Raw genomic sequence first — 450,781 nt, 5'->3', positions numbered from 1 at the left:
TCGATCAGGGCGACGGCCTTGTCGCCGACCATGCGATAGGCTGCGCCGTCCCGGTCGTGGATCGTGCGCGGGACCGGGCACCCCTTGGCCGAAAGGTGATCGAGCAGGCCGAGATAAAAGGGCAGCTGGCCGATATCGATCCGGTATTCGTACATCGTCAGGATGAAGCGCGCGCCCGCGCCATCGCTGCCGGTCGTCTCCACCAGCCAGTTCGAATTGGAGACGCCCTCGGCAATGCCCTTGGCCGAGACGAGTTCACCCACGTCATAGGCCGCGATCAGCTCCGCCAGAGCCTCCGCGCCGAGATGCGTGTAGACCGCCAAGCTACTCGGTCAGCTGCCGCGGCAGCTTGAAAACCATGTTTTCTTCCGCGGTCATCACCGTCTCTTCGGTCACGTTGCGCCATTCGGAAAGGCGGTCGACCACTTCGCGCACGAGCTTTTCGGGGGCAGAGGCGCCTGCGGTCAGGCCCAGTGTCCCCACCCCTTCGAGCCAGCTCGGATCGATCTCGTCCGCGCGCTGGATCAACCTTGCGTCGGTGCCGAGCCGCTCGGCCACCTCGACGAGACGGAGCGAGTTCGAGGAATTGGGCGCGCCGATCACCAGCACCAGGTCGCTGGCGGGCGCGATCCGCTTGACCGCTGCCTGCCGGTTGCTGGTGGCATAGCAGATATCCTCTGCCTTCGGCGCCACGATCCGCGGATAGCGCGCCTGCAGGGCCTCGACGAGTTCGCGGGTGTCATCGACCGACAAGGTGGTCTGGGTAAGGAACGACAGGTCGTCGTCATCGCCGAAGGGCAAATTCGCGACATCCTCGACCGTCTCGACCAGGGTAATCTGGCCCTCGGGCACCTGGCCCATAGTGCCGATCACTTCGGGATGGCCCGCGTGGCCGATGAAGAGGATGTGCTGGCCTTTCTCGATCTGGCGTTCGGCCTGGCGATGGACCTTACTGACCAGCGGGCAGGTGGCGTCGACATAGAGCAACTCGCGGCGCTGCGCCTCGGCCGGGACCGACTTGGGCACACCATGCGCGCTGAACACGACCGGCGCATCGTCGGGCACTTCGTCCAGCTCCTCGACGAAGATCGCGCCCTTTTCCTTCAGGCTGTCGACCACATAGCGATTGTGGACGATTTCGTGCCGGACATAGACCGGCGCGCCGTACTTCTCGAGCGCGCGCTCGACGATCTCGATCGCCCGGTCGACCCCGGCGCAAAAGCCGCGCGGCGCCGCGATGAGGAGCTTGAGCGGAAGGCGCGGATCGTTGCGGGAACCGGCAGCGGTGGATGGAAAGGGGGCATTCATGTCCCGCCCTCTAGCGCTTTCGTGCAGGCCAAGCTAGGGCGTCTCCGCGCCGGCCGGGCCGGATGAATTCGAATTTCGACAAGGGAATGAAAGCCGCATGATCAGCCGCAACCGCCTTTTCTCCGTGCTAGCCCTCGGACTGGCGCTCGCCGGATGCAGCCGCGAGGGTGAACTGGTCATCAATGAAGGCGTCGGCATCCAGGCGGTGCGCAGCGTCTGCCCGGCGGTGGGCATTCCCGACTACACCGGCGACATCACCACTTTCCGCAGCCCCGGTTCGACGACGCTGGCGGATCTCGACGTGACCGCGGCGATCACCAATGTCCGCTCGACCTGCGACGAAGGGGCCGAGCGCGTCTATACGCAGGCGACCTTCGACGTGCTCGCGCGCCGCACCGACACGCGCGGTGCGCGGACGGTAACCTTGCCGTATTTCGCCACCGTGCTGCGCGGCGGCAGCCAGGTCGTCACCAAGCGCGTCGGCCAGGTCACCCTGCAGTTCGCCGACGGGCAGGAGCGCGCGCAGGCCAGCGCCACTGCCGGTGCCTATGTAGACCGTACCGAAGCCACGTTGCCGGCCGACGTGCGCGAACAGATCACCCGCAAGCGCAAGGCCGGCGATCCCGACGCCGCGCTCGACCCGCTGGCCGATCCGGCGGTGCGGGCCGCGGTGCAACGCGCAACCTTCGAGTTGCTGGTCGGTTTCCAGCTCACCGAAGACCAGCTGCGCTACAACGCGACCCGCTGACCGCTTGCGAATCTGGCCCAATGGGCTAGGCGCGCCCTATGGCTGACATGCAGACACTTCACGCGGCCTTCGCGGCCCGGATCGATGCGGTATTGAACGCTCTCGAGCTGGAGGGGACGCTCCCGCCCGAGACGCCGCGCGCCAATGTGACGATAGAACCGCCGCGCGATCCCTCGCATGGCGACCTCGCGACCAACGCCGCGATGGTGCTGGCGAAGCAGGCGAAGACCAATCCGCGCGCACTGGCGGAACAGATCGTCGAGCACCTGAAGCGCGATCCCGACATCGTGGACGCCGAAATCGCCGGACCGGGCTTCATCAACCTGCGTCTGACGGACGACACCTGGCGCCGCGAACTTGCGGCCATTGCCGCCCTGGGCGCCGACTATGGCCGCTCGGCCATGGGCGCAGGGCGCACGGTCAATGTCGAGTATGTCTCGGCCAATCCCACCGGTCCGATGCACATGGGCCATTGCCGCGGCGCGGTGGTGGGCGATGCGCTCGCGGGCATGCTCGAATTCGTCGGGCACCGCGTGGTGCGCGAATATTACGTCAACGATGCGGGCAGCCAGGTGGACGTTCTCGCCCGCTCGGCGCACCTGCGGTACAAGGAAGCGCTGGGCGAGGACATCGGCGAGATTCCCTCCGGCCTGTACCCGGGCGAATACCTCAAGCCGGTCGGCGAAAAGCTCGCGCAGGAATTCGGCGAGGCGTACAGGGACGCACCCGAGAGCGAGTGGCTGGTGCTGTTTCGCGAGCGTGCCGTCGCCGCGATGATGGACATGATCCGCGAGGATCTGGCGCTGCTCGGCATCCATCACGACCTGTTCTCCTCCGAGGCCGAATTGCAGGCGGCGAAGAAACCTGAGGCCGCCGAAGCCTGGCTGCGTGAACGCGACCTCGTGTTCGATGGGGTGCTCGAAGCGCCCAAGGGCAAGGCCCCGCCGGAAGACTGGGAGCCGGTCGAGCTGCCGCTGTTCCGCTCAACGAAGTTCGGCGACGACCAGGATCGCCCGATAAAGAAGTCCGACGGGTCATGGACCTATTTCGGCGCCGACCTCGCCTACCATCTGCAGAAGGCGCAGGCTGCGGACGAGCTGATCGATATCTGGGGCGCCGACCACGCGGGCACGGTCAAGCGGATCAAGGCCGCCGTCGCCGCGCTCAGCGAAGGGCAGGGCAAGCCGATCCCCTTCGACGTGAAGCTGGTGCAGATGGTCCAGCTGATGAAGGGTGGCCAGCCGTTCAAGATGTCGAAGCGGGCGGGCAATTTCGTCACGCTCGCCGATGTCGTGGAGATGGTCGGCAAGGACGTGGTGCGCTTCACCATGCTCACCCGCAAGCCCGACGCGCAGATGGATTTCGACTTCGACAAGGTGGTCGAGGCATCGAAGGACAATCCGGTGTTCTATCTCCAGTATGCCCATGCGCGCATCCGCTCGACGCTGCGCAAGGCGGGCGTAGAGCCGTCGGGCGAACATCTCGACCGGCTCGGGGCGGATGAACTCGCGTTGGTGCGCGAAGCGGCGCAATTCCCGCGGGTTGTCGAATCCGCAGCCAAGGCGCGCGAGCCGCACCGTATTGCCTTCTTCCTCGGCGATCTGGCGGCCGCCTTCCACAGCTTCTGGAATGCGGGTAACGACGATACTTCGAAGCGGATCATCCAGGAAGGCGACGCCGAATTGACCGCGGCGCGGCTGTTCCTGGCCGATTCGATCGGGCAGGTGATCCGCAACGGCCTCGCCATTCTCGGGGTCGAAGCGGTCGAGGAGATGTGACCATGGCGGCTACGCCCTATGACAGCGACGATGCCTGGGACGACAGCGACCGGCTCGACCTTGCCGAGGACGAGAGCCTGCCGTGGCTCGAGGCCGGCGACGACGAGGACGCCGGCGGGGCGTTCGACACCTCCCGTATCGTGATGCTCGGCGTGCTCGCGCTGGTCGTGCTCGGCGTGGTGGTGGGCAGCATCTGGTTTCTCGGCCGCGCGACGAGCGACGAACCGCCGGCCGACGGCAGCCTGATCGCCGCGCCCGAGGAGCCGTACAAGACCCGGCCGGAGAACGAAGGCGGCAAGGTCTTCCCCGGCACGGGCGATACCAGCTTTGCCGTCGGCGAGGGGCAGACCCGCGAAGGCAGGCTGGCCGATCCGGCGCAGACGCCCGCCGGCCCGTCGATCGCCTCGACCGTGAACGAGGGCCAGCGCGTGCTCGACGATCCCGAGCCTGCCGCGGCGACCGCCCCGCAGGCGGGCGGTGTGGCGGTGCAGGTCGGTGCTTTTCCGCGCCGCGAAGACGCCGAAGCCGCATGGACAAACCTGACGCGGCAGACCGAGGCGCTGAGCGGCTTCCGCCACCGCGTGGTCGAGGCCCGGGTCGATATTGGCAAGGTCTATCGCCTGCAGGCCGTGGCGGGCGATCGCGCGGCCGCCAACCGGCTGTGCAACGCGCTCAAGGCCGACGGTCTCGCCTGTTTCGTCAAGTAGCAGGACCGGACCGGCCCGATTTCCACACTTCACGCGGGAAGCGAGCTTGCCGCACCCCGCGAAAAACCCCAGTCTGCGCCCTATGACACCCGCCATTTTCGGCATTGCCGGCCTCGACCTCACGGCCGACGAACGGGCCTTCTTCAAGGAGGCCGATCCGGCGGGCTACATCCTGTTCGCGCGCAATTGCGACAATCGCGAACAGCTTCGCCGCCTGACCGATGACTTGCGCGCCATCCATGGCCGCGATCGCCTGATCGTCTCGATCGACCAGGAGGGTGGCCGCGTCGTGCGGATGAAGTCGCCCGAATGGCCGCGCTACCCGGCGGGCGAGGCCTTCGCCAGGCTCTACCATATCGCGCCTGCCTCGGCGATCGAGGCCGCGCGGCTCAATGCCGAGGCGATGGGCCGCGAACTCGCGCTGGCGGGCATCAGCGTGGACTATCACGCCCCGTTCGACGTCCGCCGCCCTGAGACGGACGACGTGATCGGCGACCGCGCGCTCGGCAGCGAACCGATGCAGGTCGCGGCGCTCGGTCGCGCGGTGCTCGACGGGCTCGGCAAGGCGGGCGTGGTCGGCTGCCTCAAGCACATGCCGGGTCACGGGCGCGCGACGGTGGACAGCCACAAGGAACTGCCCCGCGTCGAGGCCAGCGTGGAGGAGCTCGAGACCGATATCGAGCCGTTCCGCACGCTCTCCTCGCACCCGCTCGGCATGAGCGCGCATATCGTCTTCGACGCCTGGGACGCGGCCAATCCGGCGACGCTGTCCGAAACTGTGATCGCCGGGGTCATCCGCAAGCAGATCGGCTTCGACGGGCTCCTGCTGACCGACGATATCGACATGCAGGCGCTCGCTGGCACCATCCCCGAACGCGCGGAAAAGGCACTCGCCGCAGGGTGCGACATCGTGCTCAACTGCTGGGCGAAGCTCGACGACATGGCGGGGATCGTCGAACGCTGCGCCTCAATGTCGGCGACCACTGCCGCACGCCTCGAACGCGTCCACGCGGCCATGGGCGAGCCGATGGACGGCCCGCCGACCGACGAGCTTCTCGCCACCCGCGACGCTTTGCTGGCGGTGGCGCAGGGGGCGGCAGCGTGACCAGCGACGGCCTGCTGTTCAGCGAACCGGCCGCCGAGGACGATTGGGACGGCATCGCGGCCGAAACCAGGGTCGACGAGAACGCGCTCTATCTCGAGCTCGACGGTTGGGAAGGCCCGCTCGACCTGTTGCTCGACCTTGCGCGGCGGCAGAAGGTCGACCTGCGCTCGATTTCGATCCTCGCGCTGGTCGACCAGTATCTCGGCTATATCGAACGCGCCGAGGCGCTGAAGCTCGAGCTGGCGGCTGACTACCTCGTGATGGCGGCATGGCTCGCCTATCTCAAATCCGCCATGCTGCTGCCCAAGGAGGAGCAGGAGGACCCGAGCCCCGAAGAGCTGGCGCTCAAGCTGCAGTTGCGCCTCCAGCGTCTGGGCGCAATGCGCGACGCGGCGGCACGCCTGATGGGCGGCAATCGCATCGGCCGCGACGTCTTCCTGCGCGGCGCCCCCGAAGGCCTCGAAATCGCGCGCAAGACGCTCTGGCACTCGGACCAGTTCGCCCTGATCGAAGCCTATGGCCGCGTGAAGGCGCGCACGGCCCCCGCGATCCACATGGTCCGCGAACGCCCCGTGATGACGCTCGAATCGGCGCTCGACCGTGTATCGCACATGCTCGGCGTCACGCTCGACTGGATGGAGCTGCGGAGCTTCCTTCCGCCGCACGCCGAACCACGCCTGCGCAAGTCGGCACTCGCTTCCAGCTTCGTCGCCGCGCTCGAACTGGCGCGTCTCGGCAAGGCCGAACTGCAGCAGGAAGAGACATTCGGCCCGCTCCACCTGCGCCGGGCGACCGCGCATGGATGAACTCGCCCGCGCCGTCGAGGCTGCGCTGTTCGCGACGGAAGAACCGATGACGGCGGAAGCGCTGGCGAGCTTCCTCGGGGATGCCGCCCCGGGCGATGTTCGCGAGGCGCTGAAAGAACTCTCCGAATTCTACGGCGAACGCGGCGTCCGCGTAGTCGAGCGCGGCAAGCGCTGGCATTTCGAGACCGCGCCAGATCTTGCCCACCTGCTCCGCCGCGAGAAGGAACAGGTGCGCCGCCTGAGCCGCGCGGCGACCGAGGTACTCGCCATCATCGCCTATCTCGAACCCGTGAGCCGCGCGGAAATCGAGGCGATCCGCGGCGTGCAGACCAGCGGCGGCACGCTCGACGTGCTGATGGAAGCGGGCTGGGTGAAGATCGCCGGCCGGCGCGAAGTGCCGGGCCGCCCGACGATCTATGCCACCACGGCCGAATTTCTCGACCATTTCGGCCTCACGAGCCGCAAGGATTTGCCCGGTATCGCCGAATTGCGCGCCACTGGCCTGCTCGACCCGGTCGAGGATGCCTACGAAGACCTCGTCGGCGAAACCGAGGCCGAGCGCGCCGCTGTCGACAGCGATGAGGCCGTCGAAGAGAGCTGACTGGCGCCGCCGCTCCGGCGCGCCTATATAGGCTGCACAGTTACGGAAAAGGTTTCACCATGTCGCTCGGTCCCTGGCAGCTCATCATCATCGCCATCGTCATCCTCGTCCTGTTCGGACGCGGCCGCATCTCCGAAATGATGGGCGATTTCGGCAAGGGTATCAAAAGCTTCAAGCAAGGCATGAACGAGGACGACGACAAGCCGGCAGCGCGCATCCAGCACGAAGCCAAGCCCGCCGACGAGGGCCTGTCAGAGAGCCAGGTCAAGTCGACCACCGACACCAAGTGATCCGCTGACGGCGGAGGCAGCCCATGTTCGATATCGGCGCGGCCGAACTGCTGGTGATCGTCGTGGTGGCGATCATCGTCATCGGCCCCAAGGACATGCCAAGGGCGATGCGCACGGCCGGTCGCTGGATCGGCAAGATCCGCCGCATGTCGAGCCACTTCCGCGCCGGTGTGGACGAGATGGTCCGCCAAGCCGAAATCCAGGACATGGAAGAAAAGTGGGCGGCACGTAACAAGGAAATCATGGCGAAATACCCGACCGGCAACGACGCTGCCGGCGGGGCGCCGGACAATCTGGTTCCGCCGCAGATGGAACCGCTCGACCCGGCGGACGCCGATACGGCGGCAGAGGCTGCGATCAAGCGGGCTGCCCCGGTGAAGGCCGCGGAGCATTCCCCTTCCGGGACCGACCAGCCCGGCTTGCCGCTCGACCCGCCACCGCCGCCAAAGGACGCATGAGATGGCGGTAATCAAGGATATCGACGAGACGCAGGCCCCGCTGCTCGATCACCTGCTCGAGCTGCGCGCCCGCCTCGTGCGCTGCATCATCGCACTGGTGATCGCCTTCGGCGTCTGCCTCTATTTCGCCGATCCGATACTCGGCTTCCTGATCCAGCCGCTCAAGGATGCTTTTCCCAACGGCCAGGGCCAGCTGATCTTCACCAAGCTCTACGAAGTGTTCTTCGTCGAACTGAAGGTGGCGCTGTTCGCCGGTTTCTGCCTCAGCTTCCCGATCATCGCTAACCAGCTCTGGGCGTTCATCGCGCCGGGTCTTTATGCGCGTGAGAAAAAGGCGTTCCTGCCGTTCCTGCTGGCGACACCGGTGCTGTTCACCGCCGGTGCGGCGCTCGCCTATTACGTCGTCATGCCGACCGCTTTTGCGTGGTTCCTCGGTTTCGAGGGCGAGGCGGGGGGCCTGAAGATCGAAGCCTTGCCGACCGCGAACGAATATCTCGGCCTCGTCATGCAGTTCATCCTCGCCTTCGGGATGAGCTTCCTGCTGCCGGTGCTGCTGCTGCTGTTGCATCGCGCGGGCATCGTCTCCCGCGCGCAGCTGGCCGGCGCGCGCCGTTACGTGATCGTCGGCATCCTGATCCTTGCGGCGGTCGTCACCCCGCCGGATCCCGGTTCGCAGCTCCTGCTTGCCATCCCGCTATTCCTGCTGTTCGAAGGTTCGCTGCTGCTGATGCGGCTGACCGAGCGGAAGCGGTCGCAGGAAACCGCGGCAGAAGAAGCCGAGAAGCCTCAGTCCGCGTCGTAGACCTTCCGGCCGCCGACCCAGGTTTCCAGCACCTTGGTCGCGCGCAGCTGCGCTGGCGTGGCCATCAGCGGATCGGTATCGACCAGCACGAAATCGGCCCGCTCGCCCGGTAGCAGGCGGCCGAAGCGCCCTTCCGCAAACCCGGCATAGGCGGCATCGCTGGTAAAGCCCGCCAACGCCTGTTCGCGGTTGACGCGGTCTTGCGGGCGCCAGCCGCCGAAGGGCTCGCCATTGACGTCCATCCGTGTCGAGGCGGCGGCGAGGCCGGCGAAGGGATCGGGCGATTCGACCGGCGCGTCGGATCCGAAGGCCAGCCGTCCGCCGAGCCCGAGGATCGTGTTCCAGGCATAGGCCCCGTCGAGCCGGTCTGCGCCCAGCCGCGCCTCGGCCATCAGCCGGTCGCTTGTCTGGTGCACCGGTTGCATGCTGGCGATGATGCCGTTCTGGCCGAACTTGGGCAGGTCCGCCGGATCGACGATCTGGGCATGCTCGATGCGCCAGCGCCGGTCGCCCGGGAAGCTCTCGGCAATCTCGCCGATCGCGTTCAGGGCTTCGGCATTGGCGGCGGTGCCGATGGCGTGGATCGCGGGCTGGAACTCGCCCTGCGCGGCACGCACGAGGATGTTGCGCAGCTGCGCCGGGGCGGTCAGCGGGAGGCCGGTGTTGCCCGGATCGTCGGCATAGGGCCGCTTGAGCCATGCCCCCCGGCTGCCGAGCGCGCCGTCGAGGTAGAGCTTCACCCCGTTCATCCGCAGTTTGTCGTCATAAAGCCAGGGCGAGGGGCGCGATCCTGCGATCAGCTCCATCTGGTCGGGCCCGGCGGCATAGGACATGATGCGCAGCGTCAGCGTGCCGCGATCGCCGGCGCGGCGGAAGGCCTGCCAGTCCTCGATGGTCGTGCCCATGTCGGCGGCGGCGGTGATGCCGAAGCTGTGCATGACGCGCTGCGCCTCGGCAAAGGCGAGGTCTCTTTCGACCGGGCGGGGGGCGGGGATTGCCTTGCGCATCAGCTCCTCGGCCGCATCGACGAAGACGCCCGAGGGTTGCTGCGAGCCGGGTAGGCGCTCGATCCGCCCGCCTGCCGGGGCCTTCGTGGCGGAGGTGATTCCCGCAGCTTCGAGCGCCAGCGTGTTGGCCCAGCCGGCATGCCCGTCGACCCGGTCGAGATAGACCGGGCGGTCGGAAACCGCGCTATCGAGCTCGGCAGCGGTCGGGAAACGGCCGAGCCCCCACTTTTCCTGGTTCCACCCGCGACCCAGTATCCACGGCCGCCCCTGGTTCTCCTGCGCAAAGGCGCGGATTTTCGCCAGCGCCTCGTCGAGCGAGGTCGTGTCCGACAGGTCCAGCGTCAGCGCCCCGATGCCGACGCCCATGACATGCGCATGCGCATCGATCAGGCCGGGGATCATCACGCGGCCCCGGCCATCCTCGCGAAAATCGGTCTGCGGCTTCTTGTCGCCATGCTCGAGCAGCTGCGCGACCTTGCCTTCGTCGTCGATCACGATCCCGGTGAAGCGCTTCACCTTGCCGTTCTCGTCGATTGTCAAACCTTCGACATTGTCGATCAGGACATCGGCGAGGGCCGGAGCGCTGACGGTCGTGGCGAGCAAGGCGGCAAGGAGTTTGAGCTTCATGTGCGGTCCCGTTGAATCAATTGTGCGTGCGATAAGGCATAGCTTGGCGCGGGCAAACCCTTTCCGCGATTGCGCCGCGACCATGCGCGCCGTAGGGGCAGGCCATGACACTGGCATCCACCGCGCGCGCCGCCGACAAGGCGACCGACCTCCTGACCCTCGACGATGTGCGGGCCGCGGCCGCGCGCATCGAAGGCGCAGTGGTGAGGACGCCGATGATGCGATCGCAAACCCTGTCGGACATCACCGGCGCGGATATCTGGCTCAAGTTCGAAAATCAGCAGTTCACCGCCGCCTACAAGGAGCGCGGCGCGCTCAACGCGCTGCTGCACCTGACCGAGGAACAGAAGGCCCGCGGCGTGATTGCGGCGTCTGCCGGCAACCATTCGCAGGGTTTGAGCTACCACGGTCGTCGGCTCGGCGTGCCGGTCACCATCGTGATGCCGCAGACCACGCCGAGCGTGAAGGTGATGCAGACCGAAAGCGTCGGCGGCAATGTCGAACTGTTCGGCGAGACCTTCGACGAAGCTTACGCCCACGCGCGCCAGCTAGAGGCCGAGCGCGGCCTCACCTTCGTCCATCCGTTCGACCACCCGCTGGTTGCTGCGGGACAGGGCACCGTCGCGCTCGAAATGCTCGAGCAGAAGGACGATTTCGACTGTCTGGTCGTGCCGATCGGCGGCGGCGGACTGATGAGCGGGATGGCGACGGTCGCCAAGGCGCTGAAGCCCGATATCGAGATGGTCGGCGTGCAGGCGAAGCTGTTTCCCTCCATGTATTCGGCCGTCACCGGAGAAGACCTGCCCTGCGGCGGGGATACGCTGGCGGAAGGGATCGCGGTCAAGGCTCCGGGCGAGTTCACCCGCGAGATCATTCGCGAACTGGTCGATGAAGTGCTGCTGGTCGAAGAGCCGAAGCTGGAGCATTCGGTTTCGCTCCTGCTCCAGATTGAGAAGACGGTGGTCGAGGGTGCCGGTGCTGCGGGCCTGGCCGCCGTACTGTCTTATCCCGAGAAATTCGCCGGCAAGACCGTCGGTCTCGTCCTGTGCGGCGGCAATATCGACACGCGACTGCTCGCCAATGTGCTGTTGCGTGACCTCGCGCGCTCTGGCCGCCTCGCACGTCTCCAGATCACGCTGCAGGACCGCCCCGGTGCGCTGTTCAAGGTGATGCGCGAATTCAACGCGCACAACGTCAACATCATCGAAATCTACCACCAGCGGATTTTCACGACCCTTCCTGCCAAAGGCCTGACGGCGGAAATCGAGTGCGAGGCGCGCGATGCCGACCAGATCGACGGCCTGGTGCAGGGGCTGAGGGCCAAGGGATATCACGTCGAGCTCGCCGAACTCGCCTGAGTCGCGGCTGGTCTTTTTCCACAATTCGCACGGCGTTCGACGGCCCGAACCCGCTTTTCATGGTTAAGGACCTTTTAACCCGGAACCGTGTGCTGCATAACTGAGTCAACAAACCGTTAACGCCGTGCCAAGATGGCCCGGCAGACGGATTCGCTGACGAAAGGATGCCCGCAACCGTGACGGCCCCGATTCGCTTTCCCCGGTTCTTCGTGACGAGCCCTGCGCCCTGTCCGTACCTGCCGGGCAAGAGCGAGCGGAAGGTGTTCACCGAGCTGCGCGGCACCAATGCGGACGAACTCAACGAAGCTCTCGGACGGATCGGCTTCCGTCGCAGCCAGACCGTCGCGTACCGTCCCTCGTGCCTCGACTGCCAAGCTTGCGTTTCGGTGCGGGTGGTTGCGAATGAATTCGAACCGTCGAAGGCGCAACGCCGTGCGCTCAAGGCAAATGACGACCTGGTTTCGACCGAATGTCGCCCCTGGGCGACCGACGAGCAGTTCGAACTGCTGCAGAAATATCTCGCATCGCGGCATCCCGGGGGCGGGATGACGCAGATGGAAGACACCGACTTTGCAGATATGGTGGAACACACGCCTGTCTCAAGCTATGTCGTTGAATATAGGGAGCCGGGGATCGGCGCCGAACCGGGTCGCCTGGTTGGAGCATGTCTCACGGATTTCCAGGGTGACGGGCTGTCGATGATCTACAGCTTCTACGACCCTGAGCATGAGGATCGCGCCGGGCTTGGTAACTACATCATCCTCGACCACATCCGCCGCGCAGCGGAACGCGGCCTGCCGTTCGTCTACCTCGGCTATTGGGTCGAGGGTGCCGAGCGCATGCAGTACAAGGTCCGCTACCGCCCGCTCGAAAAGCTCGGTCGCGCGGGATGGGAGCGCATGGCCGACGACGAGCAGCGGCGCCTCATCGCCGCCGCAACGGCTCCCCGCGCAAAGCGCGGCGACGCCTTGCCCGCCAAGGACGGTAGCCCGGCCGAATACAAGCTCGCCGACTGAGCTTCTTCGTCATGCCCTGTTGCTTTGCGCTGCAACCGCGGCGCTCTTCAGCGTGCCGGTCGCGGCACAAGATCGTGAAACGTCCGCGGAACTGGAAGAACTGATCCCCGATAGCGCAGTCGATGCGCCGGAAGAATGGGCGGAGCAGGGGACCGACGGCGAGCAGCCGCTAGATCCCGGCGCCATGGCCGAGATCGAAGCGGATACGCCGATCGCCGAGCTGCCCGACATGCAGGTCGCCTGGCCGGAGGACGTCGAATTCGCACCGATCGAGGATCTGGAGCCGGAATCGGACATCGAATTCGCCAGCCTGCTCGAGGACCGTCGCCGGATCGACCTCGCCGATGCCGAAACACGCGAGCTGTCCGACACACTCGTCCTCGGCTTTCCGCAGAGCGAACCGCCTTTCAGCGAGCGCGACGATTTCGTGAGCCGGTTCGAAGCGCTTTCGACCATCGAAGAACTCGAGAATGGTGAGGAGAATGCAGCCCAGCTCGCCGCCCGGGCGCGGGCGGATGAGGAACTGCTCGACAATCTCTTGCGGGTCTACGGTTATTATGACGGTCGCATCATCCGGACGATCGGCGCGCGCGATGCGGGTGATGACGCCGCTCAGCAGCGCCCGCTGGTTCGTTTCGATATCATACCGGGTGACCGCTATCGCTTTGGCGCGATCGATCTCGGCAACCTCTCCAGTGCTCCCGATGCCGAAAGCCTGCGCGCCGCCTTCGGGATCGTCACCGGGGACTACCTCCAGAGCGACACGATCGTGCAGGAGCGGTTCGACCTCGACCGTGCGCTGGGTGAAACGGGCTATCCCTTCGCCGAGATCGACGAGCCGGAACTGCTGATCGATCATGAGCGCGAAGAGGGCGACCTGACCATGCCGGTACGGCCCAACGGGAAATATGTATTCGGAGACGTCGTCAGCAGCGACCCCGAATTCCTCTCGGGGCGTCACCTGGCGAGCATTGCACGCTTCGATCCCGGCGATGTCTACAAGCGCAGCCTCGACATGGATTTGCGTCGCGCGGTCACGGCGACCGGCTTGGTGTCGACCGTCTCGGTGACGCCGCGCGAGGTGACCCCGCCGCAGGGCGACGAACCCGGCGTCGTCGACATGGACGTGACGCTGCAGCGCGCCAAGCTGCGGACGATCGCCGGCGCGATCGGCTATGGTTCGGAAGAGGGCATCCGCATCCAGGCCAGCTGGGAACACCGCAATCTCTTCCCGCCCGAAGGCGCGCTCAAGGTGCGCGGCATTCTGGGTACGCAGGAGCAGCTGGCCGGGGTCACCTTCCGCCGCAACAATTTCGGCGGCCGCGACAAGGTGCTCACTATCGATGCCTATGCCTCGACCGTGGATACCGACGCTTTCGACGCGAACACCGTGGCGCTCAGCGGGACCTACGAGCGGCTGTCGACGCTCCTGTTCCAGAAGCCCTTTTCGTGGGCGCTCGGCGCAGAGATCCTGGCCACGGACGAGCGCAACCGCGTGATGGGCGGAATCCCGCGCCCCCGTCAGACATATTTCGTCGCCTCCGTTTTCGGGCGGGCGACGATCGATACCAGCGATTCGCTGCTCGATCCGTCGCGCGGATTCCGCCTGACCGGCTTCGTGGCCCCCGAAGTTTCCCGGACCGAGGGCAGCGAGTACTTCTATCTCCGCAACCAGGTCGATGCTTCCTACTATCAGTCCGTCGGTGAGCGGACGGTGCTGGCCGGACGCCTTCGCTTCGCCAGCATCCAGGGTGCGCCAACCTTCGCGATCGCCCCATCGCGCCGCCTCTATGCGGGCGGCGGCGGCTCTGTCCGCGGCTATGGCTACCAGACCATCGGGCCGGAGAACGACTTGGGCGAACCGACCGGGGGGCGCAGCTTGGTGGAGGCGTCGGTCGAAGCGCGCATCGGCACCGGCCTCATGGGCGGCGCAGTGTCTATCGTGCCCTTCTTCGATCTCGGTGCGGTGTCGATCGCGAGCACGCCCGATTTCCGCTTCGTCAAATACGGCGCCGGCATCGGCGTCCGCTATGCCACCGGCTTCGGCCCGATCCGGCTCGACGTGGGCGTCCCGCTCAATCCCGACCCAGACGACGCGTCCGTCGCGGTCTATGTCTCGCTTGGACAGGCATTCTGATGACCGAGCCATCCGCCGAAATCCAAGCACCGCGCCGCGGCTCTTCGCTGGGTCGCGTCGGCAAGTGGGCGCTCGGCCTGCTTGCCGGACTGGTATTGCTCGTGGTCGGCGCCTTGGTCGTCCTCAACACCCCCTTGGGCGAGCGTTTCCTTGCCAGCCGGATCGCGCAGCAGACCTTCCCCAACGGGCTGAACATCTCGATCGGCAGGATCGAGGGCAATCTCTACGGGGCGGCCATCCTTCACGATGTCCGCCTGTCCGACCCAAAGGGTGTCTTCATGACTATCCCGCGCGCGGAGGTGGACTGGAACCCCGGCGCATGGCTTTCGAACCGGCTCGAAATCGACAGTTTCGCGGCTCGACGGGCGACGCTCGCCCGCGTTCCGGAATTCCTCCCGAGCGAGGAAGAAGGACCCATCCTGCCGGGCTTCGATATATCGATCGACGAATTCGAGATCGACAATCTGATGCTCGCCCCCGGCATTGCGGGCGACGTGGCCCAGAGGGTCGATCTCGCGGGCGAGGTGCAGGTCACCGACAGGCGCCTGATGCTCGATGCCAAGGGCAGGCTGGGTGAACAGGACCGTGTTGCCTTGTTGCTCGATGCCGAGCCCGACGGTGACAATTTCGACCTCGCACTCGATGTCGACGCCGCCGCTGGCGGGCCGGTTGTGGCGCTCGCAGGTGTGGAAGGCGCGCATCAGGCGCGCATCCGCGGCGATGGGACCTGGGGGGCGTGGAACGGCGGCTTGCTCGTCCGCGACGAGGAAGGTCGCATCGCCGCGCTCAAGATCACGAACCGCAGCGGCCGCTTCGGCCTTCTCGGCAAGATCGACCCGTCCGGTTTCCTCGAAGGATTGCCCGGCGATGCGCTTGGGGACGATGTCGCCATCCGATCGACCATGACGATCGCGGACCGGATCTTCGATGGCCGGACCCAGCTGGTCGGGCGCGGCGTGTCGCTCGACGCGGACGGAACGCTCAACCTCGCGGAGAACCGCGCGGATAACCTCGCCGTCCAGGCCCGCTTGCGCGACCCGACCCTCTTTGGACCGGGAATCACCGTAGATGACGGGCGACTGGAAGCGACGCTTAATGGGCCGTTTTCGGACCTTGCAATCGTTCACCGGCTCGTGGTCGGAAAGCTCGACGTTAGCGGTACCGTCCTGACGAACCTCACCCAGCAGGGCACGGCGCGCTACGACGGAACACGCTGGACCCTGCCGCTCAACCTCGATGTCGGTCGTATCGTGAGCGGCAATGCGATGGTCGATCCGCGATTGGCCAACGGCACGGCGCGCGGGACGCTCGTCCTTGCAGGTTCGCGCCTGTTGGCGGACGACCTTAGACTGACCTTTCCCGGAGCAGCCGCAAATCTCGCCCTGCGCGGCGACTTCGCCACCGGAGCTTACCAGATCCGCGGCCCCGTGCGCGCCGACCGGCTTGCGCTCGACAATGTCGGTCTGGCCGGCGGAACGGCGATGATCGACCTGACGCTGGCTTCGGGCGCGCCATGGCGACTCGCTGCCGATCTCGATGCCCGGATTTCGCCCGTCACCAACGACACGCTCGCCAATCTTGCCGGCAACCCGATCCGTGTGCGCGGCGGAATCGCGGTGGGGGGCGATCGACCGCTCGTGTTCGATGGCGTGCGCATCAATGCGAGCAAGCTGGCGATGCGCCTCGACGGCAACGTGCGGCAGGGCACCACGCGGATAGCGGGCAGCGGGAGACACACGGACTACGGCGACTTCACTGTGGAAGCGTCGCTTGCGGAGCGTGGCCCCGAGGCCGTACTCGTGTTCGCCGCACCCGTCACGGGTCTCGACAATGTCCGCGTGGCCATCGCCCCCACGAAGGAAGGGTTCGCGATCGACACCGAGGGCGGATCGCTGCTCGGCCCGTTTGCCGGCGAGCTTGCTCTCTACGCTCCCTCAGGTGGTCCCACGCGGATCGATATTGCCAGCCTGCGGTTCACCGATACGCAGGTAACGGGCGGCCTCACTTTCGTGGAAGGCGGTGCCCAAGGCCAGCTGGCGTTTGCAGGTGGCGGTCTCGACGGCACGATCGGTCTGGCGCCGAGAGCAGGAATGCAGGGAATCGACGTCGATCTCACCGCTCGCAATGCAAGTTTCGGCGGCGAAACGCCCATCCGGATCGCCCGTGCCCGGGTGGACGCGGAAGGTGTCATCGGCGAAGGACGGACCAGTTTCAGCGGATCGGCACGCGGCGCCGGTCTTGCCTACGGTACGCTCTTCATCGGTCGCTTTGCGGCGCAGGGCAGGGTCGAAAATGGTGTCGGCGAAGTTGACGCTTCGGTTTCCGGCCGACGCAATGCGCGGTTCGAGCTCGACATCAATACGCGCTTCCAGCCCGAGCGGATCGCTCTTGCAGCCCGTGGCGAGTTCGCCGGGAGGCCGATCTCGATGCCGCGGCGGGCAGTGCTCACCAGAGATGGCGACGCCTGGCGTCTCGCCCCCTCCCAGCTGAGCTATGGCGACGGTGGGATCATCGCTGCCGGTAGGTTCGGCGGCGACGATCTCGAGTTGGACTTCAAGATCGCTGGCATGCCCCTTTCGCTGATCGATATCTTTCGAGCGGATACCGGTCTCGGCGGAACGATTTCAGGCGCGGTCGAATACCGGATGGGCGAGGACCGCGTGCCGGTGGGCGAGGCGCGCGTGAAGATCGACGACCTCACCCGTTCCGGCCTGGTGCTGACGTCGCGGCCGGTCGATGTCGCGCTGCTTGCCCGCCTCAGCGCGACCCAGCTGGAGGCTCGTGCCACCTTGCGGAACGAGGACATTCGGCGTGGTCGTGTGCAGGCGCGCATCAATGGGTTGCCGCAGTCCGGCCTCCTGCTCGATCGGCTGCGGGCGGGGCGGCTGTTCGCGCAACTGCGCTACAGCGGGGCCGCCGAGAGCCTCTGGCGCCTTGCTGCCATCGATGCCTTCGACCTGACCGGACCGGTCAACGTCGCTGCCGATGCGACCGGCACCCTTGCCGACCCAACGGTGCGCGGCTCGCTTTCGAGCGACGCGCTGCGCGTCCAGAGCTCGCTTTCCGGGACCGACATCCGCGACGTGGCGGTCCGCGGCAAGTTCGCCGGTTCCCGGTTGCAGCTCACGCGGTTTGCCGGACAGACACCCAATGGGGGCCGCGTCAGCGGGAGCGGGGTCGTCGACCTGCGTACGCTGGGCGAACCGGTCGAAGGGCGCGTCCTCGAGATTCGCGGCCCGATCATCGACCTGCGCGCTTCCGCGACCAATGCACGCCTGCTTGACGCGAATGGCCTCAGCGCAACGATCACCGGCCCCTTGCGGATCGTCTCGGACGGCTTGGGCGGGACGATCGCCGGCCGCGTCCGGGTCGACCGGGCGAGTTGGCGTCTGGGTACGGCGGCGGACGATTTGCGTCTCCCACAGATCGCCACACGCGAGATCAACCGGCCGGCCAATCGCGAGCAGGTGGCAGCGCCATCGCGTCCATGGCGTTACCTGATCGATGCGAGCGGGCGGAGCCGGATCGACGTCGACGGCATGGGCCTCGACAGCGAATGGGGCGCCGACATCATCCTGCGCGGGACGACCGACAATCCGCGCATCGGCGGCAACGCCCGTGTCGTTCGGGGCGACTATACCTTTGCAGGGACGCGTTTCGAGCTCGTCCGCGGTGAAATCGAGTTCGATGAGAATGTGCCCATCGATCCCCGCATCGACATCCTGGCCGAGACCGAGCGCGATGGGCTGACGGTCGATGTCACGGTTCGTGGCAGCGCGACCCAGCCGGAAATCGCATTTAGCTCGAACCCGGCGTTGCCCGAGGAAGAAATCCTAGCGCGCTTGCTTTTCGGGGGCTCGGTGACCAGCCTTTCCGCCACCGACGCCCTGCAACTGGGCGCTGCTGTCGCCAGCCTGCGCGGCGGCGGCGGGATGGATCCGATCAACCAGCTCCGTAGCGCGATCGGACTCGACCGGCTTCGGATCGTCAGCGCCGATCCCGCGCTGGGACGCGGGACCGGCGTTGCTTTGGGCAAGAACTTCGGTAGGCGGTTCTACGCCGAGATCATCACCGATGGCCGCGGATATAGCGCTACCGAGGTGGAGTTCCGCGTGACGAGCTGGCTTTCGCTCCTCGCGGCCGTCTCGACGGTGGGACGCGAGAGCGTCGTGGCCGAGATCAGTCGCGATTACTGAGCCTGGTCACCGCCTGCGGGACGCAGCACGGTATCGAGCGGAATGACCACGCCGTTGTTTGCGGCTATAGCCGTCCCGACGACAGTGGCCTGATCGCCATCGCCGAGGCTGACGGTGAGCGTGTCGCCCTGCTTCGCGAAAGTCACCTCGCCTTCACCGAGCGTCGTCATCGTCACCGGCCCGCCATTGGCGTCGATTGCGCTGGCGATCGTTTCCGGCGTCAGATGCCCGGGAAGCAGATGGTCGCGCAGCAGCGCAAGCAGGAGCGGTTTCTGCTCCTCGGCCAGCAATTCGCTGCCGGCCTCGCCAAGCTTCTCGAAAGCAGGGTCGTTGGGAGCGAGCAGCGTGTAGCTTGCCGGGCCATCGAGCAGGCCGGACAACTCGCTCGTCGTCAGCGCGCTTCGCAACGTATCCATGTCATCTTGCGCACCAAGGGCGGATCCGAGGGTGAGAGTGCCTTCATCCCGGGTTTCCGAAGTCTGCTGCTCGCCCTCCTCGGCCTGCGAACAGGCGGACACGAGGGGCAGGGCAAGCATCGCGACGGCTGCCGCCGCGTGTTTCAGCGTCTTTTTCATGAACAGCACTCCGTCAGATGGCGAGATCGATCACGGCAGCAACCAGCTGCGTGGTGGGATCGACTTGGTAGATGTACCCATCGGAATAGCGATAGTAGGCATCGCTGCGATCGTAGTACCGATCGCGGTAGCTATAGGGCACGTTGTAGACGTCGTAGCCGCGCGGCATGGGTTGGCCGACGCGGATATCGTCGCCGGTCAGCAGCGCTGCAACCGACAGGATGGCGGCATCCTCCGCATCGTAGCGATAGATGACGTTGTCGGCGTAGCGGTAGCGATCGCGCTGCCCAAGATCGTAGTAGTCGACGTAGTAATCGGGCACCGGATAGTAGTCGTAGGAGGACGGCCACGGGTTGCCGATGGACAGCGCGCCGCCGAGCAACGGGATATAGCCGCTGATCCCGCCACCATTTCCGAGACGCAGCAGATAGCCGTCGTTATAGGTGTAGCGCCCGCTACCGTAACCGAGCAGGCCGAACAGGCTGGGTCGGTAGTCGTACCCGAGCACGCTGCGCTCGTAATACTTCTTCGCCTGACCCGGCGGCATGCAGCCGTTGTTCTTCTTCGCCAGACCGGGGGGGCACCCTTCGATGTAACGCCTGTCACGATCACGAAGCAGCACGTCACGGTCGCGGTCGAAGACTACGCGATCGATGAAACCGTCACGGCGGTCGCTGCGCCGTTCGACTCGGCGCTCGACGTTGCGTTCGACCCTTTGCTCGAGATTGCGCTCGATGGGCCCGGCATTTCGCTTGCCGTTGCCATTGCCATTTCCGTTGCCATTACCGTTGCCGCGCTCGGCACGGCGATCTTCTCGCTGCTCGACGCGGCGTTCAGCCTGCCGTTCGACGCGACGTTCGGGACCGCGCTGGCGTTCAGCCTTGCGCTCGGGGCCACGGTTGGCCTGCGACCCGCGCTGTTTGCCATTGTCGGACTTGCCGGCCGAAGCGGCTGGCTTGCCGCGATCGCCGGGTCCGTTTCCGTTACCATTTCCATTACCGGGCTGTGCCAATGCGCCCGAGGCGGCTAGCGCGATCGCAGCCGCACCGCTCAGTATGTATCGCATTTTATATCTCCTTTGCCGCCCCAACGGTGCCGTCAACGGTCCGGTTCCGTAAAATGTGGGGCGTTTATCGGTGGTTCAGCTTTTAGAGCGGTAGAGCTTGGCCTCTTCGCGGCGGCGGCGGACGAGCCCTTTCATCACCCTGCCGCCCGCGCGGTTCCAGCGGGCGAATTCGTCTGCCGCCCCAGCCTGATCGCCCGCACAGTGTCGCTTCGTCAGGGTGGCGCGAGCGATGGCTCCGGTATTGTAGTGGAAGCTGACCAGCGCATCGAACTGGGCCTGGCTGGTCGGCGCATCGCTGATCGCATCGATCACCTCGCGGGCATGGCGCGCGATGTCATGCGCGAGCCGCGCGTCGCATTGCGCCTGTGTCCAGACCGTTTCAGGGCCGATATCAGGGCCGGTTGCGCCCCACCCGATCGTCCAGGGCGCGGCCCCCGTGCCCGGATCGGGATAGGCTTCGATCAGGCCGTCGGGCCGTAGCCGGGCGCAGCCCTCGAACCGCTTGATGAGCTGGATCCCGCGTTCACCAATCTCCCGCGGAGGCAGACATGGACCGCCTGGACCACTGTCCTGGGCGGAAATTCCAGCCTCGTCGAGAAGATCGTCGAGCGCGTCGACCTCTGCCTGGCTGAAGCCGCGACCAAGCATGCGGCGAACAAGGTCGAACAGGGATTTGCGCGTCATCGGGGCACCTCTTTCGGAACTGGAGGTGAAGGAATTAGGCAGCCCTTGCCCGAGTAGGAAAATCCTTTCGAACGGGCACGCTACGAAAAAGGGCGCCCGGATTGCTCCGGACGCCCAGCTCGGTGATGGCGGCTCTATGCCGCGAAAAGGTTAAGCCGAATAGTACATATCGAATTCGGCCGGACACGGCGTCGTTTCGACCCGCAGGACGTCTTCCCACTTCAGCTCGCAATAGGCGTCGATCTGGTCCTTGGTGAACACGTCGCCCTTGAGCAGGAAGTCGTGGTCGGCCTGCAGCGCTTCGAGCGCTTCGCGCAAGGATCCGCACACGGTCGGCACCTCGGCGAGTTCTGCCGGCGGCAGGTCGTAGAGGTTCTTGTCCATCGCTTCGCCCGGGTGGATCTTGTTCTGGATCCCGTCGAGGCCCGCCATCAGCAGCGCCGCATAGGCGAGGTAAGGGTTGGCCATCGCATCAGGGAAGCGGAACTCCACGCGCTTCGCCTTGTCGCCCGCACCATAGGGGATGCGGCACGAAGCCGACCGGTTGCGCGCCGAATAGGCCAGCAGCACGGGGGCTTCGAAGCCCGGCACCAGGCGCTTGTAGCTGTTGGTGGTCGGGTTGGTGAAGGCGTTCAGGGCCTTGGCGTGCTTGATGACGCCGCCGATGTAGTAAAGGCAGTTTTCCGACAGACCGCCATACTGGTTGCCGGCGAAGGTCGGCTTGCCGCCATCCCAGATCGACATGTGGGTGTGCATGCCGCTGCCGTTATCGGCCTTGATGGGCTTCGGCATGAAGGTCGCGGTCTTGCCATAGGCATGGGCGACCTGGTGCACGACGTACTTGTAGATCTGCATGTTGTCGGCGGTTTCGACCAGCGTGCCGAAGGTGAGGCCGAGTTCGTGCTGCGCGGCGGCCACTTCGTGGTGGTGCTTGTCGCAGGGCAGGCCCATTTCGATCATGGTCGAAACCATTTCGCCGCGGATGTCGACGGCGCTGTCGACCGGGGCGACCGGGAAATAGCCGCCCTTGGCGCGCGGGCGGTGGCCCATGTTGCCGGCTTCGTACTCCTTGCCGGTGTTGGTCGGCAGTTCGATGTCGTCGATGGCGTAACCCGAACCGGCATAGCCGTCTTCGAAGCGGACGTCGTCGAACATGAAGAATTCGGCTTCGGGGCCGACATAGATGGTGTCGCCGATCCCGGTCGACTTCAGGAAGGCCTCGGCGCGCTTGGCGGTCGTGCGCGGGTCGCGGGCGTACCACTCACCGGTCGAGGGTTCGACGATGTCGCAGAAGATGATCATCATCGGTTCCGCACTGAACGGGTCCATGTAGACACGCTCGAGGTCGGGCTTGAGGATCATGTCGCTCTCGTTGATGACTTTCCAGCCCGCGATCGACGAGCCGTCGAACATCAGGCCGTCTTCGAGTTCGTCTTCCCCGAGAATCTTGGCGACCATGGTCAGGTGCTGCCACTTGCCCTTGGGATCGGTGAAGCGCAGGTCGACCCACTCGATACCGTCGTCCTTGATCTGCTTAAGGACGTCCTTTGCACTTGCCATTGGTATTGCCTCCGTTTGAACTGGATTGGAATTCGGCACGCGGCTCGGCGTGCCGGAAAATCAGATTGCGTCGTTGTCCTTCTCGCCGGTGCGAATGCGCAGGGCGCTTTCGATCGGCGAGACGAAAATCTTGCCGTCGCCGATGCGGCCGGTCTGGGCGGCGGCGGCGATGGCCTCGACCGTGCGCTCGGCGATGTCGTCGGTGACGACCACTTCGAGTTTCACCTTGGGCAGGAAGTCGACGACATATTCGGCGCCGCGATACAGTTCGGTGTGGCCCTTCTGGCGCCCGAAGCCCTTGGCCTCGGTCACGGTGATGCCGGATACGCCGATTTCGTGCAGCGCTTCCTTCACTTCGTCGAGCTTGAAGGGTTTGATGATCGCTTCGATCTTTTTCACGTGTTGCCTGTCCCGCCTGTCCGGTTGCGATGCGCCCTCGTGAAACGAATGCGCGCCTGCGCGCGGTGTTCCAAGAATCGTGCCAAGTCCCTGCTTGGCCGTCCACGACGATTCCGGCAAGCCAGGCGGCACGATTGCGGCATTTTCGGAAACAAATGGCCGCTGGCCGCGTAACGCGGATCGCGACCTGCCTAATTGGCCAACGCAAGCTGCCTAAAAAACGGGCAGTCCTAGGGGCGGAGGCCAGCGGTTTCGGGCAGTCCGCACAGCAGGTTGAGATTTTGCACCGCTGCGCCGCTCGCACCCTTGCCGAGGTTGTCGAGCCGCGCGACGAGGCGCGCGTTCCAGCCGCCTTCGTTGCCGCACACGAACAGTTCCAGCCCGTCCCAAGGCTCCGCGCTTCGCTCCAGCAGGAGTTCGCCGATCGGCGCTTTCTCGCGGACCGTGACGACGCGCGAATCGGCATAGAAGGCAGCGAGCGCGTCGCGCAGGGTATCGGCATGCGGGTCGGTTGCCATCGCGCCCAGATGCAGCGGCACCTCGACGATCATGCCGCGATAGGCGGATACGACGGACGGCGCGAACAGCACCGGGTGCTCCAGACCTGCATGAGCCTTCATCTCGGGCAGATGCTTGTGGGCGAGATCGTAGCCGTAGCTGCGAAAGGCTGGGGCGCCGTCGGCTTCGAAGCGTTCGATCAGCGCCTTGCCACCACCGGAATACCCGCTGACCGCGTTGACGGTGAACGGCCAGTCTGCCGGCAACAGGCCTTCGCGCACGAGCGGCGCGACCAGGGCCAGGAAACCTGTGGGATAACAGCCGGGATTGCTGACCCTCAGGGCGTCGGCAACCCGGTCGGGGCCGACCAGTTCGGGAAAACCGTAACACCACCCTTCGCTCGTGCGATGGGCGCTCGAAGCATCGATGATGCGCGTGCGACTGGCGGGATCGATGAGTCCGATCGCCTCGCGCGCCGCCTCGTCCGGCAGGCAGAGTATGGCGACATCCGCCTCGTTCAGCGCTTCGCGCCGGGCGGCTGGGTCCTTGCGCTTCTCGTCGTCAAGCGAGAAAACCGTGAACTCGCTGCGCCCGGCGAGGCGCTCGGCGATCTCGAGACCGGTCGTTCCGGCCGCACCGTCGATGAAGACGGTATGCGTCACCCGGCTACGGCGAGCGAACCGAGGCGCACATAGCCGCTCGGACCTTCGGGGCCACAGGCGATCCATGCCCAATCGCCGGCGATGTCGAGTAGCTCGACGGGCGAGCCGGCGGGCAGGGTAGCGCCGTCATCCGCATCGTCGCGCATGGCGATCTTGAGCGTCACATCGCTCGTACCGACCGTGCGCGGCTGAGGAATGACGTAATGCGCGGCAAGATAGCGGTCCGCGAGCGCCACGTGTGCAAGGTCGCCGCGAAGCGGCAGCGTACCGGGGGCGGGTTTCGTCACCGGACCCTTGAGTCCGACGATACCTTCAGGGAGGGAATAGCTGGCGGGCGCAGTCACGCTGTCAGGTCGATCCGGTTGTGAACGTTGCGGGCGCTTAACCCCGGAAGCCCGTTACCGCAAGATTGGCGGGGATCATGTCCCACCATAACGCGCCTTGAGCATGTGCCAGCTCGCCCGCAGGCCGTAGGCATCGCCGCCCTTGGGCCGGCCCGGCTTGGCGACGGGGCGCCAGGCGAAGGTATCGAAATGGGCCCAGTCGATGCCTTCGCCGACGAAGCGGTCTAGGAACAGGCCGGCGACGCTCGCGCCCGCGAAACCGTTGGCATGCGCGTTGTTGAGGTCGGCGATGTCGGAGACGAGCCATTCGCGATAGGCGTCCGGCAGCGGCAGGCGCCAGGGTTCGTCGTCACTCGCCTTTCCGGCATCGATCAGCGCCTGCGCAGTCTCATCCCTGCGCGTCATCAGCGCGGGATAGTCGGGGCCGAGAGCGACGCGCGCCGCGCCGGTCAGGGTGGCGAAGTCGATGATCAGATCGGGCTTTTCCTCGCTCGCGCGGGTCAGCGCGTCGCCAAGGATCAGGCGCCCTTCGGCATCGGTATTGCCGATCTCCACCGTCAGCCCCTTGCGGGTCTGGAGCACGTCGCCCGGGCGGAAGCTGTTGCCCGCAATCGCATTTTCGACAGCAGGGACGAACAGGTGCAGTCGGACCTTGAGACCGGCGCCCATCACGAGCCCGGCCAGCGCGATCGCGTGCGCTGCGCCGCCCATGTCCTTTTTCATCAGCTTCATCCCCGTGGCGCTCTTCACGTCGAGGCCGCCGGAATCGAAGCAGACCCCCTTGCCGACGATGGCGAGCACCGGGTCGCTCTCATGGCCCCATGTCAGGTGCATGATCCGCGGTGCATGGTGCCGCGCTGCCGCCCGGCCAACCGCGTGGACCATCGGATAGTCGCGCTCGAGCGTGTCGCCCTTGGTGATGGCGAGTTTGGCGGAATGGGTCTTGGCGAGATTTTCGCAAGCTGCCTCGAGCGCCTCCGGCCCCATGTCTTCGGCGGGCGTATTGACCAGATCGCGCACCATGCACACCGCCTGCGCCTCGGCAATCGCGGCATCGATCCGGCCCGCTTCCTTGGTCAGCAGCACGCGTGGGCCGACCGGCTTTTCGGGCTTTTTGTACCGTTCGAAACCGTATTGCGCGGTTTGCCAGCCATGCAATGCCGGGCCCGGGTCGCCTTCCGCGCGGCGGTAGGTCCCTTCCGGGAGCGCTTCGGCAAGCTTGGCCATGCACCAGCTCGACAGCTTATCGGGATTGGCGACGCCGCCGACCGCGAACCAGCCGTCGCCATCGGGGACGATCCCGACCTGGTATCCGCTGCCGTCGAATTTCTGCGCTTCCAGCGCCGCGCGCTGTCCGGCAGACAGCCGCTTCACCCATTCCGGAAAGCCATCGCGGTTCACAAGGTGAATATCTATCGCATCCTGCCCCCGGTCGGGCTGGATCAGCGGCGTGGTGTCGGCCATACTCGGCAATGCCCCTCTCATCGTCTGTCGCAAAGGTAACCGCGATGCGTGCGCACCTGTTCCTGATTTCGCTGGCGCTGTCGAGTGCAGCCTGCTCCGATCCGCAGGAGTATGCGGAGAAAACCGGGGTCGAGCGGACCGCCGAACCAGTTGCCGAAGCGAAGCCGGCCAAGGTAGCGGCACGCGAGATCAAGGAAGAGACCGAACGCTACATGTTCGACTACTCCTGGCCGGCGGAAGTGGCGGCGGAGCCAGGCCTCGTCGCGGTGCTCGAGAAGGATGCGGAGAGCATGCGGTCGGGTCTGGCCGCGGAGGCAGACGAGGATTGGGATGGTGCGGAGGGGCAAGACTGGGAACCGCGCCAGCATAGGGCGGCGGAGGAATGGAAGGTGGTTGCCGACTTGCCGCGTTTCCTCAGCCTGTCGGGCCATTTGGCGACCTATTCGGGTGGGGCGCACGGGATGTACGGGGTCGAATCGCTCGTGTGGGACCGCGAGCAAGGGAAGGCGACCAAGGCCGTCGAACTCTTCGCCTCTGCGACCGCGCTTGAACGGGCACTGGGCGCCAAGCTTTGCACCACGCTCAACGCCGCGCGCGAGAAACGACGCGGGATGGCCATTGATCCGGAGAGCAGCGATACGTTCGATGCCTGCCCAGGGCTCGACGAGGCGACGATCCTGCTTGGCTCGTCCAACGGCAAGACCTTCGACCGGCTGGCGGTCTATTTCGGACCCTATGTCGCGGGAGCCTATGCCGAAGGCGATTACGAGCTCGATTTTCCCGTCACTGCCGCAGTCATCGATGCGGTGAAGCCGGAATATGCCGACGCTTTCACCGTGAAACGCTGACGCCCTCGCATTTTCTCGCGGCAGTCGCTATGTGGCGCGCATGACAGAATACCAGCTGATCGAAGGCGACCAGACCGTCTACCGCGACGGGACCATCAAGCTTCACGGGCCGGACGGGTTCGAAGGGATGCGCAAGGCGGGTCGCCTTGCCGCCGAAATCCTCGACGAACTCACCACCTTCGTGAAGCCCGGCGTGACCACGGGCGAGATCGACGATCTGGTTCGCGGCATGACCCTCGATGCGGGCGCGGTGCCCGCGACGATGGGCTATCGCGGCTATGCGCACAGCTGCTGCACCTCGATCAACCATGTGATCTGCCACGGCATTCCGTCGGACAAGGCGCTGAAGGACGGGGACATCGTCAATATCGACGTGACCCCGCTGCTCGACGGCTGGCACGGCGATACCAGCCGCATGTATTTCGTCGGCGATCCGCCGCTCAAGGCGAAGAAGCTGGTCGACGTGACCTACGAATGCTTGATGCTCGGCATCGAGGCGGCGAGCAAGCCGGGCGCGCGGCTGGGCGATATCGGCGCGGTGATCGAAGCGCATGCGCGCCAGTACCGTTACGGTGTGGTGCAGGAGTTCTGCGGCCACGGCCTCGGCCGCCTGTTCCACGATGCGCCCGAGGTGATCCACGCGGCGCGCGCAGGCACCGGCCCGGAGCTCAAGCCGGGCATGTTCTTCACCATCGAACCGATGATCAACCTCGGCCGCCCGCACGCCAAGGTTCTCGCCGATGGCTGGACCGCCGTGACCCGCGACAAGTCGCTATCGGCGCAGTTCGAGCATTCGATCGGCATCACCGAGGACGGCGTGGAAATCTTCACCGAGAGCCCGAAGGGGCTGCACAAGCCGCCTTACTGAGGCGCTTCACCTTCCGCCGATTGCGCCAGCAGCAGCTTTTCCGCCTCGGCAGTGCGGCTCATCGAGATGACGTGATCGACGCCTTCTATGGTGATCTCGTAGGTCCCATGCTCGGTGCCGCGGATGTAGCCCTTCGATTTCAGATACCAGGCGTGGAAATCGAAATTCTCGTCCGAACAGCCGAGCATGTCCTGAATGTAGAACCCGATCACGTCGGGCTCGCGCGGGTTTTCGCGCCGGCGCTTGTAGAGGTAGTAGAGGATTTTCGCGTGGGCTTCGGCATCGTCGACGGCGGATTTCTCGTCGATGCGGAACTCGCAGTCGCTGGGTAGCGGCGATATTCTTTCCGGCTTCATCGCGCCGTAGAGCTTGTCGTATTCGGCGCGCGAGTGTGGGTCGCGCAGGATGCGGTAGGCTTCGATCACCTCTTGGAACTTGTCGACGTCGGCAGTGGACGTGTGGTCCGGGTGATATTGCTGCGCCGCGTAGCGATAGGCCTTCTCGAGGATCTTAGCATCGCAGGTCGGGCTGACCTGCAGCAGGGCGTAATAGTCCACGAAATCCGGTGCGCTGTTCATGCACGCTTCCCCAAAGGCACAAGTCCGTCGCGCCATCTTTCGTTGGTCGGAGCGGAAGTCAAAGGCAAAACCGGATAGTCATCCTTCTCGCACGGAACGGATCGCGAGAGCCGCGGCGAATGGCGCAAGGGCGCACAGCCCAAGGCTGATCGCGCCGGTCAGCATCAGCGCACCCGGGTCCGGGCGCGCGAGAGCGCCGGCCCCGAAAATCAGGATCGGCACGGCGAGCGGGATGACCATGAGTCCCGCCAGCGCCGCTCCGCCGCGCAGCGAGGCGGTGAGCGCCGCAACGGCGAGGCCGACGGCGGCAAGCCCCGGCGTGCCTGCCAGCAGGCCGAGCAGGACCGTGCGGGTGGTCGCTTCATCGAGGCCGAGCAGGGCGGCGGCGGGCAGGGTCGCCAGAAGCAGAAGCGGGGCGAAGGCCAGCCAGTGCGCGATGAGGCGCGATGCCATCGCCAGTTCCTCGCTCACCCCGCGCAGGTGCAGCTGGTCGAACACACCGGCTTCGAGATCGGCGGTGACGAGGCGCTCTAGCGGGAGGATCGCCGCGAGCAAGGCGGCAACCCAGATCACCCCGCCGCCGGTACGGGCGAGCAGTTGCGCGTCCGGCCCGACCGCGAAGGGGTAGAGCATCGCCACGGCGAGGAAGAACAGGAGCGGCAGCACGCCGCCGCCGGCACGACCTCCGGGCAGCAACAGGCCTAGGTCGCGCCGCAGAAGCGTGCCGATCACGCCGCGTACTCCGCCAGTTCGATCGTGCGCGGCGAGGGCAGGGCGAACCCTTGGTGCGATGCGACCACGGCGATCCCCCCGCCGTCGCAATGGCCCAAGACCAACGCCTCGAACGCCTTTTGCGCCTGCGTGTCGAGCCCGTTGAGCGGCTCGTCGAGCAGCCAGATCGGGCAATTGCGATTGAGCAACCGCGCCAGCGCCGCACGCTTGCGCTGGCCGGTCGACAGGTAACGCACCGGCACCTCCATCAGGCTGGCGAGATCGAGCACTTCGAAGGCTCGGCCCGGATCGCGGCACCCGTCGATATGCTCCCAGAACGCGAGTGCGCGCCCTAGCGGCAGGTTCTCGTCCATCGCCAGTCGCTCGTCCACCAGGCCGATGCCGCCTTCGTGCAGGACCGATCCCGCCAAGGGCCGCAGCAATCCGGCGAGGATGCGGAGGAGGCTCGATTTGCCGATCCCGTTCGCGCCGGCAATGTGCAGTGCCTCGCCAGCGTCACATTCGAAGGATAGGCCCCGGAACAGCAGGCGGTCGCCGCGGCGGCAGGCGAGGTCGGTCGCGGCGAGACGGGCTTGCATGCGGCGCAGCGTTAGGCAAAAGGCGCCCGCGCGACAAGCAAGGGAAAAAAGCTATGACCGTCGAGAAGCTGAGCGAAGACGAACGCACAAGCTGGCTGAGCGCCTTGCCGCACTGGTCGCTGGCGCGCGACGGCGAGGCGATCGAACGCAAGTTCGAGTTTGCGGACTTTTCCGAAGCCTTCGCCTTCATGACACGCGTCGCGATGATAGCAGAAACGCGCGATCACCATCCCGAATGGTTCAACGTCTACAACCGGGTGGAGATCACGCTCACCACCCACGACGCGGGCGGCCTCAGCCTGCGCGATGTCAAGATGGCGCGCAAGATCGACGCGCTACTGGCCTAGCGTCCCCTCGCGCGCCCTGGGCCCGAGGTCGAGCAGCAGGCAGCGATAATAGAGGCTTTCCCGGGCCCGCTCTGCCGTGCCCGGCGTCATCGCGATGCTGTTTTTCTGCGTGCAATCCGTATCGAGCAGCGCCTGTTCTGCGGGTGTGCGCTCGGTGATCTCCGGACCGCCGATCAGCGGGTAGTTCTTGTACTCGCGCGTCGGGGTTCCATAGAGCAGGCGGAATGCATCGAGCGCCATGGGGTGATAGAGAGTGCCGTGGGTTTCCGTGTCGCCGGCTTCGACGAAAGCCCAGTCGAGGCCATCGGGTGCATCGGTTCGCAGCGCCGCGATCAGCCGTTCGGTGCCCTCGCGGTGCCAGGCTCCTTCGCTGGCGCTGGTAAGATAGAGCCGCCGCTCGCCCGCCGGATGTTTCGCGAAATACTGCGCGGCCTCGCGTCCGAACTTCATCCTTTCCCACCACATGCTGGGAGAGATGGCGATATAGTCGTCGAACAGGGTCGGCTCCTCCAGCAGCGTTTCGACGACGAACAGCCCGGCCAGGGATTCGCCCATGATGGCGTCGTGCCCGTCCGTTCGGAAACCCGCCTCGATAAGCGGTTTCAACTCTTCGCGCAGGAAGCGGCGATAGGCGGGCGAGCCGCCGGGCGTCGCGCCGAGAGCGTCCTCGTAGGGCTTCGGATCGGCCACCGGCGGCGTCAGCTCATGCCGCCGGTTCACGCTCTCGATCCCGACGAGGATGAAGGGTTCGAACGACCAGTTCATGTCGCGGCTCTGCACGATCCCGGCGATGTGCTCGAAATCCTGCTCCGGCCCCCCGTCGAGGACGTAGACCACGGGATATTTTCGTTCCGGCTCCTCGTCATAACCCGTCGGCAGGCGCACCGTGATCTTGCGGCTCTCACCCTGGAGGATGGAAGTCGGCACCGTGTAGGTGGTGGCGACGACCAGCGGCTCCCCGCCCGATAGCTGTGCCGAGGCGGGGGAGGCGAGGGCGAGCGCCAGGGCGGCGGCCGAAGCCAGGAACCTGAACATGTATGCGACTCCTGAAGCGAGGTCACTTGCCCAAGGGGCGTGTGCTCTCGCGCGTTTGCTTGCGGACCCGGCCGGGCATCCAGCGCGAGGCGAAAGCCATCTGCTTCGCCGTCTTGCCGACGGTGGTGTGCAGCTTCTCGCCATGCACGGCGTCCCATGCTGCCTTGGCGACTTCCTCGACCGGCGTGATCTCGAGCCCCGCCTCGGTCACACGCTGGCGGATGCCTTCATTGCTTTGCGCATTGGGCGTGTGGTCGAGCAGCGGCGTGTCGATGAAACTCGGCATGAGCGAGCGGACCTTGATGCCGTCCTCTGCCCACTCGCCGTCGAGGCTTTCGGTTATCGCCCGCACGCCGAATTTGGTGGCGGAGTAAACGCTCGCGCCGGGCGTGCCGTAGATCCCGGCTGCACTCGCGGTGTTGAGCAGGCAGGATCCGGGCGCTGTCTTCCTGAGGTGGGGATAGGCCGCCTGTGCGCCGAACAGCACGCCCTTGAGATTGATGTCGAGGCAGCGTTCGATCTCGTCGACCGAATTGTCGACCAGCGACCCGCCGATCGGGATGCCCGCATTGTTGAACAGCACGTCGATCCGCCCGCCGGAAGCCGTGGCGAAACCGTCGAGCGCCTCGTCCCACGCCGCGCGGTCGCGCACGTCGAACTTATGCTTGTAGGTAAAGCCGTGGCCGATCAGGGAGAGCGTTTCGTCCATGCCGCGCTCGTCGACGTCGCCGATCCCCACGAACCAGTCGCGCGCGCCGAAATGGAGCGCGACGGCGCGGCCGATGCCCGATGCACCCCCAGTGATGAAAATGGCCTTGCGGCTGGTCATGTCTTTCTCTCCCCCGATGCGGCCTAGAGTGCCGCGTTGTTGTAGGTGTGCCAGGTGAAAATGGCCATGGCGCCGCGATGGGGCCTCCAGCGATCGCCGAGGCTCCGTGTTTCCTTCTCGCTCGGTCGTGCAGCCAGGTCCAGCAGCCTGCCGACCGCTTCCTGCACTGCGAGGTCGCCGGCGGGCCAGATATCCTGCCGCCCTTCGGCAAAGAGCAGGTAGATTTCCGCCGACCAGCGGCCGATGCCCTTTATCTTCGTCAACTCGGCGATGGCTTCCTCATCGTCTGCCGGCAGGCCGTCGAACCGCACCTCGCCGCTGGCGACGAGTTCGCACAGCGAGCGCGCATAGCCCTGCTTCTGGCGCGACAGACCGCAGGCGCGCAGCGTGTCGAAATCGCGCTCCAACAGGCAGGTGGGGGTGAAGTCTTCGCCCAGTTCCGCCTCGAGCTTGTTCCACATGGAGGTCGCGGCGGCCACGCTCACCTGCTGGCCGACGATGGTCCGTAGCAACGTCTTGTAGCCGGTCGGACGAATCCGTTCTTCCGGGTAGCCGCAGCGTTCGAGGGCCGCGGCCACAACGGGGTCGTCTCCGGCAACCGTATCGAGATGATCGCGCAATTGTGCGTTGGTCAGGCCCATGTCGCTCGTTCTTGCCTTCCGCGTGCGGATTGAATAGCAGCCGCCCGCATACGGCGCGCCGACGGGCGCATGCAAGACAGGAACCACACGATGCCCAAGCTGATCGTCACCACCCGCGAAGGCGAGACCTCCGAGATCGACGTCGCAGACGGCCTGACCGTCATGGAAGCGATCCGCGACCACGGCTTCGACGAACTGCTCGCGCTGTGCGGTGGCTGCTGCTCCTGCGCGACCTGCCATGTGCATGTCGACCCGGCTTTCGCCGACAAGCTGCCTGCGCTGAGCGAGGACGAGGACGACCTGCTGGAATCGACCGACCACCGCGTGCCGACGTCGCGCCTGTCGTGCCAGATCCCGTTCACCGCGGAACTCGACGGGCTGAAGGTTACTATCGCGCCTGAAGATTGATGTTGTTTGCGGGTTCAGGTGCGCGCGCCTAATTCGCACGGCATGACTGCTCTTCCCGTACGCGAGCATACGCTCGACCTTATCGGCAACACGCCGCTCGTCCGCCTTGAAGGTCCGAGCGCGGAAGCCGGCTGCGACATCTATGGCAAATGCGAATTCGCCAATCCGGGCGCCTCGGTGAAGGATCGCGCGGCGCTCTACATCGTCCGCGATGCGGAAGCGCGCGGCGATTTGAAGCCGGGCGGCACGGTGGTCGAAGGCACGGCGGGCAACACGGGCATCGGCATCGCGCTGGTCGCCAATGCGCTGGGTTATCGCACGATAATCGTCATGCCCGACAACCAGTCGCGCGAAAAAATGCAGACGCTGCGCGCACTGGGGGCGGAACTGGTGCTCGTCCCGCCGACCAAATATGCCGACCCGAACCATTTCCAGCACGTCTCGCGCCGGATGGCCGAGGAAATCGACGGGGCTATCTGGGCCGGGCAGTTCGACAACACGGCCAATCGCAAGGCGCACATCGAAGGCACCGCGAAGGAAATCTGGGAGCAGCTGGATGGCCGGATCGACGGGTTCACTTGCGCGGCGGGTACCGGCGGGACGATCGCCGGGGTCGGCATGGGCCTCAAGGAATTTGACGAGACGGTCGTCATTGCGCTGACCGACCCGCATGGCGCGGCGCTCTACAATTATTTCGCCAATGGCGAACTCAAGGCCGAAGGGTCTTCGGTGGCAGAAGGCATCGGGCAGGGCCGGATCACCGGCAATCTCGAAGGCGCGCCGATCGATACGCAGTTCCGCATCTCGGACGAGGAAGGCATCGGCTGGGTTTCGCGTCTGCTGCGCGAGGAGGGCCTGTGCCTGGGCCTGTCGTCGGGCATCAATGTTGCCGGGGCCATCGCGCTGGGGCAGCAACTGGTGGCCGAAGGGCGCGAAAATCCGCGCGTGGCGACCATACTGTGCGACACTGGCTTCCGCTATCTCTCGACGCTCTACAATCGCGACTGGCTCGAGGAAAAGGGGCTGCCGGTTTTCGACTGGCTGAAGGCGGACGATTGACCTGCGCCGTAGTGGACTTGTAACATCATGCCGATGGCGCAATTCTTCGACATGAGCCGCAAGCCGCCTGTAGGCGAGCTGCCCGACGTGTCCGGCAGCAGCGCGCGACGCGAGCGCAATGTCCAGCGGCTGCAGATCGGTGTGACCGGAGTGATCCTGATGATCCTGCTGGTCGGTCTCGCCAGCGTCGTCAGCAATCGTGCGGCGCGAACCGATGCGACGGCGGTGCCAGAAGCCGCACCCACGACGGAGCCGATGCAGGGTCCGACCCAGAGCGATCCGCTGGTCGAGGCGGGCGTGGTCCCGGGCGTGCCGGCGCAGCCCGCGAGCGGCCCCCCGGCATCGCCATCGTCTGATACGCAAGGCGAGGCCGATGCACTCGCGCCCGCCGATTAAGGCTTTCTTCTCCGCCGTCACGCTTGCACTGGCCGCCTGTTCTGCAGGCCAGGCGGCCGGCGATGAGCCGGCCAAGCCGCGCGTCGGCTGGTTTTCGACCCTCCCCATCTATTGGGGCGAGAGCGATGATCTCACGGCCATGCTCGATGGCGACTCCGACAAGGACTGGGCGCGTAAGGTGCTGGAACAGCGCTTCACGCTGGCGCCTGTGGATGCGCTCGAACCGGAGATGCTCGCTGGTGTCGACCGCTTGCTGCTCGCCCAGCCCCGGGCCTTGGCACCGTCGGAGAATGTCGCGCTCGACGAATGGCTTCGTGGGGGAGGGCGCCTGCTGATCTTCGCCGACCCGCTGCTGACGCGTCATAGCGAATATCCGATCGGCGACCGCAGGCGGCCGCAGGATGTTGTGCTGCTCTCGCCGATCCTGGCGCGCTGGGGTCTGGAACTGCAATTCGCCGAGGAACAGCCCGAGGGGGAACGATGGGAGAAAGCCTATGATGGCAACTTCCCCGTCAACCTCGCTGGCCGTTTCGCGATCGTGGAGGGTTCTGCGCCGGCCGAATGCATGGTGTCGAATAGCGGCATCCTCGCGCAGTGCCAGGTAGGCAAAGGTCGGGTCACGCTGTTGGCCGATGCTGCAATCCTCGACTGGGAGGGGCCCGGCGAGGTTCCTGCCAACCGCACGGCAGCACTGGATTCGCTGGTCGCCGCGGCGCTCGACTTCTGAATTACGGGAAATTGCGGGAACGAGTCGGGGATCACGCGGGAAAGCTCGCGTGAGACTGCGGAAACCCGTGCAATTCCAGACATCTCGCTAAGATTTCGGTAAGCTTGTCGAGCCTGCTCCGGTAAATTATTATCATTCAAATCAACTATTTACGGGTTTATCCCGTGAAATCCCGCAATTTTCCCTTCCATCCCCGTCGTTCCCGCGATAAATCCTGAGGTCATCGGACAAGGCTGTCTATGCGCGCACCGCTCACGAGGGGTGCGGCTCGCCCGTGCTTGCGGGCGGCAGGGGGAAAGCTTTGCCCGGGGGAGGTGTTGAACTCGCATTCGGGAACTGGGGCAGGTGTCTTTCGGAGGGTATAGCGGTCAGGCTTATTCGCCCGCAGGCGACAAGGGCCGCTTTGTGCTTCCGCCCCTCTTCCGCAAGGCCGTGAAGGACAGCAGCGATGGCCGCGTCCTCTGCCTCATGAAGCACCCGACCTGGAACTGCCTCGTCGGCTTCGGCCTTTCCCGCAAACCCGAACTCGAAGCCCAGATCGATCGCGAAGAAGAACTGGCGGTCCGGCTGGGCAAGGATTTCGACCGCGACGCGCGCTCCAGCCAGCTTTTCGGCTTCGTCGAACTTCCCTTCGACGACAGCGGCCGTTTCGTCATGCCCGATCACCTGCGCACCCTAGGCGGGATCGAGGACGGACTCTATTTCCAGGGCGGCGGCCGCTTTTTTACCCTGTGGAACCCGGACGAACTCGCCAAGATGGGCGATGACTGGGCCGGCGCCAAGGCCGCCTGCGAGAGCTTCCTCGCCGACGCGAAAGCGAAAGGCAAATGACCGGCGCGCCGCACATTCCCGTCCTCCTCGACGAGGTGATCGAGGCGCTGGACCCTCAGCCGGGCGACGTCGTGATCGACGCGACCTTCGGTGCGGGCGGGTACACGCGCGCCCTGCTGGAGCGCGGCGCGACGGTGCACGCCTTCGACCGGGATCCCGATGCCATTGCCGCGGGTCGCACCTGGCGCGAGACGGGGGAAAACCCGCCGCGCCTCATTCTCCATCCGCACCGTTTCTCCGAAATGCTGGACGTCATGACGTCAGCATGCGTCGCTCGAGTCGATGGTGTGGTAATGGATATCGGCGTATCTTCGATGCAGCTCGATCAGGCGCATCGCGGTTTTGCGTTTTCGGCGGACGGCCCGCTCGACATGCGCATGAGCCAGGACGGCGAAAGCGCAGCCGATTTCCTCAACTCTGCCGACGAAAAGGCAATCGCCGACGTTCTCTATACCTACGGCGAAGAGCGCCAGTCGCGCCGCGTCGCGCGGGCCATCGTCGCGGCGCGGCCGCTGGAGACGACGGGCGAGCTGGCGCGCATCGTGCGCAAGGCGCTCGGCCATAAGCCGCATGACAAGAAGGATCCGGCGACCCGGACCTTCCAGGCCATCAGAATTCACGTGAACGGCGAACTCGACGAACTGTCCCACGGCCTGTCGGCCGCCGAACACCTGCTGAAGGAAGGGGGGCGCCTTGCGGTGGTCAGCTTCCACAGCCTTGAAGACCGGATCGTCAAGCGCTTCCTGCGCGAGGCATCCTCAACCCCGAGCGCCTCGCGGCACGTCCCAATGGCGGCGCAGGACGATCCGGTCTTTTTTCAGGTCAGCAAGGCGATCAAGCCGTCGGAGGCGGAGATCGACCGCAATCCGCGTGCCCGTTCCTCGGTCCTGCGTTACGCAACCCGCACTGCCACTCCGGCGAGGGAGGCGGCATGATCGCGACCGGATCCCGCATCCGCCAGATCGGCTGGGCTCTCGTCCTCGCGCTATGTCTCGGCCTGCTGCTCGCGCTGACCTTCAAGGTCAACGCCGTCAAAAGCGACGTCCGCCTGACCGAACGGCGTATCATCGCCGCGCAGCAGGAGAAGCTCATGCTCGAAACCGAATTCCAGACCCGCGCCAGCCAGCAGCAACTGGCGAACTGGAATGCGGTCGAATTCGGGTACGGCCCGCCGCGTGCCGACCAGTATCTCGAAAGCGAACGTCAACTGGCGGCGCTGGGTACACCGCGCGGCCTCGATGCTCCGTCGCCCGTTCGGGTCGCCCTGAACCGGCCAATTCCCGAAGAGGAAGGCCTGTTCTCCGAATGGCTTGCAGATGATGAGAGCGCGGCCGCGCGCACCGACCGCCCGGCGCGCCGCGAACTCGCAGCGACCGACCTCGCCCAGCGGCTGACCCGCCCGGTCGGGGCCGTTACCGCCGTTTCCGAGGTGGCGCGGTGAACGCGTTCGCGGGCTATGGTCCCGCGATTGCGGCAGGGCGGAGCGGATACGGGGCGGTCAGCATGGCGGTGGCCTCGGGCCGCGTCCAGCTCGTCACCGTCCGCCAGCATTCGCTGACCACAGCCCGTTGGCGCGTCCTGTGGATCGCGCTCGCCTTTGCCTTCGTCGCGACCATGGCGATCGGCCGGATCGGCTATCTCGGCATGTCGGACCACGGCTCGCGCGCGACCTCGCTCGAGGAAGCGCTCCTGCCCCCTCGGGGCGAGATCACCGACCGTAACGGCGTGCCGCTGGCGCGGGCCTTTCCGGCCTATGCCCTGTGGTTCAATCCCAAGGCACTGGGCGAGGACGGCGCTCCGCTGGTCCGCGACCCGGCGGACGTGGCCGCGCGACTCAAGGCGATCTTCCCCGATCTCGACCAGAAACGCGTTTACGCCCAGCTCGCTTCGGGCAAGCAGGGCTACATCCGCCGCCGTGTGCTTCCCGAAGAAGCGAACCGCGTCCAGGAAATCGGCGAGCTCGGGCTCGAAATGCCGATGGAGAACGACCGCCACTATCCCCAGGGATCGATGGGCGCGCATGTGCTCGGCTATGTCGCTGCAGACGGCAAGGGCCGCGTCGGCATGGAGCAGGTGTTCGACAAGCAGCTCAACGATCCCGCCACCCGCGGCACACCGGTAGCCCTGTCGATCGACGTCCGCGTCCAGGGCGCGCTGGAGGACGAATTGCGCCGCGGCATGATGCTGAACCAGGCCCAGGGTGCGGCGGGCATCGTGCTCGATGTCGACACGGGCGAAGTGCTGGCGCTGGCCTCGCTGCCCGAATTCGATCCCAACAAGATCGACGAGCGCGGCCAGAGCCTGATGTTCAACCGCGTGACCAACCAGGTGTACGAGCTCGGCTCGACCTTCAAGCCGCTCTCGGTCGCGGCTGCGATCGATGCGGGCGTGCTGCGCGATTTTTCCAAGCGCTACGACGCCTCGCCGGTCAAGGTCGGTCGGTTCAGCATCAAGGATAGCCATGCGATGGGTCCGACGCTCAATGTGGTCGAGACCCTCATCCACTCGTCGAATACCGTGACGGCGCGCATCGCGGACGATCTCGGGCCGGTCCGCCTCCGCCAGTATATGATCGATATGGGCATGAACGAGCGTCCGCATATCGAGCTGCCGGCGAAAGGCTTTCCCCTGTGGCCGGGCAAGGATTGGGCACGCCTTACGAACATGACGGTGGGCTTCGGGCATGGCATCGCGGTGACGCCGCTCCACCTCGCCAGCGCCTACGCCGCCATGGTTAACGGCGGCATCTGGCGCCCTGCGACCTTGCAGAAGCTCGACCCCGGTGCCGCGCCCAAGGGCCGCCGCGTGTTCAAGGCTTCCACCTCCAGCCGCATGCGCCAGCTGATGCGTGCGATCACGCTTTACGGAACGGGCCGCAATGCCGACGCCAAGGGCTACCGCGTGGGCGGGAAGACCGGATCGGCCGAAAAGCCCGGTGCCGGCGGCTATCGTCGCTCGGCGATCGTCTCGACCTTCGCCGCCGCCTTCCCGATGGACCGCCCCCGCTATGTCGTGATTGCCATGCTCGACGAGCCGCGCGGGACGCTGGCCTCCAGCTACCAGCGCACCGCGGCCTGGAATGCGGCACCGATCGTCGGACGCCTCGTCCCGCGCATCGGCCCGCTGATCGGCGTGCGCCCCGACAACACGCGCGATGTCGACATCTCCGATATCCGCCCGCTCATCCCGGAGGCAGCCGAGTGAAACTCGCCAAACTCTGTGCGGCCGCTGGTCTCGCTTGCGGCGGAAGCGACGCCGAAGTGACCGGATTCGCGATCGACAATCGCAAGGTTGCGCCCGGCACGGTATTCGGCGCTTTCCAGGGCACGCGGGTCAATGGCGAGGACTTCATTCCCGCCGCCATCGAAGCGGGCGCCATCGCCGTCGTCGCGCGGCCGGAGGCCAAGGTCGAAGGCGCCGTGCACATCGCCGATACCAATCCGCGGAAGGCCTTCGCGCGGCTGGCATCGCGGTTCTTCACGCCGGTGCCGGAGCATATCGTTGCGGTCACCGGCACCAACGGCAAGACCTCCACGGTCGAGATGACCCGCCAGATCTGGCGCATGGCGGGCGAGCGCGCTGCGAGCATCGGAACGCTCGGTGTCACCACCCCGGACGAAAGCGCTTCGACCGGTCTCACCACGCCCGATATCGTGACCTTCCTGTCGAACATGAGCGGCCTTGCACGCGAAGGCGTGACGCACGTCGCCTACGAAGCGTCGAGCCACGGGCTCTCGCAATATCGCAACGAGGGCGTACCTGTCGAAGCAGCGGCCTTCACGAATTTCAGCCGCGACCATCTCGATTACCACGCCGACATGGAAGACTATTTCGCGGCCAAGATGCGGCTGTTCGACGACGTCGTGTCGGATGGTGCGACCGCGGTGGTCTGGATGGGGTCGGGCGACAGCGGCTGGAACGCCCGGGTCGTCGATCACGCCAAGTCGCGCGGCCTCGCCGTCATGACCGTGGGGGAGCAGGGCGAGGACATTCGCCTGACTTCGCGCGAGCCCACCCAGCTTGGCCAGGTGCTCACGGTCGAACACTGCGGCACCACGCGCAAGATCACCCTGCCGCTGATCGGCCCCTACCAGGTTTCCAACGCGCTGTGCGCTGCGGGCCTCGCGCTCGCGAGCGGGACCGACGCCTCCCTGGTCTGGGACGCCGTTGCGCGGCTCCAGCCGGTTCGCGGCCGCCTCGAACGCGCGGTCATCGCGCCCAGCGGCGCGCCCGTCTATGTCGATTACGCCCACACCCCCGACGCGATCGAAGCGGCCATCGCGGCGCTGCGGCCGCATGTGACGGGCCGCCTGATAACCGTCTTCGGCGCAGGCGGCGACCGCGACCATGGCAAGCGCAAGCCGATGGGCGAGTCTGCGGCCAAGGCCAGCGATCTCGTGATCGTCACTGACGACAATCCGCGCGGCGAGACTGCTGCGGATATCCGCGCACAGGTGCTTGAAGGCGCGCCGGATGCCCGCGAAGTGGGCGACCGCCGCGAAGCCATCTGTGCAGCCATCGCCGAAGCGGGCGCGGACGACATCGTCCTCGTCGCGGGCAAGGGACACGAAACGGGTCAGATCATCGGATCGGGAGAAAACATGAGGGTGTTGCCCTTCGACGATGTCGAGGTCGCGCGCGAATGCGCGGCACAGATTGCCAGAGGTGACGCATGAGCGCCGCCATCCTGCGCCATCCGGCCTATGTCGAATGGCCCGCCGATCCGCGCGATCGGCTGCCGCTGACCCTGTGGTCGGCGAAGGATATCGCCGACGCGGTGGGCGGCATAGCCAGCCATGATTTCCAGGTCGCCGGCGTCGAGATGGACAGCCGCGACGTCGTCAATGGCGACCTCTTCATCGCGCTCAAGGGCGAGGCGATGGACGGGCACAAGTTCCTCGACAAGGCCTTCGCCAATGGCGCGGCGGGCGCGATGGTCGATCGCCCGGTCGACTGGCCGCACATCCTCGTCGACGACACGACCGAAGCGCTCAAGGCGCTCGCCCGCGCGGCCCGTGCACGCAGTGAAGCGAAAATCATCGGCGTCACCGGTTCGGTCGGCAAGACCGGGGTCAAGGAAGCGATCTTCGCCGCGCTCGAACGCGCCAGCCGCGGGGCGGCGCATCGCTCGATCCGCAGCTACAACAACCATGTCGGCGTACCGCTCAGTCTGGCGCGCATGCCCGCGCGCAGCCGCTTCGGCATCTTCGAAATGGGCATGAACAATGCCGGCGAGATTGCAGGGCTGACGACGCAAGTCCGCCCGCATGTGGCCGTCATCACGACCATTGCGCCCGCGCATATAGAAAACCTCGGTTCGATGGAGGCCATCGCCGACGCCAAGGCCGAAATTTTCCTCGGCCTCGAGCCGGGCGGCACGGCGGTCATCCCGACCGATACGCCGCACTACGAACAGCTCAAGCTCGCGGCGCTGCGCGCGGGCGCCAAGGTCTTCAGCTTCGGCACCGCGCGCCATGCGGACATGCGCCTGCTCGATGCCATCCCCAGCGCCAATGGCGGCAGCCTGGTGACCTGCGAATTCGCCGAAGGCCGCCTGTGCTACACCGTGGCCGAGCCGGGGCAACACTGGGTCGCCAACTCGCTTGCCGTGATGGCGGCAGTCCGTGCGGCGGGCGGCGACCTTGCCGCGGCTGGTCTCGCGCTTGCGGAGATGGGCGGGCTCAAGGGTCGCGGTGCGCGTCACGGGATCGACGCACCGGGCGGCAAGGCGCTGTTGATCGACGAGAGCTACAACGCCAATCCGGCCAGCATGCGCGCCACCCTCGCGCAACTGGGCCAGACGCCCTCGGCGCGGCGCATCGCCGTGCTCGGCGCGATGAAGGAACTGGGCGACTTCGGGCCCAAGTTCCACGCCGGCCTCGCCGAGCCGCTGCTGGCTGCCGATATCGACTATGCGGTGTTGGTGGGCGACGAGATGGGTGCACTCGCGCGCGAATTGGGGAAACCCCAGAGTTCCGTCCTTGGCAAGCCCATCGCGTGGGCGCATTGCCGGACTGCCGACGAGGCGATCGTATTGCTCGAAAACTTCGGCGTCGTCGCGGGCGATGCCGTGCTGGTCAAGGGCTCCAATTCGGTCGGGCTCGGGCGGCTCGTGGATCATTTCACCCGCGCCCGCTAGGCGCGACAAGAGGCGCACGTGCTTTATCTCCTCGCCGAGTGGCTGAATTTCGAGGGCATTTTCAACCTCGTGCGCTACCAGACCTTCCGCGCCGGGGCGACGCTGATGACCGCGCTCGTGATCGGCCTGCTGATCGGCCCGCGCTTCATCGACATGCTGCGCGTGCGCCAGGGCAAGGGCCAGCCGATCCGCGAGGACGGGCCGCAATCGCACCTCGCCAAGCGCGGCACGCCGACCATGGGCGGGCTAATGATCCTGATCAGCCTGACGCTGTCGGTGATGATCTGGATGGACCTGAGGAACCCCTTCATCTGGGCGTGCCTCGCGGTGACGCTGGGTTTCGGGATCATCGGATTCCTCGACGACTACGACAAGGTCACCAAGGCCAGCCACAAGGGCGTTTCTGCGCGGGTGCGCCTGTTTCTCGAATTCGCGGTGGCGGGCGCGGCGAGCTACATCGTCGTCAGCCAGATCAACACCTTCGTCTATGTGCCTTTCGTCAATGACTTCGGGCTCGAACTGGGCTGGTTCTATTACCTCTTCGCCGCGGTCGTGATCGTCGGGGCGGGCAATGCGGTGAACCTGACCGACGGGCTCGACGGGCTTGCCACCATGCCGGTGATCATCGCGGCGGGGACCTTCGCCATCATCGCCTACCTCGTCGGGCGCGTCGACTATTCCGAGTATCTCGGCATTCCACATGTCGCAGGGGCGGGCGAGCTGGCGATCTTCTGCGCGGCGATCATGGGGGCGGGGCTCGCCTTCCTGTGGTTCAACGCGCCGCCCGCGGCCGTGTTTATGGGTGACACCGGATCGCTGGCGCTGGGCGGGGCGCTCGGCGCGATCGCCGTGGCGACCCACCACGAGATCGTGCTCGGCATCGTCGGCGGGCTGTTCGTGTTCGAGGCCTTGAGCGTCATCATCCAGGTCTTCTGGTTCAAGCGCACCGGCAAGCGCGTCTTCCGCATGGCGCCGATCCACCACCATTTCGAACAGCTCGGCTGGTCGGAGAGCAAGGTCGTGATCCGCTTCTGGATCGTGGCGATCATCCTCGCGATGATGGGGCTGGCAACGCTCAAGCTGCGATGATCACGTCGACCGCCTGGAAGGACAAACGCTACGCGGTGCTCGGCCTCGCGCGGTCCGGCCGGGCGACGGTCGAGGCGCTGCTGGCCAGCGGTGCCAAGGTCATGGCGTGGGACAGCCGCGAGGAAGCGCGCGCCGAGTTCGCGGGCCGGGTCGAGCTGGCCGATCCGGTCGAGGCTGACCTCACCGGTTTTGCGGGCGTGGTCGTCAGCCCCGGCGTCCCGCTCAACACCCACCCGATCAAGCCGCATGCCGACAGCTTCGGCGTGCCGGTGATCGGCGATATCGAACTGTTCGCACAGGCAAGGGCGGAGCTGCCGCCGCACAAGGTCGTCGGCATCACCGGCACCAACGGCAAGTCGACCACCACTGCGCTGGTCCACCACATCCTCAAGACCGCGGGCGTGCCGACCACCATGGGCGGCAATATCGGCCTGCCGATCCTCGAACAGGAGCCTTTGCCGGAAGGCGGGGTCTATGTGCTGGAACTATCGAGCTACCAAATCGACCTGACCTACTCGCTCGATTGCGATGTTGCGGTGCTGCTGAACATCACGCCGGATCATCTCGATCGGTATGATAGTTTCGAAGCTTACAAGGCGTCCAAGCTTCGCCTGTTCGCGCTGCAATCGGAGGGACGCGCAGCAGTTTACAACTTTGACAGCGGCGAAGGTCGCGATGTCGAGCGGATTCGTGGCGGTGATGCTGATACGCATTGGTTTACGTCAGACCGAGTGGGCTTGCTCGACAGTCAGGCCGATTGGCCGTCATTGCAGGGCCCGCACAATGCGCTAAACGCAGCGGCCGCCATCATGGTTTGCAATGCGCTCGGATGCGATGGTGATCTGATCGGCAAAGCGCTCCGCACTTACCCCGGCCTCCCGCATCGCATGGAGCGGATCGCGGAAATATCCGGCGTAGCGTACGTCAACGACAGCAAGGGCACCAACACGGCCGCCTCTGCACCCGCGCTGGCGGCGTTCGACAACATCCACTGGATACTCGGCGGGCTCGCCAAGGAGCCGGGGCTGGGCGAGTGCGAGGCCGAGCTAGGTCACGTGAAGGCCGCCTACACCATCGGCAAGGCCGGGCCGGACTTTGCCGCATTGCTGGAGGGCCGCGTGCCGGTGGAGCAGTGCGAAACGCTCGACCGCGCAGTCAGTAACGCGGCAGCTAGGGCGGTGGCGGGCGACACCGTCCTCCTCTCGCCCGCCTGCGCCAGTTTCGACCAGTATCGCGACTTCGAAGAGCGCGGCGACCACTTCCGCGAACTGGTAGAGGGTCTGAAGTGAGCGCCGCCATGCAGCCCTACGTCCCCGGCAAGCGCCAGCCCGCGCATATTCCCAAGGGCAAGCTGTCGCGGTGGTCGGAACTCAAGATCTGGTGGCGCGAGATCGACCGCGTGCTGCTGTTCCTCGTCCTGCTGCTGATGAGCTTCGGGGCCATCGCGGTCGCTGCCGCCAGCCCGGCAACGGCCAATCGCCTGTCGACCAATAGCGAGACGCTTGACCCGCTCTATTTCTTCTATCGCAACGTCGCATGGCAGGTCGTCGGCCTGTCGGTGATGATCGGAGCATCCTTGCTCAGCCGCGAGAATGCGCGCCGAGCCGGGGTCCTCATGGCGGGCGGGATGCTGGGCTTGCTGTTCCTCGTCCCGGTGATCGGGCCGGAGATCAACGGCGCGCGGCGCTGGATCAACCTCGGCATGCAGTTCCAGCCGTCGGAATTCCTCAAGCCGACCTTCGCCATCGCGCTGGCGTGGATATTCTCCTGGCGCCTGCGCGATCCGAACCTGCCGGTTCTCGGCATCAGCACTGCGCTCGTCGGCCTCATCGCCGCGCTGATGATGCTGCAGCCCGATTTCGGCGGCACGATCCTGTTTGCCGGGGTCTGGTTCGTGATGGTGGTGCTGTCGGGCGTCGACGCCAAGCGGCTCGGCATCCTGATCGGCGGCGGGCTGGCCGGGATCACCGCGACCTATTTCCTCTATGACAACGCGCGCCACCGCATCGACAGCTTCCTGGGCGGCGGCACCGCCTACGACCAGGTCGACCTCGCCAGCCGTACGCTGCTCGCGGGAGGCTGGACCGGTGCGGGCTATGGCCTCGGCATCCGCAAGATGAGCCTGCCAGAAGCGCATACCGATTACATCTTCAGCGTCATCGGGGAGGAATTCGGCCTGCTGGCCTGTGCGGTGATCGTGATCCTCTACCTCGCGATCGTAACCCGCGTGCTGATGCGGCTTGTGGACGAGGAGGATCTGTTCGCGCTGCTGGCGGGAGCTGGACTGGTCTCGCTATTGGGCGGGCAGGCCTTCATCAACATGCTGGTGAACCTACAGCTGTTCCCCTCCAAGGGCATGACGCTGCCGCTGGTGAGCTATGGTGGGTCCTCCACCATCGCCGTCTGTCTCACGGTGGGCCTCTTGCTGGCGGTCACGCGGCGCAATCCCTTCCTGAAAAGCCGAACCAAGGGTCTTGGCGAGTGGATGGGATTAGGGCAGGCGGACGGGATGATTCCGAACCCTCCCCGTCCGAAGCGCGAGATCCAGCCATGACCGGCTCGAGCCGCCATTACGTGCTCGCTGCCGGGGGCACCGGCGGCCATTTGCTGCCCGCCTTCGCGCTTGCGACCGAACTCGACCGGCGTGGCCACCACGTCGCGCTGATCACCGATGCGCGCGGGGCGGATATCCCCGGCAAGCCCGACTTCATGCCCGCGCACGTCATTCCCGCAGGGCGGTTCGGCAAGAACCCGCTCGAGTGGATCAAGGGCGCGCAGGCTGTCATGGAGGGGCGGCGCATGGCGCTGCGCCTGTTCGACAGCTTCGAGCCGAGCGCGGTGGTGGGCTTCGGTGGCTATCCCTCGCTCCCCGCGATCCTCGCCTCGACCTCGGCGGGAATCCCGACGGTGGTGCACGAACAGAACGCCGTGCTCGGCCGCGTCAACCGCCTGCTGGCGGGCCGGGTGCAGGCGATCGCAACCGCCTATCCCGAAGTCGAGCGGCTGGCGGACAAGCATGCGGGCAAGGTCCACCTCGTCGGCAATCCAGTGCGCGCGGGCGTGCTGTCGCTGCGTGACGAGCCGTTCCCGGCCTTCTCCGAAGACGGCCTGCTGCGCGTTCTCGTGACCGGCGGCAGCCAGGGTGCGCGGGTGCTGTCGGAGGTGGTGCCCGACGGGCTTGCGATGCTCCCGCCTGCGCTGCGTCAGCGGCTGCAGGTGACGCAGCAATGCCGCGCCGAAGATCTCGAGGCGGTGCGCCAGCGGTATCGCAGTCACGACATCCCCGCCGAACTGGCGACCTATTTCGAGGACATGGCCAGCCGCCTTGCCGATGCGCATCTGTTCATCGGCCGCGCGGGCGCCTCGACGATCGCCGAACTGACCGCGGTGGGTCGCCCAGCGATCCTCATCCCGCTGCCAATCGCGACCGACGACCACCAGGCCGCCAATACGCGCGAAATGGCGAAAACCGGCGGCGCGCGCATGATCCGGCAGGAACGCTTCACGGGCAAGGAACTCGCCAAGCAGATCAAGGCGCTCGCGGAGAACCCGCAAGGCCTCGCCAAGGCTGCGCATGCCGCATGGAATTGCGGCAGGCCCAAGGCGGTCGAGGACCTCGCCGATCTCGTCGAGAGCTTCGGTGGGGCGGATATGATGGACGTGATCCGCGTCGGCGGAAACAATGCCCGCGGCGCCTCGCAAGGTGCGCCTGCGGGTCAGGGCGCGGCGAAGGAGATGGCCGAATGAGGGGTGTTCCGACAGATATCGGCACGATCCATTTCGTCGGCATCGGCGGCATCGGCATGTCGGGCATCGCCGAGGTGATGAACAACCTCGGCTATACCGTGCAGGGCTCCGACATGAAGGAGAGCCCCACGGTCGAGCGGCTGCGCAGCCAGGGCATCTCGGTCAGGATCGGCCATGCGAAGGAGAATGTCGAAGGCGCCGCCGTGGTCGTCACCTCGACTGCCGTCCGCCGGACCAATCCCGAAGTTGCCCATGCGCTCGAAAATCGCATCCCCGTGGTGCGCCGCGCGGAGATGCTGGCCGAGCTGATGCGCCTCAAGTCGACCGTCGCGGTCGCAGGTACGCACGGCAAGACCACGACGACCAGCATGATCGCCGCCCTGCTCGATGCCGGCAATATCGATCCCACCGTGATCAACGGCGGGATCATCGAGCAATACGGCTCCAACGCCCGCCTCGGCGACAGCGACTGGATGGTAGTCGAGGCGGACGAAAGCGACGGCAGCTTCCTGCGATTGGACGGGACCATCGCGGTCGTCACCAATATCGATCCCGAACATCTCGACCATTACGGCGATTTCGACGGTGTGAAGGACGCCTTCGTCGAGTTCATCCACAACGTGCCCTTCTACGGCGCGGCGGTGCTGTGCATCGACCACCCGGAAGTGCAGGCGGTAATCGGCAAGGTGCGCGACCGGCAGGTGGTCACTTACGGCTTCAGCCTGCAGGCGGATATCTGCGGCGTGAACGTGCGCCCCGATGCGGGCGGGAACCGTTTCGACGTCATCGTGCGCCAGCGCGGCGAGGAGGATCGCCGAATCGAGGGCGTGCACCTGCCGATGCCGGGTCGGCACAACGTCCAGAACGCGCTCGCCGCGATCGCCGTCGCGATCGAGATGGGCTGCCCCGACGAGGTCATCTGCAACGGCTTTTCCGCCTTCGGCGGTGTCCGTCGCCGCTTCACCAAGGTGGGCGAGGTCAAGACTCGCACCGGCACCGCGACGATCATCGACGATTACGGCCACCACCCCGTCGAAATCAAAGCCGTCCTCGGCGCGGCGCGCGAAAGCGTGGCGGCAGATGGCGGGGAGGGCCGCGTGATCGCGGTCGTCCAGCCGCACCGCTACACCCGCCTGCGCGACCTGATGGACGACTTCCAGAGCTGCTTCAACGAGGCCGACCAGGTCTATGTGACGCCAGTCTATGCGGCGGGCGAAGATCCCATCGAGGGTGTGAGTTCGGAAGCGCTGGTCGCCGGTCTCAAGTCGCGCGGCCACCGCGCTGCTGCGACGGTTGCGGACGAGGACGATCTGGCACGGACGCTCGCCGCCGAGATCGGCGCGGGCGATCTGGTCGTGTGCCTCGGCGCAGGCGACATCACCCGCTGGGCCGCCGAACTCGCCGGCCGGATCGACAGGGCACGCGGCGCGTGACGATCGAGCAGCCCGACGACGTGTGGAACTGGGACAGCGGGATGGCGCCCGACTGCGAGGTCGAGGGTGGGGTTGCCGCGCCGATCGCGACCCACGGCCTGCGCGGCAAGCTGACGCATGATGCGCCGCTGGCGAAGCTCGTCTGGTTCAAGAGCGGCGGCACGGCGGACTGGCTGTTCGAACCCGCCGATCTAGACGACCTGAAGCTGTTCCTCGAACGGCTGGAAGGAAACCTCCCGGTCATGGCACTGGGCCTCGGCTCGAACCTCATCGTGCGCGACGGCGGCGTGCCGGGTGTGGTCGTTAAGCTCGGCAAGGCGTTTGCAGATATCGAAGTGCGCGACGACAATGTGGTCGCCTGCGGCGCCGGGGCCCACGGCATCCTCGTTGCCTCGACCGCCCGCGATGTGGGCGTGGCGGGACTGGAGTTCATGCGCGGCATCCCCGGCACCGTCGGCGGCTTCGTCCGCATGAACGGCGGCGCCTATGGCCGCGAGGTCAGCGACGTGCTGGTGGATTGCGACGTGATCCTGCCCGATGGGGCCTTGGTCACCCTGCCTGCTGCCGACCTTCAATATACCTACCGGCACTCGGCACTGCCGGACGGCGCCATCGTGGTCGCCGCGCGCTTCCGGGGCACGCCCGGCGATCCCGTAGAGATCGGTGCCGAGATGGACCGGATCGCCGAAGCGCGCGAGACTTCGCAGCCGCTGCGCACCAAGACCGGCGGCTCCACCTTCAAGAACCCGCCGGGCCGGAAGGCCTGGGAACTCGTCGATGCGGCAGGCTGCAGGGGCCTGACCTTGGGCGGCGCGCAGGTGAGCGAGAAGCACACCAACTTCCTCATCAACACCGGCGATGCGACCAGTGCGGACATCGAGGGGCTGGGCGAGGAAGTGAAGCGCCGCGTTTACGAGAAATCGGGCGTCGAGCTCGAATGGGAAATCCAGCGTGTGGGGCGACCGTAAGGACCAAGAATGATCGATCTCCCCAATAACCTCCACATTGCCGTGCTGATGGGCGGCTGGGCCAACGAGCGGCCCGTCAGCCTAATGTCGGGCGAGGGCGTCGCCAAGGCGCTGGAAGAGCGCGGGCATCGCGTGACGCGGATCGACATGGACCGGCGGGTCGCCGCGCGGATCGCCGAGGCCGCGCCCGATGTCGTCTTCAACGCGTTGCACGGTGTGCCGGGCGAGGATGGCACGGTGCAGGGCATGCTCGAACTGATGGGCGTTCCCTATACGCATTCGGGCGTCGCGACCTCGGTCATCGCGATCGACAAGCAGCTGACCAAGCAGGCGCTGGTGCCGCACGGCATTCCGATGCCGGGCGGACGGATCGTGAAGAGCGCGGAGCTGTTCGAGCGCGATCCCATGCCGCGGCCCTACGTGCTGAAACCGGTCAACGAAGGCAGTTCGGTCGGCGTGGCGATCGTGACCGAGGGCGGCAATTACGGCAACCCGATCGCCCGCGAGGCCAAGGGGCCATGGCAGGAGTTCAGGGAGCTGCTGGCCGAACCCTATATCAAGGGTCGCGAGATGACCGCCGCCGTGATCGATTTCCCCGAAGGTCCGCGGGCCTTGGCGGTGACCGAACTGAAGCCCAAGAGCGGCTTCTACGATTTCGATGCCAAATATACCGACGGCATGACCGACCACATTTGCCCGGCCGAAATTCCGCAGAATATCGAGAGGCTGTGCCTCGAATACGCGCTAAAGGCGCACAAGGTGCTCGGCTGCCGCGGCACCAGCCGGACCGATTTCCGGTGGGACGAGGAACAAGGCGAGGACGGCCTGTTCGTGCTCGAAACCAACACCCAGCCGGGCATGACGCCGCTCAGCCTCGTGCCCGAGCAGGCGCGCTATGCCGGCTTCGAATATGGCGAGCTGTGCGAGATGATCGTCGCCGCCGCGCTGCGCGACCATGCGGCAAAGGTCGGCGGCGATGGCTAGGGTCACCCGCAAGCAGCCTGCCGTCCGCCGATCCGCCGCGGCGCGCAACCGCAGCCAGAAGGCGCGGGCCGCGCGCAAGCACACCAGCGGTCTGCTCGACCGGACCATGGCCGCGCTGCCGTTTACCGAAGAGCAGTGGCACAAGTTCTTCCTTTACACGATCGTTGCCACGGGCCTCGCCATCGCCTGGACGGTGGCGAGCTATGCCGGCGTGCCCGACATTGCGCGCACCGAACTGGCCAAGTCTGCGTCGCGCGCAGGTTTCGAGGTCAGCAAGGTGCGCGTGTCGGGCGTCGAGCGGATGAACGAGCAACTGGTTTACGAACGCGTGCTCGGCCAGCGCGACCGGCCGATGCCGCTGGTCGATCTCGCCGAAGTGCGCGACGACCTGCTGGAACTGCCGTGGGTGGCCGATGCGCGCGTCTCGCGCCAGCTGCCCGATACGCTCAAGGTCGATATCGTGGAGCGCGAGCCGCATGCGGTGCTGCGCAAGCCCGGACGGCTGATGCTGGTCGACCGGCAAGGACATGAGCTCGAGCCGATCAGCGCCGCCAATGCCAAGGACAAGCTGCTGATCGAAGGGCCGGGGGCGCAGAAGCAGGTCGAGGAACTCGGCAAGCTGCTCGATGCCGCACCCGCATTGAAGCCGCAGATCGCAGGCGTCGAATGGGTCGGCAACCGGCGCTGGAACGTGACGTTCAAGACCGGCCAGATGCTCGCCCTCCCGGAAGGCGAGGCGGGGGCATCGGCGCTGGTGAAGTTCGCCCAGCTCGACGGGATGCACCGCCTGATCGGTGGCAAGCCGATCGCGATCGACATGCGCGTGCCCGACCGGGTCTACCTGCGGTGCAAGGACGGGCCGTGCCCGACGCAAATGGCGATGAACGGGAGAGGCGAATAATGGCGGCTCCGACCCCGCGCATCATCCGCGTCTACGGTGCGGTCAATATCGGGTCCTTCCGGGTGTCCGCCATGGTCATGGGCGAGGCGGAGGGCGGCCAGATGGTCGTGCTGGGCTCCAGCCACCGCGCGAGCGACGGCATCAAGCGCGGTTACGTCACCGACATGCGCGCCGCCAGCCACGCCATCCGCACGGCGGTCGAAAAGGCGGAAGCGAATGCCAACACCTCGATCTCGAGCGTGTGGATCGGCTGCGCGGGCGCAGGGCTCTCGAGCCGCATCTCGAGCATGGAAATCGCCATCGGCGGGCGGCGGATCGAAGAAGACGATATCGAGCATCTCCTCCACGCCGCGCGCGACCATCTGCATCCCGACGGGCGCATGGTGCTGCACGCGCAGCCCGCGCATTACACGCTCGACGGCGCGCATGGCGTGGCGAACCCCAAGGGCCTTCATGCCGAGGCGCTCGGTGTCGATGTCCATGTGGCCTTTGCCGAAGGCGCACCGGTGCGGAACCTGATCGAGGCGGTGCAGGGCGCCCATCTCGACGTCGAGGGCGTCGTGGCCAGCCCGCTCGCCACCGCCTATGCCTGCCTGTCCGCAGAGGAACGCGACCTCGGCGTCGCGCTGGTGGAGATCGGCGCCGAAGTCACCAATGTGTCGGTCCATGCGGCGGGGATGCTGCTGGGTTTGCGCTCGATCCCGGTCGGGTCGAACGACATTACCGATGCACTCGCCTCTTCGCTCGGCATCCGGCGCGGTCAGGCGGAACGGCTCAAATGCGTGTCCGGCTCGGCCATCGCCACGCCGACCGACCACCGCGAGATGATTCCCGTGAACGGCCCCGGCGAGGAACCCGACGGCCGCCTGGCGCGCGGGGCTGACGAGCAGAACCGCATTCCCCGCGCCGAACTGGTCGGCGTCGTGACCGACCGGCTGGGTGTGATCAGCTCGGAAATCGCCAAGGCGCTGAAGGCGCTGGGCTTCGGCGGCTCGCAGGGGGGGCAGGTCGTCCTCACCGGGGGCGGGGCGGAACTGCACGGGATCGCCGAATTCATGCAGGGCGCGCTCGGCCAGCCGGTCCGGATCGGCAAGCCCCCTGCCTTGCAGGGCTTGCCCGAAGCCCATGCGACACCCGGTTTCGCCACGCTCGCGGGCCTGTGCCTTTATGCCGCGGAAGACCCGGTCGATATCCGCTCGATCGGGCCGAGCTACCAGCCGACGCGGCGCTACACCGGCATGGGGCTGGTGAACCGTGTCGTGCAGGCGGTGCGCGAGTATTTCTGATGGTTGAATCTCTTGTACAACGCGGCATTAGGCCTTTGTGGATAAGGCCATTCACTGGCCCGCCGCGCGATTCGCTTTGCATGCAATCTGTGCAATAGTGGTTTTTCAGAATTTCGACTTTCCGGGGGATACCCAATGAGCATCAATATCGGTCCGGCATCCAGCGACGACCTTCGCCCCAAGATCATGGTGATCGGCGTCGGCGGTGCGGGTGGCAACGCCATCGCTAACATGATGCAGGCCGGCATCGAAGGCGTGGATTTCATCGTCAGCAACACCGATGCGCAGGCGCTCAGCAGTTCTCCGGCGGAGAAGCGCATCCAGCTGGGGCCCGACATCACCGGTGGTCTCGGCGCCGGCGCCCGGCCCGAAGTCGGCAAGGCTGCGGCCGAAGAAACGGTCGAGGACATCGAAGATGCGCTCGAAGGCTGCAACATGGTCTTCATCGCGGCCGGCATGGGTGGCGGCACCGGCACCGGCGCGGCTCCCGTCATTGCGGAGGCAGCGCGCAAGAAGGGCGTGCTGACCGTCGGTGTCGTGACCAAGCCGTTCCTGTTCGAAGGCACGCGCCGCATGCGCGCGGCGGAAGCGGGGATCGACGAGCTGCAGAAGCATGTCGACACGTTGATCGTCATCCCCAACCAGAACCTGTTCCTGGTCGCCAAGGCGGAAACGACCTTCAAGGAGGCTTTCCAGCTGGCCGACGAGGTCCTGCAGCAGGGCGTGCGTTCGATTACCGACCTGATGGTCATGCCGGGGCTCATCAACCTCGACTTCGCCGACGTCCGCTCGGTGATGAGCGAGATGGGCAAGGCGATGATGGGTACGGGCGAAGGCGAGGGCGACAATCGCGCGCTCGAGGCCGCCGAGCGTGCCATCGCGAACCCGCTGCTCGACGGTGTCAGCATGGCCGGCGCCAAGGGTGTGATCATCTCGATCATCGGCGGCGAGGACATGAAGCTGCTCGAAGTCGACGAGGCGGCGAACCACATTCGCGAACTGGTCGACGAGGACGCGAACATCATCTGGGGCTCGGCCTTCAATCCCGACCTCGACGGCAAGATTCGCGTGTCGGTTGTCGCGACCGGCATCGAAGGTGACGGTACGACCGCTACCAGAGCTCCGCAGGCCTTTTCCATGAGCGAGAGCCGCGCGCCGGTCCGTCCGGTACTCGACTTGCCGAGCGAGGACGTTGCCGAAGACGAACCTTTCGAACTGTCCGAAGGGCTCTCGGCCGAGCCTGATTTCGACGACGATGAAGCACTGGATCTCGCCACCGAAGCGGAAGGCTCTTCGGTCCTCTCCGACGATCTCGGCTATGGCCTCGATGACGAGGACGAGGAAGATTATGACGATGTCGATGGCATCGTCGACCCGCTGGCCGGCCTGCGCAACGACGACGGCGAAGTACCTCCGCCGGCCGACGATGGCGACTTCGGCGGCAATTGGGCCGAAGACGCCGGCCAGCCGTCCCCGCTCGACCTATCGGCGGCGATGGAAGACGATGGCGGCGATGACCTCTACGCCGATGGCGGCAGTCCGCTGGCGAGCAAGCCGGCGAGGAAACGGCCGGTTCTCGGCGGTGGCGGCGATGACGGCGCGGATTCGCAGGGCAGCACGCTGTTCGAGCGTATGGCCAACCTCTCGCGCGGGGCCAACAAGCCCAGCGACGAGGACGAGGACGATGATGGCGGCGATGACGATGGCGGCGATGGCGCCGGCGCACTCAACATCCCGCGCTTCCTCGGCCGTCAGAACAACCAGTAATCGGGGCCTGTAACGGGTCGCCCGTTCGGCGCGGGTTCAAGCGCCGACGGGTAGGGAATCGGGCATGGTAGCTTACGTGCGAATTGCTGGTGCGGCGGCCCTTCTGGCCGCTGCGACCGGTCCTGCGCAGGTGCTCGCGCAACGCGAGGTCGTGCAGCCCCTGCCGCCCGAAGGCTCCGAGCGCCTGAGTAATGCCCTGACCCGGCTCGCCCGCAATGCAGCCGACGTTTCCGCCTTGCTCGATGCGGGCGAAGCGGCGCTCGACGTCGGGGATGTCGATGCCGCGATCGGATTTTTCGGTCGCGCAAACGAGCTATCGCCGGACAACAGCCGCGTGAAACTGGGCCTGGGCAAGGCCTATTCGCGTTCACGCAGGCCGATCGAGGCGCTGCGCCTGTTCGCCGAGGCCGAGCGCGCAGGCGTCGCGAACGACCGCATGGCCGAAGATCGCGCTATGGCTTTCGATCTGGTGGGAGACAACCGGAGCGCGCAGGAGCTTTACCGGCTCGCCCTGGCGCGCGGAGGCGGGGCCGAAGTCAAGCGCCGACTGGCCCTGAGCCTCGCGATTTCCGGCGATCGGGCAGGGTTCGAAAGCACGCTCCTCCCGCTCCTCGAAGCGCGCGACCTCGCCGCGTTCAGGACGCGCGCCTTCGGGCTGGCCATCCTCGGTGACACGCGTGAGGCAATCGGCATTTCGGATGCCATGCTGCCGAAGCAGATGGCGGATCGTATTCGTCCCTATCTCGAGTACATGCCCCGGCTGACTCAGGCGCAGCAAGCGGCGGCGGGGACGCTGGGGGTCTTCCCGCGTGCCGCCAGCATCGGCACTGACGAGCCGCAGATTGCCGCCTATTCCAAGGAACGGCTGGCCAATGCCGCGCCCCCTGCCGGGCCTGCCCCTCGAACCCAGCAAGCGCCTGCCGCGCGAACGCAGCCCGCGCCTGCTGCAAGACCGAGACCGGCGCCTGTCCGCAGCGAACCGGCCCCGCAGCCTCGCGAGCAGCGGCCCGAGCGGCAGGTCCGGCGACCGGGCAGAACGGCCGACGTCCCGCGCGATCTCTCGCCGGCTACCCTCAGGACAGCGCAGGAACGTTCGCAGACCAACGCTCCTGCAACCGCCTCGATGCCGCCTGCGTCGGCCCCCGTGCGCCAGGCGGCTGCGAATTCGCCCGAGACCCGGACTGCGCAGCCTGTGGTGGTGGCGCGGCAGGATCCGTCGGCCACGCAGTCTTCGGAACCCGCAATGACGCCAGCTCCGTCACCTGCTCCGACTCCAGTCCCTGCACCGGCACCGGCACCGGCACCTGCTTCGACGCAAGTTGCGGTACCTGCACTGCCGCCCGCACCTCCGCCGCCGCCAGCGCAACCGGTTGCGGCGCCCGCGCAGCAGGCGCCGACACTGGAAGAAGCCTTCGCCGGCTTTACGCTCCAGCCTTCGAGCAGGCCTCCCTCGGCGCCGGGGGCGGTGGACATTACGCGGATCGCCGTGCCGCGCGAAAAGGTGGAGCCGCCGGCGCCGCCCAAGCCACCCGTTCCCGCGCGCTACTGGGTGCAAGTTGCGACCGGCAAGGACGTCAAGGCGCTTGGCTTCGACTGGCGTCGGATCGCGCGCAAGGCAGAAGGCAAGCTCGACGGCAAGGGACCTTTCCTCACGCCTTGGGGCGAGGCGAACCGCCTGCTTTCCGGCCCCTATCCGAGCGCCAAGTCGGCAAGCGAAATGATGAACGAACTCAAGGGTTTGGGGATCGACAGCTTCACCTTCCGCAGTGCCGAGGGCGAGGCCGTCGAACCGCTCGACTGAGCCGCCGCCGCGCGCTTGTGCACAGGGTTTGCACAGCCGAAAACACTTCTCCCCAGCAGCCTCGCATCGGCGGATTGCCAAGCACCCCGCACAGTCTGCATCCAGCCTGCATGACGCGCACTGGACAGGCACGATGAGGATGGCGGGCGAAAGCTACGAAGCGGAAGAGGACGGCGCTCCGCTCGACATGCTCGTGGCGCTGTTCGAGGCGCGCGGGTGGCCTTGCGAGTCCTCTCAGGGCGAGATGAGCGGCGAAATCCAGGGCAGCTGGACGACGTACCAGCTGCGCGGGATCTGGCGGCCCGAGGACATGGTACTCCAGCTGATCTGCCTGCCCGACATCCGCGTACCGGACGGCAAGAAGGCTGTCGCACAGGACCTCGTCGCTCGAGTGAACGAGCAGCTCTGGCTCGGCCATTTCGACATCTGGTCGAACGGCGGCGTGGTCCTGTATCGCAACGGGACCATGCTGGGTGACGACGGCATGCTCAGCCTCGCGCAGGCGCAGGCGTTGGTGGAGATCGCGGTCGACGAATGCGACCGCTTCTATCCCGCATTCCAGTTCGTCCTCTGGGGTGACAAATCGCCCATCGATGCGCTCAGTGCCGCCATGGTGGATGCAGCCGGCGAGGCCTGAACTGGTGAAGATTCGCGGTTAAGCTGCGTTAGGGCAATTCGGCCCGGTTTTGCTTGAATTTGCCGGAGTAAATCCCGATATTCCCTCCATGTGGAGCGGGGGCTCGACTTTGCCGCTTAGAGGAGTGAACTGAGATGGCCAATTGGAACGACACCGAGCAGAGGCAGGGCTTCGGCTCCGTGCCGCGCGCGGGTGATGCCGTTGCGAGGCAGGAAACTTTCGACGCAGGGCTGCGCAAGCACATGCTGTCGATCTACAATTATATGACGTCTGCCGTGCTGCTGACCGGCATCGTGGCGTTGCTGGCTGCGCGGAGCGGCCTCGCGCTTGCATTTGCCAGCGGTCCGCTGATGTGGATCGTGGCGCTTTCGCCGCTCGCCTTCGTGTTTGCGATGAGCTTCGGTCTCAACCGGATGAGCAAAGGCACGTTGCAGGTGCTTTTCTGGGCTTTCGCGATCGTCATGGGTCTCTCGATGTCGACGATTTTCCTGCGTTATACGGGTGAATCGATCGCTGCGACCTTCTTTGCAACCGCTGGCGCCTTCGCGGGCCTGAGCCTGTTCGGCTACACGACCAAGAAGAACCTGCAGGGTTTCGGCACTTTCCTGGTGATGGGCGTGATCGGCCTGCTGATTGCGATGGTGATCAACATCTTCCTGCAGTCGAGCACACTGATGCTGGCCATCAGCTTCATCGGCGTGCTGATCTTCGCTGGCCTCACGGCTTACGATACGCAGCGCCTGAAGATGGAATACCAGTACCTGCGTGGCACGGAATTCGCCGGCAAGGCCGTGATCATGGGTGCCCTGAGCTTGTATCTGGACTTCGTGAACATGTTCACTTTCCTGCTGCAGTTCATGGGCAATCGCGAGTGATCGCTCACCACTGATCGCACACAGGAATCATTTGGACGTGCCCGGGGCGTAACTTGCGCCCCGGGCATTTTCTTTGCCCCTTTGCGGCGCTAGGCAGTACAGGCTTCATCCCCCGTCAATCACCGATGGTGCAGGATGAATGCACAATGTATTTCTGAGGAGGGTCGCGAGCCATGAGCCGCGTTGCATCGCATTCCATTCGTCTCGCCGCGATCGTCGGCGGCCTCGCCGCAATCGCCGCTTGCACAACGCCGCCACCGCCGCCGCCCCCGTCTCCGCCGCCGCCGGTCGAGCGGGTCCCGGTGCGTCCGCTGCCGCCCTCGCAGGCCTCCTATGTCATGGCCATTCCGCGTGTCGGCGCCGACGGTCTCCGCCAGACGGTCAATGTCGGTATCAGCGACGACGAGAAGGTTTGGCATTTCCGCTCCGCCTGGAACGTGGCCGCGCTCAATTGCCTCGATCCGCGCTACCAGCCGGTGCTCGATGGCTATAGCGATTACATCAAGACCCACGGCCGCTCGCTCAAGCGGGTGAACGACCGGATCGAGGCACTCTATCGCAAGGACGCCAGCACCAAGCGCGCCGGCATCATGGCGCGCGAAACGCAGATGACCATGGTCTACAACTATTTCGCCCTGCCGCCGGCCCGTGGCGGTTTCTGCGACGCCGCGCTGGATGTCGCGAACCGCTATCTCGCCGATACGAGCATCGACCCGGCCACTTTCGCCACGGCCAATTTCTCGGCGATGGAGCAGCCTTTCGAGACGTTCTATCGTGCCTACGAAGAGTATGAACGCGCCTCGGCCGCGTGGGACGCGCAGTATGGCGCACGTTATGGCGCGTCGCAGCCGGGTTATGTCGCGGTGCAGAAAGCCCGTGGGGGCTACATCCCGCAGCCGGGCATAAGCGATCCGGCAACGCTGACGACCAATGCCCAGATCAACGAGACCAAGGTCGTCGATCCGGACACGGGTGCGGAGATTCCCGTCGTGCCGGTGAATACGACCAGCCAGTCGGTTCCAGTGGTCCAGCCGATCCCCAACGATGCGGGCGAGAACGATACCCCGCAGGACTGAGCGGCGACGCTGCAAAATGGGTCTGGTCACGGACGGCGCGCCGCGCTAATTGGCGCGCCTCTCCGGTTTGTGCCGGACAGGAACCTGGAACGGGGCCGTAGCTCAGTTGGGAGAGCGCGTCGTTCGCAATGACGAGGTCAGCGGTTCGATCCCGCTCGGCTCCACCAGGTTGCCCCCCCTTTTTTCACGACAAGCAGCGAGCGGCCCGATAGGCTGGCCGCATGATGTCGCGCGTCGAACCCGTCCTGCTGCTCGTAGGTGCGGGGCATGCGCATCTCGGGGTGATCGACGACTGGCGCAAGCACGGGCCGCCCGCTGCGCGCACGGTGCTCGTGGAGCCGCTCGACGCGATGCACTATTCAGGCATGGTGCCGGGCTGGATCGCAGGTGAATACCGGGCCAGCGAACTGCAGATCCCGCTGGCACTTCTTGTTCGACAGGCCGGGATCGAGTGGCACAAGGCGAGCCTCGTCGCGATGGACCCGGTGGCCCGTATCGCGCGGCTGGATGACGGCAGCGATGTCGGCTTCGACATCTGTTCGCTCGCGACGGGCGGGGCTGGGCAGGCTGGGACGGTGCTGGGCAGCGACCCGAGACTCCTGGACATCCGGCCCTTGCCCGGTTTCGTCAGCCGTTGGCAGGCCTTGCGGGAGATCGGGCCGAAGCACCGGCGTATCGCAGTTGTCGGCGGCGGCGCAGGCGGCGTCGAGCTCGCCTTCGGATTTCGCAATTCCGAGCATTGGTCTGATTGCGCGGTGGTCCTGGTGGCCGGCGAGCATGGCCTGCTGCCCGATCATGGCGCGCCGGTAAGGCACCGCGCAAGGCACGAACTGGCAGCGCAGGGGATCGAAGTCCTCTCGGCAGAGGCGCAGTTCGCCGATGGTGAGCTGGTGGCGGATGGCCGGTCGCTCGAACCGCTCGACCTCGTCGTGGCAGCGGTGGGTAGCGGCGCGCCCGACTGGCCGCGCGAAAGCGGCCTGCCGACAGACGCTGACGGTTTCATCGAGGTCGACGGGCACCAGCGTGTCTGCGGCTTCCCCCAGATCCTTGCCGCCGGAGATGTCGCCCGGCGAACCGATCGCCATGTCGGTCATGCGGGCGTCCACGCGGTCTATTCGGGGCCGGTGCTCGCCAAGAACCTGCGCCGTATGCTCGCAGGCAAGGCGCCGCGCCGCAGCTACAGCCCGCGCTTCATGGACTTCTATCTGCTCAACACCTGCCGCGGCGAGTCAATCCTCAGCTACGCCGGGCTGGGCCTGCAGGGCCGCTGGCTGCGGCGCCTGAAGGACTGGCTCGATACGCGCTGGATCCGGCGCTTTACTGTCCGAGGCGCTTCCTGATGGCTTCGCTCAGCTCCTCGACCCGCGCAGCGTTGTAGCCGAGGTCGGAGACGCCGACGCGGCTGACCGAGCGGATATCGATCTGGCCGTCCGCCACCCGCGCCACGACATCGTCCTTGAAGCCGAAAGCGAAGGTTTCCGCCACGCCTTCCACCGAGTTCATGCCCGAAACGCGGCGCACGTCCTTGAGGCCGATCTCGCCCATCGCGGCGACGATCGCGTCGAAGGCCTGCTCGTCGGTTGTGTTGCCCAGGACGATCGGCTTCAGTTCGGGATAGGATTCGGAGATGATGTCGGCGTGGTTCTTGACCTTGAGCGCCTCGTCCTCGCTGTTCGCCCACATCTCGATCTGCCCGAGCGGCGTGGCGTAGTCGTTGATCGGATTGGCCTCGAGCTCGCCGCGCGTGGTCATTGTCGCGGGCGAGAATTCGGGCGGGTTGAGCAGGTCGGTGGAGACGTCGTGGATCGGGGGCACGGACTCGGCCTTGCTGCCGATCGATGCGAGGCCGAGGAACAGCACCGCCGGAATGGCGACGCCGACCGCGGCCTTCCACCACGGGCCCCGCGGTGTCTTCAGGAAGGCGAAGGCCAGCGCGATCACCGCGAACACTGCGGCGATGCCGAGCAGGTAGGGCCCTGCCTGGCGGATCATGAACAACAGTCCGGTTCGCCAGTGGATGATCCCGAACTTCGGGCCGAAGGCGGCGAGCGCGAACCATGCCAGCACGGCCAGCGAGAGCCATAGCGACCACTTTGGCAGGCTTTTGCGCCAGACCCGCCGGGGCTCTTCGGAGACCGGTGCGGTTGTGGCCGCTTCGTAGCTCGTCGCGGTTTCGGGTGTGTCCTGCCCCTTGGTGGTCTCGTCCATGGTTATCCTCTGCCCCTGTAAGATGCGACGCCCTGGTCGGGCAGCCACAGATCGGCAGGCGGTGCGCCGCTCTGCCAGAATACGTCGATCGGAATGCCACCGCGCGGATACCAGTAGCCGCCGATCCGCAGCCACTTCGGCTTCATCTCGTCGAACAGGCGCCGGCCAATGCCGACGGTGACATCCTCGTGGAAACCGTTGTGGTTGCGGAACGATCCGAGGAAGAGCTTGAGGCTCTTCGATTCCACGATGGTTTCGCCGGGCGCGTAGTCGATCACGAGGTGCGCGAAATCGGGTTGGCCGGTGACCGGGCACAGCGAGGTGAACTCGGGTGCGGCGAACCGGACAAGGTAGAGTTCGCCGGCACGCGGATTGGGCACATAGTCGAGTTCGGCCTCTTCGGGAGAGCCGGGCAGCGGGCTGTTTTCGCCGAGGAACCTGGGAGTCGGTGTGTCGCTCATGCCGCGCATCTGCCGCGAAAGGCGGTCCGGCGCAAGGCGGGGGTTGGAAGCGCCCGCTTCAGTACCTATTCAGCCCGGCGCCGCGCATAGCGGTGCTTTTCCCAAGATACCCACCACGATGACCCTGCGTTTCCGCCTCCCGCTCCTTGCCCTCGCCCTGAGCCTGCCCGAGCCCGTGCTGGCGCAATCGGCGCAGGATTTCACGCTGCCGCCGGCCCCGACGCCGACGGCATCGCCACAGGTGCAAGGTCCGGTGGATACCGAAAGTGGCGTGGTTCCGGTCCGTCCGCGCGTCATCGCGACAGCCACGCCGACGCCGCGACCAACGCCCACCCCCGCTCCTGTGCTGACGCCGGAGGCGACGATCATGGCGCCCGCCACGGCCACAACCGCACCGCGCGCGCGGCCGACAGCCGGCGCGACGCCGCAGCCGACAACGCCCGCTCGTAGCGTCGAGGCTGCTTCGGCATCTCCGGATGATACCCCGCAGGTCCTCCCGCCGTCGGAAACCGCCGGGTCGGCCAATCCGCTGCCGCTGCCGACCGCCGCCGCGCCGTCGCAGTCGCCTTCACCCGCAGGTGAACCGCTTGGCCCTGATGGCGGCGATTTCGACTGGACCTGGCTTGCGGGTCTGCTTGGTGCCCTCGCGGTCATCGCCGGCGGCTTCCTCGTCTGGCGTCGCCGCCAGGCCACCGCCATCCCGCCGGCGATCGAGAAGCCGGTGGTCGCCGCGTCCCCGAAACCGGCTGCTGCCGTTCCCGCAGGCGATCCCCTGACCATCCGGCTCACCGCCGAAAAGCTTACGCGCAGCGCGATGTTCGCGACGCTCAAATATCGCCTGACGCTGGTCAACCGCACCGATGCCGCGTTGGCCGATGTCACGGTCGGGATCGACCTCGTGTCGGCGCATTCGGGCGCGCCGATGGAGCAACAGGTGGCGACAGCCGCGACGCCGCTCGAGACTCGCCACACCCTCGCGCGCATCGCCCCGCGCCAGAACGTGGCGGTGGAGGGCGAGGTCAAACTGCCGCTCGGGTCCGCGCAGGTCATCATGCAGGGCCGCCACCCCTTGCTTGTCCCGCTGATGCGCGTGCGGGTGGACGGTGCCGGCGATACGGCGGTCCTCAAGACCTTCGTGGTCGGTCAGGGCCAGCCCGACGGAGGGCGCGTCCAGCCGTTTCGCCTCGACGAGCCGCCGCGCAGCTATGCGCCGATCGCGCAGCGCGAACTCGCCTAACTCGACTTGGCCCACGCCGCCCGCTAACCCGAGCGGCATGGAGAGACTCGTTTCGACCGAATGGCTTGCCGGTGAACTCGGCGCTGCGGACCTCGTGGTGCTCGATGCGACCATGCATCTGCCCGACAGCCCGCGCGATGCGAAGGCGGACTATCTCGAGGCGCATGTCCCGGGCGCGCGTTTTCTCGATCTCGCCAGCTTCACCGACAGCGGATCGGTGGTGCCCAAGGCATTGCCGACGGCCGAACAGTTTGCTGCCCGTCTGGGTGCGATCGGTATTGTGCCAAGTGCCCGCGTGGTGCTTTACGACGACAGCCAGATCAAGAGCGCGGCCCGTGCGTGGTTCATCTTCGACCACTTCGGCTTCGGCGAGGTCGCGATCCTCAATGGGGGCTTCGCGAAATGGCGCGCCGAGGGGCGGGAGACCGAGCGCGGGGAAGTCACGTTCGAAAGCACCGCCTTTCCGGTGCCGCAGGCCCGGCGCGAGGTTCGCTCGAAGGCGGATATGCTCGCCAATTGCGCCACTCGCGGCGAACAGGTGGTCGATGCGCGCGATGCGGCGCGCTTTGCGGGCGAGGATGGCAGCGGCTCGGCAGGCCACATCCCCGGCGCAGCCAATGTCCATTTCCCGCGCCTCTTCGCCGAGGACGGCACCTGGAAGGCCCCAGACGCCTTGCGCGCCGAATTTGCGGCGTCCGGAGTCGATCTCACGCGGCCCGTTACCGCCAGCTGCAACAGCGGCATGTCCGCCTGCGTCCTGCTGTTCGGCCTCAGCCTCGCGGGCAAGGACGACGGCGCGCTCTATGACGGCAGCTGGATGGAATGGGGTGCCGACCCGGCGACGCCCAAGGAACAGGGGGCCGCGCGCTGAGCATGGCCGGGGGCAGGGACAAGGACATAAAGCCGGCGACGCGGCTGGTAACGGGCGGGCGCTCGGGCGATTTCGCCGGGAGCGTGGTCAACCCGCCGGTCTGGCGCGCAAGCACGCACCTCTACGCGGATTGCGCGGCGCTGCGGAACGGCGTGAAGTCGAACGAGGACGGCCGCTTCTTCTACGGCCGTCGCGGGGCGCCCACGCAATGGGCGCTGTCCGAAGCGCTGACCGAGCTGGAGCCGGGGGCGCAGGGCACCGTGCTCTACCCCAGCGGACTGGCAGCGCTGGTCGGTGCGCTCATGGCCGTGCTGAAGGCAGGCGACGTCCTGCTGGTCGCGGACAATGCCTACGACCCGACCCGCAACACCGCGATGGGGATCCTCAAGCGTTTCGGCGTCGAGCACCGCTTCTTCGATCCGCTCGACCACGCGGCCTATGCAGCGGCATTTTGCGAGCGGACCAAGGCGGTGATGCTGGAGGTGCCGGGCAGTCTGACGATGGAAGTGTGCGATCTACCCGCGCTGGCGCGGATCGCGCGCGACAGGGGTGCGGTCAGCCTCGTGGACAACACTTGGGCGACCGCGCTGGGTTTCGCTGCGCTCGAGCATGGCTGCGACATCGTCATCACCGCGCTGACCAAGCATGTCGGCGGGCATTCGGACCTCATGATGGGAGCCGCGAGCGCGGGCGAGCAATGGTATCGCCGCCTGCGCATGGCGGCGCAGCAGCTCGGCCATGTGGTCTCGCCCGACGATGCTTCGCTCGCCCTGCGCGGCCTGCGAACGATGGGCGTGCGGCTGGAGAAGGAAACCGCCTCGGCGTTGGCAATTGCCGAGTGGCTGGCTGCGCGCGAGGACGTGGCGCATGTGCTGTGCCCGATGCTCCCCGGCTCGCCCGGCCACGATCTGTGGTGCCGCGATTTCACCGGTGGCTGCGGCCTGTTCAGCTTCGTTCTCAAGGGCCGCGACGATGCCGCGCGGTGCCGGTTGATCGACGCGCTCGAGCTGTTCGGCATCGGCTACAGCTGGGGCGGGTTCGAGAGCCTTGCGCTTCCGTTCGACGTCGAGCCGGTGCGCAGTTGCATGCAATGGCCCAAAGCGGGCTGGGGGGTTGAGGATCGCCATGCAGTGCGGCTATCGATCGGTCTCGAAGACACAGACGACCTCATCGCCGACCTCGAATGCGGCTTTGCGGCGATGAACGAAGGATAATCGTGCAAGGCGAAACCGCACCCACCGACGCGCCGACCCCCGAAGCGACCCCGGTCGAACAGGCCTGGAGCCTGGCCGAGGACGCGCCGGAGGAAACCTCGGTCGCGGCCGCCGAAGGGATCAAGGAAGCGGTCAGTTCCAAGAGCGAGACGGTCGGCTCGATCGTCGAAACGCTCGACGCCTGGGCGCTGAGTGTCGGCGACTTCCGCCTTTCGGTGTTCGACGTACTCATCGTGGCGACCGTGATCTTCGGCGTCCTCGCCTTTGCGTGGTTCGTGAGCAAGCTCGCCAAGCGCGGGGTGCGCCGGATCACCAAGCTCGACGGCACGCAGCAATTGCTGGCCGAGAAGATCGTCACCATCGTCGTCTGGGCGGCGGCTTTCTTCCTCGGCATCGACCTGCTCGGGATCGACCTGACTGCACTGGCGGTGTTCTCGGGCGCCTTCGGCCTTGCCATCGGCTTCGGGCTGCAAAAGACTTTCGGCAACCTCATCGCGGGCATCATCCTGCTGATGGACCGCTCGATCAAGCCCGGCGACGTCATCGCGGTGACCGACATGGCGGGCAACGAGAGCTTCGGCCAGATCCGCAAGATCGGCATTCGCGCGGTCTCGGTCACAACCCGCGACCAGCGCGAATACCTGATCCCGAACGAGAACCTGATGATCAACCAGGTCGAAAACTGGTCCTATTCCTCGAAGAACGTCCGCATGCAGGTGCCCGTCGGGGTCAGCTACGATACGGACATGAACCTCGCCGAAGAACTCATGCTCGAAGCGGCAAGAAGCTGCGAGCGGGTCCTCACCGCACCGCCGCCGACCGTGTGGATGGACGGCTACGGGGACAATTCGGTCAACTTCACGATCCACTGCTGGATCGACGACCCGGAAGAGGGCGTCGGCAACGTCCGTTCGGCCGTGCTCAAGAAGCTGTGGTGGCTGTTCAAGGACAACGGGATCGAGATTCCCTTCCCACAGCGCGACATCCATATCCGTAGCAGCGACCAGCTCGAGCGCATGTTCGCCACGCTTCCGCAGGGCGGCAAGCCCGGGCCCACGGTTACAAAAGAATAGATTGCCGCGCCGGAAGGTTCGATTTCAAAATCTCGCCTACCTTGCCGGACACGCATTCTGATTGGCGCATGATCGCCATGCCGCGCATCTTGGCAGCATGGCACAGACCGGAACCATCTTTCTCGTCGGCGCGGGGCCGGGTGATCCCGAGCTCCTGACGATCCGCGCCGCAAGGCTGATCGAACGCGCCCGCATCATCGTCCATGACGGCCTCGTCGATCCTGCGATCCTCGCGATCGCGCGCGACGATGCAGAGCTGATCTCGGTGGCGAAGCGCCGCTCGCACCACACGCTGCCGCAGGAGGAGATCAGCGACCTTCTCGTACGCATCGCGCGTTCGGGCGAGGATGTCGTGCGCCTCAAGGGCGGCGATCCCTTCGTGTTCGGGCGCGGCGGCGAGGAAGCGGAAGTCGCCCGCGCGGCCGGCGTTGCGGTCGAGGTCGTCCCCGGCATCAGCGCCGCGAACGGCGCGGCGGCGGCGGCGCAGATCGCGCTGACGCATCGCGACGCCTCGAGCATCGTCAGCTTCGTCGCCGGCCAGTGCAAGGGTCTGAAGGACCAGGACTGGGCGGGGCTTGCGGGCAAGGGCCGCACGCTGGTGATCTACATGGGCGTGAAGACCGCGCCGCAGATCGCGGAAAAGCTGATGGAAGACGGCCTCGCACCCGACATGCCCGTGGCGGTGATCGAGAACGGCACGCGGCCCGAGATGCGCGTGCTGCGTGGTCTCCTCGCGGGCCTTCCCGAACTTATTGAGCGCGAGGCGGTGGTCAGCCCGGCTCTGATCGTGATCGGCGAGGTAACCGCGCGCGACGACGCCTCGCTCGCCCGCGCTGCACAGGAGGCCGCACGATGAGACTGCTCACCGGAAACGACCTCAAGACCGGCGCCGTCACCTGGTGGACGGGCACCGACTGGTCGATCCACGTGGAGGACGCCGCCGACGTCACCGGTCACGAAGACGAAATCGCCCGCCGCGAAGAAGCCTCGCGCCGCGTGAACGGCCCCTATGCCGTCGATGCGGAATTGAAGGACGGCGTGCCCCGGCCCTCGCACATCAAGGAACGCGTGCGCTCGCTCGGCCCGACCGTCCGCCCCGACCTGACCCTCAAGCCTGCCGAACCCGATATCGGCAACTGGGTGATCTGACATGTATAAGTACGACCAATACGACCAGGCGATGGTCGATACCCGCGTCGAGGAATTCCGCGACCAGACCCGTCGTCGCCTCGAAGGCAAGCTGACCGAGGCGCAGTTCACCCCGCTGCGGCTCAAGAACGGCCTCTACCTCCAGCTGCACGCCTATATGCTGCGTGTCGCCATCCCCTATGGCACACTCGACAGCCGGCAGATGCATGCGCTGGCGGACATCGCCGACACATACGACCGCGGCTATGGGCATTTCACCACGCGCCAGAACATCCAGTACAACTGGATCAAGCTGGAAGAAGCACCCGACCTGCTGGCCGATCTTGCCAAGGTGGAGATGCATGCCATCCAGACCAGCGGCAACTGCATCCGCAACATCAGTTCGGACCATTTCGCAGGCGCTGCGGCGGACGAGCTGGTCGACCCGCGCCCCTATGCGGAGCTGCTGCGCCAGTGGTCGAGCTTCCATCCTGAATTCAACGCCCTGCCGCGCAAGTTCAAGATCGCGGTGATCGCCAGCGAGACCGATCGCGCAGCCATGCGGTTGCATGACATCGGGATCAACATCGTGAAGAACGAGGCGGGCGAGCTGGGAGCGGCCTTCTATGTCGGCGGGGGCATGGGCCGCACGCCGATGATTGCGCCCTGCATCAACCCCTTTGTGCCGCTCGACCAGCTGGTGACCTATGCCGAGGCGTGCCTGCGCGTCTACAACCGCTACGGGCGGCGCGACAACAAGTACAAGGCGCGGATCAAGATCCTCGTCCACGAACTGGGCGCGGAGGAATACACCCGCCAGGTCGAGGAGGAATTCGCGCATCTGCTGGGGCAGGGCGTGGAGCCGCCGCTGGCCGAACTCGAGCGGATCAGGACCTATTTCGAGGACCCAGCCTTCCAGGATGCGTCGAACGACACCATCGATCGCAGCGATCCCGATTTCGCGCTGTGGGTCGATCGCAACACCGTGCCGCACAAGCGCGAGGGCTATGTCTCCGCCGTGATCAGCCTCAAGCCGGTCGGCGGGATCCCCGGCGATGCGACGGCGCGGCAGATGCATGTCATGGCCGAGCTCGCCAAGTCCTATTCCTTCGACGAGCTGCGCGTGATGCACACGCAGAACATCGTCTTGCCGCATGTCCGCAAGGCCACGCTCTATACGCTGTGGCAGACGCTCGAAGCCGAGGGACTGGGCAGTCCGAACCTCGACATGATCGAGGACATCATCGCCTGCCCCGGGCTCGATTATTGCAGCCTCGCCAATGCCCGTTCCATCCCTGTCGCGCAGAAGATCGCCGAACGCTTTGCATCGACCGGGAAGACCGACGCGCTCGGCCAGCTCAAGCTCAAGATCAGCGGCTGCATCAATGCCTGCGGGCACCACCACGCTGGCCACATCGGCATCCTCGGCGTCGACCGGAAGGGGGTGGAGAACTACCAGCTCCTGCTTGGCGGCAGCGAGGCGGAGGACGTCAGCCTAGCCAAGATCACCGGCCCCGGCTTCGACGAGAACGGCATCGTCGATGCGGTCGAAACCGTCACCGATGTGTACACCCGCGAACGCCAGGACGGCGAGCGCTTCCTCGACACCTACCGCCGTATCGGCATGGATCCCTTCAAGGAGGCGCTTTATGGCTGAGACCCTGCGCTATCGCGACGACGAGCCCGTCGATCACCCGGCGGTCACCGTCGATTCCTTCCTCGACCAGTCGAACGCGACCGCCGTGCGGATCGAACCGGGCGACGATGCACGCGACCTAATCCCGCATCTCGAACGCCTCGCGCTGGTCGAGGTGAACTTCCCCGCCTTCGGCGACGGGCGCGGCTATTCCTCCGCCCGCGTGCTGCGCGAGGCGGGTTACGAGGGCGAGCTGCGCGCTGTGGGCGACGTACTGGTCGACTATCTCGCCTATATGCGCCGCTGCGGCTTCGATGCGTTCGAGCCGGACCAGCAGTTCGATAGGGACGATGTCGAGGCCGCCTTCGAACGCTGGCCCGAGGTGTACCAGGCCGCCGCCGACGAGCGCACGCCGATCTGGGCGAAGAGGCACGCGTGAACGAGATCCGCGCCATCGACCGGCTCGACACAGCCCCGCGCTTTACCGAGCACGATGCCATCCGGCTTAACCGCATGTTCCGCGGTTCGGACACGGACGAATGGCTGCGAGCGGTGATCGAGGGCAATCTGGCGGGCGACACGGCGGTGGTTTCGAGCTTCGGGGCGGAGAGCGCCGTGCTGCTGCACCTCCTCGCGGGCATCGATCCGACGATCCCGGTGCTGTTCCTCGACACCGGCAAGCATTTCCCCGAAACGCTGGCCTATCGCGACGAGCTGACCGAGCGGCTGGGGCTCAACCGCGTCGATCTCTATCCGGAGATCGCCGACCTCGCCGCGCGCGACGAGAGCGGGCTCAGGTGGTCCTACGACCCCGATGGTTGCTGCGAGCTGCGCAAGGTCAAGCCGCTCGCCAAGGCGCTGGCCGAATTCGACGCGAGCTTCACCGGGCGCAAGGCGTTCCAGTCTTCGACCCGCGCAAACCTGCCGCGCTTCGAGCTAGACAATTCGGACGCTCAGGGGCGGCTCAAGATGAACCCGCTGATCGACTGGTCGGCGGAGGATATCGCGGCCTATTTCGAGACCCACGACCTGCCCCGGCATCCGCTGGTCGAACGCGGCTTCCCGTCGATCGGCTGCTCGCCCTGCACCCGCCAGGTGGGCGAGGGCGAAGACCCGCGCGCGGGCCGCTGGGCCGGGTGGGACAAGGTCGAATGCGGCATCCACCAGCCCGGCGAGGAACCGTTCCTGTAGGATTGCGGGCACCGGCACGACCGCCGGTGCCCGAAACCCGTCATTCGGCGGCAGGCACCCGCTCGACCGTGGCGGTCTCGCCCTCGGCATTGGTCGAAACCCAGACGCCATCGTCACCGATGCTTTCGGTATTGCACTTCTCGTCGGCCGGATTGTCTTCGGTGACATAGGCAGCGTCGACGATCGTGCAGTAGCGATCGGGCGAGGGCTGGGTCCATGTGCCGGTTTCCATCACATTACCGTCTGCGTCGGTCTGGACGTAGGTTCCGTCGGCTTTCACGTCTTCGTTGAACACCGTGCCATCTGCAGCAGTAATCTTGTACATGCCGGCCGTCGGCTGACCGTCCGCGGCGAGGGGCTCAGCCGCCTCCGGGGTCGCGGTTTCGGCGGGAGCGGCAGGCTCCTGCTCGGCCGGCTGCGAGCAGGCGGCAAGCGCCAGGATACTGGCGGCGATAAGCACTTTCCTCATGAAATCCTCCAATCGCGACCCATGACAAACAGGCGGAGTTTTCCGCTCACGACTCGCGACCGTGCCGGAACACTAGGCCCAATCGCGCGGATCGCAAATCGGCGGTGTCAGGAAGGGCTTTGATCCGCGGCAACGGGTTCCGGAACGGCCAGCTTGTCGAGATTGGTATCGCGGATCGCGCGGGCTTCCTCGTCATAGAGGAACGGCAAATAGGCATAGCGCTTGCCGTTGGTCACGGGCGTCGCTTCGTGCAGCAGCGAGCAGGAGAAGACCACTGCACCGCCCGTGGGTGCTCGATAGGTGCGCGGGCCGAATTCGGGGAAGCGCAGATTGCCGCCCTCGTAGTCCTCGGCATTGAGGTTGATCGTCACTGCGAAGCGGCGGTGCGCGGTTCCGAAAGTGGTGTTGTCGCGGTGGGGGCGAAAATGGCCTGCCCCCGCCTCGTAGCAGGCGACGATATGCCGTTCGATGCGCGTAGCCTTGAAGTGGAAGGCCCGCTCGATCGCCGGGGCGATCCGGCGGGCAATGCGCTGCTGGAGCGCCTGGATCAGCTGCGGATCCTCGATCACGGTGTCGCGGCGGCGCTTGAAACCGTCGTCGAGGATATGCGTGGTCTTGCCCTCCACGTCGCGCATGAAGCCCGAAGGCTTGCCGCCATCGGCCTCGTAGAGCGCGATCAGCTGCCTGCAGAGATCCGGGTCGAACACGTTGTTCACGGTCAGCACCGGCGCCATGCCGTCGGTGGCGTTCGCGATCAGGGCCTCGAGATCGGCCAGCGCCCGTTCGCCGTCGGCCAGCGCATAGCGACCCTGCAAACGCAGTTCCCGGTCGAGCAGTACCCAATGCGGTTCGTAACGATGGTCCTCGCGCGCGGCGCCATAGGTGCGGCTGACGGCCCGGTCGTAATCGAGGAAGTGGCGGATGCCGGGCAGCTCCTGCGCGATGCGGCCTTCCGCTACATCCTGCGGGTCCACCGTCACGCCGAAGAAGGCCGCGGCATCGTCGTCGAACAGGGCGCGGTGCTGCCTGACGAGTTCCAGCGCCGCGGCGGCCTTGGGCTGGCTTGCGCTGCCGTAGAACAGCATCAGCACACTGTGCCCGCCGACGGTGTGGAAGGCGAAGCGGTCGGCGCCCGACAGCGCCTTGGCATGGAACCAGGGGGCATAATCGCCGACCTGCGGAGGCACGGGCTGCGTGGTCATCGACCGAGACCTAACCGCGGTGTCTGGCGCGGGCAATCGAAAGTCAGAGCCAGCCTTCGCGGCGATACCATTCGGCGGTCTGCCGCAGGCCGTCCTCGCCGGCGATATGTGGCTCCCATACGGCGGCGGGGACTTTCCGGTCCGAGCGGGCGACCCAGTTGGGATGCGCCATATAGCCGACCCGGTCGGGTGTGAGCCGCGCCTTGTCGCCGCGCAGCAGCCGGTCGATCCGAGCGCCGGTTTCCATCAGCGGCTTGGGCAGGTGGGGCGCAAACACGCGGCGCCCGACCGCCCGGCCGATCTCGCGCGCCAGTTCCTTGTGCGACCAGCCGCCGTCCCGCGCATCGTCGGGCTCGAACAGTCGGCGGCGGACCAGCGCGGGCGAGGCATCGACGAGATCGAGCAGCAGCCGCGCAAGGTCGTCGACATGGATGATCGAACTCGCCCCGCGTGGCGGCAGGGGGACGAAACCGTATTTTGCGCTGCGGAACATCTCCAGGTAGTCGATATCGCGCGGGCCGTAGACACCCGGCGGGCGAACGATGGTCCAGTCGAGCCCGCTCGCCTCGACCAGCTTTTCCGCCTGCGCCTTGGATGCCCCATAGGCGGACAGGCCGGGCTCGCGCGCGGAGAGCGAGGATACGAAGACGAAGCGCTTGATCCGGTTCGCTTTCGCAGCCTCGATCACGCGCGCCGTCCCCTCGACATTGGCTTGCGCGAACTGCGCCGGATCGGGCGCGTTGGTGAGGCCCGCGACATGGACGACGCTGTCCGCATCCGCGCACAGGCTGGTCAGCGCGTCCCTATCTCCGAGGCTGCCTTCGACCCAATCGACCTTGTCGCGCGGCGCTTGCAGGCGGCGGGTCAGCGCGCGCAGGGCTGCCTCCTCGCGCGCCGCGGCATCGAGCACTGCCTGCCCGACAAAGCCGGTCGCCCCGGTCAATGCTATCGTCATGTGCGCACCATATGGTCGCGGTGTACCACGGCGGCGCGCGGTGCATAGCCGAGCTTCTCCGCCTGCCGGTCCTCGCGCAGGCCGAGGATCGCGCGGCACTCGCTGGCGGTGTATTCGACGAGCCCCTGGCCCAGCCGTTCGCCCTTCGGCCCGAAGATCGCGACGAGATCGCCGCGGGCGAAGTCGCCCTCGATCTCCGTCATCCCCGCGGCCAGCAGGCTTGCCCCATTGGCCAGCGCGGCCGCGCAACCCGCGTCGACCGTGACCACGCCGGAGGGCGCCAGCCGTCCTCCCAGCCACGCCTTGCGGGCACTGGCATCGGCCTGCGGGACGAACAGCGTTCCGGTGCCGGTGTCGAGCAGGCGCGCGATCGGCGCGTCGCCCGTGCCGTTCGCGATCACGAGTGCGATCCCCGCGCGCTCCGCAATCCGCGCGGCCTGCAGCTTGGCCACCATCCCGCCCGAACCAAGGCCGGAAGAGGATGCGCCGCTGGCCATGGCGATGATTTCGGGCGTGACGCCGTCGACGCGGTCGATCAGCACCGCCCCCGCCTGGCGCGGGTCGCGGTCGTAGAGGCCATCGACATCGGATAGCAGCAGCACCGCCTCGGCCCCTGCGGCTTGCGCGACGCGCGCAGCTAGGCGGTCGTTGTCGCCGAAGCGGATTTCCTCAGTAGCCACGCTGTCGTTCTCGTTGACCACGGGAATGGCGCCGGCCTCGACCAGCCGCTCGAGCGTGGCCGAAGCATTGAGGTAGCGCCGCCGGTCTTCGAGATCGCCGATGGTGACGAGCATCTGCGCTGCGGTGATGGCATGCCGTCCGAGCGCATCCGACCAAAGCCGTGCCAATTCGACCTGCCCGACCGAAGCCGCCGCCTGCGCGTCGGCAAGGCTCCCGCGCCCGCCCTTGGCGAGGCCGAGCTTCGCAGCCCCCAGTGCGATCGCACCGGAGGATACGACAATGACCTCGACGCCGCCTGCGCGGAGGTCGGCAAGATCCTTCGCCAGCGTCGCGAGCCATGCGCCGCGAGCCTTTCCGGCGTCGACGAGCAGCGCCGACCCGACCTTGACGACAAGGCGGCGCGCGGTGCGCAGGTCGGGGAGATCAGCGATTGTCATTGCTTCCTTCGTCGCCCCGGACTTGATCCGGGGTCCAGCTTCTTTTGCTTGGCCGTCGAAAAGTAAAGCGGGACCCCGGATCAAGTCCGGGGCGACGGGAGGGACAAGGGGCCGTCAGATCGGCGACCAGTCGGGTTCCTCGCCCTCGTCCTCGACCTCTTCGGCGTGGGTTTCGGTCGAGGTACGATCGGGCAGGTAGCCGAGGATTTCGTCGAGCAACTCGGGAATGCCCGCGCCGCTCGCACCCGAAATCCGGAACACCTTCTTCGCGCCTGCCGCCAGCAGTTCCTCGGCAAAGCCTTCGCCCAGTTCCTCATCAGCAAGGTCGAGCTTGTTGAGTGCGACCAGCTGGGGCTTGTCCGCCAGCCCGCCGCCATAGGCCTCGAGCTCGGCATTGACGGTGCGATAGGCTGCGGCGGGGTCTTCGCCGGAAATGTCGATCAGGTGGATCAGCACCCGGCACCGCTCGATATGGCCGAGGAAGCGGTCCCCGATGCCTGCGCCTTCAGCCGCACCCTCGATCAGGCCGGGGATGTCGGCGAGAACAAACTCGCGGCCCTTGTGGCTGACGACGCCCAGCTTGGGCACCAGCGTGGTGAAGGCGTAATGCCCCACCTTGGCCTTGGCGTTGGAGACCTGGTTGATGAAGGTCGACTTGCCCGCATTGGGCAGGCCCAGCATGCCGACGTCGGCCAGCAGCTTGAGGCGCAGCCAGACCCACATTTCCTCGCCCGGCTCGCCCGGCTGGTGCTGGCGTGGGGCGCGGTTGGTGCTGGTCTTGTAGCTGGCGTTGCCGCGTCCGCCCATGCCGCCTTCGAGGAAGACGACGCGCTGGCCGACCTCGGTGAAATCGGCGAGCACTTCCTCCTTGTCCTCGGACAGAATCTGCGTGCCCACCGGCACCTCGATCACGAGGTCGGGCGCGCCCGCGCCGGTCCGGTCCTTGCCCTGTCCGTGATTGCCGCGCTTGGCCTTGAAGTGCTGGGCGTAGCGGAAGTCGATCAGCGTATTGAGGCCCTGGACCGCCTCGAACACGATGTCGCCGCCCTTGCCGCCGTTGCCGCCGTCGGGTCCGCCGTATTCGATATACTTCTCGCGCCGGAAACTGACGGCGCCCGGGCCGCCTGCGCCCGATTTGAGATAGATTTTTGCCTGATCGAGAAAATGCATGGCGCGCCCCTAGTCCTTTTTGCGCGAATTGGCGAGCGTTCAGGCATGTCCCAATAAGGCGCATAAGCTGCGTCACCGGATTGTCTTGGACCGTGTCTAGCCATAGCCCGCAGTTGGAGGGTCGATTCGCGCCCTCGCTTGCTTTCATGAGGGGTCACACATGGTCGCCGTTGCCACTTCGCGCGTCTTTTTCAACGAGATACACTACGACAATGCCGGGCCCGACACGGGCGAGTTCATCGAGATCGCCAATGTCGACGGCGTCGACCTGAGCGGCTGGACGGTCCTGCTCTACAACGGATCGAACGGCGCCGTGTACGACAGCATAGCGCTGTCCGGCAGCGACACCTTCACCACCGTGACCTTGCCCAGCAACGGCTTGCAGAACGGCGCGCCGGACGGCTTCGCGCTGGTCGATCCCGCCGGCATTGTCGTGATGTTCCTGTCCTACGAAGGTAGTTTCACCGCCACGGATGGTGCAGCCAATGGGCTGACGAGCACCGACATCGGCGTGGCCGAGAGCGGGACGACGCCGATCGGGCACTCGCTGCAGCTGACCGGTAGCGGCTCGACCTATGGGGACTTTACCTGGGCCAGCGAGCAGGCGGGCACGTCGGGCGCGGTGAATACCGGCCAGACGATCGGTGGTGCGCCGCCGCCTCCTCCACCCCCGCCTCCGCCGCCGCCCCCTCCGCCCGCGGCGACGAATGTATTCTTCAACGAATTCCACTACGACAATGCCGGCGGCGACGTTGGTGAGGCGATCGAGCTTGCCGGCACTGCGGGCACCGACCTGACCGGCTGGAGCATCGTCCTCTACAACGGCAATGGCGGCGGCGTGTACGGCACGATCGCACTTTCGGGCATCATCGCCGACCAGGACGACGGCTTCGGCACGCTCAGCTTCGCCGCTTCCGGCCTGCAGAACGGCGCGCCCGACGGGTTCGCGCTGGTCGATGCCGGCGGCAATGTCGTGCAGTTCCTGTCCTACGAAGGCGAGATGCTCGCGACGAGCGGCCCGGCAGCGGGCATGACCAGCATCGACGTAGGCGTCAGCGAACCTGGCAGCCCGATCGGCCTGTCGCTCCAGCTGGTCGGCAGCGGATCGAGCTACGAGGATTTCACTTGGGTCGGTCCGGTGGGCGACAGCTTCGGCGGCGTCAACGGCGGGCAGGACTTCGTGCCGCCGAATCCCAACGGCAGCTTCTACATTGGCGATGCCGCGGCGAACGAAGGCGATAGCGGCGTCACCGAACTGACCTTCACCGTGCGCCGCACCGGCGGCAGCGAAGGCAGCGTCAGCGTCGACTACACCGTGGTTCTCGGCAACGCGCCGCAATCGGCCGACGCGGCCGATTTCGCCGGCGCGCTGTCCGGCACGGTGGTCTTCGCCGACGGGCAGACCACCGCCCAGATCACGCTGCAGATCGCCGGCGACACCTTGCCCGAGCCGACCGAGTTCTTCCTAGTCGAACTCTCCAACCCTGCCGGCGGGGCCGACATCCGCGATGCGACAGCCAGCGGCACGATCGTCAACGACGATCCGCTCGACCTCGAGATCGGTCAAATCCAGGGCGAGGGCCACCAGTCGATCTATGTCGGCAATTCGGTGACCACCACCGGCATCGTGACGGCGGTCGGGCCGAACGGCTTCTACCTCCAGGACGCGGACGGCGACGGCAATGCGCGGACTTCGGACGCGATCTTCGTCTTCACCGGCTCGGCCCCAAGCGTGGTCGCCGGCGATGCCGTGACGGTCAGCGGCCTCGTCGAGGAATTCCTGCCCGGCGGCGACGATCGCAACCTGACGACCACCGAGCTGACCAATGTGACGGTGACCGTCGAAAGCAGTGGCAATGCGCTGCCACAGGCGGTGCTGATCGGACCCGACGGCATCGCCCCGCCGACCGAGATCATCGACGACGACCAGCTCGCCATCTACGATCCCGAGAACGACGGCATCGACTTCTGGGAAAGCCTCGAAGGCATGCTGGTCACGGTCCAGAACCCCGTCGCGGTCGGCAGCACCAACAATTTCGGCGAGCTGTGGACCGTCGCCAGCGACGGCGCCGGTTCGCTTACCGCGACCAATGTCAGCGAGGACGGGCTGGTCGTGATCGACGGCGGTGCCGGCGGGCTCGGCTTCTTCGACAGCGGCGCGGGTTCGGACTTCAATCCCGAACGCATCCAGATCGATGGCGGCTACACGTTGAACGGCGTCACCTTCGATACCCCGTCCGTGCGCCCCGGCGCGGTGCTGGATAACGTCACCGGCGTGATCGACTACAGCTTCGGCAATTTCGAACTGCGTCCGACGACGGCGGTGACCGTGGCGCAGGACAGCACCATCGCACCGGAAACCTCGATCCTGACCGGCGCGGCGAACCAGCTGACCATTGCGACCTACAACGTGCTCAATCTCGACATCAACGAGGCTGATGGCGACACGGATGTGGCGGACGGCCGTTTCGATGCGATCGCCTACGACATCGGCGTGGCAATGAACGCGCCGGACATCGTCGTGCTGGAAGAAATCCAGGACGACAGCGGTTCCGCCAATGACGGGACGGTCAGCGCCAGCATGACCCTGCAGGCGCTGGCGGATTCGATCTACGCCCAGACCGGGGTGGTCTACACCGTAGTCGACAATCCCTTCGTGCTCGATGGCCAGACCGGCGGCCAGCCGGGCGGCAACATCCGTGTCGCCTTCCTCTACCGCGAGGACCGCGTGGAGCTCGATCCGGCATCCGTATCGACTATCGACGACGGCGCCTTCGCCCGTACGCCGCTGGTCGCGACCTTCCATTTCAACGGCGAGGACGTGACCGTCATCGGCAACCACTTCACTTCGATGATCGGTTCCGACACGACCTTCACCGCCGACCAGCCGCCGCTCCAGGCGGGCGCTCTCCAGCGCGCCGCGCAGGCAGCGGCAGTGAACGCCTATGTCGACCAGCTGCTCGCTGCCGATCCCGATGCGAACGTAGTGGTGGCGGGCGACTTCAACGACTTCCATTTCGAGGAGCCGTTGCAGATCCTGACCGGCGAACTCGACTATGCCGGCGGCGCGGTCAGCGGCGGGAACGACGTGGTGCTGGGGAACCTGGCCTATCTGCTGGAGGCCAGCGAACGGTTCAGCACCATGTTCGAGGGCAATGCACAGATGATCGACCATATTCTCGCGAGCGGATCGCTGCTCGACGGGGCGGCGGTCGACGTGGTGCATCGCAACGTCACCACCGCGTCCGATGTGTCCGACCACGATCCGGTGCTCGCCCGTTTCAACATCGGCGTTCAAACCATCGCGGGCGGCAATGGCGACGACCTGCTACTGGGCAATGACGGTCGCGATCGCCTGTCCGGGGGTAACGGCCGCGATGCGCTGTTCGGCTTCGGCGACGATGACGTCCTGTTCGGCAACAACGGCATGGACGACCTGTTCGGCGGCGCGGGCGACGATGTGCTCGACGGCGGGAACGGGGCCGACCTGCTCGATGGCGGCAGCGGCATGGACCTGCTGATCGGCGGACGCGGTCCGGACACCTTCATCCTCCACGCCGATGGCGGCGCAGCCGACGCCGACGTGATCGCGGACTTCACCGGCCGCGGCTCCGGACCGGACACCATCCTCATCGCCGATAGCGCGGGGCGGACAATCGACTTCGTCCAAGCTGGGGCCGACACGCAGATCTATGCCGATGGGCAGCTGATCGGCACAGTGCTGGGCGCTCAGGCGGGCGCCGTGGAAGCGGCCACGGTTTTCGAGACGGGGATGCCCGCTTTCGAGCGGGCCTATGCGCCGTTCGCGATGGCACAAGAGCTCGGGGCGGACGGGTTCGCCTGGGCGCTGCAGCAGGTCGAACCGCTGCACACGGCCAACGGGCTCAACTTCGTGTGATGCCAGGAGGCGGCCGGTGAGTGTCCGGCCGCCTTTCATCCCCGCCGCGCCAGACTGCCCGCTCATGGGTAATTCGCCCTAGTGCCGGGAACTCGAAGCATACCAACTACGTTACACGCGCTGAAGAAAACTGAACTACGGGGATTCCCGCGCGTGCAAAAAGTGATGATCGTGGACGACGAAGCGCTCGTTCTGCTGGATCTCGTCCACACGGTCGAAGACCTCGGCTACAATCTTCATTCGGAATCGACGACGCTCAAGTCCGCGCTGGATGCGCTGGAACTGGGGCCGCCCGACGTCGCCCTGCTCGATATCGATGTCGCGGGCGAACCGGTCTGGCCGCTCGCCCGCAGGCTGAAGGAGGAGGGCGCGCCGATCGTGTTCATCAGCGCCAATCTCACTCACGGCGAGTTGCGCGAAGAGTTTCCCGCATGCCCGACGCTTGGGAAGCCGGTATCGCAAAAGGACGTTGCGCGCTCGCTCGAGGCGGCTCTCTCCCTTCGCTGAAGCGACCCGTTTTCCTCGATTCTATCGGCTGAAGCGGAGCTCTCGCCGATATCCGCCTTCCACTTGCGTCCCGGTCGCCGCACCCTGAAGCTGGCGGGCGGCGGTCTCGACCAGTTTCGTGCCGAAGCCAGGTGAAGCCGCAGCGCCGGTCTGTTCCGCCTGGCCGGTTTCGCTCCAGACCAGCGCGATGTCCTCGCCGTCCTCGGACCAGGCGATGGATATCCTGCCATCGCGAACCGCAAGCGCGCCATACTTGCTCGAGTTGGTCGCCCATTCGTGCAGGATCAGCGCGAGCGACGTGATCTTCTCGCTTTCGATCATCAGCGGATCACCGGATTTATCGACGCGCTGCTCGCTCAGATTGGGCCTGAGCACCGTGTCGATAAGATCCTCGATGCTGACCGAGCGCGGCTCCTGCTCACCGATCTGGTTGGTAAGTGCGTGCGAGCGGCCGAGTGCGTGGATCCGGCTCCTGAGGCTTTCCGCAAAGCCTTTCACGTCGTCGGTCTCGCGCGAGGCGATCGTGACCATGGCCGCGATCACCGAGAAGAGGTTCTTCACCCGGTGGTTCATCTCGCGGATCATCAATTCGCGCTGGGCGAGCATCTGGCGTTCAGCCGATACATCGAAGGTAACCCCGATGAATTTGCGGGAATGGCCCAAATCGATGAGTTTGCCGAGGCCGTGGAGCCAGCGCATCTCGCCATTGCCGAGCGGAATGCGGAAGGTCTCCTGAAAATCGCTGCCACCTTCGAGCGCCATGCGGAGAGCCTTGTTGACCCTGTCGCGATCCTCTGCGGGCATGGATGCAAGGATCGGCTCGAGCGTCTCGCCGGGATCGTCCTCCGCAATGTTGAGCAGCTCGCGCTCGGTCTCGTCGAGCACGGTCCGGTCGGTCGACGGCTCGTATTCCCAGATGCCGATCCGCGCGACCTCGAGCGCCAGGCGCAGGCGTTCGCGTTCCTCGCGCAGATTGCGTTCGAGCGAGAGGGCTTCGGTCACGTCGGTGAAGACCAGCGTGGCGCCGTCCACCGCGCCGTCGAGCAGGCGATAGGGGATCACGCGCAGGATGAATTCCGCCCCCAGCTCGTCGATGTGGAGGCTGGTTTCGCTCATGACGCCATCGACCGCGGCGCGGCGCACGATATCCGTCAGCGTGCGCAGATCTACCTTGGAAGGCAGGGCGGCGAGCGGTTTGCCCACCGCGTGGTCGTCGATCGGGAACAGGGTCGTCGCGGCTTCGGTGAAACTGCGCAGGTTGAGCGCCGCGTCGACCACGAGAACCGGCAGCTGCGTGCTATCGAAAAAGTTCTTGAGATCGGAGTTCGCCACGGTGAGCTGGTCGACCTTGGTCTTTAGCTCGTCGTTGACCGTCGTCAGCTCCTCGTTGGTCGACTGGAGCTCCTCGTTCATCGACATCATTTCTTCGTTGGAGCTCTTGAGCTCCTCATTCGTCGTTTCGAGCTCCTCGACCGTCGAGCGCAGGCGTTCGCGCGTGGTGCGCAATTCCTGCTCGAGGAATTCGGTCTGGCCGAGTTCGACGTCGAATTCCTCGAAATCCACCTCGTGCGGCTCGAGGCTGCCGGTTTCCTCGATCACGATCAGAAACGCCGCGTCGTCGATCAATTCGCAGACTACGCGTGCGCGCAACTTGCCGAAATCGGTAAGGATTTCGATGTCCTTGACCCCAGCCCGCTGGCGGTTCTTTCCCACCTTGCGGAGGAGAGGTCCGATGACTTCGCGCAGGCCCGGTCGTGCGAGCGTGGGCACATGGATGCTGCGTTCCAGCCGGTCGGGGAATTCGAGGTAGCGGCTCGCGGAGCCCCAGCGTTCCAGCAGCATCCCTTCGCCGTCGAGCAAGAGGCAGACCGGCGCGTAGCGTTCCGCAATGGTTTGCAGCGCGCGGACATCGCTGCCGGGCGCGCTGCGCGGCAGGTCCAGCCGGTCCTCTTCATTGCGGCGACGGCGCAGCGACTGCCCCATGTCGGCCGACAATTTGAGCGAATAATTCCCCTTGGCATGCTTGCGCCGGAAGATGCGCGCTGACTGGTCTATCGCCTCGAACAGATCGTCGTGCCGCCCGATCGTCTCGGAGGAACCCAGCAGGAGGAAGCCACCGTCTCGTAGGGCGAAGTGGAACAGCGGGATGACCAGTTTCTGCAGGCTGTCGTCGAAATAGATCAGGACGTTGCGGCACGAAATGAGGTCGATCTTCGAATAGGGCGGATCGCGCACGAGATTGTGCACGCCGAAACGCACCATGTCGCGGATCTTGGGTGCGATGGTGAACCGCTCGAGCCCGCCGACCACGAACTCGTCGCGGTAGGGGGCGGGAATGTCGTTCATCGCGGCGATCGGATAGGTCGCGGAACGGGCGATATCGAGCATCCGGTCGTCGATATCGGTGGCGAACACCTGGAAATAGGGTGCATTGCCGAACCGCTTGGCTGCTGCGGCCAGCATCATCGCGATCGAATAGGCCTCTTCCCCGCTCGAGCAGCCGGGTACCCAGACCCGGATTTCCTCTCCCGTCCGGGCGCGCGAGACGAGCGGGTCGATCACCTGCTCGCGCAGATTGTCGAAATGTTCGGTGTCGCGGAAGAAGCGCGTGACGTTGATAAGAAGGTCGCGAAACAGCGCGTCGCACTCGCCCATGTCCGCACGCAACCGCGCGAGGTATTCCGGCCCCTCGTCGATACCAAGCACCTGCATGCGCCGGGCGATACGGCGGTTCAGCGTGCTGCGCTTGTAGCGCGAGAAATCGTGCCCGACGGCGTCGCGCAAGACCTCGCATAGGCTGTCGATGAGATCGGTGATGTCGGTTTCGCGGTCGATTGCCGTGCTGACCTGGTCCCCGCGATCGAAATAGGACACCAGCGTACTGACGATGTCGCCGGGCTCGCGCACCATGTCGACCAGTCCGGTCGATATCGCCGAGGTGGGCATGCCGTCGTAAGCTGCGGTTTCGGGATCCTGCACCACGCAGACGCCGGCATGCTCCTTGATCGCGCGCAGGCCGCGGCTGCCGTCCCCGCCGGTGCCCGAGAGGATCACGCAGGCCGCGTGATCGCCCACATCCTCGGCGAGGCTTTCGAAAAAGTCGTCGATCGGGCGGCGCATCCCGCGCGGATCGGTGAATTCGGTCAGCGAAAGAACCCCGCGCTCGAGCGCCAGGCCATGACCCGGCGGGATCACGTAGATGTGATCGGGCTCGAGCGCTTCGCCGCCTTCGGCCTGCTTCACCGACATCGAGGTATAGCGTTCCAGCAGTTGGGCCATCAGCGATTCATGGGTGGGATCGAGATGCTGGACGACCACGAAGGCCATGCCCGGAGCGCCGTCGAAGTTGCTGAACATCTCGCGCAGGGCTTCGAGGCCGCCCGCAGACGCGCCCACGCCGACGATGGGAAATCCATCCACGTCCTGTGCCATGGCGACCCTGGTTCCCCCTCTCAATCCAGCAATGCCCTGGCGAGCAACGCCTGGCTGGACGCTAGCGCCTCCACACTGCCTAGAACAGCCCAAGAATCGTCCCGCGTCAACAGGTTGAGCTGCCTGAGATCTTCGGCCAGCGCCCGGTCGTAGAGGTCGGGATCCCTGGTCTTGCCCGGATCGATTGCGAATTGCGCGCCGAGGACCAGGCGGACGGTTCCCGACTGCGCCAGCTTGGCGAGGTAGACGAGGTTGAGAAAGGGGCGCCCGTCGCGTGTCACATTGGGCACGATGAAGCGTTCGTCGGTGGTGTCGGGGTCGGCAAGGAAGTGGCGCATCCGCTCGCGCACGGGCCCGGCATCGTTGTTGGGCTGGAGGAACCGACAGTTACGCCCCAACACCTCTTCGGGCGCGTAACCGCTGGTGTCGCAGAAGGCCTGGTTTACCCCGATCAGGGGACAGTCCTCGGCCTCGTAGTCGGCAATCGAAAGCGACACGCCGCTGCGTTCGAAAATGCCCTTGAGGCCGGTCGGAAGCTCCGAGTCGAGGAAATAGGCAGTCATGAATGGCGTCCTTTATCGCAAAGCTTCAGGCCTGTCCTGCGGCGCAGTTGGCGCGCTTGGCAAGTGAGTGCGACAGGGCTACCGCCGCGCCATGCAACTCGACGACCTCCTGCGCCGGTATTTCGGTACCGACGATCCTTCGCAGATGACCCCGGCGGCGCTGGAGGCGGGCAAGGAGCGATGCCTCGTCGACCTCGGCCTCGAGAAGGATCCCGGCAAGCGTTTCGCGCTCTGGTCGCTGCTGTTCATGCTGGGAGCCGCGCCCGACCTCGACGTCGCGTTCAAGACCGAAGAGGAGCGCGAGGCGGCGCGCAACTTCATGGACCTCATGATCGCGAGCGAGCTGCAGGACGGCGAGGACTAGGGATGGTGCCGGTTAGAGGATTCGAACCCCTGGCCTGATGATTACAAATCAACTGCTCTACCAACTGAGCTAAACCGGCGTATTTTCCCGTCCTGCCGCCTCGCCTCTCGAGGCGATTGCGAGGCGGGCATTTGGTTCACAGCGCCCCGAATGTCCAGCCCTCCGTTCGCGCAATTTCAGGCGATAGGCCGGCAGGCGACCAGTAGGCGGGCTTATGGGCCATCGCGCGCAGCCAGGCCGCGCTGACGAGCGCGTCGGACGAGTGATCGTCGATCGGGCCACTGCCCCTGACCGGCGGAGAGCCCAGCGCGCTGAGGGCGCGGTTCAATTCCTCGTAGTTCCGCAGCTTGGTCTTCGCCCCGGCGGAGCCGGCCACCCGTGCGGCGATGGAGGTGTAGATTTCGACCAGCACCGGACCGCTTTCAGGCAAGGGGTCGATGGGCCAGACCGAGACATGGTCGCCCAACCGGCTGAGCATGCGCATGCCTGTCAGGCTCGACTTGCCGACCTGCGCCGCGCCGACGAGGTTGAAATTGCTGACCGGGCGCACCCCCTGCTGGCGCTGTGCATGCTCGGCTTCGCGAAATCGGCCTTCCCGGGTCGGGGCGCCTGGCAACAGGAAGCGGTCGCCGACGTGGTCGCGCGAGTGGCGGAAGTAGCGAGAAACCTCCGGGTGGGCGAGAAAGGTGCCGCATTCGAGGTGCGGGTCTTGCTCGCACAAATCGTCGATCAGCGACCAGAGCGAGCGGGCATCGGCCGGGCTGTCCTCCCAACCCGGAAAGAAGGCACCGGCATCGGCGAAGGGCAGGGCGATGCCGAGATCCATGCCCACCAGCGTGTTTTCCGGCAGGTCCTCGAGCAGGATCGCCAGCACGTCCTCGCGGCTCCATGCGTTGCCGCGCTCGACCAGGATCGGCGCTCCGCCATCCTCATGGGCGAGTGCGAGCGCGATGCCCTTCTGGCGCGGGCCCTTCGCGCCCGACCAGTCGATCGCTAGGAAATGGCTAAATTTCCGCGTCACGGTCGCGCCGCAGCTTGTCCCAATAGTCGAGCCGCTTCTTCACCTCCCGCTCGAACCCGCGCTCGACCGGCGCGTAATAGGTCTGCGGCTCCATCTCGTCGGGCCAGTAATTGTCGCCTGAAAAGCCGTCTTCCGCGTCGTGGTCGTAGCTGTAGCCCTCCCCATAGCCGATATCCTTCATCAGCTTGGTGGGCGCGTTGAGAATATTCTGCGGCGGCATCAGGCTGCCGGTCTCTTTCGCCGATTTGAACGAGGCCTTCTGCGCCTTGTAGACCGCGTTCGATTTCGGCGCGGTGGCGAGATAGGTGCAGGCCTGCACCAGCGCGAGTTCGCCTTCGGGGCTGCCGAGGAACTCGTAAGCATCCTTGGCCGCCATGCACTGCACCAGCGCCTGCGGGTCGGCCATGCCGATATCCTCCACCGCCATGCGGACGAGCCGGCGCGCGAGAAAGCGCGGTTCCTCGCCCGCGGTGAGCATCCGCGCGAGGTAATAGAGGCTCGCCTGCACATCGCTGCCGCGCACCGCCTTGTGAAGCGCGGAGATGAGGTTGTAGTGCCCCTCGCGATCCTTGTCGTAGACCGCCACGCGGCGCTGCAGGAACTTGCCCAGCGCCGCCGGATCGAGCGGCTCCCCGATCTTCGCATTGTAGAGCGTTTCGGCCTGGTTGAGCAGGAAGCGCCCATCGCCATCGGCGCTGGCCACCAGCGCATCGCGCGCTTCGGGAGTAAGGGGCAGGGGGCCTTCAAGCTCTTCCGCGCGATCGAGTAGCTGGCCCAGCGCTGCGTGATCGAGCCGCTGGAGGATCAGCACCTGCGCGCGGCTCAAAAGCGCGGCGTTGAGGGCGAAACTCGGGTTCTCGGTAGTCGCGCCCACCAGCGTTACCGTGCCGCGTTCCACGAAAGGCAGGAATCCGTCCTGCTGCGCGCGGTTGAAACGGTGGATCTCGTCAACGAAGAGCAGGGTGCGCTGACCTGCCTCGGCGGCCTTGTCGGCGGCGGCGAAGGCCTTCTTGAGGTCCGCGACCCCGCTGAAGACCGCGCTCACGCTTTCGAACCGCATGCCAACGCTATTGGCCAGCAGGCGCGCGATGGTCGTCTTGCCGGTGCCGGGCGGACCCCACAGGATCATGCTGGAGAGGCGGCCCGCCGCGACCATCCGCCCGATCGCGCCTTCGGGGCCGGTCAGGTGATCCTGCCCAATCACCTCGTCGAGCGAAGCGGGGCGCAGCCGGTCGGCGAGCGGTGCATCTTCGCGCAGCGGCTCGGGCGCGGCTCCGGCTGGGAGGCTATCGGGAAAGAGGTCGGCCATTGGTCGGCTCACATAGGGTGTTCGCCGAGCTTTTGCATGGCCCTCTTGCGGGATTGCTATTACGATATATCTTAGACCTATCGAAAGATTCGAAAGGAATATCATATGAACCGATCCGGACGGCGCTGGAAACGCTCTTTCGGCTGGCCGATCCCGCTGGCGATCGAGGTCAACGGCTGCGGCGGCGCGGCGCGTGGATCACGCGGGAGTGAATTCGATTTCTCGGGATTCTTCGGCCCGGACGGACCCTTCGGACCGAAGGGCCCCTTTGGCCCGGATGGTCCTTTCGGTCGTGACGGCCCCTTCGGTCGCGGCGACGGGGATGCCTGGAACCGCCGCGCGCGCAGCGGCTATGGCGGGCGCAAGCGGGGGCGCATGTTCGCGCAAGGCGAACTGAGGCTCCTGCTGCTGAAGCTGATCGCCGACGAGCCGCGCCATGGGTACGAGCTGATCAAGGCGGTCGAAGAGATGACCGCCGGCAGCTACGCCCCCAGTCCGGGAACGGTCTACCCCACGCTCTCGCTGCTCGAGGACGAGGGGGCAATCCGCGAGGTCGCCGGCGGCGACGAGCCGCGCAAGGCGTTCGAAGCGACCGTCCAGGGTCGGGAGGAACTCGAAGATCGCAAGGCCGAGGCCGAGGCCCTGATCGAGCGGCTTTCCGGCCATGGCGAGCGGCATGCGCAGCGCGGCAAGGCCTTTGCGACGCCCGAGATGTTTCGCGCACTCGGCAATTTGGCCAACGTGCTCAAGCATCGCGCCCGTTCTGGCAAGCTCGACGAAGAGACGATCGAGCAGATCGTCGACCTCGTGGACGAGCTGGCCAAGAAGATCGAGCGGCTCTGATCCGCTCCCCGACTTGCACCTTTCGCGCCTGCAGCTAGTCTGCGGCGCGACAGGTCGCTTTAGGGAGGGAGAGATCGATGGACGCTACCGTCAAGACGCCATGGCACCTGTGGGCCGTGGGGGTGGTGACCCTGCTGTGGAATGCGGTAGGGATCATGAGCTACATGATGACCGAGCTGGGCCAGCTCGACGCTTTGGGCATGACGCCCGACCAGATCGCCTATTTCGATACTTTTCCGGCCTGGGCGACCGCGTTTTGGGCGCTGGGCGTGTGGGGGGCTTTCTTCGGTTCGGTCCTGCTCCTCCTGCGCTCGCGCTTCGCGGTGCATTCGCTGGCGATCTCGGTCGTCGGGCTGATCGGGACGACCTATTTCCAGCGCGTCGCGACCACTCTGCCGGCAGACATGCAGAACAACGGGCTCGACCTGGCGATCTGGGTGATCACGCTGTTCACCCTGTGGTATGCGCTGAAGATGCGGCGCGAGGGCGTACTGCGCTGAATCAATGTCCGCGCTGCGCGTGCAGCCGTAGATAGGTGTCGAGTACCGCCTGGTTGATCGCATCCCAGGAATAGGCGCGGGCCGCTTCCTCGCCCGCTGCGCCATGGGCGAGGCGGAGGGCATCGTCGGTGCAATAAGGCGCAAGCGCCTCGGCGCAGCCCTTGGGAAAGGCGCTCGACTTGGACGGCGGTACGAGACGGCCGGTCACGCCTTCGGTGACGAGGCTTGCGGCGCCGGTCGCGCCGGCAGCGACCACGGGAAGGCCGCAGGCCATCGCCTCGAGCGTCACGTTGCCGAAGGTTTCGGTGATCGAGGGATTGAAAAAGATGTCCCCGCTCGCCAGCGCACGGCCGAGGTCCGCGCCGGATTGAAAGCCGACGAAAGTGCCACCCGGCAACGCCTTCTCAAACCACTCGCGCGCCGGCCCGTCCCCGATGACGAGGACCTTGTGTCGGACCTGACGCTTGCGCAGTTCGACGACGGTGTCGGCGAACACGTCGAGGCCCTTTTCCATGACCAGTCGACCGAGGAAAACGATGGCGACATCATCTTCGGCGAGGCCGTTCGCGTGGCGCCAAGCCATGTCGCGTTTCGAGGGATCGAAGATGGTTCGATCCACGCCGCGCGACCAGAGCGAGATGTCCTCGTGCATGCCTTGCGCCTTCAACTCATCGATCTGGCTCTGCGAAGGCGCCACCAGCGCATCGCACCGATGGTAAAAGCGGCGCAGCAGCCCTTCCACCGCAGGTTCCAGGAACCCGAGCCCGTAGTAGCGCGGATAGGTTTCGAACCTGGTGTGGACGCTGGCGAGTATCGGGATGTCACGCTCGCGCGCCCATTTGACTGCGGCATGGCCCGTCGGATCGGGAGCCGAGACGTGGACGAGGTTCGGTTTGAACGCCTCGAGATCGCGCCGCTGCTCTTTTCCGAGACCGAGAGTGAGACGGTATTCGCCGCGATTTCTCACCGGCATGCGCGTGTTCGGCACATCAACTAGGTCGCCGGTCGGCGGGAAGTCTGGGTTCTCGACGACCGGCGCGTAAACGCGCAGCGCCGCTCCCTGCCGCAAGAGGTAATCGGCGAGGCGGTTGAGCGCCTGGTTACACCCGTCGCGGGTGTAGTTGTAGTTGCCGCTGAACAGCGCGATCCGGAGGTCGTTTGCTTCCATTGCCTGCGCCCATAGGGCCCGGGACCGAATTTGGCGAGAGGGCGTTGACCCGGCAGAGCAACCGGCCTGTCTCTGCATTGCTATTTCGCATTGACTTCCTGCGGCGCAACATTAGTGCGGCCGACGGGCCACGCGGTCCCAACGCCGCGCGTGCTCTCTGCAAGGAGAGAATACATGACTGCCGAACCGACGCTCAAGCCTGAGCGCCCTTTCTTTTCGTCCGGTCCGACCGCCAAGCACAAGGGCTGGTCTGCCACCAATCTCAAAACCGAATCGCTCGGACGCTCGCATCGTAGCGCCCTCGGCAAGTCGCGTCTGAAATACGCTATCGACCTGTCGAAGGAGATGCTCGGCGTGCCCGAGGATTACCTGGTCGGCATCATGCCCGCCTCGGACACCGGCGCGCTCGAATGCGCGATGTGGACGATGCTGAGCCCGGACCGCCCGGCGACCGTCGCGGCGTGGGAAAGCTTCGGTAACGTCTGGATCCAGGACGCGGTCAAGCAGCTCAAGCTGCCCAAGTTGACCACGCTCGACGCCGATTACGGCGAGATTCCCGATCTTGCGAGCATTCCGCAGGACAATGATGTCGTCTTCACCTGGAACGGCACCACCTCCGGCGCCAAAATCCCGAACACGGACTGGCTCGCGCCCGGCCGTGAAGGGGTGACCATCAACGACGCCACCAGCGCCGTCTTCGCGATGGAGATGGACTGGCCCAAGCTCGATGCGACGACCTACAGCTGGCAGAAGGTGATGGGCAGCGAAGCCCAGCACGGCATGCTGATCCTATCGCCCAAGGCCGTCCAGCGGATCGAGGAATACGATCCGGCATGGCCGCTGCCCAAGCTCTTCCGCCTGAAGAAAGGCGGCAAGATCAACGAGGGCATCTTCCGCGGCGAGACCATCAACACCCCGTCGATGCTCGCAACCGAGGATTACATCGAGGCGCTCGAATGGGCGCAGGCACTCGGCGGGCGCAAGGCGCTGATCGAGAAGTCGGAAGCCAATGCCAGGGTGGTGCTTGACTGGATCGAGGCGACCCCGTGGCTGCGCAACATGGTCTCCAACCCCGCACAGCGCACCAACACCGGCGTGTGCTTCGTCTTCCAGGGCGAATGGTTCGATAGCCTGTCCGATGAGGACAAGGCGAACGTGCCCAAGAAGGTGGTGAAGCTGCTCGAGGACCGCGGGGTCGGCTACGACTTCAACGGCTATCGCGATGCCCCGCCGTCTCTCCGCATTTGGTGCGGCGCGACCGTGGAACAGGAAGACCTCGAGCGTCTCCTGCCGTGGATCGAATGGGCCTACGTGCAGGTCAAGGCCGGCTGATCCGGCGGGCGGCCCGGCAAGCGGGTCGCCGCCAATCCCTTATCTCTATCCCGGCGCTGATCCGGGAAAACGACAGGACAACTCCGTCATGAGCAAACCCAAAGTCCTCATCTCCGACAAGATGGACCCGAACGCCGCGAAGATTTTCGAAGAGCGCGGCTGCGACGTCGACGTCATCACCGGCGAAACGCCCGAAGAACTTGCCGCCCGCATCGGCGAATACGATGGCCTCGCCATCCGCTCCTCGACCAAGGTGACGCCTGCCATCCTCGACGCGGCGACCAATCTGAAAGTCATCGGCCGCGCCGGTATCGGCGTCGACAATGTCGACATCCCCTATGCCAGCAGCAAGGGCGTCGTCGTCATGAACACGCCGTTTGGCAACTCCATCACCACCGCCGAACACGCCATCGCGATGATGTTCGCGCTCGCCCGCCAGATCCCGCAGGCCAATGCCCGCACGCAGGCCGGCGAATGGCCCAAGAACGATTTCATGGGCGTCGAACTGACCGGCAAGACGCTCGGCCTGATCGGCGCGGGCAATATCGGCTCGATCGTGGCCGCGCGCGCGCTGGGCCTGAAGATGAAGGTCGTCGCCTTCGACCCCTTCCTGACCGCGGAGCGCGCCATCGAGATCGGTGTGGAAAAGGTGGATCTCGACACGCTGCTCGCGCGTGCCGATTTCATCACGCTGCACACCCCGCTGACCGACGAGACGCGCAACATTCTCTCGGCCGAAAACCTCGCCAAGACCAAGAAGGGCGTGCGGATCATCAACTGCGCGCGCGGCGGATTGATCGATGAAGCGGCGCTGGCCGACGCGCTCGACAGCGGCCAGGTTGCGGGCGCCGCGCTCGACGTGTTCCAGACCGAACCGGCCAAGGAATCGCCGCTGTTCGGCAAGCCCAATTTCATCTGCACGCCGCACCTCGGCGCGAGCACCACCGAAGCGCAGGTCAATGTCGCGCTGCAGGTGGCCGAGCAGATGGCCGACTACCTCGTCAATGGCGGGGTTACCAACGCCCTCAACATGCCGAGCCTCAGCGCCGAGGAAGCGCCCAAGCTCAAGCCCTACATGGGCCTTGCCGAAAAGCTCGGCAGCCTGGTCGGCCAGCTGGCGCATGGCAACCTCACCAAGATCAGCATCGAGCGCGAGGGTGCGGCGGCAGAACTGTCCGGCAAGCCGATCGAAGGCGCGGTGCTCGCGGGCCTGATGCGCCAGTATTCGGACACGGTGAACATGGTCAACGCCCCCTTCCTCGCGAAGGAGCGCGGGCTCGATATCCGGTCGATCCGGCACGAGAAGGAAGGCGCCTACAACACGCTGATCCGGGTGACCGTGGGCACCGAGCAGGGCGACCGTTCGGTTGCGGGCACGCTGTTCGGGGCGGAAGCGCCGCGCCTCGTCGAGATGTTCGGTGTGCGTATCGAGGCCGAACTCGAGGGCCACATGCTCTATATCGTCAACCAGGACGCGCCCGGCTTCATCGGCCGGATCGGTTCGCTGCTGGGCGAGAACGGCATCAACATCGGCACCTTCAACCTCGGTCGCCGCGAAGCGGGCGGGGAAGCGACCCTGCTGCTCAGCGTCGACCAGCCGATCCCGCAGGACGTGGTCAAGCAGGCCTGCGCGCTCGAGGGCGTCAAGGTCGTGATGCCGCTGGCATTCTGACCCTCGATAGGGCAGGGGGCGCGGCGCTATGAACCAAGACGACCTCCTGCCCGTCGGGCTCGAAGATGCGCTTCCGGCGCGGGCGCGGGCGATCACCGAAACCATGCGCGCCGTGCTCGATGCGATGGACGCGCATGGTTACGACCGGGTGCGGCCGCCGCTGGTGGAGTTCGAGAAATCGCTCGCGGGGCGCATGGAGGGTGTCGCCACCCGGCGCATGGTGCGCTTCACCGATCCCGACAGCCTGCGCACGCTCGCCCTGCGGAGCGACATGACCGTGCAGGTCGGTCGCATTGCGGCGACCGGCATGGCGAACGCCCCTCGGCCGCTGCGCCTGTGCTATGCGGGCGATGTCGCGCTGCTGAAGGCGGACCAGCTCGACCCTTCGCGCCAGAGGCTGCAACTGGGTGCCGAGCTGATCGGTAGCGACAGCGTGGCCGCCGCCAGCGAGATCGTGGGCCTCGCCATCGATGCGCTGACCGGTGCGGGTATCGGCAATATCTCGATCGACTTCACCCTCCCGGACCTCGTCGATACGCTCGCCGAGAGCGCACTGCCGCTCGATCCAGCGCAGCGCGAGGCCGTGCGCCGCGAACTCGACACCAAGGATGCGGGTGGGCTCACCGCCGCAGGCGGCGAGGCCTATTTGCCGTTGCTCTATGCCACCGGCGCTTTCGACGAGGCTATCACCAAGCTGTCCGCCATCGATGCGGGCGGGTCGCTTTCCAGCCGCATCGATGGCCTGCGCGAGATTGCCGCCTCGATCGGGACACGCGCGCGCATTACGCTCGACCCGACCGAACGCCACGGCTTCGAATACCAGAGCTGGTTCGGCTTCACCCTCTATGGCGAGGGCGCCCGCAGTGCGCTGGGCCGCGGCGGCACCTACACGATCAAGGGCAGCGACGAGGCCGCAACCGGCTTCTCGCTCTACATGGATCCGCTGCTCGACGCGCTCGGCGATCGGGGAAGCGAGCAGCGCAAGACGCTGTTCCTGCCGCCGGACCACGACCGGGACGCCGCGGCCCGCCTGCGCGCGATCGGCTGGCGCACGGTGGCATCGCTGGCCGGCGACGAGGACCCTACGGTGATGGGCTGCACGCACCGCCTCGAAGGCGGCGACGCAATCCCGGTCTAGCCGCCGGTCTCGTCTTCCCGCTCCGAAGCGGAGAGGATGTCTTTCGCCAGCCCCTGCAACATCTCGCTCGCCTTTTCGGTGGCGATCGGCTGGTAATTCTCCAGCGGGGTGACGTTGGGCGGGAAGGGGATCAGCAGGTCCTTGTCCCCGGTGAGGTGCAGTGCAGCCAGCTTGAGCGCAGGTGACAGGACCACGCTGCCGCGAAAATGGCCTTCCAGTTCACCGGCGATCTCCATCGCGGCGCGCAAACCGTCCTTGCCCGGGCCGTGGTAGAAGGTGATCGGGATGAATTCGCGGTCGAACTCGATCTCCGCGAGGGTCAGGCAGGGATAGAGGAGGAACCGGCGCCACTTCTCGGCGACGATCTCGAAGGCGGACGCGCCGCGCAGGAAACTCTCCAGCGAGAGATATTGCACGCGATAGGGCTCACCGAGAGTGAGCTCTGCCATGTCGCCACCCGGCGGAACGAGGCGTTCGAGCTCACCTTTCCAGCCGTGCTCGGCGAGCATGTCCAGCGAGGTGACCCGCTCGATTTCGGCGCTGTCCTTGGTCCGGTCGGAGTATTCAACGGCCATGGTCGATCTCCTTACTGCCGCTGCGTCAGATAGGTGTGCGTCCAGCTCCCGCCGCCCTGGTAGCTGGCGGGATAGGAAGCGTAGGCGATGCGCGACGTTCCATACCAGGGATCCTGTATGGTTATCTTGTCCCCGTCATCATTGTAGCCGGTCACCATCATGAAATGGGCGCCGCCGCCGGTCCAGGCTACCCGGGTCCCGACGGGCCTGCACTTGTCGACCTCGCCCTTGAGCGAGGAATAGGGGGATGTGCCGCTAGCAGAAGAGCGATAGGAATTGCCCGCGCTGAGTGCGGCGCTGAGCGAACCGTACTGGTTGCAGCCTGCGGGATCAGAGCAACAGGTGCTTTTCGACTGGCAAGTATTGGCAATGCCGCATTGCGTGTAGCGCGATGGACCCCAGTAGTAATTGCCGACCGAAGCGCCGCACGCTGCCCAGCACCAATTGTTCTGCGTCTGATGCTCCATGAACTCGCGAAGTTCCTTGCTCGCCATCGCCCTCTCCGTAAAAACGAAATTCGACTCGAGATTGAACGATTGTAAATCTACAATGTCTTTTCGTAATGTAAGAAAGCGACAATTCATAAATAAACGCAACAGAGTGAGATTACTTATCAATCTTCGGTCTGGTCATTCATCTGTGCCCAGAGCGGTCGGATCGCATTGAAGGCGGGAGTCATCCGTTCCCGGGGTCCGCGGCGGGGATCCACCTGGGATACTTCCGCATGATCGCAGCGAAGAGATCGGAGTTTACCAGCCCGTGCAGCCATGCCTGAACATGGGGCAGAGGCTGCGCGTCGAACCAGTCGCGATCGTGGTTGGCGAACTGGCGTATGAAGGGGAAACTGGCGATGTCGCTGAAGCCGCGCGCCGCGCCGCCTAGATAGGGCATGACCGCCAGGCGCTGCTCCAGCGTTTCGAGGAGGGCAAGGCAGGCGACGCGATGCTCCACCGGCTGGGCCTCTTCGTAACGGGTGGAATATTTATAGCGGTCGAGATGGTGCTTGAAGGGCCCGTCGATTGCGGCGAGCAGTTGCGGGTCCTCGCGTTCGAGCCAGCCTTCCGGATCACGCCTCGCCAGCGCCCAGCGCATGATGTCCAGGCTTTCTTCCAGCACCGTCCCGTCCGGCAAGACCAGCACGGGCACCGTACCCTTGGGCGAGGCCGCCAGCATGGCCGCGGGCTTGTCGCGCAGGACGACCTCCCGATGTTCGCAGGCGATCCCGCTCGCCTGCAGCGCCATGCGCGCCCGCATCGCATAAGGACAGCGGCGGAAGCTGTAGAGGATCGGCTCAGCCATCCTCGGGCTCGTTCTCCCGTCGGCCGATATGCTCCGCACCCCGCGCCATCGCGAGGCGCTCCTGCCGCTGGCGTTCGGCATAGCGGGCGCGCTGTTCGTCGGTGCGCTCCGCATGGCAGTGGGGGCAGCTGACCCCTTCCTCGTAGGTCGCTGCATGCATGTCCTCGGCGGACAACGGCCTGCGGCACGCCCGGCAGAGCGAATGCGAGCCCGGCTGCAGTCCGTGCCCGACGCTCACCCGCTCGTCGAAGACGAAGCATTCGCCCTGCCACAGGCTTTCTTCCTCAGGCACATGCTCGAGGTAATTGAGGATGCCGCCCTTGAGGTGGTAGACCTCGTCAATCCCTTCCGCCTTCGCAAAGGCCGTCGATTTCTCGCAGCGGATGCCGCCGGTGCAGAACATGGCGATCTTCGGGGTCTTGCCCTGCGCCTCGAACTCGGCGCGCCGCGCGCGGAACCACGCGGGAAATTCGCGGAAGCTGGTCGTCTTCGGGTCGATCGCCCCTGCGAAAGTCCCGATCTGCACCTCGTAATCGTTGCGGGTGTCGATCACGATCGTGTCCGGATCGGCGATCAGCGCGTTCCAATCCTCCGGCGCGACGTAGGTGCCGACCCCCTCGACAGGGTCGAGGTCCGGCTGGCCCATCGTCACGATCTCCTTCTTCAGCCGTACCTTCATGCGGTGGAAGGGCATGGTTTCGGCGTGCGAGAACTTGACTTCGAGATCGGCACAGCCGGGTAGTGAGCGAATGTGGTCAAGCACGGCTTCGATGGCGCGATGACTTCCGGCGATGGTTCCGTTGATACCCTCGCGCGCAAGCAGGAGCGTGCCGCGCACCCCCTGCGCTTCGCATAGCGCGATCAGGTCCGGCTTGATCGCCGCCGGGTCGTCGAAACGCGTGAACTGGTAGAGCGCGGCAATGCTGATGGGGTGCTCGGTCATCGTGGCGCGCCCTTAGCAGGCTGGCGGCGGCCTCGCACCCCTTCCGGTCAGTTGAAATCGCTCGGATCGGGTCCCATGCGTCCATCCGCGCTGTCGAGCGCATCGATGCGGCCCATCTGGTCGTCCGACAGGTCGAACGACAACGCCGCGAAATTCGCGCGAATGTGATCGGGATTGGTCGATTTCGGGATCGGGCACAGGCCATGCTGGATATGCCAGCGCAGGATCACGGCGCTGGCGGGCTGCCCGGTCTCGTCGGCGATGGCCTTGACGGTCTCGTTGTCCATCCCGCCGCCCTGGCCCAGCGGAGACCAGCTCTGCGTCACGATGTCGAGTTCGTCATGCACGGCCCGCAGCGCGCGCTGCTGGAAGCTGGGATGCAGTTCGATCTGGTTGAGCGCGGGTGTCACCCCGGTTTCGTCCACGATCCGGCGCAGGTCCTCCTCGCGGAAATTGGAGACGCCGATGGACTTGGCCTTGCCCTGGTCGCGCAGCTCTATCAGCGCCTTCCACGTGTCGACGAACAGGTCCTTGTCGGGGCAGGGCCAGTGGATCAGCAGCATGTCGACATGATCGCGGCCCAGCCGCTCCAGGCATTTATCCGCCGCTTTCAGCGTACGGTCGTACCCCTGGCTCTCGTTCCAGATCTTGGTCTGGAGGAAAATGTCGGCCCATTCGCCGATACCTTTGCCGACCCCGCGTTCGTTCTGGTAAATCGCCGCGGTGTCGACCAGCCAGTAGCCGGTTTCGAGCGCGGTCTTGACCGCATCCGGGGCGTCTTCTTCTTCGATCTGCCAGGTGCCGAAGCCGAGCTGCGGGATCTGGCGGCCGTCGTTGAGGGTGAGGGTGGGGTAATCGGTCATAAGGTCTCCTTTCCCCATACAATGGAGAAAGCCGCGCATGTTTCCGGGCAAACGCCTTGCCCAGTGGCACGCTTGCGCCTAACGCCCGCGGCGTTTGTGCACCCCTGCAAGAAAGCAGTCTCAAGATGGCCAATGTAACCGTGATCGGCGCCCAGTGGGGCGATGAGGGCAAGGGCAAGATCGTCGACTGGCTCGCCAGCCGCGCCGATGCCGTCGTCCGTTTCCAGGGCGGGCACAATGCCGGCCACACGCTGGTGATCGACGGGACGACCTACAAGCTTTCGCTGCTGCCTTCGGGCATTGTCTCGGGCACGCTGAGCGTGATCGGCAATGGCGTGGTGCTCGATCCCTGGGCGTTGAAATCGGAAATCGAAAAGATCGAGGGGCAGGGCGTCACCGTCACTGCAGACAACCTCGCCGTCGCCGACAATTGTCCGCTGATCCTGCCGATCCACCGCGATCTCGACGGCCTGCGCGAAACCGCTGCGGGCTCGGGCAAGATCGGCACCACCGGGCGCGGTATCGGCCCGGCTTACGAAGACAAGGTCGGCCGCCGCGCGATCCGCGTGTGCGATCTTGCCCATCTCGACGATCTGGAACCGCAGCTCGACCGCCTCTGCGCGCACCATGATGCGTTGCGTGCGGGTTTCGACCAGCCGCCGGTGGACCGCGAGGCGCTGCTCGCCGAGCTGCGCGAGATCGCGCCCTTCGTACTCAAGTTCGCGCAGCCGGTGTGGAAGCGCCTCAAGAAGGTCCGCAAGGCGGGCGCCAAGATCCTGTTCGAAGGCGCGCAGGGCGTGCTGCTTGATATCGACCACGGGACCTATCCCTTCGTCACCAGCTCGAACACGGTCAGCGGCACGGCGGCGGCGGGCAGCGGCCTCGGCCCCAATGCGACCGGCTACGTTCTCGGCATCGTCAAGGCCTACACCACCCGCGTCGGCAGCGGCCCGTTCCCGACCGAGCTAGAGGACGAGATCGGCAAGGGGCTGGGCGAGCGGGGCCACGAATTCGGCACCGTGACCGGCCGCCAGCGCCGCGTCGGCTGGTTCGACGCGGTGATCGTGCGCCAGAGCTGCGCGATCAGCGGCGTCACCGGCATCGCGCTCACCAAGATCGACGTGCTCGACGGGCTGGAGGAGGTGAAGATCTGCACCGGCTATCGCCTGCGCGGACAGGTCTACGACTACCTGCCCAGCCATGCAGCGGACCAGGCGGCGGTCGAGCCGATCTACGAGACGATGGACGGCTGGAGCGAAAGCACCGCCGGCGCGCGCAGCTTCGCCGACCTCCCTGCAAACGCGGTGAAATACATCCAGCGCGTGCAGGAACTGATCGAAACGCCGGTCGCGCTGGTCTCCACCAGCCCGGAGCGCGACGACACGATCCTGATGCGCGATCCGTTCATGGACTGATCTGTGTAGCGGTGGCAATGTACGCGTCATGCGCTGGCTTGCCGTCCTTGCCCTGATCTCGGTCCTGGCCTGCACCCCGCCGGTGCCGGAAGCGCGGGCGCAGCAGGCGCGCGGTGGCGAAGCTGCAGACTTCATCCTGATCGACAAGTCCGAGCGTACGCTCTGGGTCTATCAGGGTGCGAATGTGATCCGCACCTATCGCGGGTTGCAGTTCGGCGACCAGCCGGTCGGCCACAAGCAGTTCCAGGGCGACGAGCGCACGCCCGAGGGTCGTTACACGATAACCTACGGCAATCCGCAGTCGAGCTATTACCTCTCGCTCCACATCGACTATCCCAATGCGGCCGACCGGGCCTATGCCAGCAGCCGGGGTCGCTCGCCGGGCGGGCTGATCTTCATCCACGGCCAGCCCAACGGCGTTCCCGACGGGGTGCGCGTGCCGGGCGACTGGACCGATGGCTGCATCGCCCTGACCAATGCCGAGATGGCCGAGCTGTGGAGCCTTGTCCCGGACGGGACCCCGATCGAAATCCGGCCCTAGGCTTTCTCGCCGCCGAGCATGGCCACCTGCAATTGCAGGCGCTTCACCTCGCGCAGGACGCTCAGCATGTTCATGCGGGCATAGAACCATTCCTTTATGAAGCCCTGCATCATCAGGATGCCCAGCGTCACGATCCCCCACCAGGTCGCCTGCTCGATGCCGGGCGCGGTGAAGAAGCGGTAACCGGCATAGACCAGCACGAAGCCGAGCACGAGGGCCACGGCGAAGATGAGCTTGGACCACCCGCCGAGCGGGCCGGCAAGCACGTCGCCGATCTGACTGAACATGCCGCGCCCTTCGTCGAGGCTGGCAAGGAAGGCCTTATCGTCCTCGTCGAGGGCGCCGCGGATTCGGTCGTCGATTGTCGTCATGTGACGTCTCCGGAAAGGGCCGCCTTCAACTGGCGGCGGGCATGGAAGAGGCGCGATTTTGCGGTGCCCACCGGCACCTGTTGCACCTCGGCGATCTCGGCGAGGGTGAGGCCCTCGACGAAGAACAGTTGCGCGGCGAGCCGCTGATCGGGCGGCAGGGCGGCGAAGGCCTGCCGGATGGCGAGGCTCTCCTCCATCCCGTTCTTGGCTTCCGGCTCCTGGTCCAGTTCGCCCCTGTGCGAGCGCGCGGTTTGTGCCCCGCGAATATGGTCGGCGCAGCGCCGCCGCAGGATGCCGAAGGCCCATGGCGCGAAACGTGATGGATCGCGCAGGCTCCCGATGCCGCGCAGGATCGAGAGCCACGCCTCCTGCACCGTGCCGAGTGCCTGGTCCTCGTCACCGAGCAATCGCCGGGCGGTGCGTCCAAGGCGCGGCTGCCAGCGGGCTGCAAGCCGGCCTGCCGCGCGCCGGTCGCCCGCCTGCACCAGCGTGACGAGCAATTCGTCATAAAGCCGCTCGGCCTGCGTTCGCTGGGTCCCTGTGCCCGTCATGCTGGGATAGTCGCAGCAAGCAGGCGGAAGGTTCAATCGGTTCAGGCGATTGTGCACCGCTGCTTGTCATGATCCGTATTTGTTCTTATCACGTTCTCCTTAATTCCTGAAGGAGCGCGAATCGATGCAGTCGGATTTCCTTTACGAGCCCGCCAGGGATTCCGCAGGGTCCCAGCTCGGCGTGACCGTGCTGGCCGATCGCGCGCATATTCGCGGGGAACTGCGCGACGATGCCGAGGCGGCCGGCTTTCGCATCCTGCATAACTGTTCGCTGGAAGAATATGCACGGGGTGCAATCACGGCGCTGGGCGACGTGGTGCTGATCGATTGCGCAGAGGATACGGCGGAATCGCTGGCCTTGCTGGCGCGGCTGGACATGCGGGCGGGGAAGGCCGGGGCGCAGCTGGTGGTTTCGACCACAATGGGGGCGCTGGACGCCGTCTTCGGCTGCTTTTCCTTCTCTGCGCCGCAAATCCTGGTCGATCCGTGCCGTTCGGAACGCGTGATCGCGCTCGGACGCGTGCTGGCCCACGTGCCGAACCTGCGCCTGCGCGAGCTGGGCGAGGAAGACCGGCTGATGCTGCTGCGGCTGACCGAACAGGTCGGGCGGATTGCGGAGCGGCTGGAGAAGCTGCCGCCGGGCCAGCGCGCGCAGGGCGGCGCGTTCCGCTTCGAATCGCCGTCGCCGACGTGGCGCGGGGAGGAGCAGGATCATCTGGTCGAGCGATCGGGCAAACGCCGGCCGCAGTTGCCCGATGCGGCGGCGATCCGGCAGGTTATCAAGCACCGGCAGGCGCGCGCTCGGTTCTTCGACGGCGACCTGTTCGCCGATCCGGCTTGGGACATCCTGCTCGACCTGTCGGCCGCCCGCGCCGAGCGGCTCCAGGTCAGCGTCACCTCGCTCTGCATCGCTTCGGGCGTGCCTGCGACCACCGCACTGCGCTGGATCGCGCAGATGGTGGACGCCGGCTTGCTGGTGCGCGTTGCCGATCCGCAGGACCGGCGCCGCGCTTACATTGCCCTGGCGGACAACACCGCCGAAGCGATGGCACGCTATTTCGCGGAAGTCGGTGTGGGCGAGCTGGCGACAGTCTAGACGCGGCGCAGGATGACTGTGAGCCCGTCGGACGGCGCTTCGGCTGGCAGGACGATGCGCGTCGCATCGGCGCGGGCGCGGATCAGGATCGCCTCTGCCACCTCCGCATCGTGCAGCACCGTATCCGCCTTGCCGAGCGCGCGCGCCTGGCGCAGCGTCAGGTCTTCGGGATCATCGCTGGTAAGCGTGAACTCGAAGACTTCGGAATCCGCAACCGCGCGGTTGCCTGCGAGCCACGCCGCCACGCTTCCGGCGTCAGTCGCTGCAAAAGGATCGAGCGCGCCACCTTCGCCCAGCGCCTCGTCCAGCGCCCGGCGACGGGCGTCGCCGGTCGCGTAGCGGGCCTTGATCGCATCGCGCGCGTCGCTCAGCGCCATCGCCAGTGTACCCAGCGATTGCGGCAGGAGCGCCTCGAGCCGCAGGCGCAGGTGTTTTGCGAGGCCCGCCGAAGCGCCACCCGTGCTAACCGCCACGAGCACTGGATCCCGGTCGAGCACGCTGGGCAGGGTGAAATCGCACAGCTCCGGCCGGTCCGCGACATTGACCAGCAGGCCAGCGCGCTTGAGCCGCAGCGCAGCCGCCTCGGCAGCGCGCCCGTCCTCCAGCGCCACGAAACCGAGCTTCGCATGGCGCGCCTCGGTCTCGGGACAAGGAACACCGCCTGCGCGCTCGACAAGCCGCGCTTTCGCCTCGGCCATCTCTCCCTCGCCGACAACCACCACGCGCGTGCCCGCGATCCGGTGGAAAAGCGGCAAGGAATGCATCAGGCGAGCCACTCCGGCACGCGCTCGGCATCCATGATCGCGCTCGCGGCAATGCGGTCGGCCACCACGGCATAGCGGTCGCCATCGACCAGCACTTCGGCCACGAAGCCGCGCGAGTTATAGCTGCTCGCCATCGTCGCACCGTAAGCGCCTGCGGTACGGAATACCGCGAGGTCGCCCGCGACGAGCGCGTCGCACTCGCGGTCCATCGCGAAGGTGTCGCCGGTCTCGCAGATCGGGCCGACGATATGCGCGGTCATCCGCTCGCCGGTCGGCGCCACCGCGTCGAAATCGTGCCAGGCGCCATACATGGCGGGTCGGGCGAGGTCGTTCATTGCGGCATCGACCACCACGAAGGGCGGTCCGTTGCCGCTGCGCTTGGAGCGGATTACGCGTGTCAGCAAGACGCCGGCATTGCCCGCGATCACGCGGCCCGGCTCGAACATGAGCCTTACGTCCCAGCCCTTGGTGACGCGCGCGACCATTGCCCCGTACTCCGCTGGCGCGGGCAGCACTTCGCCGGCCCTGTAGGGCACGCCGAGGCCCCCGCCCAGATCGGCATGGGTGACGCTGCACCCCTGCGCGCGCAAGTCCGCGATCAGCGCGCCGACCTTGCCGAAAGCGGTTTCGAGCGGTTCGAGATCGGCCAGCTGGCTGCCGATATGCACCGCCACCCCGCGCATATCGAGCCCGTCCTCATCCGCCAGCCGCGCATAGATCTCTGCCGCGCGGTCGAGCGGGACGCCGAACTTGTTCTCGCGCTTGCCGGTCGAGATTTTCTCATGCGTCCGCGCATCGACATCGGGGTTCACCCGCAGCGCGCAGGCCGCGCGCTTGCCGTGGCGACGCGCGATGGCGGCGAGCTCGTAGCCCTCTTCCTCGCTCTCGATATTGAACTGGCCGATGCCCTCTTCGAGGCCCTGCAGCAGCTCGGCATGCGTCTTGCCGACACCGGAGAAGACGATGTCCTCGGGCTTCATGCCCGCAGCGAGTGCGCGCGTCAGCTCGCCGCCGGAAACGACGTCCGCGCCATAGCCCTCGTTTGCCAGCACCTTGAGCACGGCGAGGTTGGGGTTCGATTTCACCGCGAAGGCGATGTGCGGATTGTCGAGGCCCGACAGGGCCTCGCGAAAGACGCGGGCATGACGGGTCAGTGTGGCGCGCGAATAGACGTAGACGGGCGTGCCAACCTCTTCGGCAATGCGCGGGAGCGGCACGTCTTCGGCATGCATGACGCCGTCACGGAGCTGGAAATGGTCCATGGCCGCCGCCTCTGCCCAAAAGCGCGAAACGAGTCGAGCAAGCTTCGCTTGCCCCGCTGAAATTCACTCGGGAGGAAGGTCGAAGGGATCGTCCTCGCGTTCTTCGGAGCGGGTGCGCAGTTCGACGCTGCGATCGGGCGCGGCCTGCGGATCGAGCGCGAGCAGCTCTTCCGAGCTCGGCTGGACTTCCGAACCATAGGGGGCGGGCGGCAGCGCGGCGCCCTCCGGCGGCGCAAGCGCGGCCTTCTGTCCGCAAGCGGCGAGGAGCAGTGTCGCGGCTATGATCAGCGGCTTCTTCATTCAGCGATCCATTCCCAGCGCCTTGCGGGCTTCCTTCACGCGCGCTTCTACCTGCTCGGGCGCGGTCCCGCCATAGGAGTTGCGCGAGGCCACCGAGGCATCGACCGACAGGGCTTTGTAAACCCGCTCGTCGATCCGTGCATCGATGCCCTTGAGGACATCCATCGGCAGCTGGTCGAGCGCGACGCTATCGGCCTCGGCGCGCTTCACGGCCGCTCCGGTGATGTGGTGCGCCTCGCGGAAGGGAATGTCCGCCTCGCGCACCAGCCAGTCGGCAAGGTCCGTTGCGGTGGCATAGCCGAGCTCGGCGGCTTCGCGCATGCGGGCCGTCCTGAAATCGCTGTCGGCGACCATGCCGGTCATCGCCGCGATGCTCAGCGCAAGCAGGCCTGCGGCCTCGAACACGGGCGGCTTGTCGTCCTGCATGTCCTTTGAATAGGCGAGCGGCAGGCCCTTCATGGTCACCATCAGCGCGGTGGTGCAGCCGATCACGCGCCCGGCATGGCCGCGCACGAGTTCCGCCGCGTCGGGGTTCTTCTTCTGCGGCATGATGCTGCTGCCGGTCGAGAGCGCGTCGGGCAGGCGGACGAAACCGAAAGGCTGGCTGGCCCAGATGATGAATTCTTCGGCCAGTCGGCTGAGGTGCAGCGCGCACTGGCTTGCCGCCATCAGGTAATCGAGCGCGAAATCGCGGTCGGACACGGCATCTAGGCTGTTGCGCGTGGGCCGGTCGAAGCCGAGCGCCTGCGCTGTCGCCTCGCGATCGATCGGGAAGCCGGTGCCCGCCAGCGCGGCGCTGCCGAGCGGGCTTTCGTTCATCCGCCTCCGCGCATCTGCAAAGCGCCTCCGATCGCGCGCGATCATCTCGTAATAGGCCATGAGGTGATGGCCCAGCGTCACCGGCTGCGCGGTCTGGAGGTGGGTGAAGCCGGGCATGATGCTGGCGGCATGCTCGCCGGCGCGGGTGACGAGCGCGCGCTGGAGCGCCGCGAGGCCTGCGTCCGCCTGGTCCAGCGCATCGCGCACCCAGAGGCGGAAATCGGTCGCCACCTGGTCGTTGCGGCTGCGCGCGGTGTGCAGCCGCCCTGCCGCCGGGCCGACCAGTTCGGCGAGGCGGCTCTCCGTGGTCATGTGGATGTCTTCGAGGTCCCAGTCCTCCGGCACGCCTTCGCGCGCATATTCCGCAGCGACCTTGTCGAGCCCTTCGCTGATCGTCGCCACGTCTTCGGGGCTCACGATGCCCTGCGCGCCGAGCATGGCGACGTGTGCCTTGCTGGCCGCGATATCCTGCCGCCACAGCGCCTTGTCGAAGGGGATCGAAGCGTTGATTTCGCGCATGATCGCGCTAGGTCCCTCGGCGAACCTGCCGCCCCACATGGCATTGGAGCCCGAATTGTCCCGCTTGTCGCTCACGCTCGTCCTTGTTCTCGGCTTGTCGCTCGGCGCCTGCGATAGGGGGGAGCGGGAAGCCGCGCAAGAAAGCACCGCTACGCCCGCGCCAACCGGCGACATCGACCGTAGCAATGCCGGCGCGCTGATGCCGGCAATCAACGTGACCGATCCGGCAGGGCGCACGCTCAACCTCGGAGCGCTTCAGGGGCAGCCCGTGCTGCTCAACCTCTGGGCGACGTGGTGCGCCCCCTGCGTCAAGGAAATGCCGCTGCTCGACGAGCTGGCAGGCGACTACGAAGGGCGGCTCAAGGTGCTGACCGTCAGCCAGGACATGCAGGGCGCGGCGAAGGTTGAACCGTTTTTCGCGGCGGGTGGATATGAAGCGCTGGAGCCGTGGATGGATGTTCAGGGCGAACTCGGTTTCGCGCTGGGCGGCGGAGTGATGCCCACCACCGTGCTCTATGACGCGAGCAGGCAGGAAGTCTGGCGGGTCGCAGGCGACTACGACTGGTCGGGCGAGGACGCCCGCGCGGCCATCGAGGCGGCGATCGCCGAGTAGTCCGGCACGTCCAGCCCCAGCATCGGCAGCGGCCAGCCGAACAGCCCGCTCATCAGTTGTGCCTGCACGCGCGCGACCGGTCCCAAGCGGGAGAGCGGCGCCATCGCCCGGTCGCGGAGCCACGGCCACAGCGCGGCGTCGGACTGGAACAGCGGCGTGAAAGCGGCGGTCACTGCCTGATAAAGCGCCACATGATCACGCCGCCACAAATTGGCGTTGCGAATACCCTCGGCGAGTGTGCGCCCCTCGCGCAGGCCCAGCGCGAGCCCCCAGGCATCGAGCAGCGCCATATTCGCCCCCTGACCAAGCTGCGGACTGGCCGAATGCCATGCGTCGCCGATGCGGATCAGCCGCTCGCCATGCGCCTTGCGAGCGGTGCGGTGAGCGTAACGGGCGAAGGTGAGATCGTCGTGCGTGGAAATCCGCTCGAGCAGGAAATCGGCCTGCGGCCATAGCGCACGAACCTCGTCCTTCCACGCGTCGAGCGGCGTGTCGCACCAGCGCGTGTGATCCTCGCGGGGGAGCGACCAGAAGAAGGCGACCTCCTGCGGTGCATCGTCGGCGCGCGAACCGATGGGAAGTACGCCAACCATCTGCGATGCGCGGCGATAGCGCTGTTCAAGCAGGTTGCGCGCGTGCGGGTCATCGCCAGTTACCGGAACGCTGGCCCAAAGCGCGCCAAAGGGCAGCAACCCCTGTCCCTCGCCGCCCTCGATCCGAGATGCCCAGCCGCTGGCATCGACGATGAGGTCATGCGGCCGGGAACGCGATCCATCGGCGAAGACGAGGCAGCGTCCGGCGGCGCAGAGCTCGCTCGACAGCACTTCGTGCCCGGTGAGGATAGTGAGGCCCTCGGCCTGCGCCGCCTCGAAAAGCACGCCGAACAGGCTCGCACGGTGTATCCCGAGCCCGAAAACGCCATCGATCCCGAGCTTGGCATAGGGCGCGTCAAGCGCGGTGCGGCCATGCTCCTCGATCCCGAGCAGCGCATCGATCCGCGCACCGCGCCGCGCCACTTGGTGTGCCAGCTCGAGGCCATCGAGAACCGCCATACCCGATGGCTGGATCATCAGCCCCGAACCCAGCGGGCGCGGGGTCTCGAAGCGTTCATAGAGCGTGACGCGGTGGCCGTCGCGATGCAGCAATAGCGCAGCGGCCAGTCCTGCGGGGCCGCATCCTGCGATAGCAATGTCGAAGGATTGCCGGATGATCGAAGTCTCCGATGGTCCGGACGTGGTGGGCGCTGACGGGCTCGAACCGCCGACCCTCTCGGTGTAAACGAGATGCTCTACCAACTGAGCTAAGCGCCCGCTCCGTTTGCGGGAGTGCTGCACATAACGCCCAAATCTTCAAAATCAATTGCCGAGATCGCCGCTGGCCAGCTAGGCGGCGCGCATGACAATACAGCTCACCGTCCTCGCCACCGGAGGCACCATCGCCGGGATCGCCGGCTCCGCCATCGGGCACGATTATCGCGCGGGCGAGATCGGGATCGAGGACTATCTCGAACAGGTGGGCGGGCTGGGGCTGGAGGCCGAGCTTTCGGGTCGTCAGATCGCCAATATCGATTCGGCCGACATGGGGCCGGGGGTGTGGAATGCGCTGCACCCGGCGATCATGGAGGCGCTGGCCGATCCTGCCTGCAACGGCGTGATCGTCACGCACGGGACCGATACGCTGGAGGAGACCGCCTTCCTGCTCGACCTGACGCTGCCGGCGACCAAGCCGGTCGTGGTTGTCGGGGCAATGCGGCCGGCCGATGCGGTCGGTTACGACGGCCTCAGGAATTTCGCCAATGCCGTACGGGTGGCGAGCAATCCCGATGCAGCGGGCCGCGGGACGCTGGTGGTGATGGGCGACCGCATGTTTGCGGCGCGCGACGTGCGCAAGGTTCGCACCCGCGGCGCAGAGGCGTTTCGCGGATTTCCACGCGAGTCGATCGGGCTCGTCACGCCGAGTTCGCTCGAATGGTTCGGCGCGCCGTGGCAGCGCGGCGACGGCGCGCGCTTCGCATGGTGCGACGACCTGCCGGAGGTTGCCATTCTCTATGTCCACGCGGCGCTGGAGGCCGATATGCTCGGCCGGCTCATCGGCCCGCAGACGCGCGGCGTGGTGGTTGCAGGGGTGGGCGAGGGCAATATGCCCGAACCCGTGCGGCAGGCGCTTGCTGCGCTCTCGACGCGAGGCATCGCGGTCGTCCGTGCGAGCCGGACAGAGGAAGGCCTGGTCGACCGCGAGCCGGAGGATGAGGCAAACGGCTTCGTCGCCGCCCGCGCGCTCAATCCGCAAAAGGCGCGTATCCTGCTGCAGCTACTGCTGGCGAGCGGCGAGAGCGATCCAGCCGCGCTCCAGCGCGCCTTCGACGGACGCTAGCGATCACGTCATTGCGAGCGGCGAAGCCGCGCGGCAATCCAGAGCGGCACCGAGCCGCCCTGGAGTGCTTGGCTTCGCTCGCCATGACTGTTCCGGGGGTTACCCGTTGGGCAGGACCAGATACTTCTCGCCGGTCTTCATCTGGCGATAGTCGAGGATCGCGTCCTTCGTCAGCATGCCTTCCAGATCGACCTTGGTCTTGTAGCTGCTGGCGAAGGTGGTGGTGAGGTTGTCGAGCACGCGCTTGCGCATCCGCATGACGGTTTCCATACCTGCATTCGCGAGGAAAGGCGTCAGCAGCCAGCCCGACAGGGTCCAGCCGAAGCCATAGGACGGGGTCAGCGTGGTCGGCGAGAAATCGAGACGGCCGTAGATGAACATCCGCTTCGCCTGGTTCGAACCATAGCGCGAATATTCGGTCATCTTCGACACCGCGACCTGTTCCATCGCCTTGAAGCTGGTATCGACCATCGTCCCGCCGCCGATCGGGTCGAAGCCGTAGAAGGCATCGGTCTCGTCGATCGCGGCTTTGAGCTGCGCCATGAAGTCATCGTCGGACGAGTTCACGACATGCGTCGCGCCGAGGCCCTTCAGCAGGTCGGCCTGGTCCTGCTTGCGGACGATATTCACGAGGCCGAGCCCGTCTTCCTGGCAAATTTTGACCAGCATCTGGCCGAGGTTCGACGCACCGACCGTGTGGAGGATCGCCTTCTGCCCATCCATCTTGGCATTCTCGGCAAAGCCCAGTGCGGTCATCGGGTTGACGAAGCTCGACGCGCCGTCTTCCGCGCTGTGGTCGCCCAGCGGCAGGCACATCGCCGCGTCGGCGATGGCGTATTCGGAATAGGCGTTGCCCGGCACGCAGGCGACGCGCTGGCCCATCAGCGCCTTGGCCATGTCGCTGTCACCCGTGGCAACAACCGTGCCCGCGCCTTCGTTACCGGCGGGCAGGCGCTGGCCGTGGCGCGCCTTCTGGCCGCTGTTGAAGGGTTCGGGCATCTTGGCGACGACCTTGCCCGGCGAGTATTCGGCATTCTCGAAATCGGCTGCCCCGGTCAGGATCGCGAGGTCCGACGGGTTGATCGGCGCGGCTTCCATCTTGACCAGCACCTGATTGCCGGTGGGATCGGGGAACTCGCGGCTGGCGATCTCGACAGTCAGCGTACCGTCGCTTTCAAGAGTGGTGAAAAGCTGCTTGCCGGTCGTGGGCATATCCATTCTCCCTATTCGAATCTGGTGTGTGGCGCTTCGCTACGCCTCTGCCGGACGCTTGGCTAGGGTGACGTTCGGTCAAGCGTCTCCCGGATAGGTCGCGCTGACGAAATAGAGGCCATGCGAGGGCGCGTTGAGGCCCAGCGCCTGCCGGTCGCGCGCTTCCAGCGCCTCTGCCATCTGCTCTTCGCGCCAGCGGCCCATGCCGACCAGCGCAAGGCAGCCGACCATGCTGCGCACCTGGTGATGGAGGAAGCTGCGCGCGGCAGCATGGATGCGCACCTCATCGCCCTCGCGTTCCACATCGAGCCGGTCGAGCGTCTTCACCGGACTGTCCGACTGGCAGTGGACCGAGCGGAAGGTGGTGAAATCGTGCAGGCCGACCAGCGCCTGCGCCGCGCGGTGCATGGCATCGTGATCGAGCGGCGTGCCGACCTGCCACATGCGGTCGCGCTCAAGCGTCAGCGGCGCGCGGCGGTTGGCGATCCGGTAGACATAGCTGCGACCCGTGCAGGAGAAGCGCGCGTGCCAGTCGTCGGGCACGATCTCGCAGGCGGTGACCGCGATCGGATCGGGTCTCAGATGGGCGTTGAGCGCCTCCATCAGGCGGTAGGGCGTCATGGCCTTCGCGATGTCCATGTGGCTGCGCATGGCGAGCGCGTGGACGCCGGTGTCCGTCCGGCCTGCGCTGTGGAGCCGCACATCCTCGCCGGTGACGCGCTGCGCAGCTTCTTCCACCGCTTGTTGCACGCTCGGCCCGTCCTTCTGGCGCTGCAGGCCGAAGAACGGCGTGCCGTCGAATTCGAGGGTCAGCGCGAAGCGGGTCATTGGCGCAAACGTGGGTGCGTGGCCTTCGACAGGCTCAGGCTGAGCGGATGTGGGATCGGGCACGAGGTCCGCTCAGCCTGAGCCTGTCGAAGCACACACGCCGGCATCAGCCCAGCACGCTGCCCTTGGACACCGCATTCCCGCGCAGGAAGGTGTCGAGATCCATCTTCGGCTTGCCCGCGCGCTGCAGCTCTACCGGGCGGATCGCGCCGTCGCCGCAGGCTATCGCTAGCCCGTGGTCGAGTATTTCGCCCGGCTTGCCCGAGCCTTCGGCGAGCTCGGCGCGCAGCAGCTTCACCCGCTGGCCCTGAAGCTCGAACCATGCACCGGGAAAGGGAGCGAGCGCGCGCACGAGTCGCTCCACTTCCACCGCCGGCTTCGACCAGTCGATCCGCGCTTCGGCCTTGTCGATCTTGGCCGCATAGGTCGCCTCGTCGTCGTCCTGCTCCATCGGGTGCAGCACGCCGAAGTCGATCAGCGTGCCGACCATCAGCTGCGCACCGATCTCGGCCAGTTCCTCGGTCAGTTCGCCAGTGGTCTTGTCCTCGATCGGAGTGCGCGCGAACGCGATCATCGGGCCGGTATCGAGCCCGGCTTCCATCTGCATGATCGTTACCCCGGTGACCGGGTCGCCCGCCATCACCGCGCGGTGGATCGGCGCCGCACCCCGCCAGCGCGGCAGGATCGAGGCGTGGACGTTGAGGCAGCCGTGCTTCGGCGCATCGAGCACCGCCTGCGGCAGGATCAGCCCATAGGCCGCGACCACCGCCACGTCGGCACCGAGCGCGGCAAATGCCCGCTGCTCCTCTGCCGACTTGAGCGATCTGGGATGGCGGACCTCGATGCCGAGGTCGCTGGCGCGCCGGTGGACCGGTGTCGGCGTCAGTCCCTTCCCGCGCCGGCCGCCCGGACGCGGCGGCTGGGTGTAGACGCACACCACCTCATGCGCGGCATCGACCAGTGCCTGCAGCGTCGGCACGGCGAATTCCGGCGATCCCATGAAGATTGTGCGCATTGCGGCCTTTCTCTGTCTCGCCAGCGCCCCTATCTGTGGCGCGATGGCATCGCAAGAGATCGAAACCCTCAGCCAGGCGCTGGCCCGCCTGCCCGGCCTCGGCCCGCGCAGTGCGCGCAGGGCGGTGCTGTGGCTCGTCAAACGGCGCGAAACGGCGCTGCCCGCGCTGCTAGAGGCGCTGGCGACGGTGGGCGAGGCGCTGGTCGAATGCGAAACCTGCGGCAATGTCGACACGCGCAACCCCTGCGGCATCTGCGCCGATCCGCGCCGCGATGCGAAGAGCCTGTGCGTGGTGGAGGACGTGTCGGATCTGTGGGCGCTCGACCGGGCGAAGCTGTTCACCGGGCGCTATCATGTCCTCGGCGGCAAGCTCTCCGCGCTCGACGGCGTGCGGCCCGAAGATCTCAACATCGCCGCCCTGCTGGCACGCGTGGAAGCGGGCGGGGTGGACGAGGTGGTCCTCGCGATGAATGCGACGCTCGAGGGACAGACCACCGCGCACTATCTCGCTGAGCGGCTGGAAGGCTATCCGGTCCGCATCACCCAGCTGGCCCACGGCCTGCCTGTCGGCGGCGAACTCGATTACCTGGACGAGGGCACACTTGCACAGGCTCTCAGGGCGCGACGTCCGGTATCTTGAGAATCGCCGCGCTCACGCCTATCTGAGCTCGCATGGCTATCCGTGAAATCCTCGAAGTGCCGGATCCCCGGCTCAAGGTCGTGTCCGAACCCGTCACTGAATTCGATGACGAGCTGAAAGAGCTCGTCTCGGACATGTTCGAAACCATGTACGATGCGCCCGGCATCGGCCTCGCCGCGATCCAGGTCGGCGTGCCCAAGCGCGTGCTGGTGATCGACTTGCAGCCCGAAGACACCGAGGCCGAGGGCGAGGTCTGCAGTCACGGCGGGCACGAGCATGTGCATTATCCGCTGAAGAAAGAGCCGCGGGTGTTCGTGAATCCCGAAATTCTCGATCCGGCGGAAGAGCTCGCGACCTATCAGGAAGGCTGCCTCTCGGTCCCCGAAATCTTCGCCGATGTCGACCGCCCGGCGACCTGCCGCGTGCGCTACCAAGACCTCGAGGGGGAAACGCACGAGGAAGAGATGGAAGGCCTGATGGCCACCTGCATCCAGCACGAGATGGACCACCTCGAAGGCATCCTCTTCATCGACCACCTCAGCCGGCTGAAGCGCAACATGGCGCTGAAGAAGCTCAAGAAGATGCGCGAATACGCCTGACCCGGACGCGCTGCCGACGTAGAAAAGGCCCCACCGGAAGGCGGGGCCTTTTTCTTATGCAGCCGGGATCAGGCCGCTTCGAGCATCGAATCGCGTGCGGCGACGCAATCCTCTACGCATTCGCGGCACATCTTCGCGCAGCGCTGGCAATGCGGGTTGTCGTGCTTTGCGCATTCTTCCGCGCAGATCTTGCAGGCGACGATGCAGGTTTCGAGCAGCGACTTGATCACCGCCGTATTGCCATGCGTCCGGCGCGCCGCGACCCGGCTCACCGTCTGGCAGATGTCCGAGGCGTCCGAACATTTGCGGATGCATTCGGACATATCCATATCCTCCGCGCTGCAGGCATCGACGCAGGAGTTGCAGATCGCCGCGCAATACATCGCGTGCTTCACCGCTTCGCCCAGTGCGTCGTTGTAATCGGCCCCCACTGCGGGGTGGTCCTTGATCATCTCTTTGATCGACATGCTGAAAATCTCCTTCTGCAAGAGGGAGCGCGCGGCGCTGGGGATTGTTCCGCCGGCCTCTTCCCAGCGAATCCCGTTCCAGCTATGTTCCGGCCATGGATATGACTGTACTCATCGTTGCGGCACTGGCGCTGCTGATCGGCGCGGCGCTGGGCTGGTTCGCCGGATCGCGGCCCGTGGCCGACTGGAAGGCGCGCCATGCGGAGCGCGATGCGGAGGCGAAGGACCTCGCCGAGAAGGTTTCGCGCATGGCGCCCGAACTCGCGACCATGGCAGACCGGGCGGCGCGGGCTGACGAGCTGGCCGACAAGCTCGATACCGCGCGGGACGAATTGACCGCGCTCAAGGCTGAGAGAGCCGGGTTCGAGGAGCAGAAGCGCCTGCTCGAGGAAAGCCGCGCAAACCTGCTCAAGGAATTCGAGAACACCGGCGCCAAGGTGCTCGGCGCGGCGCAGGAGCGGTTCCTGGAGCGCGCCAGCGAACGCTTCGGCCATTCGGAAAAGACCTCGGAGGAAAAGCTCAAGGCGCTGCTCGATCCGGTCGGCAAGCGGCTGGAGGCGTATGAGCGGCAGGTCGCCGCGCTGGAGGAAAAGCGCACCGATGCCTTCGGGCGGCTCTACCAGCAGATCACCGAGATGCAGCGCGGGCAGGAAGAGGTCCGGCGCGAGGCGCAGCGGCTCGGCAATTCGCTGACCAATGCCCCCAAGGCGCGCGGGCGCTGGGGCGAGCGGGCGCTGCAGAACGTGCTCGAGCAGTGCGGGTTGTCGGAACACACCGATTTCATCCTCGAACATTCGGTCGATACCGAAAGCGGGCGCCTGCGGCCCGACGCTATCGTCAACGTTCCCGGCCAGAAAAAGCTGGTGATCGACGCGAAGGTCTCGCTCAATGCCTACCAGGCCGCCTTCGAGGCGGAGGACGAGGGCGAGCGGGCGCGCCACATGGACCAGCACGCCAGATCGATGCGGGGGCACGTTCAGACGCTGGGGTCGAAGGGCTACCAGAGCCAGTTTGACGATGCGCCCGATTACGTGGTGATGTTCGTGCCCGGCGAACATTTCGTCGCGGCCGCGCTCGAACACGATCCCGAGCTGTGGGATTTTGCCTTCCACAATAAGGTCCTGCTGGCGACGCCGACGAACCTCGTCGCCATCGCACGCACCGTGGCGCAGGTCTGGCGGCAGGACACGATCGCGCGCGAGGCGGTGGAGATCGGCAAGGCCGGGGCGGAGCTTTACGATCGCCTTGCCGTCGCCGCCGAACACATGAAGCGCGTGGGCGGGGGCCTCGAAACCGCAGTCAACAATTACAACAAGTTCGTCGGCAGCTTCGAGCGTAACGTGCTGACATCCGGCCGCCGCCTCGCCGACAAGGGCATAGAGATCGGCAAGCGCGAGATCGAGGAGGTGCCGCTGGTTGAGGCGACGCCGCGTTACAATGCGGATGACGCGGCGCAGATCGAGGGCGGGCGGGAAACGGCGGAGTGAGAGAATAGCTTGTCGCTCGTGCCACCATTCTCTATCGAGCCGCTTGGTTCGCTCGATTTGGCAGGTTCAGGTAATTGACCATCCCGACCGATAGCTCTCCCGACATAGACGCTGCCCGCTTTGCGGCGATTATCGCCAGCTCGTCCGACGCTATCATTTCGAAGTCTCTGGACGGGATCGTGGAGAGCTGGAATCCCGCCGCCGAGAAGCTGTTCGGCTGGTCGGCCGAGGAGATTATCGGACAATCGATCCGGCGCATCATTCCCGAAGACCGGAACGCAGAAGAGGACCGCATCCTCGCTCGCATTCGTGCCGGAGAGGTCGTACCGAAATTCGCCACCGAGCGTCTGACCAAGAGCGGGGAGAGGGTGCCGATCGCGGTCACGGTTTCGCCGGTCCGCGATCCGTCGGGCAAGGTCGTCGGCGCATCGAAGATCGCCAACGATCTGCGCGAGCAGGAACAACTGGCGGAAGGTCTACGCGAAAAGACCGACCAGTTCACTGCCCTGGCCAACAATATCCCGCAGCTTGCATGGCTGGCCGACAAGGACGGCTGGATATTCTGGTACAATCAGCGCTGGTACGATTACACCGGGACCGATCTTGCGGCGATGGAAGGCTGGGGCTGGCAGGCGGTGCATCATCCAGACCATGTCGATCGGGTGAGCAAGCGGATCCAGCACGCGTGGGATACCGGCGAGCCGTGGGAAGATACCTTTCCGCTCCGCCGGGCCGACGGCGAGTTTCGCTGGTTCCTCAGCCGCGCCAATCCCTTGAAGGACGGCGCCGGAAACGTCCTGCTGTGGTGCGGCACGAATACCGACATCACCGAGCAGCTCGAAGCGCAGGAGCACATCAATCTCCTCATTCGCGAGGTCAATCACCGGTCACGCAACATGCTGGCAACGATCCGCGCGATCCTCGGCCGGTCGGCCCGGTTGCCGAAGGACGAACTCATCCAGTCACTGGACCGGCGGATTTCGGCACTCGCGTCCAACCAGGAAATCCTCGACGGCGGCGACTGGTCTGGCGCCAGGATCGCAGACATCGTCGAGGCGCAGCTGCGGCATGTGGGCGAAGACGCGCGCGCGCGGATCGACATCGACAAGCCGGAACCGCTGATCGTGCGCGCCGAAGTGGCGGAAGCCATCGGACTCGCGATCCACGAACTGGCGACCAATGCCTTGAAATACGGCGCGCTCAGTAACGCCACGGGCAGGGTGCACATTGCCTGGGATGTCCTCGACGATACCCACGGGAAACCGATCCTGCAGATGGCCTGGCGCGAATCCGGAGGGCCCACCGTTGCCGAGCCGACTGCCAACGGCTTTGGAAGCTTGCTGATCAAGCGCAACGTCGAACAGGTGCTGAAGACACCGGTCGTGCTGGACTTCCAGTCAACCGGGCTGGTGTGGCGAGTCGAAGCACCGGCTGGCGATCTGCTGATTGACCGGATCGAGCGGGTCGATCCGCAGACCTTTTTCTAGCCTGGCTGGAAAGACATCCCCCGTTTTGCTCAGCTGGGATTTTCGAAGCTCGCCAGCACCTCGTACCCCAACACTGCCGCCGCCACCGCCGCGTTGAGGCTGTCGGCGCGGCCTTTCATGGGCATGGTGACGCGCAGGTCGCAGGCCATCTCGTAGGCTTCCGGCAGGCCGCGGCTCTCGTTGCCGACCATGACGAAGCAGGGCGCGGCATAGGGCGCGCCGCGATAGGGCTGCGCCTCGCGCAGGCTCGCGGCGACGAGCTGGCTTGCTCCGCCGCGCAGCCATGGCTCGAACTCGCTCCATTCGGCGCGCGCGATCCTCTGGGTGAACACTGCGCCCATGCTGGCCCGGACCGCCTCGACGCTGAATGGGTCGGCACAATCGTCGAGCAGGATGAGCCCACCCGCGCCGATCGCGTCGCCGGTACGCAGCATGGTGCCGAGATTGCCGGGATCGCGCAGGGCTTGGGCGACGAGCCAGATATCGGCGCGGCGCCGGTCGAGGCTCGCGAGCGCGGTGTCGAATTCGGCGAATACGCCCGCCACAGCCTGCGGGTTGTCCTTGCCCGTGATCTTGGAAAGGATGTCGGGCGACGTCTCGATCACCTCGCCGCCCACTGCGTCGACTGCGGCTTCGAGCTCGGCCAACAGCGGATGCGGTTCGCGCCCCTTGGCCAGCACCAGCACCTCGGGAATATGCCCGCTCTCGCGTGCGTCGGTGAGCAGGCGCAGGCCTTCGGCGAGGAACTTGCCCGCCGCCTTACGGTGCTTCTTCTCGCGCAAGGCACGCAGAGCCTTGACGGTCGGATTGGAGAAACCGGTGATTTCGCGGCGGAACGCCATCGCTCAGGGTTCCCCGAAGCCGTCCTCGACCATGGCGCAGAGCCCGGCCATCGCGTCCTCGCTGCCGGTGCCGGAGACGATGATGTCGATCGTGTCGCCCTTGGCTGCGCCGAGCATCATCAGCCCGAGGATGGAGCCGCCAGCCGCCTCGTTGTCGCCCTTGGCCACGCGCACGCTGCAGCCGTCGGGAAGCTCGGACACCGCGTTGACGAACTTGGCGCTGGCCCGTGCATGCAGGCCGCGCTGGTTGACCACGGTGAGGGTGCGGCGCAGCTCGCTCAAGAGGCCTTCCGCGCGGTATCGAGGTCCTGGCCGAGGAATTCGCTGGCCACGGTGATGTAGTTGCGCCCGGCGGTCTGTGCGGCATGGACCGCGTCGACCACGTTCATGCTCTTGCGCGCCCCGGCAAGGCGAATGAGCATGGGCAGGTTGATCCCGGCGATCACCTCGATCCGGCCGGTATCCAGCAGCGAGATGGCGAGGTTGGACGGGGTGCCGCCGAACAGGTCGGTCAGGATGATCGCGCCGTCGCCCGTATCGACCGCGGCGATCGAATCGGCAATGTCCTGCCGGCGCTGCTCCATGTCGTCGTTGGGGCCGATACAGATGGTGGCCACGCCTTCCTGCTTGCCGACCACATGCTCCATCGCATCGATGAAGTGTTCGGCCAGCTTGCCGTGGGTGACGAGGATCATGCCAATCATGCGCGACGTATTCCGGTTAATGCCTCGAAAGGACTCGTGCCGGGCTCCCAACCACCATCCGGAGGGGAAATCAACGGCGTTCCAGCGGGTCCGCGGGCCGACTTCCCAGGTTTCGATGGATGACCGTGGGCGAAAACCCCGCCTCGCGCAAGACCTCGGCGGCGCGTTCCGCACTGTAGACCGAGCGGTGTCTCCCTCCGGTACAGCCGAAGGCGATGTTGAGGTAGCTGCGGCCCTGTGCCGCATACCGCGGCAGGACCTCGCGCAGGAGGTCGGCAATCCGCTCGAAGGCCGGCCGGAAGGCCGGATCGCTCTCGATATGCGTACCGACCGCGTCGTCGAGGCCGGTCTTGTGCCGCAGCTCTTCGACCCAGTGCGGATTGTCGATGAAGCGCATGTCGAACAGCAGGTCTGCCAGCGGGGGCATGCCGCGCGCGAAACCGAAGCTGGAGACGGTGACGGTCATCTCGCGCTCGGCGCTACTGGCGAATTGCTCGCGGACTTCCTGCTGCAGCTGGTTGGTCGCGAAATTGCTGGTCTCGACGACGATATCGGCCCACCGGCGGAGCGGTTCGAGCAGTTCGCGCTCGGCCTTGATCCCTTCGTGCACCGGACGACCGCGTGCCATCGGATGCGGGCGGCGGGTCTCGTTGTAGCGGCGTTCGATCTCGCTGCTCGAGCAGTCGATGAACAGCGTGGTGAGCTCGACATCGTCGCGCGCTTCCAGCTGCTTGCACATCGCGATGATCTCGGTCGGCACGAAGCCGCGGGTGCGCGAATCGAAGCCGATCGCCAGCTGTCCGCTGTCCGCACCGCCGCCGACGAGGCCGCCGAGCAGTCGCACGGGAAAATTGTCGATCGCCTCCCAGCCGATGTCCTCGAGCACCTGGAGCGCGGTCGACTTGCCGGCACCCGAAAGGCCGGTGACGAGGAGGATGCGCTGGCGCACCCGAGATGGCGATTCGTCGGTCATGCGTCGGGCCTTGTCGCGGCTTGCGCCGCGCTTGGGAAGGGCAGGCCGTGCGTGGCGAGGGCGTATTCGGCGCGCAGGGCCTGCGCCGCGTCTCCCGGTGCGAAGGGCAGCAGGGGAATGACACAGCCAGCCATATCGCGGGTCGGGATATCCAGTGGGAAGCGCGGCGCCGAGGGATCGAGCGCGAGGATGAGGGCGACCGGGGCAGCGGTGGTGGCGAGTTCCACCAGCCCGACATTGCGGATTTCGAGCAAGCCGGCGGTGTTGGGCGGCGGGGCGGCGAACAGCGTGCCATCGCGGACGTCCAGCGTCAGCGCGTCGTCGCCGATGAGCAGCGCGCCGCGGTCGATCAAGGCCAGCGCGAGGGTAGACTTTCCGCTGCCCGGCGCGCCTTCGATCAACAGGGCGCGTCCGCCGATCGCAACGCCCGTCGTGTTGGCGAGGACGCGGGCGCTCATCGCTTGGCGGCCAGGCCGAAGACGAGGCATGCTCCGGCCGCGCCATCTTCGCGCGAGGTGGCGACGAGCGTGCCGTCATGCGCCTCGGCAATGGTGCGGGCGATGGCGAGGCCGAGACCGGAATGTTTGCCGAAATCCTCGCCTTCGGGGCGGTCCGAATGGAAGCGCTGGAACACCTTCTCGCGCTTTTCTTCCGGGATACCGGGACCTTCGTCGCACACCGTCAGGGTGATCCAGCCGTCCTTGCGCCGCAGCGCGACAGCGATCGTGCCGGTGGCCGGCGAGAACGACACCGCATTGTCGAGCAAGTTGTCGATGACGCGCTCGAGCCGCACGGGGACACCCGAGACCAGCATCGGTCCACCCGCGATATCGAGCGCGATGGTGCGCCCCTCGTTCTCGTCACGCTCGTCGCGGCTGGCGATGATGTTTGTGATCAGCGCCTCGAGATCGACCGGCTCGAATTCGGCGCGCGAGAGTTCGGCATCGATGCGGCTGGCGTCGGAAATCTCGGTGACGAGCCGGTCGATCCGCTGGACATCGTGGGTCGCGATATCGAGCAATTGCGCGCGCAGGGCCGGGTCCTCGACCTTCGCAAGCGATTCCGTTGCGCTGCGCAGCGAGGCGAGCGGGTTCTTGATCTCGTGCGCGACGTCGGCGGCGAAGCTCTCCACCGCGTCGATCCGCTGGCGTAGTGCACCGGTCATGTCCGAAAAGGCACGGGCGAGCATGCCGATCTCGTCGCGCCGATCGGGCAGGCGCGGAACCTCGACCTGCCGGTCGCGCCCTTGGCGTACGCGCACGGCGGCCTGCACCAGTTCGCGCAAGGGTCGCACGATGGTCTGCGCGAGGAACAGCGAGAGCATTGTCGATACCAGCAGCGCCAGCAGGACCACGATCAGCACCGTCGAGCGGGCTTCGCGCACGCTTTCGGTAATGTCGATCGGGTTGCGCGTCAGCAGCAGCGTGTCGCCGTCGAGTCCGACCGGCGCGGCGGCGTTGATGACATGCGTGCCATCGGGGGCGTCGCGCAGCACGATCTGGGTCAGACTCTCTTCGCGTGCACGCACCAGTTCGGGCCAGCCGGATGCATCGTCGGTCTCGGGCTCGACATAGTCGGGCAAGGCGGGCGCGCCGACGATGCGATCGAACCAGCGGTCCATCCGCAAGGCGAAATCGCGCTGGTCCACCTCGGCAGGCGCGGGCAGGTCGAAGCTCGGCGGGGCGAGGGCGAAACTGTCCGATTCTAGGTTGCCGTCCGGGCCGTAGACGCGCAGGCGCAAGCGCTGTTCCTTGCCGATCTGGATCAGCAGCGCTTCCTGCCGCTGGACCGTCGCCCCGGCGAGCGCCTCGGCGGTGATCTGAGCTTCGACGAGCGCCAGCTTGAAGCGTTCGTCGAGCAGCTGCTTGCGATAGGCGTCGAGATAGAGGACGCCGCCGCCCAGCAGCACCAGCGGAAGTACGTTGACAAAGAGGATGCGGCTGGTGAGCGACAGGCGCTGCGACCAGCGCAGCTTGTCCAGCCGCGGGTCGCTCTTGAGGACGCTGCCGATTTCCGAAAAGCCGGGCCGTCCCTCAGCCATCGCTGAAGCTGTACCCCGCACCATAGAGGGTCTCGATGGCGGAGAATTCCGGATCGACGCTGCGGAACTTGCGCCGCATGCGCTTGATATGGCTGTCGACCGTGCGATCGTCGACGAAGACGTCGTCGGGATAGGCTGCGTCCATCAACTGGTTGCGGCTCTTGATTACGCCGGGCCGCGAGGCGAGCGCTTCGAGCAGCAGGAACTCCGTCACCGTCAGCGACACCGGGCTTCCGTCCCAGGTCACGTGGTGGCGGGCCGGGTCCATGTGCAGCCGGCCGCGTTCGATTTCCTCTTGCGGCGGATGGTCCGCCGTGTCGGTCATCACTAGCGGACGGCGGGCATCGCTGCGGCGCAGGATGGCGTGGATGCGGGCGAGCAGCAGGCGCAGGCTGAACGGTTTGGCGATATAGTCGTCCGCACCCATCTGGAGGCCGGCGGCCTCGTCCGCCTCGTCATCCTTGCTGGTGAGGAAGATGACGGGCAGCGGTGATTGTTCGCGCAGGCGGCGCAGCAATTCCATCCCGTCCATCTTGGGCATCTTGATGTCGAAAATGGCGAGGTCGGGCGGGTTGTTGAGCAAGGCGCCCAGTGCTGCCTCGCCATCCGAATAGAGCCGCGTCGCGAACCCTTCCGCCTGCAGCGCGATCGAGACGGTGGTGAGGATGTTGCGGTCGTCGTCGACCAGCGCAATCACGCGCTGGTCGGGGTCCTGTGGGTTGGCACCCTGGATCGCGTCGGTCGTCATGGGTCCGTGCCTAATCCGATTATTCACGCAAAACAACGCGGACTATGCGACGATATGGGACAACTAGCCCTTTGAGCATTTGACCTGCCAGCAGGGGATGACTATGCGCAAATGGACGGCCGCGCATACGAATGCGCGGATGATTCCATCACAGTAACGCATGCGCGCGCTGGAGATTTTTCGGTGACTTTTCCGCTTTCAACATCGCTGTCGTCGCAGGGTATCGAAACCGCTGCCACGATCCATCCCAACCTCACCTCGGAAGAGCTGACCGCAGCGGCGCTCGAAAACGGTGAGGGCCGCCGGGCCAAGGATGGCCCGCTGGTGGTGGAAACCGGCAAGCACACCGGTCGCAGCGCGAAGGACAAGTTCATCGTCCGCGATGCCGAGACCGAAAGCACGGTGTGGTGGGACAATAATGCCTCGATGACGAGCGAGCATTTCGCCGCGCTCAAGGCCGACTTCATGGCGGCGCTGAAGGACAAGTCGGACCTCTACGTCGCCGACCTGTTCGGGGGATCGCAGCCCGAATATCGCGTCAATGTGCGTGTCATCAACGAACTCGCCTGGCACAACCAGTTCATCCGCACGCTGCTGGTCCGCCCGACCGAGGCCGAACTGGAAGGCTTCGTGCCGGAATACACGATCATCGACCTGCCGACCTTCCAGGCCGACCCGGAACGCCACGGCACGCGCAGCGAAACCGTGATCGCGGTGAACCTGTCGGAAAAGCTGATCCTGATCGGCGGCACGAAATATGCCGGCGAGATGAAGAAGAGCGTCTTCGGCATCCTCAACTACCTGCTGCCCGCCAAGGGCGTCATGCCGATGCACTGTTCGGCCAACGTCGGCCCGGACGGCAAGACCGCGGTCTTCTTCGGCCTGTCGGGCACCGGCAAGACGACACTGTCCGCCGATGCCAGCCGCACGCTGATCGGCGATGACGAGCATGGCTGGTCGGACACGGCGGTCTTCAATTTCGAAGGTGGCTGCTACGCCAAGATGATCCGCCTCAATCCCGAAGCCGAGCCGGAAATCTATGCCACCACCAAGATGGAAGGCACCGTGCTCGAAAACGTCGTGATGAACGATGCGGGCGAGATCGACCTCGACGACAACAGCCTTGCCGAGAACACCCGCGGTGCCTATCCGCTGTCCTCCATCCCGAACACCTCGGCGGAGAACATGGGGCCGCCGCCGTCGAACGTCATCATGCTGACTGCCGATGCCTTCGGCGTGCTGCCCCCGATCGCGCGGCTGACCCCCGACCAGGCGATGTATTACTTCCTCTCGGGCTACACGGCTAAGGTCGCAGGCACCGAGATCGGCGTGACCGAGCCCGAAGCGACGTTCAGCACCTGCTTCGGTGCCCCCTTCATGCCGCGCCACCCGAGCGTCTACGGCAACCTCTTGAAGGAGCGCATCGCCAAGGGCGAGGTGCAGTGCTGGCTGGTCAACACCGGCTGGACCGGCGGCAAGTACGGCACCGGCAGCCGCATGCCGATCAAGGCCACCCGCGCGCTGCTCAATGCCGCGCTCGACGGCAGCCTCAACGATGCCGAGTTTCGCAAGGACCCCAATTTCGGCTTCGAAGTCCCGGTCGCGGTGGACGGTGTCGATGCCACTATCCTCGACCCGCGCGCTACCTGGGCGGACAAGGACGAATACGACCGTACCGCGCACAAGCTCGTGCAGCTCTTCGTCGAGAATTTCGAGCCCTTCGCGGCGCATGTCGACCAAGGCGTGCGCGACGCGGCCCCGATGGCCGCCTGACAGGTTATTTCCGGTTGGAGAGGAGAGCCCCCGGCCGGGAAACCGGACCGGGGGCCTTTACTTGGGCGCACCGCCTCCTATCGTCGTGCTCGGACGAGACTTAGGAGAAACGCGATGAGTCTTTTCGACACGATCCTGGGCGCGGCCCACAACCATCCCACGGTCAAGAATATGGCCGAGAAGCTGGGAGTCGATCCAGCTACGGCGGAAAAGGCGATTGCAGCGCTTGCCGATGCCCACCACAAGGATGGCGACACGGTCGAACTGGCTGCCGGCAAGACCGGGATCGATTCCGGAATTCTCGAACAGGTCCGCGAACAGGTCGGCGGGGAAGGCTCGCTGGCGAAGTTCGCGCAGATCCTCGATGCAGATCACGACGGTAATCCGCTGAACGATATCGCCGGCATGGCCGGCAAGCTGTTCGGCAAGAATTAGGCCGGTGTCGATGAATCTCGCGACAGCACTGCAGCAGAGCGGCGTCATCGCATCGATGGCGCAGGAACTGGGTATCGACGAAGCGACCGCGCGGACGGGGGCGGGCGCACTGCTTCCGGCAATCGTGGCGGGGATGGGCCGTCAGACCACCGCTGCACCCGGCGCGGGCGGCCTGGGCGGGCTGGGCGACATCCTCGCAGGATCGCTGGGCGGCACGGCTGGGGGTGCACTGGGCGGCGGCCTCGGCGGGGTATTGCTCGATGCGGTGCTCAAGAAGGAGCCGACGCCGACTGCGCCCGGCAACGACATCCTCGGCCAGATTTTCGGCAGCAAGGATGTGAGCCGGGGCGTCGCCGAGGAAGTTGCCGGCGCGACCGGCCTGTCGCCCGACCTGCTCAAGAAGATGCTCCCGATCCTCGCCATGGCGGTGGTCGGTTACATGATGAAACAGCAGCAGGGCGGTTCGCCGGCCAGTGGCGGCCTCGGCGGCGCGCTCGGCGGCCTGCTTGGCCAGGTCGTGACGGGAATGATGCGGCGGTAGATAGCGGCGCGAGGTTACTCGTCGCCGCCGTCCGGCCCGCTCGCGATATCGGCGATTTCGACGTCGACCATCTCGCCGACACCGGGATGCCAGGGCTTGCCTTCTTCAACCTCGCCCATGGCGTCGCGGTAGCGCTGGGCCCGTTCGGCAAAGCGCCCGCCGTGCGGGTCTGACGCGATCGGAGCGATATTGTAGCGGGCAAGCGCGATCTTGCCTTCGCTGGCCTGCATGAGCGCCGCATTCATCCGCAGCCCCTTGTCGAACGGCGCCAGTTGCGATGCCCGCTCGAGCGCATGGCGCGCGTTCTCGTTCGGAGTTTCGCCGCGTTCGACGAAGCTGCGATAGTAATACATCAGCGGCAGCGGGTGGTCGTTTTCCAGCCGGTTGAGCGCGCTGAACGGTGCCATTGCGGCGGCATAGGCGGCGTCCTGATCGTCGGCACCTTCCGCCTGACGGAACAGGGCATAGCCCTTCTGGACGTAGGCATTCTTGCGCGCCGGATCGATCGCGATCGCCCGGTCGGCTGCGGCAATCGCCTCGGCATCGTTACCGGCATCGTACTCCGCTTCAGCCAGCGCGGTGAGGACACCCGCATCGGCCGGGTACTGCGCGGCGACCGCGCGGACTTCGGGGAGCAGTTCCAGCGCCTGCTCTCGCGTGACGCCGCGCTGCGAGCGGATCCGCAGCGGCATCATCTCGCCTTCGCCTTCGGACAGCGCGCGGACCGTTACTGGCCCGATCGGCACGAGATCGGAGGTGAAGCGATAAACGGACATGCGCCGCTGGTCGATGTAGCGGTCGACTTCCCGTTGCAGGATGTCGAGATCCCCGAACGTGTCGATGGCAGCCTTGCGCGACTCGGTTCCGGCGAAGATGGCGCGCTGGTAGGCGCCCAGCTGGCCCTTTCGCTCCGGCGAGAACCACAGGTAATGAACCAGCGCCCAGGCGCGGCCATAAAAGGCGTCGAAGCGCTTGCCCTTGTTCTTCTCGTAAAGATCGGGATCGATCAGTTCCTCGACGCTGACGTCCTTGGCATAGGCGAGTTCCGCCGCGCGATGGTAGGCCGGGCGGCCGACCGAGATTCCACCGTCCTTTTCGAACTTGGCCGAAGCGAAGAACTCGGCCGCCCCTTCGTTCAGCCAGCGCGGCAGGGCGTAAGGCGAGCTCGAGATCAGGAAGTGGTGTGCATATTCGTGGAGCAGTACGGTCACCGAGAAATCGGTTTCGCGCCCGCCCATGTCGATGTCCGGCACAAAGGCGACCGACCCACTGGCGCGGGGGACGTAAAACCCCGCAATGTTGCCGGAATCGTCGCCGGCGAGCTTGCGGATCTTGCCCTGGTTCCCGACCACGAAGATCGTCACCCGCCCCGACGGGCTCGGCTTGGTCCCATCGCGGCCCTGGAGCAGGTTCATCGCCGAATGATATCGCTCGAGACCCTCGGCGAACTCTTTGACGTCCTGCGGACGGTCGTCCGCATAGACGACGAAATGATCCGACTCCGCAACCTGCCAATCGGCATGGGCGGGTGCAGCCACCAGAGCGGCTGCCAGGCCTGCAAGTAAAAAGCGCATGAAATCGACCCCTGAATTCAACAGGGGCATGTATTGCATGGCAAGAAGGCGATTAAAAGCCCGTCACGCGCCCGCTGCGACAATATAGCGCCCGACGTTCTTTGCCAAAACGTCCATCGGCACATTGCCGCCGAGGACGACCGCATCGTTGAAGGCCTTGAAGTCGTACGCGCTGCCGAGTGCCGCCTCGGCCCGCTTGCGCTGGTCGACGATGCGGCTGTGACCCAGCTTGTAGCCGGTCGCCTGGCCGGGCCAGCTGCAATAGCGATCGACTTCGCTCTCGACTTCGCCGCGCTTGCTGCCGTTGCGCTCGACGAAGAACTGGACGGCCTGGTCGCGGCTCCAGCCTTTCGCATGGAGCCCGGTGTCGACCACCATGCGGCAGGCACGGAAGGCGAGACTCTGGAGATAGCCGAGCCGTCCGACTGCGAAATCGTCGTAGGCGCCCAGTTCGTCGGCCAGTTGCTCGCCATAGAGCGCCCAGCCTTCGCTGAACGGGTTGAAGGCGAGGATCGAGCGGATCAGCGGCAGCTTGTTGCCGTATTCGCCTTCCCAGATGTGGCCCGGGATGGATTCGTGGAAAGTGAGGTCGGCAAGGTCGTATTTGCGGTGCAGGTCGGTATCGCGCAGGTTGATCCAGAAGACGCCGGGGATCGTGCCGTCCTTGCTGCCTGCGCCGCCATAGGCGCCCGGCGCGCCGGCTTCCTCGGCGACCGGGATGCGCTTCACGTCCAAGTTGGGATCGACCAGAGTGTTGAAGGCGCGCGGCATCTGCCCCTTGATCCAGTTCACCCGCTCCCAGATGAAATCCATGATCTCCTTGCGGCCCGGATCGCCCTCCGCAAACTTGTAGCGCGGGTCGCTGCCGAGCTGCTGCATCCGCTCGCCCACAGAGCCACTGGTATAGCCGATATCGCGCAGGATCGGGTCCATGCGGGCATGGAGTGCTTCGAGTTCGTCGAGACCCTGCCGGTGGATCTCGTCGGCACTGAGTGTAGTCGTGGTGCTGGACCGCAGCGCCCAGGCGTAGAACTCCTCGCCATGGGGACGCGCCGCTATGCCCGGTTCGTCCGTGGCGACGGCGCGCTCTGCCTGCAGCTCCGCCAACTGGCGCGAGAGCGCTTCCGCAACAGGCCCGGTTTCGAGCGTCATCGCGCGGTTGGCGTGGCTTTCGGGCATGCCCTTTTCGACCAGCTTGGCCCGCAGGTCGGCAGCGAACAGCTCGCCCTTGCCGGCGCTGGCGATGGTCTGTTCCATCTGGCGGATCGCCTTGTCGAGCAGGAAGCCCGGCGGGACGACGCCCATGCCGCGCGCCGCCCTGATCCGTTCCAGTTCGCCCTCGAGCACGCCGGGAAAGGCCTCGAGACGCTCGATGTAGAAATCGGCATCGTCGCCGTCCTTCACCTTGAAGTCCGACTGCATGAAGCGCGGGAAGGCGAGATATTCGCCGACATTCTGGATCACGACGTAGGGCGCAGTGCGCCAGTTGCCGACCGGCGTATCGCCATAGGGGAGGGCGAAGCCGTCGAGCGCGACTTCATAGGCGCTCTCTACGACATCGAGATTGGTGACGGTGGTGTTGTCGAGGCCGCCGCGCGGATAGGCGCGGACCCGCGCGAGGTCGCGCCGCAATGTGGCCGCATAGGCTTCCTGCCCCGCGCGCGTCTGGTCCTCCAGCTTACCGCGCAGATAGGCATAGCGGCCATTGTCGACGCCCAGGCTGGTGGCGCGCCCGGGTTCGTGTTCGAGGAGGTTGTAGGCAACCACCTCCAGCAGCCGTTCCGCCCCGATCTGCTGGGCCTTGACGACCGAGACGTCGCGCGGGAGCGCGGCGGTGCATCCGGTGAGGGTGAGCGCGGTCGTCGCGCCAAGCCCGGCAAGGGCTTCGCGGCGGGTGATATCGAAGCTGTGAGAAGTCATGGCGGGCGGTGTGCGATGCCCGCCATGCAGTGTCAATCAGGCTGGCAGATCAATCGAGGAATTCGGCCGGGACCTTGCCGCCATTGGCGGCGAGTTCGTTCATCGTGCGCTTGTGCAGCCAGATATTGTCCTCTGCGCTGCCCGAATAGTCCTCGCGGCCGAGCTCGCCAGCCAGCGCCTTGCGGCTCTCGTAATCGGAATCGACGCCGATCAGCTTCATCAGGTCGACGATCGAGGTGCGCCAGTTCAACCGGTCCGCGCCGGGCATGGAGTCGAGGCTATTCTCGACATCGACTACCGAGGTGGCCTTGGGCTCGACCACGGGCGCATTGGCCCAGGCGTTGCCGGGATCGGCCTTGGGTGCACCCGAGGGCGCGGTTTCGGGCACTTCCTGTGCCTTGGCCTTGGACCCGAAAATCGCGTCCTTGATCTTGCCGAAAATACTCATCGTCCGTCTCCTTCACGCCCTCAACGGATCATCCCACGGCGCGTTCCGGCTTCGTGACTTGCAGCGCGGGAAAGGAAAGCTAAGAGCCGGACCATGCTCGATGCCGTTCTCTCGCTCACCGTCCTCGCCGCCATCCTGCTGCTGCTGGGCGCGTTTTTCCTGTGGCGCCGGACGGGCAATGTGAAGAATGCGGCACTGATGGTGGTGCTGGCGGTGGTCGCATTGCTCAACGTCGCCATCTGGACGTTGCCCGATGCCGGGGGCGAGGCCCCGCTCGAAAAGCTCGAGCAGGGAGCTCGCTAGGGGGGCGTCACTCCGGCAATTGCCAGAGGACCGATCCGGTGTAGCTGCCGGCGACCGGTTCGCCATTACCGCCGCGTGCCGGTTCGAACCGCGCGCGCTTGGTGACGAGGCTGCAGGTCGCCGCATCGAGTTCGCCATGTCCGGTCGAGCCCGTGACGGTGCAATCGGTCACGCGGCCATTGGCGGCGATCTCGAGCCGGAACTTCGCCAATCCGGTCAGCTCGCGGCGGGTCCAGCTCGGGCGATAGTCGCTGTTGGAAAGCCAGCGGGCCGGATCGTTCTTCGGCCGGGCGGCGACGGGATCGAAGCTCGGCATCGGCTCGGGTCTGGGGATGTCGATCACCGGACCGCGTCCGGGCTGTGGCACCGGGACTGGCGGCGGGATCAGGTTGGTGGTATCGACCAGCGGCGGTGTCGGCTTGATGTCGAATTTGGGGGCCGGAGTGAAGATCGGCGGCGATGCGGATTCCTTCGGCACGACCTCATCGGTGGGCGGGGGAGGCGGCGGCGGAGGCGGGGCATCGGGAATGTTGCGTCCCTCGAACTTCGTGATGACCTCGGGCAGAGCGCCGGTCACGGTCATGCCGAAGACAAGCGCCGCTCCGATCGCGGCATGGACACCGACCACTGCCGCCACGCTCGCTGGCGATGGCCTGCTGGACTGGGTGACATAGGACATGGGCGTTCTCCTCTTCCGTTGCTCGCAGAGACAGCGACCCGACTCCACGTCCCGCAATGTTACAACGTAACATGCTAGAGTCAAGTCATGATGGCGAGGAGGATGGTTCGCTCGTGCGGATACGCGAGCGAACGCAAAATAAGTCGATTGAACGTCCAGCCCTCCGGGACCGGAGCGCCTAGCCCGTCACTTGATCGGGCACGCCGGGTCGAGGCGGAAGTCGAGATAGTTGTCGACCGCGGCCATCAGTTCGGTCTGCTCGTTCTCGAAGAAATGGTTGGCGCGCGGGATTTCCTCGTGGTGCACGGTGATGTGCTTCTGCGTACGCAGCTTCTCGACCAGCTTGGTGACCGAATTGGGCTGCACCACCGTGTCCTGCGCGCCGTGGATGAAGATGCCGCTGGCGGGGCAGGGAGCGAGGAAAGAGAAATCGTACATACTCGCAGGCGCGCCGATGCTGATCCAGCCGCGGATTTCCGGGCGGCGCATCAGCAACTGCATGCCGATCAGCGCGCCGAAGCTGACGCCGGCGACCCACGTCACCTGCGCTTCGGGATGGATCTGCTGCACCCAATCGAGCGCGGCGGCGGCATCGGAGAGCTCGCCGATGCCGTTGTCGAAGCTGCCCTGGCTGCGGCCGACGCCGCGGAAGTTGAAGCGCAGCGTGGCGAAGCCGCGGTTGACGAAGGTCTTGTAGAGCCGCTGTGTCATCTGCTCGTTCATCGTGCCGCCGCCCTGCGGGTGCGGATGCAGGATCATCGCCACCGGCGCGCGCGGGCGCGGGGCGGGAGAGAAACGGCCTTCGAGACGGCCTTCGGGGCCGGGGAAGATGACGGTCGGCATGGATGAGGTACCTGTCGAAATGTGCGGTTGCGCAGGCCACGGGTGGCGCGCGCGAGGTCGCGGGCTATATAGGGTCTGCAACCGATTTCGCAATTGTTTCGAGCCCGTATCATTCCCGAACGCATCTACCTCGATCACGCCGCCACCACGCCGCTGCGCCCCGAAGCGCGCGAGGACATGGAAGAGGGTTTCCGGCTATGGGCCAATCCGAGCTCGCCGCATGCCGAGGGGCGCAAGGCGCGGAGCCTGCTGGAGGACGCGCGGGAGCGGATCAAGACGGCGCTCGGGTGGGATGGCGAGGTGATCTTCACTTCCGGCGCGAGCGAGGCGGCGGCGTTGGCGCTGGACAGTGCGCAGGCCGGTGCGCGGCTCGTATCGAGTGTCGAGCATGATTGCATCTTCCAGGCCGCACTCGATGCCGAACGCATCCCGGTGCGCACTGACGGCGCGCTCGACCTGGAAATCCTGACCGAGGCGGTCCAGCGCGAACGGCCGCTCGTCGCGGTCCAGCACGTCAATTCGGAAACCGGCAACAGGCAGGACCTTTCGGCGGTTGCCGGGATCGTGGGTCAGGCCGGCGGGCTGCTGCTGGCCGACTGCGCGCAAAGCGCGGGCAAGTTCGCGCTGCCATCTTGCGATATGGCCATCGTCTCGGCCCACAAGTTCGGCGGGCCGATCGGTATCGGGGCCTTGCTCGTGCGCGACTATGTGCTGCTGAGGCCATCCGGCGGCCACGAGCGCGGCTATCGGCGGGGGACCGAAAACCTGCCCGGCGCGATGGGTATGGCAGCGGTACTGGAAGCGGCGAGGGATCCTTACCTCGACCCGGCAATCTTCGCGCCGCTCGACCAGTTGGGCAACACGCTCTCTCTCGCCGACCCCACCCCTTACATCCGCGCCATCGCCATGCCGAACATGAGCGCCACCGCGCAGGTCATGCGTTTCGACATGGCGGGCATCGCGGTTTCGCAAGGCAGCGCCTGCTCCAGCGGCACCATGAAGACCAGCCGCGTGCTCGAGGCGATGCAGGTCGAGTCGGGAGTGGCCGCCAACACGATCCGCGTCTCGCTGGGCTGGAACACCACCCGCGAGGAGGTGGAACGCTTCTGCGAGGTATGGCTTGAGATGGCGAGAGCATGATCTACCTCGATTATCAGGCCACCACCCCGCTCGCGCCCGAGGCGCGCGATGCGATGCTGCGCTGGCTCGACGGGCCCGGCGGCACAGGCTTCGGCAACCCGCACAGCTCCCACCGCATGGGGCGGCAGGCGAAGGCGGCGATCGAGCTGGCGCGCGAACAGGTCGCGGCGCTGTTCCCGGCTGGCGGCAAGGTGATCTTTACGAGCGGCGCGACCGAGGCGCTCAACCTGGCGATCCGGGGTTCGGGGCAGGGCGGGGCCGTGTCCTATTCCGGCATCGAGCATTCGGCAGTCGGAGATACCGCCCAGAGCGCGGGCAAGAGCCACCTGCTTAATGTCGCAAAGACCGGCCAGTGCAACACGAAGCAGGACCTGCCCGCCGACACGCGGCTCGTCTGCGTCATGCAGGTCAACAACGAGATCGGGACGGTGCAGCCGACCATCCAATGGCACCGCAAGGCGAAGTCGATGAACGCGCTCTATCTGTGCGACGCGGTGCAGGCCTACGGCAAGATGGAGGTGACCGGCGCGGACATGATCGCGATCTCGGCGCACAAGTTCCACGGCCCCAAGGGCGTCGGCGCGTTGTGGGTTCGCGACGGGGTGGACCTAACAGAAGTTCAGACGGGCGGCGGGCAGGAATTCGGCATCCGCTCGGGCACGCTCTCGCCTGCGCTGATCGCGGGCATGGGGGCGGCGGCAGCGGAAGCGAAGGATCGGATGGAGCAGGATCGCGAGCATGTCGAACAGCTCTGGACCCGCGCGCTGGACCTGTTTTCACAATGGGATCTCAACGGCAGCGCCGAGGCGCGCTGGCACGGCAATCTCAATATCCGGCGCAAGGGCCTCGATGTCGCGCGCCTGATGAGCGATTGCCGTACGGTGATGTTCTCCGCCGGATCGGCCTGCGCCAGCGGATCGGGCCGCCCCAGCCATGTGCTTAAGGCGATCGGCCTCAGCGACAAGCAGGCCAAGAGCTCGATCCGCCTCGGCTTCGGTCGCTACACGACGTTGGAAGAAATCGAGGAGGCCGCGCGCCTCATCAACGAAGCGGCGGAGGCGCAAGGCCTGTGAAGGTGTATTTCACGACATCGCAGGGCGAGACCGTCATCGCCGAAGCCGAACTTGGCGACAACCTGCTCCGCGTGGCGCAGGCGGCCGGCATGCCGCTCGAAGGGACCTGCGAAGGCCAGATGGCCTGCTCCACCTGCCACGTCGTGGTCGCCGCAGAATGGTTCGACCGGCTGGCTGAGGCAAGCGAGGAAGAGGAAGACATGCTCGACCTCGCGGCGGGCGTCACCCGCACCAGCCGCCTTTCGTGCCAGATCGAGCTGACGGCGGAGATGGACGGCCTGACCGTCTCCATCCCTGCCGAAAGCCACGATATGCGGCGCTTCTAGCTAGCGTTTTCCGCCTCCGGCTCGCTCTTCGGCAGCCAGCCGTCATTGCCGATCCCGGTCGAAAAGCCCGACCGGCGCCACAGGCGCACCGCCAGCCACACGATCAGGCCCAGCGGCAGGATCACCGTCAGCAACACCATGAACACCGCGATCATGTTGCCGAGCAGGGAGGCGAGCGAGCCCCACGCGCTGCGGATCGGGTCGATGAAGCCACCCTGCGCAGGCGCGCCGGCCTGGTATTCGACGGTCATGGTCGAATAGGCGACACGGGCGCGCATTTCGCTGAGCCAGCTTTGCGCCTGGTCGATCTCTTCGTTGACTTGCGCGACGCCGCGCTCGGCGGCGACCAGTTCGGAAACCGTGCCTTGGCGATTGCGCAACACCTCCATCAGCCGGTCGCGCAGCACGGTGCGGGCGCGCAGGCGCGCCTCGGTATCGACGATGCGCTTCGACAGGTCCTCGCCCTCGATCGAGGAGGAGATCAGTTCGCCTTCCATCTGCCCGGTCGCGGCGGTTAGTGCCTTGCCGAAGCTGCGCGCCTCGCTGCTCCGGACCGCGATGGTGAGGCTGCCATAGGCATAGTCGCCCTCCTGCTCGCCCTGGTTCATCGAGACGATCCGGCAGACCTGCTGGCCCTTGGCCTCGCACATGTCGGCATGGCGCTCCTGCAGCGGGCGAATGGTGTCGGCTGGCACGCGGAAGCCATAGGCGAAGCTGTAGGCAACCTGCGGGATGCCGACGGAGATCGTGCCGCCCGCATGGTCGATCTCCTCCGGGGTGTCGGCACCTTCTGAGCGGGTCCGGACCGGAGGCGCGGGCGGGGGAGGCGGCGGCGCAACGCTCGGAGGCGAGGGTTGCTCCATCGCTTCCATGAAGCCGGATTCGTTCTGGGGGGCTTCGGATTCGGCCATGTCCACGGTGGTGACCCGCTCGGTTACCACCTCCTCATTCGAGGCATCGCTACAGCCCGCTAGCAACGCGATGGCCGACACCGCGATCACTATTTCCATACGCATACGCCTCTCCTCTTGGCTCCCGTTCTCAAGCATGCCTTATTCTCGCCACAATATGAACACAATCAAAACACATTTGGATTAGATGTTACAACATAACGTGCATCTAGCAAGTGCGCAGTGCTGGCCGGAATGCGAAGAGACCCCGCCGCATCGCTGCGACGGGGCCTCTCAAACCTGTGTTCTGATTATGTTATGCGGCTTCGAGTTCGCGCTTGTCCACCGTCTGGCCGAGCATTTCGATCAGCGCCTTGCTGAAGGCCGGAATGTCGTCGGGATTGCGGCTGGTGATGAGGTTGCCGTCGATTGCGGCTTCCCTGTCGACCACATTCGCGCCGGCATTCTTCAGGTCGGTGCGGACCGAAGGCCATGCGGTGACGGTCTTGCCCTTCACGATACCGGCTTCGACGAGCAGCCACGGGGCGTGGCAGATGGCAGCGATCGGCTTGCCGGCCTGGTCGAACATCTTGACGATGGCGACGGCGCGCTCGTTCATGCGCAGGATATCGGGGTTCATCTGACCGCCCGGCAGCAGCAGGGCGTCATAGCCTTCGCAGCTTTCGATCTCGTCGACCGTCTTGTCGACCGCGACGCTGTCGCCCCAGTCCTTCTGGTCCCAGCCCTTGATTTCGCCCTTTTCGAGACTCACGACGGTGGTTGCGAAACCGGCGTTTTCGAGATTGGCCTTGGGCTTCATCAGCTCCGACTGTTCAAAGCCGTCGGTGGCGAGGATCATGATGCGCTTGGTCATAGGGTACTCCTTGATGTGTTGTTATTTTTCCAACGTATGGGGATGACGCGCCGTTCCGTGCTGACAGCCGAACCGTGCCTCTGGTAGGGCGGACCACATGGCCACTTCCGAACTGGACGATTCCGGCGCAGATCCGTTCGACGCGATCGTCGATGCACCCTTCGATTCCGCGCTAAGCGAGCGCTATCTCGTCTATGCGCTGAGCACGATCACCGCGCGTTCGCTGCCCGATCTGCGCGACGGGCTCAAGCCGGTGCACCGCCGCCTGCTGTGGGCGATGCGGCAACTGAAGCTGGATCCCAACAGCGCGTTCAAGAAGTCTGCCCGCGTGGTCGGCGATGTCATCGGCAAGTACCACCCGCATGGCGATGCCTCGGTCTACGACGCGATGGTCCGCCTCGCGCAGGACTTCGCGCTGCGGTACCCGCTGGTCGAAGGGCAGGGGAACTTCGGCAATATCGACGGCGATAATGCCGCAGCCTATCGTTACACCGAGGCGCGTCTCACCAAGACCGCCTTGCGCCTCATGGAAGGCCTCGACGAAGGCACGGTCGATTTCATCCCGACCTACAATGGCGAGGAGCAGGAGCCGGAAATCTTCCCCGGCCTGTTCCCCAACCTGCTCGCCAATGGCGCGAGCGGGATTGCGGTCGGCATGGCGACCAACATCCCGAGCCACAACGTCGCCGAGATCGTCGACGCCACGCTCGAAGTGATCGACAACCCGCATGTCGAACATGCGCGGCTGATGGAACTGTTCAAGGGTCCGGACTTCGCGACCGGCGGCGTTGTGCCTGAAAGCGCCGAAACGATCAGCGCCGCCTACGAAACCGGCCGCGGCAGCTTTCGCGTGCGCGGGCGCTTCCATGCGGTCGAGGCGGACAAGGCGGAAGACCGCGAGGCCGGCATCGAACGGCTCGGCGGCGGGCAGTGGCAGCTGGTTGTCAGCGAAATCCCCTACCAGGTGCAGAAGGGCAAGCTGATCGAACAGATAGCCCAGCTGATCGCCGACAAGAAGCTGCCGATCCTCGAAGACGTGCGCGACGAGAGCGACGAGAAGATCCGGCTCGTGCTCGTCCCGCGCAGCCGCAATGTCGATCCCGAGCTGCTGAAGGAAAGCCTCTACAAGCTGACCGATCTCGAGACGCGCTTCGGGCTCAACCTCAACGTGCTCGATGCGACGCGCACGCCGATGGTGATGGGGCTGAAAGAGCTGCTGACGAACTGGATCGCGAGCCAGATCGACATCCTCCAGCGCCGCAGCCGCCACCGGCTCGAACAGATCGCGCGGCGGCTGGAGCTGGTGGAAGGCTACATCATCGCCTTCCTCAATCTCGACCGCGTGATCGAGATCATCCGTTACGAGGACGATCCAAAGGCCGTGATGATGGCGGAGTTCAGCCTCACGGATCGGCAGGCCGAAGCGATCCTCAACATGCGCCTGCGCAGCTTGCGCAAGCTGGAGGAAATGCAGCTGCGGCAGGAGCGTGACGAGCTGCTCAAGGAACAAGAGGAACTCAACAAGCTGCTCGACAGTCCGGCCCGCCAGCGCACGCGCCTCAAGCGCGACCTCAACGCCCTGCGCAAGGACTATGGCGAGGACACCGCGCTGGGCGCGCGCCGCACGACCATTGCGGAAGCCGCACCGGCGGTCGAATTCAGCATGGACGCGATGATCGAGAAGGCGCCGATTACCGTCATCCTGTCGCAGAAGGGCTGGATCAGGGGCGCGACCGGGCATGTCCCGCTCGACCAGGAGTGGAAGTTCAAGGAAGGCGACGGGCCGGCCTTCGTCCTCCATGCGCAGACCACCGACAAGCTGCTGCTGGCGGCGGACGACGGGCGCTTCTTCACGCTCGGCGCGGACAAGCTTCCCGGCGCGCGGGGCTTCGGCGAGCCGGTGCGCAACACGCTCGACATCGATGCCGAGGCGCAAATCGTGGCGGTGATCGTCCACCGACCCGGCCAGCGCCTCTTGCTGGCGGCGACGACCGGCAAGGGCTTTGCCGCGACCACCGACGATCTCCTCGCGGAAACCCGGAAGGGACGGCAGGTGGTCAACCTCAAGGACAAGGCGAAGCTCGCCGTCGCGCGGCCGATCCCCGAAAGCCATGACCATGTCGCGGTGGTCGGCGATAACCGCAAGTTGGTGGTGTTCAACCTCGAGGAACTGCCCGATCTCGCCAAGGGGCAGGGCGTGAAGTTGCAGAACTATCGCGACGGTGGGCTGTCCGATGCGACCACCTTCAAGCTGGAAAATGGCCTCAGCTGGGCGATGGGCGGCAAGGGTGAACGCACCCGGACCGAAACCGAGATGTGGCAATGGAAGGTCGCGCGCGGCGGCGCGGGACGCCTGCCGCCGCAGGGCTTCCCGCGGGATAACAGGTTTTGATGGCGTCGTTTCGCGCCTGACTTAGTCAGACGCTGCGCCCGGCACCGGCCCACTCCCCCACCCGGCCACCCAAGGCACGGTATTTTATGGGTGGCCGGGTGGGGGCGTGGGCCGGTGCCGCAAGCCTTCGACGGACGTCGAAGGCGCACCCAACAAAGGACTCTGGACAAAAACCGCGAGCCGCCCCATTTGCACGCCATGCAGAGCCAGAACCCGCTGATCGCCGATTTCGTCAGACTCGCCAATTCGGCGGCCGGTACGCTTGCCGGCATGGGCCGCGAGGCACGCGACGCTGCGCGCGAGCGGGCGAAGGAAACCTTCGGCGGAATGGATTTCGTGAGCCGCGAGGAATTCGACGCGGTCAAGGCGATGGCCGGCAAGGCCCGCGAAGAAGCCGAAAAGCTCGCCGAACGCGTCGCAGCGCTGGAAGCCAGGATCAAGTGATCGTCGCCCCTGCGAAGGCAGGGGCCCAGATGACCTCCCGTCGAGCGCGCTGAACGATTTTGGGCGGCTGGGTCTACATCATGACCAATGCTCCGCACGGCACGCTTTACATCGGTGTGACGAGCGACATTGTTGCACGCGTTTATGCTCATCGCGAGGGGCGTGGATCTGAGTTCTGCAGGCGCCATGGACTGACGCGACTGGTCTACGCTGAGCATTTTGACGAGATCGATGACGCCATTGCGCGCGAGAAGGCGATGAAGCGCTGGAAGCGGCAATGGAAGCTCAAGCTGATCCGCCGCGATAATCCGGACTGGAACGACCTGTTCGAGACGATCCTGTGACGCCGCCCAGCCGGTACCCTTATCTGGGCCCCTGCCTTCGCAGGGGCGACGGATAGGGCTACAGGGCAGCGCATGCACCTTACCGCACCCGCAATTCTCGTTGCCGCGCGCCCGCATGGCGAAACGGCGGTGATTGCGCGCCTGCTTACGCGGGAAAGCGGGATCGTCGCCGCCTATGTCGCGGGCGGGCGCGGGCGGCAGCTGCGGCCCGTCGTGATCCCCGGCAATGTCGTGCAGGCGGACATCCGCGCCAAATCCGATAGCCAGCTGCCGTTCGCGCGGCTCGAGCTGATGCAGAGCCGCGGCCCGTGGCTCTCCGAGCCCTTGCCCGCCGCTGCGATCGCCTGGGTGACGGCGCTCACCGCCGCCGCGCTGCCCGAGCGTAACCCCTATCCCTCGCTCCATGCGGCGCTCGGCGGACTGCTCGACGCAATCTGTTCGGCCGACGCCGCGCGGCAATGGGTCGAGGCGCTGGCGACCTATGAAGCGCTGCTGCTGCGCGAGCTCGGCTATGGCGGCGAGCGGCCCGCGATAGCGGACCTTGGGCAGGCCTTGGAAATTCTCGACCGCCAGAAGCCGCTAATCGCACGCTACCTGCTTGCCGACACCCGCGCCGACGTTCTAGCCGCAAGACAGCTCCTGAGGCAGCGGCTGGCACGGATGGTTTACTGAGCCAGTCATTGCGAGGAGCCGAAGGCGGAGTCGAAGATGACCAGCGGTCACCTGGCAATCCAGCCAGACCGGGACTGGATTGCTTCGCTTCGCTCGCAATGACTGGGTGACCGATGAAGATAGCAGTTTTCGCAGGCGACGGGATCGGGCCGGAAGTTACGGCGCAGGCTCTCCGTGTGTTGGATGTATTGGCATTGCCCGACCTCACGCTCTTTGAAGGCGATGTCGGCGCGATTGCGTACAGGCGACACGGACACCCCCTACCGCAAGAAACCATCGATATGGCGAAAGCTTCAGATGCGGTCCTGTTCGGCGCTGTCGGCGATCCCTCATGTGATGACCTGCCTCGTGCGCATCGTCCCGAACAAGCAATCTTGGGCTTGAGGAAGGAACTCGACCTTTTTGCAAACCTTAGGCCAGCGCGTACCTTTGATGGTCTGGAGCACCTCTCGCCGCTAGGCGCCGAAAGAGCTTTGCAATTCGACATGATGATCGTTCGCGAACTGACGGGCGACGTTTATTTCGGTGAGAAGGGCGAGCGGAAGAATGCTGCTGGCGAACGCGAAGGTTGGGACATGATGTCCTATTCCGAGAGCGAAATCCGACGCATCGCGAATATCGCATTCGACATCGCGGATCAGTCGCAAAGCTACTCGGCGTGCATCGACAGCGTTGACAAGGCCAATGTGCTCGAAACAAGCAGGGTATGGCGCGAAGTCGTGACAGAGGTTGCCAAAGAACGCTGGAGCGAAATGCCGCCACTACGTCACATGTATGTGGACAATGCTGCGATGCAGATGGTCACCAATCCAAACCAGTTCGGCGTGATTCTGACCGGCAATCTCTTCGGGGACATCCTGTCCGACCTTGCCAGCGCCTGCGTCGGTTCGATCGGCCTGCTCGCCAGCGCCAGCCTGGGCGAGCGGCAGACCGAATACGGCACCTTCGGCCTCTACGAGCCGATCCACGGCAGCGCGCCCGATATCGCGGGGCAGGGCAAGGCCAATCCGGTCGCCGCCGTCCTCAGCCTCGCCATGTTGCTGCGCCATTCGCTGGGTCGCGAGGCGGAGGCTGTGCGGGTCGAACACGCGGTGGAGGGAATCCTCGCCGATGGCGTCTTCGGCGGCGATCTGGGCGGTTCGGCCTCGACCGAAGAGATTGGCGATGCCATTGTTAGGAAGCTGCTAACCATATCTTGAGGATTGGCGGATAAACGCGTCATGCAATGGATATGAGCCCTTCGACGCAGCCCAACGTGGCCGAACAGACCGCCGCTGGCCCCCGCCAGCTCGATCTTGCGATCATCCTGCCGACGCTCAACGAGCGCGACAATCTCGAGCCGCTGGTCGAGCGGATCGAGGGCGCGCTCGGCGTCGATGGCTGGGAAGTCCTGATTGTGGACGACAATTCCGCCGACGGCACCAGTGACGAGGCTCGCCGCCTCTCGCTGTCCGATCCGCGCGTCCGCGTGATCCAGCGCATCGGTCGCCGCGGTCTTTCCAGCGCCGCGATCGAGGGCTTCTGCGCCACCGCCGCGCCCTACGTGGCGGTGATGGACGCCGACCACCAGCACGATCCCAAACTGCTCGTCGACATGCTCGCAGCGGTGAAATCGGGCGAAGCCGAAGTTGCTGTCGCCAGCCGCTTTGCGGAAGGCGCTAGCATGGAGGAATGGGGCCGCCCCGACCGCGAAAAGCTGTCGAGCGTCGCCAACATGCTCGCCCGCAAGTTGACCGGCGTCGAACTCAGCGACCCGATGAGCGGGTTCTTCCTCCTCCCGTCGGCGACCGCCCGCCGGCTAGTACCGAATCTTTCAGGAATCGGGTTCAAGATCCTGCTCGACCTGCTCGCAACTTCCGAAACACCGCTCAAGGTGAAGGATTTCCCGATGAATTTCTCCGCCCGCCGCTCAGGCGAATCCAAGCTCGACCGCGCCATCGCGCTCGATTTCCTCGCCGGGCTCTACGACAAGAGCTTCGGCCGCGTGATCCCGACCCGCTTCGCGCTGTTCGGCACGGTCGGCGTCATCGGCGTTGGCGTCCACATGGCGATCCTCTATGCCTTCATGCTGCTGGGCGGTGCGAATTTCGGCTGGAGCCAGGCCGTCGCGACTTTCGGGGCGATGACCTTCAACTTCTGGCTGAACAATTTCCTGACCTATCGCGACCGCCGCCTGAAGGAAGCCGACAAGGTCTTCTGGGGCTGGCTGAGCTTCATCGCCGCGTGTTCGATCGGCGCCTTCGCCAATGTCGCTGTGGCCACCACGCTGCACGACCGCGGCGTGCACACCGTGTTCGCCGCGCTGGTCGGCATCGGCATCGGTTCGGTGTGGAACTACGCCCTGTCGAGCCGCTTCGTGTGGGGCAGATATTGAGTTTGTTGCGTCCGTGAAGCGCGTCCGCGCTCCACTTGCCGCAAGGTCAGGACGGATGTCCTGACCGCATTCGAAAAAACTTCCTCACCGCCAGCCGTCGATCCAGGTCCACACCGCAAAGCTGTCGGCCCCCGCGAGCGGTTCGGCGCTGAGGATCGAATAGAACCACGCGAACAGCAATACGCTGCCGACCACCGGTGCGAGCGCGGTCTTGCGCCACCCGCCCTGCCATAACGCGTCGCAGGCGAGGGCCAGAGCGGCGAGCAGCGCCATGCTCGGCAGCGAATAGTGATAATAGAACTGCACCGGCTTGGCGGCGAAAATCCAGAAGCCGAGGCTGACCGCATAGATCGCGACCGCGCCGAGCGCCGCCCAGTTGCGGCGGAACAGGCCGTGCCACGCACACCAGGCGAGCCCCGGGACTGCCAGCAGCATGGTCAGCGGGTTGCCGATCAGCATGATGCCGCGCTGGACCCCGTCGATCGGTTCGTAGAGATACCAGATCGAGCGCGCGTTCAGCACCCAGTCCTGCCATGTCGACTGGTACGGATGCCCCTTCAGTACCTGGGTCTGCAGGTCGAGCATGAAGCGGTGGTGGAAGACCAGCCCTTCGGTGATCGGGTTCACCGCAAACCAGTAGGCCGGGATGAAGCTGGCGGCATAGACCACCAGCGGCACGACGCCGAGCCACAGCGCGGCCTCGACCAGCGTGATCCCCGGCACGGGCGCACCGCGGCGGCTCAGCAGCAGGCGGCGGCGTCCGGCGAGTGCTCGGGCGACGAGGAAGGTTAGGCCCGGCAGCGTCGCCACCAGCAGCGCGTTCCACTTCGAACCCATGGCGAGGCCGAGAGCCACGCCGGTCAGCGCCAGTCGCCACCGACCCTGCTCGGGCTGGCGGATGGCGGCGGCGAACTGCCACGCCGCCACGCTCAGGAAGGCGAGGTAGAAGATGTCGAGCATGGCGATCCGCGCATGCACGAAGAGGTGGAAGCCGGTCGCGAGCAGCATGCCGTAGGCAAGGGTGGCGAAGCGGCTGAGGCTCGCGAACCACATGGCCCGCATGCTTGCGAAAAGGGCGAGGGCACCGAACAGCGTCGGCAGCAGGCGCCAGCCCCACGGATTGTCGCCGAACAGCGCCATGCCCAGTGCGATCAGTTCCTTGCCGACCAGCGGGTGCTCGCGGTTGATGTATTCGCCCAGCACCAGCAGCTCGCGCGCTGCTGGCAGGTAATGGACCTCGTCGAAATAGGGTTCGGTGACGACCCTGAGGAAGGGGAGCGTGCCGAGCCAGAACAGCAGCGCCAGCGCGGCGCACCAGCCGAGGGGATCCTTGGGTTGCTCGGGCGCGCGGCTCATCGCGCTCGGGCTTAGGCAGGCCCGCGCGCCCGGGCAAGCGGGTTCAGGCGGTTGTGCGCGATTCGAGCCAGAACAGGCGGGCGACCATGGCGAGCAGGCCGATGCTGGCGGTGGCAGCGACGAAGAGGATCCACGGCAGCAGGTTCATGCCCACGGCGCGGGCCCGCGGGGCGATGAAGAAGGCGGCGATGCCGACGGCGAACAGCAGGTCCCACCACACCTGTACGCCCCACATGTTTTGTGTGTGGTTGGTCCACACCTGAAGCACGCCTTCCTGCGCGATGGTCACTGCGGAATAGGCGGCGAAGCCCGCGCTCAGCGAGGCCGCGAGGATCGCGCTCCCGACTTTGGGAGACCCGGAGAGGATGTAACCGAGGACAGCGATTGCAGCGACCACGCCGCCTGCAGCGAGGAATTCGAAAGCACTCATGGCGGATCTCCGAGTCGAATGTAGCAGATGCTACACTTGTAGCGACATGTAGCACTCGCTACAAGTGGGTATGCCGCCCGCCCGCCTGTCCCGCGAAACGCTGCTTCCACTGCTCGCCGCGCATGTCATGGAGCATGGCCTTGCCGATGCCTCGCTGCGGCCGCTGGCCAAGGCGGCGGGCACCAGCGACCGGATGCTGATCTACCATTTCGGCAACAAGGACGCGGTGGTCGAAGCGCTGCTCGACTATCTCGGCGGGATGTTTGCGGCGGCGCTCGACACGGCCTTCCCGCAGGAGCGCGCGGCATCCCGGCGCGCATGTGCGGAAACGGTCTACGACATTACCGCACGACCCGAGTTCGCGCCTTTCTTCCGCGTGTGGTGGGATATCGTCGCGGGCTGCGCAGACAGCAACGAGGCCTATCTCGCGGCGGCAGGGGGAATGATGGACCTACTGCTCGACTGGGTGGTCGCGCACCTGCCCGAGGACGATCCCGACCCAACTGCTGGCGCGCGTGTCGTCATGACGGCGATCGAGGGCGCGCAGATGCTCCGCGCTGTCGGGCGGGGCGACATCGGCCAAGCGGGGCTTGCCGCGCTGGAAGGCTGAGCCGCTTGCCGCAGCCTGCGCGCATGCTATCCCGCGCGGCATGAAAAAGACCACCGGCATGGACCGTTCGATCACCTCCAAATGGCGCCCCGCGACGCAGGCCGTGCGCGGGGGCACCTGGCGCAGCGAGCATGGCGAGACGAGCGAGGCGCTGTTCCTCACCTCGGGCTTTACCTACGACGACGCGCAGACGGTGGCGGACCGCTTCGCGGGCGAGGCCGCGGGCATGACATACTCGCGCCTCCAGAACCCGACCGTGGCGATGCTGGAAGAGCGCATTGCGCTGATGGAAGGGGCCGAGGCGTGCCGCGCGCAGGCGAGCGGGATGGCGGCGATGACCACCGCGCTGCTGTGCCAGCTTTCGGCGGGCGATCACGTGGTCGGCGCGCGGGCGGCGTTCGGCTCGTGCCGCTGGCTGCTCGATCACCTGCTGCCACGCTTCGGGATCGAGTGCAGCGTGATCGACAGTGCGGATGACGACGCGTGGGAAGCCGCGATCCGGCCCAACACGAAGGTCTTCTTCTTCGAAACGCCCGCCAACCCGACGCTCGATGTGGTCGATCTCGCGCATGTCTGCGGGGTAGCGAAGGCGCATGGCATCACCACCGTGGTCGACAATGCCTTTGCCACCAGCGCGCTGCAGAAGCCGATGGATTTCGGGGCGGACGTCGTCGCTTACAGCGCGACCAAGCTGATGGACGGGCAGGGCAGGGTGCTTGCGGGCGCGGTGTGCGGCTCGCAGCAATGGATCGACGAGGTGCTGCTGCCGTTCCAGCGCAACACCGGCCCCAATATCGCGCCGTTCAACGCCTGGGTGGTGCTCAAGGGCCTCGAGACGCTCTCGATGCGCGCGCTGCGGCAGAGCGAGAACGCAGTCGAACTGGGCAAGGCGATCGAGAGCCGCGTGCCAAAAATGCTTCATCCCGGCCTCGCCAGCCATCCGCGCCACGAATTGGCCACCAGCCAGATGGTCGCCACCGGACCGATCTTCGCTTTCGATGTCGGCGACAGGGCCACGGCCTTCCGCGTGCTCGACGCGCTCGAACTGGTCGATATCTCCAACAATATCGGCGATGCGCGCAGCCTGATGTGTCACCCGGCCAGCACAACCCATGCCGGCATGACACCCGAAGCGCGCGACGAGATGGGCGTGACCGAAGGATTACTCCGCATCAACGTCGGGCTGGAGGATGTCGAGGATGTGAAGGAAGACCTCGATCGGGCGTTGACGGCGGCGGGTCATTAGTTTCTTCCATAAGAAAGACGGTTGGGTTTTGCAATGAACTGAAAGTACTCTAATGTACCTCTTAATTAAGAGGGGTATTTCGATGGTAAATTATAGCTATTTCGCAAGCTTCCTTGTTTTCTTGGCGCATCCAACGATCGTTTTTGCGCAAGATATCAATGATCGAGTCCTTGAAGATAGTTCCGGCGATGAAACATATCCAAGCCAGTCTCTTACTCTGCGCCTTGATATTACGCCCACAATCGGCGGCGACCTGACTGAGGCGCGAGGGGATCGACTGGAAGATGCGGTCGCAGTCAGCGCCCTTGCTCTGAAGTATGCGGTTAAGCTCGGTCCGTTCGTATCGTTCGAGGCCAATACCGGCGTGAAGTGGACTAGTGATTTCGAAGCCGATGACGACGATTCGTCCAGCTCCGCACTTTTCCTCGACGGGCAATTTACCTGGACTCGCGGGTGTCGGACACTCAATCCTTTCGCCAAGATTGCCGTCGAACAAGGTCGAGACGATTTCATTGGCAGCAACAAAGCGGACACCGCGACGTTCTCGACAGGAGCGAATGTGGCGATTTACGACAAAAAGCTTTGCGGACGCAATCTGACCAACTTCGAGAAAGCGCAGCTGAGTTCGTTCGCTCTCTCAGTCACGCCTACATTTGAACGGGTCGAATCCAGCGATCCTTTTAGTGAACGTTGGACGCCCCGCCTGACGGTCAAGGCGTCGAAAAACATCGTTGAGGGGCTGAAGGCAAGCGGTTCGTTCGACTATCAATACCGCATCTACGATCTAGTCGCGCAAGGGTCGGACAAACAACACGTCTTCAGGGGAGATGCCGGTCTCGATTTTGCCAAGCTCGTTTTCGGCGACGACAGCCTTGTCGATACGCTGAAGCTGGGCGTGTCCTGGACGGTGACTGATATCGAAGGCACGGGAATCCTGCAGGACAAATCGAAGCTGGTTTTCACTCCCGGGATCGGCTTCAGCACCAAGCTTTTCTGAACGCTTGATTTGAGAAAGGGAGTGGTCATCATGGCGTGATGACCCACACCCTCGAATTGCTTCTCGATCTGGCCGCGCCGAATGGCTACCTCGCGTGGTATCCGCTCAAGGATATCGCAGAGCGGACCGGGGCAGAACTGGTAGTGACGCCGGTGTTCCTCGGCGGGATGCACAAGCTCACCGGCAATGCGCCGCCGATGCTGCGCGATGCAGATGTGAAGGGGAAGGTCCCCTATGCCGCGCGCGAATTCCAGCGCTTCCTCGACCGGCATGCGATGACGAAGTTCCGCATGCATCCGGCGCTGCCGTTCAACTCGATCCTCGTGCAACGCATCCTCGTCGCCGCGCAGGACCAGGCGGAGATGCAGGCGCTGGTGGATGCCTTCCAGCCTGCCGTGTGGGAGCGGAACATCGATTGCGGCGATGCGGACGCCATGCGCGCGGTGCTGGAAGAGGGCGGGTTCGAGGCGGACCGTCTTCTCGCCGCGACGCAGGACCCCGAGGTCAAGCAGGCGCTGATCGACAACACCGAAAGCGCCGTGGGGCGCGGGGCTTTCGGGATCCCGACAGTCTTAGTCGGCGACGAGATGTGGTTCGGCAAGGAACGCCTCGGCCAGATCGAGGACTATCTCTCCGGCGGCAAGCCGTAGGACGGCGCTTCGATCAGACCGGCAGGTAGACCTTCTTGGTCTGCGTCAGCACGATCGGCGGGATCGGCGCGAAAGGGATCACCGGCGTCAGCTGCACGGTCATCGTCATCGTCCCGGTCCGCACATTGTTGGCGGTGCCACGCGCGAAGGTGAGGCTGGTCACGCCGTTGGGATCGACGCCCACCAGCTGTTGCCGCGTCCGGGTCAGCACGGCGCTGTCGCTGGCGGTGGGGTCGACCTTGGCCAGCCGCAGGCCTTCGCCCATGGCATGGCGCATCGATCCGTTGGCGTTCAGTACCAGGCCGAATTGCAGCACGCCGATGATCAGCGCGACGAGAATCGGGATGGCGAGAGCGAACTCCAGCCCCATCGAGCCGCGGCTGTCGGCGACGAGGCGGCGCATCACTGCAGCCTCACGATGCTGTCGCCGGTCACGGTGACCGGGGTATAGGAGGCGCTCCCGCCAGAGAAGATCGCGGCGATGCCGCGCCAGTTGAAACCGGTGGAGACGGTTTTCCTGATCGCCACGCTGGCGAACCGCTTGGTCACCGCGCCGCTGGCGCAGGTGCCGGTGTAGTTGCTCTGGACCACGCCGTCGCATTCGAGGATCAGGCGCACCGTGACATCGCCGCTGCCCTGGCCCGATGCACTCACGGCCTCGCTGACGAGATAGCTGGTGTTACCGTTGGGCGGACGCTTGCCGAGCGCATAGTCGGTGGTGCGCTGTGCCGCCTGTTCCATGTCGACCCGCGCGGCCACGACCTTGCTGAGGTCGATCATGCCGAGGAACATGAGGGCCAGCAGCGGCGCAACCATCGACAGCTCGACGAAGCCGACCCCGTTCTGGTCCCTGATGAGGCGCTGGAAGAAAGCGAAGATCATCGATCCTACTCCACTACCCTGACGACGCGGGCGGTGCCTGCCCAGGCGTCTACGTCCGCATTGCAATTGTTCTCGATATTGTTGGTCCCGCCGAAGCGCACCCGTTCGACCACCATCAGCAGGCACTGGGCGCTCTGGCTGGAATCGCCGTTATAGGTCATGTCCCCGGTCGGCATGTAGATGATGCCTTCGAGGTTGATGCCCGCGCCGCCGTTGATCGTGTGCGTCGCATCGCCGGCCGGGTCCTGGTAGAACAGGATCCCGCCCCATTTCGCGTCCTCGGCCGAACTGCGCGCCTCGAGGTTGACGGTGGCGCCGGCGTTGATCGCGATGGTGGCGATGTTGTTGGCATTGGTACCGGTGAGCACGAAGGTGACCCCGCCGGTCCCGGCGAGGCCCACGTCCGCGCCCGAGTTGATCTTCAGCGTGCCGCCCTTGATGAAATAGACCCCGCCGTGGAAGCGGACCGTCCCCTGCAAGGTCATGCCGTTGCAATAGGTACCGCCCGTGGGCTCGGCATATTCGCTGGGGTTCACGCGATAGTTGTTCTTCGTGCAGCCGCCGGCGTTGAAGCTGAGGTCGCGGCTGGCGAGCGGATCCTCGACCGGCAGGCCGTAGGGTACGACCGCCGCATCCGCCGGAATGTTGTCGGCGGCATAGTCGATCCCGCCGACGCTCATGATCAGGTCGGAATCGAGATAGCTCGAACCGCCCGCGTCGATCGACACCCCGTCGGGCGAATTGGACGCGATCGGGCAATCGAGGCCGACTGCTGCGCTACCGAAAATCTCGATGCCGGTGCCATCGTCCGCCACCGCGATGACGCAGGGCGTGCCGACTGCCACGGCCTTGGCGACCGCGCGGGTGCGCACCGTTGGCGCGGTGGCGAGGAATACGCTTGAGAAGGGCAGTGACTGCTTGGTCCAGGCGATCACCTCGATCGCGCCGCTGTCTCCGGCATAGGCGCCGGTGGTGGGCGGGCGGTTGATCGCTTCCATCGTGTAGGCGGTGTTGGCCGTGCGGCTGACTTCGGAATTGACCGCGGTGCTGGCATTGCGGCCATAGGCCATCGCGATTGCGCCCGCGACCGAGCCGGTATCGACTGCCTGCTGCATCTGGCGCTTCCACAGGTACCACTGCACGGTGTCGACGCCGATGCCCGCCGCCCCGACGAGCCCGGTCAGCGCCGCACCCGCCATCAGCAGGACGTTGCCCTTGTTGTCGCCGCGCAGGCGACGCAGCACATTCGCGAGTTTCACGATCATGCCCGATTTCCCTGTCTGCGAGTTTCCACCCATGGTGACCATGAGGTAAATCCGACGGGGTTAGCGGTTTGTAACACGTCCCGGTAAACAGATTTTAACCATGACTTGCGCTTGTCTGGCGAAAACAAGCGGTTATTGTACCTAACGAAAGGTTTCTCTTTCAGGGGGTCGTCATGTTACGTGTATTCCGGGTCGCAGCGCCGCTTGTCCTTCTTTGCGCAGCGCCTGCCGTTGCCCAGGGTGCCGGGGCGGATGCCGCCAGCGCATCGGCCGATATCCGGCCGCAACCGATCGACCTTTCCGCCTTCGCCAAGCGCAGCCCGTTTTCGCACACGCGCCTGTCGCCAAACGGCAAAGTGGTCGTCACCAAGGCGGTCGTCGATGGCGGCCATTACGTTGCGTTGATCGATCCCGCCGACAACAAGCTGATCCGCCGCTATTCGGTCGGGGGCGGCAACGAGATCAAGTGGGTTCGGTGGGCCGGCAACAACAAGCTGCTGGTCTCGCTGACCGCCACGGGCCAAGTCTTCGGCGACGAGATGCAGTTCAGCCGCCTCACCCTGGTCGAGCTCGATACCGGCAACATGCAGGTGCTCGGCGAAAAATATCGCACGATCGAAGGCGACAACCTGGTCCACGTCGCGGATGACGGCTCGTTCGCCCTGGTGGCGATCCAGCGCACGATCTACGACTATCCTTCGGTCGTTCGCTACGAGCTTACCAAGGGCGGCGAGACCGATATCGTTCAGCGCCCCATCGAAGGGGTATGGACCTGGGTGGCCGACGATGCAGGGGTGGTCCGGCTCGGCATGGGTTACCACCACCGTGCGCTGAGGATCTATTATCGCGACACTGCGAACGACAAGTTCCGCCTGATCGAGAAGATCAAGGAAGGCGAGTTCGAGGAGAAGTTCTGGGACGTTTCGCAGATCGTGAGCGGGTCCAGCCAGGGCTACGTTCTACGCGAAGGCGAGAGCGGTCGCGTCGGGCTCTATCTCTACGACCTTTCCACCCGAGAGCCGATCGAGACGGTGTACGAGCATCCCGAATACGATCTGGATGGTGTCATCTGGCGCGACGACAAGCCGCTCGGCGTCTATTACACCGACGACCGGGACCGGGTGCACTGGTTCGATCCTGAGTACGACAAGCTCTACCAGGCTCTGGGCTCCGCCCTGGGCGAAGAAGAAGTCTGGGTGGCCTCGCGCGCGGAGGACGATTCCCGCATGATCGTGTGGGCCGGCGGGGCCGCCGATCCGGGTGCCTATTATACCTTCACTCCGGCGGAAAAGCGCCTCGACCTGTTCATGGAACTGCGCCCGCAGATCGACGAGACGCAGCTCGCGAAGCCCAGGCCCGTGACCTACACCGCCCGCGACGGGACCAAGATCCGCGCCTATCTCACGCTGCCGCGCGGGCGCGAGGCCAAGGACCTGCCGCTGGTGATCCTGCCGCATGGCGGGCCGTACGGCGTGCGCGACAAGCTCGACTACAACAGCGAGGTCCAGGTGCTCGCCAATCGCGGCTATGCCGTGCTGCAGCCCAATTTCCGCGGTTCGGGCGGCTATGGCGAGGCGTTCTTCGAACTCGGCACCGGCCAGATCGGCCGCGCGATGCAGGACGATCTCGACGACGCGATGGACTGGGCCGTGAAGGAAGGCATCGCCAGCAAGGACCGCGTATGCGTGGTCGGGTCGTCCTACGGCGGCTATGCCGCGCTGTGGTCGGTGATCCGCAATCCCGAGCGCTATCGCTGCGCCGCCAGCTTCGCCGGCGTGACCGACTGGGACCTGATGCTCAAATACGATCGCCGCTTCTTCAGCCGCGATGCGGGCAAGAAATGGGCCCAGCGCGTCGAGGGGGAGGAGGAGTTCGATCTCGACACGGTCTCTCCCTACCGCCTGGCAGGCACGCTGTCGCGCCCGGTGCTGGTGGCGCATGGCAAGCTCGATTCCAACGTGCCGATCTCGCAGTTCAACAAGTTCAAGAATGCCGCCAAGAACGCGCCGGTGGTCCCGGTCGAGCTGGTGTTCGAGGACGAGGGCCACGGCTTCGACAAGCCCGAGAACGAGCAGAAGTGGTACGAAGCGCTGCTCGACTTCCTCGCCCAGCACAACCCGGCGGACTAAAGCGCAGCTCTCTCGCCGTAGAGGATAACTCGCCATGGTGCAGGTGCGAACACTTGCACCATGGCGCATGCGTATTACGTTAGGGGCGTGATCAAGGAGCTATTCCAGCATGCCGCAACGACCGACGGGATTACCGTCCGGGTCGCGGTGAACTTCCTGCCCGAGCAATCGCAGCCCGAAGCGGGCAAGTGGTTCTGGGTCTATCACATCCGCATCGAGAACCACTCGCACGAGCGCGTCCAGCTGATGACCCGCCACTGGCGCATCACCGACGGGCGCGGCATGGTCAGCCATGTCGATGGCGAAGGCGTGGTCGGCGAACAGCCGGTGCTGATGCCGGGCAAGAGCCACGACTACGTCAGCGGCTGCCCGCTCGAAACGCCGCATGGCTCGATGGAAGGCTTCTACACCTTCCACGCCGAAGACGGCTCGCCGATCGAGGTGCGCATCCCGTTCTTCCCGCTCGCGGCGCCTGCAACGGCGAACTGATTGTCGACCGCTTTTGGGTGGTTAGCCGACATCCCATTGGAGCATCGAGGCATCTACAATCTCGGCTCCAATGTGGCGAATAAACGGTGCGCGTAGATGGTCCTTGTGCACCTGCCATCTATCGGAGTCTTCGGAGGGGTCCATTCCTTCTGCAATAAACAGCCAATCTACGAATTGGTCTGCGCTCACAGGACCTGCTTCTGGAATGAAGTTATCGACGTGGGATGGCTTTCCATCGACAATCCCACCGCACCAACCGCATTCCACACAAACTTCTTTCTGAAGCGCATTATATGACGGGTTCCCGCTCATTTAGCTACCTGACCATAAATGCAAATTGTCGGCAATCGGGTCGTTAGCGGTCATCCACTCTGCAGCGCTACTCGCCAGCTAAGTCCCCACCTCCACCCGCGCTTCCAGCCCCAGCCAGTCCGCCAGCATGGCCAGCTCCTTGTCGACCGGTCCCGCCGCCAGTGCGGCGCGGTTTTCGTCGAGGTGGAGGACCAGCGCCTCTTCCTCGCGCCGCAGCGAGCTGTGCGACAGGCTCTCGCGTGTCCCCGCGCCCAGCCGCTGGGCCAGCCGCAGGCCGAGCCCCCAGGTCATGCCCTCGCGCAGGTCTTCGTCGCTGGCGAGGACGCGCAGGCGGTCGGGCAGTTCGGTCCGGCCGAGCGCGCCGACGAGAGCGGCGCAGATCATCGCGCGGCCACGCGGGCTGAGATCGATCCAGCGCTTGTCGAGCGACCACTCGACCGCGTGGTTGAGCCTGAGGTTCGGCTCCACCCGGCGGAGCGAAGCGGCAAGCTGTGCCGCGGCGATGCGCTTGCGCTCGTCGCCGGGCTTCGCATGCTCGACGAGGTCGGCGGTCCAGGCGGAAACGAGCGTCGCGTCGGTCACGTGGCTGTCGCGCACGGCGGCAAAGGCGGCGATGCCGGCGAGGAGCGGATCGCGCGCCTGCTGCGCGGCATCGAGCCGCGAATAGAGCAACCCTTCGCGGATCCCCCAGCTGGAAAACACCAGCGATTCCGGCTGGAATTCCGCCAACAGCGGGCGCAGCAGCGCGGCGGCATCGGGGAGGTAGCCCGCGCGCATTTCCGAGATCCCGCTGATCTGCGTGAGTTTTTCGGGCTTGGCCTCCACCAGCTCGGCGGCCATGCGGTCGGCATCCTCGACCGACAGGACGAAACCATGCGGATCGGTCAGCGGGTAATCCAGCTCCCGCATGGCGTAAGCCGCCAGCGCGCGCCATGTCCCGCCGATCATGTAGAGCGGGCCGGGATGTGTCGCCGCCCAGCCGACCTCGCTCAGCGCGTCGTGGATGCGCTGCTCGAACCCGCCCATCGCGCGGAAGGCAGGCAGGCGCAATGTGCCGAAGGGCAGCGAATGGGCCTGGTGGCACTCGTTCGAATGGATCGACACGAGCTCGAGGCTGCCGCCGCCGAGATCGGCAACGACGCCATGCGCGCCGGGAAAGGCACCGAGCGCGCCATTGGCCGAAATGCAGGCCTCTTCCTCGCCCGAGAGCAGGCGCGGTTCGAGCCCCAGCGCCGCCACCTTGGCCAGAAACTCCTGCCCGTTCTTGGCATCGCGCGCGGCCGCCGTCGCCACCGCCTGCACGTCGTCGATGCCCAGGTCCTGGATGATCAGCGCATAGCGGGCGAGGGCGGCCAGCGCCTCGTCCTCGGCTTCCTGCGGGATCCGTCCGGTGGTCGAGATGTCGCGCCCAAGCCGCGCCGCCACCTTCTCGTTCCAGACGGTTTCAGGCGCGCGCCTGCTGCCCTCGTAGATCACGAGGCGGACGGTGTTCGATCCGATGTCGATCACCGCACGGGGCGGTTTGACGAGCCGGTCGTGGCCGCCGCGCTTGCGGCTCACGCGGTGCGGTCCCGCAGGCTCAGATGCGGCACCTCATGCTCGGCCAGCGCCTTGCCGCGACCCGAGAGCGAGGGGTTGTCCATGAAGTAATCGTGGCAGTTGAAGCCACCTTCGCCCACGCGCATGCGCTCGTACTGGCCGTTGGGCTCCAGCCGCCAGCTGCGTTCGGTGTCGAGGATATTGGCGAGCATCACCTGCCCCAGAAGCTGGTCGTGGACCGTGCGGTTGGTGACCGGCACCATCACCTCGACCCGGTGTTCGAGGTTGCGGCTCATGGCATCGGCGCTGGTGATCCAGACCTCTGCCTTCTTACTCGGCAAATCGGTGCCGTTGGCGAAGGCCCACAAGCGGCTGTGTTCGAGGAAGCGGCCGATGATCGATTTCACGCTGATATTCTCCGACAGGCCGGGCACGCCTGCGCGCAGCGAGCAGATGCCGCGCACCACCAGCACGATCTGGACGCCCGCCGCGCTCGCTTCGTAGAGCTTGTCGATCACGCCCTTGTTGGTGATCGAATTCATCTTGGCCCAGATGCCTGCGGGCTTGCCCGCCTTGGCATTCGCGATCTCGCGATCGATCAGCTGGTACAGCTTGTCCTGCAGCCCGATGGGCGAAATGGCGAGCTTCTCGAGTTCGGCCGGTTCGATATAACCGGTGACGAAGTTGAACAGCTTGGCGGCATCGCGGCCCAGCGCCGGATCGGCGGTGAAATAGCTGAAATCGGTATAGATGCGTGCGTTGACCGGGTGGTAATTGCCCGTGCCGAAGTGGCAGTAGGTGGCGTAGCCATCCTCTTCGCGCCGCACCACCAGGCTGACCTTGGCGTGGGTCTTCCACTCGGTGAAGCCGTAGATCACCTGCACGCCCGCGCGTTCCAGCTCGTTCGCCCAGTGGATGTTGCGCTCCTCGTCGAAGCGGGCCTTGAGTTCGACTACGGCGGTCACCGCCTTGCCGTTCTCCGCTGCTTCGATCAGCGCACCGATCACCGGCGACTGGTCGCCCGCGCGATAGAGCGTCTGCTTGATCGACATGACGGCGGGGTCGCGTGCCGCCTGGCGCAGGAAATCGACCACCACCTCGAAAGTTTCATAGGGGTGGTGGATGACGATGTCCTTCTCGCGAATGGCGGAAAAGCAGTCGCCGTCATGCGCAAGGATGCGTTCGGGATAGCGCGGGCTGAAGGCCTCGAACTTGAGATCGGGGCGTGGCTCGTTGCACACCGTCGCCAGGTCGGCGAGGCCGAGCATGCCCGAGGTCTTGACGACCATCGCCTCGTCGAGTTCGAGCTGCTCGCGCAGCAGCGCCTCGGCGGCCTCGTCGCATTCGTCGTCCAGCTCGAGCAGCACGGCGCGGCCGCGGCGGCGGCGCTGGATCGCGGTGCGGAAATAGCGGACCAGGTCTTCGGCCTCTTCCTCGACCTCGATGTCGCTGTCGCGCAGCACGCGGAACAGCCCGTCGCCGAGGATCTTGAAGCCGGGGAACAGCAGGCTGGCGAACTGCACGATCAGCTGCTCGATCGAAACGTAGATCGCCTTTTCGCCCGGTACACGCACGAAGCGCGGGGCGCCGCTGGGGATCAGCACCATCTCGACGAGGTCCGCCTGCCGCTTGCCGCGCTTGAGCCGGAAGATCACGCCGGTGCCGAGGTTGGCGACGAAGGGGAAGGGGTGCGAGGGATCGATCGCCTGCGGGGTGATCAGCGGGAGGATGTCGTTCTCGAAATACTCCTGCAGCCAGGCCTTCTGTTTCTTGTCGAGATCCTCGATCGTGGCGATCCAGATGCCTTCCAGCGCGAGCAGGCGTCTGAGGTCGTCCAGCACGCGCTGCTGGCGGGCCACCAGCACGGCGAGTTCGGCGCGGATCGCCTCCAGCTGCTGTTGCGGGTCGCGGCCTTCGATGCTCAGCGTTTCCAGCCCGCGGCTCGCCTGGCCTTCGAGGCCGGCCACGCGGATCATCGTGAACTCGTCGAGATTGCTGGCCGAGATCGAGAGGAAGCGCAGCCGCTCCAGCAGCGGGTACGCGGCGTTCTCCGCCTCGGCCACCACGCGGCGGTTGAAGCTCAGCCAGCTCAGCTCGCGGTTGACGTAGCGCGTCTCCGGCGCGTCGAACCGCGGGGGCTCCGCTGGGGCCGAAACAGGGGTGGTGTCGTCGTTCATGGCGAGGCGCGTCTTCGGCATGCCCCCTGTCTGGCGCATGTTGCACGTCCGTGACAAGCGCTTAGGATGCGGCACTATCTTGTGCCGCAATGCAACATTCCCTAAGTCCGCCGTCCGATGAAGCGCACGCACCTGCCCCTGAACGCCCTGCGCGTATACGATGCCGCCGCGCGGCACCTCTCGTTCACCCGCGCCGCGGACGAGCTGGCGGTGACGCCTGCCGCCGTGGGCCAACAGATCCGCGCGCTGGAGGACCACCTCGGCACGGTGCTGTTCCGCCGCACGAGCAAGGGGCTGGAGCTGACGCAGGAAGGCTCCGCCGGGCTCGACGCGCTGCGCGAAGGCTTCCTCAAGTTTGAGGAAAGCGTGTCCGCCATGCAGGCCGGGCAGGCGAGCGACAGCTACACCATCGCCGTCCCGCGCGAATTTTACGCCCAGTGGCTCGCTCCGCGGCTGGCCAAATTCGCCGAGGTGAACCCCGACATCAAGTTCGCCTTCGTGGCCGACGAGAACGCTGATTTCACCGAGGTGAACCTCGATTTCGCGATCCGGCTGGTCGACGGGCCGGGCGACCTTCAGGGCGTCGAGCTCGCCGCCGCGCGCCGCGTGACCGTGGCAGCGCCCGGCGCGCCCGACCGGTGGATCGACTGGGGCCTCCCGCTGCAGGACGGGGTCGCGGCGCATGTCAGCGTCTCCAACGCCGGCCAGGCGCTCTCCAGCGCGATGGCGGGCCTCGGCAAGGCGATCCTGCCGGAACTGCTCGCGAAAGAGGCGATCGAGGCGGGCAAGCTCGAGGTGCTCGAAGGGCCGGAACCCGGCACGCGCGCTTACTGGCTGGTCGCTCCGACGCCGCAATGGCGGACCAAGAAGGTCAGGGCCCTCGTTGCCTTCCTGACTTCCTAGTTTTTCGAACCGACCTCCGTCGGTTCGTCCTCGCTAGACGTGCAGCAAGCTGCACCCGCTGCGGGCGGGCGGTCGCCCTTGCACTCGGCTTCGCCTCGCGTAGTAGCGCTTGGCATGAGTGACACCCCGACACTGACCACCGACCGCTTCACTTTGCGCCCTTTGCGCGCAGGGGACGAGGCGGCGCTGTTCCCGACGCTGTCCGACCCGGCGCAGTGCCTCTATCTCTCGCGGCCCGAATTCGCCTCGCAAGAGGAGCTGTGGGCCTGGCTCGCCGAGCCCGGCTGGCCGGGGCGTACGTGGATCGCCGAGGATGCGCAGGGGCGCGTCGCGGGGCGGTTCGTCGCGGTTCCGGGGCATGAGGAGGGGGTGGTCGAGATCGGCTACATCACCTGCATGCACGCCCAAGGCGAGGGCGTGGCCCGCGAATGCACCGGCGCGCTGGTCGCGCATCTCTTCGCCGAGGGTGCCCGCAAGCTCATCGCCGAAGTGGACGCGGAAAACACCCCCTCGATCCGCCTGCTGGAGAGGCTCGGCTTCACCCGCGAGGCGCTGTTCCGCGAGCACGAGACCACCCACGCGGGCCTGCGCGACGTGGCGATCTACGGCCTGCTCGCCTCCGATCCGGCCCCGTCGAAATAGGCGAACACGTCGGCGAGGCCCGGCGGGTCGCATTCGCCGCGCAGCCGCTCCAGCGCCGGGCCGACCGGCAGGCGATACTCCGCCTCCGGCCCCGCCTGCCCGACATGCTCGGCCCCCAGCCGCCGGATGAAGCCGCGCGCCGCGTGGTTCTCCGCCAGCACATGCGCGCTGAACGCCTCCACCGCCTCGCCCCGCGCATCGAGCAGCAGCGTCGCCGCCAGCAACCGCCCGACGCCCAGCCCGTGATACGCGTCCAGCACGCCGACCGAGAACTCGGCCACCGCGTCCCCCTCGCTCGGCCGCATCGCGTGGACCACGCCCATCGCGGGCTGTTCGGGCAGCGACAGGTCGATCGCCCCCCAGGCGAGGTGCAGCACCCCGTCTGCGTCGAGCAGCCGCTCGATCACCCAGTCGGGCGGGCTCGCCGCGCCGGAGAAGAACCGCAGGTAGCGCGAGCGCGGGCTCATCCGCGCGATCCCTTCGCGCAGGCGCCCCTCGTCGCGCGGGTCGACGGTGCGAATGCAAACCGCCCGCCCGTCCGCCAGCCGCGTCTGGATCGAGGCGTCGCCGCACGCGCCCTGCCAGCGCAGCCCGTTCCAGCCCGCCTGTCCGTCACCCATCGCCGATCCTTCGCGCGCCGCGACCCGCCTTGCGAGCGGTCAGGCTAGGGCGTTTCGCCCTCTTGCGCCAGCCGGTCGGCGAAGTGGCGCGAGAGGGTGCATTCGCGCGTGTCCGCTGCCTCCGCCACGGCGCGGGCGGGGCGGTGCGCGGCGAGCACTTCGGCGCGGATGCGCTCGTAGACCGGATGGCCTGGGCGGATATGCTCGCTGTAGCGTTCGGGGCGGCGGTTGCGCAGGAAGAACATCACCAGCGCCTCGTTGTGCTTCGTGCCGTAGGTGACGAGATTGCCGTTCGGATCGGTCTTCCACTCGGGCACGCCCTCGATCGCGCGAGCGAGCGCCCCGTCCTCCAGCCGCTGGACCCCGCGGTCGAGCGCGGCGTCCCAGGCGGCCGCAAACCCTTCCGCCCCGGGGCGCGAGCGCAGCTTGTAGAGCGCCTCCATGCTCTTCCCGATCTTGCGCGCCGCCTGGGCCACGATCCCCGTCGCCGCGAGCGTGGCGACGAACTCGCGCTGGAGCTTCGGCGTGATCGAATTGCGGCGCGGCGCAACGTGGAGATAGGGCACGAAGCCGAGCAGCGGATCGTCCCCCTCGGGCGGTCCGACGACAAAGGCGACCGCGGAGGTGGCCTGCCGACCCGTCTGCCGGCGGCACACCAGCTCAGTTGAGGCGGGAGGCGGATCGGGTGGAGCCTCGGTTGGCGAGGGAGTGGGACGGTCCTCTGCGGATGGCTCGGGCGAGGACTCAGTGCGGGCGGGGGTGGGGTGGTCTGATTCTGGCATGACCGGCCCCAAGATGCACAATCCCACGAAGTAGGAAAATGGTTTCTATCTAGCGAAATCCGGCGTGCGACCAGCACGCCGCAAGGGCGACCGCCCGCCGCGCCTTGTGGGCGGAATCGAAGCGAAGCGGAGATGGCCAGGGGCCAACCTAAGCGACGCGGACGCGTCGCGCCTGAGGGATGGAAACAAAAAAGCTGCGAAGTAGGGAAACGGTACTGTCGTACCATGGTCAAAAAGTGGGCCACGAGCCATTCAATTAATTCATTGCCTTTTCATGACTTAGGCGCGAACGCGATTCTATGCAGGAACTCACCGGCAACGATGTTGCTCGAATTGAAGAACAGATTGATGCGTTGTTGGAGGCGGAGAGCCTTCCTGGCGGATCATTAGCCGACTCCCGATGGATGCTTGTCACCGCCTGTGAAGACATGTTGCGAATTGTATTCGCAAGCAGCGCGCATCTTTGGACCACGGAAGCAGATATCGAGCAGCGTGCGGCTGTAATTCACCGTCTCGACGAGATAAAATATCTAATACGAATTGCGCTTCTCAAAATTGATAAAGAAAAACCAATCGGTAATTGGGAAACGAAATACTTTAAGAGAAAAGAGGATAGTCGTTACACGTATATAGGCAAATTCATTTGGCGAATTGCAAAATTCTATATGAGGGCTCAAGGTGTCTTCAGTGGTATCTATGGTCGTGATGCAGATGCTTGGGGAGTTAAAGGAGGGTGCAAACTTTTTACGCGACCTAGCTTAAGGTCTATGCAGTATCGGCTCTTAGAGGCGCTAGTGGTGCAAGATCTTGATCCCTTTACGCCCATTCCGATACTCGCATCATCATTTTTGGGAGACAAATATACTTTTCCTGACGGTAGTCGCTTGGAACAAGGTGCAGCGTTTAAGGCGGCCGTAAAAAGCGTCAAACTGCGAAATGGGAAAATTTCTTATCCGTTTGTTTTGCAAAGGATAAGGGATCTCTTCGATATGCACCTATATGATCCGCAGATTGTCCCACAGGAGTGGGTGTTTCCGTGGGGGGATTACGATTTCTCAAGAAGGTTCTTTGCGGGCCTGAGCGCGCTTTGTCATATGCATATGGTGTGCGTTTACCATGGGGCACTTAAGCACGGATTGCAGGGAGGGGGATTGGACCAAGCCTGCTTAATCTTGAAGAGAGGCGACTTTGCCAAGAGAATTTCGGCAGTAGCCGGAATTCCTAGTGATCAAACTTCAAGAGCAATCGAGATGCTGACTTACGGCACACTCGCCAAGACACCTGACCTTGCCTTGCAGCCTTTTTTGCCCCTGGCTGGTGAAGAGCTTCTAGTAGCTCCGTTACACACGATATCTTCAAACTGGCCAAGGAATTCATTGACTTTACACGCTAGGATCGCGTCGTCGACGTTTGATCGACAAAGTCATCTTTTTGAACTTCCCATGATTGAAAAAATCACCGATTCAGTTCCGGACCGGTTCGATAGTTTTGGGAATATTACCTTAAAGGTAGGTCGGCGAAAGGAAGAAATTGATGTTGTATTGGTAGACCACCTCGACAAGCAAATTTTGCTCTGTGAGTGTAAATGGTCCATCCCGCCAGGTGATCCGCGAGAAGTTAATGATCGCCGCAAAAGTATGATTCAAAAAGTCGGGCAAGCGGATCGAAAGCTAGAGTTTGTTCGGAAGAATATTGCGTCGTTTACCGCTAGACTGAGTCTTCATGCAGGTGATTATTCATGTAAGGCGCTTGTCATCACAGAGGGGTTCGGTGGCGACCTGACCGATCAACAGCATATACCGGTAGTTCCTGCGGCAGTTTTCAAGGAAGCGCTGGGTCAGGAAATTACTCTGCACAAGCTCCATGAGATATTCACCTCCCCACTCTGGCTGCCCAGGCCAGGAATTGATTGCGATGTGCAGGGCGAGGTCCATCGATTTGCTGGGGTGGAAATTGGAGAGTTAGGTTTGGGCTTCACGAGCAATGAATATTTGGAACATAATCTGGCTAAGTACCTAATTGACGCTGCCGCGTTGTCTTCAGAACAGATTGCGGGCAATGTTTGGTAGCCTTGACCGCATCCCCCCGTCCCACTATGTGCGCGCCCATCCGGTGTTGGATTCGTCCACCGTCGGTCAGATAGAGCTGAACATTGCCGGTGATGTCCCGGGGGCCTGTCGCTCAAGCGATAAGGCTCTTTTCTATTGCAGCGGAGGCGATCTCCGCTTGGGGCAGCCGTCAAAGTAACCCGGTGGCCGTGAGGGCCCTGGGTGGAGTGTTTCAGGCTCGTGCGGTTTCGCGTGTTCGCGCGTCGGTGGCTGTCCTTCGACAGGCTCAGGACGAGCGGGATCAGCGCAAGGTCGCCAGCCAGAACACATCACCCAGAACCCCCTAGTCGTCACCATCACACGGTGAAGAGAAAGAACTCATATGCCGACGATCAACCAGCTGGTCCGCAAGGGCCGCGTTCCGCAGAAGGCCAAGAGCAAGGTCCCTGCGATGGAGCAGAACCCGCAGAAGCGCGGCGTTTGCACCCGCGTCTACACGACGACCCCGAAGAAGCCGAACTCGGCTCTGCGCAAGGTGGCCAAGGTTCGCCTGACCAACCAGCGCGAAGTCATCTCCTACATCCCGGGCGAAGGCCACAACCTGCAGGAACACAGCGTCGTGCTGATCCGCGGCGGCCGTGTGCGCGACCTTCCCGGCGTGCGCTACCACGTCCTGCGCGGCGTGCTCGACACGCAGGGTGTCAAGGACCGCAAGCAGAGCCGCTCGAAGTACGGCGCCAAGCGTCCGAAGTAATTTTGGCGCGGCGCTAGCCCGGCTCCGGACCGATGCCACTCCCGGCTACCTACAGGGTAGTCTTTGGGTGGCCGGGAGGGGGAGCGGGCCGGAGCCGCAAGGCAGCACGCAGGTGCTGCCGCTCTCCGAAGGAGTTAGCAAACATGTCACGTCGTCGTCGTCCCGAGAAGCGGGAAATCCTGCCTGATCCCAAGTTCGGTGATCAGGTCCTGTCGAAGTTCATGAACAACCTCATGTACGATGGTAAGAAAGCCGTCGCCGAAGGTATCGTCTACACCGCGCTCGACACCGTCGAAGCCAAGGCGAAGTCGAACCCGGTCGAGCTGTTCCATGCCGCGCTCGACAACATCAAGCCGCAGGTCGAAGTGCGCAGCCGCCGCGTCGGCGGTGCGACCTACCAGGTGCCGGTCGAAGTGCGCCCCGAGCGTGCCCAGGCGCTCGCGATCCGCTGGCTGATCACCGCCGCGCGCGGTCGTCCGGAAACCACCATGGCCGCACGCCTGTCGGGCGAGCTGATGGATGCCGCCAACAACCGCGGCAACGCCGTCAAGAAGCGCGAAGACACGCACCGCATGGCGGACGCGAACCGCGCCTTCTCGCACTACCGCTGGTAAGGCGTTCCGATTTTGGGGCCGGGGAGCGATCTCCGGCCTCGAAACGGTCACATTAATCCCTACATGGGGGCCGAGCTAGCTCACCCCCGAACTCGAGGAATTCCACATGGCCCGCGAATATCCGCTGGAGCGGTACCGCAATATCGGCATCATGGCCCACATCGATGCCGGCAAGACCACCACGACCGAGCGTATCCTCTACTACACCGGCAAGTCCTACAAGATCGGCGAAGTCCACGACGGCGCCGCGACGATGGACTGGATGGAGCAGGAGCAGGAACGCGGCATCACCATCACCTCGGCTGCGACCACCACGTTCTGGACGCCCGAAGATCCCTCGATGGACCCCCGCTCGGAGCCTGAGGCGCTGCGCGCCGACATGCCGAAGTACCGCATCAACATCATCGACACCCCCGGCCACGTCGACTTCACCATCGAAGTCGAACGCTCGCTGCGCGTCCTCGACGGCGCGGTTGCGGTGTTTGATGGAGTTGCCGGGGTGGAACCCCAATCCGAGACCGTCTGGCGCCAGGCCGACAAGTACGGCGTTCCGCGGATGTGCTTCATCAACAAGCTCGACCGCACCGGCGCCGACTTCTACTACTGCGTCCAGTCGATCATCGACCGCCTCGGCGCGACGCCGCTGGTCATCACCCTGCCGATCGGCGCGGAAAGCGACCTCAAGGGTGTCGTCGACCTCGTCGCCAACCGCGGCATCGTGTGGCAGGCCGAAGATCTCGGCGCGAAGTACGAGTTCGTCGACATTCCCGCAGACATGGCCGACAAGGTCGCGGAATATCGCGAGAAGCTGATCGAAACCGTCGTCGAACAGGACGATGAGGTCATGGAAGCCTATCTCGAAGGCAACGAGCCCGACATCGCGACGCTCAAGAAGCTCATCCGCAAGGGCACCATGGCGCGCGACTTCGTGCCTGTGGTGTGCGGCTCGGCGTTCAAGAACAAGGGCGTCCAGCCCCTGCTCGACGCGGTCGTCGACTACATGCCGTCGCCGCTCGACGTGCCGGCGATCAAGGGCGTGCTGCCCGACAGCGACGTGGAAGAGACCCGTCCGTCGTCGGACGAAGCGCCCTTCGCTGCGCTGGCGTTCAAGATCATGAACGACCCGTTCGTCGGCTCGCTGACCTTCACCCGCATCTATTCGGGCAAGCTCTCCAAGGGCTCGGTCCTGAACTCGGTGAAGGACAAGAAGGAAAAGATCGGCCGTATGCTGCTGATGCACTCGAACAACCGCGAGGACATCGAAGAAGCATACGCCGGCGACATCGTCGCACTGGCAGGCATGAAGGACACGACCACCGGCGATACGCTGTGTGATCCGGCGAAGCCGATCATTCTCGAGCGCATGGAATTCCCCGAGCCGGTCATCGAACTGTCGGTGGAACCCAAGACCAAGGCCGACCAGGAAAAGATGGGCGTCGCCCTCAACCGCCTGGCCGCCGAGGACCCGAGCTTCCGCGTGTCGACCGACCACGAGTCGGGCCAGACGATCATCAAGGGCATGGGCGAGCTTCACCTCGACATCCTCGTCGATCGCATGAAGCGCGAGTTCAAGGTCGAAGCCAACGTCGGTGCGCCGCAGGTGGCTTACCGCGAATATCTCGGCAAGCCGGTCGACGTCGACTACACCCACAAGAAGCAGTCGGGCGGCTCCGGCCAGTTCGGCCGCGTCAAGGTGAAGGTCGAGCCGGGCGAACGCGGCCAGGGCTTCGTCTTCCAGGATGAGATCAAGGGGGGCAACATTCCGAAGGAATACATCCCCGCGATCGAAAAGGGCTTCCGTGAACAGGCCGAGAGCGGTCACCTGGTCGGCTTCCCGATCATCGACTTCACCGTCACCCTGTATGACGGTGCGTACCACGACGTCGACTCGAGCGCGATCGCGTTCGAAATCGCCGGTCGCGGTGCGATGCGCGAAGTGGCCGAACGGTCGGGCATCAAGCTGCTCGAGCCGATCATGAAGGTGGAAGTCGTCACTCCCGAGGATTACCTCGGCGACGTGATCGGCGACCTCAACAGCCGTCGTGGCCAGATCCAGGGCACCGACAGCCGCGGCAACGCCCAGGCAGTCGAAGCCAACGTGCCGCTCGCGAACATGTTCGGCTACGTCAACGAGCTGCGTTCGTTCACGCAGGGTCGTGCGCAGTACTCGATGCAGTTCAGCCACTACGACGAAGTGCCGGCGAACGTCGCACAGGAAGTCAAGGAGAAGCTTGCGTAAGGCAGCTTCACCGTCTAGGGGCGGCGCCTGATTCCGCGGGCGCCGTTTCCATCCCGCAGAAATTCACATTCAAGTTAGAGGTTATTGGAAAATGGCGAAGGAAAAGTTCGAGCGTAACAAGCCGCACGTCAACGTCGGCACCATCGGTCACGTCGACCACGGCAAGACCACGCTGACCGCGGCGATCACCAAGGTCCAGGGCGCAGCCGTCGATTTCGCAAACATCGACAAGGCGCCCGAAGAGCGTGAGCGCGGTATCACCATCTCGACCGCACACGTCGAATACGAAACCGAAGCGCGTCACTACGCACACGTCGACTGCCCGGGTCACGCCGACTACGTGAAGAACATGATCACCGGTGCCGCCCAGATGGACGGCGCTATCCTGGTCGTGAACGCTGCCGACGGCCCGATGCCGCAGACCCGCGAGCACATCCTGCTCGCCCGCCAGGTCGGCGTGCCGCAGCTGGTCGTGTACCTGAACAAGGTTGACCAGGTCGACGACGAGGAAATCCTCGAGCTCGTCGAACTGGAAGTTCGCGAACTGCTGAGCTCGTACGACTTCGACGGCGACAACATTCCGATCGTAAAGGGCTCGGCTCTCGCCGCTCTCGAAGGTCGTGATCCTGAAATCGGCGAAAACTCGATCAAGGAACTGATGGACGCCGTCGACAGCTACATCCCGACCCCGGACCGTCCGGTCGACAAGCCCTTCCTGATGCCGATCGAAGACGTGTTCTCGATCTCGGGCCGCGGCACCGTCGTCACCGGCCGTGTTGAAACCGGCGTCGTGAACGTTGGCGACGAAGTCGAAATCGTCGGCATCAAGGACACGCAGAAGACCACCGTCACCGGTGTCGAAATGTTCCGCAAGCTGCTCGATCGCGGTGAAGCCGGCGACAACATCGGCGCCCTGATCCGCGGCATCGGCCGTGAAGACGTGGAGCGTGGCCAGGTTCTGGCGAAGCCGGGTTCGGTCAATCCGCACACCGAGTTCAGCGCCGAAGTCTACGTCCTGTCGAAGGACGAAGGCGGCCGTCACACGCCGTTCTTCGCGAACTACCGTCCGCAGTTCTACTTCCGCACCACCGACGTCACCGGCGAAGTGATCCTTCCCGAAGGCACGGAAATGGTGATGCCGGGCGACAACGTGACCATCTCGGTCAAGCTGATCGCGCCGATCGCCATGGACGAAGGCCTGCGCTTCGCAATCCGCGAAGGCGGTCGCACCGTCGGCTCGGGCGTCGTGAGCTCGATCACCAAGTAATCTTCCAAGCGGAAGCTACTTGAAAAGTTTGGGGCCCGCTCCTCCTCGCGAGGGGTGGGCCCCCCGACTTTTGCGGGCAGGGGCCGACCGGTTTGCACGGTTCGTCCCGCCGCCGTTTCCCCCGCGCAAATCGGGTGGAAATCAGGGGTTGCCAGATACCGGGCTCGCCCGTATATGCGCGCCCACAGACAGAGATTCGTCTCCGTCGCAGAAATTCATGGAAGGTCGCCCAGCCGGGAAACCGGGACGACTTGGGCGGGCCTTTCTTTTTTGCGGTTTGAAAATCAGGCCGCGTGGCTCTTTCGCATCGGTGTAGGAAATGGAAGCTCAGAATATCCGCATTCGCCTCAAGGCGTTCGATCATCGCGTTCTCGACCAGGCAACTGGTGAAATCGCAGAAACCGCACGTCGTACGGGTGCTCTTATTCGTGGCCCCATTCCCATGCCGACGCGTATCGAGAAGTTCACCGTGAACCGCGGCCCGCACATCGACAAGAAGTCGCGCGAGCAGTTCGAGGTGCGCACCTACAAGCGCCTGCTCGATATCGTGCAGCCGAACGCCCAGACCGTCGACGCGCTGATGAAGCTCGACCTCGCGGCTGGCGTGAACGTCGAGATCAAGCTGGCCTAAGCCGCTGATCCGGTCCCCGGCAGGACCTTAAACCGGCCGGAAGTTCAGGGGCTCTCGATTGCCCCGCCGGATCGCAAGGTCCGGCAAGACATCGGGATACCGCCGGATCTGATCCGGGTCTGCGTCCCCCGTCTCGCTCCCAAGGCGCAAGCCGCGGAAGCACTCAGCCCGGACGGGGCGACGCATCATAAACGGGCTGGCAAGCACCTCGGATGGGCCGGGGTGCCTCTGTGTTAGGAGTTTACGATGCGCACAGGCGTTATCGCAAAGAAAGTCGGGATGACCCGCCTCTTCCAGGAGGACGGTCGGCACGTGCCGGTCACCGTTCTCGCACTGGAAGATTGCCAGGTTACTGCCCACCGCACTGCCGATCGCGATGGTTACTTCGCGGTCCAGGTCGGTTCGGGCGAAGCCAAGCAGAAGAACGTGAACAAGCCGCAGCGTGAAGCCTTCGCCAAGGCTGAGGTTCCGCTGAAGATGAAGGTCGCCGAATTCCGCGTTGACACCGAAGAAGCGCTGCTTCCGGTCGGTGCCCGCATTTCGGCCGAGCACTTCGTCGCCGGCCAGAAGGTCGACATCACCGGCCACACCCAGGGTAAGGGCTTTGCCGGCGCCATGAAGCGCTGGGGCTTCGGCGGTCTTCGCGCCACCCACGGTGTGTCGCTCTCGCACCGTTCGCACGGTTCGACGGGTAACCGCCAGGATCCGGGCCGCGTGTTCAAGGGCAAGAAGATGGCCGGCCACATGGGCGACCGTCAGCGCACCCAGCAGAACCTCGAGATCGTGCGCACCGACGCCGAGCGTGGCCTGCTCTTCGTCAAGGGTTCGGTCCCGGGTTCGAAGAACGGCTGGCTGCTGGTCAAGGATGCCGTGAAGATCAAGCATGGCGAGCTGCCGTTCCCGGGCGTGATGCGCCGCAACGAAGCCGATTTCGCCACTGAAGAAGCGGCACCCGGCCTCGTCGAAAGCGCAGCCGAGCACGAAGTCGGCACCGAAGTCTCCGCCGAGCAGCAGGAAGCCCTGCTCAAGGCACAGGAAGCCGGTGTAGACGCCGAAACCACCACCGACACGCCCGCAGCCGACACCGGCGCGGACGACAACAAGGAGGGCTGATCCGTGAAGGTGAAGGTCCAGAAAATCGACGGCAAGGCCGTCAGCGGTTCGGGGGGCGAAATCGAGCTCAACGACGACGTGTTCGGGGTCGAGCCGCGTGCCGACATCCTGCACCGCGTTGTCACCTGGCAGCTCGAAAACCGCCGCGGCACTGCCCGCCCGACGCGCGAGCGTTCGGACGTTGCCCGCACCGGCAAGAAGTTCGGTCGCCAGAAGGGCGGCGGTACGGCCCGTCACGGTGACCGTGCAGCTCCGATCTTCATCGGCGGCGGCAAGGCCCACGGTGCCCGCAAGCGCGACTTCAACCAGTCGCTCAACAAGAAGCTGCGCGCCCTCGGCCTGAAGATGGCCCTGTCGAGCAAGGCGAAGGACGGCCTCGTCGTCGTCGACAGCCTCGAGCTCAAGGACGCCAAGACCAAGGCTCTCGCCGCCACCTTCGGCAAGAACGGCTGGAACGGCAAGGTTCTCGTGATTGACGGCGAAAGCGTCAACGACGGCTTCAAGAAGGCTGCCAACAACCTGCCGGGCGTCAACGTCCTGCCGGCCATGGGCGCGAACGTCTACGACATCCTGAAGCACGACACGCTGGTCCTCACCAAGGACGCGGTCGAGAAGCTGGAGGCCCGTTTCAATGGCTAAGAAGCAGGAAGTGGAAGCGCGTCACTACGACGTCGTGCTCGCACCGCACATCACCGAGAAGGCAACTCTGGCGTCGGAACACAACGCCGTGGTCTTCAAGGTCGCGGGCGATGCCACCAAGCCGCAGATCAAGGAAGCCGTCGAGGCGATCTTCGGTGCGACGGTTGCGAACGTGAATACCGTTGTTGTGAAGGGCAAGACCAAGCGCTGGAAGGGCAAGCCCTACAAGCGCACCGACATGAAGAAGGCGATCGTGACGCTTACTGCTGACAGTAAGCCCATCGACGTCACCAGCGGTATCTGAGGGGCTAGAGAGAAATGGCACTCAAGAACTACAAACCCACGAGCCCGGGCCGTCGCGGCCTGATCCTCGTCGACAAGTCGGGCCTCTACAAGGGCAAGCCGGTGAAGTCGCTCGTCGAAGGCAAGCGCAAGACCGGTGGCCGCAACAACAAGGGCCACGTCACTTCGCGCGGCATGGCCGGCGGCCACAAGCAGAAGTACCGCTATGTCGACTTTAAGCGTCGCAAGTGGGACGTCGAAGGCACGGTCGAGCGTCTGGAATACGACCCGAACCGCACCGCTTTCATCGCGCTGGTGAAGTACGAAGACGGCGAACTGGCCTACATCCTCGCCCCGCAGCGCCTTGCTGTCGGCGACAAGGTCATCGCGTCGGAGAAGTGCGACACCAAGCCTGGCAACGCCATGCTGCTCGGCCAGATGCCGGTCGGCACGATCTGCCACAACGTGGAAATGAAGCCGGGCAAGGGCGGCCAGATCGCCCGCGCCGCAGGCTCCTACGTCCAGTTGGTCGGCCGTGACCGCGGCATGGTCATCGTGCGCCTCAACAGCGGCGAGCAGCGTTACCTGCGCGCCGACTGCATGGGTACCGTTGGCGCCGTGTCGAACCCGGATAACCAGAACCAGAACCTGGGCAAGGCCGGTCGTCGTCGCTGGATGGGCATCAAGCCGCTCACCCGTGGTGTCGCCAAGAACCCGGTCGACCACCCGCACGGTGGTGGTGAAGGCCGCACCAGCGGTGGCCGTCACCCGGTCACTCCGTGGGGCAAGCCGACCAAGGGCGCCCGTACGCGTAACAACAAGCAGACGGACAAGATGATCATCCGTTCGCGGCACGCCAAGAAGAAGAGGTAACCGGACATGGCACGTTCCGTCTGGAAAGGTCCGTTCGTCGAACTCAGCCTTCTGAAGAAGGCCGAAGACGCGCAGGACACCACCAATGCGAAGCCGATCAAGACCTGGTCGCGCCGCAGCACCATCCTGCCGCAGTTCGTTGGTCTCACGTTCAACGTGTACAACGGCCACAAGTTCATCCCGGTCTCCGTCTCGGAAGAGATGGTCGGCCACAAGCTCGGCGAATTCGCGCCGACCCGGACCTTCCCGGGTCACGCCGCCGACAAGAAGGGTAAGCGCTGATGAGCAAGCAGAAAGCTCCCCGTCGCGTTGCCGACAACGAGGCGCTGGCCGTCGGGACCACGATCCGTGGCTCGGCGCAGAAGCTGAACCTCGTCGCCGGGCTGATCCGCGGCAAAAAGGCCGAAGAGGCCATGAACATCCTCGCCTTCAGCAAGAAAGCGATGGCGAAGGACGCCAGCAAGGTACTCGCTTCGGCGATCGCCAATGCGGAAAACAACCACAACCTCGATGTCGACGCCCTGGTCGTTGCCGAGGCTTCGGTGGGCAAGTCGATCACGATGAAGCGCTTCCACACCCGTGGCCGCGGCAAGTCGACGCGCATCCTGAAGCCGTTCAGCCGCCTGCGCATCGTCGTCCGCGAGCAGGAAGAGGCGTAAGATGGGCCACAAGAGCAACCCGATCGGTCTGCGCCTGCAGATCAACCGCACCTGGGACAGCCGCTGGTACGCCGAAGGGCGCGACTACGCCAAGCTGCTCAGCGAAGACGTCGAGATCCGCAAGTACATCCTCGAGGCCCTGCCGCAGGCAGCAATCTCGAAGGTGGTGATCGAGCGTCCGGCCAAGCTGTGCCGCATTTCGATCTATGCAGCCCGACCCGGTGTGATCATCGGCAAGAAGGGCGCGGACATCGAGAAGCTGCGCGCCAAGCTGTCGACCATGACCGCCAGCGAAGTGAAGCTGAACATCGTCGAGATCCGCAAGCCGGAAATCGACGCCAAGCTCGTCGCCCAGGGCATCGCCGACCAGCTGGTCCGCCGTGTCGCTTTCCGCCGCGCGATGAAGCGCGCCGTGCAGTCCGCCCTGCGTCTCGGTGCCGAAGGCATCAAGATCACCTGCGGCGGCCGCCTCGGCGGTGCAGAAATTGCCCGCGTGGAATGGTACCGCGAAGGCCGCGTTCCGCTGCACACGCTGCGCGCGAACATCGACTATGCGGAAGCCGAAGCGCTGACCGCCTATGGGATCATCGGCATCAAGTGCTGGATCTTCAAGGGCGAGATCATGGCGCATGACCCGACCGCCCAGGACCGCCTCATGATGGAAGCCCAGACCTCGGGCGTCCGTCCGGCGCGCTGATTGCAGGATTAGGAAAGAACCATGCTGCAACCGAAGAAAACCAAGTACCGCAAGGCGTTCAAGGGCAAGATCCATGGCAACGCCAAGGGCGGCACCACGCTCAATTTCGGGTCGTACGGCCTGAAGGCGCTGGAGCCCGAGCGGATCACGGCTCGCCAGATCGAAGCCGCCCGTCGTGCGATCACGCGCCACATCAAGCGTCAGGGACGCCTGTGGATCCGCGTGTTCCCGGACGTGCCGGTGTCGAAGAAGCCCGCCGAAGTCCGTCAGGGTAAGGGCAAGGGCTCGATCGAATACTGGGCCGCTCGCGTGAAGCCGGGCCGCATCCTGTTCGAGCTCGACGGCGTTGCCGGCCCGCTGGCCGCCGAAGCGTTCGAGCGCGCAGCGATGAAGCTGCCGATCAAGACCAAGGTCGTTGCCCGCCTGGGCGACACCTCGCACCTCGGAGGCGAATGATGGCCAAGACCGAAGACCTGCGCCAGAAGTCGGACGACCAGCTGGCCGAAGAGCTGACCACGCTGAAGCGCGAGCAGTTCAACCTCCGCTTCCAGGCGGCGACGAACCAGCTCGAGGCTCCGGCCCGCATCCGCGAAGTTCGCCGCACGATCGCCAAGATCAAGACGCTGCAGAACGAGCGTTCGCGCTCGGAAGCGGCGAAGGCTTAAGGAGTAGACCATGCCCAAGCGTATCCTGATCGGGACCGTCACCTCCGACAAGACCGACAAGACCGTGACCGTTCTCGTCGAGCGCAAGGTGAAGCACCCCCTCTACGGGAAGATCATCCGTCGCTCGAAGAAGTACCACGCCCACGACGAGAACAACGAGTTCACGCTCGGTGACGTCGTGCGCATCGAAGAAACCAAGCCGATCTCCAAGACCAAGACCTGGCAGGTGATCGACCGTGTTACCGCTGGCGGCACGCAGGCCGTCGAGGCCGACCTCGACGTCGCAGCCGCAGGTAACTGAACCGATTTGACGTAGGAACTGCCGGACAGGTTTCGGCAAGCCATTGAGAAGGAACCGGATCGATGATCCAGATGCAATCCAATCTCGACGTCGCGGACAACAGCGGCGCCAAGCGCGTCCAGTGCATTAAGGTACTGGGCGGCTCCAAGCGCCGGACTGCTTCCGTGGGCGACGTGATCGTGGTTTCCGTCAAGGAAGCCCAGCCGCGCACCAAGGTGAAGAAGGGCGATGTCCATCGCGCCGTCATCGTGCGCACGAAGAAGGACGTCCGCCGCCCCGATGGCAGCGTGATCCGCTTCGACAGCAATGCCGCGGTGCTCGTCAACAAGAACGAAGAGCCGATCGGCACCCGTATCTTCGGCCCGGTGGTCCGCGAACTGCGCGGCCGCGGCTTCATGAAGATCATCTCGCTTGCTCCGGAGGTGCTGTAATGGCCGCCGCTAAGATCAAGAAGGGTGACAGCGTCGTTGTCCTGTCCGGCAAGGACAAGGGCAAGACAGGTACCGTCGCGAAGGTCATGCCCAAGGACGGCAAGATCGTCGTCGAAGGCGTGAACATCGCCGCCCGTCACCGCAAGCCGACCCAGACCAACCCGCAGGGTGGCATCGACCGTTTCGAAGCGCCGATGCACATCAGCAAGGTTGCCCTGGCAGACCCGAAGGATGGCAAGCCCACCCGCGTCCGTTTCGAAACGAAGGACGGCAAGAAGGTGCGCGTTGCCGTGAAGAGTGGGGAGACCATCGATGGCTGAATATACCCCCCGCCTGAAGCAGAAGTACGAGGACCAGATCGTCAAGGCGATGACCGAGAAGTTCGGTTACAAGAATCGCCTCGAAGTCCCCAAGCTCGAAAAGATCACGCTCAACATGGGCGTTGGCGAAGCGAGCCAGGACAAGAAGAAGGTCCAGACGGCTGCCGAGGAAATGGCCCTGATCGCCGGCCAGAAGCCGGTCATCACCAAGGCCAAGAAGTCGATCGCGCAGTTCAAGCTGCGTGAAGGCATGCCGATCGGTTGCAAGGTCACCCTGCGCCGCGAACGCATGTTCGAATTCCTCGATCGCCTGGTCACCGTCGCAATGCCCCGCATCCGCGACTTCCGTGGCCTCAATCCGAAGTCCTTCGACGGTCGTGGCAACTACGCCATGGGCCTGAAGGAACAGATCGTCTTCCCCGAAATCTCGTACGACAAGATCGAGAAGGTCCGGGGCATGGACATCATCGTCACCACCACGGCGAAGACCGACGAAGAGGCTCGCGAGCTTCTGAAGCTGTTCGGTTTCCCGTTCCCGGCTGAAAAGTCGGAAGAGAAGGAGGCGGCGTGAGCCGCTAATAGAGGAACTTAAGTCCAATGGCGAAACTGAGTTCGATCAACAAGAACGAGCGTCGCAAGAAGCTCGTGAAGCAGTATGCGGACAAGTACGCGAAGCTGAAGGCTATCGCGGACGACAAGTCGCTCGACGAGACCGAACGCCTGATGGCGCGGCTCAAGATGGCTGAACTGCCGCGCAACGCGAACCCGACCCGGGTGCGCAACCGCTGCTCGACCACCGGCCGCCCGCGCGGCTACTACCGCAAGTTCGGCCTGAACCGCATCGAACTGCGCGACCTCGGCAACAAGGGCCTGATTCCGGGCCTGACCAAGTCGAGCTGGTGAGGAATCGATAGATGGCTATGACCGATCCCCTGGGTGACATGCTCACCCGCATCCGCAACGGCCAGCGCGCGAAGAAGGACAGCGTCCTTTCGCCCGCCAGCAAGCTGCGTGCGAACGTCCTCGAAGTGCTTCAGCGCGAAGGCTACATCCGTGGCTTCAGCGACGACACTTCGGGCAAGCACCCGCAGCTGCGGATCGAACTGAAGTATTTCGAGGGCGAACCTGCGATCAAGCATGTCGCTCGCGTCTCCAAGCCGGGCCGCCGCGTCTATTCGGGTTCGAAGGAACTCCCGATCGTGCGCAACGGCCTCGGCATCACCATCGTCTCGACGCCGAAGGGTGTGCTTTCCGACGCGGAAGCCCGCACCCAGAACGTCGGCGGCGAAGTGCTGGCGGAGGTGTTCTGATGAGCCGCATCGGCAAGAAGCCGGTCGCGATCCCGAGCGGGGTCGAGGCCAAGATCGAAGGCGAAACGCTCAGCGTGAAGGGCCCCAAGGGCACCCTCACCATGGGTCTTTCGGACCTGATCGACTACAAGCTCGAAGACGGCGAGATTTCGGTCAAGCCGGCCAACGACACGCGCGCTGCCCGCAACCACTGGGGCATGCAGCGGACGCTGGTTTCGAACCTGGTCGAAGGTGTGACCGAAGGGTTCACCAAGGTCCTTGAGATTACCGGTGTGGGCTACCGTGCCAACGCGCAGGGCAAGACCCTGAAGCTGCAGCTCGGCTATTCGCACGACGTCGATCTCGAGGTTCCCGAAGGTCTCGAAGTGAAGACCCCGGACCAGACAACCGTGGAGATTTCCGGCATCGACAAGCAGGCCGTGGGCCAGTTTGCCGCCGAGGTCCGCCGCTGGCGCAAGCCCGAACCCTACAAGGGTAAGGGCATCAAGTACCGCGGCGAATACATCTTCCGCAAGGAAGGGAAGAAGAAGTAAGATGGCAAAGCTCTCTCTCTTTGAACGCCGCCGTCGCCGCGTCCGTACCGCTCTCAAGAGCGTGTCGGGTGGCAAGCCCCGCCTGTCTGTGCACCGCACCGGCAAGCACATCTACGCGCAGATCATCGACGATGCGGCCGGCAAGACCCTTGCCGCAGCCTCGACGCTGGGCGCGAAGGGCTCGGGTGCCAATGTCGACGCCGCCAAGCAGGTCGGCAGCGACATCGCTGCTGCTGCCAAGAAGGCCGGCGTCACCACCGTTGTGTTCGATCGCGGCGGCTTCCTGTTTCATGGCCGCGTCAAGGCGCTGGCCGACGCCGCCCGCGAAGGCGGGCTGGAGTTCTGATGATGGCTGACGAAAACAAGACCGAAGAAACCGTGACCGCACAGACGGAAACCGCGGTGACCAACGAGCAGCCGGCAATCGCCGACACGCCGTCGGAAGCAGCTGAAAACCAGTCGCCCGCGCAGGGCGACGAAGGTCAGCCGCGCCAGGGCCGTGGCCGTGGTCGCGGTGGCGAGCGCGGTGAAGGCCGCGGTCGTGGCCGTGGTCGCGACGATCGTCGTGGCAACCGCCGCGAGGAAGAAGACGATGGCATCATCGAGAAGCTCGTCCACATCAACCGCGTCAGCAAGACGGTGAAGGGCGGCAAGCGCTTCGGTTTCGCTGCGCTGGTCGTGGTCGGTGACGGTGCAGGCCGCGTCGGTTTCGGCAAGGGCAAGGCCCGCGAAGTGCCGGAAGCGATCAGCAAGGCGACTGCCGCTGCGCGCAAGAAGATGGTCCGCGTCCCGCTGAAGGAGGGCCGCACCCTCCATCACGACGGCAACGGCCGCTTCGGTGCCGGCAAGGTCACCGTTCGCACCGCGCCTCCGGGTACCGGCATCATCGCCGGTGGTCCGATGCGCGCCGTGTTCGAGAGCCTCGGCGTCGCCGACGTGGTGACCAAGTCGGTCGGCACCTCGAACCCCTACAACATGATCCGCGCCACCTTCGACGCGCTGACCAACCAGACTTCGCCGAAGTCGGTGGCCCAGCGTCGCGGCAAGAAGGTCGCCGACCTGCTCGGCCGTGGTGGCGCATCGGAGGCCGAGGCTGAAGCCGACGCCGCCGCTATTGCGGAGTAAGATTGATGGCGAAGAACGACACCATCACCATCAAGCAGATCGGTTCGCCGATCCGCCGTCCGGAAAGCCAGCGCAAGATCCTGATCGGTCTTGGGCTCAACAAGATGCACAAGACGGTCACCCGCCAAGACACCCCCGAGGTGCGTGGCGCGATCGCCAAGATCCCGCATCTTGTGCAGATCGTCGACTAACCAGCCGACGGTATAGTTTGACGGGGGCGGCCTGCTGCGATAGCGGGCCGCTTCCATTTTTCAGCGCGAACAAAAGCGAAAGCGAGTGCACATCATGAAACTGAACGACATCCGCGACAATCCCGGCGCCCGTAAGTCCCGCATCCGCGTGGGCCGTGGCATCGGTTCGGGCAAAGGCAAAACCGGCGGCCGCGGCCAGAAGGGCCAGAAGAGCCGTTCGGGCGTCGCCATCAAGGGCTTCGAAGGCGGCCAGATGCCGCTACACATGCGCCTGCCCAAGCGCGGCTTCAACAACCCGTTCGGCAAGGACTTCGCCGAAGTGAACCTGGGCATGGTCCAGAAGTTCATCGACGCCAAGAAGCTCGATGCCAAGAAGGTCATCGACCACGAAGCGCTGCAGGCCGCCGGCCTCGCACGCGGCGGCAAGGACGGCGTCCGCCTGCTCGGCAAGGGTGAATTGACCGCCAAGGTCAAGTTCCTTGTGGCCGGTGCCTCGAAGGGTGCGATCGAAGCGGTCGAGAAGGCCGGTGGTTCGGTCGAAGTGATCGCCAAGGCCCAGCCGGAGCACGAGAAGAAGGCTGCGCGGACCGAAGCGAACAAGGCCAAGAAGGCCAAGTAATCGGGAAAATCGGGGGGCGGGGTTCGACAATCCGCCCCCCGCTCCCTATCTGTCCGGTCAGCGCCGGGACGGGCCGGCCGCAAGCTAGGATCGAAATCGACCAATGGCATCACGCGCCGATAATATCGCGAGCAATCTCAGCCTCGCCAATTTCTCCAAGGCCACCGAGCTCAAGAACCGTATCTGGTTCACCGTCGGTGCGCTGATCGTCTTCCGCTTCCTGAGCTTCGTGCCGCTCCCGGGTGTGAACCCGCTGATCCTGAGCGACCTTTACGACCAGACGCGCGGCGGAATCCTCGATCTGTTCAACACCTTCTCGGGCGGCAGCCTGGAGCGCATGAGCCTCATCGCGCTCGGCGTGATGCCCTACATCACCGCCTCGATCGTGGTGCAGCTGGCAGCGGCGCTCCACCCGAGCCTCGCCGCGCTCAAGAAAGAGGGTACGGTCGGGCGCCAGAAACTGAACCAGTATACCCGTTACGGCACGGTCTTCCTGTGCGCGATCCAGGGCTGGTTCCTCGCCTCGGGCCTTGAAAGCTACGGCGCGCAGAGCGGCCTGCAGGCCGTCGTCGATCCGGGCCTCATGTTCCGCATCGGCGCGGTCATCAGCCTCGTCGGTGGGACCATGTTCCTGTTGTGGCTGGGCGAGCAGATCACCAGTCGCGGTATCGGAAACGGCGTGTCGCTGATCATCATGGCCGGTATCGTCGCCCAGTTCCCCACCTTCGTATCCAACATGGGGTCGGGCTATTCCGAAGGCTCGATCAGCACTGCGGTCATCGTCGGCTTCATTCTGATGGTTGTCGTCCTCATCCTCGGCATCTGTTTCTTCGAGCGAGCCCAGAGGCGCCTTCTGATCCAGTATCCAAAGCGGGCGACCCAGCGCGGCATGATGCAGGCTGACCGCTCGCACCTGCCGCTGAAGCTCAACACCGCCGGTGTCATTCCGCCGATCTTCGCCAGCTCGCTGCTGCTGCTGCCGCTGACGATCACGCAGTTCGCCGGCAATTCGGTCGATACAGACAGCACGTTCGGGGCAACCCTGCAGACCGTGCTGCAGTATCTCCAGCACGGCCAGCCGCTTTACATGGCGCTCTACGCCGTCGGCATCATCTTCTTCTGCTTCTTCTACACCGCGATCGTCTTCAATCCCGAAGAGACCTCGGAGAACCTGAAGAAGAACGGCGGGTTCATCCCCGGCATCCGTCCGGGCAAGCGCACCGAGGAATATCTCGATTACGTGCTGACCCGCATTACGGTGATCGGGGCGATTTACCTCACGGTCGTCTGCGTCGTGCCCGAGTGGGGCATTGCGCAAACCGGTGTTCCGCTGTTCCTCGGCGGCACCAGCCTGCTCATCGTCGTCAACGTGACCGTCGACACGATCAGCCAGATCCAGTCGCACCTTCTGGCACACCAGTACGGCGACCTCATCAAGAAGGCCAAGTTGAAGGGCCGCCAGCGCTAAGGCATAGCAGCGCGGCGACAGGGGATTCTCGGACGATGGACATCATTCTTCTCGGCCCTCCGGGCGCAGGCAAGGGAACGCAGGCGCACCGGCTCGAAGAGCATCACGGTATGCGGCAGCTTTCGACCGGCGACATGCTGCGCGCGGCGGTGAAGGCGGGCACGCCCGTCGGCATCAAGGCCAAGGCGATCATGGACCGCGGCGATCTCGTCTCCGACGATATCGTGAGCGAGCTGATCGATGCCGAGCTGACTGCGATGGGGCCTGAAACCGGCGCTATCTTTGACGGCTATCCGCGCACCGAAGCGCAGGCGGAAATGCTCGACGGTATCCTGGCCAAGCACGGCCGCAAGCTCGATCACGTTATCGAACTCGAAGTGAACGAGGACGAACTGGTCAAGCGCATCACCGGCCGCTTCACCTGCGCGGAATGCGGCGAGGGCTATCACGACACTTTCAAGCAGCCCGCCGTGGAAGGTGTCTGCGACAAGTGCGGCTCGACCGAGTTCAAGCGCCGTCCCGACGACAATGAAGAAACCGTGCGGAACCGCATGGCGATCTATCGCAAGGAAACCGCGCCGATCCTGCCGGGCTACGAGGCGAGGGGGATCGTCAGCCGCGTTGACGGCATGGCCGCGATCGAAGACGTCACCCACGCGCTCGACGCAATTCTGGCGGCCTGATCCGACACTACTTTGCAGAGCGATTAGCTTGCCCTAGGACCCGTGCAAACGAGGGAGATAGGGATGTTTCGTACGATCGCTGCCGCTTCGGCTATGCTGCTGGCCGCTCCGGTATCCGCAGAAGTCGTTGAAACCAGCGCAAACGGCTTCGTCACGCGCGACACGGCGAATGTCGCGGCCAGCCCGATGGAAGCGTGGCTGGCACTGACTCGGCCTGGCCTGTGGTGGAATGATTCGCACACCTGGTCGGGCGACGCCGCCAATATGACGCTGACCCCGCAGGCCGGCGGCTGCTTCTGCGAGCGCGTCCCCGGCGAGGATCGCGAGGACGGCTTCTCGCTCGACGGTAGCGTCCAGCACATGACCGTGGTGCAGGCCTATCCGCTGCGGGTCTTGCGCATGCGGGGCGGGCTGGGACCGCTCCAGGGGGAACCGGCGACCGGAATCCTCACGATCACGTTGAAGGAGGTCGATGGCGGCACCCGCATCTTGTGGGAATACAATGTCGGCGGCGCGATGCGGTACGTGATCGCCGAGATTTCAAAGGCGGTCGATGCCGTCATGAGCCAGCAGCTTGCCGGCCTGCGCGATCATCTGGGTGCTTTGGACGCCTCACCAGTGGACGAAAGCGACTGACAGGCTTTTGACGCCATGCACTTGCTGGTGTAACAGGCTTGAACATCACGGCGGACCGCCCATATCGGCGGTCACGTCGCATGTGCGCGCAAGGCGGTTGACCTCACGGGCGAATCCTCCTAAGCGCGCGTTTCATTCGACACTTGCGGTGAGTCCGGCAGGCGGCAGCCTATTGCGCGCCATCCGGGCTTTTTGCGTTAGCTACCCGCGGGCGCGTCGGTGAATTTGAGCGATGAGATAGGGGTGTCGGCCCGTTCCGGCAGTTCCCTGTGGAGCATGGAGAAGTAAGTGGCTCGTATTGCCGGGGTGAACATCCCCACCAACAAGCGCGTTATTATCGCGCTCACCTATATTCACGGTATCGGTCGCACCACGGCCGTCGAGATCGCCGACAAGCTCGGCATCGATCACACCCGCCGCGTGCAGGATCTTTCGGACGAGGAAGTGCTGCGCATCCGCGAGACGATCGACGCCGATCACACCGTCGAAGGTGACCTTCGTCGCGAAACCGCGATGAACATCAAGCGCCTGATGGACCTCAAGTCCTTCCGCGGCCTGCGTCACCGTGCCGGCCTGCCCGTTCGCGGCCAGCGCACCCACACCAACGCCCGCACCCGCAAGGGCAAGGCCAAGCCGATCGCCGGCAAGAAGAAGTAAGCTTCGGTCCCCGACCGCAGCTTTTCCCTTCTTGAGAATATGTAAGGAAACACCACAATGGCACGCGAACCCGGCCGTATTCGGCGCCGCGACAAGAAGAACATCTCTTCGGGCGTCGCGCATATCAACGCCAGCTTCAACAACACCATGATCACCATCACCGACGCGCAGGGCAATGCGATCAGCTGGTCCAGCGCCGGCATGATGGGCTTCAAGGGCAGCCGCAAGTCGACTCCCTATGCCGCGCAGGTCGCGGCCGACGACGCGGGCCGCAAGGCTGCCGAGCACGGCGTGCGCACCCTCGAGGTCGAAGTGAAGGGCCCGGGCTCGGGCCGTGAAAGCGCACTGCGCGGTCTCGCCGCAGTCGGTTTCACGATCACGTCGATCCGCGACGTGACGCCGATCCCGCACAACGGGGTCCGTCCTTCGAAGCGTCGTCGCGTCTGATCCGTACCTGCCTGGCGGCTCGCAGCTGAGCCGCCGACAACCCTCACGGACCGGGCGCTCTTGCCAAAGAGCTCCGGTCCCGTCCGCATCCTAACCAGGGGATTTTCATGTCCGTCAACATCAAGAACTGGCAGGAACTCAAGAAACCCAATACCCTTGATATCAAGGACTCCGGCGACAAGGCCCGCAAGGCCACCTTCGTCGCCGAACCGCTCGAGCGTGGCTTCGGCCTGACGCTCGGCAATGCCCTGCGCCGCGTGCTCCTGAGCTCGCTCCAGGGTGCCGCGATCACCTCGATCAAGATCGAAGGCGTGCTGCACGAATTCTCGTCGCTCGCCGGTGTCCGCGAAGACGTCACCGACATTGTCCTCAACGTGAAGCAGATCGCGCTGAAGATGGAAGGCGAAGGCATGAAGCGCCTGCAGCTTTCCGCCACCGGCCCTGCCGAAGTGAAGGCCGGCGACATCGCCGTTTCGGGCGATATCGAGGTGATGAACAAGGACCTCGTGATCTGCCACCTCGACGAGGGCGCGACGCTGAACATGGAACTCACTGCCGACACCGGCAAGGGGTACCGTCCGGCCGTCATGAACCGCCCGGTCGATGCGCCGATCGGCCTGATCCCGGTCGACTCGCTTTACTCGCCGGTTCGCCAGGTGAGCTACAAGGTCGAGAACGCCCGCGTCGGCCAGGAGCTCGACTACGACAAGCTTTCGCTGACCGTCGAAACCGATGGCACCGTCACCCCGGAAGACGCCGTGGCCTATGCTGCGCGCATCCTCCAGGACCAGCTGACGCTGTTCGTCCACTTCGAAGACGGCATCCCGCAGCCCAGCTCGGCCATGATCGGCCAGGCCGCTGAGCCGCAGGAAAGCGACACCAACCAGCTCAACCGTTACCTCCTCAAGAAGGTCGACGAGCTCGAACTGTCGGTCCGTTCGGCGAACTGCCTCAAGAACGACAACATCATCTACATCGGCGACCTGGTCCAGAAGACCGAGGCCGAGATGCTCCGTACGCCGAACTTCGGCCGCAAGAGCCTCAACGAGATCAAGGAAGTCCTTTCCTCGATGGGTCTGCGCCTCGGCATGGACATCCCGGGCTGGCCGCCCGAGAACATCGAGGAAATGGCCAAGAAGCTCGAACAGGAGCTGCTGGGCTAAGCCGACTTCGATTGGCATTCTGGAATTGGGGGGTGGATGCCAAGCGGCTCCGCCCCCTTTTTCGTTTCGGTCGCGCAGGTTGGACATTGCCGACAAATCGGAGCATGCCTCTCTGTCTGGGGTCCTGAGTCGAACTCTTTCAAGGGAGATTGCGAATGGCGAGGTTCCAGGGGACGATCGGCGACGACGAAATCTTCGGTACGCGCTTCAACGATATAGTCGAAGGCAAGGCTGGCAACGATTCCATCTCCGGATGGGCCGGTGACGACCTCCTCAAGGGGGACGAGGGCAACGACCGGATCTACGGCGGCCGCGGCAGCGACGATCTGCAGGGCGATGCCGGAAACGATTACCTCGATGGCGGCAATGGTAGCGACATCCTCGAGGGCGGTCTGGGCAACGACCGGCTTCTCGGCGGAGCAGGGAGCGATGTGTTCCTGTTTGCTGACGTCAATGCGGGCCGGGACCGCATCCTCGACTTCCAGGACGGCATCGACAGGATCGGCTTCGACCTCGCAACGGTCAATTCGTTCGCCGATCTCGACATCACGCAACTCGCAAGCGGCAATACGCTGATCAGCTGGGATACCGGCTCGGTGGTGCTGGTCGGCGTGACGCCCGCGATGTTGAGCGCCGCCGACTTCACCTTCTGAGCGTCAGGGCCTGATCAGAGGGGCTGGAGCGGCGCGTGCTCCGGCCCCGAATTGCCTTGACTCGGTGAAGGAGAAATGGGAAGGGCGCGCCCGCGAGGCTGGTGACAACCCTGTTGTCCGGCCTCGCTGCATTTTCAGACATCGCCATTCGACGATGCAGGCATCGGAAGCGGCCTCAACGCCTCCAGGTTTGGGCTACCTCGCACGGGCCCCTGACGAACGAAGGATAGATTGAAATGCGTCACAAGATTTCCGGCCGCAAGCTGCAGCGCAAGACCGGCCACCGCAACGCGATGTTCCGCAACATGGCTGCCGCGCTGATCAAGCACGAGCAGATCATGACCACCGCCCCCAAGGCGAAGGAACTGCGTCCCTATGTCGAAAAGCTGATCACGCTGGCGAAGCGCGGCGGCCTTTCGAACCGCCGCCTCGCCCAGAGCCGCCTGCAGGACGACGCGCAGCTGAAGAAGCTCTTCGAAACCCTCGCCGAGCGTTACTCGGACCGTGACGGCGGCTACACCCGCATCATCAAGGCCGGCTACCGCGCCAGCGACGCCGCGCAGATGGCCGTCATCGAGCTGGTCGATCGCGACGTCGACGCCAAGGGCCAGGACAGCGGCCCGGTGATGAACGAGGAAGAATTCGAAGACGCGTAAGCGTTCTCGCATCGCAACAAGCAGGGCCGGGAGGGAAACCTTCCGGCCCTTTTGTTTTGCACGCAACGAAAGCCGTGCCACAAGGCGCGTATGATCAGACAAGCCCTTGCAGCCACGGTGCTGCTCGCCGCCGCTCCGCTCGCCGCGCAATCGACCACGCAGGATGAATTGCAGGCGCGATACGACCGGGCGCTTGCTGCGGGCTACAAGTCGCTGTTCCTGTGTGGCGCGATGGCATCCGATCCCTCCGGTCTGCGCCGAAGCGAATTGTCCGTCGAGCAGTACGAGCTGACCGGCATCTATGACGCGCTGGACCCGATGGTGCGCGAAATGCCGCATCGGATCGAACGTGGTGCAGACGGCATGATCGACTACGTCGGGACCGACTGGGCCGAGGACATGCCGCCCCGCGTTGCGGAATATCGCGGCGAGACCGGATGTGCGCTGCTTCCCATCGGCGCTTCGCTTCCCACAGGCGAGGAATTGCGTGAAACACGCATCGACCGGGTCGGCGATCCGACCGTCTATCCTCTCACCGAGGCTGTGAGCCCGGCGACCACGCAGGCTGCAAGGCTCGCCCTGACAGCCAAATATGGAGAGGACACACGGACGACCGCGGTCCTCGTGCGGCAAGGCGATGTAACCAGAGGCAAGGCTTTCGCGCCCGGATTCGATGCCAACAGCAGGCAGCGGACATGGTCTGTCGCCAAGAGCCTCGCCACCACTTTAGTGGGGGCCGCCGTGCAGGGCGGCGCCGCCGAAGTAATGCAATCGGCCGGGCTGGGTCTCGACGAGAGCGACCCGCGCCGGGCCATCACCATCGACAACCTCCTGCGCATGGCCTCGGGCCGGTATTCGGACACGGCGGGCAACCGCACCGACCCACTCTACATGGGTGGAACCACGATCGGGGAGAGCGCGCTCGACTGGCCGCTGCTGCACCCGCCCGGGTCAGTCTATCGCTATGCGAACAATGACACGCTGGCCGCCGTACAGGCCATCGATGGCTATCTGGGCGCGCACCCTCCAGCCATGTTGTTCGAACGCCTGGGCATGCACGACACCACGGCCGAGACGGATTGGCAGGGCGATTATATCCTCTCCAGCCAGGTATGGACCAGTGCGGCAGACTTGGCCCTCGTCGGCCAGCTGTACCTGAATGACGGTATCTGGCGTGGTGAGCGCATCCTGCCGGAGGGCTGGGTGGAGTACGTCTCCAGCCCCTCCGGTCCGCAACCCGATGGCCCCTTCGGCTACGGCGCGGGGTTCTGGCTGCTCAACAAGTCCGAGGGCGTGCCCAGCGACACGTTCGCCGCGATGGGCAATCGCGGGCAGTTCATAATAATCGTCCCGAGTCTGAACGTCGTGATCGTCCGCAGGGGTGAGGATCCGGCAGGATCACGGTTCGATATCGCTGGCTTCACGCGCGATGTGCTTGAATCGCTTGAGAAATAAACGTTCAGGTAGAAAGGCATTTTCCTGAACATTGCCTGTCGCCGCAATTCAGCGTCACCTCAGTGCGAATCACCTAGAAGAGGCTCAACCGAGGCAGTCCCGCCACGGTACAGACGAGGAGAGCCTCACATGACCAAGAACCTCAAGAGCTTTGCGAAAGGTGGGATCGCAACGGCTGCCGTGGGCGCGATGGCGCTTGCCGGAGCCACGCCTGCCCAGGCCCGCGACCGCCACGACGACGGCATTTCCGTCGGCGACGTGATCGCCGGAGCAGTGATCATCGGCGGTATCGCCGCCGTCGCCAGCGCTGCGAACAAGAACCGCGGCTACGACTATCGCTACGATGGCCGCTATGACGAACGGCGCTATGACGACCGTTATTACCGCGACAGCCGCTACCGCGGCGATCGCTGGAGCCATCGCGGCAACCCGCGCAACGCGGTCGAGAAGTGCGTCAATGCCGCCCGTCAGGATGCCCGTCGCTATGGCTATCACTATGCCCAGGTGACCGACATCCGCGACGTCGACGACACCCGCTATGGCTGGAAGGTCAAGGGCCGGATGGTTGTCGACGGCAACTACCGCGGCGGTCACTACGATCGCTACGGCTACCGCGACCGCTACAACCGCTACCAGCGCTGGAACGACCGCGATAGCGGCAGCTTCACCTGCTACATCGATCGCGGCCGCGTCGCCGAAGTCGACTTCAGCGGCATCCGCGGCCTGCGCTGAGCGACAGGACGTGTAGGAACCACCACGGGCGGTTCAGGCTCCATGCAGCCTGGACCGCCTATTTCTTCGCCATCGTATCGCATTGCGCGCCGAGGTGGGGGCGCGCCCAACGGGGTAACGGGCCATGACGTCCAAGCGTAATCTCACCGCCTTTCCGGCGCTCCTTGCCGCACTCTCGCTCACCGCGACGCCTGCCGCCGCTGCCGACCTGCCGCTTCCGGCCACCACGGCTGCCGCAGATGTCGCAGCTGCTTGGGAACCGCGCGATGACACTTCCGACTATCACCGCCGCTACCGGTATCGCCGCGGAGTGAGTGCGGGCGACGTGCTGGCGGGGGTTCTCATCATCGGCGGGATCGCAGCGATCGCGAACTCCGCGAAACGGTCGGAAGACCGCCGTTACCGCGAGCGCGACTATCGCTATCCCGACAACCGCTATCCCGAACGTCGCGACGACTACCGTCAGGATTATGACGCCCGCGGCATCGACCGCGCTGTCGAGATGTGCGCGAGTGAAGTCGAGCGCAGCGTCCGGATCGAAAGCGTCGACACGGTGAACCGCACCGGGCAGGGCTGGCAGGTCACGGGATCGCTCTACAATGGCGAAGGCTTCACCTGCTCGATCGGGCAGGACGGGCGGATCGAGGCGATCGACTATGGTCGTGGCGGCGCTGCCTACCAAGGCGGCTATGAAGACAGCCAGGCCGGGGACGACCGCGACTATTCGGCGCAGGCCCCGCAGGACGATCGCCAGTACGACGAGGATTATTACGCCGCAGCCCGTGCCCGTGCGGACGGGCAGGACGGCGCGCAGCCGGCTTATCCCGGCGGTCCGGTCGAGGGCGACGTCGACCAGCCCGACCTCGAGTTCGGCACCGGCTACAAGGGTGCGGGCGAGGGCGCCTAGTCGCGCTGGTACGCCGGGAGCGACAGGCTCCACCTGATCGCGGCGAGGCGCAGGCCGAACCCTGCGCCCGTCGCCCCCAGCCACACCCACTCGCGCACCAGCCCTCCAACGTCGCCAAGCACGGTGATGACGGCGGAAAGCGCGGCTGCGGTGACATAGAGTTCGGGCCGCATCAGGATCGATGGGCGCCCGGCGATGACGTCGCGGATGATGCCGCCGGCGCAGCCGGTGAGGACACCCATCAGGAATGCGGGTGTCGGCGGCACCCCGTATTCGAGCGCCTTGGCCGTCCCCAGAACGGCGTAGGCGGCAAGGCCGAGCCCGTCGGCGATCGACAGGAACCGGCCTTCCCACCAGCGCGTCGGCGTGAACCAGGCGAACAGCGCCATGCCGAGGCAGATCGCCGCGACCCAGGCATCGTGGATCCAGAACACCGGCGCATCGATCAGCAGGTCGCGAACGGTGCCCCCACCGACCCCGGTGATGAGCGCGAAGAACGAAAGTGTGACCAGCGTCTGCTTCTCGCGCGCAGCCACCAGCGCACCGGTCAGCGCGAAGATCGCCACGCCGGCGAGGTCCAGCCAGTCTAGGACCGGGGTGAGGACTTCGGCGTTCATGCGCGAACCTTCGCCTTGCGGCGGCGGAACATGAGCACACAGCCGAGCAGCGCGCCGATCACCGACAGGAAAGCGAACAGCACCAGGATCGGGTGATGCGTATCCTCGCGCGTCTGCAGGTCCATGATGTGGAGGCCCCACATGAAATCGAAGGTGCGCCACCACTCGGTGCGCACGGCCTCTATCTGCCCGGTTTCGGTCCCGACGTAGACATGCGTGCCGTCGGCCAGCGCGACTTGCCAGACCGGCATCGGTCGGCGGAAATCGAAAGGCACGCTGTCGGCGTCATACAGCGTCGTGTCCACCACCTGGTCGCCGCCCTCGATGGATTCGGCCACGATCAGCCGCGCTTCGACGTTCGAGAGCGGGCTCATCCTGCTGCCGTCGGCGCGGAAGCGGTCGCTGGTGCCGTCCATATAGGTGATGCGGGTGACGGTCTCGCCGCGCTCGACCTGCGTGGTGACCGTGCGGACCGGCTTGGTGCTGCCAGAAGGCAGCGAGACCGAAATATTGGTATCGGGCGGCAATGCCTGTTCGGCGACGTCCTTGCGCAGATGGTTGCCGCGCACTTCCTCGATCGGCTTCGCGACCATGACGAGGCCGGTCACCGTCCACATCAGGATCGGGAAGCCGACCAGCCACCCGAGCCAAATGTGCCACTTCGCGAAGCGCCGCATGGCGCGCTGTTGTCCCATAGTCCTGCCTTGACGACCCTAGCCGTGGAGGATGCGGCCGATGGCCTCCGCCGCGGCGATGCAATCCAGATCGGCCCATCTGCGCGATATGACCTGCATCCCGCAAGGCAGATCGTCCGTCCCGCCCACAGGCAGGACGGTGGAGGGCAGGTTGGGATAGGTCGCCAGGCCCGCCCAGCACAGGGCGGAGGCGCCCGGCTGCGCGCTGCCGTTGATCGTGATCGGGCCATCGAACACACGCGCGTCGCTGTGCGGTACGGCGAGCACGGGCGCGGGCGGGGCGAGCACGAAATCATAGGTTTCGAAAAGCTCGGCCCAGGAGTTTTCGTTGCGGGTCTGGAGGTCGAGCATGTCGAACCAGTCGGTCGCGCTCGCGCGCTTGCCGCCGGGCGCGGGCCCGCCCCGCGCCATCGCGACGTTGAGCATCCGCATGTAGTTCGCCTGCTGGTGGGCGAGATCGGGCAGGAGGTCGCTCGACCGGTCGATGGCAAGTCCCGCGGCCTCGAGCGCAGCCACAGCGTCCTCGATCGGTCCGCGCACCGCCTCGTCGGTCGGGCAGGAGGGGTGATCGAGTAGCAGCAGGAAGCGGCATTCGCTGATCGGCTTGCCGCGCGCGCGGATCGGCAAACTCGCGGTCAGTTCCATCAGGATGCGCAGGTCTGCCGCGTTGCGGGCAAGCGGCCCGGCGATGGAGAGCGCGCCGTCGTGCGCACCCTCGCCGCCCACTGCGGGATGGTCGTGCCCGTGCTTGGAGATCAGCGCCCAGCTCGACTTGTGGCCCCAGACGCCGCAGAAATGCGCCGGCACGCGTACCGATCCGCCGATGTCGGTTCCGAACTCGCACGGGACCATGCCGCTCGCGACGGCTGCCGCCGAACCGCCGCTCGACCCGCCGGGGGAGCGTTCGTGATCATGCGGGTTGTTGGTGCGGCCATAGACCGGATTGTTCGATTGCCAGTCGGCAAGGTCGGGCGGAACATTGGTCTTGCCGACGAACACGACGCCCGCGTCCTTGAGCAATCTGACCACGCGCGCATCGCGCGCGGCGATGTTTTCGGCATAGGCCTTGTGCCCCCAGCAGGTCGGCAACCCGGCAATGTCGAAACTTTCCTTGATCGTCATCGGCACGCCGTAGAGCGGCTGGTTGCCGCGCGCCTGCGTGCGGTCCATGCCGCGCGCTGTGGCGATCGCGCGCTCGAAATCGGGCACGACGACGGCGTTGATATGCGCGTCGTCCTTCTCGATCCGCGCGATTGCGGCCTCGACTGCCTCGAGCGGCGAAAGCTCTCCCCGGCGAATGGCCGCCGCCGTTTCGAGCGCGCCGGGTTTCTTGGTCAGCTTCGGATAAGGCATGGGCGTTCCTCCCGCGCGCAACTTACGGCGCTTGCGGTGCGGAGCAAGCCTCGTTTTGCGCCCTTTCGATTACGCGGCATTGGGACAGGGCCAGTGCATAGCCGAGGATCGGTGCCGCGCCGTAACCGATCAGTGCGCTGGGATAGTTCGACAGGACCGAGGCGACCGTCAGCCCGAACAGAGATCCGGCCAGCGCGTGACGCACCGGCGTGCGCGCCGCGATGGCGTGGAGCATGATGAAGAAGCTCGCCAGCAGCGCTGCCAGCAGGCCAAGCGCCGCAAGCGGCTGGACCATCGCGCTTTCTACCAGCACGCGCTCGACGAAGGGCTGGGCGGGCAATTCGCCGCGCACCACCATAACGAGGCTGGCGAAGAAGGCCGTCCCCGCGACGACGCCGATCTTCCAGTCGCGGGTGGCGTTGTAGAGGCCGATCGTGGCGAATGTGAGCAGGAAACCGGTGCCCGCGTCAGGCTGGAACGAAGCGGCAAGGATCGCACCGAGCAGGATCGGCGGCGCGTAGTCCTCGTCCCGCGCGGCCAGCAGGACGAGGAGCGGGCCTGCGAACATGCCCGCATGCAGGCTGAGCGGCCCGAGCGGGAGCCAGCGGGCTATGCCGTTGAGGAAGGGACCCGTAGCGAGCGGCAGAAACAGCAGCGCGAGCAGGACCAGCGTGACGATGCGGCGAAGGCGGAGGTGCTTGATCTGCGGCAGGAGGGCGATGACGAGCATCCCCAGCGCAAGGCCAGCCCCGTTTATGGTCACATAGAAACGCGGCGCGTCGAAGAACCAGAGGTAGGCAAGGCCGGCTAGCACCGGGATCGCCAATGCCAGCAGCGCGGGCAGCCTCGGACCCATCAGGGTGCCATCAACCGCACACAAGTGACGGTCTTGTGGATCTGGCCCGCACCGATGATTGCAACGCTGCGGGCCATGATCGTGATCTCCGGCGGATCAGATGTGGATCGGCTTGCCCTGGACCGCCATCGCCGCTTCCTTGATCGCCTCGGCATGCGTCGGGTGGGCGTGGCAGGTGTAGGCGATGTCCTCGCTCGTCGCGCCGAACTCCATCGCCACTGCCGCTTCGGCGATCATGGTGCCTGCAACGCTGGCGATGGCCCAAACGCCTAGCACGCGATCGCTTTCCGCCTCGGCGATGATCTTCACGAAGCCTTCGGGCTCGTGATTGGTCTTGGCGCGGCTGTTGGCCATCATCGGGAACTTGCCGACCTTGATCTTCGCCTTGTCGCCCATCTTGGCGATGGCTTCTTCCTCGGTCAGGCCGACCCCGGCGAATTCGGGAAGGGTGTAGACCACGCCCGGGATGACATCGTGGTTCACGATGCCGGTCTGGCCGGCGATGTTCTCGGCGCAGGCGATGCCTTCATCCTCGGCCTTGTGCGCGAGCATCGGGCCGGGCACCACGTCGCCGATCGCCCACACGCCGTCGACCGCGGTGCGGAAATCGTGGTCGGTTTCGATCTGGCCGCGTTTGTTCACTTCGAGACCGATGTTCTCGAGGCCGAGGCCTTCGGTATTCGGACGGCGACCGATCGAGACCAGCACGCAGTCTGCGTCCAGCGTCGTGGCTTCGCCGCCAGCGGCGGGTTCCAGCGTCAGCGTGGCAGTCTTGCCCTTGACCGTGCAGCCGGTGACCTTCGTCGACAGGCGCAGTTCCAGGCCCTGCTTCTTGAAGATCTTGGCCGCTTCCTTGCGCACATCGTCGTCCATGCCGGGCAACAGCTTGTCGAGATACTCGACCACGATCACTTCCGCGCCGAGGCGGTTCCAGACCGAACCCAGCTCCAGCCCGATCACGCCGCCGCCGATGACGACCATCTTCTTGGGCACGGCGGGCAGTTCGAGCGCGCCGGTGGAATCGACCACGATCTTCTTGTCGTTATCGACCTCGACGCCGGGCAGGGGCGTGACCGAGGAGCCGGTGGCGATGATCACGTTCTTCGCGGTGACCATCTCGTCGCCGACCTTGACCGTGTGCGCATCCTGGAAGGTGGCATGGCCCTGCTTCCAGTCGACCTTGTTCTTCTTGAACAGGAAGGCGACACCCTTGGTCAGACCCTCCACCGCGTCGCGGCGCTGGGCGTGCATCTTGTCGAGGTTGAGCGTCGGCTGCACCTCGATGCCCATGTCGGCCATGGTGCCGTTTGCAGCGGCGTCGAAAAACTCGGACGCGTGCAGCATGGCCTTGGAGGGAATGCAGCCAACGTTGAGGCAGGTGCCGCCCAGCGTCGCGCGGCTTTCCGCACAGGCCGTCTTCAGCCCGAGCTGCGCCGCACGGATCGCGGCGACATAGCCACCCGGGCCAGCGCCGATGACAAGGACGTCATAATCGTATTCAGCCATTTTATCCCTCCGCAGGAACGACGCCGGTGTCGTCCTGCATGCACATTCTCACGACTTCTTCGACCCTATCCGGGTTGATGTCCATCTGGCCATCTGCGGCGAAGTCTTCCTGAAACCTATCGGCGCTGCATTCGCAGGCAGCCCCAATGCGATCTGCCGCAACGCCTGCGTTCGCGGCTATGCCCTGGCACCGCTCTAGATACTGCACGCGAACTTCACCTGCGATTACGTCGCCGGCCACATCGGTCGCGACATCGCATCCCGGAAGAACCACGAGGGCCGCAGCGGCAAGAAACAGGCGGTTCATCGGCATGCTCCTCAAAGGTCGATCAGCATCCGGGTGGGATCTTCGATCGCTTCCTTGATGATCTTGAGTGCGGTGACCGCCTCGCGGCCGTCGATCAGGCGGTGGTCGTAGGACAGGGCGATATACATCATCGGTCGGATGACGATCTCGCCGTTCACGACGACCGGGCGATCCTCGATACGGTGGAGGCCCAGGACGGCGCTCTGCGGCGGATTGATGATCGGGGTCGACATGAGGCTGCCGAAAACGCCGCCGTTGGAGATGGTGAAGGTGCCGCCCTTCATGTCTTCCATCGTCAGCGTGCCGTCCTTGGCGCGCTTGCCGAAGTCCGCGATATCCTTTTCGATCTGAGCGAAGCCCTTGTCCTGCGCGTCGCGGATGACCGGAACGACGAGGCCGTTGGGCGCAGACACGGCGACCGAGATATCGACGTAGTCGTGATAGACGATCTCGTCGCCCTCGATATAGGCGTTGACCGCAGGCACATCCTTCAGCGCAAGGCAGGCGGCTTTGGCGAAAAAGCCCATGAAGCCGAGGCGGATGTCGTGCTTCTTGGCGAACAGATCCTTGTACTTGTTGCGCGCTTCCATGACGGCCGACATGTCGACGTCGTTGAAGGTGGTGAGCAGCGCCGCATTGTCCTGCGCGCCCTTGAGGCGCTTGGCGATAGTCTGGCGCATGCGCGTCATCTTGACGCGTTCCTCGCGGCGTTCGCCGGTTGTTGCTGGTGCCGGAGCCGAAGCCGAAGCCGCGGGTGCGGGAGCCGGAGTGTCGCCCTTGGCCTTGGCCGCAGCGATCACGTCTTCCTTGGTCAGGCGACCGTCCTTGCCCGTGCCCTTGATGGTCGACGGATCGACGCCATGCTCGAGAACCGCGCGGCGTACTGCGGGTGAGAGCGTCTGGGCGCTGTCGGAGCCGACGGCTTCCTTGGCCTGTGCCGGGGCAGCCTTTTCAATTCCGGCATCGGGCGCGGCAGCCTTGGGCTCCTCGCTCTTCGCGCCTGCCGAGGCGCCTTCCTCGATGATCGCGATCACCGAGTCGACTTCGACCGTATCGCCGACCGCGACCTTGAATTCCTTGATCACGCCCGCGACGGGCGAGGGGGCTTCCACCGCAACCTTGTCGGTTTCGAGGCTGATGATCGGTTCATCCACGGCGACCGCATCGCCGACCTGCTTCAGCAGCTCGCCGACGCTGGCTTCGGTGACGCTTTCGCCCAGTGTGGGGACTTTGACTTCGGTGGCCATGTCGTTCGGGTTCCTTCTCTGGCCTTAAATTAGTTGCAGGTCGTGCTGGCGGCGGAATTGTCGCCGTCGTTCAGACCGAGCGCGACATTCACCAGCGCTTCCTGCTGGACCTGGTGGCGGCTGGCATAGCCGGTGGCGGGCGAGGCGGAGACTTCACGGCCGGCGTAGCAGGGGCGCATCCCCGCATGCCCGGCCTTCTCGGCGGCTTCCTCGATCAGGCGATCGACGAAGAACCACGCGCCGTTGTTCTTGGGCTCTTCCTGGCACCAGACGATCTTTTCCAAATTGGTCATGCGCTTCAGGCGCACGGCCAGCGGCTCGCCCGGGAAGGGATAGAGCTGTTCGATCCGGACCACCGAGACGTCCTCCAGTCCCGCCTCGTCGCGGCGCTGCATCAGGTCGTAGGCGACCTTGCCGCTGCACAGCACGAGGCGCTTCACCTTCTCGTCGGCGATTTCGGTCATGTCGGACTTGATCCGCATGAAGTGGTGATCGCCCATGAACTCCTCCGCATCCGACTTCGCCAGCGGATGGCGGAGCAGGCTCTTCGGGGTCATGATGACGAGCGGCTTGCGGAAGCTGCGCAGCATCTGGCGGCGAAGAACGTGGAAATAGTTCGCCGGCGTGGTGATGTTGCACACCTGGATGTTGTCGTTCGCGCACAGCTGCAGGAAGCGCTCGAGCCGTGCGGAGCTATGCTCCGGCCCCTGGCCCTCGTAGCCATGCGGCAGCAGCATCACGAGGCCGTTGGCACGCAGCCACTTGGCTTCGCCTGCGGCGATGAACTGGTCGATCATGATCTGCGCGCCATTGGCGAAATCGCCGAACTGCGCTTCCCACATGACCAGGCTCTTCGGGTCCGCCATGGCGAAACCGTATTCGAAGCCGAGCACGCCGTATTCGGACAGCGGGCTGTCGTAGACCTCGAACTTGCCGTGGGGCAGGGTGGTGAGGGGAATGTACTTGCGCTCGGTTTTTTGGTCGACCCAGACGGCGTGGCGCTGGCTGAAGGTGCCGCGGCCCGAATCCTGGCCGGACAGGCGCACGCCGAAACCTTCGGTGACGAGGCTGCCGAAGGCCAATGCCTCGGCGGTGGCCCAGTCGAAGCCGGTGCCGCTGTCGAACATGTCCTTCTTGGCCTTGAGGACGCGCTCCAGCGTCTTGTGGATGGTCACATCCTCGGGGACGGTGGTGAGCGTGCGGCCGAGGCTGTCGAAGAGCTTCTTCTCGATCGCGGTCTCGACGTTGCGGCGCGCGTTTTCGGGATCGGCTGGCTTGTTCATGCCCGCCCAGCGGCCGCCGAACCAGTCGGCCTCGTTGGGCTTGTAGTCCTTCGCCGCCGCGAATTCCTCCTCGAGGTGGGTGTCGAACTCCTTGCGGAGCTGGTCGACATAGCCCTTGTCGATCACGCCCTCTTCCTCGAGGCGCGCGGCATAGATCTCGCTTACGCGCGGATGCTGGCGGATCGCGTCATACATCAGCGGCTGCGTGAATTTCGGCTCGTCGCCCTCGTTGTGCCCGAAGCGGCGATAGCACCACATGTCGATCACGATGTCGCGGCCGAAGACCTGGCGGTATTCGACGGCGAGCTTGCAGGCGAAGGTCACGGCTTCCGGATCGTCGCCGTTGACATGGAGGATCGGCGCCTGGACGCCCTTGGCGACGTCCGAAGGATAGGGCGAAGAGCGCGCGAACTGCGGGCTCGTCGTGAAGCCGATCTGGTTATTGATGACGAAGTGCAGGCAACCGCCGGTGTTGTAACCGCGCACGCCGGAAAAGCCGAGGCACTCCCACACGATGCCCTGGCCGGCAAAGGCCGCGTCGCCGTGAAGCAGCACGGGCAGGACCTGCTCATGCTTCTTGAGGTCGTCGCGGATCGCCTGCTGGGCGCGGGTCTTGCCGAGCACTACCGGGTTCACCGCCTCGAGGTGCGAGGGGTTGGGCACGAGGCTCATGTGCACGTCGATGCCGTCGAATTCGCGGTCGGTGCTGGTACCGAGGTGGTACTTCACGTCGCCTGAGCCGCCCACATCGTCGGGGTTGGCGCTGCCACCCGAGAATTCGTGGAAGATGACCTTGTAGGGCTTGCCCATGACGTTCGCGAGCACGTTCAGGCGGCCGCGGTGGGCCATGCCGTAGATGATCTCGCGCACGCCGAGCTGGCCGCCGTACTTGATCACGGCTTCGAGCGCCGGGATCATGGATTCGCCGCCGTCGAGGCCGAAGCGCTTGGTGCCGACGTATTTCTTGCCGAGGAACTTCTCGTATTCCTCGCCGCGAACCACGGCGGCGAGGATGGCGCGCTTGCCTTCCTCGGTGAACTGGATCGTGTCTTCGGGAGTTTCGAACTTGTCCTGGAGGAAGCGGCGCTCCTCCGTGTCCGAGATGTGCATGTATTCGAGGCCGACGTCGCCGCAGTAGGTCGCGCGCAGGGCGTCGTAGAGTTCGCGCACGGTGACCCATTCGAAGCCGAACACGCCGCCGACATAGACCTCGCGGTCGAGCTGGCCGGCAAAGCCGTGCCATTCGAGCGTCAGGTCCTCGGGCACGTCGCGATGCGACAGGCCGAGCGGGTCGAGATTGGCGGCAAGGTGGCCGCGCACGCGATAGAGCCGCACCAGCAGCATGGCGCGGATGCTGTCGTCCGCAGCCTGCTCAAGCGCTTTCTGGTCGAGCTGCTTGCCCGCCTTGGCAGCTGCCTGCTGAACCACCATCCGCATCTGCGTGGGGTCGAGCGCGGCGGTCAGGTCCGCCTCGCTGTCGACCACCTCGGCCAGCCAGCGGGGATTGCCCCAGCTCGGGCCCTGCTGCGGGCCTTCCTGGTCGCCCAGTTCGGGCAGGAAATCGTGGCTCTCGTTACCCATCGGGTCCCTTTCGCGCCGACCCTTGTGCCGGCTCATATTGCCAATGCTTCGACAGCGCGGAAGGCTCCCGGGGAGGAGACGGCCTGTCCGCGTGTGTCGGTCAGGCGAGTTCTTTCAGCAGCGCATCGAGCGTGGTGCCGAGCTCGCTGGGCGACGGCGACACGCGGATGCCCGCCTTTTCCATCGCCGCGATCTTGTCTTCCGCGCCGCCCTGGCCGCCCGAAACGATCGCTCCGGCATGGCCCATGCGGCGGCCCGGAGGCGCCGTGCGGCCGGCGATGAAACCGACCATCGGCTTCTGGACGCCCTTCTTCGCCTGATGGGCGATGAATTCGGCGGCTTCTTCCTCGGCGCTGCCGCCGATTTCGCCGATCATGATGATCGACTTGGTTTCGTCGTCCTTGAGGAAGAGGTCGAGCACGTCGATGAAGTTAGTGCCGTTGACCGGATCGCCGCCGATGCCGACCGCGGTGGTCTGCCCCAGGCCGACCATGGTGGTCTGGTGGACGGCTTCATAGGTCAGCGTGCCCGAGCGGGAGACGACGCCGACGCTGCCCTTCTTGAAGATCGAACCCGGCATGATGCCGATCTTGCATTCGCCGGGCGTCAGCACGCCGGGACAATTCGGGCCGATGAGGCGCGACTTCGAGCCCGACAGCGCGCGCTTCACGCGGACCATATCGAGCACCGGAATGCCTTCCGTGATTGCCACAATCAGTTCGACCTCGGCATCGATCGCCTCGAGGATCGAATCCGCAGCAAACGGCGGCGGAACGTAGATGCACGATGCGGTCGCACCGGTCGCGTGCTTGGCTTCGGCGACGGTGTTGTAGACCGGCAGGCCGATGTGCTCGGTGCCGCCCTTGCCGGGGGTAACGCCGGCGACCATCTGCGTGCCGTATGCGAGCGCCTGCTGCGTGTGGAACGTGCCGGTGTCGCCGGTCATGCCCTGGGTGATGACCTTGGTGTCCTTGTCGACGAGGATGCTCACGCGTGCCTCTCCTTATGCAAATGTGAAATCTGGAAGATCAGGCGAGCGAGCTGTCGAGTGCCTTGCAGGCGTCGAGCAGTTCCTCGACCGCGTCGGTCGAGACCTTGAGGTTGGCCTTTTCCTCGTCCGAGAGTTCGATCTCGATCACTTCCTCGGTGCCGCCCGCGCCGATGACGGTCGGCACGCCCACATAGAGGCCGTCGAGGCCGTACTTGCCTTCGACGTAGCTGGCGCAGGGCAGGATGCGCTTCTGGTCGCCGAGATAGGCTTCGGCCATCGCGATCGCGCTGGTGGCGGGCGCGTAATATGCCGAGCCGTTGCCGAGCAGGGCGACGATCTCGCCGCCGCCCGCGCGGGTGCGCTTGACGATCTCGTCGATGCGGTCGGCCGACACGCCCTTGATCTTGGCGTAGTCGTTGACCGGGATGCCGTTGATCGTGGTGTAGCTGGTGACCGGAACCATCGTGTCGCCGTGGCCGCCGAGGACGAAGGCGTTCACGTCCTTGACCGAGCAGCCGAATTCCCACGCGAGGAACGTGGCGAAGCGCGCGCTGTCGAGCACGCCGGCCATGCCGACGACCATGTTGTGCGGCAGGCCGCTGAATTCGCGCAGCGCCCAGACCATCGCGTCGAGCGGGTTGGTGATGCAGATCACGAAGGCGTCGGGGCAGTTGTTCTTGATGCCCTCGCCAACCGCTTTCATCACCTTGAGGTTGATGCCGAGCAGGTCGTCGCGGCTCATGCCGGGCTTGCGCGGCACGCCGGCGGTAACGATCACAACGTCGGCACCGGCGATGTCGGCATAGTCGTTGGTGCCGGTGATCTTCGCGTCGAAGCCTTCGATCGGGCCGCACTGGCTGAGGTCCAGCGCCTTGCCCTGCGGCATGCCTTCGGCAATGTCGAACAGGACGATGTCGCCCATTTCCTTCTTCGCGGCGAGATGGGCGAGGGTGCCGCCGATCATGCCGGAGCCGATGAGCGCGATCTTCTTGCGTGCCATGTGAGGGAAGGTCCTTGTCCTGTCGCGGGACCGATCATGAAACACACAGACCGAAAGTGGGCCGCGCCGTAAGTGTCCCGCGAAGGCGGCACGGCACCCGGTCGATTGCGAGTGCGACCTAGGCCCGCGCGCACGCGATTGCAACCGGCAATCGCCCAGCCTGTGAAACTATCTTTGCAAGTAGTTCGCAATAGCAATAAGGGAGTTCGGACATGCATCGCGGAGGCGATCACGCCCCGTTCGAACGCCTCAATGCTTCATTGGTTTCAGTAGATCAGCGCGCAGTCGCTGTTGAGGCGGCGATCCATCGTCTCAGCCAGGCGCCGGTCGAGCGCACGGCAGACGCCGAGCCACCAGTCGTAGCCCGTGCTGTCCCCGGCGAAATGCGCCTGTTCCGCCTGTCGGCGCGCTTCCTGTGCGGCGCCCATGCCGTGCTCGGCGAAGTGCTTGAGCGCAGCGCGCATCATCGTGTCGAACGAGCCTGCCTGCGCGGCGCATTCCGCGGCATCGCCATTGTCGTTCGCGGCATTGGCATGCGCCTTGCGGGCCAGCGCGCGGGCGATCGGCGAATGGGCGGTCGATCGTGCGGCGGCGAAATGAACGGACATGCCGTGGCTCCTGAAGGCTTTATGGGGGCGTCCGGTGAACGCCAAACCTTTCTAGTGCGGCGACGCTAAGTATCTGTTCCGTATCATGGTTGTGAAGATGTAAACGGCGGGCACTTGGCGCGCCTCAGTCCTTCTTGCCCGGATCGCGGATCCAGCGGCCGCTATTGGCATATTCATCGCGAACGCGGCCGGATTGCGGAAGATTGTCGGTCTTCGCCGGTGGTGAGGCAGCTGCTGGCGCACCCACCGGTGTGTCTGGCTTGTTGTCAACGCCGAGGGCAGAATTCGGCGGCGGGACGGCGAGCGGTGCAGGGCTGCCGGTCGTGTCGGCAACGCTCTGCGCGCGCGCCGCAGCACCAGGCTCGATGCCTGCATAGCCATCGGTAAAGGCGCCCGCCTGCCCGGCGCGGCCTTTCCAGCGGTAGAACCGGTGGGCGCCGATGGTGCGGATATAGTCGAGGCTGGCCGCCCAATAGGGATTCACGTAATTGGTGTGATAATGGGTCGCGAGGCCGATGGGCCTGTAAACGCTGCCCGCCAGCGCACCCAGCGCGACCGATTGTGCCCGTGCCCAGCTTGCGCGCGAGGGCGTGCGCCGCATCGACCCGTCGCAGGTGAAGGAGAACTGGCAGCCGGTCTTGCGCTCCGATCCCTGGAACACGACGCCGCACACGCTGGCCGGATAGGCCGGATGCGCCACGCGGTTCAGCACCACCTGCGCGACGGCTTGCTGGCCCTCGTAGCTTTCGCTCGCCGCCTCGTAATAGACCGCCATGGAGAGGCATTGCAGCGCCCGCGCCTTGTCTAGCCCGCCGCCCGACTGGCGGAACGCTTGTGCGGCCGCGCCGGCCCCGTGGCTCTCTGCGAATGCGACCGTTTCGAGCGTGCCTTCTTCCTGGCGAAGTTCGGAAAGATCGGTGGCGAGGCGCGGTGCGTCCTCGAGGAAATAGAAAGCCGAGCCGGGGAAGCTTTCGCCGGCGGTCTCGAACGGCATGGGCGTGAGCGCGACGCGTTCGTCCTCAAGCCCCATGGCGCTGCGCAGGCCTTCGCCCAACTCGGACTGCGCGGCATAGGTGGGCACAGCGATGGCGAGGCCGAGCACGCCAAGCCGGGCCGCGAGCTGGCGGCGGCTGCGCTTCAGCTCGGCCCGGCGCGCGGCGCGCGGCATGGCGGCGCGCGCGCTGCGTGCCTGCCTCCTACCGTCGCTGTCAGCCATGCTGGCCAATCCGTGCCGTCCTTTCGCGCGCCATATATCGCAAGATCGACCCGAGCGGGAGAGCCCGGGACGCGCGGTCCCGCGCAGGGACGCTGCTCGCCGCGCCTCTTAACAGGCCAATACTTAACGCAAACCCCATCTTGTGCGCTGCAAAAACGCGCGGTAGGGGAAACCTCGCGTCATGGGTTGGCCTGTTCGCGCAGGCCCGAAGAGGGAAGGAGGTGCAAACCCTCCGCTGCCCCCGCAACTGTGACCGGGGAGGCCTGTTCCATCATGCCACTGTCCGACAAGGGCGGGAAGGCGGGGCGAGGCCGGCGATCCGGGAGCCAGGAGACCTGCCTGTGCGTGTCGTTCGGCCGCGGGCGGGGTGTACCGATGGCAAACGTGGAGGCGAGCAATTCCGCTCCTTCCCGTCATGAGCGACGCATCGCTTTTGATGGGAGTGAGAATACGTGCTCAGAAGTCTTTTTTTTGCCAGCGCTGCGCTGGCTTTTCCTGCCACCGCATCTGCGCAGCAGACCCGGGATGTGTACGGGCCGGTCACCGGCCCCGAATGCGTCGACGATGTCTGCCTGACGATCGGCTACCGCGAGAAGGTACCCGATGAACAGATTACGGTCACTGCCAACGGCCTCGGCACCGACATCGGCAATACCGGCCAGGTGGTCACCATCATCGACCGTGACGAGATCGAGAGCGTGCAGGGGCCGGATGCCACGCGCGTCCTTCAGCGCACACCCGGCCTCTCGCTCACGCGCAATGGCGGCGTGGGCGGCTTCACCGGCGTCAGCATTCGCGGCGCGAATTCGGAACAGCTGCTGGTGCTGGTCGACGGGGTGAAGGTGAACGATCCCTCCTCGCCCTCGGGCGGGTTCGATTTCGGCAACCTCCTGCTCGGCACGGCGGGCAAGTTCGACATATTGCGCGGCTCGAACAGCACGATCTGGGGATCGGACGCGATTGGCGGCGTGGTCGACGTGTCCACCCGTGGCAAGAGCGGGCTGGCAGGCAATGTCGAATATGGATCGCGCGATACGCTCTATGCCAGCGCGGTCGGCGGGATCGATGGCGATCGCTATTTCGTCGGTCTCACCGGCTCCTTCTACACGTCGGATGGCTTCTCGGCTGCGGCGTCGGGGACCGAGCTCGACGGGTTCGAGCAGGTCGCGCTGGGCGGATCGGCATTCGTCGATGTCACCGACAATCTCGAAGTCTTCGCCCATGCCAACTGGAGCGAGGGCACGCTCGATATCGACGGCTTTCCGCCGCCGACCTACGCGCTGGCCGATACGCTGGAGACGCAGGAAACCCGCCGCCACTGGGGCGACGTCGGCTTTGCGTATTACGGCAACGACCTGACCCTGCGCGCCGCGTACAGCCTTTCGGACACCGAACGCGACAATCTCGACGAGACCGGCGCGGTTACCTTCGCGGGCGACGGCCATTCCGAGCGCGTCCAGCTGCGCGGCGAATACCGCGCCATCGGCCCGGTCACCGTCGCTTTCGGCGCCGAGCACGAGTGGAGCGATTACGAGACCACTTTCGACACGCCTGCCGAAGTCGAAATCTCCGGCGCCTACGTCCAGCTCGGCTTCGCGCTCGGCCGGTTTGCCGCGCATATCGGATCGCGCGTCGACGATCACGAGCTGTTCGGCACCAATGGCAGCTATGGCGCGGACCTCTCCTATGGCCTCGGCAACGGCTGGCGCATCCGTGCGAGCCTGGGCGAAGGCTTCAAGGCGCCGACGCTGTTTCAGCTGCGCAGCTTCTACGGCAACACCGACCTGCGTCCGGAGGAAAGCACGAGCGTCGATTTCGGCGTCGAGAAGGGCGAGCGGGGGCGCGGCACGCATGTCGCGCTGACCGCCTTCCGCCGCGACACCAGCGATCTCATCAACTTCGCATTCAGCGCGGCACGGCCGTTCGGCTTCTACGACAATGTCGCCCGCGTGCGGGCGCAAGGCTTCGAAGCGGAAGCCGGCTTTGCCGTCACCGGCGCGCTGCGCGTCTCGGGCGTGTTCTCCTATGTCGACGCGGAGGACCGGACGACCGGCTTGGACCTTGCTCGCAGGCCGCGCCATTTCGGCACGCTGTTCGCGGACTGGGTGGCGCCCTTCGGCCTGAAGCTGGGCGCCGACCTGCGCTTTGCGGGCGAAAGCTTCGAGAATGCGTCGAACACCGTCGCGCTCGACGGCTACGAAGTGCTCGACCTGCGGGCAGCCTTGCCTCTCGGTGAGGGCTTCGAGGTGTATGGCCGCGTAGAGAACGTGTTCGACGCCGACTACCGTACTGCACTCGGCTACGCTTCGCCGGGCACGGGGGCATTCGTCGGGGTGAGGGCGAGCATGTGATCCGGCTGCTGCCCGCACTGGCCCTCCTGCTCGCCGGATGTGCGGGCGAGGAGCCGGTGCGGGAGACCTCTGCCGGGCGCCCCACTATCGTCAGCCTCAACCCCTGCACCGACGCGATCCTGGCCGAGGTCACCGCGCCGGGCCAGCTGCTCGCGATCTCGCACTACAGCAAGGACCCGCGCGCGACCTCGATGGAGGCCGAGGTGGCCGCGCGCTATCGCGCAACCGGCGGAACGGTCGAGGAAGTGCTCGCGCTCGCCCCCGATGTGGTGGTGGCGAGCAGCTTCATCGCCCCGGCGACACGGGCGGCGCTGGAAGATCTCGGGCTGGAGGTCGTCACCTTCGGCGCGGCGAGCACGGTCGGGGAGAGCGAGGCGCAGGTCCGCGAACTTGCCGCGCTGGCGGGCGATCCCGACCCGGGCGAGGCGCTGGTCGCGCGGATCGACCGCTCGCTGGCGGCTGCCCGTGCCGAGGGCTCGGCGGTGGAGGCGGCGCTCTGGCAGCCGGGCGGGATCGTGCCGGGCGAGCAATCGCTGGTCGGCGACCTGCTGAGCCGGACCGGATTTGCGAGCTACAGCGCGGTGCGCGGCATGGCGCAGGCAGACTACCTTTCGCTCGAACAGGTCGTCGCCGACCCGCCCGAGGTGCTGCTGGTGGCAGGCAGCGAGACGGGGCAGGCCCATCCGGTGCTCGGCACGCTGCCGCAGATGCGCCGCGAAAGCTTCGACACGCGCCTGCTCTATTGCGGCGGGCCGACGATCATCCGCGCGGCGCAGCGGCTGGCCGAGATCCGGCGAAGCGCATCGTGAACCGGGCCGTCGCCATCTTCGCCGCGCTGCTGGCGCTGGCCCTCCCGCTCTCGCTGCTGGCGGGGCGCGTCTGGCTCGATCCGGCCGGCACGCCCAATGCGGCGGTGATCCTCGCCGAACTGCGCCTGCCGCGCGCCGTGCTGGCGATCATCGTCGGGGCGGGGCTGGGGGCTTCCGGGGCCGCCATGCAGGGTTACCTGCGCAATCCGCTTGCCGATCCGGGCCTGTTCGGCATCGCGCCCGGCGCGGCGCTGGGGGCGGTGGTGGCGCTGTGGTTCGGCTATACCGTGTCGCCCTGGCTCTTGCCGCTGTTCGCGCTGATCGGCGCGGGCGGAGCGATGGCGCTGCTGGCGGCGATTGCCGGACGGACAGGTGGCATTGCGCTGTTCACGCTTGCCGGCCTGATGGTCGCGAGCCTCGCCGGGGCGCTCACCGCGCTGGCGATCAGCATGGCGCCGAATGCCTTTGCGATGAGCGAGATCGTGATGTGGCTCAACGGCGCGCTGACCGACCGCAGCTGGCGTGAGGTGTGGATCGCCGCGCCGCTGGTGGCGCTCGGCGTGCTGCTGCTGTGGCGCAGCGGCAGATCGCTCGATGCGCTGACGCTGGGCGAGCCGGTCGCGCGCTCGCTTGGCGTCAATCCCGCCGCGCTTTTGTGGCTGCTGATCGCCGGGGTCGGGCTAACGGTCGGTGCGGGGGTAGCGGTTGCGGGCATCATCGGGTTCGTCGGGCTGATCGTCCCGCATCTCGTCCGCCCTCTGACCGACCGGCGTCCCTCGCAGCTCATCCTGCCGAGTGCGCTGGCAGGAGCACTGCTGGTGCTGGTGGCGGACTGCGTGGTTCGCATCCTGCCGCTGGTGACCGAGCTCCGCCTCGGGATCGCGCTGAGCCTCCTCGGGGCGCCCTTCTTCCTGTGGCTGCTGCTGCGCATGCGCAGGGGACTGGCATGAACCTGTCTGCCCAAGATCTGACCGTGGCAGGTCGCCTGGCGGACCTCTCGCTGACGCTCGCGCCGGGCAGGATCACGGCGATCTGCGGGCCGAACGGGGCGGGCAAGTCGACCCTGCTCGAAGCGCTCGCCGGCCTGCTGACGCCCGACTCAGGAGCGGTGCTGACGGACGATTCCCCGCTCGCCGCCCTGCCGCCGCGTGAGCGCGGAAAGCTTCTCGGTTATCTTCCGCAAGCGCATGAGATCGCGTGGGATGTTCCGGTGCGCAGCCTCGTCGAACTCGGCCGCCTGCCGCATGGCGACAGCCTTGTTGGGCCGGTCGATGCGGCGCTCGCCGCGCTCGATATCGCGCATCTCGCCGACCGCCGGGCACAGTCGCTCTCGGGCGGCGAAACCGCCCGCGTCCTGCTCGCCCGGGTGCTGGCGGGCGAACCGCGCTGGATCCTCGCCGACGAGCCGCTCGCCGCGCTCGATATCGGCCACCAGCTCGCCCTGCTGCGCCACCTGCGCGCTGCGGCAGATGCGGGCGCGGGCGTGGTGCTCGTGCTGCATGACCTCGCTCATGCGATGAACCATGCGGACCGCGTGGTCGTGCTGGATCGCGGTGCAGTAGCGGCGGATGACGTACCGAGCGCCGCACTGGCGCCGGCGATCGTCCGGCGTGTCTGGGGCGTTGAGTGCGACTGGCTGGGCGATCCCGGCGCACGGGCCCTCGTCGCCCGCTAGCCTTTCGTCACTGATCGGAGAGGAGTGAAAGGCGGGCCGGGGGCTGGCCCGCCTTTCGAAACGATCCCGAAGGAACCGGAAAGTCAGCGAACGCCGATAGGGTCAGCGCTGCCGTCGGGATCGTTTTTCACATAGCCGCCGAGGCGGATCGAACGTTGCAGGATCAGCCCCGCCAGATGCGGCGTCGCCATCGACGTGCCGCTGATCGTGGCATAGCCGCTGTTGATCCAGGTCGAGGTGATCGAGACGCCCGGTTCGGACACGTCGACCGGCGGATTGCCGTAGTTGGAGAAGCTCGCAAAGCGATCGGCACTGTCGAATGCGGACACGGTCCAGATATAGGTCCCGTTGACGCGGCCCGGCGAGCTGTAGTTCGCATTGGTGCTTTCATTGCCGGCGGCGAGCGCGAAATAGATGCCGCGCTGCGAGGCATTGTAGACCGCATTGTCGAGCGTGGTGCTGGTTCCGCCGCCGAGGCTCATATTCGCCACGTCTCCCGGAGAGCCGTAGCGCGCGACCCAGTCCACCGCGGCGATCACTCCAGAGTTGGAGCCGGTCCCGTCGGAGCCGAGCACGCGCAGTGCCACCACCGGAGCGCCCGGTGCCACGCCGATGACGCCGAAGGTGTTGTTGCGCGCGGCGATCGTGCCCGCGACATGCGTGCCGTGCCCGTTGCCGTCCTGATAGGAGGTGGTCGTGCTCAGGAAGCTGCGAGAGCGTGCGGTGTCGACGTTGAGGTCGGGGTGGTTCGACTGGATGCCGGTGTCGATCACCCAGGCCCGGGCGAAACTGCCCGACGCGCCGCCGTTGACGCGGGTGATGCCCCAGGGCGTGGACTGCGAATTGGAGCTTGCCTGCGCAATGGCGAGGATCGCGCCGTGCTGCGAGGTCGAGATGACCTGGTCCTGCTCGCAATAGGCGACGTTCGGATTGCGCTGCTTGATCGATGCCGCAGCCTGCTCGGTCATCTGCGCGGCGAAACCCTTGACCGCATAACCATAGGTATGGGTGACCTTACCCTTGGCGCCGACCGCGCGCTGCGCCTCCGCGGCCACCTGCGCACCATGATTCACGCTGGCATTGAACACGCAGATCCATGCGCCAGCGATCGGCTTCCCGGCTTTCGCCGTGCCTGCGGGCGTCTTCTGGGTGCCCGGGGCCAGCTTGTCGCCGGCAGGGGCGGCATTGAGTGCGAGTACGGGCATGATCGCGGCCATCGCCGCGCAAAGGAGCATTTTCTTCACGAGGTGTTCTCCCGAATGGAATGTCGTCTCGGACCCTTGAGACAAGTCCATGCGTATCGGGAGCAGCAAAGTTGTAAATATACGACATGACCAATGCTATCCAAGCCGAATTAAATCGGGCTTATCGGCAAGTCAGTATTTGATTGCGAACTTTCGTATAATCACAATTCGGTGAAATTATATTTTGTAAAATACAATAATAAAGTCAGAAGATTCGGATTATTCCGCAAAAAGTCGAAACAATCGAATATATGTGTCGAAAATATCACCAAATCCGTCAATCGAACAAGTGAACTCGCGGAAAAACGATCGGTCGGTCGAAATGGATCAATTCAATTCGCGCTTTGGTCGAATCTGGCATGAAAATATCTGGTAGAACGACTCGAATAGCGTTCGATTCGAAGAGGCCCGACAAGTGCTAGACTTGCCGGGCCTTCGAAGTTTTAACAACAGGGTCGCGATTACTGTTTACTAGCGGATGTTCCACTGATGGCAGCCGCATTGGCCCCATCATCCGACACTTCGGAGTCGACGGCATCCGCCTCACCGGCCACCAGCCCGCGGGCTTCGAGCATCGGAGCGACATCGGGCGCGCGGCCGGCGAAGTTCCGGAACATCTCGAAGTAGTCCATCGTCCCGCCGCGGCTGAGCACGGTGGCGCGGTAGTGATCGCCATTGGCACGCGTCAGCCCGCCATTATCGAGGAACCACTTGCGGCTGTCGCGGTCGAGCATCTCGGTCCACAGGTAGCTGTAGTAGCCCGAGCTGTAGCCGGTCGGCGAGCTGAAGATGTGGTTGAAGTAGGTGCTGCGATAGCGCGGCGGGACGAGATCGATCTCGAGACCCAGCTCTTCCAGCGACCGGCGCTCGAAAGCATCGACCTTTTCGGGCGTGTCGATCGCTGCAGCCTCGGCAGGGGAGAGCGCACTCCACTTCATGTCCAGCAGCGCGGCCGCGACCACTTCACCGAAGTCGTAGCCCTGGTTGAACTTCGACGCCGCTTCGATCTTGGCGATCATCTCGGCCGGGATCGTCTCCCCCGTCTTGTAGTGCTTGGCATAGTTGGCCAGCACTTCCGGATAGGTCGCCCACAGCTCGTTCACCTGGCTCGGGTATTCGACGAAGTCGCGCGCCGTGGCGGTGCCGGACAGGCTCGGATACATCTGGTCCGCAAAGAAGCCGTGCAGCGCGTGGCCGAACTCGTGGAAGATGGTGTTGACGTTGTCGAAGCTCACCAGCTGGACTTCGCCCGCCGGTGCCTTGGGGATGTTGAGCACGTTGTAGATCACTGGCTTGTTGCCCCAGAGGAAGCTCTGGTCGACGAAATTGCTCATCCATGCGCCGCCGCGCTTGGACGGGCGCTGGAACGGGTCGAAATAGAAGATGCCCAGTTCGCTCCCGTCGCGATCGTAGACGGTGTAGGTCCACACCTCGGGGTGGTAGACCGGCAGGTCGGTACGGCGCTTGAAGTCGAGGCCGTAGAGCTTGTTCGCGGCGTAGAACACGCCGTCCTCCAGCACCTTGTCGAGCTGGAAATACTCCATCACCGCGTCTTCATCGAGATCGTAACGCTCGGCCTTGACCTTGTTGGCGTAGCGATACCAGTCCCACGGCTTTACTTCGTAAGTGCCGCCGTCGGCCTTGATCGCTTCGTTCAGCATCGCGGCTTCGCGGCGCTGCGTGGCGGCGAGGGCGGGGACCATCTGCTCCATGAAATTGAGCGCGGTCTCGGGCTTCTCCGCCATCCGGTCCCACATGGCGTAGGTCGCCCAGTCGGGTTCGCCGAACAGCGCGGCCTTTTCCGCGCGAAGGGCCGCGATCTTGCGGACGAGGTCGCGCGTGTCGACCGCACGCTGGCCGTCGGCGCGGTGGTAGGAGAGCTGGAACAGCTTCTCGCGCGTGGCCCGGTTTTCCAGGGTGGGCAGGAGCGGCTGCTGCGTGGTGTTTTGCAGCGCAATGGCGAACTTGCCCGGCTGTCCCTTTTCGGCAGCGAGGTCGGCGGCCGCCTTGATGTCGGCATCCGAGAGGCCGGCGAGTTCTTCCCGCGTGTCGACGATCAGCGGCTGGTCGGCCATGGCCGAACGGGCTTCCTGGCCGAACTCGGTGGTGATTTCCGACAGTTCGGTATTGATCGCCTTGACGCGCTCGCGCTGGGCGTCGGTCAGCAGGGCGCCGGCGTGGACCATGCCCTCGTAGGTATCTTCGAGCAGCTTGGCGTCTTCCGGCGTCATCGTCATCGCGGCGCGGTTGTCGTAAACCGCCTTCACGCGGGCGAAGAGCGCCGGGTTGAGGGTAATCGAGTCGCCATGCGCGGTCAGCTTGGGGCTGATTGCGGTGCTGATCTCGTCCAGCCGGTCGGTCGTGTTGGAGCCGGTCAGCGCGTAGAATACGGTCGCCACGCGGCCCAGCATCTGTCCGGATTTTTCGAGCGCGACGATGGTGTTGTCGAACGTGGGGGCTTCCGGATTGTCGATGATCGCCTGAATCTCGGCCTTGTGGATCGCCATGCCCTGCTCGAAGGCGGGGAGGTAATCGTCTTCCGAAATCTTGGTGAAGTCGGGGGCCTTGAACGGCAGCGTGCTGTCGCTGGCGAAATAGCCGGTGGCTTCGGGAATGGCGGGCGCTGCGGCCATAGTCTCGATTTCTCCTCCGGGGGCGGTGGTGCAGCCGGCAACGATGGCGGCGAGGGCGGCGGTGGCCAGGATCTGGGCCTTCATGGTTTCTCCCTTGGGTTGGAAACGGCAGGACGCCGCTCCCCTGCAATGAAAACGTGGAGGCGCTTGGACCGCATCGCGCTGGCCCGCGCAAGCGGGCGCACGTCGCCGGTCGGCGCAACTCTACGGTTTATCGAACGGCAGGCGCGCTTGCCCGTTCCTGAATAGCTCAATCCTGCGGGCCCAGCGGATATCCGACCATTTCCTCATAGAGCGAGCCTTCGGGCCGCAGGTGGCTCTCATACAGAGCGAAGCCGTCCGCCAGCCAGCTGCCGAAGCGTTGCCCCGCTGTCCGCGCGAGGAAGCTCTGGACTGGGCCGCTGGCGCCGTTGAGCCGGGCCAGCGTGACATGGGCCGTGAACTTGCGGCCTTCGGCGGGCAAGCCGACCGACTGGCACACGCGCTCCACCTTGCGCTGGAGGCGGAGGAGGGCGTCGCTGCGTTTCACGCCAGCCCATAACGTGTGCGGCACGCCCTTGCGCTCGAACAGCCCGGTATCGGCGAGGGTGACCGTGAACGCCGGGACCGTGATCGACCCCAGCGCTTCCGCGAGATCGTTGGCGGTGTTGCGGTCGACTTCGCCGACATAGCGCAGGGTCAGGTGAAGCTGGCCGTCATCCTGCCAGCGCGCACGCTCCACGCCGTGCATGCAGGCGATCAGGCTGTCGCGGATGGGGCGGGGAGGGCGCAGGGCGACGAAGAGGCGATGGACCATGGTGCGCCTCCCTATACCCGATCAGCGGTCGTGGCGACGCACCCGGTTGCGGCCGCCGATCTTCGCGTCGTACATGGCCTCGTCCGCGCGGCGCAGGGTTTCGTCCATCGACGTCCCGCGATCGTGATGGGTAAGGCCGATCGACGCGCTGGTCGCGCCCGCGGGCAAACCCAGCTCCGCATGCAGGCCGGCGATCGCCTCGCGCAGGTCCTCGGCAAACACCAGCGAGCGGCCTTCGTCGCCTTCGTCGAGGAAGAGCGCGAACTCCTCCCCACCCAGCCGCACCGCAAAATGCTCGCCTGCACCATATCCGCGCATCGAGTCGCGCATGAGACCGCTGACAGCGACCAGTGCGCGATCCCCGCTCTCGTGCCCGTGACTGTCGTTGAGCGTCTTGAAATGGTCGAGATCGACCAGCAGCATATGCATCCGGTCGCATTGCGCGCGGGCCGCAAGGTCGCTCTCGAACAGGGCGCGGCGGTTGAAAAGGCCGGTCAGCGGATCGTGCGCGGCGAGGAATTCCGCCTGTGCGAGGGTCTCCGCGAGTTCCTCGTTCAGCCGCCGGTTCTCGACCAGCATGTCGGCGGAAAATTCGCGCTGCCGGGAGGATGCGAAGGCGAAGATCGCGATACCGGCGACGAGGGCGGTCACGCCGATGCCGAGGGGCAGGGCCATGTCCTGCGGCGCCAGCATCAGACCTAGGAACAGCGTGATCAGGAAGCCCGAGATATAGGCCAGCGTCTGCTTCCGCAGCGGCGCGGTCATGGTCACGATGAGAGCCATACCGACCATGGTGGCACTGCCGATCAGAAGCCGGACCGGATGCTCGAACGGCACCATGATCAGCGGCAGGAGCAGATAAGCCCAGCTCATGCCGCCGAAGAACAGCATGACCGCGAGCAGGCGGAGCGGTGGATCGAGGTCCGCCCCCTGGTCGATCCTCTTGCGCAGGTGCTCGTAAGACATGTGCGCGCCGGTCATGGCGAGCAGGCGCATCAGGATCGGCATGACGAACGCCGACGCATTGGGGAGAAAGCTGGCCGCGATAGCGATGCCCGCGACCGAGAGCACATTGGCGACGAAGGCTCGCTGTTCGGTGACAAGGACGGATCTTACCGTCTCGCGCCATGCCTCACGCCGCCAGTCTTCGTCCCGTTCCGGTGCGACCCGAAACCCCTGAGCCGTCATGTGCGGCGCCCCTTTTTGTTCTTGCGGGCAAGGATATGGGAAATATGAGAATAAGCAAACGCGATAATGTAAAATGTTATGCCCGCTGGCTGTGCGGCAGCTCGCGCGGATCGTCGTAACGCGCTTCGGCGAATATGGCCGCCCGGCGCTCCGACCTGTGCTCCAGACCGCGCGCGACGCGACCGCCTGCATGCGTGTAGTCCAGCTGGGAGGCCACGGCATCGTAGTCTCCGGCTGCGATGGCCGCGTTCAGGTCCGGGCTTTCCGAAGGCGACACGTTGCCCAGCCCGACGTTATAAACGAGATCGACCAGAGCATCGAACTCATGCTGGAACAACGGCAGGGCGCCTACGAGTCTGCGCACGCCGCGTTCGGCGTTCGCCAGATCCTGCGAGAGGAAATCAAGCGCCCTGTCACGGTCGATCCTATCGCCGAGCGACAACCCGTCTTCGGGTCGCACCAGATGTCCCACGCCAACGGTGGGATAGCCGGCTACGTCGCGATAGACCGTGTAACGAATGCCCTCTTCCTCGGTCAGCGCCCGCTTCAGCCGCTCGCTTGCGCTGAGCAGGGCGGCCGGTTTTCGCGTCTGGGTCGAGTCCGAGAGCACGTTCGCATCGCCGCTGGCGGCCCCTGCCGGATCGAACTGGGGGCCGGTAAAGGCGGTAAGGCTGGCCGCGCCCGCGGTCAGCATCATCGCTGCCCTGCGCCGCGCCGAATGCCGGGTCTTCACGCCGAAAGTGTCTCGCGCGGCCTTGCGGGCGCGCTTCAACGCGCGACGGTGTTCGTGCGACTGCCGAAGGCGGGTGCGGTCACCGGCGGGTCCGGCGGCTGCGCCCTGTGTCGGAATGGTGCGTTCCGCCTCCCACGGTCCGGGATCCAGCGGGCGGTCGAGCTCGCGCAGGAGTTCGCGGAGGCGGACGCTGTCGCCCGGCCCCGCAGGTGAAGTTGCTGGGTCGTTGGCCATCTTGTGTGGCCTGCTTTCTATCTATCTGCCTATCGCAGGTGCTTTGGCCTGCTATGTCTTTGCTTTATCAATGCGTGAACGGCACGATCCGGTCCGCATCTCGTCGCTCGGCAGGCACGGACCGGACCGTCGGCGTGCCGGTCACGCGGCGCAGCGCACCCGATTCCGACCGCGATCCTTCGCTTCGTAGCAAGCGAGGTCGGCGCGTTGCAGCGCATCGCCAAGGTTCTCGCCCGGTCGCCAGCAGGCGAGGCCGATGGAGGCCGTGACGGGGATGCCCGCATAGCGCCCCAGCGACGGACCGACCGCGGCGATGGCGAGCCTGACATCCTCGGCCACGCGTTCGGCCTCCGCCAGGTCGAGGCCTTCGAGCAGGACGAGGAATTCTTCTCCGCCCAGCCGGAAGACCGGCTGCTCGCGCCGGATCGCGAGCGGTTCGAGTACCCGGCGCACCGCCTGTGCGGCTGCGACCAGCACCTGGTCGCCCGCCGCATGGCCGAAGCCGTCATTGATGGACTTGAAATGGTCGAGGTCGATCATCAGCAGGTGGACCTGGGAGGACAGGTGGCGCGCGTGGCCCTCGTCGAACAGCCGTCGCCGGTTGTAGAGGCCGGTCAGCGGATCCCGCGTGCTGAGGAACTCGGAGCGGGCGAGCGATTCCGCCAGCTCTTCGGTCAGTTGCTTGTTCTCCACCGTGGTCTGCGCCGCGCGGATGATCTGCTGACCGGTATTCGAAGCGTAGACGCGCACGCCGATCGTGAACAGCAGGCTCACCAGCAGGAAGACCTGGTCGATGCGCCCGGGGTGAAGCGCTACAACGGCGCTGGACACCAGCCAGAAGCTTACGAGCATGCCGTCCCGCGGGCCGGGGAAGGCGGCCATGGTGACGGCAATCAGCGTTACGACCACCAGGATGACCACTTGAATGGTCGCGGTGGCGGCAGTCGGCGAGCCGGGCGGGGCCGGCCACAGCATCAATGCGACGCTCGCCCCGGTAGCACACATGGCTAGGAACAGCGTCAGTTGGGCCGAACCGATCTCGGCCCGCGCCCTGATGCGCTTTTCCAGCCGCGAAGCGGCCCAGCGCGTCATGACGAAGGCCAGAAGCCGCAAGGCCAGGAACCAGCCGAGCAGGCCGCGCACGGGAAGGGCGGCGACGCTGACGGCCATCACCGCGAGCCCGAGCAGGCTCGCGGCCAGCGCATATCGCTCGCGCGAAAGCATCGAGAGAACCGCTTCGCGGCGTACCTCGATAGCGTAGTCGAGCTTCTCGCGCGTAGCACGAGCGTCATGCGGCAAATCTGTCGCTTCCACGTTCACTCGATCGGCTCCGGGCCCATTCGGCCTTTCTCCCTCGATCGGTAAGCTCAATTACTTAATAAAAATGAATTTTCGCGTGGTTTTCAGTGAGGGAGAAGGATATTGTAAAATACAGTTTTCTGGCCGGCAGCCGAGGCTTGTGGGCACTCTGGCTCCAAACAGAGGCTCGCCCGGCATTCCCCAGGGCGGTGCCGGCCCTGCAAGCGGCTGCTTGCGGGGCTTGTCCGTGGTCGTTTGTCAGATTCTCAATCTTCAGCAGAAGCTCATCTCCGCACCGAACAATGGCTCGGCAGCGGTATGCAGCGATGCGGACAAAACGTCGCTCGCCACCGCGGCGTCGCTGGCGCAGGCGTCCACAAGGATGGGGGCGTTGACGAGGACGCAGTCTCCGGCCGTCGGGTTTAACAGCCCGTCGAGGCGCAGGTAGGCATCGGCGTTGCCATCGCGATTGGTGTCCATCTTCACGATCGTGCGGGTCGCGCTCTGGAAATAGCGCAGCTCGTTGGCGCTGCCGCTGAAGGCGGCGGAGCCGATGACGGTGAGGCCAAGTTGCCCCCGCGCCGGTGTTCGCGTTCCGGCCGAGCCGACGACCGGCGAGGCCAAGAATTTCGACGTTGTCGAATAAAGCAGAGGATCCCTTCTGCTTGGCTGTGTCCGCGTCATTGCCGAGGTGCTCGATCAGGTCATCGCTGGGATCTGAGACAGAGAAGGTGTGGTTGCCGACGCTGAGCGACATCGTGACCTTACTGCTCCAAACAAGGGCATCCTGGCCCGCGCAAAGGAACAGTATGTTTCCGTGAGCACCCTTGATCTCAGCATCGCCTGGTGGTCCTCGATCAAATGGGCCCATTCACCAACCCTATGAAAAAATGAGGTAAAGACCGGAAATGGAGAGATGCCGGATTTCGTCGAGCCGCGTCATCCGCGATAGCTTACGGCCAATCCTGCAATTGCCGCAGGGTTTGCATTCACGGATCTCGCTCCCACATGAAGCGCGAAAACGGACCGCGCTCCGGAATCTTGCAAACCTCGAACATATGTGGAACACGCTTCCTTCATGGCACTCACGAAAATTTCCGTCCGCGGCGCGCGGGAGCATAATCTCAAGGGCGTCGATATCGACCTGCCGCGCGATGCGCTGATCGTGATCACGGGGCTTTCGGGCTCGGGCAAGTCGAGCCTGGCGTTCGATACGATCTATGCCGAGGGGCAGCGGCGCTATGTCGAGAGCCTCAGCGCCTATGCGCGCCAGTTCCTCGAGATGATGCAGAAGCCCGATCTCGAGCATATCGACGGGCTGTCTCCCGCCATCTCGATCGAGCAGAAGACCACCAGTCGCAACCCGCGCTCGACCGTGGCGACGGTAACCGAAATCTACGACTACATGCGCCTGCTGTGGGCGAGGGTGGGGGTGCCGTATTCGCCCGCAACCGGCCTGCCGATCGAGGCGCAGACGGTCTCCAACATGGTCGACCGGGTGATGGCGCTGCCCGAAGGCACGCGGCTCTACCTGCTTGCGCCGGTGGTGCGCGGGCGCAAGGGCGAATACCGCAAGGAACTGGCCGAGTGGCAGAAGGCCGGCTTCACCCGCGTGCGCATCGATGGCGAGATGTACGCAATCGAGGAAGCGCCCGCGCTCGACAAGAAGTTCAAGCACGACATCGAGGTGGTGGTCGATCGGATCGCGGTGAGGGACGGCATCCAGACCCGGCTGGCCGACAGTTTCGAACAGGCGCTGAAGCTCGCCGAGGGGCTGGCCTATGTCGACCTGGCCGATGGCGTGGTGCCGGGGCGCGAGGGCGAGGGCGAGGCCGGCGGCGCGATGAAGGGCGCGGGCATGCCCGCCAACCGCATCGTCTTCTCCGAGAAGTTCTCCTGCCCGGTCTCCGGCTTCACCATCGAGGAGGTGGAGCCGCGGTTGTTCTCGTTCAACGCGCCGCAGGGGGCTTGCCCGACCTGCGACGGCATTGGTGAAAAGCAGCTGTTCGACCCGCAGCTGGTCGTGCCGAACGAGGCGCTCAGCCTCAAGAAGGGCGCCGTGGTGCCCTGGGCGAAGAGCAACCCGCCGAGCCCCTATTACATGCAGGTGCTCGCCAGCCTCGCGAAGGAATACGAGTTCAGCCTCGAGACCCCGTGGGAGGCTTTCGACCGCGAGATCCGCGACATCATCCTCTACGGCACCAAGGGCCGCGCGATCCCGCTCACCTTCAAGGACGGGCGCAAGGAATATACCGTCAAGAAGCCGTTCGAGGGCGTGATCGGCAATCTCAACCGCCGCCTGCTGCAGACCGAAAGCGCGTGGATGCGCGAGGAGCTGGCGAAGTTCCAGACCAGCCAGCCGTGCGAGACCTGCCACGGCAAGCGCCTCAACGAGAAGGCGCTGAGCGTGAAGATCGCGGGCACCGATATCGCGACGCCCACCAGGATGAGCGTGGCCGACGCCAAGGCCTATTTCCTCGGGCTGCCCGAGGCGCTGAACGATACGCAGCAGCAGATCGCCAAGGCCATCCTCAAGGAGATCAACGAGCGGCTGGGCTTCCTCGACAACGTGGGCCTCGACTATCTCAACCTCGACCGCACCAGCGGCACGCTGTCGGGCGGGGAGAGCCAGCGCATCCGGCTCGCGTCGCAGATCGGCTCGGGCCTCAGCGGCGTGCTCTACGTGCTCGACGAGCCCAGCATCGGCCTCCACCAGCGCGACAACGACCGGCTGCTCGAGACGCTGAAGCGGCTGCGCGATCTCGGCAATACGGTGATCGTGGTCGAGCATGACGAGGACGCGATCCGTGCCGCCGACCATGTGGTCGATCTCGGCCCGGGTGCGGGCGTCCACGGGGGCGAGGTGGTCGCCGAAGGCACGCTCAAGCAGGTGCTCAAGTCGAAGAAGTCGCTCACCGCCGCCTATCTCAACGGAACGCGCGCGATCGAGGTCCCGACCAACCGCCGCAAGGGCAACGGGCACCAGCTCACCGTCCACGGCGCGCGGGCGAACAATTTGCAGGACGTCACCGCCAGCCTGCCGCTCGGCACCTTCACCTGCATCACCGGCGTTTCGGGTAGCGGCAAGTCGTCCTTCACCATCGACACGCTCTACGCCTCCGCCGCGCGGCAGCTGAACGGGGCGCGGGTGGTCGCGGGCGCGCACGACAAGGTCACCGGCCTCGAATATTGCGACAAGGTGATCGAGATCGACCAGTCGCCCATCGGCCGCACCCCGCGCTCCAACCCGGCGACCTACACCGGTGCCTTCACCCAGATCCGCGACTGGTTCGCCGGCCTCCCCGAAGCGCAGGCGCGCGGCTACAAGCCCGGCCGCTTCAGCTTCAACGTCAAGGGCGGCCGGTGCGAGGCGTGCCAGGGCGACGGGCTGATCAAGATCGAGATGCACTTCCTGCCCGACGTCTACGTCACCTGCGAGGAATGCCACGGGAAGCGCTACAACCGCGAAACGCTGGAGGTGAAGTTCAAGGGCCACTCCATCGCCGACGTGCTCGACATGACGATCGAGGATGCGGAGGAGTTCTTCAAGGCCGTCCCCCCGATCCGCGACAAGATGCACATGCTGAACGAGGTGGGTCTGGGCTACGTCAAGGTCGGCCAGCAGGCGACCACGCTATCGGGCGGGGAGGCGCAGCGGGTGAAGCTCGCCAAGGAACTGAGCAAGCGCAGCACCGGCCAGACGCTCTACATCCTCGACGAGCCCACCACGGGCCTCCATTTCGAGGATGTCCGCAAGCTCCTCGAAGTGCTCCACCGGCTGGTGGACCAGGGCAACAGCGTGGTGGTGATCGAGCACAATCTCGACGTCATCAAGACCGCCGACCACATCCTCGACCTCGGCCCCGGCGGCGGCGTGCGCGGCGGCGAGATCGTCGCGCAGGGCACGCCGGAAGCGGTGGCCGCGGTGCCGGAGAGCTATACGGGGCAGTACCTCAAGCCGATGCTGGAGCGGGTCAGCGAGGCGGCGGAGTAGGTATATTTGCTATTGACATATAATTTATAATACATCATCTAGAGGTTTACCCGACTGGAGAACTGTTTTGTCTAGCAAATATCAGAAACTGACTGAGTACCTCTCTTCGGTAGACGAGACCGTATGGGAGGCCTCTTTCGAGCAGATTGAGAGGGTGCTTGGTTTCCGGCTTCCAGAAAGCGCCAGACAGCATCAGGCGTGGTGGTCAAACCAGATGCGGTCTCAGAGTCTGGGCTGGCAGCTAGCAGGTTGGAAAACAACTGCGCTCGACCTTGAGAATGAGAAGGTGACGCTGGTCAATGTAGCCGGTGATGATCCGAAGCGGCAGAAAATGACGGCTAGTCCGATGACAATTCAAGCTGCCAAGGATGGATTGGCTGCAGCCTTAGGCATTGATCAGAGCCAAGTAGAAATTACAATTCGCGCCTGACGGGATAACGATCCAGCGCGATTTAGCTCCTACTTGCTAGTCGCGCACCTTCGCAGATCGTGTTGGAATTTCGCCCGATTGGAGGCGTCGATTGCTAGGCTCTATTGCCCGAATAATTCGCGCACATGGAGAATTGTAATTCCAAATAGTTTGACTTTTTGTTCACGCCTCCATCAGTAAGCATCGATGGCGAACCGTGGCTTAACTGACAGTGAAATTGCGCTCGTAAAGGGGATGCTTGCACGCGGGATGCCTGCACAAGAGATCTGCGGGTTTCTCTTCCGACCCAATCGTAGTCTTAACCCTGCGGGCGTCTATGAGATTCGATCTGGTCAAATTGGCGGACAAATCCCTGCTGCTTCAGCAGCTGACACGCAGCACTATTTGGAGAACCATCCATATTTCGGAGAGATGGCGGTCGCAGATCGGATTGCCGAGTTGCGCAAAGAGTTGCGCGGAATTCTCAATTTTCGGAAGGATGGAGACAATTGGGTAGCAGACCCGAAAGAGTCCGCTCGACTCGAATTTAAAGAAACATTCCACCTGAAAAGCTTGGCGGATTATTCTCGAAGTCTGGTGGGATATGCCAATAATAGCGGTGGCTTCATCGTTTTTGGTATCGCAGACGACCAGCGTATTTTGGGTCTCCAAAATGATCATTTCAGAAAACTCGACAGTAAGAAATTTTCGGAATTCCTGAAGGATACCGTCAATCCGTCAATTCCTTGGGGCAGTTTTCAGTTTACCTTCCGGGGCTTTGAACTTGCCTGCCTCTTCGCCCACGAGAGCGAAGAAAAGCCTCACATGACCTTGAAAAACGCAGGGTCGATGAAGGCCAATCAGACTTATTACCGTTACGAAGGTGAAACGGCAGTCATCCGGGCGGGCGAACTATCGGCAATTATTAGGCGTCGTGAAAACGATGCTGTCCAGCATGCAATTTCAAAACTACAGCAAATTGCGGGCCTTGGTATTAGGGCCGCTGAAGTGTCGGTCCCTTCTGAGAATCCAGATGCTGTAATTGTCGAACGTGAAGTTGTCCGTAAGTCAACGATATCCGATCGCGACATTCTCGCGGACTTTATCAACGCGAACCTGAACGCCTCACCAAGCGACTATATTGAGCAGTCGGCACACGAGATTGTTCGTTGGCTCCCCATTTACTACTATATGAACGAGGGCGGACTGGCAAAACGAGATGTCGAAGAGTTGCTTAAAGTATCAAAGATTGCGAAACCCGGGGGCTCAAAACACATTCTTGATCGGGTGTCCGGCAAAGCAAGCGCTTACAAGCAATATGTCGGCAGAGGTGAGCGAGAGTGCCTAAAAGAGCTTAGAAGCGGAAAAATTCCAAAGGAAAGTGATCTAAAAAAGGCGCGTCACCTTTCAGGTTGCTTGATGTGCCTTGAATCCAAAGAGAACTTTGATGGGCCATTCTTGAAGGCAGTTTTGAACCAATCGTTGCATGATTTCGAAGCGCACGGGCAAGACCCGGTGATTGGCTCAAATATGCGACGCTCTGCGGCGAGAGTGGATGAGTTGATCCACGGAGAAACGGTCAAAGAATAATCATGTGAAAGCTGCAGTGAATGTATAGCGACATCTCACTTTCCCTGTCGTTCTCACCCCGCCAGCGGCACCATCCTGGTCACCCATGGCCACCAGCCCAGCATCCGGATCGTGCTGACCGCGACGACCCACACCAGGCAGGCCACCAGCACGGCCAGCGCGGCGGCGCTCTGGCGGCGGGTGCGGGTGAAGGGGAGGGCGGCGGTGGCGATCACGTAGGGGGCGAGCGCGGGCGGGAAGCCGCTGTAGATGCCGCTCGCATTGTAGAGCAGCCAGAAGCCCACATTGGCGAGCGCGAGGCAGGTGCCGATCTGCGCCTTGTGCCGGTCGAACCAGTTGTCGAGATCGGCCCAGTCCTTCGCCTCGTCCGGTCACACCAGGCTCGCGGCGATGAAGTAGAGGCCCGTCTCCACCATCCCCGCGAACAGCACGGGGACGCTGACCACCACATCCTGCAGCGTGCGCCAGGCGAGGTTCCACGCGGTGACGAGGTCGACCACCACGATCCCGCCCAGCGTCGGCGTCATCCAGCCGATGCGTATGTGTTGGCCTACCGCTTTGCTACTTGAGGCCGATTTTTTCTGGCCTGCCGCTTTGCTGCTCGAGGCCGGTTTCGCCTTCTTGGCTGGGTTCCCTTGGGTCTTTGCAGGAACCGTCCGCGCCTTCAGCACGCGGACGAAGCCCGCCAGCACCTCCGCCATCGCCAGCCCCAGCACCAGCCCGAACAGGCTGAAGGCGAATTCGAAACCCGACATGCGCCGTCCCTCCCGACGGAGGCGACCCGGTACCTGTCGTACACCGGGCGGGCGCGATGGATAGGGCGCCCCGGCCTGCCGGCGCGCGACCCATCAAATGATAATGCATGCCTCGCGCAATGCTGCTACAGGGCCGCCATCGCCGGTCCTTTTCCGGGCAAATCGGCGATTGGGACAGGCTCCGGCCCCGCTCCCGCCTTATCCAGAGAGGAGGAGGGTCGCATGCCTGCCTCACTCACCGTGATTATCCTCGTATTTGTCGTGTTCGTCCTGGCGCTGATGCTCAGTGAATGGGCCGCGCGGCGACGAGGCCGCTGAGGGCGTCCTGCGCTGCGAGGGCTGTCCTACATGCCTCGCGCTGTATAAATGACCCGGTTCCCCTGCTTACAAGCCACAGGTGAACCGATGCACAGCACCGCCGATACTCCCGCAACCCATCCCATCGTGCTCCACGGCGACCTTTTCGCCGAGGACGAGCGCGCGCCGCAGACGCAGTTCGTGCCCGAGCGCCAAGTGGCCTTCCTCGAGGCGCTGGCGGTCAGCGGGTCGGTGCGCGGGGCGGCGCGGCGTGCGCGGGTCTCGCACCAGACCTGCTATCGCGCGCGGCGCAATTCCGCCGCCTTCGGGCGCGCTTGGGATGCCGCGCTGGTGATCGCCCGCGGGGCGGCGGAGGCTAAGCTGGCGGATTTCGCCATGCACGGCGTCGACGAGGAGGTGTGGTATCACGGCGAGCTCGTCGGCACGCGGCGGCGCTTTTCGGACCGACTGCTGCTCGCCCACCTCGCGCGGCTCGACCGGATGCGCACCGATGCGCGGATCGAGGCGCTGGCGGAGGGCTTCGATGCCATGCTGCGCCGCCTGCGCGCTGGCGAGGCGATCGATGCGGACCTGCCGGCTGCAACCCCCGAAACTTCTTCGCATGGACCGTGTAACACCCGGTCCATGTCTCCCGCGCAGGGGGAGCCCGATGCGGTCGAGGAACCGGCTTGCGACTGCGTCGGCGCGCGGCTCGGGACGGATCGCGGGAAGCGGCATTACCGGATCGGGGCCGATGGCTGGGAGCCGGTGCCGAATGTGGGCAAGGCCACGGGGCCGTGCTGCGAGGAGCCCGACTGGCCCGGGTGCCGCGACTGTCCGCACTATCCGCGCGTCAGCCGCCTGATCGAGGAAATGGAGGAGGCGCGCCCCGCCGATGCGCCAACGGTGGCGGAACTGACGGGCGCGGCGTTGGCGATCGAAGCGTGCCAGATGGCGGCCTTCGAGGCGGGCGACGAGGACTGGTGGCGCTATGGCGAAGGCTGGGCACTCCACACGCGCGACGAACACGGCATGTGGGTGGCGGAGGAGGAGTCGCAGGCGGACGCCGGCACTTAACCGACGACGGCCAGCTCCACATGGGCCTTGCCCGGGCCGATCAGGCCGAGCTCGGTCGCCGCGGCGCGGCTCACGTCGATAACGCGGTTGCCGTGGAAGGGTCCGCGATCGTTGATGCGCACGGTCACTGTCTTGCCGTTGCGCGGGTTTGTCACCTGCACGAGCGTTCCGAAGGGCAGGGTGCGATGGGCGGCGGTCATGGCGTGCATGTCGAACGCCTCGCCGCTCGCGGTGCGGCGGCCGTGGAACTTGCGACCGTAATAGGACGCGTTGCCGCCCTCGATCGCGGTGGTGGCGGGCTGCGCCTCGACCGGCGGTTCGATGGTGTCGAGGTCGACGACGTGGGCAGCCGGCTCGGGCTGCGGCGGCAGGCTCTCGTAAGCTACGAAGCTGCGGTCGAAGGACGCGACTTCGAGCGCGGAAGCGGTGCGCTCCTCGGTGTGGCCCGCCGTGGCGGGAAGCGCCACGAGGGCGGTGAAAAGCAAGCTGCGAAACGCGCGATTGGCCATCGTGTGGACCTCCCGTCAAGTTCCGGCGGCAATAGCGGAGCGCGGCGGGAGAGTCGTTAACCCGGCGGGCGACTGCCCCATTCCGGCCACGATTCGTCGCTTCACCGGGCACCGATGGCGCTTTCCTACAACATCTCGGGGGTGATTGCCCGGCCGCCTACCAGCGCTGGATCGCGAAAGGATTCGCGACCGCACAGCTCTTTGACACCTTAGGCAGACGGTGCGCGCGCCACGCGGGCGAGGGCCGCACAAAGCAAATGGGGCCGGCATTGCTGCCGACCCCACTCTCACCGATGCGTGGTCGTATCCGAAGATAGGAACTTGGCATCCGATGTTTTCCCTTCCGGTTTGTCCGAAGACATTCCTTCCGGTTCTGTCACCGGCGCTCGCACCGGCATCCGGCTCCACCCTCCAGTCGACCCGCTTGGGTGCGCCAGGCCCGAAGGCCCTCGCTTCCGTTGCAGGCCAGCCTTCACCAGGCGGCTCCGCAGCTTGGCTTTCCGTTTATGGCCTTCCGCCTCAAGCGGTTGCATCGCTTTCCGGTCCGAAGACCTTCCTTCGACGCCTCCTTCGGCATCCGGCCGGGTTGGCCAAGCTCGTTCTGGAACGACTTCGCGGTTCCGTCATCGACCCGCCTTGCGTCCGACCGAAGTCTTCTGCACGAGGGTCTCGTGATCCGCGCGGACAGGTTCCGTCACGTCATCCGGTCTTGGAAATTCCCTGTTCTTTCAAGTCTTTCGACCGTCCAGTTCAGTGCGTTTCCGCGTCCTTCCGAGGACTTGAAGCTGCGCCTCGCCGGGCGATTCTGCAAGCTGGCAAGCCCCGACTTTTCCACTTTCCCCGCTTTTCGCTGTGGAGGGAGGTGGATAAGTCAACGCTTCATCGCAAATTTATGCCACGGACGGTCTCGCAAGCGCAATATCGCAACGCATAAACGTGCTGCAGCGCAACTAACGGTCGCGCTTGGCCAGCAGCCGCAGGCGCAGGGCGTTGAGCTTGATGAAGCCGCCCGCATCTGCCTGGTCGTAGGCACCGGCATCGTCCTCGAAGGTCACGTGAGCCTCGGAGTAAAGCGAGTTCGCAGACTTGCGGCCCACCACCATCGCATTGCCCTTGTAGAGCTTGAGCCGGACGGTGCCGCTGACCTTCTCCTGGCTAAGGTCCACCGCCGCCTGCAGCATCTCGCGCTCGGGGCTGAACCACAGGCCGTTGTAGACCAGCTCGGCATAGCGGGGCATGAGCTCGTCCTTCAGATGCGCCGCGCCGCGGTCGAGCGTGATCTGCTCGATCCCGCGATGCGCGCGGGCATAAATCTCGCCGCCCGGCGTTTCGTACATGCCGCGGCTCTTCATGCCGACGAAACGGTTCTCGACGAGATCCAGCCGACCGATACCGTGCTTGCGCCCGAGATCGTTGAGCGCGGCGAGCAGGGTCGCCGGGCTCATCGCCTCGCCATTCAGCGCCGTGCCGTCACCCTTCTCGAAATCGATGGTGATGTATTCTGGCGTGTCAGGTGCGTCCTCGGGATGGTCGGTACGCGAATAGACGTAGTCGGGCGTCTCCTCCCACGGATCCTCGAGCACCTTGCCCTCCGACGAGGTGTGGAGGAGGTTCGCATCGGTCGAGAAGGGGCTTTCGCCGCGCTTGTCCTTGGGCACGGCGATCTGGTGCGCCTCGGCCCAGGCGATCAGCGCGGTGCGGCTGGTGAGGTCCCACTCGCGCCACGGGGCGATTACCTTGATGTCCGGATCGAGCGCATAGGCGGAGAGCTCGAAGCGCACCTGGTCGTTGCCCTTGCCGGTCGCGCCATGGGCGATGGCATCGGCGCCGGTCTCGTGCGCGATCTCGACGAGACGCTTGGAGATCAGCGGACGCGCGATGCTGGTGCCGAGGAGGTAATCGCCCTCGTACCGCGCATTGGCGCGCATCATCGGGAAGACGAAGTCGCGGACGAACTCCTCACGCAGGTCCTCGATGAAGATGTGCTTGTCGGGAATGCCCATCGCGCGGGCTTTCTCGCGGGCCGGCTCGATCTCCTCGCCCTGGCCGAGATCGGCGGTGAAGGTGACCACCTCCAGCCCGCGTTCCACCTCGAGCCACTTGGCAATGACGGAGGTATCGAGACCGCCACTGTAGGCGAGGACGACGCGCTTGATATCGGACATGGATGCACCTTCGCTTGCTTGGCCGCGCCGCTAGCAGGAGCGTGACGCTGTAGGCAAACAAGAAGCGCTAGACTGCGGGAAAGTGGGCGCTGACACTGATTGTCAGGGGTAGGGACAGGGCGGCCCGTGCAGTTGACCTTCCAATTTGCCGGACTAAGCAATGGCAAGCGCACGATCGCCGACCGGCGGCGATAGGCTCGCGATTGAAGAGTTTTGGGGGGAAGATGTAAAATGGCGATTTTTACGGCTGTTCGCGCGTTCGACGCAGGATCTTTTATCGCGAATGCGAACATCGCGGAATTTTTCGATTTCGCGACCCCTTCCGGCAATTCGAGCCGCGTGACCTTTACCGATGTTTTCGACGGCATCACCGAACGCCTGATCATCGACGGCAGCTTCGCGAATTTCGTCGACGGGGTGCCGACCACCGGCACGATCACAGGTCTCGATTACAGCATCACCGGCGGCGCAGCCTTCACCTTCCAAGGTCTGTCCATGAGCGTCGAACAATTCACCAACTTCGTCGGCACCGATGATACCGCTGGCCTGTTCGCCGCTCTGCTGGCTGGCGCTGACACGATCAATGGCAGTGCTTTCGCAGACCGTCTGCAGGGGCTCGAAGGGAACGACACGATCGAAGGCCTTGGCGGAGACGACGTGCTCGAAGGCGGAAACGGCGCCGATTTGCTGCGTGGCGGTGGTGGCAACGATATCCTCGATGGCGGTGCTGGAGCAGACTCCATGTTCGGCGGAGGTGGCAACGACACCTACTATGTCGACAATGCCGGGGACGTCGTCACCGAACTAGCCGGGGCGGGCACCGACACGGTTTATGCGTCGATCTCGTATGAAATGCCCACCAATGTCGAGGTTCTCCATCTTTCCGGTGGCCGGATCGACGGAACCGGCAATCCTGACGACAACACGATCTACGGCAATGACGTCGCAAACGTCCTGGTGGGACGCAATGTCGACGACACGCTCTACGCCGGGTCCGGTGCCGACCAGGTTTACGGCGGACGCGGAACCGACGTGCTCTACGGCGATGGCGGCGCAGACTTCATCGTCGGCGGCAAGGACGACGACATCATTTACGGTGGCGGGGGGCTCGACAAGCTGGTCGGCGCGCTCGGCGCGGATACGTTCGCCTATGCCAGCACTGACGACGCCGGGCTGACGCAAGGCAGCAGCGATATCATCGCCGACTTCGATCAGGCGGAAGGCGACCTGATCGACCTGTCCGGCATCGACGCAGACAGTTCGACCGCGGGGACGCAGCACTTCACTTTCATCGGACAGGCAGCATTCAGCGGTGCCGCCGGCGAACTGCGCTATTCTCAGGGGACATCCCGGACGATCGTCGAGATGGATACCGATGGCGATGGCTCGGCCGATGCGTTCATTTGGCTCGACGGCATCTTGAACCTGACCCAGAGCGACTTCACTGCCGACACTTTTGTAGCTGCCGCGGACGGTGGACCGGGTGGCTCGAAAGCGTTCGGCGGCGGGGATATGATCTTCGCCGGCACGTTGATGCCTACGGACATTCTCGGCGCCAGCGACGCTCTGCACATGGTCTGAATTCGTCTCCTGCGGACTTTCGAGGAGGCGATCATCCGGTAGCGAATGCGATGTGGCCAGCTATCTCAGGCTGGCCATGCAGCAAGGTTGCGGGAAGTCCGCATAGCGCGGCTTTAGACCAAGGTCGGCTTGCGATTGACGCTTTCCTACTCAGTCGTCGCGGTGATAGCGGGATGCATGGTCTTCTCCTCTACCGCTCTGAATTCCGCCGGGTCAGGAGAGGCCCCTCATGGCCCCGCAGCTTTTTCCGCCCTGGACCGTGTAACATGCGGTCCATGTCGTAGGACTGCGACGGGGCGAACCCTCGTTTCGTCCTACACGGCAATCGGGCGCAAGTCCGCGCTCTCAGCCCGCATCCAGCAACCGCCGCTCCGCCGCCGCCATGTAGTCGCGCGTGATCGGCAGCGCGCGTCGGTGGCGGACGAACTGGATCTGGTAATTGCCCATGCTGCCCCATTCGAAGGCCGCGGTCGCGCCGGAGAGGTAGAAGGTCCACATGCGGTAGAAGCGCTCGTCGTACATCGCGACGATCGCCTCGCGGTTGGCCTCGCAGCGGGCGTACCATTCGCGCAGGGTCTCCGCGTAGTGCAGGCGCAGCGTCTCGATGTCGGAGTGGATCAGGCGGACCTTCTCGCTCGCCGCCAGCGTCTCCGACAGGGCGGGGATGTAGCCGCCGGGGAAGATGTACTTGTTGGTGAAGGCGTCGGTCACGCCCGGCCCGCCGAAGCGGCCGATGGTGTGGAGCAGCATGACGCCGTCGTCGGCCAGCAGGTTCGCACAGGCGCGGAAGAAGGTCTCGAACTGCGGGCGGCCGACATGCTCGAACATGCCGACCGAGACGATCCGGTCGAAGCGGGCACCGCGCGCGGCAAGGTCGCGGTAGTCGACCAGCTCGAAGCTGACGCGATCGGCCACGCCGGCCTCCTCGGCGCGGGTGCGGGCGAGGGCGAGCTGTTCCTGCGAGAGGGTGATGCCGGTCACCCGCACGTCGAAGTGCCGGGCGAGGAAGATCGCCATGCCGCCCCAGCCGCAGCCGATGTCGAGCACGCTCTGCCCGTCGGCGAGCGCGAGCTTGGCGGCGATATGGGCGAGCTTGGCGTGCTGCGCTTCGGCCAGCGTCTCGACGCCTTCGGGCCAGTAGGCGCAGGAATACTGCATGTGCTCGGGGTCGAGCATGAGCCGGTAGAGCTCGTTGCCGATGTCGTAATGGTGCGCGACGTTGCGGCGCGACCCGGTGCGGTCGTTGAACGCCTGGACGACGAACTTGGCGCGGTTGCGCAGGCGGCGGGTGAGGGAGGGGGGCTTGAGTGCACCCCCGCGTTCCCACGCCGCGTTCGAGCGGAGCAGCTGGACGAGGCCCATGACGTCGCCCTGCTCGATCACCAGGCGTCCGTCCATGAAGGCCTCCGCCGCACCGATGCGCGGGTCGAGCAGGATGTCGCGCGGGACCTTGCCGTCGGTGAAGGCGAGCCGAATGTCGGGATAAGCCTCGGCGGGCGATCCGTAAGTCTCGCTCGACCCGTCGGCGAAGCGGGCGGTGAGGGTGCCCAACTTGATGGTGGAACCGAGGAACCTGGAAAGGAGGCGTTTGCTCATACTGCCTTGCTCTTCGTGGCCACTGGAATGATGGTTGCAACGCATAGGAGGCAAGGATGACTGAAGCAAAGACCCAGATAACGATGGTCGATCCGGCGGACTTCATTGCCGGTGTCGAACCGGAGCGCAAGCGGGAGGAAGCGAAGGTGCTCGACGCGCTGTTCCGCAAGGTGACCGGGGAGAAGCCGCGCATGTGGGGGCCGAGCATCATAGGCTACGGCCAGTACCACTACCGCTACGATAGCGGGCGCGAAGGCGATATGTGCCGTCAAGGCTTCAGCCCGCGAAAGGCCAAGCACTCGCTGTACATCCTTCGATGCGGCGAGGAGAGCGAGGAAGCAGCCTTCGCACCCTTGCTTGCGCGGCTGGGCAAGTATTCGCGCGGAGCCGCCTGCCTGTACGTCAACAAGCTCGGCGATATCGATCTGGGCGTGTTGGAAGAGATGATCGACCTGGGCTGGAGTCGTTCGTTCGAGAAATACCCCGACTGAGGTCAGATCCCGGCGTACCATTGGTACCCGGCCCGGTCCTCCCAATAGCCGCCCTGGCCGCCGCCGATGCCGTCGAGGCTCGCGACGGCTTCGATCGCGGTAAGGTACTTGGCGTGCTTGTAACCCAGCTGCCGTTCGATCCGCATGCGCAGCGGCGCGCCATTGCGGACCGGCAGGGGCTCGCCGTTCAGGCTGTGGGCGATGATGGTCTGCGGGTGGTAGGCATCAACGAGGTCGACGGTCTCGTAATAGTCCTGCCCGTTGAGGTTGTCGGCGCAGCGGAAGACGATGAACCGCGCTTCGGGCTTCAACCCTGCCTCGTCCAGCAGGAGCGACAGCTGCGGACCGGTCCATTCGCCGATCGCGCTCCAGCCTTCGACGCAATCGTGGCGCGTCACCTGGCTGCGCGCCGGCAGCTTGCGGATGTTCTCGATGCTGAAGCTGAGCGGGGTGTCGACCAGACCGCGCACCTCGAGCCGCCAGTTGGCAAAGCCCTCCTCGACATGGCGCGGATAGTCGCCGTTCTGCGGGTCGGTCGAGCCGTTGCCGCGGAAGAAGGGCGAGACGGCGCTGCGCGGATACTCGGGTGCGAGCGCTTCGCGGTTCGAAAGGAACCGGTGCGCGCCCATGTGCCACTTCTCCGCTGCGCTCAGCAGCCTGGCGCCAGTATCGCTGTCCGCAACCTTGTTGCAGCCCGCGACCCACAAGGCACCCAGGCCGGCGATGAACCCCCTACGCTTGATGATGCGTCCCTCCCGTGATCATGCCGCGGATCTGTCCGATCGGGCCGGCCAGGAAGACCAGCGCCAAGTGGACGACAAAGAATCCGAAGATCGCGAAAGCGAAGATGAAATGCAGGCTGCGCGCGGATTGCCGCCCGCCAAGCAGGTCCACGAGCCACCCGAAGGTCGGCTCCATGCCAGGGCTTATCGAGATGCCGGTGAAGACCATCGTCGGCAGGAAGACGCCGAGCACGAGGCCGTAGGCCAGCTTCTGCAGGAAATTGTACTTGCCGCCGGCGTGCTCGAAATTGAGCTTCAGGTGCTCGACGATGACATGCCAGATCGCCGTCGGTCGCCATTCCGCGCGGGTCGTCGTGATGTCGCGCTGGAAATGGCGGTTGAGGAGCATCGCCACCCACATGAACAACAGGCCCAGTGCGAAAGGCCAGGCCATGAGGATATGCCAGTCGCGCGCGACAGCAAGGCTGTAGGAGCCGGGGATCGTCATCCAGTCGGGAAAGCGCGGCACCTCGAGCCAGGCGTGCTGGCGCGAGAAACCCCAGTCGCCCCAATAGAGCAGGCGATGGGCATTGCTGATCGTGAGGCCCGACATGAACAGCGTGACCACGCAGAGCAGATTGAGCCAGTGCCACAGGCGGGTGGATAGCGCGTGTTTCTTCATGAAAAGGTCCCCTCCCTTGCAAGATAGATAACATCCCTGGGTTGGGAGAGGAGGTGCTGTCCGCTGTCGACGAACAGCGTCTGGCCGCTGGCCAATGTCCCGCTCGCGAGAAAGACCGCAGCTTCGGCGATTTCCCCGGGCGTCGTCTTGCGACCGAGCAGGTTTAGCCGGTGGGACACTTCGGTCTCGGCTTCGGTCTGGTCGTGGCTGGCGAGGATCGCCCCGGGAGCCAAGCCATAGACGCGGTCCTGCCCGACCGCAGCGCCCATCGCCAGCATCGGCACCGTCGCGCCGAGGGCGTGCTTACTCATTGTGTAGCTGAAGAAGTCGGGATTGGGATTGGCGAGCTTCTGGTCGGTCACCTGGATCACCCGCCGTCCGTCGGCGGCGGTCGCCTTGGCGAGATAGGCTTGCGCCATGCGGGCGGGGGAGGTGGCGTTGACCTGCATCGCCCGGGTGTTCGTTACCGGGTCGAGCGCGGTTACATCGTCCTCTTCGAACAGCGAAGCGCAATTGACGAAGCACCGCCAGTCGGAGAGGCGACCCGCCAGATCTTCGATCATTGCGACGGGAGAGTCGCCGTCGGCAAGGTCGCAGGCGATGGTCTCGGCGCTCGGCAGGCTTTCTGCCAGACTTGCAGCGGCTTCCGCGGACCGGCGGTAGTGGATCACGACGTGCCAACCGGCTTCGCCGAAGGCCCGTGAGATTGCAGCGCCCAGGCGTTTCGCGCCTCCGGTCACGAGCACGGCTGGTCTGTCTGAGGCGGACATCGCGCCCTTGTAGCGCGCTGGGCGGCAATGGAAAGGCGCGCCGCAACCGGCCTTAACCGATTACGACGCGCCCTCTGCGACCTGAAGGGTCAACCCTTCGAGCTAGGTCATATGGGGATCACCGGCAGCGCAGGCTGCCACGATCGATCTCCCGACCGACGATCGCGCCCACGGCACCGCCGAGAATCGCGCCGAGCGTGCGGTCGCCGCGACCGGCGAGCTCGTGGCCGGCCAGTGCGCCGACGCCGGCACCGATCACCAGACCGGTCGTGCCGTTGTCGCGCTTGCAGTAGTAGCGACCGTCACGGCCCCGCCACATGTAGCTGTCGCGCGAGATACGGCGCGGTTCGACATAGTAGCCGCGGCTGTCGTAGATAGCGCGGTCCTTGGCCCGCTTGCCATGGGCGGGGGCCCAGTGTGGCGGGTCCGCGGCAGCGGGAGTTGCGGTGCCGAGACCGGTCAGGGCCATGGTCCCGGCGGCGAATGCGAGAGCGACTTTCTTCATTGGTTCTGCCTCATTTGCCTGTTGTACGGCTTGTCAACGGCGACCCTGCTGGCGAGGTCCACAACCTCGGATGAACAAGCGGCGTTAAGGCGAAATTAGCGATAAACCGAGCCGGAAGGCGCGATGAACCGTGCCTCAGTCGATCCGCGCTCGGGCCTTGTCGCGCCATACGGTGCTGAGCCGCGCAAGGTCGGCGATCGCTTCGAATTCGGCCTTCCCGCATGCGCTGCGCGGGTGGTAGAGCGCGGCGAACACCCGCGCCACGCTCCAGCCCTCGTGGCCTGCCTCGACGCGCTCCAGCACATCGCCGGCCTGCGCCTCGCCTTCCTCGACTACGCGGTAGTACCAGCCGCTCTGGTGGGTGGACAGGATACGCGCGACAATGCCCTTGCGGCCGAAGTGATGCTCGATCTTCCAGCACGGCTGGCGGCCCTGGCTCACCTCGAGCACCGCCGTGCCGAGCCGGTAGCGGTCGCCGATCAGAACCTCATTTTCGGTCAATCCGCTGCTCATCAGGTTTTCGCCGAAGGCAGCGGGTCCACCGAGCAGGTCATGCCCGCCCAGCCAGTCCTGCCAGCCCACATAATGCTCGTGCGGGTAGTGATGCACCGCCATGTCCGGACCGCCGTGGTGTCTCGTATCGGCGACCATGTCGCCTTCGATCCCGAAGCTGCGAATTGCAACGCGCCCTTCGACCGGCGTCTTGGCGATCGCGCTCAGTTCGGCGCCGTTGAACGGCCTGGGCAGGCCGACGCAGATGGCCTCGACCACGACGGTCATTTTGCCGACCCGTTTCCAACGACATGGACCGCATGGACCACTGTCCTGGGCGGAAAAACACCGGGATGGTCAAAGCCGCCGAAATACGCGGTTTCGAGGGAGTTTTCGTCGGTCATGTTCGCGTTTCAGCACATGGCGCGAATGTAGGAAAGCGTTTCGAAGTGCGGGCTCATCCGGCTCGCTTGCGAAGCGTCAGCGCATACCAGTCCCGCAGGACGCCATCTGCCCCTTCGCCGCGATAGGTTTCGGCCTCCTCGACCAGAAACCCGGCCTGTCGGTAGGCCTCTTCGAGCCATTCAGGGGCGGGGAAGTTGTGCAGCCGTCCCAGCGGATCGCGGCCTTCGCCGTCGCCCAGCTTGAAATTGGCGAAATGCCAACCGCCCGGCCGCAAGGCGCGGTGCATGCGCGCGAGGACTGCGGGCAATTCCGCCCGCGCGACGTGAATGAGGCAGGCGTGAGCCCACACCGCGTCGTAGGTGCTGACGGCATCGAGCTGATGAAATTGCATTTCCCGTGCTGGGAGGTCGTGCCGTTCGCGCGCCTTGCGGATCATTGCCGGGGTCCCGTCGGTCGGATCGGCGTCGAACCCGCGCTCGATCATGCGCGCCGCATCCCGACCGGCACCGCAGCCAAGCTCCAGAATCCTTGCGCCGGGAGCCAATAGGTCGAGAAACCTGTCGAGGTGGCGACTGGGTGCCTGACCGAAACTCGCTGTGTAGCGCGGCGCGTTTCGCTCGTAGAAAGCGATCGTCGCCGGGTCGGCGCTCACGCTTGCGCGGCCTCGGCGGCCTCGCGGTCTCTTTGGGCGCGGCTCTTTTTCTCGGCGGAGGTCTTCAGCTGGCCGCAGGCAGCATCGATATCGCGGCCGCGCGGGGTGCGGACCGGCGCGCTGATGCCATGTTCGAAAACGATTTCGGAAAAGCGCTTCACCCGCTCGGGCGTCGAGCATTCGTAGGGCGCGCCGGGCCAGGGGTTGAACGGAATCAGGTTCACCTTGGCGGGCAGCTTGTACTGCTTGATCAGCCGGACCAGTTCGAGCGCGTCCTCGTCGCTGTCGTTCTTGTCCTTGAGCATCACGTATTCGAAGGTGATGCGGCGGGCATTGCTGGCGCCGGGATAGTCGGCACAGGCCTGCAGCAGTTCCTCGATGCCGTATTTCTTGTTGATCGGCACGATCTCGTCGCGGATTTCCTTGGTGACCGCGTGGAGCGAGACCGCGAGGTTCACGCCGATTTCCTCGCCGCACTTGTCCATCATCGGCACCACGCCGCTGGTCGACAGCGTGATGCGGCGCTTCGACAGGGCGAGCCCGTCGCCGTCCATCACCAGCTTCAGCGCGCCCTTGACGTTGTCGAAATTGTAGAGCGGCTCGCCCATGCCCATCATCACGATGTTGGTCAGCAGCCGACCATCGGAGGTGTAGTGCCCGGCATCCTCGGCATCGTCGAGGCCCGCCATGCTGCCCTTGGGCCATTCGCCCAGCGCGTCGCGCGCCAGCATGACCTGGCCGACGATCTCGCCGGGGGTCAGATTGCGCACCAGCTTCATGGTGCCGGTGTGGCAAAAACGGCAATTGAGCGTGCAGCCAACCTGGCTGGAGACGCAGAGTGTTCCCCGGTCGGCATCGGGGATGAAGACCATCTCGAACTCGTGCCCGTCGGCGGTCTTGAGCAGCCACTTGCGGGTGCCGTCGGTCGAATGCTGAGCCTCGACCACTTCGGGCCGCCCGATGACGAACCGTTCGGCAAGCCACGGGCGCATGGTCTTGGCGATATCGGTCATCGCCTCAAAGTCGGTGACACCGCGGTGGTAGAGCCAGTGGAAAACCTGCTTGGCGCGCAGCTTGGCCTGCCGCGCATCGAGCCCAGCGTCTTCGAACAATTCGCGGATGCGGTCCTTGGGCAGGCCGATCAGGTCGACGCGCCCATCGACGCGCGGCGTGATGTCACGCGCCACAGGAATCGGGTCCACCTGCCCGGGAATGCTCATGAGAGTCGTATCGGTCATGGGAGCGGCGCATATAGGCGTGCCCGATGCATTTGGCCAGACGCTGCGGGGCGACAACAAGCGGCGCAATCGCGCCCGGTTCCTGCGGTTCGTCGCATTTCTGGATGCCCTGCAGACCGTCCACGACCCGTCGATGAATGTGCACGGCTTGGCGTAACAATGTGTCTTTCGGGCAACATTTTTATGTTGTGGGAGGTTAATGAAACCACACGGCGGTCTGCTCCGTTTCCTCGTCACACGCCGCCTGATGGCTGCGTTGAATAACGGAGAAAATTGATGAAAAAGACTGTCGCAATCCTCGCAGCCACTTCGGTTGCAGCTCTTTCGGCCCCGGCCATGGCGCAGGACGCCACGGACGGCACCTTCACCGGCCCGCGCGTCGAAGCGCTGGTGGGTTATGACGTGACCAAGGCCGGCAGCGATGTCGACGACGATGTGAACGACAACAACGACCAGTCGATCGACGGTGTGACCTACGGCGTCGGCGTCGGCTACGACTTCAACGCCGGCGGCGTCGTCCTCGGCCTCGAAGGCGAAATCACCGATTCCTCGGCCAATGTGGAATTCGACGGTAACGATGGCGAATTCTTCGGCCTCGGCGACGTCCACGCCGGGCGTGACATCTATGTCGGCGCGCGCGCCGGTGTCCTCGCCAATCCGGACCTGTTGCTTTACGTGAAGGGCGGTTACTCCAACGCTCGCTATAACCTGAACAGCTCGTACAACGGCGAGGAATACCGCGCCAAGATCGACACCGACGGCTTCCGTCTGGGTGCGGGTGCGGAATACGCGCTCAACACCAACACCTATGCCAAGATCGAATATCGCTATTCGAACTACAGCAGCGCCGAGCTCGACTATGAAGGCAATGCGCCGGATGTCGACCTGGGCGAGATCGACCTCGATCGTCACCAGGTGATGCTGGGCTTCGGTTACCGCTTCTAAGCGTAACCGACGCGAAAAACGGGGCCGGCAGCGCGATGCGTTGCCGGCCTTTTTCGTGTCAGCGCCGCGCGCAGGCGAGAGTGGCGGCGTCCATCGCGGTTGCGGCACCGGAAAGCGAGTAGGTGTCGGAGAAGCGCCGTCCGCGCGTGTCGGTGGCTCTGATCGTCATGCTGGATGCGGAGCGCATGGCGGCGACGATCGCTGCGTCCATGGTGCGGTCCTGCGACCAGGCATCGCCCCCGCCGCCGATAAGCTGGAAGCGCTTCGGTCCGACCTGCAGGGTAATCGTGCCATTGGTCCGCAGCATGCGCGAAAGGCGGAAATGGACCTGCCCGCGCAGGTTGCGGCGCGGCCAGGTGCCGATCGTCGCAAAGGGTTCGTTATCCCGCTTGAGGCGGCTCGGCTGGGGGATGGCAATCGCGTAGCAGCGGGGCACGGACCGGTCGCGGAAGGCGCCCCAGTCGGAAAAGACGCCGAGGCTGTCCTTGGCCGCGAGCGGCGCGGACAGGGCGAGTAGCGCGAGGACGGCAAGCTTACGCATAGGCAATGGCGATCACTTCCCATTCCTTTTCGCCGCCGGGAAGCCTGACGGTGCGCAAATCCCCGACCGCGGCACCCTTCAGCGCGCGGGCGAGGGGGGAGGACCAGCCGATGCGCCCCTGGCTCGCGTCCTGCTCATCATCGCCGACCAGGGTTACGGATTTTTCGTTGTCGTCCTCGTCTGCCAGCATGACCCGCGCGCCGAAGAAGGCGCGGTTCATATCGGGCTGCTCGGCGGGATCGATGACCCGCGCGGCCTTCATGCGGCGGGCGATATGGGCGAGCTCGCGGTCGATTTCGCGCATGCGCTTGCGGCCGTAGAGGTAGTCTCCGTTCTCGCTGCGGTCGCCATTGCCCGCCGCCCAGCTGACGATCTCGACGATCGCGGGGCGTTCCGTGCCCAACAGGTGGTCGTAGCGCGCTTTGAGCGCGGCATATCCGGCAGGCGTGATCGGGTTGCCGGGGGCGGATTTAGTCGCGGACATGGCCCGCCCCTAGCGCGGATCAGCGCAGGAAGTCACTCACCGAACGCTTGCGCTTGTACGGCGTCCGCTCGGGATAGAGCGTTTCGTACATGGCCGCATTCTCGACCACGCGCTGGACGTAGTTCTTGGTTTCGTAGAACGGGATCTTCTCGATCCATTCGACCCAACTGATCGATCCGTTGCGCGGATCGCCATTCGCGGCGAGCCACTTATTCACATTGCCAGGCCCGGCATTGTAGGCGGCAAAGGCGAGCGGGTAGCTGCCGTTGTAGCGCGCCATCAGCCGCTGGATATGATTGCTGCCGAGACGCACGTTGTACTGCGCATCGTCGATCAGCGAAGCGGACATGTAGGACATCCCTGCCTTCTCCGCTTCCTCGCGTGCGGTGCCGGGCATGAGCTGCATCAGGCCGCGCGCGCCGGCGTGGCTGATCGCGTTCTGTGCGAACTGGCTTTCCTGCCGCGCGATCGCATGGACCAGCGTGAAATCCGCACCCTGCGGGAGGGGCAGGACCGGGAAGCCCTGGACGATGAATTCTTCGTGCCCGTCGCGGCCCGCCTGGTCGGTCAGGATCACCGCGAGGTCGCGGCGGCCGATGTCGCGCGCAAGCTCGGAGACGAGCGCGTGCTCGACCGGGGTCTGCGCCTGGCTGGCGATCTCACGATAGAAATAGATGCCCGTGCGCCATGGTGCATCGCGCGCCACTTCGCGCACGGCGGCGACCAGCGGGCGGTTCATGAACTCGGCGCGCTGCTCCGCCGTGGGCTGGATCGAACTGACGCGCGGCAGCGTGGGGAAGGGGCGTCCGAGTTCTTCGAGCGCCATCCGGCCGTAGAATCGGTCGGGGTATTCGGCGGCCATTTCGAAGTAACGCCTGGCTTCGGAAGAATTGCCCGCGCGCTTGGCGGCAAGACCGGCCCAGTAGAAACCCTTTGAACGGGTCTGGGGCGTCTGCGCGGCTGCGCCGTAGCGGTAGAACAGCGGCGCGGCGCGCATGCCGTCGCCAAGGTTCCACAAGGCGCTCGTCCCGCCGAGCCACATGAGCGAGGTATAGTCGTCCCGCAGGCGGTAGGAGAGCGTGCTGACATCGGTGCCCGGGGCGAACAGATCGTCGACCTTGGCGGCGATCCGCGCGGCAGGGTCAGCACCGGCGCCCTTGGCGGCGCGCAGTGCCTCGGCAACGTAATCTTCCGCATCGAAGGCCGGGCCGGCGAATTGCGCGCGATTAGCAAGCGTGCTGATCGCCATCGGCAGCTGTCCGCTGGTGCGGTAATAGCGCACCAGGTTGTAGACATAGCCCGCATCGTTCGCTGCCTCGGCGGGCACGGCGATCCCGGACTGCTCGGGACGGCTTCCCTGCAACAGCGCCAGCCTTGCAGTGGCCAGCTGGCGGTCGGCAGCCGGCACGTTGACGATCTGGCGCGCCGCGGCCTCGCGCTCGCCCTGCCAGAGCAGCGCATCCATCCGGGCAGCGTGGTCCTCTGGCGTGAAGCGCGAACCGAACAGGCCGAGCATATAGGCCTCCGCAGGGCCGCTCATCACGCCGCCGCGCCACGCCTCCCGCGCCACCGTGAACGCCTCGTCACGCCCTGCCGAAGCGAGCGCCAGCGCATAGCGCGCCTTCGCACCGTTCGAGAGCGGGGGAGTGCGGTCGAAGAAGGCGACCAGCGCCTCGGGCGTCACCGGTTCTTTGTCGAGCGCCGCTTCGGCACGCGACTGCAGCAGGTCCTGCCGCGGGAACCCCGGATAGGTGGTGATGAAATTGGCGTATTCGGAGAAGACCAGATTGTCGCGCCCGGTGAGGTATTCCCACTTGCTGATCGCCTGCGCCATCCGCCCCGGGTTCTGCGCCACCAGATTGTTGCGCGCGCGGTCCCATTCGGCGGCCTCCTGCGCTGCGGCGGGAGCGGGCAGGGCGAAGGCCGTGCCGGCAAGGAGTGCGAACGAAAATGCTGTCTTTTTGCCCATGCTGGACATAATGGCCCCCGGCTCCTTATCAGGTGCTGAATGAAATTTCCGGTCCGTGAAATCTCTCGGACACTCATGCAGCTAACGCAGGACCCACGCAAATGTTCTCAGGCTCGATTCCGGCTCTGGCGACTCCTTTTCGCGACGGATCGTTCGACGAGGCCGCTTTCCGCCGGCTGGTGGACTGGCAGATCGACAACGGTTCGAGTGCGCTGGTGCCCTGCGGCACGACGGGCGAGGCCTCGACCCTGTCCAATGCCGAACACCACCGCGTGATCGAAGTATGCGTCGAACAGGCGGCCGGGCGCGTGCCGGTGATCGCGGGATGCGGCAGCAACGACACCAACAACGCCCTGCTGCACATGCGCTTTTCCAAGAAGGCCGGAGCGGCCGCTGGCCTGTGCGTAGCCCCCTATTACAACCGGCCGAGCCAGGCGGGCCTGATCGCCCATTTCAGTTATCTTGCCGAAAACAGCGACCTGCCGATCGTGCTCTACAACGTGCCCGCGCGCACCGTGACCGATATCGAGGACGAAACGGTGGTCGAACTGGTGACCAAGTATCCCGACCGGATCGTCGCCATCAAGGATGCCAGCGGGGACCTCTCGCGCGTCGCCGACCATCGCATGGGTATCGGCCACGATTTCTGCCAGCTGTCGGGCAATGACGAACTGTGGCTGCCGCACTCTGCCGCCGGTGGTTCCGGCTGCATTTCGGTTACGGCCAATGTCGCCCCCGCACTGTGCGCCGAATTCCATGCGGCGATCGACGCCAACGATCTGGTCAAGGCGCGCGAAATCAACGACCGGCTGTTCCCGCTGCACTATGCAATGTTCTCCGACGCCAGTCCGGCGCCGGTTAAATACGCGCTGAGCCGCGTTCACGACTGGATCGAATGCGACGTGCGCCTGCCGCTCGTGAACGCGAGCGAAGCCAGCCGAAAGGCCGTCGACGAGGCGCTGGAGATCGCCGGGCTGATCTAGCCCGCTCTTTCCTTTTCGCTCCGCCGCGCCTAGATGCGCCCACCATATGGCACGCCCCAAACCCGAGACCTTCGACAAGCAGAAAACCGTCGCCGAAAACCGGCGTGCGCGGTTCGATTATGCTGTCGAGGACAAGTTCGAGGCCGGGCTCGCGCTGCAAGGGACCGAGGTCAAGGCGCTACGGGCGGGCGAGGCGAGCATTGCCGAAAGCTATGCCGAAATCCGCGACGGACAGGCCTGGTTGATCAACGCCAACATTCCCGAATACAGCCACGGCAACCGGCTCAACCACGAGCCCCGGCGGCCGCGCAAGCTGCTGCTCCATGCGCGCGAAATCCAGCGGCTGCTGGGCGCGGTCGAACGCAAGGGCATGACCCTGATCCCGCTCAGCATCTATTTCAATCGCACGGGACGGGCCAAGGTCGAACTCGGCCTCGCCAAGGGCAGGCAGTCGCAGGACAAGCGCGAATATATCAAGGATCGCGACTGGCAGCGGGACAAGGCGCGGCTGATGCGCGAGCGCGGCTGATCCGCAGCCGTCGAATTCCGGCGATGGCCATTGTGCATTCATCGCACTTCGCTAGTGCGCCGGCCTTGCACTCGCTAGTCGGGCGGCGCATTTCCGAATCGTGGCCATGAGCAACCCAAAGTCGAAAACCTTCCTGGCGGACCTGATCCGCAAGTATATGCCCACGCGCGAGCAGATGGCGCAGAACAAGTATCTTGCGCCCATCGCCCATCGCTTCCTGACGCCCGAATTGTGGCGCTTCACCCGCCGCAGCGTGCCGCGCGGCGTGGCGCTGGGAATCTTTGCCGGCTTCATCATCCCGGTCGGCCAGATCTTCCTTGCCGCCTTCATGGCATTGCCCGCCCGTGCCAATGTGCCGCTGTCGGCGCTGGTCACCTTCATCACCAATCCCTTCACCTTTCCCTTCTGGGCCTGGTTCGCCAACCGCCTGGGTGCCTTCATCCTGAAGGTGGACCTCGGCGTAACCGGCGGAGCCGCGCAGGAGGAGATGGCAAGCGGTCGCTGGGCTTGGCTGATCGAAATGTTCGAAGGGGTCGGCGTGACCGTGCTGGTGACGATCTTCGGCTTCATCGTGCTCGCCGTCGTCGGCGCGGCGATCGGCTATCTCGTGGCCGGCTTCGTCTGGCGGTTCATCGTAGCATCGAAGCGCCGTCGTCGCCTGCGCGCCATGGAGCGGCGCCTCGACGAGCGCCTCGCGGAGGGGACTGAATGAGCGTGCAGGACGACAACACCATCGGTCGTCTTCCCCCGCTTCCCCTGATCCTCGGGGTTGTGGCTGCCTGCGTGATTTCCGTTGCGCTGGTGTGGCTGGTGGCCGGGGCGACAGTCGTGGCGATCGCGTATGGCGGCGCGCTGGTTGCGGTGCTGCTGATGCTGCTGCTGGCGGCAAGGCTGCGCACCGGGGCTGTCGAGCAGGACTTGGGTCTCCCCGACTGGTCGGTCACCGCCGCGGCGATCGAGAACAGTCGCCGTGCGCTGGCCGTGACCGATCGTGCGAACCGCCTGACCTGCGCCAACACCAGTTATGAAGAGTGGTTCGAAAGGGCCGCCGCCCCGCTCGAACTGCCCTTCGCCCCGAAATCGCGCGAGCGCCTGATGATCGCCGCGCGCGAAGCATGGCGCGACGGCAGTGCCGAAGTCGAGCTGTTGACGTTCGAGGGCACGGACAAGCGTTTCCGCCTCAAGGTCGACCGGGCAGGCCGGGCGGAGGATTTTCTCGTCTGGCGCTTCGCCGAGATCATCCAGCGGCGCAGCTACGACGGGCTCGTCGACCAGGTTGCGGGGCCGCTTGGCGAGGTGATGTCGCGCGCCGGGCTGGAGCTGGCGCTGGTCGCTCCGGACGGGGTCGTGCAGGCGGCGACGCAGGGCCTTGCCGAGCGGGCGACGGGGGGCAGCCAGGCATCGCTGGTCGGCATGGAGTTCGTGCAATTGCTCCGCTCGGACGACCGCGACAGGATTTTCTTCGCGCGCGAGGGCCAGCAGGGCTCGCCGCAGACCCTCGTCCACGTACCGCTCGACCTGCCGACGGCTTCGCGCGTGAGCGAGGCCGACCAGGCCCCTTCGCTGATGCTGCTGGTCGACAGCACCGTGGGTATCGGAAGCGGCTGGGACGGCGGAGGCAAGGCCGCGATCCCGCAGCTCGAGGCCTTGTTGTCGGCATTGCCGCTGGGCCTTGCGCTGACCGATCGCGACGGGCGTTTCCTGTTCGCCAACAAGGCCTTCCTGCGCGCCGTCGAGCGCGAGAGCGAGGGACTGCCGCAGTTCCCGTCCGACCTCGTCGTGCGCGAAGACAAGGCGGCGATCGCCGACACCGTGCGCCGGTTCGCCAAGGGTGCGAGTTCGAGCGGGGACATGGCGGTACGCCTGTCGGGCGACAAGGAAGAGCCGGTTTCGATCGGGCTCGCGGGCATTCGCGGCATGGGCGATGCGGCCGTGCTGCTTTCGATCACCGATTCGACCGAAGAGAAGCGCCTGCGCCGGCAGGTGGCCCAGGCGACCAAGATGCAGGCGGTCGGCCAGCTCGCCGGCGGTGTCGCGCACGACTTCAACAACGTGCTCACCGCGATCATCGGTTACTGCGACCTCATGCTGCTGCGCCACACACCGGGCGACAGCGACTACGACGACATCCAGCAGATCCGCGCCAATTCCAATCGCGCGGCCAGCCTCACGCGACAGCTGCTCGCCTTCAGCCGCCAGCAGACCCTGCGGCCGGTCGTGCTGCAACTGCCCGACGTGGTCAGCGAGGTCAGCCAGCTCCTCAAGCGCCTGATGGGCGACAAGATCGAGTTCGCCGTGCGCCACGACCGCGAGCTGGGGCCGGTGCGCGCCGACCCTCAGCAGCTGGAGCAGGTCATCATCAACCTCGCCGTGAATGCGCGCGACGCGATGCAGGCGCATGCGGCCAAGACCGGACGGCAGGACTGGAAGGGCCGCCTGACTCTCGCGACACGGCGAGTCTCGGCCCGCGACGTGCGCAAGATGGGTAGCGATATCATGCCCGCCGACGACTACACGGTGCTGATCGTGCAGGACACCGGCGGCGGTATCCCCCCCGATATCCTGAGCAAGATTTTCGAGCCCTTCTTCACAACCAAGGAACAGGGCAAGGGCACCGGCCTCGGCCTGTCGACCGTCTACGGCATCGTCAAGCAGTCGAACGGTTTCATCTTCGCCGACAATGTCCGCGGGACCGATGGCACGATCACCGGCGCGCGCTTCACGGTCTATCTGCCCGTCCACAAGGGCGAACTGCCGATCGCCATGCGCAGCGAGGAAGAAGCCGAGCAGAAGGCCAGCGAGTGGTCCGGCGGCGGCAAGCTGCTGCTGGTGGAGGACGAGGACATGGTTCGCGCCGTCGCCGAGCGAGCGCTGGTGCGCGCGGGCTATACCGTGACGACTGCTTCCGACGGGGAGGAGGGCCTTGCGGAGGTGGCGAACGGAACCGAGGATTTCGACCTCATCGTCTCCGACGTGGTCATGCCCGCGATGGATGGTCCGGCAATGGCGCGTGCGATCCGGCGGGTTAAGCCGAAACTGCCGATCCTCTTCATGTCGGGCTATGCCGAGGAACAGCTACGCAACGAAATCGACATCGACGCGATGTATTTCATCCCCAAGCCGTTCAGCGTGCAGCAGATCAACGCCATGGTTGCCGAAGTTCTGGCGGCGCAACGCGACGGGTAGGTCAAGGCCGGCTACGGCCATTGGAACAAAACGCGAAAAAAATTGCGTTCGGGGATTATCCCCTTGCGACAAGTAAGGCAATCTGCTACAAGGGCTTATGAGCAACAAAGCCCCCACCCTTCGCCAGTTTCAAGACCGCTTCCCCACCGAGGATAGCTGCCTAGAGCACCTTAAGCTGGTGCGCTTTGGCGAGCGTCACGAATGCGAAAAGTGCGGCAAGGATGCGCAGTTCTACCGTGCCAAGAAGCGCCGCTCCTACGCTTGCGAGCATTGCGGCCATCAAATCTACCCGACCGCTGGCACGCCCTTCCACGCGACCCGCACAAGCCTGCGCGATTGGTTCTACGTCATGTTCCTCTTTTGCTCGAAGCGGAACGGCGTGGCGGCAAAGGAAGTCGAGCGCCAGATCGGCGTGACCTACAAGACCGCTTGGCGCATGTGCCATGAAATCCGCAAATACATGGCCATCGTGGGCGGTGACGAGCCGCTTGGCGGTCCGTTCAAGACTGTCGAGATCGACGAGACGTTCATCGGTGGCTATCGCCGCAACGGCATGGGCGGGGCTGGCAAGACTGTCGTGCTGGGTATGCGCGAAAAGAAGGGCAACATCGTCACCCGCGTCGTGCCCTCACGCAAGAGCGGCGACATGCTTCCCCACATCGTCAGCCTCGTGAAGCCCTACAGCGAAGTCCACACCGATACGCTGCGCTCCTATGGCGGTCTCGGCACCATCAAGGGCTACTGGCACAAGCAGGTCGATCACAGCAAAGAAGAGTATGTCAGCGCCACGGGCGTGACGGTGAACGGGATTGAAGGCTTCTGGGCGCAGCTAAAGCGCTCGATCAACGGCACTCACATTCACGTCAGCGCGAAGCATCTTCCGAAGTATCTGGGCGAGTTCGAGTTTCGTCACAATCGGCGTCACCGTCCCGAGACGATGCTTTCCGAGCTGATGACGGCTTTTCAGCGCTAGGGCCTGTCATCGCCTTTAGCAGGCGGTCAAACTTGTCATGGTCCATGTCGAGTATCCTTGATAATCCCCCAGACATTGAGGCCCACAAGGCCCATTAGCAGAAAACCCAAAATACCGATACCTAGCGCTCCCCACCAAGCAAGGTTGGCATAGGCTTCCCATTGAGCCAGAGCTGTTGCTGGGATCGTCTTTCGGTCGGCGAGGTCTAGCGCCTGCTTAGCGTTAAGCCAGAAGCCGAACAGCCATCCAGCCAAGGACAGTGTGAGAGCTGAGCTAGCTTGAAGACCGCCAAGCGTCCAAAGCTCTCTAGATGTGACAGGATATTCCCTCATTTCACGCACACCAGGTGTGCGATTGAACCCTGACGCCCCACCTCGGAGAGGTTTGTTCGGCGCACTAGTGAGATTCGGCGTGCCGTCAGCCATTGCCGTCTCCCCAAGGTGGTGGAATATTGATCGGAGGCGGCGGGGGCGAGGCGACAAGGGGCTGTAACCCCAAGACCCACGCAACATGAAAGTCCATAAGTCCGCAACTCGCACAGTAAGTCACCACCGAGGGCAAGCGAAAGTGAGGATCGGACGCATTGAGCGTATCTGATCGATTTCCCGCGAGTTGAGGGCTGACGTAATACTTGTCCGATCCGCAGGAGCGACAAACCGGCCTTCCGCCGTTGGCTTGCCAAAGAGCCGCAAGCTTGCCTTGAACAAGCTGCATTTCGAACTCGGTGAGCGTTCCGTCTGGTAGAGGCATACCCCCTCATATCACCGCCCTCCGAAGAGTCGATTCTGGGGTAACTTGTCCGAAGGGGATAATCCCCTTGCGTTCCCTACTTGTTCATTGAGAACAAAGCCGATACATCACGTGGCAGTTGAAGAGTCGAGGGCGGCTCTTTGCAAGTGCAGGAGGTGATGTCATGGCGGCCAATCTGAAGCTCGTAGAAGGAAAGCAAGTGGACGCAGACCGTCAGAAGGCACTCGACGCCGCACTCGCGCAGATCGACCGCGCATTCGGCAAGGGTTCGGCGATGAAGCTGGGCTCGAAGGAAGCGATGAATGTGGAAGCGATCTCGACCGGCTCGCTCGGTCTCGACATCGCGCTCGGCATCGGCGGCCTGCCCAAGGGCCGCGTGATCGAGGTCTACGGCCCGGAAAGCTCGGGCAAGACGACGCTGGCGCTGCATGTCATCGCCGAAGCGCAAAAGAACGGTGGGACGGCCGCCTTCGTCGACGCGGAACACGCGCTCGATCCGGTCTATGCCAAGAAGCTGGGCGTCGATATCGACGAGCTGATCGTGTCGCAGCCCGATACGGGCGAACAGGCACTCGAGATTACCGACACGCTGGTCCGCTCGAACGCGATCGACGTGCTGGTGGTCGACTCGGTCGCCGCACTGGTGCCGCGCGCCGAGATCGAAGGCGAGATGGGCGACAGCCACGTCGGCCTGCAGGCGCGCCTGATGTCGCAGTCGCTGCGCAAGCTGACCGGCTCGATCAACCGTTCCAAGTGCATGGTGATTTTCATCAACCAGCTGCGCATGAAGATCGGCGTGATGTACGGCAATCCGGAAACCACGACCGGCGGCAATGCGCTCAAGTTCTATGCCTCGGTCCGGCTCGACATCCGCCGCACCGGCCAGATCAAGGATCGCGACGAGGTGATCGGCAACGCGACGCGCGTGAAGGTGGTCAAGAACAAGGTCGCCCCGCCGTTCAAGCAGGTCGAATTCGACATCATGTATGGCGAGGGCATTTCGAAGATCGGCGAGATCCTCGACCTCGGCGTGAAGGCCGGAGTGGTCGAGAAGTCCGGCAGCTGGTTCAGCTATGACAGCGTCCGCATCGGCCAGGGCCGCGAAAACGCCAAGACGTTCCTCAAGGAAAATCCCGAGATGTGCGCCAAGTTGGAAGCCGCGATCCGCGGCCGCACCGACGAGGTGGCCGAAGAGATGATGACCGGTCCGGACGCGGACGAGGACTGATATCTCTTCAAGCGGGAGCGCGCTGCCCAATCCCCCGGGCCAGCGTCCCAGCCGGACTGTCCCCCGGCGCTCCCGAAAGAACGGAAAGCCGGTGCGCGCCTACCTATGGCCGCACCGGCTTTTCCGTATGCGGCTCTCTTTGCTGGCGGGCTCCCGGGGCCTCGCCTAGGGTCGCGCCCGAATCGAGCGATGGCGCAGCCAGGCCATCGGCCAGCAGGAGAGACCCATGACGATTACCGTCCATCACCTCAACAACAGCCGTTCGCAGCGCATTCTCTGGCTGCTCGAGGAACTGGGGGCGGACTACGAGATCGTCCACTACCAGCGCGATGCCGAGAGCAATCTCGCCCCGCCGGAGCTGAAAGGCCCGCACCCGCTCGGCAAGTCGCCGCTGATCGAGGACGACGGCGTGCGCGTGGCCGAGAGCGGGGCGATCATCCAGTACCTGTGCGAGAGCCACGGCGGCGAAAGCTGGCTGCCCGCGACCGATACCGAAGAGCACATCCGGCATCTCGAATGGATGCAGTTCGGCGAGAGCAGCTTCTTCGTGCCCGTGATGATGCGCATCATGGCCGGCCGCCTCGGCAATGCCGCCGCGCCGATCATGCCGCGCATCGACGAACAGTTCGCCGCGCATGTCGCGTTCATGGAAGAGGGCATCAACGATCACGGTCACTTCGTCGGCTCCGGCTGGACCGCCGCCGACGTCATGATGAGCTTTCCCGCAGAAATCGCGGTGATGCAGGGCTTTGCCGAGCAATGCCCGAAGACCGTCAAATTCGTCGAGGCGGTCCATTCCCGCCCTGCCTGGCAGCGTGCGCGGGAGAAGGGCGGAGCCTACTTCATCTGGTAGGTTAACCCCTTTGGCGGACTTGCAAAACCCGCCACCACCCCACACAAGACAGGCACTCAGCCTGCGGGCGCAAGTGACCGGACGGCACGGACAAGAACATGAAAATTGCAGTCTTCGGGCTTGGTTATGTCGGGCTTTCCAATGCGATCATGCTGTCGCAGCATAACACGGTGGTGGGCTACGACATCTCCGCCGATCGCGTGGCTCTGCTCAGCGACCGCAAATCGCCGATCCAGGACGATCTGGTCGAGGAATACCTCACCCACGACGATCTCGATCTCGCCTTTACCACCGATTTCGCCGCCGCCATCGGCGGGGCCGAATTCGCCGTAGTCGCCGTGCCGACTAATTACGATCCGGAGACCAACTTCTTCGATACCTCTGCGGTCGACAGCGTCATTCGGCAGGTCCTCGAAGCGAATGACGCGGCGGTCATCGTCATCAAATCCACCATCCCCGTGGGCTTCGTCGCAAATGCGCGCCAGCAATTCGGCACCGACCGCATTATCTTCAGTCCGGAATTCCTGCGCGAGGGCAAGGCGCTCTACGACAATCTGCACCCCTCGCGCATCATCGTCGGCGAGCAGTCGGATCGGGCGCGACGCTTCGCCGACCTGCTGCTCGAACCGGCGCTCGACGACGACGTACCGGTCCTCCTCACCGATCTCGAGGAGGCCGAGGCGATCAAGCTGTTCGCCAATACCTATCTCGCCATGCGCGTCGCCTTCTTCAACGAGCTCGACAGCTATGCGCTCTCGCGCGGCATGGACACGCGCCAGATCATCGAGGGCATTGGTCTCGATCCGCGAATCGGTTCGCATTACAACAATCCGTCCTTCGGCTATGGCGGCTACTGCCTGCCCAAGGACACCAAGCAGCTGCTGGCAAACTACTCCGAGGTGCCGCAGAACCTGATCCGCGCGATCGTCGACGCCAATCGCACCCGCAAGGATTACCTCGCCGACCAGATCATCGCGCGTGCGCCGAAAACGGTCGGCGTCTTCCGCCTCGTGATGAAGGCTGGCTCGGACAATTTCCGCCAGTCCTCGATCCAGGGCATCATGAAACGCGTGAAGGCCAAGGGCATCGAGGTGATCGTCTACGAACCGGTCATGGAGGATGACCGCTTCTTCGGCAGCCGGGTCGAGCGTGACCTCGCGCGGTTCAAGTCTCAGGCCGATGTGATCGTTGCCAACCGCCTCGATCCCGCGCTCGAGGACGTTAAGGACAAGGTCTTTACCCGCGACCTGTTCGGGGCCGACTGATGGGCGAGGCGCGCACCGCCCTCGTCACGGGCTCGGCCGGTTTCATCGGCTATTTCGTGTGCCGCCGCCTGCTCGCCGACGGGTTCCGCGTCATCGGCATCGACAGCCTCAGCGACTATTACGAGGTCGAACTGAAACAGCGCCGGCAGGCGAATCTGCTGCAGAACCAGGGCTTCCGTGCGGTCAACGAGCCGATCGAGACGCCCGGCCTGCTGATGGACCTTTTCGCCAAGGAACAGCCCGACGTCGTGGTCCACCTCGCCGCGCAGGCGGGGGTGCGTTACTCGATCGACAATCCGCGCAGCTATCTCGAGAGCAATCTCGTCGGCACCTTCGAACTGCTCGAAGCGGCGCGGGCACATCCGCCGGAGCACATGCTGCTTGCCTCGACTTCCTCGGCCTACGGCGCGAATACGGAGATGCCCTATCGCGAGACGATGAAGACGGACCACCAGATGTCCTTCTACGCTGCGACCAAGAAGGCGACCGAGGCGATGGCGCATTCGTACGCGCACTTGTTCAGCCTGCCGGTGACCATGTTCCGCTTCTTTACCGTCTACGGGCCGTGGGGCAGGCCGGACATGGCGCTGTTCAAGTTCACCCGGGCGATGCTCGCTGGCGAGCCGATCGACGTCTACAACCACGGTGAGATGATGCGCGACTTCACATATGTGGAGGACCTGGTCGAGGCCATCCGGCGCCTGATCGACACGCCGCCGGTGCGGCCCGAAAGCGCCGAGGACATTGCCGAGGGCGACAGCCTCTCGCCCGTCGCGCCGTGGCGCGTCGTCAATATCGGCAATTCGCAGCCGGTCCAGCTGGGCGACATGATCACGGCGGTGGAGGATGCGCTGGGCATCGAAGCGAAGCGCAATCTCATGCCGATGCAGCCGGGCGATGTCCCGGCGACCTGGGCGCATGCGGAACTGCTGAATTCGTTGACCGGCTACGTGCCGAAGACCGATATCCGCGACGGCGTGCGCCGCTTCATCGAATGGTACCGCGACTACTACCAGGCATAGGGCGATGACCGATCGATCCGAATGGACCGGCCGCGTCGGCGAGAGCTGGGCGCGGGAATGGCAACGCACCGATCGCAGTTTCGGGCCCGTGACCGATGTCTTGCTCGCGCAGGCGGAGGCACGGGATTTCGCCAGCGCCGTCGATATCGGCTGCGGTGCCGGGGAGATGACGCTCAGGCTTGGCGAGAAGCACCCCTATGCGCGCGTGCTCGGTCTCGATGTTAGCGAGGATCTGGTAGAGCAAGCCCGGGGGCGGACCGCCGGGCTTCCCAATGTACGTATCGAACTGGGGGATGCCGCGGGGTGGCAAGCGCGGGAGGGCGAGCGGCCCGACCTGCTGGTTTCTCGCCACGGGGTGATGTTCTTCGACGACCCCGTCGGGGCTTTTGCCAGTCTCGCACGGACGGCGCAAACCGATGCCCGCCTCGTCTTCTCGTGCTTCCGTGAGCCGCGGGAGAATGGCTGGGTGCGCGCCCTGCGTTCCGCGCTCCCGCGGCAGGACGGCCCGCCCGCCGATCCCGATGCGCCCGGGCCCTTCGCCTTCGGTCGCAGCGAGCGGATCAGGCAAATCCTGTCCGACGCCGGTTGGCGAGATATCGCCATCGAACCGCTCGATTATCCGATGCTGGTGGGCGAGGGCGGGGATGCGATCGAGGACGCGCTATCCTATTTCCTCCGCATCGGCCCTGCGGCGCGCACCGTCGCCATGCTCGAGGGACCGGAGCGGGAAGTGACGCTGGCGCGCCTGCGCGGCGTTGTCGAGGACCACGACGAGGCGGGACGCGTCGCCTTGCCCGCTGCCGCTTGGATCGTCACCGCCCGCGCGCCCGCCTGATCGGCTGCACAGCACAGTCTGACCCGCCTTTCCTGCTTGTCGGTCGCGCGCCGATTGCCTAACTGCGCCTCCATGACCTCGACCAACGACATCCGCCGCAGCTTCCTCGACTATTTCGCGTCGAACGACCATGCAGAGGTTGCGAGTGCGCCGCTGGTGCCCTTCAGCGATCCCACGCTGATGTTCGTCAACGCCGGCATGGTGCCGTTCAAGAATGCCTTTACGGGCCTCGAAACCCCGCCTGCGCCGCGCGCCGCCAGCGCGCAGAAATGTGTGCGCGCCGGGGGCAAGCACAACGATCTCGACAATGTCGGCTATACCGCGCGGCATCACACTTTCTTCGAGATGCTCGGCAATTTCTCCTTCGGCGATTACTTCAAGGAGCAGGCAATCCTGCATGCCTGGACGTTGCTGACGAAGGAGTGGGGGCTGTCGAAGGACCGGCTGACCGTCACCGTATACCACACCGACGACGAGGCTTTCGACCTCTGGAAGAAGCTCACCGGCTTCGGCGACGACCGGATCATCCGCATCCCTACCAAGGACAATTTCTGGGCCATGGGAGCAGACGGCCCGTGCGGTCCGTGCTCCGAAATCTTCTACGACCACGGCGACCACATCTGGGGCGGCCCTCCCGGGTCGCCGGAAGAAGACGGCGACCGCTTCGTCGAGATCTGGAACCTCGTCTTCATGCAGTTCACGCAGGAAAACGACGAAATCGTAGGTAACCTGCCCAAGCCGAGCATCGACACCGGCATGGGGATCGAGCGCGTCGCGGCGGTGCTTCAGGGCGTCCACGACAATTACGATACCGATACGTTCAAGGCGCTGATCGGCGCGAGCGAGAGCCTGACCGGCGTCAAGGCCGAGGGCGACAAGACGGCCAGCCACCGCGTGATCGCCGACCATCTGCGCTCGACCAGCTTCCTGCTTGCCGATGGCGTGCTGCCGAGCAACGAAGGCCGCGGCTACGTCCTGCGCCGCATCATGCGCCGCGCCATGCGGCATGCGCACCTGCTGGGCGCGAGCGAACCGCTCATGCACCGCCTCGTGCCTGCGCTGGTCACCGAGATGGGGCAGGCCTATCCCGAGCTGGTGCGCGGACAGCCGCTCATCCAGGAAGTGCTCGAACGCGAGGAAGCGCAGTTCCGCCGGACGCTCGACAAGGGCCTCAAGCTCCTCGATGAGGCAACCGCCGACATGCGCGAGGGCGACACGCTTCCCGGTGAGACGGTGTTCAAGCTCTACGACACCTACGGCTTCCCCTACGACCTGACCGAGGACGCGCTGCGCCCGCAGGGCATCGCGGTCGACAAGGCTGGCTTCGACGAGTCGATGGCGCAGCAAAAGGCCGCTGCGCGGGCCGCGTGGAAGGGCTCGGGCGAGGCGGCCAGTGAGGAAGTCTGGTTCGACATCGCCGAGCGCGAAGGCTCGACCGAGTTCACCGGCTACAGCTCGACAACGGGCGAGGCGGCCGTGGTCGCGATCGTCAAGGACGGTGCCGAAGTGCAGCAGGCGGGTGAGGGCGACGCGGTCGTGATCCTCACCAACCAGACGCCCTTCTACGGCGAAAGCGGCGGCCAGACCGGCGATGCCGGCCGCATCTGGACGCCCGAAGGGCTCGAGTTCGCGGTCGAGACGACCAACAAGCCGCTCGGCCGCTTGCATGCCCACGTCGGCAAGGTTGGCAAGGGCAGCGTGAAGGTCGGCGACGCCGTGCATCTCGTTATCGACGCCGAGCGGCGCGACCGCATTCGCGCCAACCACTCGGCGACGCACCTCGTCCACGCGGCGCTGCGCAACCGCCTCGGCGGGCATGTCACGCAGAAGGGCTCGCTGGTCTCCGACGACCGCTTCCGCTTCGACTTCTCGCACACCAAGCCGCTGAGCGACGAGGACATCGCCGCGATCGAAGCCGAGGTAAATGCCGAGATCCGCGCCAACGAACAGGTCTCGACCCGGCTGATGACGCCCGACGATGCGGTCGCGGCAGGAGCACTCGCGCTGTTCGGCGAAAAGTATGGGGACGAGGTTCGCGTCCTCTCGATGGGCCGCAAGGGCGACGAGAACCGCAATTATTCGGTCGAATTGTGTGGCGGTACGCATGTGAAGGCAACCGGCGATATCGGCGTCTTCAAGATCGTCTCCGAGAGCGCGGTCAGTTCCGGTGTGCGGCGTATCGAGGCGCTGACCGGGGAAGCGGCGCGCGAGTGGCTGGTCGCGCGCGACGAGGCCGTCCGCGCTATCGCGGCGGCGCTCAAGACCTCGCCCGACGAAGCCCCGCAGCGCGTGTCGGCACTGGTCGAGGAGCGCAAGCGGCTCGAGAAGGAACTGGCAGAGACCAAGCGCGCACTGGCGCTCGGCGGGGGCGGTTCGGGCGATGCCGCGCAGGCCGACGAGATCATCGGCGGCGTCACCTTCTCGGGTCAGGTCATCGAAGGCCTCGACCCCAAGGAACTGCGGCCACTGCTCGACGAGGCGAAGACCCGCATGGGTTCCGGTATTGCGGCGATCTGTGCGGTGAACGATGGCAAGGGCGCCTTCGCGGTGGCTGTCACCGATGATCTCACCGAGCGTTTCAGCGCGGTCGAGCTCGTGCGTCTCGGCGTCGAGGCACTCGGCGGCAAGGGCGGCGGCGGCCGTGCCGACATGGCGCAAGGCGGCGGGCCGGACGGTTCGAAAGCGCAGGATGCGCTCGCCGCGGTGCGCGAGGCACTTGCACGCGAAAACGCCTGACAGGCGCGAACCTGCCAGGCGTTTCTCTCCTCTCTCGGGAGGCGTTCAGGCGTTGGGGGTGGATTTGGTCGTAGGCTCGGAACCGTGGGCCACGTCGTAGCCTTCGGTGTCCGCCGGGGGGCCACGCAAATCGTCGGGCGCCGTGTCCTTCAATGGGCCCTTCACGTTCTGCGGCTTGAACTTCTCGCTGTTCGGTGTCGGCTTGGTGGGATCTGCGTCGCTCATTGCTGTCTCCTTCACCCAAACAACGCATTGGTAAGGCAAAGGTTCAGGCCTCGACAGTGCTCGAGCGCAGCTTGGGCTTGTAGTCGAGCGCGCCTTCCTTCTCGATCTGGGCACGGAATTCGTCGCGCTTCTCGTGGATCGAAGCGATGACCGGGCCCATCGCCACGCCGATATCGACCAGCACCGCTTCCGATAGCTGGAGGGAGCTCTCCAGCGTTTCCGGCACCGCATGGCTGGCGCCAGCGCGATAGAGCTCTGCCGCGTGCCGCACGTCGCGCGCGCGGCACACGATCAGCAGGTCCGGATGTTCCTTGCGGAGCTTCCCGACAAGGCGCTGCACCAGCACCGGTTCATCCATCGTCAGCACCACGGCGAGCGCATTTTCGACCCCGAGCCGCGACATGGCATCACCGCGGCCCGCATCACCGAAAGTGGCCCGATACCCTTGCCGTTTCGCGCGCTCGATGAGGTCCGGATTGGAGTCGATCGCGACATAGGGCTTCTCGTGCGCGGCCAGCATCTGCGCGATCAGCAGGCCGACACGCCCTGCACCGATGATGATGACGCGCGGTTCGCCTTCGTCGCCCTCGTCGAGCTCGGGGATGGGCTCGACGCGTCGAGCGATTGCGCGCCCAAGCATAGCGAGGAGCGGCGTAACGGTCAGGCCGATGGCGGTAACGATTTGCCAGAATTGCGCCGTCCCAGGCTGGATCAGCAACGCCGAACTGGCCGCCGCAAGTACGATCAGCGTGGTTTCCGAGGGGCTCGCCATGAGGATGCCCGTCTCCGCCGCCGTGCTTCTTCGCGCGCCCATCAAGCGGAGCAGCACGCCGGTCACCAGCGCCTTGAACACGAGAATGGTCACCACCGCGGCGAGGATCATGCCGAGATTTTCCCAGATCGTGGCAAGGTCGATGCTCATGCCGACAGTGATCAGGAAGATCCCCAGCGCAAGGCCCTTGAAGGGCTCCATAATGCCTTCGACCTCGCCGTGATATTCGGTCTCTGCGATCAACAGGCCTGCGATCAGCGCACCGACGATTGGCGACAGGCCGACGGCGGCGGTGGCGAGGCTCGCGCCGATGACCACCAGCAGCGATGCGGCGAGGAACAGCTCCGGGCTCTTGGTGCGCGCCGCCTGGCCGAACAGTTTGGGCAGGGCGAAGCGCCCCAGCACCATCATCGCGGCGATCACGAGGCCGCCCTGCCACAGCGTCGTCAGCAGGCCTTCCCAGCCTTCCGCCTCGGCATTGGGCGCCATCGCGCCGAGAATGAAGATGATCGGGACAATCATGATGTCTTCGAACAGCAGCATCGCCAGCGCCGCGCGTCCGACGGGCGAATGCGTGCCCGCGATCGGCAGCACGATCGCGGTCGAGGAGAAGGCCAGCGCGAAGCCCAATGCCAGCGCGCCGGTCCAGTATTGACCCATCATCGACAGGAAGATCGCCGCGCAGGTGCCGATCACCAACAGCTCCAGCGCCCCGAGCCCGAACACGAGCCGCCGCATCTGCCAGAGTCGGTTGAAGCTCAGTTCGAGCCCGATGCCGAACAGAAGCAGGATGATCCCGAACTCTGCAAACAGGTCGAGCGAATCCGGGTCGGATATGGTGATGTGATTGAGCCAGGGATGCTCGAACACCATCCGCCCGAGCCCATAGGGACCGACCGCGATGCCGATCAGGATGAACCCGATGACCGGAGTGATGCGGAAGCGCGTGAACACCGGGATCACGAGCCCGGCCGCGCCCAGGATCACCAGCGCATCGGACAGGGCGGGGGAGGCAAGTTCGGCGGAGGCCATGTGCTTCTATTAAGAAGCTTTGGCGTCGCTGTCACACTGACAATCGCGGATTTCTCCGAATTTACGTAATCGGCCTCCGCCGTGCGCAGAGGCTACCGGTTTTTTCGGCTGGAACCGTCGGCGGTGGTAGCACGCCGTTGATCACAACATCGCGAACGTATCCGTCGTGGAAAGCAAGTCCTTGCTATCAGCCAACGGCGCAGCGGCGACCGATGAATTGATGACCTGGAAGTCACCAGCCGCAAGCAAGGCTCCTGCTGTCAGCTTCGCAAAAAGCTGCGCTGCCTGAATACCGTTGCCATCTGCGTCATACCAGACGTTGCCGGTGGCCTGGTCGTAGATAATCCGGTCGTCGGCGTCTGCGGCGGCTGTCCCGATGCGGAAAGCGGAGGCAGCAAGCGATCCGGTTCCGGCCAGTCGCGAAAAGGCACCGGCAAGGTCCAGTCGTATGATGTCTGCTCCGGATACGAAGTCCGTCAGGTTGTCGGCGTTTGAGGCACCCGCAAGATCGAAGTAGAAAATGTCGGAGCCCGAACCTCCTGTCAGTGTGTCCTGACCGGCCCCGCCAGCGAGGAAGTCGACCCCGTTGCCCCCATTGAGAGCGTCGTTGCCGGCCTCACCGTAAAGACGATCCCATCCGGCAGCACCGTCTAGCGAATCGTTACCATTGCCGCCGTAGACAATGTCGCTGTTACCCTCGCCGAAGACGGTGTCGTCACCGTCACCGCCGTAGAGCAAATCTTCTCCGGTTCCGCCCTGAAGACGGTCATTGCCGGAGTCGCCAAACAGCTCATCCGCGCCCTCGTCTCCCAGAAGCCAGTCGTTTCCGTTGGCCCCGTAAAGCTTGTCATCACCCTCGCCGCCGCGCAGCCAGTCCCAGCCATAGGATCCATCGAGAATATCGTTGCCGGCATCACCGTAGATCAGGTCGCTATTCCCGCCGCCCGACAGGCGGTCGTCACCATCTCCGCCGCGCAAGGTGTCTTCACCGAGACCACCATCGATTATGTCATTGTCGGCGCCGCCTTCAAGAATATCGTTGCCGTCTTCACCAGCGATCCAGTCATTCCCGCTTCCGCCTCGCAGGATATCGTTGCCGTCGCGTCCGCGAAGCCAGTCCCATCCTCCGCCACCTTCGATCTGATCGTTCCCAGCTCCACCGATCAGGAAATCGCCACCGTTTCCGCCAAAAATGAGATCGTCTCCGGCACCGCCGTCGATCGTGTTCTGGCCGTCGTTTCCATAAATCGTATCCGCGCCGGATCCGCCAATCGCGTTTTCGATCACGGTCCCGCGAGCGATCACGACATTGCCGACTTCACCGCCCACGCTCGAAAATGCTTCCTCGTTGAGATTGATAGTCTGGCTCTGCGAATATCCGCTGTAGTCGAGCGTATCGGTGCCGCCGCTATCCACAATAGTGTAGGCCGCGTCGGGTACGATGGTGGCATCGTAAATATCCCGTCCGGCGTTGCTGTTGAAGCCATAGGTGGTGTTGCCGAGCCGGGTCGTTGTCGAGAGGCCGTACAAATTGCCGATCGCTACGATGTCGCCGTTCATCGGCGTGGTGACAAATGCGCGGGTAAAGCCTTGTCCACTGAAGTACGTGTTCTCGGTCTGGCTGAAATACGACATGACCGTCGTCGCCCAGCTATCGTTGAGATAAAGCGCATCGACGGGATAATCCGCGCTGCCATTGTAATTGCCAGCGTGTCCCAGGCCGAGCGCATGTCCGATTTCATGGAGATAGGTCTGGAAGGAATAGGAGTTGAGAGAGGGCCCGTAATTCGCCAGCCAGTCGGCCGAGATGTTCACGGTCGACGAGACGATAACGCCACCGGATGTGCTCGAGCTGGCATAGGCGCCGCTTTCGGTGTCCTGGAACGTTATCTCCGCACTGCCCACGACGGAAACGAATTCAATACCGGTGACATCGCCCCACAGCAGCAGGGCCTGTTCGGCGAGATACTGGGCGTCCGCCGGCATTGCCGATACGTCGTAGGTGAGCTGCCCGTCGGTGCCGACATTCCACGAGCGCTGCGACCCGCCCCAATATCCATTGGTAAGCTGAAGCGCGATCTCGTCGTAGCTGTACACCGTCAGAGGCGCGGATTCGGTCACTTCGATGGTGTATTCGCCGGTCTTGTTGTTGCCGAACGAATCGGCCTCGATGTAGAAGGTTCCGCCGGACCCGCTGGTGAAGCGAAGATAGGAATTGTAGCCGGAACCGCCATCGTCATTGTCGGCTAGCAAATTGCCGTTTGAATCGTAGACGCGCAGATAGGTGTCGCTCACAGGGCTCGCACCCGATCCGAAGAGCGAAATGTCGATCGTATCGCCGGCCTGGAGAGTGATCCTGAACCAGTCGGTATCTCCGGCGACTTCCAGCTCATCGGTCACGCTTCCGCCGACGGCGATGGTTGCCGTGGTCGATGTGTCGCCGGGAATGTCGACGCCGTTGGCGTTGGTCGCAAGCGACGCCGATCGTTGCGGGGCGGACGTGTCGTCCTTCGCCGCGCAGCAGCCGCATGCGCATGCGGTTTCGTGCCCGAAATCGAAGTCGCGCACATCGATCGCCGTCAGCCCGAAAGGAGCGGCGAGCGACATCGTGCCGTAATCTTCGAATGCGCGATAATTCTCGAGCGCCGGCGCGCGATGAAACATGGAAACCCTCCAGCAAACTCGGCCGCATGTCCACTGCGGCCGATCGTCCAGGCAGCAATACCCCGATCCACTTTCCCAAGCCTTAATATCGTCCGGGTTCGGGAACTCAAACCAACCCGTCGCCATAAAACGGACGCTCGTCCGATTTCCTGAAGCATGCAGGCCGAATAATTACGTGGACGCGGAGACGGCGCGCGTGTTGGGCGGGTATTGCAGGATGTCTTGAGCCGCTGCGTAATGCTGCAACTTAGATGGAAAAGCGGTTAGCCGCCCCCAAGCCCGGCCGGGCCTAGCGGTTCACGGCGCGGACGTGCCTTGCCGTGGTGCTTCTCTCCCTGATCCCACTCGATCCGGTATAGATCGAAGCGCCGGTCGGCGAGGTTGCGCACCGTGCCTTCGGCGCGCGCCCAGCTGAGGTCGGCGAGGTTCACGTCGCTGATGGTCAGCGTCTCCACGTTCTCGGTCGATTCGGCGGCGATGCCGTCGCGGGCGAAGGGGAAGTCGCAGGGCGTGAGGATACAGCTCTGCGCATACTGGATGTCCATGTTTGCGACATTGGGCAGGTTGCCGACATTGCCGCTGAGCACAACGAAGCACTGGTTCTCGATCGCGCGGGCCTGCCCGCAATAGCGGACCCTGAGATAGCCCTGGCGGCTGTCGGTGCAGAAGGGCACGAAGATGATCCGTGCGCCTTCGTCGGCAAGGCGGCGGCTGAGTTCGGGGAATTCGCTGTCGTAACAAATCTGCACGCCGATCGGTCCGCAATCGGTCTGGATCACATCGATCTTCTCGCCGCCCTTGATGTTCCACCAATACCGTTCGTTGGGCGTCGGGTGGATCTTTTCCTGCTCGTGCACCGATCCGTCGCGCAGGCAGACATAGGCGACATTGTGGATGTCGCCGTCTTCCATGCGCGTGGGGTGCGATCCGGCGATGATGTTGATGTTGTAGCGCATCGCCATGTCGGAGATGTCCTGCTTCAGCTTCGGCGTATATTCCGAAAGCCGCTCGATCGCCTCGACCGGCGACAGCTCCTTGGGCTCGAAGCTCAGCAGCATCAGCGTGAAGAGTTCGGGAAAGAGGATGAAGTCGCTCTCGTAATCGCTTGCGACGTCGATGAAATATTCGATGGTCGAGAGGAATTCCGCATAGTCCGTCACCGCGCGCGCCTGCAGCTGGCAGGTCGCCACGCGCACCGATTCCACGCCGCGCGGGAGGCGCTTCTTCACCGGCTGGTCGCGGTCGACATAGGGGTTGCGCCAGACCATCATGATCGCATTGGCTTCTGACGCCTTGTCTTCAGGCAGGTAGCCGCGCATCACGCGCTCGGGCTCGAAGCCGTTGGCCAGCTGGAAGCGCAGGACCGGATCGTGCAGCTTTCCGGCCACGACCTGCTCGAGATAGTCCTCCGGCCCCTTCACCTTGCGCTTGTTGCGGCGATAGTTGGGCATGCGGCCGGCGAAGACGATGCCGGTCAGATCCTTTTCTTCCGCCAGGGCGCGGCGCTCTTCATAGAGGCGCCGCCCGATGCGCACGCCACGCACTTTGGGATCGACGCACATTTCGTAGCCATAAAGCCAGTCGCCTGTCGGGTCGTGGCGGCTGCCGAAGCCGTTGCCGGTGATCTCGTCCCAGTCGTGGTCCTGGAAGGCGAGGGCTTCCGCCACCTGCATGGTGGCGCAATAGCCGACGACCTGCTCGTCCAGCAGCGCGACGAAGCAGCCCTCCTTGAAGTTGTTGATCTGCCCGCGGATCTCGCCGTGAGTGTAGGCGGGCATGTCCTCGTAAACCCGGCGCACGAGGTTCGCGATACCGGGAATGTCCTTGATCATGGCATTGCGGATCTCGAGCCGGCGCTGGCCGAACTTTTCGCTGCCCTTGCGCCGTGCGCTCGTCTTCTTCGCTGGTGTCTTGGCCACCGTGCCCCCCCTCTTTCATTTCGTCGAATACGAAAAATCCGGGACCGGCGCTGGGCCGATCCCGGATATCTCAGCCTTGTTCAGGCAATGCAGTAAGGGTGAGGGTGTTCCTCAGGACCAGTTCGCCATTTCCTTTTCGAGGTTCTCGAAGATGGCCTCGAAGAATTGGTCGGTGGTCATCCAGCTCTGTTCGGGGCCGATGAGCAGCGCAAGGTCCTTGGTCATCTTGCCGCTCTCGACGGTCTTGATGCAGACCCGCTCGAGCGTCTCGGCGAACTTCACCACATCCGGCGTGTCGTCGAACTTGCCGCGATACATCAGGCCGCGGGTCCAGGCGAAGATGCTGGCGATCGGGTTGGTCGAGGTCGCCTTGCCCTGCTGGTGCTGGCGATAATGGCGGGTGACGGTGCCGTGGGCGGCTTCCGCTTCCACGGTCTTGCCGTCGGGCGTCATCAGCACCGAGGTCATCAGGCCGAGCGAGCCGAAGCCCTGCGCGACCGTGTCCGACTGCACGTCGCCGTCGTAGTTCTTGCAGGCCCAGACGAACTTGCCGTTCCACTTCAGCGCCGAAGCGACCATGTCGTCGATCAGGCGGTGTTCGTAGACGATGCCGGCTTCCTTGAACTTCTGGGCGAAGCCTTCGGTGTCGAACACTTCCTGGAACAGGTCCTTGAAGCGCCCGTCATAGGCCTTCAAGATCGTGTTCTTGGTCGACAGGTAGACCGGCCAGCCGAGGTTGAGGCCGTAGTTGAAGCTGGCGCGCGCGAAGTCGCGGATCGAATCGTCGAGGTTGTACATCGCCATGGCGACGCCGGCGCTCGGGAAGTCGAACACGTCGAGATCGATCTTCGTGCCGTCTTCCCCATCGAAGACGAGGCGCAGCTTGCCCGGGCCCGGGATCAGCGTGTCGGTGGCGCGATACTGGTCGCCGAAGGCATGGCGGCCGACGACGATCGGGTCGGTCCAGCCCGGCACCAGACGGGGCACGTTGTCGATGACAATCGGTTCGCGGAAGACCACGCCGCCGAGGATGTTGCGGATCGTGCCGTTGGGCGACTTCCACATCTTCTTGAGGTGGAATTCCTCGACGCGGGCTTCGTCCGGCGTGATGGTCGCGCATTTCACGCCCACGCCGTACTGCTTGATCGCATTGGCAGCATCGACGGTGATCTGGTCGTCCGTCTCGTCGCGCTTTTCGACCGAGAGATCGTAATACTTAAGGTCCACATCGAGATAAGGCAGGATCAGCCGCTCGCGGATCCACTGCCAGATGATGCGGGTCATTTCGTCGCCGTCGAGCTCGACAACGGGGTTCGCAACCTTGATCTTGGCCATCGTTTTCCTGTCGTTTCGAATAAGATTGCGCGCGCTTTAGCAGAGGGACGCGCGAGGGCAAGGGAGGGGCACCGGGCATTCGCAGCGACGTTGCGGCGCGGCGCACCATTTTTCCATTAACATTCGGGCAGATCGCGCTAGAAGGCATCCCTCGACCCTGTGCCAGTGCATGGGTTTCGTCCGACAACAATAACCAGTCGCGCCCCACACGATCATCAAACCGACGGGCGGAGCGCCGGAAGTGCATTTGGAACACGTTCAGACAGTCGTTGCGCAACCCGCCATGGAGCAGCGGCGGGTCCAGCTGTATCTGGTGATGCTGCTCGCCGATGCAGCGATCGTGCTGGGCAGCTTCGTGCTTGCCGGCGGCGTCTATCGCGACCAGTGGCCGCTGCCCTTCGCGCTGTCGATGGCATGGGCCTTCCTGCCGATCTTTCTCGTTATCGCGACCTACCAGCGCTGCTATTCGATCCGCGCGCTCGACGAGGTGCGCTTCGCGATCGGCCAGGTCGGCCTCGCACTGCTGATCTCCGCGATGCTGTGCACGGTCATGATCTTCTATGCCAAGGCGGCGACCGATTTCTCGCGCGTCATGCTTTCGCTGGCGCTGATGTTCTCCTTCGTCGCGATGGGGGCATTTCGCCTCGTCATGCACAAGCTGCTCCGGATGTACTACGGCCCCAGTGTGAGCGGCGTGCTGCTGGTCCTGGATGGCGGGCCGAGCATCGAACTACCCGGGGCGCAGGTCGTTCACACTCACTCGATGGCCGAAGCCGAAACGCAGAGCTTCGATATCTCCGGCGCCAATGCGGATCCCAAGAGCCTTAACCAGATCGGTCGGCTGATGCGCGGCATGGACCGGGTGGTAGTCAGCTGCGAAAGCGAACGCCGGCCGGAGTGGGCGCGGGTGATGCGCAGTGCCGGCGTCCGCGGGGAAGTGCTGTCGGTCGCGATCCAGGAACTCGGCGCCATCGGGCTGGAGCGGGAAGGCGGTAAGACCCTGCTGGTGGTTTCGTCGGGCCCGCTTGCGCTCCATGCCCGCCTGTTCAAACGCGCGATGGATCTCGCGATCACCGTTCCGGCGCTGCTCGTTCTCAGCCCCATCATGCTTGCAGTGGCCCTGCTCATCAAGCTGGAGGATGGCGGCCCGGTGTTCTTCGTCCAGCCGCGTATGGGGCAGCACAATTGCCTGTTCGACATGCTCAAGTTCCGCTCCATGCGGGTCGAGAAGCTCGATCACGACGGGACGCGTTCGGCATCGCGCACCGATGACCGGGTCACCCGCATCGGGCGTTTCATTCGCCGGACCTCGATCGACGAACTGCCCCAGCTGATCAATGTCTTGCGTGCCGAAATGAGCCTCGTCGGACCGCGTCCGCATGCGCTCGGCTCGCAGGCAGGCGAAAAGCTGTTCTGGGAAGTCGACAGCAATTACTGGCAGCGCCATTCGCTCAAGCCCGGGTTGACCGGCCTTGCTCAGGTTCGCGGCCACCGCGGTGCGACCGAAACCGAGACGCACCTGATCGACCGCCTCGATGCCGATCTGGAATATATTCGCAACTGGTCGCTGTGGGGCGATATCAAAATCCTGTTCGCCACCGTCCGCGTGCTCGTGCATCCGAATGCATATTGAGAAATCTGAGAAACTTTTTGGAAACCATGCGCGTATAGGTTTTCGTCTGGCCAGCTGACAGTTGTAAAAATGCGACGCATGCGGAGAGTTCTTCGGAACAACAGGTTGCGTCGGGTCCGAATCGCTGGTAGCTGAGCCGGTGAATGCCAAGAAGAATAAATCTAGGAGACTGACTAATGAAGACCAGCCGCCTTCTAACCGGACTCGGTGCAGTGGCTCTTGCCGCTACCTCGGTCACGGCGAATGCAGGTACCCGTGCAGTTGATGCTCCGGCCGCCACCGTGCAGCCGGTCAAGCTTTCGGCTGTCAGCGGTGAAGTGAGCCGCTCGACCGCTACTGCAAAGCAGCAGAGCGAACTCGGTGGTCCGGGCCTGATCATTGCGATCATCGCCGGTATCGCTGTGATCGTTGGCATCGTCATCGCTGCCAGCGACGACGACGACCGCTCGCCGGGTTCGTAAGCAATCGCGAAATAATGAAGGCTCCGTCGGCCATTGGTCGGCGGAGCCTTCTATTTTGACGACAGGGTTGGGGTGACGGAGGCCGCTGTGCCTAGGGGTCTCAAGTTTTCCGAACGGGTTGACCAATTTGGCGTGGCGCTTGGTTTGCTTATCGCTTTGGCGCTCTTTCTCGGCGGAGGTGGAGCAGGGTATGGTTTGCAGAACCTCGCCGTCCAGCTGGTCGCCGTCGCATTAATCCTTATCTATTGGGATCGGGTGGTCACCTTTCTCGGCGTGACGCCTCGCTGGGTCATCGCTTTGTTGGCCGCATCGCTTGCGCTGCCACTTTTGCAACTCGTTCCATTGCCGCCTGCCGTCTGGCACAACCTTCCGGGGCGGGACATGGCAGTCGCCTCGCGAACACTCGTGGGTGCGGCCGATGCATGGTACCCGCTAACGCTGGCCCCCCATATGACCGTCACTGCGGCTTTATCTTTGGTGGGCCCCTTGGCGGTTTTTGTGCTTTTTCTCGGCAGGACCGAAAGTTCACCGCGCGGGGGGCTGTATCTGCTGGTAATCGCAGGGCTTCTGAACTTCCTGTTCGGCGGCATACAGATCGTGAGCGAGAGTGCTCTCGGCCTTTATCCCATGGTAGACGAGGGCAGGCTCCACGGCTTCTTTGCCAATCACAACACGAGTGGTCTGTTTTTCGTCATCTGTAGCTGTGCGGCGATAGGCTTGGTTGCTGCACGCGAGCAGCCGGTCTGGGAGCGGACAGGGTTGATTGTTTCTGCGTTGCTTTTTGTGCTCGGCGTTCTGCTGACCAATTCGCGATCGTCGACGGTGTTGCTTTTTCTCCCGCTTGGGCTGGCGGCGTTTGTCGCTTGGCCGAGGCTAAAGGCGGTCGCCTTTGGGCAGCGATTCAAGCGCGGAGGTATGTTTCTGGGTTTGGCAACGCTAATCGTGGCGATCGTTGCAGTTTTGCTGGTCTCGAGCACTAGGGTGATGACCACAGTCGACCGCTTCGACACGCTTGAAGATTCTCGACCCGCAATCTGGGAAGATACCCTTTCTGCTGCGGACAGGTATTGGCCCGTGGGAAGCGGGATCGGCACGTTCGACGAGGTATTCCAGGTCGACGAATCCCTTGAAAACCTCATGTCCCTCAAAGCTGGGCGAGCGCACAACGATTATCTGGAAAGTCTGCTTGAAACGGGCATTTTCGGGCCGGCGCTGGCCGTTGCATGGCTCGTTCTTATCGCCCGCTTGTGGTGGCGGGTTAGACACACCCCGGATCGATTTGTGGCTCACGCCGCAGTCTTGGCTCTGGGAGGTATTTTCTTGCAGGCCATACTCGATTACCCCCTCCGCAACCAATCACTTCTCTGCATCGCCGCGCTGCTTCTCGGCGCACTGGTCGCATGCCAGAGGAATCAAAGGGACAAAATCATTGTCTAGAATGGCAACGGGCTTCCTTGTGCTCGGAACGATCGCACTCAGCGGATGCTTTTCGCCGTCTTCGGACTTGCCGAAAGGTGGGGATGCATACCGGCTCATGCCTCCGGCCGACATCGAGCGCGGCCCGGCTCAGTATCGCATTGGTGTTCTCGATGTTCTTTCCGTGCGTGTGTTCCAGGAGCCTGAACTTACTTTCGACCAGATTGCCGTTGACGCGGCCGGTCGGATCAATTTTCCGTTCATTGGGGAAGTCGATGCGAGCGGCAAGACGCCGGTCGAACTGAGCGATGAGATCGAGTACCGCCTCGGGCAGAGCTACATCCGCAATCCGCAAGTGGTCGTTGGGGTCGTGACCTCGGCCGGGCAGCGTGTGACCGTAGACGGGCAGGTCAACCAGCCGGGCGTCTACGAAGTCGCCGGGTCATCATCATTGATCGAAGCCGTCGCACGCGCGCAAGGTACGACCGAAACCGCCGTCGAGGATGAGGTTGTCGTATTCCGGCAGATCGATGGAGAACGCTATGGTGCAATCTTCGATTTGAGGGCGATCAGGGAGGGACGGGTCCCTGATCCGGAAATTCTGGGCGGAGACCGCATTGTCGTCGGATTTTCGGCGACCAGGGGACTCTATCGCGACTTTCTGCGAGCGGCGCCCCTTCTCAATGTGTTCACCAGATTCTAAAGCTCGGCAAACGTATCAAGCATGACACCGAAAAATCCAGCAAGCATCCGCAGCGTCGATGGTGGCTTTTCCCCGCGCGACATGACCGATGATAGCGAACCGTCACCGATCGACATCGATTTGCGCGCCATTCTCGCAGCGATGCGGCGAAATCTTATCGCCATTGCGGCGATCTTGGCGACCGCATTGCTCATCGGCGTCGTAGCGACGCTCCTGATGGTGCCGAAGTTTGTCGCGACTTCGCAGATCCTGGTCGAACAGCAGGCCGATCAGATTATTGATACTGAGGGGCCCCAGCCAACCGTTTCGGGGCAGGAATCCGAGCGATTCCTGCAAACGCAGGTTGATGTGATTGTCTCGCGTTCGCTCGCTGAGCGGGTAGTGGAAAGCGAAGGCCTTGCGGACAACGAGGCTTTCTTCGCTGCACAGGGCGTCGAGTATCCGACTGAGGAAGACCTCGGGGGCATCTACAGCGGCCGCAATGCGCTTTCACGTTTGCGGGAAGATGCAGCTATCGAGTTGTTGCAATCTGGCCTGTCTGTAAATCTGCCGGTCGACAGCCGATTGGTGGCGATCAGCTTCGAAAGCACTGATCGAGTGGTGGCCGCAGATATTGCGAACGCTGTTGCGACGAACTTTATCGAGGCGAACCTTTCTCGGAAGTTTGACAGTTCGGCCTATGCTCGGGAGTTTCTCGGTCAACAGCTCGCGGATGCGCGCGAGAAGTTGGAACGTAGCGAGCGCGAACTCAACCAGTATTCCCGGGCAGCCGGACTGATCCGCGTCACCGGGCAAGGTGCCAATGCGGACCAAGAAACGACGCTGTCCGTGACAAACGACACTCTGGTCCAATTGAACGCTGCGGCAAGCCAGGCTGCCGCAGACCGGATTGCGGCTGAGAACCGCTGGCGGAGCATCGCTTCGCAGGCTTCCGGTAGCATCCCCCAAGTGTTGCAGAACCCGGCATACCAAGCACTGCTTCGCCAGAAGAGCGAGATCGAAGCGCAGCTCGCGGTCGAACGGGCGCGCCATCTCGAAGAGCATCCAAATGTGCTCGCGCTGGAGGCGCAGCAGGCCAAGATCAACCAGCAACTCAGCGACGTCGGTGAAGCTGTCAAACGTTCGGTTCGATTGGAGTACGAAGCTGCGCGAGATCGCGAAAGCGACATAACGGGGCGCGTCTCGGCCATCAGGTCGGACGCTCTCGACGAGCAGGACCGGGGTGTACAGTACAATATCCTGAAGCGTGAGGCCGAGACCGACCGCGCTCTTTACAACACGTTGCTCACCAATTTCAACGAGCTGAACGCGACGGCAGGAGCGACATCCAACAATGTCTCCCTTGTAGATCTGGCCCAGCCACCGCGCGAGTCCTCGTCGCCGATCCTCATTTTGAACGTGCTCGTGGCTATGATCCTCGGCCTCATCGTGGCAGGAGTCTATGTGTTCTTGCGCGAACATCTCGACGACGTCGTAAGGTCGCCGGAAGATGTCGAGCGCAAGCTCGGGATCAACGTCCTCGGTATCGTTCCGAATGTCGGCGACGCGGATCCGCAGGAAGAGCTGGCCGATCCCAAGTCGCCCATGAGCGAAGCCTATGCGTCGCTGGTAGCCAATCTGCGCTACAGTTCGAGCGGCGGGCTGCCGCGAACGCTTTCGGTGACGAGCGCGCAAGCAGGAGAGGGCAAATCGACGACGTCGTTCAAGCTCGCAACCGACTTCGCCGGTCTCGGCAGACGGACGCTGCTCGTGGATGCCGACTTGAGGCGCCCCACTCTGCATCGCCGTTTCGAAGATCGCGAGAAGGAAGGTCTGACAGCGGTACTCGCGGGTGAACGTTCGATCGATGAAGTCATCGTTGCATCGGATAGACCCAATCTGTCGTTGGTATCGGCCTTGCCGATCCCGGTCGATCCTTCGGCCTTGCTGTCGAGCTACAAACTCGAAATGATCATCGAGGAACTCAAGAGCCGCTTCGATTGCATCGTTTTCGACGCCCCGCCGACACTCGGCTTGTCGGACTCCCCGACGATTTCGGCTCACATGGATGCTGTGATCATGGTGATCGATGCGTCTTCCGGCCGCCGCGGGGCAGTAAAGTCCGGTCTGCGGCGTCTTTCGATGGTCAATGCCAACGTGCTTGGGGCAGTGTTGACGAAGTTCGAAGCTAAGAGGCTCGGTTCGGAGTATAGCTACTACACCAGTGATTATTACGCCTATTCGACGAAGGACGGCGAGTGACGCGACGCTGGCCCTCCTTGCCCTCAATAGTCGTTCGGCTCGCGATTTTCATAGCGATTGCAGTCCTCGCAACTGCGTTTCAGGCCGACCGCTGGGCAAGGAAAAATCCGGCGATTATGGCTGTCGTTCCGGAAGGCCTCGGTGGATTCGCGGACCTGCATCGTCTTGTTCTGTTGGAGAGTGTCGAGCCGGGCTCCGGGTTGGCGCTTGCCAAGTCACTCGTGGCCAGCCGACCGATCCCGGCAGAGCCGCTCAGGTTGCTAGGCAATTCAGCGATCGAAAAGGACGAGACTGAGCTTGCGTCCCAGGCGCTTTCTCTCGCCTCGCAAAGAGGCTGGCGAGATACCTTCACCCAGATCGCGGTAATGGCCAGTGCCATCGCTGCGGAAGAATGGGATGCTGCCGCCCTTAGGGTCGATGCGATGGCGCGCACGGCACGGGACCGACGCCTGATCGAAAACGGACTTGCCTTGATGCTGGCGCAGTCCGGAGGTCGCGAGGCGGTTGCCGAACGTCTCGAGGAGGGCGCCCCCTTGAGCATTTCGCTCGTCGGATTGATACGGTCGGACGAAAGCCGGGTCGAGCAAGTCGTGGCCACTTTTGCAGCGGCGGAAGAAGGGGGCGGCCAATTATCGTGCAGCAGTTACGCCAATCTTGTCGATGTCCTGCTCGCTAAAGGATATGGCGTTGAAGCAATCGGCGTGTGGCCTCGACGCTGCCAGACCGAAACGAGTGCAGATTTCGCTTTCGATCTGGACGCAGTTTCCGACGATCCCCTGGCCTGGCGGTATCCGGACAATTCTGGCCTCAGGGTTTCGGCAGGTGACGACGAAGGGTCGATCGACATCAGGAACAGGGCGGTTCTGCGTCGGGCCTTCGCGACGCGATATCTGACGCTGCCACCCGGCGAACATTTCATTTCGCTCTCCCAGAGCCAGGCTGATGCTGCGCAAGGCGAACTGTCCGGTCAGGCCGCCGCCACCCTCCAGTGCGTCGGCCGCGGAAGCGCAGGTATGAGACCATTGGTCGAATCCGATGACGCCCTTCGCATTCGCTTCGTCGTACCGCAGGGATGTACCACGCAGCGACTTTCCCTGACTGCGTCGCGCGGCAAGGTTACATCCTTCCGCATAGCGGTAGATTGAGTTTTCAGCGAACCTCATTCGGACCGGTGTACCAGTGAAAGCTCCCCTCCACCTCTTCATCGCCGTCGCACTGGGTCTTCCGCGGGTTGCGGCGAGCTATGCTGCTTATGTATCCGGGCCACTTCTCGCCGTTCGCTGGGTGACGCAAAGAGCACTAGTGACGGCAGTTCTGCTCGTTGGATATCTGCTGCTTGTCCTTGGCCTCAATGCAGCAATCGGGCTCAAGGTCTCGCCCGTTGCGTGGCTGTTTGAGCTTGCACTCCTGCTGCCGTTTCTCCTCGCGACATTCGGCTTGCCGCTGGCGCGCAATTTTGACGGGCGAAAGTTAATCAGGATCCTGAACGTGATCGTGTTCGTGATGAGTTTCGTCACGCTGGTCCGTCTTGGTTTTCCCTTCCAGATCCCCTACGTCCACTACCTTCCCGATGCCTTTGACGGAGGGTTCGGGGCTGGCGGAGCGAAGACCGTTACGGTGATCGGGTTTTTCGGCCTTCTCGAACTGTTTTCCGGGCGCCGCGACAAGCCCATATACCAAGATTATTTTCTGTACATCGCTGGTATCAACTTCATCATCCCGAATTTTATCTTGGGAATCGTTGCTGGCGTGTGTGGCCTCGCGATGTTTGCGCCGAAGAATCGCTCGCTCATTCTTGCAGGAGCGGTTGCGGCTGTAGCTATCACGCCTTACATCATTTTGCGCACTGAAACTAAAAACAGTTCCTTTGCCGAATATTACAAATATGATCCGAAGTTGTACGCCTATAAGCTCGTCGGAGATATTTATCTTGACCAGCCACAGACGGCACTAATCGGAGCAGGTCTCGGACAATATGCCGGTGAGGCGGCGATCTGGGCCAGCCCGATCAACCAGGTATTCGGCGAGAGTCGTGTGGGAAACATCCCCTACCTTACTTCAAGTGATGTCCACCTGAAGCATCTGGCACCAACCATGTTGCGTTTCCGGGACAATGTGTACGCCATCGAGTCTTCATCCAACAAACCTTACAGTGGAATTTCGGTGTTGCTGGTTGAAGGCGGATTGATATTCACTCTATTGATTGTGCTTTTGCTCTACAACAGGTTCTGGCGGCACAGGCTGAGTTATATCGGCAAGGCATGCTTTGTGTTCTTCCTGGCCATGAACCTCCTCGACAATCAGCTGGATTCGCCTTGGTATGGAACGCTGTTGTTCGCGGTCGCGGAGATCGTGCAGCGCGAGAAGAGGCGTGCTACTCGTCGGACAAGCCTGCGGACGAAGAAGCTCGCTGGTGTAGGGCCCGCTATGTTACCGGGCTCGCCGGTGTTGATTTGAGAGCAGGCTTTCTCAAAAACTTGAGGCAGCACCGAAGTCGAGCAACACGGATCACGAAGACCGCGAGACAATGATGAGCGATACGACAAAGACGACCAGGGTATTTTTTGACGAGATCGTCGGCCTGCGAATTATTCTGGCGCTATGGGTGGCAGTGGGGCACGGCCTGCAACTGTCAGGCTTTGTCGTCGCAAAGGACCCGATCACGGCCGTGTTGCTCAACGCGCACTCAGCGGTGGTCGTGTTCATGATCATAAGTGGTTTCGTCATCACGAATCTACTGATGGTGAAGCAGGAGAGCTACCCCCGATACCTCACGCGGCGATTCTTCAGGCTTTATCCGGCTTACGTCCTCTGCTGCATTCTGGGATATGTCATGGCCGGCTATTGGCTAGACATCGTTCAGGCCGCGCCTTGGCAGGACGCCGAGGGCTGGGAGGCATACTCCCAGTCAATCTACGAGCTCGACTACGAGGCTCGCGAGAATTTCTGGCCCCATGCATTGCTGCATGCGAGCATGTTCCATGGGATGGTGCCCGACGAAATAATCAATCGCGCTGCAATGGTTTTCCTGCCTGCCGCGTGGAGCATATCGTTGGAATGGCAGTTCTACCTCGTTGCGCCGTTCGTCTTGGCCGCGCTTAGGAGCACCAAGGCAACGATCTTCGTGTTGCTGCTCGCGGCGGCGGCTTATGTCGGGTATCAGGTCGGCTTGCTCGGTCATTATGACATCAAGTCCAGCCTCGCTGTCGCAACCCCAGCGTTCTTTTTGGGCATTGTCTCTCGCCTCGGATACCAGAAGCTAAAAGAAGCGACATTTGTCTCGCCACTCGTCGCCAGCGCCGTTGTCATCTTCGTCGGCCTGACAATGTTCGACAAACCCCTGCCTTATCTCGTCTGGGGAGTGTTCTTCAGCTATCTATTGTGGAGCGACAGGGCACCGTTCACCGGCCGCCTGTTCAAGCAATTGTTCACCTCGCGGCTGGCTTCGATCTTGGGTGAGGCGAGCTATTCGCTCTATCTGGTTCACCGACCAGTACAGGTGGCGCTTGGCGTGTTCGCAATGTCGTTCGTCACCTTGAACCAATGGTCCATGTTCGCGGTCCAGATGGCGGCTGTGGCCATTGCAATGCCGATCTCTGTCGCAATGTACTTCTTCATTGAGAAGCCGGGCATGAATTTGGGCAAGTCGATTGCCAACAGGCTTCCGGAAGGAGAGGCCGAAAGCAAGGGCTCGCGTCTTATCAATACCGGGCCGTAGATCGATGGAGCCGGCCCGCGCGTTTAGTCTTCGAGCACTTCCATGACCCTGCGAGCGCTTTCTGCCCATTGGAAACGCTCGAACGCCGCGCGTTGGAACGCCCGGTAGCGCTCGACGAGATCGGGCGTCCGCTGAAGGTCTTCGATGATACCAGGCACCTCGCTCGCATGCGCAACCCTGTGAACGAACATCTGCGCGTTCGCGAGACCAGCAAATTCGCCGGATAAATCGCAATAGGAGACGAGCACCATGCCTTCGCTGATGTATTCCAGAGCCTTAAGCTTGAAGCCTGCTTGGAAGCGATCGACGACAAGACCGATCCCGAGGGAACCGCGAGCGGGAAGTCCGACGGTGTGGTCCAGCGCTTCAGGCGCATGTTTGGCCGCACCTTCGGAAAGATAGATGGAGCTACTACCGGGCAGATTGACTGCAATCGCTTCGTCGAAAAAGCGACTGATATCCTGGCGTTTGAGACGCCAGTCGTAATTGCCGCTGATCGCCACCGTCGCGGCAAACTGTGCATCCGCTTCGATCTCCGAGCATCCCGGGATGACGCCGGGTGGACATGCGGCTGCCATGGTCAACCCATAGCAGTCTTCCGCTGCCTGACGGTCGTATTCTGAAATTGCGGTGACCGGTACGGAAGCACGCGTGAGCCGGCGCTCGTACCGATGGAACAGTTCGGCATAGATCCTGTCTGCAATCGTACCGCGCGATCGATAGCCGGGAGCCATGATATTGTGGCAGAGTATGATCGCACGCGACCGCGGGACAATGCCCTGTTCGACGAGGTAGAGTGTCGATTCATGCGACAAGATCACGCGGTCCGGATCGAATTGCGCGATCGCTTGAGCGACCAGGGACGCGTTCGCCCGACTCCGATATCGTGCAATCGCAGGTGGCATTCCGCGCAGGATGCCGGCGTAACCGGACGACGGCGCGCTTTCTTCGAGCGCGACGCGCTGGATCTCGTGTCCGAGACCTTCGAGCGCCTGGGACAGGCGCCTGTCGTAGATGGACAGGCCTGATGTTGCGCTCCTCGGATTCTGAAACGCGTAGAGCAGCTTCATCCCGCAGCGTCCTCGGCATATGCGTGCCATGCAGGCAATTCGCGATCGAGCATCGCTTCTATGGCGTCGATATCGCTCGCGAGAAGGCGGTAAGTGCGACGAGCGTCTGGGGCTGAAAGGCTTGCCGGGCGCTTCCCAATTTGTGCGAGCAAGGCTTCATATGGCGCTCTGATTGCACGACTATTCATTAATGCCGGAAACCGTCGGCGAGCCCTTTTCGCGATCTGCCTGAAGCCTCGCGCAACGGGACTGCTGATCTCGATGCTCGGATTCTTGTGGGCTGCGTCGCTCTCGATCATCATGGTCCGGCCAATTTCCAGAAAGTCCGTGACCTGGTCCAGCAACGATTGCGGTTTCTGGATGAGATCCTCAAAGAGCAGGATCAGCACGTTCTCTCCGAAAAGCTGCCGGTAGACATCGAGATGCTTCGCATAGCGGCTTTCTTCGACATAGTTGATCGCGAAGGCATTGCGCCTCAGTCCCGCTTCGCACTCGTCGAGCGCCGCCGAGAAACTCTCACACGGCTCCTCACCGCGCGAGCGGGCGTGGACATAGGCCGAATAGGCACGCGAAACGGGATCGCGCAGGCAGGCGATTATGCGGGCATGCGGATTGGCGTGTCTGATTGCACGGGCTGCACTCGGATCGACGAGATACTGCGTGCTGGCGTCGATTCGACGCTGCCCTTCGCGGGCCTTCGCGTAGAGCGTCAGATAGTCGCGCTCGGCCCCGTAAGGCAGCGTCGCGGCAAGTGGCATAACGAGACTTCCATCGCGGATAGTCCAGGGATCGCCGCCACGTAGGGTGAAATGGTGGGGCTCCTTTTCGTGCGGAACGAACACCTCGCCGTTGAGACGAAGCATGTCGACAAGACTGGATGTACCGGCCTTGGCCGCGCCGATGATGAACACGTCGGGGAAGGGCACGATCGTCTAGCTCTTCCACAGGTCGTAAGGGAATGCCTCCATCAAAGGCTGGGGATCGAAATCGGGCAAATCTTCGCCTCCCAAGTCGATCGCCTCCTCAATCGTTCTTGCTACCGTGAACCTGTTCCGTCCGGTGCCCTCGTAATAGTCGTTGTACTTGAATTCGTTTTCCTCTTTCGAAACAGCGATAAATTGCGCGGGAATACCAAATGCCTCGGCGACGATAATGCCGTGGAGCGAGCTGGACACGACGAAGCGCGCCTCAAGTATCTCCGCAACGACATTGTTCCAACTCTGGGTCGGCTTCACGACCGTGACATTCGCGGGAATGTCGAGCTGTTCCATGTCGTCGAAGAGGTTGGGTACGAAGACAATCTTCTGACTGTTTTTCGTAGCGGAGAAGCGCCCGTGCGTGAGGATTGGCAGCAAGAGCGCCGGGTCGCCGAATACTGCGGGTACGTTGATTCCCCGTTGCTCGAGCCAAGCTTTGGTCCTTGGGCCACGACACGCACGCACATCGAGATTTTCGAACTCATAGATGTCGGATCGCGCCTTGCCGTTTACGCCGCTGCCCCAGACGACCGCTCCCTCACTAGCGAAGTGCATCACCGAGCCGATGGTCAGCAACTGGCTGGGCTTTTTCGTCTCGTCTTCCAGTGTCATCCCGCGGCGAGCCAGCATCAACGTCGTGACGACGCGACCTAGCTCGTCGCCAAAGTTCACACCACCGGTCTTCGGACGCCAACTGTATAGGTCCACCGTAGGGTAGGGGAATCGAAAAAGGAGTCTCGCCCTCATCTTGCGATAGGTTGCCAAGGCGGATCTGGCTCGGTTGCGGAGTTTGGGCTTCATTTGTGGTCTCGCATTGAAAGCGGCGGCTAGCCTTGGTCAGCCGAGCGGAAAAAAAGTGAGAGGGCTGTCGCAACGGCAGCGCGCTGCACAATTGCGGAAATTGCCGCGTAGGAAATGGCTCCACACATCAGAGAAACGATGAGCTCGGTAATCGTGCCTCCTCCGAGCCGCCAAAGGCTTTGGATCAGATAGTAGACCCCCACAGCAATGCCCGTGCAGAACAGGGCGGGGACCGTATTGGCCAGGATGGTCCGTATGCGGATTCCCCCGTAGCGATGCAGGATCAAGAGAACGAACAGGAATGAGACGTAGGCCCGAACCACGACTGACACGGCCACCCCCCAAATCGCGAACTGCGCTCCAACGATTGTCGCGATGATCGACAGTATCGCCTGGAACGCATTGATGGCCAGGTTGGCGCCATATTGTCCTCGCGCGATAAGGATGGAGTTGGAGGTCATGATCAGGACTGCGCTCAGCCCATTCGCCGAGACGATCGCTCCCAGGTGTCCGGCTGTTTCCCATTCTGGCGACATGGCTAGGCTGACTGCCATCGGCAGAGCTGCTCCGATAAGGCCGTACAGCGGCAACGCCATGAACGAGAGGACACGGTAGAGGGAAAGAAACGGAGCCTGAAGCCTTCCGTGGTCACTCGAAGAGCGTGCCAGTTGTGCGAGGTGAGAGGTGAGGACGTTGGCTAGCGGGGTGACCAGAATGGCGGAGATCAAATTGTAGAGCTGCATGGCCACCCTAATCAGGCCAACCGCATAAAGGCCGAGGATCAAGCCGGTAATTAGATCGATTGACCTAATCGTGATCTGGCCGATTGACTGGCTTGCGGACTGGAAAGCGAAGCTGGCGGCATGCGAGCGCAACCAGGACCAATCCGCCTGGCGACCGAGTTCGGGTCGAAACATGGCCCAACACAAGAGTGTCGACGAGACCGTTGCCGTCACATGATAGACTGCCAGAGCCATCGCGTCGGGACGGAACCAAGCGTAGACGAGACCGGCGAGAATCCCGAGACAGCCGCCGACGCCCTTGCGTTTCGCTTGCAATGAGAACCGGAATTCGCGCTGGAACAGGCCGTCATGCAAAGTCCCGGTTGCGACCGCGAAAATCGCGATCGCGTGGACCGGCAGGATCCTGGCAAGCTCGGGTTGATTGTACAGGTCGGCGACGAGCGGTGCCCCGATCATCAGGGCGGCGCTTGCCAGGGTTCCCGCGGCTGTGATTGCGATCAGTACTGCCAGGCTGGCTTCGCTTGTCAGCGTCCGCGCTCCGGTCAGCACATCGGCGACGCCTTTGAACGGAATGGCGAGAATGAAGATTGCAGCGAGCGAGATCGCCGCAATTCCGGTCTGCTCGACGCCAATGATGGGAGCCAGCAAGAGCGTCGCGAGAGCCGGCGCAAATCGCTCGAAGAATGACGCCATCATCGACCAGGGGACACTCCGACCGAAGCGGCTTCCTGTCATGCCGGTATGCCGGGATCGCATCTGGTCAAGTCCGCACCGAGATGGAGCGGTCGGTTTGCGTCAAGGCTTTGTACAAGGCAATCGGGTTTGTCGTCAGATAGCGCCAACCGAGTTGCCTGGGGCGCGTGACCATTCGGTGCAGCCACTCCAGATGATTGTCCTGCATCCATTGCGGCGCTCTTGGATAGTCGCCCGTGATGTAGTTGAAACAGCCGCCAGCCGTTATCACCCACGCTGCCTTCAGGCGGTCTCGATGGCGTAAGCAAAACGCCTGCTCGAGTGGCTTTCCCAATCCGACCCAGACGATATCTGCGCCCGACGCATTGATCTGGGTGATGATGGCTTCTTCTTCGTTCGCCGCGAAATACCCGTTGCGGCGTCCGACTATTTGCAACGCGGGATAGGTCTCACGCAGGATCGCTGTTGCGCGCTCGTTCACCTGCTCGGTCGCGCCGAGAAGGAAATGCTTCAGATGCTTGGCATTCTCGTCCTGCGCGAAATCGTGGATCATGTCGGTCGTCGGCGAACGTTCCGAGATCGCCTTCGCGGCCAAACGCTTCGAGATAGCGACAAGAAATCCGCCGTCGGCATGCACGAGATCCGCCTGCTCCAGCGCTGCTGCAAAGCTGGCATCGGTTTGCGCCAGAGCTATGCCATGACCATTGGCGTCGAACACAATGCGCGCCGGCGCATCGGGTATCGATGCATCGTGGACAGCCGCCTCGACGAGCTCTGCCCGTGAAGATGTCGCAATGAAGGTCCCCGCGACCTTCACATGGGTTATCGGGAATCTGTCGGACAATCTGTAAATCCTGTGAAACCATGATCGTCAGGGGGACGATGAAATGCTTCAGACACGCGCTACGTTCGATGGTGCGGCATCCTCTGGAAAGGCTCCACGCACCGCCACCAATCGCTTCGATCAAAGCGAATCGTCCCCGACGCCCTATTGTGCCGCGACTGCGAATGCAATCTGGACAGCGCGCAGACGGGCCTGAGTGTGTCCGTATGGCCTTGCGACGTAAGCCTGCTGGTCGGTTCATCATCGAAAATTGGCAAAGATCGATTTCTGTACTGCTTTTCCGTGATTTTCTCACGTGTAAGTTCTTTCAAATCCGTCGATTGGGAACTAATGGACATTTGGATCAAAGACGGGTCGAAAGGTTTCGGGGTAATGACTAGGCGGGTCGGTTGCGCGGTTGCGGCTGTTGTATTGTTGAGTGCATGCGGCGGCGGATCGGGCTCCAGTCCTCCGCCGGTTGCGACCTCGACGCCGACACCGACGCCGACACCAACCTCGACGGCCACTCCAAGTCCGAACGTGATCGTAGTTGTGGCAGACGACTTCAATGATTTCACAACCGGACTTGGCGGGCATCCGCAGGCCTATACGCCCAATCTCGACCGGCTCGCCGCGAGAGGGCTGAGCTTTTCCAATGCGCACGCCAATGCGACGCTGTGTTCTCCGTCAAGGGCGAGCTTTCTTTCGTGATATGCGCCCTCCACATCCAACAAGTACCACAGCACCCTTCCGTTTCGCTCGCATCCGGTCCTTGCGCAGGCCAAGCTGATCCCGGAGCATTTCCGGGACAACGGCTATGCGACCTATCTTGCGGGAAAGGTTTTTCACGACACCGACAACGACAACACCGTTTTCGGCACAGACGATCCCGCCAGCCAGCCAACGTCTGCGAACGACAGAAGCGGCGGTTACATCGGTCCGTTCTCCTCGTTTGGTCCCTATCCGTGGGACGGGGTCACCTATCAAAAGGGAAAACCCTCTCGACTGATTCCGTTCGGCCAAGAAGGTGTGGACTGGGTGCGGCGGAGTTGGGACGAAATCCAGCTCCTGAGCGGAGGGCGCTGGAATTCGAATCCATCCTTGCCCCAGCAGATCCAGTTCTGGGCCCACGGCATCGGACGCACTTCGGTGGGTGTCGAGTTTCGCTCGGGGATGAACAGTACATATCCGGCTGGCTACAGTTACACCGGCTTTGCAGACTCTTCAGGGCTCTTCGAGGACGACGGCAAAGGCAATCGATCGCGCCTCACTGACGAGGAAATCGCGAACTGGGCAGCGGATCTGATCCGCGGCGTTCCACAGAGCAACTCAGCCTACAGCGCAACGGTCCCAATCGGCGGGCGGAGCTTCTTCATGATGCTCGGACTCACCAAGACGCATGGCGCCATGTACATGCCGGACGAGTTTATCGATCGCGTGATCGCCGTGAACGGAATCAAGTCGGTCGATGATGTCCTCTTGCCTCCGATCCTCGCGGGAGATCGCGCCGACATACCGAGCGATGCCAATTTCGGGGACGGCAGGAAGACCTACAACGACATCCTGGCAGGCGGTCGCAGCGTCGCGACAATCCCGGACATCGTCCACGCAGGATCGCAGATTGCGGCGAGCGAGGACCGCCTTCACAAGACCATGGTGCTTGCCTACCTTGCCGCGGTCTACGAGATCGATGTCCAGATCGGCAAGATCATCGACGCGCTCGATGCAAACCCTTCGCTCCGGGACAACACTATTATCGTGTTCACGTCCGATCACGGGTTTCATCTTGGGGAGAAGGGTTTTTGGGGCAAGCAAACGCTTTGGAACGAGTCGACACGCGTGCCCTTCATCATTGTCGATCCGCGAAACCAATATGCTGGTTCAAGAGGCGCGACGACGAACCTGCCGGTGTCGCTCGTTGACTTGTATCCTACGCTGGTCGAGCTGGGCGGACTGCCTGACGTTCCGCTCGCCTCCGGCGCTCCGGCCCTCGACGGCCTCAGTCTTGCGCCTGTGCTAAGAAACTATCAAGCTCCGGCACTTCGCCGCAGGTCCCTGGCAATTTCCAGCAACTTCGGATTGATCAGCGATCGCGATCTGGCGGACCCGTCCCGGCGCAACCATACCGTAAGGGCGGAGGGGTGGCGCTACACGCTTTCCAAGAATGGCGGGGAAGAACTCTACGACGAAGTGAACGACCCAAATGAATGGAACAATCTTGCCAGTCACCCGGAATTCAAGTGGGTCAAGGATATCCTGCGCCCGATCCTTCTGGAAAGGACGGGCCAGACCAAATGAGGTCGCGATTGCGATGGGCCGTAGTCTGCTTGGCCGGGCTCTCCACACTTGTGCTGGCAGCATGCGATTCCGCGGCCACGTCGGATGCCCTACCTGAGGCGGTGACGTGCGCAAAACTGGACGACACACCCGTGCGGATCGAGTCCGGCACTTTTATGATGGGTGACGACAAGGCGTATCCGGAGGAAGGACCGCGACGGCGCGTGCATGTCGATGGCTTCTGGATCGATCCGCATGAAGTTACCAACCGGCAATTCGCAGCTTTTGTTGACGCAACCGGCTATGTCACGGGCGCCGAGAAGCCGGTCGATCCATCACTGTTCGGTGTGCCCGCAGAGCAGGTACCGGAAGAACTACTCAAGCCAGGCTCGGCAGTTTTCATGCCGCCCCGTTCGGCTCCACGGTCTGCGGAAGGCATGTGGACCTATGTCCCCGGTGCATATTGGCTCAAGCCTCATGGCCCGGACGGTCCGGTTGCACGGGACGACGAACCGGTCGTTCACCTCACATACGACGACATGACGGCCTTTGCGCGCTGGAGCAAAGGGCGGCTCCCGACCGAAGCGGAATGGGAGTACGCGGCCGCCCCGAGTGATCCGCCGAGCCGGACCCAGCCCACGCAAGCGAACACCTGGCACGGACTTTTCCCAGCTGTTGATACGGGCGAAGATGGCTTCAAAGGCCTCGCGCCAGTAGGTTGTTTCGCGCCGAATGTAAGGCGCCTGTATGATATGGTCGGCAACGTGTGGGAAATGACCAGCGATTTCTACGAGGACGATATGACGCTGGGCAGGGTCATAAAGGGGGGCAGCTATCTTTGTGCCGCGAATTATTGTCAGCGCTATCGACCCTCGGCGCGGCAGGCGCGCGACACCAGCCTTGGAACCGGACATGTCGGTTTTCGACTGGTGTATGACAAAGTGGAAGAATGAGACGCAAAAGCCGGCGACGCATTCGTCTGCCAGACTAGTACCCCAAGCCTGTCGCTCGACCGCAGGCGACTGAGAGACTGCTCTTATTCCCGGTTACGGAGAATGGGTGATGGAGGTAGGAAGGTTCGACCCTCCGACCACTGTGTTGTCAGCCTATTGCTCACCACTGAGCATACGCCAACTCCAAATTTGGACGTGACCTATTAAGAACGAAAGTAGGTTTTTGGGATAAAATTTCATCTAAAAGATGGGATCTTTAATGAGCAATGGTTATAAGTTTATGGATTAAGAATTATTTATTTAACGATGTTTTATGATGTTAGTGTTAGTGTTACAAATCAGAGTGAAGGCTATTTTGAATTCTTTGAATTTGCATTATTGTTGAAGATATTTGATTTGTAAGCATACTTTGATATCGACCAATCAATAATTGTTGCCCCATCGGCAAGGCGGCACTGGTCCCAATTACGATCGCGTTTGGGTCACCGTTCGGCATATTGAGCTCGGATCTCTCTGCCTGGATAAGCCGTCGCTCTCGCCAAAATAGGTTCGCCAGTCGTTCGACCAGAAGCGTTTCAGTCTCGGTCATTGGATCGTATTCGGCCATGAGTGCCGAGAGCATATTGCTGTATAGTTCGCTATCCTCGATGTCCGAGACGACTCTCTCACTTAGAACCCCATGTCGCTCGGCATTTCTGCTGCTGATCGCACGGCCTGTTTCTGTGCGAGGCCCAGTGCTTCTCCGCGCGTTCCGGCGGTTAGCTGCGATCTGTCTATCGCTAGTCATGCGTTCTCCAGCTGATACAATTCCAAACGAACCCATTTTACGTTGCCGGTAATGCGATTGGTGCAACTGGTTGCAACGGTTCGGTGCACACCCCGCTCCAGATATTTGATTGGAGTGACATAAAAAAGCCCGCCTCAATGGGGGCGGGCTTGTTCACGGCTCCTGGTGTGGATGGTGGGCGTAGGAAGGTTCGAACTTCCGACCCCTGCGATGTCAACACAGTGCTCTACCACTGAGCTATACGCCCACGCATCGAACGGCCCCGGTTGCGGAGCAGGGCGGTCCTTTAGCGAGCCTTCAGAAACCGCGCAAGGCCAAATGGCCCGTTATAGGCGCGCGCTAACTTTTTCTTCGAGGGCGCGTTCCACCTCAAGCACGAGATCGCGCAGGTGGAAGGGCTTCGACAGCACTTTCGCATGCGGCTGCTCGCGGCTGGCCTTCAGGGTTACGGCCGCGAAGCCAGTGATGAACATGACCTTGGTATCTGGGCTGAGTTCGTTGCACCGCTGGGCCAGTTCGATACCGTCCATTTCGGGCATCACGATGTCCGACAACAGGAGATCGTAGTCGCCCTGTTCAAGCAATGGGAGTGCGGCAGTGCCACGATCGACCGAATCGACGGTGTAGCCAGCGTTTTGGAGGGCGCGTGCAAGGTAGACACGCATCGCGTCGTCGTCTTCGGCTAGCAAGATCTTCTGGGTGGCGTTTCCGGTCATGCCACCATCCTAAAGCCGAGCGCTTAAAAAACCATGTAGAATCCAATCGGAGCGCAAAGGTTTTGGGTGGGGCATCTCGCGTAGGCGAGCCCGGCCGAAGCCCCTTGCTCCAAGCTCCGCCGCCTCTATGGTTGAGGCATATCTCTCAGGATTCGACTTGAAGAACCACGTGGACAGAAGTGCGGATGAGACCGGCGGGAACATTCCAGGCTGCATCGCGGCCCCTGCCTATAGTCTCTGGCGACAGACGTCGCGCGGATTGCCGATCCTCATCGCGATACCCCACGGTGGGACCGCCTATCCCGATGCGATAATAGATGCCCTTCGCGATCCGGCCCAGGTGCGCTTGAGGCTGGAGGATCGCCATGTCGGGGAGGTAGGCAAGCTGGCGGCGCGGCGGTCCCAGGTGTCCTGCCTGCTGGCGCATGCGCCGAGGGCCATGATCGACCTCAATCGGTCGACCGACGATATCGACTGGGGTATGGTCACTGGCAGCCGCCCGCGCGCCACGCGCAACTCGCTGGTCAACCGCAGGTCAAGGAACGGGCTTGGACTCATTCCTCGCCGGGTTTCGGGCATGGGGGAAATCTGGCGCAATCCGATCGCTCGCGAGGAAATCGACAGGCGCATCGCCGCGATCTACACGCCCTACCATCTGGCGCTCGGGCGGGAGTTGGAGCGTTTGCGTGACGCGTACGGGGCGGCGCTGCTGCTCGATTTGCATTCGATGCCGCCGCTTAGGTCCTCTTCGCCGGATCAACTCCCGGCCGAATTTGTCGTGGGTGACCGCTTCGGCGCGGCTTGCGATGCGGGACTGGCGGACCTCGCCATGCGGTACTTGGCCGGCCACGCCCGCCGCGTCGCCCATAACCGGCCCTATTCTGGCGGGCACATGCTAGATCGCTATGGCCAGCCCATGCGAGGTATTCATGCCATCCAGGTGGAAATCTGCCGCAGCCTATATCTCGACGCGCGGCTTGACCAAACCAGCGCGCGCTTGCCCGCCATCGCACGGCTGGTTGCAGGGCTCGTCGAGGCCCTCGGCAATGAGGTGCTGCAACTCGGCCCTTCATCGCGTCTGTCACAGGCGGCGGAATAACTGCCCGACAAAAAACACCCCGCGTGAAGATATCGCGGGGTGCCAAGGTTCAGGGAGGAAATGCACTCACGTGCATTGCCGAACGAGCCATGAGGGAAGCATCGCCCGGCATGCCATAAATGGTGATGCAGCTAGCTCGTTCAAGGGATGGATCGCGCGGCCCGGACGATGCTTCGCCTTGCAAGAAGAGCGCTTCGTCGCTTGTCACATCGCTTGAGCGATCAATGCGAGCCCTGAACCCTCCAAGGCCATATCTGTCAGCTCAGCTACCAGCACGCATTCCCCGGCCTCAACCCACTCGTCGTCAATCAGCAGCCTTCCCGAGAATGGTATTACTAGTGCTGGACCTGCGAGAGGCTGGGGGGGAGTGATCCCGGCTCTGGCGTAGGTAAGCCGGAAATGCGGGCCGTCGACGATAACGCCGCAGTCATCATTCATTCGCGTGCGGAACCTTTCGGGGTAGGGAGCGAGATCTGCGACTGCCACCCCCTGATCGAGGTGCAGTTCCCGAGGCCTTCCGTAATCGAACAGGCGAAATGTGACGTCGCTGTTCTGTTGTACCTCGATCAAGCTTACCCCGCCGCCAATGGCGTGCACTGTGCCGGCGGGAATATAGAAAGCGTCACCAGGCCGGACTTCATGCCAGACGAGGTCTTCAACAATAGAGCCATCCACGGCTGCCCTGCGAACTTCCTCCTTCGACAAGGTTTCGCGGAAGCCAGCGGCAATTGTCGCTCCTTCATCCGCGTCAAGAATTACCCAGCATTCGCTCTTGCCCTCGCGGCCGAGCCCCAGTTTTACCGCCTGCTCATCATCGGGGTGGTTTTGTATGGAAAGTCTCTCACTTGCGAAGATGTACTTCACAAGGAGCTGATCGAGTTCGGCCGGAGGCTTGAACCAGACTTCGCCAATGCGGCTTTCCGAAGGGTGGGGGAAGGGGGGGGGCAGCCGGTCGACACCCCATACCTTTTCGACGAACCCCCGCGGAAGCCTGCGGATCATAGTGCCTTGACCCTCCGTGCCTGGCCCACGCTCTGGACGGCGCTGCGAGCCGTGACCAGCACGTCATCGCCATCAATGATGACGATCACGTCCTCGACGCCGATGACCGTCACATGGGGCCCATCCGTATCGATCATCGTTCCGGACGCATCTATGATTTCACCCCCGCCCACTATCACGTTGCCCTCTGTGTCGGCCTTCCGCTTCTGGTACAAGGCATCCCAATTGCCGATATCGGACCATCCGATCTGCGCGTCGACCATAGCCGCGCGATCCGTGTTTTCCATGACGGCATAATCCACTGATTCCCCGGGAACGTCGGCAAACAGGGACTCATCTGGCTCGAAGGACGTGTCCTTGCGGATGCCTGCATCAAAGGACTTTACGGTTTGGGCGAGCAGTTGAGGGCGATAGGTTGCAAGCTCATCGATGAAGTGTCCGGCGCGAAACGCGAAAATCCCACCGTTCCAGGCGTAGTTGCCATCTTCGAGGAACGTCAGGGCTGTTTCGAGATTGGGCTTCTCCACGAAACTGTGCACGCGAAAACCTGATCCCAGCGCCTCGCCTCTGCGGATGTAGCCATAGCCGGTTTCCGGGGCGGTCGCTTCAATACCGAATGAAACGAGCCAATCATCGCTCGCGAGGGCAGCAGCCAATTTGGCGGCGTCTACGAAAGCGGCCTTATCGATAATGTGGTGATCGCTGGGGCATACCAGCATCACATCCTGCGGATCCATCGCCAATGCTGCAAGAGCGATGGCTGGCGCTGTGTTACGCCCTATAGGCTCGACGATGAATTGAGCATCCGCCGCGATGTCATGTGCTTGCGGTTTTGCGAATTGAAGGTGTTTTTTGCCGACAACGACGATGGGTGCGCTGAACACCGTCCTGTTTGCGCAACGATCGAGGGTCGCTTGGTACAAGGTCCGCTCGCCCAGGAGAGGTATGAACGGCTTGGGCCGCTCCGCCCGACTTCTTGGCCAAAGCCGGGTTCCGCTTCCTCCGCAAAGAACAACCGGCACAATTCTTGGCATCGAAAACTCCTCGACAACTGCATTGCATGAGACGGTCTTTGTCTCAGGGTGCTCTCCTTAGACGAGCCAAGCTTGAAGTCACTACTTGAATGAGCGGCGCGAAAGCAAAGGGTGGAAGTTCGCCTGCCAGTCCGCTGAGCCGCTCTCGCGCTCGGCGGACTCGATCTTTTCCAGTTCTTCCTCGATAAATTCCACCCGCTCGTCCCAGCCGTCATGGGTGCGCTTGCGAAGGATGCCGCCGCCATGCCGCGGTCCCCAAGTCTCCATGAACCGAATGGCCGCGGAGGGATTGTAGCCGGCATTCGCGAGGAGCCACGGCATCAACCGGTCGGCATCGCGCTCGGACAGTCTGACGAGGCTGCGCTTGCGGCCGGTTTTTTCGAACAAGGTCAGATGGCCGAGCAGATTATGCGCCATCTCATGTGCCACCGCCGCGGCGAACTCGTCCTCAGGGTAGGAAAAGCCGGGAAAGTTCTCGCCGACCAGAACCCGCTTGCCATCCGCGCTGGCTCCCTTGGAGGAATCGATCAATTCGAAGCGCGAGGCGCAGGCGCGCACTGGCTGGATTTCTCGCGTGGCGATCTCTTCGTTGACTGAGCGCCAACCTATGCTGAGCGAGCCTTTTGCCAGCGCGGTATCGATGGCGGCGTGGAGGGCATGGCCCCTCTGCCAGCGAGGCTCGGTCGGCGGCCATTTCCCGGTGATCGGCTCACCGCCCAGCGAAACGATCGTGTCGTTCTGACGAATGCCTGCGAGATAGGCCGGCGAGGCGGGGGCGACTGACTGGACGCCGATATCTCCGTCGAGGCCGAACAATGCCCTGACGGCGGCCGGTTCGCCGTAGGCTTCGGCATCGTGCAACAGCAGGCCGGACGCGGCAACCGTGTCGGAACAGAACGGAGCATTCGCCGTGGCGAGACGGTAGCCGACCCGGAAGAGCAGGTCTTCGCGATGCTGGAAGATCTCTAGGGGATAGAGTTCGCGCTGCGCGGAAGGTCCCTCGGCCGAAACCGGAGAGTGCGCAACAAAAAGGGCGGCCAGGACCAGCCCGGCCACCCCCCTTGATATGCTTGCCTTAGGCAGTCGGGACACCGTTCAACTGGGCCTGCGGCTGGGGAGCCGTGCCCTGGCTCGTCTGACGCGCGAAAATGACGCGCATCTGCTCAAGCGAGAAGAGATGTGCGTAGATGAGCTGGAGCAGACCGCTCTCGTTCCACTTGCGCAGCTGGTCGCCGCGCAGTCCGCGCAGCTTTTCGGCATCGATCATCTGGAAACCGCGATAGACGAACGGCTTGTCTTCGCCGGGGCGCTGGATGGCGACTTCGCCGTCCATCAGCAGGCCGTGTTCCTTGAGTTCGTTCATGAAGGCCTGGGTGCGCTGGCCAGCCTGTTCGAAGCTTTCGCAGAATTCGAGGATGGTCTTGGTCGCCTGTGCCGGCTCCTTGCCATCGAAGAAGGGTTCGCCGTCTTCGAACTCGCCGACCGATTCCGCGGTGGGATCGAAGCAGAGCGAGAGCTCTTCCGCATCCGGGCGCAGGCGGGCGAGCATGAACGGGTAGCGGCGGATGTAGGCCGGCAGGTAAACCTGTTCGATGACCTTGCCGGTTTCATCGACATAGGTGTTCACGCCCTCGTTCAGTCCGAACAGCGCCAGCGGGAGCGAGTTTTCGCCGGACGAGAAGACGATCGGCAGCTGGCGCTGCGCCTGGATGAATTCATCGACCGTGAGCGGAACTGCGTGCTGCTTGGCAAGCCACGGGGCCAGTTCGATCGCACGCGTCTTGAAATTCGCGTGATCGTTGCTGTTGAGCGGCATCAGGTCGTTGTAGAAAAGGGGCAGGTTCGGCTGCGGCGCGCTGGCCATGGAAACTCTCCGGAAACATTGGATTGGGCGAGCACGCCGTCGGGCGCGCGCGGGAAGGTGGGCGCTTTAGGGCGTTGCGGCATCTTTCGCAAGCGGGACGAGCTTGCCCGGATTGAGCAATCCACGGGGATCGAGCGCCTGCTTCACGCTGCGCATGAGCGCCAGCACGACCGGATCGCCGAGACGGCCCAGTTCGTCGCGCTTCATCTGGCCGATCCCGTGTTCGGCACTGATCGACCCGCCGAACCGTGTGACGAGATCATGGACGAAACCGCTGATCCGCTTGCCGTCGCTTGCCTCCCATTCGCCGCGTACCGATCCTGCGGGCGCCAGGACGTGAAAATGGATGTTGCCGTCACCCAGATGGCCGAAGCCGACCGCCGTCGTGCCCGGGAAATGGCGTTCGACCTCCGGCGCGGCCTGTTCGACGAAATCGGCCATCTTTGCGACTGGCACCGAGATGTCATGCTGCATCGCGGGCCCGATAGCGCGCTCTGCCGGGGCGATCGAATCGCGGATCAGCCAGAAGGCCTCCGCCTGTGCCTCGTTTGCGGCCATGACGGCGTCTTCGAGAAGGTCCTGCTCCATGGCCTGCGCGAGCATGGCTTCGGCGCGATCGCGCGTCGCCTCCTCGCCGCCCTGCGGAGCGACCAGTTCGATCAGCGCGTGCCATGCATGATGGCCCGCCAGGGGCGCCCGCGCATCCGGCATGTGGGCCAGCACCGAGGCGAGACAGTGCGCCGGCAACACCTCGAACCCTTCGAGGCTGTCGCCGGCAAGTGTCTCGCAATGCAGCAGAAGCCGGCGAGCGGCAGCGATCGAGGGCAGGCCGGCCCAAGCCACCACGCGGCCCCCGGTCTCGGGCAGCAGGCGCAGCGTCGCCGCGGTCACGATCCCGAGGGTTCCTTCCGAGCCGATGAGCATCTGCTTCAGGTCGAAGCCGCGATTGTCCTTCTTGAGCGGCGTCAGCGCGTCGAAGATCGACCCATCGGCCAATACGGCCTCGAGGCCTAGCACTTGCGCGCGCATCGTCCCGTGGCGCAGTACCTGCGTGCCGCCCGCATTGGTAGAAATGAGGCCGCCGATCGTTGCCGAACCCTTGCCGCCGAGCGTGAGTGGGAAGCGCAGGCGCTGCTCTTCGGCTGCCTCGTGCAGCGTCTGGAGGATCACGCCGGCATCGCAAGTGACCTGCCGCGCCTGGGCGTCGAGTTCGCGGATCCGGTCCATCCGGCGCAGCGACAGCACCACGGCATTTCCGCTCGAATCCGGGGTGGCACCGCCCGACATTCCGCTGTTCCCGCCCTGCGGTACGGCGGGAATGCCGTGCTCACCGCACAGTTTGACCAGAGCTGACACCTCCGCTGTGGAGGCGGGCGAGGCGAGGCCGATTGCCTTGCCCGTGTAGCGCCCGCGCCAGTCGGTGAGCCACGGGCCGACAAGCTCGGGATCGGTGGTGAAGCCGCGTGGGCCGAGCAGGGCGAGGGCCGCGTCGATGAAAGGCTGTGTCTCGGACATTGCGGCAGCCTTGCCACAGGTTGGCGAGCGATTGCCACCGTCTTGCGATATGGGCGCGATCAATTAAGCCGATATTCAACCGTCCGGGCGCAAGGGGGCATCCGACGCAGCGTCGGCGAGTTCGCCGGCACCACAGGAGCAGTTCGACCGCGCCCATGCCGTTTGTTGCCGCCATGATGTCCTTGCTGTTGCCGCTGGTGACGCCCTCGGGCGCACCGGTGGAGGGTGAGACCGTTCATCAGGGCCGCGGCGAAGCGCCGGCTGTCTCTCAATCCGCGCTGTCGGACCGCCTGCCCGAATGGAACGCCCTGGTAGATCCGGGCGAAGTACCGGTGGCCAACCAGGTTCGCATCGAGAGTCGCGTCATCCTGCGCGTAAGCCCACAGCCGAGCCGGGCGCGTGACAGCCTGCTCGCCGACCTCCCGCAGCGGGCGGTGCCCGCTCGCCTGGTCGAGCGCCCGATGGGGCGCTGCCTGCCGGCAAGCGGGATCGTTGGCGTGTCGGATAGCGGCAGCCGTCTCATCATCTACATGCGCGATCGCAGCATGATCTCGGCCCGGCTCGAAAAGGCCTGCAGCCCGCGCGATTTCTACCTCGGCTTTTACATGGAGCGCAGCGAGGACGGCCAGCTTTGCGTCGATCGCGACCGCCTGATGTCGCGCGCCGGTGCGAAATGCCGGATTTCGGGGATGAACCAGCTCGTTGCCGTTCGGCCACGCGACTGACCCAACCTTCCCGCGCAGGGCAGCAAACCTTGACTTTCGAGCCCGAACGGGCAAAGGGCGCGGCCAGTCGATGTCGCGGACGCGCGGCTTGTTGTCGGCAGCTTACCCAGGGAAATTTCGACGCGCATGACCTTCGCCGATCTCGGCCTTTCACCAGACTTGCTCAAGGCGGTTGACGAGGCCGGCTACACGACGCCGACCGACATCCAGCGCGAGGCCATTCCGCCCGTGCTGATGATGAAGGACATCATCGGCATCGCGCAGACCGGCACGGGCAAGACGGCCAGCTTCGTCCTGCCGATGATCGACATCATGGCAGCCGGCCGGCGCCGCGCGCTGATGCCGCGCTCGCTGATCCTCGAGCCGACCCGCGAGCTCGCGGCACAGGTCGCCGAGAATTTCGAGAAATACGGCAAGTATCACGATCTCAAGATGGCGCTGCTGATCGGCGGCGTGCAGATGGGCGACCAGGTCAAGGCGCTCAACGAAGGCGTCGACGTCCTGATCGCGACCCCGGGTCGCCTGATGGATCTGTTTGAACGCGGGAAGATCCTGCTCAACGGTTGCGAGCTGCTCGTCATCGACGAGGCCGATCGCATGCTCGACATGGGCTTCATCCCCGACATCGAATTCATCTGCGACAAGCTGCCCGAGACGCGCCAGACCATGCTGTTCTCGGCCACCATGCCCCCGCCGATCGAGAAGCTGGCGAAGAAATTCCTCAGCAATCCCAAGAGAATCGAAGTGAGCCGCGCGGCGACGACGAACAAGGACATCACCGCCTTCAAGGTGCCGGTGAAGAGCCGCCAGAAGCGTGACACGCTGCGCTGGCTGCTGCGCAACGACCTCGTCGAGACCGCGATCATCTTCGCCAATCGCAAGACCACCGTGCGCGAGCTCAACAAGAGCCTGCAAAGCCACGGCTTCGCCTCCAGCGAGATTCATGGCGACATGGACCAGTCGAGCCGCCTGAAGGAACTCGACCGCTTCAAGAAGGGCGAGGTGAACATCCTCGTCGCCTCCGACGTCGCTGCGCGCGGGCTCGACATCAAGGGCGTGAGCCATGTGTTCAACTTCGACACGCCGTGGCACCCGGACGACTATGTGCACCGCATCGGGCGCACGGGCCGCGCGGGTGCCAAGGGCCGCGCTTTCACTTTCGTCGCCGAAGAAGACGGCGAGGCGATCGAGAATGTCGAGAAGCTGACCGGGGCGGAAATCCCCGTCTTCGGCAAGAACGACGTCCGCGTCGAACTGAAGGTGCCCGAACCGGAAGCCGAGACGGCCGATGAGCGCGCACCCGAGCCGAAGAAGGCCAAGCCCGAGCGCAAGTCCAAGTCGGAGGGCAAGGCCAAGGACGAGCGCAAGGTCAAGGACGAGGCGCCGAAAAAGCCCCGCGCGAAGAAGCCGGAAAAGAAGGTCCCGGCAGAGAGCCACGCCGCGCAGCCCCAGGAGGCTGGCGACTGGAATGGTCCGGTGCCGGGTTTTCTCGACGTTTCGGCGCTTTGAGGCTGCACTCTTTACGGTAGGTTTACCCTGATCGGGCATGAGGGGCGGCATGGACATGCTGCCCGCACCCGTGATCGCATTCCTGCGCGAACTGGCGATCTATTTCGCCGCATTTGCCGTGCTGGCGCTGGTGATGAAGCGCCAGAAGATCGTCGCGTCGGTCATGGCATGCCGCAGGGAAGCCGGCACCAATCTGGGCCTTGCTGCGGTCAATTCGCTGATCATCGGCCCGCTCTTCGCCGTTCCCACGCTGGCGCTGGCGACGTTTCTCGACGGATCGGGTTATCTCGGCGGGTTTTGGGACAGCGTGCCCGAACTGCTGACCTTGCTGGTCGGCATCCTGCTGATCGATCTCGTCGCCTATTGGCGCCACCGGCTCGAACACACACGCGAGTTATGGCGCTATCATGCGACCCATCACGCTGACACCGCGATCCACTGGCTCTCGGTCCAGCGCAAGCATCCGGTCGCGAAGGTGATCTCCGCGCTGTTCGATACGTCGCTGGTCGTTGCGCTTGGCCTGCCGGCTTGGGCGATCCTCGGCGCCATCCTGATCCGCAGCTGGTGGGGACACTTTATCCATGCCGACGTGCCGTGGACGCTGGGCGCGTTCGGCGAAGTGCTGATGTCGCCCGCCGCGCATCGGCTCCACCATATCCGCGACGAGGAGTTGATGGGCACGAATTACGGGAATACCGTGACCCTGTGGGACAAGCTGTTCGGCACGTGGTGCAATCCCAAGCCCTACCTCAACTGCGAGACCGGGATCGAGGAAGGGACGCGCGGGATTTGGGGCGAACTCATGCGCCCGTGGGAAGCCCGCTACCGCGAGGCAGCGCGCGAGCCGGGATCGACCGCCGAACTTACCTGATAGCCGCCAGCTGGTAGAGCATCTCGACGTAACCCATTGTCGCCTCGGTTATCCCCGCGACTTTTGGATTAGTCGATTCCACCACGTAATATTCGTCCGGCGCATGCGCGCCCGAGCCGTGGCCGAGCCCGAAGTGGCCCGCAGGGATCGAGACGGGCGGCGCGGTGAAGGTCGCGCCCGGCCAGGAGCCGGCGAGTCGCGGATTGAGCGTCGCCTCGACACCCATCGCGCGATAGGTGGCGAGCTGGGCCTGTATCAGGCGGCTGTTCTCGTCGGTTTCGGTGGGGTCGTAGCCGCCCGAGACATTGACCTCGACATCCGGGAAACCCTGCGCATCGAGGTGCGCGCGCAATTTGCGCACAGCTTCCTCGCGGGTCTGGTTCGGAACGAGCCGCAGGTCGATCTTGGCGACCCCGCTGCCCGGCAGCACGGTCTTGCCGCCCGGTCCGGTATAGCCCGCGACGAGGCCTTCGATATTGACCGTCGGCTGTTCGGCCAGGCGGATCAAGGCGTCTTCGAAGGACAGGTCGTCGATCCAGTGGGTGATGCCGAGGCTGGCCTTGGTGCGCGCTTCATCGCCGGCGTCAGCCGCCTTGCGGATCAGCTCCTTCTCGCGCTCGGTCAGCGGGCGTACGTTTTCGAACCAGCCGTCGATCGCGACAGTATTGCCGTCCGGCGTGACCAGCGTATTGAGCGCGTGGACGAGCCGCCAGACGGGCGAATCGACCGCCGCCTTCTGGCTCGAATGGATGTCCCCCGTGGGCCCGCGTCCCCATTTTTCGCCGCTCGCGACTAGTTCGAGTTCGACGATGCCCTTCGAGCCGAGATTGACGTTCACCGCGCCATTGGGGCCCTGCCAGCTGGCGGGAATGAAGATGCCTTCGCATTTCCGCAGGGCAGCGAGCACGTCGGGCGTTTCGGCGATCTGGCGGAAGTTGGGGCTGCCGATTTCCTCCTCGCCTTCGCAAATCAGCGCGATGTTGACGGGCGGGGTAACGCCCGCGTCTCGCATGGCGTGGAGCGCGGCCAGGAAGGTCGCTTCCGGACCCTTCTGGTTGACCGCGCCGCGGCCCATGATCGCCTTGCCCCAGTCGGGTTTGTCGACGATCAGCGCCTCGAGCGGCGGGGACGACCATTCTGCGGGGTCGTACTGCTTCACGTCGTACATGAAGTAGATGCCGAGCGTGCGCGGCGCGCCATTGTCCATGAAGCCGACGACGCCGGGTATGCCGTCGGTCGGCACCTGCCGCACGCCGGTGAAACCTGCCGACCGCGCGAGTTCTTCCATATAGGCCGCGCCTTCGGGCACATTGCGGTTTTCCGCCGCGATGGTGGGTAGGGCGATCCAGTCCTGGATGCGCTTGATGTCGGCAGCCTTGTTCGCTGCGGCAGCGGAGCGGATGGCGGCGCGCGCGTCCTTGCGGGCGAAAACAGCCTGCGGGAAGAGCGCGGCCCCGGCGCCCAGCAGCATGGAAGAGCGCAACAGCGTGCGGCGGTCGATAGCGAGGTCGGGCATTCCGGTCATGGCAGTCTCCCTGTTCCGCAAGGGATGCACTGGCCGGTGGCGGCTTGCAAGCTAGTCGGCGAGCTTAACGAAACTGTCGAGCACGCGCTTCTCGCCAGCCTTCTCGAACTCGATGGTCAGCTTGTTGCCTTCCTGGTCGGTGACGACGCCGTACCCGAACTTGTCGTGGAACACCCGCGCGCCGATGGCGATGTCGCTGCGGGGCTTGGCGGCGAAGCTGGCGGCACTGCGGCCCGGTTCGGCGAGGCGCTTGGGAGTGGTATCGTATCCAGTCGCAAGCGCGCGCTGCCAGCCGGGACCGCGCGCAGTCGATCGGTCGGGGCGGCTGGTCGAAACATGGGCGAAGGGATCGTCGGTCTCCGTCCAGTTCGCGCGCCACAGCGACGCGCCGCCGCTCATGGTGGTTTCGCGCTCGATCGCCTCTTCGGGAAGCTCGTCGATGAAGCGGCTTGGGATCGAACTGGTCCACTGGCCGTAGATCCGCCGGTTTGCGGCGTGGAAGATGGTGCACCGCCGCTTGGCGCGGGTAATCGCGACATAGGCGAGGCGGCGCTCTTCCTCGAGGCTGGCTAGGCCGCCTTCGTCGATTGCCCGCTGGCTGGGGAACACGCCTTCCTCCCAGCCGGGCAGGAAAACATGATCGAATTCCAGCCCCTTGGCGGCGTGCATGGTCATGATGGTCAGCTTCTCGCCATCGTCGCGCGCGTCATTGTCCATCACGAGGCTGACATGCTCGAGGAAATCGGTCAGCGTCTCGTATTCCTCCATCGCGCGGGCGAGTTCTGACAGGTTCTCCAGCCGCCCCGCGCTTTCCGCGCTGCGATCCTTCTGCAGCATCTCCTCGTAGCCGCTTTCGGCGATGACCATGCGCAGCAGCTCGGAAGGCGTGACCTTGTCCGCCTGTTCGCGCCAGTGCACGAACTGGCCGAGCAGCCCGACCAGTGTGTTGCGGGCGCGGGCGGGGAGTTCGTCGCTGTCGGCCAGATCGAGCGAGGCGGCGGCGAACGGTGCCTGGATGCGCCGCGCATGGCGGCGCATCGCTTCGAGCGTCTTGGCACCGAGGCCCCGCTTGGGCTGGTTGTAGATGCGCTCGAAGGCGAGGTCGTCCGCCGGCTGTTCGATCACGCGCAGATAGGCGAGGGCATCGCGGATTTCCGCGCGTTCGTAGAAGCGGAAACCACCGACGATGCGGTAGTTGAGGCCGATGGCGATGAAGCGGTCCTCGAACTCGCGGGTCTGGTACTGGGCGCGCACGAGGATCGCGACCTCGTCGAGAGAGGCACCTTCCGCCTCCAGCCGCTCGATGTCCTCGCCCACCCGGCGCGCTTCCTCAGGCCCGTCCCATACGCCGACCACGCGCACCTTCTCGCCCGCCGGAAGCTCGGTCCACAGGGTCTTGCCGAGCCGTTCGCTGTTCGCATCGATCAGGCCCGATGCCGCCGCGAGAATCTGCGGGGTGGAGCGATAGTTCTGCTCCAGCTTGATCACCGCCGCGCCGGGAAAATCCTTTTCGAACCGCAGGATATTGGCCACTTCTGCGCCGCGCCATGAATAGATCGACTGGTCGTCGTCCCCCACGACGCAGATGTTCTTGCGGTCCTGCGCCAGCAGGCGGAGCCACAGGTACTGGACCTGATTGGTGTCCTGGTATTCGTCGACGAGGATGTATTTGAAGCGTCGCTGGTATTGCTCCAGCACATCGCGGTGCTGGCGGAAGATGTTGAGCATGTGGAGCAGCAGATCGCCGAAATCGCAGGCGTTGAGCGCCTTCAGCCGCTCCTGGTAGAGCGTGTAGAACTTCGCGCCCTGGCCGTTGGCATAGGCCTCGTTCTCCGCCGCATCGAGATCGCCCGGGTTGAGGCCGCGGTTCTTCCAGCGGTCGATGAGCCCTGCGAGCTGGCGCGGTGGCCAGCGTTTCTCGTCAAGTCCGTCCTCCTGGATCAGCTGCTTGAGCAGGCGCAACTGGTCGTCGGTGTCGATGATCGTGTAATTGCTCTGCAGGCCGACCAGTTCGGCGTGGCGGCGCAGCATCCGTGCGCCGATCGAATGGAAGGTGCCCAGCCACGGCATGCCCTCGACCGCATCGCCGATATGGCGCCCGACGCGCTCGCGCATTTCGCGCGCGGCCTTGTTGGTGAAGGTGACACACAGAATTTCGGACGGCCACGCCCTGCGTGTCGCGACGAGATGTGCCAGTCTTGCGGTGAGTGCAGCCGTCTTCCCCGTACCGGCGCCTGCCAGCATCAGCACTGGCCCCTCGGTCGTCAGAACGGCCTCTCGCTGGGGCGCGTTGAGACGCTCCGCATAGGGCGGAATCGGCCCGTTTCCGGGATTATCTTGGGTGGTTGGCAGATCAGACATGGGGTGCAGAACAGCTAGGGAACGAAGATGCGGAGCACAAGCCCCGGCCCAAGCCCCTCACGGAACTCATCGGACCCGTTCTGCGTAAATGCCCCAATGACAATCACAAACGGAGTGATCTCCAATGCGTAATCTTATCCTCGCTGGCGCAGCAGCGCTGGCCTTCACCGCAGTCCCCGCCGTCGGCCAGGACGTCGCCGTCGATTCCAATGGCAATGTCTATGTGCTGACCGATAGCCAGCAGGGCATGTACGACGGCTGGCCTGCCGAGCGCCAGAGCGCATACGATGCTTGGCCCTATGGCGTGCAGGAATACTACTGGACGCTGACGCCGGCCCAGATCGACGGCTGGTGGGTGCTCAACGACGAGCAGCGGGTTCGTATCTATGAAATGACGCCCGACGCACGTGCGCAGGCATGGACCCAGATCGCGGCGCAGCTGAATGCAAATACGCCTGCCGCTTCGGCTTCGACCACCGCGATGGCTTCGACTTCGGCCGCCGCTATGGCAAGCACGCAGAGCCCGCGTTTCGTCAGCCGCGAAGTTACTCAGACGACACCGGCGGGCTACCAGGCACCGACCGCTGGCGCTGACCTTCCGGTCTGCACGCCGAACCAGCAGGATGGCTGCATCAACAGCTGGGAAAAGAACAAGACCGGCAATCGCCCGCTCGAATACTGGCCGGGTCGCCCCGCGAGCGAAATCAAGGGCAAGCTGCCGGCCGAGCAGCCGGACAACTGATCAGTCGTCAAACTCGCGCGCCTGAACTGGGCCGCTGCGAGGCTTGAGGGGGCGGAGCTGCCATGGCGGCTCCGCCCTTTTCTGTGTGCGGTACGCATTTGATGAGCACCACTGGGTCCCTGCCGACAACACAACACGGCGCTCGGGTTCAGGCGGCGGTAGCCGAGAGACGCAACAGCCAGAGATGCGCTTTCCCGACGCGGCGATCGGCCACGCATTCGAGCGATTTCACCGTCACCGTTTCCTTCGCCCCCGTTTCGAGCGCGATCCAGGTCGAGCCGTCGATCCAGCCGAGCCGCAGCATGCGGTCGAGCGCAACCTCGCCCGCGCCTGTGCCATAGGGGGGGTCGAGCAGGATCAGCTGGTGCGCCGCTTTCGCCGGACCAAGGCTCATGACCGAGCCCTGCTGCGCGGTCGTCTTCTGCCGTGCGCCGAGCGTGTCGATATTCGCCCGGATCGCCTTGATCGCAGAGGCATCCTGCTCGACGAACAGGCAAGAGGCGGCCCCGCGCGACAGCGCCTCGAGGCCCAGCGCGCCCGAGCCTGCGAACAGGTCGAGCACATGCAGATCCTCGAAACTGCCGAGACGGCTGGTGAGCATGCTGAACAGCGTTTCGCGCGTCCGGTCCGCCGTGGGCCGGGTCAGTTCTCCCGGCGGTGCGACCAGCTTGCGCCCACGCCATTCGCCGGCGATGATCCTCACGAGCGACCGCCGCGCGCCAGTTCGCGCTTGAAGCTCTCGACATCGCCGCGCTTGATTTCCAGCACCTGACCGCGCGGGAGGTCGCCGATGTGGAAGGGGCCGTAGCCGATACGCAGCAGGCGGTTAACCTCCAGCCCGAGATGTTCGAGCACGCGGCGCACCTCGCGGTTCTTCCCTTCGCGCAAGGTGAGTTCGATCCAGCGGTTGCGCCCCGAGCCGCGTTCGAGATTGGCCTCGATCCGGCCGTACCGCACGCCGTCCACTTCGATTCCCTCGATCAGCTCGTCGAGCTGTGCCTGCGTGACATCGCCGAAGGCGCGGGCGCGGTAGGTGCGCGGGACGCCGCTGGAGGGAAGTTCCATCGCGCGCTTCATCTCGCCGTCATTGGTGAGCAGCAGCAAGCCTTCGGTATTGTAGTCGAGTCGGCCGACGGGCATGACGCGGCCCGCATCCTCGGGCAGCGCATTGCGCAGCGCCGCGTAGATGGTGGCGCGGCCCTTGGGGTCATGCTCGGTCGTCAGCATGCTAGAGGGCTTGTGGAAGGCGAATAGGCGCGTGTCCTCCGCCTTGCCGACCGGCTTGCCGTCCACCGTCACCCCGCGCAGGCTGGTCAGCTTGACGGCAGGCGTGTCGAGCACCTTGCCATCGATCGCGATGCGGCCGTCGGCGATCATGCGCTCGATCTCGCGGCGGCTGGCAATGCCCGCACGCGCGAGCAGCTTGGCGATGCGGTCGCCGTCTTCGGGAAGTCGATTGTCGGACATGCTGGCGCGGTTAGGCGCTCAGTTGGCGGCGCGCAAGGCCTCCTCGACCGTCTCGTGATAGCGCCGGATGCCGCCCTCCATCGTGCCGAGCGTGAGGTGTGGCACCGCGCCGGTCGAGAGGCCCTGCTGGCCCAGCTCGGCCGCGCGAAAGTCCTCGCTCGCGAACACGCCTCCGTCGAGCAGGGCCCAGCTGCGTTCCCAATGGTCGCGCGCCTTGTCGGTGGCAGGGTGCTCGGGGATCAGCATGAAATCCTCCACCAGTGTCCGGTCGTGCGCTTGCGGCATCATCACCATGACGTTGATGTAGTCGGGGCTGGGGATGATGAGTGCGCCGGGCAGGAGCTGGTAGGCGAATGTCACCACACGGCGCAGTTCGGCCATGTTTTCCAGGTCGGCGCCCTCCATCTCCTCGAGCCGCCCCACCGCACTTCGCGAATGCGGGCCGATCATGTCGCCGCTGGTCGCGCCGTCCTTGAAGAAGGGGCCGATGGTCTTCGCGTGAAGGCGGGTTACATGGTAGCTTTCGAGGAAGGCATCCATGATCAGCTTCCAGTTTCCCGCTACCTCGTGGGTCTTGCGACGGAACAGGACATGCTCGCCCATGCCAAGCGCGTCGAAATCGGCACCCAGCGTTTCGGCCACTGTGAAGTCTGCGGCCGCTTCCTGCGGGCAGAACCAGATCAGCCCGCCGGTCTCCGTCGAGGGCAGCTCGATCAGGCCGTAGTCGCTCTTGTCGAGGCCGGGGAAGGTGTCCGGACGGGGCAGGGCAAGAAGTCGACCATCTACGGAGTAGGTCCAGGCGTGATAGGGGCAGACGAGCTTCTTCGCGCATTGCACCTCGCCGCCTTCGACCAGCCGCGTGCCGCGGTGACGACAGACGTTGAGGAAGACATGCGCCTTGCCATCGCTGTCGCGCGTGATCAGCAGCGGGCGCCCGGTCGCATCGTGCGGCACCGCCATGCCCGGATCGGGCAGCAGCGCCGACGGGCACAGGATCTGCGGCAGCCGGTCGTAGATCGCCGCCTTCTCGCGCGCCCAGTATTCAGGATCGATATAGACTCGCGCGGGCACCGTGCTGGCCTCGGCCGCGTCACGCTTGCGCCCTTCGGCAATATCCCTTGCCAGTGCCAGCATGCCGTCGGTCGGGCGGCGGGCGGAATGTTTGGTGTCGACAGCGCTCATGACGGCTGTTCCTCTCGCTCTCTCTCGCGGCTAGTGTCGCAAAAAAGCGGGCGAAACGGAAGGACGCTAGGGAATGGCAGAGGTCGCACAGAAGAAGGTATCGGCGTGGCGGGCGCTCGGCATGGCGCTCGGCAACCGCAAGACCGGCTTCATGCTGCTGTTCGGGTTTGCCAGCGGCCTGCCCTTCGCGCTGTTTCTCGGCACGCTGTTCGCCTGGCTGAGCGAAGCGGAAGTCGACCTCGAGACGATGGGCATCTTCTCGCTCATCGGGCTCGCTTATGCCTTCCAGTTCTTGTGGTCGCCGCTGATCGACAAGGTCGACCTGCCAGTGCTTCGCAAGCTGGGCAGGCGCAAGCAGTGGATCGTGCCGATGCAATTGCTGCTGGGGACGATCCTGGTGACGATGAGCGCGCTCGAACCGCGCACGCAGCTCGGCATGTTCTCGCTGCTGGCGGGGATCGGCGCCTTTGCCAGCGCGACGCAGGACATCGCGATCAACGCCTGGCGGATCGACGTGGCGGACGAGACGGCAACGATCGATATCCTCTCGACCGTCTACCAGATGGGTTACCGGCTTTCGTCGCTCGTCGGCGGTGCACTCGGCCTGATCATCGCGGCGCGCATCGGCTGGCCCGAGACTTACATGATGATGGGCGGCATCCTGCTCGCGGTCGGCGTGGTCGGCCTGTGGGCCCCGAACGCGGAAGGCGCGGCGGAATTGGGCGAGGGCGACGAGCAGGTCCGTGCGCTGCGCCGTGCGGGCGAGTTGAACCCTGCCGTCCGCAATCGTGCGCTCGTGCTGGTCGGCCTGCTGTGGGCGGTGGCCATCGGCACAGTGCTCGCCTTCATGATCATGTCGATGACCTATGCGCCGGAGGACCGGCCGAACCCGACCGACTTCACGCTGAACATCGGACCCTGGATCATCGTTGCGACGATCGTCCTTCCGGCCCTGATCGCCGGCTGGCTGGCCTCGCAGAAGAAGCAGGGCAGACACCTGCTCGTCGAAGACGCGCCTGCCGCGAGCGGCGGGGCCTATGCGCTCGACCACCTCTACCGCGCGCTGGTGCTTCCGCTGGTGGAGTTCGTCGGACGGATGGGCTGGTCGCTGGTGCTGATCCTGGCGGTGGTCCTCACCTATCGGATCTGCGATGCGATCTGGGGCACCTTCGCCTATCCGTTTTATCTCGGCGAGTTGCAGTACACGAATGACGACGTGGCCTTTGCTTCGAAATTTTTCGGCGTCGGCGCGATCATCGCAGGCCTGGCGCTGGGCGGCTTCCTGCTGACGGCCATCGGCCGGATGCCGACTCTGCTGATCGGCGGTATCCTCGCCGCGCTGACCAATCTCCTCTATGCCGACATGGCGAACGGCGGGGCGAACATGCAGGCCTTCAGCAATGCGATCGGCTTCACCTCCCTGATCGAACAGGTGCCCGGCATCGGCGACGCGGCGCTCGCCAAGCTGACCATCACCATCGCATTCGAAAACCTGGCGATCGGCATCGCCGGTGCTGCGTATATTGCCTGGCTGTCCTCCATCGTTTCGAAGAAGTTCAGCGCGGTGCAATATGCGCTGCTGTCGTCGCTCACACTACTGGTCGGCACATTGGGCCGCGGCGCGCTGGGCGAAATGATCGAGAAGCAGGGGTATTACGACGTCTTCGTCCTGACCACGTGGATCGGGCTGGGCGCTGCAGTGCTCGTGTGCATCGAATGGTGGCGCGAAAGTCGTGGCAAAGATGCGGCAGGTGTCGTGGCCCCGGAAGCTGGTGAAGTTGCTCCTGCCGAATAGGCGTCACCGAAGCCTTTCTTGCGTTTAAACAACGGTAACCACTGATACCGTATGACCCGCAGTCATGTCGGGTATGCACGAAGAGTCCCTGCCGCATAAAGAGCGCGATTACTTGCGCCTGCCGCTCGGCGTACTCGGCCATCTCGAAACCCTCGAAGGGCGCAAGCGCGTCGAAATCGTCGACCTGTCGCAAGGCGGTGCGCACATCGTGGTGCTCGAGGTCGACGCGAAGCAGGACTTCGATATCGACGACTGCTTCCTGACCTGGCTCAGGTTCGAAGGCTTCGGTCGAGTCAGTTGGCGCAAGGGACAGCACCTTGGCATCGAGTTCGAGGAACCGCTTCGAGCGAGCATTATCAAGGAAACGAAGGCGCAGGCTCCGATCATGGTGCGGCGGGATTTCGATGAGTTGCGGGTGGCCGCGAAGCTCTGGGCGCGGGGCATTTATCCGACCGGCTGACCGGGTTCAGTCGGGCGCTTCGCCGTTCTGGCGCAGCACCTCTCCCGCGAGATAAAGCGATCCTGCGATGAGCACGGGGCGTCGGTCATAGGGCAGGCTGGCCAGCGCGTCGGCAACACCCGGAGCCGCGACAGCTGCCGGTCCGAAGGCCTCCGCCGGATGCCAATCGTGACCCGGCACCGGGACGACCGTTAGGCTGGCGATGGAGTCTTTCAGCGGTTCGATCATGCCTGCGGGATCCTTCGCTTCGATCATGCCGATAACCAGATGAACCCTTTTCCCGCGAAAGTGCCTCGCAAGCATCTCGCCGGCCGAGCGGTTGTGTCCGCCATCTAGCCAGGTCTCGCGCTCGCCGATCAGCGGCCCGGGTGCTAGGCGCTGGAGCCGTGCGGGCCAGGTGGCTTCAGCAAGCCCCTTTTGGACAGCTCCCTCGGAGACCGCGAGGCGATCCTGATGGGAGAGCATCGCGATGGCGAGGGCGGCATTCCATTGCTGGTGCGCGCCGGGCATGCCGAGCGGTCCCGCCGCGAGTTCGTCAGCGGCGCTGGCCGCAACCGCGTGAAGCTTCGCGCCAGTACGCGTGGCCACCGCGGCGATGGCGGCCTGCGCTTCTGCGGGATAGGTCGGCCAGAGCGTCACGAGCGGCACCCGAGGCTTTGCAATCCCTGCCTTCTCGAATGCAATCCGCGCCATCGGTTCGGCCGGGACGCCACCCTCCGGAACGAGCAGGAACCGCTCATGGTCGATCCCAAGCGCTGCAATGCCGCAGGCGGCGAGCGCCTCCGGTTCCAGCACATTGGTCGCATCGAAGCGGCCGCCGAGACCCACCTCGACCACGCAGGCATCGGCAGCCACGCGAGCGAATTCCAGGAAAGCGGCGGCGATGGTGACTTCGAAGAAACTCGGCTCGAGATCCTCACCGACATCGAGGACCTCCGCCAGCACTGCAGCTAGCCGCTCGTCGGAGATCAGTTCGCCCGCGACACGAATACGTTCATTGTAGCGCACCAAATGCGGGCTGGTTGTGACGTGGACCCTGTAACCTTGCGCCTCCAGCATCGCGCGCAGGAAGGCGCAGGTCGACCCTTTGCCGTTGGTCCCGGCCACATGGAAGACCGGCGGCAGGCGCTTGTGTGGATCACCGAGGCGGGCGAGCAGCGCGCGGACGGTGTCGAGGCCCAGCCGACCCTGCGGCACGGAGAGCGCACCCAGTCGGTCGAGCTGGCGCTGGACGTCGGGACTGTCGGAGCGGGCGAAGTCCCGCATGGTGCGGCTCAGGCAGCCTCGGCGGGGGCCAGGTAATCCAGCACCGTCGCCAGCGTGTCCTTCAGCTCGTGGCGGTGGACAACCATGTCGACCATGCCGTGCTTGTGCAGGTATTCGGCGCGCTGGAAGCCATCGGGCAGCTGCTCGCGGATCGTGTCCTGGATCACGCGCTGGCCGGCGAAGCCGATGAGCGCACCGGGCTCGGCAATGTGAATATCGCCCAGCATGGCGTAGCTCGCGGTAACGCCGCCGGTGGTCGGGTCGGTCAGCAGCACGATATAGGGCAGGCCGGCCTCTTTCAGGCGGCGCGTCATCACGGTCGCCTTGGGCATCTGCATCAGGCTTAGAATGCCCTCCTGCATGCGCGCGCCACCCGCTGCGGTCACGACGACGTAGGGGCAGCGGCGCTTGAGTGCGCGCTCCGCCCCCTGGCAGAAGGCGGTGCCCACGGCCATGCCCATGGATCCGCCCATGAAGCCGAAGTCCTGCACGCCGACGACGGCCGACTTGCCCTCGATCGCGCCGGAGCCGACGAGGAAGGCATCCTTGTGCGGATTGGCCGCGCGCGCCTTCTTGAGCCGATCCGTATATTTCGCCGTGTCGCGGAACTTGAGCGGGTCTTCCTTGACCTCGGGAATGGGGAGGACTTCATAACCTGCGTCGAGCAGCTGTCGCAGGCGCTCGTCCGCGCCGATCCGGCCGTGGTGGTCGCAGCGCGGGCAGACGTAGGCGTTGTCCTCGTATTCCTGCGCGAAGACCATCTGCTGGCACCCGGGGCATTTGACCCACAGGTCCTTGTCGGTGGTGCGCTTGGCCGAAAAGGGGAGCGAATTGCGGACGCGGGTGAACCAGTTCATGCGGTGGGCCTATAATCCGGTTGTGCGAAACCTCAAACACTCAGTCATTGCGAGGAGCCGCAGGCGACGCGGCAATCCAGCGAGCGCAGGACCGGATTGCGTCGCTACGCTCGCAATGACTTCGGAAGCTAGCGGGCCGTACGGACCGCCTGTGACAATGCAGATGTGAGTTCGCGCAGCTTCGCCGGAGCATTCGCGCCGTGCTCGGCGACCAGCTCAACCAGCGCCGAGCCGACCACCACGCCATCGGCCACGCGCGCGATTTCGCCAGCCTGTTCCGGCGTGCGCACGCCGAAGCCGACTGCGACGGGAATGTCGGTCGAACGTTTGATGCGGCTGACATTGGCCTCGATCGACTCGATCGCCGCTTGCTGCATGCCGGTGATACCTGCGACCGCGACGTAATAGAGGAAGCCCTCGCTGCCATCGACCACGGCAGGCAGGCGCTTGTCGTCCGTGGTCGGCGTGGCGAGGCGGATCGGGGCGATGCCCGCTTCGCGCAGTGCCGGGCCGAGTGCATCGTCTTCTTCGGGCGGGATATCGACACAGATCACGCCATCAACGCCAGCGTCTTTGGCGGCAGAGGCAAACCATTCCGGCCCTCGCCGGATCATGGGATTGGCATAGCCCATCAGCACCAGCGGGACGTCGGGATGCCGTCCGCGGAATTCGGTCGCGATGCGCAGCACATCGGCGGTGGTCGTTCCTGCGCCGAGCGAGCGGATATTGGCCTTCTGGATCGCCGGCCCATCGGCCATGGGATCGGTGAACGGCATCCCCAGCTCGATCACATCCGCGCCGCCCTCGACCAGCGCGTCGAGATTGGCCGCGGTGTCGCCATCGCCTGCGGTGAGGAAGCAGACGAGCGCGGTGCGGGACTTGGAGAAGGCAGCGGAGAGGCGGGTCACATCTCCACCCCAAGCCTTTCGGCCACGGTGAAGATGTCCTTGTCCCCGCGTCCGCACAAGTTGGCGAGGATCACGCTGTCCTTCGGCATTTCCTTGGCGCGCTTGGCTACTGCCGCGATAGCGTGGCTGGGTTCAAGCGCGGGGATGATGCCCTCGGTCCGGCACAGCAGCTGGAATGCGTCGAGCGCCTCGTCGTCGGTGACGGCGGTGTATTCGACGCGGCCCATGTCCTTGAGCCAGGCGTGTTCGGGGCCGATGCCGGGATAGTCGAGACCCGCGCTGATCGAGTGGCCTTCGGTGATCTGGCCGTCCTCGTCCTGCAGCAGATAGGTCTTGTTGCCATGGAGCACCCCGGGGAAGCCGCCGAGCAGGCTGGCCGCATGCTGGTCTCCGTCAAGGCCATAGCCCGCCGCTTCCACGCCGAGCATTTTCACGTCTGGATCGTCGAGGAAGGGGTGGAACAGGCCGAGCGCGTTGGACCCGCCGCCGATGGCTGCCACCAGCAAATCGGGCAGGCGGCCTATGCGGTCCTGCATCTGCGCGCGCGCTTCCTTGCCGATCACGCTCTGGAAGTCGCGGACGAGCTCGGGATAGGGATGCGGTCCCGCGGCGGTGCCGATGATGTAGAAGGTGTCGTGGACATTCGCGACCCAGTCGCGCAGCCCTTCGTTCATCGCATCTTTCAGCGTGCCGCGCCCGCTGGTGACCGGCACGACTTCTGCGCCCAGCAGCTTCATGCGGAAGACATTGGGCGACTGCCGCCGCACATCCTCCGCGCCCATGTAGATGACGCAAGGCAGGCCGAAGCGCGCGCAGACGGTCGCGGTCGCGACGCCATGCTGTCCTGCGCCGGTTTCCGCGATGATGCGTGTCTTGCCCATGCGCATGGCGAGCAGGATCTGCCCGATGCAATTGTTGATCTTGTGCGCGCCCGTGTGGTTGAGCTCATCGCGCTTGAACCACACCTGCGCGCCGCCAAGCGCCTCGGTCAACCGCTCGGCGAAATAGAGCGGGGAGGGGCGGCCCACGTAATGTTCGAGCAGGTCGTCGAACTGCGCCTGGAATGCGGGATCGGCCTGCGCCGCGCGGTATTCGCGCTCCAGGTCGAGGACCAGCGGCATCAGCGTTTCGGCGACATAGCGCCCGCCATAGTCGCCGAAGTGACCCCGATCGTCGGGCTGGTTGCGGAAGGTGTTGGGTTTGGATTCGGTCATTGCGGGCATTCCCTTGCCGATGTGCCTGCGCCGTGTCGAGACAGCTTGGTTTGCCGAAGGCGAAACGGGCCTACGGTCAGCCGGAGCGGGCGGCGGCGCAGAACGCTGCGATTTTCGCGGGGTCCTTTACGCCGGGGGCGCTTTCGACGCCGCTCGAGGTATCCACCAGAGGCGCTCCCGTTTGGGCAATCGCTTGGGCGACATTTGCGGGTGTCAGGCCGCCGGCCAGTCCCCAAGCCATCTTCTCGCGGTAGGCGGCAAGCAGCGACCAGTCGAAGCGCAAGCCCATCCCGCCGGGCAGGGCTGCGTCCTTCGGTGTCTTGGCATCGAACAGGATGAGATCGGCTGCGTCGCGATAGGCTGCGGCTCGGTCGATATCGGCATGGGCGGCAACCGGCAGGGCCTTCCAGACCGGCAAGCCGAAGCGCGAGCGCAATTCTGCCGCACGTTCCGGCGTTTCCTCGCCGTGCAATTGCAGGGCATTGAGGCGTCCCGCCTGCACGCTCTCGGCGATCAGGCCGTCGTCGGCATCCACGAACAGGCCGACGCGCCCGATCGCACCGCCGCCCCGCGCGGCCAACGCCGCTGCCGCATGCGCGTCGACATGGCGCGGCGAAGGCGGGAAAAACACGAACCCAGCGAAATCCGCCCGGGAATGGATTGCCGCATCCAGCGCCTCTGGCGTGGCAATGCCGCAGATCTTGATAAGGGGCGGGGCCATCGATGGGACCTAGGCTGTCGGGAGCGGCTTTTCCAGCACGACGAATGTGATCGGCGGATCGCGTGGAACCGGAAACGGCCGAGTCTCGCCGCTGCGCGCGTAGCCGCGTCGTTCGTACCAGGCGATCAGGCTGTCGCGGCTGTCGATGACGGTCATCTCCATGACTGCGATCCCGTCGGCGCGAGCCTTATCTTCAGCTGCATCGAGCAGCCTGCGCCCCAGACCCGCCGATTGCAGGTCCGGGCGCACGCACAGCATGCCGAGGTATGCGAGCCGCGCATCGCGCCGGGTAACGGCCACGCAGCCGGTCAGTTCGCTTGCGTCGCGGGCAACGAGCATGGTGACAAGCGGGTCGACCAGCAGCGCCTCGACCTCCCCGGGCGCGACGCGATCGTCGTCGAGGATATCGGCTTCGTGATTCCATCCCCGCCGCGCCGAATCGCCGCGGTAGGCGGCTTCGAGCAGGTCCTTGAGGGCAGGGGCATCGCCGGGCAATGCGACGTCGAGCGAAGCGATTGTCAGCCCTCCCGATCTCTACGCTGTCGAAGGCTTTCAGAGAGGATGTCCCCAAGCCGTCGCGGCGCCTCGCCCTGGTCCGATGACGAATGGCCGGCCCTGCGGCGTCGAGCGGCTTCGCGCAGCCACAGCGCAAGGAATATCGCGCCGAGAATTGCTATTATCAGGCTTGAGCTGAGCGAAAGGATGTAACCCGCCCCTTCGGTCTTGACTCCGCGTCGCGTCAGGATCCCTGCGGTGGCAAGCCAGAAACCCACATTGGCAGTCGCGCTAAGCCACAGGGCTAAGCCGACCCACAGAAGCACCCTATTCTGCTGACTTGCCGACTTGTTCAAAGCGTCGCCTCGATCTCCCGGGCGGCCTGCGCGGGATCGGGCGCGCGGCTGATCGGGCGGCCGATCACAAGAACGCTGGCCCCATCGTCGCGCGCCTGGCGGGGGGTGACGACGCGCTTCTGGTCGCCTGCCGCGCTGCCGGCAGGGCGCAGGCCCGGAACGACGAAGAAACCGTCCTTCCACTGCTTGTGGACCGACTTCACTTCCTGGCCCGAACACACGATCCCGTCGAGCCCGGCATCCTGAGCAAGTTCGGCGAGGCGCATCACATGATCGTGCGCGCTGCCCTGAATGCCGGTCCGCTGGAGATCGCGGTCGTCCATGCTGGTGAGCATGGTCACGCCGACGACCTTGGTGTGCTCCCCTGCCGCTGCCTTGGCATCCTCCAGCATCGCGCGCCCGCCGCTAGCGTGGACGGTGACGATCGAGGGTTCGAGCACGTGGATCGCCTGCATCGCGGCGGCGACCGTGTTGGGGATGTCATAGAGCTTGAGGTCGAGGAAGATCGGCAGGCCGAGCTGGCCGATCATGTGCACCCCGTGCGCACCATGCGCGCAGAAGAACTCCAGCCCGAGCTTGATCCCGCCGACATGCCCCTTGACCGCCTTGGCGAGGTCGATCCCTTCCCTCAGGCGGGGAATGTCGAGGGCGAGGTAGATGGGATTGCTCATTGCGGGGTCTTGGGTTCCGGATCGACGGGATTGGCGGGTTCGGGCGGCAAGTCGGTGCGCGGTGCCGTGGCGGGCGTGGGTGTAGCGTCCGTCTTGGGAGCCGCCATCTTGGTGGTCACCGCCTCGAGCGCATTGACTCGGCGGGTCATGCGCCATTTGCTGGTGCGGTGGATGAGCCACATCGGCAGCAGGCCGAGCAGGAAGGAAATCACCACCAGCGCCGGAAGCTTCGTTTCCAGCACCGTGTTCGACCAGATCTGCACCTCGACCGGCTTCCAGTTGAAGAAGCTGAACGCCAGCAGGGCGAACAGCAACAGGACCCAGACGATTGTGCGGACGATCTGCATTGTGGTTCCGGCTCCCGATTGCCTGTTTCGTCCTTGCTAGGCCGGACAGGCGCTCGCGTCTAGCCGAAGACCCGCGCGAAGATCGTGTCGACGTGCTTGAAGTGGTAGTCGAGATCGAAGCGGGACCCGAGCTCTTCCGCGGACAGCGCGGCCGTCACCTCCTCGTCCGCCTTGAGCAGGTCGAGCAACATGAGGCGGCCGTCCGATTCCCAAACCTTCATCGCATTGCGCTGGACCAGGCGATAGGCGTCCTCGCGGCTGACCCCGTTCTGGGTGAGCGCGAGCAGCACGCGCTGCGAATGGATGAGGCCGCCCATGCGGTCCATGTTGGCCTGCATGCGCCCGGGGTAAACGAGCAGCTTGTCGACCACGCCGGTCAGGCGGGCGAGCGCGAAATCGAGCGTGATCGTCGCGTCCGGCCCGATGAAGCGCTCGACCGAGGAATGCGAGATGTCCCGCTCGTGCCACAGGGCCACGTTCTCGAGCGCCGGGAGGGCATAGGCGCGGATCATGCGCGCCTGGCCTGTGAGGTTCTCTGTCAGGATCGGGTTGCGCTTGTGCGGCATGGCCGACGAGCCCTTCTGGCCCTTGGAGAAGAACTCTTCGGCTTCCAGCACTTCGGTGCGCTGCAAGTGGCGGACTTCGACGGCGAGCCGTTCGATGCTGCCCGCGATAACCGCCAGTGTAGAGAAGTACATGGCATGGCGGTCGCGCGGGATGACCTGCGTGGACACCGGCTCGGCCTTAAGGCCCAGCTTTTCCGCGACATATTCTTCGACGCTCGGATCGATGTTCGCGAAGGTCCCCACCGCGCCCGAAATGGCGCAGGTGGCGATTTCATCGCGCGCGGCGAGGAGGCGGGTCTTGCAGCGATCGAACTCGGCATACGCCTGCGCGAGCTTGAGGCCGAAGGTCACCGGCTCGGCATGGATGCCGTGGCTGCGACCGATCGTCGGCGTGTATTTGTGCTCTTCTGCGCGGCGCTTGATCGCGGCCAGCAGATCGTCCAGGTCTTCGAGCAGGATGTCCGTGGCGCGCGCCAGCTGGACCGCCAGAGTGGTGTCGAGCACGTCGCTGGAGGTCATGCCCTGGTGCATGAAGCGCGCTTCCTCGCCCACGTTTTCGGCCACCCAGGTGAGGAAGGCGATCACGTCGTGCTTGGTCACGGCTTCGATCGCGTCGATCGCCTCCACGTCGATCTTTGGGTCGGTCGCCCACCAGTCCCACAATGCCTTGGCTGCGCTCTTGGGCACCACACCCAGTTCGCCGAGCTTCTCGGTCGCGTGCGCCTCGATCTCGAACCAGATGCGATACTTCGCCTCCGGCTCCCACAGGGCGGTCATGGCGGGGCGGGCGTAACGGGGAACCATTGCGGGCGAACTCCGGATCTGTGTGCGCGGGGAATGTGGCGCTGCCGCTAGGCTCCGGAGGGCCGAATCGCAACCCCGTGCGCAACGCAAATAGGTCTGCGACAAATTGTACGCCTGCGACGAAGCGTTGCGTTTCGCCGATATTGCGATTGCATTCGCTGCGTCCAGCGATACGCTCCATCAAAAGAAGAACTTGGGGGAAGTACTTGTGAGAGCCGCGTTTCTTTACGCAGTCGCACCGATTGCCATTCTTTCGGCGCCGGCGACGGCGGGCGAGACCGTAAATTTTGCAGACGTCCCCGAGTGGGTCGTTCCGGTCGATTTCGACGCGGCGGTTGCCGAAAGGCAGGAGATTACCGTGTTCGACCGCCAGCTGCGGCTCGAAGGCGGGGTGGTCCACCGCTACACCGACATCGCCTATGATGTTCGCAATGCACAGGTGCTCTCGCGCCTAGGGACGCTCCAGTTCGGCTGGTTCCCCGACAAGGGCGACCTCACCATGCATCGCCTCCAAATCGTCCGTGACGGCAAGGTGATCGACCTGATCGCAGACGGCATCGAGCATGAGGTGATCCGCCGCGAGACGGAACTTGAGCGCCGCACGGTGAACGGAGCGCTGACAGCGCTGTTCAAGATCCCCGGGCTCAAGGTGGGCGACATCCTGCGCTTCGCCAGCACCACCTCGAGCCGTGACCAGGCACTCGACGGGCAGGTGCAGGCGACCGAGGGCCTCACTACCGAACCCACGCGCCTCGGCTTCGGTCGTCTGCGGATATCCTGGCCGCAGGCTTCGGGCGTCGACTACGCACTGCTCGGCCAGTCGCCCGAGCCGAAGATCACCGATGCCAAGGGTTATCGCACGATCGAGATGCTGCTGCCGATCGCCAAGGTCGAGGAAATGCCCGACGATGCGCCGGGGCGTTACAAGGTGCAGCCGGCGATCATGACCGGCAGCTTCGCCAAGTGGTCCGACGTCGCCGCGATCATGGCACCGCACTACGTGACCGAAGGGACCATCGAACCCGGCAGCACGCTCGCGGCCGAGGTCGAGCGGATCCGTGCGGCGACCGATGTCCCGCTCGAACGCGCGGCGCTTGCGCTGCAGACGGTGCAGGACGAGATCAACTACCTCATGAACGGCATGGACGGCGGCAATTACCTTCCGCAAACGCCAATGGAGACCTGGGCGCTGCGCTACGGCGACTGTAAGGCGAAGACCCTGCTGTTGCTGGCGATGCTCCACCAGCTCGACATCGATGCCGAAGCCGTGATGGTAAACACCGACAATGGCGATGCCGTGTCGGTCTGGAAGCCGCTGCCTGGCGCGTTCGATCACGTCATCGTCCGCGCGATGATCGATGGTACCGATTATTGGCTCGACGGGACGAGCGCCGGCTCGCGCCTCGCCACGATCCGCGAAGTACCCAACTTCAGCTATGCCCTTCCGATCCGCGAAGCGGGCGCCGATCTCGTCAAGCTCGAGCAGCGCTGGCCGGGCTTCGCCGACCGCACCATGCGCGTCACTTACGACTTCACGCGCGGGGTGGACATTCCTGCGCTCTACGAACTCGAGGTCGAGACGCGCGGCATGCTTGCCGCCCGCATGGAAGCGCAGGCGAGCGAGACCGATCCCAAGACGCTGCTCGGCCATGCCCAGCAGTTCACCAAAGACTATTTCGAAGGCTTCGTTTACGACGCCGATTACAGCTACGATGCGGTAACCGGCATCGGCCGCCTGCGCGCCAAGGGCATGCTGAGCGAGAGCTTCGGCATCGAGCGCGATATCGCCACGCACACGATCCAGTCGGCATCGACGAACTGGGCGTTCGACCCTGACCGGGCGCGGGCGGCGTGGCGTGACATCCCTTACAGGATCGGCGGACCGATGACTTCGATCGAAGAGGCGGCCTACCTCCTGCCCGACAAGGGTGCCGGCGCAGAGATCAAGGGCTCAGGCGATTTCGCGGCGCAGGTCGTCGCCGGGACCAAGTTCGAGCGCAAGCTGACGTTCGAGAACAGGGTGGTCCGCGTGGTCGACTCGTCCAGCTACATTCCGGGCGAGATCGCCCCGGCGGACATTCCGGCAGCGAAGGCCGCAATGCGGGCGATGAACAGCGCGGACCCTGAAATCCGCATCCTCGATCCGCGTCGCTCCTGGGAACTCGACGACAAGGAAATCGCGCAGCGGATCGAAGGGCTGATCGCTCCTGCCGAGGTCATGATGGACCTGTGGCCGGACGAGGAAGGATTCATCATCCTGCGCAGCACGCTCCATATGCTCGGCCGCGACTACAAGGCGGCGCTGGCGGATATCGACAAGGCGATTGCAATGAAAGGGAGCGCCGATGCTTATGAAGCACGCGCGGCGCTGCTGGCCCAGATGGGCCGGTTCGACGATGCGGCCGAGGCGTCCCGGATCGTTTACGAACTGACCGGCAACCTCGGCAGCGGAGCGGCCTACGCGCAAGCGCTCGCGCTCGCCGGAAAGGCCGACGAGGGCCTTGCCGTGCTCGATTCCATCGAGGTGAGCGGGGAGGAACAGTCCTCGGTCGCACAAGTGTTCGCGGAGATTGCGGGAAATACCGCGCGCACGGAGGAAGCCTGGACCATGCTGGCCGATGCGCTGGCGGACCGTCCCGGCGACGAACTGCTGCTCAACTCGCAATGCTGGTTCATGGGCACGTGGAACTATCGCATCGGTGATAGCGCGGAGCTATGCGACCGCGCGGTCAAGGCCAATGGCTATAGCGCCGCAGCGCTCGACAGTCGGGCGCTGGTTTTCCACCGGCTGGGCCGTGAGGATGACGCGCTGGCCGATCTCGATGCCGCACTGAAGAAGGACCCGTCGCAGGCCGCGAGCTTGTACCTGCGCGGGATCATCCGGCTGGCGCGCGGCGAAGCTGAGGGCAAGACCGATATCCTCCATGCCAAGCGGCTCTCGCCCGATATCGAGGCGCGCTATGAGCGGTACGGGCTGCGACCCAAGAGCTGAGACGGAACGCTAGATCAGCCCTTTCGCCCGCAGCGAGACATGCCCGCTGCGACCGATGATCACGTGGTCGTGGACCGTCACGCCGAGTAGACGTCCGGCCTCGGCGATGCGCTGGGTGATCTGGATGTCCGCGCGGCTCGGCTCGGGATTGCCGCTCGGGTGGTTGTGCACCAGGATCAGGGCAGTCGCCCCGATGTCGAAGGCCTTGCGGATGACCTCGCGCGGGTGGATCGCCGCCTCGTCGATCGACCCGTCACCGACATGGTGGTCGAGGATCAGACGGTTCTGCGCGTTGAGATAGAGCACCCGGACGCGCTCGACGGTGAGGTGGGCCATGTCGACCGCGAGATAGTCCAGGAGCGCCTGCCAGCTGCCCAGCACCGGTTTGTCCTCGACCATGCCGCGCGTCATGCGCCGGGCGGCGAGGGCGACGGCGTAGAGCGAGGCGGCGCTCGCCTCGCCCATTCCCTTGACCTGCGCCACGGCGCCCGGCTCCGCGTTGAGCACGGCCGACAGCGAACCGAAATGCGCGATCAGCGATTTCGCCAGCGGCTTGGTATCGCCCTGCCGGATCGCGGCGAACAGCAGGAACTCGAGCAGTTCGTAGTCGGCCAAGGCCTCGGGCCCGCCCTTGAGGAGGCGCTGCCGCAATCGCTCGCGATGACCGGCCCCGGCATGCGTTGCGGCAATTTTGTCTTTGTCCGGCAACCAAACCCCCGATCCCAGCGTTTCAACCACTTGCATTGCCTTTGGCGCAGCTTGCGCGCAAGTGTGGGGTCGATGGAAAGCGCCGAGAGCGACAGCCAGTATCCGCAGGAGGGATTCGCGGGCGATGCCCGTTCGCGCTGGCGCAAGAAGCGCTGGGCGATCCCCAGCATGCTGCTCGCGATCCTCCTGGCCGCGCTAATCGCAGCGTGGTTTTCCCGCTACAGCATTGCCGACAACATCATCCAGGACCAGCTGGATGCCTACGACCTGCCGGGGACCTACGATATCGAGCGGATCGGCGGGCGCACGCAGGTGATCACCAATCTCGTCATCGGCGATCCGGCCGCGCCGGACCTGACCGCAGAGCGGGTCGTGGTCCGCCTGCGCTACAAGATCGGTCTTCCCGAAATCGCGTCGGTGAAGCTGGTTGAGCCGCGTCTTTTCGGCTCTTATCGCAACGGGACGCTGAGTTTCGGCTCGCTCGACAGGGCAATCTTCCGCGAGAGCGATGGGCCGCCGGGGCTTCCCGAACTGAACCTCGACCTGCGCGACGGCCGCGCGCTCCTGGAAACCGATTGGGGACCGGTCGGCATCAAGGCCGAGGGGCGAGGGCTTCTGTCCGATGGCTTCGACGGGATGGTTGCCGCCACTGCACCCGAGCTCGCATTCGGCGATTGCGCCGCGCAGGGTGCCAGCGCTTACGGCAAGGTAACGACGGCAGCGGGCGAGCCGCGTTTTGCAGGGCCGGTGCGGCTGACTTCGCTCGGCTGCGAATCGTCCGGCTTTGCGGCGAACGACTACGCACTTGCCGTCGATGCATCGCTCGATCGGGAGCTATCGGCTCCGCGGATCGAGGCGCGCGTCGACGGCGGCAGGACCAGCTACGGCGAATACGCGGTCGCGGGCCTGACGGGGACGATACGCTCGAGCATGCCCGGCGATATAGCCACGGCGCGCTTCTCGCTCGCCGGCCGCGGATTTGCGAGCCCGCAGGCGCTCGCTGCGGTGCTGACGCTGGAAGGGCAGGCGAGGGCACAATCGGCATTCGACCGGATCGACGTCGAAAGCCAGATCGAAGGCAACGGCCTGCGGCTGGGCCCGCAACTGGTGACGTCGCTCAACTCTCTCTCCACGACCGGGGAAGGCACGCTGCTCGCCCCGATCACCCGCAAGATCGCTTTCGCGCTCCAGTCGGAGACGCGGGGCAGCGCGCTTCAGGCGGACCTGCGCCTGCGCCGGTCGAGCGACCGCATCTCTCTGCTGGTGCCGACTGGCGACCTGCGCGGCGGCAGCGGCGCCCGGATCCTCTCGGTATCGCGCTTCGCCTACGCAACCGATGGCGAAGGCGCACCGACGCTGTCGGGCAATATCGCGACCGGTGGAGCTGGCCTGCCCCGGATCACCGGCCGTATGGAGCGCGAAGGCAATTCGTCGTCCGCCTTCCGGCTCTCCATGGAGCGTTACGAGGCGGACGGGGCGGCGCTGTCCGTTCCGAAGATGGCAGTGTTCCAGACAGCTGACGGCGCGTTGCGCTTCGCCGGCGCGATCGAGGCGAGTGGGCCGTTGCCCGGCGGGGCGACGTCCAACCTGCGCGTCCCCATCGACGGGAGCTGGAGACCCAACGGCACCCTGGCCGTGTGGGGCGGGTGTACCGACGTCAGCTTCGACCGGCTCGAACTGGCCAGCCTGCGCTTCGACAATCGCAATCTGACCCTGTGCCCTCCGAAGGGTCGTTCGATCCTGTCATCGGGGCCGGGCGGCTTGCGCGTGGCTGCGGGCACGCCTGCGCTGGACCTCCAGGGCTATCTCGGCGAGACCCCCATCCGCCTCGCGACAGGACCGGTCGGATTTGCCTATCCGGGCGTGATGACGGCGCGCGCCATCGACGTGTCGCTGGGCCCGGTCGAAACCGCCAGCCGCTTTCGCATCACCGACCTCGATGCGAAATTGGGGCCGAACATCGAGGGCAGTTTTTCCGACGCCGAGGTCGCGCTCGCCTCCATTCCGCTCGACATTCGCAATGCCGGCGGACGGTGGGACTATACCCAAGGCAAGCTGACTATCGCCGACGGCGCGTTCCGTCTGCTCGATCGCGAGGAGCCGGACCGTTTCGAGCCCCTGGTCGCCAGCGACGGAGTCCTTACGCTGGTGGACAATACAATCCGCGCAGCAGCCTCATTGCGCCACCCGGCGAGCGGCCGTCTGGTGACCGAGGTGGATATCCTGCACGATCTCGCGAGGGGTGCAGGGCATGCCGATCTCACGGTTCCGGGCCTGGTGTTCGACGACGCCTTGCAGCCCGACGAGCTGTCGACGCTGGCTCTCGGCGTCATTGCCAATGCGAATGGCACGGTGACGGGGAAGGGCAGGATCGATTGGTTCGCCGATGGCTCGGTGAGCAGTTCCGGGACGTTCGGCACGGAGAAGCTCGATTTCGCAGCCGCCTTCGGCCCGGTCCAGGGCGCCAGCGGGACGATCGAATTCACCGATCTGCTGAACCTGACCACCGCCCCGAACCAGAAACTGCGCGTCGCCTCGGTCAATCCGGGTATCGAGGTAATCGACGGGGAAATCGAATTCGAACTGCGCAACGGCACCCTGCTGGCTGTCGCCGGCGGTAGCTGGCCGTTCATGGGTGGCCGCCTGATCCTGCGCAACGTGGATTTCAATTTCGGCGTGAGCGAAGAACGGCGCTACATCTTCGAAATCGTCGGGCTCGAAGCTGCGCAATTCGTCGCGCAGATGGAGCTCGAAAACCTCTCCGCGACCGGCGTTTTCGACGGCACGGTGCCGATCGTATTCGATGCAAACGGGAATGGCCGTATCGACACCGGGGTCCTCATCTCCCGTTCGCCGGGCGGCAATATCTCCTATGTCGGCGAACTGACCTACGAAGACCTGTCGCCCATCGCGAATTTTGCGTTCGATGCGCTGAAGAGCCTCGACTACGACCAGATGCGGGTCATCATGGAAGGGCCGCTGACCGGAGAAATCGTGACCCGCGTCCGCTTCGACGGCGTCAGCCAGGGCGAAGGAGCCAAATCGAACTTCGTCACGAAACGCCTCGCGGCGCTTCCGCTGCAGTTCCGGATCAACATCCGGGCGCAGTTCTATCAGCTGCTGACCAGCCTCAAGAGCATGTACGATCCCGCAGCGGTGCGCGACCCGCGTGAGCTGGGCCTGCTGTCCGACGACGGCAAGCGGCTGCTGCGGCCCAGCATCACCGGCGAGGAAGCCGAACCCGAAATCAATCCGGGCGACCTTATCCCGGATGAACCCACCATTCAGCAGCAGGAAAGCGAATGAGCGCTATGATACACCCTGAATTGACGGACCGCGCGCGCGCTGCGAGAAGCCTTGCGATGCAGGGGAGCAGCAGGACACGCGGTGCGAAACGGATGATGGCGGCCATGCTCGTCCCGTTCGCGCTTGCCGGGTGCATCACGGTGAATGCCCCCGAAGAGCCGATCGTGATCGAGCTCAACGTCAACATCCGGCAGGAAGTGATCTATCGCCTCGCGCAGGACGCGGGGAACACGATCGAAGAGAATGCGGATATTTTCTGATGGGTGATGTGATGACCAAGCGAATTTTCAGGGCCGTCCTGACCGGCGCAGCCCTTGCGACCGCCCTCGGCGGCCTCGCGACCCCTGCCTTCGCCCAGCGCGATCCGGCCTATGCTGCGGCACGGTCCTCGGGCCAGGTTGGCGAGAAGATGGACGGCTATCTCGGTATCGTCGGCGCGTCCACGCCGGACCTGCAGCGCCTCGTCAACGACATCAACATCAAGCGCCGCGCCGTCTACGCGGAACGCGCCAAGGCGACCAACGCGACGCTCGAGGAATATGCGCTGACCGCCGGTTGCCAGGCGATTCTCGCGACCACCGCCGGCGAGAAATACCAGGCCCCCGACGGCAGCTGGCAGACCCGCGGCGCTGGTGCGCCATTGCGGGATTCGCGCTGCCCCTGACCGCAGCCACACGCTCGTAATCTTGCGCCCCGTTGCCAGCAGTGGCGGCGGGGCGTTACTTTTGGACCATATGACGCGATAAGCGCGGCGTGGCGTGTTGACTCCCCAAGGCCCCCCTTCTAAGGGGGCGGCGCCCTCGGCGGGCAAGTCCGTGCCCGTGCCGCGCAACCCCCTGAAAAGGAGCAAGGCATGAGCGACGACAAGCCTGCACGTGAGCCCATTGACGAAGATGCGCGGATCGATGCGCTGGAGCAGCGGCTGAAGGCCGCGCAGCAGCGTGAAGAGCAGCGCAACCGTCCGCAAATGTCGGGCGCCGATGCGAATTATCGCAGCGGCAACCGGGTACTGGCGGATCTTCTCGGCGGGATTCTCGGCGGTGCGGTGATCGGTTGGGCCATCGGCTACTTTACCGGCACCAATCCCTGGGGTCTGTTGGTCGGCCTGTTCCTCGGAATAGTGGTGGCCTTCAGGAACATCATCCGCGCGGCAAACAGGCGCCCCGACGAGTAATCCCGTCCACGGGACTTCGGGGCGCTGTTCACATGGATTAGGGACTTACCGGACGTGTCAGCCGAACAGGCCAAAGTCGACCCGATGCACCAGTTCACCATCGAACCGCTTTTCGGTTCGGAGGGCTGGGAGCTTGGCGGGACGGGACTCAACATCGCCTTCACCAACAGTGCGCTGTGGATGCTCATCACCACCGTGGTGCTGTTCCTCTTTGTGCTCGGCGGCATGAAGCGCGAGCTTGTCCCCGGCCGCTGGCAGATGATGGTGGAAACCTTCACCGGCTTCATCGACGACATGCTCGAAGCAAACGTCGGCAAGGCCGGGCGCAAGTATGTGCCCTATATCTTCAGCCTGTTCATGTTCATCCTCTTCGCCAACCTGCTCGGCCTCATGCCGCTGGGCGTGGTCGGCCTTCACCCGTTCACCTTCACCAGCCACTTCACCGTTACCGGCGTGCTGGCGATCATGAGCTTCTCGATCGTCCTGCTGGTCGGTTTCTGGAAGCACGGGCTGCACTTCTTCTCGCTCTTCGTGCCGCACGGCACCCCGTGGCCGATGGTACCGGTGATCGCGCCGATCGAGTTTATCTCGTTCATGGTGCGTCCCTTCAGCCTCGGCCTGCGACTGTTCGTCGCGATGATGGCCGGCCACGTCCTGCTCGAAGTGCTGTCGAGCTTCGTGATCGACGGCTGGGGCGCGGGCGTGGGCTTCGGCTTCCTCGTCGGCCTGCCCAGCTTCATCCTGATGATCGGCATCTGCGCGCTCGAGCTGCTGGTGGCCGGCATCCAGGCCTATGTTTTCGCTCTCCTGACGTCGCTGTACATCAACGACGCCGAGAACCTTCACTAAGTTTGTCTCACAGATACTTGTTTCCCAAAGGAGTTTATCATGGAAGTTGAAGCTGCAAAGCTGGTTGGTGCCGGTCTCGCTGCAATCGGTGCCGGCATGGCCGCCATCGGCGTGGGTAACGTCTTCGGTTCGTTCCTCGAAAGCGCGCTGCGCAACCCCGGCGCTGCCGACGGCCAGCAGGGCCGCCTCTTCATCGGCTTCGCCGCTGCCGAACTTCTCGGCCTGCTGGCGTTCGTCGTTGCGATGATCCTGATCTTCGTCGCCTAAGACGAAATCGATCGATGCGGTCGGTCGGGGCCATCCTCGACCGGCCGCCTGAATTCCGTGCCCCCGCTTTTCGAGAGCTGACATGCCACAGATAGCACAGCTTGCCGAAACATGGTCCAGCCAAGTCTTCTGGTTGCTGATCTTCTTCGGCCTTACCTTCTTCGTCATCGGCCGGGGCATGGTCCCCAAGGTGATGGAGACGGTTGCCCATCGCGATAGCCAGATCGCCGGCGACCTCGCCGCCGCCAAGGCCGCCCGCGATGCCGCCGATGCGCAGGAAGACGCCTGGCGGGTGCGCGAAAACGAGAACCGCGCTTCGGCGCAGGCGATCGTTGCCAAGGCGAAGGACGAGGCTGCGGCCAAGTCCGAAAAGAAGCTCAAGGCGGCGCAGGCCCGCATCGACTCGAAGCTGGACGAAGCCGAGACCCGCATCGCCGAAGCCCGCACTGCCGCGCTGGCCGAAGTGGAATCGGTCGCCGTCGAAGCGGCGCAGGACATCGTTTCGCGGCTTGCCGGCGTGAAAGTGACGAAGCCTGCCGCGACCAAGGCCGTGAAGGAGGCCATGAACCATGGCTAATCCCGGAGCACCCGAAGTGTTCGCCACCGATAGCGCGGAAGTCCTTGTCGAGGACGGCCACGGCGGCGCGCCGACGCATGTCGAACCCCAGCTGCTGGGTCTTGCGCCCTACCAGTGGGTGTCGATTGCGATGGCGGTGCTGCTGCTGATCGCTTTCGTCTTCGCCAAGGTTCACAAGACCATCGCCGGCGGGCTCGACAACAGGATCGCCGCGATCAAGTCTCAGCTCGACGAGGCCAAGCAGTTGCGCGCGGAGGCGGAAGCCCTGCGTGACGAATATTCGGCCAAGATTGCCGGAGCCGAGAAGGACGCTGAAGCCATGCTCGCCAATGCGCAGCACGAGGCCGACGCGATTCTTGAAAAGGCCGAAGCCGACAGCAAGTCGATGGTCGAACGCCGCAAGCGCATGGCCGAGGACAAGATCGCCGCCGCCGAGCGCGAAGCCGTCGAGGACGTCCGCAACCGCGCCGCGACCGCCGCGACGCAGGCTAGCCGCAAGCTCATTGCCGAAAAGCACGACGCGGAAGCCGACAAGGCTTTGGCCGACAAGGTGATCGCCGGGATCTGATCGGGTCCTCGCGTCCAAAAGATTGAAGCGCGTGATGCTGAGGGCATTGCGCGCTTTTTTCTTTACGTCGCGCAGTTCATCGCGATTGCGAGGCATTCGCAAATAGAAGGGATATTTCGTGAATCGCGTACTCCTGACCAAGCTGCACCTCATCGCTGCAGCCTTCATGTTCCCGGCCATCCTCATGTTTCTCGGTACGGGCGCGCTCTACACCTGGGGCAATACCGGCGAATGGCGGGAGGAGACGGTCACGGTCGAACTCGCGCAGCCTTTGGTCGCTGGCGACGCGGCGGCGTACAAGGCGCTGGCCGAGACCGTCCTCGCGGAACGCGGCACCGCGCTGCCGAGCGGTGAAGGCCGGATTCGCGGCGAGGGTGCGGACGAGAGTTTCTCCTGGAGTGGCGCGCGCACCGAGATCGAAATTTCGGGGACCGGAAATCCCGGTCTCGCCGAGGTGACCGTCAAGGAAGCGACGCTGCACCGCTGGCTGGTGCAATTGCACAAGGCCAAGGGCAGCACTTTCTTCAAGGTCTATGCGACCGCGCTTGCCATCGTGCTGTTGCTCCTCGTCCTCAGCGGGGTGATCCTCGGCCTGCAGGTGAAAGCCTGGCGGCGCATCACGATCAATTCGAGCGTACTCGGCCTGCTGGCTTTCGTCGGCTTTGTGATGCTGGGCTAGGGCTCCAGCACGATCTTCCCGACGATCTCGCCGCGCTGCATGGCTTCGAACGCCTCGCGCCAGGAGGCGAGGGGCAGCACGCGGTCGATATGCGGCGTGATTGCGCCTGCGCTGGCGAGCCGGTCGACCTCGGCCGCGATGAGCTTGCCACGCTCGGGGAAGCGGCGCGCGTATTCCCCGGCCCGCGCGCCGACGACCGAGAAGCCTTTCATCAGCGGGATGTTGACGGCTATCTGGGGAATGCGCCCTGCGACAAAGCCGATTACCAGCAGCTTGCCGCCGAAGGTGACGCAGCGCGTGCTTTCGTCGAACACGTCGCCGCCGATGGGGTCGTAGACGAGGTCGCACAGGCGGCCGTCGGTCAGTTCGGCAATCTGTTCGCGAAAGCGGCCGGTGTTGAGGATGACCGCGTCGGGCCTGGCGATCCGCTCCAACGCCTCGATCTTGTCCTCGCGATGTGTTGCGGCGATGACCTTCGCGCCCAGCGCTTTCGCCAGATCGCAGGCTGCGAGGCCTACACCCCCGCTCGCGCCGTGAACCAGTACGCTCTGTCCCGCTTTGAGCCCGCCCAGTTCGACCAGCGCGACATAGGCCGTGTGGTAGGCCGCACCCATCGACGCTGCTTGCGCGTAGCCGAGACCCTCGGGAATCCGCCTCAGCGAGCGCGCAGGCAGGGCGACGCACTCCGCGAAGGCTCCGGTCTTCGCTCCGCCCATCACGCGGTCGCCGACGGCGAAACCGCTTTCCGGGCCAACCTCGACGACCTCTCCGGCCATTTCCAGGCCCGAAACGAAAGGTAGGTCGGGTTTGAACTGGTATTTGCCCTGCGTCATCAGCAGGTCCGGATAGTTGAGCGAGGCCGCCCGGATCCGCACCAGCACTTCGCCCTCGGCAGGGGCAGGACGCTCCTGTTCGACCAGCTCGACCCCGGAAAGGTCCGGCGTGAGTTCGCTGACGAGGAGCGCTTTCACGGCCTCAGAAATTGTCCTTCGCCGCGCGCAGCGCAGCGAATGTCTCTGCCGGGCTGCTCCCGCCCCAGCGGTCGCGCATCGCGCGGTCGCCGGCGCGCAGGAAGGGGTTGGTGAGCAGCTCGCGCGAGAGGACGGTCGGGACGGTCGGCGTGCCCTTGGCGCGCTTCTCCTCGACCTGCGCCGCGTAGAGCTTGAGCTCGGTATTGTCCGGGTCCGCGTGCAGCGCGAACTTGGCGTTCGCCGCGGTGTATTCGTGCGCGCAATAGAGCAGGGTTTTGTCGGGCAACTGCCGGATCCGCTCGAGCGAGTGCCAGAACTGCTCCGGCTCGCCTTCGAACATGCGCCCGCAGCCGAGTGCGAACACGCTGTCGCCGACGAAGGCCAAGTCCGCATCGGCGATGTAATAGGCGATGTGGCCGTTGGTGTGTCCCGAGACGTCGATCACGCGCGCGGTCCATTCGCCCAGTGAAACGCTGTCGCCATTGCCGACGACACGGTCGATCTTCGCGATCTTCTCGACCTCCTGCGGGGCCACCACCGTAGCACCCGTTGCTGCGACGATATCGGCATTTCCGCCGGCATGGTCGGGATGCCAGTGCGTGTTCCAGATCTGGGTGATCGTCCAGCCCTTGGCCTCTGCCTGGCGCAGGTACTCCTTGCCGTCGGGCGTATCGATCGCCGCGGTTTCGCCGCTGGCGGGATCGTGGAGCAGGTATCCGTAATTGTCGGATAGGCAGGGGAACTGGTGAACGTCTAGCATCCGGCCAGTGTAGGACGCCCTGCCGACGTAGGAAAGGCCCGCCTGCGGGTATCGCAAGCGGGCCTTCCTGATTACCCTGACAAGGGTGGGAAGAGCTTAGTCTTCCTTTTTCTTCAGCGCTTCGCCGAGGATGTCGCCGAGCGAGGCACCCGAATCCGACGAACCGAACTGTGCAACCGCTTCCTTCTCTTCGGCGATCTGGCGCGCCTTGATCGAGAAGTTGGGCTTCTTCGAACGGTCGAAGCCGGTGACCATGGCGTCGACCTTGGCACCCGGCTGGAAGCGATCCGGACGCTGCTCGTCGCGGTCGCGGCCGAGGTCCGAACGCTTGATGAAGCCGGTTGCGCCATCTTCGCCGACCTGCACTTCGAGGCCGCCATCGCGGACTTCGAGGACGGTGACGGTGACGGTTTCGCCCTTGCGGAGCGAGCTGCCGGCGCCGGCTTCGGTCGGTGCACCCTTTTCGAGCTGCTTCATGCCGAGGCTGATGCGCTCCTTGTCGGTGTCGACGTCGAGTACGACGGCTTCGACCTGCTCGCCCTTGCGGTGCAGCGCGAGCGCGTCTTCACCCGAGATGCCCCAGGCGATGTCCGACATGTGGACCATGCCGTCGACGTCGCCGTCGAGGCCGATGAACAGGCCGAATTCGGTGGCGTTCTTGACTTCGCCCGAGACCTTCGAGCCGACCGGGTGCTTCTCCGCGAACTCTTCCCACGGGTTGCGCTGGGCCTGCTTGAGGCCGAGGCTGATGCGACGCTTCTCGCTGTCGACCTCGAGGACCATGACTTCGACTTCCTGCGAGGTCGAAACGATCTTGCCCGGGTGGACGTTCTTCTTGGTCCAGCTCATTTCCGAAACGTGGACCAGGCCTTCGATGCCCGGCTCGATTTCGACGAAGGCGCCGTATTCGGTGATGTTGGTAACGGTGCCCGTCATCTTCATGCCGACCGGGTACTTGGCGGCGACGCCGTCCCACGGATCCGATTCCAGCTGCTTCATGCCGAGGCTGATGCGCTGCGTGTCTTCGTTGATGCGGATGATCTGGACGGTCACGGTCTGGCCGATTTCGATCATTTCGCTCGGGTGGTTGACGCGCTTGTAGCTCATGTCGGTGACATGCAGCAGGCCGTCGATACCGCCGAGGTCGACGAAGGCGCCGTAGTCGGTGATGTTCTTGACCACGCCGTCGATCACCTGGCCTTCGGCCAGCTTGTCGATCAGCTCGCTGCGCTGTTCGGCGCGGGTTTCTTCGAGAACCGCGCGGCGCGAGACGACGATGTTACCGCGGCGGCGGTCCATCTTGAGGATCTGGAAGGGCTGGGCCATGTCCATCAGCGGGGTGACGTCGCGCACGGGGCGGATGTCGACCTGCGAACCGGGCAGGAAGGCCACGGCGCCGTCGAGATCGACGGTAAAGCCGCCCTTGACGCGGCCAAAGATGCGGCCTTCGACGCGCTTGCCTTCGCCGAATTCGCTTTCCAGCTTGTCCCAGGCGGCTTCGCGGCGGGCGCGGTCGCGCGACAGCATGGCTTCGCCGTCGGCGTTTTCGACGCGGTCGACGAACACTTCGACTTCGTCACCGATCTTCGGTGCTTCGTCGCCTTCGCCGCGCATGAATTCCTTGATGTCGACGCGGCCTTCGCTCTTCAGGCCGACATCGATGATCGCAAAGCCGTTTTCGACATTGGTGACGGTGCCCTTGACGACGCGGCCTTCGAAGCCTTCGTCGCCGGCGCCGCCGAGTTGTTCGTTGAGCATCGCCTCGAAATCGGCGCGCGTCGGATTGGCTGCAGTTGCCATGTGGTGTGTAGTCCTAACGTTCGTTTTGCTACCGGCCACCGGTTTTCCCGGGGTCTTTCTCCGTCTCCCGCACAATTGCGGGGCTAACGGGGCAAGAGGGCCGACTGCTCCGCGGGGCCGGATGCCGCCGCGAAGGTCCGTTCGATCGCAGAGATGTTCGGGACGGGCGCGCGCCTAGGCGAAAGACCTGCGAAAAGCAAGCGTTTTGCGGCAGTGCTGGCCCTACACATGGACCGCATGGACCACTGTCCATACGGGAAAAAGGCGCAAGCGTCAGCGAGAGGGCAAAAGCGACGGATTTCCGGGCGATTGCGGGCGGGTGTGAGGAGCATGGCTGATCGCCTGCCAGAACCGCGCGAGTGTAGGAAAGCGCTATGCGCCGAGACGGTCGAGCTGGCGGTTGTGCGTGGCCGTCAGGAGAGACAGCGCGGTCGCCGCGCCGATCAGGCACATCAGCATGTCCCACTGCGTGTCCCACGGATCGCCCTGCGTGCCGAGGAACTCGTCGGCGCCCTGGCCAAGCGCCATCGCCGCACCGAACTCAATCAGTTCGTAGGCGGCGCTCACCGCGAGGCAGCAGGCCATGACGAGCACCGCCAGCAGCGCGCCGCGCTTCAGCAGGCCGAGGCGCACCAGCAGTTCGCGCAGCACGATCGCCGGGACGAAGCCCTGGATGAAATGGCCGAACCGATCATATGGATTGCGGGCAAGGTCGAACCAATCCTGCACCGCAAAGCCCACCGGCACCCGGGCGTAGGTGTAAGCGCCGCCTAGCATCAGGACGAGACCATGAAAGCCGATCAGCCCCAACGCCAGCGTGGTAAGCGGGAGACGTCTCGCGCTGGCCCACAGGATGGGCAGGGCGATGAGCGCGGGTGCGACCTCCATCCACCATGTCGCGCGGTCGAAGGGCGACCAGCCCGAAGCGAGGAGGGCCACCGCCCAGACGGCGGTGAGGATGACGAGATTGCGGCGGTAGCGCTTGGTCACGGGCAGGGCTGCTGCCCGGTGGCTGCATTCACCGCATCGAGCGCCGCGGCGAAGGCCTCCTCGCGGCTCAGTGTGCTCGTGTCGATCACCAGGGCATCCGCGGCCGGAACGAGCGGCGCGACCGCGCGATTGGTATCGCGTTCGTCGCGGCGGCGCAAATCGTCCTCGATCTCGAGCAGGGTTACGTGCACGCCGCGCTCGCGCATTTCGAGGAAGCGGCGCTGCGCGCGCGCCTCCACGCTGGCCGTGACGAACAGCTTCACTTCGGCCTCGGGCGCAATGACGGTCCCGATATCGCGCCCGTCGAGCACGGCGCCGCCCGGCTGCATGGCGAAGCTGCGCTGGCGTTCGTAGAGCGCTTGCCGGACGGCCGGATGCACCGAGACGCGGCTGGCGAGGCCGCCGGTCGCCTCGTCGCGCAGGTGCGGATCGCCCAGCAGGCTGTCGGGAAAGCTGGTCGCGGCCAACGCATCGCCGCCGTCGTCGGGGTCGCCGCCGTCCAGGAATACCTGACGCCCCACCGCGCGATAGAGCAGGCCGGTATCGAGATGCGGCAGGCCGAAGTGCGCCGCCAGCGCCTTGGCGATGGTGCCCTTGCCCGATGCAGTCGGTCCGTCGACGGCGATGATCATGCCGGCTTGCTGCGCGACTTGAGCGCCTTCCACAAGCCCCACAGCGCGATCGCTGCCCAGAAGCCTTCGAGCACGAGGCTCGGCCAGTTGGTGTGGACGAGCAGCGAGACGGTCAGCAGCGCGGCACCCGTCAGGTTGGTGCCGTGGAGGATGAAGGGGTTCGGCTCGTCCTTCCATGTGAGGTAGGCATAGGCCCCGATGATGCAGGCCATGCCGACGAAGCCCACGGCGGTGTAGATGTCCAGGGCATCGCTCACGCCGCGGCCTCGGCGAGCAGGGCCATGAAGTTCGGGAAGCTGGTGGCGATGGGTTCGGTGCTGTCGACCGCGACGCCCGCGCTGCTCGCGAGGCCGGCCACCGCCATGCTCATGGCAATGCGGTGGTCGAGATGGGTCGTGACCGGGCCGCCACCGGGGAGCAGGGCGCCGCCGCTTCCGTGTATCGTCAGGCCGTCGGGCGTCTCTTCGACAGACGCGCCCGCAAGCGTGAGCGCTGCTGCCATCGCGGAGAGCCGGTCGCTTTCCTTGACGCGCAATTCCTCGAGGCCGGTCGTCACGGTGGTGCCCTCGGCCAGCGCGGCTGCAACGAACAGGACGGGGAACTCGTCGATCATGCTCGGCGCGATGTCGGGATCGACCTCGATACCCTTGAGGGCTGCATGCCGGACGCGCAGGTCGGCCACCGGCTCACCGCCGACTTCGCGTTCGTCGAGATAGTCGATGCTCGCGCCCATCTGCCCGAGCACACGGAAGATGCCATTACGGGTGGGATTCAGGCCGACGTTCTCGATCACGAGGTCGCTGCCCGGCACAACGCTGGCCGCGACCGCGAAGAAGGCGGCCGAGGACGGATCGCCGGGGACCACGATGTCGCACGGTGTCATGTCGACCGGGCCGGTGACGGAGATGTGCTTCTCGCCATCGATTTCCTCGACCGTCACAGCGACACCGAAACCGCGCAGCATGCGCTCGGTATGGTCGCGGGTGGGCACGGGCTCGATCACGGTGGTGGTGCCAGGCGTGTTGAGCCCGGCCAGCAGGACCGCGCTCTTCACCTGTGCGCTCGCGACGGGGAGGCGGTACTCGATCGGCACGGCGGGCTGCATGCCCTCCATCATGAGCGGCAGCGTGCCGCCGGGCGAAGGGGTGAAGCTTGCGCCCATGGTCGAGAGCGGGTCGATCACGCGGCCCATCGGGCGCTTGGAAAGGCTGGCGTCGCCGGTAAAGGCGGCGGTGATCCCGTGGCTGGCGACGAGGCCCATCAGCAGCCGCGTCGAGGTGCCCGAATTGCCCATGTCGAGCGCCTGTTCGGGCTGGAGCAACCCGCCGATGCCGACGCCGTCGACGATCCAGTCGTCACCGTCGCGCTCGATCCTGGCGCCCATCGCGCGCAGGGCAGCGGCGGTGGCGAGGACGTCCTCGCCTTCGAGCAGGCCCGAAATCCGGCTGCGGCCCACGGCCAGCGCCCCGAACATGAGCGAACGGTGGCTGATCGACTTGTCGCCCGGTACGCGAATGCGGCCGGTCAGCGGTCGGGAGGGTTGAAAACGATGGGCGGTCACACAATCTCGCGGGTCTGGGGTCGTCGGAAGCGACCTGCGCTTTGACAGCGCGAAATCTGTCTGGCAAGGCGCGCGCGCAGTTGATTCCCGCCTGTCGGGAACCCATCACACCAATTACGAATTCACGGCCCGCGGCGCACCTGCCGGGGGCGGAAAGCCAAGGATTACACATGGTCAAACCGGAATGGGGCACCAAGCGGACCTGCCCGAACTGTGGCACCCGCTTCTACGATCTGAACAAGGAAGATCCCGTCACCTGCATCGAATGCGGTGAAGAGTGGACGCCCGAGCCGGTGCTCAAGTCGAAGCAGCCGATCCTTGCCGAGGAAGAGTCCAAGAAGAAAGACGCCGAGGCGGATAGCGATCTGGGCGGCGACGACGATGACGATCTGGATATCGACATCGACGAAGACGATGATTCGCCCGACAACGAAGTCGACCTCGGCGGCGACGACGACCTCGGCGTCGAGACGAAGTCCAAGGGCGACGACGACGACGTCGACGAAAGCTAATTTTGCTGTTGCATTGCGGTGAGGCCCCTTATATTGGGCGCCTCCCGCAAGGGTGACGCGCCTCCCAGGACGCGTCGGCAAGAAATGGCTCGGGGCCTTAGCTCAGCTGGGAGAGCGCTACAATGGCATTGTAGAGGTCAGCGGTTCGATCCCGCTAGGCTCCACCATTTCCACCGAGTTTGATGGTAGCAGGCCGTGGCGACGGCTGCGGCTTGCTTCCACCACACCCGGGCAAGAGTTTGGGTTTACAGGGGAATATCCCCACGCTGGCCGACGAGTTCTCGTCCGCCGGCGTTTTTCGCGTTTCCGGGAGTTTCCCAGAAAAAGGGGCACCACTTTTTCGGTTCGGGAAGCGACCGGAAGGTAATGTCCGGCCACGTTCGCGTCGCCGGGGTTTGGAGTAGGCACGTGTTCGACAACCTGTCCGATCGTCTCGGCAATGTGTTCGACAAGCTCAAGGGCCGCGGCGCCCTGAGCGAGAACGACGTGCGTGAGGCGATGCGCGAGGTGCGGATCGCCCTGCTCGAGGCCGATGTCGCGCTGCCGGTCGTCCGCCGCTTCATCGATGCGGTCACCGAAAAGGCGATCGGTTCGGAAGTCCTCAAGTCGGTCACTCCGGGCCAGCAGGTCGTCAAGATCGTCAGCGACGAGCTCACCGAGATGCTCGGCGGTGACGAACCGGCGGAGCTGAACTTCGCTGCCAAGCCGCCTGTGGTCATCATGATGGTCGGCCTGCAGGGTTCGGGCAAGACGACGACGACGGCGAAGCTCGGCAAGCTGATCAGGGAAAAGCACGGCAAGAAGGCGCTGATGGCGTCGCTCGACGTCAACCGGCCGGCCGCGCAGGAGCAGCTCAAGGTGCTCGGCGAGCAGGTCGAGGTCGCGACGCTGCCGATCATCGAAGGCCAGCAGCCGGTCGATATCGCCCGCCGCGCGATGGACAGCGCCAGGCTGCAATCCGCCGACGTGCTGTTGCTCGACACGGCGGGCCGCCTGCATGTCGACGAAGCGCTGATGGCAGAGATGAAGGCAATCGCGGGCGTCTCCGCGCCGACCGAAGTGCTGCTGGTGGTCGACAGCCTGACCGGCCAGGACGCGGTCAACGTGGCGCAGAGCTTTACCGGCGAAGTGCCGCTGACCGGCGTGGTGCTGACCCGCATGGACGGCGATGCGCGCGGCGGTGCCGCGCTGTCGATGCGTTACGTCACCGGCAAGCCGATCAAGTTCGCCGGCACGGGCGAAAAGCTCGACGCGATCGAGGCCTTCGATGCCAAACGCGTCGCGGGCCGCATCCTGGGCATGGGCGATGTCGTGTCGCTGGTCGAAAAGGCCGCGGCGACGATCAAGCAGGACGAGGCCGAAGCGCTCGCCAAGAAGATGGCGCAGGGCAAGTTCGACCTCGACGATCTTCGCATGCAGCTTAGGCAGATGCAGCAGATGGGCGGTCTCGGCATGCTCGCGGGCATGATGCCCGGCATGAAGAAGGCCAAGGCGGCGATGGCGGCGAGCGGCATGGACGACCGCGTCCTGCTGCACATGGATGCCATCATCGGCTCGATGACGCCGAAGGAAAGGAAGCGCCCCGAACTGCTGAACGCCAAGCGCAAGAAGCGCGTGGCGGCCGGCTCGGGCACGCAGGTGCAGGACGTCAACAAGGTGCTGAAGATGCACCAGGAGATGTCGCGCGCGATGAAGCAGATCAAGAAGATGGGCGGCCTCAAGGGCCTCGGCGCGCTGTTCGGCGGCGGGGGCCTGGGGGCGGCGATGCCGGGCCTCGGCGGGCCGGGCGCAGGCCTGCCCGGAATGGGCGGCGGCAAGGGCGGTCCTGGCGTGGACATGAACACGCTTCCGCCGGACCTGCAGGACCTGCTCAAGAAAAAATAGAATTCAGACGTTTATTTTCGAAAGGTAATATCAAATGGCAGTTGCAATCCGTCTTTCGCGTGGTGGTGCCAAGAAGCGCCCCTACTACCGCATCGTCGTCGCCGATTCGCGTTCGGCGCGTGACGGCAAGTACCTGGAGCAGATCGGCACCTACAACCCGATGCTGCCGAAGGATTCGGGCGAACGCGTGAAGCTCAACGAAGACCGCGCGCGTCACTGGCTGTCGGTCGGCGCCAAGCCGTCGGACCGCGTCCACCGCTTCTTCGATGCCGCCGGCATCCTCGAGCGTGCGCCGCGCAACAACCCGAAGAAGGCCGAGCCGGGCGAAGCCGCCAAGGAACGCGCCGAGGAAAAGGCCGCCAAGGCCGCTGAAGCCGAAGAAGCCGCCAAGGCTGCCGAGGAAGAGGCTCAGAACGCAGAAGCTGCCGCTGCCGAAGCTCCGGCTGAAGAAGCTGCTGCTGAAGAAGCTCCCGCCGAGGAAGCGGCTGCAGAAGACGCTCCGGCTGAAGACGCAGCCGAAGAAAAGGCCGAGTAAGCCGTTCCGATGCCGGACAAGCCCCTCACGCTGGCCGCCGTCACCGGTGCGCATGGCGTGGCGGGCGAAGTCCGCCTGAAACTGCTGGGCGAGGGCCTCGATGCCCTCAAGGCCCACGTCAGTTTCAACGGGGGCGCGCTGACCCTCGCGAAAATCCGCAGCGACAACAAGGGCGGTGCCATCGCGCGCTTTGCCGAGGTGCCGGATCGCACCGCGGCCGAGCAGCTGCGCGGCACCGCCCTTACCGTTTCCCGCGAGGAACTGCCGGCGCTGGAGGAGGGTGAGTTCTACTTCTCCGACCTGCTCGACCTTCCCGTGATCACCGACAAGGGCGAGCCGGTCGGCCGTGTCTGCGCGGTCGAGAACTTCGGCGCGACCGACATCGTCGAGATCGAGAAGCCCGACGGCAAGAAGTTCATGGTGCCGCTGACCGCGCAGGCCGTGCCCGCGTGGGACAAGGACTCGCTGACCGTCAACGCCGACTTCGTCGACTAGCGTCGCAGCGGGGCTTTCTCCGCCAGGTGATTGCGGATCGTCGTGGCGGCGACGCCTGCCTGCCCCATCGCATGGCTGATCTGGTCCAGCCCGAGCACGACGTCTCCGGCTGCGAACAGCCCCGGCACGCTGGTTTCGAGATGATCGTCGACGAGGATGCAATCGTCCTCGCTCACCTTTGCACCGCACGCCACCGCAAGCCCCGAGCGGACCTTCGATCCCAGCGCCGGATAGACACTGTCGAACGCCATGCGCCCCTCCGCCGTGTCGAAGGCGATCTGCCCGTTCTCGATGGCGAAGCCGCCGCATGGGCCCGCGACCCGTGCAATGCCCGCTTCGTCGAGCGCGTCCGAACACTGGTCCGAAAGATCGTGATCGCCGCCGGGCGATGCGAGCGTCAGGTCCTGCGTGTAGGTGCGGATGAATTGCGCCTCCGCCGTGCCGTGGTCGCCCGTGCCGATGACGGCGACCCGCTTGTCGGTCACCTCGTACCCATCGCAGACGGGGCAGTAGCGGATGAGTCCGCGGGACAATGCCTCGTCATGCAGCTGCTCTTCGATCCCGTCGGGCCGGTTGTTCACCACCCCCGTCGCTAGCAGCACCGTCCGGGCGCGAAATTCCTCCTCGTCGCAGCAAACGATGAAACAGTCGCCGTCGCGCCGGAGATCGGTCACGCGCTTGGGCTCGCGCAGCGCGCCGTATTTCGCGGCCTGCTCGCGCATGCGTTCGAGCAGTTCGTTGCCGTTGATGCCGTCCGGAAAGCCCGCATGGTTGTGGCTCGTCGGGATCCAGCTTGCCCTGCTGGTGCCGCAATCGAACAGGCGGATCGAAAGGTGGTAGCGCGCGAGATAGATCGCGGCTGTGAGACCTGCCGGGCCTGCGCCCACGATGATGCAATCGTCCGTTTCCATGCCGCCACTACGCGCGGGATGGCCATGCGGTGCCCATGCGGCTAGCAAACGCGCATGACCATGCTTCCCGTCGCCATCGTCCAGGCCGCACCCGTACCGCTCTCGATTGGCGACGGGATCGACAAGGCTGTCCGTCTCGCCCGCGAGGCGGTGGAAGGCGGGGCGAGGGTGGTCGCTTTCGGCGAGACCTTCCTCGGCGGTTATCCGCTGTGGCTCGACGAGGCGCCCGGCGCGGCGCTGTGGGACCATCCCGGCACGCGCGCGCTGCACCGCATCCTGCTCGAACAGGCGGTGGTGCCGAATGACGAGCGGCTGCTGCCCCTGCAGGAGCTCGCCGACGAAAGCGGCGCGGTGATCTCGATAGGCGCGCATGAGCGGGTGCGGCGCAGCCTCTACAACAACCAGCTGACCTTCCGCCCGGGCCTGCCGGTGCTCGACCACCGCAAGCTCGTGCCCACGCATGGCGAGCGGCTGGTGTGGATGCGCGGCGACGGCTCGACACTCGGCGTGCACCAGGCCGAATGGGGCAGCGTCGGCTCGCTGATCTGCTGGGAGCACTGGATGCCGCTGGCGCGCGCGGCGATGCACAACCTCGGCGAAAGCGTGCATGTCGCCGCCTGGCCGACGGTGCGCGAGCAATATGCCATCGCCAGCCGCCACTACGCGATGGAGGGACGCTGCTTCGTGCTGGCGGCAGGGCTGGTACAGGCGAAGGACGATTTGTTCGATGGGCTTGAGCGCGCCGGCGGGAACGACGCAGCGCGCGAACTGATCGAGGCCATCCCCGCCGACACCCTCAACCGCGGCGGGTCGCTGATCGCGGCGCCCGATGCCAGCGTGATCGCGCAGGCGGGTGAGGGCGAGGAGACGCTGGTCGCGGAACTCGACCTTGGTGAGATCGGGCAGGGACTGGCGAGCCTGGACACCGATGGTCATTATTCGCGGCCCGATGTCTTCGAACTCTCTATCGACACGCGCCCAAGGGAAGGTGTGAAATGGTAGGCTGGCCCTTCATCATTCCTGCCGCTAGCGTCGTTGCTATACTCGGTATGCTTACTTGGTATCGCTCTGGTCGTGATCTTGAGATTGCTCGTGGAAGAGCTGCGATCACAACGTTGCTTTTAGCGCCGGTGCTCACCTTGGGAACCATCGAGCTTCGCTGGGGCTTTGATCCCGCCGAAGGGGGGCCTGCTGGTGGCATAACGATTATCGGTGCTCTTCATGAGACGTTCTGGATTTGGGTCACAAGCACCTTGGTCATCTTCGCATTGCACGGCGCGGCGAGCAGGATGCTGGATCGCCCCGACGAGGATACTGACGGGTACTCGAAATGACCTTCGCCGCCACCATCCTCACCCTCTATCCCGAGATGTTTCCCGGGCCGCTGGGCGTGTCGCTTGCGGGCAGGGCGCTCGAGCGGGGGGACTGGTCGTGCGAGACCGTCCAGATCCGCGATTTTGCCACGGACAAGCATCGCACGGTCGACGATACGCCGGCAGGCGGCGGGGCGGGCATGGTGCTCAAGCCCGATGTGCTGGGCGCGGCCATCGAAAGCATAGCCGATGCGCGTCCGATCCTCGCCATGACGCCGCGCGGGAAACCGATAACGCAGGAGCGCATTCGCGCCATTGCGGAGGGCCCCGGCGTCACCATCCTGTGCGGCCGGTTCGAAGGGTTCGACGAGCGCCTGTTCGAGCACTATCCGCAGATCGAACAGATCAGTCTGGCCGACATCGTCCTCTCGGGCGGAGAGCCCGCCGCGCTGGCGATTCTCGACGCTTGCATTCGCCTGCTTCCCGGAGTAATGGGCGCGCCCACAAGCGGGCACGAGGAGTCGTTCGAGGACGGCCTCCTGGAATATCCGCAATATACCCGACCTCAGGAATGGGAAGGGCGCACGATCCCTGAAGTGCTGCGATCGGGGGATCATGCGAAAATCGCTGCTTGGCGCAAGGCAAGGAGCGAAGACGACACACGGTTACGCAGGCCGGACCTTTGGGATCGCTACAGTGGCGATCGGGACCAGCCTGCCTCTGGCGCGCGGCGAAAAGATTGAAGGAAGCGGTTCCATGAACCTCATTCAGCAGCTCGAAGCGGAAGCTATCGAGAACCTCGGGAAGGACATCCCCGAATTCCGTGCCGGTGATACCGTCCGCGTCGGCGTGAAGGTCATCGAAGGCACGCGCGAACGTGTCCAGAATTTCGAAGGCGTTGTCATCGCTCGCTCCAACCGCGGCATGGGCAGCAACTTCACCGTCCGCAAGATGAGCTTCGGCGAAGGCGTGGAACGCGTGTTCCCGCTCTACTCGCCGATCGTCGACAGCATCACCGTGGTTCGCCGCGGCGTCGTGCGTCGCGCCAAGCTCTACTACCTGCGTGGCCGCACCGGTAAGCGCGCCCGCATCGCCGAGCGCAAGGTTACCGCGCCGAAGGCGTAAGCGCCTCGCTCGCGACAAGGTCGAGACAAAAGAAAGGGCGGCTCCCGGATATGGGTGCCGCCCTTTTGCGTGGGGATCGTAAGAGGAGACCGGAAGTGGTCTCCCTTCGATTGTTGCCGCCGCGGGACCTGTGAGCCGGAAATTGGCCCCGCGGCGTCCGGGACTGTTTGGGGCAGGGCGCATTAACGGGATTTAAGGAAGCGCGCTTAAGGCGAAATTAGGGATGATTTGACGGGTGCAGGGGCTTGCCTCGCGACCGCCCGCTCGCCATCACCGGCACCGAATTGCCGGGAGAGAACGATTGCGCTCCATGACTTTCGCCGCCGCGCTGGCGATCACCACCTGCCTCGCCGCGCCACTTGCCGCACAGACTACCGCCACGACACAGGAGACCGCGCCCGTGGAGCTCACCTTCGAACGCGTCTTCGCCTCGCCTTCGCTCGACGGTCCCGCGCCGCGCCAGGCGAAGCTCTCGCCCGACGGGCGCTATCTCACCCTGCTGCGCAACCGCGAGGACGACCGCGAGCGGTACGATTTATGGGGCTACGACCGGCAGAGCGGCGAGTGGTCGATGCTGGTCGACAGCGAGGCGCTCGGCTCGGGCCGCGAACTGTCCGAAGACGAGAAGATGCAGCGCGAGCGCGCGCGCGTCGGCAGCCTCAAAGGCATCATCGACTATCAGTGGACCAAGGAGGGTGACGGCATCCTCGTGCCGCTCGACGGCGACCTCTATCTCGCGCGGATTGGCGGGGAGGTGATCCAGCTGACCGATACCGAGGAAAGCGAACTCAATCCCTCGCTCAGCAGCACCGGTGCCTATGTCAGCTTCGTGCGTGACCGCCAGCTGTGGGTCGGCGACGTGGGAGCCGAAGCCGCGCCGATCACGCCGAAGGAAGGCGCCGACATCCGCTGGGGCGAGGCGGAATTCGTCGCGCAGGAGGAAATGGCGCGCCTCACCGGCTACTGGTGGAGCGCCGACGACCGGCGCATCGCGGTCGAGCGGTTCGACGAGAGCATGGTCGGCATTGTCACACGTGCCGCCATCGGCGCGACGGGGACGAAGGTGTTCGACCAGCGCTATCCGGTGGCGGGCAGCGCCAACGCCGACGTCGAACTTTACATAATGGACCCCGATGGCGGGAATCGAGTAAAAGTGAATCTCGCCGACTTCCAGCACCCCGATGTCTACACCGATGGTGACCCGACGGATTTCTATCTCGCACGCGTCGACTGGGCACCCGATGGCAGCGCGCTCTACGTCCAGCGGCAGAACCGCGCACAGACGCATATGGATATCCTGCGGGTCGATCCGTCGACGGGCGCGGTGGCCCCGGTCTTCGCCGAAAATGCGGCCATGCCCGATTACTGGGTGAACCTGTCCGACAATTACCGGATCCTCGACAATGGCGATCTCATCTGGTGGTCCGAACGCGACGGGTTCGGCCACTTCTACCGCTATTCGGGCGCAGACGGCTGGGGCACTTCGCGGCAGCTGACGCGCGGCGACTTCGTCGTGACCAAGCTCGTCGGAGTCGATCAATCGACGCAGCGCCTGTTCTTTCTGGCGACCAGCGAGAACGACCCGCTCGAGCAGCACGTCTATGCTCTTGATTACGGCAGCGACACGATCGGCGCGCCCGAACGTTTGACCGAGGAGGGCTTCACCCATTCCGCGACTATGGACGGCAAGGGTCAGACGCTACTGATCACGCGCTCCAGCGACGATACGCCGCCGCAAATCTACCTTGCCGACCAGCAGGGCGAGCGTCTGGCGTGGGTCGAGGAGAATGCGCTCGATGAGAACCATCCCTACGCCCCTTTCCTCGCTAGCCATCGGCCGACAAAATACGGCCGGATCGAGGCCGAAGACGGCACGCCGTTATACTGGGAAATGGTCACGCCGGACATGGAGCCGGGCAAGCGCTATCCGGTGTTCTTCTACCATTACGGCGGACCCGGCCCGCAGATCGTCAACCGCGGCTGGAACGGTGCGTTGCGGCAGGCGATCGTCGACAAGGGCTATATCTGGTTCGCGCTCGACAACCGGGGATCGGCCAATCGCGGCGTCGCTTTCGAACAGCCGATCTACCGGGCGATGGGCGGGGTCGAGGTGCGCGACCAGAAAGCCGGGGCGGAATATCTCAAGACGCTGCCCTTCGTCGATCCGAACAAGATCGCGATCGATGGCTGGTCATACGGCGGCTACATGACGTTGAAGCAATTGCAGGCCGATCCCGGCCTCTATGCGGCCGGGATTTCGGGTGCTCCGGTGACGAAATGGGAGCTCTATGACACCCATTACACCGAACGCTACATGGGCACCCCGCAGGCCGAGGGCGTGGCCTACGACGCTGCCTCCGCCATTCCCGACGCGACGAAGATCAGCGACCCGCTGCTCATCATCCACGGCATGGCCGACGACAATGTGGTGTTCGAAAACGCGACCGCGATCATCGCCGAGATGCAGGGCGCGAACGTGCCGTTCGAAATGATGCTCTACCCGGGCTACACCCACCGGGTCTCGGGCGAGCAGATCAGCCCGCACCGGTACAACACGGTATTCCGCTTCCTCGAGGCGCATGGGGTGACCCCGCCAGAGTAGGCCTTTATCGCGCGCAACCGAATGTGCGCTTGCGGGCGCAGCGGCAATCGCTATCTCGGCGGCGCAAGGATATTGGAGAAGTGTAGTGGGTTATCGTGTTGCCGTGGTCGGCGCGACCGGGAATGTCGGGCGCGAAATGATGATGGTGCTGGCCGAGCGCGGGTTCCCCTGCGACGAAGTGGCGGCGGTCGCCTCGAGCCGTTCGCACGGCAGCGAGGTCGAGTTCGGCGACACGGGCAAGATGCTCAAGTGCCAGAATATCGAGCATTTCGACTGGAACGGCTGGGACATTGCGCTGTTCGCGGCGGGTAGCGTTCCAGCCAAGGAATATGCGCCCAAGGCGGCGGCGGCAGGATGCGTGGTGATCGACAACAGCTCGCTCTACCGCATGGACCCCGACATTCCGCTGATCGTGCCGGAAGTGAACCCGGACGCGATCCACGATTACAAGAAGCGCAACATCATCGCGAACCCCAACTGCTCCACCGCGCAGCTGGTCGTGGCGCTCAAGCCGCTGCACGATGTCGCGACGATCAAGCGTGTGGTCGTCTCGACCTACCAGTCGGTGTCGGGCGCGGGCAAGCAGGGCATGGACGAGCTCTTCGAGCAGAGCCGCGCGATCTTCGTCGGCGATCCGGTGCAGCCGGTGAAGTTCACCAAGCAGATCGCCTTCAACGTCATCCCGCATATCGACGTCTTCCTCGACGATGGTTCGACCAAGGAGGAGTGGAAGATGGTGGTCGAGACGAAGAAGATTCTCGACCCGAAGATCAAGCTCACCGCCACCTGCGTGCGCGTGCCCGTGTTCGTCGGTCATTCCGAAGCCGTCAGCATCGAGTTCGAGAACGAGATCAGTGCCGAACAGGCGATGGACATCCTGCGCGAGGCGCCGGGCTGCATGCTCGTCGACAAGCGCGAGGATGGCGGATACATCACGCCGGTCGAAGCGGCGGGCGACAGCGCGACCTACATCAGCCGCGTGCGCGAGGACCCGACGGTGGAGAACGGGCTCACCCTGTGGTGCGTCTCCGACAACCTGCGCAAGGGCGCGGCGCTCAACGCGGTGCAGATCGCGGAACTCCTCGGGCGCGAGTGCCTTAAGAAGGGATGATGCACAGGACCATTCTATTCGCGCTCCCGCTCGCCTTGGCGGCCTGCGGGCAACCTGAGGCGGCGAGCGACCCTGAAGCCGCAGTGCCATCGGCGGGGACGCCGAGGCAGATCACGCAGGCCCGGATGACCGTCGATGCCAATGGCTTCGTCGGGAAGGACGGTAGTGCAGTCCGGTTTGGCGTGACGAGTGAGGAGGCGGATGCCAAGGCGCGCGAGATCTTTCCCGAGGGTCCGATCAAATCCAGCCAGACCGAATGCGGGGCAGGTCCGATGGAATTCAGCAAATTCGGACCGCTGGACCTCGCGTTTCTCGACGGCAAGTTTGCGGGCTGGTTCCTGCGTAAGGGCGATGGGATAGTCACAACGGACGGGATTGCCCCCGGCGTCACCACGCTGGATGCGCTGAAGGGCGAGCGGCAGGTGCAGGAGCTCGACACCACGCTCGAGGGCGAGTTCCAGTACACGACCGCCGACTACGGCACGATCACTGGTTTCGCGGACGACAGCGGCAATATCACCGCGCTCCAGGCCGGGGTGAGCTGCTTCTTCCGCTGATCACTCGCCCGGCGGCGGCATTTGTCCGGCGGGCTGACGGTTGCGCTTCATGATGAAGGCGAGCGGCACGGCGGCTAGCGTGATCCACATCATCATCCAGAAATCGTCGACATAGGCGACCATCGCCGCCTGCCGGTTGGCCTCGAGGTCGAGCAGGCGCAGGGCGACGTCGCCGAGGTTCTGGTAGCGGTCGACCGTGCCCACATCGACCATGCTGGCGACCGAGGCGCCGGTCACGTTCGCGGCGATATCGGCGTGGGCGGTTTGCAGGTTGCGCGCCAGCATCACCGTGGTCAGCGAAATCCCGGCAGACGCGCCCAGCGAGCGGAACAGGTTGAGCAGGCTCGATCCATCGGTACGCAGGCGAGGGGGGAGCGTCGCGAAGGCGCTGACATTGAGCGGGATGAACACCAGGCCCATGCCGAGTCCCTGCACCAGTCCGGAGGCGACGATGTGGTAGCGGTCGACGCCCAGCGACCAGTGCGCCATCTCCCACAGTGAGACCGCGCAGACGATGAAGCCGGTCGCGACCACCGGGCGCGCATCGAAACCGCGCCGCATCAGCATGCCCGCAACCTGCATCGACATCAGCACGCCGATCCCGCGCGGCATCAGCACGAGGCCGGTATCGATCACGTCGTAGCCCATCAGCTGCTGCAACATGGGCGGCAGCAGCGCCATCGTCGCGAACATCACCACGCCGATGGCGAGCATGAAACCCATCGCGATGGCGAAGTTGCGGTCGATGAACAGTGCCCGGTCGAACAGCGGGTTTTTCGCGCCGGACAGGTGGATCACCGCCATCCACGTCGCCGAGATGAAGAGGAAGGTCCACAGCCAGATTTCGTAACTGTCGAACCAGTCGAGCGTCTGCCCGCGATCGAGCAGCATCTGGAAACTGGCGAGCGCGACGCCCAGCAAGACGAATCCGCCGATGTCGAAGCGGCGCTTCACCACCTCGCGATGCGGTAGGTTGGCGATCAGGATGGCGAGGCTGAGGATGCCGATCGGCAGGTTCACGAAGAACACCCAGCGCCAGTCCGCCTGCTCGGTCAGCCAGCCGCCGAGGACGGGGCCGAGGATCGGACCGATCATGATGCCCATGCCCCACAGCGCCATCATCTGCGCGTGCTTGCTGGGCTTGTTGGTGTCGAGCATGAAGGCCTGGCTGAGCGGGGCGATGAACGCACCGGTCACGCCTTGCAACGCGCGGAAAAGCACCATCTCGGTGAGGTTCTGGGCAAGCCCGCACAACATCGAGGCGAGGATGAACCCGGCGACCGAGCCGATGAACAGCCGCCGCGCGCCCACGCGGTCGGACAGCCAGCCGGTGATCGGCAGGGCGACGGCGCTGGCGATGATGTAGCTGGTCAGGACCCAGGTGATCGTCTCGGTCGTAGCGCCAAGCGCGGTGCGCATATGCGGGATCGCGACATTGGCGATGGTCGTATCGAGTACCTGCAGCAGCGACGCTGCCATGATGCCGATCACGAGGATGCCGGGATTGGCGACCGGCAACTGCGCGACGTCCTGCGCCGGATCGGGTGCAGCCGGAGCAGCTCCGCGAGGTGCGGCGCGGGTGGCCATGGGCTTAGCGGCGCTTACCGTCGGTGAAGACGGTGACGTCGGTCGAAAGGCCCGCGATCAGCGGGCGCGGGCTCTTCTCGTCGATGGCGATGCGCACGGGCACGCGCTGGGTCACCTTGACCCAGTTGCCGGTCGCATTCTGGGCCGGGATGACCGAGAATTCGCTGCCCGTGCCTGCGCCGATAGTCTCGACGTGGCCCTTGAGCTTGAGGCCCGGATAGGCGTCGAATTCGACCTCGGCCGGCTGGCCCACGCGCATGTCGGCCAGGTCGGTTTCCTTGAAATTGGCTTCGACATAGCTGGTGCCGTCCTCGACCAGCGTCAGCACCGGCAGCCCTTGCACGACCTGCTGGCCGCGCTGGAGGCGGTCTGCCTGCGCGACGCGCCCGGCCGAGGGTGCACGCACTTCGGTGCGGCCGAGCTGGAGCTGGGCCACGGCGCGCTGCGCCTTGCCTGCGGCTACCTGCGGATTCTCGCCGGGGACGGCGGCGCCGGTCGCCAGCATGGCGCGCGCTGCGGCCTGCCGTGCCTGCGCCTGCCGCAAGCCTTCTCGCGCTTGGTTGACGGCGTGTTCTGCCGCATCGTGCTCGGTCTTGGTCAGGAAGCCGCGGCGGAACAGCTCGTCCTTGCGACGGTAATTCGCCTCGGCAAAGGCGATGTCCTCGCGTGCGGCGGAAACGTCCGCCCCCGAAAGGTCGGAGGAATTGGCGAGCGCGGTGACATTCGCCTGTGCGGTCGCGATCGCCGCATCCGCCTGCGCGATCTGCAAACGATAGGGCTCGGGATCGATCCGGAACAACAGGTCGCCAGCGTTCACGGTGTCGCCTTCGCCGACCATGACATCGACGATCTCGCCACCGACCTGGGCGCTGACCGAGACCTTGTCCTGCTGGACGTAGGCATTGTCCGTGCTCACCTGGCCCTGCAACGAGAGCCAGTAGACGCCGCCCGCAATGAGCAGGAGAAGTGGCACGCTGAGCATCAGCGTGAGGCGGCCCCACTTGCGCTTCGGCTTGGCGTAATCTTCGACGACCACCGCGCCGTCGGTCTGGATGTGCGGATCGGCCTCAGCCATTGGCAACGTCCTTCATGCTCCTGTCGGCCGAAAGATTGGCCGAGACTTTCTCCAGCAACGCAGCCAGCGTATCGCGTTCATCCGCGCTCAGCCCTTCGGCCATGTCGGCGACGAGGCCGTCGACGATGCGGCGCAGCGGCTCGACGATTTCGCGGCTCTTGTCCGTCAGGTGGAGCAAGCGGGCACGCCGGTCTGCCGGATCGGCAACCCGTTCAACCCAGCCGGTTTCCTCCAACCGGTCGACGATGCGGGTCAGCGTGATCGGCTCGACCTCGATCCGCTCGGCATAGAACGCCTGGTTGTTGTCGGGAAATTTCTCGAGGCTCAGCAGCAAGCGTGCCTGGACCGCGGTCAGCCCCAGGCTGCGGACCCGCTCGTCGAAGGTTCGGCGCAGCAGGCGGCCGCTGTCGGACAGGAGATACCCGATATTGGTTTGCATGCCTCGGTATATAATAACAGGGCTTATTATTGCAAGTTGCAATAATCGAAACGGGTGTGGCGCGGCGCGCCATCGAGCGGTAGGACAGGCCCATGACCCTGACCGCCGAGCTCTATTTCAGCTTCCGCTCTCCCTATAGCTACCTGTCGATCGGTCGTTACCGCGCCATGGTAGAGGAATATGCCGTCGATATCGCGCTGCGCCCGGTCTATCCGCTGGCCATCCGGCAGCCCGATTTCTTCGAGCGCAATCACCCCAACTGGCTCGGCTACACCATGCGCGACATGATCCGCGTGGCGCAGTTCCACGCCATTCCCTTCGGCGCGCCGCGGCCCGATCCCATCATCCAGAACGTCATGACGCGCGAAATTGCTGCCGATCAGCCTTATATCCGCCGGGTCACACGCATGGGCCAGGCGGCTGCACGGCGCGGCAAGGGGCTGGTGTTCGCCGCAGAGGCCGGGCGCATGATCTGGGGCGGGCAGGAAAACTGGCACGAGGGTGGCCATCTGGCCGGCGCCCTGTCGGCGGCGGATCTCGACCCGGCAGAAATCGAGGCGGAAGTCGAGAGCGATGCGGAGACGCTCGATGCGGAAATCGCCGCCAATCAGGATGCGCTGGAAGCCGCCGGTCATTGGGGCGTCCCCACGCTCGTGTTCGAAGGCGAGCCCTTCTTCGGGCAGGACCGTATCGACATGGTCAAATGGCGCATGGAGCAGAAGGGGCTGGCGAAACGATGAAGGGCGAAAGGACCGGCGGCTGCCTGTGCGGCGCGGTGCGCTATACGTTGCACGAGGGCTTTCGCATGAAGCCTTATGCCTGCCATTGCACCGACTGCCAGAATCGCACCGGCAGCGCCTTCAGCGAACATATGCTGTTCGTGCTCGCGGACCTCGAAATCGACGGCGAACTCGACATTGCCGAATATACCCAGCCGAGCGGCGCACAGTCGCAGATCTTCGGCTGCACGAAGTGCAAGGCGCGCATCTATGCCGTCAACAACACACGCGAAGGCATGGCGAGCCTGCGCTGCGGCACATTGGACGACAGTGCCTCGGTCGTCCCGGCAGCGCATCTGTGGGTCCGCAGCAAGCAACCCTGGATCGTGTTGCCGGACGACGCGAAGATGATGGACGAGCAGCCGCGCAGCAATGAGGACTGGCTCGCATTCGTGGGGATCGCATGACCGAAGTCAGGACCGAACGCTTCGCCAGCTTCGACGGGACCGAACTGGCGCTCCATCGCTATGGAGAAGGGCAGCCTGTCGTGCTGCTCCACGGCCTGTTTTCCAGCGCGGAGATGAACTGGATCAAGTGGGGGCATCACACGGCGATCGCGGCGAAGGGTTACGAGGTCCTGATGCTCGACTTCCGTGTCCACGGGCAGAGCGCCGCGCCCCACGCCCACGAAGCCTATCCGCAGAACGTGCTGGTTCGCGATGTCGCGGCGCTGGTCGACCATCTGGGGCTCGACGACTATGACCTCGGCGGCTTTTCGCTCGGCGCACGCACTACCCTGCATGCGGTCGCGCATGGGGTGCTGGCGCCGCAGCGCGCCGTGATCGGAGGGATGGGCACGGCAGGCCTTGGCGAATGGCAACGCCGTGCCGCCAAGTTCCGCCGCGTCATCGACGAGTTCGACACCATCCCGCGCGGGGATCCGGACTATTTCTCCATGCAGTTCCTGAAATCGCAGGGGGTCGACCGGGTGGCGGCGCGCCTGCTGCTCGACACCATGCCCGATCTCGACCTCGCCATGCTGGACAACATCACCATGGCCACGCTGGTGGTGTGCGGCGACGAGGACCGGGACAACGGTTCGGCCGAGGAACTCGCACGGCTGCTGCCCAATGCCGATTTCGTCGAAGTGCCGGGGACGCATATGAGCAGCGTGACCAAGCGCGACCTCGGCTTCGCTATCGCCGACTGGCTGGGAGAAGCCCGATGACCCTGAGGCGCGCGTTCCTGTGGACTTTCTGGGGCGGGCTCGTGCTGTTCGCCGTGGTCATCGCGCTGAGCCTGCCGCTCGTCCTCACCGCCGTGCCGGGCGGGATCGGCGAACACCAGGCGGCAGGGACCGCTGCCGAAGTCGACCGGATTCAGGCAGCATGGGCCGCGGCTGGCCTTTACGGGCAGGCGCGCAATGCGATGATCGGCGATCTCGTCTTCATCGGTGTCTTTGCCACCGGCTGCATGCTCGGCGGAATCTGGTTCATGCGCTCGCCGGTCCAGCGGGTGCGCTTGCTCGGCGTGTCAGCGCTCGTCGCTGGCCTCGCCTTCCTAATCACCGACTATGCCGAGACGATCTGCCAGTTCATCCAGCTCACGCAGGGCAGGGGCGACGACACGCTGGCCGGGATCGCCGCCACCGTCCGGCCGACCAAGATGGCGGCGTGGATCGTAGGCTTCCTCGCGATCCTGCTGGCCATGATGCTCGACCGGAAATCCCGCCGCGGCGCTTGATTAAGGCCCGCTGCAGGTGCAATCCGGTAGCCGATGAAACCAGTCGCAGAATTCCTCGAGAGGTTATCCATGAAGTTTGCATCCGTCGCGCTCTCCGCGCTCGCCATTTCGCTCGCCACGCCCGCGCTCGCCGACCATCACGGCAGCGACAAGGCCGAGGCTGCAACCGCCTTTCCCATGACGCCGAAGGGCGCTGCCGACTGGGTGGCCATGGTCGAGAAGGAATATGGCGAGCTGGTCGTCGACCAGGCGCGCATCGACTGGATCAACGCGACTTATATCACGCATGACACCAATGCGCTCGCCGCCGACATCGGCGCGCGCGTGTCCGCCGCCTCGGTCGCTTATGCGCTTGAAGCGGCGAAATATGCCGAGATCGACGGTCTCGACTACGACACGGCGCGCAAGCTCGATATTCTGCGCACCGCGATCAACCTGCCGGCCCCGACGACGCCCGGCGCGTCTGAACGTGCCGCACAACTCGCGGTCAGCCTCGGCGCGCAATATGGCGCGGGCAAGGGCACGCTCAACGGCGAGCCGATCAACGGTTCCGACATCGAGGCCGAGATGGGCAACCTCGAGCGTACGCCCGAGGAACTGGCCGAAATGTGGGCGAGCTGGCACACCAATGTCGGCGGCCCGATGAAGGACGAATACCGCCAGCTCGTCGAAATCTCGAATGCCGGCGCCAAGGAGCTCGGCTTCGACAATGTCGGCGCGATGTGGCGCTCGGGCTACGACATGACGCCCGAACAGTTCGCCGCCGAGACCGAGCGCATGTGGCAGGAAGTGAAGCCGCTCTACATGGCGCTGCACACCTACGTCCGCAGCAAGCTCAACGAGAAATACGGCGACGCCATCCAGCCTGCGACCGGCCCGATCCGCGCCGATTTGCTCGGCAACATGTGGGCGCAGGAATGGGGCAATATCTACCCGCTTGTCGCGCCTGAGGGAGCCGGCGACCTCGGCTACGACCTCACCGACCTGATCGCCAAGAAGCAGCTCGACGAACGCGGCATGGTCAAGGTGGGCGAGGGCTTCTTCTCCTCGCTTGGCTTCGAGCCGCTGCCCGACACCTTCTGGGAGCGCAGCCAGTTCACCAAGCCGGCGGACCGCGAAGTGGTGTGCCATGCCTCGGCATGGGATCTCGACAATCTCGATGACCTGCGCATCAAGATGTGCATCAAGCGCAATGCCGACGATTTCATCACGATCCACCACGAGCTGGGTCACAACTATTACCAGCGCGCGTACAACCAGCAGCCGTTCCTTTACCTCAACGGTGCGAACGACGGGTTCCACGAGGCCATCGGCGACACGATCGCGCTGTCGATCACGCCCGAATATCTCGTCCAGATCGGCATGCTGGATCGCGAGGCGGTGCCGAGCGCGGACAAGGATATCGGCCTGCTGCTGCGCCAGGCGATGGACAAGGTCGCCTTTCTGCCGTTCGGCCTGCTGGTCGATCGCTGGCGCTGGGGTGTTTTCGACGGCACCATCGCGCCGGCCGAATACAACACCGCCTGGCACGGGCTGAAGCTCGAATACCAGGGCATCACTCCGCCGGTCGAGCGGCCTGCCGACGCTTTCGATGCGGGCGCGAAGTACCACATTCCGGGCAACGTCAGCTACACGCGCTATTTCCTTGCGCGGCTGCTGCAGTTCCAGTTCTACAAGGCCGCTTGCGACCAAGCAGGCTGGACCGGGCCGCTGCACCGCTGTTCCTTCTATGGGAGCGAGGAAGTGGGCAAGAACCTCGACGCGATGCTGGCGATGGGGGCTTCGAAGCCCTGGCCTGACGCGCTCGAGGCCTTCACCGGCGAGCGCCAGATGAGCGGCAAGGCGATGGTCGAGTATTTCGCCCCGCTCAAGGCGTGGCTCGACGAGCAGAACAAGGGCAAGCCGCAGGGATGGTAAAAGCGGCGAGGGCACTAGCGGCAACGCTGGCGCTTGCCGCCTGCACGCCGATCGACAGGCAGGCCAACCCGGGCTTCTTCGTAGAGCCCGTGCCGGAAGGTGCGCTGTTCGTTGCCGGCAAGTTCGGCAACACGCTCGCGCGGATCGACCTCGCCTCGGGCGAGGAGACCGCGCGGGTGGATAGCTGTGCCAACCCGCACGAACTCGCGACCTCGCCCGACGACCAGTATGTCGCGCTCGCCTGCTACGGCGGGCAGATGGTGGACATTTTCCGGGCGAGCGATCTCGTGCGCGCACGGAGCATCGACCTTGGCGAGAACGCCCGTCCGCATGGGATCGTCTGGCATGCGAACGGCGATATCTATGCCACGGCAGAAGGCCGCCAATCGGTATTCTGGATCAGGGACCCGCTCGGCAAGGCTGAAACCTTCGAGTATTCCACGCGCCAGCGCGGAAGCCACATGCTTGTTGTTTCGCCCGACGGCAATCACGCGTGGACGACCGATTTGGGCTCGAAGACGGTGACGTTGGTCGATCTCAAGACTCGCCGCGCGCCGCTCTCGGTCGAGGTCGGCGAGGAGCCGGAGGGCATTGCCCTGTCGCCCGATGGCGAGACGCTGTGGGTCTCTGCTCGCGGATCGGACAAGGCCTTCGCGCTCGATCCGGCGACACTGGAAGTGCGCGAGGAAATCGCCACCGGCCGCTTCCCGCTGCGTATCGCAGTCCGTCCGCAGGGGGATTTCGCGGTAACCAGCGATCTTGCCGACGGTGGCCTCAGTGTCATCGACATACAGACCGGCGAAGTGGTGCGGGCAATCACAGTCGCGGGGCCCGAGGGCGCGCAGGAGCGGATGCAGGTAACAATCCTCTGGTCGCCCGACGGGACGCGCATCTATGTCGCCGAAACGCAGGCCAACCGCATCGCCGAAGTCGACTTCGCGAGCGGGAAAACGCTGCGCTACCTGCCCGGCGAGGGCGGTGGCGACGGCATGGCGATCGTCCAGCGATGAAACCGCGCAAGGAATTGCCGGTCGTCGGCTGGCGCGAGCTCGTCTGCCTGCCTGAGCTAGGCCTGACCGACATTCCGGCCAAGATCGACACTGGCGCGCGCACGTCGTCGCTGCACGGCACCGTGATCGAGCGTTTCGAGCGCGACGGTCAACAGCTCGTGCGTTTCGCCATAGATTTCCAGCAGCAGAAGGTTCGCCAGATCTGCGAGGCGGTACATGTTGATATCCGCGGGATCACCAGTTCCAACGGCGAGACCCAGCGCCGCTATGTGATCAAGACGCCGCTCAGGATCGGCGACCTCGAATTCCGCGCCGAGATCAGCCTAGCCGATCGCTCGGACATGAAATTTCCCATGCTCATCGGGCGCTCGTCCCTGCGTCGTCGCTTTGTCGTAGACTCCGGCTATTCGTGGTTGCAGACGCCCGACCTCACTCCTGTCAAAGGCCACAAGCCATGAAAATCGCCATGTTGGCGCGCAATCCCAATCTCTACTCGCACCAGCGCCTCAAAGAGGCGGCAGAGGCGAGAGGACATGAACTCGACATTCTCAACACAACCCGCTGCACGGTGCATATCGCCAGCCACCGCCCGCAAGTGTTCTACAATGGCGAGGCCTGCACCGGTTATGATGCCGTCATCCCGCGCATCGGTGCTTCGATCACCAACTATGGTCTCGCGATCCTACGCCAGTTCGAAATGCGCGGGTGCTGGCCACTGAACGAGAGTGTCGCCATCGGCCGCAGCCGCGACAAGCTGCGCAGCATGCAGATCCTCGCCAAGCACGGCCTCGGCCTGCCACTGACCGCCTACGCCAACGATCCCAAGCAGGCCGAGGAGATCATCAAGGCGGTCAAGGGTCCGCCGGTGGTCATCAAGCTCCTCGAAGGCACGCAGGGGATCGGCGTGGTGCTTGCCGAAACCATGAGCAGCGCCAAATCGGTGATCGAGGCGTTCCGCGGGGCCAACGTCAACATCCTCGTCCAGGAATTCATCAAGGAAGCGGGCGGGACGGATATTCGCGCACTGGTGGTCGGCGGCAAGGTCGTCGCGGCGATGAAGCGTACGGGGGCGGCGGACGACTTTCGCTCCAATCTCCACCGTGGCGGCAGCGCAGAGCTGGCGAAGATCACCCCGGAGGAACGCAGCACTGCAGTGCGCGCGGCCAAGCACATGGGCCTCAATGTTTGCGGCGTCGACATGTTGCGCAGCAATCACGGGCCGGTGATCATGGAGGTCAATTCCTCACCGGGGCTCGAGGGGATCGAGAATGCTACCGGCAAGGACATCGCCGGCATGATCATCGAGCACATCGAAAAGAACGCCAGGAACGGCAAGACGAAGACCAAGGGGAAGGGGTGAGAGCCGGATCTATAGCTCGGCGCTCACCGAGCTCCTCAGGAAGCCCCAAACCAGCTTGACCCACAAATGCGGGGCCCGAGCTTGCCTTTTAACAAAAGCCAGCTGGCTATCCAGAGCAGCGCGGTCATAGAGCCGTCCACCATGTATCACCGCCTTGATCCGGCGGGTGTTGGCAATGTCTTCCAGCGGGTTGGCGGCGAGCAATACGAGGTCAGCCCGCTTGCCGACCGTGATGGAACCGGTTGTGCTTTCTTCTTCGGCATAGCGCGCGGCCTCGAGAGTTGCCGCGCGCAGCACATCCGCCGGTGACAGACCGGCACGGGTAAGATGCTGCAATTCGTCGTGGTAGCGGAAGCCGCCAAGTGCCGTGTCGGTGCCGACGAGCACTCCGACTCCGCGCGCATGCGCCTCGCCGGTCAATTGCAAGCCCAGCGCGAAATAGTCCCTAAGGGCCTGCTTGCCGCGGTGGCCGGGAAAGTCGCTGGTGGTCCCGCCAAGATCATCGCGATAGGCCCAGCGTGACAGCGGGTCGAGATGATCGAGGCGCGGGTCTTCGAAGAAGGATGGATCGCCTGCGCGTGCGTCTTCCTCGCGGGTAACGTGGGTCGGCACAAACCAGCTTCCGGTCCCCGCCATTCGCGCCATCAACGCTGTACAACGCCGCGAATCGCGCGACTGGATGAACGCTTCGACCCGCTCTGTCGGTGACATCCCCTCCATCGCCCGCTCACGCCAATCGCGTGCCCTGCCGGAGCATTCGCGGGCGAAGAGGTGCGCGTGCTCGAAACTGGTCTGGCCCTGCGAAATCGCGGTCTCAAGGTCGACCGCTTGCGGCAAATGCCCTACCAGGCGGACGTTATTGGCCTTGGCTGCCTTGGCAGCGGCGACGTAGGCAGCAGGCGACAACCGGTTGTAGACCTTGACCGCGTCCAAGCCTCTGGCAGCATAGCGATCGACTAGGATGGCGGCATCGGCGGCGGAGATATCGGGGCTTTCGAGATAAAAGCTTGCCACTTCGACAATACGCGGGGCGCTCAATTCGCCGGCATCAATCTGGCGGTTCCACTCGCGCTTGTTGCCGACACAGGCGATCAGGCTGTCGCTTTCGCCGGGGCAATCCATCATGTCTCGCACATTGGTCACCCCATTGGCGATCCACAGGGGGAAGTGCATCTGAGGGGAGACCTGAAAGGTGTGGACGTGCATGTCCCACAGGCCGGGGATGAGGAAGCCGCCCTGTCCGTCAACAAGCTGGGCTTTCGGGTCGGTCGGCGGCGCGCCGATCGCGGCGATGGTTCCGTTGCGGACAGTGACGGCAGTTGGCGAACCTGCCTTCTCGGCTTCGACATCGATCACGCGGACGTTGTCGATCACCAGTGTTCTAGCAGTCGATGGAACGGGGGCGGTGCGCACCGGCCACAGCACGAGAATCGCGAACAGGCCGATGAGTACCGCCAGTACAAGGCCGGTTCGACGCAGGATCGTGCGGGCCATCCTAGCTAGGCATTCCGCGCCATCAGTCCGCCATCGACCGGGATGACCGCCCCGGTGATGTAACTCGCGGCGGGGAGGACGAGCGACAAGGTCATGTGGGCGACCTCTTCCGGCTCGCCATATCGCTTCAGGGCAGTACGGCGCTTGGCGAAGATGGTCTTGTGCTCGTCGGGCACGCCTTCGGTCATGGCTGTGGTGATCGGGCCCGGGCAGATGCAGTTGCAGGTGATGCCCTCCGGCCCGAGATCGACTGCGAGGCCGCGGGTGAGGCCCGTCACGCCGGTCTTGGCCGCGACATAGGGCGTGTCGCCGGGGGTCGCGCCGAGGCCTTCGGTGCTGGCGATGTTGACGATCCGCGCCGCATCGCTGCGACGCAGGTGCGGCAAGGCAGCGCGGACCATGCGCTGATGGGCTGTCAGCATCACGGCGAGCGCGCGCGCCCACGTTTCCTCATAGGCATCGCCCGCGTCGAGCGGACAGAAACTCGATAGGCCTGCATTGTTCACGAGGATGTCGATCCCGCCGAAATCTTCAGCGATCTGTTCGACGACGCGGACAATCGCCTCCCGGTCGCCGACGTCGAGGGCATAGGGCCGCGCCCCGGTCCCGCACTCGCGCGCGACGTCGTGGCACGCCTCGAAATCGAGGTCGGTCACCGCCACTCTGGCACCCTCGGCGCCGAACAGCCTGGCGGTCGCCCGGCCCATGCCGCTCGCAGCTCCGGTCACGATGGCGACGCGGCCGGCAATCGAGCGCGAACGGTTGGGTGGTGCCTGCATCCTGTATCTCCCTGCTGGGAGCAGCCTACCGGAATGGCGGCTCGTTGAAAGCGCGCAACTTGCGGCTGTGGAGGCGCGGGCCTTCCTCGCGCAGCAGCCGGCATGCGGTTACACCGATCTGCAAGTGCGCGGCGATCGCTTCCTCATAGAACTTGTTCGCCTGCCCCGGCAGCTTGATCTCGCCGTGAAGCGGCTTGTCCGAGACGCAGAGCAGGGTGCCGTAGGGAACGCGGAAACGGTAGCCTTGGCCCGAGATCGTCGCGCTTTCCATGTCCACGCCGACCGCACGGCTGAGCGACATGCGATGGGCCGACTGGGTGTAGCGCAGTTCCCAGTTGCGATCGTCGGTGGTGACGACGGTGCCGGTGCGCATGCGCTTCTTGAGGTCCGCACCATGCTCGCCCGAAACCTCTTCTGCGGCCGCGGCCAGCGCCTGCTGGACCTCGGCGATGGCGGGCAGGGGTATTTCGGGCGGGAGGACCGGGTCGAGAACGTGATCGTCGCGCAGGTAGGCGTGGGCGAGCACGTAATCGCCGATCTTCTGGCTCGGGCGAAGGCCACCGCAATGGCCGATCATCAGCCAGGCTTCGGGCCGCAGCACGGCAAGGTGGTCGCAGATCGTCTTGGCGTTCGACGGGCCGACGCCGATGTTGACCAGCGTGATCCCGCCGTGATTCTCGCCGACGAGGTGATAGGCGGGCATCTGGTGGCGGCGCCACGCCGTGTCGGACAGCTGCTCGCGCGCGTTCTCGGTCTTCTCGGTCAGCAGCAGGCCGCCCGCGCCGGCCAGGGCGGTGTAGCCGTTCTCGCCCAGTTGCGAGGCCGCCCACTCAACGAATTCATCGACATAGCGATGATAGTTGGTGAAGAGGATGAAGCGCTGGAAGTGTTCGGGCGCCGTACCCGTATAGTGGGCGAGCCTGGCCAGGCTGAAATCGGTCCTGAGGCCATCGAACAGCGAGAGCGGGATCGGCTCGTCCACACCGCCCAGCACGATGCCATCGGCCAGCTCGTCGCCGATGTCGGCCAGCTCGGTCGAGGGGAAATGGCGCGCGATCATCGTGGGATCGACCCCTGCAAGCACGGCGCCGGCTTCACCGTCGAGGACATAGGGGAAGGGGATTTCCTGCCGCGACGAACCGACTTCCACCTCGATTTCGTAGTTGGACGAAATCAGTTCGAGCTGCTCGCGCAAATAGTCGCGGAACAGGGCGGGGCGGGTCACGGTCGTGGTGTAGAGACCCGGTGCGTTGAGGCGGCCGAAGGCGCGGTTGCGGTCTTCCGGCTGATCGCCGCCCCTGAAGCGGAGACGCAGTTCGGGATAGGCATAGCTGCCATCGCTGCGGCGTTCCGGCGCGGGCAATTCGCGCGAACGGCCGAAGGCGATGACATCCTCGCGCAGCCGGCTGACGGCTGCATCGTAGATGCTCTCGATCCGGTCGAGGATCTGGGAAATGGTTTCCATGGGCGTTTTCTCCTGCCTCTTGTGTTTATGGTATCCCTTACTGCCACATGGCAGGCGGTTGTTACAAAAAGGGCGCGACCCCTGCGGATCGCGCCCCTTCTTATTCGTTCAAGAGAGGTCGAAGGCTACTCAGGCCTCGTCCTCCTCCGCCCGTTCTTCGAGCAGGTCGGCGGGAATTTCGCCGGGCTCGAGGCTAGGGTCGATGCGGTTGGCTTCGGCCTGCTCTTCGATTTCGCGCTGTTCGTCTTCGAACATCTGCGCCATCACGTCGATGCCCTGGCGCTGCAGCTCGGCTTCGTCGTCCGAACGGGCGACATTGGCCTTGATCGTCACCGAGACTTCCGGGTGGAGGTCGATGCGGACGTCGTGCATGCCGATCGCCTTGATCGGGTCACCCATGATGACCTGCTTCTTGTCGATGTCGTGGCCCTTGTCGGCAAGGGCGGCAGCGACGTCGCGAACGTTGACCGAGCCGTACAGCTGGCCGGTGTTCGAAGCGGCGCGGATCAGGACGATTTCGACACCGTCGACCTTTTCACCGGCCTTTTCGGCTTCGGTGCGGCGTTCGGCGTTTTCCTTTTCCAGGCGGTCGCGGTTCGCTTCGAAGACCTTCTTGTTGGCTTCGTTGGCGCGCAGGGCCTTCTTCTGCGGGAGCAGGAAGTTGCGGGCATAGCCGTCCTTCACGGTGACGACGTCACCGATCGAGCCGAGCTTTTCGATCCTCTGAAGGAGAATGATATCCATGTCGCTTCCCCTTACTTCACGATGTACGGCAGCAGGCCGATGTGGCGCGCGCGCTTGATGGCCTTGGCCAGCTCACGCTGCTTCTTGGCGCTCACGGCGGTGATGCGGCTGGGGACGATCTTGCCACGTTCGGACATGAAGCCCTGCAGCAGGCGGACGTCCTTGTAGTCGATCGCGGGTGCGTTCTTGCCCGAGAAGGGGCAGGACTTGCGGCGGCGGAAAAACGGGCGGGCCATCAGTCGCGCTCCTCACGTTCACGGCGCTTCTTGGAGTCGCGCTCGTTCTTGCGCATCATCACCGAAGGGCCGGTTTCGTGCTCTTCGACGGCGATGGTCATGTAACGGATCACATCCTCGTTGATGCGGGTCTGGCGCTCGAGCTCGGCAACGACGGAGCCGGGGCCCTCGATGTTGAGCAGCACGAAATGCGCCTTGCGGTTGCGGTCGATCTTGTAGGCGAGGTTCTTGAGGCCCCAGGTCTCCGTCTTGGTGACCTTGCCGTCATTCTGCTCGACAATCTCGGTAGCTTGCGCTGCCAATGCATCGACCTGAGCCTGACTCAGATCCTGGCGCGCAAGGAACACGTGCTCGTAAAGAGCCATGTGACTTTCCTTTCACTTCGGGCCGATCGCTGGCTGATCCGCGGGATTGCGGGGCCCCTCCGGCTTTCTTCGAATCCTCCGGGCGGACCCGAAGGATGCGCGCACATAGCCGGATTGGCGCCGAATGCAAGGCTTGCAGGCCGGGAACGGCGCGGGCAGGGCGGCATTGGGGTTCAAACGAGGAGATTCCTGTGCCCGGTGGATTGGTTGCGCTTCTGGACGACGTTTCGATCATTGCGCGCACCGCCGCCGCTTCGGTCGACGATATAGCCGCCGCTGCGGGAAGGGCGGGTTCCAAGACCGCCGGCGTGGTGATCGACGATGCGGCGGTTACGCCGAGTTACGTTACGGGCCTTTCCCCCGCGCGCGAGCTGCCGATCATCTGGAACATCACCAAGGGGAGCCTCAAGAACAAGCTGCTGATACTGCTGCCCGGCGCGCTGTTGCTGAGCGAATTCCTGCCGGCGGCCATTGTCTTCATCCTCATGCTCGGCGGTGCCTATCTGTCCTATGAGGGCGCCGAGAAAGTGATCGAGAAGCTTGGCGGTGCGAAGCACGGCAAGACGGTCGACGACGTCATCGAAGACCCGGTTGCTTTCGAGAAGCAGCGCATTTCCGGCGCCATCCGCACGGACCTGATCCTTTCGGCGGAGATCATGGCGATCACGCTCAACGAAGTCGCGTCGGAAGATCTCGTGACGCGCGGGGTTGTCCTCGCGCTTGTCGGCTTGGCCGTGACCATTGCTGTCTACGGTGTTGTCGGTCTTATCGTGAAAATGGACGACGTCGGCCTTCACCTTGCGGAACGCGAATCGACATTCTCCCAGAGTATCGGACGTGGGCTCGTCGCCGCGATGCCAAAGCTGCTCACCGTGCTCAGTTTCATCGGAACGATCGCCATGCTGTGGGTCGGTGGCGGGATCATCCTGCATGGCCTTGCGGAAATCGGTTTCGCCGGGCCCGAGCACTGGGTGGAGGGCATCCAGCATGGCGTCAGCGAGATCGCAGGCGCGGCAGGTGGCGTTCTCGGCTGGCTGACATTTGCCGGGCTCTCGGCTCTGACCGGGCTGGCGCTCGGTGCGGTGATCGTGGTCGTGCTCCACACAGTCTTCAAGATGGGACACGGGTTCGCCAAGGATAGCGAAGCCCATTAAGCGATCAGGAGAGCGTGCGGAACAACTCCTGTGCGAAGATGCTGAGCGTGTCGTCGCGCGCTCCCATCACCACGATCCGGTCCCCCGGCCTGGCGATGCTGGCAATCCGGTCGGCGACCGATTTGCGGTCGGGAATGTATTCCGCCTTGCCGCCAGCCTCCTCGATCAGGCGCACGATCCGCTCGCTCCCTTCGCTGCGGTCCACCGTGCCGCCGAAATAAACCGGATCACAAAGAATCGTCACATCTTCGGAGCCTAATTCGTTCGCGAAGGTCTCCGCCAGTTCGTCGCCCATTTGGCGCAACGGGCCATAGCCGTGCGGCTGGAAGAAGGCGATCACGCGGCCGGGATGGGCCTTGAGCGTGCGGAGCGTGGCCGCACATTTCTCCGGATTGTGGCCGAAGTCGTCGATGACGGTGATGGCGCTGTATGATGTGCCGACGATGTCGAACCTGCGGGCGAGCCCTTCGAAACTGCCGAGGGCTTCGACTGCCTCTGCAACGGGCACGCCGGCCGCTGCGGCGGCGGCAATAGCGGCGAGCGCGTTGGACAGGTTGTGCCTCCCCGGCAGGTTGAGGCGCAGGGCGTGTTCGCTCCCGTCATGCCGGTCGATGACCATCGCTGCCTGACGGACCGGACCTTCGGCGACCGTACCCGGCACCACGCCGATCTGCGCCTTCTCCTGCTCGATGCCGAAGGTGATGACCTCCTTGGCGTGCGGCAGCAGGGCCAGTGCCTCCGGATCGTCGGCATTGATGACCGAGATGCGGCTGCGCGAAAGGTAATCGCCGAACAGCTGGCGCAGCTCTTCCATGCTCTTGTGATCGAGGCTGACGTTGAGCAGCACGCCCACGGCAGGACGGTAGAGCGCGATCGAGCCGTCGCTTTCGTCCACCTCGCTGACATAGAGCGACTGCCCGCCCACGACCGCACTGGCATAGGGCCGCTCGGGCGAGACGAAGTTCTTCATCACCGCGCCGTTCATGATCGTCGGATCGCGCCCGACAGCGTGCAGGATCCACCCGAGCATGCCGGTGACGGTCGACTTGCCGCTGGTGCCTGCGATGGCCAGTCCGGCGCCGCTGGTGTTGAACAGGATCGAATTGAGCTCCGCGCGGGTCAGCCGGAGGCAATCCAGGTCCTTCGCCTGCCTCGCATCGGGCACAGTGTTCTCCACGGCCGCACTGGCGACGAGAATCTGGTCCTGCGAGACGATCCCGCTGCCATCCTGCGGGTGCAGGGCGAAACCCTGCCGCTCCAGCGCAGCGAACTTTTCCGGCGTATGGCCCTGATCGTTGCTGCGATCCGATCCTTCGACCGTGCAGCCGCGTCCCTTGAGGATCTGCGCGAGCGGCTGCATCCCGGAGCCGCCGATGCCACAAAAGAAGAACGGGCGGGCGAACAGGTCGTCGGGGGTGGGCATATCACTCATGCCGGTGCAGCTATTGAGTTGTGCCGCCCGATACAAGCGCGCTAGCAGGGGGCATGGTGAAAATCGCGATCTGCGCCCCGGGAAAACCGTTGAAGCGCGACCGGGCCGAGGCGGTCGAGGCCCTGGTGGCCGGGCGCGACGACGTGTCGGTGCATTTTCACGAGCAATGCTTCATCGAGGAAGGGCACTTTGCCGGAAGCGACGAAGTACGGCTCGATGCACTGCTCGAATGCGTCAACGATCCTGCGTTCGACGCGGTCTGGTTCGCGATGGGCGGCTATGGCTCCAATCGCATCGCCGCGCAGGCCGTTGCGCAAATGAACGCCGCAGCGCGGGCCAAGTCCTACCTCGGCTATTCGGACACCGGTTTCCTGCTGGGCGCGCTCTACAAGCACGGCATCGGGCGCGTCGCGCACGGTCCTCTGGCGGGCGATATCCGCCGTGACGGCGGAGAAGCTGCCATCGAGCGCGCGCTCGGCTGGTTTGCCGGATCGTCTGACGGCCTCGAACCAGGCCTCGACGGGCGTCCTGCGGCTGCTTTCAACCTGACGACACTCGCGGCGCTGGTCGGCACCGAACTTGCGCCGGACCTGTCAGGCCATGTTGTCATGGTCGAAGACGTGGCCGAGCACCTGTATGCGGTCGACCGCCTGTTTTTCCATGTCACGCAGCACCTTCGCGGGATCGCGGGCCTGCGTCTGGGGCGGATCAGCGACGTGCCCGAGAACGACCGCCCCTTCGGCACCGGCGAGGTCGCCATCGCCCAGGACTGGTGCGCGCGCAGCGGCATACCCTATCTCGGGCGGGCCGATATCGGCCATGACGCTGCCAACAGGATTGTCCCCTTCGGACTTGAGGCGCGCGCATCCGACGCCTAGGCGCGGCGCTTGAGGAGATTCACATGACTGCATTCATCTTTCCCGGCCAGGGCAGCCAGAAGATCGGCATGGGCGCCGATCTCGCCGATGCCAGCGCGCATGCCCGCGAAGTGTTCGAAGAGGTGAACGAGGCGCTCAAGCAGGACCTTTTCGCGCTGATGCAGGACGGGCCCGAGAGCGAGCTCACGATGACCGCCAATGCGCAGCCCGCGATCATGGCCAACTCGGTCGCCACCGCGCGCGTGCTGGAGAAGGAATTCGGCGTAGTGCTGGCGGACAAGGCCGCCTGCGTCGCGGGCCACTCGCTCGGCGAATACAGCGCGCTCTGCGCTGCCGGTGCGTTTTCGCTGACCGACACCGCCAAGCTGCTGCGCCTGCGCGGCATTGCCATGCAGGACGCCGTTCCCATCGGCGTCGGCGCGATGGCCGCGCTGCTGGGCGCCGATATCGAGAAGGCCACCGCACTCGCCGAGGCCGCCGCGCAGGGACAGGTGTGCGAGGTCGCCAATGACAACGACCCGACACAGGTCGTCATCTCGGGCCACGCCGAAGCGATCGATCGCGCGATCGAGCTGGCCAAGGACCACGGCATCAAGCGCGGGATCAAGCTGCCGGTTTCGGCGCCCTTCCATTGCTCGCTGATGGAACCAGCGGCGCGCCGCATGGAGGCGGCGCTCGGCGATACGCCTCCGGCTGCGTTCACCGTACCGCTCTTCGCCAATGTGACCGCGGCACGCGTCACCGACCCTGCCGAAGAGCAGCGCCTGCTGGTCGAGCAGGTCACCGGCCGCGTGCGCTGGCGCGAGAGCGTGCTGGCGATGCGCGAAGCGGGCATCGAGCGCTTCGTCGAACTGGGCGGCAAGGTCCTCGGCCCGATGGTCGGCCGCATCGACAGGGAAGCGACGACCACCAGCCTGGTCACAATGGAAGACCTCGAGACTTTCGCGAAGGAGAACGGATGATGTTCAGCCTCGAAGGCAAGACTGCCCTCGTCACCGGCGCCAGCGGCGGTCTCGGCTCGTCGATCGCCTATGCGCTGGCGAAGCAGGGCGCGCGGCTCGCGCTCTCCGGCTCGAATGCGGCCAAGCTGCGCGCCTTTCGCGAGCAGCTCAACGACGAATTCGGGCACGATCATGTCGAGATCACCTGCGACCTGTCCGACACGACACAGGTCGAGGAGCTGATCCCGGCGACGGTCGATACGCTCGGCCGGATGGACATCCTCGTCAACAATGCCGGCATCACGCGCGACAATCTCGCGATGCGGATGAAGGACGAGGAATGGGACCAGGTAATCCGCATCAACCTCGAGGCCAGCTTCCGCCTGATGCGTGCCGCCGCGAGGCCGATGATGAAGGCCAAGGGCGGACGGATCATCTCGATCACCAGCGTGGTCGGCCACACGGGCAATCCGGGGCAGATGAACTACGTCGCCGCCAAGGCGGGCCTCACCGGCATGAGCAAGAGCCTCGCGCAGGAGCTTGCAAGCCGCAACATCACCGTGAACTGTGTTGCGCCGGGCTTCATTCGCACCGCGATGACCGACGCCCTGACCGACGACCAGAAAGCCTCGATAAACAGCCGCATCCCGATGGGTCGCATGGGCGAGGGCGACGAAATCGGCGCTGCCGTGGCCTATCTCGCGAGCGATGAAGCCGCCTACGTCACGGGCCAGACGCTGCACGTGAACGGCGGCATGGCGATGATGGGCTGATTCGCCCAGTTTTCCCCAAAGGAAATAGGGGGCGAGGCTTCGCAGCCTTGCCCCCCATGCCACCCTCGCTAGGGTGAATATCCGTATTCCGGCGCACGAGGGGCGATTCCGGCCCTCGTCGTGCCCAGCAGGGACGAAAGTAGGACCATGAAGGCCACCATCGAACGCGCGACGCTGCTGCGCTGTCTTTCCCACGTGCAGTCGGTCGTCGAGCGGCGCAATACCATCCCGATCCTGTCGAACGTGCTGATCGAGGCCGACGGCGACAATTCGCTCAAGGTGATGGCGACCGACCTCGATTTGCAGGTCGTCGAGCACATGAATGCGAGCGTGGAGGACGCGGGGTCGATCACCGTCTCGGCCCACCTGCTGTTCGACATTGCGCGCAAGCTGCCCGAGGGCAGCCAGGTGAGCCTCGAGACAGCCGAGAACCGCATGGCGGTGAAGGCGGGGCGCAGCCGCTTCTCTTTGCCGACGCTGCCGCGTGACGACTTTCCGGTGATCGTGGAAGGGGACCTGCCGACCAGCTTCGAACTGCCCGCCAAGACGCTGGCAGAGCTGATCGACCGCACGCGCTTCGCGATCTCGACCGAAGAAACCCGCTATTACCTGAACGGTATTTTCTTCCACGTATCGGACGAGGACCAGCCGGTGCTGAAGGCTGCCGCCACCGATGGTCACCGCCTCGCGCGCTTCACCATCGCGCGGCCAGAGGGCGCAGACGGCATGCCCGACGTGATCGTGCCGCGTAAGGCCGTGGCGGAACTGCGCAAGCTGCTCGAGGAATCGATGGACGGCAATGTCCAGATCGACCTTTCGGCCAGCAAGGTCCGCTTCACCCTCGGCGGCGAGGGTGGGGTGGTGCTTACCAGCAAGCTGATCGACGGGACCTTCCCCGATTATTCGCGCGTCATTCCAACGGGTAACGACAAGCTCCTCAAGCTTGACCCGAAGAGCTTCTTCGAAGGTGTCGACCGCGTCGCGACCATCGCAACGGAGAAAACGCGCGCGGTGAAGATGGGGCTCGAGAAGGACAAGATCACGCTCACGGTGACTTCGCCCGACAACGGCGTGGCGTCCGAAGAGGTGCCTGCCGAATACGGCGCGGACGGCTTCGAGATCGGCTTCAACGCCGGATACCTTAAGGACATCCTGAGCCAGATCGACAGCGACACGGTCGAGATCCACCTGGCGGATGCCGGCGCGCCGACGCTGATCCGCAAGGACGAAAACGCGCCGGCGCTCTACGTCCTCATGCCGATGCGGGTTTGACCCTCGCCATAGGGGTTCGGGCAGGCTAGCGTTTCTCCCGCAAGAGGAGAGACGCAATGCAGCAAGTCCATGTCGACAAGGTCAATCTGAGCGATGCGGGGCTGGTCGGGATAGACGACGCGCCGCTGGCAGACGGAGCTGTGCGCCTCGCGATCGAGAGCTTCTCGGTAACCGCGAACAACGTAACCTACGCCGTGGTCGGCGACGGCTTCAAATACTGGAATTTCTTCCCGGCTCCCGAAGGCAAGGGCATCGTGCCCATGTGGGGCCATGCGCGCGTGGTGGAGAGCAATCACCCGGAGTTCGCCGTGGGCGAGCGGGTCTATGGCTATCTCCCGATGGCGAGCCATCTGGACGTCCAGCCCGGCAAAGTGTCCGCAAGCGGATTCATGGACATGGCCGCCCATCGCCAGCCGATGAGCCCGATCTACAACCAGTATGCGCGCCTTGCCGCCGATCCCGAACATGATCCCGCGCGAGAGGGCGAGCGGATGATCTTCGGTCCGCTGTTCAAGACCGGTTTCCTGATCGAATATTTCATGCGCTCGGAAAGATGGTTCGGGGCGAGCCAGCTCGTCGTCACCAGCGCTTCGTCCAAGACGGCGATGGGTCTCGCGAGCGTTACCAAACGGCGATCGCCCCATGTCCGCCGCATCGGCCTGACATCCACGGGGAACGTCTCCTTCGTGGAGGAAAGCGGCCTTTACGACCGGGTTCTCGCGTACGAGGATGTCGACCAGATCGAACGCGCCGACAGCGTCTCGGTCGATTTCGCGGGCAGTTCCAGCCTGCTGCGGGCAATCCATCAACACTTGGGCGAGGCGCTTAAATTTTCCTGCCTAGTCGGCGTAACGCATATCGAGGAACGCGGCGAGGGCACGGCCGACATTCCCGGACCGACCCCAACGCTCTTCTTCGCACCCGATCATGCAGTCGCACTCTTCCGGGAAGCCGGCCCCGAGGAGGCCGGACGCCAGATGGCGGACAGCTGGCGGGGCTTCCTGGAAGACGCAGGCGACAGCGTGACGATCGAGCGGCATCAAGGGCTCGAAGCCGCCCGCAGCATCTTTGTCGAGATGGCCGGCGGCACCGTCGATCCCGCCAAGGGGATCGTTATCGAGCCCTAGATTTCGACCGCAATCTTGCCGAAATGGCTGCCGCTTTCCTGATGGCGGAAGGCATCGGCCAGATTTGCCAGGGCGAAGGTGTCGCTGATCACGGGCCTGATGCCGTTGGCCTCGATCGCGGCAATCATGTCCTGCTGCATCTTGCGGCTCCCGACAGTCAGCCCCTGAACAGTCAGATTCCTCGAGAAGAGCAGGGCGGTCTGCACCGGTCCCGCAAAGCCCGCCAGAACGCCGATCAGCGCGACATGGCCGCCCACCCGGGTCGCCAGCATCGACTGGTCGAGCGTGCCCGCGCCGCCGATCTCGACCACGCAGTCGACCCCGCGGCCGCCGGTGATTTCCAGCGCCTTCGGGCCCCAGGCTTCGACTTCACGGTAGTTGACGAGGTGGTCTGCCCCCATCGCCTTCACCCGTTCGAGCTTCTCGTTGGAGGAGCTGGTGGCAATTACTGTCGCGCCCGCCGCCTTGGCGAACTGCAGCGCAAAGATCGACACGCCGCCCGTGCCTTGAACGAGCACCGTGTCGCCGGGCTTGAGCGCATAGTCGACGAACAGCGCCCGCCAGGCGGTGAGGCCGGCACAGGTCAGCGTCGCCGCTTCGGCATGGCTGAAGCCCGCAGGCGCGCGCGTGAACCAGTGGGTCGGCGCGGTGATGGCTTCGCGGGCATAGCCGTCGAGCCCGTCCCCCGGCACACGGGTGAAGGCGGTCTGTGGTGGCGCGCCATCGAGCCAGTCGGGAAAGAAGGTGCTGACGACATGATCCCCCACCGCGAACTCGGTAACCCCGTCGCCGACCGCAGTAACGACGCCGGCCCCATCGGACATCGGGATTCGGCCCTCGGCCGAAGGGATCATGCCCTTCACGACGGCATAATCGTGATAGTTCAGCGAACTGGCCTTGAGCGCGACCGTAATCTCCCCCGGGCCCGGCGCGGCCGGGCCGTCCATGTCGACAAGGGTGAGGGCTTCGAGCGTGGAGGGCGTGGCGCCCGTGCGGATGGCTTTCATGCTGGTCCCTTCGCGTTTTGCGCGTATCCCGCGACTTCGAGTCCCGACCCCCCCATTTGCCGAAGGGCGGTCTTCGCCGTCGCCTGGACGATGCCGCCATCGCGCGGGTCGGGCAAGCCATAACGCAAGCGTGGCAGCCCGCCGGACTGCCCCGCTTCGTGTTTAAGAGCTCTCCGTTCGCTCAGGGCTTGTTGTAGACTGCCACATAGTCGATCTTGAGCATTCCTCCGCTGACGGTGGCGGTGCGGCTCGGTGTCGAGCAGTTGCACAGGGCGTTGGGAAAATCGCCGCCGATGTAGAGATCCAGCAGGATGAAGAAGGAGTGGTCCATTGCCCGCGACCAGGTCGTCGGGTCGACGTCGCTCGCCCTGATCGTGTGGACCAGCGAACTGTCCAGATAGAAGCGGATTTCCTCGACCGTTTTCGACCGGTCGAGCTCCATTGCGTAGGTATGGAACTCGGTCTTGCAGGTCGCGCAGGCCAGCTGGCCCGAGGTCAGGCCGGTCGGTTCGTTGCACGGGCCGCCCGGGTACGTGCCGCAATGCAGCGAGGCGAAGAAGCTCGGCAGGCCGTTGACGCTCTCCATGATGTCGATCTCGCCGACATCAGGCCAGGTCCCGCCGGTGCGCAGGCCCGAGCCCAGCAGCCAGAAGCCGGGCCAGTAACCGAGCCCGTTCTGGGTAGTCACGTTAGGCAGCTGCATGGATGCCTGCACACGCATGACGCCGCCCGGAGATGCCGCGAAGGTTCCGCGCTTGGTTTCGATACGCCCCGACGTCCAGCGCGTGCGGTTTCTTACGGCCTTGATGACCAGATTGCCCGACCCGTCCTGATAGACGTTGTCGAGACTCGTGGTCATGGTGGCGATCTGGCCGGTGCCGAAGCAGCAGCCGGTGGAGTAGGTCCACTCGGCAGAATCCGCCACGGTCCCGCCCGGTCCGTTGAAATCGTCCGCCCAGGTCAGGCTGAAGCCCGAGGGTGGCGGCGGCGCCGCCTGCGCTGCTTGCGGTAATCCGACCATGCCCAGTGTAAGCGCGGCCGCAGTAATCCAGGTCTTTTTCATTATGGCACCCTCCCAATTGTGATCGTTCACAATCGGGACGATACTCGCATATTGAATCCCGGAGTCAATCGCGTGAGAAAACTTGGGCGAAGTTTGTGCTGTTACGCCAAGTAGCGATCGCCAAGGATTTAGCCGTGAACTCGAAACGGCCAAGTATCGAGCGCTATTCCGCCGCTTCGGCGAGTTCGGCACGTTGTGGTCCGCGGATGAGGCCCCCCGGCGTCTCTCCCGTCCACACGCCGTCGCGGAAGGTTACCTTGCCGTTCTTGATGGTCGCGACATAACCTTCGGCCTTCTGCAGCAGGCGCTTGCCGCCAGCGGGCAGGTCGAACGCGAGCCAGGGCTTGCCGAGCTTGAGGCGCTCCATGTCGATGATGTTGAGATCGGCGAGATAGCCCGGCGCCAGGATGCCGCGATCTTCGAGGCCATAGAGCCGCGCGGTATCGTTGCACTGTCGCTTGATCGCGTTTTCCAGCGTGATCGTCCCGCGCTTGCGATCGCGCACCCAGTGCTGGAGCATGAAGGTGGGGCTTGCCGCGTCGCAGATCGTCCCGCAATGCGCCCCGCCGTCGGACAGCGAATTGACCGTGTCGTCGGACTGCTGGAGATCCATCAGGAAGTCGAGATTGCCGTCCGCATAGTTCAGGATCGGCAGGTAGATGAAGCCCTTGCCATCGTCGCGGCAGAGCAGGTCGTAGGCGTATTCATCGCCCGAAACGCCGGCTTTCTCCGCCCGGGCGAGCACGCTTTCTTCCGCAGTCGGCTCGTAATTGAAGTCCGGGTCCATCTCGAACTGGTATCCCCAGCCGCCGCAGACGATCATGATCAGGCCGATGATGTCCGGATTGACCTCGGACAGGTCGTTCGCTTCGGACAGGAGCTGCTGCTTGAACGCCGGATCGAGCAGCCTGGCCTTCTGTTCTTCCCACGGTAGTGCTTCGATGGCCTGCCAACTGGGCCGGAACCGGAAGGGGTGGACTGTCCCCTGCCATGCCATGACAATGCCGTTCCCGCGCAGGGCAATCTGCGCGACGATATTGGCGCCGTTGTCGTTCTCCGCCCGCATGCTCTCGATCTGCTCGTCGAGCGGCATTTCCTTGGCGATCGACTGGAGCGCAGCGAAGGTGACGGGCAGGCCGGTCTCGCGGCTGAGCTTGCCCATCCAGCCGAACTCGTCCCATTCGCGCATCATGTCGCTGGCCATTTCGAACACGCCATGGCCGGCGCGGCCCATGGCGCGGCCGATCGCGACCAGCTCCTCGGCGGTCGCAGTGGTGCCCGGCACGACCTCGCCGTCGATATCGCGGTGGAGGACGGTGCGCGAGGTGGAGAAGCCGAGCGCGCCTGCGCGCACGCCCTCTTCGACGATCTTGCTCATTGCCTCGATATCGTCCTCGGTCGGGATCGCGCCCGGACGCTCGCGATCGCCGAGGACATAGGCGCGCACGGAGCCGTGGGGGACATGGGTGCCGACATCGACGGCCCGCGGCAGCCGCTCGAGCGCGTCGAGATATTCCGGGAAGGTCTCCCAGTCCCACTTCATGCCTTCGGCCAAGGCCGTGCCGGGGATGTCCTCGACCCCTTCCATCAGGCCGATGAGCCATTCGTGCTTGTCGCGCCGCGCGGGTGCGAAGCCCACGCCGCAATTGCCCATCACCACAGTGGTCACACCATGCCAGCTCGACGGAGCCATCTCCTGGTCCCAGGTCGCCTGCCCATCGTAATGCGTATGCACGTCGACGAAGCCCGGAGTCACGAGATTGCCGCCCGCGTCAATCTCTTCCGCAGCATCGCCGCGCACCTCGCCCACCTGCGCGATCAATCCGTCCCTGATTGCGATGTCGCCGCCGAAGCGCGGATTGCCGGTTCCATCGACGATGGTTGCGTTGCGAATGATCAGATCGAATGCGGGCATGGCTGGGGCTCCTCTCTCCGGAGAGGAAGGTCTCACATTGCAACCGATGAGTCCAGCGGTCCTTAGCTGGATCGCGCGGGCATCTTCACGGCGAGGAGAAAGGCGAATCCCAGAGCGAACAGGATCGTGATGGAGCCCATGCCGATCCGCTGGTCGTTGAACCAGAGCGTGAAATACTGGACCAGCAGGGGGCCCATCCAGACCGTGATCGTCCCGGCGATGGCGAACAGGCCGAAGAATTCGCCACTGCGGCCGGGCGGGGCGAGGGTGACCAGCATGGCCCTGCTCGAAGAGATGCTAGCGGTCGCGGTGACCGCGACGACGCTGATCAGCGAGAGATAGACGATGTCGGACAAAGTGCGGAACACCAGCCCATCCCAGACCGGATAGTTGGGGATCAGCCCGAAAAAGAGCGTTTCGCGCGTGATGCTCCACTGTACCCCCATCGCCAGCACCATGACGACGATTTCAATGATGAGCGCTCGTTTCACGCCCACGCGGCTATCGAGCAAGCCGCCGAAAATCCCGCCGAGGAACGCCCAGGCGCTCGCGAAGATCGCATAACAGAGCATTTCGAGGAAACCCCAACCGAGGAACAGCGCGACATAGACCGCGCCGAGTGCGAGGAGGGCGGCCATGCCATCGGCGTAGAACATGCGCGCCAGCAGGAACTTCATCAGGTCGGGGTATCGCCGCGCGTCGCGCAGCGTCGCGAGCACGCTGCGGGCGCCTTCAACAACCGCTTTCCGCCAGCTCGCACCCGGTGTCCCCGGATCGCGGGCGTAACGGAAGAAATACACGGAAAAGAAGGCGAGCCACACGGCGCAGATCGGGCCGGCAATCCGCATGTGTTCGAAGCGGTCGATATCGATGCCGAACTGCGGCTCCGCAAAAGGCCAGCCGATCATCGATGGCAGGACGAACAGCAGGACCAGGGCAACGAAGATGAGTGTCGCGGCAAGATTTCCCAAGCCAAGGCCGAGGCCGGAAATCATCGACAGCCGGTCCTTCGTCCCGGCCACGCTCAGCATCGAATTGTGCGTCACTTCGGAATAGGTGTAGCTGACGTAGGCGACAACCAGCAACGCCATGATCGCGCCCGTCGGCAAACCCTCGCCACCGGGCATGGCGAACCACAGCAGGGCAGAGCAAATTGTGATCGAGCCCAGGAATACGGCCAGTAGCGGTTTCAGGCGACCGCCGCGATCGAGCGCCGCGCCGAGGAAGGGGGCGGTCAGGGCAGCGATGACGCCGGCCCATTTCGTCACCGAAGCGATTGTCGCCTGACCTTGCGCATTCGCCGTCGCGCGGGCTGTTTCCGGATCGAGATGATCGAGCGCGCCGCTCGCGATGAGGTCGGACCCGATGATGTCCCGGGCGAAATAGGGGGCGAAGATGTAGATGACGATCAGGATGTAATAGGGGTTTCGCGCCCATTCGAAGACCGCCCAGGCGAAGCCCGTACGGCCCAAGGCACCCCCGTCGCCGCCATGGGGACGCTCGAAGGGCGGTCGGACGTTCGGGTCGGGGTCGGCGATTTCCATCGGGTGGCTCCTACCTTTCCGATGGCTCGCCTAACCGGCCTCAGGCCGCCCGGCGCCGCTCCGCATCGGTTGCCGGGGCGTCGAGGAATTCCCGCAGGCAGGCGATGCTTTCGTCCGCATGGGTAAGCAGGAAGAGATGGCCCCCGCCACGGAATACCTCGAGCCGCGCATTCGGTATCGCAGAGGCAAGGATGCGGCCGTTGATCAGCGGCACGATCTGGTCCTCGTCACCCATCATCACGAGGGTTTCCTTGGCCATGAAAGGCAGGGCGGGCAGGCTGGTCCACCCGAGCATGGCGAGCAACTGGTAGAAATATCCCCGCGGGCTCGGCGGCCGGAGCCGGCCGATATGATCGTTCTTGCTGCCGGGACGCTTGGTCATCCCGCCGTAGAGCGTCATGAAATGCTCGTTCATGAACTCGGGATCGATATAGCGACGCGGGTTGGCCATCTTGCTGAGAGCGGCGGGATTGCCCGGCACCATCAACATGCCTGCGGTGGTGGCAACCAGCACCAGCCGGCGCGTGCGGCCGGCGTGCTGCATGGCGAAATGCTGCGCCATCGCGCCACCCCAGCTGATGCCCATGACATCGACTTCACCAATGCCGAGCTGGTCGAGGATCAGGTTGGCCGTCCAGCTCATCGTGAACGCGTTGTAGGGGACGGTCGGGTCGGGGCTTTCGCCTGTTCCCGGCATGTCGAACATGACGAAGCCGCGCTCGGTCAGGCTTTCCGCAAGCGGAGCGACCGCCTCGATATTCGCACCGATGCCGTTGAAAAAGAGGATCGGCGGATGGTCCGACTTGCGGTCCAGCCGCCAGTGCGCCACGCGCAGGGTGCGCCCCCCCGCTTCCATCATCTGGATGGTTGCCGTCATGGGCTCGTCGATCGATGCGGTCACGCAGGCGTCCTCGTGTGGCTTCAGCAGGCTTCCATAACGTAGAGACCGGGGGCCGGGTCCAGCGGTTGGTAGTCCTTGTTCCCCAGTTTTGCGGGCGCCTGCTTCTTTTCGCCGGCACGGTTCTGTACCCATTCCATCCAGAACGGCCACCAGCTTCCGGCCACTTCCTCGGTGCCCTTGAGCCATTCGTCCGCAGTAGCGGGCAGCTTCTTCTTCTGGTCGGACTGGACGAAATACTTGGCCTTCGGGTTGCCGGGCGGGTTGAGAATGGCCTGCATGTGACCCGACTGGCTGAGCACATAGGTCACGTCCTTCGAGCCGAACAGCTGGGTCGAACGGTAGGTAGCCTTCCAGGGCGTAATGTGATCGGTCACACCGCCGAGGATGAACAGGTCGCTGGTGACCTTGGACAGATCGATCTTGTGGTCGACCATTTCGACCTCGCCCTTCTTGGTGAAGGCGAGCGTTTCAAAGACGGTCAGGAAGTCGCCCATCAGCGCAGCCGACAGATTGGTCGCGTCGGCATTCCAGAACAGCACGTCGAAGGCGGGCGGGTCCTGGCCGAGCAGGTAGTTGTTGATGACGTAGTTCCAGATGAGATCGTTGGGCCGCAGCCAGGCGAAACCGCGGGCGAGGTCGTCACCCTTGATGATGCCCTTCTTGGCCGCACGGCGCTTGGCGAGGGCGAGGCCGTTCTCGCTCACCAGCGAACCTGCCTCAATGTCGTTCTGCTTCGGATGCAGAACGCAGACCATCAACGTGAGCGCGCCCAGCAGGTCGTCCTTGTCGGCCGCCATCTTGCTGGCCAGCATCGAAGCGGTCTGCCCGCCCGAACAGCCGGCCGACACGTTGACTTTCTTCGACCCGGTGATCTCGCTGACCGCCTCCATCGCCTCGCGGCAGGAGCGCACGTAATCGGCCATGTCCCAGTGGCCCTGTTCCTTGCTGGGGTTCTTCCAGCTGATGACGAAGGTCTGGATGCCGTTGTCGAGCTGGTACTTCACGACCGACTTTTCCGGCGAGAGGTCGTTGATGTACATCTTGTTGATCTGCGGCGGGATCGTCAGCTGGGGGATTTCGTAAACCTCGTCGGTCGTCGGGGCGTACTGGATCAGCTCCATCATTTCGGTGCGCAGAACTACCGAACCCTTCGAGGTCGCGATGTTCTCGCCCAGCTTGAAAGGTTTCTTGTCGACCTGGCTGACCATGCCCTTGTTATGGACCATATCGTCATAGGCGTTTTTCAACCCCTTGATCAGGCTCAGTCCACCGCTGGTGATTGCCATCTTCTGCGCGCTGGGGTTGCCGATCAGCGTATTGGTTGGCGCGAGGCCATCGATGATGATGTTCGAGATGAAGCGGGCGCGGTCCTTCTCGAGCTCGTCGAGCTCCAAATCCTCCAGCCAGCGCGAGGCCCCCTTCTGCACCGCAAGGTAATATTGCATGCCGGCGCGCATGAAGGGATTGTACTGCCAGGCAGGGTCCTGAAACCGTTTGTCCTTGGGGTTGGGGACGAGTTCACTCTGACCGGTCATGATCTTGATCATGTCCTGGCCCATTTCCTGGCTGTGCTTCATCAGGCGCTGCGGATCGGACGCGGTCTCGCGTAGCATGACGGCAACCGCACCGAAAATGTCTTCCCGGGTAAGGCCGACCAGAGGCCCGAGAGCGCTGGTTGACTGGGCGGCTTCGTCTTCGAGCTTTGCCATGGGGCGGGAATCCTCCGGATTTTCAGTTTGCTTTCGGCCTCTTGAACAACTCATGCGGTCGGCCCGTTCCGAATGCAAGGCTTCGCCTACTTGCCCTTGGCGGCGATCATGCTTGCTATATCTACGAACTTTTCGCGCGGAGCGCCCGCGCGCGCGGCGGCTTCCTCGGCCTGTTCGATCTTTTGCCAATCGCGGAACGTCACGATATCGATGCCGCGTTCGACCGCGAGTTCGTCGAACCCCTCACGACCACGCTTTCGCCCACCCATGCCGATATCGTCGTTCACGATATCGATGACTGCGTAACCGTCGGGACGATTGGTGCCGATTGTTCCGGTCGGACCGCGTTTGGCCCACCCGACGCAATAGAGGCCCGGCAGGATACGCCCGTCCTCGTTCGGAAAGCGACCGGCGCGCTCGTCGAAAGGGACGCCGTCGATAGGTGATGAGTGATAGCCGATGCAGGTTACGACCAGGTCGGCCAGCAAGTCATAGGTCTCGCCCGTGCCGACGGCGCGCCCTTTTTCTATTGTCGTCCGCTCGACCGTGACGGCAGCAACCTTGCCATCCTTGCCGCGCATCGCCGTGGGATTGGCGAAGAAATCGAACTCGATCGTGATCGGCGTTTCGCCATGGATGCTCTCTGGAATCGCCGCGAATTCGCGCAAGAGCGTGACCGATTTGCGTAGCCCGGGCTCGAGGATCGCATCGTCGCCTTCGGGCGGCAAATCGGCGGGATCGACCTTGGGGCTGGCACGCTCGAGATGCATCAGCTCGCCAAGTTCCTTGGGCGTCATCATGATCTGGTGAGGGCCACGGCGGCCGACGATCGTGATGGTTTCCAGCCGCGAGCCTCGCAGCGCATCTAGCGCGTGCGCAACGATGTCGGAGCCATCGAGTTCGGCATCGGTCTTGGACAGGATGCGCGCCACGTCGAGCGCCACGTTGCCCATGCCGACGACGACCGCATGGCGGCCGGAAAAATCGGGGTCGAGCGCGGCAAACTGCGGGTGACCATTGTACCAGCCGACAAATTCCGCGCTGCCATGCACATTGTCGAGCTCTTCGCCGTCGAGGCCGAGGCGCCGGTCGTTGGGTGCACCGGTGGCGAAGATAATCGCATCGTACAGGTCCCGCAACTCTGTCACGGATACATCCGAGCCGACGTTGACGTTACCCACAAAGCGCACGTTCTCGGTGAGCGCGGTCTTCTCGTAGCGGAGCGAAACTTTCTTGATCGACTGGTGATCGGGGGCCACGCCGGTGCGGATCAGGCCATAAGGGACGGGCAGCCGGTCGATCACGTCGATCCGCACGTCGTCGCCCCATTTCCTGGCGGCGGCTTCGGCGGTGTAATACCCTGCCGGCCCTGAGCCGACGATTGCGATATGGCGCATCCAGGTCCTCTCCCAAGGAAGCTCCGCGCACCCTGCACAAGCAGCGCGCGGCTGGCAAGCACCGGACGCAGGCACGGAATTGCGAGACCCTCATGGTTATGCGTTTGGAAAGGATTTGCGGGTAGCTAGCTCACCTTGAATGCGCGTGCTCTGGGCATGCGCGTGGTTAACGATCGAACCGAGGGACCAAGATGGCAGGCTTGTTTGCGCGTTCTTCGCGTGCGAAAATCAAGGAACAGCAGGAAACCGAAGCCCGCATGCTGCGGCCGATCGACCAGGCCGATACCCAACGTCGCATCGAACTGCTCGACAGCTTCGAAAACGCCGGCCTGGGCTGGTTCTGGGCCAGCGATGCACAGGGCCGCCTCATCTACCTGTCCGAGAATGCTGCCAAGAAGCTGGGCCGCCCCGCAGGGGAGATCGTCGGCGAACAGCTGACGGTCCTGTTCAAGCCAGAGGTCGACGAGAACGACAGCCATCAGACCGAACGTCCGCTCACCTTCCTGCTCGGCGCTCGCAACTCCATTTCCCAGCTGGCCGTGAAGGTAACGCTTGGGAAGACCGAACAGTGGTGGGAGATCGCCGGCAAGCCGCACTTCGACGAGGACCAGAACTTCGTCGGTTATCGTGGTAGCGCCAAGGACATTACAGCTACGTTCCAGAGCGACAAGGATGCCGAGCGGCTCTCGCAATACGACTCGCTGACCGGACTGTCGAACCGTCACCGCATGACCAAGCGGCTGACGTCGATCCTCAAGGCTTTCCGCAATTCCAAGCGCAGTTGCGCCCTGCTGATGCTGGATCTCGACCGCTTCAAGCAGGTCAACGACACGCTTGGCCATCCGGCTGGCGACGAGCTGCTTCGACAGGTCGCGGCGCGAATTCAGAAAGTTGTGGGCGACAAGGGCGAAATCGGCCGTCTCGGTGGCGACGAATTTCAGATCATCATCCCCGACATGGATGATCGCGGCGATCTGGGCGAACTCGGCCAACGCCTGATCCAGATGATCTCGCAGCCCTATCAGATAAGCGGTTCGCGGGCGGTAATCGGGACTTCGGTTGGGATTGCCGTTTCGCCTTACGACGGTATCGATTCAGAGGAACTGGTGAAGGCTGCCGACCTTGCGCTCTATGCTGCGAAGGGTGGTGGCCGGGGGCAGTACCGCTTCTACCACATCGACTTTACGGACGGGGCAAAGCACCGCCGCCAGGTCGAGGAAGACCTGCGTGACGCGCTCGAGAACGACGAGCTGCAAATGTTCTATCAGCCGATCGTCGATTCCAAGTCCCACAAGCTGAAGTGTCTGGAAGCTCTCATGCGGTGGGAACATCCGGAGCGCGGATTTATTTCGCCGGCCATCTTCATTCCGGTGGCCGAGGATATCGGCATGATCAAGCAGCTCGGCGAATGGGCCCTGCTGCGAACCTGCCAGCAAGCGAAGAACTGGCCTGTCGAGCTCCGCGTCGCCGTCAATGTTTCCGCGATTCAGTTCGCGCGCGACGATTTTCCCGGGCTCGTAAAATCCGTCCTCATGGAAAGCGGTCTCGAACCGCACAGGCTCGAACTGGAGATCACCGAAAGTGTATTTGTCGGTGATCCCAAGCGCACCCAGGAGAAATTCGAAGAGCTAAAGCGGATTGGAGTACGGCTTGCGCTGGACGACTTCGGTACAGGCTACAGCTCGCTCAGCTATCTCCAGTATGCGCCGTTCGACAAGATCAAGATCGACCAGAGCTTCGTGCGCGGTGCGACCGAGAAGGGCAACAACAATCCGGCCATCATGAGCGCCATCGTCAGTCTCGCCGAGTCCCTCAACATGGAGACCGTTGCCGAAGGCGTGGAGACGAAGGACGAACTGAATCTGGTGACCGAGCGCGGCGCAAGCCACGTGCAGGGCTACATCTTCTCGCAGGCCATTCCGCACGAAGAACTACTCGAGAGACTGGAGATTGGCGATCTGCAGTACGAGCCGCGCGGTCCGGAGAAATACCGCGCCGAGCGCAAGTCGGTATATCGCAAGATCAGCCTGATCCACGAGGATCATGCCTATGATGTCACGTTGCGCAACCTCTCCAAGACCGGCGCGATGATCGAAGGCCTGCTTGACGTGCCGGTCGGTACGAAGTTCGTCCTGAACCTGGGCGGCGGACAGCTGGCCGTGGCGACCGTACGCCGCAGCGACGGCTACATGCAGGGTGTCGAGTTCGAAACCCCGTTGATCAGCGATGGCGCGGACGGCCTGTGCACGCGGCACCGTGTGTCGCCGTACCAGATCGAAGCTGCCGGCAAGCCGCTCGCCAGCCTTCCGGAAGATCCCTACGAAATGCTCAAGATGGAGCTCATGGGAGGCAAGCGGGGGAAGTCGTTCGTACAGGTCGACCCCAGCATGTCGCGTCGCGCGAGAAGCTGATTTTCCGGCTCGCGCGGTGCGCCACGTTAGCCAAAAACTAACCATTCACGGCTAATCCCTGTTCATAACAAACGTGCCGGTGAGGTAGGGTGACAATGGGGGCGATGCCCTTTTCCGAATTCTTCAAAGGGAAGAAGACCGCCGAGGGGAGGCACGGAGCCTCTCCCGACGGGATCGGAACGTCCGAAAAAGTCGAGATCGTCGAAGAGATCGAAACCTCCGGCGCATTCGGCTTCTGGAATACCGACAAGAGCGGCAACATCGCTTATCTCAGTGGCTGGATCGTCGAGGCGATGGGGGGCGATTTCGCCCGGCTCGCCGCCCAGCCGATCCAACAGGCTTTCGCGCCGATAGATGGCGAAACCGATGGCCGCTCGCTCGGCCTCAAGCTAGGCACCCGGAAGAGCTTTGCCGGCCTCGCAGTGCAGGCTGTCGCCGGAGAAAGCGCTGTTGTCCTGCGGCTCAGCGGAAAGCCGCTGTACGATCGGGCTGGAGAATTCCAGGGCTTCCGCGGGTCTGCCATCGACGTGACCGAGGAATTCCGTGCCGAGGAAGAGGCGAACCGCCTCGCCAAATACGATTCGCTGACCGGCCTCGCCAACCGTCACCGGATGGAGCAGAGGATCGATTCTACCCTCCACGCCTTCAAGAGCGCGAAGCGGGCTGCTGCGCTGATGATGCTCGACCTCGACAAGTTCAAGCAAGTCAACGACACGCTCGGCCATGCCGCCGGGGACCAGCTGTTGCAGCAGGTCGCTGACCGCCTGCGCGGAGCCGTCGCAGGCCGCGGCGAAATCGGCCGTTTGGGTGGTGACGAGTTCCAGGTCCTTATCCCCGATCTCGACGACCGTGGCGAACTCGGCGAAATCGCCAAGCGGATCATCCAGATCCTTTCGCAACCCTACTCGGTCGAAGAAGGGCGGTGCTCGATCGGCTGTTCGGTCGGGATTGCGGTCGCACCGTACGACGGAGTCGAGCGCGACGAGCTGACGCGTGCTGCCGACCTTGCCCTCTATGCTTCGAAGAATGGCGGGCGCGGCCAGTTCCGCTTTTATGCGGGCGATCTCGAACACGAAGCGAATCTGCGCAAGCGGATGGAGGAGGATCTCGCCGAAGCGATCGAGGCGGGCCATTTCACCCTCGAATACCAACCGGTCGTTTCGCTTGCTGACGACCGCGTCGTTGCGCTCGAGGCGCAATATTGCTGGGCGGACGAAGAGCGCGGCCGGGTCGAACCCGAGACGTTCCTGCCGGTCGCTGAGGGCAGCCGGCTGATCGTGCCGATTGGCGAGTGGGGTCTGCGCAAGGCTTGCGAAGATGCCATGCAATGGCCGGAATCGCTGTTGGTCGCGCTTCACGTAAGCCCGGTTCAATTCGAGTCCAACGGGTTCATAGACAGCGTGGAGAAGGTGCTCGAGAAGACGGGCCTCGACCCGGCACGGCTCGAGCTTCGCCTGCCGGAATCGGTTTTGCTCGGGGATGGCTCCAAGGTCGACAATGCCATGTCGCGCCTCTTCAAGCTCGGCGTACGCCTCACGCTCGATCAGTTCGGCACCGGCCTTTCCTCGCTTAGCTACCTTCGCCGTGCGCCTCTCAATGCCCTGCGTATCGGTGGAAACTTCTTCGAGCCGATCATGGGCAACGAGTTGGGCGACATCGAACTGGTGCGGGCGGTTGTGGCCCTGGCAGGTGCCATGGGCATGGAGACAGTGGCGTCGGGCGTCCATGCACTGGCTCTGATGGAGGAACTCAAGCGCCTTGGTGTCGATCAGGTCTGCGGCTTCGTCTATTCAGGAGCGCTGACGCAGGAAGAGGTCCTCGAACAGATCGCCGGCGGCGAATGGATCATCCCGCCGAGCGACAATGGGATCCAGCGCGCAACCCGCCGTACGGTGTTCCGCAAGATCGGCCTCATCCACGAAGATCATTACTACGAGGTGACCCTGCGCAATCTCTCGCGGACCGGGGCGATGATCCAGGGGCTGGAGGATGTTCCGGTCGGTACGATGTTCGTGCTCGACTTCGGACAGGGCCAGCTGGCCGTGGGCGCCGTGCGCAGGACGATGGACGATACGCAAGGCATCGAGTTCGAGCAGGAGCTGGTCGACGACGGGGCAGGGGGCTTGTGCACCCGTCACCGGGTGAGTCCCTACGAACTGGCGGCAGCGGGTGTTCCGCTTCAGGCCTTGCCGCCGGGACGCTATACGTTGGCGCAGGGTCTCAATTCGAACCCCTCCTTCGCGCAGTTCAAGCTGTCGGCGAATGCGCCCAGGCAGCAGGCGGCCTGACACCGCGTTTCCCTGCTGACAGCACCTTGCGCTGCGGCTAATGGGGCGGCGCAATGACTGACCTTTCCAAGATCCGCAATTTTTCCATTATCGCGCATATCGACCATGGCAAGTCGACGCTTGCCGACCGGCTGATCCAGCACTGCGGCGGCCTGACCGAGCGCGAGATGTCCGAGCAAGTCCTTGATAACATGGACATCGAGAAGGAGCGCGGCATCACCATCAAGGCGCAGACCGTGCGCCTCAATTACACCGCCAGGGATGGCGAGACCTATGAGCTCAACCTCATGGACACGCCCGGCCACGTCGACTTCGCCTACGAGGTCTCGCGCTCCCTCGCCGCCTGCGAAGGCGCGCTGCTGGTGGTCGACGCCGCGCAGGGCGTGGAGGCGCAGACCCTCGCCAACGTCTACCAGTCGATCGAGCACGACCACGAAATCGTCCCCGTCATCAACAAGATCGACCTCCCCGCCGCCGAACCCGACAAGGTCCGCGCGGAAATAGAAGACATCATCGGCCTCGACGCATCCGACGCAGTCCTCACTAGCGCCAAGTCCGGCATCGGCATCGAGGACACGCTCGAGGCGCTCGTCGCCCGCATCCCGCCCCCGCAGGGCGACCGCGACGCGCCCTTGAAGGCCATGCTCGTCGACTCCTGGTACGACCCCTACCTCGGCGTCGTCATCCTCGTGCGCGTGATCGACGGGGTCATCAAGAAGGGCCTCAACGTCAAGTTCATGCAGGGCGGCACGCAGCACCTGATCGACCGCGTCGGCTGCTTCACCCCCAAGCGCACCGATCTGCCCGAACTCGGCCCGGGCGAGATCGGCTTCATCACCGCGCAGATCAAGGAAGTCGAACAGGCCCGCGTCGGCGACACCATCACCACGGTAAAGGGCGGGGCGCCCGAGGCCCTGAAAGGCTACAAGGAAGTCCAGCCCGTGGTCTTCTGCGGCCTCTTCCCGGTCGACGCCGCCGATTTCGAGAAGCTGCGCGAAAGCATCGGCAAGCTGCGCCTCAACGATGCCAGCTTCAGCTACGAGATGGAAAGCTCCGCCGCGCTCGGCTTCGGCTTCCGCGCCGGCTTCCTCGGCCTGCTGCACCTGGAAATCATCCAGGAACGCCTCTCCAGAGAATACGACCTCGACCTCATCACCACAGCCCCGTCCGTGGTCTACCGCGTCCACCTCGGCCACACGAAGAACGAGGACGCGAAGGTTATCGACATCCACAACCCGGCCGACTGGCCCGACGTCAACCGGATCGAGACGGTCGAGGAACCGTGGATCAAGGCGGTGATCTACACGCCCGACGAATATCTCGGCGCGATCCTGAAGCTGTGCCAGGACCGCCGCGGCATCCAGACCGACCTCACCTATGTCGGCGGCCGCGCGCAGGTGAGCTACGAGCTGCCGCTGAACGAGGTGGTGTTCGACTTCTACGACCGGCTGAAGTCGATCAGCCGCGGCTATGCCAGCTTCGATTACGAACAGATCGGCAGCCGCGAGGGCGACCTCGTGAAGATGAACATCCTCGTCAACAACGAGCCGGTCGACGCGCTATCGCTGATCGTCCACCGCAGCGTTGCGGAAGAACGCGGCCGCGGCATGTGCGAGCGCCTGAAAGACCTCATCCCGCGCCACCTGTTCAAGATCCCGATCCAGGCCGCGATCGGCGGCAAGATCATCGCCCGCGAAACCATCGCCGCCCTGCGCAAGGACGTGACCGCCAAATGCTACGGCGGCGACATCACGCGCAAGAAGAAGCTGCTGGAAAAGCAGAAGAAGGGCAAGGCGCGGATGCGCGAGTATGGGAACGTGAGCATCCCGCAGGAGGCGTTTATCGCCGCGCTGCGGATGGGGGAGGAGTGAGGATGATCCCCGAGAGTATCGAGGCTCGCTCTTTCCTACGAAGTTTCCTCATGATAGTCGGCGTATCGAGTCAACGGGGGCGACAAGAAGCTATGGGCGAGCGCTATGCCCTTTAGTCCAATTGGTGAAAGACATGCGATCGAGGAGGTCGTGTTTGTTCTTGCATTCTCGCGAAATTTCAGCGGGTCAGAGATCGACCGAGTTGTTGAGCGTCACGATTTGTGGAGATTAGATCTTCCTAAATTGATGCGCCCTCAAGTCTTTCAGTTTTCATTTTTACCTGAATCTGGAGAGGAAGCCGCACCGCCTCCGCCAGTCGCGCCAGTCGCTTTTCAGTCATTCAAGCGCGATGGATCGATCGATTGGCAGCTAAAAATTGAAGGCAATTCTGTTTCTGTAAACTGTTTGAGCTATTCTCGGTGGAACGTAGTTTCAAGGCAAGCGAAGAATTTGCTTGAAAAATTGTTGGGGTTGGTTCTCGATCAAGACAACAAAATGCAGAGTGTCACTCTCCAATATATCGATACTTTTGTTTGGTCTGGCGACGAGAGTGAATACGATGTAGAAGCGCTTTTTAATCGCAATTCCGGATTTTTTCCTGATAAGTTCCGGCCAAGTGGTAAACTTTGGCATTTCCACCAAGGGGAATTTGCGGGCTGCGAAGGCAGTAATCTCCCGCAACGGATATTGCAGCGTATCCATCTTGATGCGGTAGTCCTTGAAGGCCGGCCAATCGTACGAGTAGATACGACGCTTCGGGCAGAATTCAGCGGCGGTGTTGAAGGATCAATCGAAGCAGTTCGAAGCACCACCCATCAGACGTTAGAGCTATTGCATTCTAAGAACAAAGAACTACTCTCGTTAGTAATTACTGATGACCTTCAGCAGCGAATTTCGCTGAACAGGGAGAGCTAAGTGGCTAGTGCTGCGCCCGAACTCTATCTCGACGAACCTCTGATCGTTGATCATTCTGTGACTGGCCGAAGTTTCACAGGCAGTAGATCGCAGGGTCGTTCTTTTGGCACTGTGTCGGCACTCAGCGCTGCAATTGTGGCGGCGGCCGGCTTGGCGCCAGCGTCTGCTTTCGCGAAAGACTTTGGATCGACGGTTGGCGGCCAAGGCCACTCCGCTTTTTACATCGATGATAGGGCTTTGCTGATTGACGAATTGCGTCAATATGAAATGCTTGAGCCAGGTTGGGACGGCGGCGAGAAAGACGTAGCACCATCGCGCCAAGCTATAGACGAAGCGATTCAATTTGTTGAGAACATCCCACCGTTCATTGATTTGCCAGAGGCCATGGTCTCAAATGATGGAGAGGTCGGGTTATTCTGGCATAGTCAAGGCTTCTATTTGGATGTCGGCTTCCGGGGATGTGGCGAGTGCTCGTTTTTTGGCAAAGCTGGGGATTTGAAGGTCAAAGGTCGAGGCAAAACCGGCAGCATAAGTCCCATCCCTTCAGAATTGTTCGACTTCTTTTTGGGCCTTACCGATGACAGCGCGGTGTTCGTGTGAGGGGGTAGCGCGTAGCCCCCACGGTCCGGTAAACGACAACGAAAGTTTATATCGGGCAGTTCTGTCGCCCCAACATCTTCGTGCCGACGGAAAGGGTTACAAGGCAGCGCTTTTTTCCCCCACCGACATTCTTCAGAAAGGAGTGTCGTTGATACGAAACGGGAAGATTTCTGACACAGCGTTGGCAGGCATTTGTGAGGCCATTGCCGCGATGCGCCCAAACAGAAAATGGGCCGGAGGATTAGCATTTTCAGCCTCTGTTGTAAGAGCGCTCGAAGATGAGAACGGCAGATTGATGTGCGTTTTTGATGATCCGGTCCCTGCAATGGGCGAAGTCCCTGAAAATGATGCGCACGCATTGGCGATTGGCGCCCACTCAGGATTGACCGAAGAGGACATTAAGGAAATCCGCGCCGCTTTCATTACATCAGGAACCAATTTGCGATGTATTTGAAGTCGCATTGGAACGATGTTCGTTCCGTATGACCTTCGGCGTTTTCATGCACAAGGATGGGTCGATCTACGACGACATTCCCGAGGTGCATTACCAGTTTCCGAAAAGCTATCTCAGCCGCGCACAGCAGATGGTCGGCGACTGGATTGTCTATCGCGAGCCGGTAAAGATTCCAAATTCGAAAGGCTTCTTCGCGGTGGCGAAGGTCGAGGAGATCATCCCGGATCCGGACAAAGCGGATCACTATCGCGCGTTGATTGAAGCAGGCAGCTATCTGCCGTTTGAGCCAACCGTTCCGCACAGGATTAACGGCAAACTCATCGAGCGCGATTTGACCAACGCGCAGAACTCCGTCCGCCCGCTTTCGCCTTCAGACTTCGCCCGCATCATATCGCTCGGCCTGCCGGATGAGGACTTTCTGCCTCGTAGCGATGACGAAGTGGTCGAGGACAGCCGTGTTCGCGAGCATCAGACCCCGTTCGAAATCGAGCGGCCCATCGTCCAGTCGCTCGTCTCCAAGCCGTTCCGCGATCGCGCTTTCCGCCGCGCCGTGATGCACGCCTATGACGGCCGCTGCGCGGTGACAGGCTGGAAGCTGGTCAATGGCGGCGGACGCTTGGAAGCGCAGGCTGCGCATATCCGACCGGTCGAGCATGGCGGCCCTGACAGCGTACGCAACGGGCTTGCGCTATCAGGCACGGCGCATTGGATGTTCGACCGTGGGTTGATTGGGTTCAGGGATGATCTAGAGATTATCGTCCACCGCAAGGTCAACGACCGCGAGGGTGTCGAGTCGATCATCAATTCGACGGGCAAGCTCAAGGCGCCGGATATCGAGTCCTACCGGCCGCATCCGCAATTCCTTTCATGGCATCGCGAGTTTCACGGCTTCGACTCGTAGCGCCAGCGCCCTCACGCGTTGGCATTCCAAGGTTCCGTTTTTTTGTTTGGATCCTGCGGGCGCGAGCCATCCGGCTCGCTTGCCTCCTCGCATAAGCTCGGGCGGCCGGTCGGCCTTGCCTCGGCTTCGCCTCGGTTTCAGCGCGCACCGTGGATGTTCAGTCCCAAGAGCTATCCTTCAGCCCCCTGATCCGCAGCCCCTCCGGCTCGCTTGCCTCCTCCGCTTCCTCCGGCGCGGGGAGGGACAGCGGGCCGTTGGCCAGCGTCTCTGCGTCCTTGGCCTGCACCGTCTCGGGCACCTCCCACCAGTCCTCGCGCGCGGGCTCGCCGGTTTCGCCCAGCAGGTAGGAGGGGATTTCGACCGCGCGGCCCAGGTCGCGGGCGCGTAGCTCCTCGTAGCGGGCGTAGGCGCGGCGGGTTTCGGGGGTGAGCCGCATCCACTCGGCGCGCAGGCGGGCGGCGCTCGCGGCGCGGAAGGCCTCGATCTTCTTGTCGATGTGGTCGCGGATCACGGCGGGGGAGGTGGCCTTCGCCGCGCGCTCCGCCTCCCATTCCTTGCGCCACTGCTTCTTGTACCGCTCGAGCTGCATCTGGCCGATCGCGCCGAGCGGGCCGCTGCGCCCTTCCGCGAATCGCTCCGGCGCGCGGTTGCGCAGCATGAACATGAGCAGGCGGTCGTTATGGACCATGCGCGTGCCGACGAGCTTGCCGTAGGAATAGACGGGCTGCTCCACCCCGTTGAGCGCGCGGTCCATGGCGACGTCCTCGATCCGCTGCATGCCGAGATCGAGCGCGGCCTGCCACGCCGCGGCGAACTCCTCCGCCCCGGGCTGGCGGCGCAGGTGGTAGGCGCCATGCGTGCTGCGGCGGACCATGCGGCAGGCGGCGGCGACCGAGCCGGTGTCGGCCAACGCTTCGATAAAGGCGCGCTGGACCTCGGGCTTCCACCCGTTGGACCGCTCTTTCCGGCGCGGGACGGGGGTGAAGGAGGAGAGGGTGGCGTGGGGCTTGGGCTCGCTCATCGCGCAGGATGGAGCAGAAACGGCGCGAGTAGGAAAGTATCGAGTCCTTGTGTTTCGCACCCGCATCCGCGGGCGCGTCCTCGCTAGACGTGCAGCAAGCTGCACCCGCTGCGGGCGGCCGCTTGGCCTTGCCTCGCAATGAGGCTCGGTACTCTGGGAGGCGAGAGGTCTGTGCTGAAACCGGGCCGGGGGAGGCCCGGCAAGGGCGACCGCCCGCCCGCAGGTGCCCTTAGCGAAGCGAAGGATCAGCACCGAGGACCTACCCATGGAGATGGGTACGCAAACCGAAACGCATGTCGTATTTATCCAAAAAGTGTGACCAAATTAACCATATCCTTACACACTATCCGTACTCCCGCTGCCTAGGTGTCGCGCTGAAGCAATGGGGGAAGTCTTGTGCGCAACATCGTATCGTTCGCGAATACGCGACGCGCTCTCGTGGCGGCGGCGCTGCTGGTTCCGGCGAGCCAGGCGCAGGCCACCGACGGCTATTTCCTCCACGGCGTAGGCGCAGGCGCAAAGGGCGCGGGCGGGGTGGCGATCGCCATGCCGCAGGACGCCGCCGCCATCGCCACCAACCCCGCCACGGCGACCGCGATCGAGCACCGGCTCGACATCGGCGTCGACGTCTTCATCCCCGACCGCGGGGCCGAGATCGAGAGCAATGCCTTCGGCCTCGACGGGCAGTACAGCGGCAATGGCGCCAACCCCTTCGTGCTGGGCGACGTGGCCTATGTGCGCCCGCTGTCGGACCGCGTCTCGGTCGGCATCGCGCTCTATGCGAACGGGGGCATGAACACGGTCTACAAGACCAACCCGCTCGCGCCCTTCGGCGCACCGCAGGCCGGCGGCGTGGACCTCAAGCAGGGCTTCATCGTGCCGAGCGTGGCAGTGAAATTCGCGGACAACCACAGCGTGGGCGTCTCGGCGGTCGGCCTCGTGCAGTCCTTCCGCGCCTATGGCGTAGGGCCCTTCGCGGGCTTCTCGCAAGACCCCGCCAACTTCAGCGATCGCGGCGACGACTGGGCCTTCGGCGTGGGGTTCAAGGTCGGCTATTACGGCACCTTCGGCGACCGCGTGTCGATCGGCGCTTTCTACCAGTCCAAGGTCGATGCGCAGAAGTTCGACAAATATGCCGGCCTGTTCGAGAATGGCGGCGATTTCGACGTACCCGCAAGCTGGGGCGTGGGCGCCTCGGTCAAGGTGAGCGACAGGCTGACGCTTGGCGCGGACTTCAAGCGGATCGAATATTCGGGCGTCGAGGCCGTCGGCAATTCGATCACCCGCGTCTTCGACGGCGTGCCCTTCGGCGCGGTCGATGGACCCGGTTTCGGCTGGCGCGACATCTCGGTGATCAAGACCGGCGCGGTGTGGAGGGCGAGCGACACGCTCACCCTGCGCGCAGGCTACGGCCGCTCGGAGAACCCGATCCCCGGCGGCGAGACGCTCATGAATGTCTTCGCGCCCGGCGTCGTGCAGGACCACTTCACCCTCGGTGCCACGGTCGCCCTGAGCGACAAGCTCGAGCTCAGCGCGCACGCCATGCGGGCGCCGGGCAACTGGGTCGAGGGCGCCAACTCGATCCCCGCCAATTTCGGCGGCGGCGAGGCGAACATCTTCCTCGCGGAAACCGCATTTGGCGCCGCGCTGGGCATCAAATTCTGACGACAGAACACAGATCATGACCGAGGTAAGCATGACGAACGCGAAATCGATGAGCCTGATGGTGACCAAGGGCACGCTCGACTGGGCTTATCCGCCGTTCATCATCTCGACCACGGCGGCGTCGATGGATGTCGACGTGACGATGTTCTTCACCTTCTACGGCATCGGCCTGCTCAAGAAGGATCTCGACCTCACCGTCACAACGCTGGGCAATAGCGCGATGGAAATGCCCATGATGGGCGGCCACATGAAGATGCCCAACATGGCGAGCATGGTGCCCGGCATGACCGGCCTCACCACCATGATGATGAAGAACCTGATCAAGAAGAAGGGCGTCGCCTCGATCCCCGAACTGCGCGAAGCCGCGCAGCTTTCGAACGTCCGGCTGATTGCCTGCCAGATGAGCATGGACCTGTTCGAGTATAAGAAATCGGACATGATCGACGGGATCGAGTTCGCCGGCGCCGCGACCTATGTGGAAGGCGCCCTTAACTCGGACGTAAACCTTTATATCTAAGATAATACAACGAAAGTGCGGGGGTACTGCGATGACGACCAAGACGCTCGATGCGAAGGGGCTGAACTGCCCGCTTCCGATCCTGAAGACCAAGCAGACGCTGTCCGGCATGGCCGGCGGCGACACGCTCGAGGTGCTCTGCACCGATCCGGGCTCGGTCGAGGATTTCCAGGCCTTCTGCCGCGCAACCGGCAACGAGCTGCTCGAACAGGGCAGGGCGGGCGAAGCCTATCGCTACGTGATCGAGCGCCGGGCCTGATTCCGGCTCCGGACTCCGGAAAAAGGTCGCAAACGATGGCAGAACCTCAGCCAGTTTCGGACAATAGTGGACCCGAGGCCGGCCAGCTGGACGCGCTTGCCAGCGAGTTCCGCTCCTCGATCGCCTCCGTTGCCCACGCCGTGGCCAGCGCGTCTGCCCAGCTGGAGCAGGCGGCGCACCTGATGCAGAGCTTCGTCGAAATGACGGGCCGCGAAGTCTCGGCAGTGGTCGAGGAAGCCAACCGCGCATCCGACCAATCGGTTCGCGTTGCGAGCGATGCCCGGGCGCTGCACGACTCAGTCGCCACGGTCGATATCTCATGGGGTTTCCTTGCCAGGATCGGCGAGGAGGCACGCGAGACCGCCAACAAGAGTGAACATGTGATCGGTTCGCTCGGCACCTACACGGCCAACGTCAAAGAATTCGTCTCGACCATCGGCGGGATCGCCGACCAGACCAAGATGCTCGCGCTCAATGCCTCGATCGAAGCGGCTCGCGCCGGCGAGGCCGGTCTCGGCTTCGCGGTCGTCGCTACCGAGGTGAAATCGCTAGCCAACCGCGTCCAGAGCGTAACTGGAGAAGCCTCGGGCGTGATCGACGGGATCAGCAGCGGTGCAAGCGATACCGACGATGCGCTGCGGCAGGTCACGAAAGGCATGACCCGGCTGATCGATTCCGCCGAGGCTATCGGCGTCGAAATCCGCGACCAGCAGTCGAAATCGGTCGCGATCCGCGAGTCAGCCGAGGAGGGCGTCCAGGCGATCTCGCGTGTTCTGGAGCGCTGCGAAAAAGTGGCCAGTGCGGCGGGCGATGCATCCAAGCTGTCGCGCGAGATCGAGGATTCGGTCGTCCACCTCAATGGTATCGTGACCGACCTCGAGCACGCGACCGAGCGTTTCCTTGATCAGCTCCGTCGGCAGTAGGGACCGCCTGCCTAAACCTTGGTCGGTTTGGGCGGCTCGAACATTCTGCGATAATATTGCGCGCGCTTGCGGCGTGTTTCCCGTGAGCGCAGCGATGCGGGCGTGCGCGGGAAATCGACCAGCAAGCTGGCGAGTGTGAGCGGCTTCGCGCTCCACGGGGCGCCGACCTGCCACAGCTTGCGGCGGGCCTGCAGGCGAGCTCTCGGAGCGGCTTGCAGTCCACTCGGCAGCGCGATGGCGAAGACCGTTTCGAGCGTGAGAAGGCAGGACGCAAGGATCCGGCGGCCCTGTCTATCGGGGAACAGCGCCTGCATGGCCTCTGCGTCGAGTGGACCATGCACCGCGACCGAGGCCGCGATGTCGTGCAGGTGGCGCAGGTCGATCGAACCACGCCAGTAGCCGCGCTCCTGAATCTCGTCATGGGCGACGAGCAAGGCCGCTTGCACCGAATGTGACGGCAGCAGCGCCTGCGCCTCGCCGACCGCGATCGCGCGGCAGCGGGGCGCGAGGTCGTCGTAGCCGCAGTAGCGGTGGAGCGAGGGAAGGCAGAAGTGAAGGTCGAGCCCGCCGGCATCGCTCCCCCGCGCGAGGTTGAGGCCGACATCGGGCGGAGCAGCCGATGGCCTGCGCGCGTAGCCGAGACCCTCCAGCGCGGCCACGGCGGCCTCGGCCCCGTCGAACGGGATCATCAGGTCCAGGTCGGCGCAGATCCGGTCGCCCGGCTGGCGCGAGCCATCCGCCATGAAGGCCGCCCCCTTGATGAGGATCGGCGTCACGCCTGCCGCCGCGAGCGCGGCGACTGCCACGCCCAGCTGGCCGTGCATCATCGCATGGCGCTGGCGGGCGCGCTCGGCAATGGTGGCGAGGAAGGCGGTCACGTCCCGCGGAATGTCGCCCCTGCCGGCCAGCGCGGCGGCCAGCGCGGGCGTGGTGAGCGTGCGGTTGGCAAGGGCGAGCAGCGAGTCCCAGTCCGCGCCTCGGGGCGGGGCACCGCGCAAGGCCTCGCAGATCGCCGCGAAACTGGCCTGCTCAGCCCGCAAACCGCCGCCCCAGCGCGAGCGCCGCGTCGCGCGCGTCGGCATAGGTGAGGCGCAGGATTTCGGCTCGCTCGACGATCGCCACGAACCCTTCGATATCTTCGCGCGATGCGGCGCCAGAGCGCGACTTGGCCTCGCTGCAGAGATGGCGAAGGCAGTCGGTTTTCGACCATTCGGCCAGGTGCACCGTCTTGCCATCGTGGCGGTCGAGCAGGACGAGCGCGCGAATGCGCAGCGGCCGCTCGGCAGGGGGCTGGGGCAGGGGCCGGTAGAGCACCTCGATCCCATCCTCGCGCGGCACCGGCCGGAGATCTGGGCCGCGCCGGGCGGTTTCGGCGAGCCTGTCCCAGCTCCCGCTTTTGAGCGTAAGCGGCAAGGCGACGGGCATGATCGTCCGGTCGCGCGGGGAGATGAGGCCGACGTCGTCGCCGGCAACGGCGAAACCCTGTTCGCCCGCGAACATCGCCAGCGTGGATTTGCCCGCGCCGGGGCGACCGAGCAGCAGGATCGCCTCGCCCCCTGCGACAAGGCACGCACAGTGCAGCGCGATTTCGCTACACCGGTCGAGGACGAACTGCATCACGCCGAACCGGAAGGCGGCGGGCAAGAGGTCGCGCGGCACGATGCGCGAAGTCCCGTCGCTCGCGGCAATCAGACCAAGGCCACCCGCCGTCTGCGCGACGATGCGGCCTGGGGGCTCTTCAGTCGATGGAAGGTGCGAAAAGGCATCGAACCAGTCGCCTGCGGGCTCGATACACTGCAACCCGATTGCGCAGCCCGGTAGTGGCAAGCTGGCAGCCGGACCCGGCTCCTCCGATGCCGCCGACTGCACCAGTTCGATCAGGCCCGCGTCCGACCATTGCAGCATCAGCCGTTCGAAATCCGCCTCGGCGCCAGCGAGCTGGGGGATCATCTCCTCGCGCAGCCGGTCGAAGGGCCGAGGCTCGCGCAGCGAGGCCAGTACGCGCGCGATGGCCGGCTCGAGCCGGTAGACTTCCTGCTTCAGTTCCGAGAAGGCGCAATCCGCTCCGTCGAAAGCGAAGAGGGCCGATTTCGCCGATGCCCTGACCGCGAGCGACGTGGCGGGAGCGGTGCCAAGATCGGCGGCGCGCAGATCGCCCGGCTGGTGCATTCACTGTCCGGCGCGGACGAACTCCATCGCCCGGCGCGTCCTATGGCCGCCCGCGGCGGTTGCCCGGATTGCCAGGGCCTGTGCCCGGACCATCGTTCACCGGCGGGTTGCCGGGCGGCTGCGGATCGATACCGTTGCCGACACCATTGTTGCCGCGCGGCCCTTCCGGCCTGCCGCCGCCCCCGCCCGATTCAGCGATCGACTGCGCTGACAGCGAAGTCGACAGGAGGACGGTCATGGCAGGCGGCACGGTCAGCGAATACTTGCCGCAGGCTGCCAGGAAGGCGCGGCGATCGCTGCCTGCCGCGCCGGTTTCTGTGGTTTCATTCTCGCTCATGGGCTTTCTCCAGCACCGGCGAATAAAGCATCCGTCTGCGCCTGCCTGCAACAGCAAAACCCGCCCGCGCGGCGAACCTATACTAAATAGTCGGCCGCGCATCGTCCCCGATACTCTTCCGGCGCCGATGACCCGACACCGGAAAAGGTCAGGCGGCGATATCGCGCAGGAATTCGCCGACGGCGCCCTCCAGATCGCCAAGTTTTCGACTGACATCGCCAAAGGCATCCTCAACCTGATCGGCCTGCGCGTCGACGGCCTCGGCTGCGGTGCGGATGGAAGCGATCGTATCGGCCATGGCGCGGGCAGTCATTGCGGTCTCGTCGATCATGCTGGCAATCGTCGTCACCTGGCTGGATTGGGCTTCCATGGTGTTCTGGAAAGAGGCCGTGGTCTGCGAGACCTGACCGATGCTTTGCGCGATGGCGAGGTTCGCCTGGACGGTCTGCCCGCCGGAAGACTGGATGCCCGCCACCTGGCGCACGATCTCGTCTGTCGCCACCTCGGTCTGCCGGGCGAGCGACTTCACTTCCTCCGCGACCACCGCAAATCCCCTGCCGGCCTCGCCGGCGTGGGCTGCCTCGATAGTCGCATTGAGCGCCAGCATCCGCGTGAGATCCGCGACGTTGCGGATCATCGCGACGACGCTCTGGATCTCGCTCGTGTGCTGGCTGAGTGCAGAGATGACCGCGCCGGCCGCGTCGGCTTCGCGCGCGGCATCGGTGCTGACCCGGCTGATGTCGCCGACCGACCTGCGCGTTTCCTGGATGCTTTCGACCAGCATGGCGGATTCCTGCGCGGCATTGCCCATGACCTGGGCCGACTGCTCCGCAGCCGAAGCAATGTCGGCGGCATCGACCACCAGCGCGCGCGTCGATTCCCTGGCCCGGCCGGCCAGCTTGGTCATGGCGTCGCTGCGCCTGGTCGTCGCGGCGACCAGTTCGGCAATCGTGGTGCGGAACCGCTCCGCGATTTCGGCGCGGCGATCCGCTTCCTTGTACCGCGCGATGCGGTTGACCCGCGCCACGGCCAGTTCCGCGCCCATGTGGTTGATCGCGCCGAGCACTTTCAGGCGCCGGGCCATGTCGTCTGGATCGCGGGCATTCTCGCAAGCGAACACCTGCACGCGGCTGAAGGACAAGTGCATCAGGGCAATGACGCGGTAGGGATCGGTCTTGTTGGCGGTAATCCAGTTGCCGACGCCGGCTGCAGCCTTCATCCAGTATTCGTCGATTGGCCTGCCGTAATGCGTGGTCATGCTCTTGCGCATCGCCTCGATCGTGCCGTCGACGTCGAAATCGCGGGGCAATTCGCCATCCGCAACCTGGGTTTCCAACCGGTCGCGCATCGGCTGGACGACCCAGTCCATGCGCGGTTCGATCTCGCTCCAGATCTGCGCGAGAAGCTGCTGTTCGTCTGCGCCGATGACGAAATATCTCTTCCGTTCTTCGACGTCGATCCTGTTGTTCGGTGCGACAGGCTCTGTTGTCACGAAAATCCCCTCCCGGATTGTCTCGGGATGGGATTTAGTTCATGGATTTTACATTACGGTTAACGGCCCGTCGCTTGGCGATCAGGGGCGTTCCTGCCCGTCGCCGTGCACCAGGTACTTGAAGCTGCACAGCTGTTCGAGGCCTACGGGTCCGCGCGCGTGCATCTTGCCCGTGGCGATGCCGATTTCCGCGCCCATGCCGAACTCGCCGCCGTCGGCGAACTGGGTAGAGGCATTGCGCATGACGATGGCGCTGTCGATGCTGGTCATGAAGCGGCGGGCGGCGTCGTCGTCTTCGGTCATGATCGCATCAGTGTGGTGCGAACTGTAGGTCGAGACCCACTCGATCGCCTGGTCGAGGCCATCGACCACTTTCACGCTGGCGATGGGATCGAGATATTCGGTGCCCCAGTCCTCGTCCGTGGCGGGCTTTATGCGGCCGTCGAGCGCAACGGCGGTTTCGTCACCGCGCAATTCGCAGTCTTCGCCCATGATCGCAGCGAGGCGCGGCACGAAGTCTTCCGCCACCGCGCGGTCCACCACGATGCTCTCGGTCGCCCCGCATACGCCGGTGCGGCGAAGCTTGGCGTTGCGGATCACGGCGGCCGCCTTGTCGAGATCGGCGGCTTCGTGGACGTAGCTGTGGCAATTGCCGTCGAGGTGGAGGAGGGTGGGGACCTTGGCCCGGTCGCGCACCAGCTCGACGAGGCCGCGTCCCCCGCGCGGGATCACCAAGTCGACATGCTCGACTGCCTCGAGCAGCGCGGCCACGGCGGCGCGGTCGGGGGTCTGGATCGTCTGGACTGCGTTGCCCGGAAGCCCCGCAGCCTTGAGCCCGGCCTGCATGCATTCGACGATCACGCGGGTCGAGTGGCGGCTTTCCGAACCGCCGCGCAGGATCACGGCATTGCCGCTCTTGAGGCACAGCGCGCTGGCGTCCGCCCCGACGTTGGGGCGCGATTCATAGATCATGCCGATCACCCCGATGGGTACCGCGACGCGTTCGATGGTGAGGCCGTTGGGCCGTTCGAAAGTCGCGAGCACGCGGCCGACGGGGTCGGGCAGGGCGGCGATTTCTTCGAGTGCCGAGGCCATGCCTTCGATGCGTTCTTCATTGAGGCGCAGGCGGTCGATGAAGCTCTCGGGCTTGCTGTCCGCCACGCCGGCTACGTCTTCGTCGTTCGCTGCGATCAGCTCGGCCATGCGGGCGCGCAGGGCCTTGGCCGCTTCGTGCAGCGCTGCGTTCTTCGCCTCGGTGCTGGCGACGGCGAGGCCGCGGGCGGCTTCGCGCGCACGGCTGCCGAGTTCGTGGACGTGGATCTGCGGGTCGAGTGTCTGGTCGGTCATGGTGGTACCTTGTGGTAGGGGCGGGAGGCGCGCTCAGCGCAGCTCGACCGCCCGGTTATACGCGGCTTCGAGCGTTTCGCGAAGCCGGGTGGAAATGGTGTCGTCGCCATTGAGCGCGGCGAGGCCGGCGGCGGTGGTGCCGCCCTTGCTGGTCACCGAGTTGCGGAGGTCTTCGAGGCCGGGCGCATCGGGCTCCAGCGCCATCGCGATCGCGCCTTCCATGGTGCCCAGAACAAGCGCGCGGGCTTCCTCGCGGTCGAAGCCCATGGCCATGGCCGCCTCGACATAGGCGCGGGCGATCTCGAAAACGTAGCCGGGGCCGGAACCCGCGACGGCGGTGACGCGGTCGATCTTGTCCTCGCTGTCGACGACGACGGCGGTGCCGGTGCGTTCCATCATCGCGCGCGCGTGGGCAAGCGGTGCGCCTTGCGCGGCATCGTCGGCGCAAATCCCGCTGACACCCTTCCCGACGGCGGCGGGGAGGTTCGGCATGACGCGCACCACGGGTGCGCCACCGGTCAGCCGCGACAGGCGCGCCAGCGAGCATCCGGCGGCGATCGACAGGACGTATCCGCCCTCGGCCAGCATCGGTGCGTAGTCGGGCAGGATGTCGTCGATCATCTGCGGCTTGATGGCGACGATCACGACATCGAAGCGCTCGTCGGCGACTGTGGAACGGTCGCGAACCAATCGCGCGCCATCGGGCGCGGCGTCCAGCGCCGGATCCACGATGGTGAACTCTTCGTCCCCGCGCATCCAGTGCGACAATAGGGCGCCTCCCATCTTGCCGCAACCTATCATTATGACTTTCGAATAGGAAATATCGTACCTCTTTTAATTGCAGCTCGACTTTCAGGCGTTTTTATCAATCGAAAATCCACTTCGCCTATTGTGGAATTAATATTCGGTAATTTCCAAGTAATAACAGTAAAAAATTATTAGAATTCTCGGTTGTGCGGTGCACCATCAATACCTAGGTTGGGTGTGAGAAATTTCAAGACGCACGGATTGTTCATTATGGCCGAAAAAAGAAACATTGTTATCAAGATCGGGTCGGCGCTCCTCGCCAACCAGGACCTTCTAACGCCCCGTTTCGGGTTCCTGCAACGCCTGATGGAAGATGTCACGCGCCTGCGCTCGCAGGGGTACGAAGTGATCCTGTGTTCTTCCGGCTCCGTGGCACTGGGCCTGCGTATCGTTGGAGAAACGCCCGAGACCGCGGGAGTTTCCGACAAGCAGGCCGCCGCTGCGTGCGGCATGCCGCTGTTGCTCAATGCCTACAAACAGGTCGGGCACGAGTTCGGGATCGAGATCGCGCAGGTCCTGCTGACGCTGGGCGACTTCGAGGACCACCGCCGCTTCCTCAACACCCGCAACACGGTCCACCGCCTGCTCGAGGCGGGCGTGGTGCCGATCATCAACGAGAACGATTCCATCACCACCGAGGAAATCCGCGTCGGCGACAACGACCGGCTGGCGGCGAAGGTCGCGCAGATGGTCGGTGCCAAGGACCTGATCATCCTCACCGGTGTCGATGGCCTCTACGATCGCAACCCCGACGATTCCGAAGCGCAGTTCGTGCCCGAGGTTACCGACGTGTCGGAATACATGGCGGCAACGCAGGGCAAGAGCACGCTCGGCACGGGCGGCATGGCGACCAAGCTGCAGGCCGCCAACATGGCACAGGAGGCGGGCTGCACGACCTGGATCGCGCAAGGGGAGGTCGACCGGCCGCTTTCGACCGTGCTTTCTGGCGAGCGCCGATCCACCAAGGTCCACGCCAATCCGAACCCCTTGTCCGGCTGGGACAGCTGGATCGCCAACCGGCTGCAGATGGCGGGCAGCCTCGTAGTATCTGACCGGGCATTGTCCTGCCTGCCGGAGACGAAGGTGCCGATCACGCGCGCGGACATCGTCTCGATGGACGGCGATTTCACGCGCGGCGACGTGCTGCATATCTATGACAAGCACGGCGTCGAGCGGGCTCGCGGCCTCAGCGACTTCACCTCCGAGGAAATCCGCGTGCTCACCAACAATCCCGACACCGACGCCGATCAACTGCTCGGTTACCGCACCAAGGGCGAGATCATCCGGGGCGCCAATCTCGTCCCGCTGGAAACGCGTCACCTCCTGTGGGACGCGCCCGCGGCGATCGCCTGACGAAAATTTATTCGCCGGGGCTTGGAACCGGATCGTTTCGCTCGTATTTAGTCAGTGCGGACCGGGCCCCTCTGGCGCGTGTTCTTCGGAGCGCGCGTGATGTCGGACCGCATCGGACATGCCGATGCGCGCTGGCGGGCCCCTTTCCCCCCTCCCATACCAGCCCTTCGGCCGCGTCGGCTGTCCGATCGATTCAAGCCTCGATACGGAGACTCTGATGACGGCCCGAATGTTTCGACTGACCCAGATCCACCAGCGGATCGACGAGCGCCTGCGCATCGAATTGCGCAAACGGCGCCCCGACTGGCAGGAATTCGCGCGGCTCGAAATGCTGCGGCAGCGCGCCAAGCACGCGCTGAACCGACTTGCGGGACGCGGGCTGACGGCCTGACGGCGTCTGCCCCGACCGCTGCCGCGGCGGGCCGCTTTCCCATGGCGGTTCTGCCGCGGCTCAATTTTTCCAGACACCAGACAAGACACAGGGAGACCATATCCATGGTCAAAGCCATCGCACCCATGATGCGTGATTTCCTGCAAAAGGAATCCGCCGGCGGTATCGTCCTCATCTTCGCCGCCCTCCTCGCGCTGGCGGTGGCCAATTCGCCGCTTGTCGGTGCCTACCAGGACCTCCTCGACACGGGGGTCGTGGTCGGCATCGGCAGCTTCGTGATCGACAAGCCGCTGCTGCTGTGGATCAACGACGGTTTGATGGCGGTGTTCTTCTTCCTCGTCGGGCTCGAGGTGAAGCGCGAGATCTTCGAAGGCCAGCTGTCGAGCTGGGACAAGGCCTCGCTCCCGGTGGTCGCCGCGATCGGGGGCATGGCAATCCCGGCGCTGATCTTCCTCAGTCTCAACGCGGGCTCGCCAGATACGGTCGATGGCTGGGCGATCCCGGCCGCGACCGACATCGCCTTCGCGCTCGGCATCCTCTCGCTGCTCGGCGACCGTGTGCCGGTGGCGCTCAAGGCGCTGCTGCTGGCGATCGCGGTGATCGACGATATCGGGGCCATCGCCATCATCGCGCTGTTCTATTCGGGCGAGCTCGACACCGGCATGCTGGGCGCAGCCGCCATCGTTTTCGTGGTCATGCTGGCGGTGGGCCGCGCGCGGGTGCAATCGACCATCCCCTACGTCCTGCTGGCGATCCTGATGTGGGCCTTCGTGCTGAAGTCAGGCGTCCACGCGACATTGGCCGGGGTCGCCGCCGCGATGACCGTCCCGCTCGACCCTGACAGCGACCACGGCCCGCTCGAGACCATGGAGCACGCGCTACATCCGTGGGTCGCCTTCCTCGTGATCCCGATTTTCGGTTTCGCCAATGCAGGGGTGACGCTGTTCGGCCTCTCGCCTGCAGCGCTTCTCGAGCCGCTGCCGCTCGGCATTGCGCTCGGCTTGCTAGTGGGCAAGCAGCTCGGCATCTTCGGGTTTGCCTGGGCGGCCGTGAAGCTGCGGATCGCCAGCCTGCCCGAAGAGGTCAGTTGGCGCCAGGTGCATGGGATGAGCCTGCTGGCCGCGATCGGGTTCACCATGAGCCTGTTCATCGGCAATCTGGCCTTCGCCGCACCGGAACAGATCGACGCGGTGAAGATCGGTGTCCTGACCGGATCCACCATCGCCGCGCTCGCCGGTTATTTCCTTCTCAACCGCGTGCTTCCGCGTGAAGCCGCCGACGAAAGTATGTCCTGATGGATTTCCTCTTCACCGACTGGCTCGGCACCCCCGTCTGGTTCTGGGGCGCCTTCCTTGCCATCGTGGCAATGCTGACCGCCTTCGACCTCGGCGTGCTGCACAAGGAGGACAAGGAACTCGGCATCGCCGAGAGCCTGAAGCTGTCCGCCTTCTACATCGGCGTGGCCATGCTGTTTGGCGCGTGGGTGTGGTTCGAACGCGGCGAGACTGCGGGCATGGAGTACTTCACCGGCTTCTTCATCGAGAAGGCGCTGTCGATCGACAACGTCTTCGTGATCAGCCTCATCTTCACCTATTTCGCAGTCCCGGCAAAATACCAGTACCGCGCGCTGCTGTGGGGCATCATGGCGGTGATCGTGCTGCGCGGCCTGATGATCGCGGGCGGGGCGGCGCTGCTGGCGGAAGCCTACTGGGTGCTCTATTTCTTCGCGGCCTTCCTGATTGCGACCGGCATCAAGATGTTCTTCGCCGGCGACGAGCCGATGGACGTCGGCAACAACCCGGTGGTGAAGTGGATCAGCCGCCACATGCGCGTGACGCCCGAACTCCACGACCAGCATTTCTTCGTGAAGGTGAAGGACGAGAAGACAGGCAAGCTGGTGCGCGCTGCGACGCCGCTGTTCCTGGCGCTGGTCGTGATCAACCTCGCCGACCTTGTCTTCGCGCTCGACAGCGTGCCGGCGATCTTCGCGATCACGACCGACACCTTCATTGTCTACACCAGCAACATCTTTGCGATCCTCGGCCTGCGGGCGCTCTATTTCGCGCTCGCCGCCATGGTGCACCGCTTCCACTATCTGAAGTACGCGCTGGCCGCGGTGCTGGTGTTCATCGGGTCGAAGATCTTCGTCAGCGATTTCCTGTTGGACGGGGGCAAGATCCCGGCCTCGATCAGCCTGGGCGTCACCGCGGCGCTGATCGCGGCGGGAATCGGCTATTCTCTGTGGAAGACGCGCGGCAAGCCCGAGCCGGACTGGCCGGCGCCGGGCTGAATGCGCGACCGATTGGCCTGATCAGGCGGCGGCGTTGCCCGCGCTCATCGTGGTGCCGACCTTGTTCATGGTGGTCGACAACTCGTTGCCGAGCGCCTGCAGCGACACGATCGCCGCAACGGCGATCAGGGCCACGATCAGCCCGTATTCGATCGCGGTCGCCCCGCGTTCGTCCCGGCCTAGTGCGTGAAGGAATGTCATCGTTTCGTAGCCCCGTCACATGGATTGCAGGACCGGTGATAGATTCTCAACCTTAGCTCGCGCTTGCGTAACATGGTTAACCAACCGAAACTTTCGCAGGCAGGGGACAGGCAGGCGAACTTCACTTGGCGTTCAGCAGGGTGCTGGCTATACGCTCGCCCCATGACCACGCGTTCGCATTCCCAGAGCAAGCTCTTCCTCGCCGCCCTCGTTGCCGGTGCCAGTGTCCTGACCGCCGGTTGTGCGGGCAAGGGCGACGCCAACGATCTCAAGAACACCGCTTACGTGGCGCGGGACGTGGAGACGCTCTACCGCGAAGCCAAGCGCCGCCTCGACAACGGCAATGCGAAATTCGCCGCCGCCCTGTTCGACGAGGTCGAGCGCCAGCATCCCTATTCGCCCTGGGCGCGGCGCGCACAGCTGATGAGCGCGTTCAGCTATTACATCGCGCAGGAATACAATCCGGCGATCCAGTCCGCCCAGCGATTCCTGTCGATCCACCCGGGCAACAAGGACGCGCCCTATGCCTACTACCTGATCGCGCTCAGCTATTACGAGCAGATCAGCGATGTGCAGCGCGACCAGAAGATTACCGAACAGGCGCTGACCGCGCTGCAGGAAGTGAACCGCCGCTTCCCGACCACTCAATATGCCGCAGACGCCCGCCTCAAGATCGATCTCGTGCAGGATCACCTCGCGGGCAAGGAAATGGAAATCGGCCGTTTCTACGAACGGTCGGGCAACTGGATCGCGGCGCAGATCCGGTTCCAGAACGTGGTCGACAACTTCCAGACCACCAGCCACACGCCCGAAGCGCTCTATCGCCTGACCGAAACCAGCCTCGCGCTCGGCCTTCCGGGCGAGGCGAAGAAATACGCCGCCGTGCTCGGTGCCAACTATCCCGGCAACGAGTGGTACGAGAAGGCCTTCGACCTCATGCAGAAGCATGCGCCGGCCGTGACCGCGAGCTGAGTCTCCGGCAAACCGCGAGTTAACGCTATTTTTCCGGCGGTCCGCTAGATGCGGGTCAATGCCGGGATGGACCCTCAAGAGCCTGATTGCGGGCGCGGCGCTGTGCGTTGCCGCGAGCCTAGCCGCGCATCCGGAAGATATGCTGGTCGGCGGCGCGCAGGTCGGGCCGGGGGAGATCGCCATCGCGGGGCTGCTGGACGGGCGCCGCGACAAGGTCGATTTCGAGGCCGTCACGGTCTCCATCAACGGCCAGCCCGTCGAGCTTCGCGCAGACGGTCACTTCGGCGGAACTTTCCCGATTTCGCCCTACTACCGCGTCGATATCGCCGGTCCGGGCATTTTCGCCATGGTCCAGACCTTCGGCAATGGCGAGGTGCGTGACGAAGCGTGCGACTGCCTCGTCTTCCCCGCGATCGAACTGGTGGCGCGCAGGAAGGGCCGGATCGAACTGTTCTTCGGCGGCGACAGCATGGCGGGGCGCCGCTTCTTCGAGGCTCCGCGCGGCGAGCAGGCGGTGCTCGACCGCGTGACGCTGGATCGCGATCTCGACCGGCTCTTCACCGCGATCAAGCCCTATCTCGAGACCAGCGATCTCGCCTCGATCAACCTCGAATCGGTGGTCGCGGCAGAGCAGCCAGGACCGCCGGCGCCGAAGAAATACCTGTTCTTCTCCCCGCCCGAATTGCCGATGGCGCTGGCGCGGGCCGGGATCGACCACGTCTCGCTCGGCAACAACCATACTGCCGACTATCGCGATGCGGGGATGCGCACGACGCTTGACGCGCTCGATGCGGCGGGGGTCAAGCGCGCGGGCGCGGGCATGGATGTGGCGGAGGCCGAGCGGGCTGCCCGCTTCACGGTCAGCGGCCAGAAGCTCGGCATCTTCGGCTTCGTCGGCTGGCGCGGCACCTGGACGCCGAACCAGACGGCCACCGAAACCAAGTCCGGCGCGGCCTGGGGCAAGCGCAGCGATGTCGAACGGGTGACGACGCGCGAACGGCGCGCAGGCTACATCCCGATCATGCATTTCCACGGCAACATGGAATATGCCGACCGCCCGTCCGAAATGTCGATCCCGCGCTATCGCGCCGCGATCGAGAAGGGGGCGCCGCTGGTCATCGGCCATCATCCGCACGTCACCCACGGGCTCGAGATCTATCGCGGCGGGCTGATCGCGCATTCGCTCGGCAACTTCCTGTTCGACCAGGAGCACCCCCACACCCATGTCACCTACACGCTCAAGGTCTGGCTGGAGAACGGCAAGTTCCTGCGCGCCGAGGTCATCCCGATCCAGATGCTCGACTATCGCCCCGTACCGGCGGTCGGCACCATGCGCGAGGCGGTGCTGCGCCGGGTGAGTTGGCTGTCGAGCGAGATGGGCACGGTGCTCGCCCGCAGCGGCGGGCACATGGCGGTATGGCGCGAGCAACCCGGTGTACGCAGCCCCGCGTGCCGCACGCCCGAGGCGTTCACCCTCACGAGCCTCGCGCCTGCCTGTCCGTCTGCGACCAGCCAGTATGGCCGCAACCTCATCCCGCGCGGGGACTTCGAGAACACCCGCGTCGGCGAGGCAGCCGACCGCTTCTGGATGACGCTCAACGCCGGGCTCGACTTCCGCGAGAGTGCGGACGGAGGGGGCTACATGGCGCTGCTTCCCGAAAGCGGCAGCAAGGCGGCCTATCTCTATTCGCGCTCCTACATCCGCGACGTGGAAGCGACCGACTTCACCCTGCAGGCACGTATCACCCTGCCGCGAAGCGCGACGGTCGAACTGATCGTCAAGGAGCGACCGCAGGAGGACGACGAGGCCAGCCCATCGGTGCGCGGCGAGACGATCGCCAACAAGCACTTCGCCGCCGGGGCCCAGGACCTGAGCTTCGACTTCAGCCGCCCGCCAGAAGTGCCAGGCAAGGCGCGGGCTTTCCGGCTCATCCTGCGCGTCGATTTCGACGACAGGGCCCAGGCGGGCGACCGCGTTGTCGAGATAGACGACCTGGCGCTGGTCGAATGGCCGCTGGGCGAGGCGCAAGGCGATCCCGCGCAGGCCTGGCGCTGGACGCATAGCCGCCCTCACGCCGCTCCGCATCTCGCGGGTAAATGATCCACACGTAAGCCGCGCGGAAGGCGGTGACGCGGCCCGTATGCTGCGCTAGAGAAGCCGGTGATGCTGACCCGGCTCGCCATCCGCAATATCGTGCTGATCGAAGCGCTCGATCTCGATTTCGGGCGCGGTCTCGGCGTGCTCACGGGCGAGACGGGGGCGGGCAAGTCGATCCTGCTGGATTCGCTGGGCCTCGTGCTAGGCAATCGCGCCGATAGCGGCCTCGTCCGCGCGGGCGAGGAGAAGGCGAGCGTGACCGCCAGCTTCGAATTCGCCGTGCTGCCCGCCGGGATCGCCGAACTGCTCGAGGATGCCGATACCGAGATCGACGAAGGCGAGCCGCTGATCCTGCGTCGCCAGCTCAAGGCGGACGGCAAGAGCAAGGCCTTCGTCAACGACCAGTCGGTCAGCGTCGGCTTGCTGCGCGAGCTCGCGACCTACCTTGTCGAACTGCACGGCCAGCACGACGATCGCGGGTTGGTGAACCCGCGCGGCCACCGGGCGCTGCTCGACCGGTTCGCTGGCGGAGAGACCGAACGGGTTGCCGCGGCGTGGGCGAAGTGGCGCGCCGCCGAGGACGCGTTGGCCGAAGCGCGCGAAGCGGTCGAGAATGCCAGGGCCGACCAGGACCTGTTGCTCGCGCATCTGACCGAGCTGACCGCGCTCGAACCGCAGGCGGGCGAGGAGGCGCGCCTCGCCGAAACGCGCGCGGACATGCAGAAGGGGGAGAAGCTTTCGGGCGATCTCGAGGAACTGCGGCACATCTGGGAAGGCTCGGATTCGCCGCTCGCCGCGCTGCGCGTGGCCGCGCGCCGGCTCGACCGGATCGCACCCGAGCATCCGCTGCTCGCCGATGCGCTGGCCGCGCTTGATCGCGCGGTGATCGAGGCGGGCGAGGCGGAGGACAAGCTGCAGGCCGCAGCCGAGGCGCTGGTGCACGATCCGCAGGCGCTCGAGGCAGCGGAAACGCGGTTGTTCGACCTGCGCGCGCTCGCCCGCAAGCACCGCTGCGAGGTCGACGAGCTGCCCGGCAAGATGCGCGAATTCCGCGCCGCGCTCGACTCGATCGAGGGCGGGGAGGCGCAGCTCGACGCGCTGGAGGCAGCGGCGAAGGATGCCGGCCAGCGCTACCGCGCCGAGGCCGAGGCGCTGCACGCGACACGCGTGGCCGGCGCAATGCGGCTCGACGAGGCGGTGGCTGCCGAACTCGCCCCGCTGAAGCTCGATGCGGCGAAATTCCGCACCGCCGTAACCGAACTGCCGGAGGAACGCTGGGGCGCGCAGGGCATGGACACGGTCGAGTTCCTCATCTCGACCAATCCCGGCGCCGATTTCGCCCCGCTCGCCAAGATCGCCAGCGGGGGCGAGCTGTCGCGCTTCATCCTCGCCTTGAAGGTCGCGCTGGCGGAAAAGGGCGGGGCGGCGACGATCATCTTCGACGAAATCGACCGCGGCGTCGGCGGCGCGGTGGCAAGCGCCATCGGCGAACGGCTCGCGCGGCTGGCGGCGGACGGGCAATTGCTCGCCGTCACGCACTCGCCCCAGGTCGCGGCGCGCGGCCGCACGCATTACATGATCGCCAAGAGCTCTGACGGCACGGTGACCCGCACCAGCGTGGCCCTGCTCGACGAGGCCGGGCGGCAGGAAGAGATCGCCCGCATGCTCAGCGGCGCGGAAGTGACGCCCGAAGCGCGCGCGCAGGCGGACCGGCTGCTGGAGGGGGTTTGATGCGCTGGGCCGAAGCCGCGGGACTGATGGCTTTTCTTTCTGCTCTTCTGGCTCTGACAGCAGTATCGGCCCGCCCGATCGGACACCCCGATACCGAAGGAGCTCTTGCTGCGGCGCTCAAGAGGGAATTCGAGTGGTTCATGAAGGATGATCTCTATCGGAGATCGGATGAGCCTGCAGAAGCGATTACCCTCTGCCTCGGTGGTGAAAGCCAATTCGATATCGAGCGGCTGGCAATGCATCTGTCGGACACTGTCATCCGTCCCGTTCCGTACAAATCCTGTCGACGCGTGGTCGAAGAGGGAGATTTCGGCATGTTCACGGCGCTCTATCACTATTTCGGACCTGATAGTGAAGAGGCGAGCAGTCTTGCGGTTGTCGCAATCAAGTGCCCCACTACCTCATCCTGTGTCATAGATATCGATGATTTCGGTGGCGGCTATCGACATTTCGTTGAACAAAGAGGTGCCGATTGGGTGGTTGTTGAGACCACGACCCGCTGGGTCGTCTAGGCCGAACATTAACTCTCCCGCTGCCCGAGATAGATCAGCACCAGCAGTCCCCACACGCTGAACTTGAACGCGTCGTCATCCGGCACCGAACCCGTCGCCGCGCATTTCATCTCCAAGTAATCGGAGGTCGCATGCGCCGAATTCTCCTCACTTCCATCGCGGTTCTATCGACGGCCTGCGCGCCTTATCTGCCGCGCTACGCGCCGGCGCAGGAGGCGTTCGAGATCGGCTTTTACGAGGACATAAACACGCCGCGCCTCGCGCTGCTCGAATACCGGCTGGCCAAGTATTTCGCGTGGAAAGACCGGCCTTACGAGGTGGTCTGTGCCTCGCAGGAGCGGCCCGGCGTCGCGAGCGGTGTTACCGAGCGGCTGCCGCTCGAACCGGAGGTGGAACTGGCGCTCCTGAAACGCTTTCCCGGCCTGTCGCCTTTCACCCGCTGCCAGCAGCAGGGTATCGATGTCGTGGCTGCCGACACGGGCGTTCCGGCTGCGATCTTCGACGTGAACGAGTTCAGCTGCGAAACGCCGGCCAACTGCGTGGGCTGGGGCGGCTATTACGCCAATGGCCAACACGGCTGGAGCTATCATCGCCTGCGGTTCGAACGCGGCGAGTGGCGGATCAAGCCCGAGGACCTGGGGATCGTGCTGACCTGATCAGGCGGCTTCCCGCTGGCCCAGATAGATCAGCACCAGCAGTCCCCACACGCTGAACTTGAACGCGTCGGCAAGCGAGCCGGAGCCCACTTCGCTCTGCCACATCTGGTAGCCCGCGCCGCCGATGGCGCCGAAGAAGCCGAACCAGACCACCACGGCCAGCCCCGCGCCGAGCTTGGCGGTGCCCTTGGCCGCCTCGAACCCGGCGGCATCCGCGGCGCGCGCCTGCCACAGCTTCCACGCACCGAGCAGGCAGATCACCCCGGTCGCGATTTCGGCGAGGAAGATCACCCAGGCAAGCGGTTTCACCGCCGCGCCGCCGATGGCGGGCAGGAGATTGTTCGAAAATACCGCGTTGTGCTCCAGCGACAGCACGTAGCCGACTGCGCTATAGGCCTGGTCGATATTCATGATGTTGTGGATCACATAGAGCATCGCCATCGCGCCCAGCGCGGCGACGAAGGCGGTCTTCAGGTAACGGTCGATCATCGCTTTCCCCCGATCGGTTGTGCGACCCGTCCCCGCGGCACTTTTCGCAGTGCGCAGGCTGGGGCATAGCTTGGCTCATGGGAATCGACCAAATCGCGCCTGTGGACATGTCCGAAGCCGAGGCCGCCAACGAGCTGATGCGGCTGGCGAAACAGATCGCGCATCACGACCGGCTCTATCATGCCGAGGACTCGCCCGAGATCAGCGATCCCGAGTATGACGCGCTGGTCCGGCGCAACCGCGCACTGGAGGAGGCCTTTCCGCATCTCGTCCGCGAGGACTCGCCCTCTCGCAAAGTCGGTCATGCGATCGCCGCCTCGCCGCTCAGCAAGGTGACGCACGAGGTTCGCATGATGAGCCTCGACAACGGCTTTTCCGAGGAGGAGATTGCCGAATGGGTCGCGCGTGTGCGGCGCTTCCTTGCGCTCGACGACGATGCGCCGCTGGCCTTCACGGCAGAGGACAAGATCGACGGCCTCTCCTGCTCGCTGCGGTACGAGAAGGGCCAGCTTGTCGTGGCGGCGACGCGCGGCGACGGGCAGGTGGGCGAGGACGTCACCCCGAACGTGGCGCATATCGCCGACATCCCGCAGCAACTCGCCACCGACAACCCGCCAGACGTTTTCGAGGTTCGCGGCGAAGTCTACATGGAAAAACAGGCCTTTGCTGCGCTCAATGCTGCGCAGCAGGGGGCAGGCGGCAAGCTGTTTGCGAATCCGCGCAATGCGGCGGCCGGATCGCTCAGGCAGAAAGATGCGAGCGTGACCGCCAAGCGGCCGTTGCGGTTCTGGGCGCATGGCTGGGGCGCGGCGTCCGAAGTGCCGGGGGCAACGCAGCACGAGGTGGTCGAAGTCCTGCGGCAATGGGGCTTCCCGATCTCGCCGCTGTTCGACCGGGTCGACAGCCTTGCGGGCCTGCTCGCGCATTACGCCAGCATTGGCACGGCGCGGCCCGAACTGCCGTATGAGATCGACGGCGTCGTCTACAAGGTTGACCGGCTGGACTACCAGCAGCGCCTCGGCTTCGTCGCCAAAGCGCCACGCTGGGCGCTGGCGCACAAGTTCCCTGCCGAGCGCGCCGAGACCACGCTCGAGGCGATCGATATCCAAGTGGGGCGGACCGGCAAGCTGACCCCGGTGGGCCGCCTCGCGCCCGTGCTGGTGGGCGGGGTGACGGTCACCAATGTCACGCTCCACAATCGCGACGAGATCGCGCGGTTGGGGGTCCGTCCGGGCGACCGCGTGGTCGTGCAGCGCGCGGGCGACGTTATTCCACAGCTTGTGGATAACCTCACCCGCGAGGTCGAACGCGCACCCTTCGTCTTCCCCGATACCTGCCCCGAATGCGGCAGCGAAGCGGTGGCAGAGGAGGGCGAGGTCGATGTGCGCTGCACCGGCGGGCTCATCTGCCCCGCGCAGCGGACTGAACGCCTCAAGCATTTCGTCTCCCGCGGCGCGCTCGACATCGACGGGCTGGGCGAGAAGACCATCGACCAGTTCTTCGCGCTCGGCTGGCTCGAAAGCCCCGCCGATATCTTCCGCCTGAAAGATCGCCGCAAGGACATCCTCGCGCTCGAGGGCTGGCAGGAGCGGTCTGTGGATAACCTGTTGGCATCGGTGGAAAACCGCCGTCAGCCCGATGCCGCACGCCTGCTGTTCGGCCTCGGCATCCGCCATGTCGGCGCGGTCACGGCGCGCGACCTGTTGAAGAATTTCCACGAGCTTCCGGCACTACGCGAGGCGGCGGAAAAGGCGCACGCCGGGGACGAGGAGGCGATCGCGCAGTTGACCTCGATAGACGGCATCGGCGGCGCAGTGGTCGAGGCGCTCGGCGATTTCTTCCACGAAGATCATAACACGGCCGTGTGGGACGACATCCTCGCGCAGGTCTCGCCGCCGCCCTATGTCGTGGAAACCAAGGAAAGCCCGGTCAGCGGTAAAACCGTCGTCTTCACCGGCAAGCTCGAGACCATGAGCCGCGACGAAGCCAAGGCGCAGGCCGAGCGATTGGGCGCGAAGGCGGCGGGATCGGTCAGCGCGAAGACCGACCTACTGGTCGCCGGACCGGGCGCAGGCAGCAAGCTCAAGAAGGCCGCCGAATTGGGTATCGAGGTGATCGACGAAGCGGGCTGGGCGGAGATCGTGAAGGCCGCGGGGTAGGCCGATCACAGGGGAGATCGTACATGCACATTGCCGATGCTCAGGCGGACTTGCGCCGCGCCTATACCGATGGCGGACCCGGTGTGATCGTTTCGGGCCTGGTGTGGCTCGCAGCGGCCTTCGCAGAGAGTCGCAGCGGGGTGGCGACAGGCTTCGTCGTCCTCTTCGTCGGCGGGATGTTCATCTACCCGCTCGCGCTGCTGGCCAACCGTGCGATCCTGCGTCGCGCCGGCGAGGCGAAGGACAATCCCTTCGGTCCGCTGATCCTTGAATCGACGATTGCCATGATCGCCGGCCTGTTCGCGGCCTGGCTGTTTCTCGATTACGCCCCGCAGCTTGTGATGCCGCTTGCCGCGATCATGGTCGGCACGCATTATTTCGCGTTCCGGACCGCCTATGGCGACAAGCTCTTCTGGATGCTGGCAGCCATCGTCACACTGCTTGGTCTGGCAGGGATCTACCCCGTTCTTCCCCTGCAGGGGACGGTTGCCCTGCAAGTTGCGGTGGCTGAAATGTTCTTCGGCATCGGCCTGACCGTGCGTGGTCTGAAGCGGTAGGTAGGAGCGTGCGACTAGCACAGATCGAGGCGGCGCGCGCCCATATTCTCGCAGCGTCCGATAGCGCGCGGTGATGCTTGCCGAACTCCACCCGCAGGCCCTGCGCATCGCCACGCTCCTGCGCGAGCGGCGCCAGAAAATCGCCGTCGCAGATGGGGCGACCGGCGGCCTGATCGCGGCTTCCCTCCTCACCGTTCCGGGCGCGCTCGACTTCTTCGTCGGGGGCGGGGTGGTCTATTCCTTCCGCGCCCGCAACGTGCTCTTCGCCCTCCCGCGCGAGGCCTATGCCGGGATGCGCGGCGCGAGCGAGGACTATGCGCTTCTTCAAGCGCGCGCGATCCGCGACAATTTCGGGGCCGAATGGGGCATCGCCGAAAGCGGCTCGGTCGGCGGGTCGAGCCACCCGAGCGGGGCGACGGCGGGGCGCAGCGTGGCCGCCATCGTCGGCCCGGACGGCTTCGAACAGATCCAGGTGACCGAAACCGGCAGCGACGACCGCATCGCCAATATGGAGGCCTTCACGCGTGCGGCGCTGGCGGCCCTCCAGGACGCGCTCTCTGCCTGATCAGTCGTTCGGCATGATATGGATTTCGCGCACCGCCGCCGTCGCGGGTTGCTGCAGAGCGTAGACGACCGCATTGGCGACGTCTTCTGGCTGGATCTTGCCCGGCTTGGGCTCGTCGAAGAACGGGGTGTCGACCATGCCCGGCGTGATCACGGTGCAACGGCCGCCCCATTCGCGCATTTCCTCGGCCAGATTGCCGGCGAAACCCTGCACGAACCACTTGGTGGCACCATAGACCGAGCCCTTGAGATGGTCGCGCCCGGCCTTGGAGCCGGTGATCACGAACTGCCCCTTGGACTTCCTGAGATGCGGGATGGCGGCATGGGCTGCGTAGAGCACGGCGAGCACATTAACGTGGATCATGTCGTGCCATTCCTGCGGATCGCCCTGCTCGACACCCGGCTTGGCGACACCCGTCCCGGCATTGGCGAAGACCGCGTCGAGCGATCCGAAGGCCGAGACCGTGCGCTTGATGGCATCGGCGATCTGCTCGCGATGGGTCACGTCGCAGGCGATGGCTAGCGCGCGATCGCCGATCTCGGCGGCCAGCGCCTCCAGCTTGTCCGCCGACCGGGCGCACAGGGCGACGTTCCAGCCCGCCTCGGCAGCGGCCTTGGCTGTTGCGGCACCGATGCCGCTCGATGCGCCGGTGATGATAAGTGTCCTTGCCATGGGTTCCTGCCTGTCCTGCCGTGTCTGTCGCAGACCAAGCGGCCACACCCACGCTTGGTTCCGCATGAATGGGGCTTGCGCGATGTCGTTTCTGTCCTCGCTCGCCCGGGAAGCCTCTGTTAAATGTAACATAACGGGCATCAGGCGGGGGATGACATGATCCAGGAATGGAAGCGCGGGCGCGTGCAGCGCAGGCTCGAGGATCAGGAAGGCCGGGAGGGCCTGCGGCGTATCGCCACCTGGATCCATGTGTTTCGCGGCGAGGCGGAAGCGCGCATTCCACGCGACGAGGCGAAACTGTGCGCCGACATGGCCATGGGCCGGTACAGCTGCGTCGGCAAGTCGCACTCCTACAACGGCGTCCAGATCGTGCCGGGCGTGAACGCGATGATGATGCGCGAAGGCGGACTGGACCGGCTGGATTACGACCCTGCCACCGGCATCGCGACCGTAGGGGCTTCGGTCTCGGTCGAGCAGCTCAAGCTCTTCCTGCTCGGGCACAAGCGACGGCTCATCAATTCCGGCAATTACATGCAGCAGACGGTGGTGGGCGCGCTGGCAACGGGCACGCATGGCTTCGGCGACCGGGCGGTTATGGCCGATGCCGTGACGTCCGTAACGTTCCTCGACGACAGCGGCCAGCGCCACACGCTGAGCCGCGGCGACCCGGAATTCCCCTATGTCGCGCTGTCCTTCGGCACCATCGCCCCGATCGTCGAACTCTCGCTCGAGACCGTGCCGACCGAGGCTTTCATTTCGACCAGCCATGTCAATCGCCTGTCGAACCTGCGGGCGCTGCAGAAAGGGGCGATCGCGTCGAATTGGTGCATCCTGCCCTACACCGATCTCGACGATCCGGTGATGATGCTCCATGCGCTGTCGCCATTCGACCCGGCGGTGAAAACGAAGAAGGAGAGGTCGGGCGGCGGGTTCTTCGCGCCGGTCGCGCGGTGGGTGATCGGCAAGTACCAGTGGCTCGACCGCTGGGTGCCGAAGTGGCGCCGCCCGCTGCAGCGGTTCATCCACAAGCTGAACGTCACGCAGGTCGACCGGATAATCACCGATCCCGAAGATCTCGACTACCTTTACGATCCGAAGAAGGGGCAAGCCAAGGACCGCGCCCCCGATATCCTGCGCGGTTGCTTCTCGACCACCTATACGGGCTACAATCTCGCCTTTTTCGTGCCGCTCGAGAAGGCACCCGCCATCGTCAAATTCATCATCCGCGAGGCCGACGGACTGCGCGACCTGGGGTTCTTCCTCAAGGGCGTGATCAGCGTGCGCGAACTGCCGGGGACCTCAGACCTCGTCTTCGCGGCGAACCACACGCAGCCGATGGCGGCGATCGATCTCTTCGCCGACCCGCGCGACTATGCCTGGCTGGAACGGTTGCAGCGGCTGGTGATGCAGTACGAACCCGACACGCGCCCGCATTTCGGCAAGAGCGCGCTGATGCCCGAAATGCGGGATTCGCTCGGCGAGCAGCACCTCGACCGGCTGATGGCGATCCATCGCAGGCATTACCCGCAAGGCCGCCTGATGTTCAGCGAACGGGTGCGCGCGTTCCTGCAAACCGGCAAGCCGCTGCCGGGCGAACCCGCCGCCGACGCGAACCTCGCCTGATCATTCGGAGGCGGGCGGGGGGACCCATTTCATCACCCCGCCCGGAAGCGGCGTCCACCAGCCGGTGCGGATCCCCGCTGCGGCGAGCGTGTCGCTTGTCCACTGGTTGCAGCTGTTGCCCAGGTGGTAGGTGCCCGGCGCGTCGTAGAAAACGTCATAGCTGCCATACCCCGGATAGCGCTTGCGCGCCTCGGGCGGGCGGACCTGCCGCTCGATCCGGGCGACCAGCAGGGCGTACTGCTCGGGCGTGACCCGCAGCACGCGAACCGTTTCGCCGGGCGCGGGGCGGACGTAATGCGCGGCATGGAGCAAGCCGTCTCCACCGGTGGCAGCGTTGAGCGCCGTGGCTGGCCGCAAGTCCCACCAGGTCGGCGTGTCGAGAAAAACCTGACGCTCCCCCCAACTCACCGAAACGTGGGTATAGGGGCGGGCCGGATCTCCGAGATCGGACGCTGGGAAGTCGGCTCGCCAATCCTTGATCGGCGTCACCAGCGGCATAACGATCCCGGTGTGGATACCGTTGGTTTCGATCAAGATTTCGACGCCCTCTGCGGGCTCCTCCCACTCGCCATTGCGGGGGATGGAACTGCCGACCCAAGCGCCGAGCAGGAACAGGATGGCCAGGGTGGCCAGCGCGGCGCCTAGCCGGCCGAGCCCGCGCAGAACGCGTCTCACCGAATGCGGCTCTTGCGCAGCCAGAGGATGGACCAGTCGCCGTTCACCAGCCGTCGGGCAAGACGGAAGCCGAGCGCGCGATAGGCGCGGCGAACCTGCGGTTCCTGCGTTTCGAGCAGCCCGGCAAGCAGGAGATTCCCCCCTGCCGGGATGGCGGCTGCGAAAGGCCCCGCCAGCTCGACCAGCGGTCCGGCGAGGATGTTGGCGATGAACAGGTCGTAGGGACCCCGCGCCTCGAGCAGCGGGTCGGCCATGCCGTCGGCGATCACCATGGTAAGTTCGCCCGGACCCGCGCCCTGCGGCACTGCGTTCAGCGCGCAATTATCCTCGACCACACTCGCACAGACCGGGTCGATATCCGAGGCAGTCGCGGTCGCGCCCGGCCACAGGTTGAGCGCGGCGAAGGCCAGCAGCCCCGTGCCGGTGCCGATATCGGCGATGTTGCGCGCCGTCACGCCCTGGCGCTTCATCAGGTCGAGCATCGCGAGGCACCCGGCCGTGGTCGCGTGCTGGCCGGTACCGAAGGCCTGGCTGGCCGGGATGACGAAGTCGACCAGGTCGGGGTCGGGTTCGTGTTCGGGCGTGCGCACATGGAACCGCCCTGCGCGGATCGGCTCGACCCCCTTCTGGCTTTCGACCACCCAGTCGGTCTTGGGTAGCTTTTCCACCACCAGTTCCGGAGCCTTGCCGGGAAACAGCGCCGCGACGCGCTGTACATCGGCGGGTTTCGGCTTGCGGTCGAGATAGACTTCGAAGGTCCAGTCTTCCGGTAAATGGTCGGCGACTTCCATCGCGGTCACCACCCATTCGGGCGGCCAGTCGAGATCCTCTTCATAGGCGACGAGGGCATCGCGCGCTTCGTCCTTCGAGCATTCGGCGAGGATCTTCCAGCTGTCAGCCACCGGCGGCCTCCTTGGCGAGGCGCTCTTTAAGACGCGCTTCGAGAGCGTCGGCATATTCCGCGCAAGACATGCCCCCGACGAGGCTGCCGGCAGCTGCGCGCTCGAGCATCTTGCTGGCGGACGGATGCGGCGTGAGCAATATGTCGCATTGCAGGGCACGCACCCGGGCAACGCTGTGCCGGTAAGCGGCAAGATAGGCGGGATGGTCAGAAAAGCGGTAAGCGTCGCTGCTCACGGGCGAAAGGCTGTCGGCATAGACGATCGTCTTGCAGCCGGCCCTGCCGTCGCAGTCCTGCCACTGCCAGCTCAGGGCACCAGCCGTATGTCCCGGGGTTGCGGTAGCGACGAGATTTGCCGTCTCCGTGCGCACGACATCGCCGTCGGCAACGATCACGTCGACCGCCACGGGCGCCATCGCATCGAGCGTCCCGGCCTGCGGATCGTCGGGCCCGACCTCGCCGCTGCGGAGCACCGCGGCAGCGGCGGCCGAGGCGGCGATGTGGGCGCCGGTCGCCGCCTTGAGCTTCGCAAAGCCGCCGACGTGGTCGAAATGTTCGTGACTGTGCAGGATCGTCGCGATCTCGTTGGGGCGGAACCCGAGCTTGCCGATATTGGCGAGTACCACCTCGGCGCCCGCTTCGGTGCCGCTGTCGATGAGGATGTGCCCCTGCGGTCCGGCGACGAGGATTGCAGCGATCCCGCAGGTGCCGACGTAATAGGTGTTGCCATGGATGCGGAAGGGCGGGGCGGGCTTGTCCCACTCGTCCCACGGCTCGCAGCCCGATGCCCATTGCGCCATCGTCACCTGCTCCGGCTCGGGCAGCGGATCGGGCGTCTGGATCGGCGGAGCGCAGGCTGCGAGGAGTGTGGCTAGCGCAACAGGTGTAGCCTTAGCGAACATAGCTTGCTCCGTTCGCATCGAGGGTGGCGCCGGTCAGGCTGGCGGGCGCGTCGAGCGCGCAGAATTCGATAAGCTTCCCGATCTCCTCGGGCTCGGCCACGCGGCCCAGCGGAATGTCTGCCAGCAGCCCCGCGCCGCCGCGGCTTTCGAGGTAATCGCCCGCCATCGCCGTATCTGTGAAACCGGGCGTGATCGCGAAGCTGAGAATGCCCTCAGCCGCATACTGCCGTGCGATGGTCTTGTGCATCGCCAGCATCCCGCCCTTGCTCGCCGCATAGTGCCAGTGCGCGGGCGAATCGCCGCGGTGGCCGGCGCGGCTGGCGACATGGACGATGCGCCCTGGCACGCCGCGCTCCAGCCAATGGCGGACGGCAAACCGGCTCAACTGGGCCGAAGCGGTCAAGTTGATGCGCATCGTGTCCTCCCATCCGTCGAGCCATTCGATGTCCGAGGCGTCGATCGGGTTGGGCACGAACATGCCCGCATTGTTGACCAGCACATCGATGGCGCCGCCAGCGCGGGCGAGGGCGGCTTCCCACAATTCATGCGGTGCGCCGGGGTCCGAAAAGTCGGCCGGGACGGTATCGACCGAGGTGCTGCTGGTCGCCTGGCCGATCACTTTGGCGCCGCGCGCCTCGAGAGCGTTCCTGGCTGCCGCGCCGATGCCGCGCGAAGAGCCGGTGAGAAGAATGCATGTCATGCAACGCGCTATTCGGAAATTTGCAGCACTTGTCGAGCCTGCCCGCCTTGCACGGCGCGCCCACTTCGCTAAGTGGGGCGCAACAAATCACCGTAACGGACGAGATTCATGGCAAACCGGCCGATCGCACCGCATCTGCAAATCTGGAAATGGGGTCCGCACATGGCGGTCTCCATCCTGCACCGCATTACCGGCGACGGGCTGGCGCTCGTCGGGCTCGGCGTGCTGCTGTGGTGGCTGGGGGCGATGGCGTCGGGACCGGTCGCCTACGCGACCTTCGCCGATTTCTTCGAGACACCCTTCGGCCTGATCGTGCTGATCGGCCTCAGCTGGGCATTCTTCACCCACATGATGAGCGGCCTGCGCCACTTCGTCCTCGATATCGGTGCGGGTTACGAACTCGACACGAACAAGACCTGGTCGATCATGGCTCCGATCATCGCCATCCTTCTCACCATCGGCCTCTGGGCCTTCATCCTGCTTCGCTGAGGACACACACCCATGGGTAACGGAACCTCCATCGGACGCGTGCGCGGGCTCGGCTCGGCGCATGAAGGCGCGCACCATTGGCTGGTGCAGCGCTTCACCGCCATCGGCAATCTCGTGCTGATGCTCTTCCTCGTGATCAGCCTTGCGATGCTGCCGAACTATTCGTTCGAGACCGTCACGGGCTGGGCCTCGCAGACGCTGCCCGCAACCGCGCTGGCGCTGCTGGTGATCTCCGTCTTCTGGCACGCGCGCCTCGGCCTGCAAGTGCTGATCGAGGATTACGTCCATGACGCCGGCAGCAAGTTCGGCGTGCTTGCCCTTCTCAACCTTGCAACCATCGGCGGCGCGGCTTTCGGCATCGTGTCCATCGCCCGCCTCGCCCTCGGAGGAGCCGCCTGATGGCCCGCACCGAAACTTTCAGCATCAACGGCCGCGAATACCCGATCACCGACCATACCTATGACGTCGTCGTCGTGGGTGCCGGCGGCAGCGGCCTGCGCGCCACCATGGGCGCCGCCGAAGCGGGCCTGAAGACCGCGAACATCTCCAAGGTCTTCCCGACCCGCTCGCACACCGTCGCGGCGCAGGGCGGCATCGCCGCCAGCCTCGGCAACAATTCGCCCGACCACTGGTCGTGGCACATGTACGATACCGTGAAGGGTTCCGACTGGCTTGGCGACCAGGACGCGATCGAATACATGGTCCGCGAAGCGCCGCAGGCGGTCTACGAGCTCGAGCATGCAGGCGTGCCCTTCAGCCGCAATGACGACGGGACGATCTACCAGCGCCCCTTCGGCGGCCACATGCAGAACATGGGCGAGGGGCCGCCGGTGCAGCGCACCTGCGCCGCAGCCGACCGTACCGGCCACGCCATGCTCCACGCGCTCTACCAGCAGAGCCTGAAGTACGATGCGGACTTCTTCATCGAATATTTCGCGCTCGACCTGATCATGAAGGACACCGCGGACGGCAAGGTCTGCGTCGGCGTGATCGCCATGTGTCTCGACGACGGGACGATCCACCGCTTCCGCGCCAAGGCGGTCGTGCTGGCGACCGGCGGCTATGGCCGCTGCTACTTCACCGCGACCAGCGCGCACACCTGCACCGGCGACGGCGGCGGCATGGTGCTGCGCGCCGGCCTGCCGCTGCAGGACATGGAATTCGTCCAGTTCCACCCGACCGGCATCTACGGCGCAGGCGTGCTCATCACCGAAGGTGCACGCGGCGAGGGCGGGTATCTCACCAACTCCGAAGGCGAGCGGTTCATGGAACGCTATGCCCCGTCGGCCAAGGACCTCGCCTCGCGCGACGTCGTATCGCGCTCGATGGCGCTGGAAATGCGCGAAGGCCGCGGCGTGGGCCCGGAAAAGGACCACATCTACCTGCACCTCGATCACATCGATCCCAAGGTGCTGGCGGCCCGCCTGCCGGGCATTACCGAAAGCGGCAAGATCTTCGCCGGTGTCGACCTGACGCGGCAACCGCTGCCGGTGACGCCGACGGTCCATTACAACATGGGCGGCATCCCCTGTAACTTCCACGGCGAGGTGATGGCGGGCGATCCCAAGGACCCGGAAAAGATCGTCCCCGGCCTGTTCGCCGTGGGCGAGGCGGCCTGCGTCTCGGTCCATGGGGCGAACCGCCTCGGGTCGAACTCGCTGATCGACCTCGTGGTGTTCGGCCGCGCGACCGGCCACCGCTTGCGTGACCTGATCAAGCCCGGCACCAGCCATGACGAGCTGCCTGCCGACAGCGCCGAACTGGCGCTGACGCGGCTCGACCATTTCCGCCATGCCGACGGCGGCACGCCCACCGCGGCGCTGCGCGCGGACATGCAGAAGACCATGACCCGCCATGCCGCCGTGTTCCGCGACAGCAAGCTGATGGCCGAAGGCGTCGAGAACCTGAAGCAGATCAACAAGCGGATGGAGGACGTGAAGGTCTTCGACCGTTCGCTGATCTGGAACAGCGACCTCATCGAGACGCTCGAGCTCGACAACCTGATGGCGCAGGCCAACGTCACCATGGCATCGGCCGAAAACCGCAAGGAAAGCCGCGGCGCCCACGCGCACGAGGACTTCCCCGACCGCAACGATGCCGAATGGATGAAGCACACCATCGCCTGGTTCGACGGCTGGGGCGGCAACGGCGGCGGCGTCCGCATCGACTACCGCCCGGTGCACGAATACACGCTCACCGACGACGTCGAGTACATCAAGCCGAAGAAGCGGGTTTACTGATGCGCCTGCGGGCCTGGACGCTCGGCGCCGCGATCGCGGCAATGGCGACCCCCGCAGCCGCTCAACTCACCCCGCCTGAGGAAGCGGTCGTCCAGTCGGTGGATGCCGGCTTCGACGACGATGTCGCGCTGCTCGAGCAGATCACGCTGATCAATTCGGGCACGCACAACCACGCAGGCGTGAAGGCCGTCGCGGACTTGCTGATGCCGGCTTTCGAAGAGCTTGGCTTTACGGTCCAGTGGATCGACCAGTCGGCTGCCGGTCGTGCCGGGCACTTGTTCGCGCGGCATATAGGCGATCCCGGGAACAAGCGCATTCTGATGATCGGCCACCTCGACACGGTGTTCGAACCCAATTCGCCATTCACCGGTTTCGTGCGCGACGGCGACAAGGCTGTCGGCCCAGGCATTCTCGACGACAAGGGCGGGGTCGTCGTGATCCTTTCGGCCCTGCGCGCAATGAAATCAGCCGGAACGCTCGAGGGGGCGAATATCGTCGTGGCGCTGACCGGTGACGAGGAAGACGCGGGCGAACCGCTCGAAGAGGCGCGGCGCGACCTGATCGAGGCAGGCAAGTGGGCGGATGTCGCGCTCGGCTTCGAAGGCTTGTCGACACTCGACGGCAAGGATGCGGGCGTGATCGCACGCAGGTCCTCGTCGGACTGGACGCTGACGACGCGTGCCGCAAGCGGGCATAGTTCGGGCATTTTCGCCGAGGGCGTCGGCTATGGAGCGATCTACGAAATGGCCCGGATCCTCGATCGCTTCCGCCAGGAGCTTCCGGAGGAGAATGCAACTTTCAACGTTGGCCTGGTGGCCGGCGGTACGCCAGCGCAACTTGGCGAGAACGGCCTGTCGGCCAGCACCGAAGGAAAGACCAATATCATTCCGTCCGTCGCGGTCGCGCGTGGGGACTTGCGCACTCTGACACCCGAGCAGGACACCCGCATAGTCGCCAAGATGCGCGAAATCGTCGCAGACCATCTCCCGGGGACGAGCGCCGAATTCGAGTTCGTTGCGGGTTATCCGCCGATGGCACCGACCGACGGAAATCGCGACCTGCTCGCCCAGCTCAATCGCATCAATGGCGATCTCGGTCTCGATGAGCAGGTCCCTTTTCCGGCTTCGCGCCGGGGTGCCGCAGATATCAGCTTCGTGGCGCCCTACCTAGACGGATTGGCCGGAATGGGCCCGGGTGGCGGCGGCAGCCACGCAGAAGGCGAATACATCGACCTGCCGACCATTGCGCGGCAGGCCAAACGCGCCGCGATCCTCGTTGGCCGACTTGCGAAACAGCCGCGCGATTAGGCTGCACAAGGGGCTCGCCTTGTCTCTCGCGGCCGTCCTGTGCGGCTGTGCCACCGTGCCTTCGGCGCCCGCTCGTGAACTGCGCGCGGCACCTTTCTACACCAAGCAGGTCACCGCGCGCGGCATTCCGATACTCTCCTCCCCCAAGGTCCGCGACGAGGCGCTGTTCGCCGCGCGGGACATGACGCGGGCGATGTTCGCGCATCGCCCGGAACTCGCGAAGTGGCTCGCGGCGAACGACTACCGCGTCGCGATCATGGCGGTGGACGAGGCGCTGCTCGACCTGCCCGAGAATGCCGACTGGAAGAAACCCGCTTTCGACGATCCGCGCCTGACGCGGTGCGAGCGCAAGCTCTATGACAGCCGCATCGGGCGGCTCTCGGACCGGCAGTACTGGGACAACCGCGCCCGCGCGATCGGGGGGGAGCGGACCGTCGGCTCGGAAGAGGACGTGCTCGGCCTGCCGGTCAGCCGCTATTACGGCGAGACGATCTTCGTCCACGAGATGGCGCATAACGTGCTCTTCGCCATCCAGGCGGTCGATCCGGCGCTCTATCGCAAGGTCGAGGCGGCCTATGCCAATGCGCTTGCGTCCGATCTCTGGCTGAACGAATACACCACCACGACCATCCAGGAATACTGGGCCGAGGGGACGCAATTCTGGTTCGATTCGAACCGCCTGCAGGCCTTCGACGGGCGCCGCATCCTCGACCACCAGGACCTCGCGGCATACGATCCGCAACTCTACGCGGCGCTGGCAGAGGCCTATGGCGACAAGCACCGGTTGAAGGGCGATCCGTTCTGGCAACACCCTGCGCGCGTGCCGCCGGGGCCGGTGCCGGAGAATACCGCCGAGGAGTGCTAGTCCGCCGGATTCTCCGCCCGGCGCGCGTCGACGATCACCACTGGTTCGGCCAGCATCTGCCCCTTCATCCAGCCTTCGCCCTTGCCGGGATCGGTCGGCATCGCGTGGATCGCCTGCACGACGTCCATCCCGTCGACGACATAGCCGAACACGGCGTAACCATTGCGCCACACGGGGTCTTCCGAAGACGGGTCGGCGTCCATCCCGGTCGCGTCCTGCAGGAAGATCGAGAAATCGCCGTTCGCACTGCCCGGCTCGCCCATCGCCATCGAGATTGCGCCCCTGGTGTGGCTGAGCCCGGTGACGGTGGTCGGCTCGTGCGGAATGCCCGGCAGCACGCGGTCGGGGTCCCATTGCGTGCCGCCCTGGATGAGGCCGTTGGGCTGCTCGCCCCAGTCGAGCGTCATCGCGCGGTAGAATACGGTGCCGTCGAAACGGTCCTCGTCGACATAGCGCAGGAAATTGGCCGCCGTGATCGGCGCGCGTTCGGTCTCGAGCGCGACGGTGATGTCGCCCGCGCTCGTCTCCAGCACCACGAGTTCGGTCTGCGGCGGAGACTCGGCCGGCGGTGCCTCCTCCTGCGCGGCGAGCGGCGAAGCGAGGAGGGCGAGGGGAGCCAGCAGGCGCGTGAATGTGGTCATTGGTCCAGAGTGATATGTCGTTGGTCGAAGGACAAGAGCCATTTGCTTCCATTCATCCCTGCGACAGGTTTACATTCGTAATCGATATGGCTACAGGCGTAATCGAAGAATTATGCCGTAGGGAGTACCACGATGGCGAAGCGCAAGGATGCGCCCGGTGACCGGATCAGCGAAGCCGAACACGCGGTGATGGAGGTGCTGTGGGAACGCAGCCCGATGACCGCGGCAGAGGTATGCGAAAAGGTCTGCGCCGAGCGCGACTGGACCATGCCCACGGTCAAGACCTTGCTCAGCCGCCTCGTGGCGAAGGAAGCGCTCGGGACGGAGCCGGTGGGGCGCAAGTTCCTCTACCGCCCGCTGATCGAGCGCGCCGACTATGTCGGGGGCGAATCGCGCCGCCTCGTCGATCGTCTCTTCGGTGGCCGTGCCGCACCGCTCTTCGCCCATCTGGCGGAAAACGAGGCACTGACCGACAAGGACCTCGACGAGATCGAAGCGCTCTTGAGGGAGATGCGCAGATGACCGAGCTTTTGCGAGAATATTGGGACTGGTTCCTGCTCGATACGCTGCTGTGGACGGGGGCGATAATCGGTTTCGTCCTGCTGGTGCGCCGACCGGTGGCGCGCTATCTCGGCGCCGGCACGGCGTATGCGTTGTGGGCCTTGCCCGCGTTTCGTCTGCTGATCCCGCCGATGACGCTGCCGGCCTGGATGGCGCCCGAGGGGGCCGAGATCGTCGCGCCCGTTGCGGAAACGACGACGACGACTATCGCGGCCCAGGATTTCACCTATTTCACGCCCGCCAGCGTCGCGCAGACCTACGCTCCGGCGACGCTGCCCGAGCCGACCGACTTCGTCACGCCGCTGGTCCTGCTGTGGCTGGCGGGCGCCATCGTGTTCCTGGTGCGCCGCTTCTGGCTTTATGGCCAGTTGCGCCGCGAACTGCTCGACGATGCGGTGCCGGTGGGGGATGTCGGCGCGATCAGGCTCGTCGAGACGCCTGCGATTTCGGGCCCGATGGCCTTCGGTGTGCTCGACAAGGTCGTGGCGCTGCCGGTCGGCTTCATGACCCGGCGCGACCGCACCGCGCGCGATCTCGCCATCGCGCACGAACTGGCGCACCACCGCGGGCACGATCTGCTCGCGAACATCCTCGTGCAGCCGCTGTTCGCCGCGCACTGGTTCAACCCGCTGGGGTACATGGGCTGGACCGCGCTGCGCCGCGACCAGGAGGCCGCCTGCGACGCGCGCGTCGTCGCCAGCCGCCCGCGCGAGGAGCGCGCCGCCTATGCCGGCGTGATCGCCGATTTTGCACGCCGTCCTCAGGCCACCATGCGCCCTGCGCTGGCGGCACCGATGGCCTGCCCGGTTTTGGGGGACAAATCCATCATCCATCGCTTGAGGAATTTGTCCATGGAAGACGTTACCCCGCGCCGCCGCATGGTTGCGCGTTCGGGCCTGGCCGCAGCTTTGTTCGCGCTGCCGATGACCGCTTCGATCTGTTACGCGAGTGCCACTGCGGCCCCGCCGGTTCCCCCGGTCGCGCCGGTGGCTCCTGTCTCGCCGCTCGCGCCAGACGTTCCGGAGCCGCCCGCAGCTCCCGACGCGCCCGAGGCCGACTGGGACAGCCAGATGGCCGACCTCGACCGCGAATTGGCGGAGGCAGATCGCGAGATTGCCCGTGCCGAGCGCGAGCTTGAACGGGAACTGGAAGACGGGCGTGTCGTGCGCGAACGCACCATCGTGCGACGCAACGGCAAGGAAGTCGAACTGACCGAAGAAGAACGCGAAGAACTCCGCGCCGAACTCAAGGCATCCATGGCCGAGTTGCGCGCCAATTTCGCCGAGAATGGCGAGGTGCGCCGCGAAATCCGCATGGCGATGGTCGAAGCGCGCGCCGAAGCCGAGGAAGCCCGCGCCGAAGCCCTGGCCGACGCCCGGGAAGCTCGTGCCGAAGCCCTGGTCTACGCTCGCGAAGCCCGCGCCGAAGCCATGGCCCACGCGCCGCGAGTCGTGATGCAGTGCCGCGACAAGGAGAACGTCGTCGCCACACAAGTCGATGCCAAGGGCCGAACCACCATGTTCGTGTGCGAGGCCAATGCCGACCGCATGGCGATGAAGTCGCTCAAGCTGGCCCGCAAGGCGATCGAGACCGACCGGAACCTGAGTGCCAGCGAGCGCGCCGAGGCGCTGCGGGCGATCGACGAGGAAATCCGCAAGCAGCCGCGCTGACAGTCTCCGCGCGCAAACGAGGGCGGCGGCCGGAGTTCCGGCGGCCGCCCTCTTGCTTGTGGGCTAGCGGATGTTGGTGATGTTGTCGCAGGCGCGATCGTCGCCGCGCAGCCCCAGGCGCAGCGCATCGCTGCGCTGCTGGCTGGTGCCGTGGGTGAAGTTCTCGCTCGACACGCGCCCGCCGGTCAGCCGGTCGTCGCCGATGGCTGCTGCCGCCTGCATGCCTTCCTCGATATCGCCGGGCTCGATCAGGTTGCGGTTCTTGCCCGCCCAGACGCCGGCATAGCAGTCCGCCTGCAATTCCATCAGCACCTGCAGCTGGTTCGCCTGCCGCGGGTTTTGCTGCTGGGCGCTGCGGATCTGGTCCGAAATGCCCGTGATCGTCTGCACATGATGGCCGTATTCATGGGCCACCACGTAATAGCGCGCGAAATCGCCGCGATTGCCGGACATCTGCGCCAGCTGGTCGTAGAAATTCACGTCGATGTAGATGCGCTGGTCCGCCGGGCAGTAGAACGGCCCCATACCGACCGAGCCGGTGCCGCACCCGGTCTGGAAGCGCTGCGCGGTCGCGAACCTGAGACCGGGCTGGCGGAACTGGTCGCCATAACCCTGTTCCTGGAAGGCGCGCTCCCAAGTGGCGTTGAGCGAGGTCAGGGCGTTGCACGTCTCGCGCGCATAATCGTTGGAAGAGCAGATCGCCTGCTCGTCCTCGTTCTGCGGCGCGGACTGGACCTGCCCCTGTTGCATGCCTTCGACGGTGGCGGCGGTCTGCATCGGATCGAGGCCGAACACGAAATAGCCGAGCGCGGCGATGATAATCGTGCCGCAACCGACCCCGCCGGCCTTGCCCATGCCGCCCCCGCCGCCGGTGGTGCCGACGTCGATCCTGCTGGTGTCGAATGGATTGAGCCGCATTGCCTTCCCCTATCTTGTCTTGTGTAACGCCCGTGTTCGGGCCAACGCATGCCCAGACAACGCCCGGAGGTCCAAATGTTTCTCGAAGGAAAACGCGCACTCGTCACCGGCTCGACCAGCGGCATCGGCCTTGCCATTGCCCGCGAGCTGGCGGCGGAGGGGGCGCAGGTCACGCTCAACGGTTTCGGCGACGAGGGCGAGATCGCGAAACTGTGCGAAGAGCTGGGTGCGACCCATTCGGGCGCGGACCTGACCGACGTGGCACAGGTCGAGGCGATGATGGCGGACGCTGGCGAGATCGACATCCTCGTCAACAATGCGGGCGTCCAGCATGTCTCCCCGGTCGAGGATTTCCCGGTCGACAAGTGGAACCTCATCATCGCGCTGAACCTGACGGCGGCGTTCCACACCACGCGCCTCGCCGTGCCGGGCATGAAGGCGAAGGGCTGGGGGCGGATCATCAACACCGCCAGCGCGCACTCCAAGGTCGCGAGCCCGTTCAAGAGCGCATACAACGCCAGCAAGCACGGGATCGCGGGTTTCACCAAGACCATCGCGCTCGAACTCGCCGAGCATGGCATCACGGCGAACTGCATCAGTCCGGGCTATGTCTGGACCCCCTTGATCGAAGGTCAGATCCCCGACACGATGAAAGCGCGCGGCCTGACCCGCGACGAGGTCATCAACGACGTGCTGCTGGTCAAGCAGGCCACCAAGAAGTTCGTCCAGCCCGAGGAAGTGGGCGCGATCGCCGCCTTCCTCTGCCGCGACGAGGCGCAAAACGTGAACGGCGCCAACTGGAGCATCGACGGCGGCTGGACGGCGGAATGATGAACGGGCTGCGTCGCATTCTTGCAGCTGTGTTCTTTTTCGGCGGGATTGCCTACGCTGGCTTCATGGCTGAAAACCTGAAAGGAGCAATCCCGGATGTTGACCGGGTCATCCTCGTGATCGGTTTTACGCTTGGGCTCTACTTCCTTGCTACGTGGATGGTGCGGCTCGGTGAGGGAGCTAATGAAGGCGGACAGGTGCAGAACTGGGAGGACCACAAATGATCGCAAGCCGGGTCATCGTCCTACGCGGTAGCGCATCGGAAGACTGGGGCGAGTTCGAGTTCCTGACCATGCCATCGCCGGCCGACCGGATCATGGTAATGCGCGACGGGGCGGAGAACTACGCGACGGTCGTGTCGGTCCACCACTATCCCCGCCCGCTGGGCAGCAGTGAACAGCCGACCGCGGAAATCCTTGCGAAGTGGACCGGATCGGGCGGGAAGCTGAGGTAGCGGCTCGTTCGGCTCGCCACTAGCGCCCGTCACAAACCGTCGTTACATGGGCCGCCACATTCCCCCGGCAGGCGATTCTCCACGTGGCAAATTTCGACATTCCCCTCGGTCTCACTTTCGACGACGTGCTGCTCGTTCCGGCAGAGAGCGACATCCTGCCGTCGATGGCGAACACCGCCACGCGGCTGACGCGCGAGATCGGACTCAATATCCCGGTCATCTCCAGCGCGATGGACACCGTGACCGAGGCGGACATGGCGATTGCCATGGCGCAGCTCGGCGGGATCGGCGTGCTCCACCGCAATTTCGAAGTGGACGAGCAGGCCGCCGCGGTGCGCGCGGTCAAGCGCTACGAAAGCGGCATGGTGGTGAACCCCATCACCATCCACCCCGATGCCACGCTGGGCGAGGCGCAGGAAATCATGGCGAAGAACCGCATCAGCGGCATTCCCGTGACCGACCGCAGCGGCAAGCTGTGCGGCATCCTGACCAATCGCGACGTCCGCTTCGCCGAGAATCCGCGCCAGCCGGTGAGCGAACTGATGACGACCGAGAACCTCGCCACCGTGCCGCTCGGCACCGGGCAGGACGAGGCGCGCCGGATGCTGCACCAGCGCCGGATCGAGAAGCTGCTGGTGGTCGACGACGGCGGCCGCTGCGTCGGCCTGATCACGGTCAAGGATATCGAAAAAGCGGTCGCCTATCCCGAAGCGACCAAGGACGACCAGGGCCGCCTGCGCGTCGCTGCCGCAACCACGGTGGGCGACAAGGGCTTCGAGCGCACCGAGGCGCTGATCGATGCGGGCGTCGACGTGGTGGTGATCGACACCGCGCACGGCCACAACAAGGACGTCGCGCGCTCGGTCGAGCGGGTGAAGAAGCTGTCGAACACCGTGCAGGTGATTGCGGGCAATGTCGCCACCGCGGAAGCCACCCGGGCGCTCATCGGCGCGGGCGCGGATGCGGTGAAAGTCGGCATCGGCCCGGGCTCGATCTGCACCACGCGCGTCGTGGCGGGCGTCGGCGTGCCGCAGCTCACCGCGATCATGGATTGCGCCGAAGCGGCGGCCAAGGACGGCGTGCCGGTGATCGGCGACGGCGGCCTGCGCACCAGCGGCGATGCGGCCAAGGCGCTTGCCGCGGGGGCATCGACCATCATGATCGGATCGATGCTCGCCGGGACCGAGGAAGCGCCGGGCGAAACCTTCATCTACCAGGGTCGCAGCTACAAGGCCTATCGCGGCATGGGCAGCGTGGGCGCGATGGCGCGCGGCAGTGCCGACCGCTATTTCCAGGCCGACGTCAGCCAGCAGAAGCTGGTGCCCGAAGGGATCGAAGGGCAGGTTCCCTACAAGGGCCCGGCCGCCGCCGTGGTCCACCAGCTCGTCGGCGGCATCAAGGCGGCCATGGGCTATACCGGTAGCGCGACGATCGATGCGCTCAAGGACGCGAAGTTCGTCCGCATCACCAATGCGGGTCTCGCCGAAAGCCATGTCCACGACGTGGCCATCACCCGCGAGGCGCCGAACTATCCGACGCGCTAGGCCCAAGGTGACAGGATGACCCCCGCCGCGCGGGTCCAGACCGCGATCGAATTGCTCGATGCCGTGATCGCCGCGGCGCGCAGCAAGGGCGCGCCTGCCGACCGCATCCTCGCCGAGTGGTTTCGCAGCAACCGCTTTGCCGGCTCGAAAGACCGCCGCGCAATCCGCGAGCTGGTGTTTGCCGCCATCCGTGCCTGCGGGCCGGTGCCGGAGACGGGCAGGGCGGCGCTGTTGCGTCTCGCCGAAGTTGATCCCGCCATCGCGCCGCTGTTCGACGGGTCGAACTACGGGCCGCAGCCGATGGGTGAGGGCGAACAGGCCGCGAAGGGCGGGACTGCGCCCGAGTGGCTGGAGCAGCGGCTGGCGGCTTCCGCCATTGCAGGGGATGAGGCGGCGGCCCTGCTGGACCGCGCGCCGCTCGATGTACGGGTCAATACGCTGAAGGCTGAACGCGCGACGCTGACGCTTCCGGTCGCGGCCGAGGCCACCGCCGCGCCGCACGGAATGCGGCTGGATGCAGGCACGCCCGTCGAGCAATGGCCCGCCTTTCGCGACGGGCTGATCGAGGTGCAGGACACAGGCTCGCAGCTGGCGTGCCTCGCAGTCGGCGCGCAGCCGGGCGAGACCGTGGTCGACCTGTGCGCCGGGGCAGGCGGCAAGACGCTCGCGCTGGCGGCGGCGATGGACAATCTGGGGCGGGTCGTCGCCTCGGACACCGACCGCAACCGCCTCTCGCGCCTTGCGCCGCGTGCCGCCCGGGCAGGCGCGACGAATATCGAGACGCTGCTGCTCAACCCGAAGCAGGAGCGCGAGGCTCTGGCGCAGTTCGCGGGCCAGGCCGACGCTGTCCTGATCGACGCGCCGTGTTCGGGTACTGGCACCTGGCGACGCAATCCCGAAGCGCGCTGGCGGCTGGACGAGGGCGAGTTGACGCGCCTGGTGAATATCCAGTCGGAATTGCTTGATATCGCATCCGAACTTGTTCGGCCCGGAGGCAGGATCGTCTACGTTACATGCTCCCTCCTCGACGAGGAAGGTGCTGGCCAGTTCGAGGCCTTCCTCGCGCGCCACGCCGATTTCGCGGCGCAGCCGATCGACCTCCCGCTCGGCCGGGCGCGCGGACAGGGCATGCGCCTGACCCCCGCGCACGACGGAACGGACGGCTTTTTCATCGCTTGTGCAGGAAGGGCGTGATACCACGCGCTCCATGGCCGATACGCCTGCCACACGACGGACATCCCCGCTGGAGACGATAATGCGCTTTGCCCCCGCTGCCGCTGCCCTTTCGCTGGCTCTCGCCATGACGGCCAGCGTCGGCTGGAGCGCCGAGCGCGAACCCGATCCGCGCGCCGCGATGCTCATTGCCGAGGGTCAGTCCGCGCTCAAGGGCGGCGACGTGCAGGCGGCGATCGACGCCTATGAAGCCGCGCTGACGGTCGATCCGGGCTACACACCACTCTACCTGCGCCTTGCCGAGGCGGCCCGCAAGGACCAGCTTCAAGGCAAGGCGATCAGCTATTACCGCGAAGTGCTCACCCGCGACCCGCGCAACTATGCCGCGATCGCGGGCGAGGGAGAGGCGCTGCTCGAGAAGGGCGCGCTGGAAAAGGCCCGCGCCAACCTCGCGCGACTGGAATCGGTCTGCGGCAAGACCTGCCCCGAAACGCAGAAGCTGGCCGCCGCGATCGCCACCGGCCCCGCGCCGCGCGTGATGACTGCCGAGGCGACTATCGCGACCGAGCAACAGCCGCAGTCGAACTGAATTTCAGACCAGCTCCCGGAACGCCTCGACCACCGCGCGGTAGACGCGTTTCTTGAACGGCACGATCAGCTCGGGAAGGTCCTCCGGGTCGGCCCATTTCCAGTCGCAGAATTCGGGCGGGTCGTGCGCCTCCAGGTCGATATCCGCGTCGCTGCCGGTGAAGCGGGCGAGGTACCAGACCTGCTCCTGCCCGCGATACTTGCCGCCCCACAGCCTGCCCATCAGCTCTTCGGGCAGGTCGTAGCGCACCGGCTCGTCCATCGCCTTGAGAATGGTGACGTGTTCGGGCTTCGCGCCGGTTTCCTCGGCCAGTTCGCGATAGGCCGCATCCTTCAGGTCCTCACCCTCGTCGACGCCGCCCTGCGGCATCTGCCACCAGTCGCCTTCCTTGTTGTCGATCCGCCGACCGACGAAGACCTTGCCGTCTTCGTTGACCAGCATCACGCCGACGCAGGGCCGGTAGGCGAGGGGGTCACTCACGAATATCGCTCCACCATCAGTTTGACCGCATCGAGGAAGGCTTCGAGGTCGCGCTGCCCGCTCGGGATGGCTTTGCGCAAGGTGGTGAAGCCGTGGATGATGCCGGGGAATTCCAGATAGACCACTTCGGTCCCCTGTTGAATCAAATGTGACGCGTATTCACGGCCTGAATCGCGGAGCGGGTCGAGTCCAGCGGTGCAGACCACGGTCGGCGGTGTATTGGCGCAATCTCCCACCATGGGCGTGTGGCGCGGGTCGTTGGCATCGCCGCCATACTGCTCGGTGAACCAGCCCATCGCTGCGGCGGTGAGCAGGAAGCCCTCGGCAAAGGCGGCGAGGCTGTGGTGCTGGGACACGTCACTCGCCACCGGGTAGATCGGCGCCTGCACGATCACGGGTACATCGGCGTGCTCGTTGACCAGCTGGTTGGTGGTGACGATGGTGAGGTTGCCCCCTGCGCTGTCGCCGGTGATGACGAGGCCGGTGATCTCGCGGCCCAAGGCGGCGGGAGAGCTGGCGACCCAGCGCGCTGCCGCCTCGCAATCGTCGGGCGCGGCAGGGAAGGTGTGCTCGGGCGCGAGGCGATAATCGACCGAGACCACCGGCAGGTCCAGATGGTGCGAAATCTCGCTGCACAGTGCGTGATAGACGTCGAGGTCGCCGATCACGAAGCCGCCGCCGTGGATGAAGATGACGCAGGGGCCCGGTTCGCGCGTTTCCTTCGTGTCGTAAAACCGCAGCGGGATTTCGCCCGCAGGCCCGGGGCAGGTCAGGTCGCGGATGACGGCCAGCTTGCGCGGCTCGCTCTCCGCCACCATGCCCAGCGCCTTCATCTGCTGGCGCCCCTCGATCGCGCCGACTTCCTCCACGCCCTTGCCGCCCATCTGCTCGAGCATGTCGAGGAAGCCGCGGACGTCTTCGCGCACAAAATGTTCGGTATCGGCCATGGTCTCTCTCTCCATTCGGTCTCTTGCGCTGCATTTCGGGACTTACGCCATTGGTGGCGCTTTTCCACCGTCGATTTTGGCGCTAGCAGAGAATCTTGATTGCGAGAGGATGGGGTGGCTCCTACGTGCGGCCTCCCGATCAGAGAGGTGCCTCAAGAGAGCGGCGCCAGACAAGGATAGACGGATGGCAACAGCCGCCACCACGCCGAAAGACGGCAATTCCGCAGCCCCCGAAGCCGTGGTCGTGCGCTTCGCCGGAGACTCCGGCGACGGGATGCAGCTGACCGGGGGGCAGTTCACCCTGTCGACCGCGCTGGCCGGCAACGACCTTGCCACCTTCCCCGACTTCCCCGCCGAGATCCGCGCGCCGCAGGGCACGCTGTTCGGCGTCTCGGCCTTCCAGATCAATTTCGGCAGCCGCGAGATTTCGACCGCCGGTGACGCGCCTGACGTGCTGGTGGCGATGAACCCGGCGGCGCTGAAGACCAACCTGCCGGCGCTCAAGCCCGGCGGGCTGGTAATCGTCGACGAAGGCGAGTTCGGCAAGCGCAACCTCGACAAGGCGAAATACGAGGTCAACCCGCTCGAAGACGACACGCTCGCCAAGTACGACGTGCTCAGGCTCGATATCTCGGCGCGCACGATCGAGGCGGTGAAGCCCTTCGGCCTCGGCAACAAGGACGCGCTGCGCTCCAAGAACATGTGGACGCTCGGCCTCGCGCTGTGGATGTTCGACCGCGACCGCAAGCCGATCCACGACTGGCTGAAGGCCAAGTTCAAGACCAAGCCCGAGATCGCCGAGGCCAACATCGCCGCGCTCGATGCGGGCCATGCCTATGGCGAGACGGCGGAACTCGCCGGGCCGCTGCGGCAAGTCCATGTCGATCCCGTGCCGACCGCGCCGGGCCTCTACCGCACGCTGACGGGGGCGGAGGGCATCGCGCTCGGCCTCGTCGCGGGCGCGCGCCTGCTGCGCCTGCCGATGTTCTTCGGCGGCTATCCGATCACGCCGGCTTCGGCGATCCTGCACCACCTCGTGCGGATGAAGGAGTTCAACGTCACCACCTTCCAGGCGGAAGACGAGATCGCCGCGATCTGCGCCGCCATCGGGGCGAGCTATGCGGGTTCGCTCGGCGTCACCTCCTCATCCGGCCCGGGCATCGCGCTGAAGACCGAAGCCATCGGTCTCGGCATCATGACCGAACTGCCGTTGGTGATCGTGAATTCGCAGCGCGGTGGCCCCTCGACCGGCCTGCCGACCAAGACCGAGCAGAGCGACCTCTACCAGGCCGTCTATGGCCGCAACGGCGACGCGCCCATGCCTGTGATCGCTGCGCGCAGCCCGGCAGATGCCTTCGAATGCGCGATCGAGGCCTGCCGCATCGCGGTGCAGTACATGACGCCCGTCATGCTGCTGACCGACGGCTATATCGCCAATGCCGCCGAACCGTGGAAGGTGCCCGATCCCGAGGCGTTCGAGCGTTTCCCGGCGGAATTCCTCACCGAGGCCAACGGGCCCGACGGCCAGCTGCTCCCCTACAAGCGCGACGAAAAGGGCGCGCGGCCGTGGATCAAGCCCGGCACGCCCGGCCTGATGCATCGCATCGGCGGGATCGAGAAGGCGGTCGACACCGGCCATATCGACTATTCGCCCCGCAACCACCAGGCGATGACCGATGCCCGCAAGGACAAGATCGAGGGCATCCGCGTGCGCGACCAGCAAGTCAGCGTCGGCACCAAGGGCGGCAAGCTCGCGGTGGTCGGCTGGGGCTCGACCTATGGCCCGATCCACCAGGCGGTGAACCGCTCGCGCCGCAAGGGGCTCGACGTCAGCCACATCCACCTGCGCCACATCTGGCCGCTGCCCGCGAACCTCGAAGAGCTGCTCAAGAGCTACGACAACGTGCTCGTGCCAGAGATGAACACGGGCCAGCTCAAGACGCTCCTGCGCGACCAGTATTTGATCGACGCGACCCCGCTGACCAAGACCAGCGGCCAGCCGTTCCAGATCGCGGAACTCGAAGCGGCCATCGCGAAGTATTTCGACGGCGTGGCCGGCAATGAGGGCGGCCAGGTGGCGGTCAACGACGAACAACTGCCCAGCCCGATTGCGGAGAACGACTGATGAACGCACCCGCTAAGATCGAAACGACGCTCAAGGACTGGGAAACCGACCAAGAGGTCCGCTGGTGCCCCGGTTGCGGGGACTATGCGATCCTCAAAGCCGTGCAGCGTACGCTGCCCAAGCTCGGCGCGGACCCGGCGAACACGGTGTTCGTCAGCGGGATCGGCTGTTCGAGCCGCTTTCCCTATTACGTCGAGAGCTACGGCTTCCACACAATCCACGGCCGTGCGCCCGCCATTGCGACCGGCGTGAAGCTCGCCAATCCGGACCTCGACGTGTGGATCGTAACCGGCGACGGCGACGGGATGAGCATCGGCGGCAACCACACGATGCATATCCTGCGGCGGAACCTGAACTGCCAGATCCTGCTGTTCAACAATGAAATCTACGGCCTCACCAAGGGCCAGGCCTCGCCCACCAGCCGTCTCGGCACGCGTTCGCCGACGACGCCTGCGGGCAGTTACGACCGCCCGGCCAAGGCCTGTGCCTTTGCCATCGGTGCGGGCGCGCGCTTCGTGGCGCGCGGGTTCGACGTGTCGAAGAAGCTGCCGGAAGTGCTCGAAGCCGCCTATCGCCACCAGGGCGCGGCTTTCGTCGAAATCTACCAGAACTGCATCGTCTACAACAAGGACGTGTTCGACGGCTTCGCCGCGCCGAAGGGCGCCGAGGACCACCAGCTATGGCTGGAAGACGGCGAGCCGATGCTGTTCGCGAACGGCACCAAGGGCATCACGCTCGACCGCGACACGCTGCAGCTGGCGATCGTCGATGTCGTCGATGGGGACTGGCAGTCGGCGGGCGTGATCGTCCACAACGTCAAGAACCGCTCGATCGCGCATATGCTGGTCGAAATCCCGTTCCCCGAATTCCCCAAGGCGCTGGGCGTCCTCTACGACGACCCGCGCCCGAGCTTCGAGGGCGAAGTGGCGGAAGAAAAGGCGCGCCTCAGCGAAGGCAAGGAACCCAACCTCGCCGCCCTGCTCGGCAAGGGCCAGAGCTGGACCGTCAACGACGACGAGGGGCATCCGGCCTGAGAGTGATCAGGCCGGGTCCTCGCCCGGCTGCTCGATCTTGCGTTGCGCCTGCAAGCGCGTGGCGATCAGGCCCATGGCCAGCGCCCAGGCGGCGCCCACGGTCCAGCCGCCGAGCACGTCGGTGGGATAATGCACGCCGAGGTACAGGCGGGTGAAGCCGATCGTCACGACCAGCAGCGCCGCGACACCGATGACGAAGATGCGCGGCTTGCGCTCCTCGAAGCTGCGCGAGATCATCACCGCGAGCGTCAGGTAGACGATCGCGCTGTTCATCGAATGGCCGCTGGGAAAGCTGAGCGAATTGACCTCTACCAGATGCGGCACGACCTCGGGCCGCGCGCGGGCGAACAGGCTCTTGAGGGCGGTCCCGAAGGCTGCCCCGCCACCCGTGGCGAGCGCGGTGTAGAGGGCCTGTTTCACCCGTCCGCGCGTCAGCAGGAAGGCGACGGCGAGGATCGATACCAGCGTCAGCACGGTAACGCCGCCCAGCGCGGTCAGGTCGCGCATGGCGGAGAGCAGCCAGTGCGGGCCGATCGGCGTGCCGAGGTCGCCGGGCGCGCGCAGCGATTTGAGGAAGGCGACATCGAAAGCCTGCGTTTCGCCCTCGGTCATCTCGCCCGCCAGCTTGATGAAGCTGGAGGCCAGCGCCGCGCCGATGACGAGGCCGAGCAGCGGACGCTGTTCGCGGTGGATGTAGGTCTTGAGGGTGGAAAGCTGCACGGCGGTTCCTTGGCGTTTGTCGGGCGATAACGCATGAACCCTGCAAGCTATCCGCAGGAGCAGCACGCTGGACAATCTCACCCATTCGCTCGTCGGCGCGCTCATCGGGCAGGCGGGGCTCAAGAAGAAAACTGGGCTCGCCATGCCCGCGCTGATCATCGGGGCGAACCTGCCCGATGTCGATGCGGCGTGCTTCTTCTGGCTCGACGGGGTGGAGCATCTCGGCTTCCGCCGCGGGATCACACACGGCCCACCGGCGCTGGTGCTGTTGCCGCTGGTGCTGGCCGGGCTGCTCTACGGCTTCGACCGCTGGCAGGCGAAGCCCGGCCAGAAACGCTTTGGGCGGCCCGAGGGGCGGTTGCCGGTCAACTTCGAATGGCTCTACCTGCTGAGCTTCATCGGCTGCCTCACGCACCCGGCGCTCGACTGGCTCAACGTCTACGGCATCCGCCTGCTGGAGCCGTTTTCGAGCCGCTGGTTCTATGGCGACACGCTGTTCATTATCGACGTATGGCTCTGGGCGTTGATGGGCTTTGCCACATGGTTCTCGCTGCGGCGCGAGAAGCGGGGCGGGGAGTGGCGCAGGCCTGCACACGTGGCGATTGCGGTGGCGCTGGCCTATATCGGGATGAATGGAGCGATCACCAAAATCGCTGAGGTCACCGGCCCGCAAATTTCGGGCTACAGAACGATCGAAAGTCCGTTACCGCTGACTTCGTGGCAAAGAGAAACTCTGACGCAAAAAGCAGACGGGCAATGGTGGATCGAGCGAGACTTGGTCGGTGAATGTGCGCTCGATCCGATAAGGAAAATTCCGCGAGGCAATCGCGATTTGGCAGCCTTCCTCTTCTGGTCCCGCGCGCCCTTTGCCGAGCGGGCGCCCGATGGCTCCGTCCTCCTCCGCGATGCGCGCTTCTATGACCCGCGCGCCCGCGACCGCTTCACCGTCGCGCTGCCCGATGTGAAATGCGAGGAACTTCCCGCGCGCTAGCCCCGTTTGCCTCGCAAAGGGGATCCCATGACTTCACCACAGATCGTCTGGCTGCGGCGCGATTTGCGCATGGCGGACCAGTCTGCGCTCCATGCCGCGGCGAAGGCCGGGCCGGTCATCCCGGTCTATGTGCTCGACGATGACCGCGCGGGAGACCATGCCTATGGCGGCGCCTCGCGCTGGTGGCTGCACCATTCGCTCGAAAGCCTCGGCGCATCGCTCGGCGCGCGCCATTCGCGGATCGTGCTGCGCAAGGGCGATGCGCCGCAAATCCTCGCTGCCATCGCCGACGAGACGGGCGCGAGCTGCATCCACGCCATCCGCCACTACGAACCCTGGTGGAAAGAGGCGGAGGACGAGCTGCGCGACGCGCTCGGTAGCGACCGCGAGCTGTGCCTCTACGATGGCAATTACCTGATGCCGCCGGGCAGCGTGACGACCGGTAGTGGCGATCCCTACAAGATCTACACCCCCTTCTCGAAATCCATGCTCGAGTGCATGCCCCCGCGCGACGTGCTGGGCGAGCCGGAGACGATCTCCTCGCCGGATAGCTGGCCCGAGAGCGACGATCTCGACGACTGGGCGCTGCTCCCGACGAAGCCCGACTGGGCCGGCGGCTTCCGCGAGTTCTGGGAGGTGGGCGAGGCCGCCGCTCACGACCGCCTCCACTGGTGGACCGATCGCGTCGCGGACTATGACGAAGGCCGCAACCTACCCTCGGAGGATATCACCTCGCGCCTTTCGCCGCACCTCCACTGGGGCGAGATCAGCCCGGCACAGGTCTGGCACAAGCTCAAGGACAAGCGCAGCGACGGGTGGCGCACTTTCGCCAAGGAGATCATCTGGCGCGACTATGCCCAGAACGTGATCGACCAGTTCCCCGACTATCCGCGCGAAAGCTATCGCGAATACGACGAGCGCAAGCTGTGGCGGAACCCCGATGCCGGGCATTTGATCCGCGCAGACCTCGAATGCTGGCAGAGGGGCATGACCGGCTACCCCATCGTCGATGCCGGCATGCGGCAGTTGTGGCAGACCGGCTGGATGCACAACCGCGTGCGGATGATCTGCGCGAGCTTCCTCGTGAAGCACCTGCTGATCGACTGGCGCTTCGGCGAACAGTGGTACTGGGACACGCTGGTCGATGCCGATTACGGCAATAACGGCGTCAACTGGCAGTGGATCAGCGGCACCGGCGTCGACAGCAACATGTTCGTGCGGATCATGGCACCCCTGACGCAGAGCGAGAAGTTCGACGCGGCGGACTATATCCGCGAATATGTGCCCGAGCTGGCAAAGCTGCCCGACGCGCAGATCCACGACCCGCCCGACGACAAGCGGGGCAAGTATCCGAAGAAGATGATCGGCCACAAGGAAGCGCGCGAACGGGCGCTGGAAGCGTATAAATCCGCCAAGGGGTAGCTTGCGAAGTGGGGCGCGCCACGCAATAGCGGCAGCGATGGACATGCCGACGACCCCGCCGCGCGGACGCGACCTTATCGAAGGCGCGCAGCGCTTTGCCCGCAAGCCGGGCCTGTTCGCGCGGATGATCGCGCCGGGGGTCGAAAAGATTCTCGACCGGATCGATGCGGCGATGGTCTCGGGCACGATCCACGGCACGCTGCCCGACGGCACTCCCAGGGTTCTGGGTGGGCGGGCGCCGGGCTTCGAATGCACGGTCGAGCTGCGCAGCTACAACGCGCTGCTGCGGCTCGCCAGCAACGGCTCGGTCGGCTGGTACCAGGCGTGGGAGGCGGGCGAGTGGTGGAGCCCCGAACCGGTGCCGCTCTTTGCACTGTTCGTGCAGCACGCCGAGCATCTCGGCGACACGGCGCGCGCCAAGGGCCCGTTCCGCCACGCGCTGAAGCTGGCGCATGTCTTCAACCGCAACACGCATGAGGGCGCGCAGAAGAACATCAGCGCGCATTACGACCTCGGCAACGATTTCTACGCCCAGTGGCTCGATCCGACGATGAGCTATTCCTCGGGCCTTGGCGTCACGGCGGACGGGCTGGAGGCGGCGCAGCACCGCAAGTGGGACGCGTTGGCGTCACGCATCGGCCCTGCCGCCACGGTGCTTGAGATCGGCTGCGGCTGGGGCGCGCTCGCGAACGATCTGGCATCGCGAGGCAGTGACGTCACCGCGATCAGCCTCTCCGACGAGCAGCTCGACTGGGCGAGGGCACACCACAGTGACGCCATCGATTTCCGCAAGCAGGACTATCGCGACACGATCGGACAGTTTGACGCCATCGTGTCGGTCGAGATGGTCGAGGCGCTGGGCCGCGAATATTGGCCGACCTTCATGGATTGCATTGCGCGGAATCTGAAGCCGGGCGGGCGCGCGGCGATCCAGTACATCTCACTGCGCGACGAAATGTTCGACGCCTATGCCGCCAGCGCGGACTTCATCCAGGCCTATATCTTCCCCGGCGGCCTGCTAATCCGCACGAGCGAATTCCGCAAGCTCGCCGAAGAGCGGGGCCTTGCGTGGCAGGACCAGCACGATTTCGGGCTCGACTATGCCGAGACGCTGAAAATCTGGCGTCAGAACTTCGATGCGGCGGAGCGCGAGGGACGCCTGCCCGACGGCTTCGACGCGCGGTTCTGCGATCTGTGGCGCTTCTACCTGCGCTATTGCGAGGGGGGCTTTCGCGCCGGCGGGATCGATGTGCACCAGGTCACGCTGGTGAAAGAGGGAGAGAGATGATGCGGCTACTTCTGGCTTCGACGCTGGCGATTGCGCTGGCAGGCTGTGCGACGACCTATGACACGGCGCCGGTGGCCTCGGCGCCCGCCGTGACCCAGAGCACACCCGAGCAGATGGCGAGCATGGAGCCGGGCGACTCGATCCTGTTCTGGAGCGACGAGCGTCGTTCGGCCGCCTTCCGCGACATGGAAGGGCTGTTCCCCGGTCTTGAGGTAGCCCCGGCGAACGATCCGCGCGAATTGCGCCGCGGTCCGCCGCTCTCGCGCGATGTGCAGGTCGCGATCCGCGATTTCATGGCAAAGACCAGCGCGGCGGGCGTGATGGTCCTCGATGACGGCGCGGTCCGGTTCGAGGAATACGGCCTCGGCCTGATGCCGCAGGATCGCTGGACCAGCTTTTCGGTGGCCAAGAGCTTCACCTCGACCCTGCTCGGCGCTGCCATTGCGGACGGTGCGATCGCGAGTGTCGACACGCCCGTTACCGACATCATCCCCGCGCTGGCGGGAACGGCGTATGACGGCGTCACCGTCGGCCAGGTTGCGTCGATGACATCGGGCGTGGCGTGGAACGAGGACTACACCGATCCCAAGAGCGACGTGGCTCAGATGCTGGCCATCGCGCCGGTTGCAGGAGAGTCGCAGGTCGTGACCTACGCCCGCACGCTGAAACGCGAGGCCCCCGCGGGCGAGAAGTGGGTCTACAAAACGCTCGAGACCAACCTCCTTGGCCTGATCGTCGAACAGGCGACCGGCAAGTCGCTGGCAGCCTATGCGGCGGAGAAGATCGTCGAGCCGGCAGGCTTCGAAGGCGGGCTGTTCTGGATGCAGGACCTTACCGGCGGCAATATCGGCGGCTGCTGCCTCTCGCTGCGCCTGTCGGACTATGCGCGCATGGGCCAGTTCGCGCTCGAGGGCGGGAAGGGCACCGTACCCGACGGCTGGTTCGCCAAGGCCGGATCGCCGCTGGTGGACTTCGGCGCCGATGCCCCGGGCTTCGGCTATGGCTACCAGTGGTGGACCTATCCCGGCTCCTATGGCGCGCAGGGCATCTTCGGGCAGGCGATAACCATCGTGCCCGACAGCAATCTGGTCGTGGCGGTGGTCAGCAACTGGCCCACCGCGACGAGCACTGCCAACCGAGCGGGTTTCCGCGATATGGTCGGCAAGATCGCGGCGGACGTCGACTAGAACGAGTGGTGGCGGCGTCCGCTGGGGGCACCGCCACCGGCAACGAACACTCCGGACACGGTTCAGGCCGGACCCGGAGGTCGCTGCCAAGGCGTCGGTGTGGTTGCCTTACCCGAAAGGCCGGGAACGTGGCCCTAGTAGGGGCGGTAATTGCCCGCGCCCGTGTACCGGGCGATAATGTTGTCGTGAACGATCGGCGAAAGCAGTTCGTTGAAGGCGCAGCCGACCATGCAGTTTTCCCACCACACGACCTGCGCCTGGAGCGATTCCAGGCCGGGCAGGGTCAGCCAGCACATCTGGCCTTCGTGCATGCGGTTGATCGCCGCGGCGGAAAAGCCCGAGATCGAAAGGTCGTGGACCACGGTCTGGAAGGCCCGGCCGCCCGAGGCGCGCAGCTGCCCCGGGATCGTCAGCTTGGTCCGCGGCGCGCAGCGGTCTTCCTGCGCTGCGACCAGATAGCGGTCCTGCTGGGTCTGGTAGGTCATGTGGGGCCCTTCCGTATCGAATTTCCGGCTCATAATTCACACCTCGCGCAGTCGCGTGGGTATTTGACGGAATCTCGACCTTCGGGGTTACCAAAAGGTTAAATCGGCAGGTTAATTCAACCTTCCACACGCTCTCGGTGGAAGCCCTCGAAATCGTTAACAAGCAGCTTGACGAGCCTATTTGCGACAACATCGGGCGATTTTACCGTCTTCGGGTCCTCGCCGGGATAGGCCTTGGCGCGCATGTCGGTCCGAGTCGCACCGGGATCGATCAGGGCCACGCGGACCTTTGACACCTTCTCGATCTCGGCGGCGTAGCAGGCGAGGAGGTTGTCGAAGGCAGCCTTGGTCGCGCCATAGGCGGCCCAGTAGGCACGCGGGCTGGCGCCCACGCTGCTGGTGAGGCCGAGCACACGGCCGGCATCGGCGCGCTTCAGCAGCGGGTCGAAATTGGCGAGCAACGCCTGCGTCGCCAGCACATTGACCGTGATCGCCTGGCTGAGCTGTTTACCGTCGATCTGCGTGACCGGCGTGAGGGTCGGCAGATAAGCCGCTGAAATAACTAGCGCATCGAGCTTGTCCCAGCGGCCGGCCACCGCCGAAGCGAGCCGGGCGATACCGTCGGCTTCGGCAAGGTCGACGGGCGCAATTGTCGACTGCCCGCCGGCATCGTGGATCGCATCCTCGACCGTCTCGAGACCACGCACGTCGCGCGCGGTCAGCACCACATGCGCGCCTGCTGCAGCCAGCGCCTTGGCGGTCGCGGCACCGATCCCCTTGCTCGCCCCGGTGACGAGCGCGAGCCGGCCTTCCAGCGGCGTGTCGCTCATTCCGCAGCCTCGACCGGCAGGGCCAGCTGCTGCTGCTTGTCCTCGCGGCGGGCGAGATCGGTGAGCGCGGTGGGATAGTCGCCGGTGAAACAGGCGTCGCAGAATTGCGGGCACTTGGCGTTGCGCGGCTTCTCGCCGACGGCGCGGTAGAGCCCGTCGATCGAGACAAATGCGAGGCTGTCGGCCTTGATGAACTGGCGCATCGGCTCGACGTCCATGCGGGCCGCGAGCAGCTTGCTGCGCTCGGGCGTGTCGACGCCGTAGAAGCAGCTATGCGCGGTCGGCGGGCTGGCGACGCGGAAGTGGACTTCGACGGCGCCCGCATCGCGCATCATCTCGACGATCTGGAGCGAGGTGGTGCCGCGCACGATCGAATCGTCGATCAGCACGATCCGCTTGCCTTCCACGAGCGCCCGGTTGGCGTTGTGCTTGCGCTTCACGCCAGCGTGGCGTGCGCCGTCGCTCGGCTGGATGAAGGTGCGTCCGACATAGTGCGAGCGGATGATGCCGAGCTCGAAGGGAATGCCCGATTCCTGCGCATAGCCGATCGCGGCAGGTACGCCGCTGTCGGGGACGGGGATGACGAGATCCGCCTCGACCGGTTTCTCGCGCGCGAGTTCCGCGCCGATGGCCTTGCGCGCTTCGTAGATGCTGCGCCCGTCGAACACCGAATCCGGGCGGCTGAAATAGACATGCTCGAAGATGCAGGGGCGCGCTGCATGGGTGCCGAAGGGGTGGAGCGAGTCCACATTGCCGTCGAAATCGACCTTGATCACTTCGCCCGGTTCGACCTGGCGGACGAATTCCGCGCCGACCACGTCGAAGGCCACCGTTTCGGAAGCGAAGACGGTCGCATCGCCGATGCGGCCCATCTGCAAGGGACGGATGCCGAGCGGGTCGCGGCAGGCGATCATCCCCTCGGGCGTCATCACGATCAGCGCATAGGCGCCTTCGAGCAGGCGCAGCGCGTCGATCAGCCGGTCCATGATCGTGGGATAGCGGCTGGTGGCGACGAGGTGGATGATCACCTCGGTGTCGCTGGTCGACTGGAAGATCGAACCGCGCCGCACAAGGTCCTCGCGCAGCATGCCCGCGTTCGAGATATTGCCGTTGTGCGCCACAGCGAAGCCGCCGCTGGCGAGGTCGGCGTAAAGCGGCTGCACGTTGCGCAGGCCCGCGCCGCCGGTGGTCGAATAGCGGACATGGCCCGCCGCCATCGTGCCGGGCAGTTCGGCGATCGCTTCCTGCGTCGAGAAATTTTCCGCCACATGGCCGAGGCCGCGGCGGGTAAAGAACTCGGCCCCGTCGAAACTGGTGATGCCCGCAGCCTCCTGGCCGCGGTGCTGCAGCGCGTGGAGGCCGAGCGCGGTCGCCGCGGCGGCATCGGCGGCGTTGATCGCGCCGAACACGCCGCACTCTTCGCGCAGCTTGTCGCCATCCTCGTCAAGAAACGGGTGGGTAAGGTTCATCGAGGGGCCTGTCCGCGCCAGCAATGGGGATGCGCGCCCCAATGGCGATGTTACGGCCCGATTACAAGGGCGGTGAGACGAGCGGTCCCCGATCGGTTCAGGATTTCATTGCACGGCAAGGTTCGCCTGCCTAAACGCACAGCCACCTTTCAGGACGCATAAGGGTCACCTTGCTTCTCTCTCCCTTCGAATGGACCATTGCCAAGCGCTACCTGCTTCCGGGCAGGAGCGAGGCATTCATCGCGCTTGTTGCGGGCATCTCGATCACCGTTGTGATGCTTTCGGTCGCCATGCTGGTGATCGTTATGAGCGTCATGAACGGTTTCCGCGCCGAGCTGCTCGACAAGATCGTGGGGCTGAACGGCCATGCGATCGTGCAGGCCTATGGCGGCCGGCTCGACGACTGGGAAACGATCCTCGAGGACGTCAAGCAGACGCCGGGCGTGGTCGCGGCCAGCCCGTTGATCGAGCAGCCGCTGCTCACCAGCTTCAACGGCCGCGTCGAGGCGATCCTCGTGCGCGGCAATACGGCGCAAGACATTCGCGACCTTGGCGACAAGGTGGTGAGCGGCAGTATCGACGCGCTCCAGCCCGGGGCGAGCAAGGTCGCGATCGGCGTCCGGCTCGCCGAAAACATCGGCGCGCGGGTCGGCGATACGATCACGATCATCAACCCGCAGGGCCGGTCCACTCCGTTCGGCACCGTGCCGCGCCAGATCGGTTACGAGGTTGCGGCGATCTTCGAGGTCGGCGTCTACGATTACGACGGCGCCTTCGTGGTCATGCCGATGCAGGACGCGCAGACGCTGCTGCTGATCGGCGACGCGGTCCAGATGATCGAAGTCCAGGTGGCCGATCCAGACGAGGTGGGCGAGATCCTCGAGCCGGTCCAGCGTGCGGTGCAGGGCAAGGCCGTGGTCGCCGACTGGAAGACCATCAACTCCTCGCTGTTCGAGGCGCTTCAGGTGGAGCGTGCGGCGATGGCCTTCGCCTTGAGTTTCATGGTGTTGGTGGCTGCTTTCAACATCCTGTCGAGCCTCGTCATGCTGGTCCGCGCAAAGACCCGCGACATCGCGATCATGCGCACCATGGGGGCGACACGCAGGAGCTTGATGAAGATTTTCGTCACCACCGGGTTCACCGTCGGCGCGATCGGCACAGTTGCGGGCCTGATCCTCGGCTTCATCGTCCTGACCTTCCGCCAGCAGATCACCGATGCCATCGGCTGGCTGACCGGCGTCGAACTGTGGGACCCCCAGATGCGCTTCCTCACGACGCTGCCGTCTAAGACCGATCCGGTGGAAGTCGCGATGATCGTCGGCCTCGCGCTCGTGATGAGTTTCCTCGCCACGCTCTACCCCGCCTGGAAGGCGGCGAGTACCGATCCCGTGCAGGTGCTTCGTTATGAATAGTTCCGGCGTGCAACCAGTGGTCGAGTTGAAGGGCCTCACCCGCAGCTTCGAGCAGGGCGGGGTGCGGATCGACGTGCTGCGCGGCATCGATCTTGCGATCCGCCCGGGCGAGATCGTCGCGCTGCTCGGCCCCTCGGGCTCGGGCAAGTCGACCCTGTTGCAGGCGGTCGGCCTGCTCGAAGGCGGTTTCGGTGGTGAGATCGTCATCGCCGGCCAATCGGCCGAAAAATCGGATTCGCATGCCCGCACGCTGCTGCGGCGCGAGCATCTCGGCTTCGTCTACCAGTTCCACCACCTGCTGCCCGATTTCGATGCGGTCGAGAATGTCGTGCTGCCGCAGCTGGTCGCCGGAACCGCGCGCGAGGCGGCCGAGGCGCGGGCGCGCGAACTGCTGACGGCACTCGGCCTCGGCCACCGGCTCGACCACCGGCCGAGCCAGCTGTCGGGCGGCGAGCAGCAGCGGGTCGCGGTCGCCCGCGGTCTCGCCAACCGGCCGGCGCTGGTGCTGGCGGACGAGCCCACCGGCAATCTCGACGAGGCGACCAGCGACAAGGTGCTGGGCGAGTTCCTTGCACTCGTCCGCAACGAGGGCAGCGCGGCACTGATCGCGACGCATAACGAGCGGCTCGCCCAGCGGATGGACCGGGTGGTCCGCCTGCACGAGGGGCATCTCGAATAGCGGACCCGGACGGCGCTTCGCTCGTTGGTCATGCAAATAGGAGAATTCGCATGACCGACCATCCCAGCACCTACCGCGCCGACGATTGCCACCGTGAAGGCATCCAGTGGGACGACCGCGCCAGCCTCCACCGCGAGGGCGATGGCGATGGCCTGCTCGACGGGGCGAAAGGGCTGCGCCAGGGTACCTTCGCCGGCCTTATCAGCCACATCATGCTGATGGCGCCCGAGGAGCGCGGTCAGTACTACATCGAAAAGGCGGGCGATCGCGAATATCACGCGGAAGAGATCGCCAGCCTCGCCGCGCGGGACGATTTTCCGGGGTGAGACAGTCCGCGCCGCGTCCGGCCATCCCCGTGTCTGCTTGAAGGGTAACAAGCCCGCGCTTGTGCGCGCGACCTATCGCGTGCAGGAGCATGCGAGGGTATGCCAGCAAGGTGACAGGGCCCGATTCCCTGCATGCCTGCCGGACAACCGCTTCGATCTTCTTTCCCGCCGCAAGGACCGCCAGTGCCATGACTACGATCGCCGATTTCACGGTCTCGACCAACAAGGGGGAGGCGCTCGACCTGAAGGACAAGCTCGGCAAGGTCCTGCTGGTGGTCAACACGGCGAGCAAATGCGGCTTCACCCCGCAGTATGACGGGCTGGAGGAGCTGTTTCAGGACTACGGGGACAAGGGCTTCGAGGTCCTCGCCTTTCCCTGCAACCAGTTCGGCAACCAGGAGCCGGGCGATGCGGAGGAGATCGAGCAGTTCTGCAAGGTCAATTTCGGCTTGACCTTCCCGCTGATGGCCAAGGTCGACGTCAACGGCCCCGACGCCAGCCCGCTGTTCGACTGGATGAAGGACGAAAAGCCCGGCCTGATGGGCTCGAAGGCAATCAAATGGAACTTCACCAAATTCCTGATCGATCGCGAGGGCAATGTGGTGAAGCGTTATGGCCCGGCCGATGCGCCCAAGAGCATCGCGAAGGACATCGAGAAGCTGCTGTAGGCAGATGATCGACCCGTTCCGGCCGGACCTCGACTGGCTCGGGGCATGGATCACGGGGCGTGCGCTCGCGCGCGGACTGCCCATGCCCTTCCTCGATCGCGGCGGCTGGCGGGCGGAGGTGGGTACCGGCGGCGAGCACCGCCGCTGGCTTTTCGATCGCGTGACCCCGGAGCTGGTCGAGCTTGCTCACGAAATTTCCGAGCCGGGCAATAACCTACGGGTCTTCTGCGAGAACGACGAATTGCAGGCAGCATTGCCCCGGGGATGGGAGGTCGGCGCGCCGTCCCATGCGATGGTTGCGACCTCCGCCCAGCCGCTAGGAGCCTTAGCGGACGGGTTCAGGCTCGAATCCCGTATCGGACGGCATAGCGCCCACGTCGCCGTGCTTACGCTCGATGGAGAGCTGGCCGCGTCGGGACATGCGGGCATCGGCTGGGACGCCTTCGTATACGACAGGATCGTCACCTGGCCGCAGTTCGGCCGCCGCGGGCTCGGGACCGCTGTCATGCATGCCCTCGGTGAAGCACTCCCCGCTCCGGATATGCCGCAACTTCTGATGGCGACCGGGCCCGGGCGCGCGCTCTATGAAACGCTGGGATGGACGGTGGTCAGCCCGTATGCGAGTGCATCCCTCAGGGTCTGAGCTTTTCCGTGTGCAGGTTGCGCGAAGTGCTGTAACCGCGGCCGCAGCCCAACCGAAAGCCCCGCCATGCTTGCAGATTTCAACCAGTGGTTCCTCTCGCTCGGCGCCGAATATGGCGTGAATCCGTATATCTTCGGCGGGATCTACGTCGGCGCGATCCCCTTCTTCCTGCTGTCGATCGGCTGGCTGGTGAAGCGGGCGAGGGCGGGCCAGTCGACGGTGCTGCCGACGATGCTGGCGGGGTTTTTCTTCGTCTCGGCCTATCTCTATCTCGCCATTGCGGGGCGGAACATTCCGGTGTGGGTGTGGATATTCCTCGGCGTGCTGGTGGTCTACGGTGCTTACTCGACGATCCGCGACACGCGCCGCAAGATCCGCGAGGGGCGCGAGGCCTGACTTCTCCACCGCTTGTGGAGAAAAGCCGGGGCTGCGGCCCTTCCGAATCCGGCGGAAATTCCTAATCTGTCGGGATGCCTTTCAAGCCCTTCGTCCCCTTCCGCGTGCTGTCCGCCTATTCGATGCTCGAAGGGGCGATCGATCCCAAGGCGATGGCCAAGCTGGCGAAGGAGCGGGGCTTTCCCGCGATCGCGATTGCAGACCGCAACGGGCTCTACGGGGCGGTCATGTTCGCCAATGCCTGCAAGGCCGAAGGTGTGCAGCCGATCATCGGCACGCTGTTGGGCGTCGCACGCGATGCCGAAGGGAAGCAGGTCGATTACCTGCCGCTCTATGCGCAGGACGAGGCGGGTTACGATAATCTCTGCCATCTCGTCTCGAAGGCGCATCTCGACCGGCCGCTCGAATTCGAACCGCATGTGCGGCTGGAGAATCTCGAGGGCCGTACCGCGGGTCTGATCGCGCTGACCGGGGCCAGCGAGGGCGCGGTCACCCGGCTTCTCGCCGAAGGGCAACAGAGCCATGGCGAGGCCATGCTCGACCGGTTGCAGGCGCTGTTCCCGAACCGGCTCTATATCGAGCTTGCGCGGCGCGGCAACGAGGTCGAAGAGCGGGCCGAGAATGCGCTGATCGATCTCGCCTATGCGCGGGACCTGCCGCTGATCGCCACCAATCCGGCCAATTTCGCCGAGCCGCATATGCACAAGGCGCATGACGCCATGCTGTGCATCGCCGGGTCGACCCATGTCGAGGCCGAGGACCGCGCGCATTCCAATCCGGAAAGCTACGTCAAGACCTACCACATGATGGACGAGACCTTCGCCGACCTGCCCGAGGCGGTGGAGAACACGCTCGTCCTTGCCAGACGCTGCGCCTATGCGCCGCCCTATCGCAAGCCGATCCTGCCCAGCCTCGCGGGCGACCTCGAGGGCGAGGCGCGGATGCTGGAGGAGGATGCGCGCAAGGGGCTGGAAGCGCGACTCGAACCCTATGGCGAGATGCCGGAGGACGAGCGCCAGGTCTATTTCGACCGGCTCAAGTTCGAAGTCGACATCATCAACCAGATGGGCTTCCCCGGCTACTTCCTGATCGTTGCCGACTTCATCAAATGGGCCAAGGATCACGATATTCCGGTGGGGCCGGGCCGTGGTTCGGGCGCGGGCAGCCTCGTCGCATGGGCGCTGACGATCACCGACCTCGACCCCATAAAGCTCGGCCTGCTGTTCGAACGCTTCCTCAACCCCGAACGCGTGTCGATGCCCGACTTCGATATCGACTTCTGCGAAACGCGGCGGGGCGAGGTGATCCGCTATGTCCAGCAGAAATACGGGCACGATCACGTCGCGCAGATCATCACCTTCGGCAAGCTGAAGGCCCGCGCGGTGCTGCGCGATACGGGCCGCATCCTGCAGATGAGCTACGGCCACGTAGATCGCCTCTGCAAGATGGTACCCAACCATCCGACTGATCCCTGGACCCTGCCGCGCGCGCTCAACGGCGCGGCGGATTTCAGGCGCGAGTACGACGACGACAACGAGGTGAAGCGCCTCGTCGACCTGGCGATGCAGCTGGAAGGCTTCCCGCGCAACAGCTCGACCCACGCGGCGGGCGTGGTGATCGGCGACCGGCCGCTGGCGCAGCTGGTGCCGCTCTATCGCGATCCGCGTTCCGACATGCCGGTGACGCAATACGACATGAAGAATGTTGAAAGCAGCGGCCTCGTCAAGTTCGACTTCCTCGGATTGAAGACCCTCTCGGTGCTCAAGAAGGCGACCGACCTGCTCAAGAAGCGCGAGATCGCCATCGACCTGTCGACGCTCCCGCTCGACGATTCCAAGGTCTACGAGCTGATGAAGAGCGGCAACACGGTGGGCGTGTTCCAGCTGGAATCGGAAGGCATGCGCCGCACGCTGACGGCGGTGAAGCCGACCAATTTCGGCGACATCATCGCGCTCGTCTCGCTCTATCGTCCGGGCCCGATGGACAACATCCCGCTTTTCGGCAAGCGCAAGGCAGGCGAGGTGCCGATCGAGTATCCGCACCCCAAGCTCGAGGGCATCCTTGCCGAGACCTACGGGATCTTCGTCTACCAGGAACAGGTCATGCAGGCCGCGCAGATCCTCGCCGGATACTCGCTTGGCGACGCCGACCTCCTGCGCCGCGCGATGGGCAAGAAGGTTCAGGCCGAAATGGACGCCCAGCGCCAGCGTTTCGTCGACGGCTGCAAGGACGTCTCGGGGATCGACAAGGCTGAGGCGAATGCGCTGTTCGACTTGATCGACAAGTTCGCCGGCTACGGCTTCAACAAGTCGCACGCCGCCGCCTACGCGTTGCTCGCCTACCAGACGGCCTGGCTCAAGGCGCATTACCCGGAGGAATTCTTCGCCGCCTCCATGTGCTTCGACATGCACCAGTCGGAGAAGCTGGCGGTGTTCGTCGACGATGCGCGGCGCGGCGGGATCAAAGTGCTGCCGCCTTCGCTCAACCATTCCGAGGCCGAATACACGGTCGAGCAGACCGACGACGGCTATGCCGTGCGCTATGCGCTGGCGGGCATCCGCAATGTCGGCGAGCGGGCGATGGAAGCCATCGTCCACGAACGCGAGGCGAGCGGCAAATTCGAAAGCCTGCAGGACCTGTTCGAACGCCTGCCCAAGGGCGCGATGAACTCGCGCCAGCTGGAAGCACTGGCCAGCGCCGGCGCGCTCGACGAGTTCGAGCCCAACCGCGCGAAGGTCTTCGCCAATGCCGACATGCTGCTCGCCGTGGCAGATGCTGCCGAGCGCGAGCGCTCCAGCGGGCAGGCGGCGCTGTTCGGCGGCGAGGATTCGCCGAGCGAGGACACTTTGCGGCTCAAGGAGGTCGAGCCCTGGCCGCGCGCTGAGCAGATGGCGCGCGAGAAGGAGAACTTCGGCTTCTATTTCGCGGAGCACCCGGTCGAGGCGTGGCGTACCGTCGCATCGGCGCAGGGCGCGCGCAGCTATGGCTCGCTGATGGCGGGCGGGGCGCCCCCCGGCGGGCGCGCGGGTGCGGTCATGGCGGCCATGGTTGAGAAGGCGAGCAAGGGCACGACCAAGCGCGGCAAGCCTTTCATCCGCGCCGATTTCTCCGACAGTTCGGGCCAGTTCAGCGCCGCCTGCTTCGAAGAGAGCATGGTCGACAGGTTCCTCGAATGGGCAGAGAACCAGACCTGCGTGAAGCTCGATGTCGAGCTCGACAGTCCGAGCCCCGACGAACCGCCGCGCATCACGGTGCGCGGGGCGGTGCCGCTGGAGGCGGTTAAGGGCAGCATGGCGATGGTGCTGACGCTCGAAGCCAGCAGCGTCGATGCGGTCACCGAACTGGCGATGGCGTTGCAGGCGAAGGGGCCCGGCGGCGACGAAGCCGTCGTCACCTTGCTGACCGGCGATCCCCATCCGCCGGTCATGCGGCTCGGCCACGCATTTTCCATCGATGGGGAGCTCGCTGAACGCTTGGCAAGCGTGCCGGGTCTTGCCAAGGTGCAACTGACCGCGCGACGGGGGAAGGCAAACCTGCGCCTCGTCGCCTGATCTGGGCTTGAGAGGAGAGGTTATGGCACTGGGCGCGATGCAGGACTGGAGCATGCGGATCTCGCATGTGATCGACCACGCGGCACGCGAGGCTCCGCACCGTGAGATCGTCACCCGCTGGGCGGACGGCGGCGAGACGCGCACCGACTGGGCGGGCATCCACCGCGACGCGAAGAAGATGAGCCAGGCGCTGCTCGCGCTGGGCCTCGAGAAGGGCGACAAGGTCGCCAGCCTCGCCATGAACCACTCGCGCCACCTCGTCAGCTGGTTCGGCGTGGCGGGCATGGGCGGCGTGCTGCATACCTGCAACCCGCGCCTGTTCGACGAGCAGCTCGAATATATCGTCGGCCATGCCGAGGATAAGGTGATGCTCTACGACGCGGCCTTCCAGCCGATCGTCGACCGGATGCGCGACAAGTGGCTGACGGTCGAACATTACATCTGCTTCGATTCGGGCGAGCACAGCCAGAGCTTCGAGGACTGGATCGGCGCGCAGGACGGCGAGTTCGACTGGGTCACCGGCGACGAGCGCGATCCGTGCATGATCTGCTACACCAGCGGCACCACGGGCAATCCCAAGGGCGTGCAGTACGAACACCGCTCGACCCTGCTGCATGCGGTGTCGGGCCTTCAGCCGAGCACCTTCAACTTCAGCGCCTCCTCGGTCATGCTGCCGGTGGTGCCGATGTTCCACGCGGCGAGCTGGGGTCTGCCCTATGCGGGCGCGATGGCGGGCATCAAGTTCGTCTTCAGCGCGGTCAATGACCCTGCGGTGCTCGACGAGCTGATGAAGCGCGAAGGCGTGACCGACAGCGCGGGCGTTCCGACCGTCTGGCTGGCGCATTTCCAGTATTGCGACGCCAACGGGCTCGAACTGCCCAAGCTGCGCGCCGCCACCATCGGCGGGTCGGCCGCGCCGCGCTTCATGATCGAACGGCTGATGAAGAACGGCACCCGCGTCCAGCATGCCTGGGGCATGACCGAAACCAGCCCCATCGGCACGGTCGGCGGGCCGACGGCGGACTGGGACCAGCTCACTTTCGAACAGAAGGTCGAGAAGACCATGAAGCAGGGCCGCCCGATTTTCGGCGTTGAGCTGCGCACGGTCGATCTCGACGACCCGACCAAGGTCCTGCCGCGCGACGGCGAAGCCTCGGGCGCCTTGCATAGCCGCGGGCCGTGGGTGCTCAAGCGCTATTTCAAGGCGGAGGAAGACGCGCTCACCGCGGACGGCTGGTTCGACACCGGCGACGTCGCCACGATCCACCCGGACGGCACGATGCAGATCACCGACCGCACCAAGGACGTGATCAAGTCCGGCGGCGAATGGATCAGCTCGGTCGAGCTCGAGAACGCGGCGGTCGGCCATCCGGCGGTGGCCGAGGCGGCCTGCATCGGCATGTTCCACCCCAAGTGGGACGAGCGCCCGGTGCTGTTCGTGGTGAAGAAGGAAGGCGCGGATTGCACGGCGGAAGACGTGGTCGAGTTCCTGTCCGACAAGGTGGCCAAGTGGTGGCTGCCCGATGCGGTCGAGTTTGTCGACGATATCCCGCACACCGCGACCGGAAAGATCAGCAAGAAGGATTTGCGCGACCGTTTCGCGGACTACCAGCTTGCCTGACGCGATAGTGAGGCCTGCCGTGCCGGGGGACGCCCCGGCGGTGCAGGCGATCTATGCCTTCCACGTCGCGCATTCGACCGCGACCTTCGATACCGAAGCACCCGACGCGGCGTTCTGGGCGGAGAAGATCGCGCATGTTGCGGCGCGGGGCTGGCCGTTCCTCGTGATCGAGGTGGACGGCGCGGTGCGTGGCTATGCCTATGCGACGCAGTTCCGCGACCGTGCCGCCTATGCCCATACCTGCGAGGACAGCATCTACATCGCCGATGTGGCGCGCGGACAGGGCCTCGGCACACAGCTGCTCGCGGCGCTGGTGGATGCCGCGCGAGCAAGTGGCTTCGAACAGATGATCGGCGTAATCGGCGGCGGAGAGCCGGCTTCGGTCGCGCTGCACGCGCGGTTGGGCTTCGTCCATGCTGGCCGGATGCGCGATGTCGGGATGAAATTCGGCCGGCGGCTCGATACAGTTTACATGCAGCTTTCCCTCCTTAGGTAAGGCAGCAATTCAATCCCGAAATCCCGAGGAGCTCGTCCATGTCCCGACTGCGTTCTTTGTCCCTGATGGCCCCGCTCGCCCTGATTGCCTGCGCGCAGGCGGCCTCCGCTAGCACGATCGACGTGGTGAAGACCCCCTGGTGCGGTTGTTGCAGCGCGTGGATCGAACGGATGCAGGCCGCCGGCTTCACCCTGAGCGTGCGCGATGTCGAGGACACGACCCCCATCGCCGAAGCCGCCGGCGTTCCCGCCAACCTGCGCAGCTGCCACACTGCCACGGTGGAGGGCTACGCGATCGAGGGCCACGTCCCGGCGGAGGATATCCGCCGACTGCTGGAAGAAAGACCCGATGCCGTCGGCCTCAGCGTGCCCGGCATGCCCATCGGCTCGCCCGGCATGGAGGCCAAGGGACGCAGCGATACCTACCAGACGGTCTTGATCATGCGTGACGGGAAGCACAAGGTCTGGGCGACACACCAAGGGACCGCGACCGCGCACCAGCATTGATCGCGGTCCGGCAGGGAGGGATGCCATGACCAGTTTCATCGATCCGAGCCGCGCGAATTTCGAAGCCTTCAAGGCCCTGCCGCGCGACGAGCCGATCCACATGCTCAACCTACTGCTCTACCGCGAGGAGGCCGCCTATCCCGAAGGCCACGAGCATGCGGGAAAGGGCTGGAGCGGGCGGCGCGCCTATCAGGAATACGGCAAGACCAGCGGCCCGATCTTCCAGCGCGTCGGCGGCTCGATCGTCTGGCGCGGCGCGTTCCAGACCATGGTCACCGGGCCCGACGACAAGCGCTGGCACGACGGCTTCGTGGCGCAATATCCGAACAGCGCGGCGTTCTTCGCAATGATCAAGGACCCGGACTACCAGCTCGCCGTGGTCAACCGTACCGCCGCCCTGGTCGATAGCCGCCTGATTTGCTTCAAGCCGGGTGAAGCGGGGGAGGGGTTCTAGCCTCCCCGAAACGGGGAGGGGGACCACGAAGTGGTGGAGGGGCACAAGCCATGATCACCGGCCCGCGCGAAACGATCAAACGTGCCCGCAAGCTGCGCAGCGAGATGTCGAAGCCCGAGCGCGTGCTCTGGTCGCATCTTCGCATTCGTCCCGATGGCCTCAAGTTCCGCCGCCAGCATCCGGCCGGCCCCTATATTCTTGACTTCTATTGCGCCTCGCTCCGTCTCGCGATCGAAGTGGATGGATGGGTACATGACAACCCCGAAACGATCGCGCGCGACCAGTGGCGGTCGGAGTTTCTCCGCTCGCAAGGGATTGCGACCACCCGTATTCCGGCCAAGGCGATTCTCGAGGATGTGGAGGCGGTGTCGGTCAGGCTCGGGCAGATTTGTACTGAGCGAAAAGCTGCAATCGGGAACAGCTGAGCGTGCCCCTCCACCGCCTTCGGCGGTTCCCCTCCCCGTGCCGGGGAGGCTAGAGGAGCCGCAATTGTCCGCCCACCGCGGGCGGCCTGAACTGCGTGCAGTCGAGCTCGAACTTCGCCTTGCCGATGCCGGCGCGCTTGCAGGCGAGGCGGAAGCGGGCGCGGAAGAGGTCGGCCCAGACGCCGGTGGGCCTCAGACGGCTGAAGAAGTTGGGGTCGTTGTCCTTGCCGCTCCGGATCGAGCGGACGATGGACATGACCTTGTCCCCGCGCTCGGGGTAGTGGACCGAGAGCCATTCGCGAAACAGCGGCGCGACCTCGTGCGGCAGGCGCAGCGGGATCCAGCCGACGCTGTCCACTCCGACCGCCGCCGCGCGCTGGACGATCTCTTCCATGAACTCGTCGGTGATGGCGGGGATGACCGGCGCGACCGAGCAGTGGCTCGGCACGCCTGCCTCGACCAGTTTCTGCAAGGCAGCGAGTCGCTTGGCCGGCGATGCTGCACGCGGTTCGAGCTTGCCCGAGAGCTTGGGATCGAGGCTAGTGACCGAGATCGCCACCGCCACCAGCCGCCGCTCCGCCATTGCGGTGAGCAGGTCGAGATCGTCCACCACCCGGTCGGACTTGGTGGTGATCGTCACCGGATGGCGCGCGTCGAGGCAGACTTCCAGCACGGACCGCGTGATGCGGTAAGTCCGCTCGATCGGCTGATAGGGATCGGTATTGGTCCCCATGGCGATCGGCTTGGGGCGGTACTTCGGCTTGGCCAGCGTCGCGCGAAGCAGTTCTGCCGCATTTGGCTTCGCAAAGAGCCGAGTCTCGAAATCGAGCCCGGGCGAGAGGTCGTGATAGGCATGGGTGGGCCGCGCGAAGCAATAGACGCAGCCATGCTCGCAGCCGCGATAGGCGTTGATCGAACGGTCGAAGAAGATGTCGGGCGACTGATTGAAGCTTAGGATCGTCTTCGGTCGCTCCTCGGTCACATGCGTGCGCAGTTTTACGGGAGGGCCGTCAAGCTGCTCCATGTAGTCGCGCCAGTCGCCATCCGCTTCACGCGTGGCGAGGCCGAAGCGCGTCGGCACCTGCGCCGACTGCGCTCCGCGGCCATCGAAAGAGGGTTCGAGTCGGCGTTCCATGCATGAGAACATACACGGAACATATGTCCGGTGACAGGGGTTATCGCTCGCGCAGGCGGGGCATCAGCTCGACGAAGTTGCAGGGCCGGTTGCGGCCGTCGAGCTGCTCGGCGAGGATCATGTCCCAGCCATCTTTCACCGCGCCGTTCGAGCCGGGGAGGGCAAAGATATAGGTCCCCCGCGCCAGCACGGCGCAGGCGCGGCTCTGGATGGTGCTGGTGCCGATGGTCCTGTAGCTGAGCCAGCGGAACAGCTCGCCGAAGCCGGGGATGTCCTTGCTCTTGACCCGGTCCAGCGCCTCGGGCGTCACGTCGCGTCCTGTCAGGCCCGTGCCGCCGGTGGTGATGACGCAGTCGATCGCCTCGTCGTCGATCCAGCGGTGAAGGTGCGCGGCGATCTCTTCCACGCTGTCGCGGCTGATCTCGCGCGCCGCCAGTTGGTGCCCGGCCCCCTCGATCCGCGCGGCGAGGATGTCGCCAGACGTGTCGTCCGCGAGAGAGCGGCTGTCCGAGATTGTCAGCAGCGCGATGCGGATCGGCTTGACGGCGCGGCTTTCGTCGATCGCCATGTCAGTTGGCTTTCGGGAACCGCGGCCAGTCGTTCTCGGCCAGGTCGATCCGGCTCGGGGCGGGCGCATTCGCCTGGCGCAGGTACATCCAGTAGTTCCGCATCACGATGGCGACATAGCTGCGCGTCTCCCAATAGGGCAGCGATTCCATATAGAGCAGCGGATCGTCCTGATCGCGGACCTCGCTCTCCCAGCGGCTGATCGGGGTCGGCCCGGCGTTGTACGCGGCCATGACCTTGGGCAGCTTGCCTTGCGTGTACCCGGCCGATGCCAGCGCCTCCAGCGTCCGCTGCCCGAAGGCGAGGTTGACCGCCGGATCCTTCAGGTCCGCGCCTGCGCTCATGTTGATCGAAGAGGCATATTCGCGCCGCGTGATCGGCATGATCTGCATGAGACCGATCGCACCCGCGGGACTGACGACGCCCTCGCGGAAGTTCGATTCCTGCAAGGCATGGGCGAAGGCGAGGGCGGGGTCGACGCGCCAGCCGCCGATGGGCTGGCGGAAGGTGACCGGATATTTGAGGCTGGGATGCGCCGCGGACCGCGCCGGCGCATTGTAGGCCATGAAGTTCTGCGTGCCGGTGAGACCGAGCGCGCGGGCGAGCTTGCCGAGCGCCTCGAAATCGCGGCTGTCGCCGGTACGGACCAGCCAGCGCAGCACCTCGTCTGCCTCCGCGCGCTGGCCGATTTCGGTGAGCATGACCGCCAGCCGCACCGCCTCGTCCCGGCTGATCCGGCGCCAGTCGCCCTCGGTCAGGTCGGGGGTGGTGTGGGTGTCCGGCAGCGGGCGACCCATCTGTTCGTGGGCGATCATGCCGTAGAGCGTGTCGGGAAACCGCGCCGCGCCGCGCAACTGCTCGGCGGCATCTTCCGGCTGGCGACACCGGACCAGCGCGCGGCTGGCCCAGTAATGGGCGGCACTCGAAAGTTCCGGATTGGTCGCACCGGCGGCGCTGCGGCGGAACGCCTGGGCGGCCTTCTCGCAATCGCCGAGGCGCCATGCCGCGAGGCCGGCGGCCCACTCGCCTTCCGCGACCCATGCACCGCTGCCCCCGTCGCGCACGGTGTCGGCTATCGCCCAGGCCTGCGCGTCGCGGTTCTCGATGTAGTAGCTCCATGCCACGCGCTGCCGCCACTCGGCCCGTGCCGCAGAGGACAGCGTCGCATCGACCCCGTCCAGCAGCAGGCGGGCACCATCGGGGTCGTCGTTCTTGATCCGATCGAGGATCGCCGAACTGACCGAGGACGGCATAGTCCCGTCATTGATGGCCGCCGGCAGGGTGCGCCGGGTGATGCCGGGCTGGCGGACGAGCCGTTGTTCGCCCGGCAGGTCGAAATTGCCTTCGAGCCCGCGCGTCTCGCCGAGCCGTACCATTGCGGCGGCATAGGGCAGGTCTTCGTATTTGCGCAGCCAGGCCTCGATCCGGCCCAGCTCGATCCGCGGACTGTTGGCGTGGAGGTAATAGCTGGCGATGGCCGCGCCGTGCAGCGGCCCGTCCTCGCGCTCGCCGAGCATCACCTCGACGCGGTCCCAGTTTTCGGACTGGATGGCCTCGTAGAAGGAGCCGTACCACGCGCGATCGTCGCTCGAGAGCAGTTGCGGCAGCGCCTGCGCGTGCGAGCGGGTGAAGTATTCGACACTGCTCTGCTGCGCCGCCAGCGGCGTGGCGAGCGAGGCGGCGGTAAGGGCGAAAATCAGTCTGGGGGTCATGCGGTCCATTCGAGCCAGCGGTGCCAGAGCCGTTCGCGCCGGGCGGCGCTGCGGGCGATCTGGGAGAAATCGGGAGTGGCGAGCAGGGGTATCGGCTTGTCGCCACAGTCGAGGACGAGGGGGTCGCGTGCTTTCTCGGGCGGGATACCGAACAGCGCCAATTGCGCCCGTCCGATGGCGAGCACGCGTTGCGGCGCGGCAAGGCCGATGTGATGACGCGTCAGGTCATCGAGGCTCCGGGCGGCGAGGGTGGCCCACTCCGGCAGCGCCATCGGGGCGGGCAGCACGCTGGCGAGATAGACCTCGTGCATGCCGATCCCCATCGCCTGCAACATCGCTTCGAGCAGCCGTCCGGCGCCGCCCGTCAGCAGGCCTTCGCCATCGTCGGGTTCCGCCTGCGGGACGAGGACGAGCAGCTTGGCCCCGGCGGCCCCACGTGGCGGCGCGCGCCGGTCGAGCGCGCCGTCCGCCAGCGATGGCTCGGTCATCCACCATTCGCGAAATTTTTCGAGGCTGTCGGGCCAGCCAGCGCGGTCGCCACCGAACGGCGGTCCGCTGTCCTGCTCCAGCGCGCGCGAAAGCGGCGTCGGCCTGGGCGGTGCGACCGGCGGCGGCGGTGGGGCAGCCGCTACGGCATTCTTGTCCTCTGGCTCTGCCAGCCAGCTCGTCGGTTCGTCGGAAAAGTCGTGGTCGACACCCGCCTCGCGCCACCAGTCGATCGCGCCTTCGAGGCCTGCCAATGCGTCGAAATCGCGCGGATCGTGGGTATCGGACTGCATCATCGGCTGGGTCCGGGTCTTGACCTCTAACGCCCCAGCAATCAAGGCATCGAACGCAAGTTTAGCGACGAAAAGAGAGAGACATGAGCGAACGCGAATCCATGCCCTGCGACGTCGTCATCATCGGCGGCGGCGTGGCCGGCCTCGCCGCGGCGATCCGGTTGAAGCAGATCAACGGCGACCTCGAGGTCGTGCTGCTCGAAAAGGGCAGCGAGATCGGCGCGCATATCCTCTCCGGCGCGGTGGTCGACCCCAAGGCGCTCGACGAGCTGCTGCCCGAATGGCGCGACATGGGCTGCCCGATGGCGGAAACGCCGGTGGGCGAGGACCTGTTCTATACGATCAGCGAAACCGGTGCCTCCGCGCTGCCGCATATGATGTTCCCGCCCTTCATGTCGAACGAAGGGTGCTATACCGGTTCGCTCGGCAACCTCTGCCGCTGGCTGGCCGAACAGGCCGAAGGGCTGGGGGTGATGGTCTTTCCCGGCTTCCCCGCGGCCGAAGTGCTGTTCGACGAGAATGGCGCGGTGCGCGGCGTGGCGACGCAGGACATGGGCGTCGCGGCGGACGGTTCGCACAAGGGCGATTACCAGCCGGGCATGGAAATCCTCGCCAAGTATACGCTCTTCGCGGAGGGTGCCCGCGGCAACCTCACCAAGCAGATGAAAGCCAAGTTCGACCTCGAGGCGGACTGCCAGCCGCAGGTCTATGGCCTCGGCGTCAAAGAATTGTGGGACATCGACCCAGCGCTGCACGAACCGGGCAAGATCGTCCACACGCAGGGCTGGCCGCTGAACGAAAGCGGCAGCCACGGCGGCGGCTTCCTCTACCACCAGGCGAACGGGCAGGTCGCCCTCGGCCTCGTCACTTGGCTCGACTACTCCAATCCCTACGTCAGCCCGTTCCAGGAATTCCAGCGCTGGAAACACCATCCGCTGATCGCCGAGGTGCTCAAGGGCGGCAAGCGCGTGGCCTATGGCGCGCGCGCGATCAACGACGGCGGCTGGCAGAGCGTGCCCAAGCTCGCTTTCCCGGGCGGCGCGCTGATCGGCTGCGCCGCAGGCTTCGTCAACGTGCCGCGCATCAAGGGCAGCCACACCGCGATGAAGAGCGGCATGTTGGCCGCCGAAAGCGTCGCGGCGGCCGTCGCTGCGGGGCATGAGCACACCGAGCTGATGGATTACGACGCCGCGCTGCGCGACAGCTGGATCGCCAAGGAGTTGAAGCAGGTCCAGAACGCGCTGCCCGCGATCGAGCGCTTCGGCGACGATATCGGTGCGCTGCTGGGCGGCATCGACATGTGGATGCGATTCCTCAAGATCGGCCTGCCGATCAGCATGAAGCACCACCGCGATTGCGACGCGCTCAACCGTGCGGATCTCTATCAGCCGATCGCCTATCCGAAGCCCGACGGGGTGCTCAGCTTCGACCGTCTGACCAGCGTCAGCTTCAGCTACACGAACCATGCCGAGGACCAGCCGGTCCACTTGCAGGTCAAGGACATGGAGCTGCAGAAGGATAGCGAGCTGGGGGTCTTCGCAGGCCCTTCTACACGCTATTGCCCGGCCGGCGTCTACGAGTGGCTGGTCGATGAGAATACCGGCGAGCCGAAGTACCAGATTAACTCGCAGAACTGTGTCCACTGCAAGACTTGTGATATCAAGGACCCGAACCAGAACATCAACTGGGTCACGCCCGAAGGCGGCGGCGGGCCGAACTATCCGAATATGTGATGGCGTTCCTTGAGCCTTGAGATACGCCCGCTCTCAACGACAGAGAGGGCGGCGATAACCTCGAATTTGGCGGAAGCTGCCCGGGCGGCGGACTGTGGTTTGCCGCTCAAGCTTCAGGACGTTCAATCCTTATACGACCTTGCTTTGAGCGAGAGAGATCGAAGGAACGAGCTGCTTGCTTCGTTTGGTGTGGCATTTGGTGAGCTGTTTATTTCTCTCGGTGACTATGAGTGGGTTCATGTTACGGATGAGTATGGTCGCGAACTATCGATCGCAGTGATAGGAACCGACACTGTTTGCCATCCAATCAGTATGATCGATAAGCGCCTCGAGCGTGGAGAAACGGTCGATATCGAGTGGCTGCGAGAAGCGACAATTAGCCACATGCAGAGACTCTGCGGGTGAAAATGCAAGTAACCGCCTACGCCAAGATCAACCTTGCGCTGCATGTTCGCAGGCGGCGTGAGGACGGGTATCACGAACTCGAAACGCTTTTCGCCTTCGTCGATGCGGGGGATGTGCTGAGCGCCAGCAGCGCCGCGCAGGACAGCGTGCAGGTGGTTGGCGAGTTCGCGGGCGGGCTGGACGATCCGTTCGACAATCTCGTCGCGAAGGCGCTTGGCAAGCTGCCGCGGGCAGAGGGGCTTGCGATCACGCTCGAGAAGAACCTGCCCGTGGCGGCTGGTCTTGGTGGCGGTTCGGCGGACGCCGGGGCTGTGTTCCGCATCGTCCGCGAGCGCCATGGCCTGCCCGAGGATTGGCATGCGCGCGCCACTGCTCTGGGCGCGGATGTCCCTGCCTGCGTCGAGAGCCGCACCTGCATCGGGCGCGGGACGGGGACCGAGCTCGAACCGGCCGACAATTGTCTCGCGGGCACGCCCGTGCTGCTGGTCAATCCGCGCGTCCCGCTTTCGACCGGGCCGGTGTTCAAGGCCTGGGACGGCGTCGATCGCGGCACCATGTCCGAAGGCGATGCGCGCACCATCGCGCTTGAAGGCCGCAACGACCTCGAAGTGCCTGCCATCGAACTCTGCCCGGCAATCGCCGAGGTCCTCGCCGCGATGCGCGGAACTTCGCCGTTTCTCGCCCGTATGTCAGGTTCGGGCGCGACGTGTTTCGCGCTGTTCGATGACGTAACAGCGCGGGACGAGGCCGCGGCTCGCATGGCCGCCGACCGGCCCGGCTGGTGGCAGATGCGAGGGAAGCTGAGATGATCGACGGTCTTCCGTACCGCCAGGTTGGTATGGACTCGATGCGCCCCGGCGGGCTGGTCTGCGTGGCGGATCATGCCTCCAACCATGTGCCCGCAGGCATAGACCTCGGCATCGATCGCGCTTTGCTGGACGATCACATAGCGGTCGATATCGGTGTGGAGGGGATCGCGGACCGCCTTGCCCGCCGTCACAACATCCCTGCGCATATCGCAACCGTCAGCCGCCTCGTCTGCGACTTCCACCGCAAGGAAGACGAGCCGGGCGTGGTTCCGACGGAAAGCGACGGCCACCTGATCCCCGGCAACATCGGTGCCGACATCGAAAAGCGGCTCGATCTCTATCACCGCCCCTACCACGCCGCGCTGGCGAAGTTCATCGCTGCGGCGAAACCCCGGATGATCATCGCGCTGCACAGCTTCACGCCGAAACTGGCAAGCGGCGGCGCGGACCGTCCGTGGGAGGTCGCGCTGCTCTACAACCAGGACGATCGCGCGGCGCAGCACGCCATGCGCCTGTTTCGCCAGCAGGGTCTGACCGTCGGTGACAACGAGCCCTATTCGGGCAAGCAGCTCAACGCCACGATGGACCGCCATGCGGAAGCCGCTGGCATTCCCTATTGCACGGTCGAGATCAGGCAGGACCAGATCGCCAACGAAGCCGGACAGGCCCGCTGGGCGCTGATGCTGGCCGACGTGCTGGGGCGCGTTGCGCTCGAAGTTTGAGCGGGTCCAAGCAAAAGCTGTTTCGCACGACGGCTCGATTCGCCTAACCCAGTCCCTCCGCTCATCCTGAGCCTATCGAAGGATAGCCACCTCGGCACCTGACCCTTCGACAGGCTCAGGGTGAGCGGGTATGAGTTCCGTTCAGCAATCGAGATCAGCCATGCCCGCCTACCGCTCCCGCACCACTACCCATGGCCGCAACATGGCCGGCGCCCGCGGCTTGTGGCGCGCGACGGGGATGAAGGACGGCGATTTCGGCAAGCCGATCATCGCGGTTGTGAACAGCTTTACCCAGTTTGTCCCCGGACATGTCCACTTGAAGGACCTCGGCCAATTGGTTGCGCGCGAGATTGAGGCGGCGGGCGGCGTGGCCAAGGAATTCAACACCATCGCGGTCGATGACGGGATCGCGATGGGGCACGACGGGATGCTCTATTCGCTCCCCAGCCGCGACCTCATCGCCGACAGCGTCGAATACATGGTCAACGCCCATTGCGCCGATGCGATGGTCTGCATCTCCAATTGCGACAAGATCACCCCCGGGATGCTGATGGCGGCGATGCGGCTGAATATCCCTGCGGTGTTCGTCAGCGGCGGGCCGATGGAAGCGGGCAAGGTCGTGGTGAAGGGCAAAGAGGTCGCGCTCGACCTCGTCGATGCCATGGTCGCTGCCGCCGACGAGGCCTATACCGACGAGGAAGTGACCGCGATCGAGCAGAACGCCTGCCCGACCTGCGGATCGTGCAGCGGCATGTTCACCGCCAATTCGATGAACTGCCTGACCGAGGCGCTGGGTCTGTCGCTGCCCGGCAATGGCTCGACCCTGGCGACCCATGCCGACCGCAAGCAATTGTTCGAACGGGCCGGGCGGCTCGTGGTGACGCTGGCGAAGCGGTATTACGAGGAAGAGGACGAGAGCGTCCTGCCGCGCTCGATCGCGAGCTTCGAGGCGTTCGAGAACGCGATGAGCCTCGACATCGCGATGGGCGGGTCGACCAACACCGTGCTCCATTTGCTCGCCGCCGCGCATGAGGCGGGGGTCGATTTCACCATGCAGGACATCGACCGCTTGAGCCGCAAGGTGCCGTGCCTGAGCAAGGTCGCCCCGGCCAAGAGCGACGTCCACATGGAGGACGTTCACCGCGCGGGCGGGATCATGGCGATCCTCGGCGAGCTGGAAAAGGCCGGCCTGCTCCACACCGCGCTGCCGACCGTGCACAGCCCGACGATGGGCGATGCGCTCGACGATTGGGATATCGGCCGCACGCAGAACAACAAGGTGCGCGAGTTCTTCTCCGCCGCGCCGGGCGGGGTGCCGACGCAGACCGCCTTCAGCCAGTCGCGCCGTTGGGAGATCCTCGATCTCGACCGCGAGACCGGCGTCATACGCAGCGCCGAGCATGCCTTCAGCAAGGACGGCGGCCTTGCGGTGCTCTACGGCAATATCGCGCGTGACGGCTGTATCGTGAAGACCGCCGGGGTGGATGAGAGCATCCTGAACTTCTCGGGCCCGGCCAAGGTCTACGAGAGCCAGGACGATGCGGTGACCGCAATCCTCACCGGCCAGGTCGTCGAGGGCGACGTCGTGGTGATCCGCTACGAAGGTCCGCGCGGCGGGCCGGGCATGCAGGAGATGCTCTACCCGACGAGTTACCTCAAATCGAAGGGCCTCGGCGCGGCTTGCGCGCTGCTGACCGACGGCCGCTTTTCGGGCGGGACCTCCGGCCTCTCCATCGGTCACGTATCGCCGGAGGCTGCGGAGGGTGGCGAGATCGGGCTGGTCGAGAATGGCGACAGGATCGAAATCTCGATCCCCGATCGCACGATCAACCTTGCCGTTTCCGACGAGGTGCTGGCCGAGCGCCGCGCAGCGCAGGATGCGAAGGGCTGGCGCCCGGCGCAGACGCGCGAACGCCGCGTCTCGCCGGCACTCGAAGCCTATGCGGCGATGACCACCTCTGCTGCACGCGGCGCGATCCGGGACGTTTCGCAGATCAGGCGCGACTGAGACTTGCCCCCGCAATGCAGGCGTGGCAGCCGCGGGGAATGAGAATGACCTCGCACTGGCTTGCCGTCTTCGGCACCCTGACGCTCGCCGTCGCCTGCTCCCCGACGCAGGAGGTCGCTCAGGAAGGCGCGGAACCGGTGCAGTGTGCGCTGGCGGGCGAAGGCGACTGGTCCGACGCGTGCCGTCTCGAAACCGCGCGCGTGGCGGGCGCAAATATCTACATTATCCGCCATCCCGATGGCAGCTTCCGCCGCCTGTTGCTGCGCGAGGACGGCTTCGTCGCGCTCGACGGTGCCGACGAGGCGCGGAGCGAGGTTCGTGACGGAGGCGTCATCGTTACCGTCGCGGGAGACGCGTACAGTTTTCCGAACCGGGACGCCGCGAATGAGTGACGTCGTCCTCACCGTCGAGCAGATGCGCGCGGCGGAACGCGCGGCGATGGATGCCGGCACGAGCGAATGGGAGCTGATGCAGCGGGCGGGGCAGGGCGCAGCGCGGTGGGTCATGCGCATGGCCGCCGGGCGCGATGTCACCGTGCTGTGCGGGCCGGGCAACAACGGCGGTGACGGCTATGTCATCGCCGACGTCCTCCTGCGGAGCGGTTACGCGGTTCAGGTCATTGCCCCGGTCGAACCGAAGACCGAAACGGCATGCATTGCCCGACAGGGTTTCGGCGGGGTTGTCGAGCAGGATGGCATTCCCGCAGGGCACGTC

450 protein-coding genes, 5 tRNA genes, 1 pseudogene and 1 riboswitch (2 of these 457 running past the window's edge) are annotated in these 450,781 nt (G+C 64.8%); of the genes and pseudogenes, 266 read left to right on the top strand and 190 right to left on the bottom strand.

The features are described 5' to 3' along the window. A protein-coding gene (thrB, locus tag K3172_RS12510; RefSeq protein WP_221590513.1) for a homoserine kinase crosses the window boundary here: on the bottom strand, positions 1-323 show its beginning. The gene continues 652 nt to the left of window position 1, outside the view; only the first 323 of its 975 coding nucleotides appear in the window; its start codon is at positions 321-323; its stop codon lies beyond the left edge, outside the window. A 1-nt stretch (position 324) separates the two neighbouring features. Then, positions 325-1,308, bottom strand: a complete 984-nt coding sequence (gene ispH, locus K3172_RS12505) for a 4-hydroxy-3-methylbut-2-enyl diphosphate reductase (RefSeq protein ID WP_221590511.1) — start codon at positions 1,306-1,308, stop codon at positions 325-327. Between the two features lie 97 nt (positions 1,309-1,405). Here ispH and K3172_RS12500 point away from each other — a divergent pair, with 97 nt between their 5' ends. The 9 genes from K3172_RS12500 to tatC all read left to right on the top strand — a co-directional run bounded on the left by K3172_RS12500 (position 1,406) and on the right by tatC (position 8,603). Beyond that, positions 1,406-2,056 carry a hypothetical protein gene (locus K3172_RS12500; protein ID WP_221590510.1) on the top strand — a complete coding sequence of 217 codons (651 nt, stop codon included), beginning with the start codon at positions 1,406-1,408 and terminating at the stop codon, positions 2,054-2,056. A 38-nt stretch (positions 2,057-2,094) separates the two neighbouring features. Next, positions 2,095-3,834 carry an arginine--tRNA ligase gene (gene argS, locus K3172_RS12495; protein ID WP_221590508.1) on the top strand — a complete coding sequence of 580 codons (1,740 nt, stop codon included), beginning with the start codon at positions 2,095-2,097 and terminating at the stop codon, positions 3,832-3,834. A gap of 2 nt (positions 3,835-3,836) precedes the next feature. Then, positions 3,837-4,541: an SPOR domain-containing protein gene (locus tag K3172_RS12490; protein ID WP_221590506.1), complete on the top strand. Its 705-nt coding sequence runs from the start codon at positions 3,837-3,839 to the stop codon at positions 4,539-4,541. 82 nt (positions 4,542-4,623) lie between these two features. Beyond that, entirely contained in the window at positions 4,624-5,646 is a 1,023-nt protein-coding gene (gene nagZ / locus K3172_RS12485; protein ID WP_221590504.1) for a beta-N-acetylhexosaminidase, read from the top strand. Beyond that, on the top strand, positions 5,643-6,452 hold the full coding sequence (locus K3172_RS12480; protein WP_221590502.1) for a segregation and condensation protein A: 810 nt from the start codon (positions 5,643-5,645) through the stop codon (positions 6,450-6,452). Before nagZ ends, K3172_RS12480 begins: the two co-directional genes overlap by 4 nt. Then, positions 6,445-7,053, top strand: coding sequence for an SMC-Scp complex subunit ScpB (gene scpB / locus K3172_RS12475; protein WP_221590499.1), 609 nt, complete (start codon positions 6,445-6,447; stop codon positions 7,051-7,053). The genes K3172_RS12480 and scpB overlap by 8 nt, the downstream gene beginning before the upstream one ends. 59 nt (positions 7,054-7,112) lie before the next feature. Next, positions 7,113-7,343, top strand: a complete 231-nt coding sequence (gene tatA, locus K3172_RS12470) for a twin-arginine translocase TatA/TatE family subunit (RefSeq protein WP_221590497.1) — start codon at positions 7,113-7,115, stop codon at positions 7,341-7,343. Positions 7,344-7,366: 23 nt separating this feature from the next. Further along, positions 7,367-7,801, top strand: a complete 435-nt coding sequence (tatB, locus tag K3172_RS12465; RefSeq protein WP_221590495.1) for a Sec-independent protein translocase protein TatB — start codon at positions 7,367-7,369, stop codon at positions 7,799-7,801. Position 7,802: 1 nt separating this feature from the next. After that, the gene (tatC, locus tag K3172_RS12460; RefSeq protein WP_221590493.1) at positions 7,803-8,603 is read left to right on the top strand and encodes a twin-arginine translocase subunit TatC; all 801 of its coding nucleotides are present in this window, start codon (positions 7,803-7,805) and stop codon (positions 8,601-8,603) included. Here tatC and K3172_RS12455 read toward each other — a convergent pair. Next, positions 8,588-10,237, bottom strand: a complete 1,650-nt coding sequence (locus K3172_RS12455) for an amidohydrolase (RefSeq protein WP_221590490.1) — start codon at positions 10,235-10,237, stop codon at positions 8,588-8,590. The two genes, tatC and K3172_RS12455, sit on opposite strands and share 16 nt — an antisense overlap. Positions 10,238-10,341: 104 nt before the next feature. On the opposite strand from K3172_RS12455, the gene K3172_RS12450 reads away from it, so the two are divergent. From K3172_RS12450 to K3172_RS12435, 4 genes are all read left to right on the top strand, one after another. Then, entirely contained in the window at positions 10,342-11,595 is a 1,254-nt protein-coding gene (locus tag K3172_RS12450) for a threonine ammonia-lyase (protein ID WP_221590487.1), read from the top strand. 176 nt (positions 11,596-11,771) lie between these two features. Next, positions 11,772-12,611, top strand: coding sequence for an arginyltransferase (locus K3172_RS12445; RefSeq protein ID WP_221590485.1), 840 nt, complete (start codon positions 11,772-11,774; stop codon positions 12,609-12,611). 19 nt (positions 12,612-12,630) lie between these two features. After that, a complete protein-coding gene (locus K3172_RS12440; RefSeq protein ID WP_221590483.1) occupies positions 12,631-14,748 on the top strand; it encodes an autotransporter assembly complex protein TamA in 2,118 nt (705 codons plus the stop codon). After that, entirely contained in the window at positions 14,748-18,944 is a 4,197-nt protein-coding gene (locus tag K3172_RS12435) for a translocation/assembly module TamB domain-containing protein (protein WP_221590480.1), read from the top strand. The genes K3172_RS12440 and K3172_RS12435 overlap by 1 nt, the downstream gene beginning before the upstream one ends. Here K3172_RS12435 and K3172_RS12430 read toward each other — a convergent pair. Continuing rightward, a complete protein-coding gene (locus K3172_RS12430) occupies positions 18,938-19,519 on the bottom strand; it encodes a fasciclin domain-containing protein (protein WP_221590479.1) in 582 nt (193 codons plus the stop codon). The two genes, K3172_RS12435 and K3172_RS12430, sit on opposite strands and share 7 nt — an antisense overlap. A 13-nt stretch (positions 19,520-19,532) precedes the next feature. Continuing rightward, a complete protein-coding gene (locus K3172_RS12425) occupies positions 19,533-20,141 on the bottom strand; it encodes a hypothetical protein (protein ID WP_221590477.1) in 609 nt (202 codons plus the stop codon). Positions 20,142-20,234: 93 nt separating this feature from the next. Between K3172_RS12425 and K3172_RS12420 the strand changes: the two genes are divergently transcribed. Then, positions 20,235-20,549, top strand: a complete 315-nt coding sequence (locus K3172_RS12420) for a hypothetical protein (protein WP_221590475.1) — start codon at positions 20,235-20,237, stop codon at positions 20,547-20,549. Between the two features lie 111 nt (positions 20,550-20,660). Here the strand turns inward: K3172_RS12420 and K3172_RS12415 are convergent, their stop codons facing one another. From K3172_RS12415 to K3172_RS12390, 6 genes are all read right to left on the bottom strand, one after another. Then, positions 20,661-21,269 carry a lysozyme gene (locus tag K3172_RS12415; RefSeq protein WP_221590473.1) on the bottom strand — a complete coding sequence of 203 codons (609 nt, stop codon included), beginning with the start codon at positions 21,267-21,269 and terminating at the stop codon, positions 20,661-20,663. Between the two features lie 150 nt (positions 21,270-21,419). Continuing rightward, entirely contained in the window at positions 21,420-22,829 is a 1,410-nt protein-coding gene (gene glnA, locus K3172_RS12410) for a type I glutamate--ammonia ligase (RefSeq protein WP_221590471.1), read from the bottom strand. 60 nt (positions 22,830-22,889) lie between these two features. Then, positions 22,890-23,228, bottom strand: coding sequence for a P-II family nitrogen regulator (locus tag K3172_RS12405; protein ID WP_221590469.1), 339 nt, complete (start codon positions 23,226-23,228; stop codon positions 22,890-22,892). A gap of 230 nt (positions 23,229-23,458) precedes the next feature. Beyond that, positions 23,459-24,388 carry an N-acetyl-gamma-glutamyl-phosphate reductase gene (gene argC / locus K3172_RS12400; protein WP_221590468.1) on the bottom strand — a complete coding sequence of 310 codons (930 nt, stop codon included), beginning with the start codon at positions 24,386-24,388 and terminating at the stop codon, positions 23,459-23,461. Next, complete coding sequence (locus K3172_RS12395; RefSeq protein ID WP_221590466.1) at positions 24,385-24,732, bottom strand: hypothetical protein; 348 nt, start codon at positions 24,730-24,732, stop codon at positions 24,385-24,387. The genes argC and K3172_RS12395 overlap by 4 nt, the downstream gene beginning before the upstream one ends. A gap of 75 nt (positions 24,733-24,807) precedes the next feature. Further along, positions 24,808-26,196, bottom strand: a complete 1,389-nt coding sequence (locus tag K3172_RS12390) for a leucyl aminopeptidase family protein (protein WP_221590464.1) — start codon at positions 26,194-26,196, stop codon at positions 24,808-24,810. Positions 26,197-26,240: 44 nt separating this feature from the next. Between K3172_RS12390 and K3172_RS12385 the strand changes: the two genes are divergently transcribed. Next, positions 26,241-27,044: a DUF4163 domain-containing protein gene (locus K3172_RS12385; RefSeq protein WP_221590461.1), complete on the top strand. Its 804-nt coding sequence runs from the start codon at positions 26,241-26,243 to the stop codon at positions 27,042-27,044. A 40-nt stretch (positions 27,045-27,084) separates the two neighbouring features. Continuing rightward, the gene (map, locus tag K3172_RS12380; protein ID WP_221590459.1) at positions 27,085-27,912 is read left to right on the top strand and encodes a type I methionyl aminopeptidase; all 828 of its coding nucleotides are present in this window, start codon (positions 27,085-27,087) and stop codon (positions 27,910-27,912) included. On the opposite strand, the gene K3172_RS12375 is transcribed toward map, so the two are convergent. The 3 genes from K3172_RS12375 to ccmA all read right to left on the bottom strand — a co-directional run bounded on the left by K3172_RS12375 (position 27,906) and on the right by ccmA (position 29,800). After that, positions 27,906-28,490 (bottom strand): J domain-containing protein, encoded by a 585-nt coding sequence (locus K3172_RS12375; RefSeq protein ID WP_221590457.1) that lies wholly within the window; start codon positions 28,488-28,490, stop codon positions 27,906-27,908. The two genes, map and K3172_RS12375, sit on opposite strands and share 7 nt — an antisense overlap. A 78-nt stretch (positions 28,491-28,568) precedes the next feature. Further along, positions 28,569-29,222: a heme exporter protein CcmB gene (locus tag K3172_RS12370; protein WP_221590455.1), complete on the bottom strand. Its 654-nt coding sequence runs from the start codon at positions 29,220-29,222 to the stop codon at positions 28,569-28,571. Continuing rightward, positions 29,219-29,800, bottom strand: a complete 582-nt coding sequence (ccmA, locus tag K3172_RS12365; RefSeq protein ID WP_221590453.1) for a heme ABC exporter ATP-binding protein CcmA — start codon at positions 29,798-29,800, stop codon at positions 29,219-29,221. Before ccmA ends, K3172_RS12370 begins: the two co-directional genes overlap by 4 nt. 53 nt (positions 29,801-29,853) lie before the next feature. Between ccmA and K3172_RS12360 the strand changes: the two genes are divergently transcribed. Then, complete coding sequence (locus K3172_RS12360) at positions 29,854-30,147, top strand: 4a-hydroxytetrahydrobiopterin dehydratase (RefSeq protein WP_221590451.1); 294 nt, start codon at positions 29,854-29,856, stop codon at positions 30,145-30,147. On the opposite strand, the gene K3172_RS12355 is transcribed toward K3172_RS12360, so the two are convergent. The 3 genes from K3172_RS12355 to K3172_RS12345 are packed head-to-tail and all read right to left on the bottom strand — an operon-like array spanning position 30,136 to position 32,652. After that, positions 30,136-31,182 (bottom strand): alpha/beta hydrolase, encoded by a 1,047-nt coding sequence (locus tag K3172_RS12355; protein ID WP_221590449.1) that lies wholly within the window; start codon positions 31,180-31,182, stop codon positions 30,136-30,138. The two genes, K3172_RS12360 and K3172_RS12355, sit on opposite strands and share 12 nt — an antisense overlap. A gap of 22 nt (positions 31,183-31,204) precedes the next feature. Next, positions 31,205-32,011: an SDR family oxidoreductase gene (locus K3172_RS12350; RefSeq protein WP_221590447.1), complete on the bottom strand. Its 807-nt coding sequence runs from the start codon at positions 32,009-32,011 to the stop codon at positions 31,205-31,207. Between the two features lie 23 nt (positions 32,012-32,034). Then, entirely contained in the window at positions 32,035-32,652 is a 618-nt protein-coding gene (locus K3172_RS12345; RefSeq protein ID WP_221590445.1) for a DNA-3-methyladenine glycosylase family protein, read from the bottom strand. 90 nt (positions 32,653-32,742) lie between these two features. Here K3172_RS12345 and K3172_RS12340 point away from each other — a divergent pair, with 90 nt between their 5' ends. The 26 genes from K3172_RS12340 (at position 32,743) to K3172_RS12215 (ending at position 60,116) form a co-directional block, all read left to right on the top strand. Further along, entirely contained in the window at positions 32,743-33,060 is a 318-nt protein-coding gene (locus K3172_RS12340) for a 2Fe-2S iron-sulfur cluster-binding protein (protein ID WP_221591190.1), read from the top strand. A 42-nt stretch (positions 33,061-33,102) separates the two neighbouring features. Further along, positions 33,103-34,119 carry a cysteine synthase A gene (locus tag K3172_RS12335; protein ID WP_221590443.1) on the top strand — a complete coding sequence of 339 codons (1,017 nt, stop codon included), beginning with the start codon at positions 33,103-33,105 and terminating at the stop codon, positions 34,117-34,119. Positions 34,120-34,152: 33 nt separating this feature from the next. Next, a complete protein-coding gene (locus K3172_RS12330) occupies positions 34,153-34,515 on the top strand; it encodes a hypothetical protein (RefSeq protein WP_221590442.1) in 363 nt (120 codons plus the stop codon). Further along, on the top strand, positions 34,493-35,242 hold the full coding sequence (locus K3172_RS12325; protein WP_221590440.1) for a GldG family protein: 750 nt from the start codon (positions 34,493-34,495) through the stop codon (positions 35,240-35,242). Before K3172_RS12330 ends, K3172_RS12325 begins: the two co-directional genes overlap by 23 nt. Before the next feature lie 405 nt (positions 35,243-35,647). Then, complete coding sequence (locus K3172_RS12320; RefSeq protein ID WP_345725655.1) at positions 35,648-36,073, top strand: division/cell wall cluster transcriptional repressor MraZ; 426 nt, start codon at positions 35,648-35,650, stop codon at positions 36,071-36,073. Further along, positions 36,070-37,008: a 16S rRNA (cytosine(1402)-N(4))-methyltransferase RsmH gene (rsmH, locus tag K3172_RS12315; RefSeq protein ID WP_221590436.1), complete on the top strand. Its 939-nt coding sequence runs from the start codon at positions 36,070-36,072 to the stop codon at positions 37,006-37,008. The genes K3172_RS12320 and rsmH overlap by 4 nt, the downstream gene beginning before the upstream one ends. After that, positions 37,005-37,514, top strand: a complete 510-nt coding sequence (locus K3172_RS12310; RefSeq protein ID WP_221590434.1) for a hypothetical protein — start codon at positions 37,005-37,007, stop codon at positions 37,512-37,514. The genes rsmH and K3172_RS12310 overlap by 4 nt, the downstream gene beginning before the upstream one ends. 62 nt (positions 37,515-37,576) lie before the next feature. Continuing rightward, complete coding sequence (locus K3172_RS12305; protein ID WP_221591187.1) at positions 37,577-39,277, top strand: peptidoglycan D,D-transpeptidase FtsI family protein; 1,701 nt, start codon at positions 37,577-37,579, stop codon at positions 39,275-39,277. Next, entirely contained in the window at positions 39,274-40,749 is a 1,476-nt protein-coding gene (locus K3172_RS12300; RefSeq protein WP_221590432.1) for a UDP-N-acetylmuramoyl-L-alanyl-D-glutamate--2,6-diaminopimelate ligase, read from the top strand. The genes K3172_RS12305 and K3172_RS12300 overlap by 4 nt, the downstream gene beginning before the upstream one ends. After that, the gene (locus K3172_RS12295; protein ID WP_221590430.1) at positions 40,746-42,212 is read left to right on the top strand and encodes a UDP-N-acetylmuramoyl-tripeptide--D-alanyl-D-alanine ligase; all 1,467 of its coding nucleotides are present in this window, start codon (positions 40,746-40,748) and stop codon (positions 42,210-42,212) included. The genes K3172_RS12300 and K3172_RS12295 overlap by 4 nt, the downstream gene beginning before the upstream one ends. Positions 42,213-42,230: 18 nt before the next feature. Next, positions 42,231-43,301: a phospho-N-acetylmuramoyl-pentapeptide-transferase gene (mraY, locus tag K3172_RS12290; RefSeq protein ID WP_221590428.1), complete on the top strand. Its 1,071-nt coding sequence runs from the start codon at positions 42,231-42,233 to the stop codon at positions 43,299-43,301. Further along, positions 43,298-44,590: a UDP-N-acetylmuramoyl-L-alanine--D-glutamate ligase gene (gene murD, locus K3172_RS12285; protein WP_221590426.1), complete on the top strand. Its 1,293-nt coding sequence runs from the start codon at positions 43,298-43,300 to the stop codon at positions 44,588-44,590. The genes mraY and murD overlap by 4 nt, the downstream gene beginning before the upstream one ends. An 8-nt stretch (positions 44,591-44,598) precedes the next feature. Then, a complete protein-coding gene (locus K3172_RS12280) occupies positions 44,599-45,855 on the top strand; it encodes an FtsW/RodA/SpoVE family cell cycle protein (protein WP_221590424.1) in 1,257 nt (418 codons plus the stop codon). Next, positions 45,852-47,048, top strand: a complete 1,197-nt coding sequence (murG, locus tag K3172_RS12275; protein ID WP_221590422.1) for an undecaprenyldiphospho-muramoylpentapeptide beta-N-acetylglucosaminyltransferase — start codon at positions 45,852-45,854, stop codon at positions 47,046-47,048. Before K3172_RS12280 ends, murG begins: the two co-directional genes overlap by 4 nt. Further along, positions 47,045-48,481 carry a UDP-N-acetylmuramate--L-alanine ligase gene (murC, locus tag K3172_RS12270; protein WP_221590420.1) on the top strand — a complete coding sequence of 479 codons (1,437 nt, stop codon included), beginning with the start codon at positions 47,045-47,047 and terminating at the stop codon, positions 48,479-48,481. The genes murG and murC overlap by 4 nt, the downstream gene beginning before the upstream one ends. 41 nt (positions 48,482-48,522) lie before the next feature. Further along, positions 48,523-49,449: a UDP-N-acetylmuramate dehydrogenase gene (gene murB, locus K3172_RS12265; RefSeq protein ID WP_221591185.1), complete on the top strand. Its 927-nt coding sequence runs from the start codon at positions 48,523-48,525 to the stop codon at positions 49,447-49,449. A 9-nt stretch (positions 49,450-49,458) separates the two neighbouring features. Next, entirely contained in the window at positions 49,459-50,433 is a 975-nt protein-coding gene (locus K3172_RS12260) for a D-alanine--D-alanine ligase (protein ID WP_221590418.1), read from the top strand. Further along, positions 50,426-51,334: a cell division protein FtsQ/DivIB gene (locus K3172_RS12255; protein ID WP_221590416.1), complete on the top strand. Its 909-nt coding sequence runs from the start codon at positions 50,426-50,428 to the stop codon at positions 51,332-51,334. Before K3172_RS12260 ends, K3172_RS12255 begins: the two co-directional genes overlap by 8 nt. Next, the gene (ftsA, locus tag K3172_RS12250; protein ID WP_221590414.1) at positions 51,334-52,620 is read left to right on the top strand and encodes a cell division protein FtsA; all 1,287 of its coding nucleotides are present in this window, start codon (positions 51,334-51,336) and stop codon (positions 52,618-52,620) included. The genes K3172_RS12255 and ftsA overlap by 1 nt, the downstream gene beginning before the upstream one ends. 135 nt (positions 52,621-52,755) lie before the next feature. Next, positions 52,756-54,387: a cell division protein FtsZ gene (gene ftsZ / locus K3172_RS12245; RefSeq protein ID WP_221590412.1), complete on the top strand. Its 1,632-nt coding sequence runs from the start codon at positions 52,756-52,758 to the stop codon at positions 54,385-54,387. A 64-nt stretch (positions 54,388-54,451) separates the two neighbouring features. Continuing rightward, on the top strand, positions 54,452-56,188 hold the full coding sequence (locus tag K3172_RS12240; RefSeq protein ID WP_221590411.1) for a tetratricopeptide repeat protein: 1,737 nt from the start codon (positions 54,452-54,454) through the stop codon (positions 56,186-56,188). 133 nt (positions 56,189-56,321) lie between these two features. After that, complete coding sequence (locus K3172_RS12235; protein ID WP_221590409.1) at positions 56,322-56,825, top strand: type III secretion system chaperone family protein; 504 nt, start codon at positions 56,322-56,324, stop codon at positions 56,823-56,825. A 134-nt stretch (positions 56,826-56,959) separates the two neighbouring features. Further along, a complete protein-coding gene (locus K3172_RS12230) occupies positions 56,960-57,700 on the top strand; it encodes a Bax inhibitor-1/YccA family protein (protein WP_221590407.1) in 741 nt (246 codons plus the stop codon). A gap of 173 nt (positions 57,701-57,873) precedes the next feature. Beyond that, positions 57,874-58,776 carry a hypothetical protein gene (locus tag K3172_RS12225; RefSeq protein ID WP_247718161.1) on the top strand — a complete coding sequence of 301 codons (903 nt, stop codon included), beginning with the start codon at positions 57,874-57,876 and terminating at the stop codon, positions 58,774-58,776. A gap of 91 nt (positions 58,777-58,867) precedes the next feature. Continuing rightward, positions 58,868-58,943, top strand: a tRNA-Ala gene (locus K3172_RS12220). A gap of 54 nt (positions 58,944-58,997) precedes the next feature. Then, on the top strand, positions 58,998-60,116 hold the full coding sequence (locus K3172_RS12215; RefSeq protein WP_221590405.1) for an NAD(P)/FAD-dependent oxidoreductase: 1,119 nt from the start codon (positions 58,998-59,000) through the stop codon (positions 60,114-60,116). On the opposite strand, the gene K3172_RS12210 is transcribed toward K3172_RS12215, so the two are convergent. Further along, positions 60,094-60,984: a DUF1499 domain-containing protein gene (locus K3172_RS12210; RefSeq protein ID WP_221590403.1), complete on the bottom strand. Its 891-nt coding sequence runs from the start codon at positions 60,982-60,984 to the stop codon at positions 60,094-60,096. The genes K3172_RS12215 and K3172_RS12210 overlap by 23 nt on opposite strands. Positions 60,985-60,986: 2 nt before the next feature. Then, positions 60,987-61,445: a preQ(1) synthase gene (queF, locus tag K3172_RS12205; protein ID WP_221590401.1), complete on the bottom strand. Its 459-nt coding sequence runs from the start codon at positions 61,443-61,445 to the stop codon at positions 60,987-60,989. 118 nt (positions 61,446-61,563) lie between these two features. On the opposite strand from queF, the gene K3172_RS12200 reads away from it, so the two are divergent. The 9 genes from K3172_RS12200 to K3172_RS12160 all read left to right on the top strand — a co-directional run bounded on the left by K3172_RS12200 (position 61,564) and on the right by K3172_RS12160 (position 69,795). Further along, positions 61,564-62,682 (top strand): hypothetical protein, encoded by a 1,119-nt coding sequence (locus K3172_RS12200; RefSeq protein ID WP_221590399.1) that lies wholly within the window; start codon positions 61,564-61,566, stop codon positions 62,680-62,682. A gap of 37 nt (positions 62,683-62,719) precedes the next feature. After that, positions 62,720-63,553: a sulfurtransferase gene (locus K3172_RS12195; RefSeq protein WP_221590398.1), complete on the top strand. Its 834-nt coding sequence runs from the start codon at positions 62,720-62,722 to the stop codon at positions 63,551-63,553. A 2-nt stretch (positions 63,554-63,555) separates the two neighbouring features. Further along, a complete protein-coding gene (gene metC / locus K3172_RS12190; protein ID WP_221590396.1) occupies positions 63,556-64,767 on the top strand; it encodes a cystathionine beta-lyase in 1,212 nt (403 codons plus the stop codon). Positions 64,768-64,769: 2 nt separating this feature from the next. Beyond that, the gene (locus K3172_RS12185; protein WP_345725654.1) at positions 64,770-65,840 is read left to right on the top strand and encodes a mechanosensitive ion channel family protein; all 1,071 of its coding nucleotides are present in this window, start codon (positions 64,770-64,772) and stop codon (positions 65,838-65,840) included. Between the two features lie 97 nt (positions 65,841-65,937). Beyond that, complete coding sequence (cobA, locus tag K3172_RS12180; protein ID WP_221590392.1) at positions 65,938-66,696, top strand: uroporphyrinogen-III C-methyltransferase; 759 nt, start codon at positions 65,938-65,940, stop codon at positions 66,694-66,696. Next, positions 66,693-66,989, top strand: coding sequence for a DUF2849 domain-containing protein (locus K3172_RS12175; protein WP_221590390.1), 297 nt, complete (start codon positions 66,693-66,695; stop codon positions 66,987-66,989). Before cobA ends, K3172_RS12175 begins: the two co-directional genes overlap by 4 nt. 1 nt (position 66,990) lies before the next feature. After that, entirely contained in the window at positions 66,991-68,625 is a 1,635-nt protein-coding gene (locus K3172_RS12170) for a nitrite/sulfite reductase (RefSeq protein WP_221590388.1), read from the top strand. Next, positions 68,618-69,043: a DUF934 domain-containing protein gene (locus K3172_RS12165; protein WP_221590386.1), complete on the top strand. Its 426-nt coding sequence runs from the start codon at positions 68,618-68,620 to the stop codon at positions 69,041-69,043. Before K3172_RS12170 ends, K3172_RS12165 begins: the two co-directional genes overlap by 8 nt. Next, positions 69,040-69,795, top strand: coding sequence for a phosphoadenylyl-sulfate reductase (locus K3172_RS12160; RefSeq protein WP_345725653.1), 756 nt, complete (start codon positions 69,040-69,042; stop codon positions 69,793-69,795). The genes K3172_RS12165 and K3172_RS12160 overlap by 4 nt, the downstream gene beginning before the upstream one ends. A 40-nt stretch (positions 69,796-69,835) precedes the next feature. Here K3172_RS12160 and K3172_RS12155 read toward each other — a convergent pair whose 3' ends face one another. The 5 genes from K3172_RS12155 to obgE all read right to left on the bottom strand — a co-directional run bounded on the left by K3172_RS12155 (position 69,836) and on the right by obgE (position 74,709). Then, positions 69,836-70,264 (bottom strand): hypothetical protein, encoded by a 429-nt coding sequence (locus tag K3172_RS12155; protein WP_221590384.1) that lies wholly within the window; start codon positions 70,262-70,264, stop codon positions 69,836-69,838. A gap of 107 nt (positions 70,265-70,371) precedes the next feature. Further along, on the bottom strand, positions 70,372-71,466 hold the full coding sequence (locus K3172_RS12150) for a 2OG-Fe(II) oxygenase (RefSeq protein ID WP_221590382.1): 1,095 nt from the start codon (positions 71,464-71,466) through the stop codon (positions 70,372-70,374). A 43-nt stretch (positions 71,467-71,509) separates the two neighbouring features. Continuing rightward, positions 71,510-72,421 carry an NAD-dependent epimerase/dehydratase family protein gene (locus K3172_RS12145; protein ID WP_221590380.1) on the bottom strand — a complete coding sequence of 304 codons (912 nt, stop codon included), beginning with the start codon at positions 72,419-72,421 and terminating at the stop codon, positions 71,510-71,512. Further along, positions 72,418-73,539 carry a glutamate 5-kinase gene (gene proB / locus K3172_RS12140; protein ID WP_221590378.1) on the bottom strand — a complete coding sequence of 374 codons (1,122 nt, stop codon included), beginning with the start codon at positions 73,537-73,539 and terminating at the stop codon, positions 72,418-72,420. The genes K3172_RS12145 and proB (K3172_RS12140) overlap by 4 nt, the downstream gene beginning before the upstream one ends. A 114-nt stretch (positions 73,540-73,653) precedes the next feature. Next, on the bottom strand, positions 73,654-74,709 hold the full coding sequence (obgE, locus tag K3172_RS12135; protein ID WP_221590376.1) for a GTPase ObgE: 1,056 nt from the start codon (positions 74,707-74,709) through the stop codon (positions 73,654-73,656). A 160-nt stretch (positions 74,710-74,869) separates the two neighbouring features. Here obgE and K3172_RS12130 point away from each other — a divergent pair, with 160 nt between their 5' ends. Continuing rightward, complete coding sequence (locus tag K3172_RS12130) at positions 74,870-78,607, top strand: endonuclease/exonuclease/phosphatase family protein (RefSeq protein WP_221590374.1); 3,738 nt, start codon at positions 74,870-74,872, stop codon at positions 78,605-78,607. 165 nt (positions 78,608-78,772) lie between these two features. Continuing rightward, on the top strand, positions 78,773-79,114 hold the full coding sequence (locus K3172_RS12125) for a response regulator (RefSeq protein WP_221590372.1): 342 nt from the start codon (positions 78,773-78,775) through the stop codon (positions 79,112-79,114). A gap of 21 nt (positions 79,115-79,135) precedes the next feature. On the opposite strand, the gene K3172_RS12120 is transcribed toward K3172_RS12125, so the two are convergent. Then, entirely contained in the window at positions 79,136-82,546 is a 3,411-nt protein-coding gene (locus K3172_RS12120; protein ID WP_221590370.1) for a chemotaxis protein CheB, read from the bottom strand. 20 nt (positions 82,547-82,566) lie between these two features. Next, positions 82,567-83,109, bottom strand: a complete 543-nt coding sequence (locus K3172_RS12115; RefSeq protein ID WP_221590368.1) for a PAS domain-containing protein — start codon at positions 83,107-83,109, stop codon at positions 82,567-82,569. Positions 83,110-83,200: 91 nt separating this feature from the next. Here K3172_RS12115 and K3172_RS12110 point away from each other — a divergent pair, with 91 nt between their 5' ends. Then, on the top strand, positions 83,201-83,473 hold the full coding sequence (locus K3172_RS12110; protein ID WP_221590366.1) for a hypothetical protein: 273 nt from the start codon (positions 83,201-83,203) through the stop codon (positions 83,471-83,473). Between the two features lie 3 nt (positions 83,474-83,476). On the opposite strand, the gene K3172_RS12105 is transcribed toward K3172_RS12110, so the two are convergent. The 3 genes from K3172_RS12105 to K3172_RS12095 form a co-directional block, all read right to left on the bottom strand. Further along, a tRNA-Thr gene (locus tag K3172_RS12105) sits at positions 83,477-83,552 on the bottom strand. A 57-nt stretch (positions 83,553-83,609) separates the two neighbouring features. Further along, complete coding sequence (locus K3172_RS12100) at positions 83,610-84,494, bottom strand: hypothetical protein (RefSeq protein WP_221590363.1); 885 nt, start codon at positions 84,492-84,494, stop codon at positions 83,610-83,612. Next, positions 84,478-85,803, bottom strand: coding sequence for a replication-associated recombination protein A (locus tag K3172_RS12095; protein WP_221590361.1), 1,326 nt, complete (start codon positions 85,801-85,803; stop codon positions 84,478-84,480). The genes K3172_RS12100 and K3172_RS12095 overlap by 17 nt, the downstream gene beginning before the upstream one ends. A gap of 105 nt (positions 85,804-85,908) precedes the next feature. Between K3172_RS12095 and K3172_RS12090 the strand changes: the two genes are divergently transcribed. Next, complete coding sequence (locus tag K3172_RS12090) at positions 85,909-86,646, top strand: PadR family transcriptional regulator (RefSeq protein WP_221590359.1); 738 nt, start codon at positions 85,909-85,911, stop codon at positions 86,644-86,646. Positions 86,647-86,723: 77 nt separating this feature from the next. Beyond that, the gene (locus K3172_RS12085; RefSeq protein ID WP_221590357.1) at positions 86,724-87,146 is read left to right on the top strand and encodes a hypothetical protein; all 423 of its coding nucleotides are present in this window, start codon (positions 86,724-86,726) and stop codon (positions 87,144-87,146) included. Position 87,147: 1 nt separating this feature from the next. On the opposite strand, the gene K3172_RS12080 is transcribed toward K3172_RS12085, so the two are convergent. Further along, positions 87,148-88,314 (bottom strand): glycosyltransferase family 4 protein, encoded by a 1,167-nt coding sequence (locus K3172_RS12080; RefSeq protein ID WP_221590355.1) that lies wholly within the window; start codon positions 88,312-88,314, stop codon positions 87,148-87,150. Between the two features lie 174 nt (positions 88,315-88,488). Between K3172_RS12080 and K3172_RS12075 the strand changes: the two genes are divergently transcribed. From K3172_RS12075 to K3172_RS12065, 3 genes are all read left to right on the top strand, one after another. After that, positions 88,489-89,646 (top strand): phosphoserine transaminase, encoded by a 1,158-nt coding sequence (locus K3172_RS12075; protein ID WP_221590353.1) that lies wholly within the window; start codon positions 88,489-88,491, stop codon positions 89,644-89,646. Between the two features lie 88 nt (positions 89,647-89,734). Beyond that, on the top strand, positions 89,735-91,318 hold the full coding sequence (gene serA / locus K3172_RS12070; RefSeq protein ID WP_221590352.1) for a phosphoglycerate dehydrogenase: 1,584 nt from the start codon (positions 89,735-89,737) through the stop codon (positions 91,316-91,318). 28 nt (positions 91,319-91,346) lie between these two features. Beyond that, positions 91,347-92,456, top strand: a complete 1,110-nt coding sequence (locus K3172_RS12065) for an ATP phosphoribosyltransferase regulatory subunit (protein ID WP_221590350.1) — start codon at positions 91,347-91,349, stop codon at positions 92,454-92,456. Here K3172_RS12065 and K3172_RS12060 read toward each other — a convergent pair. From K3172_RS12060 to K3172_RS12040, 5 genes are all read right to left on the bottom strand, one after another. Continuing rightward, complete coding sequence (locus K3172_RS12060; protein WP_221590348.1) at positions 92,453-93,031, bottom strand: hypothetical protein; 579 nt, start codon at positions 93,029-93,031, stop codon at positions 92,453-92,455. The two genes, K3172_RS12065 and K3172_RS12060, sit on opposite strands and share 4 nt — an antisense overlap. An 11-nt stretch (positions 93,032-93,042) precedes the next feature. Then, positions 93,043-93,525: a papain-like cysteine protease family protein gene (locus K3172_RS12055; RefSeq protein WP_221590346.1), complete on the bottom strand. Its 483-nt coding sequence runs from the start codon at positions 93,523-93,525 to the stop codon at positions 93,043-93,045. Between the two features lie 181 nt (positions 93,526-93,706). After that, a complete protein-coding gene (locus tag K3172_RS12050; RefSeq protein ID WP_221590344.1) occupies positions 93,707-94,330 on the bottom strand; it encodes a glutathione S-transferase in 624 nt (207 codons plus the stop codon). Then, on the bottom strand, positions 94,323-95,273 hold the full coding sequence (trhO, locus tag K3172_RS12045; RefSeq protein WP_221590342.1) for an oxygen-dependent tRNA uridine(34) hydroxylase TrhO: 951 nt from the start codon (positions 95,271-95,273) through the stop codon (positions 94,323-94,325). The genes K3172_RS12050 and trhO overlap by 8 nt, the downstream gene beginning before the upstream one ends. Before the next feature lie 47 nt (positions 95,274-95,320). Then, on the bottom strand, positions 95,321-96,136 hold the full coding sequence (locus K3172_RS12040) for an aldo/keto reductase (RefSeq protein ID WP_221590339.1): 816 nt from the start codon (positions 96,134-96,136) through the stop codon (positions 95,321-95,323). A 125-nt stretch (positions 96,137-96,261) separates the two neighbouring features. On the opposite strand from K3172_RS12040, the gene K3172_RS12035 reads away from it, so the two are divergent. Both K3172_RS12035 and K3172_RS12030 read left to right on the top strand, forming a co-directional pair. Further along, a complete protein-coding gene (locus tag K3172_RS12035) occupies positions 96,262-97,551 on the top strand; it encodes an adenylosuccinate synthase (protein WP_221590338.1) in 1,290 nt (429 codons plus the stop codon). A 28-nt stretch (positions 97,552-97,579) separates the two neighbouring features. After that, positions 97,580-98,092: a L,D-transpeptidase family protein gene (locus K3172_RS12030; protein ID WP_221590336.1), complete on the top strand. Its 513-nt coding sequence runs from the start codon at positions 97,580-97,582 to the stop codon at positions 98,090-98,092. Here K3172_RS12030 and K3172_RS12025 read toward each other — a convergent pair. Both K3172_RS12025 and K3172_RS12020 read right to left on the bottom strand, forming a co-directional pair. Continuing rightward, complete coding sequence (locus K3172_RS12025; protein WP_221590334.1) at positions 98,089-98,463, bottom strand: DUF6768 family protein; 375 nt, start codon at positions 98,461-98,463, stop codon at positions 98,089-98,091. The genes K3172_RS12030 and K3172_RS12025 overlap by 4 nt on opposite strands. Next, the gene (locus K3172_RS12020) at positions 98,460-99,014 is read right to left on the bottom strand and encodes an RNA polymerase sigma factor (RefSeq protein ID WP_221590332.1); all 555 of its coding nucleotides are present in this window, start codon (positions 99,012-99,014) and stop codon (positions 98,460-98,462) included. Before K3172_RS12020 ends, K3172_RS12025 begins: the two co-directional genes overlap by 4 nt. Before the next feature lie 124 nt (positions 99,015-99,138). Here K3172_RS12020 and K3172_RS12015 point away from each other — a divergent pair, with 124 nt between their 5' ends. Beyond that, positions 99,139-100,110 (top strand): helix-turn-helix domain-containing protein, encoded by a 972-nt coding sequence (locus tag K3172_RS12015; RefSeq protein WP_221590330.1) that lies wholly within the window; start codon positions 99,139-99,141, stop codon positions 100,108-100,110. Here K3172_RS12015 and K3172_RS12010 read toward each other — a convergent pair. The 4 genes from K3172_RS12010 to argH all read right to left on the bottom strand — a co-directional run bounded on the left by K3172_RS12010 (position 100,107) and on the right by argH (position 103,813). After that, positions 100,107-100,874: a precorrin-2 dehydrogenase/sirohydrochlorin ferrochelatase family protein gene (locus tag K3172_RS12010; protein ID WP_345725652.1), complete on the bottom strand. Its 768-nt coding sequence runs from the start codon at positions 100,872-100,874 to the stop codon at positions 100,107-100,109. The two genes, K3172_RS12015 and K3172_RS12010, sit on opposite strands and share 4 nt — an antisense overlap. Further along, complete coding sequence (gene lysA / locus K3172_RS12005) at positions 100,874-102,136, bottom strand: diaminopimelate decarboxylase (RefSeq protein ID WP_221590328.1); 1,263 nt, start codon at positions 102,134-102,136, stop codon at positions 100,874-100,876. Before lysA ends, K3172_RS12010 begins: the two co-directional genes overlap by 1 nt. Before the next feature lie 63 nt (positions 102,137-102,199). Further along, a complete protein-coding gene (lptM, locus tag K3172_RS12000; protein ID WP_221590326.1) occupies positions 102,200-102,436 on the bottom strand; it encodes an LPS translocon maturation chaperone LptM in 237 nt (78 codons plus the stop codon). Then, positions 102,437-103,813 carry an argininosuccinate lyase gene (gene argH, locus K3172_RS11995; protein WP_221591176.1) on the bottom strand — a complete coding sequence of 459 codons (1,377 nt, stop codon included), beginning with the start codon at positions 103,811-103,813 and terminating at the stop codon, positions 102,437-102,439. It lies immediately after the preceding gene. Here argH and K3172_RS11990 point away from each other — a divergent pair. Continuing rightward, positions 103,812-104,387 (top strand): TlpA family protein disulfide reductase, encoded by a 576-nt coding sequence (locus K3172_RS11990; protein WP_247718160.1) that lies wholly within the window; start codon positions 103,812-103,814, stop codon positions 104,385-104,387. The genes argH and K3172_RS11990 overlap by 2 nt on opposite strands. Here the strand turns inward: K3172_RS11990 and K3172_RS11985 are convergent. Then, complete coding sequence (locus tag K3172_RS11985; protein ID WP_345725667.1) at positions 104,330-105,571, bottom strand: FAD-dependent oxidoreductase; 1,242 nt, start codon at positions 105,569-105,571, stop codon at positions 104,330-104,332. The two genes, K3172_RS11990 and K3172_RS11985, sit on opposite strands and share 58 nt — an antisense overlap. A gap of 50 nt (positions 105,572-105,621) precedes the next feature. Then, positions 105,622-105,697 (bottom strand) — tRNA-Val (locus K3172_RS11980). Positions 105,698-105,782: 85 nt separating this feature from the next. On the opposite strand from K3172_RS11980, the gene K3172_RS11975 reads away from it, so the two are divergent. Continuing rightward, positions 105,783-106,760, top strand: a complete 978-nt coding sequence (locus tag K3172_RS11975; RefSeq protein WP_221590322.1) for an asparaginase — start codon at positions 105,783-105,785, stop codon at positions 106,758-106,760. Between the two features lie 99 nt (positions 106,761-106,859). Here K3172_RS11975 and K3172_RS11970 read toward each other — a convergent pair whose 3' ends face one another. From K3172_RS11970 to fmt, 3 genes are all read right to left on the bottom strand, one after another. Beyond that, entirely contained in the window at positions 106,860-107,972 is a 1,113-nt protein-coding gene (locus tag K3172_RS11970; protein ID WP_221591173.1) for a zinc-binding dehydrogenase, read from the bottom strand. A 78-nt stretch (positions 107,973-108,050) separates the two neighbouring features. After that, positions 108,051-108,800, bottom strand: a complete 750-nt coding sequence (gene truA, locus K3172_RS11965) for a tRNA pseudouridine(38-40) synthase TruA (protein ID WP_221590320.1) — start codon at positions 108,798-108,800, stop codon at positions 108,051-108,053. A gap of 106 nt (positions 108,801-108,906) precedes the next feature. Continuing rightward, positions 108,907-109,815: a methionyl-tRNA formyltransferase gene (gene fmt / locus K3172_RS11960; RefSeq protein ID WP_221590318.1), complete on the bottom strand. Its 909-nt coding sequence runs from the start codon at positions 109,813-109,815 to the stop codon at positions 108,907-108,909. Between the two features lie 43 nt (positions 109,816-109,858). On the opposite strand from fmt, the gene recR reads away from it, so the two are divergent. Together recR and def are read left to right on the top strand one after the other, a co-directional pair. Next, positions 109,859-110,455 carry a recombination mediator RecR gene (gene recR / locus K3172_RS11955; RefSeq protein ID WP_221590316.1) on the top strand — a complete coding sequence of 199 codons (597 nt, stop codon included), beginning with the start codon at positions 109,859-109,861 and terminating at the stop codon, positions 110,453-110,455. 32 nt (positions 110,456-110,487) lie between these two features. After that, positions 110,488-111,054 (top strand): peptide deformylase, encoded by a 567-nt coding sequence (def, locus tag K3172_RS11950; protein WP_221590314.1) that lies wholly within the window; start codon positions 110,488-110,490, stop codon positions 111,052-111,054. A gap of 68 nt (positions 111,055-111,122) precedes the next feature. On the opposite strand, the gene K3172_RS11945 is transcribed toward def, so the two are convergent. Beyond that, complete coding sequence (locus K3172_RS11945; protein ID WP_221590312.1) at positions 111,123-111,521, bottom strand: four-helix bundle copper-binding protein; 399 nt, start codon at positions 111,519-111,521, stop codon at positions 111,123-111,125. Between the two features lie 101 nt (positions 111,522-111,622). On the opposite strand from K3172_RS11945, the gene K3172_RS11940 reads away from it, so the two are divergent. Next, complete coding sequence (locus K3172_RS11940) at positions 111,623-113,008, top strand: DNA recombination protein RmuC (RefSeq protein WP_221591171.1); 1,386 nt, start codon at positions 111,623-111,625, stop codon at positions 113,006-113,008. Between the two features lie 74 nt (positions 113,009-113,082). Beyond that, positions 113,083-114,495, top strand: a complete 1,413-nt coding sequence (locus tag K3172_RS11935; RefSeq protein WP_221590310.1) for a PAS domain S-box protein — start codon at positions 113,083-113,085, stop codon at positions 114,493-114,495. A gap of 29 nt (positions 114,496-114,524) precedes the next feature. On the opposite strand, the gene K3172_RS11930 is transcribed toward K3172_RS11935, so the two are convergent. The 7 genes from K3172_RS11930 to K3172_RS11900 form a co-directional block, all read right to left on the bottom strand. Further along, positions 114,525-115,337, bottom strand: a complete 813-nt coding sequence (locus K3172_RS11930; protein ID WP_221590308.1) for a TrmH family RNA methyltransferase — start codon at positions 115,335-115,337, stop codon at positions 114,525-114,527. A gap of 3 nt (positions 115,338-115,340) precedes the next feature. Beyond that, positions 115,341-115,619: an HPr family phosphocarrier protein gene (locus K3172_RS11925; RefSeq protein WP_221590306.1), complete on the bottom strand. Its 279-nt coding sequence runs from the start codon at positions 115,617-115,619 to the stop codon at positions 115,341-115,343. Beyond that, positions 115,616-116,041 carry a PTS sugar transporter subunit IIA gene (locus K3172_RS11920; protein WP_221590304.1) on the bottom strand — a complete coding sequence of 142 codons (426 nt, stop codon included), beginning with the start codon at positions 116,039-116,041 and terminating at the stop codon, positions 115,616-115,618. Before K3172_RS11920 ends, K3172_RS11925 begins: the two co-directional genes overlap by 4 nt. 70 nt (positions 116,042-116,111) lie before the next feature. After that, positions 116,112-117,014: an RNase adapter RapZ gene (rapZ, locus tag K3172_RS11915; protein ID WP_221590302.1), complete on the bottom strand. Its 903-nt coding sequence runs from the start codon at positions 117,012-117,014 to the stop codon at positions 116,112-116,114. Continuing rightward, a complete protein-coding gene (locus K3172_RS11910; RefSeq protein ID WP_221590300.1) occupies positions 117,011-117,472 on the bottom strand; it encodes an HPr kinase/phosphorylase in 462 nt (153 codons plus the stop codon). The genes rapZ and K3172_RS11910 overlap by 4 nt, the downstream gene beginning before the upstream one ends. Continuing rightward, complete coding sequence (locus tag K3172_RS11905; protein WP_221590298.1) at positions 117,469-119,055, bottom strand: sensor histidine kinase; 1,587 nt, start codon at positions 119,053-119,055, stop codon at positions 117,469-117,471. Before K3172_RS11905 ends, K3172_RS11910 begins: the two co-directional genes overlap by 4 nt. Continuing rightward, on the bottom strand, positions 119,048-119,803 hold the full coding sequence (locus K3172_RS11900; RefSeq protein WP_221590296.1) for a response regulator transcription factor: 756 nt from the start codon (positions 119,801-119,803) through the stop codon (positions 119,048-119,050). The genes K3172_RS11905 and K3172_RS11900 overlap by 8 nt, the downstream gene beginning before the upstream one ends. A 183-nt stretch (positions 119,804-119,986) precedes the next feature. Here K3172_RS11900 and K3172_RS11895 point away from each other — a divergent pair, with 183 nt between their 5' ends. The 3 genes from K3172_RS11895 to K3172_RS11885 all read left to right on the top strand — a co-directional run bounded on the left by K3172_RS11895 (position 119,987) and on the right by K3172_RS11885 (position 122,552). Next, on the top strand, positions 119,987-121,576 hold the full coding sequence (locus tag K3172_RS11895) for a phosphoenolpyruvate carboxykinase (RefSeq protein ID WP_221590293.1): 1,590 nt from the start codon (positions 119,987-119,989) through the stop codon (positions 121,574-121,576). A 114-nt stretch (positions 121,577-121,690) separates the two neighbouring features. Beyond that, complete coding sequence (locus tag K3172_RS11890; protein WP_221590291.1) at positions 121,691-122,011, top strand: hypothetical protein; 321 nt, start codon at positions 121,691-121,693, stop codon at positions 122,009-122,011. Positions 122,012-122,021: 10 nt separating this feature from the next. Then, on the top strand, positions 122,022-122,552 hold the full coding sequence (locus K3172_RS11885; RefSeq protein WP_221590289.1) for a DUF937 domain-containing protein: 531 nt from the start codon (positions 122,022-122,024) through the stop codon (positions 122,550-122,552). Between the two features lie 14 nt (positions 122,553-122,566). Here K3172_RS11885 and K3172_RS11880 read toward each other — a convergent pair whose 3' ends face one another. From K3172_RS11880 to K3172_RS11870, 3 genes are all read right to left on the bottom strand, one after another. Beyond that, positions 122,567-124,126, bottom strand: coding sequence for a DUF1570 domain-containing protein (locus K3172_RS11880; protein WP_221590287.1), 1,560 nt, complete (start codon positions 124,124-124,126; stop codon positions 122,567-122,569). Between the two features lie 63 nt (positions 124,127-124,189). Beyond that, on the bottom strand, positions 124,190-126,046 hold the full coding sequence (locus tag K3172_RS11875) for a DUF885 domain-containing protein (protein ID WP_221590285.1): 1,857 nt from the start codon (positions 126,044-126,046) through the stop codon (positions 124,190-124,192). Positions 126,047-126,095: 49 nt separating this feature from the next. After that, the gene (locus K3172_RS11870; RefSeq protein ID WP_221590283.1) at positions 126,096-126,494 is read right to left on the bottom strand and encodes a DUF3597 domain-containing protein; all 399 of its coding nucleotides are present in this window, start codon (positions 126,492-126,494) and stop codon (positions 126,096-126,098) included. A 93-nt stretch (positions 126,495-126,587) separates the two neighbouring features. On the opposite strand from K3172_RS11870, the gene K3172_RS11865 reads away from it, so the two are divergent. Beyond that, entirely contained in the window at positions 126,588-126,797 is a 210-nt protein-coding gene (locus K3172_RS11865) for a hypothetical protein (protein WP_221590281.1), read from the top strand. Between the two features lie 7 nt (positions 126,798-126,804). Here the strand turns inward: K3172_RS11865 and K3172_RS11860 are convergent, their stop codons facing one another. Both K3172_RS11860 and K3172_RS11855 read right to left on the bottom strand, forming a co-directional pair. After that, positions 126,805-127,476, bottom strand: coding sequence for an energy transducer TonB (locus K3172_RS11860; protein WP_221590279.1), 672 nt, complete (start codon positions 127,474-127,476; stop codon positions 126,805-126,807). A gap of 186 nt (positions 127,477-127,662) precedes the next feature. Then, positions 127,663-128,319, bottom strand: a complete 657-nt coding sequence (locus tag K3172_RS11855; protein ID WP_221590277.1) for an alpha/beta hydrolase — start codon at positions 128,317-128,319, stop codon at positions 127,663-127,665. Positions 128,320-128,412: 93 nt separating this feature from the next. On the opposite strand from K3172_RS11855, the gene K3172_RS11850 reads away from it, so the two are divergent. The 3 genes from K3172_RS11850 to K3172_RS11840 are packed head-to-tail and all read left to right on the top strand — an operon-like array spanning position 128,413 to position 130,858. After that, positions 128,413-129,459, top strand: a complete 1,047-nt coding sequence (locus K3172_RS11850) for a cysteine desulfurase family protein (RefSeq protein WP_282098623.1) — start codon at positions 128,413-128,415, stop codon at positions 129,457-129,459. Then, the gene (locus K3172_RS11845) at positions 129,456-130,532 is read left to right on the top strand and encodes a cysteine desulfurase family protein (protein WP_221590275.1); all 1,077 of its coding nucleotides are present in this window, start codon (positions 129,456-129,458) and stop codon (positions 130,530-130,532) included. The genes K3172_RS11850 and K3172_RS11845 overlap by 4 nt, the downstream gene beginning before the upstream one ends. Then, positions 130,529-130,858: a 2Fe-2S iron-sulfur cluster-binding protein gene (locus tag K3172_RS11840; protein WP_221590273.1), complete on the top strand. Its 330-nt coding sequence runs from the start codon at positions 130,529-130,531 to the stop codon at positions 130,856-130,858. The genes K3172_RS11845 and K3172_RS11840 overlap by 4 nt, the downstream gene beginning before the upstream one ends. On the opposite strand, the gene K3172_RS11835 is transcribed toward K3172_RS11840, so the two are convergent. Further along, positions 130,855-131,874 carry a DUF4349 domain-containing protein gene (locus K3172_RS11835; RefSeq protein WP_221590271.1) on the bottom strand — a complete coding sequence of 340 codons (1,020 nt, stop codon included), beginning with the start codon at positions 131,872-131,874 and terminating at the stop codon, positions 130,855-130,857. The genes K3172_RS11840 and K3172_RS11835 overlap by 4 nt on opposite strands. 190 nt (positions 131,875-132,064) lie before the next feature. Continuing rightward, positions 132,065-132,622: a type 1 glutamine amidotransferase domain-containing protein gene (locus K3172_RS11830; protein ID WP_221590269.1), complete on the bottom strand. Its 558-nt coding sequence runs from the start codon at positions 132,620-132,622 to the stop codon at positions 132,065-132,067. 97 nt (positions 132,623-132,719) lie between these two features. Here K3172_RS11830 and parC point away from each other — a divergent pair, with 97 nt between their 5' ends. The 6 genes from parC to K3172_RS11800 all read left to right on the top strand — a co-directional run bounded on the left by parC (position 132,720) and on the right by K3172_RS11800 (position 138,848). Next, the gene (gene parC / locus K3172_RS11825; protein ID WP_221590267.1) at positions 132,720-135,014 is read left to right on the top strand and encodes a DNA topoisomerase IV subunit A; all 2,295 of its coding nucleotides are present in this window, start codon (positions 132,720-132,722) and stop codon (positions 135,012-135,014) included. Between the two features lie 198 nt (positions 135,015-135,212). Beyond that, positions 135,213-135,458, top strand: a complete 246-nt coding sequence (locus tag K3172_RS11820; RefSeq protein ID WP_221590265.1) for an accessory factor UbiK family protein — start codon at positions 135,213-135,215, stop codon at positions 135,456-135,458. 56 nt (positions 135,459-135,514) lie between these two features. Further along, on the top strand, positions 135,515-135,802 hold the full coding sequence (locus K3172_RS11815; protein WP_221591167.1) for a GIY-YIG nuclease family protein: 288 nt from the start codon (positions 135,515-135,517) through the stop codon (positions 135,800-135,802). A gap of 72 nt (positions 135,803-135,874) precedes the next feature. After that, entirely contained in the window at positions 135,875-136,474 is a 600-nt protein-coding gene (recO, locus tag K3172_RS11810) for a DNA repair protein RecO (RefSeq protein WP_221590263.1), read from the top strand. A gap of 113 nt (positions 136,475-136,587) precedes the next feature. Further along, positions 136,588-137,673: a 3-isopropylmalate dehydrogenase gene (leuB, locus tag K3172_RS11805; protein ID WP_221590260.1), complete on the top strand. Its 1,086-nt coding sequence runs from the start codon at positions 136,588-136,590 to the stop codon at positions 137,671-137,673. 32 nt (positions 137,674-137,705) lie between these two features. Continuing rightward, on the top strand, positions 137,706-138,848 hold the full coding sequence (locus K3172_RS11800) for a glycosyltransferase family 2 protein (protein ID WP_247718156.1): 1,143 nt from the start codon (positions 137,706-137,708) through the stop codon (positions 138,846-138,848). Positions 138,849-138,932: 84 nt separating this feature from the next. On the opposite strand, the gene K3172_RS11795 is transcribed toward K3172_RS11800, so the two are convergent. Continuing rightward, the gene (locus K3172_RS11795) at positions 138,933-140,204 is read right to left on the bottom strand and encodes a phospholipid carrier-dependent glycosyltransferase (RefSeq protein WP_221590256.1); all 1,272 of its coding nucleotides are present in this window, start codon (positions 140,202-140,204) and stop codon (positions 138,933-138,935) included. A 43-nt stretch (positions 140,205-140,247) separates the two neighbouring features. Next, the gene (locus K3172_RS11790) at positions 140,248-140,634 is read right to left on the bottom strand and encodes a hypothetical protein (protein ID WP_247718155.1); all 387 of its coding nucleotides are present in this window, start codon (positions 140,632-140,634) and stop codon (positions 140,248-140,250) included. Positions 140,635-140,704: 70 nt separating this feature from the next. Between K3172_RS11790 and K3172_RS11785 the strand changes: the two genes are divergently transcribed. The 4 genes from K3172_RS11785 (at position 140,705) to K3172_RS11770 (ending at position 144,137) form a co-directional block, all read left to right on the top strand. Next, a complete protein-coding gene (locus tag K3172_RS11785; RefSeq protein ID WP_247718227.1) occupies positions 140,705-141,244 on the top strand; it encodes a TetR/AcrR family transcriptional regulator in 540 nt (179 codons plus the stop codon). 40 nt (positions 141,245-141,284) lie between these two features. Beyond that, positions 141,285-142,490 carry a trans-sulfuration enzyme family protein gene (locus K3172_RS11780; RefSeq protein WP_221590254.1) on the top strand — a complete coding sequence of 402 codons (1,206 nt, stop codon included), beginning with the start codon at positions 141,285-141,287 and terminating at the stop codon, positions 142,488-142,490. A gap of 82 nt (positions 142,491-142,572) precedes the next feature. Next, on the top strand, positions 142,573-143,487 hold the full coding sequence (locus K3172_RS11775) for a hypothetical protein (protein WP_221590252.1): 915 nt from the start codon (positions 142,573-142,575) through the stop codon (positions 143,485-143,487). 38 nt (positions 143,488-143,525) lie between these two features. After that, a complete protein-coding gene (locus K3172_RS11770; protein ID WP_221590250.1) occupies positions 143,526-144,137 on the top strand; it encodes a 2-hydroxychromene-2-carboxylate isomerase in 612 nt (203 codons plus the stop codon). 13 nt (positions 144,138-144,150) lie between these two features. Here K3172_RS11770 and K3172_RS11765 read toward each other — a convergent pair whose 3' ends face one another. From K3172_RS11765 to K3172_RS11755, 3 genes are read right to left on the bottom strand one after another with little or no spacing between them, the layout of a single operon-like run. After that, positions 144,151-144,540, bottom strand: a complete 390-nt coding sequence (locus K3172_RS11765; protein WP_221590248.1) for a TadE/TadG family type IV pilus assembly protein — start codon at positions 144,538-144,540, stop codon at positions 144,151-144,153. Next, the gene (locus K3172_RS11760; RefSeq protein WP_221590246.1) at positions 144,540-145,019 is read right to left on the bottom strand and encodes a TadE/TadG family type IV pilus assembly protein; all 480 of its coding nucleotides are present in this window, start codon (positions 145,017-145,019) and stop codon (positions 144,540-144,542) included. The genes K3172_RS11765 and K3172_RS11760 overlap by 1 nt, the downstream gene beginning before the upstream one ends. A 5-nt stretch (positions 145,020-145,024) precedes the next feature. After that, a complete protein-coding gene (locus tag K3172_RS11755) occupies positions 145,025-146,284 on the bottom strand; it encodes a TadE/TadG family type IV pilus assembly protein (protein WP_221590244.1) in 1,260 nt (419 codons plus the stop codon). 173 nt (positions 146,285-146,457) lie between these two features. Here K3172_RS11755 and K3172_RS11750 point away from each other — a divergent pair, with 173 nt between their 5' ends. Further along, positions 146,458-148,413: a S9 family peptidase gene (locus tag K3172_RS11750; RefSeq protein ID WP_221590242.1), complete on the top strand. Its 1,956-nt coding sequence runs from the start codon at positions 146,458-146,460 to the stop codon at positions 148,411-148,413. A 90-nt stretch (positions 148,414-148,503) separates the two neighbouring features. Further along, entirely contained in the window at positions 148,504-148,902 is a 399-nt protein-coding gene (gene apaG, locus K3172_RS11745) for a Co2+/Mg2+ efflux protein ApaG (RefSeq protein WP_221591161.1), read from the top strand. A gap of 21 nt (positions 148,903-148,923) precedes the next feature. Here the strand turns inward: apaG and K3172_RS11740 are convergent, their stop codons facing one another. From K3172_RS11740 to K3172_RS11730, 3 genes are all read right to left on the bottom strand, one after another. Continuing rightward, positions 148,924-149,214 (bottom strand): hypothetical protein, encoded by a 291-nt coding sequence (locus tag K3172_RS11740; RefSeq protein WP_221590240.1) that lies wholly within the window; start codon positions 149,212-149,214, stop codon positions 148,924-148,926. A gap of 78 nt (positions 149,215-149,292) precedes the next feature. Beyond that, positions 149,293-150,774 carry a Ppx/GppA phosphatase family protein gene (locus tag K3172_RS11735; protein ID WP_221590238.1) on the bottom strand — a complete coding sequence of 494 codons (1,482 nt, stop codon included), beginning with the start codon at positions 150,772-150,774 and terminating at the stop codon, positions 149,293-149,295. Further along, positions 150,771-152,951: an RNA degradosome polyphosphate kinase gene (locus tag K3172_RS11730; protein WP_221590236.1), complete on the bottom strand. Its 2,181-nt coding sequence runs from the start codon at positions 152,949-152,951 to the stop codon at positions 150,771-150,773. Before K3172_RS11730 ends, K3172_RS11735 begins: the two co-directional genes overlap by 4 nt. A 96-nt stretch (positions 152,952-153,047) precedes the next feature. Here K3172_RS11730 and K3172_RS11725 point away from each other — a divergent pair, with 96 nt between their 5' ends. Beyond that, positions 153,048-153,833 carry a LysR family transcriptional regulator gene (locus K3172_RS11725; RefSeq protein ID WP_221590234.1) on the top strand — a complete coding sequence of 262 codons (786 nt, stop codon included), beginning with the start codon at positions 153,048-153,050 and terminating at the stop codon, positions 153,831-153,833. 114 nt (positions 153,834-153,947) lie between these two features. Next, entirely contained in the window at positions 153,948-154,475 is a 528-nt protein-coding gene (locus K3172_RS11720; RefSeq protein ID WP_221590232.1) for a GNAT family N-acetyltransferase, read from the top strand. On the opposite strand, the gene K3172_RS11715 is transcribed toward K3172_RS11720, so the two are convergent. Further along, positions 154,436-155,095, bottom strand: a complete 660-nt coding sequence (locus K3172_RS11715; RefSeq protein ID WP_247718154.1) for a GNAT family N-acetyltransferase — start codon at positions 155,093-155,095, stop codon at positions 154,436-154,438. The two genes, K3172_RS11720 and K3172_RS11715, sit on opposite strands and share 40 nt — an antisense overlap. 44 nt (positions 155,096-155,139) lie before the next feature. Further along, a complete protein-coding gene (locus K3172_RS11710) occupies positions 155,140-155,751 on the bottom strand; it encodes a hypothetical protein (protein ID WP_221590230.1) in 612 nt (203 codons plus the stop codon). Positions 155,752-156,176: 425 nt separating this feature from the next. Here K3172_RS11710 and K3172_RS11705 point away from each other — a divergent pair, with 425 nt between their 5' ends. The 37 genes from K3172_RS11705 (at position 156,177) to K3172_RS11525 (ending at position 182,645) form a co-directional block, all read left to right on the top strand. Then, positions 156,177-157,946: a DUF234 domain-containing protein gene (locus K3172_RS11705; protein WP_221590228.1), complete on the top strand. Its 1,770-nt coding sequence runs from the start codon at positions 156,177-156,179 to the stop codon at positions 157,944-157,946. Positions 157,947-158,307: 361 nt separating this feature from the next. Beyond that, positions 158,308-158,679 (top strand): 30S ribosomal protein S12, encoded by a 372-nt coding sequence (gene rpsL, locus K3172_RS11700; protein WP_006831873.1) that lies wholly within the window; start codon positions 158,308-158,310, stop codon positions 158,677-158,679. Between the two features lie 143 nt (positions 158,680-158,822). Further along, positions 158,823-159,293, top strand: a complete 471-nt coding sequence (gene rpsG / locus K3172_RS11695) for a 30S ribosomal protein S7 (protein ID WP_221590226.1) — start codon at positions 158,823-158,825, stop codon at positions 159,291-159,293. Between the two features lie 106 nt (positions 159,294-159,399). Next, on the top strand, positions 159,400-161,532 hold the full coding sequence (gene fusA / locus K3172_RS11690; RefSeq protein WP_221590224.1) for an elongation factor G: 2,133 nt from the start codon (positions 159,400-159,402) through the stop codon (positions 161,530-161,532). A 91-nt stretch (positions 161,533-161,623) separates the two neighbouring features. Then, on the top strand, positions 161,624-162,799 hold the full coding sequence (gene tuf / locus K3172_RS11685) for an elongation factor Tu (RefSeq protein ID WP_221590222.1): 1,176 nt from the start codon (positions 161,624-161,626) through the stop codon (positions 162,797-162,799). A gap of 319 nt (positions 162,800-163,118) precedes the next feature. Next, a complete protein-coding gene (rpsJ, locus tag K3172_RS11680; RefSeq protein WP_061924928.1) occupies positions 163,119-163,430 on the top strand; it encodes a 30S ribosomal protein S10 in 312 nt (103 codons plus the stop codon). Between the two features lie 246 nt (positions 163,431-163,676). Further along, entirely contained in the window at positions 163,677-164,543 is an 867-nt protein-coding gene (gene rplC / locus K3172_RS11675; protein WP_221590220.1) for a 50S ribosomal protein L3, read from the top strand. A 3-nt stretch (positions 164,544-164,546) separates the two neighbouring features. Then, positions 164,547-165,182: a 50S ribosomal protein L4 gene (gene rplD / locus K3172_RS11670; RefSeq protein ID WP_221590218.1), complete on the top strand. Its 636-nt coding sequence runs from the start codon at positions 164,547-164,549 to the stop codon at positions 165,180-165,182. After that, positions 165,175-165,486 (top strand): 50S ribosomal protein L23, encoded by a 312-nt coding sequence (locus tag K3172_RS11665; RefSeq protein ID WP_221590216.1) that lies wholly within the window; start codon positions 165,175-165,177, stop codon positions 165,484-165,486. Before rplD ends, K3172_RS11665 begins: the two co-directional genes overlap by 8 nt. 14 nt (positions 165,487-165,500) lie before the next feature. Then, positions 165,501-166,337: a 50S ribosomal protein L2 gene (gene rplB / locus K3172_RS11660; RefSeq protein WP_221590214.1), complete on the top strand. Its 837-nt coding sequence runs from the start codon at positions 165,501-165,503 to the stop codon at positions 166,335-166,337. 6 nt (positions 166,338-166,343) lie between these two features. Continuing rightward, positions 166,344-166,619: a 30S ribosomal protein S19 gene (gene rpsS, locus K3172_RS11655; protein WP_221590212.1), complete on the top strand. Its 276-nt coding sequence runs from the start codon at positions 166,344-166,346 to the stop codon at positions 166,617-166,619. Further along, a complete protein-coding gene (gene rplV / locus K3172_RS11650; RefSeq protein WP_221590210.1) occupies positions 166,619-166,996 on the top strand; it encodes a 50S ribosomal protein L22 in 378 nt (125 codons plus the stop codon). The genes rpsS and rplV overlap by 1 nt, the downstream gene beginning before the upstream one ends. 1 nt (position 166,997) lies before the next feature. After that, entirely contained in the window at positions 166,998-167,693 is a 696-nt protein-coding gene (gene rpsC, locus K3172_RS11645) for a 30S ribosomal protein S3 (RefSeq protein WP_221590208.1), read from the top strand. 21 nt (positions 167,694-167,714) lie between these two features. After that, a complete protein-coding gene (gene rplP / locus K3172_RS11640) occupies positions 167,715-168,149 on the top strand; it encodes a 50S ribosomal protein L16 (protein ID WP_221590206.1) in 435 nt (144 codons plus the stop codon). Beyond that, on the top strand, positions 168,149-168,358 hold the full coding sequence (gene rpmC / locus K3172_RS11635; RefSeq protein WP_221591157.1) for a 50S ribosomal protein L29: 210 nt from the start codon (positions 168,149-168,151) through the stop codon (positions 168,356-168,358). The genes rplP and rpmC overlap by 1 nt, the downstream gene beginning before the upstream one ends. Positions 168,359-168,368: 10 nt before the next feature. Beyond that, complete coding sequence (gene rpsQ, locus K3172_RS11630) at positions 168,369-168,659, top strand: 30S ribosomal protein S17 (RefSeq protein ID WP_173214996.1); 291 nt, start codon at positions 168,369-168,371, stop codon at positions 168,657-168,659. 62 nt (positions 168,660-168,721) lie between these two features. Continuing rightward, complete coding sequence (gene rplN, locus K3172_RS11625; protein ID WP_006831888.1) at positions 168,722-169,090, top strand: 50S ribosomal protein L14; 369 nt, start codon at positions 168,722-168,724, stop codon at positions 169,088-169,090. Then, positions 169,090-169,410 (top strand): 50S ribosomal protein L24, encoded by a 321-nt coding sequence (rplX, locus tag K3172_RS11620; protein WP_221590204.1) that lies wholly within the window; start codon positions 169,090-169,092, stop codon positions 169,408-169,410. Before rplN ends, rplX begins: the two co-directional genes overlap by 1 nt. Next, positions 169,403-169,981, top strand: coding sequence for a 50S ribosomal protein L5 (gene rplE / locus K3172_RS11615; RefSeq protein WP_221590203.1), 579 nt, complete (start codon positions 169,403-169,405; stop codon positions 169,979-169,981). The genes rplX and rplE overlap by 8 nt, the downstream gene beginning before the upstream one ends. A gap of 26 nt (positions 169,982-170,007) precedes the next feature. Then, positions 170,008-170,313, top strand: a complete 306-nt coding sequence (gene rpsN, locus K3172_RS11610) for a 30S ribosomal protein S14 (protein ID WP_221590201.1) — start codon at positions 170,008-170,010, stop codon at positions 170,311-170,313. 11 nt (positions 170,314-170,324) lie between these two features. Next, positions 170,325-170,720 (top strand): 30S ribosomal protein S8, encoded by a 396-nt coding sequence (gene rpsH, locus K3172_RS11605; protein ID WP_221590199.1) that lies wholly within the window; start codon positions 170,325-170,327, stop codon positions 170,718-170,720. Then, a complete protein-coding gene (rplF, locus tag K3172_RS11600) occupies positions 170,720-171,253 on the top strand; it encodes a 50S ribosomal protein L6 (RefSeq protein ID WP_221590197.1) in 534 nt (177 codons plus the stop codon). Before rpsH ends, rplF begins: the two co-directional genes overlap by 1 nt. A 1-nt stretch (position 171,254) precedes the next feature. Then, positions 171,255-171,599 (top strand): 50S ribosomal protein L18, encoded by a 345-nt coding sequence (gene rplR / locus K3172_RS11595; protein WP_221590195.1) that lies wholly within the window; start codon positions 171,255-171,257, stop codon positions 171,597-171,599. 2 nt (positions 171,600-171,601) lie between these two features. Continuing rightward, positions 171,602-172,378 (top strand): 30S ribosomal protein S5, encoded by a 777-nt coding sequence (rpsE, locus tag K3172_RS11590; protein WP_425594711.1) that lies wholly within the window; start codon positions 171,602-171,604, stop codon positions 172,376-172,378. A gap of 5 nt (positions 172,379-172,383) precedes the next feature. Beyond that, positions 172,384-172,569, top strand: a complete 186-nt coding sequence (gene rpmD / locus K3172_RS11585; protein WP_221590193.1) for a 50S ribosomal protein L30 — start codon at positions 172,384-172,386, stop codon at positions 172,567-172,569. Positions 172,570-172,663: 94 nt separating this feature from the next. Then, positions 172,664-173,188 (top strand): 50S ribosomal protein L15, encoded by a 525-nt coding sequence (gene rplO / locus K3172_RS11580; protein WP_221590191.1) that lies wholly within the window; start codon positions 172,664-172,666, stop codon positions 173,186-173,188. A gap of 103 nt (positions 173,189-173,291) precedes the next feature. Beyond that, positions 173,292-174,656: a preprotein translocase subunit SecY gene (secY, locus tag K3172_RS11575; RefSeq protein ID WP_221590189.1), complete on the top strand. Its 1,365-nt coding sequence runs from the start codon at positions 173,292-173,294 to the stop codon at positions 174,654-174,656. Positions 174,657-174,691: 35 nt separating this feature from the next. After that, positions 174,692-175,339: an adenylate kinase gene (locus K3172_RS11570; protein WP_221590187.1), complete on the top strand. Its 648-nt coding sequence runs from the start codon at positions 174,692-174,694 to the stop codon at positions 175,337-175,339. A 63-nt stretch (positions 175,340-175,402) separates the two neighbouring features. After that, on the top strand, positions 175,403-175,975 hold the full coding sequence (locus tag K3172_RS11565; RefSeq protein ID WP_221590185.1) for an SRPBCC family protein: 573 nt from the start codon (positions 175,403-175,405) through the stop codon (positions 175,973-175,975). A gap of 288 nt (positions 175,976-176,263) precedes the next feature. Further along, a complete protein-coding gene (rpsM, locus tag K3172_RS11560) occupies positions 176,264-176,632 on the top strand; it encodes a 30S ribosomal protein S13 (RefSeq protein ID WP_221590182.1) in 369 nt (122 codons plus the stop codon). A 57-nt stretch (positions 176,633-176,689) separates the two neighbouring features. After that, positions 176,690-177,079, top strand: a complete 390-nt coding sequence (gene rpsK / locus K3172_RS11555) for a 30S ribosomal protein S11 (RefSeq protein WP_160607305.1) — start codon at positions 176,690-176,692, stop codon at positions 177,077-177,079. 107 nt (positions 177,080-177,186) lie between these two features. Then, positions 177,187-178,242: a DNA-directed RNA polymerase subunit alpha gene (locus K3172_RS11550; protein WP_221590180.1), complete on the top strand. Its 1,056-nt coding sequence runs from the start codon at positions 177,187-177,189 to the stop codon at positions 178,240-178,242. Positions 178,243-178,397: 155 nt separating this feature from the next. Further along, positions 178,398-178,895 (top strand): calcium-binding protein, encoded by a 498-nt coding sequence (locus tag K3172_RS11545; RefSeq protein WP_221590178.1) that lies wholly within the window; start codon positions 178,398-178,400, stop codon positions 178,893-178,895. A 236-nt stretch (positions 178,896-179,131) separates the two neighbouring features. Continuing rightward, positions 179,132-179,551, top strand: coding sequence for a 50S ribosomal protein L17 (rplQ, locus tag K3172_RS11540; protein WP_221590176.1), 420 nt, complete (start codon positions 179,132-179,134; stop codon positions 179,549-179,551). Positions 179,552-179,641: 90 nt separating this feature from the next. Further along, positions 179,642-181,006 (top strand): serine hydrolase domain-containing protein, encoded by a 1,365-nt coding sequence (locus K3172_RS11535; protein WP_221590174.1) that lies wholly within the window; start codon positions 179,642-179,644, stop codon positions 181,004-181,006. 129 nt (positions 181,007-181,135) lie between these two features. Then, a complete protein-coding gene (locus K3172_RS11530; protein ID WP_221590173.1) occupies positions 181,136-181,738 on the top strand; it encodes a hypothetical protein in 603 nt (200 codons plus the stop codon). A 124-nt stretch (positions 181,739-181,862) separates the two neighbouring features. Continuing rightward, a complete protein-coding gene (locus K3172_RS11525) occupies positions 181,863-182,645 on the top strand; it encodes a hypothetical protein (RefSeq protein WP_221590171.1) in 783 nt (260 codons plus the stop codon). On the opposite strand, the gene K3172_RS11520 is transcribed toward K3172_RS11525, so the two are convergent. The 12 genes from K3172_RS11520 to K3172_RS11465 form a co-directional block, all read right to left on the bottom strand. Continuing rightward, positions 182,642-183,262, bottom strand: coding sequence for a trimeric intracellular cation channel family protein (locus K3172_RS11520; protein WP_221590169.1), 621 nt, complete (start codon positions 183,260-183,262; stop codon positions 182,642-182,644). The two genes, K3172_RS11525 and K3172_RS11520, sit on opposite strands and share 4 nt — an antisense overlap. Next, on the bottom strand, positions 183,259-183,957 hold the full coding sequence (locus tag K3172_RS11515; protein WP_221590167.1) for a PepSY domain-containing protein: 699 nt from the start codon (positions 183,955-183,957) through the stop codon (positions 183,259-183,261). Before K3172_RS11515 ends, K3172_RS11520 begins: the two co-directional genes overlap by 4 nt. A gap of 18 nt (positions 183,958-183,975) precedes the next feature. Further along, the gene (locus tag K3172_RS11510) at positions 183,976-185,310 is read right to left on the bottom strand and encodes an amidase family protein (protein ID WP_221590166.1); all 1,335 of its coding nucleotides are present in this window, start codon (positions 185,308-185,310) and stop codon (positions 183,976-183,978) included. Between the two features lie 22 nt (positions 185,311-185,332). After that, positions 185,333-186,166: a hypothetical protein gene (locus K3172_RS11505; RefSeq protein ID WP_221590164.1), complete on the bottom strand. Its 834-nt coding sequence runs from the start codon at positions 186,164-186,166 to the stop codon at positions 185,333-185,335. Positions 186,167-186,262: 96 nt separating this feature from the next. Then, positions 186,263-187,672: a dihydrolipoyl dehydrogenase gene (lpdA, locus tag K3172_RS11500; RefSeq protein ID WP_221590162.1), complete on the bottom strand. Its 1,410-nt coding sequence runs from the start codon at positions 187,670-187,672 to the stop codon at positions 186,263-186,265. Between the two features lies 1 nt (position 187,673). Next, positions 187,674-187,979 carry a hypothetical protein gene (locus tag K3172_RS11495; protein WP_221590160.1) on the bottom strand — a complete coding sequence of 102 codons (306 nt, stop codon included), beginning with the start codon at positions 187,977-187,979 and terminating at the stop codon, positions 187,674-187,676. A gap of 11 nt (positions 187,980-187,990) precedes the next feature. Next, a complete protein-coding gene (gene odhB, locus K3172_RS11490; RefSeq protein ID WP_221590158.1) occupies positions 187,991-189,226 on the bottom strand; it encodes a 2-oxoglutarate dehydrogenase complex dihydrolipoyllysine-residue succinyltransferase in 1,236 nt (411 codons plus the stop codon). A gap of 29 nt (positions 189,227-189,255) precedes the next feature. After that, positions 189,256-192,090 carry a 2-oxoglutarate dehydrogenase E1 component gene (locus tag K3172_RS11485; protein WP_221591153.1) on the bottom strand — a complete coding sequence of 945 codons (2,835 nt, stop codon included), beginning with the start codon at positions 192,088-192,090 and terminating at the stop codon, positions 189,256-189,258. Between the two features lie 100 nt (positions 192,091-192,190). Next, on the bottom strand, positions 192,191-193,081 hold the full coding sequence (gene sucD / locus K3172_RS11480) for a succinate--CoA ligase subunit alpha (protein ID WP_221590156.1): 891 nt from the start codon (positions 193,079-193,081) through the stop codon (positions 192,191-192,193). Positions 193,082-193,118: 37 nt separating this feature from the next. Continuing rightward, positions 193,119-194,081: a malate dehydrogenase gene (gene mdh, locus K3172_RS11475; RefSeq protein ID WP_221590154.1), complete on the bottom strand. Its 963-nt coding sequence runs from the start codon at positions 194,079-194,081 to the stop codon at positions 193,119-193,121. A 266-nt stretch (positions 194,082-194,347) separates the two neighbouring features. Continuing rightward, on the bottom strand, positions 194,348-194,689 hold the full coding sequence (locus tag K3172_RS11470) for a hypothetical protein (protein ID WP_221590152.1): 342 nt from the start codon (positions 194,687-194,689) through the stop codon (positions 194,348-194,350). A gap of 124 nt (positions 194,690-194,813) precedes the next feature. After that, positions 194,814-195,905: a cell wall hydrolase gene (locus K3172_RS11465; RefSeq protein ID WP_221590150.1), complete on the bottom strand. Its 1,092-nt coding sequence runs from the start codon at positions 195,903-195,905 to the stop codon at positions 194,814-194,816. Between the two features lie 166 nt (positions 195,906-196,071). Continuing rightward, positions 196,072-196,262, top strand: a riboswitch (cobalamin riboswitch). Positions 196,263-196,432: 170 nt separating this feature from the next. Between K3172_RS11465 and K3172_RS11460 the strand changes: the two genes are divergently transcribed. The 4 genes and pseudogenes from K3172_RS11460 to K3172_RS11445 form a co-directional block, all read left to right on the top strand. Continuing rightward, complete coding sequence (locus K3172_RS11460; protein WP_345725651.1) at positions 196,433-198,256, top strand: TonB-dependent receptor plug domain-containing protein; 1,824 nt, start codon at positions 196,433-196,435, stop codon at positions 198,254-198,256. Further along, entirely contained in the window at positions 198,253-199,065 is an 813-nt protein-coding gene (locus tag K3172_RS11455) for an ABC transporter substrate-binding protein (protein WP_221590148.1), read from the top strand. The genes K3172_RS11460 and K3172_RS11455 overlap by 4 nt, the downstream gene beginning before the upstream one ends. After that, complete coding sequence (locus tag K3172_RS11450) at positions 199,062-200,015, top strand: FecCD family ABC transporter permease (RefSeq protein WP_221590147.1); 954 nt, start codon at positions 199,062-199,064, stop codon at positions 200,013-200,015. Before K3172_RS11455 ends, K3172_RS11450 begins: the two co-directional genes overlap by 4 nt. Positions 200,016-200,029: 14 nt before the next feature. Continuing rightward, positions 200,030-200,740 (top strand): annotated as a pseudogene (locus K3172_RS11445) (ABC transporter ATP-binding protein); the annotation flags it as partial. 83 nt (positions 200,741-200,823) lie between these two features. On the opposite strand, the gene K3172_RS11440 reads toward K3172_RS11445, so the two are convergent. The 7 genes from K3172_RS11440 to K3172_RS11410 form a co-directional block, all read right to left on the bottom strand. Then, positions 200,824-201,975, bottom strand: coding sequence for a S8 family serine peptidase (locus tag K3172_RS11440; RefSeq protein ID WP_247718221.1), 1,152 nt, complete (start codon positions 201,973-201,975; stop codon positions 200,824-200,826). Positions 201,976-202,445: 470 nt separating this feature from the next. Then, a complete protein-coding gene (locus tag K3172_RS11435; protein ID WP_221590141.1) occupies positions 202,446-204,701 on the bottom strand; it encodes a M3 family metallopeptidase in 2,256 nt (751 codons plus the stop codon). 166 nt (positions 204,702-204,867) lie between these two features. After that, positions 204,868-205,413 (bottom strand): RNA 2',3'-cyclic phosphodiesterase, encoded by a 546-nt coding sequence (thpR, locus tag K3172_RS11430; RefSeq protein WP_221590139.1) that lies wholly within the window; start codon positions 205,411-205,413, stop codon positions 204,868-204,870. 21 nt (positions 205,414-205,434) lie between these two features. Beyond that, complete coding sequence (locus tag K3172_RS11425) at positions 205,435-206,601, bottom strand: GGDEF domain-containing protein (RefSeq protein ID WP_221590137.1); 1,167 nt, start codon at positions 206,599-206,601, stop codon at positions 205,435-205,437. A 76-nt stretch (positions 206,602-206,677) separates the two neighbouring features. Next, positions 206,678-207,568, bottom strand: coding sequence for a lysozyme (locus K3172_RS11420; RefSeq protein WP_247718152.1), 891 nt, complete (start codon positions 207,566-207,568; stop codon positions 206,678-206,680). Positions 207,569-207,709: 141 nt separating this feature from the next. Next, complete coding sequence (locus K3172_RS15770) at positions 207,710-208,882, bottom strand: GGDEF domain-containing protein (RefSeq protein WP_221590135.1); 1,173 nt, start codon at positions 208,880-208,882, stop codon at positions 207,710-207,712. Positions 208,883-209,140: 258 nt separating this feature from the next. Further along, the gene (locus tag K3172_RS11410; protein ID WP_221590133.1) at positions 209,141-209,491 is read right to left on the bottom strand and encodes a hypothetical protein; all 351 of its coding nucleotides are present in this window, start codon (positions 209,489-209,491) and stop codon (positions 209,141-209,143) included. Between the two features lie 454 nt (positions 209,492-209,945). On the opposite strand from K3172_RS11410, the gene uvrA reads away from it, so the two are divergent. From uvrA to K3172_RS11395, 3 genes are all read left to right on the top strand, one after another. Beyond that, positions 209,946-212,861 carry an excinuclease ABC subunit UvrA gene (gene uvrA / locus K3172_RS11405; RefSeq protein ID WP_221590131.1) on the top strand — a complete coding sequence of 972 codons (2,916 nt, stop codon included), beginning with the start codon at positions 209,946-209,948 and terminating at the stop codon, positions 212,859-212,861. Between the two features lie 67 nt (positions 212,862-212,928). Then, a complete protein-coding gene (locus K3172_RS11400; protein WP_221590129.1) occupies positions 212,929-213,291 on the top strand; it encodes a DUF7662 domain-containing protein in 363 nt (120 codons plus the stop codon). Positions 213,292-213,477: 186 nt separating this feature from the next. Further along, positions 213,478-214,860: an ATP-binding protein gene (locus K3172_RS11395; RefSeq protein WP_221590128.1), complete on the top strand. Its 1,383-nt coding sequence runs from the start codon at positions 213,478-213,480 to the stop codon at positions 214,858-214,860. Between the two features lie 53 nt (positions 214,861-214,913). Here K3172_RS11395 and K3172_RS11390 read toward each other — a convergent pair whose 3' ends face one another. After that, complete coding sequence (locus K3172_RS11390; RefSeq protein ID WP_221590125.1) at positions 214,914-215,144, bottom strand: hypothetical protein; 231 nt, start codon at positions 215,142-215,144, stop codon at positions 214,914-214,916. An 87-nt stretch (positions 215,145-215,231) separates the two neighbouring features. Continuing rightward, the gene (locus tag K3172_RS11385) at positions 215,232-215,615 is read right to left on the bottom strand and encodes a hypothetical protein (RefSeq protein WP_221590124.1); all 384 of its coding nucleotides are present in this window, start codon (positions 215,613-215,615) and stop codon (positions 215,232-215,234) included. A gap of 405 nt (positions 215,616-216,020) precedes the next feature. Here K3172_RS11385 and K3172_RS11380 point away from each other — a divergent pair, with 405 nt between their 5' ends. Beyond that, positions 216,021-216,989, top strand: a complete 969-nt coding sequence (locus K3172_RS11380) for a hypothetical protein (protein ID WP_221590122.1) — start codon at positions 216,021-216,023, stop codon at positions 216,987-216,989. Here the strand turns inward: K3172_RS11380 and K3172_RS11375 are convergent. Then, positions 216,986-217,498, bottom strand: a complete 513-nt coding sequence (locus K3172_RS11375) for a septal ring lytic transglycosylase RlpA family protein (protein WP_221590120.1) — start codon at positions 217,496-217,498, stop codon at positions 216,986-216,988. The two genes, K3172_RS11380 and K3172_RS11375, sit on opposite strands and share 4 nt — an antisense overlap. A 950-nt stretch (positions 217,499-218,448) precedes the next feature. Continuing rightward, positions 218,449-219,663 (bottom strand): argininosuccinate synthase, encoded by a 1,215-nt coding sequence (locus K3172_RS11370; protein ID WP_221590118.1) that lies wholly within the window; start codon positions 219,661-219,663, stop codon positions 218,449-218,451. Between the two features lie 231 nt (positions 219,664-219,894). On the opposite strand from K3172_RS11370, the gene K3172_RS15695 reads away from it, so the two are divergent. Further along, a complete protein-coding gene (locus K3172_RS15695) occupies positions 219,895-221,244 on the top strand; it encodes a calcium-binding protein (RefSeq protein WP_221590116.1) in 1,350 nt (449 codons plus the stop codon). A gap of 345 nt (positions 221,245-221,589) precedes the next feature. On the opposite strand, the gene K3172_RS11360 is transcribed toward K3172_RS15695, so the two are convergent. Continuing rightward, positions 221,590-222,840, bottom strand: coding sequence for an SAM-dependent methyltransferase (locus K3172_RS11360; RefSeq protein ID WP_221590114.1), 1,251 nt, complete (start codon positions 222,838-222,840; stop codon positions 221,590-221,592). Between the two features lie 56 nt (positions 222,841-222,896). On the opposite strand from K3172_RS11360, the gene K3172_RS11355 reads away from it, so the two are divergent. Beyond that, positions 222,897-223,331, top strand: coding sequence for a DUF1801 domain-containing protein (locus K3172_RS11355; protein WP_221590112.1), 435 nt, complete (start codon positions 222,897-222,899; stop codon positions 223,329-223,331). A 2-nt stretch (positions 223,332-223,333) separates the two neighbouring features. Here the strand turns inward: K3172_RS11355 and K3172_RS11350 are convergent, their stop codons facing one another. From K3172_RS11350 to rlmN, 7 genes are all read right to left on the bottom strand, one after another. After that, a complete protein-coding gene (locus tag K3172_RS11350; protein WP_247718151.1) occupies positions 223,334-223,960 on the bottom strand; it encodes a molybdopterin-dependent oxidoreductase in 627 nt (208 codons plus the stop codon). Positions 223,961-224,063: 103 nt separating this feature from the next. Continuing rightward, the gene (locus K3172_RS11345) at positions 224,064-224,735 is read right to left on the bottom strand and encodes a cytochrome b/b6 domain-containing protein (RefSeq protein WP_221590110.1); all 672 of its coding nucleotides are present in this window, start codon (positions 224,733-224,735) and stop codon (positions 224,064-224,066) included. Further along, on the bottom strand, positions 224,732-225,505 hold the full coding sequence (locus tag K3172_RS11340; protein WP_221590108.1) for an SDR family oxidoreductase: 774 nt from the start codon (positions 225,503-225,505) through the stop codon (positions 224,732-224,734). Before K3172_RS11340 ends, K3172_RS11345 begins: the two co-directional genes overlap by 4 nt. A gap of 118 nt (positions 225,506-225,623) precedes the next feature. Further along, a complete protein-coding gene (locus K3172_RS11335; protein ID WP_221590107.1) occupies positions 225,624-226,010 on the bottom strand; it encodes a glycine zipper 2TM domain-containing protein in 387 nt (128 codons plus the stop codon). Positions 226,011-226,145: 135 nt separating this feature from the next. Beyond that, positions 226,146-226,790 carry an MOSC domain-containing protein gene (locus K3172_RS11330; protein WP_221590105.1) on the bottom strand — a complete coding sequence of 215 codons (645 nt, stop codon included), beginning with the start codon at positions 226,788-226,790 and terminating at the stop codon, positions 226,146-226,148. A 169-nt stretch (positions 226,791-226,959) separates the two neighbouring features. After that, complete coding sequence (locus K3172_RS11325; protein WP_221590103.1) at positions 226,960-227,559, bottom strand: class I SAM-dependent methyltransferase; 600 nt, start codon at positions 227,557-227,559, stop codon at positions 226,960-226,962. Next, on the bottom strand, positions 227,556-228,797 hold the full coding sequence (gene rlmN / locus K3172_RS11320; RefSeq protein ID WP_221590101.1) for a dual-specificity RNA methyltransferase RlmN: 1,242 nt from the start codon (positions 228,795-228,797) through the stop codon (positions 227,556-227,558). Before rlmN ends, K3172_RS11325 begins: the two co-directional genes overlap by 4 nt. Between rlmN and K3172_RS11315 the strand changes: the two genes are divergently transcribed. Both K3172_RS11315 and K3172_RS11310 read left to right on the top strand, forming a co-directional pair. Next, entirely contained in the window at positions 228,778-228,954 is a 177-nt protein-coding gene (locus K3172_RS11315; protein ID WP_221590099.1) for a hypothetical protein, read from the top strand. The genes rlmN and K3172_RS11315 overlap by 20 nt on opposite strands. Before the next feature lie 119 nt (positions 228,955-229,073). Then, complete coding sequence (locus K3172_RS11310; protein WP_221590097.1) at positions 229,074-229,742, top strand: outer membrane protein; 669 nt, start codon at positions 229,074-229,076, stop codon at positions 229,740-229,742. Positions 229,743-229,800: 58 nt separating this feature from the next. Here the strand turns inward: K3172_RS11310 and K3172_RS11305 are convergent, their stop codons facing one another. From K3172_RS11305 to K3172_RS11295, 3 genes are read right to left on the bottom strand one after another with little or no spacing between them, the layout of a single operon-like run. Further along, positions 229,801-230,283, bottom strand: coding sequence for an invasion associated locus B family protein (locus tag K3172_RS11305; protein ID WP_221590095.1), 483 nt, complete (start codon positions 230,281-230,283; stop codon positions 229,801-229,803). After that, a complete protein-coding gene (locus K3172_RS11300; RefSeq protein WP_221590094.1) occupies positions 230,276-230,767 on the bottom strand; it encodes a GreA/GreB family elongation factor in 492 nt (163 codons plus the stop codon). Before K3172_RS11300 ends, K3172_RS11305 begins: the two co-directional genes overlap by 8 nt. A 19-nt stretch (positions 230,768-230,786) precedes the next feature. After that, positions 230,787-232,736 (bottom strand): lytic transglycosylase domain-containing protein, encoded by a 1,950-nt coding sequence (locus K3172_RS11295; RefSeq protein ID WP_345725650.1) that lies wholly within the window; start codon positions 232,734-232,736, stop codon positions 230,787-230,789. Positions 232,737-232,837: 101 nt separating this feature from the next. Between K3172_RS11295 and dapA the strand changes: the two genes are divergently transcribed. From dapA to K3172_RS11270, 5 genes are all read left to right on the top strand, one after another. Beyond that, positions 232,838-233,719 (top strand): 4-hydroxy-tetrahydrodipicolinate synthase, encoded by an 882-nt coding sequence (gene dapA, locus K3172_RS11290; protein ID WP_221590089.1) that lies wholly within the window; start codon positions 232,838-232,840, stop codon positions 233,717-233,719. 46 nt (positions 233,720-233,765) lie between these two features. Then, entirely contained in the window at positions 233,766-234,248 is a 483-nt protein-coding gene (gene smpB / locus K3172_RS11285) for an SsrA-binding protein SmpB (RefSeq protein ID WP_221590087.1), read from the top strand. Between the two features lie 106 nt (positions 234,249-234,354). Then, positions 234,355-234,960 (top strand): DUF2062 domain-containing protein, encoded by a 606-nt coding sequence (locus K3172_RS11280; protein ID WP_247718150.1) that lies wholly within the window; start codon positions 234,355-234,357, stop codon positions 234,958-234,960. Then, positions 234,957-237,434 (top strand): hybrid sensor histidine kinase/response regulator, encoded by a 2,478-nt coding sequence (locus tag K3172_RS11275; RefSeq protein ID WP_221590085.1) that lies wholly within the window; start codon positions 234,957-234,959, stop codon positions 237,432-237,434. The genes K3172_RS11280 and K3172_RS11275 overlap by 4 nt, the downstream gene beginning before the upstream one ends. Before the next feature lie 97 nt (positions 237,435-237,531). Beyond that, positions 237,532-238,407, top strand: coding sequence for an IS1595 family transposase (locus tag K3172_RS11270; RefSeq protein WP_221590084.1), 876 nt, complete (start codon positions 237,532-237,534; stop codon positions 238,405-238,407). A 35-nt stretch (positions 238,408-238,442) separates the two neighbouring features. On the opposite strand, the gene K3172_RS11265 is transcribed toward K3172_RS11270, so the two are convergent. After that, positions 238,443-238,832, bottom strand: coding sequence for a hypothetical protein (locus K3172_RS11265; protein WP_221590082.1), 390 nt, complete (start codon positions 238,830-238,832; stop codon positions 238,443-238,445). Positions 238,833-239,320: 488 nt separating this feature from the next. On the opposite strand from K3172_RS11265, the gene recA reads away from it, so the two are divergent. The 6 genes from recA to alaS all read left to right on the top strand — a co-directional run bounded on the left by recA (position 239,321) and on the right by alaS (position 247,096). Then, positions 239,321-240,385 carry a recombinase RecA gene (gene recA, locus K3172_RS11260; protein ID WP_221590080.1) on the top strand — a complete coding sequence of 355 codons (1,065 nt, stop codon included), beginning with the start codon at positions 239,321-239,323 and terminating at the stop codon, positions 240,383-240,385. A gap of 226 nt (positions 240,386-240,611) precedes the next feature. Next, the gene (locus K3172_RS11255) at positions 240,612-241,238 is read left to right on the top strand and encodes a glutathione S-transferase family protein (protein ID WP_221590078.1); all 627 of its coding nucleotides are present in this window, start codon (positions 240,612-240,614) and stop codon (positions 241,236-241,238) included. 98 nt (positions 241,239-241,336) lie between these two features. After that, positions 241,337-242,503 (top strand): nucleotide sugar dehydrogenase, encoded by a 1,167-nt coding sequence (locus K3172_RS11250; RefSeq protein WP_221590076.1) that lies wholly within the window; start codon positions 241,337-241,339, stop codon positions 242,501-242,503. Beyond that, a complete protein-coding gene (locus K3172_RS11245) occupies positions 242,503-243,525 on the top strand; it encodes an NAD-dependent epimerase/dehydratase family protein (RefSeq protein ID WP_221590074.1) in 1,023 nt (340 codons plus the stop codon). The genes K3172_RS11250 and K3172_RS11245 overlap by 1 nt, the downstream gene beginning before the upstream one ends. Positions 243,526-243,529: 4 nt before the next feature. After that, positions 243,530-244,360: a class I SAM-dependent methyltransferase gene (locus tag K3172_RS11240; RefSeq protein ID WP_221590072.1), complete on the top strand. Its 831-nt coding sequence runs from the start codon at positions 243,530-243,532 to the stop codon at positions 244,358-244,360. Positions 244,361-244,432: 72 nt separating this feature from the next. Beyond that, positions 244,433-247,096 carry an alanine--tRNA ligase gene (gene alaS, locus K3172_RS11235; RefSeq protein ID WP_221590070.1) on the top strand — a complete coding sequence of 888 codons (2,664 nt, stop codon included), beginning with the start codon at positions 244,433-244,435 and terminating at the stop codon, positions 247,094-247,096. 45 nt (positions 247,097-247,141) lie between these two features. On the opposite strand, the gene K3172_RS11230 is transcribed toward alaS, so the two are convergent. From K3172_RS11230 to K3172_RS11210, 5 genes are all read right to left on the bottom strand, one after another. After that, entirely contained in the window at positions 247,142-247,321 is a 180-nt protein-coding gene (locus K3172_RS11230; protein ID WP_221590068.1) for a hypothetical protein, read from the bottom strand. A gap of 43 nt (positions 247,322-247,364) precedes the next feature. Continuing rightward, positions 247,365-249,125, bottom strand: coding sequence for a cation:proton antiporter domain-containing protein (locus K3172_RS11225; RefSeq protein WP_221590066.1), 1,761 nt, complete (start codon positions 249,123-249,125; stop codon positions 247,365-247,367). A 141-nt stretch (positions 249,126-249,266) separates the two neighbouring features. After that, positions 249,267-251,789 carry a M10 family metallopeptidase C-terminal domain-containing protein gene (locus tag K3172_RS15690; protein ID WP_221590064.1) on the bottom strand — a complete coding sequence of 841 codons (2,523 nt, stop codon included), beginning with the start codon at positions 251,787-251,789 and terminating at the stop codon, positions 249,267-249,269. A 263-nt stretch (positions 251,790-252,052) separates the two neighbouring features. Continuing rightward, positions 252,053-253,621: a bifunctional GNAT family N-acetyltransferase/carbon-nitrogen hydrolase family protein gene (locus K3172_RS11215; protein WP_247718217.1), complete on the bottom strand. Its 1,569-nt coding sequence runs from the start codon at positions 253,619-253,621 to the stop codon at positions 252,053-252,055. A 198-nt stretch (positions 253,622-253,819) separates the two neighbouring features. Beyond that, positions 253,820-255,043: an NADP-dependent isocitrate dehydrogenase gene (locus K3172_RS11210; protein WP_221590061.1), complete on the bottom strand. Its 1,224-nt coding sequence runs from the start codon at positions 255,041-255,043 to the stop codon at positions 253,820-253,822. 283 nt (positions 255,044-255,326) lie between these two features. Between K3172_RS11210 and K3172_RS11205 the strand changes: the two genes are divergently transcribed. The 8 genes from K3172_RS11205 (at position 255,327) to K3172_RS11170 (ending at position 265,215) form a co-directional block, all read left to right on the top strand. Beyond that, positions 255,327-256,676 carry an exopolysaccharide biosynthesis polyprenyl glycosylphosphotransferase gene (locus K3172_RS11205; protein WP_247718149.1) on the top strand — a complete coding sequence of 450 codons (1,350 nt, stop codon included), beginning with the start codon at positions 255,327-255,329 and terminating at the stop codon, positions 256,674-256,676. Between the two features lie 176 nt (positions 256,677-256,852). Then, positions 256,853-257,137 (top strand): hypothetical protein, encoded by a 285-nt coding sequence (locus tag K3172_RS11200; protein ID WP_221590059.1) that lies wholly within the window; start codon positions 256,853-256,855, stop codon positions 257,135-257,137. Positions 257,138-257,170: 33 nt separating this feature from the next. Continuing rightward, positions 257,171-258,574 (top strand): O-antigen ligase family protein, encoded by a 1,404-nt coding sequence (locus K3172_RS11195; RefSeq protein ID WP_221590057.1) that lies wholly within the window; start codon positions 257,171-257,173, stop codon positions 258,572-258,574. Between the two features lies 1 nt (position 258,575). Further along, a complete protein-coding gene (locus K3172_RS11190) occupies positions 258,576-259,256 on the top strand; it encodes a polysaccharide biosynthesis/export family protein (protein ID WP_221590055.1) in 681 nt (226 codons plus the stop codon). Positions 259,257-259,277: 21 nt separating this feature from the next. Beyond that, positions 259,278-261,497: a GumC family protein gene (locus K3172_RS11185; protein ID WP_221590053.1), complete on the top strand. Its 2,220-nt coding sequence runs from the start codon at positions 259,278-259,280 to the stop codon at positions 261,495-261,497. Further along, positions 261,494-262,642, top strand: a complete 1,149-nt coding sequence (locus K3172_RS11180; protein ID WP_221590051.1) for a hypothetical protein — start codon at positions 261,494-261,496, stop codon at positions 262,640-262,642. The genes K3172_RS11185 and K3172_RS11180 overlap by 4 nt, the downstream gene beginning before the upstream one ends. A gap of 34 nt (positions 262,643-262,676) precedes the next feature. Then, entirely contained in the window at positions 262,677-263,954 is a 1,278-nt protein-coding gene (locus tag K3172_RS11175; RefSeq protein ID WP_221590048.1) for a hypothetical protein, read from the top strand. A gap of 70 nt (positions 263,955-264,024) precedes the next feature. Further along, entirely contained in the window at positions 264,025-265,215 is a 1,191-nt protein-coding gene (locus K3172_RS11170) for an acyltransferase family protein (protein WP_221590046.1), read from the top strand. 23 nt (positions 265,216-265,238) lie between these two features. On the opposite strand, the gene K3172_RS11165 is transcribed toward K3172_RS11170, so the two are convergent. The 5 genes from K3172_RS11165 to K3172_RS11145 form a co-directional block, all read right to left on the bottom strand. Next, positions 265,239-266,285, bottom strand: a complete 1,047-nt coding sequence (locus K3172_RS11165) for a glycosyltransferase family 4 protein (protein ID WP_221590044.1) — start codon at positions 266,283-266,285, stop codon at positions 265,239-265,241. After that, the gene (locus K3172_RS11160; RefSeq protein WP_221590042.1) at positions 266,282-267,211 is read right to left on the bottom strand and encodes a sulfotransferase; all 930 of its coding nucleotides are present in this window, start codon (positions 267,209-267,211) and stop codon (positions 266,282-266,284) included. Before K3172_RS11160 ends, K3172_RS11165 begins: the two co-directional genes overlap by 4 nt. A gap of 6 nt (positions 267,212-267,217) precedes the next feature. Further along, positions 267,218-267,934, bottom strand: a complete 717-nt coding sequence (locus K3172_RS11155) for a polysaccharide pyruvyl transferase family protein (RefSeq protein WP_221590040.1) — start codon at positions 267,932-267,934, stop codon at positions 267,218-267,220. 155 nt (positions 267,935-268,089) lie between these two features. Further along, complete coding sequence (locus K3172_RS11150; protein WP_282098618.1) at positions 268,090-269,541, bottom strand: oligosaccharide flippase family protein; 1,452 nt, start codon at positions 269,539-269,541, stop codon at positions 268,090-268,092. Positions 269,542-269,566: 25 nt separating this feature from the next. Next, the gene (locus K3172_RS11145; RefSeq protein ID WP_221590037.1) at positions 269,567-270,343 is read right to left on the bottom strand and encodes a WecB/TagA/CpsF family glycosyltransferase; all 777 of its coding nucleotides are present in this window, start codon (positions 270,341-270,343) and stop codon (positions 269,567-269,569) included. Positions 270,344-270,673: 330 nt separating this feature from the next. On the opposite strand from K3172_RS11145, the gene K3172_RS15765 reads away from it, so the two are divergent. From K3172_RS15765 to K3172_RS11130, 3 genes are all read left to right on the top strand, one after another. Beyond that, positions 270,674-271,033: a sulfatase-like hydrolase/transferase gene (locus tag K3172_RS15765; protein WP_345725649.1), complete on the top strand. Its 360-nt coding sequence runs from the start codon at positions 270,674-270,676 to the stop codon at positions 271,031-271,033. A gap of 390 nt (positions 271,034-271,423) precedes the next feature. Then, the gene (locus tag K3172_RS15760; RefSeq protein WP_345725648.1) at positions 271,424-272,620 is read left to right on the top strand and encodes a sulfatase-like hydrolase/transferase; all 1,197 of its coding nucleotides are present in this window, start codon (positions 271,424-271,426) and stop codon (positions 272,618-272,620) included. Beyond that, positions 272,617-273,552, top strand: coding sequence for a formylglycine-generating enzyme family protein (locus K3172_RS11130; protein ID WP_425594705.1), 936 nt, complete (start codon positions 272,617-272,619; stop codon positions 273,550-273,552). Before K3172_RS15760 ends, K3172_RS11130 begins: the two co-directional genes overlap by 4 nt. 331 nt (positions 273,553-273,883) lie before the next feature. On the opposite strand, the gene K3172_RS11125 is transcribed toward K3172_RS11130, so the two are convergent. The 3 genes from K3172_RS11125 to cpdR form a co-directional block, all read right to left on the bottom strand. Then, positions 273,884-274,159 (bottom strand): hypothetical protein, encoded by a 276-nt coding sequence (locus K3172_RS11125; RefSeq protein WP_221590033.1) that lies wholly within the window; start codon positions 274,157-274,159, stop codon positions 273,884-273,886. A 352-nt stretch (positions 274,160-274,511) separates the two neighbouring features. Further along, a tRNA-Val gene (locus K3172_RS11120) sits at positions 274,512-274,586 on the bottom strand. Positions 274,587-274,665: 79 nt separating this feature from the next. After that, positions 274,666-275,055: a cell cycle two-component system response regulator CpdR gene (cpdR, locus tag K3172_RS11115; RefSeq protein WP_221590031.1), complete on the bottom strand. Its 390-nt coding sequence runs from the start codon at positions 275,053-275,055 to the stop codon at positions 274,666-274,668. Positions 275,056-275,314: 259 nt separating this feature from the next. Here cpdR and K3172_RS11110 point away from each other — a divergent pair, with 259 nt between their 5' ends. Then, the gene (locus tag K3172_RS11110) at positions 275,315-276,154 is read left to right on the top strand and encodes an N-formylglutamate amidohydrolase (protein ID WP_247718147.1); all 840 of its coding nucleotides are present in this window, start codon (positions 275,315-275,317) and stop codon (positions 276,152-276,154) included. Positions 276,155-276,358: 204 nt separating this feature from the next. Here the strand turns inward: K3172_RS11110 and K3172_RS11105 are convergent, their stop codons facing one another. The 5 genes from K3172_RS11105 to K3172_RS11085 form a co-directional block, all read right to left on the bottom strand. Further along, on the bottom strand, positions 276,359-277,156 hold the full coding sequence (locus tag K3172_RS11105) for a class I mannose-6-phosphate isomerase (protein ID WP_221590027.1): 798 nt from the start codon (positions 277,154-277,156) through the stop codon (positions 276,359-276,361). Next, positions 277,153-278,190 carry a mannose-1-phosphate guanylyltransferase gene (locus K3172_RS11100; protein WP_221590025.1) on the bottom strand — a complete coding sequence of 346 codons (1,038 nt, stop codon included), beginning with the start codon at positions 278,188-278,190 and terminating at the stop codon, positions 277,153-277,155. Before K3172_RS11100 ends, K3172_RS11105 begins: the two co-directional genes overlap by 4 nt. A gap of 81 nt (positions 278,191-278,271) precedes the next feature. Beyond that, entirely contained in the window at positions 278,272-279,246 is a 975-nt protein-coding gene (locus K3172_RS11095) for a PDZ domain-containing protein (RefSeq protein WP_221590023.1), read from the bottom strand. Positions 279,247-279,265: 19 nt separating this feature from the next. Next, the gene (locus tag K3172_RS11090) at positions 279,266-280,054 is read right to left on the bottom strand and encodes a SapC family protein (RefSeq protein ID WP_221590021.1); all 789 of its coding nucleotides are present in this window, start codon (positions 280,052-280,054) and stop codon (positions 279,266-279,268) included. Between the two features lie 66 nt (positions 280,055-280,120). Continuing rightward, positions 280,121-281,569 carry an FAD-binding oxidoreductase gene (locus K3172_RS11085; protein WP_221590019.1) on the bottom strand — a complete coding sequence of 483 codons (1,449 nt, stop codon included), beginning with the start codon at positions 281,567-281,569 and terminating at the stop codon, positions 280,121-280,123. Between the two features lie 155 nt (positions 281,570-281,724). On the opposite strand from K3172_RS11085, the gene K3172_RS11080 reads away from it, so the two are divergent. The 3 genes from K3172_RS11080 to K3172_RS11070 all read left to right on the top strand — a co-directional run bounded on the left by K3172_RS11080 (position 281,725) and on the right by K3172_RS11070 (position 284,674). Continuing rightward, on the top strand, positions 281,725-282,294 hold the full coding sequence (locus tag K3172_RS11080) for a hypothetical protein (protein ID WP_221590017.1): 570 nt from the start codon (positions 281,725-281,727) through the stop codon (positions 282,292-282,294). A gap of 126 nt (positions 282,295-282,420) precedes the next feature. After that, positions 282,421-283,803 carry a DEAD/DEAH box helicase gene (locus K3172_RS11075; protein ID WP_221590015.1) on the top strand — a complete coding sequence of 461 codons (1,383 nt, stop codon included), beginning with the start codon at positions 282,421-282,423 and terminating at the stop codon, positions 283,801-283,803. Between the two features lie 49 nt (positions 283,804-283,852). Beyond that, entirely contained in the window at positions 283,853-284,674 is an 822-nt protein-coding gene (locus K3172_RS11070) for a sterol desaturase family protein (protein WP_247718146.1), read from the top strand. Here K3172_RS11070 and K3172_RS11065 read toward each other — a convergent pair. Further along, a complete protein-coding gene (locus tag K3172_RS11065; protein WP_425594704.1) occupies positions 284,667-286,199 on the bottom strand; it encodes a M20/M25/M40 family metallo-hydrolase in 1,533 nt (510 codons plus the stop codon). The genes K3172_RS11070 and K3172_RS11065 overlap by 8 nt on opposite strands. Positions 286,200-286,250: 51 nt before the next feature. After that, positions 286,251-288,560: an ATP-dependent helicase gene (locus K3172_RS11060; RefSeq protein ID WP_221590011.1), complete on the bottom strand. Its 2,310-nt coding sequence runs from the start codon at positions 288,558-288,560 to the stop codon at positions 286,251-286,253. A gap of 124 nt (positions 288,561-288,684) precedes the next feature. On the opposite strand from K3172_RS11060, the gene K3172_RS11055 reads away from it, so the two are divergent. Beyond that, positions 288,685-289,302, top strand: coding sequence for a hypothetical protein (locus K3172_RS11055; protein ID WP_221590009.1), 618 nt, complete (start codon positions 288,685-288,687; stop codon positions 289,300-289,302). 148 nt (positions 289,303-289,450) lie between these two features. On the opposite strand, the gene rsmD is transcribed toward K3172_RS11055, so the two are convergent. From rsmD to K3172_RS11040, 3 genes are read right to left on the bottom strand one after another with little or no spacing between them, the layout of a single operon-like run. Further along, on the bottom strand, positions 289,451-290,005 hold the full coding sequence (gene rsmD / locus K3172_RS11050; RefSeq protein ID WP_221590008.1) for a 16S rRNA (guanine(966)-N(2))-methyltransferase RsmD: 555 nt from the start codon (positions 290,003-290,005) through the stop codon (positions 289,451-289,453). Continuing rightward, positions 290,002-290,769: a pseudouridine synthase gene (locus K3172_RS11045; protein ID WP_221590006.1), complete on the bottom strand. Its 768-nt coding sequence runs from the start codon at positions 290,767-290,769 to the stop codon at positions 290,002-290,004. Before K3172_RS11045 ends, rsmD begins: the two co-directional genes overlap by 4 nt. An 18-nt stretch (positions 290,770-290,787) precedes the next feature. Continuing rightward, complete coding sequence (locus tag K3172_RS11040) at positions 290,788-291,951, bottom strand: aromatic ring-hydroxylating oxygenase subunit alpha (RefSeq protein ID WP_221590004.1); 1,164 nt, start codon at positions 291,949-291,951, stop codon at positions 290,788-290,790. A 73-nt stretch (positions 291,952-292,024) separates the two neighbouring features. Between K3172_RS11040 and K3172_RS11035 the strand changes: the two genes are divergently transcribed. Together K3172_RS11035 and K3172_RS11030 are read left to right on the top strand one after the other, a co-directional pair. After that, positions 292,025-293,746 (top strand): AmpG family muropeptide MFS transporter, encoded by a 1,722-nt coding sequence (locus tag K3172_RS11035; RefSeq protein WP_221590001.1) that lies wholly within the window; start codon positions 292,025-292,027, stop codon positions 293,744-293,746. 64 nt (positions 293,747-293,810) lie between these two features. Further along, entirely contained in the window at positions 293,811-294,206 is a 396-nt protein-coding gene (locus K3172_RS11030) for a hypothetical protein (protein ID WP_221589999.1), read from the top strand. Positions 294,207-294,212: 6 nt separating this feature from the next. Here the strand turns inward: K3172_RS11030 and K3172_RS11025 are convergent, their stop codons facing one another. The 9 genes from K3172_RS11025 to purB all read right to left on the bottom strand — a co-directional run bounded on the left by K3172_RS11025 (position 294,213) and on the right by purB (position 302,411). Next, the gene (locus K3172_RS11025) at positions 294,213-295,472 is read right to left on the bottom strand and encodes a bifunctional folylpolyglutamate synthase/dihydrofolate synthase (RefSeq protein WP_221589997.1); all 1,260 of its coding nucleotides are present in this window, start codon (positions 295,470-295,472) and stop codon (positions 294,213-294,215) included. Positions 295,473-295,480: 8 nt separating this feature from the next. Then, positions 295,481-296,329: an acetyl-CoA carboxylase, carboxyltransferase subunit beta gene (gene accD, locus K3172_RS11020; protein ID WP_221589994.1), complete on the bottom strand. Its 849-nt coding sequence runs from the start codon at positions 296,327-296,329 to the stop codon at positions 295,481-295,483. A gap of 128 nt (positions 296,330-296,457) precedes the next feature. Then, entirely contained in the window at positions 296,458-297,237 is a 780-nt protein-coding gene (gene trpA / locus K3172_RS11015; protein ID WP_221589992.1) for a tryptophan synthase subunit alpha, read from the bottom strand. After that, on the bottom strand, positions 297,234-298,451 hold the full coding sequence (gene trpB / locus K3172_RS11010; protein ID WP_221589990.1) for a tryptophan synthase subunit beta: 1,218 nt from the start codon (positions 298,449-298,451) through the stop codon (positions 297,234-297,236). Before trpB ends, trpA begins: the two co-directional genes overlap by 4 nt. A gap of 76 nt (positions 298,452-298,527) precedes the next feature. Then, positions 298,528-299,172: a phosphoribosylanthranilate isomerase gene (locus K3172_RS11005; protein WP_221589988.1), complete on the bottom strand. Its 645-nt coding sequence runs from the start codon at positions 299,170-299,172 to the stop codon at positions 298,528-298,530. Positions 299,173-299,181: 9 nt separating this feature from the next. Further along, positions 299,182-299,667: a GNAT family N-acetyltransferase gene (locus tag K3172_RS11000; RefSeq protein ID WP_247718145.1), complete on the bottom strand. Its 486-nt coding sequence runs from the start codon at positions 299,665-299,667 to the stop codon at positions 299,182-299,184. Positions 299,668-300,019: 352 nt separating this feature from the next. Beyond that, the gene (gene pyrF, locus K3172_RS10995; protein WP_221589986.1) at positions 300,020-300,694 is read right to left on the bottom strand and encodes an orotidine-5'-phosphate decarboxylase; all 675 of its coding nucleotides are present in this window, start codon (positions 300,692-300,694) and stop codon (positions 300,020-300,022) included. Beyond that, positions 300,691-301,041 (bottom strand): LapA family protein, encoded by a 351-nt coding sequence (locus K3172_RS10990; RefSeq protein ID WP_221589984.1) that lies wholly within the window; start codon positions 301,039-301,041, stop codon positions 300,691-300,693. The genes pyrF and K3172_RS10990 overlap by 4 nt, the downstream gene beginning before the upstream one ends. Positions 301,042-301,100: 59 nt before the next feature. Further along, the gene (gene purB / locus K3172_RS10985) at positions 301,101-302,411 is read right to left on the bottom strand and encodes an adenylosuccinate lyase (protein WP_221589982.1); all 1,311 of its coding nucleotides are present in this window, start codon (positions 302,409-302,411) and stop codon (positions 301,101-301,103) included. A 208-nt stretch (positions 302,412-302,619) separates the two neighbouring features. On the opposite strand from purB, the gene K3172_RS10980 reads away from it, so the two are divergent. Beyond that, positions 302,620-305,403 carry a DUF3857 domain-containing protein gene (locus K3172_RS10980; protein ID WP_221589980.1) on the top strand — a complete coding sequence of 928 codons (2,784 nt, stop codon included), beginning with the start codon at positions 302,620-302,622 and terminating at the stop codon, positions 305,401-305,403. A 9-nt stretch (positions 305,404-305,412) separates the two neighbouring features. Here K3172_RS10980 and radC read toward each other — a convergent pair whose 3' ends face one another. Beyond that, positions 305,413-306,147, bottom strand: coding sequence for a RadC family protein (gene radC, locus K3172_RS10975; RefSeq protein ID WP_221589978.1), 735 nt, complete (start codon positions 306,145-306,147; stop codon positions 305,413-305,415). Between the two features lie 36 nt (positions 306,148-306,183). Here radC and K3172_RS10970 point away from each other — a divergent pair, with 36 nt between their 5' ends. The 9 genes from K3172_RS10970 (at position 306,184) to K3172_RS10930 (ending at position 313,531) form a co-directional block, all read left to right on the top strand. Further along, entirely contained in the window at positions 306,184-309,417 is a 3,234-nt protein-coding gene (locus K3172_RS10970) for an intermembrane phospholipid transport protein YdbH family protein (RefSeq protein WP_221589977.1), read from the top strand. A gap of 95 nt (positions 309,418-309,512) precedes the next feature. Then, positions 309,513-309,677, top strand: a complete 165-nt coding sequence (locus K3172_RS10965) for a YnbE family lipoprotein (protein ID WP_425594710.1) — start codon at positions 309,513-309,515, stop codon at positions 309,675-309,677. Positions 309,678-309,688: 11 nt separating this feature from the next. Then, complete coding sequence (locus tag K3172_RS10960) at positions 309,689-310,081, top strand: YdbL family probable chaperone protein (RefSeq protein ID WP_221589973.1); 393 nt, start codon at positions 309,689-309,691, stop codon at positions 310,079-310,081. A 189-nt stretch (positions 310,082-310,270) separates the two neighbouring features. Then, positions 310,271-310,591, top strand: coding sequence for an AtpZ/AtpI family protein (locus K3172_RS10955; protein ID WP_221589971.1), 321 nt, complete (start codon positions 310,271-310,273; stop codon positions 310,589-310,591). A gap of 54 nt (positions 310,592-310,645) precedes the next feature. After that, entirely contained in the window at positions 310,646-311,440 is a 795-nt protein-coding gene (locus K3172_RS10950) for a F0F1 ATP synthase subunit A (RefSeq protein WP_345725647.1), read from the top strand. 39 nt (positions 311,441-311,479) lie between these two features. After that, positions 311,480-311,707 (top strand): F0F1 ATP synthase subunit C, encoded by a 228-nt coding sequence (locus tag K3172_RS10945; protein ID WP_040964046.1) that lies wholly within the window; start codon positions 311,480-311,482, stop codon positions 311,705-311,707. A gap of 82 nt (positions 311,708-311,789) precedes the next feature. Then, a complete protein-coding gene (locus K3172_RS10940; protein ID WP_221589969.1) occupies positions 311,790-312,284 on the top strand; it encodes a F0F1 ATP synthase subunit B family protein in 495 nt (164 codons plus the stop codon). Beyond that, a complete protein-coding gene (locus tag K3172_RS10935) occupies positions 312,277-312,852 on the top strand; it encodes a F0F1 ATP synthase subunit B family protein (protein ID WP_221589967.1) in 576 nt (191 codons plus the stop codon). The genes K3172_RS10940 and K3172_RS10935 overlap by 8 nt, the downstream gene beginning before the upstream one ends. A gap of 118 nt (positions 312,853-312,970) precedes the next feature. Then, positions 312,971-313,531, top strand: coding sequence for a PepSY domain-containing protein (locus K3172_RS10930; RefSeq protein WP_221589965.1), 561 nt, complete (start codon positions 312,971-312,973; stop codon positions 313,529-313,531). On the opposite strand, the gene K3172_RS10925 is transcribed toward K3172_RS10930, so the two are convergent. The 7 genes from K3172_RS10925 to aroA form a co-directional block, all read right to left on the bottom strand. Then, the gene (locus K3172_RS10925) at positions 313,528-314,502 is read right to left on the bottom strand and encodes an NADPH:quinone oxidoreductase family protein (protein ID WP_221589963.1); all 975 of its coding nucleotides are present in this window, start codon (positions 314,500-314,502) and stop codon (positions 313,528-313,530) included. The two genes, K3172_RS10930 and K3172_RS10925, sit on opposite strands and share 4 nt — an antisense overlap. A 4-nt stretch (positions 314,503-314,506) precedes the next feature. Then, positions 314,507-315,262 (bottom strand): hydroxyacylglutathione hydrolase, encoded by a 756-nt coding sequence (gloB, locus tag K3172_RS10920; RefSeq protein WP_221591131.1) that lies wholly within the window; start codon positions 315,260-315,262, stop codon positions 314,507-314,509. A 96-nt stretch (positions 315,263-315,358) separates the two neighbouring features. Then, positions 315,359-317,062, bottom strand: coding sequence for a 30S ribosomal protein S1 (gene rpsA, locus K3172_RS10915; RefSeq protein ID WP_221589961.1), 1,704 nt, complete (start codon positions 317,060-317,062; stop codon positions 315,359-315,361). Positions 317,063-317,434: 372 nt separating this feature from the next. Next, a complete protein-coding gene (locus K3172_RS10910; RefSeq protein WP_345725646.1) occupies positions 317,435-318,052 on the bottom strand; it encodes a DUF2238 domain-containing protein in 618 nt (205 codons plus the stop codon). Further along, positions 318,049-318,684 (bottom strand): (d)CMP kinase, encoded by a 636-nt coding sequence (locus K3172_RS10905; protein ID WP_221589959.1) that lies wholly within the window; start codon positions 318,682-318,684, stop codon positions 318,049-318,051. Before K3172_RS10905 ends, K3172_RS10910 begins: the two co-directional genes overlap by 4 nt. Continuing rightward, positions 318,681-318,941, bottom strand: coding sequence for a CBU_0592 family membrane protein (locus K3172_RS10900; protein WP_345725645.1), 261 nt, complete (start codon positions 318,939-318,941; stop codon positions 318,681-318,683). The genes K3172_RS10905 and K3172_RS10900 overlap by 4 nt, the downstream gene beginning before the upstream one ends. After that, on the bottom strand, positions 318,938-320,245 hold the full coding sequence (gene aroA / locus K3172_RS10895) for a 3-phosphoshikimate 1-carboxyvinyltransferase (protein ID WP_221589957.1): 1,308 nt from the start codon (positions 320,243-320,245) through the stop codon (positions 318,938-318,940). Before aroA ends, K3172_RS10900 begins: the two co-directional genes overlap by 4 nt. Before the next feature lie 170 nt (positions 320,246-320,415). Between aroA and K3172_RS10890 the strand changes: the two genes are divergently transcribed. The 5 genes from K3172_RS10890 (at position 320,416) to rimM (ending at position 323,671) form a co-directional block, all read left to right on the top strand. Further along, positions 320,416-320,757 carry a TIGR02300 family protein gene (locus K3172_RS10890; RefSeq protein ID WP_221589955.1) on the top strand — a complete coding sequence of 114 codons (342 nt, stop codon included), beginning with the start codon at positions 320,416-320,418 and terminating at the stop codon, positions 320,755-320,757. A 91-nt stretch (positions 320,758-320,848) separates the two neighbouring features. After that, positions 320,849-320,924 (top strand) — tRNA-Ala (locus K3172_RS10885). A gap of 241 nt (positions 320,925-321,165) precedes the next feature. After that, positions 321,166-322,641, top strand: a complete 1,476-nt coding sequence (gene ffh, locus K3172_RS10880; RefSeq protein WP_221589953.1) for a signal recognition particle protein — start codon at positions 321,166-321,168, stop codon at positions 322,639-322,641. Between the two features lie 34 nt (positions 322,642-322,675). Continuing rightward, a complete protein-coding gene (gene rpsP / locus K3172_RS10875) occupies positions 322,676-323,176 on the top strand; it encodes a 30S ribosomal protein S16 (protein ID WP_221589951.1) in 501 nt (166 codons plus the stop codon). A 9-nt stretch (positions 323,177-323,185) separates the two neighbouring features. After that, entirely contained in the window at positions 323,186-323,671 is a 486-nt protein-coding gene (gene rimM, locus K3172_RS10870) for a ribosome maturation factor RimM (protein ID WP_221589949.1), read from the top strand. On the opposite strand, the gene K3172_RS10865 is transcribed toward rimM, so the two are convergent. After that, a complete protein-coding gene (locus K3172_RS10865) occupies positions 323,668-324,582 on the bottom strand; it encodes an NAD(P)/FAD-dependent oxidoreductase (protein ID WP_221589947.1) in 915 nt (304 codons plus the stop codon). The two genes, rimM and K3172_RS10865, sit on opposite strands and share 4 nt — an antisense overlap. Before the next feature lie 54 nt (positions 324,583-324,636). On the opposite strand from K3172_RS10865, the gene K3172_RS10860 reads away from it, so the two are divergent. The 7 genes from K3172_RS10860 (at position 324,637) to K3172_RS10830 (ending at position 331,290) form a co-directional block, all read left to right on the top strand. Further along, positions 324,637-325,584, top strand: a complete 948-nt coding sequence (locus tag K3172_RS10860) for a carbon-nitrogen hydrolase family protein (RefSeq protein ID WP_221589945.1) — start codon at positions 324,637-324,639, stop codon at positions 325,582-325,584. Continuing rightward, on the top strand, positions 325,578-325,916 hold the full coding sequence (locus K3172_RS10855; RefSeq protein WP_221589943.1) for a hypothetical protein: 339 nt from the start codon (positions 325,578-325,580) through the stop codon (positions 325,914-325,916). The genes K3172_RS10860 and K3172_RS10855 overlap by 7 nt, the downstream gene beginning before the upstream one ends. Beyond that, the gene (gene trmD / locus K3172_RS10850; RefSeq protein WP_221589941.1) at positions 325,913-326,638 is read left to right on the top strand and encodes a tRNA (guanosine(37)-N1)-methyltransferase TrmD; all 726 of its coding nucleotides are present in this window, start codon (positions 325,913-325,915) and stop codon (positions 326,636-326,638) included. The genes K3172_RS10855 and trmD overlap by 4 nt, the downstream gene beginning before the upstream one ends. A gap of 13 nt (positions 326,639-326,651) precedes the next feature. After that, positions 326,652-327,020 carry a 50S ribosomal protein L19 gene (gene rplS, locus K3172_RS10845; RefSeq protein WP_221589939.1) on the top strand — a complete coding sequence of 123 codons (369 nt, stop codon included), beginning with the start codon at positions 326,652-326,654 and terminating at the stop codon, positions 327,018-327,020. A 310-nt stretch (positions 327,021-327,330) separates the two neighbouring features. Then, positions 327,331-329,622 (top strand): S9 family peptidase, encoded by a 2,292-nt coding sequence (locus K3172_RS10840; RefSeq protein ID WP_221589937.1) that lies wholly within the window; start codon positions 327,331-327,333, stop codon positions 329,620-329,622. Positions 329,623-329,707: 85 nt separating this feature from the next. Next, a complete protein-coding gene (locus K3172_RS10835) occupies positions 329,708-330,733 on the top strand; it encodes an aspartate-semialdehyde dehydrogenase (protein ID WP_221589935.1) in 1,026 nt (341 codons plus the stop codon). After that, positions 330,730-331,290, top strand: a complete 561-nt coding sequence (locus K3172_RS10830) for a hypothetical protein (RefSeq protein WP_221589933.1) — start codon at positions 330,730-330,732, stop codon at positions 331,288-331,290. The genes K3172_RS10835 and K3172_RS10830 overlap by 4 nt, the downstream gene beginning before the upstream one ends. Here K3172_RS10830 and K3172_RS10825 read toward each other — a convergent pair whose 3' ends face one another. Genes K3172_RS10825 through K3172_RS10815 form a run of 3 tightly spaced genes read right to left on the bottom strand, consistent with a single transcriptional unit; the run spans position 331,291 to position 334,391 of the window. Next, positions 331,291-332,877: a DHA2 family efflux MFS transporter permease subunit gene (locus K3172_RS10825; RefSeq protein ID WP_221589931.1), complete on the bottom strand. Its 1,587-nt coding sequence runs from the start codon at positions 332,875-332,877 to the stop codon at positions 331,291-331,293. It abuts the gene before it with no gap. A gap of 4 nt (positions 332,878-332,881) precedes the next feature. After that, positions 332,882-333,952, bottom strand: coding sequence for an HlyD family secretion protein (locus K3172_RS10820; RefSeq protein ID WP_221589929.1), 1,071 nt, complete (start codon positions 333,950-333,952; stop codon positions 332,882-332,884). After that, on the bottom strand, positions 333,945-334,391 hold the full coding sequence (locus K3172_RS10815) for a MarR family winged helix-turn-helix transcriptional regulator (RefSeq protein WP_221589927.1): 447 nt from the start codon (positions 334,389-334,391) through the stop codon (positions 333,945-333,947). Before K3172_RS10815 ends, K3172_RS10820 begins: the two co-directional genes overlap by 8 nt. 92 nt (positions 334,392-334,483) lie before the next feature. On the opposite strand from K3172_RS10815, the gene K3172_RS10810 reads away from it, so the two are divergent. The 8 genes from K3172_RS10810 (at position 334,484) to rimK (ending at position 341,140) form a co-directional block, all read left to right on the top strand. Then, positions 334,484-335,131, top strand: coding sequence for a 2-hydroxychromene-2-carboxylate isomerase (locus K3172_RS10810; protein WP_221589925.1), 648 nt, complete (start codon positions 334,484-334,486; stop codon positions 335,129-335,131). After that, positions 335,128-335,577 carry a GFA family protein gene (locus K3172_RS10805; protein ID WP_221589923.1) on the top strand — a complete coding sequence of 150 codons (450 nt, stop codon included), beginning with the start codon at positions 335,128-335,130 and terminating at the stop codon, positions 335,575-335,577. Before K3172_RS10810 ends, K3172_RS10805 begins: the two co-directional genes overlap by 4 nt. Further along, entirely contained in the window at positions 335,574-336,338 is a 765-nt protein-coding gene (locus K3172_RS10800) for an alpha/beta fold hydrolase (protein WP_221589921.1), read from the top strand. The genes K3172_RS10805 and K3172_RS10800 overlap by 4 nt, the downstream gene beginning before the upstream one ends. Beyond that, positions 336,335-336,853, top strand: coding sequence for a hypothetical protein (locus tag K3172_RS10795; protein WP_221589919.1), 519 nt, complete (start codon positions 336,335-336,337; stop codon positions 336,851-336,853). The genes K3172_RS10800 and K3172_RS10795 overlap by 4 nt, the downstream gene beginning before the upstream one ends. Positions 336,854-336,922: 69 nt before the next feature. Continuing rightward, positions 336,923-338,770, top strand: coding sequence for a M2 family metallopeptidase (locus K3172_RS10790; RefSeq protein WP_221589917.1), 1,848 nt, complete (start codon positions 336,923-336,925; stop codon positions 338,768-338,770). Beyond that, the gene (locus K3172_RS10785; RefSeq protein WP_247718142.1) at positions 338,764-339,780 is read left to right on the top strand and encodes a beta-propeller fold lactonase family protein; all 1,017 of its coding nucleotides are present in this window, start codon (positions 338,764-338,766) and stop codon (positions 339,778-339,780) included. The genes K3172_RS10790 and K3172_RS10785 overlap by 7 nt, the downstream gene beginning before the upstream one ends. Continuing rightward, a complete protein-coding gene (locus K3172_RS10780) occupies positions 339,777-340,238 on the top strand; it encodes an ATP-dependent zinc protease family protein (RefSeq protein ID WP_221589915.1) in 462 nt (153 codons plus the stop codon). The genes K3172_RS10785 and K3172_RS10780 overlap by 4 nt, the downstream gene beginning before the upstream one ends. Then, the gene (rimK, locus tag K3172_RS10775; protein ID WP_221589913.1) at positions 340,235-341,140 is read left to right on the top strand and encodes a 30S ribosomal protein S6--L-glutamate ligase; all 906 of its coding nucleotides are present in this window, start codon (positions 340,235-340,237) and stop codon (positions 341,138-341,140) included. Before K3172_RS10780 ends, rimK begins: the two co-directional genes overlap by 4 nt. A gap of 9 nt (positions 341,141-341,149) precedes the next feature. On the opposite strand, the gene K3172_RS10770 is transcribed toward rimK, so the two are convergent. The 6 genes from K3172_RS10770 to rpsF all read right to left on the bottom strand — a co-directional run bounded on the left by K3172_RS10770 (position 341,150) and on the right by rpsF (position 346,223). After that, on the bottom strand, positions 341,150-342,634 hold the full coding sequence (locus K3172_RS10770) for an amidohydrolase family protein (protein WP_221589911.1): 1,485 nt from the start codon (positions 342,632-342,634) through the stop codon (positions 341,150-341,152). A gap of 5 nt (positions 342,635-342,639) precedes the next feature. After that, the gene (locus K3172_RS10765; RefSeq protein WP_221589909.1) at positions 342,640-343,413 is read right to left on the bottom strand and encodes an SDR family NAD(P)-dependent oxidoreductase; all 774 of its coding nucleotides are present in this window, start codon (positions 343,411-343,413) and stop codon (positions 342,640-342,642) included. 25 nt (positions 343,414-343,438) lie between these two features. Next, positions 343,439-344,932: an AMP nucleosidase gene (locus tag K3172_RS10760; RefSeq protein ID WP_282098631.1), complete on the bottom strand. Its 1,494-nt coding sequence runs from the start codon at positions 344,930-344,932 to the stop codon at positions 343,439-343,441. A 75-nt stretch (positions 344,933-345,007) separates the two neighbouring features. Further along, complete coding sequence (gene rplI / locus K3172_RS10755) at positions 345,008-345,622, bottom strand: 50S ribosomal protein L9 (protein ID WP_221589905.1); 615 nt, start codon at positions 345,620-345,622, stop codon at positions 345,008-345,010. A gap of 11 nt (positions 345,623-345,633) precedes the next feature. Next, a complete protein-coding gene (gene rpsR, locus K3172_RS10750) occupies positions 345,634-345,858 on the bottom strand; it encodes a 30S ribosomal protein S18 (RefSeq protein ID WP_094062939.1) in 225 nt (74 codons plus the stop codon). Then, entirely contained in the window at positions 345,858-346,223 is a 366-nt protein-coding gene (gene rpsF / locus K3172_RS10745) for a 30S ribosomal protein S6 (protein WP_221589903.1), read from the bottom strand. Before rpsF ends, rpsR begins: the two co-directional genes overlap by 1 nt. Positions 346,224-346,414: 191 nt before the next feature. Here rpsF and K3172_RS10740 point away from each other — a divergent pair, with 191 nt between their 5' ends. Further along, on the top strand, positions 346,415-347,377 hold the full coding sequence (locus K3172_RS10740; protein ID WP_221589900.1) for a DUF808 domain-containing protein: 963 nt from the start codon (positions 346,415-346,417) through the stop codon (positions 347,375-347,377). 4 nt (positions 347,378-347,381) lie between these two features. Here K3172_RS10740 and K3172_RS10735 read toward each other — a convergent pair whose 3' ends face one another. Then, on the bottom strand, positions 347,382-348,809 hold the full coding sequence (locus K3172_RS10735; RefSeq protein WP_221589898.1) for a glutamate ligase domain-containing protein: 1,428 nt from the start codon (positions 348,807-348,809) through the stop codon (positions 347,382-347,384). Between the two features lie 53 nt (positions 348,810-348,862). On the opposite strand from K3172_RS10735, the gene K3172_RS10730 reads away from it, so the two are divergent. The 5 genes from K3172_RS10730 to K3172_RS10710 all read left to right on the top strand — a co-directional run bounded on the left by K3172_RS10730 (position 348,863) and on the right by K3172_RS10710 (position 353,800). Next, the gene (locus K3172_RS10730; protein WP_221589896.1) at positions 348,863-349,687 is read left to right on the top strand and encodes an LD-carboxypeptidase; all 825 of its coding nucleotides are present in this window, start codon (positions 348,863-348,865) and stop codon (positions 349,685-349,687) included. Positions 349,688-349,710: 23 nt separating this feature from the next. Then, positions 349,711-350,649 (top strand): ACP S-malonyltransferase, encoded by a 939-nt coding sequence (fabD, locus tag K3172_RS10725; RefSeq protein ID WP_221589894.1) that lies wholly within the window; start codon positions 349,711-349,713, stop codon positions 350,647-350,649. Further along, positions 350,649-351,401 carry a 3-oxoacyl-[acyl-carrier-protein] reductase gene (fabG, locus tag K3172_RS10720; RefSeq protein WP_221591125.1) on the top strand — a complete coding sequence of 251 codons (753 nt, stop codon included), beginning with the start codon at positions 350,649-350,651 and terminating at the stop codon, positions 351,399-351,401. The genes fabD and fabG overlap by 1 nt, the downstream gene beginning before the upstream one ends. Before the next feature lie 147 nt (positions 351,402-351,548). Further along, the gene (gene dnaN / locus K3172_RS10715; RefSeq protein ID WP_221589892.1) at positions 351,549-352,673 is read left to right on the top strand and encodes a DNA polymerase III subunit beta; all 1,125 of its coding nucleotides are present in this window, start codon (positions 351,549-351,551) and stop codon (positions 352,671-352,673) included. Between the two features lie 56 nt (positions 352,674-352,729). Beyond that, positions 352,730-353,800, top strand: coding sequence for a DUF2855 family protein (locus tag K3172_RS10710; protein WP_221589890.1), 1,071 nt, complete (start codon positions 352,730-352,732; stop codon positions 353,798-353,800). On the opposite strand, the gene K3172_RS10705 is transcribed toward K3172_RS10710, so the two are convergent. The 7 genes from K3172_RS10705 to K3172_RS10675 all read right to left on the bottom strand — a co-directional run bounded on the left by K3172_RS10705 (position 353,797) and on the right by K3172_RS10675 (position 363,336). Further along, a complete protein-coding gene (locus K3172_RS10705) occupies positions 353,797-354,807 on the bottom strand; it encodes a zinc-dependent alcohol dehydrogenase family protein (protein ID WP_221589888.1) in 1,011 nt (336 codons plus the stop codon). The two genes, K3172_RS10710 and K3172_RS10705, sit on opposite strands and share 4 nt — an antisense overlap. Positions 354,808-354,988: 181 nt before the next feature. Then, positions 354,989-355,870, bottom strand: a complete 882-nt coding sequence (locus K3172_RS10700) for a glycoside hydrolase family 16 protein (protein WP_221589886.1) — start codon at positions 355,868-355,870, stop codon at positions 354,989-354,991. Positions 355,871-356,033: 163 nt separating this feature from the next. Further along, a complete protein-coding gene (locus K3172_RS10695) occupies positions 356,034-357,785 on the bottom strand; it encodes an N-acyl-D-amino-acid deacylase family protein (protein ID WP_221589884.1) in 1,752 nt (583 codons plus the stop codon). Positions 357,786-357,847: 62 nt separating this feature from the next. Then, positions 357,848-359,329, bottom strand: a complete 1,482-nt coding sequence (locus K3172_RS10690; protein ID WP_221589882.1) for an MFS transporter — start codon at positions 359,327-359,329, stop codon at positions 357,848-357,850. A 40-nt stretch (positions 359,330-359,369) separates the two neighbouring features. Beyond that, on the bottom strand, positions 359,370-360,230 hold the full coding sequence (locus K3172_RS10685) for an alpha/beta fold hydrolase (RefSeq protein ID WP_345725644.1): 861 nt from the start codon (positions 360,228-360,230) through the stop codon (positions 359,370-359,372). Positions 360,231-360,250: 20 nt separating this feature from the next. Further along, positions 360,251-361,939 carry a PHA/PHB synthase family protein gene (locus tag K3172_RS10680; protein ID WP_221589879.1) on the bottom strand — a complete coding sequence of 563 codons (1,689 nt, stop codon included), beginning with the start codon at positions 361,937-361,939 and terminating at the stop codon, positions 360,251-360,253. Positions 361,940-362,025: 86 nt separating this feature from the next. Beyond that, positions 362,026-363,336, bottom strand: a complete 1,311-nt coding sequence (locus K3172_RS10675) for an FAD-dependent oxidoreductase (RefSeq protein ID WP_221589877.1) — start codon at positions 363,334-363,336, stop codon at positions 362,026-362,028. Positions 363,337-363,527: 191 nt separating this feature from the next. On the opposite strand from K3172_RS10675, the gene K3172_RS10670 reads away from it, so the two are divergent. From K3172_RS10670 to K3172_RS10640, 7 genes are all read left to right on the top strand, one after another. Beyond that, positions 363,528-365,747 (top strand): putative bifunctional diguanylate cyclase/phosphodiesterase, encoded by a 2,220-nt coding sequence (locus K3172_RS10670; RefSeq protein ID WP_247718141.1) that lies wholly within the window; start codon positions 363,528-363,530, stop codon positions 365,745-365,747. A gap of 95 nt (positions 365,748-365,842) precedes the next feature. Continuing rightward, complete coding sequence (locus K3172_RS10665; protein ID WP_221589875.1) at positions 365,843-368,035, top strand: putative bifunctional diguanylate cyclase/phosphodiesterase; 2,193 nt, start codon at positions 365,843-365,845, stop codon at positions 368,033-368,035. A 53-nt stretch (positions 368,036-368,088) separates the two neighbouring features. Then, positions 368,089-369,906: a translation elongation factor 4 gene (gene lepA / locus K3172_RS10660; RefSeq protein WP_221589873.1), complete on the top strand. Its 1,818-nt coding sequence runs from the start codon at positions 368,089-368,091 to the stop codon at positions 369,904-369,906. A 105-nt stretch (positions 369,907-370,011) separates the two neighbouring features. Further along, positions 370,012-370,821, top strand: coding sequence for a TIGR04255 family protein (locus K3172_RS10655; protein ID WP_247718140.1), 810 nt, complete (start codon positions 370,012-370,014; stop codon positions 370,819-370,821). Then, positions 370,822-371,421, top strand: a complete 600-nt coding sequence (locus tag K3172_RS10650; RefSeq protein WP_221589869.1) for a hypothetical protein — start codon at positions 370,822-370,824, stop codon at positions 371,419-371,421. Positions 371,422-371,569: 148 nt separating this feature from the next. Continuing rightward, positions 371,570-371,875, top strand: a complete 306-nt coding sequence (locus K3172_RS10645) for a hypothetical protein (RefSeq protein ID WP_221589866.1) — start codon at positions 371,570-371,572, stop codon at positions 371,873-371,875. Between the two features lie 28 nt (positions 371,876-371,903). Further along, on the top strand, positions 371,904-372,776 hold the full coding sequence (locus tag K3172_RS10640) for an HNH endonuclease (protein WP_221589864.1): 873 nt from the start codon (positions 371,904-371,906) through the stop codon (positions 372,774-372,776). 157 nt (positions 372,777-372,933) lie between these two features. On the opposite strand, the gene K3172_RS10635 is transcribed toward K3172_RS10640, so the two are convergent. After that, positions 372,934-373,797, bottom strand: a complete 864-nt coding sequence (locus tag K3172_RS10635; RefSeq protein ID WP_221589862.1) for a hypothetical protein — start codon at positions 373,795-373,797, stop codon at positions 372,934-372,936. 396 nt (positions 373,798-374,193) lie between these two features. Between K3172_RS10635 and K3172_RS10630 the strand changes: the two genes are divergently transcribed. Genes K3172_RS10630 through K3172_RS10615 form a run of 4 tightly spaced genes read left to right on the top strand, consistent with a single transcriptional unit; the run spans position 374,194 to position 377,161 of the window. Continuing rightward, positions 374,194-375,462 carry an OmpP1/FadL family transporter gene (locus K3172_RS10630; protein WP_221589860.1) on the top strand — a complete coding sequence of 423 codons (1,269 nt, stop codon included), beginning with the start codon at positions 374,194-374,196 and terminating at the stop codon, positions 375,460-375,462. A 16-nt stretch (positions 375,463-375,478) separates the two neighbouring features. After that, positions 375,479-375,979 carry a DsrE/DsrF/DrsH-like family protein gene (locus K3172_RS10625; protein ID WP_247718139.1) on the top strand — a complete coding sequence of 167 codons (501 nt, stop codon included), beginning with the start codon at positions 375,479-375,481 and terminating at the stop codon, positions 375,977-375,979. Positions 375,980-376,010: 31 nt separating this feature from the next. After that, a complete protein-coding gene (locus K3172_RS10620) occupies positions 376,011-376,238 on the top strand; it encodes a sulfurtransferase TusA family protein (RefSeq protein ID WP_221589858.1) in 228 nt (75 codons plus the stop codon). A 35-nt stretch (positions 376,239-376,273) separates the two neighbouring features. After that, the gene (locus K3172_RS10615; protein ID WP_221589856.1) at positions 376,274-377,161 is read left to right on the top strand and encodes a methyl-accepting chemotaxis protein; all 888 of its coding nucleotides are present in this window, start codon (positions 376,274-376,276) and stop codon (positions 377,159-377,161) included. A gap of 11 nt (positions 377,162-377,172) precedes the next feature. Here K3172_RS10615 and K3172_RS10610 read toward each other — a convergent pair whose 3' ends face one another. From K3172_RS10610 to K3172_RS10585, 6 genes are all read right to left on the bottom strand, one after another. Further along, a complete protein-coding gene (locus tag K3172_RS10610) occupies positions 377,173-378,201 on the bottom strand; it encodes a nucleotidyltransferase family protein (RefSeq protein WP_221589854.1) in 1,029 nt (342 codons plus the stop codon). Further along, positions 378,191-379,330 (bottom strand): phosphoenolpyruvate carboxykinase (ATP), encoded by a 1,140-nt coding sequence (locus tag K3172_RS10605; RefSeq protein ID WP_221589852.1) that lies wholly within the window; start codon positions 379,328-379,330, stop codon positions 378,191-378,193. The genes K3172_RS10610 and K3172_RS10605 overlap by 11 nt, the downstream gene beginning before the upstream one ends. Before the next feature lie 40 nt (positions 379,331-379,370). Continuing rightward, positions 379,371-379,667 carry a hypothetical protein gene (locus tag K3172_RS10600; RefSeq protein ID WP_221589850.1) on the bottom strand — a complete coding sequence of 99 codons (297 nt, stop codon included), beginning with the start codon at positions 379,665-379,667 and terminating at the stop codon, positions 379,371-379,373. A 148-nt stretch (positions 379,668-379,815) separates the two neighbouring features. Further along, on the bottom strand, positions 379,816-381,159 hold the full coding sequence (locus K3172_RS15755) for a methyl-accepting chemotaxis protein (RefSeq protein ID WP_221589847.1): 1,344 nt from the start codon (positions 381,157-381,159) through the stop codon (positions 379,816-379,818). A gap of 81 nt (positions 381,160-381,240) precedes the next feature. Then, entirely contained in the window at positions 381,241-382,506 is a 1,266-nt protein-coding gene (locus K3172_RS10590) for a glutamate-5-semialdehyde dehydrogenase (protein WP_221589845.1), read from the bottom strand. Between the two features lie 33 nt (positions 382,507-382,539). Continuing rightward, positions 382,540-383,307, bottom strand: a complete 768-nt coding sequence (locus tag K3172_RS10585; protein WP_221589843.1) for a pyrroline-5-carboxylate reductase family protein — start codon at positions 383,305-383,307, stop codon at positions 382,540-382,542. Positions 383,308-383,523: 216 nt separating this feature from the next. Between K3172_RS10585 and proB (K3172_RS10580) the strand changes: the two genes are divergently transcribed. From proB (K3172_RS10580) to K3172_RS10565, 4 genes are all read left to right on the top strand, one after another. Further along, positions 383,524-384,666 carry a glutamate 5-kinase gene (gene proB / locus K3172_RS10580; protein WP_221589841.1) on the top strand — a complete coding sequence of 381 codons (1,143 nt, stop codon included), beginning with the start codon at positions 383,524-383,526 and terminating at the stop codon, positions 384,664-384,666. Between the two features lie 229 nt (positions 384,667-384,895). Further along, positions 384,896-385,057: a hypothetical protein gene (locus K3172_RS10575; RefSeq protein WP_221589839.1), complete on the top strand. Its 162-nt coding sequence runs from the start codon at positions 384,896-384,898 to the stop codon at positions 385,055-385,057. 104 nt (positions 385,058-385,161) lie between these two features. Next, entirely contained in the window at positions 385,162-386,352 is a 1,191-nt protein-coding gene (gene nhaA, locus K3172_RS10570) for a Na+/H+ antiporter NhaA (protein ID WP_221589837.1), read from the top strand. After that, positions 386,352-387,347, top strand: a complete 996-nt coding sequence (locus K3172_RS10565) for a TerC family protein (protein WP_221589835.1) — start codon at positions 386,352-386,354, stop codon at positions 387,345-387,347. The genes nhaA and K3172_RS10565 overlap by 1 nt, the downstream gene beginning before the upstream one ends. Positions 387,348-387,368: 21 nt before the next feature. Here the strand turns inward: K3172_RS10565 and K3172_RS10560 are convergent, their stop codons facing one another. Next, entirely contained in the window at positions 387,369-387,548 is a 180-nt protein-coding gene (locus K3172_RS10560) for a Flp family type IVb pilin (protein WP_221589833.1), read from the bottom strand. Positions 387,549-387,710: 162 nt separating this feature from the next. Here K3172_RS10560 and K3172_RS10555 point away from each other — a divergent pair, with 162 nt between their 5' ends. From K3172_RS10555 to K3172_RS10535, 5 genes are all read left to right on the top strand, one after another. Beyond that, positions 387,711-388,520 (top strand): outer membrane protein assembly factor BamD, encoded by an 810-nt coding sequence (locus tag K3172_RS10555; RefSeq protein ID WP_221589831.1) that lies wholly within the window; start codon positions 387,711-387,713, stop codon positions 388,518-388,520. A 58-nt stretch (positions 388,521-388,578) separates the two neighbouring features. Continuing rightward, on the top strand, positions 388,579-390,621 hold the full coding sequence (locus K3172_RS10550; RefSeq protein ID WP_221589829.1) for a CapA family protein: 2,043 nt from the start codon (positions 388,579-388,581) through the stop codon (positions 390,619-390,621). Positions 390,622-390,684: 63 nt separating this feature from the next. Continuing rightward, on the top strand, positions 390,685-392,349 hold the full coding sequence (gene recN / locus K3172_RS10545; RefSeq protein ID WP_221589827.1) for a DNA repair protein RecN: 1,665 nt from the start codon (positions 390,685-390,687) through the stop codon (positions 392,347-392,349). Continuing rightward, positions 392,349-392,861, top strand: coding sequence for a hypothetical protein (locus tag K3172_RS10540; protein WP_221589825.1), 513 nt, complete (start codon positions 392,349-392,351; stop codon positions 392,859-392,861). Before recN ends, K3172_RS10540 begins: the two co-directional genes overlap by 1 nt. Before the next feature lie 131 nt (positions 392,862-392,992). Beyond that, a complete protein-coding gene (locus tag K3172_RS10535; protein WP_221589823.1) occupies positions 392,993-393,517 on the top strand; it encodes a hypothetical protein in 525 nt (174 codons plus the stop codon). On the opposite strand, the gene K3172_RS10530 is transcribed toward K3172_RS10535, so the two are convergent. Then, positions 393,518-394,006 (bottom strand): DUF2165 family protein, encoded by a 489-nt coding sequence (locus K3172_RS10530; RefSeq protein WP_221589821.1) that lies wholly within the window; start codon positions 394,004-394,006, stop codon positions 393,518-393,520. Positions 394,007-394,083: 77 nt separating this feature from the next. Here K3172_RS10530 and ligA point away from each other — a divergent pair, with 77 nt between their 5' ends. From ligA to K3172_RS10515, 3 genes are all read left to right on the top strand, one after another. Continuing rightward, positions 394,084-396,165 (top strand): NAD-dependent DNA ligase LigA, encoded by a 2,082-nt coding sequence (ligA, locus tag K3172_RS10525; RefSeq protein WP_221589819.1) that lies wholly within the window; start codon positions 394,084-394,086, stop codon positions 396,163-396,165. Positions 396,166-396,188: 23 nt separating this feature from the next. Further along, positions 396,189-396,722 (top strand): DUF7010 family protein, encoded by a 534-nt coding sequence (locus K3172_RS10520; protein WP_221589817.1) that lies wholly within the window; start codon positions 396,189-396,191, stop codon positions 396,720-396,722. Positions 396,723-396,795: 73 nt separating this feature from the next. Continuing rightward, positions 396,796-397,287, top strand: a complete 492-nt coding sequence (locus tag K3172_RS10515; RefSeq protein ID WP_221589815.1) for a CinA family protein — start codon at positions 396,796-396,798, stop codon at positions 397,285-397,287. Here the strand turns inward: K3172_RS10515 and K3172_RS10510 are convergent, their stop codons facing one another. After that, a complete protein-coding gene (locus K3172_RS10510; RefSeq protein WP_221589813.1) occupies positions 397,288-397,959 on the bottom strand; it encodes an SDR family oxidoreductase in 672 nt (223 codons plus the stop codon). 156 nt (positions 397,960-398,115) lie between these two features. Here K3172_RS10510 and K3172_RS10505 point away from each other — a divergent pair, with 156 nt between their 5' ends. Beyond that, the gene (locus K3172_RS10505) at positions 398,116-399,582 is read left to right on the top strand and encodes an FAD-binding protein (protein ID WP_221589811.1); all 1,467 of its coding nucleotides are present in this window, start codon (positions 398,116-398,118) and stop codon (positions 399,580-399,582) included. On the opposite strand, the gene K3172_RS10500 is transcribed toward K3172_RS10505, so the two are convergent. The 4 genes from K3172_RS10500 to K3172_RS10485 are packed head-to-tail and all read right to left on the bottom strand — an operon-like array spanning position 399,583 to position 402,760. Next, complete coding sequence (locus K3172_RS10500) at positions 399,583-400,257, bottom strand: DUF2459 domain-containing protein (protein ID WP_345725643.1); 675 nt, start codon at positions 400,255-400,257, stop codon at positions 399,583-399,585. After that, positions 400,254-401,159, bottom strand: a complete 906-nt coding sequence (locus tag K3172_RS10495) for a 50S ribosomal protein L11 methyltransferase (RefSeq protein WP_345725642.1) — start codon at positions 401,157-401,159, stop codon at positions 400,254-400,256. Before K3172_RS10495 ends, K3172_RS10500 begins: the two co-directional genes overlap by 4 nt. Continuing rightward, a complete protein-coding gene (bla, locus tag K3172_RS10490; RefSeq protein ID WP_221589807.1) occupies positions 401,152-402,060 on the bottom strand; it encodes a subclass B3 metallo-beta-lactamase in 909 nt (302 codons plus the stop codon). The genes K3172_RS10495 and bla overlap by 8 nt, the downstream gene beginning before the upstream one ends. Further along, positions 402,050-402,760, bottom strand: a complete 711-nt coding sequence (locus tag K3172_RS10485) for an SDR family NAD(P)-dependent oxidoreductase (protein WP_221589805.1) — start codon at positions 402,758-402,760, stop codon at positions 402,050-402,052. Before K3172_RS10485 ends, bla begins: the two co-directional genes overlap by 11 nt. A gap of 108 nt (positions 402,761-402,868) precedes the next feature. On the opposite strand from K3172_RS10485, the gene sdhC reads away from it, so the two are divergent. From sdhC to K3172_RS10460, 5 genes are read left to right on the top strand one after another with little or no spacing between them, the layout of a single operon-like run. After that, positions 402,869-403,249 (top strand): succinate dehydrogenase, cytochrome b556 subunit, encoded by a 381-nt coding sequence (gene sdhC, locus K3172_RS10480; protein ID WP_221589803.1) that lies wholly within the window; start codon positions 402,869-402,871, stop codon positions 403,247-403,249. 12 nt (positions 403,250-403,261) lie between these two features. Beyond that, complete coding sequence (sdhD, locus tag K3172_RS10475; protein WP_221589801.1) at positions 403,262-403,648, top strand: succinate dehydrogenase, hydrophobic membrane anchor protein; 387 nt, start codon at positions 403,262-403,264, stop codon at positions 403,646-403,648. Continuing rightward, complete coding sequence (sdhA, locus tag K3172_RS10470) at positions 403,648-405,489, top strand: succinate dehydrogenase flavoprotein subunit (protein ID WP_221589799.1); 1,842 nt, start codon at positions 403,648-403,650, stop codon at positions 405,487-405,489. Before sdhD ends, sdhA begins: the two co-directional genes overlap by 1 nt. Beyond that, positions 405,489-406,796: a M20/M25/M40 family metallo-hydrolase gene (locus K3172_RS10465; RefSeq protein ID WP_221589797.1), complete on the top strand. Its 1,308-nt coding sequence runs from the start codon at positions 405,489-405,491 to the stop codon at positions 406,794-406,796. The genes sdhA and K3172_RS10465 overlap by 1 nt, the downstream gene beginning before the upstream one ends. 19 nt (positions 406,797-406,815) lie before the next feature. Then, positions 406,816-407,661: a glycoside hydrolase gene (locus K3172_RS10460; RefSeq protein ID WP_247718137.1), complete on the top strand. Its 846-nt coding sequence runs from the start codon at positions 406,816-406,818 to the stop codon at positions 407,659-407,661. Here the strand turns inward: K3172_RS10460 and K3172_RS10455 are convergent. After that, entirely contained in the window at positions 407,658-408,302 is a 645-nt protein-coding gene (locus K3172_RS10455) for a peptidylprolyl isomerase (RefSeq protein WP_221589795.1), read from the bottom strand. The two genes, K3172_RS10460 and K3172_RS10455, sit on opposite strands and share 4 nt — an antisense overlap. Positions 408,303-408,434: 132 nt before the next feature. Here K3172_RS10455 and K3172_RS10450 point away from each other — a divergent pair, with 132 nt between their 5' ends. Together K3172_RS10450 and K3172_RS10445 are read left to right on the top strand one after the other, a co-directional pair. Continuing rightward, positions 408,435-408,824 carry a BlaI/MecI/CopY family transcriptional regulator gene (locus K3172_RS10450; protein WP_221589793.1) on the top strand — a complete coding sequence of 130 codons (390 nt, stop codon included), beginning with the start codon at positions 408,435-408,437 and terminating at the stop codon, positions 408,822-408,824. Then, positions 408,821-410,533, top strand: coding sequence for a M56 family metallopeptidase (locus K3172_RS10445; RefSeq protein ID WP_221589790.1), 1,713 nt, complete (start codon positions 408,821-408,823; stop codon positions 410,531-410,533). Before K3172_RS10450 ends, K3172_RS10445 begins: the two co-directional genes overlap by 4 nt. 63 nt (positions 410,534-410,596) lie before the next feature. Here the strand turns inward: K3172_RS10445 and ypfJ are convergent, their stop codons facing one another. Beyond that, entirely contained in the window at positions 410,597-411,451 is an 855-nt protein-coding gene (ypfJ, locus tag K3172_RS10440) for a KPN_02809 family neutral zinc metallopeptidase (RefSeq protein WP_221589788.1), read from the bottom strand. Between the two features lie 75 nt (positions 411,452-411,526). On the opposite strand from ypfJ, the gene K3172_RS10435 reads away from it, so the two are divergent. The 6 genes from K3172_RS10435 to K3172_RS10410 all read left to right on the top strand — a co-directional run bounded on the left by K3172_RS10435 (position 411,527) and on the right by K3172_RS10410 (position 416,042). Beyond that, complete coding sequence (locus K3172_RS10435) at positions 411,527-412,282, top strand: 3-hydroxybutyrate dehydrogenase (RefSeq protein ID WP_221589786.1); 756 nt, start codon at positions 411,527-411,529, stop codon at positions 412,280-412,282. After that, entirely contained in the window at positions 412,279-412,506 is a 228-nt protein-coding gene (locus K3172_RS10430; protein ID WP_221589784.1) for a hypothetical protein, read from the top strand. The genes K3172_RS10435 and K3172_RS10430 overlap by 4 nt, the downstream gene beginning before the upstream one ends. After that, positions 412,503-412,736, top strand: coding sequence for a hypothetical protein (locus K3172_RS10425; protein WP_221589783.1), 234 nt, complete (start codon positions 412,503-412,505; stop codon positions 412,734-412,736). The genes K3172_RS10430 and K3172_RS10425 overlap by 4 nt, the downstream gene beginning before the upstream one ends. An 83-nt stretch (positions 412,737-412,819) precedes the next feature. Further along, positions 412,820-414,280: an IMP dehydrogenase gene (guaB, locus tag K3172_RS10420; RefSeq protein ID WP_221589781.1), complete on the top strand. Its 1,461-nt coding sequence runs from the start codon at positions 412,820-412,822 to the stop codon at positions 414,278-414,280. A 15-nt stretch (positions 414,281-414,295) separates the two neighbouring features. Next, complete coding sequence (locus K3172_RS10415) at positions 414,296-415,474, top strand: RsmB/NOP family class I SAM-dependent RNA methyltransferase (protein ID WP_221589779.1); 1,179 nt, start codon at positions 414,296-414,298, stop codon at positions 415,472-415,474. A 61-nt stretch (positions 415,475-415,535) separates the two neighbouring features. After that, positions 415,536-416,042, top strand: coding sequence for a tetratricopeptide repeat protein (locus tag K3172_RS10410; RefSeq protein WP_221589777.1), 507 nt, complete (start codon positions 415,536-415,538; stop codon positions 416,040-416,042). Positions 416,043-416,045: 3 nt separating this feature from the next. Here K3172_RS10410 and K3172_RS10405 read toward each other — a convergent pair whose 3' ends face one another. Both K3172_RS10405 and K3172_RS10400 read right to left on the bottom strand, forming a co-directional pair. Next, the gene (locus K3172_RS10405; protein WP_247718203.1) at positions 416,046-416,483 is read right to left on the bottom strand and encodes an RNA pyrophosphohydrolase; all 438 of its coding nucleotides are present in this window, start codon (positions 416,481-416,483) and stop codon (positions 416,046-416,048) included. 35 nt (positions 416,484-416,518) lie between these two features. Further along, complete coding sequence (locus K3172_RS10400) at positions 416,519-417,484, bottom strand: alpha/beta hydrolase (RefSeq protein ID WP_247718136.1); 966 nt, start codon at positions 417,482-417,484, stop codon at positions 416,519-416,521. Positions 417,485-417,653: 169 nt separating this feature from the next. Between K3172_RS10400 and K3172_RS10395 the strand changes: the two genes are divergently transcribed. Both K3172_RS10395 and K3172_RS10390 read left to right on the top strand, forming a co-directional pair. Then, positions 417,654-419,594, top strand: a complete 1,941-nt coding sequence (locus tag K3172_RS10395) for a 2-oxoacid:acceptor oxidoreductase subunit alpha (protein ID WP_221589773.1) — start codon at positions 417,654-417,656, stop codon at positions 419,592-419,594. Then, complete coding sequence (locus K3172_RS10390) at positions 419,594-420,628, top strand: 2-oxoacid:ferredoxin oxidoreductase subunit beta (RefSeq protein WP_221589771.1); 1,035 nt, start codon at positions 419,594-419,596, stop codon at positions 420,626-420,628. The genes K3172_RS10395 and K3172_RS10390 overlap by 1 nt, the downstream gene beginning before the upstream one ends. A 6-nt stretch (positions 420,629-420,634) precedes the next feature. On the opposite strand, the gene K3172_RS10385 is transcribed toward K3172_RS10390, so the two are convergent. Further along, a complete protein-coding gene (locus tag K3172_RS10385) occupies positions 420,635-421,348 on the bottom strand; it encodes a phosphatase PAP2 family protein (RefSeq protein ID WP_221589769.1) in 714 nt (237 codons plus the stop codon). A gap of 67 nt (positions 421,349-421,415) precedes the next feature. Here K3172_RS10385 and K3172_RS10380 point away from each other — a divergent pair, with 67 nt between their 5' ends. Genes K3172_RS10380 through K3172_RS10365 form a run of 4 tightly spaced genes read left to right on the top strand, consistent with a single transcriptional unit; the run spans position 421,416 to position 426,236 of the window. Beyond that, positions 421,416-422,339 carry a metal-dependent hydrolase gene (locus K3172_RS10380; protein ID WP_221591110.1) on the top strand — a complete coding sequence of 308 codons (924 nt, stop codon included), beginning with the start codon at positions 421,416-421,418 and terminating at the stop codon, positions 422,337-422,339. 27 nt (positions 422,340-422,366) lie between these two features. Then, on the top strand, positions 422,367-423,761 hold the full coding sequence (locus K3172_RS10375) for a cryptochrome/photolyase family protein (protein ID WP_221589767.1): 1,395 nt from the start codon (positions 422,367-422,369) through the stop codon (positions 423,759-423,761). Between the two features lie 37 nt (positions 423,762-423,798). Next, entirely contained in the window at positions 423,799-425,049 is a 1,251-nt protein-coding gene (locus tag K3172_RS10370; RefSeq protein ID WP_221589765.1) for an SAM-dependent methyltransferase, read from the top strand. After that, the gene (locus tag K3172_RS10365) at positions 425,046-426,236 is read left to right on the top strand and encodes a serine hydrolase domain-containing protein (protein WP_221589763.1); all 1,191 of its coding nucleotides are present in this window, start codon (positions 425,046-425,048) and stop codon (positions 426,234-426,236) included. Before K3172_RS10370 ends, K3172_RS10365 begins: the two co-directional genes overlap by 4 nt. Before the next feature lie 134 nt (positions 426,237-426,370). On the opposite strand, the gene K3172_RS10360 is transcribed toward K3172_RS10365, so the two are convergent. The 3 genes from K3172_RS10360 to purF form a co-directional block, all read right to left on the bottom strand. Next, entirely contained in the window at positions 426,371-426,721 is a 351-nt protein-coding gene (locus K3172_RS10360; RefSeq protein ID WP_221589761.1) for a PilZ domain-containing protein, read from the bottom strand. 116 nt (positions 426,722-426,837) lie between these two features. After that, a complete protein-coding gene (locus K3172_RS10355; RefSeq protein WP_221589759.1) occupies positions 426,838-427,551 on the bottom strand; it encodes an SDR family NAD(P)-dependent oxidoreductase in 714 nt (237 codons plus the stop codon). Further along, positions 427,548-429,020, bottom strand: a complete 1,473-nt coding sequence (gene purF, locus K3172_RS10350) for an amidophosphoribosyltransferase (protein WP_221589758.1) — start codon at positions 429,018-429,020, stop codon at positions 427,548-427,550. Before purF ends, K3172_RS10355 begins: the two co-directional genes overlap by 4 nt. Positions 429,021-429,190: 170 nt before the next feature. On the opposite strand from purF, the gene K3172_RS10345 reads away from it, so the two are divergent. From K3172_RS10345 to K3172_RS10290, 12 genes are all read left to right on the top strand, one after another. Next, positions 429,191-430,432, top strand: a complete 1,242-nt coding sequence (locus K3172_RS10345; protein WP_221589756.1) for a lipoprotein-releasing ABC transporter permease subunit — start codon at positions 429,191-429,193, stop codon at positions 430,430-430,432. Continuing rightward, complete coding sequence (locus tag K3172_RS10340) at positions 430,425-431,111, top strand: ABC transporter ATP-binding protein (protein WP_221589754.1); 687 nt, start codon at positions 430,425-430,427, stop codon at positions 431,109-431,111. Before K3172_RS10345 ends, K3172_RS10340 begins: the two co-directional genes overlap by 8 nt. 50 nt (positions 431,112-431,161) lie before the next feature. Then, positions 431,162-431,437 (top strand): hypothetical protein, encoded by a 276-nt coding sequence (locus K3172_RS10335; RefSeq protein ID WP_221589751.1) that lies wholly within the window; start codon positions 431,162-431,164, stop codon positions 431,435-431,437. Between the two features lie 188 nt (positions 431,438-431,625). Further along, on the top strand, positions 431,626-432,105 hold the full coding sequence (locus K3172_RS10330; RefSeq protein WP_221589749.1) for a glutathione peroxidase: 480 nt from the start codon (positions 431,626-431,628) through the stop codon (positions 432,103-432,105). Between the two features lie 4 nt (positions 432,106-432,109). Continuing rightward, the gene (locus K3172_RS10325) at positions 432,110-432,748 is read left to right on the top strand and encodes a GNAT family N-acetyltransferase (protein ID WP_221589747.1); all 639 of its coding nucleotides are present in this window, start codon (positions 432,110-432,112) and stop codon (positions 432,746-432,748) included. Positions 432,749-432,814: 66 nt separating this feature from the next. Further along, positions 432,815-433,144, top strand: a complete 330-nt coding sequence (locus K3172_RS10320; protein ID WP_221589745.1) for a hypothetical protein — start codon at positions 432,815-432,817, stop codon at positions 433,142-433,144. A 74-nt stretch (positions 433,145-433,218) separates the two neighbouring features. Further along, on the top strand, positions 433,219-436,695 hold the full coding sequence (gene dnaE, locus K3172_RS10315) for a DNA polymerase III subunit alpha (protein WP_221589743.1): 3,477 nt from the start codon (positions 433,219-433,221) through the stop codon (positions 436,693-436,695). Between the two features lie 22 nt (positions 436,696-436,717). Next, positions 436,718-438,316, top strand: coding sequence for a long-chain fatty acid--CoA ligase (locus K3172_RS10310; RefSeq protein WP_247718135.1), 1,599 nt, complete (start codon positions 436,718-436,720; stop codon positions 438,314-438,316). Then, complete coding sequence (locus tag K3172_RS10305) at positions 438,309-438,812, top strand: GNAT family N-acetyltransferase (RefSeq protein WP_247718134.1); 504 nt, start codon at positions 438,309-438,311, stop codon at positions 438,810-438,812. The genes K3172_RS10310 and K3172_RS10305 overlap by 8 nt, the downstream gene beginning before the upstream one ends. Positions 438,813-438,850: 38 nt before the next feature. Next, positions 438,851-439,318 (top strand): DUF411 domain-containing protein, encoded by a 468-nt coding sequence (locus tag K3172_RS10300; protein ID WP_221589739.1) that lies wholly within the window; start codon positions 438,851-438,853, stop codon positions 439,316-439,318. A 25-nt stretch (positions 439,319-439,343) separates the two neighbouring features. Next, positions 439,344-439,772, top strand: coding sequence for a DUF1330 domain-containing protein (locus K3172_RS10295; RefSeq protein WP_221589737.1), 429 nt, complete (start codon positions 439,344-439,346; stop codon positions 439,770-439,772). Between the two features lie 50 nt (positions 439,773-439,822). Beyond that, entirely contained in the window at positions 439,823-440,197 is a 375-nt protein-coding gene (locus K3172_RS10290; protein ID WP_221589735.1) for an endonuclease domain-containing protein, read from the top strand. Between the two features lie 49 nt (positions 440,198-440,246). On the opposite strand, the gene K3172_RS10285 is transcribed toward K3172_RS10290, so the two are convergent. From K3172_RS10285 to K3172_RS10270, 4 genes are read right to left on the bottom strand one after another with little or no spacing between them, the layout of a single operon-like run. After that, positions 440,247-441,332, bottom strand: coding sequence for a PA0069 family radical SAM protein (locus K3172_RS10285; RefSeq protein ID WP_247718133.1), 1,086 nt, complete (start codon positions 441,330-441,332; stop codon positions 440,247-440,249). A 40-nt stretch (positions 441,333-441,372) separates the two neighbouring features. Next, the gene (gene moaB, locus K3172_RS10280) at positions 441,373-441,900 is read right to left on the bottom strand and encodes a molybdenum cofactor biosynthesis protein B (RefSeq protein ID WP_221589732.1); all 528 of its coding nucleotides are present in this window, start codon (positions 441,898-441,900) and stop codon (positions 441,373-441,375) included. A 1-nt stretch (position 441,901) separates the two neighbouring features. Beyond that, entirely contained in the window at positions 441,902-443,611 is a 1,710-nt protein-coding gene (locus K3172_RS10275) for a lytic transglycosylase domain-containing protein (protein ID WP_345725641.1), read from the bottom strand. Continuing rightward, positions 443,608-444,393: a uracil-DNA glycosylase family protein gene (locus tag K3172_RS10270; RefSeq protein WP_221589728.1), complete on the bottom strand. Its 786-nt coding sequence runs from the start codon at positions 444,391-444,393 to the stop codon at positions 443,608-443,610. The genes K3172_RS10275 and K3172_RS10270 overlap by 4 nt, the downstream gene beginning before the upstream one ends. A gap of 80 nt (positions 444,394-444,473) precedes the next feature. Here K3172_RS10270 and K3172_RS10265 point away from each other — a divergent pair, with 80 nt between their 5' ends. From K3172_RS10265 to K3172_RS10235, 7 genes are all read left to right on the top strand, one after another. Further along, entirely contained in the window at positions 444,474-446,123 is a 1,650-nt protein-coding gene (locus K3172_RS10265) for an electron transfer flavoprotein-ubiquinone oxidoreductase (protein ID WP_221589726.1), read from the top strand. Positions 446,124-446,189: 66 nt separating this feature from the next. Then, a complete protein-coding gene (locus tag K3172_RS10260; protein ID WP_221589724.1) occupies positions 446,190-446,528 on the top strand; it encodes a DUF3806 domain-containing protein in 339 nt (112 codons plus the stop codon). A gap of 2 nt (positions 446,529-446,530) precedes the next feature. Then, entirely contained in the window at positions 446,531-447,337 is an 807-nt protein-coding gene (locus K3172_RS10255) for a 4-(cytidine 5'-diphospho)-2-C-methyl-D-erythritol kinase (protein WP_221591106.1), read from the top strand. Continuing rightward, complete coding sequence (locus K3172_RS10250) at positions 447,334-448,059, top strand: N-formylglutamate amidohydrolase (RefSeq protein WP_221589722.1); 726 nt, start codon at positions 447,334-447,336, stop codon at positions 448,057-448,059. Before K3172_RS10255 ends, K3172_RS10250 begins: the two co-directional genes overlap by 4 nt. A 160-nt stretch (positions 448,060-448,219) precedes the next feature. Beyond that, complete coding sequence (gene ilvD / locus K3172_RS10245) at positions 448,220-450,067, top strand: dihydroxy-acid dehydratase (protein ID WP_221589720.1); 1,848 nt, start codon at positions 448,220-448,222, stop codon at positions 450,065-450,067. A 38-nt stretch (positions 450,068-450,105) separates the two neighbouring features. Further along, positions 450,106-450,459, top strand: coding sequence for a hypothetical protein (locus K3172_RS10240; RefSeq protein WP_221589718.1), 354 nt, complete (start codon positions 450,106-450,108; stop codon positions 450,457-450,459). Beyond that, positions 450,452-450,781, top strand: partial view of an NAD(P)H-hydrate dehydratase gene (locus K3172_RS10235; protein ID WP_221589716.1) — the beginning only. The gene runs 1,053 nt beyond the window's last position; only the first 330 of its 1,383 coding nucleotides appear in the window; the start codon lies at positions 450,452-450,454; its stop codon lies beyond the right edge, outside the window. Before K3172_RS10240 ends, K3172_RS10235 begins: the two co-directional genes overlap by 8 nt.

It is taken from the genome of Qipengyuania proteolytica (assembly GCF_019711565.1).
Classification (GTDB): domain Bacteria; phylum Pseudomonadota; class Alphaproteobacteria; order Sphingomonadales; family Sphingomonadaceae; genus Qipengyuania; species Qipengyuania proteolytica.
The sequence above is the reverse complement of the archived record's forward strand: the minus strand, read 5'-3'. Positions and strand labels throughout refer to the sequence as shown.

Excerpts from the sequence above, each read along its gene's own strand:
- sdhC (WP_221589803.1), top strand. The coding sequence starts at position 402,869 with ATGGCAAACCGGCCGATCGCACCGCATCTGCAAATCTGGAAATGGGGT.
- K3172_RS11795 (WP_221590256.1), bottom strand. The coding sequence starts at position 140,204 with ATGAGCCGCGCGCCCGAGCAACCCAAGGATCCCCTCGGCTGGTGCGCC.
- dnaN (WP_221589892.1), top strand. The coding sequence starts at position 351,549 with ATGAAGGCCACCATCGAACGCGCGACGCTGCTGCGCTGTCTTTCCCAC.
- K3172_RS11740 (WP_221590240.1), bottom strand. The coding sequence starts at position 149,214 with ATGAGCGGGAACCCGTCATATAATGCGCTTCAGAAAGAAGTTTGTGTG.
- K3172_RS10700 (WP_221589886.1), bottom strand. The coding sequence starts at position 355,870 with ATGAAAAAGACCTGGATTACTGCGGCCGCGCTTACACTGGGCATGGTC.
- rplR (WP_221590195.1), top strand. The coding sequence starts at position 171,255 with ATGGCAAAGCTCTCTCTCTTTGAACGCCGCCGTCGCCGCGTCCGTACC.
- rplI (WP_221589905.1), bottom strand. The coding sequence starts at position 345,622 with ATGGATATCATTCTCCTTCAGAGGATCGAAAAGCTCGGCTCGATCGGT.
- K3172_RS12230 (WP_221590407.1), top strand. The coding sequence starts at position 56,960 with ATGGCCAATTGGAACGACACCGAGCAGAGGCAGGGCTTCGGCTCCGTG.
- K3172_RS10250 (WP_221589722.1), top strand. The coding sequence starts at position 447,334 with ATGATCGACGGTCTTCCGTACCGCCAGGTTGGTATGGACTCGATGCGC.
- K3172_RS10765 (WP_221589909.1), bottom strand. The coding sequence starts at position 343,413 with ATGCAGGCACCACCCAACCGTTCGCGCTCGATTGCCGGCCGCGTCGCC.
- K3172_RS11495 (WP_221590160.1), bottom strand. The coding sequence starts at position 187,979 with ATGAACCGCCTGTTTCTTGCCGCTGCGGCCCTCGTGGTTCTTCCGGGA.
- rpsG (WP_221590226.1), top strand. The coding sequence starts at position 158,823 with ATGTCACGTCGTCGTCGTCCCGAGAAGCGGGAAATCCTGCCTGATCCC.
- K3172_RS11420 (WP_247718152.1), bottom strand. The coding sequence starts at position 207,568 with ATGGCCAACGACCCAGCAACTTCACCTGCGGGGCCGGGCGACAGCGTC.
- K3172_RS11990 (WP_247718160.1), top strand. The coding sequence starts at position 103,812 with ATGGCATTGGAGCCCGAATTGTCCCGCTTGTCGCTCACGCTCGTCCTT.
- rplO (WP_221590191.1), top strand. The coding sequence starts at position 172,664 with ATGAAACTGAACGACATCCGCGACAATCCCGGCGCCCGTAAGTCCCGC.
- glnA (WP_221590471.1), bottom strand. The coding sequence starts at position 22,829 with ATGGCAAGTGCAAAGGACGTCCTTAAGCAGATCAAGGACGACGGTATC.
- K3172_RS11865 (WP_221590281.1), top strand. The coding sequence starts at position 126,588 with ATGCTCGATGCCGTTCTCTCGCTCACCGTCCTCGCCGCCATCCTGCTG.
- K3172_RS10265 (WP_221589726.1), top strand. The coding sequence starts at position 444,474 with ATGAGCGAACGCGAATCCATGCCCTGCGACGTCGTCATCATCGGCGGC.
- rpsL (WP_006831873.1), top strand. The coding sequence starts at position 158,308 with ATGCCGACGATCAACCAGCTGGTCCGCAAGGGCCGCGTTCCGCAGAAG.
- K3172_RS10705 (WP_221589888.1), bottom strand. The coding sequence starts at position 354,807 with ATGAAAGCCATCCGCACGGGCGCCACGCCCTCCACGCTCGAAGCCCTC.
- K3172_RS10485 (WP_221589805.1), bottom strand. The coding sequence starts at position 402,760 with ATGACATGCATTCTTCTCACCGGCTCTTCGCGCGGCATCGGCGCGGCA.
- K3172_RS12390 (WP_221590464.1), bottom strand. The coding sequence starts at position 26,196 with ATGGCCGACACCACGCCGCTGATCCAGCCCGACCGGGGGCAGGATGCG.
- ypfJ (WP_221589788.1), bottom strand. The coding sequence starts at position 411,451 with ATGCGGCTCAATCCATTCGACACCAGCAGGATCGACGTCGGCACCACC.
- K3172_RS11750 (WP_221590242.1), top strand. The coding sequence starts at position 146,458 with ATGTTACGTGTATTCCGGGTCGCAGCGCCGCTTGTCCTTCTTTGCGCA.
- K3172_RS12350 (WP_221590447.1), bottom strand. The coding sequence starts at position 32,011 with ATGACCAGCCGCAAGGCCATTTTCATCACTGGGGGTGCATCGGGCATC.
- K3172_RS10365 (WP_221589763.1), top strand. The coding sequence starts at position 425,046 with ATGATGCGGCTACTTCTGGCTTCGACGCTGGCGATTGCGCTGGCAGGC.
- tuf (WP_221590222.1), top strand. The coding sequence starts at position 161,624 with ATGGCGAAGGAAAAGTTCGAGCGTAACAAGCCGCACGTCAACGTCGGC.
- K3172_RS10600 (WP_221589850.1), bottom strand. The coding sequence starts at position 379,667 with ATGAGCGAGAATGAAACCACAGAAACCGGCGCGGCAGGCAGCGATCGC.
- K3172_RS10400 (WP_247718136.1), bottom strand. The coding sequence starts at position 417,484 with ATGGAGAGAGAGACCATGGCCGATACCGAACATTTTGTGCGCGAAGAC.
- cpdR (WP_221590031.1), bottom strand. The coding sequence starts at position 275,055 with ATGACCGGAAACGCCACCCAGAAGATCTTGCTAGCCGAAGACGACGAC.
- K3172_RS11570 (WP_221590187.1), top strand. The coding sequence starts at position 174,692 with ATGGACATCATTCTTCTCGGCCCTCCGGGCGCAGGCAAGGGAACGCAG.
- metC (WP_221590396.1), top strand. The coding sequence starts at position 63,556 with ATGGCCGGGGGCAGGGACAAGGACATAAAGCCGGCGACGCGGCTGGTA.
- K3172_RS12085 (WP_221590357.1), top strand. The coding sequence starts at position 86,724 with ATGGACGCTACCGTCAAGACGCCATGGCACCTGTGGGCCGTGGGGGTG.
- lysA (WP_221590328.1), bottom strand. The coding sequence starts at position 102,136 with ATGGACCATTTCCAGCTCCGTGACGGCGTCATGCATGCCGAAGACGTG.
- dnaE (WP_221589743.1), top strand. The coding sequence starts at position 433,219 with ATGCCTTTCAAGCCCTTCGTCCCCTTCCGCGTGCTGTCCGCCTATTCG.
- K3172_RS12435 (WP_221590480.1), top strand. The coding sequence starts at position 14,748 with ATGACCGAGCCATCCGCCGAAATCCAAGCACCGCGCCGCGGCTCTTCG.
- tatB (WP_221590495.1), top strand. The coding sequence starts at position 7,367 with ATGTTCGATATCGGCGCGGCCGAACTGCTGGTGATCGTCGTGGTGGCG.
- K3172_RS11910 (WP_221590300.1), bottom strand. The coding sequence starts at position 117,472 with ATGAGCGCCCGCGTCCTCGCCAACACGACGGGCGTTGCGATCGGCGGA.
- fmt (WP_221590318.1), bottom strand. The coding sequence starts at position 109,815 with ATGCGCACAATCTTCATGGGATCGCCGGAATTCGCCGTGCCGACGCTG.
- parC (WP_221590267.1), top strand. The coding sequence starts at position 132,720 with ATGGCCACTTCCGAACTGGACGATTCCGGCGCAGATCCGTTCGACGCG.
- K3172_RS11945 (WP_221590312.1), bottom strand. The coding sequence starts at position 111,521 with ATGTCGATCAAAGAGATGATCAAGGACCACCCCGCAGTGGGGGCCGAT.
- K3172_RS12490 (WP_221590506.1), top strand. The coding sequence starts at position 3,837 with ATGGCGGCTACGCCCTATGACAGCGACGATGCCTGGGACGACAGCGAC.
- K3172_RS10945 (WP_040964046.1), top strand. The coding sequence starts at position 311,480 with ATGGAAGTTGAAGCTGCAAAGCTGGTTGGTGCCGGTCTCGCTGCAATC.
- K3172_RS12035 (WP_221590338.1), top strand. The coding sequence starts at position 96,262 with ATGGCCAATGTAACCGTGATCGGCGCCCAGTGGGGCGATGAGGGCAAG.
- K3172_RS10270 (WP_221589728.1), bottom strand. The coding sequence starts at position 444,393 with ATGATGCAGTCCGATACCCACGATCCGCGCGATTTCGACGCATTGGCA.
- K3172_RS10340 (WP_221589754.1), top strand. The coding sequence starts at position 430,425 with ATGAATAGTTCCGGCGTGCAACCAGTGGTCGAGTTGAAGGGCCTCACC.
- K3172_RS10290 (WP_221589735.1), top strand. The coding sequence starts at position 439,823 with ATGATCACCGGCCCGCGCGAAACGATCAAACGTGCCCGCAAGCTGCGC.
- rpsQ (WP_173214996.1), top strand. The coding sequence starts at position 168,369 with ATGCCCAAGCGTATCCTGATCGGGACCGTCACCTCCGACAAGACCGAC.
- rpsN (WP_221590201.1), top strand. The coding sequence starts at position 170,008 with ATGGCGAAACTGAGTTCGATCAACAAGAACGAGCGTCGCAAGAAGCTC.
- sdhD (WP_221589801.1), top strand. The coding sequence starts at position 403,262 with ATGGGTAACGGAACCTCCATCGGACGCGTGCGCGGGCTCGGCTCGGCG.
- K3172_RS10830 (WP_221589933.1), top strand. The coding sequence starts at position 330,730 with ATGATGCACAGGACCATTCTATTCGCGCTCCCGCTCGCCTTGGCGGCC.
- K3172_RS12010 (WP_345725652.1), bottom strand. The coding sequence starts at position 100,874 with ATGCATTCCTTGCCGCTTTTCCACCGGATCGCGGGCACGCGCGTGGTG.
- K3172_RS10435 (WP_221589786.1), top strand. The coding sequence starts at position 411,527 with ATGTTTCTCGAAGGAAAACGCGCACTCGTCACCGGCTCGACCAGCGGC.
- K3172_RS11880 (WP_221590287.1), bottom strand. The coding sequence starts at position 124,126 with ATGCGCTTTTTACTTGCAGGCCTGGCAGCCGCTCTGGTGGCTGCACCC.
- K3172_RS11530 (WP_221590173.1), top strand. The coding sequence starts at position 181,136 with ATGACCAAGAACCTCAAGAGCTTTGCGAAAGGTGGGATCGCAACGGCT.
- lepA (WP_221589873.1), top strand. The coding sequence starts at position 368,089 with ATGACTGACCTTTCCAAGATCCGCAATTTTTCCATTATCGCGCATATC.
- K3172_RS12415 (WP_221590473.1), bottom strand. The coding sequence starts at position 21,269 with ATGACGCGCAAATCCCTGTTCGACCTTGTTCGCCGCATGCTTGGTCGC.
- K3172_RS11435 (WP_221590141.1), bottom strand. The coding sequence starts at position 204,701 with ATGAAGGCCCAGATCCTGGCCACCGCCGCCCTCGCCGCCATCGTTGCC.
- rplV (WP_221590210.1), top strand. The coding sequence starts at position 166,619 with ATGAGCAAGCAGAAAGCTCCCCGTCGCGTTGCCGACAACGAGGCGCTG.
- K3172_RS10675 (WP_221589877.1), bottom strand. The coding sequence starts at position 363,336 with ATGCGCCATATCGCAATCGTCGGCTCAGGGCCGGCAGGGTATTACACC.
- uvrA (WP_221590131.1), top strand. The coding sequence starts at position 209,946 with ATGGCACTCACGAAAATTTCCGTCCGCGGCGCGCGGGAGCATAATCTC.
- K3172_RS11505 (WP_221590164.1), bottom strand. The coding sequence starts at position 186,166 with ATGGGTCCGAGGCTGCCCGCGCTGCTGGCATTGGCGATCCCGGTGCTA.
- K3172_RS12280 (WP_221590424.1), top strand. The coding sequence starts at position 44,599 with ATGCAGCCCTACGTCCCCGGCAAGCGCCAGCCCGCGCATATTCCCAAG.
- K3172_RS11385 (WP_221590124.1), bottom strand. The coding sequence starts at position 215,615 with ATGTCGGGTTTCGAATTCGCCTTCAGCCTGTTCGGGCTGGTGCTGGGG.
- K3172_RS11730 (WP_221590236.1), bottom strand. The coding sequence starts at position 152,951 with ATGCCGAAGACGCGCCTCGCCATGAACGACGACACCACCCCTGTTTCG.
- K3172_RS11755 (WP_221590244.1), bottom strand. The coding sequence starts at position 146,284 with ATGATCGTGAAACTCGCGAATGTGCTGCGTCGCCTGCGCGGCGACAAC.
- K3172_RS12150 (WP_221590382.1), bottom strand. The coding sequence starts at position 71,466 with ATGACCACGCAGCCCGTGCCTCCGCAGGTCGGCGATTATGCCCCCTGG.
- def (WP_221590314.1), top strand. The coding sequence starts at position 110,488 with ATGGCTATCCGTGAAATCCTCGAAGTGCCGGATCCCCGGCTCAAGGTC.
- thpR (WP_221590139.1), bottom strand. The coding sequence starts at position 205,413 with ATGGTCCATCGCCTCTTCGTCGCCCTGCGCCCTCCCCGCCCCATCCGC.
- murB (WP_221591185.1), top strand. The coding sequence starts at position 48,523 with ATGGCGCCCGACTGCGAGGTCGAGGGTGGGGTTGCCGCGCCGATCGCG.
- K3172_RS10940 (WP_221589969.1), top strand. The coding sequence starts at position 311,790 with ATGCCACAGATAGCACAGCTTGCCGAAACATGGTCCAGCCAAGTCTTC.
- K3172_RS15690 (WP_221590064.1), bottom strand. The coding sequence starts at position 251,789 with ATGTTTCATCGCGCGCCGGCGCTCGAGAATTATCGCGCATTCGAAGAT.
- moaB (WP_221589732.1), bottom strand. The coding sequence starts at position 441,900 with ATGGCGATCGACGAAAGCCGCGCCGTCAAGCCGATCCGCATCGCGCTG.
- K3172_RS10640 (WP_221589864.1), top strand. The coding sequence starts at position 371,904 with ATGACCTTCGGCGTTTTCATGCACAAGGATGGGTCGATCTACGACGAC.
- K3172_RS11855 (WP_221590277.1), bottom strand. The coding sequence starts at position 128,319 with ATGCCGACCGTCATCTTCCCCGGCCCCGAAGGCCGTCTCGAAGGCCGT.
- K3172_RS10840 (WP_221589937.1), top strand. The coding sequence starts at position 327,331 with ATGACTTTCGCCGCCGCGCTGGCGATCACCACCTGCCTCGCCGCGCCA.
- argS (WP_221590508.1), top strand. The coding sequence starts at position 2,095 with ATGGCTGACATGCAGACACTTCACGCGGCCTTCGCGGCCCGGATCGAT.
- tatC (WP_221590493.1), top strand. The coding sequence starts at position 7,803 with ATGGCGGTAATCAAGGATATCGACGAGACGCAGGCCCCGCTGCTCGAT.
- K3172_RS10670 (WP_247718141.1), top strand. The coding sequence starts at position 363,528 with ATGGCAGGCTTGTTTGCGCGTTCTTCGCGTGCGAAAATCAAGGAACAG.
- K3172_RS11725 (WP_221590234.1), top strand. The coding sequence starts at position 153,048 with ATGAAGCGCACGCACCTGCCCCTGAACGCCCTGCGCGTATACGATGCC.
- recR (WP_221590316.1), top strand. The coding sequence starts at position 109,859 with ATGGCATCGCAAGAGATCGAAACCCTCAGCCAGGCGCTGGCCCGCCTG.
- K3172_RS10295 (WP_221589737.1), top strand. The coding sequence starts at position 439,344 with ATGACCAGTTTCATCGATCCGAGCCGCGCGAATTTCGAAGCCTTCAAG.
- K3172_RS11080 (WP_221590017.1), top strand. The coding sequence starts at position 281,725 with ATGCCGTTTGTTGCCGCCATGATGTCCTTGCTGTTGCCGCTGGTGACG.
- K3172_RS10520 (WP_221589817.1), top strand. The coding sequence starts at position 396,189 with ATGCACATTGCCGATGCTCAGGCGGACTTGCGCCGCGCCTATACCGAT.
- rpsF (WP_221589903.1), bottom strand. The coding sequence starts at position 346,223 with ATGGCTCTTTACGAGCACGTGTTCCTTGCGCGCCAGGATCTGAGTCAG.
- K3172_RS11940 (WP_221591171.1), top strand. The coding sequence starts at position 111,623 with ATGACTGTACTCATCGTTGCGGCACTGGCGCTGCTGATCGGCGCGGCG.
- K3172_RS10590 (WP_221589845.1), bottom strand. The coding sequence starts at position 382,506 with ATGACCGACCAGACACTCGACCCGCAGATCCACGTCCACGAACTCGGC.
- K3172_RS11890 (WP_221590291.1), top strand. The coding sequence starts at position 121,691 with ATGAGTCTTTTCGACACGATCCTGGGCGCGGCCCACAACCATCCCACG.
- K3172_RS11565 (WP_221590185.1), top strand. The coding sequence starts at position 175,403 with ATGTTTCGTACGATCGCTGCCGCTTCGGCTATGCTGCTGGCCGCTCCG.
- K3172_RS11040 (WP_221590004.1), bottom strand. The coding sequence starts at position 291,951 with ATGAGCGCTGTCGACACCAAACATTCCGCCCGCCGCCCGACCGACGGC.
- K3172_RS10695 (WP_221589884.1), bottom strand. The coding sequence starts at position 357,785 with ATGCCCGCATTCGATCTGATCATTCGCAACGCAACCATCGTCGATGGA.
- K3172_RS11360 (WP_221590114.1), bottom strand. The coding sequence starts at position 222,840 with ATGAGCAAACGCCTCCTTTCCAGGTTCCTCGGTTCCACCATCAAGTTG.
- K3172_RS10955 (WP_221589971.1), top strand. The coding sequence starts at position 310,271 with ATGAGCGACGACAAGCCTGCACGTGAGCCCATTGACGAAGATGCGCGG.
- K3172_RS11975 (WP_221590322.1), top strand. The coding sequence starts at position 105,783 with ATGACAATACAGCTCACCGTCCTCGCCACCGGAGGCACCATCGCCGGG.
- K3172_RS10785 (WP_247718142.1), top strand. The coding sequence starts at position 338,764 with ATGGTAAAAGCGGCGAGGGCACTAGCGGCAACGCTGGCGCTTGCCGCC.
- K3172_RS10450 (WP_221589793.1), top strand. The coding sequence starts at position 408,435 with ATGGCGAAGCGCAAGGATGCGCCCGGTGACCGGATCAGCGAAGCCGAA.
- smpB (WP_221590087.1), top strand. The coding sequence starts at position 233,766 with ATGGCACGCCCCAAACCCGAGACCTTCGACAAGCAGAAAACCGTCGCC.
- ftsA (WP_221590414.1), top strand. The coding sequence starts at position 51,334 with ATGGCGGCTCCGACCCCGCGCATCATCCGCGTCTACGGTGCGGTCAAT.
- K3172_RS10395 (WP_221589773.1), top strand. The coding sequence starts at position 417,654 with ATGGCAACAGCCGCCACCACGCCGAAAGACGGCAATTCCGCAGCCCCC.
- K3172_RS12015 (WP_221590330.1), top strand. The coding sequence starts at position 99,139 with ATGCAGTCGGATTTCCTTTACGAGCCCGCCAGGGATTCCGCAGGGTCC.
- K3172_RS11280 (WP_247718150.1), top strand. The coding sequence starts at position 234,355 with ATGAGCAACCCAAAGTCGAAAACCTTCCTGGCGGACCTGATCCGCAAG.
- K3172_RS10405 (WP_247718203.1), bottom strand. The coding sequence starts at position 416,483 with ATGCTGGTCAACGAAGACGGCAAGGTCTTCGTCGGTCGGCGGATCGAC.
- K3172_RS11665 (WP_221590216.1), top strand. The coding sequence starts at position 165,175 with ATGGCTAAGAAGCAGGAAGTGGAAGCGCGTCACTACGACGTCGTGCTC.
- K3172_RS11230 (WP_221590068.1), bottom strand. The coding sequence starts at position 247,321 with ATGAGCGACGCAGATCCCACCAAGCCGACACCGAACAGCGAGAAGTTC.
- K3172_RS11470 (WP_221590152.1), bottom strand. The coding sequence starts at position 194,689 with ATGTCCGTTCATTTCGCCGCCGCACGATCGACCGCCCATTCGCCGATC.
- K3172_RS10770 (WP_221589911.1), bottom strand. The coding sequence starts at position 342,634 with ATGGCCCGCACGATCCTGCGTCGAACCGGCCTTGTACTGGCGGTACTC.
- K3172_RS15695 (WP_221590116.1), top strand. The coding sequence starts at position 219,895 with ATGGCGATTTTTACGGCTGTTCGCGCGTTCGACGCAGGATCTTTTATC.
- rpsK (WP_160607305.1), top strand. The coding sequence starts at position 176,690 with ATGGCACGCGAACCCGGCCGTATTCGGCGCCGCGACAAGAAGAACATC.
- K3172_RS10810 (WP_221589925.1), top strand. The coding sequence starts at position 334,484 with ATGACCCTGACCGCCGAGCTCTATTTCAGCTTCCGCTCTCCCTATAGC.
- K3172_RS10330 (WP_221589749.1), top strand. The coding sequence starts at position 431,626 with ATGACTACGATCGCCGATTTCACGGTCTCGACCAACAAGGGGGAGGCG.
- lptM (WP_221590326.1), bottom strand. The coding sequence starts at position 102,436 with ATGAAGAAGCCGCTGATCATAGCCGCGACACTGCTCCTCGCCGCTTGC.
- K3172_RS11250 (WP_221590076.1), top strand. The coding sequence starts at position 241,337 with ATGAAAATTGCAGTCTTCGGGCTTGGTTATGTCGGGCTTTCCAATGCG.
- K3172_RS11905 (WP_221590298.1), bottom strand. The coding sequence starts at position 119,055 with ATGGCTGAGGGACGGCCCGGCTTTTCGGAAATCGGCAGCGTCCTCAAG.
- K3172_RS11800 (WP_247718156.1), top strand. The coding sequence starts at position 137,706 with ATGAGCCCTTCGACGCAGCCCAACGTGGCCGAACAGACCGCCGCTGGC.
- K3172_RS10325 (WP_221589747.1), top strand. The coding sequence starts at position 432,110 with ATGATCGACCCGTTCCGGCCGGACCTCGACTGGCTCGGGGCATGGATC.
- K3172_RS11920 (WP_221590304.1), bottom strand. The coding sequence starts at position 116,041 with ATGATTGGCATGATCCTCGTCACCCACGGCAAGCTGGCCGAACACTTC.
- K3172_RS12020 (WP_221590332.1), bottom strand. The coding sequence starts at position 99,014 with ATGACGGGCACAGGGACCCAGCGAACGCAGGCCGAGCGGCTTTATGAC.
- K3172_RS11185 (WP_221590053.1), top strand. The coding sequence starts at position 259,278 with ATGACACCGAAAAATCCAGCAAGCATCCGCAGCGTCGATGGTGGCTTT.
- trpB (WP_221589990.1), bottom strand. The coding sequence starts at position 298,451 with ATGACCGAATCCAAACCCAACACCTTCCGCAACCAGCCCGACGATCGG.
- K3172_RS11520 (WP_221590169.1), bottom strand. The coding sequence starts at position 183,262 with ATGAACGCCGAAGTCCTCACCCCGGTCCTAGACTGGCTGGACCTCGCC.
- K3172_RS12065 (WP_221590350.1), top strand. The coding sequence starts at position 91,347 with ATGAACCAAGACGACCTCCTGCCCGTCGGGCTCGAAGATGCGCTTCCG.
- bla (WP_221589807.1), bottom strand. The coding sequence starts at position 402,060 with ATGTTCGCTAAGGCTACACCTGTTGCGCTAGCCACACTCCTCGCAGCC.
- murC (WP_221590420.1), top strand. The coding sequence starts at position 47,045 with ATGAGGGGTGTTCCGACAGATATCGGCACGATCCATTTCGTCGGCATC.
- K3172_RS11820 (WP_221590265.1), top strand. The coding sequence starts at position 135,213 with ATGCAGAGCCAGAACCCGCTGATCGCCGATTTCGTCAGACTCGCCAAT.
- ccmA (WP_221590453.1), bottom strand. The coding sequence starts at position 29,800 with ATGCAAGCCCGTCTCGCCGCGACCGACCTCGCCTGCCGCCGCGGCGAC.
- K3172_RS12225 (WP_247718161.1), top strand. The coding sequence starts at position 57,874 with ATGAGCCGCGTTGCATCGCATTCCATTCGTCTCGCCGCGATCGTCGGC.
- accD (WP_221589994.1), bottom strand. The coding sequence starts at position 296,329 with ATGAACTGGTTCACCCGCGTCCGCAATTCGCTCCCCTTTTCGGCCAAG.
- K3172_RS11055 (WP_221590009.1), top strand. The coding sequence starts at position 288,685 with ATGCGTAATCTTATCCTCGCTGGCGCAGCAGCGCTGGCCTTCACCGCA.
- K3172_RS12295 (WP_221590430.1), top strand. The coding sequence starts at position 40,746 with ATGAGCGCCGCCATCCTGCGCCATCCGGCCTATGTCGAATGGCCCGCC.
- K3172_RS12340 (WP_221591190.1), top strand. The coding sequence starts at position 32,743 with ATGCCCAAGCTGATCGTCACCACCCGCGAAGGCGAGACCTCCGAGATC.
- K3172_RS12240 (WP_221590411.1), top strand. The coding sequence starts at position 54,452 with ATGGTAGCTTACGTGCGAATTGCTGGTGCGGCGGCCCTTCTGGCCGCT.
- K3172_RS10310 (WP_247718135.1), top strand. The coding sequence starts at position 436,718 with ATGGCACTGGGCGCGATGCAGGACTGGAGCATGCGGATCTCGCATGTG.
- rpsA (WP_221589961.1), bottom strand. The coding sequence starts at position 317,062 with ATGGCAACTGCAGCCAATCCGACGCGCGCCGATTTCGAGGCGATGCTC.
- rimK (WP_221589913.1), top strand. The coding sequence starts at position 340,235 with ATGAAAATCGCCATGTTGGCGCGCAATCCCAATCTCTACTCGCACCAG.
- K3172_RS10505 (WP_221589811.1), top strand. The coding sequence starts at position 398,116 with ATGATCCAGGAATGGAAGCGCGGGCGCGTGCAGCGCAGGCTCGAGGAT.
- nagZ (WP_221590504.1), top strand. The coding sequence starts at position 4,624 with ATGACACCCGCCATTTTCGGCATTGCCGGCCTCGACCTCACGGCCGAC.
- K3172_RS11245 (WP_221590074.1), top strand. The coding sequence starts at position 242,503 with ATGGGCGAGGCGCGCACCGCCCTCGTCACGGGCTCGGCCGGTTTCATC.
- K3172_RS10935 (WP_221589967.1), top strand. The coding sequence starts at position 312,277 with ATGGCTAATCCCGGAGCACCCGAAGTGTTCGCCACCGATAGCGCGGAA.
- K3172_RS11225 (WP_221590066.1), bottom strand. The coding sequence starts at position 249,125 with ATGGCCTCCGCCGAACTTGCCTCCCCCGCCCTGTCCGATGCGCTGGTG.
- recA (WP_221590080.1), top strand. The coding sequence starts at position 239,321 with ATGGCGGCCAATCTGAAGCTCGTAGAAGGAAAGCAAGTGGACGCAGAC.
- purB (WP_221589982.1), bottom strand. The coding sequence starts at position 302,411 with ATGGTTCCCCGTTACGCCCGCCCCGCCATGACCGCCCTGTGGGAGCCG.
- K3172_RS10515 (WP_221589815.1), top strand. The coding sequence starts at position 396,796 with ATGCTTGCCGAACTCCACCCGCAGGCCCTGCGCATCGCCACGCTCCTG.
- K3172_RS10855 (WP_221589943.1), top strand. The coding sequence starts at position 325,578 with ATGGTAGGCTGGCCCTTCATCATTCCTGCCGCTAGCGTCGTTGCTATA.
- K3172_RS10390 (WP_221589771.1), top strand. The coding sequence starts at position 419,594 with ATGAACGCACCCGCTAAGATCGAAACGACGCTCAAGGACTGGGAAACC.
- K3172_RS11035 (WP_221590001.1), top strand. The coding sequence starts at position 292,025 with ATGGCAGAGGTCGCACAGAAGAAGGTATCGGCGTGGCGGGCGCTCGGC.
- K3172_RS10825 (WP_221589931.1), bottom strand. The coding sequence starts at position 332,877 with ATGGCCACCCGCGCCGCACCTCGCGGAGCTGCTCCGGCTGCACCCGAT.
- ligA (WP_221589819.1), top strand. The coding sequence starts at position 394,084 with ATGGGAATCGACCAAATCGCGCCTGTGGACATGTCCGAAGCCGAGGCC.
- K3172_RS10790 (WP_221589917.1), top strand. The coding sequence starts at position 336,923 with ATGAAGTTTGCATCCGTCGCGCTCTCCGCGCTCGCCATTTCGCTCGCC.
- obgE (WP_221590376.1), bottom strand. The coding sequence starts at position 74,709 with ATGCATTTTCTCGATCAGGCAAAAATCTATCTCAAATCGGGCGCAGGC.
- K3172_RS11200 (WP_221590059.1), top strand. The coding sequence starts at position 256,853 with ATGAAGACCAGCCGCCTTCTAACCGGACTCGGTGCAGTGGCTCTTGCC.
- K3172_RS11510 (WP_221590166.1), bottom strand. The coding sequence starts at position 185,310 with ATGCCTTATCCGAAGCTGACCAAGAAACCCGGCGCGCTCGAAACGGCG.
- rplB (WP_221590214.1), top strand. The coding sequence starts at position 165,501 with ATGGCACTCAAGAACTACAAACCCACGAGCCCGGGCCGTCGCGGCCTG.
- K3172_RS11265 (WP_221590082.1), bottom strand. The coding sequence starts at position 238,832 with ATGGCTGACGGCACGCCGAATCTCACTAGTGCGCCGAACAAACCTCTC.
- K3172_RS12375 (WP_221590457.1), bottom strand. The coding sequence starts at position 28,490 with ATGAACAGCGCACCGGATTTCGTGGACTATTACGCCCTGCTGCAGGTC.
- K3172_RS10690 (WP_221589882.1), bottom strand. The coding sequence starts at position 359,329 with ATGGAAATCGCCGACCCCGACCCGAACGTCCGACCGCCCTTCGAGCGT.
- K3172_RS11830 (WP_221590269.1), bottom strand. The coding sequence starts at position 132,622 with ATGACCAAGCGCATCATGATCCTCGCCACCGACGGCTTTGAACAGTCG.
- K3172_RS12060 (WP_221590348.1), bottom strand. The coding sequence starts at position 93,031 with ATGGCCGTTGAATACTCCGACCGGACCAAGGACAGCGCCGAAATCGAG.
- K3172_RS12120 (WP_221590370.1), bottom strand. The coding sequence starts at position 82,546 with ATGGCACAGGACGTGGATGGATTTCCCATCGTCGGCGTGGGCGCGTCT.
- K3172_RS10970 (WP_221589977.1), top strand. The coding sequence starts at position 306,184 with ATGGAAAGCGCCGAGAGCGACAGCCAGTATCCGCAGGAGGGATTCGCG.
- rpsC (WP_221590208.1), top strand. The coding sequence starts at position 166,998 with ATGGGCCACAAGAGCAACCCGATCGGTCTGCGCCTGCAGATCAACCGC.
- K3172_RS11515 (WP_221590167.1), bottom strand. The coding sequence starts at position 183,957 with ATGGGACAACAGCGCGCCATGCGGCGCTTCGCGAAGTGGCACATTTGG.
- K3172_RS11330 (WP_221590105.1), bottom strand. The coding sequence starts at position 226,790 with ATGACCGTCGTGGTCGAGGCCATCTGCGTCGGCCTGCCCAGGCCGTTC.
- K3172_RS15765 (WP_345725649.1), top strand. The coding sequence starts at position 270,674 with ATGGACATTTGGATCAAAGACGGGTCGAAAGGTTTCGGGGTAATGACT.
- ispH (WP_221590511.1), bottom strand. The coding sequence starts at position 1,308 with ATGAATGCCCCCTTTCCATCCACCGCTGCCGGTTCCCGCAACGATCCG.
- K3172_RS12500 (WP_221590510.1), top strand. The coding sequence starts at position 1,406 with ATGATCAGCCGCAACCGCCTTTTCTCCGTGCTAGCCCTCGGACTGGCG.
- K3172_RS10300 (WP_221589739.1), top strand. The coding sequence starts at position 438,851 with ATGTCCCGACTGCGTTCTTTGTCCCTGATGGCCCCGCTCGCCCTGATT.
- K3172_RS10375 (WP_221589767.1), top strand. The coding sequence starts at position 422,367 with ATGACTTCACCACAGATCGTCTGGCTGCGGCGCGATTTGCGCATGGCG.
- murD (WP_221590426.1), top strand. The coding sequence starts at position 43,298 with ATGATCACGTCGACCGCCTGGAAGGACAAACGCTACGCGGTGCTCGGC.
- recN (WP_221589827.1), top strand. The coding sequence starts at position 390,685 with ATGCTGACCCGGCTCGCCATCCGCAATATCGTGCTGATCGAAGCGCTC.
- K3172_RS10735 (WP_221589898.1), bottom strand. The coding sequence starts at position 348,809 with ATGAGTGATATGCCCACCCCCGACGACCTGTTCGCCCGCCCGTTCTTC.
- K3172_RS10965 (WP_425594710.1), top strand. The coding sequence starts at position 309,513 with ATGGCGGCCATGCTCGTCCCGTTCGCGCTTGCCGGGTGCATCACGGTG.
- K3172_RS10335 (WP_221589751.1), top strand. The coding sequence starts at position 431,162 with ATGACCGACCATCCCAGCACCTACCGCGCCGACGATTGCCACCGTGAA.
- rpsP (WP_221589951.1), top strand. The coding sequence starts at position 322,676 with ATGGCAGTTGCAATCCGTCTTTCGCGTGGTGGTGCCAAGAAGCGCCCC.
- K3172_RS10780 (WP_221589915.1), top strand. The coding sequence starts at position 339,777 with ATGAAACCGCGCAAGGAATTGCCGGTCGTCGGCTGGCGCGAGCTCGTC.
- K3172_RS10555 (WP_221589831.1), top strand. The coding sequence starts at position 387,711 with ATGACCACGCGTTCGCATTCCCAGAGCAAGCTCTTCCTCGCCGCCCTC.
- K3172_RS10575 (WP_221589839.1), top strand. The coding sequence starts at position 384,896 with ATGTTTCGACTGACCCAGATCCACCAGCGGATCGACGAGCGCCTGCGC.
- K3172_RS10655 (WP_247718140.1), top strand. The coding sequence starts at position 370,012 with ATGCCCTTTAGTCCAATTGGTGAAAGACATGCGATCGAGGAGGTCGTG.
- K3172_RS11545 (WP_221590178.1), top strand. The coding sequence starts at position 178,398 with ATGGCGAGGTTCCAGGGGACGATCGGCGACGACGAAATCTTCGGTACG.
- K3172_RS10370 (WP_221589765.1), top strand. The coding sequence starts at position 423,799 with ATGGACATGCCGACGACCCCGCCGCGCGGACGCGACCTTATCGAAGGC.
- K3172_RS12170 (WP_221590388.1), top strand. The coding sequence starts at position 66,991 with ATGTATAAGTACGACCAATACGACCAGGCGATGGTCGATACCCGCGTC.
- odhB (WP_221590158.1), bottom strand. The coding sequence starts at position 189,226 with ATGGCCACCGAAGTCAAAGTCCCCACACTGGGCGAAAGCGTCACCGAA.
- cobA (WP_221590392.1), top strand. The coding sequence starts at position 65,938 with ATGGCACAGACCGGAACCATCTTTCTCGTCGGCGCGGGGCCGGGTGAT.
- mdh (WP_221590154.1), bottom strand. The coding sequence starts at position 194,081 with ATGGCACGCAAGAAGATCGCGCTCATCGGCTCCGGCATGATCGGCGGC.
- recO (WP_221590263.1), top strand. The coding sequence starts at position 135,875 with ATGCACCTTACCGCACCCGCAATTCTCGTTGCCGCGCGCCCGCATGGC.
- K3172_RS12115 (WP_221590368.1), bottom strand. The coding sequence starts at position 83,109 with ATGACTGCCTATTTCCTCGACTCGGAGCTTCCGACCGGCCTCAAGGGC.
- K3172_RS10960 (WP_221589973.1), top strand. The coding sequence starts at position 309,689 with ATGACCAAGCGAATTTTCAGGGCCGTCCTGACCGGCGCAGCCCTTGCG.
- K3172_RS12450 (WP_221590487.1), top strand. The coding sequence starts at position 10,342 with ATGACACTGGCATCCACCGCGCGCGCCGCCGACAAGGCGACCGACCTC.
- K3172_RS11775 (WP_221590252.1), top strand. The coding sequence starts at position 142,573 with ATGGTAAATTATAGCTATTTCGCAAGCTTCCTTGTTTTCTTGGCGCAT.
- purF (WP_221589758.1), bottom strand. The coding sequence starts at position 429,020 with ATGAACCTTACCCACCCGTTTCTTGACGAGGATGGCGACAAGCTGCGC.
- K3172_RS11380 (WP_221590122.1), top strand. The coding sequence starts at position 216,021 with ATGCACAGCACCGCCGATACTCCCGCAACCCATCCCATCGTGCTCCAC.
- K3172_RS11425 (WP_221590137.1), bottom strand. The coding sequence starts at position 206,601 with ATGACGGCTCAGGGGTTTCGGGTCGCACCGGAACGGGACGAAGACTGG.
- argH (WP_221591176.1), bottom strand. The coding sequence starts at position 103,813 with ATGTGGGGCGGCAGGTTCGCCGAGGGACCTAGCGCGATCATGCGCGAA.
- K3172_RS11215 (WP_247718217.1), bottom strand. The coding sequence starts at position 253,621 with ATGATCAAGGACATTCCCGGTATCGCGAACCTCGTGCGCCGGGTTTAC.
- K3172_RS10795 (WP_221589919.1), top strand. The coding sequence starts at position 336,335 with ATGACCCTGAGGCGCGCGTTCCTGTGGACTTTCTGGGGCGGGCTCGTG.
- K3172_RS10540 (WP_221589825.1), top strand. The coding sequence starts at position 392,349 with ATGCGCTGGGCCGAAGCCGCGGGACTGATGGCTTTTCTTTCTGCTCTT.
- rpsR (WP_094062939.1), bottom strand. The coding sequence starts at position 345,858 with ATGGCCCGCCCGTTTTTCCGCCGCCGCAAGTCCTGCCCCTTCTCGGGC.
- K3172_RS11770 (WP_221590250.1), top strand. The coding sequence starts at position 143,526 with ATGACCCACACCCTCGAATTGCTTCTCGATCTGGCCGCGCCGAATGGC.
- K3172_RS10805 (WP_221589923.1), top strand. The coding sequence starts at position 335,128 with ATGAAGGGCGAAAGGACCGGCGGCTGCCTGTGCGGCGCGGTGCGCTAT.
- K3172_RS12235 (WP_221590409.1), top strand. The coding sequence starts at position 56,322 with ATGAGGATGGCGGGCGAAAGCTACGAAGCGGAAGAGGACGGCGCTCCG.
- K3172_RS11900 (WP_221590296.1), bottom strand. The coding sequence starts at position 119,803 with ATGACGACCGACGCGATCCAGGGTGCCAACCCACAGGACCCCGACCAG.
- K3172_RS11720 (WP_221590232.1), top strand. The coding sequence starts at position 153,948 with ATGAGTGACACCCCGACACTGACCACCGACCGCTTCACTTTGCGCCCT.
- secY (WP_221590189.1), top strand. The coding sequence starts at position 173,292 with ATGGCATCACGCGCCGATAATATCGCGAGCAATCTCAGCCTCGCCAAT.
- K3172_RS11305 (WP_221590095.1), bottom strand. The coding sequence starts at position 230,283 with ATGCGTAAGCTTGCCGTCCTCGCGCTACTCGCCCTGTCCGCGCCGCTC.
- K3172_RS12325 (WP_221590440.1), top strand. The coding sequence starts at position 34,493 with ATGCACTCGCGCCCGCCGATTAAGGCTTTCTTCTCCGCCGTCACGCTT.
- K3172_RS11845 (WP_221590275.1), top strand. The coding sequence starts at position 129,456 with ATGATCTACCTCGATTATCAGGCCACCACCCCGCTCGCGCCCGAGGCG.
- K3172_RS12195 (WP_221590398.1), top strand. The coding sequence starts at position 62,720 with ATGGAGAGACTCGTTTCGACCGAATGGCTTGCCGGTGAACTCGGCGCT.
- K3172_RS12310 (WP_221590434.1), top strand. The coding sequence starts at position 37,005 with ATGATCGCGACCGGATCCCGCATCCGCCAGATCGGCTGGGCTCTCGTC.
- K3172_RS12355 (WP_221590449.1), bottom strand. The coding sequence starts at position 31,182 with ATGTTCAGGTTCCTGGCTTCGGCCGCCGCCCTGGCGCTCGCCCTCGCC.
- K3172_RS12360 (WP_221590451.1), top strand. The coding sequence starts at position 29,854 with ATGACCGTCGAGAAGCTGAGCGAAGACGAACGCACAAGCTGGCTGAGC.
- rpsS (WP_221590212.1), top strand. The coding sequence starts at position 166,344 with ATGGCACGTTCCGTCTGGAAAGGTCCGTTCGTCGAACTCAGCCTTCTG.
- K3172_RS10410 (WP_221589777.1), top strand. The coding sequence starts at position 415,536 with ATGCGCTTTGCCCCCGCTGCCGCTGCCCTTTCGCTGGCTCTCGCCATG.
- K3172_RS10565 (WP_221589835.1), top strand. The coding sequence starts at position 386,352 with ATGGATTTCCTCTTCACCGACTGGCTCGGCACCCCCGTCTGGTTCTGG.
- K3172_RS12385 (WP_221590461.1), top strand. The coding sequence starts at position 26,241 with ATGCGTGCGCACCTGTTCCTGATTTCGCTGGCGCTGTCGAGTGCAGCC.
- K3172_RS12145 (WP_221590380.1), bottom strand. The coding sequence starts at position 72,421 with ATGACGATAGCATTGACCGGGGCGACCGGCTTTGTCGGGCAGGCAGTG.
- K3172_RS10320 (WP_221589745.1), top strand. The coding sequence starts at position 432,815 with ATGCTTGCAGATTTCAACCAGTGGTTCCTCTCGCTCGGCGCCGAATAT.
- radC (WP_221589978.1), bottom strand. The coding sequence starts at position 306,147 with ATGCAAGTGGTTGAAACGCTGGGATCGGGGGTTTGGTTGCCGGACAAA.
- K3172_RS10285 (WP_247718133.1), bottom strand. The coding sequence starts at position 441,332 with ATGGAACGCCGACTCGAACCCTCTTTCGATGGCCGCGGAGCGCAGTCG.
- K3172_RS12050 (WP_221590344.1), bottom strand. The coding sequence starts at position 94,330 with ATGGCTGAGCCGATCCTCTACAGCTTCCGCCGCTGTCCTTATGCGATG.
- K3172_RS11860 (WP_221590279.1), bottom strand. The coding sequence starts at position 127,476 with ATGTCCTATGTCACCCAGTCCAGCAGGCCATCGCCAGCGAGCGTGGCG.
- K3172_RS11780 (WP_221590254.1), top strand. The coding sequence starts at position 141,285 with ATGAAAAAGACCACCGGCATGGACCGTTCGATCACCTCCAAATGGCGC.
- K3172_RS11075 (WP_221590015.1), top strand. The coding sequence starts at position 282,421 with ATGACCTTCGCCGATCTCGGCCTTTCACCAGACTTGCTCAAGGCGGTT.
- K3172_RS11785 (WP_247718227.1), top strand. The coding sequence starts at position 140,705 with ATGCCGCCCGCCCGCCTGTCCCGCGAAACGCTGCTTCCACTGCTCGCC.
- K3172_RS10360 (WP_221589761.1), bottom strand. The coding sequence starts at position 426,721 with ATGACCTACCAGACCCAGCAGGACCGCTATCTGGTCGCAGCGCAGGAA.
- K3172_RS12260 (WP_221590418.1), top strand. The coding sequence starts at position 49,459 with ATGATCGATCTCCCCAATAACCTCCACATTGCCGTGCTGATGGGCGGC.
- K3172_RS10990 (WP_221589984.1), bottom strand. The coding sequence starts at position 301,041 with ATGCAGATCGTCCGCACAATCGTCTGGGTCCTGTTGCTGTTCGCCCTG.
- K3172_RS12305 (WP_221591187.1), top strand. The coding sequence starts at position 37,577 with ATGGCGGTGGCCTCGGGCCGCGTCCAGCTCGTCACCGTCCGCCAGCAT.
- K3172_RS10815 (WP_221589927.1), bottom strand. The coding sequence starts at position 334,391 with ATGCAAACCAATATCGGGTATCTCCTGTCCGACAGCGGCCGCCTGCTG.
- K3172_RS11315 (WP_221590099.1), top strand. The coding sequence starts at position 228,778 with ATGAGAGTCGTATCGGTCATGGGAGCGGCGCATATAGGCGTGCCCGAT.
- K3172_RS12090 (WP_221590359.1), top strand. The coding sequence starts at position 85,909 with ATGAACCGATCCGGACGGCGCTGGAAACGCTCTTTCGGCTGGCCGATC.
- K3172_RS10240 (WP_221589718.1), top strand. The coding sequence starts at position 450,106 with ATGAGAATGACCTCGCACTGGCTTGCCGTCTTCGGCACCCTGACGCTC.
- K3172_RS11005 (WP_221589988.1), bottom strand. The coding sequence starts at position 299,172 with ATGGCCCCGCCCCTTATCAAGATCTGCGGCATTGCCACGCCAGAGGCG.
- K3172_RS12200 (WP_221590399.1), top strand. The coding sequence starts at position 61,564 with ATGACCCTGCGTTTCCGCCTCCCGCTCCTTGCCCTCGCCCTGAGCCTG.
- K3172_RS11870 (WP_221590283.1), bottom strand. The coding sequence starts at position 126,494 with ATGAGTATTTTCGGCAAGATCAAGGACGCGATTTTCGGGTCCAAGGCC.
- K3172_RS11355 (WP_221590112.1), top strand. The coding sequence starts at position 222,897 with ATGACTGAAGCAAAGACCCAGATAACGATGGTCGATCCGGCGGACTTC.
- K3172_RS11125 (WP_221590033.1), bottom strand. The coding sequence starts at position 274,159 with ATGGCCGAATACGATCCAATGACCGAGACTGAAACGCTTCTGGTCGAA.
- K3172_RS12455 (WP_221590490.1), bottom strand. The coding sequence starts at position 10,237 with ATGAAGCTCAAACTCCTTGCCGCCTTGCTCGCCACGACCGTCAGCGCT.
- K3172_RS12335 (WP_221590443.1), top strand. The coding sequence starts at position 33,103 with ATGACTGCTCTTCCCGTACGCGAGCATACGCTCGACCTTATCGGCAAC.
- K3172_RS11165 (WP_221590044.1), bottom strand. The coding sequence starts at position 266,285 with ATGAAGCTGCTCTACGCGTTTCAGAATCCGAGGAGCGCAACATCAGGC.
- K3172_RS11335 (WP_221590107.1), bottom strand. The coding sequence starts at position 226,010 with ATGAAGAAAGTCGCTCTCGCATTCGCCGCCGGGACCATGGCCCTGACC.
- rsmH (WP_221590436.1), top strand. The coding sequence starts at position 36,070 with ATGACCGGCGCGCCGCACATTCCCGTCCTCCTCGACGAGGTGATCGAG.
- K3172_RS10445 (WP_221589790.1), top strand. The coding sequence starts at position 408,821 with ATGACCGAGCTTTTGCGAGAATATTGGGACTGGTTCCTGCTCGATACG.
- K3172_RS10625 (WP_247718139.1), top strand. The coding sequence starts at position 375,479 with ATGACCGAGGTAAGCATGACGAACGCGAAATCGATGAGCCTGATGGTG.
- K3172_RS10665 (WP_221589875.1), top strand. The coding sequence starts at position 365,843 with ATGGGGGCGATGCCCTTTTCCGAATTCTTCAAAGGGAAGAAGACCGCC.
- K3172_RS10890 (WP_221589955.1), top strand. The coding sequence starts at position 320,416 with ATGGTCAAACCGGAATGGGGCACCAAGCGGACCTGCCCGAACTGTGGC.
- K3172_RS11525 (WP_221590171.1), top strand. The coding sequence starts at position 181,863 with ATGACGTCCAAGCGTAATCTCACCGCCTTTCCGGCGCTCCTTGCCGCA.
- K3172_RS12055 (WP_221590346.1), bottom strand. The coding sequence starts at position 93,525 with ATGGCGAGCAAGGAACTTCGCGAGTTCATGGAGCATCAGACGCAGAAC.
- K3172_RS10530 (WP_221589821.1), bottom strand. The coding sequence starts at position 394,006 with ATGATCGACCGTTACCTGAAGACCGCCTTCGTCGCCGCGCTGGGCGCG.
- K3172_RS11375 (WP_221590120.1), bottom strand. The coding sequence starts at position 217,498 with ATGGCCAATCGCGCGTTTCGCAGCTTGCTTTTCACCGCCCTCGTGGCG.
- K3172_RS12165 (WP_221590386.1), top strand. The coding sequence starts at position 68,618 with ATGGCTGAGACCCTGCGCTATCGCGACGACGAGCCCGTCGATCACCCG.
- K3172_RS12040 (WP_221590339.1), bottom strand. The coding sequence starts at position 96,136 with ATGACCGATTACCCCACCCTCACCCTCAACGACGGCCGCCAGATCCCG.
- K3172_RS12155 (WP_221590384.1), bottom strand. The coding sequence starts at position 70,264 with ATGAGGAAAGTGCTTATCGCCGCCAGTATCCTGGCGCTTGCCGCCTGC.
- K3172_RS11070 (WP_247718146.1), top strand. The coding sequence starts at position 283,853 with ATGGACATGCTGCCCGCACCCGTGATCGCATTCCTGCGCGAACTGGCG.
- K3172_RS11885 (WP_221590289.1), top strand. The coding sequence starts at position 122,022 with ATGAATCTCGCGACAGCACTGCAGCAGAGCGGCGTCATCGCATCGATG.
- tatA (WP_221590497.1), top strand. The coding sequence starts at position 7,113 with ATGTCGCTCGGTCCCTGGCAGCTCATCATCATCGCCATCGTCATCCTC.
- rplX (WP_221590204.1), top strand. The coding sequence starts at position 169,090 with ATGGCCGCCGCTAAGATCAAGAAGGGTGACAGCGTCGTTGTCCTGTCC.
- K3172_RS12430 (WP_221590479.1), bottom strand. The coding sequence starts at position 19,519 with ATGAAAAAGACGCTGAAACACGCGGCGGCAGCCGTCGCGATGCTTGCC.
- K3172_RS10800 (WP_221589921.1), top strand. The coding sequence starts at position 335,574 with ATGACCGAAGTCAGGACCGAACGCTTCGCCAGCTTCGACGGGACCGAA.
- fabD (WP_221589894.1), top strand. The coding sequence starts at position 349,711 with ATGACTGCATTCATCTTTCCCGGCCAGGGCAGCCAGAAGATCGGCATG.
- alaS (WP_221590070.1), top strand. The coding sequence starts at position 244,433 with ATGACCTCGACCAACGACATCCGCCGCAGCTTCCTCGACTATTTCGCG.
- K3172_RS12075 (WP_221590353.1), top strand. The coding sequence starts at position 88,489 with ATGACTGCCGAACCGACGCTCAAGCCTGAGCGCCCTTTCTTTTCGTCC.
- rlmN (WP_221590101.1), bottom strand. The coding sequence starts at position 228,797 with ATGACCGATACGACTCTCATGAGCATTCCCGGGCAGGTGGACCCGATT.
- K3172_RS11025 (WP_221589997.1), bottom strand. The coding sequence starts at position 295,472 with ATGCGGGACTTCGCCCGCTCCGACAGTCCCGACGTCCAGCGCCAGCTC.
- K3172_RS11090 (WP_221590021.1), bottom strand. The coding sequence starts at position 280,054 with ATGGCCAGCGCGCCGCAGCCGAACCTGCCCCTTTTCTACAACGACCTG.
- lpdA (WP_221590162.1), bottom strand. The coding sequence starts at position 187,672 with ATGGCTGAATACGATTATGACGTCCTTGTCATCGGCGCTGGCCCGGGT.
- proB (WP_221590378.1), bottom strand. The coding sequence starts at position 73,539 with ATGACAATCGCTGATCTCCCCGACCTGCGCACCGCGCGCCGCCTTGTC.
- sdhA (WP_221589799.1), top strand. The coding sequence starts at position 403,648 with ATGGCCCGCACCGAAACTTTCAGCATCAACGGCCGCGAATACCCGATC.
- K3172_RS11345 (WP_221590110.1), bottom strand. The coding sequence starts at position 224,735 with ATGAAGAAACACGCGCTATCCACCCGCCTGTGGCACTGGCTCAATCTG.
- scpB (WP_221590499.1), top strand. The coding sequence starts at position 6,445 with ATGGATGAACTCGCCCGCGCCGTCGAGGCTGCGCTGTTCGCGACGGAA.
- rpsH (WP_221590199.1), top strand. The coding sequence starts at position 170,325 with ATGGCTATGACCGATCCCCTGGGTGACATGCTCACCCGCATCCGCAAC.
- rplE (WP_221590203.1), top strand. The coding sequence starts at position 169,403 with ATGGCTGAATATACCCCCCGCCTGAAGCAGAAGTACGAGGACCAGATC.
- K3172_RS11465 (WP_221590150.1), bottom strand. The coding sequence starts at position 195,905 with ATGGCTGACAGCGACGGTAGGAGGCAGGCACGCAGCGCGCGCGCCGCC.
- K3172_RS11790 (WP_247718155.1), bottom strand. The coding sequence starts at position 140,634 with ATGAGTGCTTTCGAATTCCTCGCTGCAGGCGGCGTGGTCGCTGCAATC.
- K3172_RS11105 (WP_221590027.1), bottom strand. The coding sequence starts at position 277,156 with ATGATCCGCAGGCTTCCGCGGGGGTTCGTCGAAAAGGTATGGGGTGTC.
- K3172_RS10820 (WP_221589929.1), bottom strand. The coding sequence starts at position 333,952 with ATGGCTGAGGCCGATCCGCACATCCAGACCGACGGCGCGGTGGTCGTC.
- murG (WP_221590422.1), top strand. The coding sequence starts at position 45,852 with ATGACCGGCTCGAGCCGCCATTACGTGCTCGCTGCCGGGGGCACCGGC.
- K3172_RS10255 (WP_221591106.1), top strand. The coding sequence starts at position 446,531 with ATGCAAGTAACCGCCTACGCCAAGATCAACCTTGCGCTGCATGTTCGC.
- K3172_RS11550 (WP_221590180.1), top strand. The coding sequence starts at position 177,187 with ATGTCCGTCAACATCAAGAACTGGCAGGAACTCAAGAAACCCAATACC.
- K3172_RS12080 (WP_221590355.1), bottom strand. The coding sequence starts at position 88,314 with ATGGAAGCAAACGACCTCCGGATCGCGCTGTTCAGCGGCAACTACAAC.
- K3172_RS11440 (WP_247718221.1), bottom strand. The coding sequence starts at position 201,975 with ATGCTCCTTTGCGCGGCGATGGCCGCGATCATGCCCGTACTCGCACTC.
- rplP (WP_221590206.1), top strand. The coding sequence starts at position 167,715 with ATGCTGCAACCGAAGAAAACCAAGTACCGCAAGGCGTTCAAGGGCAAG.
- rplF (WP_221590197.1), top strand. The coding sequence starts at position 170,720 with ATGAGCCGCATCGGCAAGAAGCCGGTCGCGATCCCGAGCGGGGTCGAG.
- K3172_RS12330 (WP_221590442.1), top strand. The coding sequence starts at position 34,153 with ATGGCGCAATTCTTCGACATGAGCCGCAAGCCGCCTGTAGGCGAGCTG.
- K3172_RS10355 (WP_221589759.1), bottom strand. The coding sequence starts at position 427,551 with ATGAGCGACACGCCGCTGGAAGGCCGGCTCGCGCTCGTCACCGGGGCG.
- K3172_RS11875 (WP_221590285.1), bottom strand. The coding sequence starts at position 126,046 with ATGACTTCTCACAGCTTCGATATCACCCGCCGCGAAGCCCTTGCCGGG.
- rpmD (WP_221590193.1), top strand. The coding sequence starts at position 172,384 with ATGGCGAAGAACGACACCATCACCATCAAGCAGATCGGTTCGCCGATC.
- K3172_RS12125 (WP_221590372.1), top strand. The coding sequence starts at position 78,773 with ATGATCGTGGACGACGAAGCGCTCGTTCTGCTGGATCTCGTCCACACG.
- rpsE (WP_425594711.1), top strand. The coding sequence starts at position 171,602 with ATGGCTGACGAAAACAAGACCGAAGAAACCGTGACCGCACAGACGGAA.
- K3172_RS11970 (WP_221591173.1), bottom strand. The coding sequence starts at position 107,972 with ATGCCCACGACCGGCAAGCAGCTTTTCACCACTCTTGAAAGCGACGGT.
- rplN (WP_006831888.1), top strand. The coding sequence starts at position 168,722 with ATGATCCAGATGCAATCCAATCTCGACGTCGCGGACAACAGCGGCGCC.
- K3172_RS10275 (WP_345725641.1), bottom strand. The coding sequence starts at position 443,611 with ATGACCCCCAGACTGATTTTCGCCCTTACCGCCGCCTCGCTCGCCACG.
- K3172_RS12095 (WP_221590361.1), bottom strand. The coding sequence starts at position 85,803 with ATGGCCGACCTCTTTCCCGATAGCCTCCCAGCCGGAGCCGCGCCCGAG.
- K3172_RS11705 (WP_221590228.1), top strand. The coding sequence starts at position 156,177 with ATGCAGGAACTCACCGGCAACGATGTTGCTCGAATTGAAGAACAGATT.
- K3172_RS10905 (WP_221589959.1), bottom strand. The coding sequence starts at position 318,684 with ATGATCATCGCCGTCGACGGACCGACTGCATCGGGCAAGGGCACCATC.
- K3172_RS10860 (WP_221589945.1), top strand. The coding sequence starts at position 324,637 with ATGACCATGCTTCCCGTCGCCATCGTCCAGGCCGCACCCGTACCGCTC.
- K3172_RS10550 (WP_221589829.1), top strand. The coding sequence starts at position 388,579 with ATGCCGGGATGGACCCTCAAGAGCCTGATTGCGGGCGCGGCGCTGTGC.
- K3172_RS11130 (WP_425594705.1), top strand. The coding sequence starts at position 272,617 with ATGAGGTCGCGATTGCGATGGGCCGTAGTCTGCTTGGCCGGGCTCTCC.
- rimM (WP_221589949.1), top strand. The coding sequence starts at position 323,186 with ATGCCGGACAAGCCCCTCACGCTGGCCGCCGTCACCGGTGCGCATGGC.
- K3172_RS11150 (WP_282098618.1), bottom strand. The coding sequence starts at position 269,541 with ATGACAGGAAGCCGCTTCGGTCGGAGTGTCCCCTGGTCGATGATGGCG.
- fusA (WP_221590224.1), top strand. The coding sequence starts at position 159,400 with ATGGCCCGCGAATATCCGCTGGAGCGGTACCGCAATATCGGCATCATG.
- K3172_RS11835 (WP_221590271.1), bottom strand. The coding sequence starts at position 131,874 with ATGCGTATGGAAATAGTGATCGCGGTGTCGGCCATCGCGTTGCTAGCG.
- K3172_RS10535 (WP_221589823.1), top strand. The coding sequence starts at position 392,993 with ATGCGCCGAATTCTCCTCACTTCCATCGCGGTTCTATCGACGGCCTGC.
- K3172_RS11065 (WP_425594704.1), bottom strand. The coding sequence starts at position 286,199 with ATGACCGGAATGCCCGACCTCGCTATCGACCGCCGCACGCTGTTGCGC.
- nhaA (WP_221589837.1), top strand. The coding sequence starts at position 385,162 with ATGGTCAAAGCCATCGCACCCATGATGCGTGATTTCCTGCAAAAGGAA.
- K3172_RS11350 (WP_247718151.1), bottom strand. The coding sequence starts at position 223,960 with ATGGGCGCGCACCGGTTCCTTTCGAACCGCGAAGCGCTCGCACCCGAG.
- K3172_RS11275 (WP_221590085.1), top strand. The coding sequence starts at position 234,957 with ATGAGCGTGCAGGACGACAACACCATCGGTCGTCTTCCCCCGCTTCCC.
- serA (WP_221590352.1), top strand. The coding sequence starts at position 89,735 with ATGAGCAAACCCAAAGTCCTCATCTCCGACAAGATGGACCCGAACGCC.
- K3172_RS11030 (WP_221589999.1), top strand. The coding sequence starts at position 293,811 with ATGTCGGGTATGCACGAAGAGTCCCTGCCGCATAAAGAGCGCGATTAC.
- ilvD (WP_221589720.1), top strand. The coding sequence starts at position 448,220 with ATGCCCGCCTACCGCTCCCGCACCACTACCCATGGCCGCAACATGGCC.
- K3172_RS11205 (WP_247718149.1), top strand. The coding sequence starts at position 255,327 with ATGGAGCAGCGGCGGGTCCAGCTGTATCTGGTGATGCTGCTCGCCGAT.
- rapZ (WP_221590302.1), bottom strand. The coding sequence starts at position 117,014 with ATGACCGACGAATCGCCATCTCGGGTGCGCCAGCGCATCCTCCTCGTC.
- trhO (WP_221590342.1), bottom strand. The coding sequence starts at position 95,273 with ATGACCGAGCACCCCATCAGCATTGCCGCGCTCTACCAGTTCACGCGT.
- K3172_RS11085 (WP_221590019.1), bottom strand. The coding sequence starts at position 281,569 with ATGTCCGAGACACAGCCTTTCATCGACGCGGCCCTCGCCCTGCTCGGC.
- K3172_RS11765 (WP_221590248.1), bottom strand. The coding sequence starts at position 144,540 with ATGCGCCGCCTCGTCGCCGACAGCCGCGGCTCGATGGGGCTGGAGTTC.
- K3172_RS10430 (WP_221589784.1), top strand. The coding sequence starts at position 412,279 with ATGATGAACGGGCTGCGTCGCATTCTTGCAGCTGTGTTCTTTTTCGGC.
- K3172_RS10560 (WP_221589833.1), bottom strand. The coding sequence starts at position 387,548 with ATGACATTCCTTCACGCACTAGGCCGGGACGAACGCGGGGCGACCGCG.
- K3172_RS11535 (WP_221590174.1), top strand. The coding sequence starts at position 179,642 with ATGATCAGACAAGCCCTTGCAGCCACGGTGCTGCTCGCCGCCGCTCCG.
- K3172_RS11485 (WP_221591153.1), bottom strand. The coding sequence starts at position 192,090 with ATGGGTAACGAGAGCCACGATTTCCTGCCCGAACTGGGCGACCAGGAA.
- K3172_RS11255 (WP_221590078.1), top strand. The coding sequence starts at position 240,612 with ATGACGATTACCGTCCATCACCTCAACAACAGCCGTTCGCAGCGCATT.
- K3172_RS10425 (WP_221589783.1), top strand. The coding sequence starts at position 412,503 with ATGATCGCAAGCCGGGTCATCGTCCTACGCGGTAGCGCATCGGAAGAC.
- gloB (WP_221591131.1), bottom strand. The coding sequence starts at position 315,262 with ATGCTAGACGTTCACCAGTTCCCCTGCCTATCCGACAATTACGGATAC.
- K3172_RS12210 (WP_221590403.1), bottom strand. The coding sequence starts at position 60,984 with ATGGACGAGACCACCAAGGGGCAGGACACACCCGAAACCGCGACGAGC.
- K3172_RS11210 (WP_221590061.1), bottom strand. The coding sequence starts at position 255,043 with ATGGCCAAGATCAAGGTTGCGAACCCCGTTGTCGAGCTCGACGGCGAC.
- truA (WP_221590320.1), bottom strand. The coding sequence starts at position 108,800 with ATGACCCGCTTCGCGCTGACCCTCGAATTCGACGGCACGCCGTTCTTC.
- K3172_RS11370 (WP_221590118.1), bottom strand. The coding sequence starts at position 219,663 with ATGTCCGATATCAAGCGCGTCGTCCTCGCCTACAGTGGCGGTCTCGAT.
- K3172_RS11045 (WP_221590006.1), bottom strand. The coding sequence starts at position 290,769 with ATGTCCGACAATCGACTTCCCGAAGACGGCGACCGCATCGCCAAGCTG.
- fabG (WP_221591125.1), top strand. The coding sequence starts at position 350,649 with ATGTTCAGCCTCGAAGGCAAGACTGCCCTCGTCACCGGCGCCAGCGGC.
- K3172_RS11310 (WP_221590097.1), top strand. The coding sequence starts at position 229,074 with ATGAAAAAGACTGTCGCAATCCTCGCAGCCACTTCGGTTGCAGCTCTT.
- leuB (WP_221590260.1), top strand. The coding sequence starts at position 136,588 with ATGAAGATAGCAGTTTTCGCAGGCGACGGGATCGGGCCGGAAGTTACG.
- K3172_RS11240 (WP_221590072.1), top strand. The coding sequence starts at position 243,530 with ATGACCGATCGATCCGAATGGACCGGCCGCGTCGGCGAGAGCTGGGCG.
- K3172_RS10680 (WP_221589879.1), bottom strand. The coding sequence starts at position 361,939 with ATGGCAAAGCTCGAAGACGAAGCCGCCCAGTCAACCAGCGCTCTCGGG.
- rplQ (WP_221590176.1), top strand. The coding sequence starts at position 179,132 with ATGCGTCACAAGATTTCCGGCCGCAAGCTGCAGCGCAAGACCGGCCAC.
- K3172_RS10865 (WP_221589947.1), bottom strand. The coding sequence starts at position 324,582 with ATGGAAACGGACGATTGCATCATCGTGGGCGCAGGCCCGGCAGGTCTC.
- K3172_RS11170 (WP_221590046.1), top strand. The coding sequence starts at position 264,025 with ATGATGAGCGATACGACAAAGACGACCAGGGTATTTTTTGACGAGATC.
- K3172_RS11715 (WP_247718154.1), bottom strand. The coding sequence starts at position 155,095 with ATGGGTGACGGACAGGCGGGCTGGAACGGGCTGCGCTGGCAGGGCGCG.
- K3172_RS10585 (WP_221589843.1), bottom strand. The coding sequence starts at position 383,307 with ATGATAGGTTGCGGCAAGATGGGAGGCGCCCTATTGTCGCACTGGATG.
- K3172_RS11300 (WP_221590094.1), bottom strand. The coding sequence starts at position 230,767 with ATGTCCGCGACTAAATCCGCCCCCGGCAACCCGATCACGCCTGCCGGA.
- K3172_RS12025 (WP_221590334.1), bottom strand. The coding sequence starts at position 98,463 with ATGACGACAATCGACGACCGAATCCGCGGCGCCCTCGACGAGGACGAT.
- trmD (WP_221589941.1), top strand. The coding sequence starts at position 325,913 with ATGACCTTCGCCGCCACCATCCTCACCCTCTATCCCGAGATGTTTCCC.
- K3172_RS11100 (WP_221590025.1), bottom strand. The coding sequence starts at position 278,190 with ATGCCAAGAATTGTGCCGGTTGTTCTTTGCGGAGGAAGCGGAACCCGG.
- K3172_RS10710 (WP_221589890.1), top strand. The coding sequence starts at position 352,730 with ATGCAGCAAGTCCATGTCGACAAGGTCAATCTGAGCGATGCGGGGCTG.
- K3172_RS11930 (WP_221590308.1), bottom strand. The coding sequence starts at position 115,337 with ATGGCGTTCCGCCGCGAAATCACCGGTTTCTCCAATCCGACCGTCAAG.
- rpmC (WP_221591157.1), top strand. The coding sequence starts at position 168,149 with ATGGCCAAGACCGAAGACCTGCGCCAGAAGTCGGACGACCAGCTGGCC.
- K3172_RS10415 (WP_221589779.1), top strand. The coding sequence starts at position 414,296 with ATGACCCCCGCCGCGCGGGTCCAGACCGCGATCGAATTGCTCGATGCC.
- K3172_RS10455 (WP_221589795.1), bottom strand. The coding sequence starts at position 408,302 with ATGACCACATTCACGCGCCTGCTGGCTCCCCTCGCCCTCCTCGCTTCG.
- rplS (WP_221589939.1), top strand. The coding sequence starts at position 326,652 with ATGAACCTCATTCAGCAGCTCGAAGCGGAAGCTATCGAGAACCTCGGG.
- K3172_RS11190 (WP_221590055.1), top strand. The coding sequence starts at position 258,576 with ATGGCAACGGGCTTCCTTGTGCTCGGAACGATCGCACTCAGCGGATGC.
- K3172_RS11295 (WP_345725650.1), bottom strand. The coding sequence starts at position 232,736 with ATGGGCAAAAAGACAGCATTTTCGTTCGCACTCCTTGCCGGCACGGCC.
- K3172_RS11270 (WP_221590084.1), top strand. The coding sequence starts at position 237,532 with ATGAGCAACAAAGCCCCCACCCTTCGCCAGTTTCAAGACCGCTTCCCC.
- K3172_RS10730 (WP_221589896.1), top strand. The coding sequence starts at position 348,863 with ATGGTGAAAATCGCGATCTGCGCCCCGGGAAAACCGTTGAAGCGCGAC.
- K3172_RS11340 (WP_221590108.1), bottom strand. The coding sequence starts at position 225,505 with ATGTCCGCCTCAGACAGACCAGCCGTGCTCGTGACCGGAGGCGCGAAA.
- K3172_RS11395 (WP_221590128.1), top strand. The coding sequence starts at position 213,478 with ATGGCGAACCGTGGCTTAACTGACAGTGAAATTGCGCTCGTAAAGGGG.
- K3172_RS12175 (WP_221590390.1), top strand. The coding sequence starts at position 66,693 with ATGAGACTGCTCACCGGAAACGACCTCAAGACCGGCGCCGTCACCTGG.
- K3172_RS11760 (WP_221590246.1), bottom strand. The coding sequence starts at position 145,019 with ATGATCTTCGCTTTCTTCCAGCGCCTCATCAGGGACCAGAACGGGGTC.
- K3172_RS12345 (WP_221590445.1), bottom strand. The coding sequence starts at position 32,652 with ATGGGCCTGACCAACGCACAATTGCGCGATCATCTCGATACGGTTGCC.
- rpsJ (WP_061924928.1), top strand. The coding sequence starts at position 163,119 with ATGGAAGCTCAGAATATCCGCATTCGCCTCAAGGCGTTCGATCATCGC.
- K3172_RS10465 (WP_221589797.1), top strand. The coding sequence starts at position 405,489 with ATGCGCCTGCGGGCCTGGACGCTCGGCGCCGCGATCGCGGCAATGGCG.
- K3172_RS12130 (WP_221590374.1), top strand. The coding sequence starts at position 74,870 with ATGGTCGCCGTTGCCACTTCGCGCGTCTTTTTCAACGAGATACACTAC.
- pyrF (WP_221589986.1), bottom strand. The coding sequence starts at position 300,694 with ATGAGCAATCCCATCTACCTCGCCCTCGACATTCCCCGCCTGAGGGAA.
- K3172_RS10510 (WP_221589813.1), bottom strand. The coding sequence starts at position 397,959 with ATGGCAAGGACACTTATCATCACCGGCGCATCGAGCGGCATCGGTGCC.
- K3172_RS10620 (WP_221589858.1), top strand. The coding sequence starts at position 376,011 with ATGACGACCAAGACGCTCGATGCGAAGGGGCTGAACTGCCCGCTTCCG.
- K3172_RS12030 (WP_221590336.1), top strand. The coding sequence starts at position 97,580 with ATGCGCTGGCTTGCCGTCCTTGCCCTGATCTCGGTCCTGGCCTGCACC.
- K3172_RS11060 (WP_221590011.1), bottom strand. The coding sequence starts at position 288,560 with ATGTCTGATCTGCCAACCACCCAAGATAATCCCGGAAACGGGCCGATT.
- K3172_RS12110 (WP_221590366.1), top strand. The coding sequence starts at position 83,201 with ATGCAACTCGACGACCTCCTGCGCCGGTATTTCGGTACCGACGATCCT.
- K3172_RS10605 (WP_221589852.1), bottom strand. The coding sequence starts at position 379,330 with ATGCACCAGCCGGGCGATCTGCGCGCCGCCGATCTTGGCACCGCTCCC.
- ftsZ (WP_221590412.1), top strand. The coding sequence starts at position 52,756 with ATGAGCATCAATATCGGTCCGGCATCCAGCGACGACCTTCGCCCCAAG.
- dapA (WP_221590089.1), top strand. The coding sequence starts at position 232,838 with ATGTTCTCAGGCTCGATTCCGGCTCTGGCGACTCCTTTTCGCGACGGA.
- map (WP_221590459.1), top strand. The coding sequence starts at position 27,085 with ATGACAGAATACCAGCTGATCGAAGGCGACCAGACCGTCTACCGCGAC.
- K3172_RS10635 (WP_221589862.1), bottom strand. The coding sequence starts at position 373,797 with ATGAGCGAGCCCAAGCCCCACGCCACCCTCTCCTCCTTCACCCCCGTC.
- queF (WP_221590401.1), bottom strand. The coding sequence starts at position 61,445 with ATGAGCGACACACCGACTCCCAGGTTCCTCGGCGAAAACAGCCCGCTG.
- K3172_RS12215 (WP_221590405.1), top strand. The coding sequence starts at position 58,998 with ATGATGTCGCGCGTCGAACCCGTCCTGCTGCTCGTAGGTGCGGGGCAT.
- proB (WP_221589841.1), top strand. The coding sequence starts at position 383,524 with ATGGCCGAAAAAAGAAACATTGTTATCAAGATCGGGTCGGCGCTCCTC.
- rplC (WP_221590220.1), top strand. The coding sequence starts at position 163,677 with ATGCGCACAGGCGTTATCGCAAAGAAAGTCGGGATGACCCGCCTCTTC.
- K3172_RS10615 (WP_221589856.1), top strand. The coding sequence starts at position 376,274 with ATGGCAGAACCTCAGCCAGTTTCGGACAATAGTGGACCCGAGGCCGGC.
- K3172_RS12255 (WP_221590416.1), top strand. The coding sequence starts at position 50,426 with ATGGCTAGGGTCACCCGCAAGCAGCCTGCCGTCCGCCGATCCGCCGCG.